General features: G+C 66.0%; 412 protein-coding genes, 7 tRNA genes and 2 pseudogenes (2 of these 421 only partly in view). 218 read left to right on the plus strand and 203 right to left on the minus strand.

The window, feature by feature from the left end; all coding sequences use genetic code 11:
• Positions 1–541 carry the 5' portion of a phosphoenolpyruvate synthase gene (gene ppsA, locus HBF32_RS02185; RefSeq protein ID WP_166697994.1) on the minus strand. 1832 nt of this gene lie to the left of the window's left edge, so only the first 541 of its 2373 coding nucleotides appear in the window; it begins with the start codon at positions 539–541; the stop codon falls past the left edge of the window.
• A 189-nt stretch (positions 542–730) separates the two neighbouring features.
• Between ppsA and ppsR the strand changes: the two genes are divergently transcribed.
• Both ppsR and HBF32_RS02195 read left to right on the plus strand, forming a co-directional pair.
• Positions 731–1546, plus strand: a complete 816-nt coding sequence (gene ppsR, locus HBF32_RS02190; RefSeq protein WP_166697995.1) for a posphoenolpyruvate synthetase regulatory kinase/phosphorylase PpsR — start codon at positions 731–733, stop codon at positions 1544–1546.
• 30 nt (positions 1547–1576) lie between these two features.
• Positions 1577–2071 carry a DUF1249 domain-containing protein gene (locus HBF32_RS02195; protein ID WP_166697996.1) on the plus strand — a complete coding sequence of 165 codons (495 nt, stop codon included), beginning with the start codon at positions 1577–1579 and terminating at the stop codon, positions 2069–2071.
• A gap of 189 nt (positions 2072–2260) precedes the next feature.
• Here the strand turns inward: HBF32_RS02195 and HBF32_RS02200 are convergent.
• From HBF32_RS02200 to HBF32_RS02210, 3 genes are all read right to left on the minus strand, one after another.
• Positions 2261–2337, minus strand: a tRNA-Asp gene (locus HBF32_RS02200).
• A gap of 70 nt (positions 2338–2407) precedes the next feature.
• Positions 2408–2483: transfer RNA gene (locus HBF32_RS02205), tRNA-Glu, on the minus strand.
• A gap of 11 nt (positions 2484–2494) precedes the next feature.
• A tRNA-Ala gene (locus HBF32_RS02210) sits at positions 2495–2570 on the minus strand.
• 205 nt (positions 2571–2775) lie between these two features.
• On the opposite strand from HBF32_RS02210, the gene HBF32_RS02215 reads away from it, so the two are divergent.
• The 5 genes from HBF32_RS02215 to HBF32_RS02235 all read left to right on the plus strand — a co-directional run bounded on the left by HBF32_RS02215 (position 2776) and on the right by HBF32_RS02235 (position 8022).
• Complete coding sequence (locus HBF32_RS02215) at positions 2776–4536, plus strand: cation:proton antiporter (protein ID WP_166697997.1); 1761 nt, start codon at positions 2776–2778, stop codon at positions 4534–4536.
• A 164-nt stretch (positions 4537–4700) separates the two neighbouring features.
• On the plus strand, positions 4701–5462 hold the full coding sequence (locus HBF32_RS02220) for an FKBP-type peptidyl-prolyl cis-trans isomerase (protein ID WP_166697998.1): 762 nt from the start codon (positions 4701–4703) through the stop codon (positions 5460–5462).
• A 325-nt stretch (positions 5463–5787) separates the two neighbouring features.
• Positions 5788–7137 carry a UDP-glucose dehydrogenase family protein gene (locus tag HBF32_RS02225; RefSeq protein WP_166697999.1) on the plus strand — a complete coding sequence of 450 codons (1350 nt, stop codon included), beginning with the start codon at positions 5788–5790 and terminating at the stop codon, positions 7135–7137.
• Positions 7130–7342, plus strand: coding sequence for a SlyX family protein (locus tag HBF32_RS02230; protein ID WP_166698000.1), 213 nt, complete (start codon positions 7130–7132; stop codon positions 7340–7342). The genes HBF32_RS02225 and HBF32_RS02230 overlap by 8 nt, the downstream gene beginning before the upstream one ends.
• A gap of 23 nt (positions 7343–7365) precedes the next feature.
• The gene (locus HBF32_RS02235) at positions 7366–8022 is read left to right on the plus strand and encodes a DUF2058 family protein (protein ID WP_166698001.1); all 657 of its coding nucleotides are present in this window, start codon (positions 7366–7368) and stop codon (positions 8020–8022) included.
• Between the two features lie 52 nt (positions 8023–8074).
• Here the strand turns inward: HBF32_RS02235 and HBF32_RS02240 are convergent, their stop codons facing one another.
• Positions 8075–10132 carry a 3-hydroxyacyl-CoA dehydrogenase NAD-binding domain-containing protein gene (locus tag HBF32_RS02240; RefSeq protein ID WP_166698002.1) on the minus strand — a complete coding sequence of 686 codons (2058 nt, stop codon included), beginning with the start codon at positions 10130–10132 and terminating at the stop codon, positions 8075–8077.
• Between the two features lie 162 nt (positions 10133–10294).
• Here HBF32_RS02240 and HBF32_RS02245 point away from each other — a divergent pair, with 162 nt between their 5' ends.
• The 11 genes from HBF32_RS02245 to recO all read left to right on the plus strand — a co-directional run bounded on the left by HBF32_RS02245 (position 10295) and on the right by recO (position 22029).
• The gene (locus tag HBF32_RS02245) at positions 10295–10771 is read left to right on the plus strand and encodes a hypothetical protein (RefSeq protein WP_166698003.1); all 477 of its coding nucleotides are present in this window, start codon (positions 10295–10297) and stop codon (positions 10769–10771) included.
• Positions 10772–10774: 3 nt separating this feature from the next.
• Positions 10775–13306 carry a putative bifunctional diguanylate cyclase/phosphodiesterase gene (locus HBF32_RS02250; protein ID WP_166698004.1) on the plus strand — a complete coding sequence of 844 codons (2532 nt, stop codon included), beginning with the start codon at positions 10775–10777 and terminating at the stop codon, positions 13304–13306.
• A 218-nt stretch (positions 13307–13524) separates the two neighbouring features.
• Positions 13525–14121, plus strand: a complete 597-nt coding sequence (gene rpoE / locus HBF32_RS02255; protein WP_166698005.1) for an RNA polymerase sigma factor RpoE — start codon at positions 13525–13527, stop codon at positions 14119–14121.
• On the plus strand, positions 14118–14762 hold the full coding sequence (locus HBF32_RS02260) for a sigma-E factor negative regulatory protein (protein WP_166698006.1): 645 nt from the start codon (positions 14118–14120) through the stop codon (positions 14760–14762). The genes rpoE and HBF32_RS02260 overlap by 4 nt, the downstream gene beginning before the upstream one ends.
• 114 nt (positions 14763–14876) lie before the next feature.
• Positions 14877–16295, plus strand: coding sequence for a DegQ family serine endoprotease (locus tag HBF32_RS02265; RefSeq protein ID WP_166698007.1), 1419 nt, complete (start codon positions 14877–14879; stop codon positions 16293–16295).
• A gap of 128 nt (positions 16296–16423) precedes the next feature.
• Positions 16424–18214 (plus strand): translation elongation factor 4, encoded by a 1791-nt coding sequence (gene lepA / locus HBF32_RS02270; protein WP_166698008.1) that lies wholly within the window; start codon positions 16424–16426, stop codon positions 18212–18214.
• Positions 18215–18292: 78 nt separating this feature from the next.
• A complete protein-coding gene (lepB, locus tag HBF32_RS02275) occupies positions 18293–19195 on the plus strand; it encodes a signal peptidase I (RefSeq protein WP_166698009.1) in 903 nt (300 codons plus the stop codon).
• A gap of 150 nt (positions 19196–19345) precedes the next feature.
• Positions 19346–19723 (plus strand): DUF4845 domain-containing protein, encoded by a 378-nt coding sequence (locus HBF32_RS02280; RefSeq protein WP_166698010.1) that lies wholly within the window; start codon positions 19346–19348, stop codon positions 19721–19723.
• A gap of 9 nt (positions 19724–19732) precedes the next feature.
• The gene (gene rnc / locus HBF32_RS02285; protein WP_166698011.1) at positions 19733–20389 is read left to right on the plus strand and encodes a ribonuclease III; all 657 of its coding nucleotides are present in this window, start codon (positions 19733–19735) and stop codon (positions 20387–20389) included.
• A complete protein-coding gene (gene era / locus HBF32_RS02290) occupies positions 20386–21321 on the plus strand; it encodes a GTPase Era (RefSeq protein ID WP_166698012.1) in 936 nt (311 codons plus the stop codon). Before rnc ends, era begins: the two co-directional genes overlap by 4 nt.
• Positions 21322–21336: 15 nt before the next feature.
• On the plus strand, positions 21337–22029 hold the full coding sequence (gene recO / locus HBF32_RS02295; protein ID WP_166698013.1) for a DNA repair protein RecO: 693 nt from the start codon (positions 21337–21339) through the stop codon (positions 22027–22029).
• Between the two features lie 95 nt (positions 22030–22124).
• Here the strand turns inward: recO and HBF32_RS02300 are convergent, their stop codons facing one another.
• The gene (locus HBF32_RS02300) at positions 22125–22826 is read right to left on the minus strand and encodes a response regulator (RefSeq protein ID WP_166698014.1); all 702 of its coding nucleotides are present in this window, start codon (positions 22824–22826) and stop codon (positions 22125–22127) included.
• 46 nt (positions 22827–22872) lie between these two features.
• Here HBF32_RS02300 and HBF32_RS02305 point away from each other — a divergent pair, with 46 nt between their 5' ends.
• From HBF32_RS02305 to HBF32_RS02360, 12 genes are all read left to right on the plus strand, one after another.
• On the plus strand, positions 22873–24900 hold the full coding sequence (locus HBF32_RS02305; protein WP_166698015.1) for a translocation/assembly module TamB domain-containing protein: 2028 nt from the start codon (positions 22873–22875) through the stop codon (positions 24898–24900).
• A gap of 89 nt (positions 24901–24989) precedes the next feature.
• Positions 24990–25592: a YdbL family probable chaperone protein gene (locus HBF32_RS02310; RefSeq protein WP_166698016.1), complete on the plus strand. Its 603-nt coding sequence runs from the start codon at positions 24990–24992 to the stop codon at positions 25590–25592.
• Positions 25593–25657: 65 nt separating this feature from the next.
• Positions 25658–26959 carry a 23S rRNA (uracil(1939)-C(5))-methyltransferase RlmD gene (rlmD, locus tag HBF32_RS02315; protein WP_166698017.1) on the plus strand — a complete coding sequence of 434 codons (1302 nt, stop codon included), beginning with the start codon at positions 25658–25660 and terminating at the stop codon, positions 26957–26959.
• A 10-nt stretch (positions 26960–26969) separates the two neighbouring features.
• Positions 26970–27494, plus strand: a complete 525-nt coding sequence (locus HBF32_RS02320; RefSeq protein WP_166698018.1) for a CYTH domain-containing protein — start codon at positions 26970–26972, stop codon at positions 27492–27494.
• The gene (gene nagZ, locus HBF32_RS02325; RefSeq protein ID WP_166698019.1) at positions 27488–28489 is read left to right on the plus strand and encodes a beta-N-acetylhexosaminidase; all 1002 of its coding nucleotides are present in this window, start codon (positions 27488–27490) and stop codon (positions 28487–28489) included. The genes HBF32_RS02320 and nagZ overlap by 7 nt, the downstream gene beginning before the upstream one ends.
• A 7-nt stretch (positions 28490–28496) precedes the next feature.
• Positions 28497–29039, plus strand: a complete 543-nt coding sequence (locus tag HBF32_RS02330; RefSeq protein WP_166698020.1) for a hypoxanthine-guanine phosphoribosyltransferase — start codon at positions 28497–28499, stop codon at positions 29037–29039.
• Between the two features lie 5 nt (positions 29040–29044).
• On the plus strand, positions 29045–29791 hold the full coding sequence (locus HBF32_RS02335; protein WP_166698021.1) for an S-methyl-5'-thioinosine phosphorylase: 747 nt from the start codon (positions 29045–29047) through the stop codon (positions 29789–29791).
• A 137-nt stretch (positions 29792–29928) separates the two neighbouring features.
• A complete protein-coding gene (locus tag HBF32_RS02340) occupies positions 29929–30135 on the plus strand; it encodes a cold-shock protein (RefSeq protein WP_090053863.1) in 207 nt (68 codons plus the stop codon).
• Between the two features lie 151 nt (positions 30136–30286).
• Positions 30287–30703 carry a PilV family protein gene (locus HBF32_RS02345; protein WP_166698022.1) on the plus strand — a complete coding sequence of 139 codons (417 nt, stop codon included), beginning with the start codon at positions 30287–30289 and terminating at the stop codon, positions 30701–30703.
• A complete protein-coding gene (locus HBF32_RS02350) occupies positions 30700–31227 on the plus strand; it encodes a pilus assembly FimT family protein (protein ID WP_166698023.1) in 528 nt (175 codons plus the stop codon). The genes HBF32_RS02345 and HBF32_RS02350 overlap by 4 nt, the downstream gene beginning before the upstream one ends.
• A gap of 224 nt (positions 31228–31451) precedes the next feature.
• A complete protein-coding gene (locus tag HBF32_RS02355; protein WP_166698024.1) occupies positions 31452–32474 on the plus strand; it encodes a glycosylasparaginase in 1023 nt (340 codons plus the stop codon).
• A gap of 1 nt (position 32475) precedes the next feature.
• Positions 32476–33195: a copper homeostasis protein CutC gene (locus tag HBF32_RS02360; RefSeq protein WP_166698025.1), complete on the plus strand. Its 720-nt coding sequence runs from the start codon at positions 32476–32478 to the stop codon at positions 33193–33195.
• Between the two features lie 103 nt (positions 33196–33298).
• Here the strand turns inward: HBF32_RS02360 and pdeM are convergent, their stop codons facing one another.
• From pdeM to HBF32_RS02415, 10 genes are all read right to left on the minus strand, one after another.
• Complete coding sequence (gene pdeM, locus HBF32_RS02365) at positions 33299–33943, minus strand: ligase-associated DNA damage response endonuclease PdeM (protein WP_166698026.1); 645 nt, start codon at positions 33941–33943, stop codon at positions 33299–33301.
• Positions 33940–36381: a ligase-associated DNA damage response DEXH box helicase gene (locus HBF32_RS02370; protein WP_166698027.1), complete on the minus strand. Its 2442-nt coding sequence runs from the start codon at positions 36379–36381 to the stop codon at positions 33940–33942. Before HBF32_RS02370 ends, pdeM begins: the two co-directional genes overlap by 4 nt.
• A complete protein-coding gene (locus HBF32_RS02375) occupies positions 36338–37933 on the minus strand; it encodes an ATP-dependent DNA ligase (RefSeq protein ID WP_166698028.1) in 1596 nt (531 codons plus the stop codon). The genes HBF32_RS02370 and HBF32_RS02375 overlap by 44 nt, the downstream gene beginning before the upstream one ends.
• The gene (locus HBF32_RS02380) at positions 37933–38955 is read right to left on the minus strand and encodes a ligase-associated DNA damage response exonuclease (RefSeq protein WP_166698029.1); all 1023 of its coding nucleotides are present in this window, start codon (positions 38953–38955) and stop codon (positions 37933–37935) included. Before HBF32_RS02380 ends, HBF32_RS02375 begins: the two co-directional genes overlap by 1 nt.
• Before the next feature lie 140 nt (positions 38956–39095).
• Complete coding sequence (locus tag HBF32_RS02385) at positions 39096–40859, minus strand: ABC transporter transmembrane domain-containing protein (RefSeq protein WP_166698030.1); 1764 nt, start codon at positions 40857–40859, stop codon at positions 39096–39098.
• Positions 40860–40977: 118 nt separating this feature from the next.
• Complete coding sequence (locus HBF32_RS02390) at positions 40978–41574, minus strand: IMPACT family protein (RefSeq protein ID WP_166698031.1); 597 nt, start codon at positions 41572–41574, stop codon at positions 40978–40980.
• Positions 41571–42269: a hypothetical protein gene (locus HBF32_RS19105; protein ID WP_193570316.1), complete on the minus strand. Its 699-nt coding sequence runs from the start codon at positions 42267–42269 to the stop codon at positions 41571–41573. The genes HBF32_RS02390 and HBF32_RS19105 overlap by 4 nt, the downstream gene beginning before the upstream one ends.
• Before the next feature lies 1 nt (position 42270).
• Positions 42271–42825 (minus strand): RNA polymerase sigma factor, encoded by a 555-nt coding sequence (locus tag HBF32_RS02405; protein WP_166698033.1) that lies wholly within the window; start codon positions 42823–42825, stop codon positions 42271–42273.
• A gap of 11 nt (positions 42826–42836) precedes the next feature.
• The gene (locus HBF32_RS02410) at positions 42837–44582 is read right to left on the minus strand and encodes a vWA domain-containing protein (RefSeq protein ID WP_240147778.1); all 1746 of its coding nucleotides are present in this window, start codon (positions 44580–44582) and stop codon (positions 42837–42839) included.
• Between the two features lie 56 nt (positions 44583–44638).
• Entirely contained in the window at positions 44639–46150 is a 1512-nt protein-coding gene (locus tag HBF32_RS02415) for a GGDEF domain-containing protein (RefSeq protein WP_166698034.1), read from the minus strand.
• 241 nt (positions 46151–46391) lie between these two features.
• Here HBF32_RS02415 and HBF32_RS02420 point away from each other — a divergent pair, with 241 nt between their 5' ends.
• On the plus strand, positions 46392–46769 hold the full coding sequence (locus HBF32_RS02420) for a DUF427 domain-containing protein (RefSeq protein WP_166698035.1): 378 nt from the start codon (positions 46392–46394) through the stop codon (positions 46767–46769).
• 23 nt (positions 46770–46792) lie between these two features.
• The gene (gene egtB / locus HBF32_RS19575; RefSeq protein ID WP_166698036.1) at positions 46793–48961 is read left to right on the plus strand and encodes an ergothioneine biosynthesis protein EgtB; all 2169 of its coding nucleotides are present in this window, start codon (positions 46793–46795) and stop codon (positions 48959–48961) included.
• A 139-nt stretch (positions 48962–49100) separates the two neighbouring features.
• Here egtB and pgaD read toward each other — a convergent pair whose 3' ends face one another.
• From pgaD to pgaA, 4 genes are read right to left on the minus strand one after another with little or no spacing between them, the layout of a single operon-like run.
• Positions 49101–49544 (minus strand): poly-beta-1,6-N-acetyl-D-glucosamine biosynthesis protein PgaD, encoded by a 444-nt coding sequence (gene pgaD, locus HBF32_RS02430; RefSeq protein ID WP_166698037.1) that lies wholly within the window; start codon positions 49542–49544, stop codon positions 49101–49103.
• Positions 49541–50791: a poly-beta-1,6-N-acetyl-D-glucosamine synthase gene (gene pgaC / locus HBF32_RS02435; RefSeq protein ID WP_166698038.1), complete on the minus strand. Its 1251-nt coding sequence runs from the start codon at positions 50789–50791 to the stop codon at positions 49541–49543. Before pgaC ends, pgaD begins: the two co-directional genes overlap by 4 nt.
• The gene (gene pgaB, locus HBF32_RS02440) at positions 50788–52662 is read right to left on the minus strand and encodes a poly-beta-1,6-N-acetyl-D-glucosamine N-deacetylase PgaB (protein ID WP_166698039.1); all 1875 of its coding nucleotides are present in this window, start codon (positions 52660–52662) and stop codon (positions 50788–50790) included. Before pgaB ends, pgaC begins: the two co-directional genes overlap by 4 nt.
• 5 nt (positions 52663–52667) lie before the next feature.
• On the minus strand, positions 52668–54737 hold the full coding sequence (gene pgaA, locus HBF32_RS02445; RefSeq protein WP_166698040.1) for a poly-beta-1,6 N-acetyl-D-glucosamine export porin PgaA: 2070 nt from the start codon (positions 54735–54737) through the stop codon (positions 52668–52670).
• Between the two features lie 408 nt (positions 54738–55145).
• Here pgaA and mgtA point away from each other — a divergent pair, with 408 nt between their 5' ends.
• Together mgtA and HBF32_RS19685 are read left to right on the plus strand one after the other, a co-directional pair.
• Positions 55146–57683 (plus strand): magnesium-translocating P-type ATPase, encoded by a 2538-nt coding sequence (gene mgtA, locus HBF32_RS02450; RefSeq protein ID WP_166698041.1) that lies wholly within the window; start codon positions 55146–55148, stop codon positions 57681–57683.
• A 221-nt stretch (positions 57684–57904) separates the two neighbouring features.
• The gene (locus HBF32_RS19685) at positions 57905–59848 is read left to right on the plus strand and encodes a hypothetical protein (RefSeq protein ID WP_166698042.1); all 1944 of its coding nucleotides are present in this window, start codon (positions 57905–57907) and stop codon (positions 59846–59848) included.
• Positions 59849–59915: 67 nt separating this feature from the next.
• On the opposite strand, the gene HBF32_RS02460 is transcribed toward HBF32_RS19685, so the two are convergent.
• Positions 59916–59991: transfer RNA gene (locus tag HBF32_RS02460), tRNA-Ala, on the minus strand.
• A 92-nt stretch (positions 59992–60083) separates the two neighbouring features.
• Positions 60084–61202, minus strand: coding sequence for a ribonuclease D (locus HBF32_RS02465; RefSeq protein WP_166698043.1), 1119 nt, complete (start codon positions 61200–61202; stop codon positions 60084–60086).
• A gap of 107 nt (positions 61203–61309) precedes the next feature.
• Between HBF32_RS02465 and HBF32_RS02470 the strand changes: the two genes are divergently transcribed.
• The gene (locus HBF32_RS02470) at positions 61310–63265 is read left to right on the plus strand and encodes a formylglycine-generating enzyme family protein (RefSeq protein WP_166698044.1); all 1956 of its coding nucleotides are present in this window, start codon (positions 61310–61312) and stop codon (positions 63263–63265) included.
• A 231-nt stretch (positions 63266–63496) separates the two neighbouring features.
• On the opposite strand, the gene HBF32_RS02475 is transcribed toward HBF32_RS02470, so the two are convergent.
• The 23 genes from HBF32_RS02475 to HBF32_RS02585 all read right to left on the minus strand — a co-directional run bounded on the left by HBF32_RS02475 (position 63497) and on the right by HBF32_RS02585 (position 76299).
• Entirely contained in the window at positions 63497–64531 is a 1035-nt protein-coding gene (locus HBF32_RS02475) for a site-specific integrase (protein ID WP_166698045.1), read from the minus strand.
• A 1-nt stretch (position 64532) separates the two neighbouring features.
• A complete protein-coding gene (locus HBF32_RS02480; RefSeq protein WP_166698046.1) occupies positions 64533–64763 on the minus strand; it encodes a DUF4224 domain-containing protein in 231 nt (76 codons plus the stop codon).
• A gap of 47 nt (positions 64764–64810) precedes the next feature.
• Positions 64811–66610 carry a DEAD/DEAH box helicase gene (locus tag HBF32_RS02485; protein WP_166698047.1) on the minus strand — a complete coding sequence of 600 codons (1800 nt, stop codon included), beginning with the start codon at positions 66608–66610 and terminating at the stop codon, positions 64811–64813.
• A 616-nt stretch (positions 66611–67226) separates the two neighbouring features.
• Positions 67227–67535 carry a hypothetical protein gene (locus HBF32_RS02490; RefSeq protein WP_166698048.1) on the minus strand — a complete coding sequence of 103 codons (309 nt, stop codon included), beginning with the start codon at positions 67533–67535 and terminating at the stop codon, positions 67227–67229.
• Between the two features lies 1 nt (position 67536).
• Positions 67537–67794: a hypothetical protein gene (locus HBF32_RS02495; protein ID WP_166698049.1), complete on the minus strand. Its 258-nt coding sequence runs from the start codon at positions 67792–67794 to the stop codon at positions 67537–67539.
• Positions 67791–68468, minus strand: coding sequence for an HNH endonuclease (locus tag HBF32_RS02500; RefSeq protein ID WP_166698050.1), 678 nt, complete (start codon positions 68466–68468; stop codon positions 67791–67793). The genes HBF32_RS02495 and HBF32_RS02500 overlap by 4 nt, the downstream gene beginning before the upstream one ends.
• The gene (locus tag HBF32_RS02505) at positions 68465–69535 is read right to left on the minus strand and encodes an oxidoreductase (RefSeq protein ID WP_166698051.1); all 1071 of its coding nucleotides are present in this window, start codon (positions 69533–69535) and stop codon (positions 68465–68467) included. The genes HBF32_RS02500 and HBF32_RS02505 overlap by 4 nt, the downstream gene beginning before the upstream one ends.
• A gap of 560 nt (positions 69536–70095) precedes the next feature.
• Positions 70096–70608 carry a DUF669 domain-containing protein gene (locus tag HBF32_RS02510; RefSeq protein WP_166698052.1) on the minus strand — a complete coding sequence of 171 codons (513 nt, stop codon included), beginning with the start codon at positions 70606–70608 and terminating at the stop codon, positions 70096–70098.
• 41 nt (positions 70609–70649) lie between these two features.
• On the minus strand, positions 70650–71426 hold the full coding sequence (locus tag HBF32_RS02515) for an ATP-binding protein (protein WP_166698053.1): 777 nt from the start codon (positions 71424–71426) through the stop codon (positions 70650–70652).
• Between the two features lie 2 nt (positions 71427–71428).
• Positions 71429–71980 (minus strand): hypothetical protein, encoded by a 552-nt coding sequence (locus tag HBF32_RS02520; RefSeq protein ID WP_166698054.1) that lies wholly within the window; start codon positions 71978–71980, stop codon positions 71429–71431.
• Positions 71980–72198 (minus strand): hypothetical protein, encoded by a 219-nt coding sequence (locus HBF32_RS02525; protein ID WP_166698055.1) that lies wholly within the window; start codon positions 72196–72198, stop codon positions 71980–71982. Before HBF32_RS02525 ends, HBF32_RS02520 begins: the two co-directional genes overlap by 1 nt.
• Before the next feature lie 2 nt (positions 72199–72200).
• Entirely contained in the window at positions 72201–72539 is a 339-nt protein-coding gene (locus HBF32_RS02530) for a hypothetical protein (RefSeq protein ID WP_166698056.1), read from the minus strand.
• Positions 72539–72949 carry a DUF7173 family protein gene (locus HBF32_RS02535; protein ID WP_166698057.1) on the minus strand — a complete coding sequence of 137 codons (411 nt, stop codon included), beginning with the start codon at positions 72947–72949 and terminating at the stop codon, positions 72539–72541. Before HBF32_RS02535 ends, HBF32_RS02530 begins: the two co-directional genes overlap by 1 nt.
• On the minus strand, positions 72946–73161 hold the full coding sequence (locus tag HBF32_RS02540; protein WP_166698058.1) for a hypothetical protein: 216 nt from the start codon (positions 73159–73161) through the stop codon (positions 72946–72948). Before HBF32_RS02540 ends, HBF32_RS02535 begins: the two co-directional genes overlap by 4 nt.
• On the minus strand, positions 73158–73511 hold the full coding sequence (locus tag HBF32_RS02545) for a hypothetical protein (RefSeq protein WP_166698059.1): 354 nt from the start codon (positions 73509–73511) through the stop codon (positions 73158–73160). The genes HBF32_RS02540 and HBF32_RS02545 overlap by 4 nt, the downstream gene beginning before the upstream one ends.
• Positions 73512–73623: 112 nt before the next feature.
• Positions 73624–73932 (minus strand): hypothetical protein, encoded by a 309-nt coding sequence (locus HBF32_RS02550; RefSeq protein WP_166698060.1) that lies wholly within the window; start codon positions 73930–73932, stop codon positions 73624–73626.
• Positions 73929–74204 carry a hypothetical protein gene (locus tag HBF32_RS02555; RefSeq protein ID WP_166698061.1) on the minus strand — a complete coding sequence of 92 codons (276 nt, stop codon included), beginning with the start codon at positions 74202–74204 and terminating at the stop codon, positions 73929–73931. Before HBF32_RS02555 ends, HBF32_RS02550 begins: the two co-directional genes overlap by 4 nt.
• A gap of 37 nt (positions 74205–74241) precedes the next feature.
• Positions 74242–74511, minus strand: a complete 270-nt coding sequence (locus HBF32_RS02560; protein ID WP_166698062.1) for a hypothetical protein — start codon at positions 74509–74511, stop codon at positions 74242–74244.
• Positions 74504–74740, minus strand: coding sequence for a hypothetical protein (locus HBF32_RS02565; protein WP_166698063.1), 237 nt, complete (start codon positions 74738–74740; stop codon positions 74504–74506). The genes HBF32_RS02560 and HBF32_RS02565 overlap by 8 nt, the downstream gene beginning before the upstream one ends.
• Positions 74737–74982, minus strand: coding sequence for a hypothetical protein (locus HBF32_RS02570; protein ID WP_166698064.1), 246 nt, complete (start codon positions 74980–74982; stop codon positions 74737–74739). Before HBF32_RS02570 ends, HBF32_RS02565 begins: the two co-directional genes overlap by 4 nt.
• Complete coding sequence (locus HBF32_RS02575; protein WP_166698065.1) at positions 74979–75323, minus strand: hypothetical protein; 345 nt, start codon at positions 75321–75323, stop codon at positions 74979–74981. Before HBF32_RS02575 ends, HBF32_RS02570 begins: the two co-directional genes overlap by 4 nt.
• A 207-nt stretch (positions 75324–75530) precedes the next feature.
• Complete coding sequence (locus HBF32_RS02580; RefSeq protein WP_166698066.1) at positions 75531–75932, minus strand: hypothetical protein; 402 nt, start codon at positions 75930–75932, stop codon at positions 75531–75533.
• A gap of 31 nt (positions 75933–75963) precedes the next feature.
• Positions 75964–76299, minus strand: coding sequence for a hypothetical protein (locus HBF32_RS02585; protein ID WP_166698067.1), 336 nt, complete (start codon positions 76297–76299; stop codon positions 75964–75966).
• 118 nt (positions 76300–76417) lie between these two features.
• On the opposite strand from HBF32_RS02585, the gene HBF32_RS02590 reads away from it, so the two are divergent.
• The 31 genes from HBF32_RS02590 to HBF32_RS19690 all read left to right on the plus strand — a co-directional run bounded on the left by HBF32_RS02590 (position 76418) and on the right by HBF32_RS19690 (position 94239).
• Entirely contained in the window at positions 76418–76678 is a 261-nt protein-coding gene (locus HBF32_RS02590) for a hypothetical protein (RefSeq protein WP_166698068.1), read from the plus strand.
• Positions 76679–76773: 95 nt separating this feature from the next.
• Positions 76774–77265, plus strand: coding sequence for a phage regulatory CII family protein (locus HBF32_RS02595; RefSeq protein WP_166698069.1), 492 nt, complete (start codon positions 76774–76776; stop codon positions 77263–77265).
• Positions 77262–77534, plus strand: a complete 273-nt coding sequence (locus HBF32_RS02600) for a hypothetical protein (protein WP_166698070.1) — start codon at positions 77262–77264, stop codon at positions 77532–77534. Before HBF32_RS02595 ends, HBF32_RS02600 begins: the two co-directional genes overlap by 4 nt.
• Position 77535: 1 nt before the next feature.
• Complete coding sequence (locus tag HBF32_RS02605) at positions 77536–77736, plus strand: hypothetical protein (protein WP_166698071.1); 201 nt, start codon at positions 77536–77538, stop codon at positions 77734–77736.
• Positions 77733–78383: an HNH endonuclease gene (locus HBF32_RS19580; protein WP_166698072.1), complete on the plus strand. Its 651-nt coding sequence runs from the start codon at positions 77733–77735 to the stop codon at positions 78381–78383. The genes HBF32_RS02605 and HBF32_RS19580 overlap by 4 nt, the downstream gene beginning before the upstream one ends.
• A gap of 44 nt (positions 78384–78427) precedes the next feature.
• Positions 78428–80605, plus strand: coding sequence for an AAA family ATPase (locus tag HBF32_RS02615; RefSeq protein ID WP_166698073.1), 2178 nt, complete (start codon positions 78428–78430; stop codon positions 80603–80605).
• 251 nt (positions 80606–80856) lie between these two features.
• A complete protein-coding gene (locus tag HBF32_RS02620) occupies positions 80857–81240 on the plus strand; it encodes a VRR-NUC domain-containing protein (RefSeq protein ID WP_166698074.1) in 384 nt (127 codons plus the stop codon).
• Positions 81237–81797 carry a hypothetical protein gene (locus HBF32_RS02625; RefSeq protein ID WP_166698075.1) on the plus strand — a complete coding sequence of 187 codons (561 nt, stop codon included), beginning with the start codon at positions 81237–81239 and terminating at the stop codon, positions 81795–81797. Before HBF32_RS02620 ends, HBF32_RS02625 begins: the two co-directional genes overlap by 4 nt.
• The gene (locus tag HBF32_RS02630; protein ID WP_166698076.1) at positions 81794–82015 is read left to right on the plus strand and encodes a hypothetical protein; all 222 of its coding nucleotides are present in this window, start codon (positions 81794–81796) and stop codon (positions 82013–82015) included. Before HBF32_RS02625 ends, HBF32_RS02630 begins: the two co-directional genes overlap by 4 nt.
• Positions 82012–82521, plus strand: a complete 510-nt coding sequence (locus HBF32_RS02635) for a hypothetical protein (protein ID WP_166698077.1) — start codon at positions 82012–82014, stop codon at positions 82519–82521. Before HBF32_RS02630 ends, HBF32_RS02635 begins: the two co-directional genes overlap by 4 nt.
• The gene (locus HBF32_RS02640) at positions 82518–82685 is read left to right on the plus strand and encodes a hypothetical protein (RefSeq protein ID WP_166698078.1); all 168 of its coding nucleotides are present in this window, start codon (positions 82518–82520) and stop codon (positions 82683–82685) included. The genes HBF32_RS02635 and HBF32_RS02640 overlap by 4 nt, the downstream gene beginning before the upstream one ends.
• A gap of 383 nt (positions 82686–83068) precedes the next feature.
• A tRNA-Gly gene (locus tag HBF32_RS02645) sits at positions 83069–83138 on the plus strand.
• A 319-nt stretch (positions 83139–83457) separates the two neighbouring features.
• Positions 83458–83694: a DUF7220 family protein gene (locus tag HBF32_RS02650; RefSeq protein ID WP_166698079.1), complete on the plus strand. Its 237-nt coding sequence runs from the start codon at positions 83458–83460 to the stop codon at positions 83692–83694.
• A 59-nt stretch (positions 83695–83753) separates the two neighbouring features.
• Positions 83754–84239 (plus strand): dATP/dGTP diphosphohydrolase domain-containing protein, encoded by a 486-nt coding sequence (locus HBF32_RS19135; RefSeq protein ID WP_205287682.1) that lies wholly within the window; start codon positions 83754–83756, stop codon positions 84237–84239.
• A complete protein-coding gene (locus tag HBF32_RS02660) occupies positions 84236–85378 on the plus strand; it encodes a hypothetical protein (RefSeq protein ID WP_205287683.1) in 1143 nt (380 codons plus the stop codon). The genes HBF32_RS19135 and HBF32_RS02660 overlap by 4 nt, the downstream gene beginning before the upstream one ends.
• Positions 85379–85463: 85 nt before the next feature.
• Positions 85464–85688: a hypothetical protein gene (locus HBF32_RS02665; protein WP_166698080.1), complete on the plus strand. Its 225-nt coding sequence runs from the start codon at positions 85464–85466 to the stop codon at positions 85686–85688.
• Complete coding sequence (locus tag HBF32_RS02670) at positions 85688–85876, plus strand: hypothetical protein (protein ID WP_166698081.1); 189 nt, start codon at positions 85688–85690, stop codon at positions 85874–85876. The genes HBF32_RS02665 and HBF32_RS02670 overlap by 1 nt, the downstream gene beginning before the upstream one ends.
• Positions 85873–86376, plus strand: coding sequence for a glycoside hydrolase family protein (locus HBF32_RS02675; RefSeq protein ID WP_166698082.1), 504 nt, complete (start codon positions 85873–85875; stop codon positions 86374–86376). Before HBF32_RS02670 ends, HBF32_RS02675 begins: the two co-directional genes overlap by 4 nt.
• Positions 86377–86488: 112 nt before the next feature.
• Positions 86489–86677 (plus strand): hypothetical protein, encoded by a 189-nt coding sequence (locus HBF32_RS02680; RefSeq protein ID WP_166698083.1) that lies wholly within the window; start codon positions 86489–86491, stop codon positions 86675–86677.
• Between the two features lie 44 nt (positions 86678–86721).
• A complete protein-coding gene (locus tag HBF32_RS02685; RefSeq protein WP_166698084.1) occupies positions 86722–87252 on the plus strand; it encodes a trypsin-like serine peptidase in 531 nt (176 codons plus the stop codon).
• An 88-nt stretch (positions 87253–87340) separates the two neighbouring features.
• Positions 87341–87832: a lysis system i-spanin subunit Rz gene (locus HBF32_RS02690; protein WP_166698085.1), complete on the plus strand. Its 492-nt coding sequence runs from the start codon at positions 87341–87343 to the stop codon at positions 87830–87832.
• Complete coding sequence (locus tag HBF32_RS02695; RefSeq protein ID WP_166698086.1) at positions 87829–88113, plus strand: hypothetical protein; 285 nt, start codon at positions 87829–87831, stop codon at positions 88111–88113. The genes HBF32_RS02690 and HBF32_RS02695 overlap by 4 nt, the downstream gene beginning before the upstream one ends.
• A complete protein-coding gene (locus HBF32_RS02700; RefSeq protein ID WP_166698087.1) occupies positions 88107–88262 on the plus strand; it encodes a hypothetical protein in 156 nt (51 codons plus the stop codon). Before HBF32_RS02695 ends, HBF32_RS02700 begins: the two co-directional genes overlap by 7 nt.
• Positions 88263–88382: 120 nt before the next feature.
• A complete protein-coding gene (locus HBF32_RS02705; RefSeq protein WP_166698088.1) occupies positions 88383–88604 on the plus strand; it encodes a hypothetical protein in 222 nt (73 codons plus the stop codon).
• Entirely contained in the window at positions 88601–88807 is a 207-nt protein-coding gene (locus tag HBF32_RS02710) for a hypothetical protein (protein WP_166698089.1), read from the plus strand. Before HBF32_RS02705 ends, HBF32_RS02710 begins: the two co-directional genes overlap by 4 nt.
• Before the next feature lies 1 nt (position 88808).
• Positions 88809–89144: a hypothetical protein gene (locus HBF32_RS02715; RefSeq protein WP_166698090.1), complete on the plus strand. Its 336-nt coding sequence runs from the start codon at positions 88809–88811 to the stop codon at positions 89142–89144.
• 1 nt (position 89145) lies between these two features.
• Positions 89146–90381, plus strand: a complete 1236-nt coding sequence (locus HBF32_RS02720) for a terminase large subunit domain-containing protein (RefSeq protein WP_205287684.1) — start codon at positions 89146–89148, stop codon at positions 90379–90381.
• A 1-nt stretch (position 90382) separates the two neighbouring features.
• Positions 90383–91789, plus strand: a complete 1407-nt coding sequence (locus HBF32_RS02725; RefSeq protein WP_166698092.1) for a DUF4055 domain-containing protein — start codon at positions 90383–90385, stop codon at positions 91787–91789.
• Complete coding sequence (locus HBF32_RS02730; RefSeq protein WP_166698093.1) at positions 91786–92220, plus strand: hypothetical protein; 435 nt, start codon at positions 91786–91788, stop codon at positions 92218–92220. Before HBF32_RS02725 ends, HBF32_RS02730 begins: the two co-directional genes overlap by 4 nt.
• Positions 92220–93320, plus strand: coding sequence for a phage minor head protein (locus tag HBF32_RS02735; protein ID WP_166698094.1), 1101 nt, complete (start codon positions 92220–92222; stop codon positions 93318–93320). The genes HBF32_RS02730 and HBF32_RS02735 overlap by 1 nt, the downstream gene beginning before the upstream one ends.
• A gap of 673 nt (positions 93321–93993) precedes the next feature.
• Complete coding sequence (locus HBF32_RS19690; RefSeq protein ID WP_166698095.1) at positions 93994–94239, plus strand: HNH endonuclease; 246 nt, start codon at positions 93994–93996, stop codon at positions 94237–94239.
• A gap of 24 nt (positions 94240–94263) precedes the next feature.
• Here HBF32_RS19690 and HBF32_RS02745 read toward each other — a convergent pair whose 3' ends face one another.
• Both HBF32_RS02745 and HBF32_RS02750 read right to left on the minus strand, forming a co-directional pair.
• Entirely contained in the window at positions 94264–94503 is a 240-nt protein-coding gene (locus HBF32_RS02745; protein WP_166698096.1) for a hypothetical protein, read from the minus strand.
• Positions 94504–94563: 60 nt separating this feature from the next.
• Positions 94564–94893 (minus strand): Arc family DNA-binding protein, encoded by a 330-nt coding sequence (locus HBF32_RS02750; protein ID WP_166698097.1) that lies wholly within the window; start codon positions 94891–94893, stop codon positions 94564–94566.
• Positions 94894–95153: 260 nt separating this feature from the next.
• Here HBF32_RS02750 and HBF32_RS02755 point away from each other — a divergent pair, with 260 nt between their 5' ends.
• From HBF32_RS02755 to HBF32_RS02910, 32 genes are all read left to right on the plus strand, one after another.
• Positions 95154–95459: a hypothetical protein gene (locus HBF32_RS02755; protein WP_166698098.1), complete on the plus strand. Its 306-nt coding sequence runs from the start codon at positions 95154–95156 to the stop codon at positions 95457–95459.
• Positions 95456–95779 (plus strand): hypothetical protein, encoded by a 324-nt coding sequence (locus tag HBF32_RS02760; RefSeq protein ID WP_166698099.1) that lies wholly within the window; start codon positions 95456–95458, stop codon positions 95777–95779. Before HBF32_RS02755 ends, HBF32_RS02760 begins: the two co-directional genes overlap by 4 nt.
• A 244-nt stretch (positions 95780–96023) precedes the next feature.
• The gene (locus HBF32_RS02765) at positions 96024–96308 is read left to right on the plus strand and encodes a hypothetical protein (RefSeq protein ID WP_166698100.1); all 285 of its coding nucleotides are present in this window, start codon (positions 96024–96026) and stop codon (positions 96306–96308) included.
• A 130-nt stretch (positions 96309–96438) separates the two neighbouring features.
• Positions 96439–96753 carry a hypothetical protein gene (locus HBF32_RS02770; protein ID WP_166698101.1) on the plus strand — a complete coding sequence of 105 codons (315 nt, stop codon included), beginning with the start codon at positions 96439–96441 and terminating at the stop codon, positions 96751–96753.
• Positions 96750–97934 carry a hypothetical protein gene (locus tag HBF32_RS19110; protein WP_193570317.1) on the plus strand — a complete coding sequence of 395 codons (1185 nt, stop codon included), beginning with the start codon at positions 96750–96752 and terminating at the stop codon, positions 97932–97934. The genes HBF32_RS02770 and HBF32_RS19110 overlap by 4 nt, the downstream gene beginning before the upstream one ends.
• Before the next feature lie 246 nt (positions 97935–98180).
• Positions 98181–98402 (plus strand): hypothetical protein, encoded by a 222-nt coding sequence (locus HBF32_RS02780; protein ID WP_166698102.1) that lies wholly within the window; start codon positions 98181–98183, stop codon positions 98400–98402.
• Positions 98399–98689, plus strand: coding sequence for a hypothetical protein (locus HBF32_RS02785; protein WP_166698103.1), 291 nt, complete (start codon positions 98399–98401; stop codon positions 98687–98689). The genes HBF32_RS02780 and HBF32_RS02785 overlap by 4 nt, the downstream gene beginning before the upstream one ends.
• Entirely contained in the window at positions 98686–99159 is a 474-nt protein-coding gene (locus HBF32_RS02790) for a hypothetical protein (RefSeq protein ID WP_166698104.1), read from the plus strand. The genes HBF32_RS02785 and HBF32_RS02790 overlap by 4 nt, the downstream gene beginning before the upstream one ends.
• Complete coding sequence (locus HBF32_RS02795; protein ID WP_166698105.1) at positions 99156–99617, plus strand: hypothetical protein; 462 nt, start codon at positions 99156–99158, stop codon at positions 99615–99617. Before HBF32_RS02790 ends, HBF32_RS02795 begins: the two co-directional genes overlap by 4 nt.
• 690 nt (positions 99618–100307) lie before the next feature.
• Positions 100308–101060 (plus strand): DUF6651 domain-containing protein, encoded by a 753-nt coding sequence (locus HBF32_RS02800; RefSeq protein WP_166698106.1) that lies wholly within the window; start codon positions 100308–100310, stop codon positions 101058–101060.
• Positions 101061–101072: 12 nt separating this feature from the next.
• Entirely contained in the window at positions 101073–102056 is a 984-nt protein-coding gene (locus tag HBF32_RS02805; RefSeq protein WP_166698107.1) for a major capsid protein, read from the plus strand.
• A 49-nt stretch (positions 102057–102105) separates the two neighbouring features.
• The gene (locus tag HBF32_RS02810; RefSeq protein WP_193570318.1) at positions 102106–102291 is read left to right on the plus strand and encodes a hypothetical protein; all 186 of its coding nucleotides are present in this window, start codon (positions 102106–102108) and stop codon (positions 102289–102291) included.
• A complete protein-coding gene (locus tag HBF32_RS02815) occupies positions 102292–102792 on the plus strand; it encodes a DnaT-like ssDNA-binding protein (RefSeq protein ID WP_166698108.1) in 501 nt (166 codons plus the stop codon). It abuts the gene before it with no gap.
• Entirely contained in the window at positions 102792–102998 is a 207-nt protein-coding gene (locus HBF32_RS02820) for a hypothetical protein (protein ID WP_166698109.1), read from the plus strand. The genes HBF32_RS02815 and HBF32_RS02820 overlap by 1 nt, the downstream gene beginning before the upstream one ends.
• Entirely contained in the window at positions 102995–103369 is a 375-nt protein-coding gene (locus tag HBF32_RS02825; protein ID WP_166698110.1) for a hypothetical protein, read from the plus strand. The genes HBF32_RS02820 and HBF32_RS02825 overlap by 4 nt, the downstream gene beginning before the upstream one ends.
• Positions 103362–103946, plus strand: coding sequence for a hypothetical protein (locus HBF32_RS02830; RefSeq protein WP_166698111.1), 585 nt, complete (start codon positions 103362–103364; stop codon positions 103944–103946). The genes HBF32_RS02825 and HBF32_RS02830 overlap by 8 nt, the downstream gene beginning before the upstream one ends.
• Positions 103943–104359, plus strand: a complete 417-nt coding sequence (locus tag HBF32_RS02835) for a phage tail terminator-like protein (protein ID WP_166698112.1) — start codon at positions 103943–103945, stop codon at positions 104357–104359. The genes HBF32_RS02830 and HBF32_RS02835 overlap by 4 nt, the downstream gene beginning before the upstream one ends.
• Before the next feature lie 82 nt (positions 104360–104441).
• On the plus strand, positions 104442–105089 hold the full coding sequence (locus HBF32_RS02840; protein ID WP_166698113.1) for a phage tail protein: 648 nt from the start codon (positions 104442–104444) through the stop codon (positions 105087–105089).
• The gene (locus HBF32_RS02845; RefSeq protein ID WP_166698114.1) at positions 105089–105403 is read left to right on the plus strand and encodes a phage tail assembly chaperone; all 315 of its coding nucleotides are present in this window, start codon (positions 105089–105091) and stop codon (positions 105401–105403) included. The genes HBF32_RS02840 and HBF32_RS02845 overlap by 1 nt, the downstream gene beginning before the upstream one ends.
• 56 nt (positions 105404–105459) lie before the next feature.
• Positions 105460–105714, plus strand: a complete 255-nt coding sequence (locus HBF32_RS02850; RefSeq protein ID WP_166698115.1) for a DUF1799 domain-containing protein — start codon at positions 105460–105462, stop codon at positions 105712–105714.
• Positions 105714–108500 carry a phage tail tape measure protein gene (locus tag HBF32_RS02855; RefSeq protein ID WP_166698116.1) on the plus strand — a complete coding sequence of 929 codons (2787 nt, stop codon included), beginning with the start codon at positions 105714–105716 and terminating at the stop codon, positions 108498–108500. The genes HBF32_RS02850 and HBF32_RS02855 overlap by 1 nt, the downstream gene beginning before the upstream one ends.
• Complete coding sequence (locus HBF32_RS02860) at positions 108497–108829, plus strand: phage tail protein (protein ID WP_166698117.1); 333 nt, start codon at positions 108497–108499, stop codon at positions 108827–108829. Before HBF32_RS02855 ends, HBF32_RS02860 begins: the two co-directional genes overlap by 4 nt.
• On the plus strand, positions 108826–109515 hold the full coding sequence (locus tag HBF32_RS02865) for a phage minor tail protein L (RefSeq protein ID WP_166698118.1): 690 nt from the start codon (positions 108826–108828) through the stop codon (positions 109513–109515). Before HBF32_RS02860 ends, HBF32_RS02865 begins: the two co-directional genes overlap by 4 nt.
• Positions 109512–110264 (plus strand): C40 family peptidase, encoded by a 753-nt coding sequence (locus HBF32_RS02870; RefSeq protein WP_166698119.1) that lies wholly within the window; start codon positions 109512–109514, stop codon positions 110262–110264. The genes HBF32_RS02865 and HBF32_RS02870 overlap by 4 nt, the downstream gene beginning before the upstream one ends.
• Positions 110261–110908, plus strand: a complete 648-nt coding sequence (locus tag HBF32_RS02875) for a tail assembly protein (RefSeq protein ID WP_166698120.1) — start codon at positions 110261–110263, stop codon at positions 110906–110908. The genes HBF32_RS02870 and HBF32_RS02875 overlap by 4 nt, the downstream gene beginning before the upstream one ends.
• A gap of 59 nt (positions 110909–110967) precedes the next feature.
• Positions 110968–114564 carry a TipJ family phage tail tip protein gene (locus tag HBF32_RS02880; protein ID WP_166698121.1) on the plus strand — a complete coding sequence of 1199 codons (3597 nt, stop codon included), beginning with the start codon at positions 110968–110970 and terminating at the stop codon, positions 114562–114564.
• Complete coding sequence (locus HBF32_RS02885) at positions 114564–114842, plus strand: hypothetical protein (protein ID WP_166698122.1); 279 nt, start codon at positions 114564–114566, stop codon at positions 114840–114842. Before HBF32_RS02880 ends, HBF32_RS02885 begins: the two co-directional genes overlap by 1 nt.
• 20 nt (positions 114843–114862) lie before the next feature.
• Positions 114863–115492: a hypothetical protein gene (locus tag HBF32_RS02890; RefSeq protein WP_166698123.1), complete on the plus strand. Its 630-nt coding sequence runs from the start codon at positions 114863–114865 to the stop codon at positions 115490–115492.
• Between the two features lie 7 nt (positions 115493–115499).
• A complete protein-coding gene (locus HBF32_RS02895) occupies positions 115500–116198 on the plus strand; it encodes a hypothetical protein (RefSeq protein ID WP_166698124.1) in 699 nt (232 codons plus the stop codon).
• Between the two features lie 71 nt (positions 116199–116269).
• Positions 116270–116917 (plus strand): alpha/beta hydrolase family protein, encoded by a 648-nt coding sequence (locus HBF32_RS02900; protein WP_338039726.1) that lies wholly within the window; start codon positions 116270–116272, stop codon positions 116915–116917.
• Positions 116918–116957: 40 nt separating this feature from the next.
• The gene (locus HBF32_RS02905) at positions 116958–117647 is read left to right on the plus strand and encodes an SOS response-associated peptidase (protein ID WP_166698126.1); all 690 of its coding nucleotides are present in this window, start codon (positions 116958–116960) and stop codon (positions 117645–117647) included.
• Between the two features lie 87 nt (positions 117648–117734).
• Positions 117735–118055, plus strand: a complete 321-nt coding sequence (locus tag HBF32_RS02910; protein WP_166698127.1) for a hypothetical protein — start codon at positions 117735–117737, stop codon at positions 118053–118055.
• 392 nt (positions 118056–118447) lie between these two features.
• Here HBF32_RS02910 and HBF32_RS02915 read toward each other — a convergent pair.
• From HBF32_RS02915 to HBF32_RS03010, 20 genes are all read right to left on the minus strand, one after another.
• A tRNA-Leu gene (locus HBF32_RS02915) sits at positions 118448–118534 on the minus strand.
• A gap of 23 nt (positions 118535–118557) precedes the next feature.
• Entirely contained in the window at positions 118558–119136 is a 579-nt protein-coding gene (locus HBF32_RS02920) for a cysteine dioxygenase family protein (protein ID WP_166698128.1), read from the minus strand.
• Between the two features lie 91 nt (positions 119137–119227).
• Positions 119228–120160 carry a hypothetical protein gene (locus HBF32_RS02925; RefSeq protein ID WP_166698129.1) on the minus strand — a complete coding sequence of 311 codons (933 nt, stop codon included), beginning with the start codon at positions 120158–120160 and terminating at the stop codon, positions 119228–119230.
• A gap of 179 nt (positions 120161–120339) precedes the next feature.
• A complete protein-coding gene (gene metX / locus HBF32_RS02930) occupies positions 120340–121449 on the minus strand; it encodes a homoserine O-acetyltransferase MetX (protein WP_166698130.1) in 1110 nt (369 codons plus the stop codon).
• 11 nt (positions 121450–121460) lie between these two features.
• Positions 121461–122162 carry a TPR domain-containing protein gene (locus HBF32_RS02935; protein WP_166698131.1) on the minus strand — a complete coding sequence of 234 codons (702 nt, stop codon included), beginning with the start codon at positions 122160–122162 and terminating at the stop codon, positions 121461–121463.
• Positions 122159–122599, minus strand: coding sequence for a cytochrome c-type biogenesis protein (locus HBF32_RS02940; protein ID WP_166698132.1), 441 nt, complete (start codon positions 122597–122599; stop codon positions 122159–122161). Before HBF32_RS02940 ends, HBF32_RS02935 begins: the two co-directional genes overlap by 4 nt.
• Positions 122596–123138 carry a DsbE family thiol:disulfide interchange protein gene (locus HBF32_RS02945; RefSeq protein ID WP_166698133.1) on the minus strand — a complete coding sequence of 181 codons (543 nt, stop codon included), beginning with the start codon at positions 123136–123138 and terminating at the stop codon, positions 122596–122598. Before HBF32_RS02945 ends, HBF32_RS02940 begins: the two co-directional genes overlap by 4 nt.
• Positions 123135–125111, minus strand: coding sequence for a heme lyase CcmF/NrfE family subunit (locus tag HBF32_RS02950; RefSeq protein WP_166698134.1), 1977 nt, complete (start codon positions 125109–125111; stop codon positions 123135–123137). Before HBF32_RS02950 ends, HBF32_RS02945 begins: the two co-directional genes overlap by 4 nt.
• The gene (ccmE, locus tag HBF32_RS02955) at positions 125108–125575 is read right to left on the minus strand and encodes a cytochrome c maturation protein CcmE (protein ID WP_166698135.1); all 468 of its coding nucleotides are present in this window, start codon (positions 125573–125575) and stop codon (positions 125108–125110) included. The genes HBF32_RS02950 and ccmE overlap by 4 nt, the downstream gene beginning before the upstream one ends.
• The gene (gene ccmD, locus HBF32_RS02960; RefSeq protein ID WP_166698136.1) at positions 125559–125759 is read right to left on the minus strand and encodes a heme exporter protein CcmD; all 201 of its coding nucleotides are present in this window, start codon (positions 125757–125759) and stop codon (positions 125559–125561) included. The genes ccmE and ccmD overlap by 17 nt, the downstream gene beginning before the upstream one ends.
• Positions 125756–126529, minus strand: coding sequence for a heme ABC transporter permease (locus tag HBF32_RS02965; protein ID WP_166698137.1), 774 nt, complete (start codon positions 126527–126529; stop codon positions 125756–125758). The genes ccmD and HBF32_RS02965 overlap by 4 nt, the downstream gene beginning before the upstream one ends.
• Before the next feature lie 66 nt (positions 126530–126595).
• The gene (ccmB, locus tag HBF32_RS02970) at positions 126596–127282 is read right to left on the minus strand and encodes a heme exporter protein CcmB (protein ID WP_166698138.1); all 687 of its coding nucleotides are present in this window, start codon (positions 127280–127282) and stop codon (positions 126596–126598) included.
• Positions 127279–127908 (minus strand): cytochrome c biogenesis heme-transporting ATPase CcmA, encoded by a 630-nt coding sequence (gene ccmA / locus HBF32_RS02975; protein ID WP_166698139.1) that lies wholly within the window; start codon positions 127906–127908, stop codon positions 127279–127281. Before ccmA ends, ccmB begins: the two co-directional genes overlap by 4 nt.
• Before the next feature lie 140 nt (positions 127909–128048).
• Positions 128049–129410 (minus strand): FAD-dependent oxidoreductase, encoded by a 1362-nt coding sequence (locus tag HBF32_RS02980; RefSeq protein ID WP_166698140.1) that lies wholly within the window; start codon positions 129408–129410, stop codon positions 128049–128051.
• An 85-nt stretch (positions 129411–129495) separates the two neighbouring features.
• Positions 129496–129996, minus strand: coding sequence for a polyhydroxyalkanoate synthesis repressor PhaR (gene phaR, locus HBF32_RS02985; protein ID WP_166698141.1), 501 nt, complete (start codon positions 129994–129996; stop codon positions 129496–129498).
• A gap of 107 nt (positions 129997–130103) precedes the next feature.
• Positions 130104–131672, minus strand: coding sequence for a DHA2 family efflux MFS transporter permease subunit (locus tag HBF32_RS02990; protein ID WP_166698142.1), 1569 nt, complete (start codon positions 131670–131672; stop codon positions 130104–130106).
• Positions 131669–132868 (minus strand): HlyD/EmrA/EmrK family protein, encoded by a 1200-nt coding sequence (locus tag HBF32_RS02995; RefSeq protein ID WP_166698143.1) that lies wholly within the window; start codon positions 132866–132868, stop codon positions 131669–131671. Before HBF32_RS02995 ends, HBF32_RS02990 begins: the two co-directional genes overlap by 4 nt.
• Positions 132865–134325 carry an efflux transporter outer membrane subunit gene (locus HBF32_RS03000; RefSeq protein WP_166698144.1) on the minus strand — a complete coding sequence of 487 codons (1461 nt, stop codon included), beginning with the start codon at positions 134323–134325 and terminating at the stop codon, positions 132865–132867. Before HBF32_RS03000 ends, HBF32_RS02995 begins: the two co-directional genes overlap by 4 nt.
• Positions 134322–134849 (minus strand): MarR family transcriptional regulator, encoded by a 528-nt coding sequence (locus HBF32_RS03005; RefSeq protein ID WP_166698145.1) that lies wholly within the window; start codon positions 134847–134849, stop codon positions 134322–134324. The genes HBF32_RS03000 and HBF32_RS03005 overlap by 4 nt, the downstream gene beginning before the upstream one ends.
• A gap of 72 nt (positions 134850–134921) precedes the next feature.
• Positions 134922–135686 carry a TatD family hydrolase gene (locus HBF32_RS03010; RefSeq protein ID WP_166698146.1) on the minus strand — a complete coding sequence of 255 codons (765 nt, stop codon included), beginning with the start codon at positions 135684–135686 and terminating at the stop codon, positions 134922–134924.
• Between the two features lie 115 nt (positions 135687–135801).
• Here HBF32_RS03010 and HBF32_RS03015 point away from each other — a divergent pair, with 115 nt between their 5' ends.
• Complete coding sequence (locus HBF32_RS03015) at positions 135802–136422, plus strand: glycine zipper 2TM domain-containing protein (protein ID WP_166698147.1); 621 nt, start codon at positions 135802–135804, stop codon at positions 136420–136422.
• 28 nt (positions 136423–136450) lie between these two features.
• Positions 136451–136918 (plus strand): outer membrane lipoprotein, encoded by a 468-nt coding sequence (locus HBF32_RS03020; protein WP_166698148.1) that lies wholly within the window; start codon positions 136451–136453, stop codon positions 136916–136918.
• Positions 136919–137129: 211 nt separating this feature from the next.
• Here the strand turns inward: HBF32_RS03020 and HBF32_RS03025 are convergent, their stop codons facing one another.
• Positions 137130–137564: a cell wall hydrolase gene (locus tag HBF32_RS03025; protein ID WP_166698149.1), complete on the minus strand. Its 435-nt coding sequence runs from the start codon at positions 137562–137564 to the stop codon at positions 137130–137132.
• A 432-nt stretch (positions 137565–137996) separates the two neighbouring features.
• Entirely contained in the window at positions 137997–138788 is a 792-nt protein-coding gene (gene ygfZ / locus HBF32_RS03030; protein ID WP_166698150.1) for a CAF17-like 4Fe-4S cluster assembly/insertion protein YgfZ, read from the minus strand.
• Positions 138789–138939: 151 nt separating this feature from the next.
• Between ygfZ and HBF32_RS03035 the strand changes: the two genes are divergently transcribed.
• The 9 genes from HBF32_RS03035 to lolD all read left to right on the plus strand — a co-directional run bounded on the left by HBF32_RS03035 (position 138940) and on the right by lolD (position 145461).
• Entirely contained in the window at positions 138940–139107 is a 168-nt protein-coding gene (locus HBF32_RS03035) for a DUF1674 domain-containing protein (RefSeq protein ID WP_166700408.1), read from the plus strand.
• 57 nt (positions 139108–139164) lie between these two features.
• Positions 139165–139557, plus strand: a complete 393-nt coding sequence (gene sdhC / locus HBF32_RS03040) for a succinate dehydrogenase, cytochrome b556 subunit (RefSeq protein ID WP_166698151.1) — start codon at positions 139165–139167, stop codon at positions 139555–139557.
• On the plus strand, positions 139554–139940 hold the full coding sequence (gene sdhD / locus HBF32_RS03045) for a succinate dehydrogenase, hydrophobic membrane anchor protein (protein ID WP_166698152.1): 387 nt from the start codon (positions 139554–139556) through the stop codon (positions 139938–139940). Before sdhC ends, sdhD begins: the two co-directional genes overlap by 4 nt.
• A gap of 3 nt (positions 139941–139943) precedes the next feature.
• Positions 139944–141728, plus strand: a complete 1785-nt coding sequence (sdhA, locus tag HBF32_RS03050; RefSeq protein WP_166698153.1) for a succinate dehydrogenase flavoprotein subunit — start codon at positions 139944–139946, stop codon at positions 141726–141728.
• Positions 141729–141749: 21 nt separating this feature from the next.
• Positions 141750–142535 carry a succinate dehydrogenase iron-sulfur subunit gene (locus HBF32_RS03055; protein WP_166698154.1) on the plus strand — a complete coding sequence of 262 codons (786 nt, stop codon included), beginning with the start codon at positions 141750–141752 and terminating at the stop codon, positions 142533–142535.
• A 158-nt stretch (positions 142536–142693) separates the two neighbouring features.
• Positions 142694–142942 (plus strand): FAD assembly factor SdhE, encoded by a 249-nt coding sequence (locus HBF32_RS03060; RefSeq protein WP_166698155.1) that lies wholly within the window; start codon positions 142694–142696, stop codon positions 142940–142942.
• On the plus strand, positions 142914–143327 hold the full coding sequence (locus HBF32_RS03065; protein ID WP_166698156.1) for a protein YgfX: 414 nt from the start codon (positions 142914–142916) through the stop codon (positions 143325–143327). The genes HBF32_RS03060 and HBF32_RS03065 overlap by 29 nt, the downstream gene beginning before the upstream one ends.
• Before the next feature lie 198 nt (positions 143328–143525).
• The gene (locus HBF32_RS03070) at positions 143526–144767 is read left to right on the plus strand and encodes a lipoprotein-releasing ABC transporter permease subunit (RefSeq protein WP_166698157.1); all 1242 of its coding nucleotides are present in this window, start codon (positions 143526–143528) and stop codon (positions 144765–144767) included.
• On the plus strand, positions 144760–145461 hold the full coding sequence (gene lolD, locus HBF32_RS03075) for a lipoprotein-releasing ABC transporter ATP-binding protein LolD (protein WP_166698158.1): 702 nt from the start codon (positions 144760–144762) through the stop codon (positions 145459–145461). Before HBF32_RS03070 ends, lolD begins: the two co-directional genes overlap by 8 nt.
• Positions 145462–145558: 97 nt before the next feature.
• Here the strand turns inward: lolD and HBF32_RS03080 are convergent, their stop codons facing one another.
• Together HBF32_RS03080 and HBF32_RS03085 are read right to left on the minus strand one after the other, a co-directional pair.
• Entirely contained in the window at positions 145559–146305 is a 747-nt protein-coding gene (locus HBF32_RS03080) for an anti-sigma factor family protein (protein WP_166698159.1), read from the minus strand.
• Positions 146302–146814: an RNA polymerase sigma factor gene (locus HBF32_RS03085; protein WP_205287685.1), complete on the minus strand. Its 513-nt coding sequence runs from the start codon at positions 146812–146814 to the stop codon at positions 146302–146304. Before HBF32_RS03085 ends, HBF32_RS03080 begins: the two co-directional genes overlap by 4 nt.
• 129 nt (positions 146815–146943) lie before the next feature.
• Between HBF32_RS03085 and HBF32_RS03090 the strand changes: the two genes are divergently transcribed.
• The 3 genes from HBF32_RS03090 to HBF32_RS03100 are packed head-to-tail and all read left to right on the plus strand — an operon-like array spanning position 146944 to position 149733.
• A complete protein-coding gene (locus tag HBF32_RS03090) occupies positions 146944–148032 on the plus strand; it encodes a catalase family peroxidase (protein ID WP_166698160.1) in 1089 nt (362 codons plus the stop codon).
• Positions 148029–148571: a cytochrome b gene (locus HBF32_RS03095; RefSeq protein ID WP_166698161.1), complete on the plus strand. Its 543-nt coding sequence runs from the start codon at positions 148029–148031 to the stop codon at positions 148569–148571. The genes HBF32_RS03090 and HBF32_RS03095 overlap by 4 nt, the downstream gene beginning before the upstream one ends.
• Before the next feature lie 34 nt (positions 148572–148605).
• Positions 148606–149733: an aminopeptidase gene (locus HBF32_RS03100; RefSeq protein ID WP_166698162.1), complete on the plus strand. Its 1128-nt coding sequence runs from the start codon at positions 148606–148608 to the stop codon at positions 149731–149733.
• Here HBF32_RS03100 and HBF32_RS03105 read toward each other — a convergent pair.
• Positions 149681–150493 (minus strand): c-type cytochrome, encoded by an 813-nt coding sequence (locus HBF32_RS03105; RefSeq protein WP_166698163.1) that lies wholly within the window; start codon positions 150491–150493, stop codon positions 149681–149683. The two genes, HBF32_RS03100 and HBF32_RS03105, sit on opposite strands and share 53 nt — an antisense overlap.
• 132 nt (positions 150494–150625) lie before the next feature.
• Here HBF32_RS03105 and pncB point away from each other — a divergent pair, with 132 nt between their 5' ends.
• A complete protein-coding gene (pncB, locus tag HBF32_RS03110; RefSeq protein WP_166698164.1) occupies positions 150626–151813 on the plus strand; it encodes a nicotinate phosphoribosyltransferase in 1188 nt (395 codons plus the stop codon).
• 366 nt (positions 151814–152179) lie between these two features.
• On the opposite strand, the gene HBF32_RS03115 is transcribed toward pncB, so the two are convergent.
• Positions 152180–152629 carry a glycine zipper 2TM domain-containing protein gene (locus HBF32_RS03115; RefSeq protein ID WP_166698165.1) on the minus strand — a complete coding sequence of 150 codons (450 nt, stop codon included), beginning with the start codon at positions 152627–152629 and terminating at the stop codon, positions 152180–152182.
• Between the two features lie 118 nt (positions 152630–152747).
• On the opposite strand from HBF32_RS03115, the gene HBF32_RS03120 reads away from it, so the two are divergent.
• On the plus strand, positions 152748–154163 hold the full coding sequence (locus HBF32_RS03120; RefSeq protein ID WP_166698166.1) for a cryptochrome/photolyase family protein: 1416 nt from the start codon (positions 152748–152750) through the stop codon (positions 154161–154163).
• 94 nt (positions 154164–154257) lie between these two features.
• Here the strand turns inward: HBF32_RS03120 and HBF32_RS03125 are convergent, their stop codons facing one another.
• Both HBF32_RS03125 and HBF32_RS03130 read right to left on the minus strand, forming a co-directional pair.
• Positions 154258–155427: a cation:proton antiporter gene (locus tag HBF32_RS03125; protein ID WP_166698167.1), complete on the minus strand. Its 1170-nt coding sequence runs from the start codon at positions 155425–155427 to the stop codon at positions 154258–154260.
• A gap of 48 nt (positions 155428–155475) precedes the next feature.
• On the minus strand, positions 155476–156936 hold the full coding sequence (locus tag HBF32_RS03130; protein WP_166698168.1) for an MFS transporter: 1461 nt from the start codon (positions 156934–156936) through the stop codon (positions 155476–155478).
• Positions 156937–157029: 93 nt separating this feature from the next.
• Between HBF32_RS03130 and ligA the strand changes: the two genes are divergently transcribed.
• Genes ligA through gloA2 form a run of 3 tightly spaced genes read left to right on the plus strand, consistent with a single transcriptional unit; the run spans position 157030 to position 160756 of the window.
• Positions 157030–159420, plus strand: a complete 2391-nt coding sequence (gene ligA / locus HBF32_RS03135) for an NAD-dependent DNA ligase LigA (RefSeq protein WP_166698169.1) — start codon at positions 157030–157032, stop codon at positions 159418–159420.
• The gene (gene epmA / locus HBF32_RS03140) at positions 159417–160367 is read left to right on the plus strand and encodes an EF-P lysine aminoacylase EpmA (RefSeq protein ID WP_166698170.1); all 951 of its coding nucleotides are present in this window, start codon (positions 159417–159419) and stop codon (positions 160365–160367) included. Before ligA ends, epmA begins: the two co-directional genes overlap by 4 nt.
• A 5-nt stretch (positions 160368–160372) precedes the next feature.
• Positions 160373–160756 (plus strand): SMU1112c/YaeR family gloxylase I-like metalloprotein, encoded by a 384-nt coding sequence (gene gloA2, locus HBF32_RS03145; protein WP_166700410.1) that lies wholly within the window; start codon positions 160373–160375, stop codon positions 160754–160756.
• Between the two features lie 95 nt (positions 160757–160851).
• On the opposite strand, the gene HBF32_RS03150 is transcribed toward gloA2, so the two are convergent.
• Positions 160852–161538 carry a DUF2461 domain-containing protein gene (locus HBF32_RS03150; protein ID WP_166698171.1) on the minus strand — a complete coding sequence of 229 codons (687 nt, stop codon included), beginning with the start codon at positions 161536–161538 and terminating at the stop codon, positions 160852–160854.
• A 10-nt stretch (positions 161539–161548) separates the two neighbouring features.
• Positions 161549–162973: an exodeoxyribonuclease I gene (gene sbcB, locus HBF32_RS03155; RefSeq protein WP_166698172.1), complete on the minus strand. Its 1425-nt coding sequence runs from the start codon at positions 162971–162973 to the stop codon at positions 161549–161551.
• A 193-nt stretch (positions 162974–163166) separates the two neighbouring features.
• Between sbcB and orn the strand changes: the two genes are divergently transcribed.
• The 4 genes from orn to HBF32_RS03170 all read left to right on the plus strand — a co-directional run bounded on the left by orn (position 163167) and on the right by HBF32_RS03170 (position 167175).
• Positions 163167–163730 (plus strand): oligoribonuclease, encoded by a 564-nt coding sequence (gene orn, locus HBF32_RS19115; protein WP_193570320.1) that lies wholly within the window; start codon positions 163167–163169, stop codon positions 163728–163730.
• Positions 163727–164632: a dihydropteroate synthase gene (gene folP, locus HBF32_RS03160; RefSeq protein ID WP_338039727.1), complete on the plus strand. Its 906-nt coding sequence runs from the start codon at positions 163727–163729 to the stop codon at positions 164630–164632. The genes orn and folP overlap by 4 nt, the downstream gene beginning before the upstream one ends.
• A gap of 178 nt (positions 164633–164810) precedes the next feature.
• Complete coding sequence (gene glmM / locus HBF32_RS03165) at positions 164811–166214, plus strand: phosphoglucosamine mutase (RefSeq protein WP_166698174.1); 1404 nt, start codon at positions 164811–164813, stop codon at positions 166212–166214.
• A 25-nt stretch (positions 166215–166239) separates the two neighbouring features.
• On the plus strand, positions 166240–167175 hold the full coding sequence (locus HBF32_RS03170) for an isopenicillin N synthase family dioxygenase (RefSeq protein WP_166698175.1): 936 nt from the start codon (positions 166240–166242) through the stop codon (positions 167173–167175).
• A 305-nt stretch (positions 167176–167480) separates the two neighbouring features.
• Here the strand turns inward: HBF32_RS03170 and HBF32_RS03175 are convergent, their stop codons facing one another.
• From HBF32_RS03175 to HBF32_RS03195, 5 genes are all read right to left on the minus strand, one after another.
• Entirely contained in the window at positions 167481–168377 is an 897-nt protein-coding gene (locus tag HBF32_RS03175) for a DMT family transporter (RefSeq protein ID WP_166700411.1), read from the minus strand.
• A 171-nt stretch (positions 168378–168548) separates the two neighbouring features.
• Entirely contained in the window at positions 168549–170699 is a 2151-nt protein-coding gene (locus HBF32_RS03180; RefSeq protein ID WP_166698176.1) for an AsmA family protein, read from the minus strand.
• 180 nt (positions 170700–170879) lie between these two features.
• Entirely contained in the window at positions 170880–171629 is a 750-nt protein-coding gene (locus tag HBF32_RS03185; protein ID WP_166698177.1) for a siderophore-interacting protein, read from the minus strand.
• On the minus strand, positions 171626–172228 hold the full coding sequence (locus HBF32_RS03190; protein WP_166698178.1) for a PadR family transcriptional regulator: 603 nt from the start codon (positions 172226–172228) through the stop codon (positions 171626–171628). The genes HBF32_RS03185 and HBF32_RS03190 overlap by 4 nt, the downstream gene beginning before the upstream one ends.
• 164 nt (positions 172229–172392) lie before the next feature.
• On the minus strand, positions 172393–173364 hold the full coding sequence (locus HBF32_RS03195; protein ID WP_166698179.1) for a thioredoxin family protein: 972 nt from the start codon (positions 173362–173364) through the stop codon (positions 172393–172395).
• 117 nt (positions 173365–173481) lie between these two features.
• On the opposite strand from HBF32_RS03195, the gene HBF32_RS03200 reads away from it, so the two are divergent.
• Positions 173482–174999: a fumarate hydratase gene (locus HBF32_RS03200; protein ID WP_166698180.1), complete on the plus strand. Its 1518-nt coding sequence runs from the start codon at positions 173482–173484 to the stop codon at positions 174997–174999.
• A gap of 54 nt (positions 175000–175053) precedes the next feature.
• Here the strand turns inward: HBF32_RS03200 and HBF32_RS03205 are convergent, their stop codons facing one another.
• From HBF32_RS03205 to HBF32_RS03215, 3 genes are all read right to left on the minus strand, one after another.
• Entirely contained in the window at positions 175054–176097 is a 1044-nt protein-coding gene (locus tag HBF32_RS03205; protein WP_166698181.1) for an acetate/propionate family kinase, read from the minus strand.
• Positions 176094–178460 (minus strand): phosphoketolase family protein, encoded by a 2367-nt coding sequence (locus HBF32_RS03210; protein WP_166698182.1) that lies wholly within the window; start codon positions 178458–178460, stop codon positions 176094–176096. The genes HBF32_RS03205 and HBF32_RS03210 overlap by 4 nt, the downstream gene beginning before the upstream one ends.
• 123 nt (positions 178461–178583) lie before the next feature.
• A complete protein-coding gene (locus tag HBF32_RS03215; protein ID WP_166698183.1) occupies positions 178584–179444 on the minus strand; it encodes a restriction endonuclease in 861 nt (286 codons plus the stop codon).
• A 147-nt stretch (positions 179445–179591) separates the two neighbouring features.
• On the opposite strand from HBF32_RS03215, the gene HBF32_RS03220 reads away from it, so the two are divergent.
• A complete protein-coding gene (locus tag HBF32_RS03220; RefSeq protein ID WP_166698184.1) occupies positions 179592–180125 on the plus strand; it encodes a hypothetical protein in 534 nt (177 codons plus the stop codon).
• A gap of 105 nt (positions 180126–180230) precedes the next feature.
• On the opposite strand, the gene HBF32_RS03225 is transcribed toward HBF32_RS03220, so the two are convergent.
• The gene (locus HBF32_RS03225; protein ID WP_166698185.1) at positions 180231–181271 is read right to left on the minus strand and encodes an HDOD domain-containing protein; all 1041 of its coding nucleotides are present in this window, start codon (positions 181269–181271) and stop codon (positions 180231–180233) included.
• A 142-nt stretch (positions 181272–181413) separates the two neighbouring features.
• Between HBF32_RS03225 and HBF32_RS03230 the strand changes: the two genes are divergently transcribed.
• Positions 181414–182283, plus strand: a complete 870-nt coding sequence (locus tag HBF32_RS03230; RefSeq protein ID WP_166698186.1) for a pseudouridine synthase — start codon at positions 181414–181416, stop codon at positions 182281–182283.
• Between the two features lie 139 nt (positions 182284–182422).
• Positions 182423–183820: a DHA2 family efflux MFS transporter permease subunit gene (locus HBF32_RS03235; protein WP_240147779.1), complete on the plus strand. Its 1398-nt coding sequence runs from the start codon at positions 182423–182425 to the stop codon at positions 183818–183820.
• A gap of 85 nt (positions 183821–183905) precedes the next feature.
• On the opposite strand, the gene aat is transcribed toward HBF32_RS03235, so the two are convergent.
• From aat to trxB, 3 genes are read right to left on the minus strand one after another with little or no spacing between them, the layout of a single operon-like run.
• On the minus strand, positions 183906–184619 hold the full coding sequence (gene aat / locus HBF32_RS03240; RefSeq protein WP_166698188.1) for a leucyl/phenylalanyl-tRNA--protein transferase: 714 nt from the start codon (positions 184617–184619) through the stop codon (positions 183906–183908).
• Positions 184616–185749 carry a GNAT family N-acetyltransferase gene (locus HBF32_RS03245; protein WP_166698189.1) on the minus strand — a complete coding sequence of 378 codons (1134 nt, stop codon included), beginning with the start codon at positions 185747–185749 and terminating at the stop codon, positions 184616–184618. Before HBF32_RS03245 ends, aat begins: the two co-directional genes overlap by 4 nt.
• Before the next feature lie 37 nt (positions 185750–185786).
• The gene (gene trxB / locus HBF32_RS03250) at positions 185787–186749 is read right to left on the minus strand and encodes a thioredoxin-disulfide reductase (RefSeq protein ID WP_166698190.1); all 963 of its coding nucleotides are present in this window, start codon (positions 186747–186749) and stop codon (positions 185787–185789) included.
• Positions 186750–186913: 164 nt separating this feature from the next.
• On the opposite strand from trxB, the gene HBF32_RS03255 reads away from it, so the two are divergent.
• From HBF32_RS03255 to lolA, 4 genes are read left to right on the plus strand one after another with little or no spacing between them, the layout of a single operon-like run.
• Positions 186914–187978, plus strand: coding sequence for an alanine dehydrogenase (locus tag HBF32_RS03255; protein ID WP_166698191.1), 1065 nt, complete (start codon positions 186914–186916; stop codon positions 187976–187978).
• 31 nt (positions 187979–188009) lie between these two features.
• A complete protein-coding gene (locus HBF32_RS03260) occupies positions 188010–190355 on the plus strand; it encodes a DNA translocase FtsK (protein ID WP_166698192.1) in 2346 nt (781 codons plus the stop codon).
• A 6-nt stretch (positions 190356–190361) separates the two neighbouring features.
• The gene (locus HBF32_RS03265; RefSeq protein ID WP_166698193.1) at positions 190362–190790 is read left to right on the plus strand and encodes a hypothetical protein; all 429 of its coding nucleotides are present in this window, start codon (positions 190362–190364) and stop codon (positions 190788–190790) included.
• Between the two features lie 31 nt (positions 190791–190821).
• Positions 190822–191469, plus strand: a complete 648-nt coding sequence (lolA, locus tag HBF32_RS03270) for an outer membrane lipoprotein periplasmic chaperone LolA (protein ID WP_166698194.1) — start codon at positions 190822–190824, stop codon at positions 191467–191469.
• 1 nt (position 191470) lies between these two features.
• Here the strand turns inward: lolA and HBF32_RS03275 are convergent, their stop codons facing one another.
• Positions 191471–194455, minus strand: a complete 2985-nt coding sequence (locus HBF32_RS03275; protein WP_166698195.1) for a sensor histidine kinase — start codon at positions 194453–194455, stop codon at positions 191471–191473.
• An 87-nt stretch (positions 194456–194542) separates the two neighbouring features.
• On the opposite strand from HBF32_RS03275, the gene HBF32_RS03280 reads away from it, so the two are divergent.
• The 9 genes from HBF32_RS03280 to HBF32_RS03320 all read left to right on the plus strand — a co-directional run bounded on the left by HBF32_RS03280 (position 194543) and on the right by HBF32_RS03320 (position 208593).
• Positions 194543–197263, plus strand: a complete 2721-nt coding sequence (locus tag HBF32_RS03280; protein WP_166698196.1) for a DUF2339 domain-containing protein — start codon at positions 194543–194545, stop codon at positions 197261–197263.
• Positions 197253–198596, plus strand: coding sequence for a DUF3999 family protein (locus tag HBF32_RS03285; protein WP_166698197.1), 1344 nt, complete (start codon positions 197253–197255; stop codon positions 198594–198596). The genes HBF32_RS03280 and HBF32_RS03285 overlap by 11 nt, the downstream gene beginning before the upstream one ends.
• Positions 198597–198670: 74 nt before the next feature.
• Positions 198671–200002, plus strand: coding sequence for a replication-associated recombination protein A (locus HBF32_RS03290; RefSeq protein ID WP_166698198.1), 1332 nt, complete (start codon positions 198671–198673; stop codon positions 200000–200002).
• A 101-nt stretch (positions 200003–200103) separates the two neighbouring features.
• Positions 200104–200700, plus strand: coding sequence for a hypothetical protein (locus tag HBF32_RS03295; RefSeq protein ID WP_166698199.1), 597 nt, complete (start codon positions 200104–200106; stop codon positions 200698–200700).
• Positions 200701–200847: 147 nt separating this feature from the next.
• Entirely contained in the window at positions 200848–202128 is a 1281-nt protein-coding gene (gene serS, locus HBF32_RS03300; protein WP_166698200.1) for a serine--tRNA ligase, read from the plus strand.
• An 89-nt stretch (positions 202129–202217) separates the two neighbouring features.
• Positions 202218–202307: transfer RNA gene (locus HBF32_RS03305), tRNA-Ser, on the plus strand.
• A gap of 247 nt (positions 202308–202554) precedes the next feature.
• Entirely contained in the window at positions 202555–205302 is a 2748-nt protein-coding gene (locus HBF32_RS03310) for a class I SAM-dependent DNA methyltransferase (RefSeq protein ID WP_166698201.1), read from the plus strand.
• Positions 205302–207416 carry a DEAD/DEAH box helicase gene (locus HBF32_RS03315; protein ID WP_166698202.1) on the plus strand — a complete coding sequence of 705 codons (2115 nt, stop codon included), beginning with the start codon at positions 205302–205304 and terminating at the stop codon, positions 207414–207416. The genes HBF32_RS03310 and HBF32_RS03315 overlap by 1 nt, the downstream gene beginning before the upstream one ends.
• The gene (locus HBF32_RS03320; protein WP_166698203.1) at positions 207409–208593 is read left to right on the plus strand and encodes a GIY-YIG nuclease family protein; all 1185 of its coding nucleotides are present in this window, start codon (positions 207409–207411) and stop codon (positions 208591–208593) included. The genes HBF32_RS03315 and HBF32_RS03320 overlap by 8 nt, the downstream gene beginning before the upstream one ends.
• Before the next feature lie 186 nt (positions 208594–208779).
• On the opposite strand, the gene HBF32_RS03325 is transcribed toward HBF32_RS03320, so the two are convergent.
• Entirely contained in the window at positions 208780–209379 is a 600-nt protein-coding gene (locus HBF32_RS03325) for a hypothetical protein (protein WP_166698204.1), read from the minus strand.
• A gap of 969 nt (positions 209380–210348) precedes the next feature.
• On the opposite strand from HBF32_RS03325, the gene HBF32_RS03330 reads away from it, so the two are divergent.
• The 6 genes from HBF32_RS03330 to HBF32_RS03355 all read left to right on the plus strand — a co-directional run bounded on the left by HBF32_RS03330 (position 210349) and on the right by HBF32_RS03355 (position 217597).
• Positions 210349–210660: a hypothetical protein gene (locus HBF32_RS03330; protein ID WP_166698205.1), complete on the plus strand. Its 312-nt coding sequence runs from the start codon at positions 210349–210351 to the stop codon at positions 210658–210660.
• A 185-nt stretch (positions 210661–210845) separates the two neighbouring features.
• The gene (locus tag HBF32_RS03335; RefSeq protein WP_166698206.1) at positions 210846–212423 is read left to right on the plus strand and encodes an alpha/beta hydrolase; all 1578 of its coding nucleotides are present in this window, start codon (positions 210846–210848) and stop codon (positions 212421–212423) included.
• A 9-nt stretch (positions 212424–212432) separates the two neighbouring features.
• Positions 212433–213542 carry a caspase family protein gene (locus tag HBF32_RS03340; protein ID WP_166698207.1) on the plus strand — a complete coding sequence of 370 codons (1110 nt, stop codon included), beginning with the start codon at positions 212433–212435 and terminating at the stop codon, positions 213540–213542.
• The gene (locus HBF32_RS03345) at positions 213526–215301 is read left to right on the plus strand and encodes a hypothetical protein (RefSeq protein WP_166698208.1); all 1776 of its coding nucleotides are present in this window, start codon (positions 213526–213528) and stop codon (positions 215299–215301) included. Before HBF32_RS03340 ends, HBF32_RS03345 begins: the two co-directional genes overlap by 17 nt.
• Positions 215302–215415: 114 nt before the next feature.
• Complete coding sequence (locus HBF32_RS03350) at positions 215416–216063, plus strand: DsbA family protein (protein WP_166698209.1); 648 nt, start codon at positions 215416–215418, stop codon at positions 216061–216063.
• A gap of 103 nt (positions 216064–216166) precedes the next feature.
• Complete coding sequence (locus HBF32_RS03355) at positions 216167–217597, plus strand: serine hydrolase domain-containing protein (RefSeq protein ID WP_166698210.1); 1431 nt, start codon at positions 216167–216169, stop codon at positions 217595–217597.
• Here the strand turns inward: HBF32_RS03355 and HBF32_RS03360 are convergent.
• The gene (locus tag HBF32_RS03360) at positions 217572–220055 is read right to left on the minus strand and encodes a glycosyl hydrolase family 95 catalytic domain-containing protein (RefSeq protein ID WP_166698211.1); all 2484 of its coding nucleotides are present in this window, start codon (positions 220053–220055) and stop codon (positions 217572–217574) included. The two genes, HBF32_RS03355 and HBF32_RS03360, sit on opposite strands and share 26 nt — an antisense overlap.
• Positions 220056–220342: 287 nt before the next feature.
• Here HBF32_RS03360 and HBF32_RS03365 point away from each other — a divergent pair, with 287 nt between their 5' ends.
• Positions 220343–223201: a TonB-dependent receptor gene (locus HBF32_RS03365; RefSeq protein ID WP_166698212.1), complete on the plus strand. Its 2859-nt coding sequence runs from the start codon at positions 220343–220345 to the stop codon at positions 223199–223201.
• 20 nt (positions 223202–223221) lie between these two features.
• Positions 223222–224424: a glycoside hydrolase family 27 protein gene (locus tag HBF32_RS03370; RefSeq protein ID WP_205287687.1), complete on the plus strand. Its 1203-nt coding sequence runs from the start codon at positions 223222–223224 to the stop codon at positions 224422–224424.
• 49 nt (positions 224425–224473) lie between these two features.
• Here the strand turns inward: HBF32_RS03370 and HBF32_RS03375 are convergent, their stop codons facing one another.
• On the minus strand, positions 224474–225310 hold the full coding sequence (locus HBF32_RS03375) for a lecithin retinol acyltransferase family protein (RefSeq protein WP_166698213.1): 837 nt from the start codon (positions 225308–225310) through the stop codon (positions 224474–224476).
• A gap of 289 nt (positions 225311–225599) precedes the next feature.
• Between HBF32_RS03375 and HBF32_RS03380 the strand changes: the two genes are divergently transcribed.
• The 5 genes from HBF32_RS03380 (at position 225600) to HBF32_RS03400 (ending at position 229873) form a co-directional block, all read left to right on the plus strand.
• The gene (locus HBF32_RS03380) at positions 225600–226706 is read left to right on the plus strand and encodes a hypothetical protein (protein WP_166698214.1); all 1107 of its coding nucleotides are present in this window, start codon (positions 225600–225602) and stop codon (positions 226704–226706) included.
• Complete coding sequence (locus HBF32_RS03385) at positions 226703–227362, plus strand: hypothetical protein (protein ID WP_166698215.1); 660 nt, start codon at positions 226703–226705, stop codon at positions 227360–227362. The genes HBF32_RS03380 and HBF32_RS03385 overlap by 4 nt, the downstream gene beginning before the upstream one ends.
• Before the next feature lie 102 nt (positions 227363–227464).
• Entirely contained in the window at positions 227465–227911 is a 447-nt protein-coding gene (locus tag HBF32_RS03390; RefSeq protein WP_166698216.1) for a hypothetical protein, read from the plus strand.
• 241 nt (positions 227912–228152) lie between these two features.
• Entirely contained in the window at positions 228153–229397 is a 1245-nt protein-coding gene (locus HBF32_RS03395) for a hypothetical protein (protein ID WP_166698217.1), read from the plus strand.
• Between the two features lie 104 nt (positions 229398–229501).
• Positions 229502–229873: a hypothetical protein gene (locus tag HBF32_RS03400; protein ID WP_166698218.1), complete on the plus strand. Its 372-nt coding sequence runs from the start codon at positions 229502–229504 to the stop codon at positions 229871–229873.
• Between the two features lie 48 nt (positions 229874–229921).
• On the opposite strand, the gene HBF32_RS03405 is transcribed toward HBF32_RS03400, so the two are convergent.
• On the minus strand, positions 229922–230137 hold the full coding sequence (locus HBF32_RS03405) for a GNAT family N-acetyltransferase (protein WP_166698219.1): 216 nt from the start codon (positions 230135–230137) through the stop codon (positions 229922–229924).
• 70 nt (positions 230138–230207) lie between these two features.
• Positions 230208–230927, minus strand: a complete 720-nt coding sequence (arsH, locus tag HBF32_RS03410) for an arsenical resistance protein ArsH (protein ID WP_166698220.1) — start codon at positions 230925–230927, stop codon at positions 230208–230210.
• A 40-nt stretch (positions 230928–230967) separates the two neighbouring features.
• Here arsH and HBF32_RS03415 point away from each other — a divergent pair, with 40 nt between their 5' ends.
• From HBF32_RS03415 to arsB, 3 genes are read left to right on the plus strand one after another with little or no spacing between them, the layout of a single operon-like run.
• Positions 230968–231294 carry an ArsR/SmtB family transcription factor gene (locus HBF32_RS03415; protein ID WP_166698221.1) on the plus strand — a complete coding sequence of 109 codons (327 nt, stop codon included), beginning with the start codon at positions 230968–230970 and terminating at the stop codon, positions 231292–231294.
• Between the two features lie 19 nt (positions 231295–231313).
• On the plus strand, positions 231314–231826 hold the full coding sequence (locus HBF32_RS03420; RefSeq protein ID WP_166698222.1) for an arsenate reductase/protein-tyrosine-phosphatase family protein: 513 nt from the start codon (positions 231314–231316) through the stop codon (positions 231824–231826).
• 19 nt (positions 231827–231845) lie between these two features.
• Positions 231846–232925, plus strand: coding sequence for an ACR3 family arsenite efflux transporter (arsB, locus tag HBF32_RS03425; RefSeq protein ID WP_338039794.1), 1080 nt, complete (start codon positions 231846–231848; stop codon positions 232923–232925).
• Here the strand turns inward: arsB and HBF32_RS03430 are convergent.
• Both HBF32_RS03430 and HBF32_RS03435 read right to left on the minus strand, forming a co-directional pair.
• Complete coding sequence (locus HBF32_RS03430; RefSeq protein ID WP_166698224.1) at positions 232834–233625, minus strand: CPBP family intramembrane glutamic endopeptidase; 792 nt, start codon at positions 233623–233625, stop codon at positions 232834–232836. The two genes, arsB and HBF32_RS03430, sit on opposite strands and share 92 nt — an antisense overlap.
• Complete coding sequence (locus tag HBF32_RS03435) at positions 233622–234377, minus strand: SDR family oxidoreductase (RefSeq protein WP_166698225.1); 756 nt, start codon at positions 234375–234377, stop codon at positions 233622–233624. The genes HBF32_RS03430 and HBF32_RS03435 overlap by 4 nt, the downstream gene beginning before the upstream one ends.
• Positions 234378–234441: 64 nt before the next feature.
• Between HBF32_RS03435 and HBF32_RS03440 the strand changes: the two genes are divergently transcribed.
• The 3 genes from HBF32_RS03440 to HBF32_RS03450 all read left to right on the plus strand — a co-directional run bounded on the left by HBF32_RS03440 (position 234442) and on the right by HBF32_RS03450 (position 237493).
• Positions 234442–235089 carry an MOSC domain-containing protein gene (locus HBF32_RS03440; protein WP_166698226.1) on the plus strand — a complete coding sequence of 216 codons (648 nt, stop codon included), beginning with the start codon at positions 234442–234444 and terminating at the stop codon, positions 235087–235089.
• A gap of 89 nt (positions 235090–235178) precedes the next feature.
• Positions 235179–236528, plus strand: coding sequence for a cation:proton antiporter (locus HBF32_RS03445; protein WP_166698227.1), 1350 nt, complete (start codon positions 235179–235181; stop codon positions 236526–236528).
• A gap of 134 nt (positions 236529–236662) precedes the next feature.
• Complete coding sequence (locus HBF32_RS03450; protein ID WP_166698228.1) at positions 236663–237493, plus strand: methyltransferase, TIGR04325 family; 831 nt, start codon at positions 236663–236665, stop codon at positions 237491–237493.
• Between the two features lie 106 nt (positions 237494–237599).
• Here the strand turns inward: HBF32_RS03450 and HBF32_RS03455 are convergent, their stop codons facing one another.
• The 17 genes from HBF32_RS03455 to HBF32_RS03535 all read right to left on the minus strand — a co-directional run bounded on the left by HBF32_RS03455 (position 237600) and on the right by HBF32_RS03535 (position 271619).
• Positions 237600–240728, minus strand: coding sequence for an efflux RND transporter permease subunit (locus HBF32_RS03455; protein WP_166698229.1), 3129 nt, complete (start codon positions 240726–240728; stop codon positions 237600–237602).
• Complete coding sequence (locus tag HBF32_RS03460; protein ID WP_166698230.1) at positions 240728–241849, minus strand: efflux RND transporter periplasmic adaptor subunit; 1122 nt, start codon at positions 241847–241849, stop codon at positions 240728–240730. Before HBF32_RS03460 ends, HBF32_RS03455 begins: the two co-directional genes overlap by 1 nt.
• A complete protein-coding gene (locus tag HBF32_RS03465; protein ID WP_166698231.1) occupies positions 241846–243243 on the minus strand; it encodes a TolC family protein in 1398 nt (465 codons plus the stop codon). The genes HBF32_RS03460 and HBF32_RS03465 overlap by 4 nt, the downstream gene beginning before the upstream one ends.
• Positions 243244–243309: 66 nt before the next feature.
• Complete coding sequence (locus tag HBF32_RS03470; RefSeq protein WP_166698232.1) at positions 243310–243669, minus strand: hypothetical protein; 360 nt, start codon at positions 243667–243669, stop codon at positions 243310–243312.
• A 121-nt stretch (positions 243670–243790) separates the two neighbouring features.
• A complete protein-coding gene (locus HBF32_RS03475; RefSeq protein ID WP_166698233.1) occupies positions 243791–244972 on the minus strand; it encodes a hypothetical protein in 1182 nt (393 codons plus the stop codon).
• Positions 244969–246135, minus strand: a complete 1167-nt coding sequence (locus tag HBF32_RS03480; RefSeq protein ID WP_166698234.1) for a glycosyltransferase family 4 protein — start codon at positions 246133–246135, stop codon at positions 244969–244971. The genes HBF32_RS03475 and HBF32_RS03480 overlap by 4 nt, the downstream gene beginning before the upstream one ends.
• The gene (locus tag HBF32_RS03485; protein WP_166698235.1) at positions 246132–246770 is read right to left on the minus strand and encodes a polysaccharide deacetylase family protein; all 639 of its coding nucleotides are present in this window, start codon (positions 246768–246770) and stop codon (positions 246132–246134) included. Before HBF32_RS03485 ends, HBF32_RS03480 begins: the two co-directional genes overlap by 4 nt.
• A complete protein-coding gene (locus tag HBF32_RS03490; RefSeq protein ID WP_166698236.1) occupies positions 246767–248020 on the minus strand; it encodes a glycosyltransferase in 1254 nt (417 codons plus the stop codon). The genes HBF32_RS03485 and HBF32_RS03490 overlap by 4 nt, the downstream gene beginning before the upstream one ends.
• Positions 248017–249135, minus strand: coding sequence for a glycosyltransferase (locus HBF32_RS03495; protein ID WP_166698237.1), 1119 nt, complete (start codon positions 249133–249135; stop codon positions 248017–248019). The genes HBF32_RS03490 and HBF32_RS03495 overlap by 4 nt, the downstream gene beginning before the upstream one ends.
• The gene (locus HBF32_RS03500) at positions 249132–250487 is read right to left on the minus strand and encodes a phenylacetate--CoA ligase family protein (protein WP_166698238.1); all 1356 of its coding nucleotides are present in this window, start codon (positions 250485–250487) and stop codon (positions 249132–249134) included. Before HBF32_RS03500 ends, HBF32_RS03495 begins: the two co-directional genes overlap by 4 nt.
• On the minus strand, positions 250484–251746 hold the full coding sequence (locus HBF32_RS03505) for an O-antigen ligase family protein (RefSeq protein WP_166698239.1): 1263 nt from the start codon (positions 251744–251746) through the stop codon (positions 250484–250486). Before HBF32_RS03505 ends, HBF32_RS03500 begins: the two co-directional genes overlap by 4 nt.
• Positions 251734–252843 carry a polysaccharide deacetylase family protein gene (locus HBF32_RS03510; protein ID WP_166698240.1) on the minus strand — a complete coding sequence of 370 codons (1110 nt, stop codon included), beginning with the start codon at positions 252841–252843 and terminating at the stop codon, positions 251734–251736. Before HBF32_RS03510 ends, HBF32_RS03505 begins: the two co-directional genes overlap by 13 nt.
• A complete protein-coding gene (locus HBF32_RS03515; protein ID WP_166698241.1) occupies positions 252837–253967 on the minus strand; it encodes a glycosyltransferase family 2 protein in 1131 nt (376 codons plus the stop codon). The genes HBF32_RS03510 and HBF32_RS03515 overlap by 7 nt, the downstream gene beginning before the upstream one ends.
• Positions 253968–253991: 24 nt before the next feature.
• Complete coding sequence (locus HBF32_RS03520) at positions 253992–260393, minus strand: non-ribosomal peptide synthetase (RefSeq protein WP_166698242.1); 6402 nt, start codon at positions 260391–260393, stop codon at positions 253992–253994.
• A complete protein-coding gene (locus tag HBF32_RS03525) occupies positions 260390–267100 on the minus strand; it encodes a polyketide synthase (RefSeq protein WP_240147781.1) in 6711 nt (2236 codons plus the stop codon). Before HBF32_RS03525 ends, HBF32_RS03520 begins: the two co-directional genes overlap by 4 nt.
• 320 nt (positions 267101–267420) lie before the next feature.
• Positions 267421–269337 (minus strand): hypothetical protein, encoded by a 1917-nt coding sequence (locus HBF32_RS03530; RefSeq protein WP_166698244.1) that lies wholly within the window; start codon positions 269335–269337, stop codon positions 267421–267423.
• 71 nt (positions 269338–269408) lie between these two features.
• Entirely contained in the window at positions 269409–271619 is a 2211-nt protein-coding gene (locus tag HBF32_RS03535) for a hypothetical protein (protein ID WP_166698245.1), read from the minus strand.
• 802 nt (positions 271620–272421) lie between these two features.
• Here HBF32_RS03535 and HBF32_RS03540 point away from each other — a divergent pair.
• A complete protein-coding gene (locus HBF32_RS03540) occupies positions 272422–274569 on the plus strand; it encodes an autotransporter outer membrane beta-barrel domain-containing protein (RefSeq protein WP_166698246.1) in 2148 nt (715 codons plus the stop codon).
• A 92-nt stretch (positions 274570–274661) separates the two neighbouring features.
• Here the strand turns inward: HBF32_RS03540 and HBF32_RS03545 are convergent, their stop codons facing one another.
• The 5 genes from HBF32_RS03545 to HBF32_RS03565 all read right to left on the minus strand — a co-directional run bounded on the left by HBF32_RS03545 (position 274662) and on the right by HBF32_RS03565 (position 283544).
• Positions 274662–276344, minus strand: coding sequence for an RCC1 domain-containing protein (locus HBF32_RS03545; protein WP_166698247.1), 1683 nt, complete (start codon positions 276342–276344; stop codon positions 274662–274664).
• 18 nt (positions 276345–276362) lie between these two features.
• Positions 276363–278186, minus strand: a complete 1824-nt coding sequence (locus tag HBF32_RS03550; RefSeq protein ID WP_166698248.1) for an RCC1 domain-containing protein — start codon at positions 278184–278186, stop codon at positions 276363–276365.
• Positions 278158–280155 carry a hypothetical protein gene (locus HBF32_RS03555; RefSeq protein WP_166698249.1) on the minus strand — a complete coding sequence of 666 codons (1998 nt, stop codon included), beginning with the start codon at positions 280153–280155 and terminating at the stop codon, positions 278158–278160. Before HBF32_RS03555 ends, HBF32_RS03550 begins: the two co-directional genes overlap by 29 nt.
• A 44-nt stretch (positions 280156–280199) precedes the next feature.
• Entirely contained in the window at positions 280200–282323 is a 2124-nt protein-coding gene (locus HBF32_RS03560) for an RCC1 domain-containing protein (RefSeq protein WP_166698250.1), read from the minus strand.
• A 501-nt stretch (positions 282324–282824) separates the two neighbouring features.
• A complete protein-coding gene (locus HBF32_RS03565; protein ID WP_166698251.1) occupies positions 282825–283544 on the minus strand; it encodes a hypothetical protein in 720 nt (239 codons plus the stop codon).
• Between the two features lie 111 nt (positions 283545–283655).
• On the opposite strand from HBF32_RS03565, the gene HBF32_RS03570 reads away from it, so the two are divergent.
• The gene (locus tag HBF32_RS03570; RefSeq protein ID WP_166698252.1) at positions 283656–284336 is read left to right on the plus strand and encodes a J domain-containing protein; all 681 of its coding nucleotides are present in this window, start codon (positions 283656–283658) and stop codon (positions 284334–284336) included.
• 64 nt (positions 284337–284400) lie between these two features.
• Here HBF32_RS03570 and HBF32_RS03575 read toward each other — a convergent pair whose 3' ends face one another.
• The 5 genes from HBF32_RS03575 to tviB all read right to left on the minus strand — a co-directional run bounded on the left by HBF32_RS03575 (position 284401) and on the right by tviB (position 290811).
• The gene (locus HBF32_RS03575) at positions 284401–285801 is read right to left on the minus strand and encodes a TIGR03013 family XrtA/PEP-CTERM system glycosyltransferase (protein ID WP_166698253.1); all 1401 of its coding nucleotides are present in this window, start codon (positions 285799–285801) and stop codon (positions 284401–284403) included.
• Positions 285802–286011: 210 nt separating this feature from the next.
• Positions 286012–286824, minus strand: a complete 813-nt coding sequence (locus HBF32_RS19455) for a 4'-phosphopantetheinyl transferase superfamily protein (RefSeq protein ID WP_166698254.1) — start codon at positions 286822–286824, stop codon at positions 286012–286014.
• Positions 286821–288485 carry a GMC oxidoreductase gene (locus HBF32_RS03585; RefSeq protein ID WP_166698255.1) on the minus strand — a complete coding sequence of 555 codons (1665 nt, stop codon included), beginning with the start codon at positions 288483–288485 and terminating at the stop codon, positions 286821–286823. Before HBF32_RS03585 ends, HBF32_RS19455 begins: the two co-directional genes overlap by 4 nt.
• 33 nt (positions 288486–288518) lie before the next feature.
• The gene (locus HBF32_RS03590) at positions 288519–289529 is read right to left on the minus strand and encodes an NAD-dependent epimerase (protein WP_166698256.1); all 1011 of its coding nucleotides are present in this window, start codon (positions 289527–289529) and stop codon (positions 288519–288521) included.
• 13 nt (positions 289530–289542) lie between these two features.
• Positions 289543–290811 carry a Vi polysaccharide biosynthesis UDP-N-acetylglucosamine C-6 dehydrogenase TviB gene (gene tviB, locus HBF32_RS03595; protein WP_240147891.1) on the minus strand — a complete coding sequence of 423 codons (1269 nt, stop codon included), beginning with the start codon at positions 290809–290811 and terminating at the stop codon, positions 289543–289545.
• Positions 290812–291161: 350 nt separating this feature from the next.
• On the opposite strand from tviB, the gene HBF32_RS03600 reads away from it, so the two are divergent.
• The 3 genes from HBF32_RS03600 (at position 291162) to HBF32_RS03610 (ending at position 295076) form a co-directional block, all read left to right on the plus strand.
• On the plus strand, positions 291162–291812 hold the full coding sequence (locus HBF32_RS03600; RefSeq protein WP_193570322.1) for a response regulator: 651 nt from the start codon (positions 291162–291164) through the stop codon (positions 291810–291812).
• Entirely contained in the window at positions 291809–294100 is a 2292-nt protein-coding gene (locus HBF32_RS03605) for an ATP-binding protein (RefSeq protein WP_166698258.1), read from the plus strand. Before HBF32_RS03600 ends, HBF32_RS03605 begins: the two co-directional genes overlap by 4 nt.
• A 112-nt stretch (positions 294101–294212) precedes the next feature.
• Positions 294213–295076, plus strand: coding sequence for an aldo/keto reductase (locus HBF32_RS03610; RefSeq protein ID WP_166698259.1), 864 nt, complete (start codon positions 294213–294215; stop codon positions 295074–295076).
• A 5-nt stretch (positions 295077–295081) separates the two neighbouring features.
• On the opposite strand, the gene HBF32_RS03615 is transcribed toward HBF32_RS03610, so the two are convergent.
• Together HBF32_RS03615 and HBF32_RS03620 are read right to left on the minus strand one after the other, a co-directional pair.
• Positions 295082–296386, minus strand: a complete 1305-nt coding sequence (locus HBF32_RS03615) for an NAD(P)/FAD-dependent oxidoreductase (protein ID WP_166698260.1) — start codon at positions 296384–296386, stop codon at positions 295082–295084.
• A gap of 71 nt (positions 296387–296457) precedes the next feature.
• Positions 296458–297912: a hypothetical protein gene (locus tag HBF32_RS03620; protein ID WP_205287688.1), complete on the minus strand. Its 1455-nt coding sequence runs from the start codon at positions 297910–297912 to the stop codon at positions 296458–296460.
• A 161-nt stretch (positions 297913–298073) separates the two neighbouring features.
• Here HBF32_RS03620 and HBF32_RS03625 point away from each other — a divergent pair, with 161 nt between their 5' ends.
• Positions 298074–298541, plus strand: a complete 468-nt coding sequence (locus HBF32_RS03625) for a DUF1203 domain-containing protein (protein ID WP_166698261.1) — start codon at positions 298074–298076, stop codon at positions 298539–298541.
• Between the two features lie 58 nt (positions 298542–298599).
• A complete protein-coding gene (locus tag HBF32_RS03630) occupies positions 298600–298737 on the plus strand; it encodes a hypothetical protein (RefSeq protein ID WP_166698262.1) in 138 nt (45 codons plus the stop codon).
• A 52-nt stretch (positions 298738–298789) separates the two neighbouring features.
• On the opposite strand, the gene HBF32_RS03635 is transcribed toward HBF32_RS03630, so the two are convergent.
• The 3 genes from HBF32_RS03635 to HBF32_RS03645 all read right to left on the minus strand — a co-directional run bounded on the left by HBF32_RS03635 (position 298790) and on the right by HBF32_RS03645 (position 303376).
• Entirely contained in the window at positions 298790–301672 is a 2883-nt protein-coding gene (locus HBF32_RS03635) for a TonB-dependent receptor (protein ID WP_166698263.1), read from the minus strand.
• Between the two features lie 248 nt (positions 301673–301920).
• A complete protein-coding gene (locus HBF32_RS03640) occupies positions 301921–302742 on the minus strand; it encodes an alpha/beta fold hydrolase (RefSeq protein WP_166700415.1) in 822 nt (273 codons plus the stop codon).
• 250 nt (positions 302743–302992) lie between these two features.
• Positions 302993–303376, minus strand: coding sequence for a TraR/DksA family transcriptional regulator (locus HBF32_RS03645; protein ID WP_166698264.1), 384 nt, complete (start codon positions 303374–303376; stop codon positions 302993–302995).
• 169 nt (positions 303377–303545) lie between these two features.
• On the opposite strand from HBF32_RS03645, the gene HBF32_RS03650 reads away from it, so the two are divergent.
• From HBF32_RS03650 to HBF32_RS03665, 4 genes are all read left to right on the plus strand, one after another.
• Positions 303546–304004, plus strand: a complete 459-nt coding sequence (locus HBF32_RS03650; RefSeq protein ID WP_166698265.1) for a nuclear transport factor 2 family protein — start codon at positions 303546–303548, stop codon at positions 304002–304004.
• Positions 304005–304126: 122 nt separating this feature from the next.
• Positions 304127–305461, plus strand: a complete 1335-nt coding sequence (locus HBF32_RS03655) for a lactate dehydrogenase (RefSeq protein ID WP_166698266.1) — start codon at positions 304127–304129, stop codon at positions 305459–305461.
• An 83-nt stretch (positions 305462–305544) separates the two neighbouring features.
• Positions 305545–306201, plus strand: a complete 657-nt coding sequence (locus HBF32_RS03660) for a hypothetical protein (protein ID WP_166698267.1) — start codon at positions 305545–305547, stop codon at positions 306199–306201.
• Between the two features lie 138 nt (positions 306202–306339).
• Positions 306340–306648 (plus strand): DUF3247 family protein, encoded by a 309-nt coding sequence (locus tag HBF32_RS03665; RefSeq protein WP_166698268.1) that lies wholly within the window; start codon positions 306340–306342, stop codon positions 306646–306648.
• Between the two features lie 5 nt (positions 306649–306653).
• On the opposite strand, the gene HBF32_RS03670 is transcribed toward HBF32_RS03665, so the two are convergent.
• The 3 genes from HBF32_RS03670 to HBF32_RS03680 form a co-directional block, all read right to left on the minus strand.
• Entirely contained in the window at positions 306654–309269 is a 2616-nt protein-coding gene (locus HBF32_RS03670) for a bifunctional diguanylate cyclase/phosphodiesterase (protein ID WP_166698269.1), read from the minus strand.
• Between the two features lie 95 nt (positions 309270–309364).
• Positions 309365–311095: an MOSC and FAD-binding oxidoreductase domain-containing protein gene (locus HBF32_RS03675; RefSeq protein WP_166698270.1), complete on the minus strand. Its 1731-nt coding sequence runs from the start codon at positions 311093–311095 to the stop codon at positions 309365–309367.
• Between the two features lie 52 nt (positions 311096–311147).
• On the minus strand, positions 311148–311774 hold the full coding sequence (locus HBF32_RS03680) for a phosphatase PAP2 family protein (RefSeq protein ID WP_166698271.1): 627 nt from the start codon (positions 311772–311774) through the stop codon (positions 311148–311150).
• Positions 311775–311812: 38 nt separating this feature from the next.
• On the opposite strand from HBF32_RS03680, the gene HBF32_RS03685 reads away from it, so the two are divergent.
• Positions 311813–312250, plus strand: a complete 438-nt coding sequence (locus tag HBF32_RS03685; RefSeq protein ID WP_166698272.1) for a low molecular weight protein-tyrosine-phosphatase — start codon at positions 311813–311815, stop codon at positions 312248–312250.
• Between the two features lie 25 nt (positions 312251–312275).
• Here the strand turns inward: HBF32_RS03685 and HBF32_RS03690 are convergent, their stop codons facing one another.
• From HBF32_RS03690 to HBF32_RS03710, 5 genes are all read right to left on the minus strand, one after another.
• The gene (locus HBF32_RS03690) at positions 312276–314414 is read right to left on the minus strand and encodes a YjbH domain-containing protein (protein ID WP_166698273.1); all 2139 of its coding nucleotides are present in this window, start codon (positions 314412–314414) and stop codon (positions 312276–312278) included.
• On the minus strand, positions 314414–315775 hold the full coding sequence (locus HBF32_RS03695; RefSeq protein ID WP_166698274.1) for a YjbF family lipoprotein: 1362 nt from the start codon (positions 315773–315775) through the stop codon (positions 314414–314416). The genes HBF32_RS03690 and HBF32_RS03695 overlap by 1 nt, the downstream gene beginning before the upstream one ends.
• A gap of 15 nt (positions 315776–315790) precedes the next feature.
• A complete protein-coding gene (locus HBF32_RS03700; protein ID WP_166698275.1) occupies positions 315791–317128 on the minus strand; it encodes a UDP-glucose dehydrogenase family protein in 1338 nt (445 codons plus the stop codon).
• A 45-nt stretch (positions 317129–317173) separates the two neighbouring features.
• A complete protein-coding gene (locus HBF32_RS03705; RefSeq protein WP_205287689.1) occupies positions 317174–318289 on the minus strand; it encodes a polysaccharide biosynthesis/export family protein in 1116 nt (371 codons plus the stop codon).
• A gap of 132 nt (positions 318290–318421) precedes the next feature.
• Positions 318422–318709: a hypothetical protein gene (locus HBF32_RS03710; RefSeq protein ID WP_166698276.1), complete on the minus strand. Its 288-nt coding sequence runs from the start codon at positions 318707–318709 to the stop codon at positions 318422–318424.
• Between the two features lie 420 nt (positions 318710–319129).
• Between HBF32_RS03710 and HBF32_RS03715 the strand changes: the two genes are divergently transcribed.
• Genes HBF32_RS03715 through HBF32_RS03725 form a run of 3 tightly spaced genes read left to right on the plus strand, consistent with a single transcriptional unit; the run spans position 319130 to position 322738 of the window.
• Complete coding sequence (locus tag HBF32_RS03715) at positions 319130–320539, plus strand: undecaprenyl-phosphate glucose phosphotransferase (protein ID WP_166698277.1); 1410 nt, start codon at positions 319130–319132, stop codon at positions 320537–320539.
• A gap of 41 nt (positions 320540–320580) precedes the next feature.
• Entirely contained in the window at positions 320581–321558 is a 978-nt protein-coding gene (galE, locus tag HBF32_RS03720) for a UDP-glucose 4-epimerase GalE (RefSeq protein ID WP_166698278.1), read from the plus strand.
• Between the two features lies 1 nt (position 321559).
• Positions 321560–322738 (plus strand): acyltransferase family protein, encoded by a 1179-nt coding sequence (locus HBF32_RS03725; RefSeq protein WP_166698279.1) that lies wholly within the window; start codon positions 321560–321562, stop codon positions 322736–322738.
• Positions 322739–322811: 73 nt separating this feature from the next.
• Here HBF32_RS03725 and HBF32_RS03730 read toward each other — a convergent pair whose 3' ends face one another.
• From HBF32_RS03730 to HBF32_RS03770, 9 genes are read right to left on the minus strand one after another with little or no spacing between them, the layout of a single operon-like run.
• Positions 322812–324263 (minus strand): right-handed parallel beta-helix repeat-containing protein, encoded by a 1452-nt coding sequence (locus HBF32_RS03730; protein ID WP_166698280.1) that lies wholly within the window; start codon positions 324261–324263, stop codon positions 322812–322814.
• Positions 324264–324282: 19 nt separating this feature from the next.
• Positions 324283–325104, minus strand: a complete 822-nt coding sequence (locus tag HBF32_RS03735; RefSeq protein ID WP_166698281.1) for a glycosyltransferase family 2 protein — start codon at positions 325102–325104, stop codon at positions 324283–324285.
• Entirely contained in the window at positions 325101–325586 is a 486-nt protein-coding gene (locus tag HBF32_RS03740; RefSeq protein ID WP_166698282.1) for a serine O-acetyltransferase, read from the minus strand. Before HBF32_RS03740 ends, HBF32_RS03735 begins: the two co-directional genes overlap by 4 nt.
• Positions 325579–326781, minus strand: coding sequence for an O-antigen ligase family protein (locus tag HBF32_RS03745; protein ID WP_166698283.1), 1203 nt, complete (start codon positions 326779–326781; stop codon positions 325579–325581). The genes HBF32_RS03740 and HBF32_RS03745 overlap by 8 nt, the downstream gene beginning before the upstream one ends.
• Positions 326778–327665 (minus strand): glycosyltransferase family 2 protein, encoded by an 888-nt coding sequence (locus HBF32_RS03750; protein WP_166698284.1) that lies wholly within the window; start codon positions 327663–327665, stop codon positions 326778–326780. Before HBF32_RS03750 ends, HBF32_RS03745 begins: the two co-directional genes overlap by 4 nt.
• Positions 327665–329089 carry a lipopolysaccharide biosynthesis protein gene (locus tag HBF32_RS03755; RefSeq protein ID WP_166698285.1) on the minus strand — a complete coding sequence of 475 codons (1425 nt, stop codon included), beginning with the start codon at positions 329087–329089 and terminating at the stop codon, positions 327665–327667. The genes HBF32_RS03750 and HBF32_RS03755 overlap by 1 nt, the downstream gene beginning before the upstream one ends.
• Before the next feature lie 12 nt (positions 329090–329101).
• Positions 329102–330334, minus strand: a complete 1233-nt coding sequence (locus HBF32_RS03760) for a glycosyltransferase (protein WP_166698286.1) — start codon at positions 330332–330334, stop codon at positions 329102–329104.
• 3 nt (positions 330335–330337) lie between these two features.
• The gene (gene wcaK, locus HBF32_RS03765) at positions 330338–331570 is read right to left on the minus strand and encodes a colanic acid biosynthesis pyruvyl transferase WcaK (RefSeq protein WP_166698287.1); all 1233 of its coding nucleotides are present in this window, start codon (positions 331568–331570) and stop codon (positions 330338–330340) included.
• Positions 331571–331589: 19 nt separating this feature from the next.
• Positions 331590–333779, minus strand: coding sequence for a polysaccharide biosynthesis tyrosine autokinase (locus tag HBF32_RS03770; RefSeq protein ID WP_166698288.1), 2190 nt, complete (start codon positions 333777–333779; stop codon positions 331590–331592).
• 536 nt (positions 333780–334315) lie between these two features.
• On the opposite strand from HBF32_RS03770, the gene HBF32_RS03775 reads away from it, so the two are divergent.
• The 3 genes from HBF32_RS03775 (at position 334316) to HBF32_RS03785 (ending at position 338155) form a co-directional block, all read left to right on the plus strand.
• Positions 334316–336694, plus strand: a complete 2379-nt coding sequence (locus HBF32_RS03775) for a DNA polymerase II (RefSeq protein WP_166698289.1) — start codon at positions 334316–334318, stop codon at positions 336692–336694.
• A gap of 96 nt (positions 336695–336790) precedes the next feature.
• Positions 336791–337273 carry a VOC family protein gene (locus tag HBF32_RS03780; RefSeq protein WP_166698290.1) on the plus strand — a complete coding sequence of 161 codons (483 nt, stop codon included), beginning with the start codon at positions 336791–336793 and terminating at the stop codon, positions 337271–337273.
• Between the two features lie 75 nt (positions 337274–337348).
• Entirely contained in the window at positions 337349–338155 is an 807-nt protein-coding gene (locus HBF32_RS03785; RefSeq protein ID WP_166698291.1) for an arginase family protein, read from the plus strand.
• A gap of 4 nt (positions 338156–338159) precedes the next feature.
• Here the strand turns inward: HBF32_RS03785 and HBF32_RS03790 are convergent, their stop codons facing one another.
• Positions 338160–340955 carry a 2-oxoglutarate dehydrogenase E1 component gene (locus tag HBF32_RS03790; RefSeq protein ID WP_166698292.1) on the minus strand — a complete coding sequence of 932 codons (2796 nt, stop codon included), beginning with the start codon at positions 340953–340955 and terminating at the stop codon, positions 338160–338162.
• Positions 340956–341048: 93 nt separating this feature from the next.
• Between HBF32_RS03790 and HBF32_RS19205 the strand changes: the two genes are divergently transcribed.
• Entirely contained in the window at positions 341049–341645 is a 597-nt protein-coding gene (locus tag HBF32_RS19205) for a TetR/AcrR family transcriptional regulator (RefSeq protein ID WP_166698293.1), read from the plus strand.
• Positions 341642–342166, plus strand: a complete 525-nt coding sequence (gene mug, locus HBF32_RS03800) for a G/U mismatch-specific DNA glycosylase (RefSeq protein WP_166698294.1) — start codon at positions 341642–341644, stop codon at positions 342164–342166. Before HBF32_RS19205 ends, mug begins: the two co-directional genes overlap by 4 nt.
• On the opposite strand, the pseudogene HBF32_RS19210 reads toward mug, so the two are convergent.
• Both HBF32_RS19210 and HBF32_RS03810 read right to left on the minus strand, forming a co-directional pair.
• Positions 342129–343339: pseudogene (locus HBF32_RS19210) on the minus strand (serine hydrolase domain-containing protein). The gene mug and the pseudogene HBF32_RS19210 overlap by 38 nt on opposite strands.
• A 90-nt stretch (positions 343340–343429) precedes the next feature.
• Positions 343430–344608: a diaminopropionate ammonia-lyase gene (locus tag HBF32_RS03810; protein ID WP_166698295.1), complete on the minus strand. Its 1179-nt coding sequence runs from the start codon at positions 344606–344608 to the stop codon at positions 343430–343432.
• Between the two features lie 95 nt (positions 344609–344703).
• Here HBF32_RS03810 and HBF32_RS03815 point away from each other — a divergent pair, with 95 nt between their 5' ends.
• Complete coding sequence (locus tag HBF32_RS03815; RefSeq protein WP_166698296.1) at positions 344704–345210, plus strand: Lrp/AsnC family transcriptional regulator; 507 nt, start codon at positions 344704–344706, stop codon at positions 345208–345210.
• Here the strand turns inward: HBF32_RS03815 and HBF32_RS03820 are convergent.
• The 4 genes from HBF32_RS03820 to HBF32_RS03835 all read right to left on the minus strand — a co-directional run bounded on the left by HBF32_RS03820 (position 345207) and on the right by HBF32_RS03835 (position 349077).
• The gene (locus HBF32_RS03820; protein WP_166698297.1) at positions 345207–345851 is read right to left on the minus strand and encodes a LysE family translocator; all 645 of its coding nucleotides are present in this window, start codon (positions 345849–345851) and stop codon (positions 345207–345209) included. The genes HBF32_RS03815 and HBF32_RS03820 overlap by 4 nt on opposite strands.
• Positions 345838–346212, minus strand: coding sequence for a cupin domain-containing protein (locus tag HBF32_RS03825; protein WP_193570323.1), 375 nt, complete (start codon positions 346210–346212; stop codon positions 345838–345840). Before HBF32_RS03825 ends, HBF32_RS03820 begins: the two co-directional genes overlap by 14 nt.
• Positions 346209–347264, minus strand: a complete 1056-nt coding sequence (locus HBF32_RS03830; protein ID WP_166698298.1) for a saccharopine dehydrogenase NADP-binding domain-containing protein — start codon at positions 347262–347264, stop codon at positions 346209–346211. The genes HBF32_RS03825 and HBF32_RS03830 overlap by 4 nt, the downstream gene beginning before the upstream one ends.
• Before the next feature lie 94 nt (positions 347265–347358).
• Positions 347359–349077, minus strand: coding sequence for a M1 family metallopeptidase (locus HBF32_RS03835; protein ID WP_205287691.1), 1719 nt, complete (start codon positions 349075–349077; stop codon positions 347359–347361).
• Between the two features lie 226 nt (positions 349078–349303).
• On the opposite strand from HBF32_RS03835, the gene HBF32_RS03840 reads away from it, so the two are divergent.
• Positions 349304–349600 carry a BufA1 family periplasmic bufferin-type metallophore gene (locus tag HBF32_RS03840; RefSeq protein WP_166698300.1) on the plus strand — a complete coding sequence of 99 codons (297 nt, stop codon included), beginning with the start codon at positions 349304–349306 and terminating at the stop codon, positions 349598–349600.
• Here HBF32_RS03840 and HBF32_RS03845 read toward each other — a convergent pair.
• Positions 349587–350843 (minus strand): hypothetical protein, encoded by a 1257-nt coding sequence (locus HBF32_RS03845; protein ID WP_166698301.1) that lies wholly within the window; start codon positions 350841–350843, stop codon positions 349587–349589. The genes HBF32_RS03840 and HBF32_RS03845 overlap by 14 nt on opposite strands.
• A 167-nt stretch (positions 350844–351010) precedes the next feature.
• Here HBF32_RS03845 and HBF32_RS03850 point away from each other — a divergent pair, with 167 nt between their 5' ends.
• Positions 351011–351364 (plus strand): twin-arginine translocation signal domain-containing protein, encoded by a 354-nt coding sequence (locus HBF32_RS03850; protein WP_166698302.1) that lies wholly within the window; start codon positions 351011–351013, stop codon positions 351362–351364.
• A gap of 2 nt (positions 351365–351366) precedes the next feature.
• The gene (locus tag HBF32_RS03855) at positions 351367–352200 is read left to right on the plus strand and encodes an alpha/beta fold hydrolase (protein WP_166700418.1); all 834 of its coding nucleotides are present in this window, start codon (positions 351367–351369) and stop codon (positions 352198–352200) included.
• Positions 352201–352282: 82 nt separating this feature from the next.
• On the opposite strand, the gene HBF32_RS03860 is transcribed toward HBF32_RS03855, so the two are convergent.
• The 3 genes from HBF32_RS03860 to HBF32_RS03870 are packed head-to-tail and all read right to left on the minus strand — an operon-like array spanning position 352283 to position 353623.
• Complete coding sequence (locus HBF32_RS03860) at positions 352283–352711, minus strand: universal stress protein (RefSeq protein WP_166698303.1); 429 nt, start codon at positions 352709–352711, stop codon at positions 352283–352285.
• Positions 352712–352721: 10 nt separating this feature from the next.
• Positions 352722–353159, minus strand: a complete 438-nt coding sequence (locus tag HBF32_RS03865; protein ID WP_166698304.1) for a universal stress protein — start codon at positions 353157–353159, stop codon at positions 352722–352724.
• Between the two features lie 26 nt (positions 353160–353185).
• Positions 353186–353623, minus strand: a complete 438-nt coding sequence (locus HBF32_RS03870) for a CBS domain-containing protein (protein WP_166698305.1) — start codon at positions 353621–353623, stop codon at positions 353186–353188.
• Positions 353624–353774: 151 nt separating this feature from the next.
• Here HBF32_RS03870 and HBF32_RS03875 point away from each other — a divergent pair, with 151 nt between their 5' ends.
• From HBF32_RS03875 to HBF32_RS19585, 3 genes are read left to right on the plus strand one after another with little or no spacing between them, the layout of a single operon-like run.
• Positions 353775–354713 (plus strand): universal stress protein, encoded by a 939-nt coding sequence (locus HBF32_RS03875; RefSeq protein WP_166698306.1) that lies wholly within the window; start codon positions 353775–353777, stop codon positions 354711–354713.
• An 11-nt stretch (positions 354714–354724) separates the two neighbouring features.
• Positions 354725–355297 carry a GNAT family N-acetyltransferase gene (locus HBF32_RS03880; protein ID WP_166698307.1) on the plus strand — a complete coding sequence of 191 codons (573 nt, stop codon included), beginning with the start codon at positions 354725–354727 and terminating at the stop codon, positions 355295–355297.
• Positions 355298–355313: 16 nt separating this feature from the next.
• Positions 355314–356696, plus strand: a complete 1383-nt coding sequence (locus HBF32_RS19585; protein WP_166698308.1) for an MBL fold metallo-hydrolase — start codon at positions 355314–355316, stop codon at positions 356694–356696.
• A gap of 15 nt (positions 356697–356711) precedes the next feature.
• On the opposite strand, the gene HBF32_RS03890 is transcribed toward HBF32_RS19585, so the two are convergent.
• Entirely contained in the window at positions 356712–357605 is an 894-nt protein-coding gene (locus HBF32_RS03890) for a universal stress protein (RefSeq protein ID WP_166698309.1), read from the minus strand.
• Positions 357606–357784: 179 nt separating this feature from the next.
• On the opposite strand from HBF32_RS03890, the gene HBF32_RS03895 reads away from it, so the two are divergent.
• The 3 genes from HBF32_RS03895 to HBF32_RS03905 all read left to right on the plus strand — a co-directional run bounded on the left by HBF32_RS03895 (position 357785) and on the right by HBF32_RS03905 (position 360290).
• The gene (locus tag HBF32_RS03895; protein WP_166698310.1) at positions 357785–358396 is read left to right on the plus strand and encodes a universal stress protein; all 612 of its coding nucleotides are present in this window, start codon (positions 357785–357787) and stop codon (positions 358394–358396) included.
• 66 nt (positions 358397–358462) lie between these two features.
• Positions 358463–359353 (plus strand): universal stress protein, encoded by an 891-nt coding sequence (locus HBF32_RS03900; protein ID WP_166698311.1) that lies wholly within the window; start codon positions 358463–358465, stop codon positions 359351–359353.
• A gap of 16 nt (positions 359354–359369) precedes the next feature.
• Positions 359370–360290 carry a universal stress protein gene (locus HBF32_RS03905; protein WP_166698312.1) on the plus strand — a complete coding sequence of 307 codons (921 nt, stop codon included), beginning with the start codon at positions 359370–359372 and terminating at the stop codon, positions 360288–360290.
• Here the strand turns inward: HBF32_RS03905 and HBF32_RS03910 are convergent.
• Positions 360238–360621: a universal stress protein gene (locus HBF32_RS03910; protein WP_205287692.1), complete on the minus strand. Its 384-nt coding sequence runs from the start codon at positions 360619–360621 to the stop codon at positions 360238–360240. The genes HBF32_RS03905 and HBF32_RS03910 overlap by 53 nt on opposite strands.
• A 185-nt stretch (positions 360622–360806) precedes the next feature.
• On the opposite strand from HBF32_RS03910, the gene HBF32_RS03915 reads away from it, so the two are divergent.
• Positions 360807–361523 carry a Crp/Fnr family transcriptional regulator gene (locus HBF32_RS03915; RefSeq protein ID WP_166698314.1) on the plus strand — a complete coding sequence of 239 codons (717 nt, stop codon included), beginning with the start codon at positions 360807–360809 and terminating at the stop codon, positions 361521–361523.
• Here the strand turns inward: HBF32_RS03915 and HBF32_RS03920 are convergent, their stop codons facing one another.
• Both HBF32_RS03920 and HBF32_RS03925 read right to left on the minus strand, forming a co-directional pair.
• A complete protein-coding gene (locus HBF32_RS03920; protein WP_166698315.1) occupies positions 361524–363518 on the minus strand; it encodes a PAS domain-containing hybrid sensor histidine kinase/response regulator in 1995 nt (664 codons plus the stop codon). It abuts the gene before it with no gap.
• Entirely contained in the window at positions 363515–364240 is a 726-nt protein-coding gene (locus tag HBF32_RS03925) for a response regulator (RefSeq protein WP_166698316.1), read from the minus strand. The genes HBF32_RS03920 and HBF32_RS03925 overlap by 4 nt, the downstream gene beginning before the upstream one ends.
• Positions 364241–364412: 172 nt before the next feature.
• Between HBF32_RS03925 and HBF32_RS03930 the strand changes: the two genes are divergently transcribed.
• Positions 364413–364745, plus strand: coding sequence for a hypothetical protein (locus tag HBF32_RS03930; protein WP_166698317.1), 333 nt, complete (start codon positions 364413–364415; stop codon positions 364743–364745).
• 25 nt (positions 364746–364770) lie between these two features.
• Here HBF32_RS03930 and HBF32_RS03935 read toward each other — a convergent pair whose 3' ends face one another.
• Genes HBF32_RS03935 through HBF32_RS03950 form a run of 4 tightly spaced genes read right to left on the minus strand, consistent with a single transcriptional unit; the run spans position 364771 to position 369544 of the window.
• Positions 364771–365733 (minus strand): bifunctional enoyl-CoA hydratase/phosphate acetyltransferase, encoded by a 963-nt coding sequence (locus HBF32_RS03935; protein WP_166698318.1) that lies wholly within the window; start codon positions 365731–365733, stop codon positions 364771–364773.
• A gap of 12 nt (positions 365734–365745) precedes the next feature.
• A complete protein-coding gene (locus HBF32_RS03940) occupies positions 365746–366165 on the minus strand; it encodes a universal stress protein (RefSeq protein ID WP_166698319.1) in 420 nt (139 codons plus the stop codon).
• Positions 366137–368728 (minus strand): HAD-IC family P-type ATPase, encoded by a 2592-nt coding sequence (locus tag HBF32_RS03945; protein ID WP_166698320.1) that lies wholly within the window; start codon positions 368726–368728, stop codon positions 366137–366139. Before HBF32_RS03945 ends, HBF32_RS03940 begins: the two co-directional genes overlap by 29 nt.
• Positions 368729–368746: 18 nt before the next feature.
• Positions 368747–369544 (minus strand): universal stress protein, encoded by a 798-nt coding sequence (locus HBF32_RS03950; protein WP_166698321.1) that lies wholly within the window; start codon positions 369542–369544, stop codon positions 368747–368749.
• Positions 369545–369672: 128 nt separating this feature from the next.
• On the opposite strand from HBF32_RS03950, the gene HBF32_RS03955 reads away from it, so the two are divergent.
• The 3 genes from HBF32_RS03955 to HBF32_RS03965 are packed head-to-tail and all read left to right on the plus strand — an operon-like array spanning position 369673 to position 372707.
• Complete coding sequence (locus tag HBF32_RS03955; RefSeq protein ID WP_338039729.1) at positions 369673–370386, plus strand: DUF2238 domain-containing protein; 714 nt, start codon at positions 369673–369675, stop codon at positions 370384–370386.
• Positions 370386–371675, plus strand: coding sequence for an MgtC/SapB family protein (locus HBF32_RS03960; RefSeq protein WP_166698322.1), 1290 nt, complete (start codon positions 370386–370388; stop codon positions 371673–371675). Before HBF32_RS03955 ends, HBF32_RS03960 begins: the two co-directional genes overlap by 1 nt.
• A 30-nt stretch (positions 371676–371705) precedes the next feature.
• Positions 371706–372707, plus strand: a complete 1002-nt coding sequence (locus HBF32_RS03965) for a zinc-dependent alcohol dehydrogenase family protein (RefSeq protein WP_166698323.1) — start codon at positions 371706–371708, stop codon at positions 372705–372707.
• Positions 372708–372718: 11 nt separating this feature from the next.
• Here HBF32_RS03965 and HBF32_RS03970 read toward each other — a convergent pair whose 3' ends face one another.
• Entirely contained in the window at positions 372719–373381 is a 663-nt protein-coding gene (locus HBF32_RS03970) for a BON domain-containing protein (protein WP_166698324.1), read from the minus strand.
• A gap of 171 nt (positions 373382–373552) precedes the next feature.
• Between HBF32_RS03970 and HBF32_RS03975 the strand changes: the two genes are divergently transcribed.
• Positions 373553–374311, plus strand: a complete 759-nt coding sequence (locus HBF32_RS03975; RefSeq protein WP_166698325.1) for an SDR family NAD(P)-dependent oxidoreductase — start codon at positions 373553–373555, stop codon at positions 374309–374311.
• A gap of 5 nt (positions 374312–374316) precedes the next feature.
• Here HBF32_RS03975 and glgX read toward each other — a convergent pair whose 3' ends face one another.
• Positions 374317–376428 carry a glycogen debranching protein GlgX gene (gene glgX, locus HBF32_RS03980; protein WP_166698326.1) on the minus strand — a complete coding sequence of 704 codons (2112 nt, stop codon included), beginning with the start codon at positions 376426–376428 and terminating at the stop codon, positions 374317–374319.
• A gap of 133 nt (positions 376429–376561) precedes the next feature.
• Here glgX and glgP point away from each other — a divergent pair, with 133 nt between their 5' ends.
• The 4 genes from glgP to HBF32_RS04000 all read left to right on the plus strand — a co-directional run bounded on the left by glgP (position 376562) and on the right by HBF32_RS04000 (position 382362).
• Positions 376562–379042, plus strand: coding sequence for an alpha-glucan family phosphorylase (glgP, locus tag HBF32_RS03985; RefSeq protein WP_166698327.1), 2481 nt, complete (start codon positions 376562–376564; stop codon positions 379040–379042).
• A gap of 118 nt (positions 379043–379160) precedes the next feature.
• Positions 379161–380459 (plus strand): phosphoribosyltransferase family protein, encoded by a 1299-nt coding sequence (locus tag HBF32_RS03990; protein ID WP_166698328.1) that lies wholly within the window; start codon positions 379161–379163, stop codon positions 380457–380459.
• Between the two features lie 111 nt (positions 380460–380570).
• A complete protein-coding gene (locus HBF32_RS03995) occupies positions 380571–381017 on the plus strand; it encodes an Hsp20/alpha crystallin family protein (protein ID WP_166698329.1) in 447 nt (148 codons plus the stop codon).
• 70 nt (positions 381018–381087) lie between these two features.
• Positions 381088–382362: an erythromycin esterase family protein gene (locus HBF32_RS04000; RefSeq protein WP_166698330.1), complete on the plus strand. Its 1275-nt coding sequence runs from the start codon at positions 381088–381090 to the stop codon at positions 382360–382362.
• 9 nt (positions 382363–382371) lie between these two features.
• On the opposite strand, the gene HBF32_RS04005 is transcribed toward HBF32_RS04000, so the two are convergent.
• The 3 genes from HBF32_RS04005 to chrA form a co-directional block, all read right to left on the minus strand.
• On the minus strand, positions 382372–382851 hold the full coding sequence (locus HBF32_RS04005) for a host attachment protein (protein WP_166698331.1): 480 nt from the start codon (positions 382849–382851) through the stop codon (positions 382372–382374).
• A gap of 21 nt (positions 382852–382872) precedes the next feature.
• A complete protein-coding gene (locus tag HBF32_RS04010; protein ID WP_166698332.1) occupies positions 382873–383766 on the minus strand; it encodes a universal stress protein in 894 nt (297 codons plus the stop codon).
• A gap of 71 nt (positions 383767–383837) precedes the next feature.
• Positions 383838–385076 carry a chromate efflux transporter gene (gene chrA, locus HBF32_RS04015; protein WP_166698333.1) on the minus strand — a complete coding sequence of 413 codons (1239 nt, stop codon included), beginning with the start codon at positions 385074–385076 and terminating at the stop codon, positions 383838–383840.
• Positions 385077–385395: 319 nt separating this feature from the next.
• Here chrA and HBF32_RS04020 point away from each other — a divergent pair, with 319 nt between their 5' ends.
• From HBF32_RS04020 to HBF32_RS04035, 4 genes are all read left to right on the plus strand, one after another.
• Positions 385396–385992 carry an OmpA family protein gene (locus HBF32_RS04020; RefSeq protein ID WP_166698334.1) on the plus strand — a complete coding sequence of 199 codons (597 nt, stop codon included), beginning with the start codon at positions 385396–385398 and terminating at the stop codon, positions 385990–385992.
• A 167-nt stretch (positions 385993–386159) separates the two neighbouring features.
• Positions 386160–386777, plus strand: a complete 618-nt coding sequence (locus tag HBF32_RS04025; protein ID WP_166698335.1) for a phosphatase PAP2 family protein — start codon at positions 386160–386162, stop codon at positions 386775–386777.
• Positions 386778–386893: 116 nt separating this feature from the next.
• A complete protein-coding gene (locus HBF32_RS04030; RefSeq protein WP_166698336.1) occupies positions 386894–387106 on the plus strand; it encodes a hypothetical protein in 213 nt (70 codons plus the stop codon).
• A gap of 111 nt (positions 387107–387217) precedes the next feature.
• Complete coding sequence (locus HBF32_RS04035) at positions 387218–395773, plus strand: glycoside hydrolase family 94 protein (RefSeq protein ID WP_338039730.1); 8556 nt, start codon at positions 387218–387220, stop codon at positions 395771–395773.
• A 333-nt stretch (positions 395774–396106) separates the two neighbouring features.
• On the opposite strand, the gene HBF32_RS04040 is transcribed toward HBF32_RS04035, so the two are convergent.
• From HBF32_RS04040 to HBF32_RS04050, 3 genes are all read right to left on the minus strand, one after another.
• Complete coding sequence (locus HBF32_RS04040; RefSeq protein ID WP_205287694.1) at positions 396107–397057, minus strand: MBL fold metallo-hydrolase; 951 nt, start codon at positions 397055–397057, stop codon at positions 396107–396109.
• Complete coding sequence (locus tag HBF32_RS04045; RefSeq protein ID WP_166698338.1) at positions 397054–397311, minus strand: AraC family transcriptional regulator; 258 nt, start codon at positions 397309–397311, stop codon at positions 397054–397056. The genes HBF32_RS04040 and HBF32_RS04045 overlap by 4 nt, the downstream gene beginning before the upstream one ends.
• Before the next feature lie 94 nt (positions 397312–397405).
• On the minus strand, positions 397406–398407 hold the full coding sequence (locus HBF32_RS04050; RefSeq protein ID WP_166698339.1) for a zinc-dependent alcohol dehydrogenase family protein: 1002 nt from the start codon (positions 398405–398407) through the stop codon (positions 397406–397408).
• 143 nt (positions 398408–398550) lie between these two features.
• Here HBF32_RS04050 and HBF32_RS04055 point away from each other — a divergent pair, with 143 nt between their 5' ends.
• On the plus strand, positions 398551–399402 hold the full coding sequence (locus HBF32_RS04055; RefSeq protein WP_166698340.1) for a LysR family transcriptional regulator: 852 nt from the start codon (positions 398551–398553) through the stop codon (positions 399400–399402).
• Between the two features lie 32 nt (positions 399403–399434).
• Here the strand turns inward: HBF32_RS04055 and HBF32_RS04060 are convergent, their stop codons facing one another.
• Complete coding sequence (locus tag HBF32_RS04060) at positions 399435–400784, minus strand: serine hydrolase domain-containing protein (protein WP_166698341.1); 1350 nt, start codon at positions 400782–400784, stop codon at positions 399435–399437.
• Positions 400785–400972: 188 nt separating this feature from the next.
• Between HBF32_RS04060 and HBF32_RS04065 the strand changes: the two genes are divergently transcribed.
• Complete coding sequence (locus tag HBF32_RS04065; RefSeq protein WP_166698342.1) at positions 400973–401143, plus strand: hypothetical protein; 171 nt, start codon at positions 400973–400975, stop codon at positions 401141–401143.
• A gap of 596 nt (positions 401144–401739) precedes the next feature.
• On the opposite strand, the gene HBF32_RS04075 is transcribed toward HBF32_RS04065, so the two are convergent.
• The 3 genes from HBF32_RS04075 to HBF32_RS04085 all read right to left on the minus strand — a co-directional run bounded on the left by HBF32_RS04075 (position 401740) and on the right by HBF32_RS04085 (position 404034).
• Positions 401740–402339, minus strand: a complete 600-nt coding sequence (locus tag HBF32_RS04075) for an NADPH-dependent F420 reductase (protein ID WP_166698343.1) — start codon at positions 402337–402339, stop codon at positions 401740–401742.
• Positions 402340–402433: 94 nt separating this feature from the next.
• On the minus strand, positions 402434–403201 hold the full coding sequence (locus HBF32_RS04080) for an SDR family NAD(P)-dependent oxidoreductase (protein ID WP_166698344.1): 768 nt from the start codon (positions 403199–403201) through the stop codon (positions 402434–402436).
• A gap of 98 nt (positions 403202–403299) precedes the next feature.
• Complete coding sequence (locus HBF32_RS04085) at positions 403300–404034, minus strand: SDR family NAD(P)-dependent oxidoreductase (RefSeq protein WP_166698345.1); 735 nt, start codon at positions 404032–404034, stop codon at positions 403300–403302.
• Positions 404035–404142: 108 nt separating this feature from the next.
• Here HBF32_RS04085 and HBF32_RS04090 point away from each other — a divergent pair, with 108 nt between their 5' ends.
• Positions 404143–405033, plus strand: coding sequence for a LysR family transcriptional regulator (locus HBF32_RS04090; RefSeq protein ID WP_166698346.1), 891 nt, complete (start codon positions 404143–404145; stop codon positions 405031–405033).
• 99 nt (positions 405034–405132) lie between these two features.
• Here HBF32_RS04090 and HBF32_RS04095 read toward each other — a convergent pair whose 3' ends face one another.
• The gene (locus tag HBF32_RS04095) at positions 405133–406029 is read right to left on the minus strand and encodes an AraC family transcriptional regulator (protein ID WP_166698347.1); all 897 of its coding nucleotides are present in this window, start codon (positions 406027–406029) and stop codon (positions 405133–405135) included.
• Positions 406030–406129: 100 nt separating this feature from the next.
• Between HBF32_RS04095 and HBF32_RS04100 the strand changes: the two genes are divergently transcribed.
• The gene (locus tag HBF32_RS04100; RefSeq protein WP_166698348.1) at positions 406130–406882 is read left to right on the plus strand and encodes an SDR family oxidoreductase; all 753 of its coding nucleotides are present in this window, start codon (positions 406130–406132) and stop codon (positions 406880–406882) included.
• Positions 406883–406957: 75 nt separating this feature from the next.
• Here HBF32_RS04100 and HBF32_RS04105 read toward each other — a convergent pair whose 3' ends face one another.
• From HBF32_RS04105 to HBF32_RS04125, 6 genes and pseudogenes are all read right to left on the minus strand, one after another.
• On the minus strand, positions 406958–413188 hold the full coding sequence (locus tag HBF32_RS04105) for an autotransporter-associated beta strand repeat-containing protein (protein ID WP_240147785.1): 6231 nt from the start codon (positions 413186–413188) through the stop codon (positions 406958–406960).
• Positions 413189–413362 (minus strand): annotated as a pseudogene (locus HBF32_RS19695) (ESPR domain-containing protein); the annotation flags it as partial.
• Between the two features lie 417 nt (positions 413363–413779).
• Positions 413780–414727, minus strand: a complete 948-nt coding sequence (locus HBF32_RS04110) for an aldo/keto reductase (RefSeq protein ID WP_166698350.1) — start codon at positions 414725–414727, stop codon at positions 413780–413782.
• Between the two features lie 98 nt (positions 414728–414825).
• On the minus strand, positions 414826–416328 hold the full coding sequence (locus HBF32_RS04115; protein ID WP_193570324.1) for an efflux transporter outer membrane subunit: 1503 nt from the start codon (positions 416326–416328) through the stop codon (positions 414826–414828).
• Between the two features lie 17 nt (positions 416329–416345).
• Positions 416346–417842, minus strand: coding sequence for a DHA2 family efflux MFS transporter permease subunit (locus HBF32_RS04120; protein ID WP_338039731.1), 1497 nt, complete (start codon positions 417840–417842; stop codon positions 416346–416348).
• Complete coding sequence (locus HBF32_RS04125) at positions 417839–418867, minus strand: HlyD family secretion protein (RefSeq protein ID WP_240147786.1); 1029 nt, start codon at positions 418865–418867, stop codon at positions 417839–417841. Before HBF32_RS04125 ends, HBF32_RS04120 begins: the two co-directional genes overlap by 4 nt.
• 243 nt (positions 418868–419110) lie before the next feature.
• Here HBF32_RS04125 and HBF32_RS04130 point away from each other — a divergent pair, with 243 nt between their 5' ends.
• The 5 genes from HBF32_RS04130 (at position 419111) to cydX (ending at position 423188) form a co-directional block, all read left to right on the plus strand.
• Positions 419111–419740 carry a TetR/AcrR family transcriptional regulator gene (locus tag HBF32_RS04130; protein ID WP_166698351.1) on the plus strand — a complete coding sequence of 210 codons (630 nt, stop codon included), beginning with the start codon at positions 419111–419113 and terminating at the stop codon, positions 419738–419740.
• Positions 419741–419974: 234 nt separating this feature from the next.
• Positions 419975–420325: a cytochrome oxidase putative small subunit CydP gene (gene cydP / locus HBF32_RS19590; protein ID WP_338039732.1), complete on the plus strand. Its 351-nt coding sequence runs from the start codon at positions 419975–419977 to the stop codon at positions 420323–420325.
• Positions 420322–421893, plus strand: coding sequence for a cytochrome ubiquinol oxidase subunit I (locus HBF32_RS04135; RefSeq protein WP_166698352.1), 1572 nt, complete (start codon positions 420322–420324; stop codon positions 421891–421893). Before cydP ends, HBF32_RS04135 begins: the two co-directional genes overlap by 4 nt.
• Positions 421894–421904: 11 nt before the next feature.
• The gene (cydB, locus tag HBF32_RS04140; protein ID WP_166698353.1) at positions 421905–423035 is read left to right on the plus strand and encodes a cytochrome d ubiquinol oxidase subunit II; all 1131 of its coding nucleotides are present in this window, start codon (positions 421905–421907) and stop codon (positions 423033–423035) included.
• Between the two features lie 15 nt (positions 423036–423050).
• Positions 423051–423188: a cytochrome bd-I oxidase subunit CydX gene (gene cydX / locus HBF32_RS04145; RefSeq protein ID WP_166698354.1), complete on the plus strand. Its 138-nt coding sequence runs from the start codon at positions 423051–423053 to the stop codon at positions 423186–423188.
• Here the strand turns inward: cydX and HBF32_RS04150 are convergent.
• From HBF32_RS04150 to HBF32_RS04180, 7 genes are all read right to left on the minus strand, one after another.
• Positions 423185–424060 (minus strand): alpha/beta fold hydrolase, encoded by an 876-nt coding sequence (locus tag HBF32_RS04150; protein ID WP_166698355.1) that lies wholly within the window; start codon positions 424058–424060, stop codon positions 423185–423187. The genes cydX and HBF32_RS04150 overlap by 4 nt on opposite strands.
• 73 nt (positions 424061–424133) lie before the next feature.
• Positions 424134–424634 carry an SRPBCC family protein gene (locus HBF32_RS04155; RefSeq protein ID WP_166698356.1) on the minus strand — a complete coding sequence of 167 codons (501 nt, stop codon included), beginning with the start codon at positions 424632–424634 and terminating at the stop codon, positions 424134–424136.
• Complete coding sequence (locus HBF32_RS04160; RefSeq protein WP_166698357.1) at positions 424612–424974, minus strand: ArsR/SmtB family transcription factor; 363 nt, start codon at positions 424972–424974, stop codon at positions 424612–424614. Before HBF32_RS04160 ends, HBF32_RS04155 begins: the two co-directional genes overlap by 23 nt.
• Before the next feature lie 84 nt (positions 424975–425058).
• Positions 425059–426636 carry a tryptophan halogenase family protein gene (locus HBF32_RS04165; RefSeq protein ID WP_166698358.1) on the minus strand — a complete coding sequence of 526 codons (1578 nt, stop codon included), beginning with the start codon at positions 426634–426636 and terminating at the stop codon, positions 425059–425061.
• Positions 426637–426808: 172 nt separating this feature from the next.
• Positions 426809–429247 carry a TonB-dependent receptor gene (locus tag HBF32_RS04170; RefSeq protein WP_166698359.1) on the minus strand — a complete coding sequence of 813 codons (2439 nt, stop codon included), beginning with the start codon at positions 429245–429247 and terminating at the stop codon, positions 426809–426811.
• Between the two features lie 148 nt (positions 429248–429395).
• Positions 429396–431873: a glycoside hydrolase family 3 protein gene (locus HBF32_RS04175; RefSeq protein WP_166700424.1), complete on the minus strand. Its 2478-nt coding sequence runs from the start codon at positions 431871–431873 to the stop codon at positions 429396–429398.
• Positions 431874–432072: 199 nt separating this feature from the next.
• On the minus strand, positions 432073–433086 hold the full coding sequence (locus tag HBF32_RS04180; protein ID WP_166698360.1) for a LacI family DNA-binding transcriptional regulator: 1014 nt from the start codon (positions 433084–433086) through the stop codon (positions 432073–432075).
• A 291-nt stretch (positions 433087–433377) separates the two neighbouring features.
• Between HBF32_RS04180 and HBF32_RS04185 the strand changes: the two genes are divergently transcribed.
• The 4 genes from HBF32_RS04185 (at position 433378) to HBF32_RS04200 (ending at position 438687) form a co-directional block, all read left to right on the plus strand.
• Positions 433378–434805 carry an MFS transporter gene (locus HBF32_RS04185; RefSeq protein ID WP_240147898.1) on the plus strand — a complete coding sequence of 476 codons (1428 nt, stop codon included), beginning with the start codon at positions 433378–433380 and terminating at the stop codon, positions 434803–434805.
• Positions 434806–434926: 121 nt separating this feature from the next.
• The gene (locus HBF32_RS04190) at positions 434927–437812 is read left to right on the plus strand and encodes a beta-galactosidase (RefSeq protein ID WP_166698362.1); all 2886 of its coding nucleotides are present in this window, start codon (positions 434927–434929) and stop codon (positions 437810–437812) included.
• Positions 437805–438503, plus strand: coding sequence for a hypothetical protein (locus HBF32_RS04195; protein ID WP_166698363.1), 699 nt, complete (start codon positions 437805–437807; stop codon positions 438501–438503). The genes HBF32_RS04190 and HBF32_RS04195 overlap by 8 nt, the downstream gene beginning before the upstream one ends.
• Positions 438496–438687: a zinc ribbon domain-containing protein gene (locus HBF32_RS04200; RefSeq protein ID WP_166698364.1), complete on the plus strand. Its 192-nt coding sequence runs from the start codon at positions 438496–438498 to the stop codon at positions 438685–438687. The genes HBF32_RS04195 and HBF32_RS04200 overlap by 8 nt, the downstream gene beginning before the upstream one ends.
• Here the strand turns inward: HBF32_RS04200 and HBF32_RS04205 are convergent.
• The 11 genes from HBF32_RS04205 to HBF32_RS04255 all read right to left on the minus strand — a co-directional run bounded on the left by HBF32_RS04205 (position 438668) and on the right by HBF32_RS04255 (position 451527).
• Entirely contained in the window at positions 438668–440071 is a 1404-nt protein-coding gene (locus HBF32_RS04205; protein WP_425482231.1) for an ArnT family glycosyltransferase, read from the minus strand. The genes HBF32_RS04200 and HBF32_RS04205 overlap by 20 nt on opposite strands.
• A 433-nt stretch (positions 440072–440504) precedes the next feature.
• Positions 440505–441461: an AraC family transcriptional regulator gene (locus tag HBF32_RS04210; protein WP_166698366.1), complete on the minus strand. Its 957-nt coding sequence runs from the start codon at positions 441459–441461 to the stop codon at positions 440505–440507.
• A 101-nt stretch (positions 441462–441562) separates the two neighbouring features.
• A complete protein-coding gene (locus tag HBF32_RS04215) occupies positions 441563–442000 on the minus strand; it encodes a hypothetical protein (protein WP_166698367.1) in 438 nt (145 codons plus the stop codon).
• A gap of 45 nt (positions 442001–442045) precedes the next feature.
• Positions 442046–443518 (minus strand): efflux transporter outer membrane subunit, encoded by a 1473-nt coding sequence (locus HBF32_RS04220; protein ID WP_166698368.1) that lies wholly within the window; start codon positions 443516–443518, stop codon positions 442046–442048.
• Positions 443518–446718 carry an efflux RND transporter permease subunit gene (locus HBF32_RS04225; protein ID WP_166698369.1) on the minus strand — a complete coding sequence of 1067 codons (3201 nt, stop codon included), beginning with the start codon at positions 446716–446718 and terminating at the stop codon, positions 443518–443520. Before HBF32_RS04225 ends, HBF32_RS04220 begins: the two co-directional genes overlap by 1 nt.
• Positions 446719–446740: 22 nt before the next feature.
• On the minus strand, positions 446741–447889 hold the full coding sequence (locus HBF32_RS04230) for an efflux RND transporter periplasmic adaptor subunit (protein ID WP_166698370.1): 1149 nt from the start codon (positions 447887–447889) through the stop codon (positions 446741–446743).
• Positions 447886–448893: a magnesium and cobalt transport protein CorA gene (locus HBF32_RS04235; RefSeq protein ID WP_166698371.1), complete on the minus strand. Its 1008-nt coding sequence runs from the start codon at positions 448891–448893 to the stop codon at positions 447886–447888. Before HBF32_RS04235 ends, HBF32_RS04230 begins: the two co-directional genes overlap by 4 nt.
• Positions 448894–448911: 18 nt before the next feature.
• Positions 448912–449322, minus strand: coding sequence for a c-type cytochrome (locus HBF32_RS04240; protein WP_166698372.1), 411 nt, complete (start codon positions 449320–449322; stop codon positions 448912–448914).
• Between the two features lie 11 nt (positions 449323–449333).
• A complete protein-coding gene (locus HBF32_RS04245) occupies positions 449334–449897 on the minus strand; it encodes a ferritin-like domain-containing protein (RefSeq protein WP_166698373.1) in 564 nt (187 codons plus the stop codon).
• A gap of 78 nt (positions 449898–449975) precedes the next feature.
• Positions 449976–450539, minus strand: coding sequence for a hypothetical protein (locus HBF32_RS04250; RefSeq protein ID WP_166698374.1), 564 nt, complete (start codon positions 450537–450539; stop codon positions 449976–449978).
• Positions 450540–450624: 85 nt separating this feature from the next.
• Positions 450625–451527 (minus strand): helix-turn-helix domain-containing protein, encoded by a 903-nt coding sequence (locus HBF32_RS04255; RefSeq protein WP_166698375.1) that lies wholly within the window; start codon positions 451525–451527, stop codon positions 450625–450627.
• A 158-nt stretch (positions 451528–451685) separates the two neighbouring features.
• Here HBF32_RS04255 and HBF32_RS04260 point away from each other — a divergent pair, with 158 nt between their 5' ends.
• Complete coding sequence (locus HBF32_RS04260; RefSeq protein ID WP_166698376.1) at positions 451686–452603, plus strand: NADP-dependent oxidoreductase; 918 nt, start codon at positions 451686–451688, stop codon at positions 452601–452603.
• Positions 452604–452642: 39 nt separating this feature from the next.
• Here HBF32_RS04260 and HBF32_RS04265 read toward each other — a convergent pair whose 3' ends face one another.
• A complete protein-coding gene (locus HBF32_RS04265) occupies positions 452643–453665 on the minus strand; it encodes a DUF1993 domain-containing protein (protein ID WP_166698377.1) in 1023 nt (340 codons plus the stop codon).
• 300 nt (positions 453666–453965) lie between these two features.
• Between HBF32_RS04265 and HBF32_RS04270 the strand changes: the two genes are divergently transcribed.
• The 3 genes from HBF32_RS04270 to HBF32_RS04280 form a co-directional block, all read left to right on the plus strand.
• The gene (locus HBF32_RS04270) at positions 453966–454352 is read left to right on the plus strand and encodes a response regulator (RefSeq protein ID WP_166698378.1); all 387 of its coding nucleotides are present in this window, start codon (positions 453966–453968) and stop codon (positions 454350–454352) included.
• 198 nt (positions 454353–454550) lie between these two features.
• Positions 454551–455198, plus strand: a complete 648-nt coding sequence (locus HBF32_RS04275; RefSeq protein WP_166698379.1) for an ATP-binding protein — start codon at positions 454551–454553, stop codon at positions 455196–455198.
• Between the two features lie 70 nt (positions 455199–455268).
• Positions 455269–455618, plus strand: partial view of a response regulator transcription factor gene (locus HBF32_RS04280; RefSeq protein ID WP_166698380.1) — the 5' portion only. The gene runs 280 nt beyond the window's last position; the window shows 350 of its 630 coding nt (coding positions 1–350); its start codon is at positions 455269–455271; the stop codon falls past the right edge of the window.

Below are 455618 nucleotides of genomic sequence, written 5' to 3' on the forward strand. Positions count from 1 at the left end.
CGTGCTTGAAGCCCTGGTGCACGCGGTAGGCGATGGCGCGGTCGTTGTACAGCGAGGCGAAGACTTCCTTCACCTTGTGCAGCACGTCGTCGATGCCGACCACGTTGAGGAAGGTTTCCTGCTGGCCGGCGAACGAGGCGTCGGGCAGGTCTTCCGCGGTGGCCGAGGAGCGCACGGCCACCGCGATGTCGGCGGCCCCGGCGTCCTTGCAGAGCCTGGCGTAGGCCTCGCGGATGGCTTGCTCGAGGTCGGCGGGCAGGGCGGTATCGACGATCCAGCCACGGATCTCCTTGCCGCCGCGGGTCAGTTCGTCCACGTCGTCCACGTCGAGGGTGGCAAGGCGCTCGGCGATGCGCTTCGCGAGGCCGCTCTTCTCGAGGTAGGTCTGAAAGGCGTCGGCCGTGGTGGCGAAGCCGCCCGGCACGGAGACACCCAGTTTCGCCAGGTTGCCGATCATCTCGCCAAGGGAGGCGTTCTTGCCGCCCACCTTGCCCAGGTCGGTCATGCGTAGCGCGTCGAGCCAGAGTACCAGGTCGCTCAAAGGGAAATCCTCACATCGGTTCGTCGGGTCGGCGGCGGGCCGCGCTGGAAAATCCACTTATTGTCGTGGGGCCGTCCGCGCGGAAACAAGGCGCGACGCACAAACGTTCAGGGATCATGCGGGGTAGATCGTCAGGACGGCGTCTTGAGATAAGGTTGGCCCATGGACCACCCGCAGGGAAAAAGCCCGATGCGCCGCACCGTGTTCTTCATCTCCGACTCCACCGGCATCACCGCCGAGACCATCGGCAACAGCATGCTGGCCCAGTTCGAGGGGGTCCAGTTCGATACGCACCGGCTGCCGTTTATCGACAATCCCTCCAAGGCGGAGGCGGCGGCGCTGCGGATCAAGACGAAGTACGCCCAGGACGGCCAACGTCCCATCGTGGTCAATACGATGACTTCCCGGAACCTCTGCGACATCGTCGCCGGCAGCGGGGCGCTGATGCTGGACGTGTTCGCCCCCTTCATCGAGCCGCTGGAGGCGGAGCTGGGGGCGAAGCAGTCGGGCGCGGTGAACCGGTCCCATGGCCTGGTGGACTTCGAGCGCTACGAGGCCCGTATCGAGGCGACGAACTACGCCCTGGCGCACGACGACGGCCTGGATGTCGACTACAACCAGGCCGATGTGGTGCTAGTGGGCGTGTCCCGCTCGGGCAAGACCCCCACCTGCCTCTATATGGCCTTGCATTACGGGGTCTGCGCCGCCAATTACCCCCTCACGGACGACGACCTCGACAAGCTCGAACTGCCGATGCGCCTCCGCCCTTATCGAAGCCGGCTGTTCGGGCTCACCATCGACCCCGTCCGCCTGGCGCAGATCCGCGAGCAGCGCCGTCCCGGCAGCCGCTACGCCACCTTGAAGCAATGCCGTTGGGAACTGGAGCAGGCCGACCGGCTGATGCGACGCGAGAACATACCGGTCCTCAACACCACGCACACGTCGATCGAGGAAATTTCGAGCAAGATCTTCGAGTACCTCGGCATCGAGCGCCACATGTATTAGACAGGAACCTTACGGAGCAACGCCGCCCCCATGACCGCCGTCATCGAACGCCCCACCGCCCTCATTCCCGGACGCTTCGAGTTCCTGATGGGCCTGTACGCGGAGAACTACCACCGCCTGGCGCGGCTGTTCGCGCCGCAACGGCTGGCACCGGGGCGCTACGTTTCCGACGTGGACGACGGGCTGAAGGTGCTGCTCGACGTGCAGGAAAAGCACCCGTACACGCTCGAACTCGAGCTGACCTACGACTTCCTCGACGAGACCACGGGCCAGCCGTCGCCGTCCGCGCAGCTGCGCATGTACACCGATGCGCACGTGGCCGAGGCCATGCATTGCCATCCCGGGCGCAAGCTGTGGCAGGTGCTGGGGCCGTTCCCGGCCGCGCACACCGTGCTCCAGCACCGCCTGCGCATGAACGGCTTCCTCAGCCGCTGGCTGGAATACCTGGCGGAGCAGGGGCATTCGATCGGCACGCTGTCGCGGGTGGAAGAGTCGCCGCGTCCGCAGGAACCGTCCAGAATGTAGGAGCCGCTATAGCGGCGAGGAAACCTTGCGACGGCGCCGCGGTGCGTTCTCGCCGCTATAGCGGCTCCTACAGCAAGGGACCTGCCTTTCCTCTTCATCGCTCCGTGGGCTTCTCGCCGCTATAGCGGCTCCCACAGTTCTTGGAGACAAAAAAAATCCGCCGGAAGGCGGATTCTTCTTTGGAAGTAATGGCGGAGCGGACGGGACTCGAACCCGCGACCTCCGGCGTGACAGGCCAGCATTCTAACCGACTGAACTACCGCTCCACACTTACGTTCCAACTTCCAACAACAACCAACTTCCTTCGTCCTTTACACTCTCCGGCGGACCGGAAAGTGGCGTCCCCACGGGGATTCGAACCCCGGTCGCCACCGTGAAAGGGTGATGTCCTAGGCCTCTAGACGATGGGGACGTACTAGAAGTTGGTGGAGCCAGCCGGGATCGAACCGGCGACCTCCTGCATGCCATGCAGGCGCTCTCCCAGCTGAGCTATGGCCCCCTGCTGGAAGCCGCAAAGATTACGTCCGGGACGGGATTCCGTCAAGCATTCATTACACTTTTTTTGAATTTATTTTCGACGCTTCGAGAATGACGAGGCCTGGCGCGCACTTGCGCCGGTGCCGCGATTTCCGTTCTTTCGTCGCTGCACGCCATCCATGACGGGACACGGGTTAACCTGTTCCCGGACATCCACAGGGAACGGCATGCACGGCATCGTTTTCATCCAGGACCTGGCCACGGTGATGCTCGTGGCCGGACTCACCACGGTGCTCTTCCAGCGCCTCAGGCAACCCGTCGTGCTCGGTTACATCATCGCCGGCGTGCTGGTCGGGCCGCACACGCACCCGGTGGTCTTCATCCACGACGAGGAAACGATCCGCACGCTCTCGGAGCTGGGCATGATCCTGCTCCTGTTCGCCCTGGGCCTGGAATTCAGCCTGAAGAAACTGCGCGCGGTCGGCGGCGCGGCCCTTGTGGCCGCCTTCGCCGAGATCGTGCTGATGATATGGATCGGCTACGAGATCGGCCGCTTCTTCGGCTGGTCGGCGATGGATTCGCTGTTCCTCGGCGCCATGCTTTCGATCTCGTCGACCACCATCATCATGAAGGCGCTCGAGGACCTCGGCCTCAAGCGCGAACGCTTCGCGCAGCTGATGTTCGGCATCCTCATCGTGGAGGACCTCCTGGCGATCGTGCTGATGGCGTTGCTGACCGGTATCGCGGGCACCGGCGGCGTGGAGGCGGGACAAGCGCTCGCGGCGGTCGGCAGGCTGGGCCTGTTCATGGCGGTGTCGCTGGTGGTCGGGCTGCTGCTCGTGCCGCGCGTGGTCGACTACATCGCCCGGGTCAGCCGCAACGACGTCCTCCTGGTGGCCGTGCTCGGCATCTGCTTCGGCTTCTGCCTCCTGGTGACCGAAATGGGTTACAGCGTGGCCCTCGGTGCTTTCATGATCGGCGCGATCGTGGCCGAGTCGGAAAGCGTGGCGCGGATCGAGCGCATCGTGACGCCCGTGCGCGACATGTTCAGCGCGATATTCTTTGTCGCCATCGGCATGCTCATCGATCCAAAGCTGCTGCTCGAGTACGCGTGGCCGATCACGGTAGTCACCGTCGCGGTGGTGCTCGGCAAGGTGGTCACCTGCAGTTTCGGCAGCTTCGTCGCCGGCAACGACGGGCGCACGTCGCTGCGCGTGGGCATGGGTCTCGCACAGATCGGCGAATTCTCGTTCGTCATCGCCTCGCTCGGCCTCACGCTCAAGGTCACCAGCGGGTTCCTCTATCCCGTGGCCGTGGCGGTCTCTGCGATCACCACCTTCCTCACGCCGTACCTGATCCGTTCCTCCGATCCGCTGGCCCGGTTCCTTGGCCGGGCGCTACCGAACCGCGTCACAGGCGTCTTTGGCGCCTATACGGAGTGGATGGGGAGCCTGGGCCTGCAAGGGCAGGGCGCCGTCGTGATGAAGATGATCCGCCGGCTGGTCTGGCACGTGATCATCAACACGGCCCTGGTGGTGGCGGTCTTCATCATCGCGGCCTTCGCCTATCGCCGCGGCTTCCTCCACCTCGACCTGCTGAGCGACGATCCCACGGTGCGCCGCAGCCTGGCCTGGTCCCTGGCCGCGCTGTTCTCCCTGCCCATGATCGTCGCCGCGTACCGCAAGGCCGGGGCCCTGGGGATGCTCCTCGCGGAACTGTCGATCCCGGACCGGTTCGGGGCGCGTACGTACCGTATCCGCGCCGTCCTCGGCCGGATCATTCCCCTGGTGGCCATGGCGGTCATGGGCCTGCTCGTGGCGGCGCTGGCTTCCACGATCCTCCCGCCCCGGGAGGTGGCCCTGGTGCTGGTCCTGGTCGGCGTGGGGCTCACCTGGCTGCTCTGGCGGGTGCTGGTTCAGGTACATGCCCGGCTGCAGGCGGCCATCCGCGATACCCTCGAAAAGCCGGGCCAGGACCACCCGGAGTGACGGGGGCCGCATGCCATGAAATATTCCTGAACTTTTCGCGTGAAAGCCTGTCTCTCGCCCCGTCATTGCAAGCTGGGCGCGAACCACCGCACAATGGCGTTTCTGCCTCCACAAGGAGGTGTACCGGCGGCCTCGCCGAATCTTTCCAAGAGAGGGAGTATCGAATGAAGCACTTTTTGCGTCCCACGATGACGGCCGTCGCCCTGGCGGTTGCGCTGGGTACGGCCGCGGGCGCATCCGCCCAGGCCGCCAAGCCGGCGGCACCCGTCGACAAGCAGAAGGCCAGCTATGTCGTCGGTTGGGATCTGGCCAGCTCGCTTCCGCCGCTCGTCGCGAAGGAAGTGGATGCCGCCACGGTCGCCAAGGCTCTTCAGGCCGCCCTCTCGGGCCAGAAGCCGACCATGTCGGAAGCCGAGGCCAAGTCGGTCCGCGAGGCCTTCGTCGCCCAGCTGAAGGTCAAGGCCGAAGCCGAGTACAACAAGGTCGCGACCGAGAACAAGAAGGAGGGCGATGCCTTCCTCGCCAAGAACAAGAGCGCCCCGGGCGTGAAGGTCACCTCGTCGGGCCTGCAGTACCAGGTCGTCCAGGCCGGTACCGGCCAGCGTCCGGGCCCGAACGACACGGTCACGATCAACTACACCGGCACCTTCGTGAACGGCGAGAAGTTCGACTCCTCGGCCGACCACCAGCCGGCCGGCCCGGCGAAGATTCCTCTCGCCGCCGTGATCCCGGGCTTCCGCGAAGGCCTGCAGCTGATGCAGACGGGCGGCAAGTACAAGCTGTTCATCCCCTCCAGCATCGCTTACGGCGCCAAGCCGGAGAATGGCTTCCCGCCGAACGCGACGATCATCTTCGACGTCGAACTGCTCAAGACCGAAGCGACCCCGGCCGGCAAGGCCCCGGCGGCTCCGGCCGGCGGCAAGTAAGCCCTCGCGCCATCTGCGACACCGAAGGGCGCGGAGCGATCCGCGCCTTTTTTGTTCCGGCCCTGTAGCAACTGTCTTTGTGGGAGCCGCTTCAGCGGCGATGGGTGCTCGCGGCACGCTGCCCCGCTGCCGCGGGATCGCCGGCGTAACCGGCTCCCACAAGGTTCCCTTAGGGCCCGCTTCTGTAGGAGCCGCTATAGCGGCGAGGGGGAGGGCACCTTGCCGCTTCATCGCTTCGTGGGTTTCTCGCCGCTATAGCGGCTCCTACGGGGGCGGACTACAATTGTTCGTTACGACGATTGAAGTCGAAAGCTCCGGGAGCGGCATGAAAGTCACGATCTTCGGCACCGGCTACGTGGGCCTCGTCACGGGTGCCTGCCTCGCCGAGATGGGCAATCACATCGTCTGCGTCGACGTGGACGCGCGGAAGGTCGAGCGGCTCGAGGCCGGCGACATCCCCATCTTCGAGCCCGGCCTGGAACCGATGGTGGTGCGCAACCATGCGGAAGGCCGACTGGCCTTCACCACCGATGCCGGACCGGCCATCGACCATGGCGATATCGTCTTCATCGCCGTGGGCACGCCGCCCGACGAGGACGGCAGCGCCGACCTGCAATACGTGCTGGCCGTGGCGAAGACCATCGGCGACCACATCGACCGTTACACCGTGGTGGTGAACAAGTCGACCGTCCCGGTCGGCACGGCCGACCGCGTCCGCGCCGCCGTGGCCGCGCGGCTGGAAGCGCGAGGCGTGGACGTGCCGTTCGACGTCGTGTCGAACCCCGAATTCCTGAAGGAAGGCGACGCGGTGGAAGACTGCCTGCGTCCGGACCGCATCATCGTCGGCGCGTCGAGCCAGAAGGCCATCGGCGTCCTGCGCAAGCTCTATGCGCCGTTCAACCGTAACCACGACCGCATGGTGGTGATGGACGAGCGTTCCGCCGAGCTGACCAAGTACGCCGCGAACGCGATGCTCGCGACGAAGATCAGCTTCATGAATGAGATCGCGAACATCGCCGAGCATGTCGGCGCCGACGTGGAACTCGTGCGCCAGGGCATCGGTGCCGATCCGCGCATCGGTTACCACTTCATCTATCCGGGTGCCGGCTACGGTGGCTCCTGTTTCCCGAAGGACGTACAGGCGCTGGCGCGCACGGCCCATACGGTCGGCTACGATGCGCGTCTGCTCGATGCGGTGGAAGCGGTGAACGACGCGCAGAAGTCGCGACTGTTCGCACTGCTCTCGAAGCACTTCGGCGGCAAGCTCGAGGGGCGGACCATCGCGGTATGGGGTCTCGCGTTCAAGCCGAACACCGATGACATGCGCGAAGCCTCGAGTCGGCGTCTCATGGAACAGTTGTGGGACGCCGGTGCCAAGGTGCGCGCCTTCGATCCCGAAGCGGCGGACGAAACGCGGCGCATTTACGGCGAGCGCGACGACCTCGCACTGGTCGATCGTCCCTACGACGCCCTGGATGGCGCGGACGCGCTGGTCATCGTCACCGAATGGAAGGCCTTCCGCAGCCCGGACTTCGCGCGGGTGAAGTCGCTGCTGGGCACGCCGGTCATCTTCGACGGGCGCAATCTCTACGATCCGGTCGCGGTCGAAGAGGCGGGTATCGCCTATTACGGCATCGGTCGTGGCCGCAGTGTCAGCGGAAACGGGCATGGCTGAGATCGACGAACGCCTGACGGAACTCGAGGTACGCCTCGCCTTCGTCGACGATACGGTCAACGGTCTCTCGTCGGCGGATGCGGAAATCGCGCGCCGGCTGGACCTGCTGGAACGGGCCGTGCGCGACCTGCGCGCGGATCTGGTGAACATGCGTGCGGGCCTCGGCAGCGATCCTGCGACCGAGCCCCCGCCGCCGCACTACTGAGCATCGAACGAGCCTTACCGAACATGGCAGAGTCCCTGCGCGACCAATTGTTGAAGAGTGGCCTCGTGAAGGAAATTCGCGAGGAGAAAAGGACGTCCGCGCCGCAGCGGCAAGGCGGCGGTTCCGCCAGCGGCCAGCCTTATGCGGGCAACCGGAAGCAGGGCGGCAGGCCGAACCCGGGCGGGAAACCGCAAGGTGGCGGTAAGCCCAACCAGGGCGGTCGGCCGTCGCAGGGCGGCCGGCCCGGCACCGGGCGCCCGTCGCCGAAGGGTGGCGAGATCGATCTCGCGAAGGCCTATGCCATCCGTGCCCAGAAGGAAGCCACGGAGCGGAAGCAGGCCGAAGCGGAGGCTGCCGAGCAGGCACGCCTGCGCAAGGAAAAAAAGCGCAAGGTGGAAGAACTGCTGAAGGGCAAGGCGCTGAACATCGCCGACGCCGACCAGGTGCGGCACTTCCCGTATGGCGAGAAGATCCGCCGCGTCTACGTGGATGCGAAGCAGCTCGCCGCATTGAACGCGGGCGAACTGGGCATCGTGCAGCAGGGTGGCCGTTATCTCGTCGTCGAGAAGGCGGTGATCGTGGAGCTGCGCGGCATCGCCCCGGAATTCATCGCGCTACTGGTCGATCCGGAGGCGAAAAGCGAAGCGGACGACGGCGTGCCCGACGACCTGATGTGGTGAGTTTTCATGGTGGGAGCCGCTGAAGCGGCTCCCACACAAAGCCCGCAAAAGATCAGGCCGCCGGCGCCGAAAGCTCGGGATTCTCCCAGCCTTCCTTCCGTGCGAAACGGACCCCGTGCTTCTGTTCCAGCTTCGCCAGACGCTCGCGCACCACGGCGAGGCCTTCGCTGCGCACGTACTGGATCGGGCCGCCGCGGAACGGGGCGAAGCCCGTGCCGAAGATGACGCCGGCATCGAGCAGGTCGGCATCGTCCACCACGTTCTCGGCGAGGCAGGCGATGGCCTCGTTGATCATGGGCAGGATCATCCGGTCCTGGATATCCGTCGGCGGCACGTAATCGGGATCCACTTCCGGCTTCTCCGGCTTGCTGTCCTTCCAGACGTACATGCCTTCGCCATCTTTCTTGCCGCGCTTGTTCGCCGCGATCTTCTCCTCCAGGCCCAGCGGTACCTCGAGGCCGAGAAACGGCGCGAGTTCGCGGCCTACCGAGGCGCAGACGTCGAGCCCGACCGTGTCGGCCAGCTCGATCGGCCCCATCGGCATCCCGAACTTCTTCGCCTCGCGATCGAGTACCGGGCCGGGCACGCCTTCGTTGTACAGGCGCATCGCTTCCATGAGGTAAGGCATGAGGATGCGGTTGACGAGGAAACCGGGCGTGCCCTTGACCGGCACCGGCAACTTGCCGATGGCCTTGCAGAAGGCGAAGGCGCGCTTCTCGATCGCCGGATCCAGTGCGTCGTGACGCACCACTTCCACCAGCGGCATCTGCGCGACGGGATTGAAGAAGTGCAGGCCGAGGAAGCGCTGCGGCGCCCTCAGGCCCTGGCGCAGTTCGTCCAGAGGAATGGACGACGTGTTGCTCGCCAGGATCTCGTCGGCCTGGAACGTCGGTTCGATCGCGGCGTAGAGCGCGTGCTTCGCCTCGGGGTTCTCGAAGATCGCCTCGATGGCGAGGTCGGCATCGGCGACGCCGCTGCCTTCGACGTCCGCGCGGAGGCGACCCATGGCCGCCTCGACCCTCGCGGGGGATTTCAGTTTCTTCTCAAAAAGAGCGCGTGCGCGGGCGATCGCCGGTTCGACGAAGCGCGCCTCGCGGTCCTGCAGCGTGACCTGGAACCCCTTCAGCGCGGACCATGCGGCGATGTCGCCGCCCATGGTGCCCGCGCCGACGACGTGCACATGCGAAATGCCATGGTCGACGCCGCCGCCAAGTCCCTTGAGACGCTCCTGCAGGAAGAAGACGCGGATGAGGTTGCGCGCCGTCGGGGTGGTGGCGAGCTTCGCCACCGATTTCGCTTCCAGCTTCAGGCGCTGCTGGATGCTGCCGCCACCGCGTGCCCAGGTATCGATGAGCGCGAAAGGTGCCGGGTAGTGCTCCTTGCGCACCTTCGCCGCCGTCTGTTTGCGCACCATGGGCGCAAGGACGGCGCGCGCGAGAAGGGTGTTGGTGGCCCAGCCTTTCGCCCGTTGCGCGAACGGGCGTGTCGCCGGACGGCGCGCGAGTTCGCGCGCCTCCGCAAGCAGCTCGTCGGGGCGGGCGAGGCGGTCGACCAGGCCCACCGCCTTTGCCCGGCGGGCGTTGAACGGCTTGCCGGTGAGCATCGCGGGAAGCGCGTCGGGCGCACCGATGAGGCGCGGCAGCCGGGCGCTGCCGCCCCAGCCGGGATGGATGCCGAGCATCACCTCGGGCAGGCCTATCTTCGTCGCCTCGTCGTCCGCGGCGATGCGCAGGCGGCAGGCCAGGGCGAGTTCGGTGCCGCCGCCCATGCAGGGGCCATGGATGGCGGCCACGGTCGGGCAGGGCAGGCGGGCGAGGTTCTCGAACACCCGCTGCCCGTTCTCGATGTTCTCGAGCACCGTGCCGGTCTGCGCGTATTCCACGAACTCGCGGATATCGGCGCCCACCGCGAAACCCATGGGCTTGGCCGAATGGATGACGACCCCGCGCGGCGCCTCGATGGCGAGCCGTTCGACGAGGGTGTCCAGTTCGTCGAGCACCTCGCGCGACAGCGCGTTGGCGCTGGCGCCCTCACGGTCCAGGGTAAGGACGACGATGCCGTCGTCGCCCTCGCTGGTCTTCCAGTGCTTGAATCGAAGTCCTTCGAACATGGCGGATCGTGCGTTGGCGAATGAGCGCATCACCATACCTTCCCCCCGGTCCGAATGCGAGATACCCATCCGTACGGTCGGTCCGGCCGGCTCGACGCACGGCTGGCGCGGGGACCGCCATTGGTTGGATACTCCCCGTTCGCCAGGCCGTCCGACCCCCACATGGATTCCAACGTAGGAAACGACATCTTCGACCGCATCCTGTCGGCCGCCGGCCCACTGGTGGCGTTGAAGGCGACCGACACGGCCCTGCTGGTGGAACAGTTCCGCCTGGTGGCCCGGCGAACCGGACAGGCCGTTTATCTGTGGCGCCACGCCGAGGGCCTGATAAGCCTGCGCGATGCGCAGATGCGCGTACCGGGCTGCCTGCGCCTTGGCGACGCCCTTCGTTACGTCCTGCAGAGCCTGCACTTCGGCGTCTACCTCCTGGACATGCCGGCCGGCCCGCCCAGCGCGACCGACGGTGCACTTTTACGGCAACTTTCGCGCGCACAGACCGGCCATGTCCGCCGGGTGGTGCTCCTCGGCGCGAGCCCGAGCCTGCTGGCGACCTTCGAGAACGACGTGGTGCAGGTGGATGCGGACTGGCAGGCGCGCTCGGCCGCGCCGCGGCTTCGCGACGGCCGCTGGATCGTCTGACCGATGGCCGCCACGATCGAACCGAACGGTGTACTCATCTTCACGTCCCGGCGCGAGGTGCGCCGGGCCGTCTTCGATGCCCTGGACCTGGACGGCGATTTCGTCCTCCTCAGCGCGCGCGACGCCGGGCAGCTTGAGGCCCTTCTCGCCGACGCCCCACCGCTGCACGTCGTGGTGGTCTGCGCGGACGGCAGTGCCGACACCGCGCAGGGCCTGCGTATCCTGCGAGCGTCGCCGGCCTATGCCGCGCTCCCCATCGTCTACGTCGTGGACGACACGCCGGGCGTGGCGCCGGAAGGCGCCCTCGACTGGCTGCGCACCGGGGCGATCGCCGCGGAACTCGCGCAGCGCGTGCGCGCCGCGCTGCAGGTGCCCGCGGCGCCGGCCGGGCCGGCCGCGACACGCAGCGACTGGCGATTCGCCTTCGACGCCGGCGCGGCCTGGGTGGTCGCCTCCACCCCGGACGGATGCATCCTGGACAGCGGGGCCGCCATGGAACGCCTGTGGGCCGGCAGCGGGCCGGTGCAGGGTCGCCTGCTCTCCGAAGTCTTCGTGCTCGCGAACGGTTCGGGCTGGCCCGTGCCCGACGGCGATGCCATGCCCTGCCTCCTCCGGCGCCCCGACGGCGGCCAGATCGGCGGCGAAGTGGACGTGCGCCACATCGTCGATCATGGTGCGCACCGCATCGCGGTGGCTTTCCGCGATCTGCGCACGGTGGACGTCGCCGAGCGCGCCCTGTCCCTGCTCGCCGTGCTCGACGCCTGTCCCAGCGACGACGATGGCATGAGCGAGGCCGCGGCCCTGTTGGCCGACGCGCTCGAACTCGACGTGGTGGCCGTGTGGTCGGCCTTGCCGGAAAGCGAAGCGGGCCCCGAGGTGCTGGCCCGGATATGGAACGGGCCGACCCCGGTCGAATGGCCCGAGGCCGGCGACCTGCCGCTGCTGAAGGTATGCCTGGGCGGCGAACCGCTGGTGCGGCTGGGCGACGACGGTGACGCGCCGCTTGCCGATCCGCTCGTCGAGGCGCTCGGCCTGCGTACCTATGTGCTGCTTCCGCTGCTGGACGAGCGGCGTAGCGTCATCGGTGCCGTGCTGGCCGGCCGATGCCGCCCGTCGAACGACGCACGCGTGCTGGCGCCGGCCCTGCGCGCGGCCACGGCGCGGTTCGCTTCGGCGCTCGAACTGCGCCGTGCCCGCGAACAGGGCCGCGCCCGCGGCCTCGTCGACACGCTCACGGGATTGCCCAACCGTCTGCTCTTCAACGACCGCCTCGACACCACGATCCGCGAAGCGGAGCGCACGGGCGAATGCTTCGCCACGCTGTTGGTCGACCTCGACCGCTTCAAGGGCATCAACGAGACGCTCGGGCACGCGGTCGGCGACCAGGTGCTGACCTCGGTGGCGAAGCGTCTGCGCGCCAGCGTGCGTGCGTCCGATACCGTCGCGCGTTACGCGGGCGACGAGTTCACGTTGATCCTGCGCCACATCATCAAGCGCGACGACGTCCTGCGTATCGCCGAGAAGGTGGTGCAGGCCATGGAGCTTCCCCTGTCGCTGGACGACGGTTCGGAATTGCAGGCCACCATTTCCGTCGGCATCTCGTTCTTCCCCGACGACGCCGTCGACGGCGAACTGCTGCTGCGCCATGCCGACGAAGCCATGTATGGCGCGAAAAGCCTGGGCCGCAACAACTACCAGATCTACGCGGCCAACGTGGACGCCGCGCAACAGCAGCAGGCGGAACTGAAGGTGCGCCTCCGCCATGCGGTGCGCAACGAGGAACTTCGCGTGTTCTACCAGCCCCAGGTGGAGGCGGAGAGCGAGGACATCGTCGGCATGGAGGCGCTGGTGCGCTGGGAGCATCCCGAACTGGGGATGATCAGCCCGGGGTTCTTCATTCCGCTTGCCGAGGCGAGCGGCCTCATCGTACCCATCGGCGAATGGGTGTTGCGCACCGCCTGCGCCCAGGCCAGGGCCTGGGAGGATCGCTACGGCCTGGGCCTGCGGCTCGGCGTGAACCTCTCCGCCGTACAGCTGATGCAGCCCAACCTGGCGGCCGTCGTCGCCAACGCGCTGCGCGACACCCGACTGGAGCCCGGTCAGCTCGAACTCGAGGTCACCGAAAGCATCAGCGTGAAGACCGTGCCGCACCTGGTGGAGACGCTGGACGCGCTGCACGCGATGGGCTGCCGCATCGCCATCGACGACTTCGGCACGGGCGCGGCGTCGCTGGACTACCTGCGCCGGCTGCCGGCCGACCGCATCAAGATCGACCAGAGCTTCGTGCGCAACATCGGCGTGGACCCGGACGACGAAGCCATCGTGCGCGCCACCATCGACATGGCCCACCGCCTCAAGCGCGGCGTGGTGGCCGAGGGCGTGGAGATCGAGCAGCACCTTCATTTCCTCCGCGCGAACGGCTGCGACGAACTGCAGGGCTACCTGTTCTGCCGTCCGCTGCCCACCGCCACGTTCGAGAAGTTGCTGGGCGAACGCGAACGCCTGGTGAGCGAAGGGCAGGCCATTCCCGCCTGATCGCCCGTTGTAGGAGCCGCCATAGCGGCGAGGAAGCCTCGCGACAAACCGGCTCTCGCCGCCATGGCGGCTCCTACAGGACGGGCGCTTGAGGTTCAGAGGCCTAGCCGCATATTTTCATGGGACAGATTCGGTAAGGCACGAGTGAACTTGCGCCGCGCCGGCTTGTCTCAGCTGCGCCCGCGACTGGCCCCGATAGAGTTGAGGAGACAGCCCGGATGGGCGAAAACGAATTGGATCAAGCACTTGTCGAGCGCGTGCAGCAAGGGGATCGCCGCGCGTTCGACCTGCTTGTCCGCAAGTACCAGCACAAGGTGGTGGCGCTGATCTCGCGCTATGTGCACGACTGGACCGAATGCGAGGACATCGCCCAGGAAGCCTTCGTGCGCGCCTGGCGTGCCCTGGGCTCGTTCCGCGGCGAAAGCGCCTTCTACACCTGGCTGTACAAGATCGCCGTCAACACGGCCAAGAACCACCTGGTGGCCATGGGCCGTCGTCCCCCCACCGGCGATATCGACATCGAGGACGCCGTTTACGTGCCGGGCGCCACCCGGATGCACGAGAGCGCCACCCCCGAGCGCGAAATGATGCGGGAACAGGTGGAACAAACGGTGTTTTCCACTGTCCAAGCCCTGCCCGAGGAGCTTCGGGTCGCGATTACCCTGCGCGAGGTGGAAGGCAAGAGCTACGAGGAGATTGCCGCCATCATGGACTGTCCCATCGGTACCGTCCGTTCGCGTATTTTCAGGGCTCGCGAAGCCATCGACCTGAAACTGCGGCCGCTGTTGTCCGACCGCGAGGACCACACCCCATGAGCGAAGCCAATCGGGAAATTCTCTCCGCCGGCATGGACGGCGAGCTGTCGCGGGAAGAGATCCGCTTCTTGCTGCGCCGTCTCGAAGCCGATCCGGTCCTCGCCGATACGTGGGCGCGTTTCCACGTGGCGCGCGATGGCCTGCGCCGCGAAGGCGCACCGTCGGTCTCCATCGATTTCGCCAGCCGGGTCATGGCCGCCATCGAAGCCGAGCCCGCCTCGGCCGGGTCGTCGCGTCGTCGCTGGCTGCACTGGTCGGCCGGTGGTGCCATCGCCGCGAGCGTCGCGGTCGCTGCCCTGATGCTCTCGCAGCCCGCCGGCAACCGTTCCCCGGCTCCCGACATCGCCCAGCACGCCGAAGTGGCGAGCGACGCGCAGGTCGCCAGCGCCCCGGCCATGCAGGCTGCCGCGCCGGTCGCCCCGCAGTGGCTCAGCGGCAACATGGCATCCCGCTTCACCCAGAAGGCCGCGTTCGACAGTTCGAGCGATGCCGGTGCCGCGGCGTACCTGCCGCGTTCCACGCCATACCAGATTCACCGCGCCCGGGCCGCGTCGGCGCCGGAAGGCAACGGCTACCTGCTGCTGATCCGCTCCGACGGCAGCCGCTATGTGCAGCCGGTCGCCGCGCCGCAGGCTCGCTGAGCCGCGGTCCGTGTCCGCGCGCCGCTCATCCCGGCGCGCCTTTCCCTGGTTTCGCAACAGTACCTGCGGCCTCACCCGCACGGGCGGCCGTGGTTAGATAAAAGGAGGAAATCGATGGCTCTCTGGCAAGCTCGCGCGCTCCTCGGCGGTGCGCTCTTACTGGCAGGCACGGGCGCGCACGCGCAGACCCTGCCGGACTTCACCGGTGTCGTGGAGAAGAACGCTCCCGCCGTGGTCCACGTCGAGGCGAAGAGTGGCGGCATCGCGCAAAAGGCGCGCGGTCGGCAGAACGCCATGCCGGACGACCAGGAAGAATTGCTGCGCCGCTTCTTCGGCATGCCGGGCATGCCCATGCCGCCGCGCGAGCAGACTTCGCTCGGTTCGGGCTTCATCATTTCGGCCGACGGCTACGTTCTCACGAACGACCATGTCGTCGACGACGCCGACGAGGTCAAGGTCCGCCTGCAGGACCGCCGCACCTTCACCGCGAAGGTGGTCGGCAAGGACCCGCAGTACGACATCGCCCTGCTCAAGATCGACGGCAAGTCGCTTCCGACCGTCACCATCGGCGACTCGCGCACCGTGAAGCGCGGCCAGTGGGCGCTCGCCATCGGCTCGCCCTTCGGCCTCGATGCCACGGTCACCCACGGCATCATCAGCGCCGTGGGCCGCAATCTGGGCAGCGGCGACCAGCCGTACACCTCCTTCATCCAGACCGACGTGCCGATCAATCGCGGCAATTCCGGCGGCCCGCTGTTCAACCTGCAAGGTCAGGTGATCGGCATCAATTCGCAGATCTACTCCACCTCGGGCGGTTACCAGGGTCTGTCGTTCTCGATCCCCATCGATGTGGCGATGAACGTCGTGCAGCAGATCAAGGACAAGGGCTACGTCTCCCGCGGCATGCTCGGCGTCACCGTGCAGCCGGTGGACCAGTTCGTGAAGAACCTCGACCTGCCCGACGCCAACGGCGCACTGGTGGCACAGGTCACGCCGGGAAGCGGCGCGGACAAGGCCGGCCTGAAGCAGGGCGACGTCATCCTCTCCTTCAACGGCACGCCGATCACGTCGTCGCCGGACCTGCCGCCGCTGGTCGGGCTGACCAAGCCCGGTTCGACCGCCAAGGTGGAGATCCTTCGCGACCACAAGAAGCAGACGGTGGACGTCAAGGTGGGCGAGATGCCGCGCGACAAGGATGCCCTGGCATCGTCGGGCGACGACGAAGACAGCACCGGCGGTTCCGCCGCCGCCCTCGGCATGGCCGTGCAGGACATCGACGCTTCCGCCCGGTCGGAGCTTGGGCTGAAGGCCGGGGAAGGCGTGGTCGTCAGCCGGATCACGGGCCCGGCGGCCGCCAGTGCCGGCCTGCGCTCGGGCGACGTGGTCCTGATGGTCAACCAGAAGCGCATCGGCAGCGCCGCGGCCTTCCGCGCCGCGGCCAAGGGCATCAAGGCGGGCGATACGGCGATGCTCCTGGTCCGTCGCGACGATTCCACGCGTTTCGTCGGGATCACGGTGCCGGCCGACCGCTGAGGCAAGGGGCCCTCCGCCGCTCGGCGGCGGTCGGCCTTCCATGCGATAATGCGGGATTCGCGCCGGCCGACAGGGCCGGCGCGCGTCGTTCGCGCCGCGAGCGATGGTGAACGTGACCACGGCGCTCCATGGAACTCATCCGCAACTTCTCCATCATTGCCCACATCGACCACGGCAAGTCGACCCTGGCCGACCGCATCATCCAGCTGTGCGGAGGATTGTCCGAGCGCGAAATGGAAGCGCAGGTGCTGGACAACAACCCGATCGAGCGCGAGCGCGGCATCACCATCAAGGCGCAGTCCGTATCGCTGCCGTACAAGGCGCGCGACGGCAAGACCTACCAGCTCAATTTCATCGATACCCCGGGCCACGTCGACTTCTCCTACGAGGTCAGCCGTTCGCTGTCCGCCTGCGAAGGCGCACTGCTGGTCGTGGATGCCGCGCAGGGTGTCGAGGCGCAGTCCGTCGCCAACTGCTACACGGCGATCGAGCAGGGCCTGGAGGTCATCCCCGTCCTCAACAAGATCGACCTGCCCACGGCCGACATCGAAAAAGCCAAGGCCGAAATCGAGGCCGTGATCGGCCTGGACGCCAGCGACGCGATTCCGGTCAGCGCCAAGACCGGCCAGAACGTGATCGAGGTGCTGGAGGCGATCATCCATCGCATCCCGCCGCCGAAGCCGCGCGACACGGACAAGCTGCAGGCGCTGATCATCGACTCGTGGTTCGACAACTACCTCGGCGTGGTGTCGCTCGTGCGCGTCATGCAGGGCGAGATCCGTCCCGGCGACAAGATCCTCGTGATGTCCACGGGGCGCACGCACCTGGTCGACGACGTCGGCGTGTTCACCCCGAAGCGGAAGAAGCTCGAGCGCCTCGCCGCGGGCGAGGTAGGCTGGATCAACGCATCCATCAAGGACGTGCATGGCGCGCCGGTGGGCGACACGCTCACCCACGCAGGCAAGCCGGCGGAAGAACCTCTGCCGGGCTTCCAGACGATGCAGCCGCGCGTGTTCGCGGGCTTGTTCCCGGTGTCCGCCGACGATTATCCGGCGCTGCGCGAGGCGCTGGATAAGCTGCGCCTCAACGACGCCGCCATGTTCTTCGAGCCGGAAAGCTCCGAAGCCATGGGCTTCGGTTTCCGTTGCGGCTTCCTCGGCATGCTGCACATGGAAATCGTGCAGGAGCGCCTGGAGCGCGAGTACGACCTCGACCTCATCACCACGGCGCCGACGGTGGTCTACGAGGTGGCGAAGACCGACGGCACCGTGCTCGACATGGACAACCCGGCCAAGCTGCCCCCGCCGCAGCAGATCGCCGAGATCCGCGAGCCGATCATCGTCGCCAACATCCTCACGCCCGGCGAATATGTCGGCAACGTCATCAAGCTGTGCGAGGAGAAGCGCGGCGTGCAGCGTTCCATCCAGTACCTGGCCACCCAGGTGCAGGTGACCTACGAGCTGCCGCTGGCGGAAGTGGTGCTCGACTTCTTCGACCGCCTGAAATCGGTCTCGCGCGGCTATGCCTCGATGGACTACCACCTCGATCGCTTCGAGGCCGGTCCCTTCGTGCGCGTCGACGTGCTGATCAACGGCGACCGCGTGGATGCCCTGAGCCTGATCGTGCATCGTTCGCATGCCGAGCGCCGCGGGCGGGAACTCGTCGAGCGCATGAAGGACCTGATCCCGCGCCAGCAGTTCGACGTGGCCATCCAGGCGGCGATCGGCGCCGCCATCATCGCGCGCTCCACGGTGAAGGCCCTGCGCAAGAACGTGCTGGCGAAATGCTACGGCGGCGACGTCTCGCGCAAGAAGAAGCTGCTGGAGAAGCAGAAGGAAGGCAAGAAGCGCATGAAGCAGGTGGGCAGCGTCGAGATTCCCCAGGAGGCCTTCCTGGCCGTCCTGAAAGTGGACAAGTGACGTTTTGCCTATGGAACCCCGGCGCCGGATGCGCCGGAATGGGCTTTGCGGCCCCTCGATACGACTAACGGAGTTGGCATGGCGGCATTCGATTTTTCGGCGATCCTCCTCGGCCTCACGGTCCTGTTCGGACTGGTGTGGTTGTTCGATCGCCTGTTCCTGGCGAAGGCGCGGCGTGCCCGTGCGGAAGCGTCCGGCACGGAGCAGCCCGAACCCTGGCCGGTCGACTGGGCGCGATCCCTGTTTCCGGTGATCCTGGTCGTGCTGATCCTGCGTTCTTTCGTGGCCGAACCCTTCCGGATCCCCTCCGGCTCGATGATGCCGACCCTGGACGTCGGCGACTTCATCCTGGTCAACAAGTTCGCCTATGGCCTGCGCATGCCGGCCTTCAACAACAAGCTGGTCGAGAACGGCGAGCCGCGGCGTGGCGACGTGGTCGTCTTCCGCTTCCCCGGCGCCCTTTGCAAGGACGAGAAGGGCGAGATCGTGCGCAGCGGCGACCTGACGTGCCAGAACCCGCATGCGCCCGTCACCGGCGAGAACTGGATCAAGCGCGTGATCGGCCTGCCGGGCGACCGCATCGAAACCCGCGGCAGCGAGCTGTACATCAACGGCGAGCGGGTCGGCGCGGACGAGATCGGTCCCTTCAAGGGCAGCATGAACCGCCCCGAAGACCGTCTGCTGATGACCTTCGGCTCGAAGCTCTACACCGAGCACCTTGGCAGCATCAACCACACCATCGCGCTCACCCCGGCCTTCAACATGCCGCAGGACATCCCCAACGCGGTGGTGCCCTCGGAAGTCCCCAAGGGCTGCTACATCGTCATGGGCGACAACCGCATGAACAGCACGGACAGCCGCTGGTGGGGCTGCATGCCGGAGCAGAACCTCGTCGGCAAGGCCTTCTTCGTCTGGCTGGCCTGGCGCGGCCCCGGCAACGGCTGGCTCGATTTCTCGAAGATGGGCAAGGTCATTCATTAAGGACACCCTTCCGAACGGTGGCCTCCGTCACGCCGCAAGGCGTTGCGGATGCCTCCGGACAAGGTAATCTCCGCTGCGGGGCGCGCATTCGCGCCCCGTACGCATTCAACGTCTTGAACAGGGGAGCCGCCGGCGCGGCGGAATACGACCATGAAATCCAGGCAATCGGGCATTACCCTTATCGGCTTCGTCATCGTGCTGCTGGTGCTCGGCTTCTTTGCCTTCATGGGCATGAAGCTCGTGCCGTCCTACATCGAGTACTTCGGTGTGAAGAAGGCGATGACCCAGGTCGCCACCAACGGGGCCAATACCCAGGACCTCGACGGCATCCGTCGCGACCTCCTGTTCAAGATGGGCTTCCAGTACGTCGACGACGCGACCATCCAGCCCAAGGACATCACGCTGGATCGCGCGAACAACGGCGCCGTCCTGCATGTCGAATACGACAAGCAGGTCCACTTCATCTACAACATCGACTTCCTCCTGCACTTCGAAAATTCCGTGCAGCTGAGGGGCTCGACCACGTAACGAGCGATCGTGCAGTTCCCCCATTCCTTCCGTAATCCCGACCTCGCGACCCTGGCGCTGACCCATCGCAGCGCCGGGAAGCCGAACAACGAGCGCCTGGAGTTCCTCGGCGACGCCCTGTTGGGCGCCACGGTGGCGGAACTGCTGTTCGAGGCCCATCCCAACGCCAGCGAGGGCGAGCTCTCGCGGCTGCGGGCCCAGCTGGTCAACGGCCAGGCCCTGGCCGTGATCGCGCGCGAACTGGAACTGGGCGACGTGCTGAAGCTGGGCCCCGGCGAGCTGAAGAGTGGCGGCTTCCGCCGCGATTCCATCCTCGCCGACGCCTTCGAGGCGCTCGTGGCCGCCGTCTACCTGGACGACGGGTACGACGCGTGCCGCCAGGTCGTGCGCAGGTTGTTCACGCCGCGCGTGGCAGAAATCAAACGCTCCAGCAAGGATGCGAAAACCCGCCTCCAGGAATGGTTGCAGGGCAGGGGCATGGCGCTGCCCGTGTACGAACTCACAGGCAGCTACGGCGAGGACCACGCGAAGGTTTTCGACGTCAGCTGCTCCATCGACGAGCCCGAGCCAATCCGCGTCGAGGGACGCGGCGGCAGCCGGCGGGCCGCCGAGCAGGACGCCGCCGAAGCGATCCTTCGCCGCCTGCTGGACGAAAAGAAGACATGAACGACATCGATACCCCTGAACACGAAGACGTCCTCGTCGACGACGATTTCCGCTGCGGCTACGTGGCGCTGGTCGGTCGTCCCAACGTGGGCAAGTCCACCCTGCTGAACGCCCTCATCGGCGTGCGCCTCAGCATCGTCAGCCACCGCCCGCAGACCACGCGCCACCGCATCCTGGGCATTTCCAGCAAGCCGCAAGGCCAGATCCTCTACGTCGACACGCCGGGACTCCACCGTGGCGGCAAGCGGGCGATGAACCGCAGCCTCAACCGTGCCGCCCGCGCGGCGATCACCGAGGTCGACCTCGCCGTGCAGGTCATCGAGGCCGGGCGCTGGACCGACGAGGACATGACGATGTACGCCGCGCTGGCGGAGCAGAAGGACATGCCGAAGCTGCTGGCGATCAACAAGGTCGACCTGCAGAAGGACAAGACGGCCATGCTTCCTTTCGTCGCCGACCTGATGCAAAAGCATCCCTTCGACGACGTGTACTACGTGAGCGCGCTGAAGTCGAAAGGCCTCTCCGGCCTCGAAAAGGGCATCCTGAAACGCCTGCCGGAACAGCCGGCGATCTACGGCGAGGACGAGATCACCGACCGCAGCGAGCGTTTCCTCGCGGCGGAGATGGTCCGCGAGCAGCTGATGCTGCGTCTCGACCAGGAACTGCCGTACGCCACCACGGTGGAGATCGAGCGCTTCGAGGACCGCCCCGACGGCGTGGCCGAGATCCACGCCGTGATCTGGGTGGAGCGCGACGGCCAGAAGGCCATCGTCATCGGCAACGCCGGTGCGCAACTCAAGGCCATCGGCACGTCGGCACGCCGGCAGATGGAGAACCTGTTCGAACGCAAGGTTTTCCTGAAGCTATGGGTGAAGGTCCGCGAAGGTTGGGCCGACGACGAGAACCTGCTCAAGCGTTTCGGCTACGAATAAGCCCATCGGGCGTCCATGCGCATCGAGCAGCAGCCCGCCTTTGTCCTCCACGCCCGCCCGTACCGGGAAACCTCGTTGCTGGTCGAGTGCCTGACGCGCGACCACGGCCGCATCGGCGTGGTCGCGCGCGGGGTGCGCAAGGAGCGGGCGCGACTGCAGCGCGCGCAGCTGGAACCGTTCCAGCGCGTGGACCTGGACCTGCTGATGCGCGGCGAACTGGCGACGCTGCGCACGGCCGAACCCGCTGGCGCGGTGTTGCGCCTGACCGGCGACGCCGGACTTGCCGGGCTCTACCTCAATGAACTGGTGGTCCGCCTCACCGGACGTCAGGACCCGAACCCGGGGCTGTTCGCGTGCTACGAGCGCACGCTGCGGCGCATGTCGGGCGGCGAGCCGCTGGCCTGGACCCTGCGGCGTTTCGAGCGCGACATGCTCGATGCATTGGGATACGCGTTGCAACTGGACGTGGGCGCGCTCGACGGCGAGCCCCTGGATCCCGGCGCCACTTATTTCTACGACCCGGAATCCGGCGTCGTGCCTGGCCGCCCAGGCGACCCTCGTGCGATCCGCGGGGGCGATCTGCTGGCCCTGGCGGAAGACCGCCCGCCCGACACCGCCGGGCTTGCCTCGCTGCGCCGCATGATGCGCCAGGTCATCGCGTTTCATCTCGGCGGTGGGGAGTTGCGCGCGTGGCGGGTGCTGCGCTGATCTGCCTCGACGCGCCGGCCCTTGTAGGAGCCGCTATAGCGGCGAGAGCAAGCTGGCGACGCGGTCGCGAGGTTTCCTCGCCGCTATAGCGGCTCCTACAACGCGGCTAAGGTCGCTTCCAGCTCGGCGCGGAAGCGCGCCAGGGCTTCCGGCACGACCGTGCGCGTTTCGCGCACGTGGCCTTGCAGCACCTTGGCTTGCGCCTCCAGGCGTAGCGCGCCGCAAAAGCCGCAGGCCGAACGCAGCCGGTGCAGGCGCTCCACGAGTTCCGCCGGATCGTTCGCCAGGGCGGCGAGGACGCCCGCGAGTTCGACGAGTTCCACCCGGAGGAGCTGGCGCAGCGCCTGCATCGTGTTCGGATCGCCGGCGGCCATGAGTCCGGCATCGTCGTCGAGGATCCGCAGCCCGGAGTCGATGCCCAGCGTGGCCGCCAGCGCGTCCATCAGCGAGGCGACGCGGCAGGGTTTTTCGACCACCCCGGCGAAGCCGGCTTTCAGTAATTCCGTACGCAGGCTCGCCGGAACCTCGGCGCTGGTCGCCAGGGCCGTCGCCGCATGCGAGGCGGCTCCCGTATCCCCGCGCAACGCCGAGAGCACCTCGATCGCGCCCGCGCGAGGCATCCGGCAATCCAGCAGCAGGGCGTCGAAGCGCGTGGTCCGCGCCGCTTCCAGCGCCTCCACGCCGTCCTGGGCCAGCGTGACGGCGTAGCCGTGCCCGGCCAGCGCACCGGCGAGGAATTGCCGCGTGGAGGGGTCGTCGTCGGCGACGAGCAGCCGCCGTTTGATGTCCTGCGACATAGTAACGTTCCGTGTCGTTCATCTGGATTTGGCAGAATGGCCGAGCATGCTTCCCGTATCAACCCGCACGCTCGCCCTGATCCTCACCGCCCTGACGGCCATCGCCTGGGCGGGAGCCGCGTGCGCCGGGCTATCGGTGGAAGCCGACACGCTCGCGATCCCCGGGATGGAGATGAGCGGCATGCAGGCGGACATCGATCCGGCCGGCGATGGAAAGGGCCTGGATGTGAAGCTCTCCGCCGACCGCGCGGACATGCCGGCGCTGGGCTGGCGCAAGCTCGGCCTTCGCCTGGAAGGTACGCTCGACCGTGACGAACTCGGGCGTTGGGTCTTCGACGGCACGATACGGCTGCGCGGCGCGCCCGGCGGCGCGCTCGGCAATGCCACCATCCATATGGTCGCCGACGCCGCGGCGAACACGGTCGAGGTGTCGCTGAGCCAGGAGAAGGCGCTTGCCCGGGTGGCCTTGCCGATGGACCAGCCCAGCCATGCGCAGATCACCCTCACGGGGCTGCCTTCCGGCTGGTTGCAGGGGCTGCTGTCGACCGTCTGGTCGGGCCGTGCCACCACCGGCCGCGTCGATGCCGACCTGGCCCTGGACGTGCTCCACAGCGGCGTGCAAGCGGCCGGCCAGTTCTCGTTGAACGGCGTGGGCTTCGACAGCCCTGGCGGAAAGCTGGCGGGGCAGGGTGTCTCGGGTACCGGCCGTCTGGGCATCGACAGCCAGGCCGACGGCGCGTCCATCGACCTGGATGCCACCTTGCGTGGCGGCGACCTGCTGCTCGGCACGCTTTACGCCGACCTTCCCGATCACGCCGTGCAGCTCTCGCTGGGCGCGCGCACCAAGAAGGGCGAGCTGGCCATCCGGCGTCTCCGCATGACCGACCCCGACGCCCTGCAACTCGAAGGAGAGCTGGGCATATCGGCGAACGGCGATCTTTCCCAGCTGAGGCTCGACCGCTTCAACGCGCGCTTTCCCGCCGCCTACGCCCGCTATGGGAAGGGCCTGCTGCGCGACCTCGGCGTCGACGCGCTGGACGCCCGTGGCGACGTGGCGGGTCATATCGCGCTGGAGGCCGGCAAGCTCAAGGCGTTCTCCCTGCAGACCGGTGGCCTCGATCTCGCCCTGCCTGGCGGACGACTGGGGGTCGACGGCCTCCATGGCGCCATCGACTGGAGCGCCACCGACAACCGGCCGGCGACGCGGCTGGGCTGGCGCGCCCTGCGGGTCTATCGCATTCCCAACGGCGCGGCCGAGGGTTCGTGGCGCAGCACGGGCGGTGTGCTGAAACTGGAGAAGCCATTCGCCATCCCGGTGCTCGACGGCCAGCTTCGCGTGCTGGGCCTGAGCCTGCACCCCGCGGCCGCGAGCGGAGAGCGCCTGCAGACGTCGCTGGCGCTGACCGAGGTCGATATGGGCGCCTTCTGTCGCGCGCTCGGCTGGCCCGAGTTCCAGGGCAAGCTGGGTGGCGCCGTACCGTCGTTGCGTTACGTCGACGACCGGGTGGAGCTTGCCGGCGGCCTTTCGCTCAATGTCTTCGACGGCTTCGTCGACATCACCGGGATGACCCTGGCCCAGCCTTTCGGAGCGGCCCCCGTCCTCACCGGCGACATCGCCTTGCGCCAGCTCGATCTCGCGCTCCTCACCTCGGTGTTCGACTTCGGCAATATCACCGGCCGCCTCCATGGCAGCATCGACGGCCTGCGCCTGGTGGCCTGGACGCCGACGGCGTTCAAGGCCAGCCTCATCGCCGACCAGGGCGGCCGGATCAGCCAGAAGGCGGTCAACAACCTCACCTCGGTGGGCGGAGGCGGGATCGCCGGCGGCCTGCAGGGCACCGTGCTGAAGCTGTTCAAGACCTTCGGCTACAAGCGGATCGGACTGTCCTGCACGCTCAAGGGCGATATCTGCAGCATGGGCGGACTCGGTCCGGCGAAGGACGGCTACGCTATCGTGGAGGGCAGCGGCCTGCCGCACCTCAACGTGATCGGACACCAGCGCGAGGTCGACTGGCCGACGCTGGTACGTCGCCTGAAGGCCGCTACGGAAGGCGACGGTCCGGTCGTTCGCTGAGGCCCCGGGAGGGACGTCCAAGGCGGCGCGCTGGCGCGCGAAGGCCAACGGAGCGATGATGCCCATGGCTCGAATCGGAGGAAGATATGATGCGTAAACTGTTGACATGCACGTTGTTTCTTGTTGCCGCCCTGGCGGGCTGCGTCACGATCAACGTCTACTTCCCCGAAGCGGCGGCGCAAAAAGCCGCCGACCAGTTCATCGGCAACGTGCTCGAGGACAGCGGTGCCGTCCGGCCCGCCGCGGACAAGGACAGCAAGCCGGCCGCGCCCGTTGGCAGGCAGCCTTCGGCGTCGCTGCTCGATCTCGTGATTCCGGCCGCGCATGCCGCCGAGTCTCCGGATATTCGCATCAGCACGCCCGAGACGGACGCCATCCGCGCGCGGATGAAGGCGCGTTTCGGCGGACAGCTGAAGGCGCTCTTCGATAGCGGCGCGGTCGGATTCACCAACGACGGCCTCGTCGCGGTGCGCGACGCCTCGTCCCTGCCGTTGGACCAGCGGTCCCAGGCCGACGCGCTGGTACGGCAGGAAAACGGCGATCGCGACGCGCTCTATCGTGCGGTCGCCAAGGCCAACGGCCATCCGGAGTGGGAATCCCAGATTCGCAAGACCTTCGCCGAGGGTTGGATCCAGCGCGCGCCGTCGGGCTGGTATTATCGCGATGCGTCCGGTGCCTGGAAGCGCAAGTAAGGCACCTCTCCCCACTCGCCAGCCAGCCCGGAGCCTCGGCGTCCGGGCTTTACGTTTTTGAGCGCATGACTGAATTCGAAGCCACCATCACCGACCTCAGCCACGACGGCCGGGGCGTCGCCCGCATCGATAACAAGGCCACCTTCGTCTCCGGCGCGTTGCCGGGCGAGCGCGTGCTGCTGAAGTACCGCAAGCGCCATCGCAACTACGACGATGCCGAGGTGGTCCGGGTGCTCGAACCCTCGGCCGATCGCGTGGAGCCGCTGTGCCGTCATTTCGGCCAGTGCAGCGGCTGCTCGCTCCAGCACCTCGCGCCGGCCGCGCAGATCGCGGCCAAGCAGCGTGTGCTGGCGGAGAACTTCGAGCGCATCGGCAAGGTGACGCCGGAAACCTGGCTGCCGCCCCTGGTCGACCAGCCCTGGGGCTATCGTCGCAAGGGACGCTTTTCGGTCCGTTACGTCGCCAAGAAGGAGCGCGTGCTGGTCGGCTTTCGCGAGGAATCCAACCCGCGCTTCGTGGCCGACATCGATGTGTGCGAGGTCATCCATCCGGCGCTCGGTCCGAAGGTGGGACTTCTCGCCACCCTGATCGGCGGTCTGGACGCCGCGCGCGACATCCCGCAGGTGGAGTTCGCCGCCGGCGACGACACCGTAGCCCTCGTCTTCCGCCATCTGGCCCCGTTGTCCGGGAGCGACCGCGAGGCACTGACGGCCTTCGGCAAGGAGCACGGTCTGGCCATCTACCTGCAGCCCGGCAACCACAGCAGCGTGCATCCGCTCTGGCCGGAAGCGCCGCGCCTGTCCTTCGCGATACCCGCGGAAAACGTGGAACTCGACTTCCTGCCGCTCGACTTCGTGCAGGTGAACGCGGGCATGAACCAGCGGATGCTGGCACGGACGCTGGAGCTGCTGGACCTCAAGCCCACCGATCGCGTGCTCGACCTCTTCTGCGGCCTCGGCAATTTCACCCTTCCCATCGCCCGCCACGCGGCGGACGTGGTCGGCGTGGAGGGCGAGCACGGACTGGTGGAGCGCGCGGCGGCCAACGCCGCCCGGAACGGCGTGGCCCATGCCTCGTTCCGCGTGGCCAACCTTTTCGACGACCAGCGCGACGAACCCTGGGCGAAGCAGTCGTGGGACAAGATCCTGCTCGACCCGCCGCGCGCCGGCGCGGACAAGGTGTTGGAATACCTGCCGCGCAAGGGTACCGACCGGATCGTCTACGTGTCGTGCCATCCGGGATCGCTGGCGCGCGACGCGGGTATCCTGGTCGAGAAGCACGGTTTCCGGCTGGTGTCGGCCGGCGTGATGGACATGTTTCCGCACACCGCGCACGTCGAATCGATCGCGCTGTTCGAACGCGGCTGACGGAGACCGCATGGGCGTCGAAATCGAACGCAAGTTCCTCCTCGCCGATGACGGCTGGCGCGGTCTCGCGGAACGCAGCGAGCGGATCGCGCAGGGCTACCTCGTGGCGGGTGCCGCGATCGAGGCGGGTCATGCGAAGTGTTCCGTCCGGGTCCGGCTTTCCGCCGGCAGGGGCTGGCTCAACATCAAGTCGGCGACCCTCGGCGTGCAGCGCCACGAGTTCGAATACCCCATTCCGCTCGACGACGCGGAGCATCTGCTCCGCGAGCTGTCGGACGGCGTCCTGGAGAAGATTCGTCACCATGTCATGCTCGACGGCGCCCACTTCGAGATCGACGAATTCCTCGGCGACAACGCCGGGCTGGTCGTGGCCGAGGTCGAACTGCCGTCGGTGGACGCGCCTTATCCGCGTCCGGCCTGGCTGGGTATCGAGGTGACGGAACTGTCGCGCTACTACAATGTGAACCTCGTCGACCGCCCTTATGCGCGCTGGTCGGCCCGGGAAAAGGAAGGGAAGGGAGACGCGTCATGCTGATCGTCGGACTGGGAGGCACGGAGCTGGCCGCGCACGAGCGCGAATGGCTCACCGCGCCGGGCGTCTCCGGCACCATCCTCTTTTCGCGCAATATCGCGTCGCGTGAGCAGGCCACGGCGCTCATCGCATCGGTGCGCGACGTGGCCGGCGAGGATTTCCTCGTCTGCGTCGACCAGGAAGGCGGCCGCGTGCAGCGCTTCCGCGAGGGATTCACCCGGTTGCCGCCGGTGGCCGCCATCGGCAGGCTGTACGACACCGATCCCGTGGAAGCGGTGAACCGCGCCGAGGAACACGCGTGGATCATGGCGAGCGAAATGCGCGCCATCGGCGTGGATTTCAGCTTCGCGCCCGTCGCGGACATCGACCGCGGCAGCCGCGCCATCGGCAACCGCGCCTTCCACGCCGATCCGGTCGTGGCGGCCGAGCTGGTCCAGGCTTACGTGCGCGGCATGCACCTCGGCGGCATGGCCGCCGTGCTGAAGCACTTCCCCGGACATGGCTCGGTCCTCGAGGACACGCACGAATCTGTCGCGATCGACCGGCGCGGCAGGGACGAGATCTTCCGCGACGACCTGCTGCCCTTCGTGGCCGGCATGGAGGCGCATGCCGAAGCCGTCATGGCGGCGCACGTGACCTATCCTGCCGTGGACGACCGGCCCGCCGGCTACTCGCGCGTCTGGATCGAGGAGATCCTGCGCGGGGAACTCGGCTTCCGCGGTTGCGTTTTCGGCGACGACATCAGCATGGCCGCGGCCGGCAGCGTCGGCGGCATCGCGGCGCGCGCCGCCGCCCACCTCGAGGCGGGCTGCGACCTCGTGCTCGCCTGTTTTCCCGAAGTCGTTCCCGAAGCGATCGCAGCGGTCGAGGGCCGCCGTCCGTCGCCGGCCGAGCGCATCGCCCCTCTCAAGGGCGCGATCGGCTCGACCTGGGAAGGCCTCGTCGACAACCCCCAGCGCGAGCGTTTCATTGCACGCGTGACCGCCCTGGAGCCTTGAGCCACTTATGACAGCCTCGCTCGAAGAAGCACTGAACAACGCGGATCTCCTGTTCAGCCGCGAACAGCTCGACATCGAAATCTCCCGCATGGGTCGCGAAATCGATCGCACCCTCGCCGGCGAGCGCCCCGTCTTCCTCACCGTGATGCATGGCGCGCTGGTCTTCGCCGGCCAGCTCGCGTTGTCGATCCGCACCGACCTCGAGTTCGACTACGTCCACGCCACGCGCTATCGCGGCCGGACCACCGGCAGCGACCTGCACTGGCTGCGCCGTCCGGAAGTGCCGCTGCAGGGCCGCACCGTGCTGCTGGTGGACGACATCCTCGACGAAGGCCACACCCTCAAGGCCGTGCGCGACGCCTGCTTCGGGATGGGCGCGAAGCGCGTGCTGCTGGCGGTGCTCTGCACCAAGCTGCATGGCCGCCGCGCGCACGGCATCGAGGCCGACTTCAATGGTGTCGACCTGCCGGACCGCTACGTGTTCGGCTTCGGCATGGACTACAACGAACAGGCCCGCAACCTGCCCGGCATCTACGCGCTGAAGGACTGAACCGGATGAGCATCGACCTCGCCGTCATCGGCGGCAGCGGCCTGTATGCCTTCGAAGGGCTGGAGGACAGCGAGCGGCATACCATCGGGACGCCGTTCGGCGCCGCCTCGGGCGACATCGTCACCGGCCGTTTCCGCGGCCGGCGGCTGGCCTTCCTGGCTCGCCATGGCGAGAGTCACACGGTGCCTCCGCATCGGGTGAACTACCGGGCCAACCTCTGGGCCTTGCACTCCCTCGGCGCGCGCCGGGTCGTGGCGGTCAATGCCGTCGGCGGGATCCGGGACGACATGGGGCCGCGCACCCTCGTTGTGCCGGACCAGATCGTCGACTACACGCACGGGCGTTACACGAGTTTCAACGACGTGGAGGGTGCGGAGGTCCGCCACATCGACTTCAGCGAGCCGTACACGGAGAGCCTGCGCCAGGCGATCCTTGCGGCGGCCCGGGCGGAAGGCCTGGCCATCGTCGACGGCGGTGTCCACGGGGTGACCCAGGGTCCCCGTCTGGAGACCCGTGCCGAAATTGCGCGTATGAAACGGGACGGCTGCGACCTGGTCGGCATGACGGGCATGCCCGAGGCGGTGCTCGCCCGCGAGCTGGATCTGGAGTTCGCCTGCCTTGCCCTGGTGGCGAATTTCGCGGCGGGAGCGGGGAATGAAGCCGAAATCAGCATCGAGGAAATCTTCGCCCACCTGGCCGCGGCCACCGCGAACGTGCCGCCGATCCTTGGCCGGATGCTGGCCGCGGGGTGACATCGGAAAGAGTCGCAGTTGCGCTTTGCCCGGAAACATGATGATACTTCCGCTGCGCCGCGGGGGCAGGCCAAGGGGATCCATGGGGAACGCCTCGCCATCCGGGTGCTTCCAGTCCATGTCCAGAGGTTTCCGCAATGCGTTTCGGTACGGTCAAGTGGTTCAACGACGCCAAGGGTTTCGGTTTCATCGCGCCCGAGGACGGTGGGGAGGACGTGTTCGTCCACTTTTCTGCGATCAATTCCAAGGGGTTCCGTAGTCTCCAGGAAGGCCAGCGTGTGAAGTTCGAAGTGACCCAGGGCCCGAAGGGCGCCCAGGCGTCGGGCGTCGAAGTCGCCGCCTGACCGCTTCCGCTTCGCTGGTTCGAAAAACCCCGCGCATTGGCGCGGGGTTTTTTTTTGCGGGCGCCGACCACCATACCTTCTGTCGCGGACGTACGGCGCTCAACGATGCGTTCCTATGGCATCGATCCGCTGCGCGCACGACGCTGCATCCATGCGACACGACGCCGGTTCCTCCCTCATCGAATCCCTGGCTGCCCTGGCGGTCTTCGCCATCGGTTCCGCATGCCATGGCGCGTGGACCCTGCAATCGATGGCCACCCATGCGCGGGCATCGCGCCTCATCGCCGCCACCACGATCGCGGTAAGCCTGGAAGCCCGCATGCGCGCCAATCCCGCGGGCGTTCTCGCCGGCGACTATGGGGAAGGTAACGCGAGCCGTGGTCGCTGCGCGGAAGGATGCGATGCACGCCGTCAGGCCTCCCATGACCTCGCCTCGTTTCGCGCGCTCCTGACTCGGCGCATCGGGCCGGCGGCATCGGGACACGTGGCATGCGCGGAGAACGGGGAATGCGCCATCGCCATCGCCTGGATGGAGCATGAAATCCTGCGCTGGGTGTTTCGGCCATGAGCGCGAAAGGCGCCACGCTTATCGAGCTGGTCGTGGGGCTCGCCGTGGCATCGATGATCGCGACGATCGCGCTTGCCTTCCTTTCCCTGGCCGGTATCGCCGCGTCGAGACAGCTGGTTGCGGCACGCGAGGAAGACGCGGCATGGCTCGCGCTGGCCGCCATCGCGCGCGACCTTCGTCTATCGGCAACGTGGTCGGGATGCATCGGGAAACCCACATGCACGGTAAAGAGCGCGCATGGTGCCGCGTCGGTACTGTGGCTCGGCCACGCGATATGGTTCGCGGAAGATGGCCTGAAGCGTTGCCCGAGGGCGAATAAGACGATCGGCCAGTGCGAGGGTTACCTCCGCGGAATCGCCCAGGTGGAGTTCTTCGGCTACGTGCCGACGCCCGGCGGCGGTGTCCGGCGAGAGTCGCTCACGGAGAGGAACGGCATGGCCGCAAGGGCGATCGACGTCGTCCTTTGGACGAGCGATGGCCGCCGGTATGCAAGGACCACGGCGAGGTCCGCGCATGCACCGTGAACGTGGTGCCATTCTCGTCCTGGTGCTGGCCGTGCTTGCGATGCTCGCGGTCCTCGGCGCCTCGCTGTCCCGTTCGGCCATGTCGCGCCTGTTGGCCGCCCGCGATTTCCTGCGGGCCGAGTCGGAGGCTTGCGCGAAGCGTGACCGCGAAGGTGGCAGGCACGGCGGCGAGCGTGCGACCATCGGGGACGGCGCGGCAGGCGCGTCGTCGAATGAGGGGACTCATGGACCGCAGACGTTTTCTCCAGGGGGCGACCGTCGCTTCGGGTGTGGCATTGACGGCCAAGGGCATCGCCACGGCGGCACCCCGCGCTAGCGCCCCGGGCGGCGTGATCCCGCGCGTGTGTTCCACCTGGGACTTCGGCGTGGCGGCGAACCAGGCGGCGTGGAAGGTGCTTTCCTCCGGCGGCCGCGCGCTCGACGCCGTGGAGCAGGGCGCCCGTGTCCCCGAAGCCGATCTGCGCAACCATAGCGTCGGCCGTGCGGGTTATCCCGACCGGGACGGCAAGGTCACGCTGGACGCCAGCATCATGGATGAGCACGGCAACTGCGGCGCCGTCGCGGCGATCGAGCACATCGCGCATCCGATCTCCGTCGCGCGGCGGGTCATGGAGCGGACCCCGCATGTACTCCTGGTCGGCGACGGCGCCTTGCAGTTCGCGATGGAGCAGGGATTCCCGCGCGAGGAACTGCTGACCCCCGAGTCGGAGAAGGCCTGGCACGAGTGGTTGAAGACGGCGAAGTACAAGCCGGTGGCCAACAGCGAGGTCAAGAGCTACAACGCCGGTCCGGGCGGCACGCCGGGCGATGCCAGCAACCACGACACCATCGGCATGCTGGCGATCGACGCAAAGGGCAACCTGTCCGGCGCATGCACCACCAGCGGCATGGCGTGGAAGCTGCACGGCCGTGTGGGCGACAGCCCGCTGATCGGCGCCGGCCTCTACGTCGACAACGATGTCGGTGGCGCGACGTCGACGGGCGTGGGCGAGGAGGTGATCCGCAACGTGGGCAGCTTCCTGGTCGTGGAGCTCATGCGCCAGGGCCGCTCGCCGGAAGATGCCTGCCGCGAGGCGGTGGAGCGCATCCTGCGCCGCAAACCGAACGCAAAGGATCTCCAGGTAGGCTTCCTCGCGATGGACAAGAAGGGCAACGTCGGTGCCTGGGCGATCCAGAAGGGTTTCTCGTACGCGATCTGCGACGCACACAAGCAGGACACGCTGATCCCTGGCAAGAGCACCTACTGACATGGCCTTGCTGGAAGTCGCGGCCAACTCGGCGGTATCGGCGTTCGCGGCGCAAGAGGGTGGTGCGGGGCGCGTCGAACTCTGTGCGAGCCTGGAGGAGGGCGGCATCACGCCCTCCCACGGCACCATCGCGCTGGCGCGGGAAGGCCTTTCGATTCCCCTCTACGTGCTCATTCGTCCCCGGGCAGGCGACTTCCTCTACGAGAACGCCGAGATCGAGGCGATGCTCGACGATATCGCGCACTGCCGCGAGCTGGGTTGCGACGGCGTCGTTGTCGGCGCGCTGACCGCCGAAGGCGAGGTGGACCGGGAGGCCTGCGCGATGTTCCTGCGCGCGGCGGAAGGCATGGGCGCGACCTTCCATCGCGCGTTCGATCTCGTGCCGGATCGGCACGAGGCGCTCGAGACCCTGATCGAACTCGGCTTCGAGCGGGTGCTCACTTCCGGCGGCATGCCCAGCGCGGTGGCCGGCGCGGCGTCCATTGCGCGGCTGGTATCCCAGGCCGGCGGCCGCATCGTCGTGATGCCCGGCGCCGGCATCGAGCCCGGCAACATCGTGGCCTTGCGCGAGGCGACCCGGGCGCGCGAATTTCACGCGTCCGCGAAACGCCGCCTGCCATCGGCCATGCGGCGCTTGCCCGGCGATGCCCTCGGTATGGGCGCGGGCGAGACACGTACGGACCTGGAAACGGTCCGGGCGCTGGCCTCGGCCCTGGCCTGAGGGAACCGTGGGAGCCGCTTCGGCGGCGATCCTACGGCAGCGGGCACGCTTACTGCGAGCACCCATCGCCGCTGAAGCGGCTCCCACAAGAACCACGCACGAATCAGCATAGCGGCAGCAGTCCCGCCGGGGTAACGGCCACGATGCGTCGCCCCGCTCTCGGCATCACGTCATGCAACCCCGTGAGCGTGCCGAAGGCCGGGAGCATGCCCACGTCGCGGTCGAAGACGAAGGCGGGCAGGCGATGCCGGCGCCAGCCGTCGCGCAGCGAGACGCCGGGATGCACGTGTCCTGCGAGCGTGTATCCCTCCGCATGCGCCTCCGGATGGTGCGAGAACACGAACGGTGGGACGGATACGTGACCGGGGTGGACGTCCATACCCAGTGAGGCGACGTCGAAGTGGCGGTCATGGTTGCCGGCGATCAGCGCCATCGCGATGGCGGCATGTCCCTGGCGCCAGGTGCGCACGCGTTCCACCCAGCCGCTGCGTTCCGTGGCGGCGCCATGCACGAGGTCGCCGAGGACGACCACGCGCTCCGGCGCGAATTCGGCCACGAGCATGTCGAGGCGTGCCAGGTCGTCTTCGGTGTCGCCGCTGGGAACCGCGATACCGGCGCGGCGGAAGACGGCGCCCTTGCCGAAGTGGACGTCGGAAACGAGCAGCGTCCGGCGTGCCGCCCAATGGATGGCGCGCTGCGCGTGAAGGGTCAGCCGTTCGCCGGCCACCTCGATGTGGTGGATCATCATGCGTCGGCTCCCGCTTCGAGCGTCGCGAGCATGCGCTCGACGCGGGTTTTCCAGTCGTCCCCGGCGATGCCTCCGCGCAGCCGTTCGACCCACAACGGAAACGCGAGGGGGCTGAGCCGCCGGGTCTCGCGCCAGAGCAGGCGCGAACGCGACACGCGCAGCAGGCAGGCGCGGAGGCGCGAATAGTCGAGCTGCCGGTCGAGCACTTCGCGCTCCGCCTGCCAGAGCAGCGGATGGGAAGGATCGTGCCGGCGCAGCACGTCGAAAAGGAGACCGCTGGACGCCTGCAGCTGACGAAGCGTCTTTCCGTGCGCCGGATAACCGTTGAAGACGAGACCGGCCACGCGCGCGATCTCCCGGAACTGCCGTCGCGCGAGTTCCGAAAGGTTGACGCTGGCGCGGATGTCGGCGCGCAGCCCCCATGGGTGCAGCAGCCGGCGCATCGTCGCCGCGTCGAGCGGCGGCATGCGCGCGGCCGTGAGGGTCAAGCCGTAATCGTTCACGGCATAGCCGTAATCGCCGGGCCGGAGGCGTGCCAACCGATAGGCGAGCACGGCAGCCAGTCCTTCGTGAGCCAGCCGTCCCGCGAACGGAAAGACGAACAGGTAATCGCCTTCGCGGGTGCGCGTGCGTTCGCAGAGCGTTTCGTCGATGCCCGGAATGGACGACTGCCTTCGTTGCACGTCGAGCAGGGGCGCCAGGGCACGCATTTCGGCCGAGTCCTTGCCCCGTCCCGCGAGCGTGTCGCGCAGCTCGTCGGAAAGCTCGCCCGAGAGGGGAAGCCGTCCTCCCATCCAGCGCGGCACGCCGCCGCGCCGGTTCGGTGCGGCCCGGACGTAGGCGGTCATGTCGCGCACGCGGACCAGTTCCAGGTGCCGCCCGGCGAAGAGGAAACGGTCGCCGGGGCGCAACCGGGACAGGAACTGTTCCTCGACGGAGCCGAGCTTCGGCCCCTTCATGTAGCGCACCTGCAGGCTTCCGTCGGACGTGATGGTGCCGATGGAGAGACGGTGCATGCGCGCGATGCGTCCGCTGTCGACCTGGTAGCGCCCATCGGCTTCGACGAGCTTGCGGTACTCGGGATAGTTGGCAAGCGCGGAGCCGCCGGTCCGCAGATAGGCGAGCACCGCGTCGAAGCGCTCGCGCGGCAGGTTCGCATAGGCGAGCGACGACGTGACCTCGGCATACGCCTCGTCGGCGGTGAAACCGCCACCCAGCGCCATGGTCAACAGGTGTTGCGCGAGGACGTCCAGGCAGCCCCGCATGGGCCTGCGCGGTTCGAGGTGGCCTTCGGCCAACGCCTGCCGCGCCGCGGCGATCTCCGCCAATTCCAGCAGGTGGGTAGGCACACACAGGATGCGCGACGCCACGCCCGGCCGGTGCCCGCTGCGCCCGGCACGTTGCAGCAGGCGCGCCACGCTCTTGGGGCTGCCGATCTGGATCACGCGTTCCACGCTGGCGAAATCCACGCCGAGGTCCAGGCTGGAGGTGGCGACCACGCAGCGCAGCGCTCCCACGCGAAGGCCTTCCTCCGCGGCGAAGCGCAGCTTCGGATCGATGGAGCCATGGTGCAGCGCGAGGGTCTCCGGCGATTCGGGCCAGACCGACGACAAGGCCTCGTGCCAGAGTTCCGCCTGCGAACGGGTATTGGCGAAGACGAGGCTGCTGCGTGCGCCGAGCACCGCCTCGAGTACGCGGGGCAACTGGGAAAGGCCGAGGTGGCCTGCCCAGGGAAAGCGTTCGCCGTTCCCGGGGACGGCGGTTTCGATCACGGTCTTCTTTCTTGTCCGCGCCCCGATCAGCACGCCGTCGTTCGCCAGCGCGCGCAGGGCTTCGTCGAGGTTGCCCAGCGTGGCGGACAGTCCCCATGTGCGCAGGTCTGGCAGCCAGTGGCGCAGGCGGGCGAGCCCTAGCTGCAGCAGGGTGCCTCGCTTGTTGCCGACGAGTTCGTGCCACTCGTCGACGACGATGCCGCGCAGTGCCGCGAAGCGCTCCCTTGCGTCCGGATAGCTGAGCAGCAAGGCGAGGCTCTCCGGCGTGGTCACGAGCAGTTCGCATGCACCGCGACGCAACCGGGCGCGCTCGGCGCTGCCGCTGTCGCCGGTACGGCGCAACACGCGCCAGGGCAGGTCCATCGCTTCCACGGCGGTGGCGAGGTGTTGGGCCGTGTCCGTCGCCAGCGAACGCAGCGGGGTGATCCATAGCAGCTGCAGGCCGGTGCGGGGACGCAGCACGGCATCGATGAGCGGGCCGCCCGCGGCGGCCAGTGTCTTGCCCGTGCCGGTCGGCGCATGGATGAGACCGTTGCGACCCTCGTGCCATGCGCGCCATGCCGCGCGCTGGAACGGCGCGGCATGGCGCTCCTGCGCGGCGAACCACGCCAGCAGGCGGGCTTCAGCCCGACGCCAGGCGGCGGAGGTCGTCGAGCTTGTCGGCATCGCGTATGGCGAGGTCGGTGCGCCAGCGCAGGATGCGCGGGAAGCGCACCGCCACGCCGGCCTTGTGACGGCCGGAGGCCTGGATCGCCTCGAAGGCGAGTTCGAAGACGTGCGTGGGTTCGACCGAACGGACGGGACCGAAGCGATCGACGGTGTGCGCGCGGATCCAGCGGTCGAGGCGATCGATCTCGCTGTCGTCGAGGCCGGAATACGCTTTCGCGACGGGCACCAGCGCGTCGCCTTCCCACACGCCGAAGGTGTAATCGGTGAACAGGCCGGAGCGACGGCCATGGCCCGGCTGCGCATAGAGCAGCACCGCGTCGATGGTGTACGGATCGACTTTCCACTTCCACCAGTCGCCGCGTTTGCGGCCGACACGATAGGGGGAGTCGAGGCGCTTCAGCATGAGGCCTTCGGTACGCCGTTCGCGCGATTCGCCGCGCACGGAGGCCAGCGCGTGCCAGTCGGCCGCATCGACGGCAGGCGAGAGCATGAGCGTGGGACCGTGGCCCTCCACCAGGGCCGCGAGCATCGCGCGGCGCTCGGTCAACGGGCGTTCGCGCAAGTCCTGGCCGTCGAGTTCGAGCAGGTCGTAGCTCATCAGCCGCACGGGCGTGTCGGCCAGCAGTTTCGGAGCGGGCTTGAGCTTGCCGATACGCTTCTGCAACGCGGCGAACGGAAGCGGATGATCCTCGTCCAGCGTCCAGGCGAGGATTTCGCCATCGAGCACGCAGCCGTCCGGCAGGTCGCTCGCGGCCAGTTCGATCTCGGGGAAACGACCGTCCAGACGCTCCTCGCCACGCGACCAGAGCAGGGTGCCGTCTCCCCGGCGCATCAGCTGCGCGCGGATGCCGTCCCACTTCCATTCGGCCAGCCAGTCGCCGACGCCGCCCAGCGCGGCGACTTCCTGCTCCAGCGGCGACGCGAGGAAGAACGGATAGGGACGCTCGCCGGCATGCTCGTCCGCGCGCTCGGGGCCGGCCAGGGCCAGGAAGGCGTCGGCGGCGGGTTTCCAGGTTCCACTGAGCCGATGCGCGATGAGGTCGGTGGCAAGAGCCGACCATTGCGCGAGGGCCTGCACGACGAGCCGGTGCGATACGCCGACGCGCAGGGAGCCGGTGAGCAGCTTGTTGACGAGGAAGACCTGTTCGCGCGGCAATGGGCGCCACCATTCGCGCAGGAGTTCAATGCGTTCCGTGGGTTCCAGACGGCCGAGCGACGGCAGGCGCGCTTCCATCCAGACATGCAACGGAACGTCTTCGCCGCCCTCGTCGACGGCGGGCAGCATCAACGCGATGGTTTCGGCCAGGTCGCCCACGTGCTGGTAGCTGTCGTCGATCAGCCAGTCCGCGTAACCGGTTTCAGCGGCGAGCGCCTGGCGCAGTTCCGTCGACGTGGCGGTGCGCTTCAGCTTGCCGCCGCCGAGCACGTAGACGGCCCATGCGGCGTCCGCCGCGGGCGCGCTCGCGAAATACGCGGCCATCGCATCGCGCTTGGCGGAAGTGGACGAGGTGCGGTCCAGCGCCTCGAACAGGGCGGCGAAGCGGCGCATCAGTCGCCTTCCTCGCTGCTGCGCGACTCGGGCATGATGCCGCCGAGCGAGCGAAGCGGGAACGCCTCGTGCCCAGTCTCGCGGAGGTGCCTGATCAAGGCTTCGCCATCGCCATGCGTGACATACACGCGCTTTGCCCCGCAGTCGTCGACGCTGCGCAGCAGGCCCGGCCAGTCGGCATGGTCGGAGATCGCGAAGCCGCGATCGTAGCCACGCCGGCGCCGCGCGCCGCGCACCTGCATCCAGCCGGAAGCGAAGCCGGTGGATGCCTTGCCGAAGCGGCGCATCCAGGGCGAGCCGGCGGCGGAGGGCGGTGCCATGATCAATTCGCCGGCGAAATCCTTTCCGCGTGCCGCATCGCTCACGGCCACCGTCGGCAGCATGCGGACACCGGCGTCGCGATAGACCTCGACGAGGCGCAGCATGGCGCCATGCAGATGCACCGTGCGATCGGTACGCGCTGCCAGTTCGGCGAGCACGCGCTGCGCCTTGCCCAGGGCGTAGCAGAACAACACGGCGGGTACCTCCCGTTCGCGGCATTCCTCCAGCCAGGCCAGGATCTCGTCCACCACCTTGCGCATGGGCGGCCAGCAATAGATGGGCAGGCCGAAGGTGGATTCGGTGACGAACACGTCGCAAGGCACGGGCTCGAACGGTGCGCAGGTGGGATCGGGATCGCGTTTGTAATCGCCGGATACCACGACCACCTTGCCGCGGCCCTCGATGCGAACCTGCGCCGCGCCGAGGATGTGCCCCGAAGGGTGGAAGGAAACGGTGGTATCGCCGAGGGCGAAGCGCTCGCTCCAGCCGTGCTCGTGGATGACCGCCTCCGCACCAAGGCGTTCGCGCATGAGCGCGCCGCCGGCGGCGGCTACGTGGTAGAGCGTGCTGCCGGACCGCGCATGGTCGCCGTGCGCGTGCGTGACGACGGCGCGCGCCACCGGCTGCATGGGATCGATGAAGAAATCGCCCGCGGGGCAGTAGAGGCCCTCGGGGCGGGGTAGCAGCAGGTCGTTGTCCACCCCAGGAAGGTAGGTGGCATGTCGTCAAGACCATGAAAAGAGCCGGAGGGCTCTTGTGGGAGCCGCTATGGCGGCGAGGGGACGTTACCTTGCCGCTTCATCGCTTCGTTGGCTTCTCGCCGCTATAGCGGCTCCCACAGTCAGGCTACGAACTGGAGCCGCGCGAGTTCGGCGTAGAGGCCACCTTCGGCCAGCAGGCTGTCGTGGGTGCCCTGGGCCACGATGCGGCCGCCGTCCATCACCACGATGCGGTCGGCGCGCTGCACGGTGGCGAGGCGATGCGCGATCACCAGCGTGGTGCGGCCTTTCTCCAGGCGTTCCAGCGCGTGCTGGATGGCGGCCTCGGATTGCGCGTCCAGCGCCGACGTGGCCTCGTCCAGCAGGAGCAGCGGGGCGTCGCGCAGGATGGCGCGCGCGATCGCCACGCGTTGCTTCTGCCCGCCGGAAAGACGCACGCCGCGTTCGCCCAGCGCGGCCTCGTAGCCGTCGGGCAGCGCCGAGATGAAACCGTCGGCTTCGGCGAGGCGGGCGGCCTCGCGCACTTCCTCGTCGCTGGCGTCGGCGCGGCCGAAGCGGATGTTGTCCGCTGCCGTGCCGCCGAAGATCACCGTTTCCTGCGGCACCAGTGCGATGGCGCCGCGCAACTCCGGCAGCGCGAGCGAACGCAGGTCCACGCCGTCGAAGCGGATGGTGCCCGCGCGTGGATCGTGGAAGCGGAGCAGCAGGCTGAATACCGTGCTCTTGCCCGCGCCCGACGGGCCGACGAGCGCGACGGTTTCGCCGGGGAAGACCTCGAGGTTGAAGTCGGAGAGCGCGGCGACGTCGGGGCGCGAGGGATAGTGGAATTCCACGTGGTCGAAACGCAGCGCGCCGACGACCGGCCGCGGCAATGGTTCCGGCGCGTCCGGCGTGCGGATGACTGCGCGTTCGGCGAACAGTTCGCCAATGCGCTCCATGGCGCCCGCCGCGCGGAGCACGTCGCCCCATACTTCCGAGAGGCCCGCCACGGAACCCGCGGCGAAGATGGCATAGAGCACGAACTGGCTGAGCACGCCGGGCGCAAGGTCGCCCGAGATCACGTCGCGCGCGCCCGCCCACAGGACGAGCGTGATCGCGCCGAAGATCAGCACGATCACGGCGGCGGTGAGCATGGCGCGCATGCCGATGCGGCGCCGCGCGGTGGCCAGCGCGAGCGCGATGGCGCTGGCGTAGCGGCGGCTCTCGATGGGCTCGCGGGCATAGGCCTTCACCGCCTGGGCCGCGTTGAGGGTTTCGTTCGCGACCGCGGCGGCGTCGGCGATGCGGTCCTGGCTGTTGCGCGACAGCTTCTGCACGCGGCGGCCGAAGACGAGGATCGGGAGCATCACGGCCGGAATCACCAGCGCGGTGAGGCCGGCGAGGCGCGGACTGGTCCACGCCATCGCCGCGGCGGCACCGATCAGCATCACCGCGCTGCGCAGCGCGACGGAAATGCCCGAGCCGACCAGTGTCTGCACCACTTCCGTATCGGTGCCCAGTCGCGAGGTGAGTTCGCCCACGCGGGTGCCTTCGTAAAAACCTACGTCGAGCTGGATCACGTGTTCGTAAAGCGTGCTGCGCAGGGAGGCGAGGGAGCGCTCGCCGAGCAGGGCGATGCAGTAGTAACGGGCGGCCGTGGCGATGGCCAGGACCAAGGCCACGCCGAACAGGGCGAGGAAGGTGCCGTTGATGGTGGCGAGGTTCGAGGCCAGGAAACCGTGGTCGATGATGTGGCGCACGGCCACGGGCAGCACCAGCGACGCGCTCGACGAAATGCCCAGGAAGACCAGCCAGCCCACGGCGAGGCCCTTGTGCGGCTTCAGGAACGGCCAGAGGTTGCGCAGCGCGCCGATCTTGCGTGACTTCTCCCTGCGTTCGTCGCTCATGCTCACTTCGATGTTTCCCAGGCAATTCGCCAACGGATGGGGCCACCCGGTGCGGTATTCAACACGGGGACTCCCCTGCGAAGCCCGGCGACCTCCTTCGGCTTCGCCCGGATGCTGCTCAGTCGAGGCGGCGCGGGGTCGTGCGTCCGCGGGTCAGGTCGACGAGCCGCGCCGCGATCGCGTCCAGCCTGTCCCGCGGTGCGGAGACGACCAGTTCCGCCCCTTCGGCCGTGAAGACCTCGCGCTCGACGACGGCCTCCATGTCGCGCAGGCGGGCCGTGAGGAGCGCCAGTTCACCGAACTCGCAGCGCAGGGCCAGCCGTCCGGTCGCGACGATGGGCGTCCTCGGGGCCAGGCGGAGGCATTCGGCGGCGCTGCCACCGTAGGCGCGGGCGAGACCGCCCACCCCGAGCTTGATACCGCCATACCAGCGCGTGACCAGCACCGCTACGCGGTCGCAGCCCTGGCCGTCGATCGCCGCGAGGATCGGCCGCCCCGCGGTACCGCCGGGCTCGCCATCGTCGTTGAAGCGATAGGCGTCGCCGATGCGGTATGCCCAGCAGTTGTGCGTCGCCGCCGGATCGCCGGCGGTTTCGAGCCACGCGAGCGCGGCGGCCGGCGTGTCGACGGGCGAGGCCTGGGCGACGAAGCGGCTCTTCTTGATCTCTTCCTCGTGCCGCCACGGTGCGGCCAGCGTGTCCAGCGGCGTGCTCAAGGTTCCAGGTCGCGCAGGTCTTGGGGAATGTCGTAATGCGGATAGCGAAGGCGCAACTCGCGCAGGCGGCGCCGTGCTTCCTCGCGCTGGCCGTGGTCGAGCAGGCGGCGGATCTCCCCCACGCGGTCGTCGGGTGCGAGGTCATGGCGGTGCGGCGCCAGCGAGGGCATGGCTTCGGAAAAAACCTCCGTCGCGGGCGCGGGCGCTGGCACGGGAGGAGGCGGCGCCGCCGCCGCGGCCGGCGGCGCGGGAGGCGTGGCGACCATGGGTGCGGGCATCGGCGCGGGTGCGGAGCGCATCACTTGCGGAGCGATCCGGTCGCTGGTCACTTTCCTGACCGCCGCGCGGGCAGCCGGCTTCGCCGGCGGCAGGCCTTCCGCGCGTTGCATGTCGCCAGGGACGCCGGGCGCGAGCAGGGGTATGTCCTTCGCGGAGGGTGCGGATGCCGGCTCGCCGGGATGCGCATCCCGCAGCTGCCACGCCACGCCGACGGCCAGCACCAGCACCGCGGCGGAAGCCAGCGCGACAGGCCAGCGCGATCGGCGACGCGCCGGCACGGCCTGCGTCGCCCGGGCGAGCACCGCCGCATCCAGCGCCGGGCCGGGCTCGTCCTTGGGCAGGCGCGCATACAGCGCGGCGAGTTCGCGCTCGTCGGGCAGGTCGTCGTCGCTGGGCGGTGGCGTGTTCGGGTTCATGTCAGTCGGCAACGAGTTCTCGGATCCGGACCATGGCGTAGCGGAGGCGCGATTTCGCCGTCTCCTTCCCGACGCCGGTCACGGTGGCGATGTCCTCCAGGGAAAGTTCGTTCTCCATGCGTAGCACGAACGCGGTGCGCTGTTCGTCGGAAAGCGATTCGATCGCCCGCTGCATGCGCCGGCGCAGTTCGAAATCCGACAGCGCATGCTCGGGCTGCTCCCGCTCGGGCGCCGCCTGCGCAGCGAACACGGCCTCGGTTTCCGCCGCGCCGGCCTGCGGCCGCTGCCGGCGGAAGGTGTCCACGGCGAGGTTGTGCGCAATCTGCAGCAGCCAGGTGCCGAACTTCGCGTCGGGCCGGTAGCGCTGCCGGGCGGCGATCACGCGGCTCCAGGTCTCCTGGAACAGTTCGTCCGCGATCGCCCGGTCCTTCACCGTCTTCAGCAGGAACCGGTAGAGAGGGCCCTTGTGCCGCGCATAAAGCTCGCCGAAGGCGGCCGCATCCCCGCCCGCCCAGGCGAGCATCAAACCGCCGTCGTCGGCCAGGGGTGCGTCCATGGCGGGGGAGGTTACGGCATCGCGGCCTTTGGCGTCTGCATGGCATCGGCGATATCCGCCAGCCTGGCCATGCCCGCACGGTATCCGCCTTCGTCTGCGCCGAGCGCGCCGCGCGCGAGCGTCGCCACCTTGTCGTAACCGAACCCGTCCGCGTATTTGCCGCCGCGCAGGTTCTCGGCGAACGCGGCGACGGCGGCCGCGAAGCGGAGGCGCTCGCTGGCGCCTGGCGCCACGTCCGCGGGGATCGGCTGTTCGATCAGCTGGCTCTTGCCGTCGCCGGGTGCCTTGTAGCGAAGCCGCAGGAAGGCAAGCTCACCCGATCCGCGGCTTTCCGTCGCCGCGCCGTAGCGCAGGGGGGCGATGCGCGCGCCTTTCGCTCCTTTCAAGGTGATCTCGTACAGCGCGGTGACGTTCGCGCCCGCGCCGATGTCGCCCGCGTCCACGGCGTCGTTGTTGAAATCCTCGCGTGCGAGTACGCGCTTCTCGTAGCCGACGAGGCGGTACTCCGCGACCACGGCGGGATTGAATTCGACCTGGACCTTCACGTCCTTCGCGATCGTCAGGAGGGTCGCGGACATCTCGTCCACCAGCACGCGACGCCCCTCGGCGAGGCTGTCGATGTAATGGTGGCTGCCGTTGCCGGCATCGGCGAGTTCCACGGCCATGTCGTCGTTGTAGTTGCCCTCGCCGAAGCCGAGGGTCGTCAGCGCGATACCGCTCTTGCGCTTCTCGGCAATGCGGTCGGAAAGCGCCTTGACGCCCACGGTGCCGACGTTGAAGTCCCCGTCGGTGGCGAGGATCACGCGGTTCACCCCGCCCTTGATGAATCCCTTCGCGGCCTGCGCATAGGCGAGGTCGATGCCCGCCGCGCCGTTGGTGGAACCGCCGGCGCCGAGTGCGTCGATGGCGGCGACGATCCTGGCGTGCTGGTCGCCGGGGGTGGAGGGCAGCGCCACGCAGGTGGCTCCCGCGTAGGTCACCAGCGAGATCCGGTCCCGCGCACGCAGTTTCGGGACGATCTGCCTCAGCGAGGCCTTCAGCAGCGGCAGCTTGTCCGGCGCGTCCATCGAACCGGAGACATCCACGAGGAAGACGAGGTTCGCTGCCGGGATTTCCGCGGCGGGGACTTCGTAGCCCTGCACGCCCACGAGCAACAACCGGCGATCCGCGTTCCACGGTGCCGGCGCCAGTTCCGTGGTCACGCTGAAGGGCCGGGCCTTCGTCGTCGGCGGTGCATAGCCGTAGTCGAAGTAGTTGATGAATTCCTCGGTGCGCACGGCGTCCGCCGGCGGCAACCGGCCTTCGTCGAGCATGCGGCGCACGTTCGTGTACGAACCGGTGTCGACGTCCAGGCCGAAGGTGGAGACGGGATCGGTCGCGGCGAGGTGCACCGGATTCGCGTCGCGATGCGCGTAATTCTCGCGCTCGGGCATGTCCCGCGGCAACGGAGCAAAACGGCCCGCGGGAGCGGCGGCCAGCTTGGCCTCGGCCATGGCCTGGGGCGCGACCCCGGGCGACAGGAGCGGCGCCGGACTGGGGGACGCCACGGGCATCGGCGGCGGTGCCGGGACGGACGATGTGGCCCGGCCGGCCAGGCGGCGATAGAGGGCGCCGCCGCCGGGCATGCAGTCCGCGGTGGTTTCCGGAAGGGACCGTGCCTGCGGCGACCGGGCGGCGGGGCCGTCGGAAGCGAGCACGCCGGCACCGGCGACCAGGCCGGCGAAGAGCAGGGGCAGGGTGACACGGAGCGTGTTCATCGTGCATGACCTCGTTGGGGGACATGACGTGAAACGCAGGAACGGGTGAAACGGGGTTAACCGAGGTAGCGCGATCCGTCGAGGCGCACGGCGTTGTTGCGGGCGTCGTCCTGGCTGCCGACGCGGTTGCGGCCCGACTGCTTGGCACGATACAGCGCACGGTCGGCCGCGTTGAGGAGGTCGAGCGGCCCGCTTTCGGTCGTGGCATGCGCCGCGGCGACGCCAATGCTGATGGTCACGATGCCGAAGGGACTCAACGGATGGGCGATGGCCAACGCTTCGACCTGCTTCCGCAGGGCGTCCGCGAGCGCGACGGCCGCGGGCAACGGGGTGCCCGGCGCCACCACGGCAAATTCCTCGCCGCCGAACCGGGCGATGAAGTCGCCGGCGCGCAGGCCGTGACCGACGAGCGCGGCGGCAAGCGAGCGCAGGCAGTCGTCGCCGGCGAGGTGGCCGTAACGGTCGTTGAATTCCTTGAAATGGTCGACGTCGATCATCAGCAGCGCGATGGGCTCCTGCTGTCCCGGCCGGTGCCACTCGCGCAGCAGGCGTTCGTCGAGCGCCCGGCGGTTGGCCAGTCCGGTGAGGCTGTCGACGAACACCAGGCCCTGCAGCTCGTCGCGGCTGCGGGCGAGCCGGAACTCCTCTTCCACCAGGTCCACCTGGGCCAGGGTGCCGCGGAGGCCGATGCCGACGACGGCCGCGATGGCGCCGCCAATGCCCAGGACGGGATAGCCGGGGATCACCATCAGCCCGAAGCCGAGCACGCTCATCGCGAGGAAGGTGGGGCTTGCGCTCTGCACGAAGCGCACGAGGTAGACCGGCGGATGCCAGTGGCGTCGCGGCAGGTGCGTCACGGCGGCGACGAACAGCACGAGGAAGGGCAGGTCGAGCAGTGTGTCCCAGGGCGAGGTGCCGAATTCGGGATGCCCTCCGAGGGCCACGTAGTGGTTGTAGAAGTAGCCGGACAGGGCATAGGTGACAAAGAACGCCGTGACGCCGCGGAAGAAGAAGTGGTCGTCCGCGCGATCGGTCGCGACGTAGCGGAGCAGGGCGGCAATGGCCAGGCAGGCGTTCTCGAAGTCGAGCATGTACGCGACGTCCACCGCCGCCTGGGTGCCGATGGCGCCCTCGACCGAGACGATGGAGAAGGTGCGTATGTAGAAAAGCACGCCCAGCAGCGTGGCCAGCACCAGGTCGATGGCCATCGCCCACTTCTTGCGTGCCGCCACCGGTGCGGACGAGACGGCCACGAGCACCGGCAGCACGTACAGGATGTAGAAGAACATGCTGTCGCCGGGCGCGGGATTGGAGTTCTCCAGGACGTAGTTTTGCCGCGCCGAAAGCGACATGCCCACCGTCCAGAGGGCAAGGCTGGCGAGTAGCAGCCACCAGCGCCGGTCGCCCGGCATGCCCGACCGTCGCCACGCGACCACGACGCTGACCATGGCCAGGGCCGCGACGGAGAAAAAGAAGGTATAGGAGAGGGTCATGCCGAATACGGGCAATACCGTCAGCCCGACCGCATGGATGGCGACGATGGCCGCCGCGACGACAAGCGCTTTCATGGCGAGCCTCCCGCCATCTGCAACACGATAGTCATATCGGCCGGATGGAGCGGATATTGAGGGTCCCTGGCGCCCATGGCGCCATGGTGGAGCGGGACGGCATGGCCTGTCAAAAGTGCGTGGGCGGTCCAAGACCGTTACCTTTGCGGCCTGGTAATGTCACCTGTTCCCGTTTGTCGGCTTGGATTCGCCGCCTTCGGGTCGCAGGATGTCCGAACTAGCCGTCACGAAGGAGCCCGCCATGTCCTCACGTCCCGTCAGGATCCCCGGCCCCGATCACCCGATCTCGGTGAAGCCCTCCGGGGGCCGGGTGGTCGTCCGCTTCGGCGACCGCGTCGTCGCCGATACCCGTAACGCACTGGTCCTGCGCGAAGCCAGCTATCCGCCCGTGTTCTACATCCCCCGCGAGGATGCGGACATGGCCGCCCTGCGCCGGACCGAGCACCACACGTATTGTCCGTACAAGGGCGAGGCCTCGTATTTCAGCCTGCCCGGCAACGAGGAACGATCGGTCAACGCCATCTGGTCCTACGAGGCGCCGCACGACGCGGTCACCCCGATCCGCGACCACCTCGCCTTCTATCCGGACCGCGTGCAAATCGAGCACACGCCGGACTGACCGTTCCAGCCCAGGGAGTTTCCATGCAAGCCCTTATCGATACCTCCACGGCGCCCGGCGCCCCCGCCCGGGCCCGCGAAGGCCTGCTTTCGCTCGCCGACCGCTACGACGCCGTGCGGGCCCGTACCGAGGCGCTGGTGGAAGGACTGGGTCCGGAAGACATGGTCGTCCAGTCGATGCCCGACGCCAGCCCGGCGAAGTGGCACCTGGCCCATACCACCTGGTTCTTCGAGACCTTCCTGCTCGGGCCGAACCTGCCGGGTTACCAGGTCTTCGACGCCGATTTCGGCTATCTGTTCAACTCGTACTACGAGGCCGTCGGGCCGCGCCATCCGCGACCCCTGCGCGGCCTGCTCACGCGACCGGCCAGCCAGCGCGTGCTGGCCTATCGTCGCCACGTGGACCGGCACATGCGCGCGTTCCTGGCCGGCGAGCTGTCGCCGGAGCTGGAAGCGCTGGTCCGCCTCGGGTTCGCGCACGAGGAGCAGCACCAGGAACTGCTGGTGATGGACATGCAGCACCTGTTCGCGCAGTCGCCGCTGAAGCCGGCATTCGACCCCGCCTGGAGCGCACCGGCCGCCGGAACCGCGGGGCGCTTCCGGCCGGTGGGCGGTGGCCCGGTGCGCATCGGCATGACCGGCGAGGTTTTCGCCTTCGATAACGAGGGACCCGCGCACACCGTATGGCTCGAGCCGTTCGAGATCGCCGACCGGCTCGTCACCAATGGCCAGTGGCTGGCCTTCATGGCGCTCGGCGGTTACCGCCGGGCGGACCTGTGGCTTTCCGACGGCTGGGCGCAGTGCCAGGCCGACGGCTGGGAGGCACCGCTGTACTGGCAGCACGACGGCGAGGCCTGGTCGCACATGACGCCCGGCGGCTGGCGTCCGGTGGACCCCGACGCCCCGGTCACCCACGTCAGCTACTACGAGGCCGACGCGTTCGCGCGCTGGGCCGGGGCGCGGCTGCCCACCGAGGCCGAATGGGAACATGCCGTGCGCTCGCGCGGCGACCTCGAGCAGGTGGACGACGTGGCCTGGCAATGGACGTCCAGCGCGTATGCGCCGTATCCGGGATTCCGCGCGGCGGACGATGCCGTGGGCGAATACAACGGCAAGTTCATGAGTGGCCAGATGGTGTTGCGCGGCGGCGCCAGCGTCACCCCGCCCGGACATGCGCGCGTGTCGTACCGCAACTTCTACCGGCACGCGCAGCGCTGGATGTTCAGCGGCGTGCGTCTCGCGCGCGACCCGGGCTCGTCGCCCGATCGCGAGCGCCTGACGTTCCTGCGCGACACGCTCGCCGGCCTGACGGCGACACCGAAGGCGTTCTCGCCGAAGTATTTCTACGACGGCGCCGGGTCGGCGCTGTTCGAGGCCATCTGCGTCACCCCGGAGTATTACCCGACGCGAACGGAAACCGCCTTGCTCCGCGAGATCGCCCCCGCACTGGCGGAGGCCATTCCCAAGGGTGCCGTGCTGCTCGAACTGGGCAGCGGCGCGAGCGACAAGACGCGGATGCTGCTCGATGCCGCGCCCTGGATCTCGGCCTATGTGCCTGTCGACATCAGCGCCGACGCGCTGGAAGGGGCGGTAGCGCGCCTTCGCGAAGCGTATCCCGTGCTGGCCGTTCATCCGGTGGTGGCCGACTTCACCCATGCGATCGACGTGCCGAAGGCCCTGGCGGGACGGCCCGTGGTGGCGTTCTTTCCCGGCTCCACGATCGGCAACTTCACGCCGGACGAAGCCGTGGCGCTGCTGCGCTCGGTGCGCGGGCGGCTGGGGCCGGATGCCCGATTCATCGTCGGCGCGGACCAGGTGAAGGATCTCGAGGTGCTGCTGGCTGCCTATGACGACGCCGAAGGCGTGACGGCGGCCTTCAATCGCAACGTGCTCGTACGGATCAACCGCGAACTCGGCGGCGACTTCGCGCCCGAGGCGTTCGAGCACCGGGCTGTGTGGAATCCGGCGTTCGAACGCATCGAGATGCACCTCGTCAGCCGCGAGGCACAGCGCGTGACGGTGGCAGGGCAGGCCTTCGCATTCGAGGCGGGCGAGTCGATCCATACGGAGAACTCGCACAAGTTCACCCCGGCTTCGTTCGGCCGCTTGGCGGAAGCCGGCGGATGGCGGATCGAGAAGGAGTGGATCTCCCCCGATCCGGCCTTCGGTGTTTTCGTCTTGCGAGCCATCTGAGTCCGTCCCCTCAGCGATGGCCACGTGCTTTTTGTAGGAGCCGCTACAGCGGCGAGGAAGCCTTGCGATTACGCGGCAAGATTGCTCTCGCCGCTATAGCGGCTCCTACAAGATGGCGAGCGAGCCAACCGGCCGCAGGTCAGCGTGCCTCGTGCACCGTCATGAAGCCGTCTTGGCTCACGCCGACCACGGTCCTCCGATGCCCTTGCATCTTCAACGCGTCGCCGGTGCTCGCGCCGATGGCGGCCGCCGTCTCCGCGACGCCCACCGGTTTGTTGCCGCGACGCTTCTGCTTACCCGCGAAGCGGGCATGGTTGTAGCCTGACCAGCTGCTGAAGACGGCCGCGCAAAGGACGGCAACGAGCAGGATGACATTGATGTCGCCGCCGTCGCCGATGGGATTGAGTACGTGCAGTTGCAACCACGCGTTGCGCAGCCCGAACGCCCAAGCGCCGAGCGTGAGCAGCGGCAGCCACAGGAAGGCCCAGAACAGCCAGGCGAACACCGTGACCGTGGCGAAGGCAGCCCTCTGCGCCGTCGACTGGCGCTCGGGGCGCTGGATGATGATGGTTTCGGCTTTCATCGAAGTCCCCGGTCCGGGCTGACCCAGATGGCACGCGTGCCGCGGCGTTTCATGATCGCCTTGGGCAGCGCGACCACGGAGGTCGCGGTGTTGAGCAGCCAGTACACCAGTGGGTACCAGATCATCCAGTAGTAGTTGCGGCCGATGCGCGTCTCGTAACGGCGGTCGACCAGCAGGCTGATGAGGAACTGCAACAGGCAGATGGCGCCGAGCACCACGCCGTGCCATTGCGGCAGCAGCGTGTCGACGTAGAGCGAGGGCGGCAGCGGCATGAAGCAACCGAGCACCCAGAGCAGGATGATGACGGACATGGTGTACGACCAGAGCAGGCTCATCACGTATTCGAAGGCCACGGGCCACATGCGCCGCTGGCGCCACTTGAACAATCGCGTCGTGTAACGGAGCAGCACCTCGGACCCGCCCTGGGCCCAGCGCAGGCGCTGCTTCCACAGGCCGCGCACCGTTTCGGGCATGAGGATCCAGCACAACGCGTTGGGTTCGTAGCGGATTTCCCAGTGGCGCATCTGCAGCCGCCAGCTCACGTCGATGTCCTCGGTGACCATGTCGGTATTCCAGTAACCGACATCGTGCAGCGCGCTCTTGCGAAAGCAGGCGATGACGCCGGAGACCGTGAAGATGCGCCCGTACACGCGCTGGGCGCGCTTGATCAGGCCGATGATGGAGGAGAACTCGCCCACCTGGAGCTTGCCCAGGAGCGTGGAGCGGTTGCGGATGCGCGGGTTGCCCGTGACCGCGGCGACGCGCGGGCTCTCGAGCATGTGCATCATCATCCAGTGCGTCGCGTAATCGTCGAGCAGGGCGTCGCCGTCCCCGCACACGAGGAAGTCTGCACGCGAGGCGAGCGCCGCGGCGCGCAGGCCCATGGCCTTGCCCTGGTTGCTCGACATGTGGATGACGCGAAGGGCCGGGTACTGGTCCATCAGCTGGTCGAGCTGCGCGCCGGTATCGTCCGTCGATCCGTCGTTGATCGCGATGATCTCGAAGTTCGGGTATTGCTGCGAGGCGAGGTGGGCGATCGTCTCGCGCACCTGCGCGCCCTCGTTGTGGCAGGGCACGACGAGGGTCACCATCGGATAGTCGGGCAACGGCCTCGGGCGCACGCGCGAGGGCTCCCTTCGCTCCCAGCGCAGGAAATAGATGATGCCGCCGCTCATCCAGATGAGCGACATCACCAGGGGATAATAGAAGGCGAACTCGAGGAGGGCGTGGAGGATGCCGCCGTTCATCGCGCCGGCTCCGGATAGGGATAGTCGGATGCCGAAATCGCGGGGCGTATGGCGTCCAGGGCGGGTCGGTCGTTGAGGAAGTCGTCCGGGTAGTAGCCGATGTGGCGCGCGCCGAGGGCCTGCACGGCGCGCATGCGCGCGGCGATCTCGCCGGCGGGGATCGGCGTGTGCGTGCGCCAGTCCTGCGCGGCGAACTCGAACATCGTGCGCTCCATCGCCCCCGGCGTGGTCTTCACCGCGGCGACCAGCCTGCGGTACCAGCCGAGGCGATCCGGCGCCTTGTCGAGCTGCGGCATCGCCATGACCGCGGTCAGGCCATAGGCGCGGTTGAACGCCGGCAGGCTCTGCGCGAACCACGCCTCGGCGCCCGGCTCCAGGATCGGCCGCGCATAGATGTTGCGCGCCGTGAGCAACTGCGGCCGCCAGGGCCGCATGCGTGCGACCAGTTCCTGGGTGAAGTCGATGAGCGCCTGCGTGTTTTGCGCCGGCGTGTTCTTCGCCCAGGGACCCAGGTTGTCGGTGTCGCGCAGGTAGGCGTCGTCGGAGAACAGGACACCGGCCGTGTCGGTGTACATGGCGAGGTCCTCGTAGACGTCGCCGATCGTCGCGCGCACTTTCGGATCGTACGGTGCGAGGCGGTAGTGGTCGCCCCCCGGCTTCGGCTCGCCGGCGAGCGTCGGCAGCTTTTCGCCGCCGGGGAAGCGGAAGGCCAGCACAGGCATCCAGGCATATACGCGCACCCCCGCGCGGGTGCGCAACTGCCACGACACGCGCGAGAAGAGGTCGGCGCGAACGGGCAGGTGGCGGTTGGGGAAATACACCGCATCCGCGACGCCGTCGCCGTCGGGATCGGCATAGGCCTGCAGCCAGACATCGGTCGGGTGCATCCGCTTGATCCGGTCCAGCAGCTTCGACAGGTTGCGGTCCTGCTGCGCCGGATCCGGGTCGTAGACGTAATCCAGGTCGATCTGCACGGTGCGCGTGGCGTCCACCTGCAACTGATGGCGCATCAACCAGCCAAGCCGGTTGGCGGTGATGTTGTCGCTCACCAGCAGGCGCGGGATGGTGCGGCCCGGCACGAGGTTGGGTTCGTTGTCGCTGAGGCTGAAGGTGACCCTCATGCCCACCTCGGCGGCCACGTCCCGGCCCACGCGGGTGTACTCGCCGTACGGCCACGCGAGGGCACGCGGACGCACGCCGGTGTGGCTCGCGATCTCGGCGGCACTGTGCTCGAGGTCGGCACGAAGGCGGGTGCGGTATTCGTTGGGAGTCTCGTAATGCTTCGCGGCTTCGTCGTAACTCAGCGATGCCGCCGTAGGCAGGAGGTTGCCCTGCGGGTTGGCATCGTGACCCTGGTGCATGCCCCAGGTATGCGAAGCGATCTCCACCAGCCCGGACTTGTGCATCTCCTCCACCTGGTCCCAGGTGAGGAAGCAGGAGCGATCGCAGTCGCTGCCGTTGTACGGCATGCGCTTGCCGTCGGGCATGTCCATCCACGAACCGACGAGCGCCTGCACGGCGGGATAGCCATAGGCGCGGAGCAGGGGATAGACGCGCGTGTAGAAACTTTCCAGGCCATCGTCGAAGGTGAGCAGCACGGCGTCCTTCGGCAGCGGCGTGCCGCCATGGCTCGCCTGTACCACCTGTTCGAGGCTGACGACGTGGTAGCCGTTCGCCTTGAGCCATTCGAAGTGGGCCACGAGGTGGTCGGTGCTGAGGGCGTCGGGATCGCGATCGCCGTTCAGGCGGACGTCGTCGCGCACATCGTGGTAGGCGAGCACGGTCAGGGCGGGCCGCGCGGGGGCGGCCTGCTGCGCGAACGCGGGAAGCGCGAGCCCCAGCAGGGCAAGCAGGATCGACAGCGGACGCATGACTCTCATTCTCCCCAGTGCAGGGTCAGGTCGAGGACGACGCGATGCTCGCGGCGCCCGTCGTAGGGTTGGTTGTGCCAGCCGATGCCCCAGCCGACGTGGAACCCGGGGCCGGTCTGGACGATCTGGCCGTAGCGCAGCGACGCCATCCAGCCGGTGGCGTAGCCGCGTTCGGCGTACTGGCCGACGGCGGCGTCGATGCGCTGGGTGACGCTGCGTTCGTAGAACTGGCCGAGCACGTTTTCGAGCCGGCCGGTGAGCGCGTAGCTCCAGTCGCGGCGAGGGTTGAAGTAAGGGCGGTCAGTGCGGGTATTCATCGAGCCGCCGAGTTCCACGCCGCCGTCCAGCGCCAGGTTCGGCGACGTATGCATGCGCCGGACGATCGATGCCAGCCATCCGGTACGCCGGTTGCCGTCGCTGAAGTCGTCGCGCGACAGGCCAAGCCGCGCCTGGGTCAGCTCGCTCACGCGCCAGGTGACGGTGGTGTCGAGCGTCTTCGCGGAAATGCCATAGAACTGCGCGCGCAGCGGCGTGTCGTCGCCTGCCGTGCTGTAGTCGGCGGACCAGGCCCAGCGATCGCTCAGCGACCAGTCGAAGCCCGCCTCGATGGCCGTCTTGCCGACATAGCGATCCGTGGACGGCAGGGCCTGCACATAGGCCTCGAGGCCACGGGTGTAAGCGCGGATGCCCACGCCCGCGCGGCTGCGTCGCACGTTGCCTTCGGGAAGATCGGCGGTCGAATAGCGTCCGAGGGCGATGACGCGCCAGTGATTGTCGATCAGGGGGCTGGCGATCGTGGCCTGGGTGCTGCCGTCGCGGTCGCCGAAGTCCGGACTGGAGCCCTTGCCGCGCTCGGCCTCGACGTCGAACTGCCAGCCGCGCTCGCGATCCCACGATGCCTGCGCGCGGTCGACGCGCGGACTGCGCTCGGCCAGCGAGCGGGCCGCGGCAAGGTAGGCATCCACCGGCGCGTAATCGTCGAGCACGCGGCTGGCGTTCGCCTTGCCGACATAGGCACCGGCTTCGCGGGGATCCAGCGTCAGGGCGATGTCGAAGTCGTCCAGGGCACGGCGGGGCCAGCCGCGGGCCAGTTCGGTCATGCCGAGTTCGCTGCGCAGTTGCGCATTCGCCGGCGCTTCGCGATGGAGCGGTTCCAGCCGCGCATAGGCATCGGCATGCATGTCGACATAGTCGCGCACGGCGGCAGCGTTGAGGTCGGCGTCGAGCTTGCGCGGGTTCTGGATGGGAAGGGCGCTGCCAGGCACCCGGATCCACGGCGTCTCCTTCGAGGCCAGCTCGTCGATGGTCCGGAAGGCCTTTTGCGTCTGCCCCGACTCGAGGTAGGCGTACATCAGGCCGATGCGCGGCTCGCTCTCGCTGGGATCGTAGGGACCGGGGTCCTTCGCGATGCTGTCCTCGTAGAGCGCCGCGGCTTCGGCCGGACGACGCTTCGCCAAGAGGGCATCGGCGGCGGCGCGCTCGACATAGGGAGGCAAGGACACGCCTTGCGCATGCAGTGCGTCGTAGCGGGCGACCGCTTCGTCCGGACGGCCGGCGCGGGAAAGGGCCACCAGCAGGTCGAAGCCGGCGCGCCGGCGCAGGTCGGAGGGGAGCTGCGGATCGTCGGCGACGCGGCGTGCGTCCTCCACGGACTTGTCGGCTTCCACGTAAGGGTGGAAAGGGTCGGCAGGCTCACCGTCCGCCCAGCGGATTTCCTCGGCCACGCGGTCCGCGCCCAGGCGGTTGCGTTCGGCCATGGACAGCCCCGGTTGCAGGCTGGCTGCCAGTTCCCCGGCGCGCGTGCTGGCCCCCAGCTCCGTCAACAAAGCGACGTTGAGCGCCTGCGCCTCGCGGTCGCCCGGCCAGCGTTCGAGCACGGCCTGACAATGGGCAAGGGCGTCGACGCGGTGTCCCGCATCGCGCTCCTGGCGCGCCGTGGCCATCAGCGCGTCGCGTTCCGCGGCGTGGTCCGCCGCCAGCGCGAGCGGCCCGTGGACCGCCAGCAGCAAGGCCAGGCACAGCCGCGCCCGTGACACCCGTGCGGCGCGCGGGCATGTCGTCGAATTCAGTTTCATCCTGCCAACCAGCTTCCTTTCGGCCCCCGTGAACTGACGTTCCGGCGACGGCGGTGAAGAAAAGGTATCGCGACGTCCCTACGTCGGCGACCCAGCCCGATATTGTCGCCGCAAACAGCGTGCCAGCGACACCCGATCGGGACGCCGGTTTACATGGCTATCGGGCATAGGCCGAAAGATATAGGCCGGGACATGCCGAAAACGCTCACTGACCGAACGTGGTGACGCGGCATGGCCCGCCGGCCATGCGCCACCTGCCGGGGATGACGCGGGAATGACGGGTCCCCGAGGCGGGTGCCTTCTTGATGTGGGTCAACCGGCAGCGGCGTGCCCCGCCTTACGGTAGCCCCTTGATCGACGGGCACCGTATGTCCGTAGAGGACGTACGCCTGACGAGCGGGAGCGGCGATGAGTCATGTCGAGCGTTATTGGGCGCGACCTGCCGCAGAGGTGCTTGCCGCGCTGGATTCGCGCGTCGACGGCTTGACGGCTTCGTCGGCGACCCAGCGCCTGAAGCAATTCGGGCACAACGCACTGACCGGGCCAGCGGCACGGCCCTGGCTCAGCCTGCTGCTCAGCCGTTTTTCCAGCCCGCTCGTCATCATCCTGGTGGTGGCGGCCCTGGTGTCGTTGCTTGTCCGCGAGTGGGTGGAGGCCTGGATCGTCCTCGGTATCGTGCTCCTGACCGCGGTGCTCAGCTTCATCCAGGAGTACCGCGCGTCGGTCGCCATCGAGGCCTTGCGGCGGCGCGTCACCGTGACGGCCAACGTGATCCGCGACGGAGCCTTGCAGGCGATCCGGGCCGAGCAGGTCGTTCCCGGGGACATCATCGAACTCTCGGCGGGTGCGCTGGTGCCCGTCGACGCGCTGGTGCTCGACGCGCGCAGTTGCTACGTCAACCAGGCCATGCTGACGGGCGAGACCCTTCCCGTCGAAAAGCGGCCGGGTACATGCGCCGTCGAATCGGGCCTGGCCGCTCGGGACAACTGCGTGTTCATGGGCACCTCGGTGCGCAGCGGCTGGGCCCGCGTCGTCGCCGTCGACACCGGCCGGGCGACGGTCTTCGGCGCGATCGCCAGGCGACTCGTGCTGCGGCCGCCGGAAACCGAATTCGAGCGGGGACTGCGCCGGTTCGGCGGTCTGTTGATCCGCCTGATGCTGATCGTGGTGGTGGCGGTGCTGGCGATCCACATCGTCATGCACCGGCCGACGATCGACACGCTTCTCTTCGCTGCCGCGCTGGCGGTGGGACTTTCGCCGGAGCTGTTGCCGGCCATCCTTACCATCACGCTCTCGTACGGAGCGCGGGCGATGGCGCGCGAAGGGGTGATCGTGAAGCGTCTGAACGCCATCGAGAACCTCGGAAGCATGGACGTGCTCTGCACGGACAAGACGGGAACGCTCACCCGCGGGGTGATCGAACTCGATGCGGCCGTCGATGCCGACGGCCAGCCCGCGGCGGAGGTACTGCGGCTGGCGGTGCTCAACGCACGCCTGCAGACCGGCATACGCAATGCGCTGGACGACGCGGTGGTGGCGCGCGGCGAGCGCGACGGGCTTCCACGGGATGCCGGCAGCAAGATCGACGAGATACCGTATGACTTCCAGCGGCGGCGCCTCACGGTGATAGTGAACACCCCCTCGCCGGTGCAGGCGATGCTGGTCACGAAGGGCGCGGTGGAGAACGTCTTCGACGCGTGCGCTTCCGCCAGGATAGATCGCCGGGAGGTGGCCCTCGACGAAGGCGTCCGGACGGCGCTGATGAAACGATTCGTCGATTGGAGCGCCCAGGGCTATCGTGTCCTTGCCGTGGCATCGAAGTCCGTGCCCGTCAGGGAGCGATACGATCCGGGGGACGAGGCGGGGATGACCCTCATCGGGTTCCTGCTCTTCTTCGATCCGCCCGAGCCACAGGTTTGCGGAACGTTGACGGCGCTGGGCATCCTGGGCGTCGAAGTGAAAATCGTCACCGGCGACAACCGGTTCGTGGCCCGGCATGTGGCCGAGGCCATCGGCATGCCGGTGAAGGGGATCCTCACCGGCGGCGACTTGCGGGAACTCGGCGACGAGGCCCTCTGGCATCGGGCCATGTCGACGACACTCTTCGCCGAGATCGAACCGAACCAGAAGGAACGGATCATCACCGCCCTCCAGAAAACCGGGCACGTGGTGGGTTACCTCGGCGACGGCATCAACGATGCACCCGCCCTGCACGCGGCCGATGTCGGTATCTCGGTCGATTCGGCCGTGGACGTGGCCAAGGACGCCGCCGATTTCGTGCTGCTGGAGCACGACCTGGACGTCATTCGCCGCGGCATCGACGAAGGGCGGCACACGTTCGCCAATACCATCAAGTACATCTTCATCACCACCAGCGCCAACTTCGGCAACATGGTCAGCATGGCGCTGGCTTCGCTGTACCTGCCTTTCCTGCCGTTGCTGGCCAAGCAGATCCTCCTCAACAACCTGCTGTCCGACATCCCCGCGATGGGTATCGCCGGCGACAACGTCGATCGCGAGTGGAAACTCACGCCGCATCGCTGGGACATCCGGCTCATCCGCCGCTCGATGCTCACCTTCGGGCTGATCAGCACCGCTTTCGACCTGGTCACCTTCGTCGTCCTTCTGACCATGGCCGGTGGCGATCCGGTGATCTTTCGTACCGGATGGTTCCTGGAGTCGTTGCTCACGGAGTTGTGGATCCTCCTGGTGATACGCACCTATCGCCCGTTCTATCGAAGCCGCCCGGGAGGGTTCCTGCGGTGGAGCACGGCCGCGATGATGCCGCTGGCGATCGCCTTGCCGTTCCTGCCGGGAGCCGGCCTGTTCGGCTTCGTGCCGCTCCCGGCGCCGGTCCTTGCGGCGATCCTGGGAATCACCGCGCTGTACGTGGTCGTGTCGGAGGCGAGCAAGCGCATGTTCTATCGACCGAGGCTCCGCAGCTGACACGTCGGGTCGTCCGATGCGCCGGAGTGTCGCGCGCCGGTCGCGGTATCATTCATCGCGAGTCGTATTCGGCATCTGCGCGCCAAGCGGTTGTCGTGGGATCGATTGATCGTTTCCCGTCGAACGAGGACGTCGCGTCGGGCGCTGTACCATCGGGGCGCAGGGACGCGGGAACGAGAGGATTTCCTGCGACACAGTGGCATGACAACGAGGATGTGGCCATGATTCCGAAGTCTGCACCAGGGCAACTGGACACGTCATTTGGAGCAGGAAACGAATGGGGGTGGGCAGGGTGGGTGCTGATTCCCGATCCCGACCCTACCGGCATCGAAAGATTTCTTCATGTAACGAATATCGCTGTCGACGCTGGTCGGCAGATCGTGGGCAGCGCGACCAGGTTGGGAGCCACGGATCCCTACGATTGCGTTTTCCGGCTGCACGCCGATGGAAGTCGGGATACCGCATTCGCAAGCGATGGGTATTGCGAAGTTCCCGATTTTGAAGTCGAAGGGGAGCAGATCCTGATGCGCCCCGCGGTCATTTCCGCGGTTGCCGACGGGAGCATTCTTACATTCGGCAACGTCGGGCCATATGCCTACGCGTGTCGGATCGAATCCGATGGCGAGTTGGACGAATCCTTTGGTGACCATGGCGGTGCCGTCTTCGACCTCGCTGCATTGACCGGCGTAAGGGGGCGGGCCACCAAGCCTTTGGACAAGAAGCCGAAAAGGGCCAGCAGGTCGATGCCTGCTTGCCGATTGGCCGATGGAAGCACATTGTTCGCAGCCCATTGGAACGACGCTTTGCACTTCCTGAAGATCCGGCGTGACGGAAGTCTCGACCCTTCTTTTGGTGTGAACGGTGTCTTTCGCGTTTCGGGCGAGTATCGATCTTTCGAAGTCGACAGCAGAGGGCGGCTGGTGGTTGTCGGCCAGGTGGGTGGGGAAGGTCTCATCCTGCGATTCGACGCGCAGGGCCGGCCGGATACCGCCTTTGGTACGGACGGCCAGGTCCGGATCGGAAATCCCGGCGGGTCGTGCAACTGCCTGGGGGTGAAAGCCCTGTTTGACGACAGGCTCGTCCTTCTCTTCTACTTGTCGGGAGGACTCGTCGACAGCGCGACGCCGGCCCTTCTTCGTCTGACGAGCTGGGGCGCGCGCGATCCCGAATTCAACGGAGGGGAACTATCGACTGTCCGGCTCGCGGGATACTCCTACATCCCGGATTCGCTCGCCATCGACGACGGTCGCCGCATCGTCGTCGCTGGCTGGGGGTATGAGCGAATGGAAGACAGCGCGGTGCCGATCCTGATAACCGCCCTCGTCACGAGGTTCATGCCGAACGGGGCCATCGACGACACGTTTGCTACCGATGGCACCGCTATTCACGACGGCCTCGGCGGGGCAGCCCACGTAGGCATCCAGGACGGCATCCGTCCCGTCATCGTCACCGGAACGGCCTTTGGGCAGAACCAGGGCGCCGTCGCTCGCCTGGTCGGTTCGACACCTTCCGAGGCCGGCACGCTTTCGGCGAGGCATCGCTTCGCATCTCGCGGAGCAGGCACGATGGCATATGCGCCCGAGGCCATGCGAGTGAAGGCGCTGGAGACGGAGAACGTGCGGCTGAAGAAGCTTCTTGCCGAGCAGATGCTTGAGAACGAGGTCGTCAAGGATCATTTGAAAGAATACGAAGCGCGCGGCCGCATGCCCTGGATCGTCAACGGCGACTTCGAAACAGGGCGTCTCGAGCCCTGGATTCGTCTATATCCCGACGACCCGGACAGCGTGAAGGTGGTTGAAGAGGACGGCGGTTGGGTTCTCCAACTGGAGCCGATAGGAAGATCGGTGTGGCAGAACTTTCCCGAATCCACACTCTACGATACGGATGTCGTCGTAAGGTTCCGCGCGAGAATACTGGGTGTAGGGTTTTCACAACTGAAGGTCTTGGTTGCCACGAGCGCGGATCTTGGTTTTTATGGACAGGAGGTGGTCGTGACCGAGTCATCCTGGGCCGACTTCGAGGTCCGTGTCTTTATGGTTGGCAGACTGGGGCATGCGCTGTATTTCGCCAACGTGTCCCCCGGCGAAGGAGGGGTGAGGCAGACGGTTCGTATCGACGACGTCGAGGTTGAGGTCGTGGCGCGCACAAGGCGAGAAGTCGGATAGCCGTGGGGTGGAGCCAGACAAGAAAAGGCCGGGGATGCACACCCCGGCCTTTTTGCACATAGATGAATGGTGGAGCGGAGGAGGATCGAACTCCCGACCTTCGCATTGCGAACGCGACGCTCTCCCAGCTGAGCTACCGCCCCACGAAGCGGCAACTATATCAGCCGGAACCGAAGCTGCCAACGGGGGCGGCGCGACGAGGTTGCGCTACCCCGGGGCATGGGGGCGCCGGGCTTCACCCGGGCAGCAACCCGGACAGCCGCTCGAAGAGTATGCCGCGCCGCCAGCCTTCCAGCGCTTCGGGCCATGTCCCGGTCATCACGTATTCCTCCATGGAGCGGCGAGCGCAGAGCAGGCCGGGAGGGATGTCGAGCTGCGCGGCGAGCGTGTCCACCGCACTGCGCATCTCGTTGATGGCGCGCTTCGCATCGCCCATCGGATGGCCGACGATCGGCGTGGTGCTTTCGACGTCGTCGGCGTCGACCGGGCGATGCAGCAGCTCGAACAGTTCCTGGCGCTGCGGCGAACGCAGCGCGCGCGTGCCGCGGGTGCGTTCGTCCAGCTTCGCCGGCGTGTCGGGGATATTGCCCGTGAGATCGATGGCCTGGGCGTCCTCGAGAAGCCAGGAGCGTGGCTTGTCCAGTTCGCGCGCGCTGGCCTCGCGCCAGCGCAATACGCGGCGGAGCAGGGCCTGCTTCTCCAGCGGCCATTCGCTGGCGGGCTTGAAGCCGCGCTGGGGTTGCGGGTCGCCCTCGCGATGGCTGGCCCGGCGCTTCATGCGGGCGCAGTCTTCGGCGTGCCAGGCGGTGCGGCCGCGCTCGGCCAGGCGTTCCGCCAGGATGGCGTGCACGGGGTGCAGGTGCACCACGTCCAACGTGGCGTACAGCTTCTGCGACTCGGTGAGCGGGCGTTGCAGCCAGTCGCTGCGCGTTTCACCCTTGTCGAGTTCCGCGCCGACCAGTTCCGCGACAAGTGCGCGATAGCTGATGCCCAGGCCCATACCGGCGAAAGCGGCGGCGATCTGGGTATCGAACAGGGTGTGCGGACCGTCTGGAAGATAAGGCGCCAGCGCTTCGAGATCCTCGCCTGCGCTGTGCATCACCGTGACGACGGGCTGCGCGGCGAAGACGGGTTCCAGCGCATCGCGGAGCGGCAAGGCGAGGGGGTCGATGAGCGCGTAGCGCTCGTTGTGCGCGAGCTGGAGCAGGGCGAGTTGCGGATAGAATGTGTTCCGCCGCATGAATTCGGTGTCCAGGCCGACGATGGCCTGCGGCCCGACGGGGGCCAACCATGCGTCCAGCGCCTCGCGGCGTTCGATCCAGGGGGCGTCGGGGGCGACGTCGCTCGATGTCATGCGGGATCCTTGTGGTACGGGGCCGCGTCGACGTTCGTGTTGCCCTGCCGCGCGCGATTCCCTAAGGTGGCAGCGCACGATAGCAGGCCCGCACGGAACCGCCCACCATGCCGAACACCGAGACCGTCCGCCGACAGCGCGCCATTGGCGGCACGCTCGGTGTCGCCGTGCTTGCGTTCGCCCTGTTCTACCACTTCTTCCCGCAGGCCCTGCACGTCCGCCCCACGCAGAACACGCCCCGGTCGCCATTGCGCGGCCAGCCGGCGGTGATGGGCTTCGACCAGCGTCCCCAGGCGGCGCCGCAGGCGGTGGTGTCGGAGATCGATTCGGGGCCGCCCCTCATGCTGGCACCCGCCGCCGTCATCGCCGCGCGGCATCGCGAGAAGACCACCGACATCGCGCTTCCCGCGCAGAAGACGCCCGATTCGCCCGAACTGGTCGCCTTGCTCGATCGCGGCGACAAGGCCCTCGCGGCCGACCGCCTGGTCGGCGGAGCCGACAGCGCCGCCGCTTTGTTCGGAAGAGCGCTCAAGGAGAGCGCGGACAGCCGCAGGGCCCTGGCTGGCATGGAGGAGGTGCGCGGCCGCCTGGCGGCGGGCATCGAGCAGGACATCGCCCTCGGCGACGCCGAGGCGGCCAGAGAGTCCCTGGCCGCCCTCAAGGCGCTTCCCTCGTCGGCCGCGGTCGCCGCGCCGTTGCAGCAGAGGCTGGCCGTCCTCGACAAGGTACGGCCTTTGCTCGGCAAGGCCGCGGCGCAGATGCAGGCCGGCAAGGCCAGCCAGCCGAAGGGCGACAGCGCCCTGGACACCTATCGCTCCGTGCTCCAGCTGGACCCGGAAAACGCGGTGGCGGAGCAGGGCCTCACGAACGTGCAACGGACCGTGCTGGACAAGGCGCTGGCAGCCGTCGCGCAGAACGATTTCGCCGCGGCCGACGCCGCGCTGGCCGAGGCCGCGGCCATCGCGCCGGAATCGCAGGCGCTGCAGGACACCCGCGGCCGTATCGAAGGCATGCGGCGGCAGAACGCCACCACGATGCTCGCGCAGGCGCGCACGGCGCTCGACGCCGGCAACCTCGACCTCGCGCAGCAGCTGGCGACGAAGGCGCAACAGATCAGCCCGGACCTCGCCGGCATCGACGACTTCAACGAGCGGATGACCAACGCCCGGCTTTATGCGAGCTACAAGCCGGGACAGGTGTTCGCGGACCGCTTCGTCGACACCACCGGACAGGCGCCCGCGATGGTGGTCGTGCCCACCGGCCGGTTCGTCATGGGCTCGCCGGAAGGCGAGAACGGCCACGACGCCAACGAGGCCCCGGCGCACGAGGTGCAGGTGGGGAAGGGATTCGCGATGGCGCGCAGCTCCGTCACCATCGGGCAGTTCCGCGATTTCGTGCGAGCTTCCGGTTATGTGCCGCAATCGCAGTCGCTGGGCGGCGGCAGCGTCTACGACGAGCAGAGCGGTGGCCTTCGCGACGAGCCGTCCGTGACATGGCAGGACGATTACGTGGGCAAACCCGGCCAGGATCGCCTGCCGGTCATCAACGTGTCCTGGAACGATGCCAAGGCATACGCCGACTGGCTGTCGAAGCGCACCGGCAAGACTTACCGGCTGCCTAGCGAAGCGGAGTTCGAGTACGCGTTGCGTGCGGGAAGCAGCACCCGTTACTGGTGGGGCGACGGCAATCCGCCCGCGCGCGCGGAGAACCTCACGGGCGGCAACGATCGCTCGGGATCCGGCCGTCGCTGGAGCAACGCCTTCGCGGGTTACAAGGATGGATACTGGGGACCGGCCCCGGTCATGAGCTTCTCGCCGAACCCGTTCGGTCTTTACGACATGGGCGGCAACGTGTCGGAATGGGTCGCCGATTGCTGGCACGACAATTACGTGCGCGCGCCGCGTACGGCGGAAGCCTGGGTGAATCCCGGTTGCGCCCGCCGCGTGATTCGTGGCGGTTCCTGGGGTAGTGCGCCGAACATGGTGCGCTCGGCGTATCGGCAAGGGGCGTCGGCCGATCTGCGCAATGCGCGTGTCGGGTTCCGCGTCGTCCGCGAACTCTGACGCTCGGACATACGCACTGACAAAAAAACCCCCGCGAGATCGCGGAGGTTTTCTATATGGTGCCGAAAGTGGGACTCGAACCCACACTGTATCTCTACAAACGGATTTTGAGTCCGGACGGAATGTACATTGTGTACAGATACTTAGGGTCGATTTCCTTTCCTCAAAGTCACCGCAGTCACGTCCTTGTGTTCTCGGTAAAACTGACTTCTCACCCGAATTGCGGAACGCCTATTTGGTCGGCGTGACCTTGTCGCCGCGGCGCCGGCGAACGTAGTGCTCGGTCATGGTAACGGTGGTGTGGCCCAGCTGCGCCTGCGCCTGGCGGATGTCGCCGGAGGACTCGGCCTTGTCCGTGCCCGCCTTCGCGCGCAGGTCGCGCATCTGGAAGCCCTTGGCGATAGGCCCGGCATCCTTCCGAGCATTGCGGAAGTGGTCATACAGCTGGTTGTAGGTCAGTGGCTGTCCGTCCAAGCCCACGATCAGGCGTGTGGCATGAACCGGGTACGTGGCCTTCCGCGCGCGGATGCGAGTGAGTAGGGCTGCAAGCTGGCCGACAACCTCGATCCGGTTTTTCGCGCTCGTCTTCCCCTGCTTCACTTGGATGAAGCCATCCCGCACCATCGTTTCGTCCATCCGAAGAACGTCACCAACGCGCTGGCCCGTGAGGTATGCCAGGTCGAGCGCGTCCTTTAGGGGCTGCGACGCCTTGGCAAGAACCGCGTCCAGCACCTCGTCCTCGATATAGATATCCCGCCCGGTTTCTTTGTTGCCCTTGACGCCCGAGCACGGGTTGGCGAGGGCCGTGAAGCCCATCTCGCGCGCCCAGTTCCAGATATGAGAGAGCAGAGCCTTTTCGCGGTTGGCGCGTACCTTGGCGGTCTTGCTGCGCCACACGAGAAACGACTTGACGTGCTGAGGGGTGATCTTCTCTAGCGGGCCAGGCGGATCATTGAAATACTCCTTGAGCATCGCAAGTTCTTTGACGTTGTCCTTTTGAGTACGCGGCGACTTCGTCGGCACCACCTCCGCGAGGTATCGATCGGCAACATAGGAGAACGTGATCACCGAGGCGGTCACACGGTCGGCTGCCGCGCGATCGCGTTCCATCTCGCCCCACTTCTTGGCGGCGAGAGCGTAGTCAGTGCCAAGCGGCTTCTCCTTGCGCGGCGAGCCACCCAAATCGTAGAAATAGTAGGTCTTCGCCCCACGCTTGCGCAGCCTCAGGCGCGGAATGGCTCCGGGTCGGCCAGACTTACGCCCCATGTCAAGCCGCCTTGTTCGGCCGCCACTCGGGCTCCGCCTTCGCCGCCTTCGCCTGCGCCGCCGTGCCAGTCACCGCCGCCCACGCCACCACGGGCCACCCATCGGCACGGATGGTATGCCGGATACCGTTCTTGAGCAGGTTGGCGATGACCGTGCGCCGGGTGCCGGCGCCGGTAAGCTCCTTTACCTGGTCGAGCGTCAGAAATTGGGGTTCGTCGTTCGCTGCGTTCATGCTCATACCCTCAAAACGGAACCTGCTCCGCCCAGTCATCACAGCCCTCAGGCTGCACGCTTTCGGGGACTCGTTGCCTCCACCGCCTGCACCAGCCATCCAGGAACTCCACGCACTCCGGGCATGGGGTCAATACGGGCAGGGCTTCCAGTGCCGCCACCGCCCGGCACGCTGCCGATATCAGCGCTTGTCTCTCGTTGCGGTTCGGGTGTTGCAAGCTCATGGGCAAGGATCTCTGGGAACTTGTCGGTCTCGTCGACGGTAATGGACGTGGGCGAAGGCAACTTCCACGCCAGCGGCAGGGCTTCCTCGACGGTGCGCGGGCACTGATCGATCGTGCGGGCCTGCCACCAGCGGAGCGCCTTGGCGCGCGCCATGCCGGCGTGCTCGATGCAGATCCACTCGCTGAAGCGCCGCATGCCGCACTGGTAGGTGACCCTGAGCGACGGCGTCTTCCCCGGCTTCTCATGCCGGGCGTAGGCCACGGAGTGGACCGTGTGCGTCGTAATGGCCCGCTCGCGCTCGGTGGAGAGGACGGGGGCATCTACCGGGCGGTCGGAGTGGGCGGGGTCGGCCGAACCGAAGGTATGGCCGCATTCGCACTGACGCGCGCCTAGCGGGAGTAGGGCCTGACACTTCGGGCACTCCTTGGCCGTTCCACGCTCGACGTGCGCGGCCTTCTTCGGGCGCGCGGCGCGGACACGGATGGCGTCTACGGGGCCATGTTCCAGCATGTTGCCAGCGTAGTCCAAGACAAGGCAGTCCAGCTTGCCTCCCGCGACGATGGCGGCGAAACGCCCTTCCCTGAACTCAAGGTCGTACCCATTTGCGTAGACGACACGGAATCCACGGCCCACTTGCTGGTAGTACATGCCCGGCGACTTCGTCGGTCGCAGCATCACGACCACGTCGATCATCGGATTGTCGTAGCCCTCGGAGGCCACGTTGACGTTCACTAGCCAGCGGTACTTGCCCGAGCGATGCCCGTCGAAGGCATCCTTACGCCCGGCGCTGCCCTGGTGAACCACCGCGTGAGTCTCGCCGCGGGCCTTAAGGGCTGCGCATACAGCCAGTGCGTGCTTGACGTTGACGCAGAAGATGATGCCGCTCTTGCGGTCAGTGGTGCGGGCCAGCACATCCGTGATCGTGGCCTCGACCAGTGGGATCATGGCGTCCGCTAGCTCGCCCTCGACATACTCTCCACCGCGAATGTGGACGCTCGACAGATCGGGCGCTTCGCCAGCCTTACTCACGAGCCGCGAGAGGTATCCGTCCTCGATCAAGTCGCCGACGCGAGCCTCGTAAGCGATATCGTTTGCGACGTAGTTCGGGCCACAGATGGGGATGGCCTGTCCCTGCAATCGATAGGGGGTCGCCGTGAGGATGATGACCCGAAGGTTCGGGTTGAACTTTTTGCACTCGCGAATGAAGGTCAGGTACATGCCGTCACCGCTCAGGGGGATGCCATGGCCCTCGTCCACAATGAGCAAGTCGAATCGGCCCAGTTCGTGCGCGCGCTTCGCCACGCTCTGGATCTGCATGTAAAGAATTTTGTCGAAGCGGTCGCGCCGACGCAGGCCCGCCGCGTAGATGCCCATCGGTGCCTCCGGCCACATGGCGCGCAGCTTCTCGCTGTTCTGCACGACAAGCTCTTGGCGCGGCGCCAGAATGCCCACGCGGCCACCCCATTGCTGCACGGCCTCCTGCGCGATGGCGGCCATGAGGGGCGACTTGCCGGCGCCCGTGGGGAGGACCAGGGCGGGGTTGCCCTCGCGGTGGCGGAGGAAGTCCCAGCAGGCTTCTAGGGCTTGGGATTGGTAGGGACGCAATACTAGCCCGGCAGCCATGCTTTGCCTCCTCGTATGCGGGATACAACCGACTGGTGAATACCGAAGCGCTCGGCAATTTCGCGCTGCGTTCCCGTTGACGAGCGAATAATTTCCACCTTCTCGGCATCAAGGCGCGTGTCGGTGCGATTCCTCTGTTGTGCTGACTTGGTTGCCCACCGACAGTTTCCCGGCTCATAGTTCCCGTTTACATCGATCCGATCGATCGTCATGCCAGCGGGACGCTCACCCATATCGGCGAGGAACCCCACGAACTCTGTCCACCTTTCACACACGGTGATCCCGCGCCCGCCGTACTGCGGATAGCTTGCGTGGGATCTCTGTGTGCATCGTTGCATCATGGACCTCCATGATTGCCACGTCGGAGTCTGGTAATCGGCACGGTTGTGTCCGTGCACTGTGTTGCGCCTAGTCGCTCTCTTCGATGCTTGTTCACTCTGAAGGCATCCGCATGATGCAGTTGTGCCGTGACGCAAAGCCTGCCCGATAACGGTAGCTTCTTTGCCGCAGTCGCAAATGCAGAGCCATGCTGCTTTCCCCCTTCGACTGCCGGACCTGGTTACAACGACCAGTCTGCCTATGCGAACACCGGTCATGTCTTTCACTGGCGATCCACTCACGCCGCCTTCCTCCCAGGAGCCACCCGGTGCCGTTGATACGCGCCACCCTCGATCCGACGCAGGCGCACACACTCACGCAGGTCATCCTCGATCTGCCTCCATAGTGCGAATCGCCCCAGCTCCTGCGTGTACACGCCGACCATCTCGTCGGGAATGGCGCCCGCCGGAAACTCGACGGTCACGAGGCCGTCGGGGTCAAGGCACACCGCGCGCGGAGTCTTGAACTCCATGATGGCCTCGGCAGCACGATCGGCGCAGTAGGAGAGGGTGTTCTTGCCGATGCGGCCGACGACTTGTTCGGTCATGTCAGGCGACTCGGCGAATTTCGCTAGTGAGGACGCGCGGCTCCTCGCGACCCGGAAGCTCGACGGCCGCCGTGGTGCGGCCGATATCGTCGTGCAGCTTCAGTGCGTCGATTTCGCACTTCACTGCATTGATGTACGTGCCGGCGACTATGGACGTTGCCTTAGCGCGTTCAACCACCTCGGGCGTCGCTTCGGGGTCGCCAAGCGCCTCGAGCATCGCCACGAGGTGGTTTCGCACATCGCTCATCTTGTTCTTCATGCCTTGCTCCGGCGGTTGATCTTGCGGTTGAGGGCGCCCTTAAGCTGAATAAGCTGTGCGACGTCCTTCGGGTAGTTGTTGTGGTAGCTGTTGCGGCGCATAAGCTCCTGGCGGCTCACAAGCTCAAGCGCGTCGAGCGTGATGTGCTCCGCCTCGGTGGTTCGACGCCCTGGCAGAAAGGCCACAGCGTGGCCGGGAGGCACCGGGCCATTGGCGGCCTCCCAAACGATTCGGTGGACGCCAATCCAGCGGCGCGCAGGCACGGGGTGATCGTCGGTCACCTTGCGCTCTAGGTAGCCATCCTTGCTGATCCGCTCAGATCCCACGGGCACGTAGTTGTGCTGCGCGGCTCCGGCCATCGTGCCCTTCTTGAACTGGGTACGACGGCAGTTCTCGTGCGTGCCAGTTGAGCCCTTGAGGCCCTTGTTCCACGAGTCGTGCCCGGCCTTGAACTGTGTGGCCCGCATGGCGGGGTTCTGCTTGCCTCGCTGCACGCGCCCGCTTCGGTCGCTGGCGTAGAACGCCTCGGATTTCGATAGGCCAAGCTTTGCCGCGCGCTGGTAGACGGGTCCAACCGGCCGGCCGAGCGCTTTTGCAATGGCACTTGTCTGCTCGTGCGGGTAGCGAGCACGCATCAGGTCGTCCTCGGCGTCGGTCCAGCGGCGGCCGCTCACGCTGCCTCCTCAACCGGCACAAACCGGCCATCAAATTCGTCACGGATTTCGTTTGCCAAGCTGTCCCGCAGGATGGCCGGTGTCATAGCGGCCAGTTCCTCCGACCCGAACGAGCCCGGACCCCTCGGCCCATTGCGGAACACCACGCCATCCGCGCTCGTGTACTCGACCCAATTACCCCCCTCGCTGGCGTCCGTCGCCTCTCCCCAGCGCTTGAGCAGAGCCGGGATGTAGCGATGCTCCGGGCAGCCCGTGCGCTGCGCGTCAAGCGGAATATCCGCCTTCCACTTCGCGCACGACCAGCGGCCGTCGCCATCGGGTTCGGGCGTGGCGTGGGCGCAGGTGCGGCAGGAGACGGCGGGTAGGCGGTTCGTATGGCATACCGGCGATGCTGGACAGAACTTGCACTTGTAGAAAGAGGGGTCCGCGCTGATACCATGCGGTGGCTCCTTACCGTAGATCACTCGCTCAGCCTTAGCCTCCAGAGACTTCGCGAAGGTCGCGTCGTAGCGCACGCGCTCGCTATACAGATCGTCGGTGTCCTTGTTCACGGCCAGGTACAGGGCGCGGGTGAGCTGCGACCAGTGCATGTAAATCTGCATCTGCGCGTAGTGCTCGGGCTTGGCCTTCTGTACGCCATCCTTTTGAAGAGTCACGAAGCTCTTAGCGTTATGAGTCTTGAACTCAGCCACGTGGTAGGTCTTCGGTGCCTCGGGAACTCCGAGGATGGCCGCGTCCATGCTTCCTCCCGCATGACCTCCCACGGCCTTGAAGTTGAACTGCGCGCCCGTGGCCGGATCGATGTCGTACACCTCGCAGCCGATGGCCCGAAGTTCGGATACGAAGACCGCTTCCTCTCGCTGGCCTCGGTCGAATAGTCGCTGCATGCGGCCTTCGAACCGCTCGCCGCCAGTCGCCCAGCGGAAGCCGTACCAGAGTTGCCGTTCGCACTCTCGGCCGATGACGGACCCGCCAAGATAGGCGCGCGGCTGGGACTGCTTTCCGGCCCAGAAGCTATAGATGGCTTCAACCGTTTGGCTTGTTGGTTTCTCGGGAAGAAGGGCCATGTTCGCGTTCTCGCTTCAATGGGTGGACCGGGCCGGAGGTGATCCCGGCACTGGCTTCACAGAGCCAAGGGAGACTTGTCGCACCAATACGTCTCTCTTTCTGCCTATACCCATATCAATCAGTGCATGGGTGCTTAGACGTTCCTGGCTGCGCTCACTACTGCGCATTCCGGTCCATAACAAGTGAGCCGGCTCCCGCTACGAGTGTTGAGGGGGCAAAACCCGGTCTATGCGTTAACCGGCTCACTTGTGCCCCGTGCTACTCGACGGGGCGGCGAGGCTGTCTTTTCAGGCTGTCACTCGATCGGTTCCTTTACGCGGAACTTGCATCGAGATTCCCCGCGACCGGTCTTTCCCGGTTGTCACTGGCTTCTCAGTGAGTAGCGGCAAGGCCAGGACCGTGCCACGTTACTCCGGTGGATACCGCTTCCGACTTCGCTCTCGCATTACCTACGCGGCCTTCCGCGCTTAGAGTCAGGTTGCAGTGATCGACCGGCGAGATACCCCCACTTCAAGCCAGTGCCGGTGTTATGTGCGCCACCGCCGGCTGGGCTGATTCGTTAGGCCGCCTTGTTTGCCCACGGCGGCGTGGGGCTGGCCGGCTGGTTGTTGGCGGCGGGAGCGGAAGAGGGCGCCGAGTTCGTGGCGACACCGTCCGAGAGCCTTTTCCACGCTTTGATCTCGTTGCTGTCGCGGTCGGTGACGTAGCCGTTCTTCTGCTCGGTCCCGGCGGGGATGTACTCGACGCGAATCACGTGGGGTTTGAAGTGAAGCTCCTGCGAATCCACGGGATTCGCAACGCCGGTCACCTCGCGGATGCTGGCGAACTGCCGATTGGCGATTTCCTGGGCCGTCGAGTTGGTGCTCTTGAGGTTCAGGCGCGCCCAGAGCTTGCGGCCCTTGTACTGCCCCTCAGTGATCTCGTACGCCAGTTCCAGATATTCGCCGTCGCCTCGCTTCGTCGGCTTCATGTCGCTATCCACGATCACGGCCGGATATTCGCCCGTCGGGATGGCGTTGAAAGCGGTTTGCGATTCGGCGTTCGGGTCGTACTTGCTATTCAGGTTTGCCATGTTCGTTTCCTTGGTTCGATTGTGGTGCGCGGTGGCTAGGATTACGCCGCCTGCTCGACGGCCATGCCGTTCGGCACGTACATGGCGAACGGGTTGTCGCCCTTGGCATAGGGAATGTCGCGCTCGATGCCAAAGCGGTTCTTGCTGATATGGCTCGGGGTCGGGTAGCAGGTGATGATCCGCGAGCCATCGGAGTGGGCGCGCTTCTTGTCCGCGTCACCCGTGGTGAAGGTCTTGAGCTTGATGAACGCGACGAGATCGACGTTGTCGCTGTAGTGCGACACGGACTTCTTGTGCATGCGGATCGTGTAGCGGGTGTACGGGTCGGCGTCCGGAAGCTCCAGGGTTTCGCTGTCGGCGTGCGCGATGAACACGACGTTCATGCCCTTGGCTGCGGACAGCGATCCCGCCCAGTCGCGCAGCTGACGGTGACGGTCGGACACAGCCGAGTGCCCGGCGCCGTAGCCGCCCATCGCTTGGTTGATGCTCCTGGCCTTGGGATCGGACGCGACCACCTCGGCCTCGATCATGGTGTTCAGCTGCGTCACCGAGTCGATGACCAGGGTGCGGAACGGGTGGCCCTCGGTTGCCAGCGACGTAATGGCGTCGAAGACATCCTGCGAGGACTGAGCCACCGGGAACAGGGCGACGTCATTGCGGCCAGTGAGGCTCGCCGTGCCATCTTCCGTGCGGATGATGACCGGAGCCGGGAAGCTGGCCGCGAGCGAGGTCTTTCCCATGCCACCCTCTCCGACGAGGGTCGCGATGATCGGGCGCTGGCCGGTGGGCGCGGTAAGTGTCGAGAGAGAAATTGCCATGTTCAGTTCTCCGGGTTCTTTGCGTATTCGCCCGTACCACGCGGGCGGCGATTGATGGCTTGTTCGATGTCGTCTGCCCATCGGCAGTTTTTGGGTTCGTAGTTGCCGTTCGTGTCTATTCGGTCGATGCTGTGGTCCGTTGTTGGGCGAGGTCCCATATCCGCCATGAACGCCGAGAAATCGTCCCACCGATCGCAAACCTCGATGCCTCTGCCACCATATGCGGGGTAGTCCTTGCACTTTGGATTGCTGCAACGCTGACGCATGGACTTCCAGATGGCGTACTCGGGTAGCTGGTTCGCCAAGCCGTGCTTCGTCATCTGCCGTCCGCGTGCAACACCGGCTTCCTTGGCCCGAGACGCGCGGACTTCATTGTTCAGGCAGCCGCAGGACGACGACTTGCCGCTGACGACGACCGAGGCTGCGATCTCCTTCATGCTCCCGCACTCACACTCGAACAACCACACGCGCTTTCCGTGCTTGTCGCTTCCTTCGCTTTTGATCGCGGTAAGGCGTCCGAAGCGTTGTCCTGCGATGTCGAGGCGAGCGACCATTACGTCGATTCCTTGGCGAGTTCGTTCAGTAGGGCGTCTGCGTGCTGGACGGCGAGTTGTGCGATGCGTTCGGGGTTGTCGTGCGTCTGGAGCGTGAGCAGCCCCTCCATGGCGGCCATGGCGATGCGTTCGCGCTTAGTCAGGTCTGGCGAGTTGACCGTGTGTTCGATCATCGCCATGGGGAAGGCGGAGCGGCTGCCTAGTTCTTTGGGGTCCATGGTTAGCCCCCGGTGGCGGAGGCGATGGCCTCTCTGCCCAAGAGAACCGCACTTGCGATTGCCGATGACTCGCCATCGCTCAGCATTTCGCGTAGGTACTGGTCGGTAGCGCTTCCAAATGTCGAATCCAGTTCCATAAATGCGAGCAGTGCATTTAGAAGCTTAGGTCCGGATGCAATGAGCAAAGCATTCGCAGCAAGCTCTCCGATCGCTCCGCGGATTTTTCCCGCGACGACGTACCGCGTCTCCAGGCCACCATGAGCCTTCCTATCTACAACAACGGCGAATTCACCATCATGAATCACGGCCTTCCACGGCCCCGGCGTATGTTTCACTTCCATCACGCCGCCTCCCGCAGTTCGTCCGCCAGCTGTTCCACCCGAACCGACGGCTTCGCCGGCTTGGACGTGATTGCCTGGGCAAGCACCGCGTAGGTGTCCGGCTCATTGCTCTGCAAGTAGCGCAGTCCGGCCATCACCAGCGACGGCTTATAGTCGATGGCCTGCTCGAACAGGTCGGGCGGAATCTCGCGCTTGATGGCCTCGAGTGCCGGGGCGTCCAGTGTCCGGTTGAACCCGTAAGTGACCGACACCTTGTATTGCGCGCCCTTCATGGTCACGCTGCCTTCGTCCTTCACGGGGAGGAGTGCGATGAGTTCTTTCTCGGCCTCCACGCGAGCGGCTGATGCCATGGCTTCCGTGCGCTTGGCGAGTTCCAGGCGCTTTGCGGCGGTATCGACGGGATTGCTCACAGCGAGCCCTCCGCGTAGCCCTTGGCCTTGAGGCACGCCGGGACGGCGACGGTCTGGATGTACTGACGCCGCTTGGCCGGCGTATCGAAGTTGCGCGGCACGACGGCGCCGTAGGTGCACTGCTCGACGTCGCGGTCGCGCTGGGTCTTCTGGGCGGCGCAGCCGAAGACGATGAGGGTGGCGGCGATGAGGAAGTAGATGCTGGCTCTCATGCGAAGATCCCGTCATCGGCATCGACGAGAACTGTCTCGACCGACAGTTCAGCGCCGGACATAACGTTGCTGAAGAATTCGTCGCGTGCCCGCTCGGCTTGATACTCGTCGTCATACACCTGATCGACAGCCAGCCCGAGTACGGTACCGGTGAGGCGGTGCTTGGTGACCTTTGGCGGCGCCACCGGGCGCTCGATGGACATCGAGTAGCTGCGCAGAACAATGCGAGCGACAACGGCGCCATCCTTGATGATCGACACTCCGTTGAGGGTGTCGCCGGTCTTGTCGAGTTCGATGTTGTGGCCTTCGATCTTGACGTCGGCGGCGGTTTTACAGGTTTCGAATTTCATGTTCATGTTCTCCAGTTCGCGATTTACGCCGCAGCCCGAGCGGGCGCAGGCGGGATGTAAAGCGGATCGTTGGCGGCATGGCCGGCCGCGATGCGGACGATGGTCGGGGTGCTCATGCGGCATCCTTTTCGGTGAGTCGGCGCAGGGCATCCATCGCGCTGCTCTGGTTGTCGACGCCAAGGAAGTCCCAAATCTGAGCAAGTGCGGCTGTTGCCGTCTGCGCGGCAACGCTGTCACTTGTATATCCCTGCGCCCAATGCGGCCTAAGCTTCTCAAGCGCACTCAACTTCACTGCCGTGCGAACGTGCTCTGCACGCTCGGTGCGAAGCTCTGTTTCCAGAGCTTCAAGGCGGCTCTGCGCCTGAAGCGCGCTAGCGATGTCTGCCAGAACCGCAAGGGTTGTCGCCCTATCGATATTCACGCAGCCTCCCGGTTGATGCGGTCGAGTTCGGCGTTGCGCTCGCCACGAGCAAGCGTCAGTTCCAGCACGCGGGCTTCAAGTTCGTCGATGTGCTTCTCGGCCAGTTCATCGAGCGCCTGGATCACGTCGGCCTTGTTGGCCTGCGTGTAGTTGCCCTCGTCGTCGAGTCGGACCTCGAATGGCAGGCGGAGCAGGCGCGTGAGCGGGTCATCGTTCGCAGCGGGCGGAGCGAAGGGCTTGAGCGCCTGGGCGAAGGCGGGGTGCATGGTCATGCGAGACCTCCGAGCAAGAAGATCAGGAGGGAGGGTTTCACTTGGCACCCCCGACGTGGGCGAACAGTTCGCCAACGCATATATCGAAAAGATATTCAGCCTCGGCCTCGTTGGTGACGGCGAGCACTTCCGCATTGGTCGGATGATCGGCGGGGAAGTCGAAGCAATAAGAGCCGACGCAGCCTACGCGGACCCATCCGTTTGCAAGGCGAGCCGTGAAGTATTCGGGACCATCGACCAGAATCGTGAAGGTGCCACGGCGGGCGGCGGTGCACAGCACATCCACGCTCTGCGTCTCGTTACCCATGGGATGCCTCCAGGCGGGCGAGGGCGTCTTCTTCGCTGATGCGGTTAGTTGCGTTTTCAAGGCGCATGGCCGCGCCGTGGTGACACGGCATCGTCGCGAGATGGCTGCTAAGGCTGTACGGGATGAAATCGTAATAGGCGACAGCCTTGCACTCCCTGCACTCAACCCATTGCCGCTTGTAGCCAGAAATGACGGCGGGAATTTTCACCCTCTGCGTCTCGGTGCTCATGCATCACCCCCGACGCGGGCGAGGGCGGCGGAAAGATCGGAATACTGGTAGTCGTATTCCTTCTCTGCCGATTCAAATGCGATGCGGTCAAGCATGGCCTGTGCCTTGGCGATCAACTCGGCCACGGCGTCGCGCGCATCGTCAATCGTCGATGCGCTCGTCCACCCGCCGCGTTGCCGCGTTTGGAATGAAAGCGCAGCCAGCACGGCCAGCACATCCACCTTCTGCGTCTCGGTGCTCATCGCACACCTCCAACGCACACCACGTCGTCGCGGCCCTGGCGATCGACGACCACCGCTCGCAGCCCCTGCGCTTCGCAGGCGTGCTTCATGTCACGAAGGCGCTGATGGGTTTCGCTGAGGCTCATCACCTGCGTTACGAAGACAACGAAGCCGATGATCGCGAGGATGGTCAGGCACCACGCGCCGAACGACGAGTCCTCGGCGTGCGGCACTTCGTTGGCCGCCGGTGCACACGTGAACCCGCGCGCATTGGCGGCATCACGGAAGTCGCTGCGGCGCGTGCGCTCGAGATCGCGGTACTGCTCGATGCCGTGGCGCTGACGCATGGTCTGGCTTGACATGTTGATCTCCCATCGCCGGCCCCTCGGGCGGCGTGGGATGAACAATACGATCTGAATTAATCGCCGTCAATACGTTTCGTAGCGGAAATTCAAAAAGAATCGTGCGAACCGTATTCGATTCAGCTTGTGTTTATCTTCGTGCATGACGGCAGACAAGAAAAAGCCCGCTCGCGGCGGGCTCATCGGCTTTCACATTTGTGGACGCCGTCACATTTGCTTGACCAGCACCCCGGCGTCGCTCTCCGCGGCCCACACATGAACGAGGCGTCCGCCATAGAACATGAACTGATAGGGTCGCGCGCCGACGTAGCCGCCGAAGCTGTTCTTAGCGTTCACGGTGCCCTTGAGCACCCATCCCGCATCGATTCCGCCGCCAAGGAGCGGCGGGGCCTTGACCCAGCCCGAGTACACCGGCTGCCAGGTGTAGACAGCGGAGTATGGGTCCTTCAGGTGCGTAGCCAGGTAATCCTTGGCTTGGGCCTCGGCGTCAGCTTGGGCCACAGGCGGCCCATAGCTAAGGCCTGACAGTTCCTGCTGTGTCGGCATTCTGGCGCACGCCGTCATTCCGATGGCGGCCACCGCGAGCCCTCCCACTAGGATCCAGCGCATATACCCCCCCCCTTGTTCGCCTCGGCCTAATTCAGGATTTGCCCTTCATCGACCGGACCATCGCCAAGACGAGCTGTTGCTGCTCGTCGCTCAAGTTCGTCATCTCTCGGGCCGTGAGTGCCGGGACCTTATCCTCGATCACCTCGACCTCCCCCTGTGTGATGGTGTCCAGATCAGTCTGGAGCACGTCCAGCAATGCTTTCAGCTCTTCCATATTCCACCGCGAACCCCGTATGCCGTTAAACCATGAAGTGACGGTGGAGTAAGCACGATCGATGCCACGCTTTGCCAGCTCGGCGACCACGTCTTCGTTCGTGTATCCCAGCGCGTCTCGACGCGCTGTGAGATTGTCAGAGATCTTGCTCATAAGTTGAGACGCCTTGGGGCGCCTGCTCTGCGGGGGATGAGCAAGGGTAGTGGGCGGGGGTTGTAAACCAGAAATTCGAAGTGTATTGTCGCGACAATTCGAATCGTATGGATCAGCCATGACCCCGCGCCTCTACTGGCAAGAGTACGTCACCCGGAATGGCGGTCGCCGAACGACAGCCGATCGCCTCGGCCTGCCGTACTCCACCGTTGCCTCCATCTGCAACGGCTACCGCGGCATCGGTCGCGCCCTCGCGGAGCGCATGGTAGCCGCCGATCCGTCGCTCGACGCTTCCATTCTCATCTGGGTCCGCCCCGTCAAGCCGGACACGCAAGCGCGCAGCCAATGCGGCAGCGCGACGTGTGATCGGGCGGCCTAGGGCCAGGGTCATCAATTTTTCAACTGGCGTTGTGGTTTCCATGGCGCCACTTTATTCGCCGCAGTGCGGCAAAACATGTTTAACGGGGAGCCGGTATGAACATTCTCGATACGATCCGCCGCACTGTCATGGCCTACCCAGGCAGCTACGCCGGCATGGCGGCGTCCATGGGTAAGAGCACGAACATTCTGCGCAACAAGGTCTCGCGGACCAACGGCGACCATCACCTCTACGTCAGCGAACTCATGGAGATCGTGCAGCACGCGGTTGACGCGAACGTGCCTGACGCTATCGCGCCGTTGCGCGCCCTTGCCGCTGAATTCGGATTCCAGTTGGTAAGGGAGGGCGAGGGCACCGGTGCAAGCGACCTGTCGCTCGCCGAGAAGCTGATCCAGACAACTCAGCACAGCGCAGGGCTGGGCATGGCGGTCATCAACTCCGTGGCCGACGGCGAGATCACGCCGGAGGAAATGGAACGCATCACTGAGGCGCGCCGCCTCGCGACGCGCACGGCGGTCGAACTGGAAGAAATGGCGCGCGGCTTCGTCGCGCAACCCAACGTCACGACCCTTCGGAGGGCGTCATGAACGCCCAAATGAAAGAGCCGCCGCGCGCTGCCAACCTCAGCCGCACGCTGATGGGCTTCGAGTTATCGAAGCGACACCGCGACCTGCTCAAGCAGTTCGACAGGATGTACGACTACATGAAGCTGGCGAACAAAACGCCGCCGTGCGTGCGCCTCAAGCGCCAGGACTTCAACGACATCAACGCCGCCGTGCGTGCGCAATCACAGGGCCAGCGCAACCTTGGACAGCTGACCTATCGCGATCTCCCCATCCTGTCGGCGGGTGAGTGATATGGACGACCTTGATCGGGCGGAAGCCATCGAAGCACTGGAGCGCCAGGCCGCGCTTGCGCGCCATGCCAGCCGGCCGCGCATCGTGCCGGATTGCGAGAACTGCGGCGAAGTGCCGGCACACGTGACGGCAGCGGGGACCATCTGGCGGTTTTGCGCCGACTGCGCGGCAGAGCATCTGGCGGCGAGGAGGGCGGCGTGACCCAAAGGAGCGCGGCCACTGCGGAAATCCCGTTCAACATGCGGGATGCCGCGGGGTGCCGAGACGGTGCGGCCTTTATTGCCGAAAACATGACCTCGTGTCTGGCGAGTGGTCAATGGTCCATTGCTGACATCGAGGCCATGCTATGGGAGGTCGTGAATCGCTCCGATGAACTTCATGGCCTCGTACAGTCAGGTGCCGAATACATGCCGCGCGTACGTGCCGTAACCGGGGCCCAGATAGCCGCCGCCTCCGAGAAGGAAGATGAGGACTATCGCCGCGGCTACGTGGATGGCTACACCGAGTCCATGAATGATATGCGCGCGGTCATGAGCAAGGGAGGCTACTCTCGACCGCGAGAGGCATGGAACATTCTTCATCGGTTCTGTGAGCTGATGCTCTATCCGTGGCGAGCGTATCGCAATACACCCTACGCCGAGCCGCCGCAGTTCGTCATGCCTCAGTCGTGGGACGCGATGCGTCGCAGGGTTTTCGCACGAGACGACCACACCTGCGTCCTCTGTGGGAGCGGCGAGGATCTTCAGTGCGACCACGTCCACGAGGTTCGCAACGGTGGTCTACCAGATATGGACAACCTGCGCACCCTGTGCGCGACATGCCACCGTGCGCGTAAGGGTGAAGCGTGACATCCGAAGCCATATGCGAACAGTTTGACGAGATTCCGGCCGTCATGCGCGACGCCAAGCGATGGCTCGTTTGGCGCTCCGTACCCAATACTGACCCTGGCAAGAAGCCTCGCAAGGTCCCGTTCTACGTCAACGGTGCGGCGCGCCATGGCATGACGGACACGCCTGAGGACGTCGCCAACCTTGCATCATTCGATGCTGCTTGCGCGGCCCTGGCGACGGGACGATATACGGGTCTTGGCTTTGCTCTTGGTCCTGACGGCACAGGGAATTACTGGCAGGGGGTGGATCTGGACGACCTTCTTGGTCGCCCCGAACTCAATATCCTGGCTGATGACGGACTGCCTGGGTACACCGAGTGCAGCCCTAGCGGAAACGGTATCCACGCTATTGGTTACGGCCGACCGTTCCCGGCCCTTGGCAGCAATCAGTCCGGCATAGAGGCATACAGCGCCGGCCGCTTCTTCACAGTGACGGCGAGCGGCGCCGGGATCAATGAACCCGCATGCCTGGCGGACTTCGTGGAGCGCGTACTCAGGCCCAGGCATTCAGTCATGCCGGCGCCCGTCAGTGCTCAGATTTCGGAATTTGTCGACCAGCGAACCATCGCGGAGCTGCGCAGTGCGTTGGCGTCCATGCGCGCCGATGATCGTCAGTTATGGGTCGACAACGGCCAGCGCCTGAAGAAGATGGGTGAACCGGGTAGGGCGCTGTGGCTTGAGTGGTCGCAGATGTCCGAAAAGTTTGATCCCGTAGATGCCGCCCGAGTTTGGGATAGCTTCACTGGAGACCGCACCGGCTATCAAGCCATCTTCAAGGAGGCCGCCGAGAAGCACCACTGGCTAAACCCAATGAGCGGCGCTGCGGCGACGCCGTCGCAAGCGCCCGCGCCCGTCCAAGACGTCCTCGCCGCGCTCGATGCGGCCAGCGTGCCGTTCTCACTGGAGGAACTGGCAGCGTCCGCGACGCCCCATCCCCATGCCTTCATGTCCGCCGACGGGCGCCGCGGACTTTTCCCCGAGGGCGAGGTGTCGATCCTGGCCGCGCCGGGGCGTGAGGGGAAGACCTCCGGTGTCGTGGCCATCTGCAAGCACTACGCGCTGGGCCTGCCACTGGCCGACATGAGTCCCGCGGAGGTTCGCTCCGTGCTCATCTTCAGCGCGGAGGACGACCGCCAGCAGTATTCGCGCAAGGTGGAGGCCCAGCGCCTCTATCTCGAGCCCGCGGACGCCGAGCGACTGCGCATGAACATTCTGGTGCCGGAGCTGCATAGCGGGGCGCTGGCGGCCTTCCGCGAGATCGTGAAGTCCGACGGAAAGCGTCTGGCCCGGGGCGACGTCGTGGAACCTCTTATCGCGCACATCAACGCCCTCAAGGCGCGCGAGTGCCCGCTCGGCCTGGTGATCTTCGAGACCGCCTCGACGATCTCGGAGGCCGAGGAAGACAACCCGGGCCTGCGCTTCCTCATCGTGACCCTCAAGCACATCGCCAAGGCGACGGGCGTGGCGGTGGTCCTGACCCACCACACGAACCAGGAGTCGGGCGACGCTCTGGCGAACCTGGAGCTGCACGAGAAGGCCATTCGCGGAGGCACCGCGCTGGTCAACAACGCGCGCCAGACGCATCTGGTGGTCAACCTCGGCAGCTCGGCCAACCCGTTCCCCGATGGCGACTCGCGCACGCTACTGCGTCACCTGGTGGCCCCGGGCGAGACCGAGCGCGTGACGGCCATGGTCTGCCTCTCATCTTCGAAGTCTGCGGATCCGGCGCCGCTCTTCATGCGCTGGTCCGACACCGAGCACCATGGCCCGCGATTGCTCGCCATTCAGCCGCCTAGAGAGGTCGTCGGCAAGTCCTGGCTGAGCGTGCGCAAGATGCTCTCCGGAGCGCGTGAGGCGGCCAAGGCGGACAAGAAGGCGGAGCAGGGCCAGGCCAACGTTCGTCTGGTCGTGGATGCAGCCTGCGCGCTCGCCAGCGCGGGGGAGCAGCCTACAGCGGCCAAGATCAGTGCCAAGTGCGGTCGCAGCCCGACGTGGGCAAAGCCTTACCTAGCGATGGCCGTGGAGCTTGGTGACCTTGTGCGCTCGACGGAGGAGGTGCCTCGCACGCGCGGATTCACCGACGTGTATCGCCCGCCGTCCGACGCTCTGAAGCCCTGGGAGAAGGTCGACTCCACGAATGACTCCACGGTATCGAACAGCGCTCCGTGGAGTGCCAAGTAAATGAAGAGCAATCATCAACTTAACTCCACGGTTGACTCCACGATGACTACACGGAAACCGATTGGGCCTGTACTCCTGGGTAAAGCGCGCCGTCAGGTGCGGCGCATACCCGGTACTGGCCCCGCTCACAACGTGAATGAAAACTGTCTGACTACTCCACGGTGTACCTCCCCCTATAGGGGGCGTGGAGTGGAGTCGTGGAGTCAGGTTCGAGCCAAGGAGTCAGCCCACCCTGCTGTGAGGGTCAGCGCATGAACAGCGAGCACATCGAGGCCGTGTTGCTCATGCGGGCCGTGACGGGTGCCGAGCGCGAGTGGCCTGAGCTGCGCTTCTTCGCGGCCTGGCCGAACGGTGGTCACCGGTCCAAGCGCACGGCCGGGCTCATGAAGGCCGAGGGTGTCAGGCGTGGTCCGCCGGACTACTGGTTCCCCGTCCAGCGCGGCGGGTTCGTCGGACTGGTCATCGAACTCAAGACACAGACCGGCCGGCCGAGCCCCGAGCAGCGCGAGTGGATCGCCCACCTGCGTGAGCAGGGCTGGCGCGCGGAAGTGTGCAAAGGCTGGGAGCAGGCGTGGGCCGTGCTCCGTGACTACCTGGCGGCCGATGGCTGCGAAGACGCGAGGGAGGCGGCATGACGCACAGTGAATTGGTTGAGATCGCGGGTCGCTGGCTGCGCGGAACGGCGGGATGCAAGGTCGTCATGACCGAGTTGGTCGCCCTGTGCGGGAACGGCGAGATCCCTGACGCGATCGGTTGGCGCGGGAATGATTCGATCTTGGTCGAGTGCAAGACCAGCCGGGCCGACTTCTTCGCTGACCGTGCCAAGACGTTCCGCCGTGAGCCCGAGCGCGGCATGGGGGCGCTGCGCTATTTCCTCGCGCCCGAGGGTGTGCTGAAGGTTGACGACCTTCCGCCTCGCTGGGGGCTCTTGGAGTCTCGTCCGCGTGGGGTCCGGTTGCTCGCGGGCCCGAACCCGAAGACGTGGAGCGGAGCATGGGGTGAATTCCATCACACCGAGCGCGCGCACCAGTCCGAGATGGCGATGCTCCTGTCGGGCATGAACCGCTTGCGCCTGAGTCTCGGTGATGCGGAATTCCGTCGCTTGATCCACCTGCCATTCGCCGAGCGACAAGCCGAGATCGACGCTCGTGTCGCCGCCAACGATTCCACCTCGCTCCGGAGCGCAGCATGACCACCTTCATCGCCCTCGCATGGGCCATCGTTGGCATTGGCGGGTTCATCTACTGGTGGACCCGAACCGAAGACCTGACCACCGACGTTGTGCCAGTGGCCATGCTGTTCGGCAGCATTCTTGGTCCGCTTGCCTGGGGCGTTGGCTGGTTCATCCACACCGAGTCTCGTCAACACAAGATCCTCATCAAGCGCCGCTCGCCCAAGGACCCGAAATGACCACCTTCACCAACGACAAGCCCACCTTCCGCGAGCGCGTCTTCGCCCTGGCCGGCCACTCGACGTACAGGGAGCCGACCGGAGGCGGCACGACGCACCTGCGCGCGATTCCGGCCGACCACATGATCGCCGCGGCCCTGAGCTTCGGACGCAGGAGTGTACGGAACTCGTCCGGCGTCTTCGTGCCTGATGCCAACGACGTCGGACCAGACATCGCCATCGACATGGCGACGGGCATCGCCGGCCACTATGGACGTGTCTGTGCCGCCCTGGGACGCGCCCTGAGCGCCGACCGCTCGGCGCTGGTACGTCGCAATCGCCAGCACATCGGGCACGTCGCCATGGCCGCCTACAGCGTCGTGCTGGGCCGCGCGTGCCCGCCGTGCCCGGATGGGGTCACGGATGAGGACTGGGGAGATCTGGTGGCCGCCGGCGCGCTTGTGCTGGAGCGGCTGGCCGAGGACGCTCTCTCGCTTGCGGCGCGGCGTGCGCGGAGGGTGGCGTGATGGTCTTCGTGGCGGTGTTTAGTGCCGCAGTAGGCTACTGGATCGCCATGTGCCAGCACGCAAAGCGCACTGACCGTGCCATCGCCAAGCTTGACACGTTGCGCGAGACCATTGCGCGCGAGCGCTTGTTGCGGCGTCTTGGCGAGCCTGAGCCGCTGAAGTGAAAAGCGGCGCCGTAGACGACGCCGCTGCCTTTCACCTCATGGGATCCACCCCCAGTCATGCATGATGCTGACCAGCCTAGCTATGAGAAGCAGGGTCTACAGGTGGTTTGACCAACGGGCCTTTGTCTAGTTCGACATTTTCATCCTCAGGGTTTGGGAGTCGGCGCAAGTAACACGCCGGGGTCGTCGCCGACCCGTTCAAAGTATGCCACCGCTTGACAACGTTTCGACCTGCGCGAAACTTCCATCATGGAATTGCTGTGACTTTATCGATCCGAGCTTCTAGACCGGGTCGATGATTAGGGCGCAAGCCCGGCGGTAGCCCGAAAGGGCCGAAGCGTGGTGGACTGGCGTTCGAAAGAAAGCAGCATCTACCGTTTTGAGCGAGGCGCGATGGCGCCGGCAGGCCCTCCAAGCCAGGCACGAAGGGTTCGAATCCCTTGCTTCGCTCCAGTTTGCGGTGAATTCCCAGTGCTGACTGGGCAGCGAGATCGGCCGATGCGAGCTCGGCGGCGTAGCGACGGGACCGGCGACGAGGTTCGATACCTTGACCCGGCGCAAGCGGGAGATCAGCACCCGCCACCGCAGTTGTTTCACGAGCCCGGCCTAGCGCCGGGCTTTCTTTTTGGGGCGAGGGTGCTGGCCCGGCCGTAGGTTGCCGGACGCCTGCAAACGTTGCAGCGTCACCCTCGCCCCAAATCCCTTGAGCCGGCCGACGCCACTGGCGCCGCAGCCCCGTTGATTCGGGCGCCGGACCTATTGAGGCACCACCATGGCCCAGACCCGAATCGGCTCGCTAGCCGAAGCGGCGGCGAATATTGCTGTTGGCTTCGCGATCAACTGGACGGCGAACATGGTCGTCCTGCCCGCGTTCGGGTTCCATGTGACTGGCGCGCAGGCGTTCCACATCGGCCTGGTCTTCACGGCCATCAGCCTCGTGCGCAGCTACGTGCTTCGGCGCTGGTTCAACGGCCTGCGCTTCGGGCATAGCGCGGAGGTGGCGAAGTGAACGCGCCGGAGAGTAGGGCATGGGCGTTGTACTGTGCGGAAACGTCCGGTAGCGCCGACGTGCGAGACTTCTGGTCCGAGCTTCCGGCGCACGTGCAGAAGCACTACCTATCGCGGGTGTCCACCTCCCTCCCCACCGATGCCGCCGAGCGCAAGGCCGCTCCCATGGCCGAGGGCCTGCTCTGGTACTTCCCGAACGCCCTGGCCGAAGTGGCCCGCGTGAGCAAGGCCGGCAACGACCAGCACAACCCAGGTCAGCCGATGCACCATGCGCGCGGCAAGTCCACGGATCATGCCGACTGCATCATGCGCCACCTCGTGGATGCCGGGACCATCGATACCGACGGACAGAGGCACAGTGCGAAGGTGGTCTGGCGTGCTCTGGCACTTCTCCAGGAAGAGCTTGAGCGAGATCTTGGACTGCCGTTGCCGAGGAATGCGCGGGCGGCTGAGTCAGTGGCTCCCGTTCTCGCTGACGCCTTCACGATCTTGACCGATGGCACCGTGGTCATGAACGCCAAGATTGGCACCGAGCACGCACCGTGATCTGCCCCAAGTGCCAAGCCGACGCCGCCATCCGCAACGGCGCGGGGCGCATCAAGTGTCGCGCATGCGGCGCAAGCAGTAACGCGCCGATCACACGCACGGAGGCCGAAGTCTCCGAGGCGATGCAGGCGCGCCGTGGCTGGGCTCCCGATCACGGCATCACGACGCCGCTTCCACTGGGGCAGAAGCTCCGTGGCACCTCAACCCTGGTCGACAAGCGCACGGGTGAGACGGTCCTTCAGTGGATCAAGTCATCGGAAGACGCCGAAGAGCAGGCCGAAGCCATGCAGGCGGCTATTGCCGCCATGGGCGAGAAGATCCCGCGCGAGAAGCCGCGGCGCGCTCCCGCGGTCTGCAATACGGACCTGCTGAACTGCTATGTCCTGACCGATTACCATCTTGGCATGCTGGCCTGGGGCGAGGAGACCGGGGCAGACTGGGATCTCGGCATCGCCGAGGACATGCTGGTCGATTGGTTCGCCGCGGCCATGGCGCAGTCGCCGGCGGCTGAGGTTGGCGTCTTCGCCCAGCTCGGCGATTTCCTGCACTGGGATGGCATGGACGCGGTAACTCCCACGAGCAAGCACCTGCTCGACGCCGACACCCGATTTCAGAAGCTGGTGCGCGTCGCCATCCGCGCGATTCGCCGGGTGATCGGCTTGCTTCTCGAGAAGCACCAGCGCGTGCACGTCCTGATGGCCGAGGGCAACCACGACATGGCGTCCTCCATCTGGCTGCGCGAGTGGCTGCGCGCCATTTACGAGAACGAGCCGCGGGTGCACGTGGACGTGAGCCCCGATCCCTACTACTGCGTCGAGCACGGCAAGACCGCGCTGTTCTTTCATCACGGGCACAAGAAGCGGCCGGCGCAGATCGACACGGTGTTCGCTGCCAAGTTCCGCGAAGTGTTCGGCCGCACCGAGCACGCCTACGCGCACATGGGGCACCTGCACCACATCGACGTGAAGGAAACGAACCTCATGCTCGTCGAGCAGCATCGCACCTTGGCCGCGCCTGATGCGCATGCCTCGCGCGGTGGTTGGTTGTCTGGCCGCGATGCCCAGGTCATCACCTACTCGCGCCGCTTTGGCGAGGTGGGTCGTGTGCGGGTGTCGGCGAAGATGCTGGAGGCTGCGTGATGCGCGTAGCAGTAGCTGTTGCATTCGCGCTGTGTGGGCACATGACATTGGCTTTCTGGCTGCTTCTTTGGAAGGCACTGGACCCATGACCGACACCGACGACACCTACGTTCCCGAGCCGGTCGCACTGGCAGACGGCGACGTCCTGATCGCCGATCCCATCGAGTTCTACGAACTCACCAACTCCGTCGCTGCCATGGTGCGCGATGGCGTCCTCTTCGTCCTCTGTCGCGACACCCTCAAGTGGGTGAATGTCGAGGCGATTCACAATAAATCGCGAGCCAAGCTCGCCACGGTAGCGAGCAACTGATGCGCAACGTAGTAGAGGGAGCCAGTGTCGGCTATGCGGTCACGTACTTGAGCGGCATTCTCGCCGGGTTCCCGTGGGACAAGCTGGCCTCTGGCCTGACTGCTGTGTGGTTCGCGATTCTGATCGTGGACAAGGCGTACCAGAAGGCCAAAGCATGGTTGGCTACACGTAAGCAGGCGCCGGCGTGAAAGCCCGCCTCGTCTCGGCCGCTGTTGCGCTCATCGCCGGCGGCCTGATCGCCAAGTACGAGCCGTCGGCCACGCCCACCAAGCCATATTGGGATCCGTGGGGCAAAGTCTGGACGGTATGCGACGGGCATACCGGCGACGTGGACCCGAAGCGCACCTACACGGCCGACGAATGTAAGGCGTTCCGCGACGCTGACATCGCCGTCGCGAACGAGGCGGTCAACCGCTGCCTGCCTATGCCGAAGCTGCCGCAGATCGAGGGGGCGCTCACCGACGCGGCCTACAACTTGGGCCCGCAGGTCGTGTGCGGATCCACCCTTCAGCGCAAAGCACTCGCAAACGACTGGCCGGCCGCGTGCGCAGAGCTGGACAAGTGGCGCATGGCCGATGGGCGCGTTCTGCCCGGTCTGGTTCGCCGGCGCAGTGATGACCGCGGCGTCTGTGAGGGTAGGGCGGTCGTTGACTACTACGAGCAGTGGCTGAAGGAGAAAGGGGCGTGATCATCAAGACCGGCGGCATTTCGAACACTGAGAGTGAGCAAACCGGACGGATCGTGAACCGGGAGAAGGGCTCCACCGACTGCATCACGCGCGACGTCGTGGACGGCTTCTGATGAACCTCGAACGCTACGCCTCCCGCAAGTTCCTGATCGCCTGTGCCGCCTTCCTAGCGGGCGTCGCGTTCTTCGCGCTCGGCATGCTGACGGCCGACCAGTGGCTCACCCACTGCGAGTGGGTGCTCGGCCTCTACATGGCGGGCAATGTCGGTGACACCGCCGTTACGCCGAGGGCGACGACGTGAGGCTGCTACTCGCCCTGGTGCTCATGCTGACCGCGGCGTGCACCATGGACCCCGTCACCCGTGCGCACGACGCGACTGTTCACCTCCTCATCAATGGCGATAGCAGCTGTAGCGGGACCATTGTCGGCCCGAACGCCGTCCTGACTGCCACGCACTGTCTCGACTGGCCCTACACGCTGAGCATCTACGGCCAGCCGGTGCGCGTGCTGGGGGCGGTCCTCGATGGGAACGATCACACGATCCTGATCGTCGATCGGCGGTTCGCGACTTGGGTACGTATCGATCGGGCGCCTGAGCCCGGTGCTCGCGTCTTCATGTTCGGGAACCCGGGAAGCCTGACCGACCAGTACCGGAATGGGTACGTCAGCGGCTTGGCCGCGGTCGATGGCGTGCTGGTCACGACGTACAACATGAGCATTTTCTACGGCGATTCCGGCTCCGGGATATTCAACGACAGCGGTGCGCTGATCGGCGTTGTGTCGACGGTGTACTCCATGACCCGGGGCGTGCAACTGACGTTCGCATGCAGTCTCCCGCTCGCCTTTACCACCGAACAACTGCGCGAGGTGATGTGATGCACGTCTTCCAGGTGGTCTTCTGCCTCGTGGCCCTGGCGGTCATCGCCGTCTGCGTGTACTCGGGCAAAGGCCCGGACTCTCCGGCATGAAGTGGGTCAAGTGGGGCCTCGTTGTGGCAGTGGCAGCCGGGCTATTCGGACTCGGCCATCACATGGCGGCGGCGGACGGAGCCGAGCGCATCGCCACGCTCAAGGCCACCTACGCCGAGCAGGCGAAGACGGCCGCTGATGCCGCCCTTGAGCGAGAGCGCAAGCAGGCCGCCGACTTCGCCGCAACCGCTCAACAGTACGAGAAGGACAAAGCCGATGCGAAAGCCACTTCCGACCGCGTTGTCGCTGATCTGCGTAGCGGCGCTCTCCGCCTGCGCGACAGGTGGGCAACCCAAGTGCTTGCCGGTCAAGCCGCAGTTGCCGCCGGTTCCGGCCAGCCTGATGCAGGCGCCGACGACAGAGCGGCAAGTGCGGGACGAATTGTTCGTGCCGCGGCCCAGTGCGACGCGCAAGTCCGTGGGCTCCAAGACATTTTGAAGGCCGAGCGCGCCGACGAATCACTTTCCCCAAGCAAGGAACGACCATGAAAGAGCAGTACATGACGCTCATCACGCCGTGTAACGTGGCTATCACGATGGCCGAGCAGGGCAACAACGTGGACGCGCTACTGGAGGCGATCAGCCTGAAGCTGGCTGTTCTCGCCGCCGCCGAGGCGGCGCCTCGTGGCGCTGGCGGACGAACGCTTGGCGATGTGGTGGAGAACATGGTGCGATCCTCAGTTATGCAAGCCAAGGGCGCCTCTAGCGAACGTGGCGCGGATGGAGCGAGCAGCTTCGGTCCCCACTTCGGAGGCGTCACCCCGTGCTGAGCAGCCTGAAGAACCTCCTGGCCCGCCAGCGCGCCGCCGTCACCGGCCTGACCTTCGACCAGGCGCCCGAGTTGTTCAAGGACATCGAGTCCACCAAGGCGTGCATGCGCATGGCGGGCCAGAAGATCCCGCCGGCAGTGGCGCGATGATCGAAGCCGCTGCGGCAAAAGCATAGATATTCGAGAACGAACCCAGACCGCGCGCACACCAAGTCCGTGAGGTTCTGATGCGTCCCTACGGGAAACCATCCCACTCAAAGGCAAACAACAATGAAGAAGCTTCTCTTGGAAGTATCCAGCCTTGGCACTTCGACGTCCGGCGAATCGCTGCCGTATGAAGTGGAAATCCACGGACAGACTGTTTCCGGTCGACTCAGCGGAAAGTGCGAAACTCCGTATCGCCGTTTTGTCGCCTATATCGACGACGGCATGGACTATCGCCTGAAGACGAGCGATGCGCGCCTCAGCCTGACCACGGTCGAGCACGCGTGATCGAACGACTCCGCGCCGCCTGGGCCGCCCTTCGCGGCGGCCTTGTTCTTTCCGGCCACGGCTGGGTGGTCGTGTACGTCACGCCGCTCAATACATCGGCCACACGCTGGGACGGACTGACCATCGAGGACGCCGCCAAGCTGCTCTATCAGGGTGGCGATGCACTCGTCGACCGTATCTACGGGCACACAACGATTCACTGAGATGACGGACGAAAAGAAGAAGCCCCGGACGGGGCCGAGGACCTGGGCCAAGGGCAAGTCGGGTAACCCGGGCGGCCGTTCGCCGCGCGTGGGGCCGAATGGGGAGAGCATCGCGGAGCTTTGCCGCGGCATGACGCTCGAACTCGTTAATCGCGCGCGCGATATCGCACTGAGCCCGGCCACCGAGCCGAAGGACGCGCTTACGGCCATCTTCGGCCTGTGCGACCGCGGCTGGGGCAAGCCCAAAGAATCTGTCGACATCGACGCGAACGTCAAGGGGTCCGGCGTGCCGGTGATTAAGATCGTGCGCGTGTCGGCGGACGATGCCGCAGATTGAGTTGACGCCTCCCCAATTCGAGTTCGTCACGGCCGAGGACCAGTTCCCCGCCATGGTCGCCGGATTCGGTAGCGGGAAGACGCACGCGGCCATCATCCGGACGCTAACGAAGAAGCTCCAGTACCCGGGCCAGAACGTGGCGTACTACCTGCCGACGTATGACCTCGTGAGGCGAATCGGGTTCCCGCGCTTCATGGAAGCGCTGGAGAGCATGGACATCAAGTTCAAGCCGAACAAGAACGACGCCATTCTCGCCATCCCAGGCGCGGGCGAGATCATCTTTCGCACCATGGACACCCCGGAGCGCATCATCGGCTACGAGGTGGCTGATTCCATCGCGGACGAGCTGGACACGCTCCCCGAGGAGCAGGCGCGCGCGGTGTGGACGAAGATCATCTCGCGCAACCGCCAGAAGAAGCCGGACGGCTCACTGAACACCGTGGGCGTGGCGACGACGCCAGAGGGCTTTCGCTTCGTCTACGACCGCTGGAAGCGTAACCCGGACAACGCGCCGGGCTACCGGATCATCAAGGCGTCGACCATGTCGAACGCCAAGAACCTGCCGCCGGGCTACATCGAGAGCCTGCGCGCCACGTACCCGTCGAACCTCCTGGCGGCCTATCTGGACGGCGAGTTCGTCAACCTCGTGGCCGGGTCGGTATACCCCGAGTTCGACAGGTCGCTCAACGCCAGCTCGGAGACGATCAAGCCAGGCGAGCCCCTGCACGTGGGCATGGACTTCAACGTGGGCAAGATGTCCGCGGCGGTTCACGTCCTGCGCGGCGACGATCCGCACGCGGTGAAGGAGTACACGGGCGTGCTGGATACGCCGGCTATGTGCGCGCTCCTGAAGCGCGAGCATCCCGGCCATTCGATCATGGTCTATCCCGACGCCAGCGGACAGGCGCGCAAGAGCAACAACGCCAGCGAGTCCGATCATGCCATCCTGCGCGCGGCCGGCTTCAGTGTACGGGTGAATGCGACCAACCCGCGCGTCAAGGATCGCGTTCTGTCCGTCAACGCCATGGTCCACAAGGAAGGCAAGCGCCGGTATCGCGTGAACCCCGAGACGTGCCCCGAACTCGTCGAGTCACTGGAAAAGCAGGCTTACGACAAGCACGGCGAGCCCGATAAGGCCGGCGGGCTGGATCACATCATCGACGCGGCCGGGTACTTCCTCGTGTACCGCTACCCCATTCAACACCGCGTTGCCGTCGTGCAACCCCTGAGGCTCTGAAATGCCAACTGCCGTACACGAGTGCTCCCAGGCCATCCTTGAGGCGCGCGAAGACTGGTGCATCACCGAAGCCCTGCTCGCTGGAACGCGCGCCATGCGCAAGGCTGGCAAGCGCTTCATGCCCCGCTGGCCGAACGAGGAGGACGCGGCCTATGAAGCTCGCCTTGCGACGGCGACCCTGTTCCCGGCCTATCGGCGTACCGTGGGCGTGATGGCCGGCAAACCGTTTTCCAAGCCCCTCACGCTGGGTGACGCGAGCAAGGCCGTGCTGGACCAGTGGAAGCCCTGGATCGACGACATCGATCGCGCGGGCGTGAGCCTCAACGTCTTCGCGGCCGAGATGATGGCCGAGGCCATCGGGCACGGCCTGTGCGGTATCTACGTGGATGTGCCGAAGGCCGCTGCCGTACCGCGCACCGAGGCAGGCGTAACCACACGCGCGGCCGAGACCGCAGCCGGGCTCCGTCCGTACTTCGTGCGTGTGCGCCACGACCAGATTCTCGGCTGGAAGCTGGACGAAGAGGGCCGGCTCGCCATGCTCCGTTGGCAGGAGTGCGTCGAGGTCGAGGACGGCGACTACGGGACGAAGGTCGTCGACCGCGTTCGTGTGCTTCGTCCGGGCTCATGGGAGCTTCATGAGCGCGGGGGTGATGCCGGCGGCTACCAGATCGTCGATCAAGGCACCACGAACCTCTCGGCTATCCCGTTCGTGCCCGTGTACGGCCAGCGCGTGGCGACCATGATCGGCCGGCCGCCCCTGATGGACCTGGCGTACCTGTGCGTGAAGCATTGGCAGTCCCAGAGCGACCAGGACACGATCCTGCACGTGGCGCGGGTGCCGATACTGGCCGTCATCGGCGTGGACGACGAGAAATGGCAGTTGACCGTGGGCGCCTCCACGGCGGTCAAGCTCCCGCTTCAGGGCGACATGAAGTTCATCGAGCACACCGGCGCGGCCATCAAGGCCGGCGCCGACTCGCTGACGGCACTGGAAGAGCAGATGATCCAGACTGGCGCCGAACTGCTTGTGCAGAAGCCGGGCCAGCGCACGGCGACCGAGGATGCCAATGACGCCGAGGGCAACAAGTGCGACCTCCAGCGCATCACCGAGAGCTTCGAGGACGCACTCGATCAAGCGCTCGTATTCGCCGGGCAGTACATGGGCATCGAGGCCCCGCGTGTCACGCTCTTCAAGGACTTCGCGGCCGCCACGCAGAGCGACGCCAGCGCGCAGCTGATTCTCTCGCTCCAGCAGGGCGGGCTCATCACGCGCCAGACGGCCATTCGCGAGCAACAGCGCCGCGGCGTCCTCTCTGCGGATATCGACCCCGAGGTCGAGGCCGAGGAGGCGCAGAACGAGGTATCGTCGGCCATGCCAGAGCCCAGCAGCCTGGGCATCGCAGCATGAGCACCATAGCCTACCGCGATGGCATCATGGCGGCTGACACACGAGCCTATGGCGGACGAGGCGAGCCAACGCCGGGCCGAAAGGTGAAGGTGCATAGGCTCGACGACGGCTCGGTGGTCGGGCTAAGCACGGCCACCATCGGTCTGTCTGAACGCTTTGTGGCGTGGCTCCGCGATGGCGCCGACCCGTCCAAGATGACGGACAAGATCGACATCCGCGTCATCATGGTCAAGCCGGACGGCAAACTGTACGTTGCCGATGACAGCCCATACTTCGCCGGACCGATTGACACCGAGTTCTACGCCATCGGATCCGGCACGTGCTATGCCATGGGTGCGATGTCCATGGGCGCCACGGCGGAAGAAGCTGTACGCGTTGCCTGCGAGCATGACCCCCATACGGCGGCGCCCATCATGGTCGAACGCCTGTAATGGCCGCCGCCAACGCGGTACTCCAAGACCGGGCCATCGACCACGCCCACGACCTACTGCGCTACAGCGCGGGCGTCGTGCGGCGCATGATAGCCGTGCTGAACCGGACCGATGCAAGCCTCGTGGCGCAGCTGTCGCAGGCTTTGCTTCAGATGGAGCGCGAGACCTTCACGGTGGAGCGCCTGGAGGCCTTGCTCGGGTCGGTGAGAAGGCTCAATGCCGACGCCTACGCGGCCGTGATGCAGGCGCTGGAGCCCGACATGCGCGGCTTGGCCAGGGTCGAGGCTACGGCCGAGCTGGCAAGCTACAAAGCGGCCGTGCCAAGCGTTGCGCAGGTACGCTTTCCCATCGCCGGCGTGTCCGCCGAGCAGGTCTACGCGACCGCCTTGTCGCGGCCGTTTCAGGGACGCTTGCTGAAAGACTGGGCGTCGAATCTCGAGAGCGGCCGCCTGACGATCATCCGCAATACCGTGCGCACGGGCTACGTCGAGGGGCGGACGACCGCGGACATCATCAAGACCATCCGCGGAACGAAGGCCGCTGGGTACGCCGACGGCATCCTCGCTCGCCCGCGGCGCGAGTTGGCTACGGTCGTTCAAACGGCGTTGAGCCATACTGCGCAGACGGCACGGCAGGCGATGGTTGATGCCAACGCCGATCTGGTGAAGGCCGTGCAGTGGGTAGCGACGTTGGACACGCACACGACGAAGGAGATATGTCTTCCTCGTGACGGATTGAAATACACGGCAGACGATAAACACAAACCTATCGGACATCGATTCCCGTGGCTCGGCGGCCCTGGTCGCGCGCACTTCTGCTGCCGAAGCATAAGCGTCCCTGTTCTTAGGTCATGGCGCGAGCTAGGCATAGACGTAGACGATATGGCACCTGCAACCAGGGCTAGCATGGACGGCCAAGTGCCAGCCGGAACAACGTACAAGGATTGGTTTGAGTCGCAATCCGCTGCTCGTCAAGATGAAATCCTTGGTCCTGTGCGAGCGAAGTTCTATCGCGAGGGGCGCGTAACCGTTGACAAATTCTACGACGACAAGGGACGATTCTTGACATTGTCTCAGCTTGAGGCAAAGTTGAAGGCCTGAAACAAGGCGGGCCGAGTCACTGCTCTAACAGTGATCGGCCCTGACCACGACCTAATTGGAGTAGGTGATGGCTGACGACATTTTATGCACGTGCCAGGCGTGCGGTAAAGCATTCTCTGGAAAGGCGGGAAAATCGAATAAGTTCTGCCAGGTGACCTGCTACCGCAGCGCTCAGCGCGCCGGCGAATACAGGAGGGGTCATGGCCCTGACTTCCCGCGAGCGCCGTGTTATTGCTGTGGAGCTGTCACGGCTAGGTACCCATCCAGGCGGCGGAACGGCGAGCAGTCTGACAGAGTGTTCTGCTCTCGCGCGTGTTACGACAAGAGCAGGGCGGATAACCGTGGCTTCTGTAGGCATTGCGGAAAGAAGGTCCCCGTAAAGTCGGCGAAATTCTGTTGCATGACCTGCAAGGTGGCGGCCAAGAGGCCAGCGCCGTGCACGTGTAAAAATTGTGGCGTTAAATTCACGGCCATAACATGGCGCGGCGATCAGATGATCGCCTTTTCAAGCGCGAAGGTATGCTCGCCTGCGTGTGGCAATGAGTGGATACGGCGGAACCCGGAACGAAAGCGGAAGATCAGCGAGGCGTTTCGCTTAGATCGTCATCCAGCGTGGCAGGGCGGAAGTCACCGGCAGGGATTCCGCGGCCACGAGTGGGAGACGATAAGTGAGATGGCGAGAAACCGCGCGGGGCGATGCTGCGAGCATTGCCATATGAGCGAGGCTGAGCATCAAGAGAAATTCAAGATGCGGCTTAATGTGAATCACAAGGAGCCGTTTCATCAGCACGCAAACAAGTCGCTCGCGAATCGCCTCAGTAATTTAGAGGCACTGTGCAAGTCGTGCCACACACGAGCCGACTGGAAATGGCGCAAAGAGCACCCGATGCAGGCTGTCCTCAATTTCCGGGCCGCCTGAGCCGAATAGCGCAACGCATTCGACTCACCCATCCGTCGGCGATTCATCGCCACGAACCTCGATGCCGTGCTTGTGCAGCAGCGCATCGACCTGAGCATTGACCCAGTCGTAATCGTCCGACCCGGCGCACTCGATCGCAAAGTCCGCTTCGCTCGCGAAGGCATTCCAGAACTCGTCATCGTCCGGGTATTCGGCGCGGAGCCGGGGCAGGGCGCCATCTAGCGCCTCAAGGCGCGCGGTAAGCTGTTCGCGGGTAAATGCCATGGCGTGCTCCTGACTGTCGGGGCCAGTGTCCGCGCGCCAACGTCGAGAGGACGTGGGTGGCTAGCGGCGCTTCTTGGCGGCCTTTTTCTCATCCTTGAGCACCTGCTCGGACGCCTTTGACCGCAGCAGCGCGGTCATAGCCTCCATGCGCCGGGCCAGCGTGCCCATTTCCTCCAGCGCGCCCCTCACCCCCTCGTCATCCCCTAGTAGCGCCGCCACGTCCTCGGGACGCGGCGCGCCTGCGCGCGCGTCGTCCTCGTCCAAGGTCCGCTGAAGGCGGGCGACGATTTCAGCGCTCACCGAGCGCTGTTCCTTGGCCGCCAAGGCTTCCAGCCGGTCCTTGAGGTCTTCGGGTAGGCGAATCTTGAACTGGGGGTCGGTTCTCTTCATGGGGCGGAATCATGGACCACATGGGTCTTGACAGCAATGGACCACATGGGTACCTTGTCGCTACGGGACCACATGGGTCCACTGAGGGAATCCAACGTGCGAGCAATCGATGTCCAGTTGAAGGTTCGCCTTCCGGCCCCGCTTAAGGCATGGCTGGAGGGTAGGGCGGCCGAGAACAACCGCAGCCAGACCGCCGAGGTCGTGCAGATCTTGAAGCAGGAGCGCGAGCGCGCTTCGGCCAAAAAGCCGAGGGCTGCGTGATGACCGCCGCCACTCCTACTACTGAGGCCAAGACGATGAATGGTGAGGTGGATGTGGTGACGGTGATGGAGACTTGCGAGGCGTATGTGGATGATGCCGCGCAATTTCCTGAGCAGTTCAAGCCTGGCGTGGTGGCTCGTCACCAGCGGCAATACAAGCAGGCCCGTGATGCAGTCTCTGAAGCAGTCGTCAACCTCAAGGGGGCGAAAGACGCTCTCTCGCAAAATGCCACGTTTCCCTCGGATATCGCACTCGCGCGCAAGTGCATTGACCGCGCCCTCTCCCGCCTTACAGGTGCCGCATGAGTACGGGTAGGCGGTTTACGGCGGAGGAATTGGATCTGGCGGCTATCAACGCGGCAATTGCACGCCATCCATTCAATCCTCACGAGAAGTCGGCAGATGCCACGCGAAGGACTGTCCTTTCCTTGATGTTCAAGGATGGCTATCGAGAGTGCGAGAAGCAAACCGAGTCGCGGGTTGCGGAGTTGGTAGAAGACGCCGATGCAGTTCTTGACTCGGCCAAGGTGATCGAAGTCAATTTCCAGCCTTCTGACTACTACAGCGTACCGAAGAAGTATCTGGACGCGCTCCACGAAGCCCTCTCCAAGTTCAGAGGTGAGTGATGAGCAACTACAACAACGAATCGCTTATCGACCTACTACAGAACCAAGTCCACTCCCTCCAAGCCTAAGCCACCGCAGACGCCGATCTAATCAAGCGCCTCACCGCATCGCTAGCCGAGGCTCAGGCAGAGCGGGATAGGTTGAGGGAGGCGCTCGCTGGCGTGCTTAGGATAACAATGCCGTTGAGTGCTGAAGAGCGAGCCGTCATTGACGGCGCCAGAAAAACCATTTACGGAGGTGGAGCGTGAACATTTTGGAGGTTCTGGAAGCTCTGAGTAAAGTTCAATCGTTTGACCTATGGTCAAGAAATGCGGTCAACGATGCTCGCCTTTACCTCACTAGGATTCACAACGACAACATCATTCAGGACGCCCGCATTGCCAAGCTGACCGCTGAGGTGGATAGGTTGAGGGAGGCGTTAGAGGTGATCGCCAAGCTTGGTGCGACAGATGGTTTGAACGCAAAGCTCATCGCCCGCCGCGCACTGGAAGGAGACACCACCACAACGCCTGAGCGGAGGGAGGGGTGATGAGCATCTACGTCGCGTACAACGACTTCGGCGACCTCATCGCTGAGCATCACAGCTATTGGGGTCTCATTTCGATACTTGAGGAAATGGGTTACGACCCTGAGCAAGTCTATATAGGGAGGATTACGCCATGACCGAGCGCTACACACCCGAACGTCTTAAGGACTTGGCGGAGCAGTATGACTGCGGGGCCGAGGATTACCACTACAGCGGTCAAATCTCCGATGCCTTGCACCAAGCCGCCTCCGACGCCGCCCGCATTGCTGAGCATGAGGCGGACGCGGAGAGGCTGGATTGGCTTGCGCGTCATCCGACCATGAGCATTCATGGCTCGGACGAGCGTGGAAGTTGGTCCGTTATAGACGGCTCCAATGGCCTCACCTTCGCGTCCCGTAACGAACCAACCTATAGGGCCGCCATCGACGCCGCCAGGAGCCGCACATGAGCATGAAAGAGACGATGACGTTGGAACAGGTTCGGGATGTTCTCAGGCTGCACGCCGAAGGTGATCGGGGGCAATGGGAGACGATGGACCGTGACGACCTCGCAGAATACGCCGACGCCATCGACGCCCACCTCGCCTCCCAGCCTGCCGAGCAGCCGAGGGGCGAGAACGTAGAACTCGGTTACGTTCCTGGCGAGCTCGATCGGACCGCGCCCGAGGTGATCTACCTCCAGGTGGATACGGCGGGCGATAACGACGAGCGCGACGAGCCATGGACAGGCGACATGGACGAGAACGTCTCCTGGTTCGCAGAGTCCATCGGTGGCCTCGAAATCCAGTACGTTCGCGGTGACTTGATCGACCAGCCGAAGCCCGAGCGACCGAGCGGCGACGAGGAAGGCGACGGCAATAGTCAGAAAATATGTCGTGGCTGTGGTAATAGCTGGCCCGAATATCTTCTTCGCGATGAACTTTGCCTTAAGTGTCGCAAGGCCAAGATCGAGCAGGCGGTAGGGGATGGGGTGGAGGGCTGGATCGTTGAGTCGGAGAAAGCCGGATTCGTTTCCATTCATCGGTATGATTTTGAGGCTGACAAGGTTATTGCCGACGTAACGAAGGAATACGGCGATGCTTACGGTGCCACGACAAAGCGCCCCGTGGTAGCCCCGAGCCCGGCTGTCGCCACGCCTGCCGAGGTGACGGACGCGCAGATTCGCGAATGGTGTGAGCGCCATTACCTCTTTAACTTGGGTAGCAACCTGACCGACGCCCGCGCAGCATTCGAGGATGCACAATCCCTAGCCTCGCCCAGCGCCGGGGCGGTGGTGCCGGAGGGTATTATCAGTGAGGTTCGTGCTGAGCGCTCAAGGCAAGACGCGAAATGGGGCGAGCAGAACCATCCCCATTACACGCCTTACGGTTCGCGCTGCATTGGACAGTTGATAGACCCAGCAGGCTTGGTGAAGGCAGTTGTGGACGGCAAGGCGAGGGATGGCGAGTTGTCCTACTCGGACATCTTGATCGAGGAAGTTGCCGAAGCTGTCGATGAGGCCAGGGCTGGCAATGTTTCGTCGCTTCGCACGGAGCTTGTGCAAGTTGCAGCGGTGGCGGTCGCGTGGGTCGAGTCGATAGACCGACGGGCCATGCTCGCCGCCGCGCCGGAGGTGCCTGGTCATGAATGAATGGGAAGCTGGCCTTGGCGGCGTAGGTAATTGCCCGAAGCCTTGCTCGCAAGAGCGTCGCTACAAGGTAGGGTATCGGCTCTACGAATACCGGGTTTTTACGCACTGTAAGTGCGGGAGGTGCGCTGAATGCGGCTATCAACTGCATAGCGCAGTGCACATGCACGCTCATGGCGGCAAGCCCGGAGACGCTCCTTTCGGACACCGCTTCGTTCCAGCGGACACCCGCACGGCGGGGGATGGGGAATGAGCGAGATAACCATTGGGCGGCTGTGTGCCTGCATGGGGCCACAAGGTGGCGATCCGTACTGCCCATGCCGGATGCAAACGGAAGGGCTGAACGGCCACTACAACTGCAACGGCGACAAAGAGGCCATGGCTAGGCGTGAGGCCGAGACTCAGGAACGCCTCCGCATTGCCCTGCGCAAGTTCGCTGACAAGAAAACTCGCACCGGAGACGCGAAATGAGTATTACAACCCCAACAACTAGCCGTGTGAGTGATGAGATGCTGGATGCTGCCCTTAAATCATGGATGGGTGAATCCATTGTCGTTCCGTTTGCGGGCGAGTCTAGGATGCGCGCGGCCCTTGAAGCCGCCCTCGCAAGCCAGGGTGACGTGGTGGCGGTGAGTGAGCTTCGTGCGTTAGTTGGTACATGGCAGCGCAAGGCGGACAGCCTTGGCTTTCCCTATGGCGAGGACTACTTGGGTTGCGGACGCGACCTCTCCGCCATCCTGAACCGAGGTGGGAAATGAGCGAGGAATTCGTCCTTGTCCCAAGGGATCTTTCGAGCGTAGCTATTTCGCTGCTCGCTGACTTTCCCATGGATGACATCGGAGATAATCGAATGATCGCGGCGGGTGAGTGCTGGGAAGAGCTTCTTGCCATCGCATCCAAAGACCCGCCGGTCCTTCAATTCAAGCGGCACATTTTCAAGCCGGGCCGAAACACCACTGTTAGGCGTGGCAGCAAATGGGACGGAGTAGGCCACGCCCTAATCGACCTCGGTGACGTCAAGCCCTCCATGTTGGCGACACTTTCCACCACGACTTATCGGTTTAACCAGGTCAGCGATCATATGTTGCGCGATGAGCACGACCCGTCTTGCCGGACAGTGAACGGCCTGCTCACCGAGATGCAGCGTGTATATCCCGGCTTCTCGGATAGCGAGGACGTGACTCTAGTGAATTTCTACCTACCCAGTTACGCAGGACCCACCCCATGACCGTCCGCGATGAGCTTGAGAAAGTGATGGCCCTGTCTTCGGTCGCTACGGCAGGACCATGGTCGGCGACCAATCGAGGCTGCTACCAAGTGGGCGGCGAGGACGAAGGAAGCGTCACGGCTGACGATGGATGGCGTGACATCGATGATGTGTCACGCATCACTCCGCTAGCCACCCAGGCCACTATTCGCGGTGATACGACGTACCGTGACGCAATATTTATCGCCTCGGTGGCGAACTTCCTCCGCGACCACGGCCCCGAGCTGCTGGCGATGGTGAAAGATGCGGAGCGCATGGATTGGCTACAGGAGAATCCGCACATGCTCTATACGTCGAACGATGACGGCCCGATTGATCACTTCGTTGCAGTCAATGAACGGAAGGTTCCGCGAGGGGGAAATGTGGCGCCTACTGTTAGAGACGCCATCGACCAAGCGAGGGCGGAGAGCAGGGAGTGATGGACAAAATATCAGTTGGCCCTATGGGTATTGGCCCGCGCCCTAACGGCAATGTCAGCTATGTCGCGCATCCGCCAGGAACCTACGTCAAGTGGCAGCTTGATACCTCTGGCTGGGCGATTGGGTATTCCATTGCCTACATCGAAGGAGCCAAGGACCGCGAACTTCTTCCGGACCCTTGGTCGTCCTGAATCCGCCCTACCGCGGCCGTGATCGCTACCACGGCCATGTTACCCACACCCCTTGACATCGTTTCTGCGTCCGGCACCATTGCCACAATGGTCTCCCTGCGCGTAATCGACGGCACCAAGCCGCCCGACTCTCCTGCCGAGCAGGTGCGCGCCCGAGTCCGAAAGACCAAGACCCCGCACCTGGCCCAGTGCCATCGTTGCGGGGGTCACGAGACGATCACCGCCTCCATCGGCAAGACCCGCAACAAGCTGTGCGTGGCGTGCTTTCTGGGCGGGCAGAGGGTGGTTGTTGAGTAAGCGCTATGGCGGTGCTTCCAAAGCGTAAGCCGGTGCCTAGTAGCCAATACGAGAGATAAAAGCCAAGAAGGTCTCTCGCACCGCCACTCAATTCACCTAGAGCCGCCTCATGGGCGGCTTTTTTATTGCCCAAACCGGCGGATGCCGAGGGCGCCACGACCCGGATGGGTCATTCGCTGGCCGGATGGCCGAGGAACCAACCATGAAACTGAAGCTGGACGATGCCGGCCACGTGGTCGTGCAGGACGGCAAGCCCGTCTATGTCTCCGACGACGGCAAAGAGATCGCTTTCGACGCTCCCGCCACCGTGGCGACCATCACCCGCCTGAACGGCGAGGCGAAGAGCCACCGCGAGGGCAAGGAAGCGGCCGAGAAGGCGCTCAAGGCGTTCGAGGGTATCGCCGATCCGTCGGCGGCGCTTAAGGCGCTGGACACCGTCTCTAAGCTCGATCAGAAGAAGCTGGTGGATGCCGGCGAGATCGACACGGTGCGCAACGAGATCAGCAAGGGCTACGAGGCCAAGCTGACCGAGTCGCAGACCCGCTTGCAAGAACTCGAAGGCCAGCTCTACGCCGAGAAGATCGGCGGCAGTTTCTCCCGCTCCAAGGTCATCACCGACAAGTTCGCGATCCCCGCCGATCTCGTGCAGGCCCGCTTCGGCAGTGCCTTCAAGATCGAGGACGGCAAGGTCGTGGCCTACGACACCCACGGCAACAAGATCTACAGCCGCGCCCGTCCGGGCGAACTCGCCGACTTCGACGAAGCCATCGAAACCCTCGTGGACGCCTACCCCTACAAGGATCAGATCCTCAAGGGTTCGGGCGCGAGCGGATCGGGTGCTGGCAACGGCGGTGGCGGTGGAGGCGGCTCTCAGCGAGCCAAGGGCGACCTTGGCGGAACCAAGTCCGAGCGCGTGGCCGCCATTGCGGCGCGCTTCCCCGATCTACACAAGTAAAGGAAACATTCGATGTCCCTGTCTCAGATGCAGGTATTCAACGAATACGTCATGCCTGCGACCATTGAGACCCTGGCCCAGATGGTCCAGAAGTTCAATGGTGCCAGCAATGGCGCGATTCGCCTGACCACCGAAGGCTTCACCGGCGACTTCCTTCAGGAGTCGTTCTTCGCCGCCATTCACTCGGCCCAGCGTCGCGTCGATCGTTACGCCAACCAGGCATCGGTGACCCCGACCGACCTGACCCAGCTCAAGCATAGCTCTGTGAAGGTTGCCGGCGGCTTCGGCCCGATCCGCTACGAGCCGTCGCAGATGACCTGGCTGGAGAAGCCGACCGCCGAAGGCATCGAGGTCGCCTCGCGCAACTTCGCCGAAGCGCTCCTGGCCGACCAGCTCAATACGGCCATTGCCGCGCTCGTGGCCGCGATCAGCAACCAGCCGACCGCAACCAACGACGTCTCGGCCACGGCCGGTGTCGACTACGCCGCGATCAACGCCGCGCATGCACTGTTCGGCGATGCGTCTGGCAACCTCGTCGCGCAGGTCATGACCGGTCAGGTCTTCCATAAGCTGATCGGCCAGAACATCGCGAACGCGGGCCACCTCTTCGACTCCCGCTCGGTGAACGTGGTCGATATCCTTGGCCGCCCGGTCATCGTGACCGATGCGCCGGCGCTGTACTCGGCGGCCGTCGTCTCTCCCGAGGCTCCGGCGAAGCAGAAGGTGCTCTCGCTTGCGGACTCGGCGGCCATCGTTTCCGATGCCGGCGACGTGATCTCGAACGTCCAGACCGTGAACGGCCAGACGCGCATCGAGACGACCATGCAGGTGGACTACACCTTCGGCCTGGGCCTGAAGGGCTACACGTGGGATGAAGCGAACGGCGGCAAGTCGCCGACGGACGCCGAACTCGCCACGGGCACGAACTGGGACAAGGTCGCGTCGAACATCAAGGCGACGGCCGGCGTGATCACCATCGGTGACGCCTCCAAGTAAGCCAACGGGGCCGGAGCAATCCGGCCCCTTTTCTTTCCAAGGGACCATCATGGAAAAGCAGAAGGTTCACTACGAGCCGCACCCGGTGTCTCCTGAGCGCAAGGCCGAGCTTCGCGCTCAGGGCTACCGCATCGTAGATGTGGCGTTTGCGCCGGCAGATTACGTGCGCGCCGACGCAGAGCCCGAGCAGGCCGCGCGACGCGGCCGCCGCAGCAACAGCGAGAGCGCCGCCTAAGTGGCCCTCATCGTCGAGGACGGCACCGGCAAGCCGGACGCCGAAGCCTACATCAGCGTAGCCGACGCAGACGCGTACTTCGCTGCGCGCGGCGACGACGCCTGGGCGGCCCTCGACACCACGGGCAAGGAACAAGCACTCCGCAAGGGCTCGGACTACATGGCGGCCGTCTATGGCCCGCAGTGGAAGGGCGAGCGCGTGAGCGCGACACAGGCACTCGACTGGCCGCGTAAGTGCGTGCGCGTCGGGTGCTTCGATCTCCCCAGTACCGCCATTCCCCAGGCGGTTGCCCGAGCGAACGCCGAGATGGCTGTGCGCTCGATCGGTGGCGACCTGCAAGCCGACCAGTCTTCACAGGTCAAGCAGGAGACCGTGGGCCCGATCACGGTCGTCTATTCCGATGGTGCGCGGCAGGGCGTGAAGTATGCAGCCGTAGACGGGCTGTTGGGCGCCCTGCTGCGCGGGGGTGGGGCGGGGTCTGTGCAGGTGGTGAGGGCGTGATGAGCGATGCCTTTGCGAAGTGGAAGAACGAGAACGGCACCTACAACGGCGCCGCCATGTTCGCCGAACTCACCGGGATACCCCAGGAAGAAATCGTGTGGTCTGCGAACCGCATGAAAGAATTGAAGGCGCAGGGCGTGCCGCGTGACCAGTGGTCGCGCATCGTCGGAGAGGAAGCCAAGCTCAAGCCCTGGGCTTCGCCATGACCACCTTTAACTACCCCTCGACCGCTGCCACCGCAACTCGCCTGCTCAAGCGCTTCGGCGCACCTGCCGAGCTGATCCGCGCGGATGGCCCGCCGGTCTACAACCCCGAGACCGGGACAACCGAGCCGGCCGAGACCACCGTCCAGACCACGGCCGCTGTCTTCGACTTCGATCAGAAGTACATCGACGGCACGCTCGTACTCCAGGGTGACAAGCAAGCCTTCTGCGCGCCCGGTCAGCGGGTGGAGCAGGGCAACAAGCTGAACTACAAGGACGACACGGGCTCCATGCGCGTCGCGCAGGTGGTGGCCGTCAAGCCCATCGCGCCCGCCGGCACCCCGGTGCTCTACGTGGCGCAGATCCGTGGGTAGCGCGCAGAGCTTCGCGCTGTCGCTGCACGCCTTCGCGAAGAAGGCGCCGGAGAACGCGCGGCAGGTGGTGCGCAGCGTAAGCATCAGTCTGTTGAAGTCGACGGTGTTGCGGACGCCTGTGGGTAATCCTGACGTCTGGGCCGTCAACAGGTCCGCGGCCTACTACAACGCAGAAGTAGCGGCACACAATACAGCCCTCCGGGATGATCCCGAGAACTTGACCAAAAATGGCCGCCTGAAGCCAGGCCGAAAGCTCAACGATGGCATGGATATCATCGCTCCCGAGGGCTACGTGGGCGGACGCCTGCGCGCCAATTGGACCGTATCTATCGGCGAGCCGACTTTCGTGTCGATCATCGACACGGACAAGAGCGGGTCGAAAACGATCGCTAATGGAGAGGCAACCATTGCCTCTTCCGACGGCGAAACCGACATTTTCATCGTGAACACGCTTCCCTACGCCATTCCCATCGAGTACGGGCATAGCGCGAAACAGGCGCCGGAGGGCATGGTTCGGGTGACCGTCGCCGAGTTTCAGGCATACGTGGAGAAGGCCGTCTCGGAGCTTCCCCAGTGAGTAACAAGCTCGTCCGCCGCGCCATCGAGACGCGCCTGGCACAGTGGGCCGCCGCTCGCACACCAGCGCTGCGCATCGCGTACGAGAACGTGGCGTTTACGCCCGTCAACGGCGAGACCTACCTCCGAGGCTTCCTGCTCCCGGCCGCGACCGGAAGCAATGACCTGGCCGGGCAGCATCGCGTCTACCGCGGCGTCTACCAGATCAACGTGGTAGCGCCCATCGGGCTCGGGCCTGGTGCCGTCGAGGGCATAGCCGACGAACTGGCCACGCTCTTCCCGCTCAACCTGCGCATGACTGTCGCGGGCTTCACTGCTCAGGTGATTGCCCCGGCGACCGCCGCGCAGGGCGGCCAGGATGAATCGACCTTCGTTCTTCCCGTGTCGTTCCAGTACCGGGCCGACACCGTCTAACCCGCGCCTCTCGCGCACCACTCGGCCCCGCGTGGGGCCTTTTTTATGCCCGCTCGCCGGGATCGAACCATAGGACACATCAATGTCTGTACAGCTCCCTGACGGGTCCGTCCTGTCGATCGAGTCGGCCGTCGGCACGGCCAAGGCCATCACGGCCATCACGAACGCCAACCCCGCCGTCGCCACCGCAGCCGGTCACGGCTTCTCCGACGGCGACTTTGTCAAGATCACCTCGGGCTGGAACCGCCTGAACGGCCGCGTGGTGCGCGTCAAGAACTCCGACACGGACAGCTTCGAACTTGAAGGCGTCGATACCAGCTCGACGCAGCGCTTCCCGGCCGGTAGTGGCGTGGGCACGGCGCAGGAAGTCACCGGCTGGACTCAGGTCACCCAGGTGCTCGAATTCAGCACGAGCGGCGGTGAGCAGCAGTTCGCGACCTACTCCTTCCTCGAGGAAGACGTCGAGCACCAGATTCCGACGACCAAGTCGCCGCAGAGCCTGAGCTTCAGCATCGGCGATGATGCCACCCTCCCGTGGTATCCCGTCTTCTCGGCGGCCAACGACGACCGCGTACCGCGCGCGCTGCGCCTCACGCTCCCGAGCGGCGCCCTCGTGCTCTACAACGGCTACACCACGATCAACAAGACGCCGACCGTGACCAAGGGCCAGGTGATGGCGCTGGCCTCCAGTGTCGCCCTTGTCGGCGAAGTCACCCGGTACGCCGCGTAATGGCGAAGATCAAGCTCGATCCGAATCCGACGTTTCAGGCCCCCGTAACGGTGCCAGTCCATGGCGCCGAACCCGTGCAGGTGTCCTTCACCTTCAGGCACCGGACGCGCTCGGCATGGGAGTCCTGGCTCAAGGATGAGCTGCCCAATCTCGGCGACACCGAAGTCATTCAGGCGCTCGCCTGCGGCTGGGAACTCGACGACGAGTTCAATGCCGAGAACATCGGCCGCCTCCTGGAAAACTACGGCGGCGTCGGCATGGCTGTCTTCGAAGCCTACGAGCGCGAGCTGTCGGGTGCCCGCGTAAAAAACTGAAAGCGGCGGCCCGGGCGATCTACGAGAGCGGGCCCACTGACGCGGAACTTGCGTCGATGGGCCTTGCTCGATCCGACCTGGAAGAAACCGCCGTTCTCGTCTGGCCGGACAACATGCCGGCCGTCGACACGCTTATCGCAATGGGCACGCAGTGGCGCACGGGCGTCGCTGGCCCCACCGGGCTCGACTACGGCGTCATGCCCCAGGTCTTCCGCCTGCTTGCGATCCCCCGAAGTGACTGGCCCGAGACGTTCGATTGCGTCCGGGTGCTGGAGGCCGAGGCCCTGGCGACCATGAGAGAGAGCACCTAGTGGACCTGGCATCGCTCGGGATTAAAGTCACGCAGGATGGCGTGAAGCAGGCGGAGGACGGCCTAGAGAAGATGGCTGCGGCTGGTGACAAGGCCGCCGCCTCGCAAGATCGGCTGTCCGAGGCCAATGCCCGCGCCGGCAAGTCCTCCAATTCGGCGTCCATTCGCGCGCAGCGTGAGGAACTGTCGAAGCTCATCGGCACCATCGACCCGGTGGTCGCCAAACTCGGCCAGTTGGACGAGCAGGAGCGCAAGCTCAGCCAGTTCCGCGCCAAGGGGCTCATCGGCGATGACGACTTCAAAGTCTACGCCGACAAGATCGAGGCCAGCCGCCTAGCACTGTCGCGCTATGCCGACACCAGCGGCAAGACCGCACTCTCCCAGAAGGCGCTAGCCGCTGCCAATCGCGGCATTCCCGCCCAGTTCACCGACATCGCGACGTCCATCGCGGGCGGCCAGCGGCCGCTTTCGGTCCTGCTTCAGCAGGGCGGCCAGCTCAAGGACATGTTCGGCGGCATCGGCCCGGCCGCGCGCGCGCTCGGTGGCTATGTCCTCGGGCTCATCAACCCTTTCACCTTGCTCGCCGGCGCGTCTATCGCGCTGGCTGTCGCCTGGAAGCAGGGGAGCGATGAAGCTGTCGCGTTCAATCAGGCGCTCGCGCGCACGGGGAACTACGCGGGCGTCACGGCAAGCCAATTGCAGGATCAGGCTCGCTCTATCAGTGCGAGCGCGGGGACGCAGCACGAGGCGGCGGCGGCGCTCGCCGAGGTAGCGGGTTCCGGCAAGTTCACGGCCGATCAGATCGCCCTTGTGGGCAAGGCCGCCGTGGACATGGCGCGCCTTACCGGGCAGTCGACGGCCGAGACCATCCGCCAGTTCTCGGACCTGAAGAACGAGCCCGTCAAGGCCGTGCTCGCGCTCAACGACGCCGAGCACTTCCTCACCACCGCCCTCTACGAGCAGATCAAGGCGCTTCAGGACAGTGGCCGCGAGGACGAGGCGGCGACCGTCGCCATGAAGGCTCGCGCGGACGCCGTGGCCGAGCGCGCTAAGTCGGTCGAGCAGAGCGCGGGGCTCATGGAGCGTGCGTGGACTAGTGTGGCCTCGGCGGCCAAGAAAGCATGGGATGCCATGCTCGACGTCGGCCGGCCCGACACCTCGGCCGAGCAGATCGCAAAGATTCAGGAGCGCATGCAGGCCGTTCGCGATCGCAGCGGCCCCATGTTCGCCGACCTCACGGATCGGCAGCAGGCAAGCATCCTTGCTACCTACCAGAAGTCGCTGGACCAACTTCAGGAGAAAGAGCGTCAGGCGGATCAGGAGGCGAGCAAGAAGTCGATTGCCGCTCAAGCAGTACAGGCTGTCGCCGACTCGGATCGCGAGGTGGAGATTTACGCGACCAGGGAGCAGAAGCGGGTTCGGGAGATTGCTGCGGCCCACGGTCGAGCAAACGAACAGGTGGAGCGGGCCCTTGCCGCGGGGGACAAGGCCAGTGCCGAAAGAATCCGCTCCAATGAGGCGAAGATCGTTGCGGGTATCAACGAGAAATACAAGGCGCCGAAGACGCCTAAGTCCCCAGAGATTTCTGCGCTAGCCACCTTCAAGCAGCAGGTCGATGCTCTCCAGGTCAAAAATGTCGTCGGTGATAGCACTGCTCTAACGGAGTACCAGCAGGGTATCGCTCGTCTCGCTAACGAGATGAGCGTCTACATGTCAAAGGGCGGAGACGCGACAAAGGCGGCCGCCGAGTTCAATCGCGGACAGCAGGCCCTCCAGAAGACGCTGGACCTCAACCATGCCAAGGAAGCAGCGGCGAACGAACAGTACGCGCTTGCACTGGATCGCCGCAACGAAGCGCTGCGGGATTCCATCACCGCTGAGGTTCAGCGTATCGGGATGGGGTCTCAGGAGTACGAACGCTCCCAGAAGATCAGTCAGCAGTACCGACAGGAGGCCAACGCGCTCGCCGACCTCGCCTTGAAGCGACAGATGGCCGTAAATGGCCTTTCCGGCGGCATCTCCCAAGAGCAATACGAATTCGACGCCGGGAAGATTCGCGCAAGCACTGCCGAGGCCGTCAAAATCATCAAGGACGGCTACGCACAGATGGATAGCTCACGCAAAGACTGGAGGAACGGGGTTTCCTCGGGCTATGCGGACATCCTTTCCGACGCTGGCAACGTGGCCGGCCAGACGCGCAGCCTCTTCGTCAACTCGTTCGACAGCATCGCCGATTCCCTGACCAACTTCGTCACCAAGGGGAAACTCGACTTCAAGGGCCTCGTGTCGTCGATCCTGACAGACCTCGCACGAATGGAGATTCGCATTCTCGCGTCCAAGGCTCTCCAGGCCATCTTCGGGAGTTTCGACGGAACGGGTGGCGCTACTTCTGTGGCGGCAAACGCCAAAGGCGGCGTCTACGACTCCCCGAGCCTCGCCAAGTACAGCAACCAGGTGGTCAGCGAGCCGACGTTCTTCAAGTTCGCCAAGGGCGGAGCCCTCGGCTTGATGGGCGAGGTCCCGGGCAAGAGTGAAGCCATCATGCCCCTCTCACGCGGCGCCAATGGTGAGCTTGGCGTCACGGTACACGGCGGGTCGGCCGGTGGCGTAGTCATCAATATCGACGTGACAGTCAACAGTGACGGCACGAGTCAGGTCGAGACAAGCGGCGACAACCGAGCCTTCGGCAAGCAGTTCGGCGATGCCATGGCGAACGCGGCGCGCCAAGTGGTCGCCCAGGAAATCCGCCCCGGCGGACAAATCTACACGGCGCTATCCCGAAAATGACCGACACCTTCACCTGGCCCACCCAGGCGCGCAACACCGGAACCGAGACCGGGTCTGTCCGCGAGTCCCGCTTCGGTGGCGGCTACCGGCAGGTCGTCGCCAACGGCATCAATCCGCTCGCGCGGTCGTGGCCGATTCGGTGGTCTGGGCCCAAGGACACCGCGCTCGCCATTCGGGACTTCCTGCGCGCCCACATCGGCGTCCCGTTCTACTGGACGGCCCCTGGCGACACGCAGCAGCTCTACACGTGCGTGACGTGGAGCCCGAATGACGAGGGCGGGAACGTCTACACGATCACCGCGACCTTCGAGCAGTTCAACTCGCCATGACCTTCACTGCCGATATCCAAACCCTTGCCCCCGGCGCGGAAGTCATCCTGTTCGAACTGGATGCCCGAGCGATCACCGGTGGCGGCGCGGGCGACATTCTGCGCTTCCACGGATACACCTCGTCGGGCTCGATCTTCTGGCAGGGCAACCAGTATGACCCGTGGCCCATTCAAGCAGACGGGTTCAAGGTGGACCCCGCTCAGCCCAGTGTGCCCACCCTGTCGGTAGGCAACGTCAATGGGCGGATCACGGCCCTGTGCGTTGCCTATCAGGATCTTGTGGGCGCGCGCCTTACACGCCGGCGAACCCTGAAACAGTATCTGGACGGACAGCCGGGCGCAAACCCGGATCAGGAGTCTGCGCCCGATATCTGGCTCATCGAGCGCCGCTCGTCCGAGGACAATACGCAGGTCACGTTCGAACTGGCGAGTCCCATGGACTTGGGCGACCGGCAGGTGCCCAGCCGCCAGATCATCGCCAACGTGTGCAGCTGGCTCATCAAGGGCGGCTATCGCGGGCCGTACTGCGGCTATAACGGGCCGCCGGTCGCCAAGCAGGACGACAGCCCCACGAGCGACCCGTCACAGGACGTCTGCGGCGGGCGGCTTTCATCGTGCCGGATCCGCTTCGGTCAGAACAACCAGCTCCCCTACGGCGGCTACCCCGCCTCGAAGCTCATCCGATGAATCCCGAGACCCAAGCCGACATCCAGGTGCACGCGGTGTCCGAGTACCCGCGCGAGTGCTGCGGGCTCGTGGTGGTCGTGAGGGGCAGGGAGCGATACGTCCCATGCCGCAACGTGGCCGCAACGCCCGCCGAGCACTTCGCACTGGATCCTCGCGATTACGCCGCGGCATCGGACGCAGGTCAGATCACAGCCATCGTTCACTCGCACCCCGACGCGCCGGCCCGACCCTCTGAGGCCGACCTCGTCCAGTGTGAAGCCTCCGAGCTTCCCTGGGTCATCGTGAGCGTGATGCCTGGCGAGAATGGCCCGGAGGTCGCGGAGACGCGATTCGTCGAGCCCTCCGGCTACCAGGCGCCACTAGTGGGGCGCACGTGGTCCCACGGCCTGCTGGACTGCTGGGGCCTGTGCCGCGACTGGTACGCGCGCGAGTGGGGGCTGATCCTGCCCGACCCGCCGCGCGCCGATGGCTGGTGGAACGACGGAGCGACCTCCCTGTACAACGATGCCGCGCTGAGGGATGCTAACTTCGTGCCGGTGTCTGCGTCCGAGATAGCCAAGGGCGACCTCGTTCTCATGCAGATCCGATCCGGCAACCGCGTGCCAAACCATGCCGGGATCTATCTTGGCGACGGGCAGATGCTTCACCACCTGCACGGCCGCCTCAGTTCGCGCGACAACTACGGCGGCTACTACGCCGAGATGACTCGATCCATCTGGCGCCATCGCGCCGCACCCGAGACGACGTGACAGCCACGACCATTCTCCTCGATGGCCCCGCCCGCAAGCGGTTCGGCCGTGAGTTCTCGCTGCATCTGGACACCAAGAGCCCGCGCGAGGCCGTGCGCGCCATGTGTACAGTCGTGCCCGGCTTCCGTGCCTACCTAGAAGGCGCGCATCAGCGCGGCATCGAGTTCGCGGTGTTCCGCGGTCGTGGCGCCAGGGCCGAGAATATCGGGCTTGGGCAGTTCGACGATCCCGCGGGGAGTGTCATTCGCATCGTCCCAGTCATCAAGGGATCGAAGCGCGCCGGCGTGCTCCAGACGATCATCGGGATTATCTTGATCGTGGTGTCCTTTTGGACCGGCGGTTCCACGCTTGCTACCGGCATCTCGCTCGTGGCAGGCGGCGTCGTCCAGATGCTCAGCCCGCAGCCCAAGCTCGGCAAAGCCGCCGACTCGTCGGACAACCAGTCCAGCTACGTCTTCAATGGTCCGATCAACACCTCGGCCCAGGGCGGGTGCGTGCCGACTGCTTACGGACGTGTGCGCGTCGGCAGCGCCATCATTTCCGCCGGCATGGAGGCGCAGGACTACAGCGCCGCGCAGAGCAATATCGGTCACGGCACGGTGGGCGGCAACTTCAAACAGACCCCCTTCGACGACGACTTCTGATCGCCGCGAACACGATTCAACAGGGCCCGCCATGTGCGGGCTTTTTCTTTGGGAAAGGCATGGGAAACGAACTTCGGATCATCGGCGCCAAAGGCGGCGGTGGTGGACACACGCCCGTCGAAGCGCCGAATACCCTCCGGTCGATCTCGTCGTTCCACATCGTTGACCTCATCTCCGAGGGCGAGATCGCGGGACTCGTGAACGGCATGCAATCCGTTTATCTCGACGGTACCGCGCTCGCCAATGCCGACGGTACGCTGAACTTCTATGGCGTCTCGGTCCAGGTTCGTCCGGGAACCCAGGACCAGGACTACATCCCCGGCTATGGCGGGGTGGAGAGCGATACGGCCGTCGCCACAGAACTGAAGTCCGGCACGCCTTGGATCCACGAACTGACGGACACCGACCTTTCGGCGGTTCGCATCACGCTCCAAGTGGACGCGCTCCAGAAAAGCAACACGTCCAACGGCGACATCAACGGCTACACGATCCAGTACGCCATCGACGTCTCGACCGACGGCGGGGCATACAACACGGTCCTCAACACCGCTTTCAGCGGCAAGTGCACCGGACCGTATCAGCGCAGCCACCGCATCGACCTCCCGGCGGCCACCGAGGGCTGGAACGTCCGGGTTCGGCGCATCACGCCCAACGCCAACAGCGCCACGGTGTCCGACACGACGCGCATCGTCTCCATCACGGAGATCATCGACGTCAAGCTGCGATACCCGAATAGCGCGCTCGTGGCTATCAGCGGCGACGCCTCGCAGTTCAACAACATCCCCTCGCGCGCCTACGAGATCTTCGGCCGGAAGATCAAGATCCCGAGCAACTACAACCCGCAGACTCGTTCGTACACCGGCGTCTGGGATGGGTCGTTTCAGACGGAGTGGACGAACAACCCGGCGTGGGTGCTGTACGACATGGTGACGCAGGACCGTTTCGGCCTGGGAGACCTGATCGACGCCTCGATGGTCGACAAGTGGGAGCTGTACCGGATTGCGCAGTATTGCGATCAGATGGTGCCGGACGGCAAGGGCGGGCAGGAGCCGCGTTTCACCTGCAATACCTACCTCCAGAGCCAGGCCGACGCTTACAAGCTCCTTGGCGACCTCGCCTCGATCTTCCGCGGCGTCTCGTACTGGATGGGCGGGTCCATCGTGTCCGTGGCGGACATGCCGCAGGACCCGATCTTCACGTACACCGATACCAACGTCATCGATGGCAAGTTCACCTATCAGAGCAGCCCTCGCAAGACGCGGTACACGACGGCGCTGGTGACGTGGAACGACCCGGATAACGCCTACGGTCAGGCGGTCGAATACGTCGAGGACCGTGACGGTCTGGCGCGCTATGGCCTCCAGCAGATTGAGATGGTGGCCTTTGGCTGCACCAGCCAGGGTCAGGCGCATCGGGCGGGCCAGTGGGCGCTGGTATCCAGCCAGCTCGAGACCGACTCGGTAAGCTTCGCCGTTGGTCTCGACGGACTGCTTGGCGCTATCCCAGGCCGCATCATCCGGGTGCAGGACAGTGCGCGCGCCGGGGCAAGGCAGGGCGGGCGCATCGGCTCGGCCACGTCGAGCAGCGTGACTGTCGATGTCCTGCCCGATGAGGTGCAGGTGGGTGACAGCCTGACCGTGCACACGCCTGCCGGCGTGGCCGAGACCCACACGATCAACGCCATCGACACCGTGGCTCGGCGTCTCAGCATCTCGGGGTCGTTCACCGCGACGCCCGTGGCACAGTCCGTGTGGGCGGTGGAGAGCACCACCCTCGTTACCCAGCATTTCCGCGTACTAAGCGTATCCGAGGACTCCACGGACGACGAGATCCGATTCACGATCTCGGCGATCCAGCACAACCCAAGCAAGTTCGCCCACATCGACGACGGCGCGGCCATCCAGATTCCGCCGATCAGCAAGTTGCCCACCGGGCCGCAGGTGCCGCCGACGAACGTGCGGGTTGGCTCCCACGTAGTCATCGAGCAGGGCATCGCGAACAATGTGATGACCATCGAGTGGGACAAGGCCGAGGGAGCCGCCAACTACAAGGTGGAGTGGCAGAAAGACGAGGGCCAGTGGATCCAGGCTGGCACGACCCCGCTTACATCCACGGACGTCCACGGCATCTACACCGGTATTTACACCGCGCGCGTGACGGCCTTCAACAACGGCAATACGCCGTCGCTGGCGACGCTTAGTGATCCTACCCCCTTGCTGGGAAAGACGGGCTCCCCGCCACTCCTGGCAAGCCTGACGACCGAAAGTCTGATCTTCGGCATCGGCATCCACTGGACGTTCCCCGACGGCGTCAGTGACACGCAGCGCACCGAGATATGGGCGAGCACGACCACAGTGCGGCCTGACGCGGACGACACCATCGCATACCACATGGGCGACTTCGCCTACCCGGGCGACAGCACGGAGCTACACGGCCTCGTGGCCGGCACGTCCCTGTTCTTCTGGGGACGGATGGTGGACAAGGCCGGGAACATCGGACCTTGGTATCCGGAGACGGGCGCGGTCAACGGCCAGAGCAGCAGTGATGCCGGCCCGATCCTCGAGTACCTGACCGGGCAGATCACGAAGAGCCAGCTCGGACAGGAGCTTCAGGAGGCGATCGACTCGATCGACGGCCTCCAGTCCTTCATCGAGCCGCCGGCAGCGTGGGCGAACGATGTGGCCTATTCGACCGGCGCGTTCGTCAGCCACAACGGCCAGCTCTGGCTGGCTCTCGAGGACGTGGCAGCCGGCGGTGCCGAGCCCGGCACCGATCCCGAGGTATGGCGCGATGTCGGCGCGGTCACCCAGACGGCAGCGGGCCTTGCCCTGCAAATGTCGCAGGTGAACCTCACCGTCGAAGAACTGGACGGGCAGGTGCAGGCCACGGCTGAGAAGACGGATTCTGTCTATGCGCAGCTGAATCCGAAGAAGATCGGCGTGGACACCGAGGGCACGATTGGCGGTGAGAACGATTTGCCGGTCACGGCTGGGTACTTCTCGCAGACGCTCGCCCAGGTCAACGACAACCAGGCGCTCGGTAAGCGCCTCACAACCGTCCAGGCGCAGTTCGGCTCGCAGCTGGCGGGCGTCACGACGCAGATCGACACCCTAGCGGACGACCAGCAGGCGCTGGCGTCTCAGGTCACGACCGTGCAGGCCACGGCCGGCGAAGCACAGGCCTCCGCGCAGCTGGCCTTCCAGACCGCGGCGAACGTCGACGGCAAAGTCTCGTCGGCGATCATCGGCAAGGTCGGTGTGACCACCGACGGCAAGTATTACTCAGCGGGCTTCGCCGTCGGCATCGACAACAGCGGCGGCACCGTGCAGTCGCAGTTCCTGGTCACCGCCGACACCTTCGCAATCCTTCCAACGACTGCCGGCGGCACGGCCGTGGCGCCATTCGTCATCCAGGGCGGACAGACCTTCATCAGCCAGGCCCTGATCGGAACGGGCTGGATCACGAACGCCATGATCGGGAACACGATTCAGTCGACGGCGGTGGACGTGAACGGAAATCCGCTATGGTCGCTGAACAAGACCACGGGGCTCGTGATGCGCGGCTCAAGCGCCGCTGGCCGAACGGAGATCGACGGCAATGGCGGACGAACCTACGACTCAAGCGGCACGCTGCGCGTGCGTTGGGGTATCTGGTAATGCCCGCCGGTCTCCAAACCTTCGATGCGGCGGGGAACATCATCGTCGACCTGACGACGCGCATAACCCGCGTCGGTGGTACTGCGAATATCCCCGCCGGTAGCACGGGCTCCGTCGTCGTACCCAACGCCTCCCAAGGCACCCTTTGGTACGCCTTCTGCCACCAGTCGGGCGAGCGGTACTACCCGGTGATCAACGTTAGCGGGGCTACCATCTCGTGGAGCCCTTCGACACAGGGAACACCGTCCGACAAGACAATCATCTTCGGGGTCTATTGATGCCCGCTGGCCTTCAGATCATGAACGCCGATGGCGTCACAGTGCAGATCGATGATACGTACGCGAATCTCGCTGTCGTCGAGATGGGGACGATAGCCACAAACACGGCCACCTCGGCGGGTGGCAACTCGGGCGTCACCTTCTCCCGATCCGGACTTAAAAACCCGCTGATCGCCGTCGCCGGAAGCACGTCACAGGTAGCGGTCGCGTGGCTCCAGAACGCAGGGAGCGGTACGTGGGGATTCAACATCGCCGCAGCTGGCGGTGTTGGGACGCAGTGTAAATACCTAATTTTCGACAATCCACCTGCATCGAACCCTAACTATGGGTTCCAGGTGTTCGATTCCTCTGGAAACAAAACGTTTGATGGCAGCTTGAGATACCTGCGCGTCGTGGACATGCAAGTCAATATTTCCGATGGCGCTGTTCTCAATTACGATGCAAGCAAGCAGTACGCCGTTTGTCACCTGATATTCGGGTTTCGAGTTTGGAATCAGACAGGGTTTAATCAAGTTGTTGCATCGCGAGCGAGTGGTGGCTCGGTGACATTGAACTACATAACCATCAACTCCGTACCCGGGAGCCCACCGCAGCTGAATGCGGCTCTATCTTCGATCCTAGTGGTCGACATAACGAACTACGGACTCTGAGGCACCTATGGCACTGAACATCCAGCGGCTCAACTTCGACCCTGTGACGGGCGACAACCCGAGCGAAGGGTTCATGAAGCTCGACCTCAATATCGGGGAGATCGTTGAGGCGATCGATGGCGATGGCACGCCCGAGAACACCGGGATAGAGCAACGCTTATCGGATGCTGAGTCCAAGATCTCCAATCTTCAGCCCATATCCATCTCTGGCCTATATGCTGGCCGACCCCTCGCTCCATCCGTTCCGCCATGGACAATTTACTACGCTACCGATGTGCTTGAGGCCTATCTCAGTAATGGCACCGTCTGGACGGTTCTCCCCACTTCCGGAGGTGAGCTTGGATATGCAGAGAAGGTGTCTGCGTCTTCGACATCTTCGACGTCACCGGTAGATATAGCGGGTCTCACTGTCACATGCCGGGTAGGAGAGAAGCCAGTTATTGTCGAGTACGGCGGTGCCGTACGGCACCAGAGTACTACTGGAATATTCGTAATCCAGATGGTTTATGGGGACAGCGTGACCCAGGGAAGCAGAATCGTCGGTAGCGGCGGATACGTGTACCTAGAAAGGAAAACACGTATCTCGGGACTCACTCCAGGCTCAACTCAAACATTCAAATTACGAATGAATGCGGCATCCGCAGGTACTGTAGATATTTATGCCGACGCGAACGACCGTCCCTTCATACGAGTGGCGAACACCTGATGTGGACTAGCGTTGGGCGAGGACGTGTCCACGCAGGTGAAGATGACGTGCTTATGGGGGCGAGCCGTTCCATGGCTCCCAAGCCTGGGGTGATCTACGTCCATGGAGCTGAAGGCGACATAGGAGGTGGCCTGACGTGGATGAAAATCCCTTCGCGTGCTCGCCTGATCAATGCGATCGCCGACGCTGGATACACGATGGTGTCGGCAGATCTGGGTGGAGTCGAGACTTGGGGGAACGACACCGCCGTTGGTCGGATCACGGAGGCGAAGACCTTTCTTCAGTCTCAGCCCAGCGTCCTCGCCGGTCCAGTGATACTCGTCGGTCAATCGATGGGCGCCATGAACAGCCTTGTGTGGGCAGCGCGGTTTCCTGCCTCCGTGAAGTGCATCGTCTGCGCGATTCCGGTGGTCAACCTGAGCGACCTGCGGGAGCGCCTATTCAAGGCCAGCATCGACGGCGCCTACGGAGGGACGTACAGCGACGCCGCGTTCGGATCTCAGCACAGCCCCTACGTGATGGCGGCCTCAAACCCGTGGTCAGGCATCCCGATCCAGATCTGGTACGGCGATAGCGACATGGTGTCGCCGCCGGCTTTCGTCGCGTCGCTCGGACGACAAACTCCTTCAGCTGAGCTTCGCCTTGTACGGGGAGGGCATGCCGAATCGACGGTCGAGGCGATCCCGCCGGACCAGGTCCTCGCCTTCATGGCCAGGTAGCCGCTACGTCGCCGTCACGGCGCGGCGGTATGCTGCGGCCATGTGCGGCCGCTACGCCACCTTCGGACCCGTCAGCCTGAGCCGTGAGGCTCGCGAGGTGCTGGACCAGCTCGAGCTGGACATCAGCAGCGAGATCAACCAGCGCGAGCCGCAGTACAACGTGGCGCCGACCCAGAAGGCGCCGGTGGTCCTGTATGGCGACGGCGGCTACCACGTCCGTGCCTACCGCTGGGGGCTGGTGCCGCATTGGTCGAAGGATCTGAAGTTCGGGGCGAAGACCATCAACGCCCGCGCTGACACGGTGGCCACGAAGCCTTCGTTTCGCGAGGCGTTCAAGAAGCGCCGCTGCCTGGTGCCGGCGAGCGGCTACTTCGAATGGAAGGGCGAGTCGCCCAACAAGCAACCATACTTCATCCACGACCCCGCGGGCGACCTGCTCATGTTCGCCGGGCTATGGGAGGGCTGGAGGGAATCGCCAGATTCCGAATGGGTGCACACCTACACCGTGATCACCGGCGAGCCTGGAAAGGTCTCCGGCGACATCCACGACCGGCAGCCGGTCATCCTGCCGCCGGATCTATGGTCGGTGTGGTGCGAGGCGCCGCCGGCGGATGCCCGGGGCGTGCTTGCCAAGGGTCCCGAGGCGGATCTCGTCTACCACCCCGTGACCAAAGCCGTCGGTTCCCCGAAGAACAAGGGTCCCGAGCTGGTCGAACCCATCGATCTGTAGGCCGGCTGGCGGGTTACTGGGGAAACCTCCCGCTCCACCCTCACGCCGTCCACATTTCTGAGACTCGCCGGCGGTATCGTCCGCGGCATGAGCACCGTCACCTGGCTTCCCCGACCCGTCCTCATGGGTGCCCCTGTGCCGCAGCAGTACGGTGCGGCGGAGAACGGCGTGCCCTTCGTCATGGTTCGAGAGCTTGCCAACTGCGACCTATGGCGGGTGAGCCTCTACCCGGACGGGAATCCCGAGCGCGCGATCGAGAGCAGGGCGGCCTCCGAGCGGCAGGCGAAGCGTTTCATTGAACGCTGGGCAGCTGCCCGCACGCTGGAGCCGCGGGCGCCGGAGAAGGCGAAGAAAGCCGACCCGGCATGGGCACCCCGCAAGCCGAAAGGCTCGGACGACCGATCCTAGGGCGCCGCGCCAGAGTCCTGAGCGACGTCGGCGTACCCCTTGGCCTTCAGGCATCCCGCCACCGATTCATCGATATATCGCCGACGGTCGGCCTGGCGCGTGATGTTGTGCGGGACGACGACCCCGTACGCGCACTGGGAGACGTCACGGTCACGCTGCGTCGTGTCGGTGGCACAGCCAGAAAGAGCCGCGACCGCGCAAGCGGCAACAATCCATGATGGGCGCATTTGATTTTCCCCTGTTGCGTCGGGCAGCCCCTGTGCTAGCCCGGCAGGGGGATCATAGCGCAGGGTGGGGCAGGCGAAGCAACGCCGTTGGCGTCAGTGGACAGAATTGCGGAACAGTTCGGTAATTGCGGAAAAATCCGTTAACCGAAAAGTTCGCTAAGTCCTTGGTGCCGAAAGTGGGACTCGAACCCACACTGTATCTCTACAAACGGATTTTGAGTCCGCCGCGTCTACCGGTTCCGCCATTTCGGCATGGGAAGGCGATTATGCGGGATTCAATGCACCCGGTCGAGGCCCAACTGGCGTTCGGTGCGGTGGTACCAGTCGTCGCCTTCGGGATTGAACACGGCGCACTGCGTCATGCGGCCCGAATAAATGTGCAGGCTGACCGCCACGGCGTCTTCGCTGGGGTTGCGGATGGTGTGGTACTCGTGGGGCGGAATCAGGCTGCCGGCGGAGCCGGGGCCGGCCTGGATCGAGCCCACCGGGCGGAAGTGGTAGCGCTCGGCTTCCTGGTCGAGCAGTTCGTACTGGACGATCTCCAGCGCGCCGTTCCAGACGCCCTCGACGCACCACATGCCGCAATGGTCGTGAATCAGGGTGCCCTGGCCCGGCCCCCAGGTCATGGCGACCACGCTGTAGCCGTGCTCGTCGCTGCGGTAGAGCTCGCGGCGAGCGTAATGGTCGCCCGCGGTCTCGAACACGCACCGGGGTAGCTCGACTTCCTGCGAACGGATCAGCCGGCACAGCGCATTGCGCAGGTTGTCGGTGATGGCCGGGGTGCTCGGCTGGGTGACCGAGGCGTCGATGGCTTCGATGAGCCTGCGGCTGCCCGGGAAGTCGACCGTGATCATGGGTGGAACCTCTGCATGCGTGGGCGTAGGGGACGCCGGTCGCCCCCAATCATAGCAAACCGGCGGTCCCCGCCTTGAACGAGGCGTGCATTCAGGCCCGGCGTCTCCTCAGTCGCGGCGACGTGCGGCTACTGAGGGCATCGTTGAAGGGGCCGAAGGAGGCAATGTAGGCGGTCCGGTCGTTCCGGTGCGTCTCGGCGAGCCGCCGGTGGTCGGCGAGGACGCCGTCCATCCGCTGGATGGCGGCTTCCGCCACGGCCGCCGCCGACGGGTCCCCGAGGGACAGCGCCATCCGGTGCAGGGCGCAGCCGTAGAGGCGCAGCGCCACGGCTTCGAGGTAGAGGGCGTCCGACGCGGCGCGCGCCTTCCGGTAGACCTGCGCCGCCTGGCGTGCGGCCGGTGGCTCGCCGAGGCATTGAAGGACGTTCAGGATGTCCTGCGCCACATCCTGCTCGGTGCTGGACGCCGCGGCCAGCGCGGGGTCCACCCAGGTGCCCAGGTCCACGGCGTGTGCGCGCGCCGAGACGGTCCGCCACCCGGGAGCGAGGGCGTACCAGATCGACATGCGGCAGCCGACGATGAGGGATTCCAGGTCCCGGGCGACCTGTTCGTCGCCCGGCTCCGCGGATTGCCATGCGGTGAATCGCTTGCGCTGGGCGTAGAGGTGCGAGTGCAGCGCGGACGTCACGCCTTCGTCGCCCGGTTCGTCGAGCACGTAGGCGGCGTTCACGGCCATGCCGATGGCGTCCCGCGCGAGCGCCCTGGCGCTCGCGTCGCGTCCTTGTTCCAGTGCGAGCATGATCGTCGCGTGCATGTCGGCCAGGGCATCCAGCGCGCACGATCCGTAGAGGCGGGCGGCGTTGCCCGGCACCGCCTGCAGGTTTTCCAGGCCGTGTGCGATGGCCTCCCGGCTAGCCTGCATGTCGGGAAGATGGCGGCGCAAGCTCTGGAGCTGCGTCGCCCACACTTCATGCTGGGCCGTCCGGAGCTGATCGGCGTGTGCTTTTCCTTCTGCGTGATTCATCGAACATACCTTCCTGCTTGGCTTATGCGTACTGCACGCAGGCATGCTCTGAGACGTGGATGGCGACGGCAACACTTTATTGCCGGAACGGCGTGCTGACCGCGTCTCGCGGTCATGGGACGCGAACGCAGCCACGGGTTCGGCCTGTTGGGTGGCTAAGACGATTCGGAGCGAAGGTGCTATCGAATCTTGCCGAGAAACCCACCGATGGCCCGGCTGTAGTTCTCGATGTCGACAAGGAAGGCATCGTGCCCCTGTGGCGAATCGAGCGCCACGAAGTCCACGCGGGCACCCGCGGCTCCCAGGCCCTTCGCGATGGTTTCCTGCTGCTCCAACGGAAACAGGATGTCGGTGCTGACGCCGATCACCAGCGCCTCGTCGACATGGATGCGTGCCAGGCCGCGCATCACGTCGCCATCGCCGTATTCCGCCACGTCGAACCAGTCGCTTGCACGCGAGAGGTAGAGGTAGCTGTTCGGGTCGAACTGGCGGTTGAAGCGGCGTGCGTGGCCTTCGAGGTACGACTCGACCTGGAACTCGAAGCCAAAGGGCGAGCTTCCGTCGCGCTCGTCGGAATCGAGGCGGATGCGTGCGAAGCGGCCGTTCCATTCCATCGCCGAGCGGTAGGTGATCACGCCGAGCTTGCGCGCGATGCTCATCCCGTGTTCCGGCCATTCGTCGCCGTCGTACTGGCCACCGTGCCAGTGCGGATCGAGGCGGATGGCCTCGCGCTGAAGGGAGCGGATGGCGATGGCGAACGGCTGCGCCTGCGGCGCGGTATCGACGCTGATGTGCGTGCGCACACTGCCGGGGTGCAGCAGCATGTACGCCAGCGCGCTCATGCCACCCATGGAGCAGCCGACGAGGCAGGCGAGCCGCATGATACCGAGACCGTCGGTCACGGCCTCGTAGGCGGCGTTAGCGACGTCTTCGAGCGACAGCTCCGGGAAGGTCAGGCGATACGGCGTGCCCGTGGCCGGGTCGATGGAGGCGGCACAGGTGGAACCCTTGTCGCTGCCCAGCGAATTCACGCAGACGACGAAGAAACGGTCGGTATCGAACGCCCGGCCCGGGCCAATCATGGCTTCCCACCAGCCCGGCGTCGGATCCTCGGCGTTCGCCGCGGCGTGCGCGCTCGGCGAGAGTCCGGTGAGGATCAGGATGGCGTTGTCGCGCGCGGGCGCGAGCGTGCCCCAGGTTTCGTAGGCCACGCGCGCGCCATGCAGTTCGCCGCCGCGCTTCATGCGGAACGGCGAGGAAAGCGGGTGGTAGCGGCGCGCGTCGCCCATGCGGGAGTCCTTCAGGGTTTGCCGTCGATGGTGCCACGTGCGCTGTCGGGTTGTCCCGCTCCGGCGCGCTTCTCGGCAAGGGCGATCTGCTCGGCGACCGCATGCGCCACGTTGGAGTCCGGGTCGAGCAGTGGCTGCAACTTGCGCCAGGTGGCGGCGGCGTCGGTGTAGCGTTCCTGCTGGAACTGCGCGATGCCCAGCAGCCACAGCGTACGCTGGCTGTCGGGTTCGATCGCGAGGGCGCCCTGGAGCAGATCGTAGCCGCGTCCGACGATGCGATGATCGGGTCGCACCAGCGAATCGGATTCGGCCCAGCCGACCATGGCGGCGACGTTCCTGGGATCGGCCTTCAACGCATGGTCGTACGCGCTGAGCGCATCGGCGGGTTGCTTGAGCATGGCGTAGGTCTTGCCGAGCAGCACCCAGGCCTCGGCGTCGTCCGGGTGCTCCTTCACGCGCGCCAGCAATTGGTCGATGGCTTCGCCGACGGTCATCTCCTTCGGCGGTTCCACACCGCCAAGCGTCGACGGCGTGCCGACCAGCAGGTAGATGCCGGCACTGCCGAGCGGCACGACCACGGCGATGGCGACGATCAGCGCGAAGATGGCGCGCGAACGGCCGTGACGGCGCCCCTGGCGGACGAGCGGGACGAGCAGCAGGGCGAGCGCGAGGGCGAGCATCGCCCCCGCGACGAGATAGAAAGCGAGAGTCACCAGTCGTCCTCGGTATCGTTCGCCGGCGCGGATGCCGGGGCCTGGCGGGCGCGGCGGCGCACCTGGATCGCGACGACGATGCCGCCGGCGACCAGCAGCACCGCCGGACCGAACCACAGCAGCCAGGTCGACGGTTCGACCGGCGGCTTGTACAGCACGAACTGCGAATAACGAGCCACGAGGAAGGCCTTGATCTCCTCGTCGCTCTTGCCCGCCTGGATCATCTCGAACACTTGCCGGCGCAGGTCGTGTGCGATGGGCGCGTTGGAGTCGGCCAGGGTTTCGTTCTGGCACATGGGGCAGCGCAGTTCGGCGCTCAGCTTCTGGAAGCGCACTTCCTCCGCACGGTTGCGGAACGGCAGCGGCTGGATCGCCTGGGCGACGGCCAGCGCCGGCAACAGGCACAGGGCCAGCCAGAGCAGGGCGCGGGATCTCATGGCGCTTCCTTCGCCAGCGCGGCCACGGCGGGCCGGATTTCCGTGTCGAGCACCTCGGGCGTGATGGGGCCGATGCGCTTGTAGCGGATCACGCCCTTCGCATCCACGAGGAAAGTCTCCGGCGCGGCGTAGACGCCGAAGTCGATGCCGGTGCGTCCGTCGCGGTCCGCGACGATCACATCGAAGGGATTGCCGTGGTCGGCCAGCCACGCGGTGGCCGCCTGCGGATCGTCCTTGTAGTTGAAGCCGACGAGCGGCAGTCCCAGCTGCTTCATCTCCGTCATCAGGATCGGATGCTCGTGCACGCACTCGATGCACCAGCTGGCGAACACGTTGAGGAAATACGGCTTGCCGAGCAGCGAGGCCTTGTCGACCGTGCGCGAAGGCTCGCCGAGCACGGGCAGGGCGAAGGCCGGTGCCGGCTTGTCGATCAGCGGCGAGACGATCTCGTGCTGGTCGTGCCGCGTGTTCCACCAGATACCGAAGCCGAACAGGCCCACCAGGACGAGGAAAGCGAAGAGGGGCAACAGGCGGCTCATGCGGGCGATTCCTCCGCGGCGATGGGGCGCTTCGCGGCCGCTTCGGCGGCCACCTTCTTCGCGCGGAACCGGCGCTCGCACGCGGCGAGGAATCCGCCCGCCATCATGAACAGGCCGCCCAGCCAGATCCAGCGCACGAAGGGCTTGTGGTAGAGGCGCACGGCCCAGGCGCCGCCGACGTCGTTGGCGTCCATGGGTTCGCCCAACGCCACGTAGATGTCGCGGAAGAGGCCGGCGTCGATGGCCGATTCGGTCTGCACCTGGCCGCGCGAATACGTCCGCTTCTGCGGGTGCATCGTGCCGACGGTTTCGCCGTTGCGCAGGATGGTGACGATGCCTTCGTCGGCGCGCCAGTTCGGGCCCTCCGTTTCCTCCACGCCATCGAAACGGAAGTCGTAACCGCCGATGGATTCCACCTGGCCCGGCGCGAGGCGCACGTCGCGCTCCACGCTCAGCGATTCGGAGAGCATCACGCCGATGAGGAAGATCGCGACGCCGGCATGGGCGATCAGCATGCCGCCCATTTCCGCCGGGAAGCGGCGCCCGCGCGGCATCTCGCGCCAGCGCTTGACCACATAGGCCAGCGTGCCGACGCCGACCCACACGGCGCCGGCCACGCCGGCGATGGCGCGCAGGTGGCCCTGGGCGAAGAAGGCGGCGGCGATGGCGCAGACGATCGCCGCGACACCGGCACGCAAGGCCATCGAGGTGAGCTGGCGCCCTTCCGCGCGACCCCAGCGCAGGTACGGTCCGAACGGCAGCAACAGGACCGCGGGCGCCATCAACAGCACGAAGAGGAAACCGAAGTAGGGCGGGCCGACCGAGACGCGGCCGAGGTTCAGCGCATCGCCGATCAGCGGGAACAGCGTGCCGAGGAGCACCATGGCCGCCGCCGTCGTGAACAACAGGTTCGCGATCATGATGCCCGTCTCGCGCGACATCGGCGCGAACGGCTTGCCGGTGGCCACCTTCGGTGCGCGGATCGCGTAGAGCAGCAGCGAGCCGCCGATCACGATCACGAGAAAGCCGAGGATGTACAGGCCGCGACGCGGATCGGAGGCGAAGGCATGCACGGAGGTGAGCACGCCGGAACGCACGAGGAACGTGCCGAGCAGGGAAAGCGAGAAGGCGAACAGCGAAAGCAGCACGGTCCACGCCGGCAGCGAGCCGCGCTTCTCGGTAACAGCCTGCGCGTGGATCAACGCGACACCGACCAGCCACGGCATGAACGAGGCGTTCTCCACCGGATCCCAGAACCACCAGCCGCCCCAGCCCAGTTCCGCGTACGCCCACCAGCTGCCGGCGACGATGCCGAGCGTGAGGAACGCCCATGCCACATTGGTCCACGGACGCGCCCAGCGCACCCAGGCCTGTTCCATGCCGCCGCCGAGCAGGGCGGCGATGGAAAACGCGAATGCCACCGAGAAGCCCACATAGCCCATGTAGAGTACGGGCGGGTGGAAGGTCATGCCCGGGTCTTGCAGCACCGGGTTGAGGTCGCCGCCGTCGGCCGGCATCGGCAGCTCGCGCAGGAACGGGTTCGAGGTGAACAGGATGAAGGCGAGGAAACCCACGCCAATGAGACCCAGCACGCCGAGCACGCGGGCGACGAAGACGTCCGGCAGATGGCGGCTGAAGGCGGCCAGCGCCAGCGACCAGACGTTGAGGATGAACACCCACAACAGCATCGAGCCCTCGTGCGCGCCCCATACGGCTGTGACACGGTAATACCAGGGCAGTGCGAGGTTCGAATTGTCGGCCACGTAGGCCACGGAGAAATCGTAGCTGAGGAAGGCGTAGACGAGGATCGCCATGGCGGCGAACACGAACACGCCCTGGCCCGCGGCGGTGGGGCGGGCCATCGCGACCAGCGCGGCGTTGCCGCGCCAGGCGCCGACGATCGGCAGGACGCCCTGCGCGAGCGCGAGGATCAGCGCGAGGACGAGGGCGAACTGGCCAAGCTCGGGGATCATTTCGCCGGATCCTTCATGGCCTTGTCGTCGATCTTGCGGTTCTCGTGCGCCTTCGCCATGGCGTCCTTGAGTTCCTTCGGCATGTAGTTCTCGTCGTGCTTCGCCAGCACTTCGCTCGCGATGAAGCGGCCGCTGTCCATGCGTCCCGTCGCGATCACGGACTGGTTGTCGCGGAACAGGTCGGGAAGGATGCCCGTGTATTCCACCGGCATCGCTCCCGCGTCGTCCACGACGATGAAGCTCACCTTCAGGGTGTCGGCGGCGCGCTGGATCGAGCCGGCCTTCACCATGCCGCCGAGGCGGAAGGTGGCGTACTGGGCGGCCTGGCCTTCCTGCACCTGGCTGGGGGTGAAGAGGTAATTCATGTTCCGCTGCAGGGCGAACACAATGAGGCCGACCGCGACGATGGCGGCGGCGACGACCGAGATCACGATGGCGAGGCGGCGTTTACGCGTTGGATTCATTGCTTGGAGGGGTTCCCGGCCGGCGGCGGTTTTCCTGGCGCGCGATGCGTGCGCGGAGGTCGCGCAGGTTGCGGCGGCGCCGGGCCAACGGCGCCAGCGTGTCGATCAGGAGGACGATGAAGAAGACGGCCACGGCGGACCACACGTAGAAGCCGTAGGCACCCATGGCGAGGGACTGGCTCATGCGCTGTCGCTCCCGCTCCCTTCGCGGCCGGCGAGCAGCTCGCGCACCCAGCCCTTGCCGCCTTCGGAGGCGATCAGGTCGGCGCGCACGCGGGCGAACAGGCTGGCGATGTAATAGAGCTTCGTGGCGGCCATCATGGTCAGGAGCGGCCAGAGCATGCTGGCCTCGATGTGCGATGGGCCAAGGAGGCGCACCGTGGACCCCTGGTGGAGCGTGTTCCACCAGTTCACGGAGAAATGCACGATCGGCACGTTCACCGCGCCGACCAGGACAAGGAAGGATGCCGCACGCGCGCCCTGCCGGCGATCCTCGAACGAGTGATAAAGACCGATCACGCCGAGGTAGATGAAGAGCAGCACCAGCTCGGAGGTGAGCCGCGCGTCCCAGGTCCACCAGGTGCCCCACATCGGCTTGCCCCACAGCGAGCCGGTGACCAGCGTGATGAAGGTGAACGCGGCGCCGACCGGTGCGGATTCCATCGCCACCACTTCGGCGATCTTGATCCGCCAGACCAGGCCGACGAAGGCGGCCACGGTCATGGCGCCGTAGATGAACAGGCTCATCCACGCGCTGGGCACGTGGAGGAAGATGATGCGATAGGCATCGCCCTGCTGGTAATCGGCGGGCGCGACGAACAGGCCGCCGTAAAGCGCCACGGCGCCCAGCACGAGCGCAAGGCCCAGTGCCCAGGGCCGGACGGCACCGGCGAAACGGTAGAACACCGGCGGCGAGCCGAGGCGGTGAAGCCAGAGCGGAACCCAGTTAGCCATCGATCCTCGTCGCAGGTTCGTTCAAACACCGTGTGTGCCCCTCTCGGGCCGCACGGTTGTGTGCATTCATGTGTCCATGGCGATGCGCAGCGCGGCGGCGCAGGCCAGCGGCGCGAGAACCAGCGCCATGACGAGGCCGGCACCCAGCCAGGCGATCGGCGCGATCCACGGCAGCCCTTCCTGCGCGGCGGCCACGGCTCCGGCGGCGAAAATCACGACCGGCACGCACAACGGCAGCAACATGAGCGCGAGAAGCATACCAGAGCGCCTGGACCCCGCCGTCAGCGCGACCAGCACCGCGCCGAGCAGGCTCAGCAGGGGCGTCGCAAGAACCAGCGCGATCACCAGTACTGGCGTCGCGGCCGTAGGGAGCTTGAGCATGCCGGCCAGCAGGGGCGCCACCACGATCAGCGGCAGCGACGAGGTGATCCAGTGGGCGAGGATCTTCATACCCACCAGCAGGGCCAGCGGCTGCGGCGCGAGCATCAGCTGTTCCATCGAGCCGTCCTCGATGTCGGCGCGGAACAGGTGGTCCAGCGAGAGCAGCACGGCCAGCAGCACCGTCACGAACACCACGCCGCCGGCGATACGGGCGAGCAGGGTGGGTTCGGGGCCGAGCGCAAAAGGAAACAGCGTGGCGACGATGAGCGCGTAGAGCACCGGCATGGCGATGTCGCCGCGGCGTCGCCAGGCCAGGGTCAGGTCGCGCCGCAGCAGGGCGGCGCAGGCGGCGGACATGCTGCCGGGGGTCATGCGTGCAACCGGATGCGCCGGGGCTCGCCGCCCGCGAAGCTTACCGCGCCGTGGCTGGTGACCAGCGCCGCGCCGCCGCGTGCGGCGTGGCCATCGAGCAGGCGGTTCACCAAGGCGATGCCTTCGCGGTCGAGGTTGGCGTAGGGCTCGTCCAGCAGCCATACGCGCGCCGGCACCAGCAGCAGACGGGCCAGTGCGGCGCGTTTCTTCTGGCCGGCGGAGAGGCGGCGCACGGGTTCGTCCTCGAAGCCGGCCAGGCCCACTTCCGCCAGCGCCGAAACCTCATCGGTTCCGGCGCGCTGTCCGTAGAGTCCCGTGCTCACCCGCAGGTTCTCGCGGGCGGAAAGGTCCAGCTTCAGGCCCAGGTGGTGGCCGAGGAAGACCACCGCGCCGGCCATGGTGTCGAGCGAGAACGCGGCACCGTCCAGCCGCACCTCGCCCTCGCCGGGGCGCAGCATGCCGGTGAGCACGCGCATCAGCGTGGTCTTCCCGCTGCCGTTGTCGCCTTCGACCAGCGCGATCTCTCCCGGATGCAGGGCGAAATCCAGGGGGCCGAACACCGGTTCGTCCTGGCGCAGGAAGCTGAGGGCATGGGCTTCGAGCAGGGGTGGGGCGGGAGAAATCATTCCGCGATTGTTGCGGCCCGGGCCGCCGTTGTCCATGTCGCGGTCACGCCCCTGTAGGAGCCGCTATAGCGGCGAGGAGCAAACGGAGCGACGACGCGACACGGCAACTTCCCCTCGCCGCTATAGCGGCTCCTACAGGATCAGAGCGGCAAGGGCGGCAGAGTGGCTTCCAGCGTGCGCACCGCGGCATCCAGATCCACCGAGCCCACCGAATCATGTCCCTTCAGCAACTGCTCCAGAAGCACATCCTGCGCGCGGCCGCGCTCCAGCGCGTACGCATACGGCAGGTGGGTGAAGGTGACCATGCGGTAGCGTGGCAGGTAATGCATCGGCGAGCGCTCCGCCAGCAGGGCGCCGAGTTCGCGCTTGCGCAGGTAGTGCGGGTCGGCGACCGAATCGCGCATCTCCACGTAGTTTTCCAGCGCCATCTGCGCGATGGCGTCGGCATTCGGCTTGCGCTTCGCCTCGAACGCGGCGAACACCGCGGCGGCATCGTCCGGCTGCGCCGCGAACAGTTCGGCCAGTTCGGCGGCGTCTTCGAAGCCGCAGTTCATGCCCTGTCCGTGGAAGGGCACCATCGCATGCGCGGCGTCGCCGATCAGCAGCGCACGGCCACCGATGTGCCAGCGGTCCAGGTAGAGGGTACCCAGCGTTCCCACGGGATGAGCGGCCCAGTCGGCGGCGAAATCCGGCATGAGGGCGAGGGCATCGGGGAAATCGGTGCGGAAGAACGCTTCGGCGGCACCGGTACCCGCGATGGTGCGGAAGCTCGGGTGCGGGCCGTCGTTCGGCAGGAACAGCGTGACGGTGAAGCTGCCTTCGCGGTTCGGCAGTGCGATGCACATGTAATGGCCGCGCGGCCAGATATGCAGGGCATTGCGCTCGATGGCGAACGGCGCGGACGAATCCTTGCCCGGCGGGATCTCGAGTTCCTTGTATCCGTGCCCGAGCTCCTCCACGCGTTCGCCCAGCGGCGAATGCAGGTGCATGGCTGCACGCAGGGCCGAGCCCGCGCCGTCGGCGCCGATCGCCACCGGCGCGTCGACCGTGCGTTCGCTGCCGTCGGCGTCGCGCAACCGCAGCGTGCCGGCTTCGAGGTCCGCACCGACGAGCCCCTGGTCGAAATGGACCGTCGCGCCGGCGGCCTCGGCGGCATCCAGCATGAGGGTATTGAGGCCGCCGCGGGACACCGACCAGATCACTTCGGAATCGTCCACGCCGTAGCGCTGGAGGCCGCTGTGGCCCGCCGGATCGTGGACCATGCGTCCGCGCATCATGACGGCCTGTTCGAGTACCCGGTCGGCCAGCCCGGTGGCGCGCAAGGCGTGCAGGCCGCGCTCGGCCAGCGCCAGGTTGATCGAGCGTCCCCCGGCGAAGCCCGCTTTCCGCGGGTCGGAGCGCTTTTCGTAAACGGTGACGCGGAAACCGCGCTGGGTCAGCAGGGTGGCGACCAGGGCGCCGACCAATCCGGCGCCGACCACGGCGATGTCGTTACGGGGCATGGCCACCTTCGTCCGGACGCGATTATTGCGGGGCAGCGCATCGTGCGCCGCAGCGCCGCCACAGGCAAGCGTGTCGAAACCGGGCTCAGCCGGCCTTCTTTCCGGTGCGCGATGCGGGTCGCACGGGCTCGGCCGGCTTGGCGGTGGCGGCATCGAGGAAACCGCGCTGCATCGACTTCCAGACGTCGAGGTTGCGCTCGGTCATCTCGTTGAGCATGGACCAGGGCGTCTGCCCCATCAGGCTGTTCAGCTGGTTGCGGAACTGTTGCTGCTGGTCCAGGAACACCTGCAGGCTCCGTTCCAGGTAGGGCCCCATGAAGCCCTGCAGCGAGTCTCCGTAGAAACGGATGATGTGCGAGAGCAGCTGCGGCGAAAGCATCGGCTGGCCGTGTTCCTCGTGCTCCGCGATGATCTGGAGCAGGACCGATCGAGTCAGGTCTTCACCGGACTTCGCGTCGCGAACCTCGAAAGTTTCCCCGTCGAGCACCAGCTGGCGAACCTCTTCCAGCGTGATGTAACTCGAGATTTCCGTGTCATAAAGACGACGGTTCGGATACTTCTTAATGATGCGTAGGGTTTGTGCCATGCGGCGAAAACTACCACGACGTATTGCGCCGCACCAGTTGTCCTAAGTCACGGTAATCGTTTTCGGAATTCACAACTGGTATTTGGATCGATTTAGGTAACGTCCGCTTAATGTGCGGCCGCACCCCCCGCGTTGCCGAACGGCGGCCTGGCGAACCAGAGGATGGGAATGAGCGACAGGAAGAGGATCGCGCAGCCCCAGAAAACGTCGTTCACCGCCAGCGTTGCCGCCTCGCGCGTCACGAGCTGGTCCATGACCCCCAGCGCCGGCTTGCCCTGGATACCCAGCGCGGTCAGCTTCTGGGTGAATGCCGTCGTGGCCGGCGACGCGTGGGTCACGTACTCCGTGAGCGAGGCATGGTGCGAGTCGGTACGGTGCTGCCACAGGGTGACGGTGATGGCGGTCGACACGCTCGAGGCCAGCGTGCGGCAGAAGTTCGCCAGGCCCGAAGCCCCCGCGATCTGGTCCGGATTGAGGCCGGAAAGGAAGATCTGGTTGAGCGGGATGAAGAAGCAGGCGATGGCGATGCCCATGATGAAACGCGGCAGCACGAGCGCGGGGAACGACGCGGCACTGTTGAAGCCCGCGAACCAGAACGAGGTGAAGGCGAACACGATGAACGCGAAGGTCACCACGGCGCGCAGTTCCAGCCGTTGGATGTTCTTGCCGATGAAGGGCGAGACGATGAAGGCGAGAATGCCCACCGGCGCGGTGGCGAGGCCGGCCCATGTCGCCGTGTAACCCAGCGTGGTCTGCAACCACAGCGGGAACACCACGTTGATGCCGAAGAAGGCGAGCATGCCCAGCGACAGCGCCGTGACGCCGATGGCGAAATTGCGCCGCGCGAAGAGCGAGAGGTCCACCACCGGATGCTTCGCGGTGAGTTCCCAGATCACGAGGAACACCAGCGCGACAAGGGCGATGAGCCCCAGCGTGAGGATCATCGGGGAAGCGAACCAGTCGTGGTCGTTGCCGTTGTCGAGCATGAATTGCAGGCTGCCCACGCCGACCACCAGCAGCCCGAGGCCCACTGTGTCGATCGGCGCCTTCACGATCTTCGTCTCGCGGCGATGCAGGATGCTCCAGGTGACGATGCCGGCGGCCGCACCTACCGGTACGTTGATGTAGAAAATCCACGGCCAGGAGAAATTGTCGGTGAGGTAGCCGCCGAGGATTGGGCCGAAGATGGGCGCGACCACGACCGTCATCGCCCACATCGCCAGGGCGATGCCTTGCTTCGTCTTCGGATAGCTCGCCAGCAGCAGCGACAGCGACAAGGCCACCATCGGCCCCGAGCCGGCGCCTTGCAGGAGACGGAAGATCACCAGCATCGGCATGTTCGAGGCGAGGCCGCAGAGCATCGAGAAGGCCACGAACAGGCCCACCGAGGCGCAGAAGGTCCGCACCTCGCCGAAGCGCTTGGCCAGCCAGCCGGTGAGCGGCTGCATGATCGCGCTGGCCAGCGCGTACGAGCTGATCGCCCAGGTGCCCTCGCTCGCGCTCACGCCAAGGCTGCCGGCAATGTGCGGCACCGCGACGTTGACGATGGTCATGTCGAGGATCTCCATGAAGGTGGAGAACGCGACGGCGATCGTCAGCAGGACCAGGGGGCCGCCGTGCAGCGGCTTCGGTCCGCCGTTGGCGGGGGCGTCGGGGAGGGCGGTGTCGTCGCTCAAGGCGCGTTGGCTCCGAGGTTGGCGCGTACGATGTCGTCTGCGGCCGCGTCGGCCTTGGCGGCCACGTCCTCATACACGCGGGTCTGCGCGACCGGCACGGTGGACGGTTGCGGCGCGAGCACGTCGCCCTTGTCGTCCGTGATGTCCACGGTGACCTTGGTCGACAGGCCGATGCGCAGCGGATGCTTGTCCAGGTCCTTCGGATCGAGTGCGATGCGCACGGGCACGCGCTGCACCACCTTGATCCAGTTGCCTGTGGCGTTCTGCGCCGGGAGCAGCGAGAACGCGCTGCCGGTGCCGGCACCCAGGCCGATCACCTTGCCGTGGTATTCGACGTCGCCGCCGTAGATGTCGGATTCGACCTTGGCGGGCTGGCCGATGCGCACGTGGCGCAGCTGGCCTTCCTTGAAGTTGGCATCCACCCAGAGGTCGCGGAGCGGTACCACGGTCATCAACTGCTGGCCGGGCTGCACGCTGTTGCCCACCTGCACGCCGCGCTGGGCGACGTAGCCGTCGATCGGCGCGACGATGGCGTTGCGCTGCGCGGCGATCCAGGCCTGGCGGAAGTTGGCGCGCGCCTGCGCCACGGCGGGATTGCCTTCGACATCGCTGCCGTCGACGAGCGCGCGGGCCGCGTCGGCCTGGCGCTGCGCCGCGTCCAGCGCGGACTGCGCGCTGGTGACGGCGTCGCGTGCGTGCTGCACTTCCTCGGGCGCGACGGCCTTCTCGGCGAGCAGCGGAAGGCGGCGCTTCAAGTCGTCCTGTGCACGCTTCAGGTCCTGCCGGCGGGCGACGAGCGCCGCGTCCGCGCCGGCCGCCGACTGCGTCTGCTGGCGCACCTGGCGCACCGCCTGGGCGAGCGCGCTGCCGGCCTTGCGCAGCGCCACGTCGGCGTCGGTCGGATCGAGGCGCACCAGCACCTGTCCGGCATTCACGCGCTGCGTGTCGTCGGCATACACGCCCACGACGATACCCGGCACCTGCGCCGAGATGCCCACCTGGTTGCCGCCGACATACGCGTCGTCGGTCGTCTCCCGCTTGGAGAACACGAACAGCCAGAGCAGGAACCAGACAAGGGCGGCGAGGACGAAGACGACCAGCGCGATGAGGAGCGCGCGGCCACGCTTGCGCTTGTCCTTCGGGGCGTTGCCGCCGTCGTCCTGGTCGCGCTGCGTATCGTTGGGAGAGGCGCTCATGGGCTCATGGCTCCGTCGGTGCTCGATGGGGAGGAAGATTCGATGGACTCGGCGCGGTAACCGCCGCCGAGCGCCTTGATGAGGGCCACGTCGGTGGACAGCGCCTGCGCGTGCAACTGGGCGTCCATGTCCTGCTGCTGGATCAGCGCGGCTTCCGTCGCCAGCGATTCGCGGTCGTCGCGCACGCCGCGTGCGGCGCGGGCGCGGGCACTCGCCAGCAGGGCGTTGGCCGCGTCGACCTGGGCGGCCTGCTGGGTACGGCGGCTGGCGAGCTGCTGCGCGCCCAGCGCCTGCGTGGCCACGTCGCGCGCCGCGGCGGCCACGGTGGCGTTGTATTGCGCCACGGCGGCGTCGAGCTGGGCGCGGCTCACCCCGTGGTTCGCTTCCAGCGCACCGCCTTCGAAGATCGGGAGGTGGATCGCCGGGGCGAGCGAGAACACGCGGCTGTCGGCGGAGAACACCTTGTCCATGTCGATGCTCGAGAGGCCGGCCATGGCGCTCAGGCTCACATCCGGGAAGAACTGCGCGCGCGCGGCGTCCGTCCGGCGCAGCGCGGCTTCCACCTGCCAGCGGCTGGCGGCGATGTCGGGGCGACGCGCCATGAGATCGGTGCCGGCGTCGGAGGGCAGCCCCGGCGTCACGTCCGGCAGGGCGCGCGGCGCGAGCGCGGGGAGTTCCGCCGGCGAGACGCCGACCAGGGTCGCGATCGATGCGCGACGGATAGCCGCCGAGCCTTGCAGCGCCACGCGCTGCTGACGGGCGCCGGCCAGTTCGGCGCGTGCCTGTTGCGCCGTGTCCGGCACGTCCACGCCCTGCTTCACGCGCAGCTCGGCGATGCGCAGCGCGCGTTCGCGCGCGGCGACGAGTGTGTCCGCGAGCGCGATGCGCGCCTCGTCGGCGAGCCAGCCGAAATACGTATCGGCCACCATGGCCTGGATGCCGAGCGACGCTGCCGAACGTTCGGCTTCCGCCGCACGCGCGCTGTCGATGGCGGATTCGATCGTGTAGCGCTTCTTGCCCCACCAGTCGAAGTCGTAGCGGACCTGGATGCCGAGGTCGGCCTGGTTGTACCAGGTAAAACCGAGGAACTGCGACGGGATGAGGCCGTGCTCGCTCATGCGCTGGCGGGTGACCTGGGCGCTGCCGTCCACGCGCAGGCCGGCCTGTGCCGCCGCGACGAGGATGTTCTGTTCGGCGGAGGAAACGCGGGCACGGGCCTGTGCCAGGTCGGGTGCGCCGCGCAGCGCCATGTCCATCAGCGAGTCGAGTTGCGGATCGCCGTACACGCGCCACCAGTCGGCGGCCGGCCAGCCCGCGCGCCGGGTCGTCGAGACCCCGGCGAGCGGCGCGTCGTCGCGCAGGGCCGGCCGGTCGATCTTCGCCGGTACGTGGCAGGCGGCCAACAGCGCGGCGACCGCGCAGGCGAGCAGGGCGGGACGGAGCGGTATAGGTGTCATGGGGAAACGTCCGGGTCGACCAGCGGGTCGATGTGCAGGGCGAGTTTCTTCAGCAGTCGCTCGAAGGTCTTCCGTTCGTTCGCATTGAAGCAGGCGAACGATTCGATCAGCGGCGGGAACAGGGGAGGAAGCATCTTGGTGACGAAGCGCCGTCCGGCGGGCGTGATGCGCAGCACCACCTGGCGCCGGTCATGCGTGGCGTGCGCGCGGGAGATCAGGTCGCGCTTGGCGAGCGCGTTGGCGATCCGCGTCATGTTCGTCGGCTTCTGCTCCGCGAGGGAGCACAGTTCGCCGGGGCTCGCGGTACCGTCCTCGCTGCTGTAAAGCATCATCAGCGTGCGGAAGTCGCTGTCGTTCAGGCCATAGGGCTTCAGCTTGCTCTCGAAACTGCGCAGCAGCGCGCCCGCCGTCATCATCAGCATCCGGACGAGGAGCACCTCGGACACCGGCATCTCGGGTGTGCGTTGGGCTACGCGGCCGACGCCTTCGTACATGGCCTCGACGTGCGGCTTGAGTTTCGACATTTCGCTGGCTAATAGTTCGCTGGTGAACTATCAGGCTAGCAAGGATCTCCCCGCAACCGCTAGTGCCGATGTTCACAGCTTGAAGAGGGCGATGGCGTTGGCGGTCGTCCGCATGGCGACGTGTTCCTCGGATTCGCCGCGCAGCCGCGCCACGGCGCTCAGCACGTCGCGCATGTAGGCCGGCTCGTTGCGTTCTCCGCGATGGCGGGAGCAGGGCTGGTCGGGTGCATCGGTCTCCAGCAGCAGCCATTCCAGCGGCATGTCCGTCACGACACGGTGAATCCGGTGCGCGCGTTCGTAGGTCACTGGTCCGCCGATGCCGATGTGGAAGCCGAGGTCGAACAGCTGCCGGGCCTGCTCCTCGCTGCCGGAGAAGCTATGAACCACGCCGCGCAGGCCGCCGATGCGGCGCAGGGTGTGAATTACTTCCTCGAACGCGCGCCGCGCATGCACGATCACGGGCAGGTCGTGTTCCCTGGCGATGCGCAGCTGGCGCACGAACAGGTCGCGCTGGCGTTGCGGGTCCAGTCCTTCCACGTGGAAATCGAGTCCGATCTCGCCCACGGCCACCGCCCCGCGGTGCTCCAGCCACCCGGGCAGTTCGTCCAGGTGCTCGTCGCGATGATGGTCCAGGAAGAGGGGGTGCAGGCCGAAGGCGGCCGAGACTCCCGCGCGCGACGTGGCCAAAAGCTCGACCTTCTCCCAGTTCCCGCGGTCGATCGCCGGTACGATCCAGCGCCGCACGCCGGCCTCGGCGGAGCGCCCGAACATATCGCCGCGATCGCCGTCGAACGAGCGGTCGTCAAGGTGTGCGTGGGTGTCGACGAGATCGAGCATGTAAGTGTGATGCCTGGATGAAGGTCGGCAAGAGTCTAAGGTGTCGTTCAGTTTAACGACTGTCAAATGGGATCGAGGCGGCCGGGGGCCGCCGATCCACAGTGGAGATTTGGGTATGAGCAGGTTGAAGATTTCCGTCCTGAACGCCGGTTTGGGCGCGGCTTTGGTATTTGGCCTTTCCGCCTGCAACCGCGATGCGAACGCCGACGTGGCCAATACGCCCGCTTCGGCAGCCGCTCCCGCCGCGGAGCCGGTGGCGCCGCCGCCGACCGCGTCGGAGCCCGCCGGTCCGAAATATGCACGCGTGGTGAGCGTGGACCCCGTCCGTGAGGCGGCCACGGCGCCACGGCGCGAATGCCACGACGAGGTCGTGACCCACCGGGCCCCGGTGAAGGACCAGCACCAGATCGCCGGTACGGCCATCGGTGCCGTGGCGGGCGGTCTGCTGGGCAACCAGATCGGCGGCGGCAAGGGCCGCACGCTGGCGACGGTGGCCGGTGCGGTGGGCGGCGGCTACGCCGGCCACGAGATCCAGCAGCGGCGCCAGGAGACCAACACGGTGACGAGCACGGTGCGCAAGTGCAGCACCGTGCCCGGCAGCGGGGGCGACAAGATCGTGGCCTACGACGTTCGCTACGAATACAACGGCGTGACGCGCTCGGTCCGCATGGACCATGACCCGGGCGATCGCGTGGAAGTGCAGGAAGGCGTCTCGGTGGTGTCGGACGCCCGTTGATCGACTGAACCCCTAGGGAGGACTGTCCATGCACAGCATGGTTCGCAAACTCGGTCTCGTCGCCGCCGCCCTCGCCACGCTGTCGCTGACGGCGTGCTACGAGCAGCCGCGGCGGGTGTACCGCGACGATAATGTCGCTTATTCCAGCGCGCCGCGAGGATGCGCCCAGTGCGGCGTGGTGGACGACGTCGAGCAGGTGTACGTGGAGAAGGGTTCTTCCCCGTTGGGCGCCGTGATCGGTGCCGTCGCCGGCGGCCTCCTCGGCAACACCATCGGCAAGGGCGATGGCCGTTCCGCGGCGACCGTGGGCGGCGCCGTGGTGGGTGGCGTCGTCGGCAACCAGGTCGGCAAGCGCAACGGTGCCAACGACGTGGCGTTCCGCGTACGCGTTCGCCTGGACGACGGCCGCTGGGCCACGGTGACGCAGCGGGAGGATCCGCAATTGCGTCGCGGCGATTACGTCGAGGTGCGTGGGGATCGGGTGTATCGGCGTTAAGGTGTATCGGCGTTAAGACGTAAAGACGTCTAAACGCCGAGGTGCGCGAGAAGGCGCCGGGCTCCTGCGAAGGCGGGAGCCCGGGGACTCGAAAGCCCGCGCAAGCGGGCTTTTTTATGCACAAAAAAAGACCCTCGTCCGAGGGCCCCTTTTTCCCGGAGATCCCAAGCTGCCCGCCTGGATCCCTTCTCCCCGCAAGTTGTAGCGCGCGTCAGTTGACGGCGTAGAACGCGTGTTCCCCGATCTTGCGAACGACCCTGCTGGCGGACCAGCTCGGTGCGACCGCGACGGTGGCGAAATGATCGGCCTGCGGAACATAGACGAGGCGTTCGCTCTTCGGCAGGCTCCAGTTGTTCAGGGAGTCGCCGGCGATCTTCCATGCCTTCGTCCACGCGACGAGATCGTTGACCTCGAAATCCTTCGGCGTGGTGGTGATGGCGAACTGGCGCGGCGCCTTGACGACGTCGCACACGTTGTTGCCGCCCATGCCGCGATCGCGGCGCCTGAGGGCGACTTCCGCCACCGCGTACTGGCCGATGGTGGGTTCGCTGCGTGCCTCGAGATATACCGTCGTCGCCAGGCACGTCTGGTCGGCGAGGTGGCTCGGGAGGACGGACGCCATCCAGAGCAAAGCGGAGAGTTTCATGTGTTTCTGCCTCCAACGAGCTTTTCCGTCACTTGCGGCTGGAAAGCCATGGGAGACGTATGAGCGGTAGACGGGCGGGCAGGCCGTTACTACCTGGACCAACCGATGGCATCCGATGAATCGATGAACACGGATGACTCGGGCGTCACACACTGTGACTGCACTGGGCGGCTGTCCGGAGCCGTCCGGTATAGGGTGTTGGCTCGCGCAGATTCGAGGTGCGCGTCGCTCTTCTCCGGTGGGGACCGGGTCGCGCCAGAACCGTCATCTTCGACGGATCGTCGCGGGTGTAACCGTGTCGAAACACCACGGCCACGTAAATGGGATCGGCGGAGACTAGTGGCGCCCTCCGATTTGCGCAAGTGCGCAGGCTGCTCGGTTCAGCTTCGACTCACACACTCGCGTGAACAACTTTTTGCGACGAAGCGCACGTTATGCAGCGAATGTCGAAAGGAGATGAAGGCGTGCATTGCCGATGTCAAGAGTTTCCTCCTGCGACATCGTGTCGTCGAGTACGACAAGAGTCGTAGGCTTTTCGCCGATGCGATCCTGCATCAACACGATGCCCGCCTCTTTTCCGTTAATGCTTAGTGCCTGGCCTTCCATGAGTGCGATATCGCCTTCGATGCGTGCCGCATGCAGATGACGTTTGTGACCGCCGAGGAAGTGCAGGCGCGCGGCGATTTCCTGTCCGGGGAAGCAACCCTTGTCGAATGCGACGGCACCCAGTCGCTCCATCGACAACGCCGGCGGAAGCAGTGTGCCTAGTGCGGTATCGGGGAGCCATGCCTGTCCTTTCGCGATGTGTCGCGCGATCCATGCATCGCTTCCCGCCTGCGCACCGATGCGCAACGACGCATCGCCTTCGCCGAACACGAGCGTGCCGTCCGCTTCCTCGCGCACGCATCCCTCGTCGAATGCTTCGCCGTCGCTCGCATGCAACGTGTCCGAGACCTGGATGTTCACCTTGGAGCGGAAGACGAAGCGCGCCAGATCCTGTGCGAAGGCATGGGCGTCGCCGCCGCGCGGCACGAGGAGGAAGCGGTCGTCGGCGACGCGTGCCACCTGGAGCAGGGCGCGCACCCGGCCCTTGGGGTCGAGCCAGCCGCTCCACTGCCAGTGGCCGGGGGCCAGGGCGAGCACGTCGCTGCTGAGCTGGGCGTTGGCGAAGGCGGCGGCGTCGGGGCCGGCGAGGGCGATCGTACGAGTGGTAGTGCTCGGCATGCGGGAGGCGGGAGAAGGCGGGGAGGTGTAAGATATACGGTCCGGTCGGGCCAGTCCCAAGGCCTGGCGCGAGTTCCGGGGCAAGTTCCGGCGCATTCGTCAAGGTTGTGCTGCCGTGGCACAGGTATTACGCTTTCAGGGCTTTATAACCATGTCCGACAATCCCTCCGAACCCAAAGGCACGAACGATTCCGCTCCGGCGAAGCCGCTCGTTACGCCGGTCGTCCCCACGAACGGCGAAGCAGGGGTCGAGAAAGCGCCATTGGACCCAACGCGCTACGGCGACTGGGAAAAGAACGGACGCTGCATCGACTTCTGAGAACCGGAAGGCGAGAGAGACGGTCGGGCACCAGCGATTCCAATCAGGATAGCCGCCATGGCACAAACGGGACGACCGCTCTCACCGCATCTCCAGGTCTACAAGTGGCAAGTGCAGATGGTGACCTCCATCCTGCATCGCGTCACCGGCATCATCCTCGCCGCCGGTAGCCTGCTCCTCGTCTGGGGTCTCGCGGCCCTCGCATCCGGCCCGGACGCCTTCGCGACCTTCAAGGACTGCGCCGGCAGCGTCATCGGCACGCTCGTGCTGATCGGCTGGACGCTGGCCTTCTTCTACCATCTCGCGAACGGCATCCGTCACCTGGTGCAGGACACGGGCGCCGGTTACTCCATTCCCGCGTTCGTCCGCAACAGCTGGCTCTCGATCGTCGTCTCGATCGTCCTCAGCGTCGCCGTCTGGGCGTACGTGCTCGCCGGAGGTCACGCATGAGCAAGGATCTGCGCAACCCGCTCGCCCGCGCACGCGGCCTGGGCTCGGCGAAGGAAGGCTCCGGCCACTGGATGGTCCAGCGCGTCACCGGTCTCGCCCTGGTGTTCCTCACCCTCTGGTTCGTGATCACCGCGCTCGGCCTGATGCACTCCGACTACGCCACCGCCCGCGAGACGCTCGGCAAGCCCTGGAACGCGGTGCTGCTCGCCGCGCTGCTGATCACCTCGTTCCGTCATGCGGTGCTCGGCCTGCAGGTCGTGATCGAAGACTACGTCCACACCCGCTGGCTCGAAGTGGCCTCGCTGGTGCTCATCAAGTTCATCGCCGTACTCGCCATGCTTATTGGCGTACTGGCCGTGCTGCGCGTCGCGCTCGGAAGCTGATCGATGGAAGCCTACAAGGTTCAACAACACAAGTACGACGTGATCGTGGTCGGCGCCGGCGGCGCGGGCCTTCGCGCCACCTTCGGCCTGGCCGAGAAGGGCCTCAAGGCCGCCTGCATCACCAAGGTGTTCCCGACCCGCTCGCACACCGTGGCGGCGCAGGGCGGTATTTCCGCCGCGCTCGGCAACATGGGCGAGGACGATTGGCGCTTCCACTTCTACGACACGATCAAGGGTTCCGACTGGCTCGGTGACCAGGACGCCATCGAGTACATGTGCCGCGAAGCCATTCCGGCCATCATCGAGCTGGAACATTACGGCGTGCCGTTCTCGCGTACCGAGGAAGGCAAGATCTACCAGCGTCCGTTCGGCGGCATGACCACGCACTACGGCCAGGGCACCGCCCAGCGCACCTGCGCGGCGGCCGACCGTACCGGCCACGCCATCCTGCACACGCTCTACCAGCAGGCGCTGGCGCACGACGCCACGTTCTTCATCGAATACTTCGCCATCGACCTCGTCTTCGAGGAAGGCAAGTGCGTCGGCGTGCTCGCGCTCGACATGAACGAGGGCACGCTGCACCTGTTCCGCGGCCATGCCGTGGTGATGGCGACGGGCGGTTACGGCCGCGCGTACTTCAGCGCCACCTCGGCGCATACCTGCACGGGCGACGGCGGCGGCATGGTGCTGCGCGCCGGCCTGCCGCTGCAAGACATGGAGTTCGTGCAGTTCCACCCGACGGGCATCTATGGCGCGGGCTGCCTCATCACCGAGGGCGTGCGTGGCGAGGGCGGCTATCTCACGAACTCCGAGGGCGAGCGCTTCATGGAGCGCTATGCCCCGAACGCGAAGGATCTTGCCTCGCGTGACGTGGTCAGCCGCGCGATGACGATCGAAATCCGCGAAGGCCGCGGCGTGGGCCCGAACAAGGACCATATCCACCTGAACCTGATGCACCTCGGTCCCGAGGTCATCCACGAGCGTCTCCCGGGCATCGCCGAATCCGCGCGCATCTTCGCCGGCGTCGACGTCACCAAGGAGCCGATTCCCGTGCTGCCGACCGTCCACTACAACATGGGCGGCATCCCCACCAACTATCACGGCGAAGTCGTCACCAAGCTCGGCGACGACCCCGACGCCGTGGTGCCTGGCCTGTTCGCGATCGGCGAGGCGGCCTGCGTGTCGGTGCACGGCGCCAACCGCCTCGGCTCCAACTCGCTGCTCGACCTGGTGGTGTTCGGCCGCGCGGTGGCCAACCGCTGCGCCGAGATCGTCAAGCCGGGCACGCCGCACAGCGACCTGCCGGCGAACGCGCTGGACAAGATCCTGGGCCGTTTCGACGCGCTCCGTCACGCCGACGGCGGCACGCCGACGGCGCAGATCCGTGCCGAGATGCAGAAGACCATGCAGTCCGACGCCGCGGTGTTCCGCACGGGCGACACGCTGAAGGAAGGCTCGCAGAAGATCTCCGAGGTCTTCACGAAGTTCCAGGACGTGAAGGTCGCCGACCGCTCGCTGGTCTGGAACTCCGACCTCATCGAGACGCTGGAGCTGTCGAACCTGCTGGCGCAGGCCGTGGCCACCATGCATTCGGCCGAGCAGCGCCCGGAGAGCCGCGGCGCCCACGCCCGCGAGGATTTCCCGGAGCGCGACGACCACGACTGGCAGAAGCACACGCTGGTGTGGATCGACGAGGCCGGCAAGTCCCGCTTCGACTTCCGTCCGGTGCACATGTACACCCTGACGGACGACGTCGAAGTCGTACCGCCGAAGAAGCGCGTTTACTGATACCGGACCGGAGAGGCCATCGTGGCAGAGTTCACGCTACCCAAGAATTCCAAGATCCAGGCCGGCAAGCATTTCCCGGCGAAGGGCGCAAAGAACGTGCGCACCTTCAAGGTCTACCGCTGGACGCCGGACGACGGCCAGAACCCGCGCACCGACACGTACGAGGTGGACCTCGACACGTGCGGTCCGATGGTTCTCGACGCCCTGCTGAAGATCAAGAACGAGATCGACTCCACGCTCTCGCTGCGCCGTTCGTGCCGTGAAGGCATCTGCGGTTCCTGCGCCATGAATATCGCCGGCACGAACACGCTGGCGTGCACCAAGGCCATCGAGGACTGCGGCAGCGGCACGGTCAACATCTACCCGCTGCCGCACATGCCGGTGGTGAAGGACCTGGTCCCGGACCTCACGCATTTCTATGCGCAGTTTGCGTCGATCAAGCCGTGGATGCGCACGCAGAGCCCGGCACCGGCCGACAAGGAGCGCCTGCAGTCGCCGGAAGACCGCAAGAAGCTCGACGGCCTCTACGAGTGCATCCTCTGTGCCTGCTGCTCCACCTCGTGCCCGAGCTACTGGTGGAACGGCGACCGCTATCTCGGTCCGGCCATCCTGCTCCAGGCGTATCGCTGGATCGTGGACAGCCGGGACGAAGACACCGGTGCGCGCCTGGACGACCTCGAGGATCCGTTCAAGCTCTATCGCTGCCACACGATCATGAACTGCGCGCGCACCTGCCCGAAGGGCCTGAACCCGGCGAAGGCGATCGCGGAGATCAAGAAGCTGATCGTCGAGCGCCGCTCGGCCTGACGTTGCCTTGATGGGGCACAAGCCGCTGTCTTGACGGAAACGCCGTTGTAGGAGCCGCTATAGCGGCGAGAGCAATCTCGCCACGGTTTCTCGAGATTCCCTCGCCGCTATAGCGGCTCCTACACGAAGCCCCGCACGAAGTCGGAGCGATTCGCACAATGGACGAAGCCCGCCTCAAGCGCCTCCGCTGGCGCACCCGCCGCGGCACCCGCGAGTTGGACCGCCTCTTCGGTGGCTGGCTCGACGAGCGCTTCGCCGACGCCGACGAAGCCACACGGCTGGCATTCGACGAACTGCTCGACGTGCAGGATCCCGATCTCTGGGACTGGGTGATGGGCCATGCCCGCGCCCCGCGCGACGACTGGCAGGCGATCATCGATGACATCCGCTCGAGGCACCGGCTTTGACTATCGGCCGTCCGTCACGCTGACCGCCTTCGCGGCGGCGATCCTGTGCCTCGCAACTGTCGCTCCTTTCCTCACGTCGCTGCCCTGGTATGTTCGCTGGCCCGTGGCGGCGATCGTGGCCATGGGCGGCACGCGGCGCCTGCAGCGATTCCGACAATCACCTGTCGGGGGCTTGAGGTTATCTCCCGCCGGCCTCTGGACGGTCACCGTACGGGGGCGCGAGGTCCCGGCCGAACTGGCGGCGTCGCGATTTTTCGGCAACGCGGTCTTCCTGCGGCTGCGCTGGCGAGGCGGAGCGGGGCATGTGGCCCTGCTGCCGGATAACGTGCCGCCCGACACCCTGCGCCGGCTCCGCGCCCGCCTTCGCTCCACAACCCGGCTGTAGGAGCCGCTACAGCGGCGAGGAAACCTCGCGGAGGCGTGGCGAGATCGCCCTCGCCGCCATGGCGGCTCCTGCAGGACGCCTGTCCACGCCCTGAGCGCAGACCCTTCGTCGGCTTGCCCCCGCAGCCCGCATCGGGCACTCTGCGGCGCGGTGCGTGTCTCATATGGCGCCCCCTCATCACAGGCTGTTGTCGACGGTATGTTCAGACCTCTAGAGCTCTTCATCGGACTGCGCTACACGCGGGCGAAGCGTCGCAATCAGTTCATTTCCTTCATTTCGACCGTCTCGATCGTCTGCATCGCGATCAGCGTCACCGCGCTCATCACGGTGATGTCGGTGATGAACGGCTTCGACAGCGAGTTGCGCAACCGCATCCTCGGCGCCGTCTCGCACGTCACCGTGTCCGGTATCGACGAAACCGTGCAGAACTGGCAGACCGCGGTGAAGACGGCCGAATCCACGAAGCACGTGCGCGGTGCCGCGCCCTACGTGGAAATCCAGGCCTTCTTGCAGGCCCGCCGGCCCAGCGGCGCGCTCATTCGCGGCATCGTGCCGTCCATGGAGCCGAACGTCTCCGATATCGACCGGCACATGGTCGAAGGCAAGATGTCCGATCTGACCGATCGCAGCTGGAAGATCGTGCTCGGTCGCGAGCTTGCACTCACCCTGGGCGTGCAGGTAGGCGACAAGGTCACCGTGGTCGTGCCGCAGTTCACGGCCACGCCCATGGGCGCGGTGCCGAAGCTGCGCAGCTTCACCGTCAGCGGCATCTTCGAGCTGGGCATGCAGGAATACGACGCGAACCTCGCGCTCATTTCCATGCAGGACGCCGAGCGCCTCAACGGCTTCAACGGCCCGACCGGCATCCGCCTGAAGCTCGACGACATGCGCGAGGCCTTCCCCGTGGCGCAGGAGCTGGTGAACAAGCTCGGCCAGGCCTACCGTGTCGAGACCTGGATGGACACGCACGCCAACTTCTTCCGCGCCATCGACATGGAGAAGAAGGTGATGTTCATCATCCTGTCGCTGATCATCCTCGTCGCGGTGATCAACCTTATCTCCATGCTGATGATGCTGGTGACCGACAAGCAGGCCGACATCGCCATCCTGCGCACGCTGGGCTCGACGCCACGCAGCATCATGGGCATGTTCATGGTGCAGGGCGTGCTCGTGGGCATCGTGGGCATCGGTTTCGGCGTGCTGCTCGGCGCGCTGCTTTCGCTCAACCTGCCGGCCATCGTGAAATGGATCGAACACGTCACGGGGCAGACCTTCCTCTCGCCCGACGTCTATTACATCAGCGAGCTGCCCAGCCAGCTGCTCTGGTCCGACGTCGGCTGGGTGGTGCTGGTGACTTTCGCTTTCTCCCTGCTGGCCACGCTCTACCCGGCGTGGCGCGCCTCGCGCACGCAGCCCGCCCAGGCGCTCCGCTATGAATAAGCCCAACGACGACATCGTCCTGCGCGCCACCGGCGTCGCCAAGGTGTACGAGGAGGGCGACCTGCGCACGGGCGTCCTCTCGAACGTGAACTTCGCGCTGCGCCGTGGCGAGACCATGGCCATCGTGGGTGCCTCCGGTTCAGGCAAGTCCACCCTGCTGCACATCATCGGCGGTCTCGACACGCTCACCGCGGGCAAGGTCGAGGTCAACGGCCGCGTGCTTTCCGAGCTTTCCGATGCCGAACGCGGCCGTGAGCGCAACCGCTCGCTGGGCTTCATCTACCAGTTCCACCATCTGCTGCCGGAATTCACCTCGCTCGAAAACGTGTGCATGCCGCTGCTGATCCGCGGCGTGCCGATCGCGCAGGCCGAGAAGGAAGCCACGGCGCTGTTGGAGCGTGTCGGCCTGGGCGCGCGCCTGCGCCATCGTCCGGCCGAGATGTCGGGTGGCGAACGCCAGCGTTGCGCCGTCGCGCGCGCCCTGGTGACCCGTCCCGCCTGCGTCCTCGGCGACGAGCCCACGGGTAACCTCGACGAGGCCAACGCGGCACACGTTTACGAGCTGATGCTCGAGCTCAATCGCGAGATCGGCACGAGCTTCGTGCTGGTGACGCACGACTCGCGTCTTGCCGGCCGGATGGACCGCACGCTGGAGCTGCATAACGGCGAACTGCACGAACGCCGACCGTTGTAGGAGCCGCTATAGCGGCGAGAGGCCTACGAGGGATTTGAAGCGGCAAGGCAAGTTTCCCTCGCCGCTATAGCGGCTCCTACAGAGGTGCGGATCCTCGTCAGATCGCCCGGCCGGTCACGCGATCGGCCGCCTGGCGGCCAGCCATGTCGGCCGTGGTGACCACGGCGTAGTTGTGGCCGCCTTCGGACCAGTAGTTCGCCAGCAGGCCGTCGTCCTCGCGCGCACCGCGCGGCAGGAAGTGCCGTGCCGGTCCCGGCGGGCGTACGTAGAAGCTCACCGTATGGCCGTTGCCGTCGTCGTAGAGCACCATCGCCGCCGGCCCCTGGTCCGTGGCGAACAGGCGGCCGCCCATGGGGCGGAAACCGGCGTCGGCCAGGTCCGGCAGCCGCACGTCCGGACCCACGCGGCCGGCGAGCCATGCGCGCAGGTCGTTTTCATTGCCGGTCGTGATGTCCATGCCCACGCCGTGATCCAGCGCGAGTAGCCGGTACGCCTGCATGGCGTCGGCCATCGGCGCCTCCCCCGTGCCCAGGCCGCGGGCCGCCCAGCCACCGATGCCGCCCACGGCAAGGCAGAGCACCACGCCGGCCGCCGTGGCCCAGCGGCGCACGCGGCGATGCCGGGCACGCTCGCGCACCCGCGCCGGGTCCAGCGCGGGTGCCGGCGCGAGGTCGCCGGCCAGCAGTGCGCGCAGCTGCTGCGCATCCTGGCGCCAGCCCTGCACTTCGTCCGCCTGCTCGGGATGCCGTGCGAGGTAGCGCTCCACCTCGCCACGGCGGGAGTCGTCCAGATGACCATCCACGTAGGCATGGATATCGTGTTCGCTGGGGGGCGTGAGGTTCATTTCAGCAGTCGCAGGGAAGGGGATTGGGGGTCGCCTTCGCCGAGCTGGCGCAAAGCGCGGCGCGCGCGGGAGAGGCGGGACATCACGGTCCCGATGGGAACCTCCAGGATGTCGGCCACCTCCTGGTAACTGAGGCCTTCCACGGAGACCCAGATCAGCAGGCTGCGCTGTTCCACGGGCAGCGAGGCGAACGCCGCGAGCGTGGAGTACGCCACGGCCACCCGCTCCGCCGAGGGCCAGGTAGGCTCCTCGCGGCCGAGGGAACCGAGCAGCATGGCGTAGCGGTTGGCGCGGCGCTTTCCGTCGAGGAACTGGCGGTACAGGATGGCGAACAACCACGCACGCAGGCTTTCTTCCTCCCGCCGCGTCTGCCATCGTGCCAGCGCCCGTTCCATCGTGGACTGGACCAGGTCGTCCGCCGCATGCACGTCGCGGGCGAGCCAAAGCGCGAAGCGCCGCAGGCGCGGCAGCATCGTTCGCAGGGCGTCGTCGATGTGCGGGTCGGACATGCCGGGCCTCCGCCGGGCGTTTCGTGGGATGTATGACGTCTGGTGGCGTGGATTATTCCCTCCGGAGGGAATAAAAGTCCCTGACGTACGTCCCACCCTGGAACGACCACCTCGACAGGATGCAGATACATGACGCAAGAACCTGCAAGCAGGGCCCACCCTCCGGCGCACACGGCCTGGCGCTGGGCATTGATCGGCCTCGCCGTGGCGGGAACGGCAGCCGCCTTCGGCTATGTGGGTGGCTGGCTGGCGCCACATCGACTGACGCCCGCACGCCTCATCGACGCCTTGCAGGCGAACGGCGGGGAGCACCCCGGCTATCGCCGCAACCATGCCAAGGGCGTCTGCGTCGCCGGACGCTTCGAATCGAGCGGCGCGCTGGCCGGTTACTCCACCGCCGGGCTGTTCGCCGCGGGAACGACGACGCCGGTGGTCGGCCGCCTGGCGATCCCGGGCGGGAACCCGTATGCGCCGGACAGCAGCGTCCCCATCCGGAGCTTCGCGCTTCGCTTCGACCTCGCCGACGGCGAGCAGTGGCGCACCGGCATGAACGCCATGCCGCTCTTTCCGGTCGCCACGCCGCAGGCTTTCTATGCGTTGCAGGTGGCGACGCATCCCGACCCGGCGACCGGCAAACCCGACCCCGCGAAGGCCGGGGCGTTCTTCAAGTCCCATCCGGAGACCGCGGCGTTCCTGGCCTGGATAAAGACGGCTAAGCCGTCCGCCAGCTACGCCACCGAGACGTATGACAGCATCAACGCCTTCTACCTCCGCGACGCCGCCGGACAGCGCCGCGCGGTGCGCTGGAGGGTGGTGCCGGAGCAGCCACCCGAGGGCGACGGTGGACCGGCCGCGGGGGACACGGATTACCTCGCCGCCGACCTCGCGAAACGGCTCGCCGCCGGACCTCTCCGCTGGCACCTGCGGATGGTGTTCGCCGCTGCCGGCGACCCGGTGGACGACGCTACCCGTGCATGGCCCGACGACCGGCAGGTGGTGGATGCCGGCACACTCGTGATCGACCGCACGCAGCCGCAGGCCGATGGCCCGTGCCGCGACGTCAACTACGATCCGACGATCCTTCCGCGTGGCATCGAAGTCTCCGGCGATCCGCTGCTTGCGGCGCGTTCGGCGGCCTACGCGGACTCGTACCTGCGCCGCACCAGCGAGGAAGCGCATATTCCTGGCACGGCCCGTCCCAAGGAGGACAAGCGATGAGCCGCTCCGACACGTTCCATCCGTTCGCCCGCGTGCTGCACTGGCTGATGGCGCTGATGATCATCGCCATGCTGTTCGTCGGCGCGGGCATGGTCAGCACCGTCGAGACGAAGCACGACTGGTTGCTGGCGATCCACAAGCCGCTCGGTATCACGATCTTCGTGCTCGCGCTGATCCGACTCGGTTTCCGCCTGACCCATCCCGCGCCCCCGCTGCCGGCGGACATGCCGCTTTGGCAGAAGCTGGCCGGGCATGCCTCGCATGGATTGCTCTACGCGCTGATGATCTCGATGCCCTTGATCGGGTGGGGGATGCTGTCGGCCGGGAACTATCCGGTGACGCTGGGCGGAGGGTTGCTGCTGCCGCCGATCCTGCCCACGAACCCGGTGCTGTTCGCATGGCTGCGTGAAGCGCACCGGTACCTCGCGTGGCTGTTCTTCCTCACCTTCCTGCTGCACATGGGCGCCGCGCTGATGCACGGATTGATCCGCAGGGACGGCGTGCTGCAGTCGATGACGGGGACGCGCATGCCCGAGTGAGGTGGCGACTCGCGCCTTACGGCACAATGAAGGCATGCGAATAACCCTCGCCGCCCTCGTCATGCTCCTCGTCACGGGTTGCCGCTCCATCGGCTACTACGCCCACGTGACCCATGGGCAGATGGCGCTGCTCCACGAGCGGCGCCCGATAAGCAAGGTGCTGGCGGATCCGAAGACGCCTGACACCACCCGCAAGCGGCTGGCGCTCGCCACCGAGGCCCGCCGCTTCGCGTCGACCCGCCTCGACCTGCCGGACAACCGCAGCTACACCTACTTCGTGCAGCTCGATCGCCCGTGGGTCGCATGGAATGTCTTCGCCACGCCCGAGCTGTCGGTCGCCCCGGTGACGCATTGCTTCCCCATCGCGGGCTGCGTCGCGTACCGCGGCTACTTCCGCAAGGATCTCGCCGATCGCGAAGCGGTGCGCGAGTCCGCCCTCGGCCACGATGTGGCGATCGGGGAAGTCCCGGCGTACTCCACGCTCGGATGGTTCGCCGATCCCATCCTGAGCAGCATGCTGCGCTGGGACGACGACGAACTCGCCGGCACGATCTTCCACGAGCTGGCCCACCAGAAGGTCTACGTGAAGAACGATTCCTCGTTCAACGAATCGTTCGCGACCTTCGTCGAGCGCGAAGGCCTGCGCGAGTGGCGCTTATCGCGCCACCAGCCGCCGCCGGACGGGAAGGGCGATGCGCTCCAGCGCGCCTTCACGCAGCAGGTCCTCGCCCTGCGCGACCGCCTGAAGGCGATCTACGCGCAGGCCTGGACGGACGATGCCAAGCGCGTGGCCAAGGCGGAGGCCTTCGAGGACTTCCGCGGGCGCTATCTCGCCTGGAGGGGCGACGAGGCCGGCGGCGACCACCGCTACGATCGCTGGATGTCCCGCCCGCTCAACAATGCCACGCTCTTGCCGTTCGGGCTGTACGACACCTGGGTACCGTCGTTCGCCACCTTGTTCGACGAATCCGGCCGGTCCTGGCCGGCGTTCTTCGCCAGGGTGAAGACGCTGTCGCGGTTGGCTCCCGCCGAACGGACCCTGGCACTCGAACGACTCGCGTCGGCCGCCTCGCGCGCTCCCGCGGGAGGCGGCCGTCGTCGAAGGGACGTCACGGCGACACCTTCGGCCTCCGGCCCGCCATGTGCTTCAGGTACGCCGTGAGGTCGTCCAGGTCCGTATCCGACAGCACCTTCCGGTCGAAGCCCGGCATCTTCGACTGCGGCCAGTGGCGCAGGTCCTGCGGGTTCCGCACCAGCGTGCGGAACAGGTCGGGGCGAAGGTATTCCGTGGGGCTGTGTGGCATGTTGAGGTCCGGGCCGAGCTTCGCGTCGCCCTGGCCGTTGAGGGTGTGGCAGCTGAGGCAGTTGCGCTGGAACACCGCGAAACCGCGACGCGCGGGCGCATCCGCCGGCAGCGACGCCGCCGGCTTCATCGCCGGGAAGCGGTCGGCAGGCGACCCGAGCACGCGGATGGCCGCGACCTGGTAGGGCCATTGCTCCGGCCCGACAGGACCGGCCTCGGGATGCAGCCAGACAAGGTAGAACGGCCCCGCGCCGGGCTTGTCCTTGCCCAGCGGCGGCCAGGCAGCGTCCGGCGGCTCGATCGCCAGCCAGGCCTCGGCGCCATGCCCATCCAGCACCAGCGAAGCGGGCACCTCGGCCGCGAAGCCATCCAGTGCTTCGAATTGCAGGTGGGCATCGGTGGACACGCCTCCCAGCAGGGCCTTGAGCGGCACCGCGCGGTACCGCCTCTCGCGGTGGTAGGACACGTCGGCTGGCACCACGATGTCCCTGGCATCGGGCCGGGCCAGCAACTGCTCCGTCGTCAGCTTTCGCGCGCCGGTCCCGGTATCGAGGGTGAGGGTGGCCGCCGAAGCCAGGCCGGCGCAGAGGAGGAGCAGGCATCCGAATAGGAGACGCACGGGGAATTCCTTGTGGAGGTACCCTCGGATTATCGCCGCATCGACCCCATGTGGCCCGTTCGACCCGATCACGGCTCTCTCCATGTCCGATTCCAGCGTTCCCGAGTTCTTCCACCGCCACGGCGCCGGCGCATGATCATCCAGTCGCTGCTCGATACCGACCTCTACAAATTCACGATGATGCAGGTCGTGCTGCACCAGTACCCGGCCGCGCAGGTCGAGTACCGCTTTCGTTGCCGCACGCCGGACGTGGACCTCGTGCCGCTGATCGGCGGTATCCGCGAGGAACTGGAGAAACTCTGCACGCTGCGCTTCACCGAGGAAGAGCTTGCCTATCTCGCTGGCCTGCGTTTCATCGACAGCGACTTCGTCGATTTCCTCGGCCTGTTCCAGCTCAACGCCAAGTACGTGACCATCGAGCCATCGGCGAAGGCGAACGGCGAGATCGAGATCGTCATCGCCGGCCCGTGGCTGCACACGATCATGTTCGAAGTGCCGCTCCTGGCCATCGTCAACGAGCTCTACTTCCGCGCGACCTGCCCGGATGTCGGCCTGGACGAAGGGAGGGCGCGCCTGCGCGCGAAGATCGCGATGCTGCGCGACACCCCGGGCTACGAAAACGCGCGCATCGCCGATTACGGCACGCGCCGCCGCTTTTCGCGGGATTGGCACGAGGAGATGCTGGGCATCCTGCGCCGGGAGCTGGGCGCGCAGCTGGCGGGCACGAGCAATGTCTGGTTCGCGATGCGCCAGGACCTGCGGCCCATCGGCAGCATGGCGCACGAGTACCTCCAGGCGTTCCAGTCGCTGGGGCCGCGCCTGCGCGATTCGCAGACGGCCGCGCTGGAAGCCTGGGCACGCGAATACCGTGGCGATCTCGGCATCGCGCTGTCGGACGTGTACGGCCTCGAGGCCTTCCTGCGCGATTTCGACATGTATTTCTGCAAGCTGTTCGACGGGGCGCGGCACGATTCGGGCGACCCCATCGCCTGGGGCGACCGCGTCATCGCGCACTACGAAGCGAACCGCGTGGACCCGCGGACGAAGACCCTGGTCTTCAGCGACAGCCTGGACATCCCACGGGTCATGACCCTGTACCGGCACTTTGCCGGGCGCTGCCTGCTTTCGTTCGGCGTCGGTACCAACCTCACGAACGACGTGGGCCCGCAGCCGCTCAACATCGTCATCAAGATGACCCGTTGCAACGGGCAGCCGGTGGCGAAGCTCTCGGATTCGCCGGGGAAGAGCATGGGCGTGGAAGACCCCGATTACATCGCGTACCTGCGACGGGTATTCGACCTGCCTCCGAGCGCTCTGTAGGAGCAACTGTCTTTGTGGGAGCCGCTTCGGCGGCGATGGGGCTCGCGGTACGCGTGCCCGCTGCCGCGGGATCGCCGGCACAGCCGGCTCCCACAAGGTTCCTTCCGGGCCTGCTCTTCTGTAGGAGCCGCTATAGCGGCGAGGGGAACTTACCTCGCCGCTTCATCGCTCCGTGGGCTTTTATAGCGGCGGGGGGGGAACTTACTTCGCCGCTTCATCGCTCCGTGGGCTTCTCTAGCGGCGGGGGGAACTTACCTCGCCGCTTCATCGCTCCGTGGGCTTCCATAGCGGCGGGGGGACTTACCTCGCCGCTTCATCGCTCCGTGGGCTTCTCGCCGCTATAGCGGCTCCCACAGTTCCTTTTTTTTACTGCACGCGCGACACGTTGCCCTGGTCGTCGACCACGACGATGTCGCCTTCGCGGATCGCCGAGGCGTCCTTGACCTGGACGTTCGTGTAGCCGCCGGTGCCCATCTTCAGGCGCAGCGTGTAGCTCTCGCCGCCGCCGCCCTTGCCGATGGCGTTGCCGGCGAAACCGCCGCCCACCGCGCCGCCGACAGTGGCGAGGGTGCGGCCCTTGCCCTTGCCGACCTGGTTGCCAAGGACGCCGCCGGCAATGGCACCGATGACGGCGCCCGCCGTGCCGTGGTCGCGGCCCGCGGTGACGTTATGCTCGATGCTCTGTACCACGCCGCACTGGTCGCAGCGCACGTAGATGCCGTCGCTGCGGGTCAGGACGGCGGCGGAGGCCGGGGCGGCGACCGCCGTCGCGAGCAGGGCGGCGAGCGGAAGGCTGAGGACGGTCTTGATGTTCATGGGAAACTCCTTGAGGGACGAACTTGGAAGTGATCGTCTGCCGCAACAGTCTAAGCCTGTTCACTGAACGCAGATGGAGCATGATTCTCACTTCACGCGTTCGATGGATACTAGAGCGATGAGCACTGCCCTTGTATGGTTCCGCCGCGATCTTCGCCTTGCCGACCACCCCGCACTCCATGCCGCGGTTGCCTCTCATGACCGGATCGTGGCGCTTTACGTGCACGCGCCCGGGGAGGAAGGCGAGTGGGCGCCGGGAGCGGCGAGCCGCTGGTGGCTCCACCATTCGCTGGAAGCGCTGGATGCGTCGCTCCGCCGGCACGGCGGGCACCTGGAGGTGCTGCGCGGCGACAGCCTGGAGGCGTTGCGTGCGACGGCTGCCGCCTGCAAGGCCGATGCCCTGTACTTGAACCGGTTGTACGAGCCTCGCCTGCTGAAGCGGGATGCCCGGGTCGGACGCGCGCTCGAGGCCGACGGCCTCGCCGTGCGCTCGTTCAACGCGTCCCTGTGGAGCGAGCCGGGCGATCTCCTGAACCAGCAAGGCGAGCCCTACCGGGTCTTCACCCCGTTCTGGCGCAACCTCCGTACGCGGATCGACGAAAGGGCACCGTTGCCCGAGCCGGCGACGATCTCGTTCGACCGCGTGGACGGTCGACTCGCCGGCCGCGTCGACATCGCGGACCTCGCCCTGCTTCCCGACCACGACTGGGCGCGGGGCTTCGCGGACTGGACACCGGGGGAGCGTGGCGCACGGGACTTGCTGGACCTCTTCGCCGACGATGCCCTGGGCCACTACGCCGAGGGTCGCGACTTCCCGGCGCGCCATGGCACCTCGCGCCTCTCCCCGCACCTCCGCTGGGGTGAAATCTCGCCCGTGCAGATCCACGCCGCGCTGCGCGGGCACCGCGGCCTCGAGCCGTTCCTTCGCCAGCTGGGCTGGCGGGAATTCGCCCAGCACCTGCTTTACCATTTTCCGAAAACGCCCAGGGAAAACTTCAATCCCTCCTTCGATGCCTTTCGCTGGGCCGCGCGCGACCCGCATGCGCTTCGCCGCTGGCGGGAAGGGCAGACCGGCATCCCGATCGTCGACGCCGGCATGCGCGAACTCTGGGCCACGGGGTGGATGCACAACCGCGTGCGCATGCTGGTCGCGAGCCTGCTCACGAAGAACCTGCGCCAGCACTGGGTACTCGGCGAACGCTGGTTCTGGGACACCCTGGTGGACGCGGACCTCGCCAACAATGCGCTGGGCTGGCAGTGGGTGGCGGGGAGCGGCGCGGATGCCGCGCCGTACTTCCGCATCTTCAATCCGGTCACGCAGTCGGAGAAGTTCGATGCCGAAGGTGCCTACATCCGCCGCTGGGTGCCCGAGCTGGCACGGGCGAAGGGGCGGCTGGTGCACGCGCCATGGGAAGACCCGGCATTCCTCGAAGGCTCCGGCTATCCGCCCCCGATCGTCGACCTCAAGACCTCCCGCGAAACCGCGCTCGACGCGTACCGGAACCTGCGCGGTGCGGGAGGAAACACCCTGTAGGAGCCGCCATGGCGGCGAGAAGCCCACGGAGCAGTGAAGCGGTGACGTGGATCTCCCTCGCCGCCATGGCGGCTCCTACAGATAACGCACGGTTCTATCGCTTTTCGCGCAGCAGTAGTGCGAGAACCGGCGGCGTGACCATCGCCGTGAGCAGCGACATCGCCACGATCACTGCATAAATGCGCTCGTCGAACACCCCGGCGGCAAGACCCAGGGCGGCGATCACCACGCCCACCTCGCCGCGCGGGACCATGCCGAAGCCGACGATGGTGGCGCCACGCCGGCCTAGCTTGATGGCGCCGAGGAAACCGCCGGCCAGTTTGGAAACGATGGCGATGACGGTAACCACGGCCAGCATGCCCAGCGCGCTCGCGCTGCCCAGTTCCGCCAGGTTTACCTTGGCACCGGTGACGACGAAGAAGAACGGCGTGAGGAAGGCGAGCAGGGGCGCGGTCTGTTCTTCGAGCTGGTGCCGCTGGCTCGTTTCGGAGGCGATCATGCCGGCGAGGAAGGCACCGATGATCGCGGCCAGGTGGAATTTCATCGAGAGGTAGGCGAGGCCCAGGCACAGCGCCAGCACGATCGCCAGCGACGACATCGGGTTGCTGGGCTTGTCCAGCCAGCTCGAGCCGCGACGCATCACCCGCGTGCCGCCCCATCCGATGACGGCGACGAAGCCGACGGCGCCGAGCAGCGTCATGAGGAGGCTGCCGACGTTCACGGCACCGCCGCCCTGCAGGGAGGACACGATACCGAGCAGGAGCATGGCGAGGATATCGTCGATCACCGCCGCGCCGAGGATGATGCGCGCCTCGCGCCGCTGCAACACGCCCAGTTCCTGGAGCACCCGGGCGGTGATGCCCGCCGAGGTCGCGACGAACGCGGCGGCCACGAACATGGACTTGATCCAGTCGAAACCCGAGCCGTGCGCCCAGACCGCGCCGAGGCCGAACGGCACCAGCACGCCGAGGACGCCGACGAGGAAAGCGCTGGCGCCCACCTTTTTCAGGTCGTCCAGCCGGGTTTCCAGGCCCACGGAGAAGAGCAGCAGGATCACGCCGATCTCGGCCAGCACGTCCAGCGGCGTGCCGACGGCGATATCCGGCACGCCCACCCAGCCCAGTGCCGAGGGACCGATGGCGCAGCCCGCGGCGATCTCGCCGACGACCGAGGGCAGGCGCAGCCGTTGCGCGATTTCGCCACCGATCTGCGCGGCGACGAAGATGATGAAGAGGGTCAGCAGAATGCCGCCGGATTCGTGCATGGGATCGATCCCGATCGTGCCGCGAAGGAAGGCGCGGTGTCCTTGGAGTTATACCGTGGCGGGGCGCGTCTCGCGCAACCTGCCGAAAATCCAGCTGCCGGCGAGGGTGACCATGCCCAGCACGATCACGGACCAGCGGAAGGCCCACACATAGCCTTCGGCGCTGCGCGAACCGAGGAAGCCGGCCATCAGCAGCGAGGCCAGGGCGATGCCGAAGCTCATCGACAGGTACTGGGCGGTGGAGGCCATCGACGAGGCCATGGAAGCATGCTTCACGTCGAGTTCCACGTAGGCCAGGGTGTTCATCGACGTATATTGCAGCGACATCACCGCGCCATAGACGTAGACGAAGCCGGCGATCAGCCAGGGCGGCGTTTGCGGGGAAAGCAGCGAGAACGAGCAGAGCACGACCGAGACGGCGATGGTGTTGCCGAGCAGCAGCCTGCGGTAGCCGAAGTGCGTGAGCAGGCGGTCGATGAAGGGCTTCACCGAGATCGAGCCGATGGCCTGCGGCACCATCATCATGCCCGCCGCCAGCGGCGACCAGCCGCAACCGATCTGCAGGAACAGCACCAGCAGCAGGTACATGCCCGACACGCCGAGGCGGGTGAACAGGTTGCCGGCCAGCGACACCCATACACTGCGTACCTTGAGCAGCGAGAGGTCGGTCACGGGATGGTCCGTGCGGCGGCTGTGCCGCACGTAGAGCACGGCGAGCACCAGCGCGCCCAGCGCATAGCCGGTGACGGCCGCCGCATGCCCCTTGCCGCCGATGGTCTCCGCGGCCATCAGGCAGAGCGCCGAGGCGCCGGCGAAGAGCATGAAGCCGAAGGTGTCGAAGCGGTGCGCGCGGTCGAGCCGGTAATCCGGCATCTCCCGGCGATTCAGCAGCAGCCCGAGGATGCCCACGGGCACGTTGATGAGGAAAATCAGCCGCCAGCTGGTGAATTCCACCAACGCGCCGCCGACCAGCGGGCCGAATACCGAGCCGAGCAGACCGAAGGTGGCGACCGTGGTCATCGACTTGACGAACTCCTGGCGATCGATGCTGCGCACGAGCACGTAGCGCCCCACCGGCATGAGGGCGGCGCCGCCGAGACCCTGGACGATCCGCGCCATCACCAGCTGCGGCAGCGTCTGGGCCACGCCGCACAGGAGCGAGCCCAGCGAGAACACGAGGATGGCGCCGCCGAAGACCCGGCGCGTGCCGAAGCGGTCGCAGAGCCAGGGACTCATGGGAATGAAGACGGCCAGGGTCAGCACGTAGCAGGTGAGGGCCGTGCGCATGCTGAGCGGCGTGACCCGCAGCGCGCCCGCGATGGCGGGCACGGCCGTGTTGACGATCGTCGAATCCAGCGCCTGCATGAAGAAAGCCGCCGCGACGAGCCAGATCAGACCGCGATAGCGCACCCTGCTGGAGGGCTGCGCCGGTGCGAGGGCGGGGCGATCGGCCGGGATGGCGGAGACGTCGGTGGTATCGGGACGGGTGCTGACGTCTTCGAGGGGCATGGCCTGGAGATTATAATGGATGTTGCTTTTGCCGCGGCTTCGGCCGAGAGTTCGGGGTCGCGTCGGTCGAACGCACCATCACGGACCCTGCACATGCCCAAAGCCACCGCCCCCGTCGAAGCCGTCGAGCGCGCACAGGCCCTGCGTCGCCAGATCGAGGACGCGAACTACCGCTACCACGTGCTCGACGACCCGGACATCGCGGACGCCGAGTATGACCGGCTCATGCGGGAACTGGAGGCATTGGAGGCGGAGTATACGGAGCTCGCCGGCGACGACTCGCCCACGCGCCGCGTGGGAGCCCGCGCAAGCGGCGGTTTTGCCGAGGTCGTCCATGCCGTGCCCATGCTTTCGCTGGGCAACGCTTTCGAGCAGGAAGGCGACACCGATCGTGAGAAATATCGGGAAGTGGCGGATTTCGAGCGCCGCATCGAGCAAACCCTCGGCCGCCGGCAACCGGTGTTCTCGGTGGAACCGAAGCTCGACGGCCTGGCCATCAGCCTGCGCTATGAGGACGGCGTATTCGTGCAGGGCGCCACGCGCGGCGACGGCGCGGTGGGCGAGGACGTCACGGCCAACCTGCGCACGGTGCGGGCGATCCCGTTGCGCCTGCGCGGCGAGGGCTGGCCCCGCGTCCTCGAAGTGCGCGGGGAGGTCATCATGCCGCGCGCCGCCTTCGAGGCCTTCAACGAGCGTGCGCGCGCCGCGGGCGAGAGGACGCTCGCCAACCCGCGCAACGGCGCGGCGGGGTCGCTGCGCCAGCTGGATCCGGCGGTGACCGCGAAGCGGCCGCTGGGGTTCTTCGCCTACGCGGTGGGCCGGGTCGAGGACGGCGAATTGCCGGAGACGCATTCCGCCACGCTGGGGAAACTGCGCGAATGGGGTTTCCCGGTGTCGCCCGAGGTGTCCACCGCGAAAGGGTTCGAAGGCCTGATCGCGTACTTCCGTCGCATCGGCGAGAAACGCGACAGCTTGCCTTACGACATCGACGGTGTCGTCTACAAGCTCGACGATTACGAAGGCCAGGAGGAAATGGGCTTCGTCTCGCGCGCACCGCGCTGGGCCATCGCGCACAAGTACCCCGCGCAGGAACAGATGACCACGGTCGAGGACATCGAGATCCAGATCGGCCGCACCGGTGCCGCGACGCCGGTGGCGCGGCTCGCCGCGGTGCAGGTCGGCGGCGTCACCGTCACCAATGCCACGCTGCACAACGCCGACCAGATCGCACGCCTCGACGTGCGCGTGGGCGACACCGTGATCGTGCGCCGTGCCGGCGACGTCATTCCCGAAGTGGCCCGCGTGGTGATGGAACGACGCCCGGCGGGTACCGTTCCGTGGAAGATGCCGGACACCTGTCCGGTATGCGGCTCGGAACTGCTGCGCGAGGAAGGCGCGGCGGCCTATCGTTGCTCCGGCGGCCTCATCTGCGGTGCGCAGCGCAAGGAGGCCCTGATCCACTTCGCCTCCCGCCGCGCGATGGATATCGACGGCCTGGGCGAGCGCTTCGTCGACGCCCTGGTCGAGTTCGACATGGTGCACACGCCGGCCGACCTCTACGCGCTCACCGTCGACAGTTTCGTGCGCATGAAGACGCTGGCCGACGAGCGCGACGGCTCCACGCCGGAAACGGTGAGGCAGGGCAAGGTCGCCACGAAGTGGGCCGAGAACCTCGTGGCCTCCATCGAGGCCAGCAAGAAGAGCACGCTGCCGCGCTTCCTCTTCGCGCTGGGCATCATGCACATCGGCGAGAGCACGGCGAAGACGCTGGCGACGTGGCTGGGATCGCTCGCCGTCGTGCGGCGCACGCCGGCGCCGGTGCTGCGCGTGCTGCCGGACATCGGCGACGAGGTGGCGACGTCGATCGCCGCGTTCTTCGGGCAGGAAGGCAACGAGAAGGTCGTCGACGCGTTGCTCGAGGCGGGCATCACGTTCGCCGACGAGGGCGCGCCGTCGCCGAAGCTGCGCGACCGCCTCGGCCTCGACGTGTTGCTCGAGGCGGCGAAGGTACCCAAGCTCGGGCCGAAGAACGTGGCCCTGCTTGCGAAGACCTATACGAGCGTGCAGGACCTGGTGGCCGCGGGCGAACACAACTGGATCATCGCCGGCGTGCCTGCCGCTGCCGCCGCGAACCTGTGGGCGTTCGTCAGCGATCCGACGAACTACCGCAAGCTGACCAACGACTTCCTGGACATGGCCTGGCTGCTCGGCCAGCTGCCCGCCAGGGCCGCGACGACATTGCCGCTGGAAGGGCACACCTATGTCATCACCGGTACGATGGAGACGCTGAAGCGCGACGACGCCACCGAGCGGCTCGAGTCGCTGGGTGCGAAGGTCGCAGGGTCGGTTTCCAGGAAAACCACCGGCGTGTTCGCCGGCGAAGCCGCCGGGTCCAAGCTGGACAAGGCGAAGGAACTCGGCGTGCCGGTCTACACGGAAGCCGATCTCCTGGCGTTGCTGACCGGGCACGGAGCCGCGCCATGAGGCATATCGGGCAACTGCGCCTGCGCGCCGCCACCTATGCACGGATACGCAGCTTCTTCGCGGCCCGCGAGGTGCTGGAGGTGGAGACGCCGATCCTTTCCGCGGCGGGCAATACCGACCCCAACATCCAGAGCTTCGCCACGCGCTTCGGCGGCCACGTGGATGCGGGCGCGCGCGAACGGTGGATGCGCACCTCGCCCGAGTTCCCCATGAAGCGCCTGCTCGCGGCAGGTGTGGGCGACTGTTACGAACTGGGCCGCGTGTTCCGCGACGGCGAGGCCGGCGGCCGGCACAATCCCGAATTCACCATGCTCGAGTGGTATCGCGTGGGCTGGGACGAGGCGAAGCTCGCCCGCGAGGTGATCGACCTGCTCGAGACGCTGCTGCTGGAGGCGGGCCGCACGTTCGACGTCGTGGAAACGACCTATCGCGGCCTGTTCCACGACACGCTGGGCGTCGATCCGCTCACCGATCCGCTCGACCGCCTCAAGGCGCCCCTGGCCGACATCGGCATCGATCCGGAGGGCCTGGAGCGCGACGACTGGCTCGACCTGCTGATGACCCACCGGATCCAGCCGGGCTTCCCGCGCGACCGCGTCACCGTGGTGTTCGATTACCCGGCAAGCCAGTGCGCGCTCGCGCGCATACGCGAGGACGACCCGCCGGTGGCGAAGCGTTTCGAGGCCTATGTCGGTCCCTACGAACTCGCCAACGGCTACCACGAACTCAACGACGCGGCCGAGCAGCGCCGCCGCTTCGAGCGCGACAACGCGAAGCGTCGCGAACGCGGCGTGGCGGAGATGCCGATCGACGAAAACCTGCTGGCGGTGCTGGGCGACATGCCGGATTGCGCGGGCGTCGCGCTCGGCGTCGAACGCCTGCTGATGGTGCTGTCGCGTACCGATGCGATCGCCGACGTCCTGGCGTTCCCGTTTTCGGAGGCGTGAGCGCGATGCTGGAAGCCATCCACCATGTGGCGCTGATCTGCTCGGACTATGCGCGCTCGAAGGCGTTCTACACGGAGGTGCTGGGTCTGAAGGTGGTCCACGAGGCGTACCGCGAGTCGCGCGATTCGTGGAAGCTGGATCTCGAGGTGAGCCCGGGCGTGCAGCTCGAACTGTTCTCGTTTCCGGCGCCGCCGAAGCGGCCGTCGCGTCCGGAAGCGCAGGGACTTCGGCACCTCGCGTTTTCGGTAAGCGACATCGACGCCACGGTGGCGACGCTGGCGGCGCGCGGCGTGACCTGCGAGCCCATCCGCACCGACGAATACACCGGCCGCCGCTTCACCTTCTTCGCCGACCCCGACGACCTGCCGATCGAACTTTACGAACGGTGAGGGGGCCGTCTCGCCGCTATAGCGGCTCCTACAGGAACCGCTACGCTGTAGGAGCCGCCATAGCGGCGAGCAAGCCCCCGACACCGCCCGATAGCTCAGAACTCCAGCTCCTGCGCCGCACACAGGTAATCCACCATCGGCGCAAGACGCTTGAAGTTGTCCACCACGAACGGCAGCAGCTCCGACGAACACGCCATCGCCTCGTCGAAATCCTGCCCGGCGGCGAAGTTCTTCCGCTTCAGGTCCTCGATCAGTTCGTGTTTCGCATCGAACCCGCGCGGCGGACGCGACAGGCTCTCGCCCCAGAAAGTGAAGCGCTCCACGAACGCCTTCGAATGCGTCGCCCGCTTCCAGGCGCCCGGGTTGTCGGCCAGGAACTCGCGCAGCTTCTTCAACACCGGCGGATCCGGATGCCACATGCCGCCGCCGACGAAACATTCGCCGGGCTGGATGTGCAGGTAGAAGCCCGGCGCCTGGATCTCGTGGCGCCGTTCGTGGAAGAAGCGCGAGCCCTGCCAGCCCTTGTACGGCTGCTTGTCGTTCGCGAAGCGCGTGTCGCGGTGGATGCGGTACAGCGATCCGCCCACCTTGCGCGGATCGGCGCGGAAATGCGGACTGATCTTCTGCAACGGCGCTGCAAGGTCGCCGATGAGCGCGAGGAACGGCTCGCGCACGTGGCGCTCGTAGTCGTCCTTGTGCGCCTGGAACCATTCGCGGTTGTTGTTGCGAACCAGCGACTTGAAGAAGCGGAAGGTGGCGGGCGTGAAATAGGTCTGGGGCATGGTCGGATGGTCAGTGCAGTTCGCGGCCCCACGCCTCCAGCGCGTCGAGCAGGGCGAGGGGGGCGCCGGGCAAGGCGCGCAGGGCGGCGAGTTCGGTGGCGTAATCGTCGAGGGTGAGCGTGGTCAGCGGGCCGTGGCGGGTGAGGCGATCGACGCGGAACGCCTCCCACCGCGCCTGTTCTTCCAGGCTGAGGGTCTGTGGCCAGTTCCGGGCACGGTAGCGGAACAGCAGTTCCGGATAGCGCGGATCGCGGAACGGAAACGCGCGCGTGCCCAGCTGCTCGGGCGGCGTGGCGCGCACGTCGGCCAGGAGGCGGCGATCGGCATCCGGCAGGAAGCCCCCGTAGAGCGCAAGCTCGGGATCCTCGGCCGGCGGCAGGTCGCCCGCCAGCGCATACACACTGCGCAGCTTCTCGGCGAGGCCGCTGGCGTTGCGCAGCGCACCCAGGTGCCGTTCCACCGCGTCCATGTCCAGCCCCAGCCGCCCGAGGTCCGCGTTCTTCAGGACGGAGAGGGGAGCCAGCGCGGGCGCATGGTTCGCGCGGACGGTACGCAGGGCGATCCGCTCCACGCCTTCGGGCAGGTCGGCGCGCGAGGTGAAGACGCGGTCGGCCACGTCTCCCTCGTCGAGCGCGAGGAGGTCGGCCGGGTCCGCGGCCAGGTCGTATACGATCACCTCGCCCTGCCGCGAAGGATGCGCGGCGAGTGGAACGACGACGGCAAGGCAATGCCGGCTGGCCGGGTAGCGTGACGAGACATGCACGACGGGTGTCATCGCCGCCACGTCCAGCAGCTCGAACACGCGTTGCTTGCGGCGCAGGGCGAAATACCAGTCCCACAACTTCGGCTGCTTCGCGCGGATGAGCCGGGCCAGGCCGATCAATGCCTCCACGTCGGACAGCGCGTCGTGGGCGCGGTCCTGTTTCAGGCCGTTCGCCGTGGCCAGGTGTTCCAGCTTGAAGCTGGGTGTGCCGTCCTCGCGGGTAGGCCAGACGATGCCCTCCGGCCGCAGCGCCTGGCACATGCGCACCAGGTCGATGAGGTCCCAGCGTGAATTGCCGTTCTCCCACTCGCGCCCATACGGGTCATAGAAATTGCGGTACAGCAGGTGGCGCGTGAATTCGTCGTCGAAGCGGAGCGAGTTGTAACCGACCGTGCAGGTCCCGGGCAGCGCGATCTGCTCGTGGATCGCGGCGGCGAAATCGGCCTCTTTCAGCCCCTCGCGCTCGGCCAGCTGGGGAGGGATGCCGGTGACCAGGCAGGCGGCCGGCTGGGGCGGCATGTCCCTCGGCGGCTTGCAGTAGATCATGAGCGGCTCGCCGACCACCTCGAGGTTGGCATCGGTGCGGATGCCGGCGAACTGGCTGGGGCGGTCTCGCCGCGGATCGGCGCCGAAGGTTTCGTAGTCGTGCCAGAAGAAGGTCGGTTCGGCCATCGGGGCATCTTCTCACGGGATCTCGACATTTGGAGCACCTGCGCTTTGTGGGAGCCGCTTCAGCGGGCGATGGGTGCTCGCAGAAAGCTTGCCCGCTGCCGCGGGATCGCCGGCGGAGCCGGCTCCCACAAACGACGGTTGCTCCTACAGGTACGTCTGGCGGGTTAGACTTCCGTTACAGAAGGGAGCGCCCATGACCGCAGCGAACGAAGACAACCTCATCTGGATCGACCTGGAAATGACCGGTCTGGATACCGACAACGATTCCATCCTCGAAATCGCGACCATTGTGACGGACAAGGAACTGAACGTACTCGCCGAGGGACCGGTCTTCGCCATCTCGCATGCCGACGTCCGGCTGCAGCAGATGGACGCATGGAATCGCAACCAGCACATGCGCTCGGGCCTTTGGGGCCGTGCCGTGGAGTCGGACACTTCGCCCGAGCAGGCCGAGGAGGCCACCATCGCCTTCCTCCGCGAGTGGGTGCCCGCGGGCAAGTCGCCGATGTGCGGCAACTCCATCTGCCAGGACCGTCGCTTCATGCACCGCGAGATGCCGCGGCTGGAACGCTATTTCCACTACCGCAACCTCGACGTCTCGACGCTGAAGGAGCTCTCGCGGCGCTGGTCGCCCGAGGTCGCGCGCGGTTTCGCGAAGGATTCGGCGCATACCGCGCTGTCCGATATCCGCGATTCCATCGACGAGCTGCGCTACTACCGTCGCTTCATGGGAGCGCTGGGCGGCACGCAGCCGTGAACGTCGATCCCTTCGCCACCGTCCTCGACTGCAATGGCCGCGCGCTCTCCCTCGATCGGCCGCGCGTGGTCGGCATCGTCAATGCCACGCCCGATTCCTTCTCCGATGGCGGCAGGCATGCCTCGCCCGAGGCGGCTTATGCCCATGCGATGAGGTTGGCGGAAGAGGGGGCGGACATGCTCGACGTGGGCGGCGAGTCCACGCGCCCAGGGGCGGCAGAGGTCTCCGCCGAGGAAGAAATCCGCCGCATCGTGCCGCTGATCGAGCGGCTGGCCGCCGCAACGACCCTGCCGATCTCGGTCGACACCTCCAAGCCCGAGGTCATGCGCGCCGCTGTCGGCGCGGGCGCGGGCATGATCAACGACGTCTATGCACTACGCCGCGAGGGCGCACTCGACGCCGCCGCCGAACTGCGGGTGCCGGTGTGCCTCGTGCACATGCAGGGCGAGCCGCGGACGATGCAGGAAGCGCCGGACTACGGCGACGTGGTCGGCGATGTCCACCGCTTCCTCACCGACCGCCTGTTCGCCTGCGAGCTGGCCGGCATCGACCGGCGCAGGGTGCTGGTCGATCCGGGCTTCGGCTTCGGCAAGACCCTCGAACACAACCTGGCCTTGCTGCGCGCCACGGCGCGCTTCGCGGAACTGGGCGCGGGCGCGTACGTGGGCGTGTCGCGCAAGGCGATGATCGCGGCGATCACCGGCCGCCAGGACCATGCCGCCCGCGTCCACGGTTCCGTGGCCGCGGCCCTCATCGCCGTGCAGCGCGGCGCGCTGATGGTCCGCGTGCACGACGTGGCCCCCACGGTGGACGCCCTTGCGGTATGGGCCGCCGTGAAGGCTGGCGACACCACCCCCCGCCACGACAAGCCGGCCATGCCGCGCTGGCCCGACGACGATTGACCGCACCGTTGTAGGAGCCGCTATAGCGGCGAGACGCCAACGAAGCGACGAAGCAGTGAGGCAGGATCCCTCGCCGCTATAGCGGCTCCTACAGCCAATAGGCTAGCGCATCGGGCATATCCGGCCCATTCACCGCGCCGGAGTATCATCTGCCCACTCCGGAAGGAACGATAAGACCATGAGCGAACGCAAGTATTTCGGCACCGATGGCATCCGTGGCCATGTCGGGACCTACCCGATCAGTGCCGATTTCATCCTCCGCCTTGGCCGCGCCGCCGGTGCCGTCCTGGCGCGGCGGCGTGCGGCCGACCTGCGCGGCCCGGGCGCCGGCCCGGATCGCCGCGACCACGGCCGCAAGGTCACCGTGGTGATCGGCAAGGACACCCGGGTTTCCGGCTACATGTTCGAATCCGCGCTGGAAGCCGGTCTGGTGGCCTCCGGGGCGAACGTGCGCCTGCTCGGCCCGATGCCCACGCCGGGCGTGGCCTACCTCACGCGCTCGCTGCGCGCGGACGCCGGCATCGTCATCAGCGCCTCGCACAATCCCCACCAGGACAACGGCATCAAGTTCTTTTCCAGCCTGGGCGAGAAGCTCGACGACGACCTCGAAGCCGAGATCGAGGCCGAGCTGGACGCCGACTTCGCCACCGTGGCGTCCGAGTCGCTTGGCAAGGCCAGCCGCGTGGACGACGCCGTGACCCGCTATGCCGAGTTCTGCAAATCCACCGTGGCGGACGATTTCTCGATCGCGGGCATGCGCCTCGTGCTGGACTGCGCTCATGGCGCCACCTACCAGGTCGCGCCGAAAGTCTTCCGCGACCTTGGGGCCGAGGTATCGACCATCGGCACCGAGCCGGACGGCCTCAACATCAACCGCGGCGTCGGTTCGACGGACCCGGAGGCGCTCGCGCGTGCCGTCGTCGAGCGCGGCGCGGACCTCGGCATCGCCTTCGACGGCGACGGCGACCGCGTGCGCCTCGTCGACCGCGACGGCACGGTCACCGACGGCGACGACATGCTTTACGTGATCGCGCGGCACTGGAAGAAACGGGCGTCGCTGCCCGGCCCGGTGGTCGGCACGCTGATGAGCAACTACGGCCTCCAGCGCGCGCTGAAGCAGCTGGACATCCCGTTCGTGCGTGCCAATGTCGGCGACCGCTATGTGCTGCAGCAGCTGAAGGAATATGGCGGCGTGCTCGGCGGCGAGACCTCCGGCCACGTGCTCTGCCTGGACCGCTTCACCACGGGCGACGGCATCGTGGCCGCGCTGGCCCTGCTCGAGGTGCTCGCCGATTCCGGCGAGAGCTTCGCCGAGGCCCGTGCCGGGCTGGTCAAGCTGCCGCAGACGATGGTGAACGTGCGCGTCGAAGGCGCCAAGGCGGCGTTGGGCACGGACGCCGTGCGCCAGGCGCTGGCCGACGTGGAAGCCACGCTCGAGGGGCGCGGCCGCGTGGTGCTGCGCGCGTCGGGCACGGAGCCGCTGGTGCGCGTCACCATCGAGGCCGCCGACGCCGTCGAGGTGGAGCGGCTGGCGGGGCGGCTGGCGGACGCCGTAAAATCGGCGGCCCAGGCCGCGGCCTGAGAACGCCCCCTCGCCCGAGATCGCAATGAAGAAGGTTCCAACCCTCGATATCCGCCGTTATGAGACCGATCGCGACGCCTTCGTGGCCGAGCTGGGCGCCGCGTACCGTGAATTCGGTTTCTGCGGCATCAGCGGCCACGGCATCCCGAAGGAGGCCATCGACGGCGCCTACGACGCGTTCCAGCGCTTCTTCGCACTGCCGGACGAGGTGAAGCGCAAGTACCACATTCCCGGTGGCGGCGGCGCGCGCGGCTATACGCCGTTCAAGGTGGAGACGGCGAAGGACAGCAAGTTCGCCGACCTGAAGGAGTTCTGGCACATCGGCCGCGAGATCCCGCGCGACTCGAAGTTCGCCGACGTGATGCCGCCGAACGTGTGGCCCACGGAAGTGCCCGGCTTCAAGGAGCACGGCTACGGCATCTACGAGGCGCTGGACCAGCTCGGTGCCCGCGTCCTGCGCGCGCTGGCCCTGCACATCGGCCTGCCGGAACATTTCTTCGACGACAAGATCGATTCCGGCAATTCCATCCTGCGTCCGATCCACTACCCGCCGATCGAACAGGCCGACGTGCCGAACGTGCGCGCCGGCGCGCACGAGGACATCAACTTCATCACGCTGCTCGTGGGTGCCAGCGCCGCGGGCCTCGAAGTCCTCACGCGCGAGGGCGAATGGCTGCCCATCACCACCGAGGGCGACGCCATCGTGGTGAACATCGGCGACATGCTGCAGCGCCTGACCAACCACGTGTATCCGTCCACCACGCATCGCGTCACGAATCCGCAGGACGCGAACGCACGCAAGCCGCGCTACTCGGTGCCGTTCTTCCTGCACCCGAATCCGGATGTGGTACTCGACGTGCTGCCGTCCTGCGTCACCCCGGACAACCCGAAGCGTTATCCCGAGCCGATCACCGCGCACGAGTACCTTCAGGAACGTCTGCGCGAAATCAAGCTGATCTGACAACACGTTTGCAGGTTTTTCACCGGGAGGGTCGGACCATCGACCCTCCCGGTTCCGTTTCCGGAGTCACCCGTGATATCTCCACGCCCGCCTTCGCGAGCCAAGCGTTCGTCGCCCCGAAACAAGCCCGCCGGCCGCTCGGCAGCCCAACGCGCCCGCCGTGCCCGCACCATGCGCGCCCGCGGCAGGGCCTGAACCCTTCTTGTGGGAGCCGCTATAGCGGCGAGAAGCCAACGAAGCGATGAAGCGGCTAGGCCAGTTTCTCTCGCCGCTATAGCGGCTCCTACAGGTCGGGGTCACCAAGCTCACGGTGCGACGAGGTCGGCAGGCTCTGCTTTTTCCCCACGATGCAGCCACGGATGCGCGAACACGGCGATCAGGATGATCGCCACGCCCGCATAGAACGCCCAGCCCAGTTCGCGCTGCTCGCCCAGCAGCGGGATGGCCAGCACGATCGCATACACGGGCTCCAGGTTCGTCACCATCTGCGTCGCGAAGGCCGAGAGGTGGCGCAAGGCCGCGAGGGCGAGGGCGAACGGCAGCAGCGTACAGCCATAGGCGAGCACCAGGAGCAGCGTGCCGTCGCGCGGGCCAGGCAGGACGAACGCGGGCGAGGCGAAGAGCGGGGCGAGCGCGGTGAGGAACAGCGTGCCGGTGCCCAGCTCCACGCAGGTGACCGTGAGCGCATTCGAGCGATGGATGAGCCGCTTGTTGAACGCGCTGAAGAAGGCGACGAACAGCGCCGAAAGCACGCCCACGGCAAGGCCGATCCGCATGTCGCCGGGCAGTCCGCCCGCCACCAGCGCCACGCCGGGCACGACGGCCGCGCCGATCATCAACTCGCGCGGATCGAACCGGCGCCCCGCGACCCACGGCTCCACCACGGCCAGGAAAACGGGGCACAGGGCGATGCACGTCGCGGCGACCGATGCGTTGGCGAGCTTGATCGCGCCATAGAAGGTGAGCCAGTGCAGTGCCACGATCACGCCGATGCCCGCGTAGGAGAGCAGCAGCCGGGGTGGCATCGCACGCAGTCCGCGCCAGACGCGGGGCACGCAAAGAAGGGTGGCGGACACCAGGAGCATGCGCCACCACACCAGCGGCAAGGCGGGCAGGGCGATCAGCTTCCCGAGGATGGCGGTGAATCCCCAGAGCAGGACGCAGAAGTGGATCTGTAGGTGGGCTTTGCGGGAAGGCGACATGCCGCGCAGCTTGCCCGAAGCCACGCGGCTTTTGTAGCGCGCGCCGCCTTCATACCTTTGCTCCCGGCTTCGGCGCGCGACCGCTGTAGGAGCCGCTATAGCGGCGAGGGCATTCTTGCCACGCCCTCGCAAGTTTTCCTCGCCGCTGTAGCGGCTCCTACAGAGGGGGCGTCAGTTCTTCCGGGTTTTCCCGGCCGGCGGGGCCTTTGGCGGGTTTTTCCGCAGGTCGTCCAGCAAGGGCTTGCACTGGGTCGCGTCGGCCTTGCCGCTTTCCGGCACGGCCAGCGGGGCGAGGGCCGCGAGGGGTGCGGCGAACACCGCCAGGGCCACCGCGCCGCCGCCGCGCAGGATCAGCGGGCCCGCATGCACGCCTACCGAGGGGTTCTTCATGGTCCCGTGCACGTAGAGCGGCGAGCGCAGCGAGAACAGGCGGAAGCCCTTGGTGTGCGGCACGATGTCGAGGTTGAGCTTCTCGTTGCGGAAATCGATATCGCCGCTGACATTGATCAGCGCCTTCTCCGTATCGAAGGCGAAGAGTCGCGACTCCATGACGCCGTTGGTGGTCACCAGGTCGGCGGCCATGCAGTTGATCTTCACCACCTCGTCGCCGAACAGCTTGTTCACCGCGTAGCTGCCCACGTTGAGGCCGGCCAGTTCCAGCAGCGAGCTGCTGATCGCGCCATCGTTGATGAGGAGCTTCACCTCGCCGTTGGAACTTCCCAGGAGCGCGGCGGGCGAATTGCCGGTGGCGGTGAGCGAGGCATCGCCATTGAGTTCGCCGAAGCTGGTCTGCATGGGCTCGAAGGTGGGGAACAGCTCCTTCAGCTTCATGTGGCGCGCGCCCATGTTGAAGCCGCCCTTCATCGGCGAGACCGAACCGTCCAGGCGGATATTGCTGCCGACCGTACCCCCCGCCACGCCGAACTTCAGCGGGTCGAGCGTCAGCACGCCGTCCTTCATGATCAGATGGGTGGACAGGTTGTCGATCGGCAGGCGTTCGCCGTGGACGATCTTGACGCCGGTAAAGTGTACGTCGGCGTCCATGGCCTTCCAGCGGTCGGTCTTGAACGGCTCGACGGGCAGCACCTTGTCCGCCGGCTGGCGGGTCGCGTCGCCGCGCTCCGCCTTCTCCGCGTTCGACCCGCCGCCCACGAGCGGGGCCAGGTCGCTGAAGAGCAACTGGTTGGATTTGAGGGTGCCGGTGAGGCTGGGCCGCTCGCCGTGGGTGTCGAAGACCAGGCTGCCGCCGAGATCGCTGCCGCCCACGCGGCCGGTGAAGTTCTCGTAGGTGTAGACGCTCGCGCCCTTCTTCAGGTTCGCCTTGAGATGCCCTTCGGTCGCGAAGGGCGGCGTGTCCGGCAGGGTGATGCCGGTGAGGTCGTAGAGGTGCGACATGCTCGTGCCGGAGAACCACAGGCGCACGTCCAGCGCGCCCATGTCGAGCGGGTCCGTAAGCGTGCCGACGAAAGCGATATGCGTGTCGCCGAAGCGTGCGTCGGCCTGCACGGGGAAGGGGCGATCGGCATCGCGCAGGGCCAGCACGCCCCCCGTGCGGGCCTTGGCCGAGACGGTGGATTTCTTGTACGTGCCCTTGGCATCCCAGGCGAAGTAATAAACCTGCTTCTGCCTGGTCTCGTCGCGCCGGTCCTTCTCGCCGGCGTCGCTCCTGGCCAGCGTCTTCGCGCTGGCGCCGGTGGTCTTCTTCGCCTGCGCGCGTGCGTCCTTTTCCTGCTGCGCCATGATCTCGTCGAAGGGGATGCCCTTGCCGAGCGGCGTCACGTCGATGCCCATGACGATCTGGTTCGTGGCGTCGGCGAAATCGATGTGCCCCTTGTCGAACGCGATGGCATTGAGTTCGAGCTGCCATTCGGAGGGGCCGGTGCTTTCCGGCAGCTTGAACGTCCAGGTGTCGTCGCCGTTCTTCTGTCGCTGCAAGGCGATATGCGGCCGGCCGAGGCGGATCTCCGGCACCACGATCCGGTGCGCGATGAGCGGGAAGGGCGACAGCCGGAACGCGATGGTGTCGAGCGTGGCGAAATGCTTGTCCTTCGCCCAGTCCGGGTTGGCGACGGTGATATCGCGCGCGGTGAAGTGCGGCCACGGCATGAGGCCGGCGAGACCGCTTTCGCCGGGCTCGCGGGACCACTGCGCGGACAGGTCGCCATGGATGGCGAAAGGCCTTCCGATGGCTTCCGAGACCTTTTCGTTGATGGTGGGCTTCAGCCGGTTCCAGTCGAAGAAGGCGATGAACAGCACCACCGCGACGATCAGCAGGAGCAGAATGCCGAGGACCCAAGCCAGTATTTTCCTGCCGCGCCGCATCGTGCCGCCTCCCGATCCAGATACGTGCCTAGGGGTAACCCGGTAGGTGCCAAAGTTATGTGTTTGTCCAACGGGCGGCATTAAGGAACGTGCAACTTGCGTGTAGGAGCCGCTATAGCGGCGAGGAAACCTTGCGACACGATTGCACGACTGCTCTCGCCGCTGTCGCGGCTCCTGCAATCAAGCCTGCCAGTAGCCGGTGGCCTTGACCCAATCCTTGTCCACGCCGCGCTGTTCGACCAGCAGCGAACGCAGCGTGCGCGCGCGTTTCGACTCCACCGCCACCCACCAGAACGTGTCGCCTGCGGGAATCGGCATCGACGCCACCGTTTCGTCGAGGCTCGGCGACGCACCCGGCACGAACCAGCGGACGTCGCGTTTCAACACCTGGCGCTCGGCGTCGGATGCGATCTCCACCAGCACCGTGGCCTTCGTCTCCGCCGGCATCTCTTCCAGCCAGCGTCCGATGGCGGGCAGGGCGGTGGCGTCGCCCACGAGCACGTAATGGTCGTAATCGCCGGGCACGATCATCGACCCTCGCGGTCCGCCGACCCCCAGCATGTCGCCGACCTTCGCGTTCTCGGCCCAGGTCGAGGCCGGACCTTCCCCGTGCACGACGAAATCGATGTCCAGTTCGCCGAGTGCGGCGTCGTAACGGCGCGGCGTGTAATCGCGCGAAGGCGAAGGTTCCACGCCCTCGGGATATACGGGGCCTTCCGGACCGAAGACGGGAAGGTTCAACGCGCCGCCTTCCACGGGGAAGAACAGCTTCACGTGGTCGTCGGGTGCGGCGGAAACGAAACCCTCGAGGTCCGCGCCGGTCAGGGTCACGCGCAGCATGTGCGGCGCGATCCGCCGCACATGGGAAACCGTCAGCCTGCGCATCTTCAGCGTGTGGCGCACGCGCACGATCGCATGGCGCTCGCTCATCCCTGGCGCTCCCCGACCGCGCGGGCCGTGGCTTCGATCAGCGTCGCGACGCGCCGGACTTCGGCATCGTCCCAACCCTTGTGATGGTTCATGAGCTGGTGCTTCAGCGCGTGCATGGCTTCGCGGATGGGATTGGGCACGCTCATGCGGCGCATGTGCCGGGACATCACCTGCAGGCGCTCGGTGAGCGCCTCGAGGCTGTGGCGGTTTTCGTCGAGGAAGGCCCGGCCGGCGTCGGTGATGGCGTAGAGCTTCTTGCCGCCGGTCTCGGCCTCAACACGGGCGTAGCCCAGTTCCTCCAGCATGGTGAGGGTGGGGTAGATGGCCCCCGGGCTGGGGCTGTACTGGCCGTCGAACATTTCCTCGATGGTGCGGATCAGTTCGTAGCCGTGGCGCGGCTGTTCTTCGATCAAGGCCAGGAGCAGCAGGCGCAGGTCGCCGCTGCCGAACATCCGGCCGCCGAAACGACCGCCGCCGCGGCCACCCCGCATGCCTTCGCGGTCGTCGAAGCCGAACGGACCGCCGCCGAAGCGGCCGCCGCGGCCCATGGCCTGCATGTGTTCGTGGAAGCGGTGACGGGCGTGGTGGAAGAAGTGCATGGGTGCTCTCCGATATATCGTACGTAGTGGTCGTACGATATATCTTAAGAAACACTCTTACAAGCCCGGGCTCGTTCGTTGTAGGAGCCGCTATAGCGGCGAGGGGAATCTTGCGAACTGTCGCGAGGTGTCCTCGCCGCTATAGCGGCTCCTACAGGTGCGGGTTATCCGAAGGTGAAGGTGAAGGCGTGGAAGTTGGCCTTCGGCACGCGGATGGTCAGCACGTGGTCCTTGTAATCCTGTCCGCTGTACAGCGTGTAGAGCATCGACTTCTGTACCGTCACGGGCGCCTGCGGCTTGCCGTCGAGCAGCACCTCCACCGTCACCGGGTCGTTGGCGCTGGCCACCATGTGCACCTTCTTCGCCTTGAAATGCAGGCGGATCTCGCCGGTGGGGCCCACCAGGCTCGCATTCTGGCGGCCGATCTCCCAGCGGCCCACGAGGGCGAAGCGGTTGAGGTCGAGACGGGACGGGGCGGCGAAATCGCGGGTACCCGAGCGGTCGCCTCCCGGGCTGGCGTTGTTCTGGCTGCGGTCGCTGCCGAAGTACATCTCGGGCGAACCCAACTGGTTGAAGTCCGGGGCGTCCTTGTCCGCCATCGCGCCGGCGTCCGTCAGCCGCGGCAGGCCCAGCAGGGTGCGGATCGCGTTCTCCATCTCCATGTAGTTGCCCTCGCCGAAATGGTGGGCGATGACGTTGCCGCGCTGGTCCACCAGGTATTCCGCCGGCCAGTACCGGTTGCTCCAGGCGTCCCACGTGGCCAGGTCGTTGTCCTGGGCCACCGGGTAATGGATGCCGTAGCGGGCGATGGCGTCGCGGACGTTGCCTTCCTGCTTCTCGAACGGGAATTCCGGCGAATGCACGCCGACCACCACCAGGCCCTTGTCCTTGTACTGGTCGTACCAGCGGGTGACGTGGGGCAGGGTGCGCAGGCAGTTGATGCAGGAATAGGCCCAGAAATCGATCAGGACGACCTTGCCGCGCAGCTCGCGCATGGTGAGCGGCTTGGAGTTCTGCCAGGCGGCGATGCCGGCGAACTCCGGCGCGGTCTGGGCGGCGGCGGCCGGGCGCGCCAGGCCCAGCGCCGAAACGGCGAGGACGCAGGCGAGGAGGACGTTGCGGAACGGGTGGCGCATGGAAACTCCGTGTTCTCGGGGGTGCCGGAAGAAGACCGGTCCTTGCTACGACACCTTACACGGGCCCGGTGCGCTAAAATTGGCGTTTGCCAGCCTCACGAGCCAGCCGTAAGCGCCATGACCTCGATCAAGCAGGACGACCTCATCACCAGCGTCGCCGACGCCCTCCAGTACATCTCGTACTACCACCCGGTGGACTACATCCGGAACCTCTCCGCCGCCTATGAGCGCGAGGAATCGCCGGCGGCGAAGGATGCGATCGCGCAGATCCTCATCAACTCGCGCATGTGCGCCGAGGGCCATCGGCCGATCTGCCAGGACACCGGCATCGTCACCGTCTTCCTCAAGGTCGGCATGAACGTGCGCTGGGACGATGCCACGATGGGCGTCGAGGACATGGTGAACGAGGGTGTGCGCCGCGCCTACAACCACCCCGACAACAAGCTGCGCGCCTCGGTGCTCGCCGATCCGGCGGGCAAGCGCATGAACACGCGCGACAACACGCCGGCCGTCGTCAACGTCTCCATCGTGCCGGGCGACAAGGTCGACGTCATCGTGGCCGCCAAGGGTGGCGGCTCGGAAGCGAAGTCGAAGTTCGCCATGCTCAACCCGTCCGACTCCATCGTGGACTGGGTGCTGAAGACCGTGCCGACCATGGGTGCCGGCTGGTGCCCGCCGGGCATGCTCGGCATCGGTATCGGCGGCACCGCCGAGAAGGCCATGCTGCTGGCGAAGGAAGCGCTGATGGAGCCGATCGACGTCGTCGACCTCATCGCGCGGGGGCCGTCCAACCGCGCGGAAGAGCTGCGCCTGGAACTGTACGAGAAGGTCAACGCGCTCGGCATCGGCGCGCAGGGTCTCGGCGGGCTCACCACCGTGCTCGACATCAAGGTCAAGGACTACCCGACGCACGCGGCCAACCTGCCGGTGGCGATGATCCCGAACTGCGCCGCCACGCGCCACGCGCATTTCGTGCTCGACGGTTCGGGTCCGGTCGCGCTCGATCCGCCGTCGCTGGAAGACTGGCCGAAGCTCACCTACGACGCCTCCAAGGGCCGCCGCGTGAACCTCGACACGATCACGCGCGAGGAAGTGCAGGGCTGGAAGCCGGGCGAGACCATCCTGCTCAACGGCAAGCTGCTCACCGGGCGTGACGCCGCGCACAAGCGCATGATCGACATGTTGAACCGCGGCGAGACGCTGCCGGTGGATTTCACCAACCGCTTCATCTACTACGTCGGCCCGGTGGACCCGGTGCGCGACGAGGTCGTCGGTCCCGCCGGCCCGACCACCGCCACGCGCATGGACAAGTTCACCCGGCAGATGCTGGAGTCCACCGGCCTGCTGGGCATGGTCGGCAAGTCCGAGCGCGGTCCCGCAGCGATCGAGGCCATCCGCGACAACAAGGCGGTATACCTCATGGCCGTGGGCGGCTCGGCGTACCTCGTGTCGAAGGCGATCAAGGCCTCGCGCGTGCTCGCGTTCGAAGACCTCGGCATGGAAGCGATCTACGAGTTCGAAGTGAAGGACATGCCGGTGACCGTGGCGGTCGACAGTGCCGGCACGTCGGTGCACGAGACGGGGCCGAAGGAGTGGCGCTCGAAGATCGGCAAGATTCCGGTGGTTGTCGTCTAAAGGCGCTCGCCGCTGTAGCGGCTCCTACAAGCTGCGAAATCCTTGTAGGAGCCGCTACAGCGGCGAGCCCTGCGAAGCGAGGCGCCAGGTATGCCTGGCAATCTGCGCGTCCTCTTCGGTGCGAATGACGCGCACATCGAACGCTCCCATCCAGCGCAGCCCGTCGGCGATCGCCTCGCGCATCGCCGCATCGTTCTCGCCGATGCCGCCGGTGAATACCAGCAGGTCGATGCCGCCGAGCGATGCGGCCATCGCCGCCACCTGCTTCCGCGCCGCGTGCGCGAACACGTCCAGCGCCAGGCGGGACGTCTCGTCCCCTCTTTCGTGCAGCGTGCGCATGTCGCTGGTCCCGCCCGACAGCCCCTTCAATCCGGACTCCCGGTCCACAAGCTTCTCCAGCCGTTCCGCGTCGTAACCGCGCTCGCGCATCAGGTACAGCAGGACGCCCGGGTCGAGATCCCCGGGACGCGTGCCCATGACGATGCCTCCGGTCGGCGTGAGCCCCATCGTCGTATCCACCGACTTGCCACGCCGCACCGCGCACAGGCTGGCGCCGTTGCCGAGGTGGGCGACGACGACGCGCTCCGGTATCGCATCGCCCAGCCGGCGCACGATGGACTCGTACGACAACCCATGGAAGCCGTAGCGCTCGATGCCGCCCTCGCGCAGGTCGGCCGGCAGGGGCAGGGTCTTCGCCACGACGGGAAGGGTCGCGTGGAAGGCCGTGTCGAAACACGCCACCTGCGGCACACCGGGAAACGCTTCCCGCGCACGCTTCACCATCGCTACCGCGACGGGCACGTGCAGCGGCGCGAAGGCTTTCGCTTCTTCGAGATGCGCCATCAGCCCCTCGTCGATCCGCGCATGCGCGCGGATGTTCGGGCCGCCATGGACGATGCGGTGACCGACGGCGTCGGGCATCGGCAGCGACCGGCCGCGCAGCGCGTCCCGGACCGTCGCGACAGGATCCGCCCCGGCACCCGCGGCCTCCGTCTGCGCGGTCAGCAATGCGTCGCACGCGTCGCCCTCGACGCGGTACAGCCCATACTTCAGCGACGACGAACCGGCGTTGAGCGCCAGGACGTGGCCCGTCGTCATGCGCGTTCCTCGGCCTTCCACTGCCAGTCGCGTACCTCGGGCAGGTCTTGTCCGTGCTCGCTCACGTACAGCTTATGCCGCTCGATGTCGGCCCAGTAACGTTGCGCGGCCTTCTCGCGCTCGCCCGCGAAGCGCGGAATACGGTTGATCGCGTCCAGCGCCAGCTGGAAACGGTCCATGTTGTTCAGCACCATCATGTCCAGCGCCGTCGTGGTGGTGCCTTCCTCCTTGTAGCCGCGCACGTGGATGTTGTCGTGGTTGCGGCGGCGGTAAGTCAGCTTGTGGACGATGCCGGGATACCCGTGGAAGGCGAAGATCACCGGACGGTCCTTGGTGAACAGGTCGTCGAAGCGGTCGTCGTCCATGCCGTGCGGATGCTCTTCCGGCGGCTCCAGCGTCATCAGGTCCACCACGTTGACGACGCGGATGCGGATGTCGGGCAGGTACTCGCGCAGGAGCATCACCGCCGCCAGCGTCTCCACCGTGGGCGCGTCGCCGGCGCAGGCCATCACCACGTCGGGATCGTCGCTCCCGCGGCCCGCCCATTCCCAGATGCCCGCGCCCGCCGTGCAGTGGCGCTCCGCGCTTTCCATATCCAGCCACTGCCAGTCCGGCTGCTTGCCGGCCACGATCACGTTCACGTAATGCCGGCTGCGCAGGCAGTGGTCGGCGACCGAGAGCAGGCAATTCGCATCCGGGGGCAGATAGATGCGCACGATCTCCGACTTCTTGTTGGCCACGTGGTCGATGAAGCCCGGATCCTGATGGGAGAAGCCGTTGTGATCCTGGTGCCACACATGGGAGCTCAGCAGGTAGTTGAGCGAGGCGATGGGTGGCCGCCAGGACATCTTCCTTGTCACTTTCAACCACTTGGCGTGCTGATTGAACATGGAGTCGATGATGTGGATGAAGGCTTCGTAGCAGGAAAAGAAGCCGTGACGGCCGGTGAGCAGGTAACCCTCCAGCCAGCCCTGGCACTGGTGCTCGCTCAGCACCTCCATCACACGGCCGGCCGGCGACAGGTTCTCGTCGACGGCTTCCATCCCGGCCAGCCAGGTCTTGCCGCTGGCCTCGTAGACGGCGTCGAGCCGGTTGGATGCCGTCTCGTCGGGGCCGAACAGGCGGAAGGTCTGCATGTTCTTCCGCATCACCTCGCGCAGGAAGCGTCCGAGCACGCGCGTCGCCTCGGCCTTGTGGTCGCCCGGGGTCTTCACTTCCTCCGCGAAATCGCGGTAATGCGGCATGTGCAGCGACTTCAGCAGCAGACCGCCGTTGGCGTGCGGGTTCATGCCCATGCGCCGCCGGCCCTTCGGCGCCAGCGATGCGAATTCCTCGCGGAAGCGGCCGTTCTCGTCGAACAGTTCCTCCGGGTCGTAGCTCTTCATCCAGCGCTCGAGGATCGCGAGGTGCTCGTCGTTCTCGAACTTCCCGATGGGCACCTGGTGCGAACGCCACGTGCCTTCCACCGGCTTGCCGTCGACTTCCTTCGGACCCGTCCATCCCTTGGGGCTGCGCAGCACGATCATCGGCCAGCGCGGACGCTTCGCGTTTTCCGCGCTGCCGGTGCGGGCCGCCTGCTGGATGCGCGCGATCTCGTCCAGGCAACGGTCGAGCGCCGCCGCGAAGGCCTGGTGCATCGGCTCGAATGCGTGGCCCTCGACGAAATGCGGCTCGTAACCGTAGCCGCGCATGAGGTCGCGCAGCTCTTCCGGCTCGATGCGGGCGAGCACGGTGGGGTTCGCGATCTTGTAGCCGTTGAGGTGAAGGATCGGCAGCACGGCGCCGTCGCGTTCCGGATTGAGGAACTTGTTCGAATGCCAGCTGGTGGCAAGCGCGCCGGTCTCCGCCTCGCCATCGCCGACGATGCAGGCGACGACAAGCTCGGGATTGTCGAAGGCCGCCCCGAACGCGTGCGAGAGCGAATAGCCGAGTTCGCCCCCTTCGTGGATGGAGCCTGGCGTTTCCGGCGCCACGTGGCTGGGAATGCCGTAAGGCCAGGAGAATTGCCGGAACAGCTCGCGCATGCCCGCGGCGCTGCGGTCGATATGCGGATAGACCTCGGTGTACGAGCCTTCGAGGTAGGTATGCGCGACGAGACCGGGTCCGCCATGGCCCGGACCGATCACGTAGATCATGTCGAGGTCGCGCTCGACGATCGCGCGATTCAGGTGGGTGTAGATGAAGTTCAGGCCCGTCGTCGTGCCCCAGTGGCCGAGCAGGCGGTGCTTGATGTCTTCCCTGCGCAGCGGCCTCTCGAGGAGGGGATTGTCGCGCAGGTAGATCTGCCCGACGGTGAGGTAGTTGGCCGCGCGCCAGTAGGCGTGCATGCGGCGCAGGAGATCGGGCGCGAGCGTCTCGGTCATGGGGGGCATCCAGGCGACGGGGTCGCCACCCAGCCTATGGCCCCGCGCATACGCCCGGCGTGAAAGAACCACGCGCCGTTTGTGGGAAGCGCGCTGGCGCGCCTCCCACGACGAGGGCGGCTCCTAGTCCGCCGAGCCTACCTCGCGCGTATTGCGCTCCATGACCTTCATGGCGTCCTCGGCCTGGCGCCGCGACTCGGGCGACGATCCGGTGTCCTTCGATTCGCGCAGGCGAGCCCGCTCCTGGAGTTCTCGCGAGATCGAGGGTTCCGGTGCGGGCGCGGGCGGCAGCGCGGCGGCGGGCGGGGGAGGTGGCGTGGCAACCGGCGCGGCGGCGGCCGGTGGCGTGGCCGGAGCTGTCCCTGCGGCCTTATCGGTGGCGGCGGGCGGCGGCACGGGTTCGACACGCCGCGACATGGCATGCCAGACGAACAGCCCGAGGAGCAGGGCGATGGCCGCGGCGAGGAGGACCGGCAGCAACCGGGAGCCCGTCTCACGGTCCGATGCGCGGCGTGGCCTCCCGCGCCCGCGGGCCGCGACGGTAGGCAGCGCCATGCCGGGGATCGAGGTGTCCAGGTGATCCAGCAGCTTCAGCATCGCCCGCAGCACGTCGCCGTCGATCAGCTGCAGGCGTGGCTGGCGACGCGGCACGGCGCGGGCGTCGGCGCTGTACCGGCCACGAGTGACCAGCACGCCGCGTGTTGCCGCCTCGTTGAGCATGGTGCCGAGGAGCTCGTTCACCTCGTGCAGCTGCACCTCGGCCGCATCCCAATGCTTGCACTGGACGATGACGGTCTCGTTGCCGCGATACAGGCGGAGGTCGAAGGCGCCTTCGAGCTGCTTCAGCGACGCGGGGGGTGAGCGGTATTCCACCTTCCAGCCCTGGTCGCGGTAATGCTCGGCGAGGAGATGCTCGAAATCGTGCCAGCTCAGCCGTGCGAGTGCGTCCGTGCCGACGGACGAGGGCGTTCGCGCGGAGAACATCGATCTGTCGTACCTGCCAGGGCAAAGACCCGATGATAACCCCGGGAATGTGGATCCGGGCACGCTTTTCACATTCGTGACGATTGCCCCCGGCCTGGCCCTCCCGGTACATTGGAAAGTCGTGTTCGGGGAATCCGGGGAATAGAAGTGATCAAGCAGGTACTGACCGTGGCCGCCGTCCTGGCGTTGTCCGGCTGCGGTGGCAAGACGATGATCGAGAGCGACATGAGCCGCATGGTGGAAGCCAGCCCGGCGTCGCCCTGGCTCACGGTGGAAGGCAAGACGGGTTCGGTGGTCACGGTCACCGGGCTGGACGAGAAGGCCAAGGTGCAGGTGTCGCCCGACATCGCCTCCGTGGTGCAGGCGCGCGTGCGCACCTCCCTGCAGCCGCGCTACTTCACCGACCTGATCATCAACTGCCGCGACCTCGAGGTACAGGTGTCGGCCAAGGCGGACGACGATGCCGTGCCGCCGGCGGCGAACCTGGATCTCGCGGTGACGTGCCGCATCGTGGCGCGGGGTCCGGTGGTGTCGAAGACATACCGCTTCCGCGAGTCGGCACCGTTCAATCCGGCCGCCCCGCGCTTCGACGTGCTGGTACCGAAACTGATCGAGGCGTCGTCGAAAAAGCTGGCCGAGACCATCTGGGCGGACGTTCCGACGCCCGTCGCAAAGCGCTGACGCCGATCGCGGTAGGAGTCGCTATAGCGGCGAGGAAACCTGGCGGCACGCCCGCAAGATTGCCCTCGCCGCCATAGCGGCTCCTGCAACGGTTCGGGAGGTGCCTCAGGCCTCGGTCGGGATGGCCGCGGTGCGCAGGTCGTCGCGGCAGGCCAGCAGCTTTTCCTGGCTGAAGCCCTGCATCGGCGTTGCCTGCAATACCGCCTCCGCGTCGGCTGCGCCGCGTTCCACCAGCACGTCCAGCATCGCCGCCCGGCTCGACGCCAACAGCGCGCGGCCGAGCGGCGTGCGCGCTCCCGCATCGGCAGGGTCGGCCCGCTCGGCCAGCGCCTGCACCACGCGCGAAGGGAAATTCCAATGCCGCGCCGCGTGCAGCGACAGGCGCTCGATCTGCTGCCCGAGCGCCGCGACGAACGGGCGGCTGAACGCGAGTGCGTCCGCCTCCGGCATGCGTGCCACCTCGCGCAGGATCGCCTGCGCGCCGGTCTGGCTGGCAAGCCCCGCGAGGAAGGCCTCGAACGGATCGCAGGCACCGCGGCCGAGGAAGACGCAGGCGCGGGCGCAGCGTTCCGCGTGCTCCCAGAGCCGCTCGCCGGCCTGCCGGCCGGCTTCGGTGTCGTCCGTGCGCAGGATCGGTCGCATCACCATCTGCATCACGACGCGGCGAAGGCCGTCGTTACCGAGCAGGGTAATGGCCTGCGGCAGTCCGGCCACGGGCCGGGCCGTGCGGAAGTAGGCGCTGTTCGCGACCCGGATCACCTCGCCCACCAGCACGGTGTCCCGTGCGATCTGCTCGGCCAGCGCGCGGCTGCTGGTGTCGTCGTTACGCAACGAACGCATGAGTTGCGGGACCACCGCGGGAAGACGGGGCAGGGAACCGACGTCGAACCGTTCGCCACCGAAGGCATCGCGCACGCGTCGCAACGTGGCCTGCTCGACGGGCGTCATGCCCTGCTCGTGCGAGGGGCCGATGCCGAAGAGGAGGCGGTAGAAGCGGTCTTCGATCTCGTCCGCGGGCAAGGCGCCGGGCAGGGTTGCCTCGCCGATCGCGACGACCGGCACGGCCACAGGCGGACGAACCCGCTCCTGCGCGACGGCGGCCTTCGCTCGGGCGCCGAACCACTTCCTGAAGAACCGGCCGATCACGGGTAAGCTCCGGGCGTTGGAGGGTGGGGACGTTGGAGCCAGTATATGTCGACCGGGCATTTGTCGGAGCGGCCTTGGCGGTTCCGCGCCCGCCCTGTTGCATGGGGAGGACGGTGGGATCTTGCGCAGGCACAATGGCGGCATGGATCGACACTCGCCCACCAGCCGCGTCGTGCTGCCGTCCGGCAGCTGGGCGTCGGTGCTCGACTTCCTGTGCGAGCGGTTCCCGGCCATCGGCCGGGAGGTGTGGCTCGAACGCATGGAACGAGGCGCGGTCGCCGTCGACGGTATCGAGGCACACCGCCTGGCGCCCTACCGCCCCGGCGCCGTGGTCACGTACCGGCGCGAGGTTCCGGACGAACCCCGCATACCCTTCGAGGAAACCATCGTCCACATCGACGACGACCTCGTGGTTGCCGACAAGCCGCACTTCCTGCCGGTGATGCCGGCCGGGAGGCATGTGGAGGAAACCTTGTCGGTGCGCCTCGTGCGCCGCCTCGGCAACCCCGACCTCGTGGCGCTGCACCGGCTGGACCGGGCGACGGCGGGGCTGGTGGTGTTCTCGGCGCGGCCGTCCAGCCGCGATGCCTATACGCGCCTGTTCCGCGAGCGCGCCATCGCAAAGACGTACGAGGCCGTGGCCGCCCCGATGCCGGGGCGGGTTTTTCCGTTCGTCCACGAAAGCCGCCTCGAGCGTGGCGAGCCGTTCTTCCGCATGCGCGAGGTGCCTGGCACGCCGAATTCCCGCACACGCATCGAGGTGATCGAACGGGGCGAGCGGTACTGGCGTTACCGTCTCGAGCCGGTGACCGGACGCAAACACCAGCTGCGCGTGCACATGGCGGCGCTGGGTGCGCCGATCCTGGGCGACACGGTGTATTCGGAACTCCGCGAGGAGGCCCCCGGTTTCGCGGAGCCCCTGTGCCTGCTGGCCCGCCAACTTCGCTTCATCGATCCGCTGACAGGCAACGAGCGGGTATTCCGCAGCGACCGGGCATGCTCCCCGTTGTAGGAGCCGCTATAGCGGCGAGGGCAATCTTGCGAACGTGCCGCCAGGTTTTCTCGCCGCTGTAGCGGCTCCTACATTCGCGATGCTCGACCTTTTCGGGAGGCGGGCGCAAACTATGCGCCTCCCCGTTGCCCATCCCCGGATGAACTCCGCCCCAGGCTTCCGCACCGTCGCCCTGATCATCGCGAGCGCGATGTTCATGGAGCAGCTGGACGGCACCATCCTGGCCACGGCGTTGCCGGCCATGTCGGAATCCTTCGACGTGTCGCCGCTGCACATGAGCGTGGCGCTCACCTCGTACATGCTCAGCCTCGCCGTGTTCATCCCGGCGAGCGGTGCCATCGCCGACCGCTACGGTTCGCGCAACGTGTTCCGCGCCGCCATCGCGTTGTTCACCGTCGGCTCGGTGCTATGCGGCGTTTCCGGCAACCTGCCGCTGCTGGTGATGTCGCGCCTCTTGCAGGGCATCGGCGGCGCGATGATGGTGCCGGTCGGGCGCCTCGTCCTGCTGCGTTCGGTGCCGAAGTCCGAACTCGTTTCCGCCATGTCCTGGCTGCTGGTGCCCGCGCTGATCGGCCCGGTGGTGGGGCCGCCGCTCGGCGGCTTCATCGTCACCTGGGCGTCGTGGCGCTGGATCTTCTACATCAACGTGCCGATCGGCCTCGTGGGCATGTGGCTGGCCTCGCGCTACATCCCCGATATCCGCCTGCCGGACAAGGTCCGCTTCGACCGCCTGGGCTTCGTGCTTTCGGGCATCTCGCTGTCGTGCCTGGTGTTCGGCCTCGAGATGGCCAGTCACGGCGGGACGTCACTGCTCGGGTCCACGGGACTCGTCGTCGGTGGCCTGGTCGCAGGTGCGCTTTATGTGTGGCACGCACGCCGCGTGGAGAATCCCATCCTCGACCTGTCGCTGATGCGCTTCACCACGTTCCGCCTTTCGGTGGTGGCCGGTTCGCTCACCCGCATCACGGCCGGCGGCATGCCGTTCCTCCTGCCGCTGATGATGCAGCTCGGGTTCGGCCTGTCCGCGGCGCACAGCGGCGTGGTCACCTTCGTTTCCGCGCTGGGCGCGATGCTGATGAAAGCCACGTCCACGCCCGTGCTGCGCAAGTTCGGGTTCCGCAGCACGCTGGTCTGGAACGGCGTGCTGTCGATGCTCTGCGTGGCACTGTGCGCGGCGTTCCGTCCCGACTGGCCCTTGTGGACGATCTACACGATCCTGCTGCTGAGCGGCTTCTTCCAGTCGCTGCAGTTCAGTGCGTACAACACGGTGGCGTACGCGGAAGTGCCCAGCGAGCGCTTCTCGAGCGCGACGAGCTTCTATTCCACGTTCCAGCAGCTGATGCTTTCGCTCGGCATCTGCGTCGCCGCGGCGGCGTTGCAGGTGTCGGTGACGTGGCAGGGACACGAGCGCGCCCAGTTGCCGGATTTCAGCGTGGCCTTCCTGGTCATCACCTTCATTTCGTTGATCGCCGCACCGGTCAGCGCGTTGTTGCCGAGGAATGCGGGGGCGGAGATGAGCGGACACCGCTCGCGCTAGCCCTTTCCCGTTGTAGGAGCCGCTATAGCGGCGAGAGCAAGCTTGCGACAGTGCCGCGAGGTTTTCCTCGCCGCCATAGCGGCTCCTACAGGGGGAGCGCCAGGGGGTAGCGGATCCAGGAGCCGACGATGCCCGGCATTGCCGCCAGTTGTCTTGCTTTCGCCACGAACTCGCGGCGCGGGATCTCGACGGCGCCCATGCTCAGCAGGTGCTCGTTGGTCACCTGGGCGTCGAGGTACGGGAATCCCCACTCGTGCAGCAGCCCACAGAGCGCGGCGAGGGCCGCCTTGGAGCCGCCGGAGCGGGCGCTGAACATCGATTCGCCGCAGAACAGCCGGCCCACGGCCACGCCATAGATGCCGCCCACCAGCGAACCGCGATCCCACACCTCCACGCTGTGCGCATGTCCGCGCCGGTGCAGCTCCTCGTACGCCACGATCATGTCCTCGCCGATCCAGGTGCCGGGCTGGCCGTTGCGCGGCGCGGCGCAGGCGCGCATCACGCGGCTGAACGAGGTGTCGGCGGTCACGCGCCAGCCTGACGTGCGTAGCTGCTTGCGCAGGCTGCGGCTGACGTGCACGCCGTCGGTGCGGAAGACGCAGCGCGGATCGGGCGACCACCAGAGGATCGGCTCGTCCGCGTTGAACCACGGAAAGACGCCCTGGCTGTATGCCGCAAGCAGGCGTTCGGGCGACAGGTCGCCGCCCCAGGCCAGCAGCCCGTTCGGCTCGGTCAGCGCCGATTCCGGGTCCGGAAACAGTCCCAGGCGCGTGCGATGGAGTTGCGGCAACTGGATCATCGGTCGGCGTAGGGCGAGTGGGCCATGAGTTCCTTGCGGTAGGCCTCGCGATGCGCGGCCTCTTCCCGCAGCGCATCGGCCACGGCGCGCCGGAAACCCTCATGGGCGATGTAATGGCGCGAATGCGTCAGCGTGGGCAGGAACCCGCGCGCGAGCTTGTGCTCGCCCTGTGCGCCGGGCTCGAAGCGCGCGAGCCCCTCGCGGATGGCGTAGTCGATGCCGCGGTAGTAGCACAGTTCGAAATGCAGGCCGGAGACATCCACGCTGGCACCCCAGTAGCGCCCGTATAGCGTATCGCCGCCGCGCAGGAACAGCGCCATCGCCACGATGTCGTGGGAGTCGCGTGCCAACGCCACCTGTACGTCCGGCCCGAGGGTGCGCCCGAGGTACTGGAAGAAGCGCGCGGTCAGCGCCGCGTGGTTGCCCTTCATGTCGAAGGTGAGTTCGTAGAGCGCGTGGATCTGCCGCCATTCGGCGTCCGAGAACGTGTCCCCGCCGCGCATCTCCAGCGTGAGCCCGGCCGCATGCGCACGCGCGCGCTCCTGCCGGATGTTCTTGCGCTTCTTCGCGGCGAGTGCCGCGAGGAACGCGTCGAAGTCCGCATAGCCGCGGTTGTGCCAGTGGAACTGGTAGTCGGAGCGGGCCAGCCAGCGATCGTCGAACGCGTGCAGGTCGGCCTCCGGAAGGAAGTTGGCGTGGATGGACGAAAGGCCCAGGCGGTCGGCCTCGTCGACGAGCGCGGCGGTCAGGCGGTTGCGCATCACTTCGGCGTGCGGCCCGTCGCGTACCAGCAGGCGCGGGCCGGGCACGGGCGAGTAGGGCGAGGCGACGAGCAGCTTGGGGTAGTAATCGCCGCCGGCGCGCTCCCAGGCGGCCGCCCAGCTCCAGTCGAAGACGAACTCGCCGTGCGAATTGCCCTTGAGGTAGGTGGGAGCGGCGCCAAGGAGGCGGCCTTCCTCAAAGAAGGCGAGGTGGTACGGACGCCAGCCGTAATCCTCGCGCAGGCAGCCCTTGGCTTCCAGGCCATGCAGGAAGGCGTGCGAGACGAAGGGATTGCCGTCCGGGACGAGCGCGTCCCAGTCGGCGGCCGGAATGCCGCCGAGGCTGTCGAGGAAGCGTATCCCGTTCATGCGGCGGGAGCCCCGCGCGTGGCGCGGGGCGTTGTCGTCAGGCGAGCAGGTGCTGCTGGTCCAGCCAGCGCTCGGCGTCCAGCGCGGCCATGCAGCCGAAGCCCGCCGAGGTGATGGCCTGGCGGTACACGTGGTCGGCGACGTCGCCCGCCGCGAACACGCCCGGCACCGACGTGGCCGTGGCCATGCCGTTCAGGCCGGAATGGATCTGGATGTAGCCGTCCTTCATCTCGAGCTGGCCCTCGAAGATGCCGGTGTTGGGCGTATGGCCGATGGCCACGAAGAAACCCTGGACCTCGAGGTCGCGCTTGGCCCCGGTGTTCACGTCCTTGACGCGCACGCCGTTGACGCCGGAATCGTCGCCCAGCACCTCGTCGATCTGGTGGTTCCAGAGCAGCTCGACCTTGCCGGCCGCGGCCTTCTCGAACAGCTTGTCCTGCATGATCTTCTCGGCGCGCAGCTTGTCGCGGCGGTGCACGAGGTAGACCTTGCGGGCGATGTTGGACAGGTACAGCGCCTCTTCCACGGCCGTGTTGCCGCCCCCGACCACCACCACGTCCTGGTCGCGGAAGAAGAAGCCGTCGCAGGTGGCGCAGGCGGAGACGCCGCGGCCCTTGAACTTCTCTTCCGAGGCGATGCCAAGGTACTTGGCGGTGGCACCGGTCGTGACGATCAGGGCCTCCGCCGTGTACTCGCCGCCGTCGCCCTTCAGGCGGAACGGGCGGCTGGACAGGTCCACGCTATGGATGTGGTCGAAGATCATCTCCGTCTCGAAGCGCTCGGCGTGCTCGGCCATGCGCCGCATCAGGTCGGGGCCCTGGACACCCTTCTCGTCGCCCGGCCAGTTGTCCACCTCGGTGGTGGTCATCAGCTGCCCGCCCTGCTGGAGGCCGGTGATCATGGTCGGCTTCAGGTTGGCGCGCGCGGCGTATACCGCCGCCGTGTAGCCGGCGGGGCCGGAGCCGAGGATCAGCAGACGGCTGTGCTTGGGGGTGCTCATGTATAATCCTTGGGTTTACTGCGGCGTGATTCAGTCGTACGGACGTTGTCGACCCGGAAGAATGGGGAAGACGGTGGTGCGATTCAAGACATTCGCCGAAACGACGGCGGCCGCCCCGTCCCCACGGAGCGGCTTTATTCTGTACTTTCAGGATCATCCATAAGATGCGCATCGGTATTCCGTCCGAAACCAAGACCCTCGAAGGCCGCGTGGCCCTCATCCCCGCCGCCGCCGCCGACCTTGTCCGCCGTGGCCACGAGGTGTTCATCCAGTCCGGTGCCGGCACCAAGAGCGGCTATGCGGACTCCGATTACGCGGCCTTGGGCGTCACCGTGGTGCCCGATGCCGCCGCCGTCTACGAGAAGGGCGAGCTGATCGTCAAGGTCAAGGAGCCGATCGAGGGCGATCTCAAGCTGCTGAAGAAGCACCACCTCCTGTTCTGCTACCTGCACCTGGCCGCCGAGCCGGCGCTCACCAGGAGCCTCCTGGACATCGGCCTGACCGGCGTGGCCTTCGAGTCCGTCGACGAGAACGGTGCGCTGCCGCTCCTCCTCCCGATGTCGGTCATCGCCGGTCGCATCGCCACCCAGATCGGCACCACGCTCCTGCACCAGCCGAATGGCGGCAAGGGCAAGCTGCTGGGCGGCATGGCGTCGACCCCGCGCGGCAAGGTCGTGGTGCTGGGCGCCGGCGCGGCCGGCGGCAACGCCGCGGCGCTGGCCGCTTCGGCGGGCGCCAACGTGGTGGTGTTCGACAAGCGTCCGGACCGCATGGCCGAGATGATGGCCCTGGGCCCGAACGTCACGGCCCTGTACGCCTACGAGTCGTCGGTGGCCGAGGAAGTGCGCAACGCCGACATCGTCGTCGGCGCCGTGCTGATCCCCAGCGCCAAGGCTCCGCGCGTGGTCACCGAGGAGATGGTCAAGACGATGGAGAAGGGCTCGGTGCTCGTCGACATCTCGATCGACCAGGGCGGCTGCTTCGAGACCTCGCGTCCGACCACCTGGAAGGAGCCGACCTACGACGTGCACGGCGTGACGCATTTCTGCGTGACCAACATGCCGGGCGCCGTGCCGCAGACCTCCTCGACCGCCATCTCCGCCGCGATCCTGCCGTACGTGCAGCGCCTGGCGGCCGGCAACGAGTGGCGCGACTACGCGCCGCTGGCCGCGGGCATCAACATCGAGAACGGCAAGATCGTGCACCCGGCCCTCCAGGGCGTGGCATGATGCCGGAAACCGGGACCGAGGTCGTTCGTTAGTGGCGCGAAGCGCGAAAGTCGTAAAAAGGCAGGCCAAGGCGCAGGTCAAGGCCCAGCGGGAGGGCTTGAGCGAGGAGCTCAAGCGCCGCCTGCGCGAAGCCGGGGCGCTGCTCCTGTTGCCGCTTGCCCTTTACCTCCTCGTCTGCCTGCTCAGCTACAACGACCAGGACCCGAGCTGGGGCCACATGGGCGTCGCCGACCATGCCACCAACTTCGGTGGCGCGGTCGGCGCGAACATCGCCAACCTGCTCAGGTACATCTTCGGCCTGGTGTCGTACGGCTTCCCGCTGCTGCTCCTCGCGCTGGGGATCCAGGTGATCCGCCAGCGCGGCGAGCGCAACGTGCAGCCCTGGGAGCCGTCGCTGCGGCTCATCGGTTTCGTTTTCTTCTTCATCACCGCCCCGGCGCTCGCTTACCTGAACGTCGATTCGGCGGTGCTGCCCGAAGGCCCCGGCGGCATCGTCGGCAAGTGGGTCGGTCACGGCCTGCACAACGCCTTCGGCGACAAGGGCGCGCCCCTGCTGTTGCTCGCGGTGTGCCTCATCGCCATCACGCTCGCCACCGGCCTTTCGTGGTTCCGCCTCATGGACGCGACGGGCGAGCTGGTCATGCGCGTTGCCGGCTGGGCAGGCGGCAAGCTGCGCCGCGCGCCCGACGTCATGGCGGCGCGGTCCGCCCGCGCCGAACGCGAAGTGGTCAAGAAGGCCGAGGCGGTGAAGCAGGCCAGGCGCGAGCCCGTGCGCATCGAGACCCCCACGCCGATGGTGGTCAAGAGCGAGCGCGCCACGCGCGAGAACCAGATCCCGCTGTTCACCGGCGCCGCGATGGACGGCGAGATCCCGCCGTTGTCGCTGCTCGACGAAGCGCCGCCGCAGGGCCCGGGTTACTCCGAGGAAACCCTGGAGGTGCTCTCGCGCCAGGTGGAGCTGAAACTCAAGGATTTCCGTGTCGAGGCGCGCGTGGTCGGCGTCTATCCCGGCCCGGTCATCACCCGCTTCGAACTCGAGCCCGCGGCCGGCGTGCGCGGCAGCCAGGTGTCCAGCCTGGACAAGGACATCGCGCGCGGCCTCTCCGTGGTCAGCGTGCGCGTGGTGGACGTCATTCCGGGCAAGAACGTCATCGGCCTGGAAATCCCGAACACCAAGAAGCAGATCGTCTACCTCTCCGAGATCCTGCGCTCGGAGCGCTACGACCAGGTGAAGTCGCCGCTGGCGCTCGCGCTGGGCAAGGACATCGGCGGCAAGGCCGTGGTCACCGACCTCGCGAAGATGCCCCACCTGCTGGTGGCCGGCACCACCGGCTCGGGTAAATCCGTGGCGGTGAACGCCATGGTGCTGAGCCTGCTGTACAAGTCCAGCCCCAAAGACGTCCGGATGATCATGATCGATCCGAAGATGCTGGAGCTCTCGGTCTACGAGGGCATTCCGCACCTTCTGGCGCCGGTCGTCACGGACATGAAGGAAGCCGCCAACGCGCTGCGCTGGTGCGTGGCCGAGATGGAGCGCCGCTACAAGCTCATGGCGGCGGTGGGCGTGCGCAACCTCGGCGGTTTCAACAAGAAGGTGAAGGACGCCGAGAACAGCGGGCAGCCGTTGCTCGATCCGCTGTTCCGCGCCAATCCCGACATGCCGGGCATGGTGGCCGAGCCGCTGGAACCGCTGCCGCACATCGTCATCATCATCGACGAATTCGCCGACATGATGATGATCGTCGGCAAGAAGGTGGAAGAGCTGATCGCGCGCCTCGCGCAGAAGGCGCGCGCCGCGGGCGTGCACCTGATCCTTGCCACGCAGCGCCCGTCGGTGGACGTCATCACCGGCCTCATCAAGGCCAACATCCCCACGCGCATCGCCTTCCAGGTGTCCTCGAAGATCGATTCGCGCACCATCCTCGACCAGTCGGGCGCGGAAGCGCTCCTCGGCCACGGCGACATGCTCTACCTGCCGCCCGGCACGGCCACGCCGGAGCGCGTGCACGGCGCCTTCGTGGACGACCACGAGGTGCACAACGTCGTGGAATGGCTGCGCGCGCAGGGCTCGCCGAACTACATCGAAGGCGTGCTGGAGGAAGTGCAGTCCACCGCCGACGGCAAGATCATCAACGACTCCGGCCTGCCGCAGGATGCCGACGGTGACGGCGACAGCGACAACGCGCTCTACGACCGCGCCGTGCGCGTGGTCACCGAGACGCGCCGCGCGTCCATCTCCGGCGTGCAGCGCCACCTCCGCATCGGCTACAACCGCGCCGCCCGCCTCGTCGAGCAGATGGAGCAGGACGGCATCGTCAGCGCGCCGCAGCACAACGGCAACCGCGAAGTCCTCGCGCCGCCGCCCCCGAAGGACTGATTCCGCATGAACGCCATGAAGCCGGGCGCGCTCCGCCAGCGTCCCTGGGGCCTGCTCGTCACCGGCGACCTCGCGCCCAACGCCGAGGTGCTGGACGAGGTCGAAAGCATCTTCGAACTCAACCCCTCCATCCCGGGACTGGAACTGCGCGCCGACGACGGCCGCGCCTGTTTTGTCACCCGCGACTACCCCAGCGGCCATACGGCCGGGGTGGACGACGCGCTGGAAGTGATCTTCGCCGAGCAGCCCGAGATCGCCGAGATCGCGGTGTTGGGGCAGGAGGTGCGCCCGGTGCACACCGCCACGCGCGACGCCCCGTACTGGCACCGCGACGGCAAGGCCATCGCGGACATCAGCGAGAAGATGGAGGCCGGCGAGATCACGCCGTCCGAGGCCATCGACATGCTTAAGTCGCTGTTCGAAACCGATCGCTGACAATCGCGCCGACTCCCACGGAATCCCTCCCATGAAACGCTTCCTGCTTGCCGCGACGCTGTCCCTGCTCAGCCTGCCGGCCTTCGCCGCCGGTCCGGCGCGCGAGCGTCTCGACGCCTTCGCCAAGGGCATCCACTCGCTCTCGGGACGCTTCAGCCAGACGATGTCGAACGCCAACGGCGATCCGGGCAAGACCAGCTCCGGCACCATGGCCTTGCAGGCGCCGCGCCAGTTCCGTTGGGAAACCACGGCGCCGTACAAGCAGACCATCGTGGCCGACGGCAGCCGCGTGTGGCTTTACGACCCGGACCTCGAACAGGTCACCGTGCGCAAGCAGAGCAGCGAGGAAGCGCAGAGCCCGCTCACGGTGCTCACGGATCTTTCGCAGCTGGACAAGGGCTTCAAGGTGACGGAGCAGGGCGAGCGCGACGGCCTGCAATGGCTGCGCCTCCAGTCCACGGGCAAGGATCCGCAGTTCGAGTACGCCGACCTCGGCTTCGACGACAGCGGGCTCGCGCGCATGGTGTTCCGCGATCAGCTGGGCAACACCACGGAGATCCGCTTCGCGGGCTGGGTACGCAACGCCGCGCTTCCCCCGGAGACGTTCAACTTCGTGCCGCCGGCGGGGGCGGACGTGATCGGCGACGCGCCGGTGTTGCAGACGCAACCGGTGAAGTGAGTCAGGGCTTATCGGCGTACGCAACGCGCCCCGGAACCATCACTCGTACCACGACGCCGTGCCGGGGCGTCGACAGCACCTCCAGCCGTCCCCCGATACGCATCGCGCGTTCGCGCATGCCCACCAGCCCGAAGTGGTTGTCGCTGGATACGGTGTCGGCCCTGAAGCCCTCGCCATCGTCGCGCACCCATACGTTCAACGACCGGCGGGCGTACTCCACGGCGATGCGGATCGAGCGCGCGTGGCTGTGTTGCGTGGCGTTGACCACCGCCTCGCGCACGATGCTGTAAAGCTCGTCGACAACCTCCGGGTCGACATCGCGGCGACGGTGCCCGGATTGCACGGAGAGCTCGACCGGCCAGTCCATGTCCTCCACCAGCGCCGCGAGGCGCCGCTCGAGCGAACCGTCCTCCGAGGCATGGCCGCGCAGACCTTTCACGCGGTCGCGTCCTTCCACCAGCAACGCTTCCGCGCGATCGATCGCGCGCTCGAGCGTGGCGCGCGAGCGGTCGTCCTTCGCCAGCCCGTCGGCGAACGCCTGGAAGCGCAGGATCAATCCCTGCACGCCTTGCAGCAGCGTGTCGTGCAGCTCGCGCGCGATGCGTTCGCGCTCGCGGTGGCGCTCGTCCAGCCGCCAGCGCAGACGCTGCGTGAGCAGGCGCACGCGCCAGCGGTGGGCAATCCACGCGAGCAGGGCGGCGCAGAGCGCGACGAACACCTGGAAGCCCGTCCGTTCGAACAGGCGCGGCGGGACGGTCACGGGGAACGACGCCGAACGGCTCCATCGCAGGCCGTCATAGGACGCCTCCGCATGGAAGGTATAGTGCCCGGGTGCGAGGTCGTTATACATCGCCTCGCGTCGCGAACCCGCATCCTGGAACGTGGCGTCCATGTTCTCCAGGCGGTAGCGGAAGGCGAGGCCGCGTGGATGGCCCGGTGCCAGCGCCGTGTACGCCACCTTGAGGTCGCGACTGTCGCGCAGCTCCACGGGAGCGCCCGGTTTGAACGCCACGCCGCCCGATGTCACCGAGCGGATGACCACCGGTGGCGGCGAGGGCGGCGGCGGCTGGCGCAGGGGATCGAGCCAGGCCAGGCCCTGGGATCCCGCGAACCAGAGCCGGCCGTCGCTCGCCTCCAGTACCGTCGGCAAGGGCCGCACGAGCTGCGCGGGGCCTGGCACGCCATCTTCCATGGTGAGCAGGCGCGTGACCGCCGGCACGTCGGGCCGCGCGAGCGCCTGCTTCCAGCCCTGCGCCGTGAAGCGGATCACGCCGTCCATCCCGTAGGCCCAGACGCAGCCATCCTCGGTCTGCACGATGCCGGTGATGGCGTTGAAGCGATCCATCGGTTGCGCGGCCAGCTTGCGAAAACGTTCGCCGTCGAAGAACGAGAGTCCGTGCTCGGCACCGACCACGAGATGCCCGTCGATCGTCGCGATGGCGGAGACCGGTCCGTCGCCCAATCCGTCGGCGGTCCCGAAGCGGCGCAAGGCGTTGCCGTCGAGCATTGCCATGGTGCCGTCCAGGTACCCGAACCATGTCCGGCCGGCCGGGTCGGCGTGGATCACCGCGGGCGCCAAAGCAGGGAACGCGGCGACGGTAGAGGCGGGCAACCAGCCTTCCGCGGCCCGCACATACACGCCGCGGTTTCGCAACGAAAGCCACAACCGCCCGGCCCCGTCGCGCGCGATGGCCTGGACGATGGTGCCGCGCTCCGCGGCGTCCCCGGGCAGAGGCACGGGCACGGGCTTGCCGTCCCGCAGGTGCCAGAGCTTTCCGTTGCCGCCGAGCCATGCCGAGCCGTCGCGGTCGCGGTAGGCCGTATCCACCGCGCCTTCGAAGCCGGGGATCGGCACGGGATCCGGCGTGAGCCGCCAGAGCCGGTCGGGATAAGCCGTGTGGGAAGCGGTCCCGCTCCAGGTCTGGCCCTTGCCGTCCTCGAACAGGGCGAAGTACACCTCGAGCTTCGGAAAGCGCACGCGGGAAAGCCAACTGTCCCGGAACACGTCGAGGCCGGCCTTCGTGCTCACCCACACATGGCCGTCGCGATCTTCCATGAGGTTCATGGTGACCTGCGAGGTCATGGCGAGGCGCTCGGTGTACTTCTGCATCCGCGGCTCTTCGACGTCGCCCGTGGTCGTCGCGTCCACGTACTTGCCCGCCATGCGGCAGAGGTTCACTTCGCAGGCCACGCTCCACAGGTTGCCGTCGCGGTCGAACGTGGTGGTGGTGCTGTTGGCGTGACGTGGCGGCGCATGGGGGAAGGGCTTTCCCCAGATGCCGGGCAGGGGGTGGATTCCGGCATTGGTCCGCAGCCACACGCTCCCGTCCGGATGGTTGAGCAGGTGCCCCGGATAGGTGTCCGGGACGCCGGCATCCTCGAAGCGTCGGGCACCCTTGGGCAGGAGGTAGAGCCTTGCGCTTGTCAGCACCCAGAGGTTTCCGCGCGCATCCTCGAGGAGTTGCTGCGCCGGGTCGGATATGCCCCAGGCGGCCGACACCTCGGTCCACCGTTTACCGTCGAAGCGATACAGGCCGGTGTCGGCGGCGGCCCAGAGATGACCCTCGCCGTCGCTGCCGAATTCATCCATGGCCACGTTGTCGGGCAACCCGTCGGCCGTGCCGTACAAGGTGACTTCCCCGTGGCGCAGGCGCGCGACGCCGCCGTAGGTACGGCTCACCCAGAGATCGCCGCCGGGTGCGGCGTAGATGGTCCAGGTAGATTCGCTGCCCGAGCCGGAGGGCGGGAGGAGGGGTACCTTCTCGAAGGCGAAGCCGTCGTAGCGATACAGGCCCGTGCGCGTGCTGACCCAGAACCAGCCATCCTCGGTCTGGGCCATGGACGCCGCGCCGACCGGGGCACCGTCTTCCCCGCGCAGCGCGGTGTGGTGGAGTTGGGCGAGGGTGCGTTCCGGATCCGTCGCACTCGCTGTCGTCCAGCAGGCCAGGGCGATCGCGAACGACATGAGGCGACGGACGAAAGACATGGCGACATGATCGCCTGTTCCTCCTACGACGTCACGGTTCATGCCAGACTGAACCCAGACATCGGACGTGTTTAGGGGGGCAAGGGCATGTATCTGGTCTGGGCAATCGTCGGCGCGGTGATTGGCGCCTTCGTGGGCGAAGGCGTCGCCGGCGCGGTGGCGGGCTTCGCCATCGGCTTCCTGTGGGGCCGCACATCGCAGCTGCGCAAGGACCTCGACGACGCACGCCGTCTCATCGAGCACCTGCGCCCCGGCACCGAGACAGCCGCCCCACCGGTGCCGTCGGCGCACCAGGTACCGACGCCGACGGCGCCTGCGGCGCAGGGCATGCCACTGCCGCCCCCGACTTCCCCGTCGCCCTCCGTTCCCCCGTCGCTCCTGCGAAGGCAGGAGCCCAGCGCCTCTGTCGCCCCCGGAGCCGTCCCGCCCGGCGTGCCACCGCCGACCCCCACCGGCCCCACCCTGGCCGACCGCCTCGGCACCGCCATCAAACATTGGTTCACCGAAGGCAACGTGCCGGTGAAAGTCGGCATGCTGGTCCTCTTCGCCGGTATCGCCGCCTTCCTCAAGTACGCCTCCGACACCGGTCTCCTCCGCGTACCCATGTCGGTGCGCCTCAGCCTGGTCGCCCTGGCGGCCATCGCCGGCGCGGCGTTCGGCTGGTTCCAGCGCGACAGGCGCCGCGCCTTCGCACTCTCGTTGCAAGGCGGTGCGATCGGCGTGCTGGTGATGACCGTATTCGCGGCGTACCGTCTCTATGGCCTGCTGCCGGCGGGCTGGACGTTCGCCTTGCTGATCGTCTTCGTGGCTGCCCTGGGTGTGCTCGCGGTGCTGCAGGACGCCCTGGCGCTCGCCGTGCTCGGCCTCGTGGCCGGTTTCGCCGCACCCATCATCGCGTCGACGGACGCGGGCAACCACGTCGCGCTGTTCTCGTATTACGCGGTACTCAACCTCGGCATCCTGGGCATCGCCTGGAAGCGCGCATGGCGCGTGCTCAACGTGCTCGGCTTCGTCGCCACCTTCGGCGTGGGCACGGCGTGGGGCGTGCTCCGTTACAACCCCGCGCTGTTCGCCAGCACCGAGCCGTTCCTCGTCCTGCATTTCCTGCTGTACCTCGCGGTGCCCTGGCTGCATGTGCTGCGCTCGCCGAAGCGCAACCGCGCCATCCTCGACGGCTGCCTGATGTTCGGCAATCCGATCGCCAGCCTGCTGCTGCAAGGCGCCTTGCTCGACTGGCATCCCATGCCGCTCGCCGTGTCGGCCCTCGTGGCCGCGGCCATCTATGTGGCCATCGCGTTCGCGATCCGGCGCCGCGACGACATGGCGCTGCTCCGCGAAACCTGGGCTGTGCTCGCCGTGGCCTTCGCCACCATCGCGGTGCCGCTGGCGCTCAGTGCCAGCGTGACGGCAAGCGTGTTCGCACTGGAAGGCGCGGGACTCGTCTGGCTGGGTTTCCGCCAGGGACGCCGCCTGCCGCGCTGGGCGGGTGTGTTCCTGCAAGTGGTGGCGGGCGTGGCCTGGACGATCGCGTCGCTGTTCCACCGGCACGCTGCCGACACGCCCCTGCTCAACGCCTCCTTCATCGGAAGCCTGCTGCTCGTGGTCGGCGCGGGGGTGGGCGCCTGGCAGTTCGATCGTCACGGCATGTCGCGCGGCGCATCGAGCCTGGCGCGCATTGGCCTGCTTGTGTGGGCGGTGCTCTGGTGGCTCATCGGCTTCGTCAACGAGATCGACGCCTTTGTGATCGATCCCGCGCCCGAGGCGGCGTGCTGGCTCGCGCTGCTGTCGGTGACAGGGCTGCTGCTCGCGCTTGCCTGTCCCTTCGCGCGCAAGCTCGACCTGGGCGTGGTGCTCGCCTTCGCGCTGCCGCTTTTCTTGTTCGCGAGCCTGGTCGTGGTGCTGTCCGCCGCGAACGCCGGCATCCAGTGGCTGAGCGGCTGGCCGTTGGCGGGCGTGGTGGCGATGGCCATCGCCGGCTGGTTCGCGTTGCGCGGCGTGGCGGCGCATCGCGTGGCCGCCGTCGCGGCGGCCACCGTCTGGTGGGTGCGCTGGCTTGCCGTGATCACCGTTGCTGTGGCGATTGCACTGGACCGGGCGCCGCAGCTCGGCGAGGGCTGGCAGCTGTTCGCGCGCGCCGTGCCGACATTGCTGCTCGCGGCGCTGACTCTCTGGGGCGCGCGCTGGCTGGCGCTGCCGCTGACGGCGCATCGACGCGACATCCGCCATGCCGTGGGTGCCTGCGTGGCGCTCGCCATGCTCGTGGCGGGTGCCGTGGCACTCGGTACCGCGGGTGCGCCGTCGCCATTGCCTTTCGTGCCCGTACTCAATCCGGTCGATCTGCTGCTCGTCGCGGTGCTTCTTTTCGTGGCGCGCGCGCTGTCCGACGAAGCGATGCCGCGCGAGGTGCGCGTGGCGCGCCCTGCGGTGCTGGCCGCGCTGTTCTTCGTGCTGGCCACCAGCATGACGCTGCGCGGCGTCCACCATCTCGGCGGCGTGCCCTGGGATGGCGCGATGGCCGGCTCGAGCCTCGCGGAACTCTCGCTCACCGTGGTGTGGAGCGCGATCGGCGTCGTGGCCTGGGTGCTCGGGTCGAAGCGCGGGCAGCGCATGCTCTGGCTCGCCGGCGCGATAACGATGGCCCTCGTGCTGTTGAAGCTGTTGCTGGTGGATCGCGCACACCTGGGCAATCTTTTCGGTATCGCTTCGTTCATCGCCTATGGCCTGCTCTGCACGGTCATCGGTTACCTCGCACCCGCGCCGCCGAGACAGATCGCGGCCGAATCGTCGGAGTCGTCGCATGCGTCGTGACTGGCGTCGCTGTCTGCTGATCATTGGGCTGGTCGCAGGATCCGCCCGTGCGGAAACGCCGCCGCCGTTCGCGGTGGCGTATCCCCTGACACTCCCATCCGCTGCCAAGGCGTATGTCGTGGAACTGCCGCAGGACGCCTATGCGTGGGCCAGGCGCGACGCCGGGCTGGGCGACGTGGTGGTCGTCGACGCGAAGGATCGCCAGGTGGCGGCTGGGCTCTATGCGCCCGCACCTCCCACTGCGCATCCGGTAACGCTCGATGCACCGTTGCTGCCCGTGCCGCAGAGTGCCAGCGGCGTGGCCGGTGCGCGCATCCAGCGCAGCACCAACGGCGACATCGTCATCGAACCCGGTGCCGCCGCGCCCGCCGGCGCGCCGACCGACTGGCTGTTCGACGCGCGCCAGCCGGTGGCGCCCGAGCGGCTGGAATTCGCGCCGTCGACCCGCGACGTGGACCTTCGCGTCGACGTGGACGCGAGCACCAACCTCCAGGACTGGACGCCGCTGGTCAGGGGCGCCACGGTCGTCACGCTCGGACAGGGCGACGGCGGGGTGGACGCGCGCGTCGTGAAGCTCAGCGGCAACGCGGCGCGCTACTACCGCGTGCACGTCGAGCGCGGCGAGGCCCCCTGGGCCGACGGCGAAGGATCGAAGGTCACGCTTTCCGGCACCGTGGAGGACGCCGCGGCGAAAGACGAAGCGGCTCGTCGCTGGCTGGATGTCGCGTCCACGGGGACGGTACAGAGCGGGCAGGGCGTCGACTACGACTATCGCCTGCCGGCCGCGCTGCCGGTCACGGCATTGCGCGTCAGACTGGGCAAGGGCGATACCGTCGCCCGCTTCGACGCCATCGCCGTCGAGGGCAGCATGAGTGGCGAGCAGCTCGGCACGCTGGTGGTGACGCCGCCACGGGACAGCGCCGACGCGCATCCCCTCGACGTCGCGGCCGGCCGGCGCGAGATGCTCCGCCTGCACTCGGCGACACCGCTGCGCGAACCGCCGCACCTCCTGGTCGGCTGGCAGCCGGACCGCATCGTCTTCCTTCCGGAAGGCGACGCGCCGTACCGCCTGCTGGTCGGCAGCCATTCCGCGCGGCGTCCGGCATGGCCCATCGCCGACGCCATCGCCGCCCTGCGGAAGGACGCCGGCCCCACATGGCGCCCCGCGCAGGCAACTCCCGGAAAGGTGCAGGAACTCGCCGGCCGCAAGGCCCTCGATCCCGCCGAAGCCCCTTTCGACTGGACCCGGCCATTGCTCTGGGTCGTGCTCCTTCTTGGCGCCGCCGTCGTCGCCGCCATGGCCGCGAGCCTCCTCCGCAAACCAAAGGCCTGAGAAGCCTTGCCCTGTTGAGGTGCCATGCACGGTGGAAAGGCGATAATGGGAGCCTGTCGACTGTCCCGAGCCCCATGTCCTTCCAGTCTCCCGGCCTGTTCGCCGAACCCGAAGCCCTGAAGCCACTGGCCGAGCGCATGCGGCCGCGCGCGCTCGACGAGATCGTGGGGCAGCAGCGCGTGGTGGGCGAGGGCAAGCCGTTGCGCCGCGCGCTGGAAGCCGGCCGGGTGCATTCGATGATCCTGTGGGGGCCGCCGGGATGCGGCAAGACCACGCTGGCCCTCCTCGTGGCGCGCTACGCCGATGCCGATTTCAGGGCCATTTCCGCCGTGATGAGCGGGCTGCCCGACGTGCGCAAGGCGCTCGCCGAGGCCGAGGGCAATTTCGCGCAAGGCCGCCGCACCGTTCTCTTCGTGGACGAGGTGCACCGCTTCAACAAGGCGCAGCAGGATGCGTTCCTGCCTTATATCGAACGCGGCGTGATCATCTTCGTGGGTGCCACCACGGAAAACCCGTCGTTCGAACTCAACTCCGCACTGCTTTCGCGCTGCCGCGTGCATGTGCTCGATGCGGTCGGCCCCGACGACATCGTGGCCGCGCTGCACCGCGCGCTGGCCGACAAGGAACGCGGCCTTGGCGAGTTGGGCCTCGTCGTGGACGAAGCCTCGCTGAAGCTGATCGCGAGCGCCGCCGACGGCGATGTCCGCCGCGCGCTCACGCTGCTGGAAATCGCGGCCGAACTCGCCGAGGGCGGACGCATCGACGATGCCACCCTGGAACAGGTGCTGGCCGACCGCACGCGCCGCTTCGACAAGAGCGGCGAGCAGTTCTACGACCAGATCTCGGCACTGCACAAGTCCGTGCGTTCGTCCGATCCCGATGCCGCCGTGTACTGGCTCACCCGCATGCTCGACGGCGGCTGCGATCCGCTCTACCTCGCCCGGCGCATGACGCGCATGGCCGTGGAAGACGTGGGCCTGGCCGAGCCGCGCGCGTGGCGCATGGCCCTGGATGCCTGGGACACCTACGAACGCCTGGGCAGCCCCGAGGGCGAACTGGGCCTCGCCCAGCTGGCGATCTGGCTGGCCATTTCGCCGAAGAGCAACGCCGCCTACATGGCCTATAACAAGGCCCGCGCCACGGTGAAGCAGATGGGCAGCCTGGACGTGCCCATGCACCTGCGCAATGCGCCCACCAAACTCATGAAGGGCCTCGGTTACGGCACCGGCTACCAGTACGACCACGACGTGGAAGGCGGTGTCGCGCTGGACCAGCAATGCCTGCCCGACGAACTCGCCGGCACGACGTTCTACGAGCCGGTGGATCGCGGCCTTGAAATGAAGCTGCGCGAGAAACTCGTCGCACTGCGCGCCGCCCGTGCCGCCGCACGTGGCGAAAAGAACTGACGCGGGCCGATACCCGGCACGGCACCCCCTGCCAAAAGTCCGATACCCGCGCCCTCAGGGCAGTCGTACGCTCGGACCACCACTCGGGGAGGAGAGGAACGATGCGTATCGTCATTGCTACATTGATCGGCGGATTGATCATGTTCTTCTGGGGTGCGTTCGCGCACATGGTGCTGCCGCTGGGCGAACTGTCCATGCGCGCCCCCACCAACGAGGACGCCGTCCTGACGGCGCTGCGCGACGGCCTGCCACCGGAGCATGGCATCTACCTCCTCCCGCACTTCGACATGGCCACCATGCATGGCAACGACCAGGCCATGAAGGCGTACTCCGAAAAGGCCAAGGCCAACCCGTATGCCTTCATCGTCTATTCGCCCAACGGAAAAGATCCGCTCGCCATGGGCGGCAACCTCTTCCACCAGTGGCTCTCGGATACGCTCGCGGCCCTGATGGTCGTCCTCGTGATGATGCGCATGGCCGGGGTCGGCCTCCTCCGCGGCCTCTGGATCGGACTGGCCTTCGGCGTCTTCAGCTGGCTGTCGCTCAGCGTGCCGTACTGGAACTGGTACCGCTTCCCGGGCGCCTTCACCGCCGGCTACCTCGTGGAGCAGGGCTTCGGCTGGCTGCTGGCGGGTGCGGCGATGGGTTGGTGGCTGGGCCGCAAGTCCAACCCCTCCGCCGTCAAACCGATGCCCTGAAACAAGGTCACCTGGGTACCGGCACAGCGCCGGTACCCACAGACCACCCCCGCTCAAGCCCCAGTCGTCCCTGCGAAGGCAGGGACCCAGCGACTTCCGCCCCGTTTTGCGATAATCCCGCATTCAACACCCACGGAAGCGAAGAACATGCTGGATCCCGCCCTCCTGCGCGGCCGCCTCGCCGAAACGGCAGAGCGCCTCCGCGCCGCCCGGAACTTCGACCTCGACGTAGCCACGATCGAACGCCTCGAATCCGAGCGCAAGGCGCTTTCCACCGAGACGCAGGAGCTCCAGAACCTGCGCAACACCCGCTCCAAGGCCATCGGCCAGGCCAAGGCCAAGGGCGAGGATGTCGCCCCTCTGATGGCCGAAGTCGCCGGCATCGGCGACAAGCTCAAGGCCAACGAACACGCCCTGGCCGAGGTGCAGGCCAAGCTGGCCGACATCGCCCTCGGCATCCCGAACCTCCCGGACGAATCCGTGCCCATCGGCAAGGACGAGACCGAGAACGTCGAACTGCTCCGCTGGGGCCACCCGCGCCCGTTCGACTTCCCGGTAAAAGACCACGTGGACCTCGGCGCCCGCCACGGCTGGCTCGACGCCGAAGCTGGCTCCAAGCTCTCCGGCGCTCGCTTCACCGTCCTCCGCGGCCAGCTCGCGCACCTGCACCGCGCGCTCGCGCAGTTCATGCTCGACCTGCACACGACCCAGCACGGCTACCTCGAGCACAACGTGCCGCTGATCGTGAACGCCGACGCGATGGAAGGCACCAGCCAGCTACCCAAGTTCGAGGAAGACCTCTTCGGCACCCAGGTGGGCGACACCAAGCGCTACCTCATTCCCACGTCCGAAGTGGCCCTGACCAACCTCGTGCGCGAGAGCATCGTCGAAGCCGACGACCTGCCCATGCGCATGACCGCCCATTCCATGTGCTTCCGCGCCGAAGCCGGCAGCTACGGCCGCGACACCCGCGGCATGATTCGGCAGCACCAGTTCGAGAAGGTGGAAATGGTGCAGATCGCCACCGCCGAAACCAGCTTCGCGCAATTGGAGGAGATGGTCGGTCACGCCGAGGCCGTGCTCCAGGCCCTGAAGCTGCCGTACCGCAAGGTGCAGCTGTGCACGGGCGACATGGGCTTCGCGGCCGCCAAAACCTACGACCTCGAAGTGTGGCTGCCCAGCCAGAACACCTACCGCGAGATCAGCAGCTGCTCCAACTGCACGGACTTCCAGGCGCGGCGGATGCAAGCGCGCTGGCGTAACCCGGCGACGGGCAAGCCGGAGCTGGTGCATACGCTCAATGGCTCGGGGTTGGCCGTGGGGCGGACCCTGGTCGCGGTGATGGAGAATTTCCAGCAGGCGGATGGGTCGATCGAGGTGCCTGAGGTGCTGCGGCCGTATATGGCGGGGATCGAGGCTATCGCCTGAGGTACAATCGGGCGCGCTGGGGCAGGGGCCTCGGCGCGTTCGAAGCGGGAAGCCGGGTGGGTGCAATGCCTTACCGGTGTGACAAATACGGAGAGATGGCCGAGTGGTTTAAGGCAGCAGTCTTGAAAACTGCCGTAGGTGTAAGCCTACCGTGGGTTCGAATCCCACTCTCTCCGCCAAGCCAAAAATCTCCCCGATCCTTCAGGCACTTACACGTGCCCCGATAGAAAGCGCTTGGTCAACCCGGTTGGTCAACTCCAACCATGCGTCTCCCCCATCACTAATTTCGCAACCTGGCGTGCACCATATCTGGGTCGACGGCGTGCACGTAGAACCGCGCTTGGCGGCTGCGGCCCGCGACAGGGATAATGACCGACGCAGCCGTGCATCGACATGCGGCGCCATCTCCAAGGGAACCGTCACGAAATGAATGCAGTAGAGATCGAAGAGGCCCTCTCAGCCCTGGCGGCCGATGACTTCGATGGTCCCGAGTTCCCCTACGCGTTTCTGGCGGCCTTTGGCGCGAAGGATACGACGCTCAAGCGACTTCGGAAGGGCGAAACCAATGCCTCGGATATTCCCGGGGGGCTCCTGTGGCGAAATAACATCCACCTCGTGGTCTGTGACCTTGGAACGGTGGCGGATAGTATTCAGGCGCTGCGGGCCAGCCTTACCACCACGCACGGTAAAGCCAAATTTATCCTCGCAACCGACGGCGAGTGGTTCGAAGCCGAGGACTTAGTCAGCGGCGAGCACCTCTCGTGTGCGTTCAAGAAGTTTGCCGACCACTTCGGGTTCTTCCTGCCGCTGGCCGGCATCTCGACGGTTAAGGAACTGAAGGACAACCCGGTCGACATTCGGGCAACGGGTCGCCTCAACAAGCTTTATCTGGAGTTATTATCCAATAATCCTGAGTGGGCCAGTGCGGCAAGGCGCCGTGACATGGATCACTTCATGGCCCGCCTCATTTTTTGTTTCTTCGCCGAAGACACTGACATCTTTGACGGGTCCGGAGTATTCACCCGCACCGTCGAGCAAATGACCGAATCGGACGGTAGTAATGTCCACCAGGTTCTTCAGTCGATCTTTGCGGTTATGAATCAAGCGCGTTCTGACCGGGACCGCACGCGCCCACCTGTCTGGGCTAGTCAATTTCCTTACGTAAATGGCGGCCTATTTTCAGGTAGCGTGGAGGTGCCACGATTTACGCGTGCGGCACGTTCGTTCTTGATCCGAGCTGGCGAACTTGACTGGCGGGAGATTAATCCGGATATCTTTGGATCGATGATTCAAGCCGTTGCTGATGCTGAAGAGCGCGGCTCTTTGGGCATGCACTACACAAGCGTCCCAAACATCCTTATGGTGTTGAATCCGCTGTTCTTGGATGATATCAAGAGTCAACTGGCGTTAGCGGGCGACAACAAGGTTAAATTACTCAATCTTCGTAAGAGAATCTCGCGCATTCGAGTGTTCGATCCTGCTTGCGGAAGCGGCAATTTTCTTGTGATCGCTTACAAGGAGATGCGGGCGGTCGAAGCCCAGATCAATTCAATTCGGTCCGAATCAGAAAGGCGCTCTGAAATTCCTTTGACTAATTTTCGTGGGATCGAGATTCGAGATTTCCCCGCTGAAATCGCGAGACTTGCCCTCATTATTGCGAAATTTCAGTGCGATGTTCTTCATCGTGGGCAAATGGAGGCATTGGCCGACGCGCTGCCGCTTGACTCCGAAAACTGGATTTTTCGCGGGAATGCGCTTGAAGAGGATTGGGTAGCCTTGTGCCCGCCCGCTGCCGGCACCGGCCCGGACACAAGCAAGGAGTGCCTCGAAACGACCTTGGAAGTAGAGTTCGCGAATTCTGGTGGCGAAAACTATGTATGCGGGAATCCGCCCTACAAGGGTAGCCAAGATCAGAATGCTGAACAAAAAAGGGACTTAGAACGAGCATTCGCCGGTCGCATAAAATCGACGAAATCGGCCGACTACGTGGCGGGATGGTTCATTCGCGCCAGAGACTACATCTTGAGAACGGGCGCAAAGGCTGCTTTTGTCACGACCAACAGTATAAACCAAGGTCGGCAGGTCTCCCTGTATTGGCCGACGTTCCTCGGAAACGAGCTCGAGATTCTTTTCGCTCGCCCGTCGTTCAAGTGGTCAAACTTGGCGAGCAAAAAGGCAGCGGTAACCGTCTCAATTATTGGTTTCGGCCCCAGAACCTCAGGCCCGAAGTTTGTCTTTTCCGGCGAAATGGCGCGCGAATCGTTAGCGATTGGGCCCTACCTGGTTCCCGATCAGATTGCTGTAGTTTCTCCATCGTCACGTCCGATATCTGCTCTTTCTGACATGAGCAATGGATCGATGCCAAACGATGGAGGAGGGCTACTTCTATCGCCCTCAGAGGCGGCTGAGCTCGTCGAACGAGACCAAAGGTCTTCCCGGTTTGTGAAGAGGTTCTTGGGGTCGCACGATACGATACATGGCCAGTTCCGTTACTGCCTTTGGATCCCGCCATCGGACGTGGATTTTGCGATGAGGATTCCAATGATCCGTCAGCGCGTAGAGTCGGTCAGACGTATACGTTCGGAGAGCAGCCGAGATACGACTAACAAGTTGGCGGAAATTCCGTATCAGTTCGGAGAAATCAGGCACAAAGGCGAGCGCTCCATGATCGTTCCTCGTCATAGTTCTGAGGATAGGCCCTACCTTCCCTTCGATCTGGTCACGGATGACGTTGTCGTGGGCGATAGTGCTATATTTCTCTCGAACTTCAACCTCCACGAAGTAGGCATATTTGCTTCTAGACTTCATTTGGTTTGGATCGCTGCCGTGTGCGGGAAAATAAAAACCGACTATCGCTACTCGAACACGCTCGGGTGGAACACGTTTCCTGTGCCTATTCTGACGGAACAAAATAGGATCGATCTGGCGCACGCGGCTGAGGGGATCATGTTGGCGCGAGAGGCAAACTTCCCCGCCACAATCGCTCACATGTATGACCCTGATGATATGCCCGACGACCTTAGGCGAGCTCATGAGCGAAATGACGAAGTTCTTGAGCGTATCTACATTGGTCGTCGATTTCGAAACGACACTGAGCGCCTCGAAAAATTATTCGATCTCTACACAAAAATGATCGCTGCCCCGGTCAGGCCCAAGAAGCGGAGTAAAGAGTGATGACCAGGGAAGAGAATCCAACCAATCAACGCACGATGCCAGCCGTCTCTATCATGACGGCCCGAACGGGTGCATCGGCCAAGATCAATGAGTTGGGCATGCGCCCAATGCAGGAGCTTGCCTACGCCCAGAGGGGCGAGCAGTTTCTCTTGATCAAATCACCACCAGCTTCGGGTAAATCCAGGGCGTTGATGTTCATCGCTCTGGACAAGATTCATAACCAGGGTCTGAAGCAGGCCATCATCGTGGTTCCCGAGCGCTCCATCGGAGGAAGCTTCGCTGATGAGCGTCTGACCGAACACGGATTCGGAGCGGATTGGGTGGTCCGACCGCAGTGGAACCTGTGTAACGCTCCTGGGGAAGATAACGGGAGGGTCGCAAAGTCCAAGATCAAAGCCGTGGGTGAGTTCCTGGCAAGTGTGGATCAGGTGCTGGTGTGCACACATGCTACGTTCCGCTTTGCTGTCGAAGAATTTGGAGTAGAGGCCTTCGATGGCCGGCTGATCGCTGTTGACGAATTTCACCACGTTAGCAGCAATCCAGAAAACAAACTCGGCAGCCAGTTGGGCCAGCTGATCGCGCGAGGGAAATGCCACATCGTAGCGATGACCGGGTCCTATTTCCGAGGCGACGCCGTGGCGGTTCTGGCTCCGGAGGATGAGGCAAGGTTCGTCACGGTCTCCTACACCTACTACGACCAGCTCAATGGATATCAATGGCTGAAGTCTTTGGATATAGGCTACTTCTTCTACACCGGCCCCTATATCGACGCGATCACACGCGTCCTCGATCCAGCATTCAAGACGATCGTCCATATCCCGAACGTCAACGCACGGGAGAGCCTGGGCGACAAACAGCGTGAGGTAGAGGACATCATGTCTAGCTTGGGCGAATGGAAGGGGGTGGACCACGCCACGGGCTTCCACCTCGTCCAGTTACCGGCAGCTGAAGGCGGGCGGGTTTTGCGGGTCGCCGATTTGGTCGACGATCGTGACCCGGCCCAGCGGTCTAAGGTCCTCGCCGCACTGAAGGATCCAGCCCATAAGAACGACCGTGACCATGTGGATATCATCGTCGCCCTAGGGATGGCGAAAGAAGGTTTCGACTGGATCTGGTGCGAGCATGCGTTAACGATCGGCTACCGAAGCAGCTTGACCGAGATCGTGCAAATCATTGGTCGGGCGACCCGTGACGCGCCAGGTAAGGAGCGCTCACGTTTCAGCAACCTCATCGCAGAACCGGCTGCCGATGACGCTGTGGTCGCCGACGCTGTCAACGACACGTTGAAGGCCATCGCAGCCAGCCTCCTTATGGAACAGGTGCTGGCACCGCGTTTTGAGTTCACGCCGAAAGATGCTGGCCCTAAGGAGGGCTTCGATTATGGCGATGGCGGTTATGTTGAAGGCCGGTCCAATGTAGGCGTGAACGCGAAGACCGGCGCCGTTCACGTGGAAATCAATGGACTGGCCACGCCGAAGTCGGAGGAGGCGGCCCGTATTTGCCGCGAGGATCTGACTGAGCTGATCACGTCCTTCATTCAGGACAAGCCATCGGTTGAGCGAGGGCTGTTTGATCAGGAAGGGACCCTTGCTGAAGAACTCACCCAGGTGAGGCTCGGCAAGATCGTGCGGGACAGGTTTCCTAAGCTAGATGAGAACGACCAGGAAGCGATCCGCCAGCACGCCATCGCCGTCCTGAATCTCACTCAGCAAGCCAAGCAGCAACTGGCTGACGCGGACGCGCGCGGGGAGCAGGGCAGCACGTCGTTGATCGATGGGGTGCGGAAGTTCGTCAACGTGCGGGACCTGGACATCGACCTGATCGATCGTATCAATCCATTTGGTGCGGCCTACGAGATCTTGGCAAAGGCTATGGACGAGAAGACTCTCCGTCAGGTCCAGGCGAGCATCGCCGCCAAACGATTAGCGATCCCGGTTGACGAGGCGCGGGAACTGGCGAAGCGGGCGCTGATCTTCAAGAAGGAGCGCGGTCGTAATCCGGACATCAATGCTCAAGATCCTTGGGAAAAACGGATGGCCGAGGGCGTGGCTGCGCTCATGCGTTACACGCAGCAGCAGAAGGCCGCGCAGGCACGTAGGGACGCGAATGTCTGAAATGAATGACGAGGACCTGCTCGCTCAGCTAGGCCTTGAGGTCTTTGCTGAGAAGGCTGGTGGTCGGACCGCAGTCGAAGAGCGCGTGATCGCCGGATTCGAAGATATCCTGCATTTCGTCGAAACCCAAGGCCGCATCCCGGTTCACGGAGAAGGTCGCGATATCTTCGAGCGGCTCTATGCCGTTCGCCTTGATCGCTTGAGAGCCATGGAGTCGGTCCACGCCCTCCTGGCGCCACTTGACCGCTTCGGACTCTTGGCTACGTCGGCCGATGGCCCGACGGAGGCCTCTGAAGTTTCGTTGGACGATGAAGATCTGCTGGCTGCACTGGGCGAGGCAGGTGAGGACGACATTACCCAACTGCGGCACGTGCGCTCCTATGACGACCGCATGGCCGCGGAAGAAATGGCGAACCGGACGCGCTGCGATGACTTTGACAGGTTCAAGCCGCTCTTCGAGCGCGCTGAGTGGGAGTTGAAATCGGGTGATCGGAAAACGCTTCGGTTCGGACGAGATGGCAGCGTGGTCGTAGGGGATTTTTTCATCCTTGCAGGCCAGATTGCCTACGTCGCGGAGGTGGGCGAGGTGGTCCGCACGCCTAATGGCGAGGCAAACCCGCGGCTCCGGGTGATTTTCTCGAATGGCACCGAAAGCAACCTGCTCCAGCGCTCACTTCAACGGGCTCTGTATAAGGACGACACCGGCCGGCGAATCATCTCAGTGGAAGCCGGCCCACTGTTCGGGGACGTCATGGAACCCGATGACATCGAGCATGGGACGATCTACGTGCTCCGAAGTGATTCCACTGTGCCGTTCGTGGCCGAGCATCGAGAGCTGATCCACAAGATAGGGATCACCGGAGGCCGCATCGAGGCACGCGTGGCGAATGCTGAAAACGATCCGACCTACCTCATGGCAAAGGTCGAGGTCGTTGCCACCTACCGGTTGTCGAACCTCAATCGGACGAAGCTCGAAAAGTTGTTCCATCGTCTCTTCTCGGTCGTCCAATTGGAGGTCGAAATACCGGACCGATTCGGCAAGGCTGTTCGTCCCAGGGAATGGTTCGTGGTGCCGCTCTCCGCTATCGACGAAGCCGTTACCGGCATCAGGGATGGCTCGATCGCCGACATGGTCTACGACCCGAGGGAAGCCCGACTGCGGCCGGCAAGGGGTTAAACATGCGATCGAACGCCGAGATCGATACAGACTTCCGCCGCGTCGATTTCGGCCTAAGGTGAAGGTAAGGGGGCCTTCGCCCTCTCCGTCTATTCGCTCGACCTCGACCACGGCCTTGACCACGACGACCACGACCTCGACCGACGTCCCCCCAATTTTTCTCTAACGAGCCTGAAGACTGAGCCGCTAGAGCTTCGGCCAGAGGTCAGCGATATAGGCAAGCTCGGCGTCAACCATTGCAACAGTGGAATCGATGTCGTTGCCCGGCCGGAATAGTTTGCCTGCGCGTACATCGAGCAAGGCAACCGCATCGTCTTTCCGACATTTCGGCCGGAGGACCTTTTCCATCAGCGCAGTGACAAGGTCGATTCGCACCTTTCCAACCGGCTCGGCCTTGAGGTAGAGTTTGACGAGTGTCCGCTGCCCTTCGATGACCAAACCGAGTTCCGGGTTGACGTTCACATCGATGCCTGCATGGGTGTAGAGCGTCTTTACTGGCGCGAACCACTCAATGGTTTTCTTGCCCCACCACTTGTGGTACCCGGTCACCGCACCCGGATAGTTTGCCTTTTTCTTCTTGTCGGTGAGATGGGCCGCAATGTCCCTGAGCGCATCACGGCCGAGGCCCTTCTGGTGCACGTCGACAATGCCTTCCCGGAGTGCCTTGTAAAAGTCGGTCTGGGGCTGGTACGGCGGACGATTCTTGATGGCAGCGACCTTCTTAGCCTTGCCGGTTCCCGCGCGGGAAACCACGTCGACAAGGTCGGTCAAGGAGATGGATGGCATCACACGCGCCTTGGCAAGGAAAATGTCTTGCGTACGCTACCGAACTTTGCGGCAGACCGGGTCGCATTTTCCCTTGTTTTGCCGAAAGTGCGTCATGGCAGCCGCCATATAGGACATGGATTCTTGGAAACCGTTTTCTTCCGAGGTTATTCACCTATTCGGGGTTCTATCGGTATCACGCGGACATATTGGGGTGGGTCAAAAAGGACGAAATCTCTATCGGCTGATGGCCTGGAAAACGGAGATGGGTCACTGAACTCGCGGCGCATCGACCGGGTCCAAATCTAACAAACTGATGCAAAAATGTAGTTGTCATCGGCGCTATTTTGAAGTTCACCAGACCTTGCTCGCTAACATAGGCCAGCGCGCAGACGGCTTGTTCGATGGCTAGGCAGCCACCCTTGTGCAGTGTTGACGAGGTCCATGGCAACATCGGAATGAGAATTTTCCCGATCTCACAACCCCCTACAGACAACCACCCAACGTAATGATAGGTTGTCCACGTTGCCTGCTTCGCGAGTTCTAAACCACCGCAGGCAACAGTCGCCCCAAGGCGACGATAAGCGCAGGCCAAGGGTGCTGTCACACCACAAGGCCTGCTAACCACAACCAACTGTCAAGGAGTCGATCAGTGGCTACCCACGATCATACGGCACCCGCCCGCCCGCCGAATCCCCCCGGCGGCAAACCCCACCGCATGCCGGGTCGTCTGCGCCGTAGCAGACACGGTTGAAGAACCGCGGCGGCGGCCGCTTTCCGAGTTTTTTCTCAGCCGATCCCCACCCGGCGGGTAGCCCTGTGGGCCGGTGAAAGCCCGGCCGTCGCCGTCATCCACTTCTCAATCAAGCCGCCCGGCGCCCGGACAGGGCAGCCGGTCAACCGCGAGTCCGTTTGATCACCCCGTGGCACGCCGTTCTTAGGCGTGCCACACCTGGACCCGGGAAGCGGCACATGCCACAGGAACAGGCCATGTCTGTCGAGAACGAAAACGCGAATACCGTCCGTCCGAACATTCACCCCGATGCCGAAGTCACGGCGCACGAACTGCTGAACCGCGCCATCGAATGGCAGCAATACATCCGCGGCATTTCCGAGTTCATCGCCGATCTGATGTACGAAGACGAGACCGTCAAGGGTCGCCATGTCGCGATCGCCCTGGAAGCGATCGGTTCGCTCGCGAAGATGAGCGTGGAATGCACGATGGAGGCGCATTCGCAGATGTGTCGGGAACAGTTGCGGCTGGCGACGTCTGCCGCGGCGGTGGAGCAAGTCACCAGCTGAGCGCTTGCTCGCGCAAATGCGCAAATGCGCAAATTCGGCAGAGCCATTCGGAGTGTCAGGAATGAGTCGGCCGAAAGGTAGATTGATGTCCCCTGTCTGTTAGCGTACCTGTAGCTAGCCTTCGCGCTTACCGAATTCCTTCGAAGCGCGGCAGGGTGCCAGGGGACATCGTGACAGGGGGAGATATGCCTGAGCTTCATGAGCAGGAGAAGGATCATTACCTCGTTTCCGCCAACGGGCGGCTAGGGAATCCGCCGCAAAGCGCCGTATCCGAAGTCGTGCGGATTCTGGACTTGGCGATAGGGCAGGCCCCGGAAAAGGGATTGGTCATCCATTTCCACGGTGGCCTTGTAGCTCGTGAATACGCACTCAACGACATAGCGGCGCGACTCGCCCCCAGGTACGCGAGGGCAGGCGCCTATCCACTCTTCTTCGTCTGGGAGTCTGGGCTGAAGGAGGCGATCCTCAACAACAGGCAAGACCTTCTGAAGGACCCGGCCTTTCGGGAACTGGTCAAGAAAGTATCCGAATGGGTGCTCAAGAAGGTTTCCTTCAGCGGAGGCATCTCATTCAAAGGGACAGGCGGCCGCTCCATCGACGATGAGGACACGTTTCGCGCGGAATACGATCAGTGGTTCGACGGCCAGCGAGATGCGCCACCCGTGGAAGACGCCGATATCGCCGGCGCTCCCGGGGCCACGGCGCGCGCCGCCGCGGGTGAGCCGAACATCGATCTTCTAGCCAGCGACATCGAACAGCAGCTGGACAACGACCCGGCCTTCAAACAGGCCATGGCGGAAGCGTTCAACGCGGCCAATCCCCCGCAGGTCGACGTCTCGACGAAAGGCGCCGGGACCACGAAGCGCGCGGCAGTGCTGCATCTCAGCCAGGATGCGCTGGATGAGATGTTCCCGCCAGATGTGCCTGCCGCCGAGGGGCAGGTAAAGACGAGAGGCTTCTTCACCTGGGCGAAGGTGGCGTACTTCGTCGCCAAGATCGTGATCGCGGTCGTGAAGCGTTTTCGCGCCGGTCGGGATCACGGCGTGTACTGCACGATCGTGGAAGAGGTCATGCGCAGCGCCTTTGGCGGCCTGCTCGGTGCCGCCGTGTGGAACGCCATGAAGAAAGATACGAAGGACAGCTTCGATCAAGGCCCCGACACATGCGGGTACCTGGTGGTCCAGAAGCTCAAGGCGATGGAAGACGAAGGAAAACGCTTCAAGAAAATCACGCTGATAGGCCATAGCACAGGTGCTATTTACATCTGCAATTTCCTCGACGCGGCGAAAGCGGCAGGCCTGGAGACACCCGTCCGGGTCGTATTCCTTGCCCCGGCCATCACCTGCGAGCGGTTCGCTGCGGCGATCCATGTGCATGAGGCGACCTATTTGCAGGATTTCCGCATGTTCGCCATGCACGACACCCGGGAGACCGCCGACCAGATGTTCAGGCCGCTGTACACGCACAGCCTCCTTTACTTCGTCTCCGGCCTGCTCGAAGGCAGCGTGTCGCCAAGCGGTCGGTGGACAGGCACGCTGGACATGCCCCTGGTCGGCATGGAGCGATTCTTCACGGGAAAGACGTTCGACAACGACGCATCGGTGAAGCGGGTTCGGTCGTTCCTCAACGCCAAACCGCAACGAATGGTCTGGTCGAAGGCCGCGGGCGCGGGGCCGGGCTTGAACAGCGACTCGGGGCGCCATGGCGACTTCGACAACGACGCGCCCACCTTGACGTCGCTGGAAGACATCATCAAGGGATGACAGGCCGATATGTCAGCACAGGACTTCGCGATTCTGGTGGGCATTTCGAGATACAGGGACTGCGATCAGTTCCCCGAACTCAATGGCCCTTTGAACGACGTCGAACGCATCAAGACGTGGCTTGTCGGTGATGAGGGCGTGCCCGATGAGCAAGTATTCCCGCTGACGACGTCCGCGACATTGCTGGAAAGACCGCCAGAGGGTTGGCCGCCCGATACCGTCTGGTCTCCCAACAGGGAGCTGTTCTCGCGGAGCTTCAACAAGGTGGCCTTTGACGATGAAGGCAACCCCCGCCGTCGTGAAGGAAGGCTGTATCTGTATTTCTCGGGACACGGCTTCTCGCTCAGCGACGACAACGCCCCCAGCGCGGCTTTGTTCAGTGCCGACAATTATGGGCTGGTCCATTCCAATATCGCTGGGACCGTCTACGCCGAGGCCGTCAAGCGCGGGAAGCTTTTCAAGGAAGTCGTCCTCATCATGGATTGCTGCCGGGATGTCCTGGGCAACTACGTCTACAACCTGCCCGATTTCAACGGGGTGGAGAACAGCAGCTCGGAGGCGGTGAAGGTCTACGCCTTGTATGCGGCTCCCCGGCGTGGCAAATCCCAGGAGCGGGAGCTTCCCGATTCGGAAGGAAAGGTCGTGGGATTGATGACAGACGCCTTCCTCCGGGCCTTGAAGGAAGCGCCCAGCGATGTCGCGGGGATGATTGCCGGGCGCGTGCTTACCCAGGTCATCGCCTTCAACTGGTCAAGCTGGTATCCGTTGCCGCCGATACCGCCGGTGCCTCGCGGGATCTCACCGGACCAGGGCGACGTCTATTTCAAGTCGAGGCAGCCACTGGTATCCGTGGAATTCCGAAGTGCTTTACCGATCCCTCCCGACAACACGATGCGCCTCCGTTCGGATGTGTGCCATGCCGTTGCCACGGTAAAGGGCGCGTCGATCCTCTGGCGCGACGTGAATTACAGTTGGGTGCAGGAGATTCCCCTGATTCAGCAGGCGCCCGACGGTGCCCAGACGTTTACGTTGCAGCTTCCACGCGGACCGCACGAACTGACCGTCGGCCCGACCGCTCACAGCTTCGACCCGGGGGATTCCCATGCCGTCGCCCTCTGAATCGTCGCGGGTCGGCGTATCGATCGTGTCGCGGGGATGCGCTTCGGAACTCTATGTCGTCAATCGGGCCTATGCCCTGGTGGCGCAAGGCGTCGGTGCCCTCCGTCTACAGCTGGAACCCGGTCGGTACAAGGTGCGCCAGCGGATCGGCTATTGCGAACAGGTTCATGAGCTGGAGGTGGTGGAAGCGTCGAGGGACGTCCTTATGGTGCTTCCCGATCTGGATTTTCCTTCGCCGATTCCATTGGCGGGTACGTCGTTCGTTTCGCCTGGAATGGCGCGGCGGCCATTCTCCCTCGGTACGGGTAATTTCCGGTTCGTCCTTTGGGTGCCGGTCGATGAGGGCATGACGCCGGCCGCCCGAACCGCACGCCTGCGTAGCGACACGGAGCGGCTGCGTCTCGAACGTTTCGACGGCGAGTTCTCGATGCGGTTCGACGACGCCATCCTCGTCGAGGAAAGACAGGGCATGCGGGTGTTCGGTGCCGATGTCGAGCCGGGCCATTATCTCGTCGTGCAGGACCACCCCGAACAGCGACAGGTGTGTCTGCCGATCCTGATCCTGCAAGACCGGACGACCATGGTCTTCAGCCTGGCGCTGGAGGCCGAGGGGCTGCCGGTACCTGTTCGACTGGAGCATGCCGCGGTGGCGATGCTCCGGAACGACGAGCTGGACCATCCCTACGAGTCTTCGCTGCTGCGCCTGGAAGCCGCCAGGAAGGCGTCCGGCGCGGGGCGCCATGTATATGGCTGGTCCCAGGTTAGTGACCATCCGGCCAGCGACGAGCGGCCGTCCGAGAACATCCTGCTGGACCTGTTGGATGCGCAGCTTGGGCTGCGCCGCACCCTTTCGCGAGCCTCGCAAGATGATGCCGCGGCAGAGAGAACCTTCGTGGAAGACCTCGTCCACCCGTTGGAGCAACTCGCTTCAAAGATCGGGGATGCGAACGCGGATGTGGCGGCGTTGCGTTCGTTCCTGGGCGTCATGCCCGCTGGGACCATCGAGGCGCTCGCGGGGCCACCGTTGCTCAGACGGAACTGGGATCACTTGCTCTCGGCGCCCGAAGGGAATGTGCTGGCCGCCGACTTGATGGCCTTCTCTTTCCAGGTGGAGCCGAGCCCGGCGTGGTTCCTCTGGAGCGAGGCGCCGGGTGCAAGGGCGGCGTCCTTCGCTGCGCGTCATGCCGGTGCCATCGCGGAGTACAGCGACTATCTCTTGCTGCCGACACCGAGCTTGGGCAGCCGCGTCGCATCGGAGGCGGAAGGGGAGGCGGACACGGGGCTGAAAGTCTTTTGGCCACTGCCCGTGAGGCATGACACATTGGAGTGGGCAAGCCGGCATTTTTCGATCTTCGAGAAGGCTCTTTCCCCAGCGCCGGCGGTCGCCTTGACCGTCGGCGATGTCGAGACCATGCTCGCGGCGCTGATACAGAACGAGTCCTTCGCGGATTGGCTGGACCGCGCGCAGTCGGATTTCAACGAGAAAGGCCCGTCGCTCGTGGATGCCTCGCTGCAACGGCTTGTCACCGGACTGCGGGTGCTTTCCGATCCGACGCTGATAAACCTGCTTGGGGCTGACGCCGTGATAAAGCAGGCACTGGCGGCACTTCGTCTCCCGCAAAGCCGCGTTGTCCAACTGGCGAAGGATCTGCTGAAAGAGATGGCGGCCGTACTCCCCGAATCCGAACAGGCGGCTGTCCGGCAGGTTCTCCATGGCTTCGACGCGGCGGCGGAGAACTGGCTCGAAGCGGGCCGTTAACGATGGTTATCGCGGGATCCCGGCCCCATGCAAGAGCCGCGCAAGACGCCTTGCGCCGATGGTCGGAGGCCCCATATACGATACGGCCAGATATTTTGACTAAAGGAACCCGCCGTGTCGAAAAAGATCAAGATCGACTTCGTATCCGACATTGCCTGCCCGTGGTGCGTTATTGGCCTTGGCGGCCTCGAAGAGGCCCTGGGTCGATTGCACGACGTGATCGAGCCGGAACTCACGTTCCACCCCTTCGAGCTGAATCCACGCATGCCGGCGGGTGGACAGAACAGCCTGGAGCATATCCACCAGAAGTACGGCATCTCGTTCGACGAGGCGCGTGTCAATCGTGAGCGTATCCGGGCACGCGCCGCCGATGTCGGCTTTACGATGAATACGTCCGACGACAGCCGCATCTACAACACATTCGACGCGCACCGCTTGCTCGCGTGGGCAAAGGGCGAAGGCAAGCAACTTGAATTGAAGCGACAGCTGTTCACGGTGAACTTTACCGATCAGCGCGATCCAGGGAACCACGATAACCTGGTGGCTGCGGCGGAGAAGGTCGGACTGGATCCGCTGCAGGCTCGCGCGGTGCTTGATTCCGATCGCTACGCGGATGAAGTTCGCGCGGACGAGCACCTGTGGCAGAGCCGCGGCATCAACGGCGTACCAGCAGTGGTGATCAACGACCGCTACCTGATTTCCGGTGGTCAGCCCGTAGACGAATTCGAGCGTCAGCTGCGAAAGATCGCCGAAGAAGTCTGAGTCCGCTCTCCGCGAACGCCATCCCTGCCGTTAGTCCCGTTCCTCGCCTGTCCGGGTGACGCTAATATATCGGCTGCTTTCAAATAACGGGCGGAAGCAGCCGATGAAATTCGCGCATTCTCTGCTGATCACGAGCGCCATCACTTTCTTCGTGGTGGCCCCCGTTTCGAGTCGCGATGCGGAGAGGGCCGTCGTGGAACGGTCTCTTGTGCCCGCCATCAAGCTTGCAGGCGTGCCGGCTCACGCCGAGACATTGGCAGAGGAGATGAAGCGCCTTGCGGTGCCCGGCGTCGCCATCACGGTCATCGACAAGGGGGACATCGCCTGGTCGGGAACGTACGGCGTCACCACCAAGGGCGGCGAACAGATAACGCCCTCTACGCGATTCCAAGCCGGGTCGATCAGCAAGTCGGTGGCAGCGCTCGCGATGCTTCGTCTGGCGGCGGAAGGGAAGGTCTCGCTGGACCGCCCTGTGAACGACTACCTCACCAGCTGGAAGCTTCCCGACGGCGACAAAGGCAAGGCCAGCGAGGTGACATTGCGCCGGTTGCTGTCGCATACCGCCGGACTCAGCGTGAGCTTCTTTCCGGGATATGCAGCCGGCACACCGCTTCCGACCCCGATCGACATTCTCGACGGCAAGCCGCCTGCGAACACGGCTCCCATCCGCATTACCTCCGCACCTGGCAGCGAGTGGCGATATTCGGGAGGCGGCTACTTCGTGGCGCAACAGGTTGCCGTCGACGTGACAAAAGAGCCCTTCGCCACGTGGGCGAAGCGGAGCATTCTCGATCCGGCGAACATGACCGACAGCAGCTTCGCTCCCGCGCCGCATGGACGATATGCCCGTGGCCATCGCTCCGCCGATGAACCCGTCCCAGGAGGCGTTTATCTCTATCCGGAGAGCGCCGCAGCAGGTCTATGGTCGACCCCTACCGATCTTGCGCACGCACTGCTCGCACTGGCCGACTCGATCGCCGGCAAACCCAAGGCCCTGCTTCCGCCGTCGGTCGCAAAAGTAGTGCTCGACCCCGTCGTTCCCGGCGAGACTGTCGGATTCGATACGGGCGGCAGTGGCGCGAACCAGTGGATCGCCAAAGGCGGCGACACGGACGGATTCGCTTCCTACATGGTGCTGTATCCCTCCCGCGGCCAGGGCGTCGTTGTCATGACGAACAGCGCGGCGGGAGCCACCCTCGCGCGAGACCTGGTGCGAAGCGTCGCCCAAGCCTATGAGTGGCCTGATTTCGGTCCGCGCGAGCGTCGGTCGGTTGCCTTCAGTCCGGCACAACTCACCCGTTTGCCCGGCACCTACCGGTATCAGGGGAACCATACGTTTACGGTCGCTCGTGACGGTGACACGCTGACCATTGCCGACCCCGAAAGTCCGGCGGAGCGACTCTATGTCGATCCGTCCGGAAAGCTGTTTACACTCTCGCAGGATCTCGACTACGACTTCAAGGCGGACGGAAGCGGTGAAATCCGCGCCGGTCGCAGGGTCATACCGTTCAGGAAGAACGGTCAAGGGGGTTGAAGCGACGCCAAATCGTCGAGCCGGGCAGGGTTAGCTTTACCGACCCTCCTGGCCGAAGCGCGATGTCCTTCTCCCACCCATCAAACCTCAACCTCGTCCGTTCCCCGCCCACGCTCCGCACCGTCACCGTCGTAACCTTCCCAAGCTTCCAGGCCAGATCGACCCGGAAGCCACCCCGCGCGCCCAAGCCGGTCACGGTCCCCGAAGCCGCCCAGGCCTCGGGCAGCGCAGGCAGCAACACGATCAACCCGGGTCGCGACGAGATCAGCATCTCCAGCATGGCTGTCGGCGTGCCAAAGTTCGCGTCGATCTGGAAGGCATCGTGATCGGCATCGAGTTGGTACATGTCGAAAAGATTCTGCGCGGTGCCATTGCTCCGTTGCTTCGATGGCGACAGGTTGGTGAGGATGAGTCGATAGGCCTTCTCGGCATGCCCCAGTCGCGCCCAACACATCGCGCGCCAGGCGCAGGCCCAGCCGTATCCACCCGTGCCCCGCGCCTCCAGTAATCGGGTCACGCCGTCGATCAGGGTAGAGGGGCTGCCATCGGTCCGAATCCGGTCGCCGGGAAAGAAGCCGACCAGCGGCGACAGGTGCCTGTGCTCCGCTTCGCCGAGGTTGTCCGGTGTCATCCACTCCTCGAGCCAGCCGGTCTTGTCGCTGACCTCGGGCAAGTAAAGCCGCGCCTGAAGCTTCGCTATCGTCGCGGCGTAGTCGGCATCCTTAGCGAGCAGCGCACTGGCCTGACGGTAATTCTCGAACAGGTCCCAAACCCACTCCTGCGCGTACGTGATGCCCTTGGCATCGGTCGGCCCTTGCTCGGGTGACCAGTCCGCGTCGTCGACCAGCACCTCGCGCATGCGGCCCGTGGCCGGATCCTTCACGCTCACGGTCAACAACCGCGACTCCCAGAACTCGCAGGCACCTTTCATCAGGGGATAGATGCGCGCGAGGTAGGAACGGTCCGGGTTGTACTGGTAGTGCTGCCACAGGTTGTTGCACAGCCACGCATTCCCCGCGGGATGCCAGCGCCAGCCACCACCGCCGTAGATATTGGTGGAGATGCCGAGGGTCCAGCCGGCGATCTTTCCCGAGCTGTTGCGATAGCCGTTGCGCGGATCGTTGAAGTATTTCCGGGTCGCGTCGGTCCACGCATCGACCTGGCTGAGGCAGTAGTTCGTGAACGGGTCGAAGCAGGAGGGCAGGCCGGCGCGGTCGGGCAGCCAGTAGTTCATCTGGATATTGATGTCGCTGTGGTAATCGGCCATCCAGGGCGACACGTTGCTGTCGAGCCAGAGGCCCTGGAGGCCCGTCGGCAGGCTGTCGCGGGAACCGGCGATGGTCAGGTAGCGCCCGTACTGGAGATAGGTCGCCTCGAGTTCCGGGTCCGTCGGCGATCCTGCCGTCGCCCGGGCCTGGAGGCGCGTCCAGGTATCCATCGCTCGCTGCGTCGCCGTCGACGTGCCCAGATCGACGCGCATCGTGTCGAACAGCGCGCGATAGTCGGCGACGTGAGTATGCAACAGCACGTCGGGAGAGTGCAGGGCGGCGGCACCGGTCTTCCGGGTCGCCAGCTCCAGTGGATCGAGCGAAGGATCCATGTAGCCCATGGCCAGGTCCGGTACGTAGTTGGTGCCGCCGCCGACGATGATCGTCAGTGCGGCACAGTTCGCAAAATGCAGACCTCGCTCGTCCGCCTCGATGCGGCCGGCCGTCGCCGATGCTGTGACGTTCGTCGCATATCTCAGGCCGTTGTCCAGCACTCCTTCGAAGTGGGTGCGAGCGGTGGGTATCGGCGCTTGCTGGACTTCCGCGCGCGGGGTGTCTCCGTGCATGCCGTGCAAGGCGAGGGTGCCGCTATAGGCGCCACCACCGGCCTGGGACAGATGGATGACGACCACATCGTCCGGGTGGCTGGCGAAGATGCCCCACGAATACGCCACGCCGTCCTTCCGGTACGAGACGCGCAGGTAGCCCTGGTCCAGGTCGAGCTCGCGCCGGTAACCGGTGACGTGGGCCGGCTCGTGGCCTTCGATCGACACATAGAGCCGGGCCAGCATCACCAGGCTTCCGAAGTGCTCCGTGGAATAGTCGAACTGCCCGTCGTCGCCGAGCACGACGTCGCGCTTTCCCAGCCACATCGAGGCGTCGGTGATGTAGAGGCAGGTGGACGCCGGGTCGCCGCCGACCAGCGCGCCAACGCGACCGTTGCCGATCGGCAGGCCCTCGCGAAGCAGGTTCGATTCCGCTGCCGGCGTGTCGTATCGGAGGACGTGTCTCGAGGGTACGACGGGCAAGGGGCCGCCCGGGCGTCGCACGACATAAGCCGCTGGATTCCCGCCTTCGCGGGAATGACGGTAGGGCAGGGCGAGCCACGGGAACATGGCGGCCATGGTCCCGGCCGCTCGGAGGAAACCGCGCCGATCCATCGGGTCGTCATGCGTTTCATCCAGGTCCATCGGTGTTCCGAAGCCCCTGTGGATAGATTTGTTGGACAAAACGAATCTAGACCGTGCCGTTCCGTGTTGTCATGCTGCGCCGCAGCTTGTGGCGGTAGCGAAACCTCGGTAACGATGAATAAGTCGTACAAAAGTGCGATGGCTGCGGATAGGGGAACCAGGAAGCTTCCTGGCGCCGTTTGGGGGAACGGTGTCGACGAGCGTCGGACAGCAGCCGTGTGGGCTCATCGGGGTTTTCCACAATGTCGGGGAGGGTAGCCGTGCAGCTAAAGAAATTGGTTGTGGCAATGGGTGTCGCCTGGATGATGGGTTATGGCGCACCGGGTTTCGCGCAGACAGCGACAGCCACATCACCAGACCCGGCTCCAGCCGGTACGTCACCCGCACCGCCTGCGAAGGCGGCCAAACCGGCCAAACCTGGCAGCACCGGCACCGATGGCAAGAAGGTAACCGAATTGGGCGCCGTGGCCGTGACCGGCCAGCTGGCGGCTCTACAGCGCGCCCAGGCGATCAAGCAGGATTCGGTCAATGTGGTCGACTCCATCTCCGCCGAAGAGGCCGGCAAGTTCCCCGATCCCAATGTGGCCGACGCGCTCCAGCGCGTCCCGGGCGTGTCGGTGAACCGCAGTGGCGGCGAGTCCAGCCAGATCGCCGTGCGTGGCTTCGGCCCCGAATTCGTCGCCGTCACCATCAACGGACGGCCGATGGCGACGGCCTCGGGCTCGCGCGCCTTCAACTTCGACGTACTCCCCTCGGAAATCATCAGCGTCGCCCAGGTCAACAAGACCTCGTCGGCGGATATCCCCGAAGTGGACATCGGCGGCGTGGTGGACATCCAGACGGCGCGGCCGCTGGACTTCAGTGGCTATCACGGGGCGTGGAGCGCCGCGGGCGTCAACAGCAACCTGACCGGCGACTGGAAGGGCAAGACGACGCCCAAGGCGTCGGGTCTGTTCGGCTGGACGAACGCGGACCATACGTTCGGCTTCATGGCCTCGGCCTGGTATTACAAGCGGAAGGACACCCAGCTCAATACGCAGGCCAACTCGTGGTACGCCGGCCAGGACATTTCAAAGCTGTCCGGCCTGAGCAACCCCAATTACACCAACGTGGCGGTGCCGGAAACACTGGCCAGCAACGTGCTGGACGAGACGCGCGTCCGCAAAGGCGTCAGCGGTGCCATCGACTGGAAGCCGATCGACCGGCTGACGGTCCAGTTCGACACCTTGTACTCGGCCTATAAGGTCGATCCGTTCGAGCACGAGTTCGGCGAGTACGGAAATACGGGCGACATCCAGTCGCTGACGACCGATCCCAACAACACGGTGCTCAGCTTCATACGCAAGGGCGAAGGCCCGAACGTCATGGCGAACGACTATGTGACCTCGTATACGCCAAGCTACGAAAAGAGCTACCAGAACGGTCTCAACCTCGGTTTCGACATCGACCAGTCGACCAAACTGAGCCTCGACGTGTCCACGTCCAAGGCCTGGAACAAGGAAAGCCCCAACGGGTACTTCCTCGTGGTCGGCGCGAAGAACTTCGGCACCAATCCCACCTGGACCAACGGCGGCAGCAGCCAGCCGCCGAGCTATTCGAACATCCTCTCGCCCACCAACACGGACATCCTCACGGCGCATTGCTGTAATGCGGGTTCCGGCAACAACGTCACCAACAAGATCGACAACTACACGCTGAAGCTGGACAAGTCCTTCACCGATGGCGCGCTCGCACGGCTCGAAGCCGGCTTCCAGTACAGCAAGGAATGGGTGAAGTCGGTGAGTTGGGGTACGCCGAACAGCATCCTCTGCAACGCCTATTGCGGTTACTCGGTCGACGTTCCGGCGGATGCGATCGGTGCGTACATCTACAAGGCGCCGCCGAAGATCCACGGCGTTTCCTCGCCCGGCTTGCCCGCGGAATGGATCCAGTACGACCCGCGGGCCTACCTGAGCTGGCTGGCCTCGCCGGCGGCTTACAACCAGCTCTCGCCCGAGAAGCGTGACGCCCTGCTTGCCGGCCTGGCCGCCAACGGCGGTACCTTCGACGCGGTGCCCAATCCCGGCAGCTACAACAACGTGGGCGAGAAGGAGAAGGCGTTCTTCGCCAAGGCCGTCTTCGAAGGCACGATGTGGAACATGCCCTGGGTCGTCGACGTGGGCGCGCGGTACCTCCACGTGGCCTCGACGTCCACGGCGGTCAACCAGCCCCCCATCGCGTATCGCATCGACCCGAACGACACCAGCAACGGTCAGGTCACCTATGGGCCGCTGGCCCCGCAATCGGCCGATGGCGGCTACCACAAGTGGCTGCCGTCGCTGAACTTCAAATGGAACCTGCTGGACAACCTGATCTACCGCTTCTCGTGGTCGAAGACGCTGACCCCGCCGGCGTTGAACAACCTGTACTACAACAAGAGCTTTGGCACGCGCCCGAACTCGCTGACCATCTCGCAGGGCAATCCGCAGCTCCAGCCCTATGCCTCGCGGAATTACGACATGGGCCTGGAGTGGTATATCGACGACGCCAGCTACATCGCGCTGGAAGGGTTCTACAAGAAGGTCAGCAACTTCAGCACGCTGGTGAGCACGCCGGTACCGTTCCTGACCAACGAGAACACGGGCCAGCCATTCATCTGGTCGCTCACCCAGCCGATCAACCTGAACTCCTCGAACATCTACGGCGAGGAACTGACCTTCAATTACCAGTTCACGCACCTCCTGCCCGATCCGTTCAATGGCCTGGGCATGGCTCTCAACTACACCCATGTGAAGAGCAGCACGAACCTCAGCCCGGGCGTCATCGCGGCATCGGGCAAGTTCGCGGTGCCGGGTATCGGCGACTCGGCCAATGCGAGCCTGTACTACGAGAAGGGCCCCGTGCAGGTCCGCGTTGCATACAACTGGCGCGGTAAGTACCTGGAGAGTCTTTCCTACGGTGCGGGCGCCACGCCGGCCACGCGCAGCGCCTATGGCCAGGTGGACCTGAGCGCCAGCTACGCGTTGGACAAGCACGTGTCGGTCTTCGTGTCCGGCACCAACCTGACCCACGAGCACCTTTACGACTATTCGGTGTACCGCAATCGCTTCCTGTATGCCGAAGCGGACGGCACCGTGTATACCGTGGGCCTGCGGGGCACCTTCTGATGACGACACGAGGACTGACGATGAGCGATACCCTGGCTAACCTCCTTCGAGGTACGGCTCTGTGCGGGCTCCTCGGCGTGGCGGGGATTGCCGCCACGCCGGCTAAGGCGGACGAGGCCGCATACGCCCTCCCGCAGATGGGCTTCAACAACTGGAACTCCACCCACTGCCGCGCCGAGTTCGACGAGGCGATGATCCGCGGCATCGCGGACAAGTTCATCAGCCTCGGTCTGAAGGACGCCGGCTACCGCTATGTGAACATCGACGATTGCTGGGCGAACTGGCAGCGCGACAAGCACGGCCGTCTTCAGCCCAATCCGAAGCGCTTCCCGAGCGGCATCGCGGCCTTGGCCGACTATATCCACGAACGGGGACTGAAGTTCGGCCTGTATTCCAGCGCGGGTACTTCCACCTGCGAGCCGTTGCAGGAGAATCGCGGTTTCCCGGGCGGCCTCGGTCACGAGAAAGAGGATGCGAAGACCTTCGCCTCGTGGCATGTGGATTACCTCAAATACGACAACTGCAACAACCAGAAGATCGACGCGCACAAGCGTTACACGGCCATGGCCGAAGCCCTGCGTGGCAGCGGCCGGCAGATCTTCTTCAGCATGTGCGAATGGGGCGAGAACAAGCCCTGGCTCTGGGCGGGCAAGGCGCCGGTCGAAGCCGGTTCCTGGCGCACCACGGGCGACATCAGCGACAACTACGCCTCGATGCTGAAGATCTTCAAGGAGAACGTGGTCCTCGACCGGTACGCGCACCTCGGCCACTGGAACGATCCGGACATGCTGGAAGTCGGCAACGGGGGCATGACGGATGTCGAATACCGCAGCCACTTCAGCCTGTGGTCGATCATGGCGGCGCCGTTGCTTATCGGCACCGACCTGCGCACGATCAAGCCCGATGCACTGAAGATCCTTCTCAACAAGGACGTGATCGCCATCGACCAGGACCCGCTCGGCGTCCAGGGCAAGCAGGTGAGGGATGCGGACGGCATCCATGTCATCGTCAAGCCGCTGAAGGACGGCGGTCGCGCGGTGGCGGTGTTCAATGAAGGCGATGCGGCGAAGGCCGTGACCGTGGCCGCTACCGAGGTCGGCCTGAAGGCCGGTGGCAGTTACACCATGCGCGACCTGTGGACGCACAAGGATGCGAAGGGCGATGGGTCGATCAAGGTCACGTTGGAGCCGCATGCGACGGCGATGTACCGGATCAGCGGGTGACGCGTTGAATCGACCGGGCGAAAGCCCGGTCGATTCCTCCAGCCAGTTCTCAGTCGCGAATCCACTTGTAGAGCTTGTACGCGCCGTAACCTACGGCGGCAGCGGCGGCCACTGGCGCCGCCGTGGCGATGACCACGCCGCTCGCCATGCCGCCTCCCACCGTGGCGCCGATGGTGGCGAGGCCGGAACTGATACCGGCGGCACTCAAGCCGGCGGTGCCCAATGCGCTGACCGCACCGATGCTGCCCGCTGTCCCGGCCACGGCACCCGCGTAGCTCGCGGCGCGCCCGACGGTCCGCGATTCGCGTTCGTCTTTGTCGAGCGCGGGGTTGTCGGCCAATACCGTGTTGTTGAGCAACGATGCCCCGGCCAGCCCGGGAACGGCTCCCAGGAGGCCAAGGCCGGCGACGGCACCACCGCCGACCACGGCGCCCGTGGAAGCCAGCCCGCTCATGATGCCGGCACCGGAAAGACCGGCCACCGAGCCGCTCGCGGCCACCACGCCCCGCGCAGCGAGTCCGGCCGCCGACGCGAACGTGGTTCCGGCCCCGCCAGTCACCTTGTCGATCTGGTCGCTGTGGTGACGATCGTTGATCGCCCACTCGCAGAAATGCTCGCAGTTGTTGGCCCAGACGGAATAATGGTTTTCGCCAATGCGCGAGCGCGCCCGGGCGATCACCTGCGTGCCGTCGTATTTCGGTGTCGCATGCTTCTTGACGTAAAAGTCCCGGCCGCTGCAGAAATCTTCAATAGCGACCTCTTCGATGGCACCGGCCCTCGGGCCATCGCACCATCCGGCGTAATGCACGACGCGGTTCTTGCCGATGTAGATGCCGTGGTGCGTATATGCCGATCGCGGCGACACCAGGTGCGAGCCTAATGCCATCAGTTCGCCTGATTCGGCCTCCGCGTTCGTTGCCAGATGATCGGTGGCATCCCAGATCCATGACGATTTGCAGACCGGGCAGGTAAGGGCAAGCTTTCCCTTGTCGGTCGGTACGCGCAGCGATTGAGAGCAATTTACACAGTCGATAAAAGTCGTTTCCATACATCCCCCTGTCGGTATGCCTCCGGGGGCCATCCCCGAAGGCCGTGTCCGTCATATATGATGCGGGAAATTCACCTTATCGTCACCTTTGTGAATATAGAGAGCGATCGTCACGTAGGGAGCGGACATGGAACGACTTGGCGAACGGCGCATAGCGCGATTGTGCTGGAACACCAGGCGGTGGGCGTCGCCCTCCGGCCGTCCGGGCAAGACCCGGTCCGCCAATGCTTTCGAGGGTACCCATGGTTACGGTCATGAGGAGTGGCTGTTCGACTTCGAAAATCTCCACGAGGGATGGCAATACGGCTTTATCCAGGGCGTGAAGCATGCGCACCGTGGCAGGACTTTCGACCTGTCGCTCTACGCCATTCACGACACAACGCGCATTCGCTATTGGGTAGGCACGATCGCGGGCGTGGAAGTGCTCGACGTAGATGCGGCCCTTGCCGCCAGTCGACGCATGAGCCGAATAGGCATGCTCGATCGGCTGCGAAAGTCTCTCGAGGTCTTCAAGCTCAAGGGCGAAACGCTTCACGCCAACGACGGCCACCTCGTGGTCAATGTGCGCTTCCGTCCCGACCGGATGTCGATCCTTCCCGAACCGGTGGCCTTCTCCCGGTTGCGACTGCCTACGAGCCGATACATCCTCCAGGCGCCGCCGGAAGGACTGGAGGTGCTGTTCCAGCCGGGTTCCGGCCAGGATCGTGTGTTCAAGAGAGGCATAAACACCGAAGTCGGCACGCGGACGACGTTCGGCAGGACCATCGAGGTGGATCCCGTCCATGCCAAATGGCAAGCCCGACTCGAGAAATCGGTTCCGAAGGCTCTCCCGGGCGCCACGGTCGATGCGGAAATGAGCATCGATGGCCATGCGGTCGATCTGGTCATCGATCATGGGGGAATCAGGGCCTTCGTTGAAATCAAGACCGACGCCTCTCCGCGCCGGGTCATTCGCGCGGCGCTCTCCCAGCTCATGGAATACGCATATTGGCCCGAGGAGATGCGTTGCGACGTGCTGCTCATCGCGGGCGGCGTGCCGGCCGGGCCCGAGGAAGAGTGCTATCTGGCGATGATCCGGCGCGACTTCGGGATTTCCGTCTACTATGTGCACATTGTCGACGGGCGGATTCCGGGTATTGCGGACCTCTGGCCGCGCCTCGTTGCGGGCTCTGTGCCGAAACGCAAGGCTGCGGCGAGCGGAGTCGCGTTGACCCGTAGGAGGGGCGGTCCATGAATCTCGAGGAACGGATGAGCCGCTTGGAGCGGCGCTGCAACCGATTGATGATCGCCTGCACTTTGTTGGTCGCGCTATTGCTCGCTCTCGGCTTCCTGCATATCGATGCCGAGCGAACGACTGACGGCATTCTTCATGTCCACGGTCTGGTCGTCGAAGACGCACAGGGAAGGGGAAGGATACTCCTCGGCGCACCGTTTCCCGACGTCCCCAACCGCATGCGCCACGATGCAGGAACGATGGCGATGCTGTTCCTTGATGAACAAGGACATGATCGGCTGACGATCGGGCAAGCACTTCCGCCACAGATTCAGGGCAGAGTGCCGGAAAACTTTCACAGGATCGGTGAAGCTGTAGGCGTCTTCTTGCACAACACGGTGGGAGACGAGCGTGGTGGCATGTCGTGGCTGAGCAACGGTCGGGGAGCCATTTCCTTCGACTACCCGGACCGGGATGCCATAGGGATGTATGTCGACGATAAAAGCAGGTCGGCGACTTTCGTCCTTGAATATGCGGACGAAGCCATCGGCGATGTGAGCTTTTTCGAGATGACCGCCAAGGGTCAAGGAGGACGCTTCAGTCTGTTTGACCCGAAGGGGCAAACCAAGACGCAATGGACAGTCGACAGAGGTATCGTCCTGCCTGGACGACCTTAGGGAATGCTCGGGATTGAGGTAGAGCTGGATCTTGGTCAGGGAGCTAACAGCGTTTTCCAGCGCGGGCCCAGGCCCGACCAACCTATGGTGCAGGAGAAACGGATGCCGATTTACCGCTCCCCACTCGGGTTCATGATCGCGACGTTGGTCATCGGCGCAGGCGCTTGTACTTCTGGCGTTTCAACTGCCAGAGAGCGTGAAACCACCGTCTGCGAGTTGCACGACGCGCTGGCTTCACCACCGTCAGGTCGCGTGCATGTCAAGGCCTTGCTCTTCGCAGGGCCGCGACATGGCACCATTCTCACCGACGCTCGGTGTCGCGGAAAGAGCGTTGGCGTCCGGTTCGTCGATCCGATTCCGTCGGGGTCCACACTCGAACGGTTCGAGAAGGCTTTGTCGGGCGATGTCATGGATCTCTCCCTTCGGGCGTTCGAAGTCCAGGTTTCCGGTGTGGTAAAGCCGGCCGGGCCTGGCATGCCCGAATCCCTGTTGGTTATTGATCGTGTCGACAGCTTCAGCAAGCAGGAATCCGCGGACATTTCCCGTTGAGGCAGGTATAGCGTCGTTCCATCCATTGGATTGATACGATTCCAATTGCCTGAGATCGATCTCGGCGGGGACCCCGGGAAAAGCATCGTGATTCTCGACAAGCGCCGGTAGCGATCGTCCAGACGCCGAGGGCCACCTATGTGAGTACGTCTGACGGTCTGGTTCGGACCGATGCTGACGAGAATGGCCAGATCCAACCGGAATGTGCAGCGGAACAACCAGGATCCCTTAGGGGGGGGGCATGAGCAATAACCGCGTACGAGTCAACGTGTGTCGTGGCCTGCGATTTCTTGGTGCGGCCCTCATGGCTTTGTGGCTTATCGGCTGCTCCACTAACGGACCGCAGATATCGGACAGAGTAAAGGTGTGGACTCCCATATTCTCGGACAATCGGGTCTACAGGCTTGAGGAAAAAAGCTCGGGTGGAACCCAGGCACTGACGTCGCTCGACACGCCCCCTGTCAAGGACCTCGTCGAGCCGAACTCGCCTCTGACCATCATCATGCGGTCAGTCGAAATTCCAGAGTACGAAAAGGCAGGGCCTATCAGTAAAAATGCGGACTACGCTGTCATCGTGGACATAGGAACGGCAGCCGATGGAACATCCCAATCCGTTGTCGTCTGGTATCAGCGTGGCGTGAGTGCCGGTCAATCACTGAACTTCTCGAACTTGATCGTCTACTACGAGCCTCGCTGGGATCAGCGTGTTGCTCCGTACTTCCGGGTTCGCGTCATGGACGTTACCAAGGAAAAAAACGACGAGACGCGCCGCGATCTTGACCGGATACAGAAGCTAAGTATGAATGTCGCAGGTTTGGCGTCGAATCCCATAGTGGTGCCTTCGGTCGCCGTAGCATTCAATGTCGCGGATCTTATTCTTTCCCATGAAGAGAACCGTTTGGTGCTGGACTATTCGGTCCAGCTCTATTCGGCGGCCGCCGCAGCGGCCGCGGGGTCCGGAGGCCTTGGTCAACTCCAAAAGGGATCGTACATAGTAGTTGGCCGACCAAACGGGGCCGACCGGACCTATTGGAACTCGAAGTTTGCGTTTTCTCCTGATAGCCGCATACTCACCGCTGACGGAACAAATCAACATGTTCCTGTCGCTTTGATCACCGTAGGCGCATTCGAGAGTATCGTCCCGAAGCTGGTCGTAGATCGCTCCGTAGCCTTGACCAAATTGCTGTCTGACGATCCCCAATCAACGGCCATAGAGCAGATCGATCATGCTTCAACACTCCTCGGAGCAAGTGTCGAAGCGTATGTGATGGGAGAAAAGCTTCGTCGCTACAACGACGCCAAGTGGGTGGACGACATGATTCCGAGGATTACGGCGAAGTCTTTTCAGGATCTCATAGGGGCGGAAGATCAATTCTTTCTTTTGAGAGCGCTGTCGGATTGCCTGAGGCCCAAGGCACCCTTCGCAAACATAGAGGAGGCGCGCCTTTACCGCATAGCCCATCCCGATCAGGAGTGTGCTCGATGAAGGTTTCTTGCATCGTGCGTCGCGCCGCGTGCTTGGTACTCATTGCCATGGTGTTTTCTGGTTGCGCCACAAAGCAATTCAGTGCAAACGTAGGACCATCGAGGATGGATAGCTATTCGATCTATCTAACTACGTTGAAATTGGATCATGGCGTAAACGACACTAGTACCCTATTCGATCGATTGCGTGATCATCTAAGCGATGAGTTGACGAAACAGGGCTTCGCAGGCGCGTCATCATCCCTGGATCAGTACTACTGGGTGGACGTCGATGTCGGCGAGAATCCCCTGCGATTTTGGCACTTTGGTATTCAATTAGCTCCGACGCCGCAGGATGGTGGGGGGATCGCTGTAATCTTAAGAGAGGCCAGCGATATGCGTGGACCCAAATATGCCCCTCAACCCGACGAACTGGGCGCAAACCTGCGCTCGAAGCTGAAAGCGGCATTTCAAGCGGCAGTAAGCCCCGGCATGTGAGAGGAAAACGGCAACCGAAGAGGACGTCGCTTTATTGGTTATCGGCAACTAAACCTCGAGTTCCTTGACCATCACCAGAGCGCTGGCCGGGCACAAGCCGGCAAACTGCCGGGTGCTCCGGATATCGGCAGGCACCTCCTCTCGATCGACACGCCGATAGCCGCGTTCGACGAAATAATCCGTGGCTGTCGTCGTCAGCAGGAACAGCTTCGCGAAACCCGGGCGGCGGCATGCCGTTGAACAGCCACCACCAGCATGTGCCATCGCGGTCTTCCGGTCGTGCCCTTTCCACGCGCTTCATCGGAGATGGTTCCTCGTACGGTAAGGTGGAAATTCAGTCCGTTTCCACAACGCCCGCCGCGCGTGCCAGCGCGCGGGCGGCATCGCCCTTGCGCTCACTGTAACGGCTGACCAGATAATCGCTGCGCCCGCGCACCATCAGCGTGAACTTCATCAGCTCTTCCATCACGTCCACGACGCGGTCGTAGAACGCGGAGGGCTTCATGCGCCCCTGGTCGTCGAATTCCTGCCAGGCCTTGGCGACGGACGACTGGTTGGGGATGGTCACCATGCGCATCCACCGGCCGAGCACGCGCAATGCATTGACCACATTGAACGACTGGGATCCCCCGCTGACCTGCATGACGGCGAGTGTCCGCCCCTGGGTCGGACGCACGCTGCCGTCTTCGAGGGGAAGCCAGTCGATCTGGTTCTTGAAGACCCCGGTGAGGGTGCCGTGGCGCTCGGGGCTCACCCACACCTGGCCTTCCGACCAGGTGGACCAGTCGCGCAGCCGCTGCACCTCGGGGTGACTGGACGGCACGCTGTCGAGCAACGGTAGCTGGTGCGGGTCGAAGACGCGGGTTTCCGCGCCCATGTGACGGAGTACCCGTTCGGCTTCGAGCGCGAGCTTCCGGGAGAAGGATTGCGGACGCAGGGAGCCGTAGAGGATGAGGATGCGGGGCGGGTGGCCGGCGTCTTCGACGGAGCGGAGCCGGGGGGCTTCCGGACCGGGCAGCAGGTCGGCGTGGAGGTGGGGCAGGTCGGTAGGCATGGGCTTGTTCGAGGCTCGGTGTTTCGACTATTCTAGTTTTATGGAAACGAATGATGCAATCGCCGCCCTCACGGCGCTGGGCCACGCCAAGCGTCTTGCCATCTTCCGGCTGTTGGTGGTCGCCGGTCCCGCCGGGCGCATGGCCGGCGACATCGGCGACGCGCTGGGCATGCCCGGCGCCACGCTGTCGTTTCACCTGAAGGAGCTGGTGCATGCCCGCCTGATCACGGGGGAAGCCCAGGGCCGCTTTGTCTGCTACCGGGCGGCTTTCGATGCCATGAACGGCCTGATCGCCTACCTGACCCACAACTGTTGCGCGGACAGTCCCGGTGCCGAATGCGCACCGTCGACCGACGCCTGCTGCTGACCCCGCCAAGGATCTTGCCGTGACCCATCGCGTTCTGTTCGTCTGCACGGGCAATTCCGCCCGCAGTGTCCTGGCCGAAGCCACATTGCGGGCCTGGGGTGGAGGGCGTTTCGAGGCGTTCAGCGCCGGCAGCCAGCCCACGGGACGGGTCAACCCGTATGCCCTCGCCACGCTCGGCGCCGATGGCATATCCACGGCGGGTCTGCGCAGCAAGTCATGGGACGAATTCTCGGGAGAAGGCGCCCCGCCGATCGACCTGGTCGTGACCGTGTGCGACAGCGCGGCCGCCGAACCCTGCCCGGTGTTCTTCGGCGACTTCGTGCGCACCCACTGGGGCCTGCCCGATCCGGCGGCGGTGGAGGGCGACGATGCCGCGAAGCGTGCGGCCTTCGCGCAGGCGCACGCCACGATCAAGGCGCGCCTCATGGCCTTCCTCACGTTGTCGCCGGAGACCTGGGCGGATCGCGAGGCGTTGAAGACCGCGCTGGATCGCATCGGCTTCATCCAGTCCGAGGATGCCGCCCGTGTCTGACTCCGTCGCCCGTCCGTCCATCGGATTCTTCGAGCGATACCTGACGCTGTGGGTGGCCGCGTGCATCGTGATCGGCACGGCGCTGGGCCATTGGTTACCCGGGCCGTTCACCGCACTGGGTGCGATGGAAGTCGCCAGGGTCAACCTGCCGGTCGCCGTGCTGATCTGGCTGATGATCGTGCCGATGCTGTTGCGTATCGACCTGGGCGCGATGCGTCAGGTGAGTCGGCATTGGAAAGGCATCGGCGTCACGCTGTTCATCAACTGGGCCGTGAAACCCTTTTCGATGGCGCTGCTCGCGTGGCTGTTCCTGCGCCATGTCTTCGCCGGTTACCTGCCGGCGGAGCAGGTGGGAAGCTATGTGGCCGGACTGATCCTGCTGGCGGCGGCACCATGCACCGCGATGGTCTTCGTGTGGAGCAACCTCTGCGGCGGCGAGCCGAATTTCACGCTGAGCCAGGTCGCCATCAACGACGGCATCATGGTGGTGGCCTTCGCACCCTTGGTAGCGCTGTTGCTCGGCGTGTCGGCCATCACCGTCCCCTGGACGACGCTGGTCCTGTCGGTGGGCCTTTACATCGTGCTGCCCGTGATCGGAGCCGCGCTGCTGCGGCGGGCGATCCTGGCGCGCGGCGGCGAGACGGCCTTGGCGGAGTGGCTGCGTCGGCTGGGCCCCGTATCGCTGGCTGCGTTACTCGTCACCCTCACACTGCTGTTCGGGTTCCAGGGCAGGCAGATCCTGGCGCAACCGCTCGTTATCGCCATGCTCGCGGTGCCCATCCTGGTGCAGGTGTATTTCACCTCGGGGCTGGCCTACCTGCTGAACCGCTGGCTGGGCGTCGAACACTGCGTGGCGGGGCCATCGGCGTTGATCGGTGCCAGCAACTTCTTCGAGCTTGCCGTGGCGGCCGCGGTCAGCCTGTTCGGCCTGAACTCGGGCGCGGCATTGGCGACCGTCGTGGGCGTGCTGGTGGAGGTGCCGGTGATGCTTTCGGTGGTCCGTATCGTCAATCGCTCGAAGGCCTGGTACGAAGGCGCCACACCCGCCAGGCGACGCATGCCACGAGCGCATTCAGAACCATCATCCCGACCCAGATAAGCGGTTGCGAATCGGCCGGGATGTCCGAACGAAAGACCGGTTGCCAGAGCGACCCGGCGCTCGTCCGCAACCACGCATCCTGTCCCAGGTTGTTGGCAATGTGGAACGCCGCGACGAAAGGCAGGCTGCGGGTCGCGAGCATGAGGCAACCGTACATGACGCTTGCGGAGCCGACGACAAGCAGGGCTGCCAGCCACGGCACGCCACCGGCCATGTGCATGCCGACGAAGATCGCGGTGGGTACGAGGACCGCCATGACGGCACCGATGCTGCGCAGAAGGAAATACATGCCATAGGTTCGGTAGCCCACTTCCTCGGCGATGCCCATGCCGATGCTGGCGAGCGTTCCCAGCACGAAGGCCGTCCCGCTGAATCCGGGATTGGACGTCCAATGGAATGGCGAGGCGAGGTAGATCGGTATCGACCAGGCAAGGGCGAGGAGCAGGCCGCCCGCGAGACCGGTCGGGACCTGCCACCACGCACGGCGGGTTAGGCCGTAGCGCGCCCAGGTCGAGCCGCCTCTGCGCAGGTAGACCCAGGTCAAGGCGACCACGAGGCACATCACCAGCGCGCATTTCGCGAACCACGCCACCATGGGGCCCGCCGTGACCGGCACCAGGAGGGTGGTCGCCAGCGAACCGCCGAATGCCGAAAGCGCGACGAGCAGGAAATATCCCGCGATATGGAAGAAGGATTTCATCGGCCGCCGGCAACGTCGAGGATCGCACCCGTCGTGTACGACGCTTCGTCGGAGAGCAGCCAGACGATGGCCGCGGCCACTTCGGAGGCCTGGCCCGGACGTTGCAGCGGAATGACGCCGGCCCGCTGCCAGGCCCTGTCGGGCTGTCCGCCGCTGGCATGTATCTCGGTATCGATGATGCCGGGCCGTACGCAGTTCACCCGTACGCCTCTGCCCGCCAGCTCCTGCGCCAGTCCGAGCGTCAGCGTGTCGACGGCGCCCTTGGAGCCCGCGTAATCGACGTACTCGTTGGCCGAACCGATCCGCGAGGCGATGGAGGAAACATTGACGATGGCACCACCCGGGCCGCCTCGATCCGTGGAAAGGCGTCGTGCGGCTTCCCGCGCGCTGAGGTAGGCACCCAGAATATTCGTATCGAAGACACGACGCATCCGCGACACGTCCATGTCCGCGAGCAGGGAGGCCGGGGCGACGATACCCGCGTTGTTGACCAGCGCCGTGACCGGACCGAATGCTTCGGCGAGTCGATCGAACATGCCGATGACATCGCCTTCGATCGCGACGTCGCCCTGTATCGCCAGGGCCTGTCCGCCGGCCCGTTGGATGGTCGCGACGGCTTCCCCGGCGGCGCCGGCATCGCGCTGGTAGTTGATGCCGACCTTCCAGCCGCGAGAGGCCGCCAGTTCGGCGGTCGCCCGGCCGATGCCGCGGCTTCCGCCGGTGATGAGAACCACATGTCCTTGTTCGCTCACGTCGGACGCTCCTGGAATACAATGGCTTGACGTTGGTCATGAATCCTAACAAAGCCCTCCCACGATGAGCGATGCATTCCCCATCGGAAAGGTCCTGATCGGAGCCATCGCCCTGCTGGGCGACTCCGGCAAGACCAGCGCCATCCACAAGGTGCCGACGAACCGGCGCATGCGCGCGACGCGTATCGGATTCGCCGACGATAGCCAGGCGGACCTGAAGCACCATGGCGGCGAAGAAAAGGCCATCCACCATTACCCCTTCGATCACTACGCGGGCTGGCGTGAAGAAGTCGGTGCCGCACCCGTGCTGGAGCGGCCCGGCGCGTTCGGCGAGAACCTGTCGACGAGCGGATTGACCGAGCGGGATGTCTCCGTCGGCGATGTTTTCCGGATCGGCACCGCCACGCTCCAGGTGAGCCAGGGGCGTCAGCCGTGCTGGAAACTCAACGCCCACTTCCAGGTCGAGGACATGGCCTCACGCGTTCAGACGTCGGGCCGGACGGGCTGGTACTACCGCGTGCTCGAGGAAGGGGACGTATTGCCCGGCGCGACGCTCGAACGCATCGACAGGGCGACGCCGGAATGGACGATCGAGCGCCTCTGGCGCACGCTTTACGTCGACCGGCACGACCGCGACTCGCTGGAGGCGCTCGCCAACCTGTCCACGCTGTCGGAAGGCTGGCGGCAATTGGCGGCCCGACGGGCGCGCTGACGCTCTCGCCTCTCCGCCCAATAGATCGCCGCGGCTCCGGAGCGTGGGTTTTCGCACGGCATTGACCATGCGCGGCCGATCATTACCCCATGATCCCGCTCTGGTGGCTAGTGCTGACTGGCACCCTCTTGTTGGCCACGTCCTTCCTTTCGGGGTGGATCCATCGAGGGCCCGTCACGACGTTCGCGATTTACCTCGTCGTCGGCATTCTCATCGGCCCGGGCGTTCTCGCCCTGACGAAACTCCCCTCCACGGTGGAACACATTCACTGGTTGCACCTGGCGACCGAGGCTGCGCTGGTCGTGTCGCTGTTCGTGACCGGGCTCAAGCTTCGTCTGTCGTTTCGCGATCCGGGATGGCGCATGGCGGCGCGCCTCGCCTTGCCGGCCATGGTGCTCACGGTCGCCGGCGTGGCTGCCGTCGTCTACCTGGGGCTGGGCTGGCCGTTTGCCGCCGCGCTGGCGCTTGCCGCCGTCGTCAGTCCGACCGATCCGGTGCTGGCGTCGCTGGTTTCCGTCGACGATGCGCGCGACGACGATGCCCTTCGCGTGGCGCTGTCGGGAGAAGCGGGTCTCAACGACGGTACGGCGCTGCCGTTTCTCTTCCTCGCCCTGGGGCTGATGAAGTCGACCGGGGGGACGGCGAACATGCTGACGCATTGGGCGACGGTCGATGTCGCGTGGGGATTGGCGGGAGGCCTCCTCATCGGTTTCGCCGGCGGGTGGGGCCTGGGGTACGTCGGCACCCACCTGCGTCATGCCGCTCGCGATATCGCGCCAAGCGATTTCCTCGCCCTCGGCATCATGATCGTCGTGTACGCGCTGAGTCAGCTGGTCGAGGCGTCCGGCTTCCTCGCGGCGTTCGCGGCCGGCGTAGGTCTGCGCCGCGTGGAGCTCCTGGTCAGTGTCCGGAACACGGAAAAGGCGGAGGAGGGGGAGGCCCTCGACGAGCCCGCCGAAACGAAGATCAAGCCCAACGAGCGGGCGCAGGCGAACATCGAACATCCCAGGGAAAGCGTGGGGTGGGTGGTATCCGATGCACTCTCGTTCGGCGAGACCGTCGAGCGGCTGATTGCCTCGGCGCTGGTGCTCGCGGTGGGCATAGCGGTCGTTCCGGCCTTCAGTTCGGAAGGCATCTGGCTTGCGGCCGTCCTCATGTTCCTCATCCGCCCTCTGGCGGTCTGGCTGGCGACGATAGGCAGCGGCGTGCCATGGCAGAGACGGCTCCTTATCGGCTGGTTCGGCATTCGCGGGCTGGGAAGCCTGAATTACATGGCGTTCGCGATCGGGCATGGATTCACCGGAGCGCCGGGAAGGGAGTTCGAGGGCGCCGTGTTGACCGTGGTCGCGGTGAGCGTGGTCATGCATGGCATCAGCGTGACGCCGCTGATGCAATGGCGGGCCCGGGCCATCGAAGCCGCGAAGCGCGGGCGGGCCTGAGAACCGCGGGCGGCCTGTCGAGCGCGTCACTGTTGCACCGCGGTGTCGGCCAGAGGGTATAGACGCCGGTGTTATGGGCAGGGGGCATGACAGGGCGCAAGCTGGCCGCGCATCACTCGTTCACGGAGACCATCATGAGCGCGCAAGTCGGCTCCCGGCCGTACCAGGAGGCGACGGCACGATTGCCGTTGGTTCGCAGCCTTCTCGAGGCCCGTTACAGGAAGGCGTTCTTCGCCCACCATGCCCTGACCCACCACCTCTACCGGGGGGTCTACCGTACGTTCGACGAGGCGCAGGCGAGCATCCCGCCCGCGAATGCCACCGGCTACGACAACACCGAGTCGGCCGGACTGTACCGCGACCGCACGCATCGCATCTTCATCAACGATTATCCGATGATCTACTGGCTCGGCCGGTGGTTCGGCGAAGGCGCGCGGAGCGTGTTCGATCTGGGCGGACACATCGGCATCGCCTATTACGCGTACCAGAAACTCCTGAACTATCCCCAGGGCCTGCGCTGGACAGTGATGGACGTACCGGCGGTGAACGAGGCCGGGGAGCGCTGGGCAAAGGAACACGATCCGTTGGGCCGCCTGCACTTCGCCGACGATATCGCCGGCGCGGCGGGCGCGGACGTGCTGTTCGCCGCAGGCTCGCTGCAGTACCTGCGCTACTCGCTGGCCGATGCCCTGGCCGCCATGGAACCGAAGCCCCGTTTCCTGCTCCTCAATTCCGTGCCGGTACACATGAGGGAGTCGTATTTCACCGTGCAGAACATCGGCACGGCATGCTGCCCGTACAGGGTGACCGCCGAGCGCGAATTCCTCGGCGGCCTGGCGTCGCTCGGCTACGAGCTGCGGGACCGTTGGGAGAACCAGCAGCGCTCCTGCATCGTTCCCTTCCACCCGGAGCTCTCGCTCGACCGGTACTTCGGTTTCGCGTTCCAGCGCGACGCCACCCTGTAGGAGCCGCTATAGCGGCGAGGGGGGCTCGCGGCAGCCATTCAGCTGGTCGCAAGCTTTTCTCGCCGCTATAGCGGCTCCTACAGGGCGTACCTTATTCCCCCGTCTTTCAACGGTGTTGCGGAGACCTTTCCGTCGCGGCCGCGTCGACCCGGCGTTGCTCCATCCAGTCGTACAGCACAGGCAGCAGCACCAGCGTCAGCAAGGTCGAAGTGATCAGGCCGCCGACCACCACCGTGGCCAGCGGGCGTTGGGTCTCGGCTCCCACGCCGGTGGACAACAGCATCGGCACCAGGCCGAGGATCGCGACGCTGGCGGTCATGAGCACGGGGCGAAGCCGCAGTGCCGTACCGCGGACGACCGATTCCCTGACGCTCGACCCGGCCTGCTGCTGCTCGTTGAGGAAGCTCACGAGGACGATACCGTTCAACATGGCGACACCGAATACCGCGATGAAGCCGATGGCCGAGGGTACCGACAGGTATTGCCCGGTGAGGAAAAGGCCGACGATGCCGCCGATGGTGGCGAACGGTACGTTCGCCAGGATCAGGCCCGCGTAGCGTACCGAACGGAAGGCGGTGTAAAGCAGGATGAAGATGAAGAAGATCGTGGCCGGTACGATCACCGACAGGCGCTTGAGCGCGCGCTGCTGGTTCTCGAAGGCGCCGCCCCATTCGGTGTAATACCCCGTGGGCATCTTCACGCTCGTGGCGATCGCCTCGTTTGCTTCCTTCACGAACCCGTCGATGTCACGGCCGCGGACGTCCATCTGGATCACGGCGTAACGCTGGAGCCGCTCGCGGCGGATGAAGGCATAGCCCTCCGCGGTCGTCACTTTCGCTACCTGGCTCAGCTGGACGAGGGCGCCCGAAGGCGTGTTGATGGGGATGCGTCGCACGTCCTGGAGGGATGCCTTGCTGGCGTCGTCGAGGCGGACGGTCATGTCGAAGCGCTTCACGCCGTCGAGGACCGTACTCACCGGTTCGCCACCGATGCCGTTGCGGACCACCGTCAGCACGTCCTCGGCATTGAGCCCGTAGCGAGCGAGCGCATCGCGGTCCACCTCGATGCGGATCTGCGGCTTGCCGGTGTTCGCCTCGAGCGCCAGGTCGGCGACGCCCGGCACATGGGCGAGCGTGTCCTTTATCTTCGTGCTGAGCCGGTCGAGTTCCGCGAGATCGTTGCCGTAGAGCTTGAGCGCCAGGGTGGCTCTTACGCCGGAAATCAGCTCCTCGATACGCATCTGGATGGGTTGCGTATAGCTCACCATGGCCGTCGGCAGGAGGGTGCCGAGTTCCTCCTGCATATTTTCCTGGATGCTTTCGAAGGTTTCGCCGTCGCGCCACTGTGCCTTCGGTTTCAAGGGCGTGTATACCTCCATGTAGTTGACGTCCGCGGTTTCGCCCTTTTCGGCGCGACCGATCATGGCAAGGGTGGTATCGACTTCCGGGAACTTCGCCTTGATGCGCTCGGCGACGCGCCGGGACACATCGATGGATTCGTCCAGGGAGGCGGATGGGATCGAGGTGATACGCCACATGATGGCGCCTTCGCGCAGGTTGGGCATGAACTCCTTGCCCAGGAACGGAAACAGGGCGAGCGCACCGACCAGGGCCGCCGTGGCGATGCCGATCACCGCCCGGCGATGGCCGAGCGACCATGCGAGTACGGGGGCATAGCCCCGCTTCAGGCAGGCGACCAGCCGGGTGTCCTTTTCTTCCCTCGGCTTCAGGACGATCGCCGCCAGTACCGGAATGAGGGTGAGGGAGAGCAGCAGCGACCCTGCCATGGCGAAACCGATGTTGAACGCCATGGGTTTGAACATCTTGCCTTCGAGCCCTTGCAGGCCGAACAACGGCAGGAACACGACGATGATGATGAGGATCGCGAAGGCGACGGGCTTGGCCACCTCGCGCGCCGCCTGTAGAACGGCGGATGTCCTGTCGACCGTTTCGCCATGTTCGAGTCGCTCGGCCATGATCCGGAACGCGTTTTCGACCATGACGACGGCGCCGTCGACCATCATGCCGATGCCGATCGCAAGGCCGGCGAGGGACATCAGGTTGGCCGAAAGCCCGGCCTTCTCCATGCAGATGAAGGCGATGAGCATGGCCAGCGGCAGGGTGACGATGACGATCAGGGCGCTGCGCAACTCGCCCAGGAAGAGGAACAGCACGACGGCGACGAGGATCGATCCCTCGATGAGCGCGCGCACGGCGGTGCCCACCGCGGCGTTGACGAGATCCGTGCGTTCGTACACCGGCTTGACGACCGTGTCCCTGGGCAGGGCCTGCTTCACCGTATCCAGCCGGGCCTTCACGGCATCGACCACGCTCTTGGCATTTTCACCGATGCGGGCCAGCGCCATGCCCATCACGACCTCCTTGCCGTCGCGGGTGACCGCGCCGGTGCGGGACGCGCCGGCTTCCGTGACGGTCGCCACGTCGCGCACGTAAACCGGGGTGCCGTCTTCCGTTTTCAGCACGATGTTGCCGATATCCCTGCCGTTCTTGACCAGACCCAGGCCACGCACGAGGTACTGCTCGCGCCCCACGTCGATGACATTGCCTCCCACCTGGGCGTTATTGGCCTCCAGTGCCTGGATCACGTCCTTGAACCCGAGCTTGTGCGCGATGAGGCGCATGGGGTCGATGCGCACCTGGTATTGCTTTTCCTGCCCTCCCCATGAGGTGACGTCGTCGACACCCGGTGCCGTGCGCAGGATCAGCCGGACAGTCCAGTCCTGCAGGGTACGCAGGTCCATGTCGGAGGGCGCGTTCTTCAGCGTGTCGTCGGCGCGTTCGACGGTGTACCAGAACACCTGGCCGAGGCCGGACGTGTTCGGGCCCATCTCGGGTTTGCCGTAGCCTGCCGGCAAACGGTCGCCGACCTGCTGCAATCGCTCGTTGACCAGCTGGCGGGCGAAGTAGACGTCCATGCCGTCGTCGAAGTAGACGGACACATAAGAAAGGCCGAACAGGCTGACCGAGCGGATCTCCTGCACCTTCGGCAGACCGGCGAGGGCCGATTCCACGGGCGTGGTCAACAGCTGCTCGACATCCTCGGAGGCCAGGCCGGATGCTTCGGTATAGACGTTTACCTGGACCGGCGTCACGTCGGGGAACGCATCGATCGGCAAGGTGCGCGCCGCCTGGTACCCGAGCGCCGCCACGACGACGAACGCGATGACGACGAGAACCTTGTACTTGAGGGACATGGCGACGAGGCGCTCCAGCATCAGTCTTCTCCCAGCTGCGAGCGGAGGATCCGTGCCTTGAGGGCGAACGCTCCCTTGCTGACGTAAGGCGTGCCGGCTTTCAGGCCGTTCTTCACCTCGGTCCATCCGTCATGGGTCTCGCCTACCTCGATCGCGACGGGCTCGAACTGTCCCGTCTTCTTGCCGCTTACGAACACGGTGGGCTGGTTGAGCAACAGGACGATGGCTTCCGCCGGAACGGCAAGTTGCCGGGTGTGCGAGGCCACGGCGATGCGCGCTTCCACCAGTTCGCCGGGGTGCAGCAGATCCTTTTCGTTGGGGACCTGGATGCGTACGTCGACCGTGCGCGTCTTTTCGTCCGTCTGGTGCGAGCGCTGGATGACGCTGCCCTTGGTTTCGCTGCCGTGGGCCAGGATCGTGACGGCGGCACCGGGTTCCGCCTGTTCCGCCACGCCGGGGGGAAGATGCGCCTCGACCCACACGGACGATTCGGCCACGATGGTGAACAGCGGGCGCCCCGGTTCGATGCGTTCGCCCACGACGAAGCTGTCGGTGGTGATCCGGCCCGCTTTCGGAGCGAGGAGTTCGAAGCTGCCGTCGGCGGCGGCGGAACCGCGCTTCACGAGGCTGGCGATCTGCCCGTCGGACATGCCATAGGCCTTGAGCTTGGCCCGGGCCTGATCGCGCTGGACCAGTGCCTCGTTGTAACGCCGTGCGGAAACGGCCTGGGGGCCCAGGGAGGCCACACGAGCCCAGTCCTGGCTTGCGACGATCAGCTGGCCCTGGGTTTCGGCGACGTCGACGCTCGACAGCACGACAAGCGGTTGCCCGGCTTTCACGACGTCGCCCAGGCGGACTTTGCGGGCGACCACCTGGGATGCGACGCGCGGCGACACGAGCGCCGTGGAGTAGGCATCCACCGTGACCTCGCCCGGTGCGCGAACCTGGTCGGTGACGGTGCGCTCGGTCGCGGTACTCATCGCGATGCCGGCCTCTTCGATGGCGGCGGCATCGAGGACCAGTGGATGGGTCGAGGCGGGTGCCGCCGGCGTTTCGACCTGCGCGGCAGCGACCGCCTGCGTCGTGAGGGCCAACGCGACGGCGATCGACGCGAGGGTGGATCGGAAGAAGAACGGCGTCATGGGGAAATGTCCTGGGTGCTGCCGTCGATCCATTCGGTCAGGCGGCCCGCGGCGGCGAGGTAGTCGAACCACGCCTGCCACGTCTGGTTTTCGAGGGCGATGCCGGAGAGGGCGGCGTCGAGGCTTTGTTTCAGCTGGACGAGGTAATCCGACGTGCCGATTTCCCCGGCTTGCCAGAGCTTGTCGAGGAGCTTCGCCCTCTCGTCGAAAGCACCGGCGCGTCCCTGCCGGTAGCCGTCACTGGCCATGCGCATGGCCTCATAGGTCGCGCGGGCCTGCTTCAGCCGCGCATCCGAACGAAGCGCGATGGCGCGCCGGGATGCGAAGGCCGCGTCCGCGTCCGCACGTGCCGCGCTCACGTCGTAGCTTCCGGCGTTGAGCACGGGCAGCGGGATGGAGACGCTGATGCCGACCACGCGGTCCGTTCGCGGTCCGCTGCGGACCTGTCCGCCGGTGAGGCTCAGCGTCGGATCGGGTCGCCGGCCGCGGTCGGCGACCGTCACCGCGGCTTCCGCGCGTTCCTGCTCGGCCTGTGCCTGGACCAGTTCGGGCCGCTCGCCGGTCGAAACGGGCGGCGGCAGTCCTTGCGCCGGTGGAAGCTCGCGTGGCAACGCGGAAAGCACGGCGTCCGCACCGGGGCCCAGCGAGGCGAGCGCGGCGAGGGCGCTTGCTTCCTGCGCCTCGAGTCCGGCTTGCTGGATCCGGGCCTCACCCAGCGCCAGTCCCGCCAGGTCTCGTTCGGGGCTGCTGATGTCGCCGACGTTCAGCCGCTGCGCGGCGAGCTCGTCGAAGCGGCGCATGAGTTCCACCCGTCGGCGACCGAGCGCGCCCTGTTCCCGCGACAGGACGACGGACGACCACGCCTTGAGCCAGTCGAGCGCGACGTCGCGCCGTTCGAGGGCGTAGCGCGCCTCGCGGGAACGCAGCTCGGCGTCGCCTTCGGCCATGCGGGCTTTGCGCTTGCCTGAGACATCCAGGGTGAGACTTGCCCCGGCGGTACGGCGATCGACGTCGGCATTCTCGCCTTCGAGTTGCAGTGAAGGGTTATATACGGGTTGCGCCGCGGCCCTCGCACGCTCGCGCGCCGCACGGACCGCTGCATCGGCGGCCTGAACCTGTGGGCTATCGCTCCACAGCGCGTGAAGCGCGGCCCGCACGGAGCGCAACGACGGCTCATCACTCCCCCGAAGCGCCCCGTCATTCCTGCCAAGCACCCCGTCATTCCCGCGAAGGCTGGAATCCAGCGTCTCCCCGCGAGCTACGGAAAGCGTCGCTGGGTCCCTGCCTGCGCAGGGACGACGGTGGGTGGGTTCCGTCGCGCTTGCGCCGGCCACGGCGAAAGCGGCGAGCAACGCGCACAGTGCGCCACGCGGCGCCGCACGTCGAAAGATCATGGGTGTATCTCCTGAGTCGCGAACGATCCGCACCGACCCTCGGGGGCGGTGCGCCGGGTCGGGTACTCAGGCGATGGGCGGGCGGAGCGGCGAGCGCTCGATGGACGGCGACAGGAGAGGCGGCAGGGGCGCCGCCAGGTGCGAGAGCGTCGCCATCACGGGAACGCTGGCGTCATGCGAGGGAAGGGCCACGGCATGGGCGCAGGTACAGTGACAACCGCCGCCTTCGCCCAGCACGCAGGTGTCGTCGTCTTCGAGGGCCAGGGCATGTGTATCGGCGACGTCGCCGCCGAACGCGACACGCGGCCCGTCGAGCACGCAGAAGGTGGACATCGCCACCTTGAACAACAACACCGCCAACGCAAGCACCCACACGCCGCGATGGCGGCGAAGACGGGCGAGCAGGTGTGGCGTGCGACGAGACATGCGCGGCATCCTAGCGGAGGCCGGCAATGTTAGACAATTCCACGAGGCATTGTAGGAGCCGCTATAGCGGCGAGGGCAACCTTGCGCCGTTTCCCTGGCCTCGTCGCCGCCATGGCGGCTCCTACACGAGCGTCGCGGGTTCCGCGACGTGAGATTTTCCTGGCCGGGCCAGCTCGAAATCGCGGTAGCGGCCCGGGTCGCCGGTCATTCCGGCCTCCGCCGCCTTCGCGATGTTGTACATCTCGCGCGCCGTCACATAATGCAGCACGTAGTTGCGCCCGTCATTGTAGGCGGACTCCAGGTAATCGTGCATGTCGTCGATGGGCTTGCCGAGCAACGTGTCCATGTCGCGCTCCTGCGTGCCGTGTGTGTGCACCTTGACGAACACCCACTCCGGGCGCCCCTCCACGTGGATGCCCGTGCGTACCCACTGGTCGACGCGATGGCGCGACGGCGGGCAGCCCTTGCGGATGTCCGAGTTCTCGATGCGCGGCACGATGCCGAAGCGACGGTCCGTCCAGTTCAGGCCCAGCGGCCCCTGGATGATCAGCAGGTCGCCCACCGGCTTTCCGCCCACGCGCATCGGCACGCCGGTATCGTGCGACTTGCAGCGCTGCGGATCGTCCGTGGCGTAGTAAATGGCGTTCGACAGGCGCGTCTGCGTGTCGCTGGGCGCGGAAGGCAGCGTGAAATCGGCGTAGCAGCCGAGCTCGCGCAGCAGGATCAGTTCGTTGTTTATCCCGCACCAACGCCCGTCGGCGCGCGAATTGTCCAGGCACCAGTTGCCGTGGATGAAGGCGAAGCGCAGCTGGCCGGTGACGGGATCGCGCGGCAGCGCACCGTGTTTTTCGTGCAGCAGGCGGTTGAAGCGGTCCATCGTCGCGACGAAATTCTCCGCCGTGTCGTTGTCGTGGTGCAGGTGGATTTCGATCTCGCCGTAACCCTCCGCGCAGAGGGCCGCGATCTTGTCGAGGTGCTCCTCCACGTATTCCTCTTCCGGATAGAAGAAGCTGTGTTGCGGCATGCGGCCGTCGGCGTCGCGGTGCCGCGACGCCATGGCGCGGTACTCGTCGCACCACCGGTCCACCCGGCGACGCTGGGTGGCCATGTCCACCCGGCCCCAGTTGGGTTCGAAATGGTCCACGAAGCAGAACAGTACATGCACCGGTCCGACCGCCTTCGGTGGCGCACGGCGGGTGAGGTAACCCCACAGCCAGTACTGCATGTTGCGCGCGCGGATGGCGACGACAACCAGTGCCGCGGCGGCGAGGAGGGCAACGGCGAGCAGGGCGATGACGATCACGCGGGAGCTCCGTCCGGCACGAGGGTGAGGAGCTGCTCGGCGTTGTTGCGCCACTGCCGCTCGCTGGCGATGTAGTCTCGCGCGGCGTCGCCCACGCGCCTGCGTTCGTCGGCACGCTGGGCCAGTTCGAGCACGCGCTCGACGCAGGCCGCGGCGTCGCCGCGTGGGAACAGCCAGCCCGTGCGGCCGTCGGCGATTACCTCCGCCACGGGCGCGTAGTCCGGCGCCACCACCGCCACGCCCATGCCCATGAACTCGAACAGCTTCATGGGCGAGCCATAGTGGTTGGAATTCGGCAGCACGGCGTAGTCCATGCAGGCGATCCAGCTGGCCACTTCGTCGTGTGGCACGCGGCCGGGCAGCAGCACCCGGTCGGCGAGGCCGCGTGTGGCGATCAGTTCGCGTACCGCCGGCAGCGTCTTGCCGTCGCCGACGAAGACCAGGGCAAGATCGGGCACGCTCTCGAGCCGGTGGGCGATGGCCTCGACGAACCCGTCCACGCCGTGCCATTCGGCGAACACGCCGATGTGTCCGCAGACCGTACGCCCGGCAAGGCCGCGCTCGGCGCGCAGCCGCTCGCGATCGAAGCGGGCCGGGTCGAAGCGCGGGAGGTCCACGGCGTTGGGCGACACCACGGAAGGCGCGATGTCCCCATACGCCTGCACGGCGATGTCGCGGAAATAGGTGGAGATGAAAACCAGCCCGGTGGCTCGCCGGAAGCACCAGCGTTCGATGCGCCGGGCCAGCCCGCGCATGGTGAGCGGCCGCACCCGGGTCACCAGCGCCGAATCGTTGATCTCGAGCACCAGCGGAATGCCGCGCCGGCGGGCGAGCCATACCGTGGCGAAGAGGAACAGCGAATACCGCTCGTAGATCAGCTGCGGCGGTGCCGTGCGCCAGGCCCGGCCCATGCGCGCCAGCGTCACCAGGTTGTAGAGCAGTTCGAGCATCTCGAAGACGACGCCGGGCAGTTTCGTCACGACGCCTGCCAGTCCGCCCTTGCCGCTGGACGTCGCCGCCGCGGTCTCGTGCTCCGGATCCGCGCCGGGAAAGGACATCACGTCCACGCGATGGCCCAGCTCGCGCAGCGCGCCGACGATGCCGCGGATGTGCACGCCCTCGACATGGCGGCCGCGCGTGCGGTGATGATAGAGGATCCTCATGCGCTGCTTCCCGGCAAGGCCGCGAAGCGCATGCCCTGTGCCAGCCATTCCGGCAACAGCACGTCCAGTGCTTCGGCGGCCTTGTCGCTGTCGTCGTGCATCAGCACGATGTCGCCCGCGGCGGGCGGATCGCTGCGCAGGCGGTCGATCAGGGCTTCGACGGGGCGGTCCTGGTAATCCAGGCTGTCGTACGACCAGTACACGAAGCTGCGCCGCCGCCGGGCGAAATGGGCGAGCAGCTGCGCGCCCACGTAGCCATGCGGGGGGCGCATGCGATGGTGTGGCCGGTCGTCGAACAGGCGCAGCAAGGCGTCCGTGCGGTACACCTCGTCCAGCTGCTTGGTGAGGTTCATGTTGCGGAACGACCAGTGGCTGTACGAGTGGTTACCGATCATGTGCCCGTCGTCGACGATCCGCTTGACGATGTCCGGATGCTGTTCGATCTTCTCGCCCACGAGGAAGAAGCTGGCTTTCACGCCGTGCTTTGCCAGCGTGTCCAGGAGCCGGGGGGTGTAGCCCGGTTCGGGGCCGTCGTCGAAACTCAGGTAGCGCAGGTCGGCGTCGCGCGTCCGGGTGAGGACGAGGCGTTCCGGCAGCAGGCCCAGCAGGTCGTGCTTTTTCAGTTTCCAGTTCATGTGTTCGGCGGGGCGCTGCGCTGTGGGAGCCGGCTGTGCCGGCGATGGGTACTTGCGGCAAGCTCGCCCGCTGCCGCGGGATCGCCGGCGTAGCCGGCCCCCACAGGCGTCGTTGCAGCTTGGGCGAGGACGCGTTCGACGCGATCGATGTTCTCGTCCCAGCGGAAAGTCGCGGCGTGCTCCGCGATGGCCGCGGGATCGAAGTGGCGTTCGAAGGCCTCCACCAGCGCGACACCCAGCTCGTGCGGCTGGTGCGGTGGCACGAGGATGCCCGCCAGGTCGGGAACGACCTCGGGAATGCCACCGACCGTGGTGGCGACAATGGGCGTGCCGCAGGCCATGGCTTCCAATACCACGTTGGGAACGCCTTCGTTATGGCTCGGAAGGCATAGAACGTTTGCCGCGCGGAACCAGTCGGAAAGCTCGGCGTGGTCCACCGCCCCGGCGAAGCGCACCGCCGTCGAGCAGCATAGCGACGAAGCACGGTCCTCGAGGTTCGCACGGCTCGCGCCGTCGCCCACGTAGACCAGCCGCGCGTCGTGGTGCCGCCGGACCAGGGCAGGGAAGGCTTCGATAAGGTCGTGGCAGCCTTTCGTGGCCTTCAGGTTGCCCACGTAGATCACGATCGGTGCCTCCGGTGGCAGGCCGAGACGCCGCCGCGCCGCGGTCCTGTCGCCGCGATGGAACAGCCGTGTGTCGACGCCGTTGTAGATCGCATCCACGGTGTCCGCCCGGGCGCCGAGTTCGACGGCCTTACGCGCCAGTGCCTGGCTGACGGCGATCACGCCGGCGGCGCCGCGCAACGCCGAGCGGATCTGCGGACGGCGCAGTCGATGCCCGGCCTGCACGTTGAGGTCGCTGCCATGCACCTTCACCACATAAGGGATGCCCAGCAACCGCGCGACCCACGCGGCGCCGGCGGCGTCCGGATACGCCCAGCTCGCCAGCATCACGTCGTAGCGCGCGCGGCGCAGCTCGCGACCGTACTGCCACATCATGCACGCGAAGAAGCAGAGCGCGTTGAGGAAACGGCCGAAGCCCGGCGGATGGTAGAAGGTGAAATAGTCGCGCCTGACGCCCGGTACCTGCGCATCGCCCCTGGCGCCGGCCATGCGCTCGCGGAAGTCCACGGCGGTGAGCACGTCCACTTCGTGGCGCTCGCCCAGGCGCTGGAACTGCTGGCGGTTGAAGGTGCCGCGGCGGGGATCCCAGGGCGTGGGGAAAAGGTTCGTGACGACGAGGATTTTCACGGCACGGTCTCCAGATCGCCGAAGTACAGCTGGCCATAGCGCGCGGCCATGGCTTGCAGGGAGCCGTTCGTTTCCACCCAGGCACGCGCGGCCAGCCCGAGGCGCGAAGCCCGGTGGGAAGCGTGCAGCAGTTCCAGGATCGCATTGGCGAGTGCGGGCGGATCGCACGGCGGCACGAGGCGGCCGGTGGCGTCGTCGCGCACGATCTCCGCGTTGCCGCCCACGTCGGTGGCGACGATCGGCAGGCCCGCGGCGCAGGCCTCCAGCAAGGCCATGGAATAACCTTCGGTCACCGACGACAGCGCGAACAGGTCGAAGCCCTGGAGCAGTTCGCGCACGTCGTCGCGGTCGCCGAGGAAGTACACGCAGCCGGCCACGCCTTCATCGAAGGCACAGGCACGCAGGGTCTCACGCAATTCACCGTCGCCCACCAGCACCAGCGCGGTATCCGGGCGGGCATGGCGCACGATGCGGAAGGCGCGGATGAGACCGGCCTGGTCCTTCGCCCAGTTCAGGCGACCGACGCTGCCGATGATGCGCGTGCCCGTCGGAACGCGGATCAGGCGGGTCAGGCGTTCGTGCATGGCGTCGGAGGCCACGTCGAAGCCGTCAAGCACGATGCCGTTCGGAACCACGCAGGTTTTCCCGGCGGGAGCGATGCCGCGTTGCACGGCGTCGAAGCGCGCCGCCTCGCACACGGCCACCACGGCGTCCGTGGCGCCGAGCGCGCGGCGGAACAGCCACTCGCGGCGCCCCGGCTTGCGTTGCGCGCCCATGCCGTGGCGCGTGTTGACCACCTGGCGGATGCCCATGCCGGCGCTGGCCAGCACGGCCTGGTAGTGCGCCACTGCGTTATGCGTATGCAGCACCTCGGTGTAGTGGCTGGCCAGCAGTTGCCGCGCACGGCCGAGCGCGCGCAGGTCGAAGCCCCTGCGTTTGTCGCAGGCCGAGACGGGAATGCCCAGCGCATCCAGTTCCCACGCGAGGGCGCCGCGCTCGAACAGGCACACGACCTGCACCTTGTGGCCCTGGCGGTGCTGCTCCTTGACCAGGTCGATCACCATGCGCTCCAGGCCGCCCCGGTTCAGGTTCTCGACGAAGTGGGTGATGTTCACGAGACCAGCTCCGAAACGGTGACGCGCAACTTGCCGCTGCGGGTGAGCGGAATGTCGTCGACGAAATGGCAGTGCAGTTCGGCGCTGTCGCCAAGTACCTTGGCGACTTCGCGGCGGATGTAGTCGAGCGAGGCGTCCTCGAAGTCCCTGCCGCGCACGATCGACAGGTCGAGCCGGTCCAGGCTCCGCTGCACGAGCTGGAAGCGGGTCAGCCCCGGCACATCCTTCAGCATGTGGGGGAAGAACTCGCCGGGAAGGATGTGCCCCGCCGGCGTGCGGATGGCGTCGAGCTTGCGTCCGTCGACGGAGGCGAGCATCGGCAGACCCCGGCCGCACGGGCAGCGCGAGGCCGCAGGCGTCGACATGTCGCCGTTCACGTAGCGGATGAACGGCATGCCGTAGTTGAACAGGTCCGTGATGGCCACCTCGCCGCTGCCCGAACGCGTCGGCTTTCCGTCAGCGGCCAGCGTTTCCACGACGAGGTGATCGGCGTTCACGTGCAGGCCGTCGCGATGCTCGCACTCGGAGGCGACCAGCATGAATTCGCGGCAGCCATAGGTGTTGTAGGCGGGGGCCCCGAACGCCCGCTCGATGATTTCGCGCTGGTACGGATGCAGCGCCTCGGCCGCGCCGATGATCGACACCGGCCGCGCCACCTGCCGGCCCTGCGACAGCAGCCATTCGGCGAGGCGGAACAGGGGGCCCACGTAGCTGACGATCACCTCGGGCCGGTACGCGTCGATGGCATCCGCGTAACCGGCCATGGTGGCTTCGCTCATGTGGAAGCTGTCCAGCAGCTTGCGCGCGAACACGGCGTTGTAGACGCGATCCTTCATCCGGTGCGCCCTGGTAGGCTCGCCGACCGCGCCGCCCCACAGGAACAGCGTGCGCCGGCCCATGCGCGAGCCGGCCCAGCCGTAGCCGCGCCACATGACCGCCACGCGGCGATCGTTGCTTTCGCGCGTGTAGCCGAAGCGCAGCGGTTCGCCGGTGGACCCGCCGGTGGCCTTGTAGGCGAGCGAACCCTTCAGGGAAATGGCCTTCAGGTCTTCCGCGTGCTCGCGAATGTCGGCCTTGGTGAGCAGAGGCAACCTCGCGTAATCGTCCATGCAGCGGATGTCTTGCGGCGCGATGCCCTCGGCGTCCCACCGGCGCCGGTAGTAAGGCACTTCGCGGTAGCACCAGTCGAGCAGGCGCTTCAGGCGCTCGAACTGCAAGGCCTGGATCTCCTTCGGCGCCAGCCACTGGTCGCGCTCGTAGCGGCGCATGTGCCGTGGCGTGTCGCGACGGCGCAGGCCACCCTCGTAGGCGGGCCAGAGGACGTGACGCAGCAGGGCTTCGTAGGTTTTCATGTCGTTCGCAACAGCACGGCAACGAGGACGAACAGGGCGAACACGCCGCCGGCGCCCATCGGCACCCAGCGCCAGCCGCCGTCCGACAGACGGTAGACCGGCAGGTCGGGCCAACGCCGGCGCGCGCCCACGTAGTAACCGGCGACCATGGCGGCGATCAGGTAAAGCACCACCATGTAGCTGCGGCTCAGGAAGAACGCGGCGGCGAACATGCCGCAAAGGGAAAGCAGCAGCGACAGCGCCATCTGGCGCTCGGTGGTCCAGGCGGCTTCGACCGTGGGATCGGCATCCTTCGGGCGCTGGTGGCGCACGATCCGCAGCATCATGATGAAGCCGTAGCAGACGAAGGCCAGCCACAGCACGAAGCCCACGAACCCGGTTTCGGCCAGTATGAGCACGAAGGAGTTGTGCGCGGTCAGCTCGTTGTATTCGGTGAAGTTGCCGGGACCCACGCCGAACAGCGGGTTCTCGCGGAACATCTCGAGACCGGAGTACCAGGCATCGACGCGGCCGGCGGCCGATTCCTCGCCCGCGTCCAGTTCGTCCATGCGCGATGACAACAGCTTCATCGCCGCGAGCCCGAAGACGCCCAGCACGCCCGCCACGATCATGCCCTTGCGGTACCAGACATAGCAGCCGGCCACGACCAGGATCGCCAGCATGGCGCCGCGCGAATTGGTCAGGTAGGTGCCGTAAAGCAGGAGCAGGGCGGCGGCCAGCCATACCGGGCGCAGCGCGCCCGCCCCTTTGCGCCCGAGGAAGACGGCCATCGGGAAGGTGGCGGCGAAGAGCAGGCCGAGGTCGTTGGGATCGTTGAAGATGCCGACATACTGGATGCGGTTGCCTTCGCCGATGGGAATGCCCGTCCAGCCCACGCCCAATTGCGCCTGCTCCACGCCGTGCAGCGCGAGTACGGCGGCGCAGACGACGAAGACGCTCATGGCTACCTTCACCCGCTTCTGCGTGCCGCACGAGGCACCGAAGACGAAGAAGGCCACGACCACGGGCCCGAAACGGGCCAGTTCGTCGATCGCGCCGCCCGTCCAGCCGTTGGTCACCTGCGAGAACATGAGGACGAGCAGGAACGCCGGCAGGATCACGAACTGCGGCGCCTCGAAGGTTTTTTCCTTCGACACCGTCCACGCGGCGAAGGCCAGGAGCAGGACGACCGGCAGGATCGGCACGGCGTCCAGCCCCGGCACGTAGTCCTGTGGCCGGATGATGGTCAGCACCACATAGAGGAGGATCAGGGGGAACATGCGCGCTCCCTGGGTCCGTTTGCCTCGTGGGCGACGGTGGGATAGCTCATCAGCTGCGGCAACGCCAGCATCGCGGCGAACCAGCCCGGGCCCATGTTGCTTTCCACCGGAAGGCGGTGGAGCGCGTAGCGGTTCTCGCTGGGTTCGGCGTTGGTCCCGCAGATGTAGCTGCAAGCCAGCTGGAAGCCGGCATTGCGCGTGGCGGCGATCACGGCGTCGTTGTAGGCGCGGTCGCCACCCACGGGGTAGGACATGAGCACGGCCGGGTTCTTCAGTTCGCGGTCCAGCGTGGCCTTCGAGGCCCGGATCTCGCGCTCCATCTCGTCCTGCGGAAGCCGCGCGAGCATGCGGTGGTGCACGCCATGCGAGCCGAATTCCAGCCCGGCGGCCTCCATCTCGCGCGCCTGGTCCCAGGTCATCGGGCGGCAGTCGACGGGGCGGGCCTTGGCCGACGGCATGTCCCACTCGGCTTCGAGGCGCTCGATCATCGCCGTCTGTTCCAGCGCGTCCAGCCACTTCATGCGCAGCAACACGTTGCCCGCGATCCGACGGCGCAGCGCGCGCTCGGCGGGAAGGGCGATGTCGATCGAGAGCTCGGGCAAGACCATCCGCGACGCCTTCGTGAGCAGGATCATGTGCAGCAGCCAGTCGTAGGCGTACGGGCGTCCCGTGTCGATGTGGCCGGTGGAAACGAAGAAGGTGGCGGGCACGCCCACCTCGTCGAGGATGGGCGCCGCGATGCGGTAGTTATCGTCGTAGCCGTCGTCGAAGGTCACCGCCACCGAATCGGGCGGCAGGGCCTCGCCCGCGTCGAGCGCGGCCACGACGTCGGTGAGCCGTATGGGGCGGAAGTATTTCTTCAGCCGGACCATCTGTTCGCGGAACTCGCCCGGCGGCGTGCTGATCAGCTCCAGGTCGAACTCGTAGGTGTCCGGATCGGGCAGCGGCATGACGCGGTGGTAGGCCAGGATGCGCAGGTCGCGCTGCCACCAGGCGCGCACGCGCTGCAGCGAATGCAGCAGGCCGCTGGAATAGCAGAGTTCACCGAGCCGGCCGCGGATGCCCGGCGCGCCGCGCGCGATCGTTGAAGTCACCATAGATGGAGCCTGCGGTTGCGTGCGAAGGCGAGGAGCGCCTGCGCGGCGAAGAGGTTGAGGTAGAAGAACGCCACCGCGATGCGCAACGGCAGCAGGCGGCCCAGCGGCGGCTGCAGGCGGGCCAGCCCCACCATCAGCAGACCCGCGACCAGCCCGCCGAAGGCCACCGCGTACATCGGGTGCCGCGTCACCAGCAGCCCGCTGCTGACCGTCAGCGCCACGATCAGCCACGGCGCGAGCAGTCGCAGCAGCTTGTGGCTGACGAAGCGGAACCACAGCGGATTGCACCAGGGCAGGAGGAGCCACGGCGCCAGCTGGATCAGCTGGTAGTTGCCGGCCAGGGTGCGGATCTTGCGACGGCGTTCGTCGGCCGGCCCCTGCGACGGCTGGTCCCAGGCCATGGCCTTGGGCTCGAACACCACGCGCTTGCCCTGGGCGGCCACGCGCATCGGCACCAGTACGTCGTCGAGCACCGTGCCCGGCGGCAGCGGCTTGAACAGGGCACGGCGCATGGCGTAGATCGCGCCGGTGACGCCGATGGTGGAACCCGACATGCTTTCCGCATGGCGGATGCCCTTCTCGTAGCGCCAGTAGAAGTCCACGCCCTGAGCGAAGCCGCTGCGCACGTTCTCCATGTGCAGTTCGCCGGTCACCGCGCCCACCTCGGGGTCGCCGAGGTTGGCGACCAGTTCCTTCAGGGCCATGGGCGACAACCGCTGGCGCACGTCGGTGAACAGCAGCACCTCGCCGCGCGTCAGGGCGACGGCGTCGTTGAGGCAGGCGGCCTTGCCGCGCCGGTTCGGATGGTCGAGCACGGTCAGCCGCGGATCGGTCGAACGGCGCGCCATCGCCACGGTGGCGTCGTGGCAGCCGTCGCACACGAGCACGATGTCGACCAGCGCCGCCGGATAGTCCAGCTGGCGCAGGTTCGCGAGCTTGGCGCGGATGAGACGTTCGCCGTCGTGCACGGCGAGCACGATGCTCACCGTGGGCAGGACATCGTGCCGTGCCACGGGACGCGGACGTACACGTGCCTGCAGCCACACCAGCAACGGGTAGCCGACGAACACGTGGACCAGCAGCGCAGCCGAGGTCCAGCAGACGAACCAGGCGATGTGTGTCATGGCGTTCCCCCCGGGCGCCCTGGATCAGCCACGGCCCAGCAGGCGACTCAGCAGGCCGCGTTTACCCGCGGCCGGTGCCGGTGCCGGCGGAGCAATGGCCAGTTCGGCGGCGAGCGTGCCCAACGTGCCGTTCGCGATATCCAGCAGGTTGAGCTGCACGCCGGTCAGCTTCTGCACGCGGACCGCCATGTCCACGGCGAGCAGCGAATGCCCGCCCACGTCGAAGAAGTTGTCGCTGGTGCGCACGCGCGACATGCCCAGCAGTTCCATCCACACCGACGCGAGCAGACGCTCGCTTTCGCTGCGTGGCTCGGTGCTTTCGGCCGAGGGCCCCTGCCGCTGTTCGGCAGGGAGCGGCAGGGCGGCCAGGTCCGGCTCGCCCGTGGGCAGCAGGGGCAAGGCGTCGAGGACGACGAGGTGCGCAGGCATCGACCAGGCCGGCAGGGCGCCGCACAGCGCCGCGCGCAGGCCGTCGGGATCGGCGATCGCGCCGGGTGCGGCCACGGCGTAGGCGTCGATCTGCGTAAGGCCGGCCTGGTTCGTGCGCGGCACGGCGAGCGCACGCACGATCCCTGGCTGATCGAGCAGCAGCGATTCGATCGCGGCCGGCTCCACGTCGAGCCCGTGCCGGCGCACGCGACGATCGGAGCGGTCGAGCGCCTGCAACTGGCCTTCGGCGAGCCAGCGTCCGCGATAGCCCGTGCGCTGCACGCGTTCGTCGCCCGGCTGGCGTTCGATCCCCGCCCGCTGGCCGAAAGGCAGCGCGAGCGTGGCGCCCGCGACGGCCACATGGCCGGTCGCACCGATCGGGCAAGGTTCGCCGTCCTCGTCGAGGATCCACACCTGGGCATGGGTCACCGGCTTGCCTTCGTGCAAGGCGTCGGCCACGTGTTCGACACGGCCGCAGGTCGCTACCGGTGCCGTCGTCGCGTCGCCGAACAGCGTCCACAGCGACGCCGTGCCGGCAGCGATCCGTGCGGCGAGTTCGGGACCGGGCGTGCCGCCGGTGACGACGGCGCGCAGGTGGCGATCGCCCTGCCAGCCGCTTTCCAGCATCGCATGCCAGGTTTCCGGCGTGGCGATGTAAGTATCGATGTCGGATCCGACATCGATGTGGGAGCCGGCTATGCCGGCGACAGGTGCTTGCGGCAGCACCCGCGTCGCGCCATGGGCCAAAGCCAGCAGGGCCTCGATGACCGACATGGGATCGGAGGGCAGGGCATCGCCCGAGATCCGCTCGCCCGCGCGAACCTCCAGCACATCGGCAAGTCCTTCCACGATACCCGCCAACGCGCGGTGCGAAAGCGATGCGCCGCGCGCCTTCCCGTCGCTTCCCGGCACATGGAAGGCGATCGCGGCGGCATCCGGTTCGGCCGCATCGAACGCGGCGGCGTCGATATCGGCGGCATCCAGTTCCGCATGGTCCGCGTCCAGCCACAACGCGCAGGCGCGCGGCCAGTCGAGCGTCGTTTCCAGTGCCGCGTCGCCGATCAGCACGGTCATCCGCGCATCGGCGAGGATGTCGCGCAGGCGCGCGGTGGGGTCGGCGCGGTCGAGCAGCAGGGCCGTACCGCCGCACATCGCGATGGCGAGCAGGCCCGCGATGCGGTCCGGGTCCGGATCGACGCAGAGGCCGACGGTGCTGCCGCGGACGGCACCGCGGTCGCGCAGCAGCACGGCCATGCGCGTCGCGCGGCGCAGGAGCGCCGCGTAGGTGATGTTGCGCGGGCCGTGGACAACGGCCACCGCGTCCGGCGACATGGCCGCGGTGGCGGCCACCATCCCGTGCAGGTCCGCCGGCAGGCGGAAGCTGGCCGTCGTATCGTTCCAGCCGTGCATGCGTTCCAGCTCGGCCGCCGTCGCGGCGGTGAGGGCGCCCACGGCGATAGCGGGATCGGTCGCGACGCGGCGCATCATGTCGAGGTAACGCTCGCGCATGAGCCGCGCCGTATCCGCCTGGAGAAGGTCGGCGTTGTAGGTGACGCCGCCGACCATGCCCTTGTGGCCTTCGAGGAACCACAGGCCCAGATCTTCGGTGGCGCCGCTCTGGAACAGCAGGATCTGCTCGTGTGCCAGGCCACCCCAGTCCACCACACGCTGGCGCGCATCCTGGAACGAGAACAGTGCCTGGTAGAGCGTGGCGCCCGAGCCGTGCCCCACGCGCAGTTCGCGCTGGAGGTATTCCAGCGGCACGTCGGGATGACCGAACGCCTCGATGGCCGTGCGCTTCACGTGGCGGACGAACTCGAGGAAGGAGAGGGCCGGGTCCACGCTCACGTGCAGCGGCAGCAGGTTGTTGAAGTAACCCATGACCGATTCGACCTCGGTCTGGTTGCGGCCGCGCACCGGCGTGCCCACGACCAGGTCGCGCTGGCCGGCCGAGCTGGAGAGCATGGCGAAGTACAGCGCAAGGAGGGTCATGTTGAGCGTGGCGTCCGCCTGGCGAGCCACTTCGTGCATCGCGTCGGTGTCCTCGCGCGACACGCGGATCCACTCGGTGCGGCCGAGACCGGACATGCCGGGGCGGCGCGGATGGTCGGTCGGCAGCGCGCTCACGTCGCCCATCTGGGAGAGGCGCTCGCTCCAGAACGCCAGCTGGCTGCGGAAAGCGGTGGATTCCAGCCAGTGCGCATGCCATTCGGCGAAGTCGCCATAGGTCACCGGCAGCGGTGCCAGCGGCGAAGGCAGCCCGGCGGCGAAGGCGCGGTAGAGCGCGGAGAGCTCGTTATAGAGGATGTCGAACGACCAGCCGTCCCAGATGATGTGGTGCGGCATGAAGAACAGCGCGTGCTCGTCATCGGCCAGACGGAACATGCGTGCGCTGAACAGTGGCGCCGTGCCCAGGTCGAACGGCGTATCGGTCAGTTCCTGCAGGCGCTGCATGAGGCGCGCCTCGCGCTCGTCGTGCGGCAGGTGGCTGAGGTCCTCGGCGGGGAACAGCGGGTAGTCGAGTCGCGGCTCCACGACCTGCGCGATGTCCTGGCCCAGGTCGCGGAACGACGTGCGCATGATCGGCTGGCGCTGGATCAGCGCCTGGAAGGCCATGTCGAAGGCGTGCTCGTCGAGCTTGCCGCGGAGGCGGTGGGCCGACGGTGCGTTGTAGGTGACGCGGCCGGGATGCATGCGCTCCAGTGCCCACAGGCGGCGCTGCATGAGCGACAGCGGTGCATGGTCCTGCTGCGCTTCGGCGCGGTGCACGATGGGATCGGTGGCGGGCGCGGCGCCGCTGGCCACCTGCGCGCCGATGGCCGCGGCGAGCTGTTCGATCGTCGGGGCATCGAACAGGGTGCGGAAGGACAGCGTCACGCCGAACTCGCGGTTGAGCCGCGCGGTGAGCTGCGCCGCCAGCAGCGAATGCCCGCCGAGGGCGAAGAAGTCGTCGCGGATGTCGAGGTCGGGCAGGCACAGCACCGCTTCCATCGCGGCCGCCACGCGGCGTTCGTCCTCGGTGCGCGGGGCGATGCGCTCGCCCGGCGCGGAGATGGAGTGCGCCACGGGCGGCGGCAACGCCTTGCGATCGATCTTCCCGTTCGGAAGCAGCGGAATGGCATCGAGTACGAGGATGTGCTGCGGCACCATGTAGTCGGGCAGGCGCGCGCGAAGACGCTCGAGCAGCACAGCTTCCAGCTCGTCGTTCCCGTGCGCCACCTCGGCGGCGACAACGTAAGCCACCAGGCGGACGTCGCCGGGACGATCCTCGCGCGCCATGACCACGGCGCGGGCGACTTCCGGCGCGTCGGTCAGCACGCACTCGATCTCGCCCGGCTCGATGCGGTAACCGCGCACCTTCACCTGGAAGTCGAGACGGCCGAGGTGTTCCAGCAGCCCGTTGCTGAGCCAGCGACCGCGGTCGCCGGTGCGATACATGCGCGAGTCCGGCGTTTCCGACCAGGGATCGGGCACGAATTTCTCGGCGGTGAGTTCGGGACGATCGAGGTAGCCGAGCGTGACGCCGGCGCCGCCGATGTGGATCTCGCCGGGCACGCCCAGCGGGCAGTGGTTGCCGCGCTCGTCGAGGATGTGCACCGTGGTGTTCGCAATGGGGCGGCCGATGTAGATGCCCTCGCGTGGATCCAACACACGCCAGTAGGTGGAATACACCGTGGTCTCGGTGGGGCCATAGCCGTTCCAGACCTCGCCGCAACGGTCGAGCAGGGCCTCGGCGAGGTCGACCGGCAGCGGCTCGCCGCCGGACACCGCGCGGAACGCGGGACGGCCATGCCAGCCCGCGTCCACGAGCAGGCGCCAGCCAGCCGGCGTGGCCTGCATCATCGTGCCGTCGCTGTCCTCGATCAGGCGGCGCAGCTGGCCGCCGTCGCGCACGTCGTCGCGGCCGGCCACCACGATTTCCGCGCCGCTGGTCAGTGGCAGCATGAGTTCCATGAAGGCGATGTCGAACGAGAGCGTGGTGACCGCGACGAGGCGGTCGTCCGGCGCGATACCGGGCACACGCTGCATGCTGGTGAGGAAGTTCGCGGCCGAACGGTGCGGCACACGCACGCCCTTCGGCCGGCCGGTGGAACCGGACGTGAAGATGACATACGCGACGGAGTCGGGCGTCGCGGCGCGGCGATTGCGCTCCGGCCGTTCGAACGACGCCCGGGCGACCTCGTCGCCGTTGAGGGGGAGTACGCGCATGGGATCGAACGCAAAGGCCAACGGCGCATCGTCGTCGACGACCAGCGCGGCCAGCGCGGCGTCTTCGGCCATGAAGGCCAGGCGGTCGGCCGGGAAGGCGGGGTCCAGCGGTACATAACCCGCACCGGACTTGAGCACGCCGAGCACGGCGGCGACCATGTCGATGCCGCGCGCGAGCGAGAGGCCCACCAGCGCGCCGTGCCCGATCCCCCGATCGCGCAGCGCGTTGGCGATGCGGTTCGCACGAGACTCGAGCGCGGCGTAGGTGAGCGAACGATCGGCGTGGCGCACGGCGGCGCGCTCCGGCGCGCGGTCCACCTGCTGCTCGAAGAATTCGTGGGCGAGACGCAGTTCGGGGAACGGTGTCGGTGCCGGCTGCAACGCGGCCAGCTCGCGGTACACCGCGTCGGAGACGACCGGGAGCGCGACCGCGGCCTCGCTCGGGTTCAGCACCGCCTGGCGCAACAGCGTGGCATAGGCGTCGAGCCAGCCCTGGATGGTCGCGCCTTCGAACAGGTCGGCGTTGTACTGGCATTCCAGGCGCAGGCCGCCGTCGACCTGCACGGCGTTGACGAAGAGCTCGAAGTTCTCGTACTCGCGCGGTACCGCTTCCACGTCGAAGCGTAGGCCGGGGAAGGTCACCGTGCTCTCGTCCAGTTGCGCGTCGAGGTTGAACAGCACGGCCACCAGCGGAAGGCGCGACGGATCGCGCGCCAGCGAGAGGCGGGCGAGCAGGCTGCCCAGCGTGTAGCGTTGATGCTCGAAGGCGTCGAGCAGGTCGCTGCGTACCGTGCCGAGCATGTCGGCGAAGCTCGCCGCGTCGTCGACGCGCGCGCGCAACGGCAGCACGTTCACGGCGTGGCCGACGAGGGTGTCGAGTCCTTCGGCCGCCTGGCCCGCGGTGGGAATGCCGATCACCACATCGTCCTGCCCCGCCAGGCGGCGGAGCAGGACGGCGAAGGCGGTGAGCAGGGTCGCGTAGAAGCTCGCGCCATGGGCGGCGCCCAGGCGTTTGATCGCGGCGACTTCCACCGGGTCCAGCGTGCGGTCTTCGCGCCGTGAGGCGAACGTCCGACGGCGGGGGCGGGAACGGTCCACTGGGAGGTCGAGTACGGGGACCGCGCCGGCAAACCGGTCGATCCAGTACTTTTCGTCTTCCTGGGCCGTCTCGCTGCCGGCGTGCGCAGCCTCGTCCAACGCGAAGTTCGAGAACGCGCCCGCGGCGGCCGGGCCATCGCCCTTGCCGGTGCGCTGCGCGTAAAGGGCGGCGAGATCGCGCACGATTACGCCGAACGACCAGCCGTCGCACACGATGTGGTGGGCAGCGATGGTCAGGAGGTGGCGGTCGGCCGCGAGGCGGAACAGTTCCGCACGGACCAGCGGTCCGTTCTCGAGGTCGAACGGAGTGGTGACGATGCGCGAGAGCGCGGCCTGGATGCGCGCGTCGCTTTCGAATGGCGCGAGCAGCGAGAGGTCGTGGAAGGCGATCGGCAGCGTCGTGTGTTCGGCGACGAAGAGCCCCTCGCCGTCGCCGCTGAAGGTGGCGCGCAGCGCTTCGTGGCGATCCACGATGCCTTGCAGGGCCCATTCGAGGGCCGGCACGTCGAGCAAGCCCTTGAGGTTCAGCGATACCGCTTCGTTGTACGCCAGCGAGGCTTCCGGCTCCAGCCGGGATGCCAGCCACACCTCGCGTTGCGCCGCCGTCGTCGGCACGAGGCGCGCGAGCGGCGCACCGGCGAACGGATCGTAGTCGACCGCTGTGGCGGCGGCCAGCTCGTTGGGCGTCATGCGGTAACCCTCAGGTACTTGCCCGGCGCATCCGGGTTGGGAACGAACCACGCGGGACGACCTTCGGGATCCTTGCCGAGGCGCGCGCCCGGTACGGGCGGATGCTCGGCATCGAAGGCGGCCGTCTCGCGGCGGCGCGGCAGGAATTCCGCTTCCTGCATTTCGAGAATGGACTCGCGGAACGCAGTGGCGATGGCGGCGAAGTCCGCCTCGCTGTGCGCCGTGGTGAAGAAGCACGGGAAGTTGTCGAGGATGTGGATGCCGCGGCTGCGCATCATCGCGAACAGCAGATCCTGTAGCGGGTGGTCCTCGGTGAACACCGTCTTCCACACGGAGGAGAAGTGCACGATCCGCACCGGCGCCCCCACGCTCGCGCAGAACGCGTTCAGTTCGTCGGCCATGGCCGTGACCTTGGCGTTGAGCGACGCCTGCAGGTCCGGACCCCGGTCCTTCAGGTGGTTGAGCACGGCATGCGCCGCGGCCAGGGCCAGCGGATGGCGCACGAAGGTTCCGGCGAAGTAGGTGACTCCCACGGTCGGCGTGGAGTCGTCGCCGAAGCGCCAGTGACCGCCGTCCAGTGCGTCCATGAAGCGCCGCTTGCCGGCGATCACGCCGATCGGGAAGCCACCGCCCACGACCTTGCCATAGGAAGCCATGTCCGCGTCGATGCCGAGCATCGCCTGGGCGCCGCGCGGGTGCGAACGGAAGCCGGTGACCACTTCGTCGAAGATGAGGAGCGAACCCGATTCCTCGGTGATCGCGCGCAGTTCCTGCAGGAACTCGACGGGCTGGAAGTCCGGCCGGCGGCTCTGCACCGGCTCCACCAGCACCGCCGCGATGGACGATGCGCGCTCGCAGATGATGGCGAGCGATTCGGGGGTGCCGTAATCGAGCACCAGGACGTTCTCGGAGGTATTGCGCAGGATGCCCGGCGCGGCCGGCACCGATTTCAGCTTCTTCGTGCCGCGCACGATCACTTCGTCGAAGATGCCGTGGTACGAGCCGGTGAAGATCACCAGGGTGTCGCGGCCGGTGACGGTGCGCGCCACGCGCACGCAGCCCATCACGGCTTCCGAGCCGGTATTGCACAGTGCCGCGCGGTCGAAGCCGGTGATGTCGCAGACCTGCTTCGCGACGATGCCGGCCAGCGGATGCTGCGGGCCGATCTCGTAGCCCGCCTCCAGCTGCGCGCGTACGGTGTCGAGCACGAAGTCCGGCTGCCAGCCGAACAGGTTCATGCCGAAGCCGTTCAGCGCGTCGACGTACATGTTGCCGTCGAGATCCCATACCTTCGAGCCCTTGGAGCGCTCGATCACGATCTGGTAGACGATTTCCTTCAGCAGCGGACGGAAGCCGTTCACCACGCGCGGATCGGCGAGGTGCGGCCGGTGTTCTTCCGTATACGCCTTGGACGCCTTGCTGCGTTCGATGTAGCGGCGCATGAAGGCATCGAGCCGCGCACGCTGGCGCGTCGTCAGGTCGGTGTTCGTGTGATGGATGCGCGCGATGGCACCGAAGGCCTTCTTGACGTCGTAGGTGGTGTGGGCCAGCGCGGCTTCTTCGTCGTTCGTGGGGCCATCCGCGGGCGCACTTCCTGTAGGAGCCGCTATAGCGGCGAGGGAACCTTGCCCCGATGCCGGGTTTTCGCGAGCACCCCTCGCCGCTATAGCGGCTCCTACAGGAGTGGCCTCGCTTGCCGGAGCCAAAGGCGCGGGAGCGGCGGCTCCCGCAAGCAACGCCAACTGTTCCCGCATGATCTGCATCTGTTGGGCGATCACGTCCTGGACCAGTCCGCCGCCGGTGGCCAACGCCACCGGTGCCGCCGCCATGACCGGCGCGGCCACGGCCGCGGGCACGGGCGCCGCCGACTGAGCCTCAGCCGGCAACAGGCGATCGATATGCGCCGCGAGCCGTTCGAACGACGAACAGCCGTCCATGAGTTCGCGGAAAGTGATCTTCAACGCGTAGGTCTTCTGCAACTGCAACGCCACCTGGGTGAGCGAGAGCGAGTCGAGCCCCAGTTCGACGAAGTTGGCCGCCGGATCGACGCCTTCGAGTTCGCTGCCCGACACGTCCTCGAACAGGGCGATGAGTTCGCCGGCGAGGCGCTGGGGACGGTTGTTGGCGGCGGGTGCGGAAGGCATCGGCATGGGGAGCTCCGGTACGGCGGGCGATACGGCGGCGGGTGGCGCGAGCGGCGCCGCGACGGCGATGGAGGAAAGCGAGGCAGGCAGCCGGGCGTCGATCCAGTGCCGCTTGCGCTCGAAGGGATAGGTGGGCAGGCGCACGCGGCGGCGCTGGTCGCGATGATCGAAGGCCTGGGTGGCGATGGCCGCGCCGGCGGCCCATAGCGTGCCGGCGGCGGCGAGCCAGGCGACGCGCTCGTCGGTGGGGCCGTCGCCCAGCGAGGCGACGATGGTCCGGCCGCGGCTCTGCGCGTGCTGCCGCGCGAGCAGGGCGAGGCTGGGCCGCGGACCCACTTCCAGGAAGGCATGCGTGCCGTCTTCCAGAGCGTGCAGCAGCGCCGGGGAGAAGCGCACGGTATGCCGCAGGTGCTTCGTCCAGTAATCGGGCGAGAGGGCTTCCGCGTCGGTCAGCATCGTGCCGGTAAGGGTGGAGACGATGGGCGTGCGCGGCGCAGCGAGCGTCACCGTCGCCACCTCGGCGCGGAAATCGCCGAGGACCGGGTCCATCATCGCGGAGTGGAACGCATGCGAGGTATGCAGCAGGCGGCACGCGACGCCTTCGGCTTCCAGGGCGACGCGGAACGCCTCGACGGCATCCGTCGGACCGGAAACCACGCTCGCGTTCGGCGCATTCTCGGCGGCAAGAGAAAGAGCGTCCGGGAGCCGGGCCCGCAGCTCGGCGGCCCCCAGACGAACGGAAAGCATCGAACCCGCGGGCAGTGCCTGCATCATGCGGCCACGGCGGGCCACCAGGCGCGCGGCATCGGCCAGCGGCATGACGCCCGCGAGCGCCGCCGCGACGAATTCGCCCACGCTGTGGCCGATCATCGCCACCGGTTCCACACCCAGGCTCATCCACAGACGGGCCAGGGCGTATTCGAGCGCGAACGTGGCTGGCTGGGTCAGCGCGGTGGCCTTCAAGGCCTCCGCGTCGTCGGCGAACATCCGCTCGCGCAGGTCGAAGCCGAGTTCGTCGCGCAGCGCGAGGGCCACGTCGTCCAGCGCGGCGCGGAACACTGGCTCGGTGGCGTGCAGTTCGCGTCCCATGCCCGCGTACTGCGAGCCCTGGCCCGGAAACAGGAAGACCATGCGCGGCGCCGGATCGGCGCACGCGCGACACATCGCGGCCGCCGCGATATCGCGCAGTTTGGTCACCGCATCGCTGGTGGACACCGCCACCAGGTGCGTGCGTTGGGCGAACGCCTTGCGACCGCACGCCAGCGTCCACGCGGTATCGGCTAGATTGCCGTCGGGATGCGCGGCGAGGTGGTCGGCGAGTCGCGCCGCGGCGTTGCCGAGCGCGGCAGGCGTGCGCGCGGAGAGCAGCAGCAATTGCGGGCCGCTCGCCGCGTCGGAAGGCGCGCGCTCCGGCGCCTCCTCGAGGATCACGTGGGCATTGGTGCCGCCGACGCCGAACGAACTGACACCCGCGCGCAGCGGGCCGCCCGAGGTCTGCCATGGGCGCAGCGTGTCGTTGACGACGAAGGGCGAGTCGGCGAGGCCGAGACGCGGATTCGCGGTATTGAAATGCAGCGACGGCGGGAGACGGCGCTCGCAAAGCGCAAAGGCGGTCTTGATGACGCCGGCCGCACCGGCGGCCATCACGAGGTGGCCCACGTTGCTCTTCAGCGAGCCGAGGGCGCAGAAGCCCTTGTCCGCGGTCGTTTCGCGGAAGGCACGGGTGAGGCCTTCCAGTTCGATCGGGTCGCCGAGCGGCGTGGCGGTGCCGTGCGCTTCGACATAGGAGATGTCGCGCGGCGACACGCCGGCATCCTCGAGCGCCATGGCGATGACGGCGGCCTGGCCGGCGGCGTTGGGTGCGGTGAAGCTGGCCTTCACCGCGCCGTCGTTGTTCACCGCGGCGCCACGGATCACGGCATAAACCGGATCGCCGTCGCGCAGCGCGTCGGAGAGACGCTTCAGCAGCACCACCGCGGCGCCGTCGCTGAAGACCGTCCCCTGCGCCTCCGCGTCGAAGGTGCGCGTATGGCCGTCCGGCGAGAGCATCGAGCCTTCCTGGGCGATGTAGCCGCTGTTCGGCGGGCAGGCAATGGACGAGCCGCCGGCAAGCGCCATGCCGCAGCGGCCCGCGCGCAGCGCGTCGAACGCCTGCGCGATGGCGACCAGCGAAGTGGAACATGCCGTGTTGAGGCTGATCGCCGGACCGGTGAGGTTGAGTTTGTGCGCGACGCGGGTGGCGAGGTAATCCTTCTCGTTGCCGAGCATCACCTGGAACGCGCCAAGCTTCTCGATGAGGTCGGGCCGTCCGCTGATGTGTTTCTGGTAATACGTGGCGTTGTGCATGCCGCCGAAGACACCGACCGGTACCGACTGGCCGTCCGGCACGTAGCCCGCGCGCTCCATGCATTCCCAGCACAGCTCGAGGAACAGGCGCTGCTGCGGGTCGGTGAGTTCCGCCTCGCGCGGCGACATGCCGAAGAAGCCGGCGTCGAACTGGTCGACGTCGTCGACCACGCCGCGCGCGGCGACGTAGCCGGGATCGTCTCGCTCGGCCTGGCTCACCGCCGGGTCGAGTTCGTCAGGGGCGAAGTAGCGGATCGATTCGCGGCCCGCGCACAGGTTGTCCCAGAAGGTTTCGGCGTCGGGCGCGCCCGGGAAGCGGCCGGCCATGGCCACGATGGCCACCGCTTCACCCGCCGCCTGCGCGCCGCCCGCCAGGCGTCCTGCCAGCGCATGACGGGCGGCGCGCCCCTCGATCGTGGCCGCCACCGCAGCCGGGGTCGGCTCGGCGAAGAACCCGACCAGGGTAGGGGTCGGCGACAGTTCCTCGTGCACGCGGGTCATGGCCCGCGCCGCGAGCAGGGAGCTGCCGCCGAGGTCGAAGAAATTGTCGTCGCGGCCGACGGTGCCGACACCGAGCACGTCCGCGAAGATCGCGCAGAGCTTCGCCTCGATGTCGCCGCGCGGCGCGGCGAAGGTGGCCGCCAGTTCCGGGCGTCCGCCGTCGGGGGCGGGCAGCGCGCGGCGGTCGAGCTTGCCGTTGTCGTTTACCGGCAGCGCGTCCATGCGTACCCATGCGACGGGGATCATGTAGTCGGGCAGCGTGCGGGCCAGCGCGTCGCGCAGGTCGCGCGCGTTCACCGCGTCGGTCCCGGCGACGTAGTAGGCGACGAGGCGTTTGTCCCCGGGGGTGTCCTCGCGTGCGATCACGGCGGCGGCGGCGACGCCGGGCAGGGCGCGCAGGGCGATGTCGATCTCGCCCGTCTCCACGCGGTAGCCACGGATCTTCACCTGGCCGTCGACACGGCCGACGAAGGCGAGGTTGCCGTCGGGAAGCCAGTGCACGAGGTCACCGGTGCGATAGCGGGTACCGCCGGCGACGAAGCGCTCGGCGGTCAGCTCCGGACGGTTGAGGTAGCCGCGCGCCACGCCCGTCCCGCCGATGAAGAGTTCGCCGGTGACGCCGGGGAGTACTTCGTTGCCTTCCGTATCGAGCACGTGCAGCGAGGTCTCGCCGATCGGGCGGCCGATGGGAATGGCGCCCAGGTCGTCCGGCAACTCGCGCGGAATGACATACGTGGTCGCGAACGTGGTGCACTCGGTGGGGCCGTAACCGTTGATGAGGGTGGTCGCCGGCAGCGCGGCGTACGCCTTGCGCACATGCGGGACCGACAGCGCCTCGCCACCGGTCATGACCACGCGCAGGCCGGCAAGGTGGGCCGCATCGTCGTCGACGATGGCGTTGAACAGCGCGGCGGTGAGCCAGGCGATCTCCGCCCCATGTCTCTCCACCGTGCGGGCGATGCCGGCGCCGGTGGGCACCCGCTCGCCGTACACCACGCAGGTGCCGCCATTCAGCAGCGGGGCGAAGATCTCGAAGGTGGAGGCATCGAAACCCAGCGGGGCGGCGTGCAGCACCTTCGGCGCGGTGAAGTCGATGTAGTCGGAACGAAGCACGAGCCGCAGGATCGATGCGTGGCGGATCTCGACCCCCTTGGGCGTGCCCGTGGAGCCGGAGGTGTACATGGCATAAGCCAGGTCGTTCCCCGTTCCCGGGACGGACGGGCAGGAGCGCGCCTGAGCGTGCCCGGCCAGCGCTACCGCCTCGTCGTCCGGTTCTCCGCCACCGATCCATTCCGACACCTCGTCCTCGAGCTCGGCCACGGTGAACACCGGGATGTCGTCGCTCCCGGCGACATCGTGCGCCTCGTCGGCGACGGTGGCCGCGACATCCGCATCGCGCAATGCGAACGCCACACGCTCGGCGGGCCAGCGCGTGTCGATGGGGAGATACGCCGCTCCCGCCTTCAATACGCCGAAGATGGCGATCACGGCCTCGACGGAGCGATCCATCAGCAGCGCCACGTAGCTCCCCGGTTCCACGCCCGCCGCCAGGAGCCCGCGCGCGATGCGGTCGCTGCGGGCGTCCAGGTCGGCATAGCTGAGGCATGCCGCATCCGAGACGACGGCGATCCGTTCCGCATGCGTCCTGGCCACGGCGGCGAAGCGGCCGTGGACCGTGGCGGTGTCATGGCCGGCAGGGGAAAGTGCGTCGCTCATGGTGTGGCCTCGTAACCGTTGCGGGCGTGGGACGGCATAGGCCGAACGGTCGATGCGGGAACGGGAAGACCGGACCGGGCGCCCTGCACGCACCGACGGCCAGCTTTCGCGCCCCTGAAGCCCCTCGAACATCCCGCCGTGCCTTCGGCTTTCATCCGATCCCCCGTCACGCGTGCGGGCCGGATGGCCCTTCGCGTCTGTGGGATCTTTATAGCCCTGGCCTCAGGGGCGGCATATACAACTGGCGTGCTAGCCGGGTGGGTATAAACAAAAAAGGCGCCGCACACAGGCATGCGGCGCCGTCACGCGAAAAGTGGAACTCAGCGCTTGAACTTGAAGGAATCGAAGCGAACGACGTCGACCGTGCGGATTTCCAGGTGCCTGATCCGCCGCCGGCCCTGATCATTGAAGATGACCTCGCTCTGTTTCTCGGCGGGACCTCCGATGGAGAAGATGGGGCTTATGACATTGAGGTTCGCGTCCTTGAACGAGACCGTCACTGTACGGTGCACGGAAGTCACCGCGAAACGGACCACGTCCCAGCTCTGGGCGAAGTTCACGAAGAACGTATTGCTGTGGGTTATCCCCGTAGGATTGCCGACGTAGAATGTGTTTCCCCTGAAGTCCACGGTTTCCGGTTGGAAAGGATATTTTTCGACCCCGAGCTCCTCTGCGGTGGGGTGGAACCGGTCGGGGTCGAAGTACATGTTCATCACCTGCGTTCCCGTTTCGGGGAAAACGATGGTGCGTCCCGGATTGACGTGGCGGAGCCTGTCGTTGTCGAAGTTGTATTCGAGGTCCCAGTCGCCAGGCACCGTACCTACGATGACGAGGCCCCTGGCCGGCGCGGAAATGGCAGGCTGGGCATTCGGCTGCACGGTATACACGATACTGCCCGTCCCCCCCGCCGCGGGAACGATCTTGCTTGTGGGCACCCGGATGCTGAGCACGCCGGCGCCGGCGAAGTCGGAACCGAAGCGAACCTGCGTGTCGGTATATGTCGTGCCAGCCCTCGTGAAGGTCGAGGTGACGGTGATCCGGTCCGAATCGGCGAGGAACGCGTAGCGGGGGATCTGAACAAGGAGACCGCTTGGGTGCAGCTGAGCGACATCGACCTGGAAGTTCGGAAACTCGGGCGTGTTCACCGGGGCAAGGGTCGCGTCGCCTCCCTTGACTAGCGCGGTCGTCACGCCGGATCGAAGCAGGGGTTGACGGGCGACTTCATACCTGAGGCGCATCTGGCCCGTCGAGATGTCCTTCACAAGCGCATTGGGTATATCCACCCTCACCGACTCGGTGTCGTTGCCCTGGACAGTAAGGCTGTAGGGGGGGAGGGTGATCCCATCATCATTGATGCGCTCGGCTATGAGCGTGATGCTATCGGTCCTGACCATGCCCGAAAAGGCGATCAGTACGTAGACATCCCTGTCGCGAAGGAGATCGAGATCGATGACGCCGTCCAGGTGTTCCGGGAGGATCGGTCTCGGCAAAAGTGGCCTTCCCGCGTCGACGACCCTGGCCGCGGCGTAGTAGGAATGGTTGTTGACGTTGTCGGTGATGTAGTAGTCGACACGCGCGACGCCGCCGTCCGTTTCGCTGATGACCTCCCAGGGCACGGTCACCTCGACCGGTCTTCCTCTCTGGCCCTCCGTCGTGATCTCGAATGGGCCGAGACTTCTGCTTCCCCAGCGCACGAACAGTTTGTCGCCGATGCTCATGTTTTCCCATGGCGGAACGTTCATTCGCAGCGGCTGACCCTGTGGAATATCGTTCTCCAGTTCGGGGATGCGTCCGAGGTTGGTGTTGACATAGGACGGGTCGCCGAACACCGGAATGCCTCCGGGGGGCTGGAAATCGATGAGGTAATTGGAGAGGCGCACCGACTCGATGGCTTCCAGCGGTCTGACGACGGCATACCAGATATCGACACGTCCAATCTGGTTGTCGGGAACATACCGAAGGAGTTGATCGGCGGGGGCAAGGATTTCGATTTCGCCGGTCGGTCCGTCGGGCAGCGGCACCTGTGCTATCGGTACCCCGTCGTCCCCAAAAAAAAGAACAAGTGTGTCTCCTCTCTGCGTTTCGGCGAAGGGGCCGGCATAGAAGACGGCATGATAGGGCTCTTGTGCGATGGTCCGGCGGTTGATGCCATGGTCGAACGAATCGAAGGCGTACCGTGGAGCGGGATATACATCCTTGGTCCTATGGGGGCGTAGGGGTTCCAAATCCTTTTGCATGGCGATGCTCCTTGAGCAGGCCACTCGCGTTATCGCGAGTGGCCTCTTTTCCGTAGGGTTTTCTTCGCCGATCAGGTAGCCGTGCGAGCATCGACATCAAGGAAGAGGCTGTTAACCGCATCGGACACACCCGTTCCAGACCCGTTGGTGATGGTGAAACTCACCCTGATGGAACCACGGCCGATGTTTCCGTCCGCATTGAGACGGCGAATCAGCGGGTCATAGGGAATAATGATATCGGCGAAGCGCTTTTCCTCGGTAGCCGGTGGCCGTTCTTCGCCATCGGGGAATGGCGGAAGCTCGTTGCCGAGGAGAGCGTCTTCAGGGATAGCGGTTGCCTTGCTGCCGCCGACGTCGATGTCGGTGACGGTGTACTCGGGCAAGGCTTCCGAAAATGCCGGCGCCCTCGTTCCGGTACGGTTGTCGTAACCGTGGACGGTCACGACGATTCTGTCTCCCTGGGCCATGTTCGCATAGTGATGTATACGAACGATGACGCCGCTGAATCTTGTGCCGTCGGATGCATTACCGCGAGCGCGGCGCAGATTCATCGATGGCTGGATGGGGCCGCCAGCAGACATGACCCTCTGCCGGCTGTCACGGAACATCCAATGATCGAATCCGATCGGATTGCCGCCTCCCGGCAGGCCGCTACTGGCCGTCACTTCGACGGGCCATATAGGCGATACCTCGGTGTTGTTCGCTCCGCCGGGATGTGCCCGGAAATTGTCATAGCGGACATAATTGGTGCCGTCGATCAGCGCTCCGGCGTTGATGGGGTAGATCAGGTCGTCACCGGCGACGGCCGACATCGACGCTCCGATCTGGACGGGATTGCTGCCGTCCATGCCTACCTTGTACAGGGTAACGCGATCGTTGGTTTCGAATGCCTCGCTGCCGTCCTCGGCAAGATGCGGAATCGTTCCGGTCAGCGGCCCTGTCGAATCTTCGGGAGGAATCACATCGTCGGCGGGGCTGTTGGGTCCGCGGACGATGCCTTTCAGCAGATCCGTGCCCCAGCCCGATGCCCGCAAGTCGCACCTGATCTGCCGGGCAAATCGGTTCGGAATGGTAAAACCGTCGCGAATCAACACATAATCGATAGTGAAGACAAACTGCCCGTTAGTACCCGCTCCGAGCTCTTCGATGACGGTGGTGGAAATGATGCCGACTGCCACGTCGTCGCCCGGGTTTCCGACAATAACCGGCAGGGTGATCAGATAGTTTCCATCGATCGTCACCTGGACCTGGTCGCCCGGGAGTGGTGTGTCGTAGTAGGGCACGATGAATTCCGGCGGCGTTCGCGCGTCGGTCAGGTCGATCAGGGTCGGCAGCGGGTCGTCGTCGTGCAACGGCACCACGATAGGCTGGAAACCGGTGGGAGAACGGCCAATGAGCAGATTGACCTCATGCGGGAGGCCCGTATTCTGGTTTCCGGCCACGTCCTGGGCCTTGAGAGCCACGCTGACGCGGCCATCGATATCGTTGTTTTCGAAGAATTCCAAGGGTACCAGCACGTCCAGGAAGTGTGCGGGCTCGGGAATCCTGCCCGTTGCGAACTCGTACGAATCGCCTGTGCCTATGACAGTGAAGACGAGCCAGGTTTCATCGTCCGGCTCATGTCCGAAGTAGGCGATGATCCTCGCCTTGAATCCGCCGTCCGCTTCGATCTGCGCTTTCGTTACGCCGCTTTCGAGGTATTCGTCGGGCAGGTAGACATCGGAGAACTCCGGGACGTTGCCTGGTACCCTTTTGTCGAACCGGATTCGATAGACATTGGATACGTATGGATTGCTGATGTCGCTACCCTGGCCGACGTAGAGTTCGTATTGCACATCTTGCCCGTCTGCGATGCCAAGTTGCGCAAGATCGAGTCCCATCTCGTAGTTGGCGCCGGGGAAATCGGCGAAGTCGACGACCTCACTAAAGGCGATAATGTCTACCGGAAACTCCGGATCGTCACCTCGGTTGATGAGGAAAGCATAAGCCTGGTCGTCGGGCCCCGCATTGGGCATTTTCGGACAGCTGACCATGACGACGCTATCGAGCAACGCGATAGGTATGACTTTCTTGGCATCGTCGGGTTGATCGGGATTGCCGACGATATCGAGCGCGACATCGATGGCAGGGTCGATAGGGACGCGGTCGAACGGGGAATTGCCCGACGTCATCTCGTTGATGAAATCCGCGATGGCTTCCTCCTCGCGAAGGCGGACCAGTTTGCGCTTCCGCATATCCGCTGCGGTTTCGAACGTGTGCGACGGCGATAGCTTCGCATTCATGACTTGCTCCTTGTCGTGAGAACCGATCCCTGGTGGACGCCTAAGAAGGACTCGCGACACCGTCATCCCGTGCCGCGGTGGTAGGCACACGCAACGCTATCGGGTTCGAGAGCGGACGAATATAGGTCTGAAGTTGTAGGTGGGAGCAGCGGTCGCGGGAGCGACGCGTATTCGGCCAGTTTCACCCCGATTTCATGTCGCCGTGCCTAGCTAGCAACGATATCCCCGGTTTTCGTCGGCGCTCGCGTCATCGTGGCGCAGGAAGGGTAACTTCGTGCGATACATGCAATTTAGGACTACATCCCATTCTTCGCCGCACTGCGGCGTGGAAGAATGCGCGGATCCCCATTCCCATCCAGGCGTTTGTACGTCGAATGCGTCGTCATGTCCTAGAGACGTGACCGTCAGGCGCATTCTTCGGCCACGCCTATCGCCCGAGGATCTCGAAGTGAAAACCCTGAAATGCGCCGCGTCGCCGCGCAAGAATATGTATGCCTTGGCACTATTGTCCGTGGCGGTACCGGCCCAGGTGGCTTTCGCAGGCGCGATCAGCGGTCCAGGTCAATCGGCGGAGGTCGGTCCCGGTTCACCGGTGGAATCGTGGACAGTGAGCAATCGCGCTGTGCTGAACGTGATCGACGGCGGAGTAACCGGCCAGATTTCGATTGGCTCGGGCGGTTCCCTCCGCATGACGGGTGGAACTGTCGTTGCGAGCACGAATCCATCCATTCTTGGACTCGCCGCGATCCGCATAATCGGCGGTAATGGGCGCGGCTCGAGCGCGTTGATCGAGCGCTCCAACGTGACCGATACCACGGGAAGGGCTATCTCCCTGCTGTACTCCAATGGCAGCGTTCCGCAAAGTTCCGCCACGGTGAATGCCTCGGAACTGACGGGCGCCACGGATGGTGCCTTCGCGGCCAGTGGCGGTCTGTTGCGCATCGACCAGGGTTCGACAGTTACCGGCAATGACGGTAGCGGTGCGATCCTGACAACGGGACGTATCGAGGTCGCCGGGGGCTCACGCGTCCACGGTAGCGCCAACGGCATTCGCGTTGTCGACACGACGCGGGCACCCGGTGAAGATCAGGGACGCGCCGTGGTCGTCGACGGTGCCGTGGTATCTGGTGGAAGCGGGCCCGGCATCCTGGTCGACTCGCAGGGCGGTAAGAACACCGTGGCGACGATCTTCCTGACCAACGGTGCCTCCGTCACGGGTGGCAATGGCGTGGCCGTTCAGGTTGTCGCGAATACGGAGACCAACCTGGCGATCAGTGCGAGCGATATCGTTGGCGACATGGTATCCGCGGGCGGACGCCTCGATATTTCAATGCACGATGGCAGCACCGTGACAGGAGGCATGAACAACGTCGGTGCGTTGGCGCTCGACGGTAATTCCGCATGGCGTGTCGGCGGAAACTCCGATGTCGGGTCCCTCGCCATGAAGGATTCGGCGTTGATGTTCGAGCCACGAGGCAACGGGACACATTCAACCGTCACCGTGCGCGGCGATTTTTCCGGATCGGGCGCGACCGTCGGCTTCAACACGACGATGAACGCCGGCGGCGCACTGGCAAACCAGGCGACCGATCGCCTGCTGATCGAAGGCAGCGTGACGACGACCGGTCCCACGGCGATCCAGGTGACGCCCGGTGGAGCCGGGGCGAACACGGATACCAACGGCAATGGCAAGGTCGACGCCGACGAAGGCATCTCGCTCATCCAGGTGGCCGGCGATTCGCGCAGGGACGCATTTACGTTGCGTGGCGGCTATGTCGCGGCGGGGCCTTTCCAGTACACGTTGCATGCCTTTGGCCCCGGCGAAACGGATGCCGGGCAGAACCTGCTTGCTTCCGGGAAGCTCAACTGGGATTACCGTCTCGGCAACAAGATCGTCTGCGACGGCGACTGCCCGCTCGACCCGGAAACCGGTGAGCCCGATCCGGGCAACCCGGGCGACCCTGGCGAACCCGAGATTCCCGAGCGCGTCGCCGTGGTGCCTCAGTTGCCGTCCTACGTGTCCGCTCCCGCCGCGCTGCTGACTTACGGAGACATGATGACCGACGGCCTGCGCCAGCGCCTGGGCGACATTCGCCAGGGCGAGTCGCATGACCCGGTGGGCGGCGAGATGTTCGCCCGTTACCTCGGCGGCCAGCTGCGTTACTCGTCGAACCGTTCGTTCAAGAATTATGGCTATGGGTTCGACCAGCAGGTGAACGCCCTCCAGCTCGGCGGCAGCCTTATCGCGCTGGACGGCGATGACGGCACGCTGCGCGCGGGTTGGGCGGTCGACCACGGCACGACGCGTGTCAGTCCGAAGGCGGCCGACGGCAACAGTTCGGCGAAGTATCGCGCGAACGGCGTTTCCGGTTGGCTCACCTGGCAGCATGGCGGCGGCTTCTGGATCGACGGTGTGGTCGGCGCAATCCGGTATCGCGGCGATGTCGGCACCGATCTGCGCGGTGCCGACGTGGCCCGCATCCGGGCCCATGGCTGGATGACATCCGTGGAAGCGGGCATGCCCTTTGCCCTGGGCAACGCCTGGACGGTCGAGCCGCGCTTCCAGTTGAAGCACCAGTCGCTCAATTTCCGCGACTTCGTCGACGGCGATAACCTCTCCGTGGAACTGGGTACGGCGAAGCAGACGAGCGCGACGATCGGCGGGCGTCTTTCCCGGATGGCGAACCCCGTATTCATGCCGTACGTTGGCGTGGATCTCACCCATACGAGCAACGGCGATCCGCGCGTGGATGTTTCCAGCGAGGAATGGAATATCGCCGACCGATTCGGATCGGGCCGTGTCGGCAATGCCTACCGCGTCTCGCTGGGCGCGGTGAGCCAGCTCGGCCGGAACGTGCAGGTCTACGGCGAGGGTACCTACCGCCACTTCGTCGGCGGCTACGGCATGCAGGGCCTGGCCGGGAATATCGGGGTTCGCGTCACGTTCTGACCTGCCGAGGTATCCGGCACCCCAGGCGCGGGGAGCTGCGCCTGCCGCGCCCGCGCGACTGGTTCTGAGGGAGCGGTCGCGCGGGCGTCGGTTCAGGTGTCGATGAAAGCCATGCCCGTGCCGCCACCCCACGTGGCCATTTGTCCGCTGGCCGTCCATACGGTGAAGCCGGAGGTATTGGCCACCGCGTTGAGCGGGACCGCCACGGTGTTGGCGCGGGCATCGACGATGGGGCCTTGCAGTCTTTCCTCGATGTCGGCCGGTACGGCGCCACCATTGGCGGTCGCTTCGCCCCAGGCCACCGGACATCCACCGGCATCCCCCTGGCGGACGATGGCCAGGTAGGCGCGGTTGCTCGTCTTCACGGCTTCGAAGTAACTGGCGAGCATGACCTGTTTGGCGGGATCGGATATGACCGTGTTGGCCGCGCCCCAGGAACTGACGCTGCGTATGAGGTCGTCCGGATAAGTGGTGATGAGGCAGAAGCCGGAATCCACGGCGTAGATATAAGCCTTCCAGTCCGGCCCGGCATAGCTCCAGCCAATCGGTCCCGCGGCCGCCGCGACCGGCTCGGAGGACGAGGACACGTCGTCGACGAACTCTTGCACGACCTCATCCGCGGGTGTCGCGTCGGCCGACTGGATGCCGGTGACAGGCTCCGTCGAGTTGCCGATATTGGCGACCGTCGTGGTACCGCCATGGGCGGTGTTCCCCCAGGCCCCCACCTGTCCCCGGGTATTGATCATGCAGAACGCCCAACTGCCTGCCCGGCAGGCCGCGATGTTTCCCGTGACGGCCATCTGCTTGACCGCCTCCGTGGTCATGCTGCCGCCCTGAGCGGCCAGACCCCAGGCGAAGGCCTTCCTGCGACCCGCCGTGATGCAGCAAAAGGCCGTGTTCGCGGCGACCACCGTTTCCGCGCCGCCATCGGAGGTGATGTTGTTCAGCACATCGGCCGGAATGTCGCCGCCGTTGGCGGCATTGCCCCATGCTACCGGCGCGCCATCGCTATCCCTGATCGCGCAGAACGCGTGGTAGTTCGCGAAGAGCTTGCGTACGCGCTCTCCCGCCAGAGCCGAGGTCGCACTCGTGGACATCGTGCCGCCAAATGCCGCGTTACCCCACGTATGTACCTTGCCGCTTTCCGTCAGCACCGCGAAGGCGGCGGCGGTGGCGCGGATGGATACCGGGGGGTCGTCGGCCAGCTTCAGGTGGACGGCATCCGGTATCAGGCCGCCATTCGCGTCGGCACCGGTGGCACCGATCCGCTGGCCGGCCCTCGCACCGGACGGCAGGGGTGCTTCGTAGATGAAGGCGAAGCAGGTCCCGTTGGCATACACCGACCGGATTCCCCGCAGGGGATAGCGGTTGTTCGCCGGAATGAAGCCAGGACCCCAGAGAATCAGGCGATTCGAGTTTCCGACCGGAACCAGGACGGCGAAGGTGTTCGACGTCGAAAAGATGCGCTGCGCCGGATTGCGGCGGAGGTAGTTTGGTATGGGTGCGGGGACGTTCGCCCCATGGGTCGCACTGCCGCCGGCGGCGAAGTGGTCCTTGCCTTTACTGAACGCGTAGGCCCGGCCCGTCGATCCCCACTGCCGGTCCACCGGCCCGTGGTCGTCGTCATAGACGGCGAAGCGTCCGAACTGTTTGATGTAGGAGTTCGTGCTTTCTTCCGCCGGCACGTCCTGATACTTGTCGACGAATGTCCACGGTGCCGTCGTGCCCGGGGTCTCTTCTTCGCCTTCGTTGATGCCGATACTGGACTCGTCCATGTCGATTCTTCCCCTCGCTCAGATGTAGTAATAGCGGCGTCGCCGGTGACGCGCGGACCAATCCCCGGGCGAGAACGGGTTGATCTCGCCCGGAACGATGATTTCGTTCTCCACGCTGCCGCCCCACAGCACATAGGAACCATCGTCATGACGGGCCGCGAACGAGGGGCGAACGCTCGGCGCCGCGGGATTCAGGGGCGGTGGGCGTTTGATGGAATACAGAGCGGCGATGCCCCCGCTGAGCTTTTGCGCGATGGTCGGCGGGATGCGTGGAATCTGTCCCGCGTCGAGCTGTTGCAAGGTCGCGCCCCATACGGTGACAGCGCCCTCCGTGTCGCCGCGATTCGCGACGACCCCATAGGCCCCGTTGGTGCAGGACACCGCGGTGATCCGGCTGTCCAGCAGCACATCCCGCACGGGCGGGCTCAGGTCGCCACCGCCATGGGCGAGACCCCAGGCCAGCACCTGCTTCGTGGCTCCGTTCGCATCCTGCGAGGTGAGGAAGAAGCTCGCATCGTTGGCATGCACGGTGACGATCCCGTCGACGATGTCGGCGGTCGGTCCCACACGATCCATGGACGACGCCAGGTGCGTGGCCGCCGCCTCCACCGCGTCGTCGTCGTCGGTATCGACGACGTTCTTGCGCATCTTTTCCAGGAATATCGCGCGGATGGCCGGTATCGCGCCGGACTCGGCCATCAATACCCCCATGTCGGTGTCCGAGGCCGTGTCGGGCAGCGTCCCTCCGTGGCTGGTCGCCCCCCAGGCCTCGGCATCGCCGCGGGCGTTGACCATGCAGAACGCCCAACTGGATGCCTTGCACATCACGATGTTTCCATAGGCGGCAAACACCTTCGCTCGCTCAGACATATCGCCGCCTTGTGCCGCGAGGCCCCAGCTGACGGCCTTGCCACGACGCCGGGTGATGGCGCAGAAAGCCGCGCGGGCGCCGACGATCGATTTGACGCCGTCGTCGTCGACGATGCTTGCAAAGCGGTCCGATGGAATCGTGCCGCCATGGGCCGGATTCCCCCATGGAGCGATGAGTCTGTAATCGTCGTCGATCGCGCAGAACGCGGACATGGTGGCGACGATCCGGGTGACTATCATGCCGTCCAGCATTGCCTTCGCGGCCGCGCTGATTTCACCGCCGTTGGCGCGATTCCCCCAGGCATGAACCTTTCCGCTCCTTGTCAGCACGGCGAAGGCATCGAAGGTGGAGTAGATGGATTGGGGCGGATCGTTGTAGAGCGGCAGGTGTAGCGACGCCGGCACCTCACCCCCAAAGGCCGGATTCCCTATGGCCCCCAGCCACTCGCCGTTCGCCGAACGTTGCCCGTAGATGAAGGCGAACGCACCGCCATTGGCATAGACCGAGCGAACATTTCTCAGTTTCGCCACGTCGTGGTCCGGCGCGATATTCGCCCCCCAGGGAACGAGTCGGTTACCGTCCTCGTCCGGGACGAGGAGGGCGAAGTCGCGCTCGGTGGAGAAGACCTGGGTAGCCGGATCGGCGTCGACGAGGTAAGGGCGCACGGCCGCTGGAACGGTGGCGCCGTAGCCGTCGTTGAGTCCGATGACCAGAATGTTCCGGGACTCGGGATCCCGGATCGCGAAGGCTCCGCCGGTGGATACCAGGATCCGGTCGGACGGCTCGATCGAATAGAACGAGAAGTCGCCGTACTGTTTCATGAAGCTGTTGGCGTTCTCTTCGTCGCTGATGTTCTGGAAGCGACTTCCGGCTCCGGTGCCGCGTAATCGGGTATCCATACTATGCTCGACTCGTCCGCAAAGTTTATGTCCGTGTAAACCATCACTTGTACGAATACCGGCGCAATCCACTCCTTTCTTTCATGGGTGGCAACGACGACGTCGATCCGGGAGAAAGGCCCTGGTCTTCGGGAACGAAGACCTGGTTGTTGACATTGCCACCCCACAGTACATACGTGCCGTCCCTGTGCCGCGCGGCGAACGACGGGTCGACGCGGACCGTCGTCGGGTTGACTGGAGGCTGTCGCTTGATCGAATAGACCTCGATGATGCCGCGCCTCAGCTTCTCCGCGATTTCGGGGGGAACTTTCGGAATCTCGCCGGCGTCCAGCTGCGCGAGCGTCGCGCCCCAGACGGTGACGACACCTTCGGTGGTTCCCTGGTTCGCGAGCACGGCATAGGCACCGTTCGTGCAGTAGGTCGCCGTGATCTGGCTTGCCATCAAGGTCTGCCGCGTCGCGTCGGGCATGGTGCCGCCCCCGTTGGCCTGACCCCAGACCAGAAGCCGTTCGGTCAGGCCGAATTCGTCCTGGGCGAGGAAGAAGAAGCTGGTGTCGTTCGCGTAGACGCCGACATAAGCGTTGGCCAGGCGCAAGCTAGAGGTGACACGGTCCATCGATTGCGCGAAGCGCGCAGCGGCGGCATCGATAGCCGACTCGTCGTTCACGTCGACGCCATCGTCACGCATTTTTCCACGAAAGTACGAATGGATTCCGGGTTTGACGCCGGAGCCTTGCATCAGTGCACCGAAGTCGGCCGGGTGTTGATCGTCGCTGGCGACGAATCCTTCAGCATCCCTCGGAATCGTGCCTCCCGAGCCGGCCACTCCCCACGCTTCCGCCTGACCCTGGGCATTGATCATGCAGAAGGCCCATGTCGCGGCCCTGCACAGGACGATGTTGCCGCGTGCGGCGAAATCCAGCGCATTCGCGCTCATGTTCCCGCCTTGGGTGGCATTGCCCCAGCTGACTGCCTTGGCGCGCCCTTTGGTGATGGCGCAGAACGCGTGACGCGAAGCGATGACCGACTTGGCGCCGCCCTGGTCAAGGATCGCTTCGAGACGGTCGGCCGGAATGACACCGCCGTTGGTCGTGTTTCCCCAGGGTACGAACGTGCCATCGTCGTCGATGGCGCAGAATGCCGACATGTTGCTGATGATGCGGCGCGTCACCATGCCATCGAGCCGACTCTGTGCATCCGGCCGGATGGAGCCGCCGGAGTTGATGTTGCCCCAGGCATAAACGCGCCCTTTCTCGGTAAGGACAGCGAAGGCATCGTAGGTGGCGTAGATCGCGCGCGGTGGGTCCTCGACGAGTTTAAGGTGGATGGCGTCCGGAACGACGCTGCCGAACGCGGTGCCGCCAATCGCACCGATCCATTTGTTTTCCGCGTTCATCGTGCGGTAGATATAGGCAAAGGCACCCCCGTTGGCGTATACGGCGCGCAGGTTGCGCAGCCTGGTTATGTCGTAGTTGGCCGGGATGTTCCTGCCCCATACCAGCAATTGGTTGGTGGGACCCAGGGGGACCAGTGCGCCGAAATCGCGTTCCGTGGCATATAGCACGGTGGCCGGATTGTTCTGCAGGTACGTCTTGATGCTTTCCGGGACGAGGGCACCGAAATCGTTCTGGCCTTGCACGAACACATCCGAGCTCGGCGGATCGATCAGGGAAAAGGCGCCGCCGGTGGAGACGAAGATGCGGTCCGCCGGCTCGGGTACATAGAAGGAGAAATTGCCGTGCTGCTTCATGAAGCTGTTGGTGTTTTCCTCGTCGCTGATGTTCTGGAAGCCTGAGTCGACAAGCTTCCCCGGCGAAGAAACAGGTGCGCCGATTTCCCCGGCCATGGCCACGGGCGTTACCGTGAACACGATCGTCTTTCCGGCGTATTCCGCGAGGACACGGCATTCGAGCGTCGTAGCGACGACCTCACCGTCTACCGTCCATTGGTAGGTGCTTTGGCCCTCCGGATTCTCTTCTTCGTTCTCGTATTTGTAAGCACCTCTCAGCGTCCCTCCAACAATGGCTTCGCCGACGATCATCACGTCGCGGACGGTCGGAACGGCAAGAAGGGTATCTGGCGTATTCATGGCGGTGCCTCCATGGCAAAGGGGGGAGCCGGCGAGGCATGGCTGACCTGGCCGTCCAGCGAGGAAAGATCGAGTGCGGGTTCGCCCCAGGAGACCAGCATGCCGCCGGCCGTGAGAACGATCACATGGCGATCGGGCGCGTAGACGGCCACGGCGTCATGCCCGGCGTACCGACCGCTGTTGCGCCCCCACGACATGGCGCTTCCATCCGCGAGGATGGCGGCGAAAGTACCGTAGCCGCAGGTGACGACATCGATGGTGGTGTCGACAGGCGCCGTGCCGCCTTCGCCGGGTTCGCCCCAGCACGTCGGTGTGCCGTCGGCGGACAACGCCACGAAAGCCGTCGTGGATCCCAGGACATGCATGGCCTGGGTGACCGGCCCGGGAAGCTGTCCGCCGAAGCGGGGAAGACCCCAGGCGTGGACGGTGCCGTCACGCCGCAATGCCGCGAAGGCCTGGCTTGTCGCGGCAAGCCGGACGACGTCTTCCAACATCGGCGCGATCGGCTCCGGGATGCGTCCCCCCGAATCCGTGTCCCCCCACGCAGCGACGGTTCCCCGTGCAGTGATGGCGGCGAAAGCGTGATCGTTCGCCACCAGGGCGATGGCGCCGGCGGCGGCGTTGACGCGCATGCCATAGGGCCACGGCGCGCCCCAGGCGAACACCTTTCCGTCGCGCGTGCGTGCGGCGAAGGCGGCATCGCTTCCAACGACTTCGACGATATCTTCGAGTTCCGGTGCGATGGCTGGGGGAATTTGCGCGCCGCGATCGGAGGCACCCCATGCCACGACGCGGCCATCGGCGCGCAGCGCGACGAAGGCGCCGCCGCTGGCGACTATGCCGACGATATCGCGCAGCTGTGCCGCGACGGTCGAAGGAATGAGGCCGCCAGCCAGTGGATCGCCCCAGCCCGTGACGCTGCCGTGGGCAAGCAGGGCGGCATAGGCGGAACGCGTGGTAGCGACGTGGACGACGCCTTGCGCGTTCGCAGGCGGAAGGACGTCGGGGCTACCGTAGCCATACAGCGTTCCATCGTCCCTGACGATGCAGCCACCGTCCCATTGTGGATCGGTGTTATAGGTGCCTGCGACGTTACCGGGACGCAGTATCCAGGAGCCTATGACGGCACCACCCCTGCGCAGGCTCGCCGACAGCGGGACGTGGGGATGCGTATCGACGAACGACCGCGCGACCTCGGGTGACGAGTGCGCATACGACCAGACGACCTCGTCGGCCTGTTGTGCCGGGTGCGCGCTAAGGCGCAGTGGCTGACGGTAGTAAAAGGGTGCCGATCGCGACCTTCCGCCTCGAATGATCATTTCCGGAACTTTCATGCGGACGACGAGATCCACCGGCGCCGACATGGTGGAGCGATTACCGGCGCGATCGACGATGGCATAGGTGAAAACATGCCTGCCGTCGCCGGCGAGTTCCACCGCCGCGGCCTCGAATCGGATGCAGACCGACTGGCCGACGCCGTCCAGCGCCACCTCGGCCGCAAGAAGGTTTGGCGCACCGTCGAGGTAGCCGGACAGGGCATCGCCCGCCGCCTGGCGGAAGTATGGCGCCACCGTCGCGGGCAGATATGCGTTGCCCTGGTCGTCGAGCACGAGCTGCTCGGGCGTTACGCCGTTCTTGACGACGTCGTCGGCAAAGACGGGCGGCGGCAGGGTCGCGCCGCCGGGTGGCTGCTTGTCGATCCGGAACCTGTAGACGTTGGAGACGTAGGGGTTGCTTATCGCACTGCCTTGCGCGACATAGAGTTCGAAGGCCAGATCCTCGCCGGCGGCGACATTCAGCGGTGCAAGATCCAGGTAGAGCTCGATGTCACCGGGAAAGGTGCCGACGTCGACGATATCGCTCGCGGTGAGGCGGTCAGGATCGTCGGGATCGCCACCCGGACGCATGACGAACGCCTGCGCCTTATCGTCAGTGCTCCAGTTTTGCCACTTGGGACAGGTGACCAGGATCACGCTGTCGGCCATCGCCACGGGAATGACTTTTCCCGGTTCGTCGGGCCGCGCAGGGTCGACGATCAGGTCGATTGCCGAGGGTATGTCGGGATCGACGTCGATCGGAAAGAATGGCGTGTGCCCAAATACATCAAACGACCAGGCCATTGCCTGCTCCCGATGTGCACAAGGGCGCAAGAGATCGTCTTACCGCTTCGTGAAACGCCTGGCGTTCAGGGGTATCCATACCTTTTTTGCCTCCCTTCAAGAAGACGGCACCTCGGGCCGCGTGCGGGTGCGCATCCTGCGCTTCCCTTCGGCACGTCCCTCTGCTTTTGCGCTCCTGCTTCATCCGTGGCGTCCTGGCTTTCCCGCCGCGGCTCGGGTGTCGTGGATCAAGGCTATGCTTGTGCGCGAAAAAGAAAAATACCCTTGTTGGCATGCGATGAAGCGTCCGTTTGCGGACACGCGGGATGCATGTACCTGCGCATTTTTCGCCCCTTACGATGCAAGCCGCGCCTTGACGCGATATTCGACAGTAGCATTTCTGAGACACTGTCCGGATCCGGACAGTGCTCTTGGAAATCAACGTGAATGGCCGCCAAACGATCAGTCGGTCGCGTGGCGTTTCGGTGCCGTGCACATGGATCCCTGGCTGAAGCCAAACGCTCAGCGGATAGCGATAAGCCACAGCGCGGCGCCCTGGACCGGTGCCGCCGTCCAGTGCACGCGATAGGTTCCGGCCTTGTCGACCTGGCGCCAGGCGACCGCGCCTTGCACGCCGCTTTCGTCGGGCAGCTCGGTGAACGCGTCGATCAGTTGGAAGCCATCGCCCGGAGTGACGGTCATGCGCTTGACGCCGCCGTCGCCCCACCAGAAGGCGAGCAGGGTGGCGGGACCGTCCACGTGGATCTCGTCGCTGGAAACGACGAGTGCCGGCGCGGCGTACGACTGTGCGATGGCCTGCACGCGGGTGGCGTTGCGCACCTCGACGAAGGGCAGGGAGAGCTCGCCTTTCGGTTCGCCGGGTTTGACGATCGACACGCTGTGCCCGGGCCCCCCTTTACCGTCGAGCGCCACATAGGCCTTCACGTCGAAGCGTTCGCCGTAGTTCGCGTACGTCATCGCACGGCCGAGCGAGCGCCAGCGATTGAGGTAGGTGTCGGTTGGCGTCGAGCCGTTGCTCGTGTAGCCCGCGTTGAACACGACGAATACGCTGCCCGTGGATTGCGTGTCGACGGCGCGGGTCACGGCGGGACTCACCCCAAGGCCTTCGCCCTGGCCCAGGAAGACATGCGCGCCCAGCGCCGGCGGCGGCCCGGCAAGGGTCACCGCGGGGAGGATCGATAACAGTGCCGCGGCCAGCGCGGCGAACGGGCGACGAAGCATGGCGATTCTCCAAAAGTGATACTTGTAAGCGCGGCTGGCGTGAGCGACGCTTGGGGATGCGGGCCACGCACCTTGCGGTAACTCACGCGCGTCGCCGCAGGGGAGCTTCTCGTGGCCGACGAAACCGACTTCATGGACCTGTACGGCAAGCTGCGCCTGGAGCCGGGCTGCTCGCTCGAGGACTTCAAGCGCGCGTATCGCCGCAACGTGGCGATGTGGCATCCCGACCGCCGTCGCGGCTCGCGCGCGGACCAGCTTGCCGCGGCGCGGCTGCAACGGCTCACGGCGCAATACGGCGCGGCGATGGATTTCCATCGCCGGCACGGACGGTTGCCCGGCGCACCGTTGCCGGTGCGCAGGACGGAAGGGGCGCTGACGGAGCCCGGCATCGCCGAGGCTCTGGAACCCGCGATCCCCGCACCCAAGCCCGCAGCGGCATCGCCGATACGCGCGGGATATACCGGCCATGCCAGGCGTTGGTGGCTCGTGGCGATGGCGGCGGGTGCGGCCATCCTCGCCTGGTCGTCATGGCCGGCCGACCCGGCACCGGAAGCCGAGGCCCGTCCGGTCTCCGCACCGTCCATGGAGCGGGAGACGCCGCCCGCGCCCGTGCTTGCCCTCGGCATGACGCCGGAGGATGTGGTGGCCGTCGAAGGGGAGCCGACACGGCGCGGCGAGGAACGCTGGGAGTATGGCCCGTCGTGGATTCGCTTTGAACAGGGCGAGGTGGTCGACTGGTACAGCTCGCCGCTGCGCGTGCTCCACGTCGGCGCGACGCGGCCGGGGCGCTGACCGACCCACCCATGCGACGTCGCTCCCGCGAAGGCGGGCGCCCCGTGTCTTCCGGCGGACGCCCTCACCGTGCCCCGCGGCCGAACAGGACCACCTCCACCGTCTCGATCAGGATCACCATGTCGAGGAAGAGGTTGTGGTTCTTCACATAGAACAGGTCGTATTTCAGCTTTTCCGCCGCGTCCTCCTCGGAGGCGCCGTACGGATAACTTAGCTGCGCCCAGCCGGCCAGGCCGGGCTTGATGCTGTGGCGAAGGCTGTAGAAGCGGATCTTGGTTTGCAGGTCGGATACGAACTGCGGACGCTCCGGCCGGGGTCCCACGATGCTCATGTCGCCGCGGATCACGTTCCATAGCTGTGGCAGCTCGTCGAAACGAAGCTTGCGGCAGATGCGTCCCACACGGGTCACCCGATCGTCGTTGCTGGAGGCCCAGCGCGCGACACCGTCCATTTCCGCATCGGTGCGCATGCTGCGGAACTTGTAGAGCCAGAACGTCCGGCCGTGCTCGCCCACGCGCTCCTGGCGATACAGGATGGGCTGGCCGCGGCCGGATTCGAGGCGGATCGCCAGCGCCACGCCGAGCATGATCGGCCAGCAGAGCAGGGCGATCAGCGACGAGGCGGCGAGGTCGAAGCCGCGCTTGAGGAAGACGGCCAGCGGCGCGGCGTTGAAGCCGCCGGAGAAGACCAGCCACGACGGGTCGAGCATGGTCAGTTGCACGCGTCCCGCCTCGCGCTCCACGAAGGTCGTGAGGTCGGTGATCTGTACGCCGAGCTGGCGACAGGCCAGCAGGTCGTCCATCGGCAGGCTGCCGCGGCGGTCGTCCACGCCGACGACGATTTCGTCCAGTTTCTCGCGCCGCGCGAGTTCGGCGAGCGAACCGGCCGGGATCACCAGCAGGTTCTCCGGGATGGCCACCGTTTCGTTGGGGCCGTGCACGTAGCCGAGCAGGCAGAAGCCGCGCCTGTCGGAACGGCGGCGCATGCGGTTGTGGATTTGCGCGGCACGCTCGCCGGCACCCAGCACGAGCACGCGGCGCTTCAGCGATTCCATTTCCACCAGGCGCATGAACAGCGCACGGAAGCCGGCGGTGGCGATGAACGCGATGACAAGCGCCATGCCCAGCACGCCGCGGCCGACATACGCCTGGGGAACCACGTAGTAGCCCACGACCAGGGCGAGGCCGCCGAGAGCGAAGGCGATGGCGTGGCGCGCGAGCTGGCCGCGCCAGCTCATGCGCAGCGTGGCGCGGTATTCGCCGAGTGCCGCCATGCTGAGGAAGATCACGATGGCGAACATCGTTGCCCTCGCCATCACGGAATGCGACGAGGCGGCGAGGTCTTCGGGCGAAGGAGCGAAACGGATCCAGGTGGCCGCGTTGAGCGAGGCGGCGAGAAGCAACAGTTCGCAGCTACCCAGCAGGGTGAGCCAGCGCACGATCGGCTGTCTGAACAGGCGGATCATCGGTCGTTCCCCTCGATGCACGCTTCCTGCCGCGTGCGGATATACCAAGGCTAGGTACCGTGGCGCGGTGTGTCGATTGCACTTCCGGTCGGCACACGGCTAGTCCGAATGGCTGTCTGTATCGATGGCGATACATAGGGGAACCGGCCATGCCGGCCAGCGTGCCGCGAGTACCCATCGCCGCTGAAGCGGCTCCCACAAAAACAGTGGCTACCGTGGTTGGGACAACAGGTGCAGGCGGATATCGCAGACGGCCGATGGCGCGGCCAGCGCGGCGATCCAGTGCTCCCCGCTGCGCAGGTTGCGCGTATGGCAAGGCGGATAGTGCAGGGCCGACGCGGGGGGCATCAGGGGATGGGTGGACGGAGCGGGCACCGTCGCCGGGTCGGTCAGCAGTCCCACGCCGAAAGCCTTCAGCAGCGCTTCCTTGCGGGTCCACAGCTCGAGCAGCGCGCGTGCCTTCCGCGCCGCGTCCAGCCTGGCCAGTTCGGCGCATTCCTCGCGGGTGCAGAACATCGGCATCAGGGCTTCCAGGTCGATGCGCGGCGGCCATTGCTCGATGTCCACGCCGACCGTGGCGGCGGGGCAGACCGTGAGCGCGACCAGATCGCCGCTGTGGCTGAGGCTGGTCGACAAGGCCGTGCCGGCGAGACGCGGCTGGCCGTCCGCCGTGGTCGCCAGCGGGACTTCGCGCGGATCGATGTCGAGGCACCTGCCCAGCGCCACGCGCCATGCGGCGTGGGCCAGTGTGTAGGTGTCGCGGTCGCGGCGGAAGCGGAAACGCGCCGCACGGGTAAGTTCGCGGCGATCGAGCAGGTGTGTTGCCTCGGCCATATGGGCGGTCATCGTGCGCGCTTCGAAGACGAGAACGCTGGCCTGGTCGGCGCGCGGCGCTTCGAAACCGGCGTTGCACAGGACGCCGGCAATCCCTGTAGGAGCCGCCATGGCGGCGAGGGCACGCTTGCCACTGTGGCGCAAGGTCTCCTCGCCGCCATGGCGGCTCCTGCAGGGGGCGGGCGTCACGCGATGCCTCCGCTTGCGCTCAGCAACACGCGAAGCTGATCGGCGAGGCGCAGGCTGAGCGCCACGATGGTGAAGGTGGGGAAAGCCCAGCCACCCGTGGGGAACACCGAGCTGCCGGCGATGTGCAGGTTGGACATGCCGTGCACCTTGCCGTCGGGGTCTACCACACCGGTCGACGGGTCCGTCGACATGCGCGTCGTCCCCAGGTGGTGAGCGGTGCCGTGCACTTCCGGCGCGGCGTCGCCGATGGCCCACGCCGCGGGCTCGAAGCGTCCGTTGCACGCCGCGGCCAGCCGTTCGCCCGCGATCATCGTCGTGGTCCGCCATGTGTGCCGGTCCAGGTCGTTGAGTCGCCAGTCGATCCGCACACGGCGGAGCCCGAGCGCATCCGTCCGGTCGCCGAGCGTCACGCGGCTGTCGCGCTGCGGCGCCTGTTCGAAGAAGCCCACCAGTTCCGCGCGGTCGCTGCGCACCGTCGGCCGGTCGGCGATCTTCTGCGCCAGCGCTTTCATGATGTCGCCCATGTGCAGTCCGAGCCGCATAGCGCTCACGACGAGGTTCTGCTGGGTCGCGACGGCCGCGTCTCCCGGGCCGTTCTGCAGGGCGGCACACAGACGCGCCTCGAGCAGCGTGGCTTCGTCGTGCCGGGGCGGCCGCAGCGCGGCGCGTACGTCGCGCAAGGCGCGAATGCCGCGCGGCACACGTCCTTCCACCGCGAACGGATGCACGCGGGCGTTGAGGGTGCGATGGGCACGCTGCGCGTCGAAAGACAGGCCGATCTCCGGCGAGAGCGGCGCGCGCGTCTTGCCGACGGTGCGTTCGTAAGGCCGGGTGAGCCGGTCGGGATCGTCCGAACGGACGCTGCCGATCGTGCCGCTGGGATGGTCCATGAAATACCGGCCGACCAGATCGTGGTCGTTGCCGAGACCTGCCGGCGCCACGCTGTCGGAAAGGAGGAGGAGGCGGGCGTTCTCGATGCCGCCGGCCGCCAATACGTAATGACGCGCGGAGACCCGGCCGCGGCGGCCGTCCAGGCCCCCGATGCGGGCGCCGGTCACCGTCCTTGCCTCGGCCGTCGATTCGAGTTCCATGACGTTGGCATGGAGGAGCACGGTGATGTTCGGCGCCTGGTCCAGTGCCTCGCGGTATGCCTCGCCGAACATGATCGGGCTGCGCGCGAAAACGAAGTTTTCCAGCGCCTCGGGATCGAGGTCGAGCGGCCGGCGTGGCGGCGGACCGTCGAAGGCGCCGGGGCCGAAACCGTGTGCCGGATCGATGCGGCAGAACTCGCTTGCCCGTCGATACCAGGGCGCCAGGTCCGCGTAACGCAAGGGCCAGCCACTGTCCGGTACCCAATCCCGTGCCGACAGGTCGCCGTCGGAGAGAGGTATGCAGCCACCGCCCCATAAGGTGCAGCTGCCGCCGAACACGCGCATGCGCGACGTTCCCGCGTCGAGCGGAAGGTCGCCGGTCGAGTCGCCGTCGTAGAGCGACTGGCTTCGATCCTCGCCGGAGAGGCCGCCGCCTTCGATCAGGCACACCGTGATGGACGAGCCGATGAAGGTGCGGGCCATCGCGATACCGGCCGGACCCGCGCCGACGATGCACAGGTCGGCCTGGATGTCGCCGGGGGCGGCCGGGTCGAGGTAGTCGAAGATCACGACACGTCTCCGCGCGCGAATGCGCTGTTCTTCTTATGCACGGTAGTATCCCCTGTACCAGTCCACGAAGCGGCCGACGCCTTCCTGCACGTCCACCTTCGGCGCATGGCCGGTAGCCTGGACGAGGGCCGAGACGTTGGCTTCGGTATCCGGGACGTCGCCCGGTTGCAGCGGCAGCATGTCCAGCCGCGCCGTCTTGCCGAGGCATCTCTCGAGCACTTCGATGTAACGGAGCAGTTCCACCGGCTTCTCGTTGCCGATGTTGAAGATCCGGTAAGGCGCCACGCCACTGGTGCCCGGATCGGGTCGTTCGCCCGACCAGTGCGGTTCCGGCGCGGGCACGTTTTCCAACGTGCCGAGCACACCGTCGACGATGTCGTCCACGTAGGTAAAACTGCGTTTGTGCCGGCCATGGTTGAAAACGCGAACCGGTTCGCCCGCGAGAATCGCCTTCGTGAACAGGAACAGGGCCATGTCGGGACGGCCCCAGGGCCCGTAGACGGTGAAGAACCGCAGGCCGGTGCAGGGCAGGCGGTACAGGTGGGCATAGGCATGCGCCATCTGTTCGTTGGCCTTCTTGGTGGCGGCGTAGAGGGTGAGCGGGTGTTCCGTCGGCTGGTGCTCCGAGAACGGCATGCGCGTGTTCGCGCCATAGACGGAGCTGGTGGAAGCGAACACGAGGTGCTCGACCCCTGTGTGGCGACAGCCTTCCAGCACATGCAGGAACCCGGTGACGTTGCTCGAGACATAGACGTGCGGGTTCTGGGCGGCATAGCGCACGCCCGCCTGCGCGGCGAGGTGTATCACGCGCCGTGGCCGGTGGGTGGCGAATACCTGTTCCATCGCCTCGCGGTCGGCCAGGTCCGCATGCACGTGCGTGTAACCGGGCTTGCCCTGGATGCGGGCCAGTCGCGCCTTCTTGAGTTCGACGTCGTAATAGTCGGAAAGATTGTCGAGGCCGACGACCTCCTCGCCACGCTCCAGCAGGCGGGTCGCCACGTGGTAGCCGATGAAGCCCGCGGTGCCGGTGACCAGGATCTTCATACGGCGTCCCGGGTTAGAGCCGGCCGTCGACAGCGTCGCGAGGCAGGACGTATTTCACGTCGTACACCACCGACAGGGGCTTGCCGAAAGCGCGGATGCCCTCCGCGCCCATTGCGACGAATTCGCGGTGACCCACGGCCACCACGACGGCGTCATAGGCTCCGTGTGCCGGCTCGGCGACCGGATCGATGTCGTATTCGTGCCGCGCATCCGCGGCGCGTACCCAGGGATCGTGCACGTCCACCGCGACGCCGTAACCGCCCAGGGCGCCCACGATGTCCACCACGCGGGTATTGCGCAGGTCCGGGCAGTTCTCCTTGAAGGCGAGGCCCAGCACCAGCACGCGCGCATGCACGGGGTTGATGCCCTTGCGCACCATGAGCTTCACGAGCTCGCCGGCAATGTACGGGCCCATGCCGTCGTTGGTGCGGCGCCCGGCCAGGATCACGTCCGGATGGTGGCCGACCTGCTGGGCCTTGTGCGTCAGGTAGTACGGATCGACGCTGATGCAGTGGCCGCCGACCAGCCCGGGCCGGAAGGGAAGGAAGTTCCACTTCGTACCGGCGGCCTCGAGCACTTCCAGGGTATCGATGCCCAGCTTGTTGAAAAGGATGGCGAGGTCGTTGACCAGGGCGATATTGAGGTCGCGCTGGGTGTTCTCGATGACCTTGGCGGCTTCGGCCACCTTCAGGCAACTGGCGCGATGGGTGCCGGCACCGATCACGGAGCGGTACAGCGCGTCCACGAAGTCCGCGGCCTCGGGCGTCGAGCCCGAGGTCACCTTGAGAATACTGCTCACCCGGTGGGTCTTGTCGCCCGGGTTGATGCGCTCCGGACTGTAACCGGCGAAGAAGTCGCGGTTGAAAACCAGCCCCGAGCCGCGCTCGAGGATGGGTACGCAGATTTCTTCGGTGCAGCCGGGGTAGACCGTGGACTCGTAGACGACGACGTCGCCGGGCTTGAGAACCTTCGCCAGGGTTTCGCTGGCGCGGACCAGGGGGGTCAGGTCGGGCCGGCGCGCCTCGTCGATCGGCGTGGGAACCGTGACGATATAGACGTCGCATCCGGCCAGGTCCTCGAGACGGGAGGAATAGCCGAGGCGAGAGGCCTCGGCCAGCTCGGCGGCGTCCACCTCGAGGGTGGCGTCGTGACCGGCGCGCAGTTCCTCGATGCGGCCCGGGCGGATATCGAAGCCGACGGTGGCATAACGCTTGCCGAACTCCACGGCCAGGGGAAGTCCCACGTAACCGAGTCCGACGATGCCCACGCGCACCGTCTCCAACGGGCGATCCACGAAGCCGGCCGGTGTCCCCCAGGGCCTGGCGTTCGCGATGGGTTCAGCCACGCCGGCCGTGCCGGCGGCTGTTCTGCGGCTCTCTGTGTCCATGCCCGCGTTCACCCCTATGCATCGAAAAACCCCGCCTTGCGGGGACGACGAAAGCGTAGCAACGGGAGTCGAAATTGCCTGTATGGCTTACGGAGGTGGACGAATGGCCGATACCGCGTAGTCGGAGCGCCTTGAGACCTCGAATGAGAACGTTTACAAGGGGTGCGCGCCGATATATGGTTCATCCGGCATCGTCCACGAACGTGGGCTATTTGATAGACAATAGCTGGGTACCTGGTCCATTCATGTCCGCGCGATCCTACATCGGCTCTGTGCGCGTGGCCTTGCTGGACGATCATGCGCTCGTCCTCAAGGGGTTGATCGCGCATCTCGAGAAATCCCCGTCGATCACGATCGTCGGGAGCCATGCGAGCAGCCGTCCGTTCCGCGCCATGCTCGCCACCATGCCCGTCGACGTCGCCATCGTCGACTATTCCCTCGCGCTGGACGACATCGACGGCATCGCGCTCATCAAGCTGCTGCGCGCGTCCTATCCGAAAATGAAGATCCTGGTGATCTCCGCGCACGAGCAAGGCCTGGTCATCCACAGCCTCCGTCTGGCGGGTGCCGACGGGTTCGTGGCGAAGAGCCAGGAACCGGACGACGTGATCCGGGCGATCGACGCGGTGATGACGGGCCGGGAATACCTTCCACCGCGCGACGACGACAAGGGCGAGACGCCCGCGCTCGTGGCCTTGTCGCCGCGCGAATGGGAGGTGATCCGCCAGCTGCTCGAAGGACTGACGGTCGGTCAGATCGCGTCCCGCTCCGGTCGCAGCCTGAAAACGATCAGCACGCAGAAGTCGGCCGCTTTCCGAAAACTACGGATTTCCTCAGACAACGAGCTTTACCTGCTCCGCGACTACATCCTCGCGTTGGACGGTGGCCCGGCGTGAGGCGCCTGCTGGTCGTCGTCTTCGCGCTGTTCGCCCTGGCCGTCACCGCCGCGGAACCGCCGCGGCCCGATGCGGAGGCGCGCAAGCGCTGGATCGCCGCGCACCCCACGCTGCGTATCGCGGTGGATCCGCAGCAGGGTTCGGAGATCAGCGGCAGCTGGGCCAATCCCCTGGTGAGCCAGTACCTCGAGCTGGTCTCGCGGCATACGGGATTGCGCTTCGTCACCGTGCGCACCAAGTCGTGGGAGGAGTCGGTCCGCGCGTTCAAGGAGAAACGCGTCGATATGCTGCCCTCGCTCAGCGACCGCTTGCTCGCCGCCGACGTCGGCGACGAGGCGCTGGTATCGAAGGCGTTCTACGTGGGCCGCACGGTCATCATCAGCCGCATGGTCGGTCCGGCGGAACTGGACATGCACGCGCTCGAAGGACGCACGGTGGCCTTCAAGGGCGGCGGGGTCTACGAGTCCTGGCTGCGCCGCGAACATCCGTCGATCGCGCGGCTTCCGTTGGTCGACATGCACCAGGTACTGGCCGCCGTGGAGAGCGGCATCGCCGATGCCGGCATCGGCGTCGACGTGGCCTACCACCCGATGGTGCGCCGCGATTACGCACTGAGCCTGCGCATCGCCGGCAACGTGACCGAGATGCCAGTCAGCGTGCGCGTGGCCGTGCGCAAGGATGCCCCGGAGTTGCTCGCGATCCTCGACGACAGCCGGGGCGCCATCAGCCCCGACGACAACCGGGCGATCATCGAGCGCTGGCTCGAGACCGCCTACCTGCGCGCGCCGACCCTGTCGCAGGTGGCCTCGGCCTACCGCATCGAGATTGCCCTGGGCGCGGCCCTGATCGTGGTGCTGATCTTCGCCATCTGGCAGCTACGGCGGGCACAGCTGGCCTCGCGCCGCGGCGAGCGGCAGAAGACCATGCTGCTCGCGGTGATGAGCCACGAGGTACGCAACGCGGTGAACGCCGTGACGTCGTCGGTGGAACTGCTTTCGCGCACGCCGATGGCCGGCGCGCAACGCGATCTCATGGCCATCGCGCAGTCGAGCAGCCGCAGCCTTCAGAATCTCCTTAAGAGCGCGCTCGATTACAGCCGCTCCGAGAGCGAAGGCTTCACGCCCGACCTCACGGCGTGCGACGTCGTCTCCGTGGCACGCGAGGTCATCGACGGACAGCGTGCGGCCATCGAGCACAAGCGGCTGGCCGTGCGCCTCGACCTGCCGATGGGGCCGTTGCCCTGGCTGCTGCTCGACCAGACCCGCGTGCGCCAGCTCATGGAGAACCTGCTGTCGAACGCCGTGAAGTTCACGGAAAGCGGCCACGTGGGCATCGCGCTCTGGCAGACCGCGAACGAAGCCACGGACGAGGTTCGCCACCTCGTGCTCGAGGTCTTCGATACCGGCATTGGCATCCCGCCGGAACGGCAACGGGAGCTGTTCCGGCCCTTTTCCCAGGCGCATGGCGTTCACTCGAAACGGCTCGGGGGTACGGGGCTTGGCCTCGGGATCTGCGCGGAGATGGTGCGCCACCTCGGCGGCCGGCTGGAGCTCAGCAGCGACGAGGGCACGGGTACGGCGGTGCGCATCGAGCTGCCGACCAGCCGCGTCCCCGTGGCGCCGCCGGAGGAGCGCGCTCCGGCGCCGGACGGGGATGCCACGCCGGAGCCGAAGGGAATCGTCCTTCTCGTGGAGGACCATCCGGCCAACCGGCAGATCATCGCGGCGCAGCTGAAGTTCCTCGGCTACGACACGCACGCCGTGGATCATGGACAGGCCGCGATCGACGCCTTCGTCCCCGGGCGCTTCGCCGGCGTGCTGCTGGACTGCGAATTGCCGGACATGCAGGGTTATGACATCGCCGCCGAGCTGCGCGCGCGGGAGGCGGCGGCCGGCGGCCTGCATACGCGCTTCATCGCCATCTCGGCCAACGACGGCGAGGCGCATGTGCGCCGCTGCGAGGAAAGCGGCATCGACACGGTGCTGGGCAAACCGCTCTCGCTGGACGGCCTCCGGGACGCCTTCGCCGGTGCGCGCGGCACCTCGATCGCCGAGCGTACGTTTCGTGAAGAGGCCTTGCGGGATATCGCCGCCATCCGGACGGCCCTGCAGGATGCCGCGCCCGAACGGGCCCTGCACGTCACGCACCGCCTGAAGGGCGCCGCGCTCGTCCTCGGCGAGCGGGCGCTGGCCGGGGAGGTGGAGCGGGTGGAAGAGCTCCTGCTGGCACGCCCGGTGTCGCGCGGCGACATCGACGCCTTGCTGAACGGGATCGGCGAGCGCTTGTAGCGCCAAGACAGCGGTCGCGGTTTTTTTCGAATCTTCCGCCGGGCCCTTTAGACGGTCGGCGCCGTCCCAATGTCGACATGATCCCCTTCATCCCACCCAGTGGAGCCTACCCATGAGCACCATCGATGCATCGGCAAGCGGCACGTTCAAGATCGGCGGCGACCTCGAGGTCAACCGCCTCGGTTTCGGCGCCATGCGCATTACCGGCAAGGGCATATGGGGCGACCCGGCCGACCCGAAGGCGGCGCGCGAAACGCTGAAGAGGCTGCCCGGGCTCGGCGTGAACCTTATCGATACCGCCGACAGTTACGGGCCGTACGTGAGCGAGGACCTGATCCGCGAGGTTCTGCATCCGTACAAGGGCATGGTGATCGCGACGAAGGGCGGGCTTACCCGTCACGGTCCGGACATCTGGGCGCCGCTGGGTCGTCCCGAATACCTGCGCCAATGCGTGCTCATGAGCATGCGCCGCCTCGGCGTGGACTGCATCGACCTCTGGCAGCTTCATCGCATCGATGCCAAGGTCCCGCGCGACGAGCAGTTCGGCGTCATCCGCGACATGCAGCAAGAGGGCCTCATCCGCCACGTGGGCCTTTCCGAGGTGAACGTGGAAGAGATCCAGGCGGCCGCGACGTTCTTCAAGATCGTGACGGTGCAGAACCTCTACAACCTGGGCAACCGTCAGAGCGAGGCCGTGCTGGATTACTGCACCAAGGAGGGCATCGGCTTCATCCCGTGGTTCCCACTGGCCGCCGGCGAACTGGCGAAGGAAGGTTCCGTCCTTTCCGCCATCTCCAAGAAGCTCGGCGCGACCGACAGCCAGGTAGCCCTGGCATGGCTGCTGAAGCGTTCGCCGGTCATGCTGCCGATTCCGGGAACAGGCAGCCCGGATCACCTCGAAGAGAACATCAAGGGGGCTTCGCTGAAGCTTTCCGAGGAAGACTTCGAGGCGTTGGAGCACGCCGTGAAGAACTAAGGCGGTCAATGCAACTTCACCGGCGGCAGGGTCGTATCCCGCAACCAGTCCGCCAGCCATAGCGCGTTGGCCTTCGCCCACCCATGCAGCGCGACGCGATGCATGTGCTGCAGCGATACGTAGACGGCTTTCGCCAGCAGCCCGCGCATCGGTATGGGCGTTCCGCCTTTCGCGACCACGGAAGGCAGTTCGCCCGTCGCCTTGTATTCGCCCAGCGACACCAGCGTTCCCTTGGAGTGGTAGACAAAGGACTCCACCTGTTCGCCGCGAACGGCGCGGGGGATGGCTCTCGCAAGGTAGTTCGCCTGCTGGTGAGCCGCCTGCGCGGTGGGCGGGACGGCGCCGCCGTGGGGAAGCACGGCAAATGCGCAGTCGCCGACGGCGTAGACGTTCGATACGCCCTTGGCGCGCAAGCGTTCGTCCACCACGATGCGCCGGTCCTTCGACAGCTCGAACGGCCCGAGGCCGGCGACGATCTCGTGTCCCGTCACGCCGGCGGCCCAGACGCGGATATCGCAGGGAACGACGTTTCCGTCGGAGAGATGGAACGCTTCGGGTGTCACGGCATCCACGCCGACGCCGAGCCGAACGTTCACACCCATGCCTTCCAGGATCCGTTGTGCCGAAGCTGATGTGCGCGGGTCCACGGCCGGGAGCACGCGCGATGCCATGTCCATCAGCGTGATGTCCAGCTTGGAAGCACCTTTGAGGCCGCCGTAGCGGTGCATGTCGTTGAACGCGTGGTGAAGCTCGGCAGCCAGTTCGACACCGGTCGCGCCCGCGCCGACGATGCCGATGCGGATGCGTTTTCCGGGATCGCCCGCGCTGCGCAGGGCGAGCGCGAGGATCTTCCGGCGCAAGGCCACCGCCTGGGCCGGGCTGTCGAGCATGTCGCAGTCATCGAGCACGCCCGGCGTGCCGAAGTCGTTCACGCGGCTGCCGAATGCCAGCACCAGCGTGTCGTAGGACAGCGACCTTGGCGGCAGGATCGGTTCGTCCGTGACCGGCATGCGTACTTCGTCCAGCGCGATGCGGCATGCCTCGACATCGACATGGTTCAGCGCACCTGGCTCGTAGCGGTACCCGTGCGCCTGCCCGTGAGCGAGGTACGACACGGCTTCCTCGCCATCACCCAGCAGGCCGGCGGCCAGCTCGTGCAGCCGCGGCTTCCAGAAATGACTGGCGTCCCGGTCGACCAGCACCACGTCGAGGTCGCGCCGTTTGCCCAGCTTCGTCGCCAGTTCGATGCCGGCCGCACCGCCGCCGACGATGACGACGGTATGTGGGCCGGGATCCTTCTTAAGATCCATCGGGTAGTCTCCGCTTCGCCTTTAGGGCAAGGATACCGGCCCGTTCGTCGGTTGCTTGCGAAGACTTGCCTTCAGGGCAACGACGCGATCCAGCGTTCCAGGGCCCCGGTGTCGACGAGGTCGCCGTCGTACGGATACTTCGGAACCAGCGCTACGTTGTTTCCACGGGTACGGCCGCGGTACACCTTCATGGCGGCGTTGAGACGACCGACGCCGCTGGGCAGGACGGTGCGGCGGATGTCCATGTACAGCGTGTCCGCCGAGGTTTCCGCGCCGACATGGATCGCGCCGAGTTCCAGCCACAGGTCCGCTGCATCGAGGCAGGCGGAACCGCAACCGCTGTCGGTCACCATGAAGATCCGCGCCTTGGGGGCGGGCAGCGCGGGATGGGAGGTCTTCGCTTCGACATCCGGTGGTGCGCGCCAGTAAGGCTTTCCGTCCTTCACGGACTTCTCCATGCCGGCAACGATGACGTCGGCCCATTGCAGCATCCGCCGCGACGAGCGAGGCGTCTTGCGCAACTCGTCGGCGAACTCCCGGATGGAGGCGATGTTGGCGGCCGAGGCACGCCAATCCACGATGTCTTCCTTGTCGGTCGCGGCCACGGCGGCCTCGCCCCAAATCGCCTCCGCGATCTGGCGGCTCCAGTCCGAGGAGCCGCCGTCGTTGCCGCGCAGGTCGAGGACGATGCGCGGCGCGGCGACGATGGTCTCGCGTTCGGCGCGCAGGCGGGCGATCAGCGGTTCCAGCGCCTTTGCCGCCGGGCCGCCAGGGGCACCGTCGAAATCGCTCAGCGCGATCCAGACGGTGCCGTCGGCCCACGTGCGGATACCGATCGGCTCGTGCGCGCGCTGATAGGTAGCCTTGAGGCGTGGAACGAGCGACGCGTTGTCGATGGGACGCCAGTCCAGCGTCACCGGGATGGACCGACCGGCGGCATCGAAGACGCAACGGGACGGGCGCGCGATCCACGGGTTCCCATGATCGAGGAACAGCTCGCCGCCGTGCGATACGCGCTGCGAATGCAACGCCCATCGTCCGACGAGGCTGCCGACATGGTCGGCGGCCAGGCGGTCGGCGGCCTTGCCATCGCAGGAAACGAGCCTCGCGCCGAGGGGCACCGGTGCATCGTCGGCGCGCGACACCACGCGTTGCACGTCCTTGCTGTCGAATGCGGTGAGGAAGCCGGGCCATCGCGCCGGGAGCCTGGGCTGGTCCTTGTCCGGCACGTAAAACCTGAGGTGGCCGTCGTCGAAGCTTGCCGCATAGGCCCGCATGGCGAAGAGGTACCCGGCGAAATCGCGGGTTCGCTTCGCGCGATCGAGTGCCGTCGCCAGTCCACGGTCGTTCGCCTTGGCGAACCCGGGATTCAGGGGATCCACTGGTCCGGGATGATTGGCGGCCAGGTCGTCGTGCATCGCCTGCGCGTCCTTGCGCAGGGCGGCCCCCCAGTCGGTGGCGACGGGCGCGGCGGCGATGGCGGCGAGCGGTAGCAGGCAGAACAGTCCGGCAAACGGGCGAATCATGGCGTCTCCTGTGCGCAAGGGACGATCTTTCGGCAGCCGGGCGCGCGGATCAAGGTGCGAAGGTCACTATGCCGTCCGGCAGGGGCGAGCAAGATCCGGATGGCCGGGTTTCCCATGAAGGCGGACGATGGATCCATCCCACCGCATCGAGGAGCCACGCCATGTCCTTCCGCATCACCGGTCTCGACCCCAAGCCCTTCATTCCCCTCTATGGCCTCGACGAGGCGGCGTTGCAGGCCCGCGGTGTCGTTCGCACGCGAGCGTCGGACGATACCGGTTATCCGGAACGCATCGAACTGCGCAACGCGCGCCGGGGAGAGTCCTTGCTGCTGCTCAACTTCGAACACCAGCCGGCGGATACGCCGTTCCGTTCCAGTCACGCCATTTTCGTGAGGGAGGGCGCCACCGAGCCTTACGACGCCTGCGACGAGATCCCGGAGCCGCTGCGGGTCCGCACCATCTCGCTGCGCGGCTTCGACGCCAGGCATTACATCGCCGATGCGCGAGTGGTGCATGGCGAACACCTGGCCGAGGCGATCGAGCAGTTGTTCGCCATGAGCAAGGTGAGCTACCTGCACGCGCACTACGCCGGCTACGGCTGTTATGCGGCGCGGGTGGACCGCGCTTGATCCCCCGGGGTGCCGGTGGCGTATAACAGGGGCATCTGCAGCCAGAGAGGGCAACCTCATGCCCGCCACCAGCGATTCCCCCGTCTGCCCGATCTGCCAGGGCACCGGCATCCTCGTCCACGTGGACGAGGAAGTGTGCTGCCAGGTGGAGGTGCCGTGCTGGGCCTGCGCGGTACCCGAATCGCGGGAAGACTGATCCGTCTCTCACATAGAGACGCTGGATTCCTGCTTTCGCAGGAAGGACGTTGTCAGAGCTTGTAGTTCACGCCGAACATCACCGTGCGGCCGTACTTGTCGTACTCCAGCGGCCGCGCCACCTTGACGCCGTTCGGCAAAGCCGCGATCTGCTGCGTCTTCATGGGCGAGTTCGTCAGGTTGTTCACCTGCAGCAGGATGGACAGGCCGTTCCACGTCCCGTGCTCGAAGGCGTACCCCAGCTGGAAGTCGGTCTGCTTGTCGGCAAGCACCTGCGTGTAACCGAGCTGGTCGAACAGGGCCACGGCCTCGCCGGTGAACGACGAGCGGTAACGTTCCGCGATACGCACCGACCAGCCGTATTTCTCGTAGTACAGCGCCAGGTTGGCCACCTTGCGCGACAGGCCGGGGAGGGTCGACGGGCTCCCGGGAATGCTGGACACCGCGCTCACGGGCAAGGAGCTGTTGGTGAGCGAGAAGTTCGCCTGCATGCCGAAGCCGTCGAGGGCGCGGGTGAGCAGGCCCAGTTCGAGCGCGCCCGAGAGCTCCAGCCCCTGCATCTTGCCGCCCGTGCCGTTTTCGGGCCGCGTGAACGAACCGATGTTGCTCGTCGGCGTGAGCGTCGGATTGTCGTTGGTGTACTTCGAGAAGTCGTAATCGAGGGTGGTCTGGTTATAGATGTAGTTCAGCAGGTTCTTGTTGAACACCGCCGCCGCCATATAACTCGCCGTGCCAAAATACTTCTCCCAGGAAAGATCCGCGCCCACCGCGATATACGGCTTGAGCCTGGGATTGCCGCCGCTGCCCGACCAGAGGACCTGGCCGGCCGCCGGACCGTCTTCGACCTGTGCGACGCTGGCCGACGTGGCCACCTTCTCGTCGTCGATGCGACCGCGCGCCATCGTCTTGGCGAGACCGAAGCGCAGGTACTGCTTGTCGGCGATCTCGGCCACGAGGTTCAGGCTGGGCAGCACCTTGGTGTATTTCGTGCCGTCCGAGATACGACCGACGAACGCATCGCCGTTGGTCTGGAAGGCCTCGGACGACTGGTCGCTGCGCACGGCCTGCACGCCCACGTTGCCGCGCAACGGCACGTCGCCCAGCGTCGTGTCGATGTTGAACTTCAGGTAGGCGACCGGCACCTTCTCCCGCACCGTGTAATTGCGGCTCCAGTCGGCCTGTCCATTCCGCTGCGTGAGATAGAACTGTCCGCCAAGCGCGCGCAGCACGTCGTAATTGAGGATCGCGGGGATACCGCCGTAACCGAGGTCGGTCGTGCCGCGCAGGTAGGACGGATCGATCGGCGCCGCGAAGCCGGGATCGTAGGTATCCGATTCGGAACCGTTGCCGTTGAGCCACGCGAAGAACACGTCGGCTTCCTTGGTCTTGCGGCGATCCGAGTAGTTGAAGCCGAGGGTGGCGTTGGAGAATATCCAGCCGACCGGATGGCTAACCTCGAAGCGGAAGGCCTTGATCGTGTCCTTCTGCTTGTCGAACTCCTCGCGGCCGTTATAGCCGTAGTTGTTCGGATCGGTGAAGAAGATCGCCGACGGGTCGGCGAAGTCCACGCCCGGCCTGAAATCGGGAAAGCCTTCGTGCACGGGCGTGGCGAAGTCGGTGGACGATGTCGCCCGGCCGGGCAGGCCGGCGAACAGGTAAGCGTCGTGCAAGCGCTTCTTCGCGCTGGAATAGGACGCGTCGGCCGTGATCGCCCAGCCGTTGCCGAAGTCGTACTGGTTGTTCCAGCCCGCGGAGAACAGCCGGTCCTTTTCCTTCGTGTAGTCGTTCTGCAGGACCGAATGCAGGCCGTCGATGTGGCCGGTGGTGACGATCGGATAGGGGAGGGCCGGCACGACACCCACGTTCGAATACGACACGTTGTCGTATGAACTGCTCGACCATTGCGCGCCGTTGAGGTACGTCTTCTGGTCGAAGGTGGAGTAATAGAGGTCCAGGGTGGAGTGGTAGTGGTCGTCGGGCGCCCATTCGAGCACGGTCATGAGGCCGTTGCGGAGCTGGTTTTCGGACTTGGCGCGCAGTTGCATGCCCTGCTGCGACAGCACGTTGTCCGGCATGCCCGGCGTATGCGGCGCACGCCAGTTCGTCTCGGCGCCCTGCGAGCCGTTGTCGAGGTTCCACCACCAGGCCTGGTACTGCTGTTCCTGCACCGGCGAATCGAGCTGCGCGACACCAACGGCGAGACCCAGCGTATGGTCGAGGAACTGGTCGATATACGAGAAGCTGGCGCGGTGCCCCGCGTCGCCCACGCCCGTGCCGTGGTTGAGGCTGCCGTTCGAGTTCGTCTCACCGCGCAGGTTGGCGGCGATGGCGCGCTTGGGAAGGTCCAGCGGCCGGATGGTATGCAGGTCCACCGTGCCGGAAAGGCCCTGGCCGATGAGGCTGGCATCCGGCGTCTTGTAGACGGCGGCGCCGCTGATGAGTTCGGAGGGATACTGGTCGAAATCGACGCCACGGTTCTCGCCGATGGTCGCCTGCTCGCGCCCGTTCAGGGTCGTGCCGGCGAAATCCGGCGACAGGCCACGGATGGATATCTGGTTCGCCCGGCCGTCCACGCGCTGCGTCGCGAGGCCGGACAGGCGCGCAAGGCTTTCCGCGATGCTGCTATCCGGCAGCTTGCCGATGTCTTCGGCGGAGATCGCCTCGATGATGTTGTCCGAGTTCTGCTTGGCCTTGATCGCGTTCTGGATACTGCCCTGGATGCCGGTGACGATCACGGCATCGAGGTTGCTCACGGCATCCGGATTCGCGGGGCGCTTGGACTTCGTGGTGGCGGTATCCGCCGGCTTCGCGGGAGGCGGTGTCGCCAGATCCTGCGGTGTCCGGTCCTGGGCGGAAGCACCGGTAGCGAAAGAAAGCGCGGCAGCGCACGCGATGGCAAGCGGCCGCAAGCCCACCGGCAGATGGCGACGAATCATTCAGTATTGTCCCCGCAAGTTTTTGCGGCGCCCCTCAGCGCCTTGCGGGGCGCAGGATGAGGGAGCGGCACACAACTGTCATCCTGCGTCGCAGCAGAATGCGGGGTTGCGGTTCAGGCCCGCGTTGACATCGCCTTCACCGAAGGTTGCAGGAGCCGCTGCAGCGGCGAGAAGGCCACGGGGCAATGAAGCGGCGAGGCAAGCCTCCTCGCCGCTATAGCGGCTCCTACAGAGCTGCGTTCAAGGCATCACGCCTTGATGAAGGCCAGCAGATCCTTGTTGAGCTCGTCGGCGTGCGTCGTCAGCATGCCGTGCGGGTAACCCTTGTAGACTTTCAGCTCACCCTTCTTCAGCAGCTTCACCGACAGCGGTGCCGAATCCGCGAACGGAACGATCTGGTCGTCGTCGCCATGCATCACCAGCGTGGGCACGTCGATCTGCTTCAGGTCTTCGGTGAAGTCGGTTTCGGAGAAGGCCTTGATGCAGTCGTAGTGCGCCTTGATGCCGCCGATCATGCCCTGGCGCCACCAGTTGCCCACGGTGCCTTCGTTTGCCGGGTTGCCCGGACGGTTGTAGCCGTAGAACGGGATCGGCACCTCGCGGTAGAACTGTGCGCGGTTGGCGGCCAGCTGCTTCCGGAAGCCGTCGAACACGGAGATGTCGAGGCCGCCCGGATTCGCGGCACTCTTCACCATGATCGGCGGCACGGCGCTCACCAGGACGGCCTTGGCGACGCGGCCCTTGCCATGCTTCGCCACGTAACGGGCCACTTCGCCGCCGCCGGTGGAGTGGCCGATGTGGATGGCGTTCTTCAGATCGAGGTGCTCGACCAGCGCCGCGACGTCCGCGGCGTACGTGTCCATCTCGTTGCCGGTGTCGGTCTGAGTGGAACGGCCATGCCCGCGGCGGTCGTGGGCGATGACGCGGAAGCCCTCGGCGAGGAAGAACATCATCTGCGCATCCCAGTCGTCCGAGCTCAGCGGCCATCCGTGATGAAAGACCAGCGGCTGGCCCTTACCCCAGTCCTTGTAGAAGATCTGGGTGCCGTCTTTGGTGGTGATGAATGGCATTGCGATGTCCTTCTTTGCAGTGGTTTTAGAAACGGGGGCGGCGCCGGCCGCGGCGTTGACGGCGAGGGAACCCACGCCGGCGAGCGTGCCGGCGGCGAGCACGCCGGCGTTGACGATGAAAGCGCGGCGCGACGGGTCGAGCGTCTGTTCGGGTGAGTTGCTCACGATTTAGCCTCGAAAGGGGGTTGCCTTGTCATTCTTCGGACTCCCCAGACGGGCGGATAGGACGCTCGTGCCCCCGTTTGGATGGTCAGCGCCGCCGCGAGAAGCGCTCCTGGTCCACGGCCTCCTCGACGGTGTAGCAGCTCTCCGGCACGGCCTCGAGGCGCTCGCGCGGGATGACCTCGCCGTTGCCGTCGCTGATGCCGTAGGTGCCTTCCTCGATCTTTTCCAGCGCGCGATCGACCGCTCCGATGCGAGCCTCGTTGTGGCTCAGGACCGCCTCGTCGTTGGCTAGATTGGCGAGACGGGTGCCGTCGTCGCTCGCGTCCTGCGGCTCCCCGCCGGCAGTCGTTTGCAGCAGTTGTTCGTCCTCCCCGGCGGCGTCGCCCACCTCTATGAGCTGGCGGCGCAGCTCAAGCAGACGCTGTTTCTGTTCGGCGAGGAAGGTGGCGTCGAGCTGTGTGACGGCCATTTTTGTAGCTCCGGTGGCAAGAAAGGGAACACCGACGTATAGCAGGCGAAGGGGAGGCGGGCTTGTCGATTTCTCTCGCGCTCGGACAGCTGTGCCTAAAGTCCCATGGCATCGGTCGCCGGCGCCCCGCTAGGATGGCCGGACGTCATCACGCGCCTGGGGAGACCGCATGAACGCTCGACTTATCGCCACCGCGGCCACGGTGTTCCTTGGCGGTCTCGCGGCCACGCCCTCCTTCGCCGTGACGAAGGACGAGGCCGCCGTGCTGGCACCGGTGCAGGCGATGTTCGACGGCATGGCGAAGTACGACCAGGAGGCCATGCGCGCCACGGTCCAGCCGGAAGGCAGCGTGGCCCTGCTGCGCAAGGGCAAGGTGGTGCGGATGACGCTGGGTGAGTTCGTCGACCACATCAAGCCGGGCAAGGACAAGATCCAGGAGCGCATCCACGATCCAATGGTGCGCATCGACGGCGACCTCGCCATGGTCTGGACACCGTATGAGTTCCTCATCAACGGCGAAGTGAAGCACTGCGGCACGGATCTGGTGCACCTGGTGCGCATGGACGGCCGCTGGTTCATCGCCGGCATCGCGGACAACAGCCGCGACGAATGTCCCGCCGGGCACTGACAGGTATCGGTGCCACAAAGCTCCGCAGCTTGTAGGAGAACATAGGACCTCCCACATAGTGCGGGTTCAAGTTCTGGCTTGCCTTGCCGTCACGCTTCCACAGGACCTGACGGACTTGAGGCATGATCGGAAGCGTAACGACAGTCGCCGGCGGTCCAGCCCCGGCAGCCGCGGGCGCGCCTGCTAAGGCGGAAGCCGTCACCTTATCCGCGCAGGCGGCTCCGCCGTCTGTGGTCGTCACGCTCAGCGGTCTCGACCAGGTGGCATCGCCGGCCACGTACGACCTGCTGCCCAGCATCGCCCCGGCGACCTCGCCGGTGGACGATGGTGTCCAGACCACGGCCCGGCTCACGATCAAGACCGCGAGTGGAAAGTCCGTGGTGCTCGGCACCCAGGGCGAGATTCAGGGCGGGGACGCGCTGGACGAAGCGGAACGCAGCGCGGTGGAAAAACTCGCCGGCGCACTCCATGAGGCCCTCGACGGGCTGGCGGCCGTTCCGCCGACGATGGATCTGGACGGCCTCCTTGCATTCGATCCCAAGGTGCTCGCTTCCGTCGACTTCAGCGCACAGGCATCCAACGGCAACGAGCCACCCACGACCCTCGCGTTCCATGCGGACGCAGTGTCCCGCAGTGTCCGGATGAACGGCACCGGCGGCACGATCGACATCGCCATCGACACGAGTTCGCCGGCGATCCTCGGCAGCGCCGCGCAGCGGGCCGCCGCGTTGGACCATCTCATGCGCCAGTTCGACCAGGCCGCTTCGCGCGGGCACGGCGACCGCGCGCTCGTGGCGATGTTCAAGGACGCCTTCGGTCAGCTGGCCGCGATCCGCGACACACCGCCGGGCACGGTGCCGATGCGGAGCGCTTTGTCGCCAAGCGAGCAGGCCGTGTTGACGGGCATGCCCGACTTCCACGCGTCGCTGGTCCAGGCGGCCGGCTCGCCGAATCCGCTGCGGCCCGGCGAGAAGGATGGGTTCTCCTACGAGGTATCGCAGGAGACGCAGGTGAGGGGCACCGATCCGCTCAACCGCGGCGTTGCGCAGCACCTGCGCGCGCAGTTGAAGGCCAGCTTCCACTCCTCGCCGACGGCCGGCGCATCGCTGATGCTCACCCTGGACCCGAAGTCGCAGAACTATCTCTATACGCGCATCGACGACATGGCCGACAGCCAGGCCGATATCTCCTACCGGAAGGGCAGGCTGGTGCAGGCGTCCATTGTGACGTCGGCCAGCCAGTCTACGGAGCAGTCCCGCTACGTCATGGGCAAGCTGGTGGAACAGACCGTGGTGCCTTATGAAGAGTCGGCCACGCACGACGTGCTTGGACTGCTCAAATCCATCGAGGACGACGGAAGCGCACCCACGCGTCGACGCCAGGCGGAGCGCGAGCAGGTGCTCGAACGGGTGCATGCCGACGTCGGGCTTGAAAGCGATCCATCGCGCCTGGCGTGAATGCCCGGCTGGCGGGCCGGCCTGAAACGTTTTATTTTCCCCGTTAGCTGCCCGTTGTCGGGCGAAGCCCTGGACCCGGTGCCATGACCGTCGGCCACCCCGAAGACTCCGCCCCCATGGGGGACGCCCTCTTTCGCCGGGAAGCGGCGCATGCATTGAGCGCTCCGTTGGGTGGGCTGATGCTGCAGGCGGAACTGGCCGATCGCTACCTGGAGAAGGACAGGATCGCATCGGCGCGCGATGCCCTGGCCACGCTGTCACGCGGCTTCGAGACCTTCGGGACGCAGTTCCGCGCGGTGTTTGCCGCCATGGCGGATATCGCCGAGGAGGGTGGCGAGCCCGGCGACCCGCGCGAGTGTCTGGCAGAGGCACTTGCCCGGCTTCGCGAGGCGTCGGCAAAGGTTGGCTACCGCGGCGTCTCGCCTCGTGTCGCGATGTCGTCTAAGGCCTTGCGCGCATTGATGCGGCATCTGGCGATGCTGGCTTCGGCCTCTGGCGCGGCCGAAGCGGAACTCGCCGCTACCACCTCGGGACACGAATGCGTGCTGTCGTTGACCGGGCCTGGGGCGGCCACGGTGACGCATGCCCGACCGTTCGATTCGCCCGCCGCCTTGCACTTCCTCGTGGTCCGCGAAATCGCCGCACGTCACGGCGGCCGGGTCGCCGCGGGCAACGCGCCCGGCGCCATCGCGCTGGTCGTGCTGCCCGTCGTTGACGCGGCGGTGGAACAAGCGCGCTAGTTCCTGCCGTCCGGCGTCTCTCGTCTTCGGCACGAGCGTTAAGGCGGCGTCACCGTACCCGCGAAGCCGCTCATTCGGTGCTCACCGAGCCTGCGCCACCCTGTTGCGACGATCCGGATCGCAGCGAGGAGACGAGTCATGGGACGCATTGCGGAAACCGTTTTTACCGATCCTTCCGACATCGCGCGCCTGGAGCGCTGGGTCGAGGAACTGGCCGTCAACGCCAGGGTTCGCGTGCACATCGCGGAAGGTCCGCCCGTCGAAGGCGTCGTGATGGTCACCCCCACCGTGCAGGTGTTCAAGACCCCTTCCGATGGCGAAGGCATCAATGGCGTCGTGAACCTCGAAGACCCCAGGCGACCCGGCTGGAGCGTCAGCGTATGGCTGGGCGATATCCTCGATGTGGAGCACATGGACTCCGTGGTGATGGGTACCTCGAAGGCCTGACCGGCTCAAAGCGAACGACCCATGCTGCCGACGCTTGCGTGAGCGGAGCGCGGGTGGGTGGCGAGATAGGCCAGCAGGCCGGCCAGCGGCATGGGCTCCACGATGTGGTAACCCTGGATCTGGTCGCAGCCGTTCTCGCGCAGCCATGCATACTGGCGCTCGCGCTCGACCCCCTCGGCCACCACCGTCATCCCCAGCGTATGCGCCAGGGCGATGATCGAGCGGCAGATCGATGCCGCGCGCTCGTCCGTATCGACGTCGACGACGAACGACCTGTCGATCTTGAGCGAATCGATCGGCAGGTCGCGCAGGTAGGCCATGCTGGAGAAGCCGGTGCCGAAATCGTCGAGCGCCACCTGTGTCCCCTGGGAACGGAGGGCCCGGAGCGCCGGCACCGCGCGCTCCTGTTCCATCAGGCTGCTTTCGGTGAGTTCCACCTGAAGCGCCTCCGGCGAGAGGTGGTGGGCCTCCGTGGTCGCCCTTACCTGGGCCGCCACGTCCGTGCGCTGGAACTGCACCGCGGACACGTTGATGGCGACCGGCAGGTTTCCGTATCCCGCCGCGGCGAGCGCGAGGCAGGCCTGCGCCGCGGCGTCCAGCGTCCAGCGTCCCAACGGGACGATGAGGCCGGTTTCCTCGCATAGCGGAATGAAGATACCGGGCGGAATGGATGTGCCGTCGGGCTGCGGCCAGCGGACCAGGGCCTCCAGCTTGCGCACCGTGCCTGTCGCGGCATCGACGATCGGCTGGAAATACATGACCAGCTCGTCCGAATCGATGGCCTGGCGAATGCGCGAGGCCATGGTGAGGCGCTCGACCGAACGCTCCGCCATGCTCGGCGCGAACACCTGGATGGGATGGTCGTCGTCGACGCGCAAGTGCGCCGCCAGAGCGGCGGCGGCGATCACCTGGCTCGCGAGGCGTCCGTCGGCGGGATGCGAGGCCGACCCGAGCTGCGGGTCCAGCGTGTGGAGCGTGTCGTTCACGACGACGGGTTCGGTGACCGCGCCGAGCAGACTGGCCACGATGTCGTCGCGGTGTGTCGCGTCGTTGATCGCGACGATGAAGCGCTCACCGGGACGATGGGCCACCATGCCGTGCGCGCCGCCGATAGCCGCGAACCGCGCGGCCACCTGGCGCAATACGTTGCGCCCCACCCCGAGGCCGAAGGTATCGCTGACCCGGTCCATGCCCCTCAGGTGGACATAGACGACTTCGTACCAGGCGCCGTCGCCGAGTCCGTGGTCGAGGTATTCCACCAGCGACTCGGTATTGGGCAGGCCGGTGACCACGTCATGGGTCGCGCGGTAAGTGAGGGCGCGCTCGGAACGCAGGCGCTCGGTGACGTCCTCGGCGAGCACGAGTCTTCCCTCGTGCCCCCCGAAGTCGAGGGTCGCCGCATGGATGCGCACGTCGAGGGTCGTACCGTCCTTGCGACGGTGGACCCATACCTTGCCGGGGGCGATCTCGTCCGGCGGCACGGGCGATGCGAAGAGGCCTCGCAGGATTTCGGCATCCTGTATCGAGCGGATGTCCGTGATCCGCATGGCCAGGAATTCCTCGCGCGAATAGCCGTAGTTGCGGACGGCAGCCTCGTTCACTTCGAGGAAGCGGAGCGTGGCGGTGTCGAATATCCAGTAGGGCAGGGGATTCTTGTCGAAGGCGAGGCGGAAGCGCGCTTCCGCTTCGGTCAGCTTGGCCTGTATCTGCATCCGTTCGACGATCTCCCGGACCTGCGTGCGCTCCACGGCGAGCAGGTGGCGGTAGAGGTAGACGAAACCGATGCAATAGACGAGGTAGAGGACAATGCTGAATAAGGCGAAACGGTACCAGGGACCGAGGACGCTGGCAGTGGCCACGCCTACGCCGACCCATAGGGCGTGGTCGTCAGGACCGCTCGAGGCCACCATGCGATCGACGCCGTCGATGCGGCTTACGCGGCGGTCGCTGCCGGGATCGAAGGGTTCGAACAGGCTACCGACCGAATCCCCGACGATGCCGGGCGCATTGCCCGTACGCGCGATGATCTTGCCGTAGCGATCGGTGATCGCCGCCGCGCCCTTGGCGCCGACATGCAGGTGTTCCACGATGTCCTGCAGCTGGCTTTGCCTGAGGCGGGCTAGGACCCAGCGCCCCCCTGCGGCGGGAACGGCGAGCGGAAGCACCCACTGCCCGCGCCGGGACTCGAGAGGCCCCAGGCGGAGCTTGCCCCTGGTCGCCCGGTCTTGGGTCCAGGCGGGCAGGGAGGGATCGCCTTCGCCGGCGGTGATGGCCTTGCCATTCGCGTCAACGAACAGGAGGTCGGCGATCTCTGCCTGGCGGCTGGCGACGCCAGCCATGTTTTCGGAGATGAGTGCGGGGGCGTTGAGCGGAACCGTGGCCATCAACTGGCTGCCGTCGGCGGCGATGCCTTCCATCGCCCTCTGCAGGTTCCGCAGCTGCGCACTGAGCAACCGCTGCCCGCCGTCGGCGATGGCCATATTCTGTGCACGCGCCGCGTCGATACGCCGGGTGTAATCGGTCCTGAGCACCAGGGTCAGCGCGATGCCGAGGATCAGCGCCAGTACACCACCGACCATGCGGACCAGCCGCGCGGAACGATAATGTGCTGCTTCGGCCATGGACGCTCGCTGGCGGCGGTGACGGTTTCACCCCGGTCGAAACTAACAACCTCGCCTGCCGACGGCAAGTCGTCGCGCGTCACGCATCCGTGACACTAAAGATCGAGCGAAACCGCCCCTCGCGGCGCCGAGCAGCAGATCAGGACGTCGCCGTCCGGCGGTGGCGTGAGCGGGTCGGGCGCGTAGGCGACGGCGCCGTCGACGAGTCCGCACTGGCAGGTATGGCACACGCCCGTCCGGCACGACCAGCGAACGGCGACGTCGCATGCCTCGGCGAGCTCGAGCAGGGACCCGAAGCGTGGATCCCAGCGCACGCTCAGCCCGCTACGACTGAAGGTCACCATCGGTCCGGTGCCCTCCGCGGCCGGCGGATGCGGCGCACGGCCTGTCCCGCTCGTGGTGCCGGGCGTGATGGCCGCTTCCGGGCCGAAGGTTTCGCTATGGATGCGCTCGCCGGGGACGCCAAGTTCGTGAAGGTCGTCGAGCATCTGCCGCATGAAAGGCTGCGGACCGCAGAGGTAATAGTGTCCATCCGACGGCAAGGCCATGCCCTCGAGTTGCGCGCGGTCGATCCGCCCGGCGATATCGTAGTCGCGGCCTTTCCTGTCGTCTTCCGCGGGCCGGCTGTAGAAGACCGTCGCCCGTGCGTCGGGCAGCTTCGCGACCGTCTCGCGCACTTCTTCCGCGAAGACATCCTCGCTGCCGCGACGGGCGCAATGGATCCACCAGACCGCGCGCGGCGCGGGCTCCGCGGTCAGCGCGCGCAGCATGGAAAGGAGCGGCGTGATGCCGATGCCCGCGCTGGCGAGGATCACCGGCGAGCCGTCCGTGACCAGCGCGAACTGCCCGCGCGGCGCGCTGGCCTCCATGCGCTGGCCCGCGGTGACGTGGTCGTGCAGGAAACGACTGCCTTCTCCTTCGGCTCGTTTGACGCTGATGCGGTAACTGCGCCCTGGCACGTAACCGGAAATGGAATAGCTGCGCAGGATCGGCGGGAGGTCCGCTCCCCGGTCGACCCGCAGCGCGAGGAACTGCCCGGGGACGGGGGGCGGCAGGGACGTTCCGTCGGCGCTGACGAGTACGAACGAGCTGACCGCGTCGCTTTCGCGGCGGACGCTCTCCACGACGAGGTCGCGGTAGCCGTTCCATGCCGGCGCCACCTGGGTCGATGCCTTCGGACGCGCCTCGTCCTCGAGCATCTGCGCGAACGACTGCTTCCATCCGGGGCTCAGCGCAGGGATGCGCAGCGCGCGCTCCAGCGCGTCGCGCGAATGGCCGGGAAGGTAGAGGAGGGCGTCCACGTCGGCCACGGTCAGGTCTTCCGGGCCCTGCGAGACCTTTTCGATCGTGTCGCCGGCCCCGATCTCGCCTTCTTCGATCACCCGGAAATAGAAGCCGGGGCGATGGTGCGCCACCAGCAGCGACGCCATCTGCGGATGGTTCATGCGGATGCCCACGCGGTAGCAGGTGACGCGGGGCTGGGTGACCTCGAAAAGCGCGCCGCCGATACGGTAACGGTCGCCGATGCGCACCTCGTTGTCCGGCAGTCCCTCGATGGTGAGGTTTTCGCCGAACTGGCCGTAGTCCAGTGGGGGGCGTTCGAGGAAGGCTTCCCAGTAACGATACGACTCGATCTGATAGACCATCACCGCACGGTTGGGGCCGCCATGCCCGGCCTTGTCGGCCTGGCCGTCGCCGTCGATATTGAGCGTGCGGACCATGACCCGTCCCGGGACGGGAGCCTTGAAGATGCCGGTGCGCACGATGCGGCCTTCCCATTCCACGTCGCGCGGCAGGCCCACGTTGACCGAAAGCACGCTTGCCATGGGACTTCTCCGTCGTTGCCGCAGCATAGACTCGTTCTATGCGGGCGGGCGGTCAACCGGGCGGTCCGGGGCGGGTGAAGACGCCGGGGTGGCCGCTCAGCCACACGGCCATGTCCTGCAACAGGTGCTGCGACGGAAACACCCGCCCGTAACAGAGCAGCAGGATCGCCAGCGCACCGCCACCGAGCGCAATCCTGCGCCAGCGGGCGGCTTCGCCCGGCACCGCGGATGGCGACGAAAGCACGCGCAGGAACCAGGAGACGACGAGCGCGCCGAGCGCGCCGCCCAGCCATACTTCCGATAGGCTGTGGAATCCGAGCGCCAGCCGGGATACGCCCACCGCGAGGCCGACCGTCGATGCCAGCGCGATCGCCGCGCGGCGCCAAGCGATCGGCCCTTCGCGCGTGAGCAACGCCGCCAGCGTGGGCCAGACGAGGATGGCGAGCGCGGTGTGCCCGCTGAAGCCGGTGTAGTCGAGCCACGGCGGCCGGATGCCCCACGCCATGAACAGCAGCTTGGAGAGCATCACGCATCCGCCGCATACGGCGATGGCCAGCAGCCAGCCCCACGCATCGCGCTTGCAAGGCGGCGGCAACATCAGGCAGATCGCCATCCAGCCCATCATCGGCAGCAGTACCGCACTGTCGCCAAGTGCGGTGATGGCCATCCATATCGTCACGTGCGGCTCTCCTGTCGGTCGTCTATTATGGTCACACCATGTTCCAGCGCATATTGATCGCCTGTATCGGCAACATCTGTCGTAGTCCCACCGCGGAATACCTGCTCCGGCACCGCCTCGGTCCGGACCACGCCGCAACGGTCTCGAGCGCAGGTCTCGGCGCCATGACCGGGCACCCCATGGATGCCACCGCGCTGGAGGTATTGCTCGAACATGGCGTCGACGGCGAGGGGCACGTTGCCCGCCAGCTGGATGCGAAACTGCTGCGCCAGTCCGACCTGATCCTCGCCATGGAGCGAAGCCACGTCGATGCGATCCGGCGCATGGCGCCGGAAGCGAGCGGCAAGGTCTTCCTCCTCGACAAATGGTTGGGCGGACGCGATATCCCGGATCCGTACCGGCAGCGCCGGCCGGCTTACGAGCAGGCCTATGCGCTCATAGATCAGGGTGTGAACAGCTGGTTGCGCTACCTCTAGATCGCCTCCGCGGCGGTGTCCTTCGTCAGTCCCGGATCTTCTCCAGGTTCTTGTCGAACAGATCGCTGTCCAGGTCGTTGGTGAGCGTATACAGGGTGTAGCGCTTGTTGAGGCGCGCGCCGCCGTCGCGTATCAGGGGTTGCCAGAGCAGGGTGGCGCGGCTGCGCGAGGAATGCGGCAGCAGCATATCGAAGGGGATGGATACATAAATGCCCTTGTCGAAGCTGCCTTCGCCATAACCCGCGCTGCCGGATTTATTGGTCACCGTCGCATAGGCACCCATGCGCGCGCCGTTGTGGAACTCGCGCGACACGTCGATCGTGGTTCCCCAGTCGCCGGCCAGGTAGCGACCCACGCTCACCGCCACGGTGACGTCGTGGAAGCCGGTGTCGAGGTAGCCGGTGGCCTGGCCGGTGATCACATGGTATTTGCGTAGCGAGAAATCCTGGTCGAAGCCGCGCTGCTTTACCCAGTTGATGTCGGCGCCCACGGCCCAGCGTTCGCCGAAGGGGCGATAAAGCACTTCGCCGCCTGCGCCGGCATACATGCTTTCGAGCATGCCCGCATAGGCCAGTCCGTAAAGATCCTGGCCCAGACGACGGGTGCCCGTGAGCTGGAAGTTGGGCATCGTGACGTCCGAACCGGTGAGGTACTGGCGCAGGTTCGTGCGCACGCGGGACAGGTTGCTCGGCGCGTCGTATTTGAACTTGTCGTAGTTGTTGGCGACATTGACCGTGAGCACGCCGTCCAGCCACAGGTTGCGGCTGACGTTGAACCTGCCCGAAGCCGCACCGTACACCTGATAAAGGACGAAGGCGTCCGGACCCCCGAGGTTCTGCTGGTACCCCAGCGAGACGCCTCCCGTGAAACGCTTCAGCGGCGCACGGTAGAGCACCTCCTCGTCGCGCGGGGTCACCGGATCCTGTTCGACACTGCGACGGAAGTCGGCCAGGTCGAGGCGGTTGTCCAGCAGCTCGATGAAGCGCGGCCGGTGTACGCTGGTCTCGACCATGGGCATGCCATTGCGCTCGCTGGCTATCGTGAGCCAGCCGATGCTCTCGTCCACGCGGTTGTCGATAATGCGGGTGGCGCGGCCGACACCTTCCGCCGGATAGAAGAAGCGTTGCTGCTCGCCGTGCACGACGAGTTCGGAACCGCGCCGGCCGATGCGAGATACGTCGATGCCCGCATTGTCGTGGAGCTCTTTCGCAACCGCAGGCCAGTCGACCTGCTCCGGCGTCTTCCGTTCCGGCGGCGGTGTGCCGGCTTGCCTGGTTTCGACGGCGACCGGCTCCGGCTTCGGATCGAACGACTTCGGGGGATCGACATGTGTCGCGAGGTTGCTGTGCAGGTTGAGACCGGCGGTCACGACCTTGCCGCGCTCGTAGCCCACCGTCAGGTCCACATTGCGGTTGATCCGGAACACCGCGCCGAGGTTTACCGGCCACCGCTCCGGCTGGTTGTTTTTCTGCGGCTGGTGCTTGTAGTCGTTGCCGTCCAGTTCGGCCTTGAGCAGCAGCCAGTCCCATGGCGACCGGTATTCGACCCCGCCGAAGAAGCCGGGGCGGCCGCGAAGGAATTTGTTCGTGCTGAACTTTCCCGTGCCGGTGCCGCCAGTCGGGCGCGTCTCGAAGCGGTCGCTGATGACGTTCAGCGGGTTCGCGATGTCGCCGCGTGCGCCCATGTAGCCCCAGGCCAGGCCGAGGCTGAAGTCGAAGGGGCCCGCGCGCTTGCTGGTCACGACGTACTCGCTGGAAAAAAGCCCTGTACCGCCGATGTCGCGCGCGCCCACCGCCACGGCGGGAAGCCAGCGGCTTTCCTCCCAAAGGCGCACCTTGGCGTCGATCGATTTGTCTTTGTAGGTCTGGCTTCCGCTGAGCGAACGCGGTCCGTAAAGCCGGTTACTGACATTGGTGTAGCGAAACGAGCCCTCCAGCCAGGGCAGGGGCTGCATCGACACGTTGTAGTTCGTATAGGGCGTGGTGCGGCTCAGCACGAAGCTGAATTCGCCTTCGCGCGCCATGCGTGCGGTCGGCGTCTGCAGGAGGCCCACACCGCCGAAGTCGCTCTGCGTGTACGTCTCTTGCGCATGGGCGAGACCGGCGCTGCCGGCGAGCAGGGCGAGGGCGGCGCGGCAATAACCATGCAAGGCGGTCCGTCGCATCACCGCCACCCGCTGTCGCCCGGCACCTGGGTGGCGAGGAAGGCCGCGACGTCGCGGTTGAAATTGGCGTCGGCCGCACCGGCGATGGCGTGCCGGTCGAACGGCACATAGATCCAGGCGCCGGGTGCGAGGGGGCGCGGCTTGTCGCGGTTCCACAAGGCGATACCTTGTTCGGCCACGGTGCCGTCGGGCTGCACGACGTAAATCAGGTTGGGATCGGCGGCATCCGATCCAGGGCAGGCAGAAAGATAGAGCCTTGCATCCTGCATCGGCACATGCGGCAGACGGCAGGGCTTCTCGACGGCACCCACCACGCGGACGTCCGCGGGGCGGGGTGGATAGACCAGCGTGTCGCCGTCCTCCATGGGCCGGTTCTCGGTGGGCGTGACCTCGAGCCGAACTGGATCCAGCGGAACGCCTGCATGTCTTCCGGTGACAGGCAGGCCTGAAAGCCAGGCCTGGAAATCCCTGGCTGCGCCGGACACGGCCATGTCGCCGCTGCCGAGGGCCTGGTTGCGAATGGCACCGAGTTCATAGTCCAGACCGGCACGCAGGCGCAGTTGCTCGCGTTTCAGCGAAGGCTGCAGCCATGCGGCACCGAGCAGGTAGGCATCCGGCGTGATCTGGGCGGCGCCGGCGTCCGACAGACGCGCGCCGGTCTGGGGTGCGCCGGGGGCAGGCTTGCCGGTGTCTTCCGCGGATGCGCTCCCGCGATAGGGCTGCAACTGGATCAGTTCGAGAGGAAGCCCTGGCGCAACGTATTGCCGGCTTTTCCAGATGAACCCGTCGGCTGGATCGACCCAGTATCGGTTGGTCATGCTCACGCCGGCGGAAGGCACGGAAACGTGCTCGTCGATGCGCCGGAGGCGATGCACGGTGCCGAGGATGTCGACGTCCTCGAGCGCCTTGGGTTCGAGCCGCGCCTGGGCCAGCACGCCGTAGCGATAGTCCGGCGACCAGTCCAGCCGACGCGTGTAATCGACCGGCGCAACGAGGTGCTGCAAGCCGTCATGGAACGGATTGGCGCCGGGAATCGCCGAATCGTCGAGGTTCTGCGGCAGGCCGATCGTCTTCACCACCAGCCCGTCGCGCGTGAACAGCACGTCGTGCCCGGAGCCGTACCAGCCGAGTTCGCCGTTCGCCACGCGAGCCAGGATCAGGATGGCTTCGCCATCCGGACCGTTGGCCTGCATCTGGAAGTAAGGCGTGGCTGCCACCGATTCCGCCGTGGGATGCACGGATGGCCGTCGCATCGCCAGGCGAATGGATTCCAGGCTGCCACGCGACACCGAGGAGCAGGCGGTCAAGGCGACCAGTACCAGCCCCAGGATGCCGTGGAGGAAAGTCGCGCGGCGGACCATGCGTTGCCGGCGCCCTCAGCGCTGCAGGGACCGGCCGCGTCCTATGCCGTAGTAAGCGATGCCGGCGTCTTCCACGGCGCGGGGGTCGTAGAGGTTGCGCCCATCGAAGATGGCAGGGTGGCCCAGTTCCGCCTTGATCCGGGCGAAGTCGGGGCTGCGGAAGGTCTTCCACTCCGTCACGAGGGCAAGCACGTCGGCGCCTTTCAAAGCGTCGTACGCATCGTCGCAGAGCACGAGGTCCTCGCGCTCTCCATAGATACGCTGCGTTTCCCCGCGTGCCTCGGGGTCGTAGGCGCGCACGCTGGCACCCGCCGTCCACAGTGCTTCCATGAGCTTGCGGCTGGGCGCCTCGCGCATGTCGTCGGTATTGGGCTTGAACGCAAGACCCCATACGGCGACGGTCTTTCCCTTGAGATGCCCATCGAAGTAGCGGGAGATCTGCTCGTAGATACGCGTCTTCTGGTCGGCGTTGACGGCCTCCACCATGGCGAGCAGTCGCGCGTCGTAGTCGTGGCCGCGGGCGATCCTCTCGAGCGCCTGCACGTCCTTCGGGAAGCAGGAGCCGCCATAGCCCACGCCGGGATAGATGAAGTGGTACCCGATACGCGGATCCGCACCGATGCCCTGGCGCACCAGTTCCACATCGGCCCCGACACGCTCGGCGATATTGGCGATTTCGTTCATGAAACTGATCTTCGTCGCCAGCATCGCATTCGCGGCGTACTTGGTCAGTTCCGCGGAACGCTCGTCCATCACCACCATGCGGTCGTGGTTGCGGTTGAACGGTGCGTAGAGCTTGCGCAGACGCGCCACGGCCCGGTCGCTGGACGCGCCCACCACGATGCGGTCCGGACGCAGGCAGTCCTCCACCGCGTCGCCTTCCTTCAGGAATTCAGGATTCGATACGACGTCGAAGTCGGCCGCGGCGCCGCGCTCGACCAGCACGTCGTTCACGGCGCGGCGTACGCGGTCCGCCGTGCCTACCGGCACGGTGGATTTGTTGACGATCACGGCATAGCCGTCGAGGTGCTCGCCGATGGTACGCGCCACACCCAGCACGTACTTCATGTCGGCGCTGCCGTCCTCGTCGGGCGGCGTACCCACGGCGATGAAGATGAGTTCGCCGTGTGCGATCGCGGGTGCCGGGTCGGTCGTGAAGTCCAGCCGGCCGGAGGCGTGGTTGCGCTTGACGATGGGTTCGAGGCCGGGCTCGAAGATGGGAACGATGCCCTGCCTGAGGCCGTCGACCTTGGCCTGGTCCACGTCCACGCAGACCACGTGGTTGCCCATCTCCGCGAGGCAGGCACCGGTGACCAGACCCACGTAGCCGGTGCCGAAAATGGTGACCTTCATTTGTGTCGCCTGTACAGTTTCGAAGAGTGGTTGGCGCGACGGCGCTCAGAGCTGGCTATCGCGATCCAGGTTGTATTGCGCGTTGGCCGCGTTGCTGATCAGGCCCGACAAGGGCAGCAGCTGGCTGATGAAACGATTCCAGCGGGTGATGCCGGCAGGCCCGACGAAGACGACATCGCCCGGCTTGACGGAAAACTGCCCGGCCACCGCGAATGCGGAGGGCGACGTGCCGTCGAGCTGGTAGATGGTGGCCGGCGCCTTCTCGAAATCCTCCACGCCGCGGATCACGTAGACCGACTTGCCGCGCGCGCTGGTCTGGTTGAGGCCTCCCGCGCGCCCGAGCGCCTGGGTCAGCGTGAGATCGCCGGTCTTGAAGGCGATGGCCTGGGGCCTGAGCACCTCGCCGATGACATAGGCTTCGTGGCGGTCGTTATAAGGCAGGTAGATGCTGTCGCCGCCCTTCAGGTAAATCTCCTGGCCGCCTTCCCGCGAACGCGAGAGCGCGTCGAGGTCGAGATGGTACTCATGGTTGTCGCGGCGCAGGACGACGTCGGAGAGATCCGCCAGCTGAGCGTTCACGCCGGCGCTGCCGATGGCCTGGCTCAGCGTCAGCGGTGTGATCGTGATGTCCTGCGGGTTCGTCTTCACGAAGGCGCCGCTCAGGGTCACCTTCTGGCTGGCGAAGTTCACCACACTGATATCTACCTGCGGCTTCTCGACATACTTCGTGAGTCGCTCGGTGATCGCCGTGCGCAGTTCCTCCACCGTGAGGCCAGAGGCCTGGAGCAGGCCGACATACGGATAGAAAAGGGTCCCGTCGGGGCGCACGAGGCGTCCGTTGGCCGCGGTCTGCTGCTGGGAGCCCGCCGGCGACGTGAGCTCGGGATGCTCCCATACGGTGATATACAGCGAGTCGCCCGGACCGATGCGGTAGGAGTCGGGCTTATACGCCGTGAGGGCGGGATCGATCATCGGAGCGCTCGCGCTGGCACGGTCCATCGCGATCAGCTTGGGCGTGATCGGGACCAGTTGGTAACGGCTGCCAGTCGCGCTTTCCTTGTCGTTCAACTCGCCGGTTTTCATGTGCTGGCCGGGTGCCAGGATGCATGCTTGCAGTAAAAGGCAGCACCCGGCCAGACCGAGAATCGGCAGGAACTTCATCGGGGGATAAATCCTTTGCGTGGCGCCGAGGGGAGGAGGCCATCGATGTACTTAAACCGATTGAACATTAACCGCGCTGGAACATAATCGATCAAAAGGACATCTAGACGTCCATACTCCCGATATCGCGTATCAGTGCGTCCCGCCGGTGCCACCGGTTCCGCCCGTGCCACCGGTGCCACCGGTACCGCCCGTGCCGCCGGTTCCGTCGTTGCCGGTACCGTTGGCATCGTTGGCCGTGGCTCCCGACGCGGCGGCCATCGCGGCCGTACCCGCGCCCATGCGGGCGGGCGATATCGCTCCCTTGGCGGCCTGGCGGGCCTGGTTCGGCGTAGCGACCTGGGGCTTGCGTGGCGTGTTCCGCGCGCCATCGTCGGCATTGGCCGGCCGCTGGCTCTGCGCCCACAACGGTGCAGCCACGGCAAGAAGAATGCAGGCAACAAATAGACGTCTCACATTGTTTCTCCGGGAGAGGGGGTGTTTGGCATCACGTTCATGAATGCGTTTTTCGTTCGCGCGATGCGTCACGCATTCACCGTCAACTATGTTCCCCGGTCAAGACAAACAGCTGAACGCACGCTGCGTGCGATTGTTTTTGTGACACCACTCCCAAATTTCCGGTCGGCGGATTGCGCGATGTTTTCCGTGCGGTGCAGCATGGGTCGTCGCGCTGGATAAGTACGACATTTCTCAGATCGGGTCCCTTGTGCTGGGGACGCGAATGCAAGCGTGTCGGACCGGATACTGCCTCGCGGCAGTGCATCCGGCCCTACAGTGGGGGCACGTACCTGGGTCGTCCGGCCGCGCCGGCGCCTCTCGCTCCGGCAGAAGGTACATGTCATGCAGTTGTCCAAATTCAACGCGTTACTCGATCTGGAGATCCGCGCGAGCGACCCGATCTGCGCGATCGTCGCCGGTTACCTGGCCTATTTCATTCGTTTCGACACGCTGCGGATGAGCAGCTTCTATGCCGTGGCACTTGTCATCCTGATGCTTGCCACGCTGGCGGCGTCGATGTTCTTCAAGGTGTACGAGAAGCCACTCGGGGAGCGCTCGTTCGAGCAATATTGCTGTATTGCAGCATCGTGGACGGTGGGCTTCGCGGCGTTGATCGCACTGGGCTACCTGCTTAAGGTCGGCGAGCTTTATTCGCGCGCGTGGGTCACGCTCACCTATTTCCTCGGCCTCGCGCTCATGGCGACCGTGCGGCAGGCGGCAGTGGCCATGTTGTGGTACCTGCGTCGCCGCGGTGTGGGCATGCGCCGCTGCCTGCTGATCGGCGCGACGGAGTCCGGCTTGCACATGGTGAAGCAGGCGAGGGCGAATCCAGGCCTGGGCATGGCGATCACCGCTTACGTTTCGACCAGCTACGACCACGGTATTCCCGACGGCGTACCGTCCGCCGGTTCGCTGCGGTGTATCGACGAGATTCTCGACCGCGGTACATGGGACGAAGTGCTCGTCGCGCTTCCGGTCAGCGCGCATCGCGCCATCGGTTACGCGCTGGACCGCATGGACGAGCGCGTGATGACGGTGAAGTTCGTGCCGGACATGCTCGGCCGGCAGCTCATCAACCAGCGCATGGAGGATTGCGGCGGCATACCCATGGTCACCCTTCGCGGCAGCCCGTTGCTGGGACACGCCTGGATACTGAAGACGATCGAAGATCGCGCGATTGCCGCCGGGATCCTCCTCATGATCAGCCCGCTGATGCTCGCGCTCGCGATCGGCGTGAAGCTTTCCAGCCCCGGTCCCGTGCTTTACCGGCAGCGCCGCGTAGGCCTCGACGGCAAGGAATTCGAGATGCTCAAGTTCCGCTCCATGCCTGTGGACATGGAGAAGAACAAGGCCGTGCAATGGGGCAACGCCCAGGCGAAGACGACCACACGCTTCGGTCGCTTCATCCGCCAGACCAGCCTCGACGAACTGCCGCAGTTCATCAACGTGCTGCGCGGCGACATGTCGATCGTCGGACCGCGGCCTGAGAGGCCTATGTTCGTCGAGAAGTTCAAGGGCGAGATCGCGGGCTACATGCACAAGCACCTGGTGAAGGCGGGCATCACCGGATGGGCGCAGATCAACGGATGGCGCGGCGATACCGATCTCGTGAAGCGCATCGAATACGACCTCTACTACATCAACCATTGGTCGCTCGCTTTCGATCTCCGCATCATCTTCCTCACGATCTTCAAGGGCTTCGTGCACAGCGAAGCGCCGCAGGCGGCACTCGCGAAGGAGCCCCGCCCATGAAAGAAACGAGCTGAAACGATCATTGACTGACGGGGTATCGATTGAAGTTTCTCATCTGTGGCGGTGCGGGCTACGTGGGCTCGCACATGGTGCGATACCTGGTCGAGAACCAGCATGAGGTAGTCGTTTACGACGACCTCTCCACCGGACATCGCGAAGCGGTAGGCGATGACGTTCCATTCGTCCATGGCGATGTGGGCGACGCAGTGACGCTGTGGCGGCTGTTTGCGACGCACAAGTTCGACGCGGTGATGCACTTCTGCGCGCGATCGCTGGTGGGGGAGTCCGTCGTGGATCCCTACCAGTACTACCGCAACAACGTGGCCAATACCCTGATGCTGCTGGCGGCCATGCGCGAAGCCGGCATCCAGCGGCTCGTGTTCTCGTCCACGGCGGCCGTGTTCGGCAATCCGCGCAGCGACACCATCGACGAGAGCCACCCCACCGATCCGATCAACCCGTACGGCCAGAGCAAGCTGATGATCGAGCGCGTGCTCGCGGATGCCTACCGGGCCTACGGACTGCGCTCGGTGGCCCTGCGGTATTTCAACGCCGCGGGTGCGGATCCTTCCGGGTCGATCGGGGAATCCCACCATCCGGAAACCCACCTCATCCCGAACCTCCTCCGGGCGGTGCTCGGCAATGGCCCGGGTCTCAAGGTATTCGGCGACGATTACGAGACACGCGACGGAACCTGCGTACGCGATTACGTTCACGTGAACGACCTGGCATCGGCACACCTGCTGGCCGTGGAGTTCCTCGAAGAAAACGAGGGCGCCTTCACCTTCAACCTGGGTAACGGCGAAGGCTTCAGCGTGCGTGAGGTCATCGCCGCGGCGCAGCGGGTTACCGGGCGTCCGGTGCCCCATGTGATCGCCGGGCGTCGGCCGGGCGATCCGCCCACGCTCGTGGCCTCCAGCCTGCAGGCACGCCAGAGACTCGGCTGGCAGCCCCGGATCGGCGTGCTCGACGACATCCTTGGCAGCGCCTGGCGCTGGCACCTGCAACCGCGCTACTGACGTGCAGGCCGCACCGAAAGTACAACTGGACTTCGTGGACGCCCTGCGCGGCATCGCGATCGTCGGGGTGCTGGTGAGCCACGCGCAGCGGAACGTGGAGATCTACCAGGCGATGGGGCGGGAAGCGCTGCTGTCGCCGTGGCTGAGCCGGTATGCCGCGCAGGGGGCTCGGGGGGTGCAGTTGTTCTTCGTGGTGAGCGCGTTGACGCTGTTCCTTTCCGCCGCCAAGCGCTCGAGCGAAACCGCCCCGTGGCTCAACTTCTACCTGCGCCGGTTCTTCCGCATCGCCCCGATGTTTTACCTGGCCTTCGCGGTGTACTGCCTCGCACCCGCGCTGTTCAAGGGCCACGAGTTTCCGCCACCCGGCACGGTACTGGCTACCTTGAGTTTCACCAACGGCTGGAATCCCGCCTGGCTGCTCGGTGCGAACGACGTCGTGCCGGGCGGCTGGTCGATCGGGGTGGAGATGTCGTTCTATATCGTTTTCCCCTTCGTCTTCCTCGCGTTGCGCGACTTCCCGCGCGCACTGGTCGCGCTTGCGTTGCTGCTCGCGGTGGATATCGCGGCCTGGGGCCCGTTGCTGCGACATTCGCCGATCCCGGACGTAGTGCTGTGGCAGCGCTTCGTCTTCGTCTGGCTGCCCAACCAGCTGCCCGTGTTCCTGTTCGGCATCTGCGTCTATATCGTCCTGTTCGGACAGGCCGGACGTCTCACGTCGTTCTTCCGCGATGGCGACCGCTTCCGCAATGGTTGCTGGTTCGCGCTTGCGGTGGCCGTCCTGCTGGTCGTTCCCCAATGGATCGACGATCTCCGCGCCGTGTTCCTTTACGGTGCCGCGTTCGCGCTCATGGCCCTGTGTCTTTATCGGCAGCCGTATCGCTGGCTGGTGAACGCACCGCTGCGATACATCGGCAAGATCAGTTTCAGCGGATACCTGACCCATTTCGCGATGCTGCAGGTGGCGCGGAAGGTGCTGGCGAAGCTGCATGCGGACACGCACCTGACACCGGATCTATATTTCCTGGCGACGGTGGCGGTGGCACTCGCGGGTACCGTGGTGGTGTCGAGCCTGACTTATCGGTTCGTGGAGGTTCCGGGGCAGGGGCTGGGCAAGCGGCTGATTCGCACTCTCGAAGCACGACGGGCCTCGGCTGCGGCCGTCCACACCGGTTCCCTGTAGGAGCCGCTATAGCGGCGAGAACAATCCTGCCGCGAGATTTCCTCGCCGCTATAGTGGCTCCTGCAGGGTTGAGTCAGGCCAGCCTGGCTATGCGTTCCATCGCATCGGCCGCGGGCTTGCCGTTGACGAAACAGGCCTTCACCAGTGCGTTCACCTGGGCCAGCGAAGGCCGGTGTGTCCGGAAGCTCTCCAGCATCGCCTTGTTCTCGGCGAAATGGTTCTCCCCCAGCCGCGTCTGCGTCGCCAGCTTCATGTCGATACCGGGAGGGGACGGGGCGACCACGATGTTATCGTGAATCGCAGTGCTGCTCGGCACGCCTTTCCAGCTCGTGGCCTTGAAGACGGTAACCTCGGCACCGGCGTCGGGCTTTGCGGGAATGATGATGATGTTGTTGTAGACCTGGCTGCCGTCCACCGGGCCCGAGATGCGCAGCGACGCGCTGCCGGTCTTGCGCAGGGCGTCGTTGATGCTGACGTTGTAACGCACGATGGTGCCGCTGTTGCCGATGCCTTTCGGATCCCTGCCGTCGTTGCAGACCAGCGCCATGCCGCCCACGTTGTCGTGGCTGTAGTTGTACTGGATGATCGTACCGCGGCAATGGAAGTCCGCGTCGTAAGCCTGCCCGTCGGCGTGTGCCTTGTGGTCGCTGACCTCGTTGTACTGGATCGTCGTGTTGTCGCAATCGAATGGCCATATGCCGGCCGCGGCCTCGCCGCGTGGCAGGTCGCCGCACCGGCTTACCGTATTGCGCTCGACGAGCGCGCCGTCGCAACCCTTGACCAGGATGCAGTCGCCGGGAACGCCGCTCAGGCGGTTGCCGCGAACGATCACGCCGGTCGCCAGGCCGCCGGCACGGTTTCCCGCCCGGAGAAAGAGGATGCCGTCGCGCTGGCAGCGCTCGATCGTGTTGTCCAGGATGAGGAGGCCCTCGTGGCGCGTGGGCCGCCCCTTTCCCTTCGCTTCGACAAGGATGGCGCTACCGCCACCGTCCCTCTTGATCGGCGAGCCGTTGACGTCGTGGATATGCAGCCCCCGCAGCTCGATGCCGTGGACCACGCCGACATCGTCATGGAGGAGGTGCACTGCCGTTCGTCGCGGCGCCGCGGCAGCGCCACGATTGGAGATCGACAGGTTGCGCAGCGTCCAGTACTCGACATTGCGCAGCAGCACCGTGGAAGCGGCGCTTCCGTCCGCATGCAGATGGGGAGGGGCCCCGTCGCCATAGGCGTCGACGACGATCGGCGCGCCGGCATGTCCGGAACCCTTGGGCGCGAACACGCCCGGGTAGTCGGCGCCGCGCCGGAAGAAGATGCGGTCGCCGGGGCCGAAACGGGCCTGGTTGAGCCTGCCGAGGCTGCGCCAGGCCTGCGTGGCGCTGCCGGCATCGCGCCCGTCGTCGCCGGAAGCGCCGTCCACGTAGTAGCTTCTGCCGGGAGTGCCGCCGGCCGCCAAGGCGTGCAAGGGCCGGATGGCCACCAGTGCCAGCGTGTACGCGCTTCGCTGGAGGAAGGTGCGGCGTTCCATGGCGTGCGTACCCGTCCGCTCAGCGCCGTTCGCTGAGCGAGTAGCGATACACGCCACCGTGCTTGCGCAGCATGTAGGCGAAGCCGGCGAGATGCTTGATGGTCAGTTTCGAGAACTTCCGGGTACGCCGCTTGTAGTCGTGGATCACCGAGATCCGCCGGCTGTAATAGTTGCGCAAGCCCATCTTTCGCGTGCGTACGCAGAACTCGGCATCCTCGGGACCGAAGAAGATGCGGTCGTCGTATCCCATCAGCAGGGCCGCCACGTCCTTGGTGAAGGTCTGGTTGGCACCCAGCACGTAATCGACTTCCAGCGGCTCGTTGCCCTCGTCGAAGCGCGTATCCAGCATCAGGTGGCGCTCCAGTTCCCGCCGCACGAACCCCAGCCGGCGGCTCAGCGGCACGCGTGCCGCGATCGGCTGGTAGAAGCGCGGGAAACGTCGCGTGGAGTCCTGGCGGCTACGATCGACGTTGAGCAGCTCGAAGCCCACGACGCCGGCATCGGGGTGCGACTGGAAGAAGTCGTCCACGATGCTGCCGGGGTCTTCCGTCAGGAAGATGGTGTCGTTGTCCAGGGTCATGCAGTACTTGCCGCGAGCCAGGAACAGGCCGCGGTTGCGTGCCGGACCCACGCCGAAATTACGCTCCAGCGGGAAGTAGCGGACCTGCGGGAGGGTGGCGACGAACTCCGCGCTGCCGTCGGTGGAACCGTTGTCGACGACGATCACCTCGTCGCGGTCGAAGTCCAGTTTGTCGATCAGCGAATGCAGGCAGCGCTGCAGGTTGGCGAGTTCGTTCCAGGTGATGATGACGATGGACAATCTCACGGGGGCCTCGCTCATGACGCTGCTCCAACAGGGGGCTGGGTTAGGGATGTGGAAGGCGTGATGACGGCATTGGCCTTCACCACGTAATGGTCCGGAATGACCACGGGACCGAAGATGCAGGCGCCGGTGCCGATGACGACGTTGTCGCCGATGACCGGCGTGCCATCGCCTGGCCAGCGGTTTCCGATGCAGACACGCGCGTAGAGCGTGCAGTTCGCGCCGATCGTCGTCTTGCCGTTCACGATGACGCCGAAGGCGTGGTAGATCACCAGCCCTGGACCGATGGTCGCCGTCGTGGGCAGGTAGCATTTGAAGACGAACTCGGCCACCTTCTCGAGCACCCGCAGCGGTGCATGAAGACGGCTGCCGCGTGCCGTCGCGATCGCCCGGTAACAGAGGATCGCCCAGAACGACTGATCGAGCATCCACCACAGCATGCCGCGGTAGCCGGGCAGGGATTTGTAGCGGCGCACGTCCGCACGGAAGTCGTCAAGCATGACTGTCCACCCGTTGGAGCGGCCCCGGCCGCGGTGGCTTCTTTCCCGACTCCATCCGCAGGCGGACGCGTCGCATGTCGTTGCGTGCGTAGAACATGCCCACGAAGAACCAGAAATAGGCCTCGTAGCCGCTGAACTCGATGAAGGCCAGCATCAGGTAGCAGAGCAGGAAGGCCTTGATGTTGCGTTGCTGGCCTTCCGCCGGGCGGAACAGGATGTGGACCACCATCGCCAGGAACAGCAGCAGCGACTGCACCCCGCCTTCGAGGAGGAACTGGAGGTAGATATCGTGGACGTTGTTCTCCACGAAGGTCAGGCCGGAGATCTGCTCCATCAACGGAACGCCGTTGCCCACGCCGTAACCGAACAGGTTCTGCTCCAGCGCCAGGGTGGCGCTGTTCCACAAGGCGAGACGGCCCACGTTCTTGTGCTCGAGCTGCGTCTCCGCCTGGAGGTTGAAGCGGTCCAATACGGGAATGTCCACGACCGACGACACCACCAGCCCACCGACGAGCACGACAATGGCGACGCCGACGAAGGTGTACAGGTAATACGAGCGGGTCTTGCGCGCACGATAAGCCGCGATGCCGATGGAAACCGCCGCGCCGACCAGCCCGGCGCGGGAGAGCATGGTGGCGCTGGTCAGGAAGGCGATACCCGCCGCGACAGGGTAGGCGCGGGTGCCAAGCAGGAGGATGGACAGCAGGGCGAGAAGGCTGGCTTCGATGTTGCGTCCGCCGGTCGACATGTACAGCACGCCGGAAGCACCCTCGCTGCGCGCATAGACGGCACCCAGCTGGCCGGCGTACACGATGTCGCGGAGGAGGATGAACACGATGCAGCAGCCGAGGACCCAGGTGAAGATCCTGCGCAGGTCGAGGTCCGGCAGCTTGCGGCCGAAGACCACGCCGAGGAAATACGACGCCGCGACGAATACGATCAGGGTGGACCGCATGCCGCCGCCGTACACCGCTCCCGCACCCAATGAGGTCATCGCCATCGTGGCGATGAATGCCGTGGCCGGATTGAGTTTCAGGTAACGCAGCGCGGGAAGGTAGAGCACCGGCATGAGCAGCAGAAGAATGTGGTAAACGTTCACGTGCGACTTGCTGGCCGCGCTGTGGGTCAGTGGGACCTGCACGAACAGCATCGCCATGAGGATGACGGCCGCGGCGCGTGTCTTGTTGATCTTCATCCGATCGCCACGCCGAAGAACTTGTGCAGCAGCAGCTTGATGGTCGATTTGTAGCCTCCCAGGGACACATTGCGCACGATCTCGCCCAGCGGCGGCCGCTCCCGGTTCATCACGTACTGGATGTTGCGGTGGTTGCGCCGCTGGTCGGCATTCATCAGGCGCTCGTGCTTGGCGATGAAGCGTTCGCTACCCTCGGCGCGCCTGCTCGAGTTGCGGATGCGGGCGCGCGAGCGGTCGTCGTCCACGAAGGAGAGCAGGGAGCGTGCGCGGACGGCGGGTCCGAAGCGGTCCGCCAGCCGGATCCACATGTCGTAGTCCTGCCACGACGGCATGGCCTCGTCGAACCCGCCCAGCTCGCGCATGCGCGAAAGCTCGGTGAGCACCTGGTTGCCGGCCAGGTTGGCGTACAGGAGTCCCTGGAGGTCCAGCGTATCCGTCTTCGCCAGTTCGGCGCCGTCGTGGTGCCGGTCGCGTAGCGCCGTCACCTGCGACACCGTCTGGAAATAGCGGAACCGGCTGCAAGCGAACGAGGGCGAGTGGTCCCGGTAGAGATTCACCAGGCACTCGATCCGTTGCGGGTGGAAGAAATCGTCGTCGTCCAGCCCTGTGACATAGGTGCCCGATGCATGCTCGATGCAACGGTTGCGCGCGCGGCAGGCGCCCTGTGGCGTCTCGTTGCGCAGGACGACGAACTTGCCGGGGTGGCAGCGGGCGTACCAGGCGAGCACTTCCGGCGTGTCGTCCGTCGAAGCCTCGTCGCAGACCAGGATCTCGATCCTCGGCCAGGTCTGTTCCAGCACCGAATCCACGGCGCGCCGCAGCAACGCCGAGCGGTTCCGCGTCGGCACGTATACGCTGACCAGGGGTGCGGCGGTGTCGTTCATCAGGCACCTATGGGTTGAGCGAACCGGTTGAGCCACATGTCGCGGGTGCGCCAGGTGACCCACATCAGCGGCGGCGTCACGAGCACGAAGCGAACCACGCTGGCCTTCCAGTCCTCGCCGGGATAGAGCGCGACGGCGAGCATGAGGAAGCCATAGGGTACGAAGCTTTCCACGGTCCACGAGCCGAAGAATTCGCGGGGCGTGATGTGGATGATCTTCGAAGAGAAGAAGAAGTAGGAGAGGACCGTTGCCAGCACCTGACTGACCGCCAGCGCGATCGCCATCACTTCCAGCGAGCGGGAGTACGCGCCGATCACCGTCACGAGCAGGGTGATGCCGCAGATCCGGAGGTTCCAGCCGAATTCGATGTCCGAGCGGCCAAGGCTCTGGCTGAGCGCGCCGATCAGGGAGCCCAACGGCCGCAGCATGCCGAACAGCAGCATCAGCGGTATCAGTTGCGACACCCCGGCGTAGCGCTGGCCGTACAGGAGCGTCACCGCGGCGGGCGCGAATACCGCCAGCATGATGAACACGGCCGCGGCGGCTACCGAGACCGCGCGCAGGCCCGTGAGGTAGAGGCCGCGCAAGGCCGCCGGATCGTCCTGCCGCGTCGCCAGCCGGGGCAGGGCGAGGCGTTGGACGACGGGCATGATGAGCTTGGTCGGTTGCAGCACCAGCTCCTTGGCGAGCGAATACACGCCCAGTGCCGCGAGGCCGAGGAACTTGCCCAGGATGATCTGATCGGCCTGGCTGCGCAGCTGGTTGATGACCTGCGAACCCAGCTGGAAGGCGCCGTAGCGCAGCGCCTGCCGCACGATGGCGCGGTCGAATCCACCCCCCGGATGCCAGTCGCCTTCGGCGACGGCGACAAAACACACCAGGCGCACGAAGCTGTTCACGATCATGGCGTAGACAGCCGCCTCGATCGACGCGCCGAAGGCGAGGACCAGCACCAGGAGTGTGGCCAGCCCGGACAGGCGGCCACTCACTTCGATGCGGGCCAGCCGAGGAAGCTGGAACGCCTTGATGAGGCTGGCCTGGTACTGCGCCGCGATCCCGAGCAACGCGAAGTTCACGGTCGAGAGCCGGAGCAGCTCGCCGAGTTCGCTCGAGCCATAGAACGAGGCGAGGGGCCAGGAGACGGCGAAGAGGACGATCGCTGAACAGAGTCCCAGGCCTGTGCTGATCATGAACAGCGAGGTGCGTTCGCGGCGCGTGATGTCCTGCCGGTGCACGAGGTAACTGCTGAGGCCCATGTCCTGCAGGAGGATGGCGATCGCATTGACCACGTTCACGATGGCGAGGGCGCCAAGCAGGTGCGCGTCCACGTGGCGGGCGAGCACCGCGATCTGCACCAGCTGGCTGGCGGCGCTGACCACCGTGGAGCCGGCGGTCCAGAGGGCATCGCGTCTGGCATTCGTCATGGCGCGAATCTCCTAGGCCAACCGGGCGGCGAGCTGGTCGTGCAACCGGCTCTGGTTGAAGTGGGTTTCCACGGTATGACGCGCATAGCGCGCGATCGCGGGAAGATCGTGGTCGCCCCGCTGGATGCCGGCGAGCGTGTCGGCCAGCGCGTCCACGTCGCGTTCGGGGACCAGCCAGCCCGAGCGCCCGTGTTCGATCAGTTCGGGAATGCCGCTGTGCACCGTCGAAAGGCAAGGCACGCCGCTGGCCATGGCTTCCATCAGGGATACCGGAATGCCTTCCTGGTCCCCGTCGACCGCCGTGACGCTCGGCAACGCGAAGACGTCGGCGCGTGCGAGCGCCGCCTGCACATAGGCCTTGTCGCGGCGTCCGCGGATGAAGATGCGCTCGCCCAGCGCCTTCGCCGTCACGAAACGCACGAGTTCGTCCTGTAGCGGGCCGTCCCCGATCACCTCGAGCTCCACCGGAATGCGGCGCCAGGAAAGTTGTGCCACGGCATCGCACAGGTACGCCACGCCCTTCTTCTCCACCAGCCGGGCCACGCAGAGGACCCGCAGGGGTCGGGTCTGCTCGGGCACCCGGTGCTCCGGCGGCGCGAAGCGGAAGCTGTCGATGTCCACGCCCATGCGATGCACGTGGATCTTTTCCGGCGCACAGCCAAGCGTCATCAGCTTGCGGCTCCAGAGCGAACTGATCGGCAGCATGTGCTCGCCGCTGGCGAACAACCGGCGGTAATCCTGGACATGCCGCTCGAGCACACTGTGCCGGGACAGGTCGTAACCATGGAACACCGTATACAGCGGCCCATCGAGGAGGCCCAGCGTGCGCAGGTGCGCCGCAAGCACGCCGGTAGGTCCGAAGTGGGCGATGATCGCGCGCGCCTTGAGCGGCTCGCGCAGGCGCCGGGCCGCGCCCGCGAGCACGAGGCTTTTCGCGGCGTGGCCGTAGCGGCGAACCGACAGCGCCCGGCGCACGCGCGCCCGGGGCAGGCCGGGCAGCACGTCGCGCAGGCGGCGCAGCGCCACCTGCCAGCCGGCCGCCGCGCTCGCGGCGTGCGGAAAGATGAAGGTGGCGCGGTCCATCAGGCCGCGCAGGGCCACGACGTCGCCGGGCGGTGGCGTCGCACCGCGGCTGACGGCGAGGATGCGCACGTCGAAGCCGCGATCGAGCAGACCCACGATCTGGTCGATGACGAAGGTCTCCGAATACCTGGGGAACTCGGGAAGGACGAAGAGGACCGACATGGCTCAGGGTCCTATGGCGAGCGTGGCGAGCAGGGACTCGCGCGCGAAGGTCTTCTCGCGCGCCACGGCGGCCGCGACCCGTGCGCGCAACCCGCTATCGGCGAGCAGGGCCAGTACCTTGTCGCGCAGCGTGCCGTCGAGCAGCGAGTGCACGGGCATCGCGAGGTCGTCCACGCCGAGCCGCTTCATGATGCCTTCGGACTTGTGCTCGTAGTTGAGCGCCACCGAGGGCGTACCGAAGTTCATCGAGATGATCGCGCTGTGCAGGCGCGTGCCGATAGTGAGGACGCACGCGCCGAGCCGCCGCCCCAGCTGCACGTCGTTGAGTTCGTCCATCTCCACCTCGAAGGACTCGGGTCGGCGCAGGCGCGAACGTACCTTGAGGGCGATCATGCGGTCGTCCTTGGGATAGCCGTCGATGGCCGTGCAGGTGGAGAAGGCGCGGACGTGGAAGCCCGCGTCGATCACGGCGTCCAGCAGTTCGGCGAAGGCGCCCTCGTACTGTGCCTGGGTCACGCCCAGGCGCTTGTCGAAGGGAGCCAGTTCGCGGAAGGTGACGGCGACCGTGGGCCGGGCGGTATCCACCTCCACGGGCACGCCGGGATGCACGAGCCATGCGGTATCCGATGTCCAGCGCAGCCTGTCCTGCGGAATGGCCGCGTCCCGCATGTGCCGCGCACTGACTTCCTCGCGCAATGCCAGCGCGTCCACCCGCGCCATCACGTCCTGCGACACCTTGCGGAAGAACGCGTGCTGGAACGGGCCTACGCTGTGGCCGATCATGTAGACGGGGCGCCCGGCGAGCAGCGCGCAACTGGCCTGGTCGTATTGAGTGGCACCGTAAAGGTCCACGAAGAACGATCCGCCCACCTGGATCACCACGTCGTATGCCGCCAGCGAGGCGATGTACTCGCGGTGCAGCCGGGGCAGGGGAACCCAGGCGGCCCACCATCGTCTTCGGAGGTGGCCGTGCAGCAACCGCGGCACCAGCCTGCGCAGGAGCGTGGAGCGCAGCGCGCCCAGGCGCTTCCTGCCGGCGTCCACGTAGTAGCGATTCAGCGTGTCGGGAAGCAGCGAGCGGCCCAGCAGGTATTCCGAACTCACGGGAAACCGGCTGGTGACGTCGATGCGGCTGCCGGGAATCGCGTCTTCCAGGCATTCGAGAAGGCCGCGCAGGATGGCGCAGTCGCCGCGGTTTCCGCACGTGTGGTTTCCGACGATCAGGATGCGCGTCATGGTCTTCGCTTTTGGCGGATCAGGCCGGATCGGCCTTGTACTTGTAGTAGGCGTAGGTGGAATAACCGGACGTGCGGTGTTCGACGGCGTTGAAGATGGCGCCCTTCAGTTCCACGCCGTTGTGTTCGAAGCGTTGTTTGGCCAGGGCCAGCTCGCGCGCCTTGTTCAGGCCGAAACGGGCGACCAGCAGGCTGGTACCGGCGTGGTGGCCGATCACCGCGGCGTCCGTGACGGCGAGGATGGGGGGCGTATCGATGACGATCAGGTCGTACGAAGGCACCACGGATTCGATGAAGCGGGTGAAGTTCTCGTGCATCAGCAGTTCGGACGGATTGGGCGGCACGCGCCCGCGGCTCACGAACGACACGTTGGGCAAGGGACCCGGCTGCACGACGTCGGCCAGTTCCGCGCCGCCGACGAGCAGGTCGGAGAGTCCCACCCTGGGCTTGATCCCGAGCACCTGGTGAAGCGTGCCGCGGCGCATGTCGCCGTCCACGAGCAGCACGCGCTGGCCTGCCTGCGCGATCACCGCCGCGAGGTTGGCCGAGACGAAGGTCTTGCCGGCGAAAGGACTGGAGCCCGTGATCATCAGGACGTTGTTCTTCGCCTCGAGCCGGGCGAAGTGCAGGCTGGTGCGCAGGCTGCGAATCGCCTCGATGGCAAGGTCCGACGGCGAGCCGATGGCGAGCAACGGGCCGCGGGGCGGTTTGCCGTGGCGGTTCTTGGGCGCACGCACGCCTGGGCCGGAGCCGAGCGGGACGGATGCGTAGACGGGGAGGCCGAGATCCTCGATGGCCGCGGGATCCTCGATGCCGCGATTGAGGATCTGCCGGAGGAACACGAAGGCCAGCGCGAGGAAGGCGCCGAGGAACGTCGCGACGACGACGACCAGGGCCTTGCGTGGCTGCACCGGTTGGGTCTTGTCCACCGCGGCCGTGTCCACGATGCGGACGTTGCCGACCGTCCCCGCACGGGCGATGTCGAGTTGTTGCGCCTGGTTGAGCAGGCTGGTGTAAGTCGTGCTGCTGACCTGGACGTCGCGATTGAGCTTGAGAAGTTGCTGCTGGGTATCCGGCAGGTCGCCGACCTCCTTCTGCATCTTGTCCTTCTGTGCCTGCAACTGGCCCATCTGTTGCTGCAGGGCCTTGTATGCGGGATGGTCGTGCGTGAACCGGCGGTCGATGTCCGCTTCCTGGAGGTGCAGCTGCTGGATGTTGTTCTCGACCGCCACGATCTGGTCGAGCAGACCCTTGGTCTGCATGCTGAGGTCGATGGAGTGCGACCTGGTCTGGAATTCGTTCAACGCCGCCTGCGCCCGGTCGAGCTCCTGGCGCACCTTCGGCAGCTGGTCCTTCACGAACTGCAGCTGGCTGGCCGCTTCCGCCGAATTGCGCTCGACGTTCTGGCGCACGTAGGCCGATGTGATATGCGCGAGGACCTGCTGTGCCAGATCGGGATCGGCGTTGTCATAGGTGAGCCCGATGATGCCCGAGTCGTTGCCTTGCTCGATCGCCACCACGTCGCCCTGGAGCTTGCCGACGGTAGTGAGCGTGGGCTGTACCACCACGTCGAAACGCGTGCCCGGATTGGCGACGAGCCGCTTCAGCTGCATCGTGACGCCGCCTCCGTGGACCAGCTGGCCCGCGGCGCCTTCGAGGATACGTTTGCCGCTGTCGTCGTACAGGGCGTACCTGCCGCCGTCTTCGGCGCGCAGTTCGAGTTTCTTTCCCGTCAGTGCATCGGGCACGTCGAGCCTGAAGATGTCCACGACCTCGCCGCCCCAGCCGTAGCGGCTGAGCCCGAAGCGGGGAGGGGCGGGCTGGCCGGGCCGGTGGCCCCGCGAAAGGTAGTCGCCCAGCAGCGGGAAACGCTGCGGTTGCACCTGGATGTCAAGGCGCAGGTCCTTCACCGCCGTGCCGACGACAAGGCGCGAGGTGATCAGCGCGATCTCGGTGGTGGCCTGGGATGCGGTGGTGCCCAGCGATTGGGTAAGGTCGCTCAGCCCGGGCAGGCTGGGTGTCTTCTGCTCCACCTGCACGATGGCCGTGGCCTGGTAGATGGGCGTTGCCAGCATCGTGTAAAGCACGCCCGCCACGAAGAACGTGCCGGTGATGGCCACGATGAGCCACTTGTGGTCGAGCAACGTACCGAACAACGCATTGAGATCGATAGTGTCGTCGTCATGAACCAGATCAATCTTAGTCGTCATGCGGTTGCGTCTTTCCCAAATCTGAATGGACGTCCAGACGTTTATACCGTTACGAGTATGAATGGGGACAGTAAGCCTGGATCGACGTGGTGCCTTGTTTGATGGGATTCCGGCGCAGCCGAACGCCGCGGCCGCCCTTCGGGACGAAACGCTTCATCGCACCTGCCTGGTGCGTTTCCGGGGTCATGAGGCGGACGCTTTCCGGCAGGGATCGACTTCTTCCCGTGCCAACGCCGTTCGTGGTGGAAACACGATGTCCTTCGCCGAATCGATCCCTTCATACATGGGGAGTGGCGGACCGATTCACCGCTTGAGCATAGATGGCATCCGAAATGCCTCAAAGTCACGAATGCCGGTTTTGCGACACGCGTCAAGTAAACGTCGCCATTGTGTCGTCGTTAAGACAGAAACGTCAGGACGCTGTTACCGCCAAAGATGAATGGCGTGTACGTTTTTCTAATGCTTCGTTCAGACTTTCGGCGCAAGGTATCATTGCGGCCGGTTCTCGCACGGGCTCGCGCCCCCTTCTCCGTCGCATGAGTCATCCCAGCCGACCGGGTTTCATCCTCACCCGCCGCTGGCGGGACACGGGCCACGGGACCGATCTCGAATTCTGGCTGGCGACTCCCGACGGGCCGAAGCAGGTGGTGATCTCGGCGCAGCAGCCTGTGGCATTCGCCGGCGAGTCGCGGCGGGCGGAGATCGAGGCCGTGGCCCGAAGGGGCATGACCGTGGAGTTGCGTTCCCTGCCGTTGAAGACCTTCGCGCAGGAACCGGCGATCGGCGTCTACACACGCAGCCACAAACAGATGGTGTCGCTCGAAAGGCGCCTGCGGGAGCGTGGCATCGCGCTGTACGAGGCCGACGTGCGGCCGGCCGAGCGCTTCATGATGGAACGCTTCATCACCGCGGCGGTGAATGTGGAAGGCGGTACCGCCGAGGGCGAGCGCATCCTCGATCCGAAGCTCACACCCGAAGCGCATTACCGGCCCGCGCTGCGTGCCGTGTCCCTGGACATCGAGACCAGCGCGCACGGCGACCTGTATTCCGTGGCGCTGGAAGGTTGCGGCCAGCGGCAGGTCTACATGCTTGGCGAGGCGGCCGCGGGGGCGGAGGTGCCGAAGGACTTCGACCTCGAATACCTGGACGAACCCGCGCAGATCGTGCATCGCCTGAACGCGTGGTTCGAGGCGCACGACCCCGACGCCATCATCGGGTGGAACCTCATACAGTTCGACCTGAACCTGCTGCAGAAACACGCGGACACGCATCGGGTCCCCCTGTTGCCCGGTCGCGGCGGAACGCCGATCGAGTGGCGCGCGCACGGCACGCGCGAGGGCTTCCTCTTCGCCCCGACGGCGGGACGCCTGGTGATCGACGGCATCGAGGCGCTGCGCGCCGCGCAGTGGTCGTCGCCATCCTTCAGCCTGGAGCACATCGCGCAGACGATGCTCGGCGAGGGCAAGTCGATCGACGATCCCTATCACCGCATGGCCGAGATCGAGCGCCGCTTCCGCGAGGACAAGGTGGCGCTGGCCCGCTACAACCTGAAGGACTGCGAGCTCGTGACGCGGATCTTCGCCAAGGCGAAACTGTTCGAATTCCTGCTGGAGCGGGCCCATGTGACGGGCCTGGCGGCGGATCACTTCGGCGGCTCCATCGCCGCCTTCAGCCACCACTACCTCCCGCGCATGCATCGGGCCGGCTATGTCGCGCCCAATGTCGGCGACGTGCCCGATGCGGCGTTTCCCGGCGGCTTCGTGATGAATTCGCGGCCGGGCATCTACGATTCCGTGCTGGTGCTCGATTACAAGAGCCTGTATCCGTCCATCATCCGCAGTTACCTGGTCGACCCGGTGGGGCTGGTCGAGGGGCTGCTCGATACCTCGCCGTCGGTGGCCGTCCCAGGCTTCGACGGCAGTTACTTCTCCCGCACGAAACACTGCCTGCCGGCCATCGTCACCCAGCTGTGGGAACGCCGCGACCAGGCCAAGCGGCTTGGCAACCAGCCGCTCTCGCAGGCCCTGAAACTTCTGATGAATTCGTTCGTCGGCGTGCTCGGGGCACGCGACTGCCGCTTCTTCGATCCCCGGCTCGTCTCGGCCGTGACGTTGCGTGGCCACGAGATCATGCGTCGCACGCGGGAGCTGGTGGAAGCCGAGGGATACGAGGCGATCTACGGCGATACCGATTCGATCTTCATCTGGTTGAAGCGGCGGCACAGCGAGGCGGAGGCGGAAGCGATCGCAGGGACGCTGGTCGACAAGGTGAACCGCTGGTGGCGCGAGTACCTCGCCGCCACGATGGGCCTCGAGAGCGCGCTCGAGATCGAGTTCGACACGCACTACCGGCGCTTCTTCATGCCGACCGTCCGCGGCAGCGAGGAGGGCAGCAAGAAGCGCTATGCCGGGCTCGTGACGGGTGAAGACGGCTCCGAAGAGGTGATATACCGCGGGCTCGAAACCGTGCGCACGGACTGGACGCCGCTTGCGCAGACGTTCCAGCAGGCACTCTACCTCCTCGTCTTCAAGGAGCAGCCGTACGCCGATTACGTCAAGGACTATGCCCGTCGCCTGATGGCCGGGGAACTGGACGACTTGCTCGTCTACCGCAAGCGCCTCCGCGGCAAGCTCGGCGACTACCAACGCAACACGCCCCCGCAAGTGCGGGCCGCGCGCGTCGCGGACGAATACAATGCCCGACGAAATCGCCCGCTGCGCTACCAGAACGGCGGGTGGATCAGTTACGTGATGACCGTGAACGGCCCCGAGCCGCTCGAGAAGCTGTCCTCGCGGATCGACTACGAGCACTATCTGTCGAGCCAGCTGCAGCCCATCGCCGATGCGATCCTCGCACCGTTGAACGACAGCTTCTCCAGCCTGACCAGCGCACAGAGCAGCCTCTTCCAGGCATGAACCCGGCCAGCTCGCGAAGGGAACGCGAGGGAGAGAAGGGTGGCATCGGATAGCGGATTCTGATTTCATGGCGCGACCATCACGGGAGTCGTCGCCATGACCGTTCCAGCCAAGATCACCCCTTGCCTCTGGTTCGACTTCAACGCCGAGGAGGCGGTGAACCATTACCTGTCGATCTTCAGGAACGGGCGCATCCTGGAGGTATCGCACTATGGCGACGCGGTGCCCTCGCAGAAGGGCAAGGTACTCACGCTGCGTTTCGAGATCGAAGGCCAGCATCTGCTGGCACTCAACGCCGGCCCGAACTTTCCGTTCACCGAAGCGATTTCATTGATGGTCGACTGCGAAACCCAGGCCGAAGTCGACGATCTGTGGGCGAAGCTGAGCTCCGGCGGCAGCGAAGGTCAGTGTGGGTGGCTGAAGGACAAGTTCGGCCTGTCCTGGCAGATCGTGCCACGCCAGATGATCCCGATGTTCACCAGCTCCGATAGCGCCGCGGCCGCGCGCGCGATGCAGGCGATGATGACGATGAAGAAGATCGACATCGCGAAGATCAAGGCGGCGTTCGACGGCGAATGACCCAGGCCGGAGGGCGCGGGGTGCCGAAGGGCGTGGGCTGGCATCGGGCCGGCCGGCCGTTGTAGTGTGCGGCCGATGTCTTCGACCCGCAAAGCCTTCGACCTCAGCCTGGGCTACCCACAGTGGCAGGGGTCGGGGCGCCACGAAAACCTGCCGCGCGGCGCGCAGGCGGCCGCCGCGGTGATCGAACGCTATGCGCCCTTCGTCGGCGTGCCGTTGTCGAACGACGACCCGGGCGTCGAACACGGCGTCAGGCATTGGAAAGCGATTTTCGCCCAGTTCCGAAGCGCCGCCGAGATCCTCGCGCGATCGGGTGCGAGGCGCGTGCTGGCCGCGGGCGGCGATTGTGCCGTGGACGTGGCCATCGTCGGTTACCTCAACAGCGTGCACCCCGGCCTGCGTGTGATCTGGGTCGATGCCCATCTCGATGCGAACACGCCGGAAACCACGCCCAGCGGCAACTTTCATGGCATGCCGGTGAGCGCGATCCTCGGACGTGCGCCGGCGCCGATACGGGCGCTTCTCGGCGAGCCTGTCGATCCGGCGCGTTTCCATTATCTGGGTGCCCGTGTCGGCGACGACGGCGACCGCGCGCTCCAGCGCGAATTGAACCTGACCTCGCTGGATCCCGGCACGGCCGTCGACGGTCCCGTGCACATCCACTTCGACCTGGACGTGCTCGACCCGAGGGATTTTCCGCACGTGGCTTACCCCGACGGCGCATTCAGGCTCGACGATGCCGTCGCCTGGGTAAGCCGCGTCGCCCGCGCCGCCGAGGTGGTCGGCTTCACGGTGACCGAGTTCGCGCCCGTCGACGACGACGGCGCGCGAGCCGGAAGCGAGGCCATCGCACGTCTGTGCGACGCGGTCACGCTCGCATGAAGGGTCAGGCAAAGGCTTCGGCGAGGAAACGCGCGGTCTCTTCCTGGTGACGGCCGGAGGCACCGACCGACGGCGAGGCCGCCGCCGGACGGCCCACATACACGGGTGGCCGGATTCCACGAAGGATCGGCTCCACGAAGCTCCAGGCACCCATGTTCATGGGTTCCTCCTGGCACCACACCAGTTCGGCACCCGGGAAACGCGCCAGTTCGCGCGCGAAGCCCTCCCTGGGGAAGGGGTAGAGTTGCTCCACGCGGATCAGGTAGACGTCGTTGCTCGAACGCTTCTCGCGTTCCTCGAGAAGGTCGAAGTAGACCTTGCCCGAGCAGGCCACGACACGGCGGATCTTCGCGTTGGGCAGCAGTTCCAGCGTCCTGCCGCCGGCGTCGGCATCGTCCCGCAATAAGGGTTGGAATGAACTGCCCGGCCCGAGTTCGCTCAGCGCCGACTTGCTCCTGCGATGGCGGAGCAGGCTCTTGGGTGTCATGAGGATGAGTGGCTTGCGCACGTCGCGCCGCATCTGCCGCCGGAGGATGTGGAAGTAGTTCGCAGGCGTGGTGCAGTTGGCAACCTGCCAGTTGTCCTCCGCCGCGCTTTGCAGAAAGCGCTCTAGCCGCGCGGACGAATGTTCGGGACCTTGTCCGTCGTAACCGTGCGGAAGCAGGCAGACCAGGCCCGACATGCGCAGCCACTTGCGTTCCGCGGAAGAGAGGAACTGGTCGAAGACCACCTGGGCACCGTTGGCGAAGTCGCCGAACTGCGCTTCCCAGAGGACGAGCGTATGCGGTTCGGCGAGCGTGTAGCCGTATTCGAAGGCGAGCGCGGCTTCCTCCGAGAGCGGGCTGTTGACGATGTCGAACGACGCATCGCCTGTGGCGGCGGATGCGATCGGCGCATGGCGCTCGCCCGTCGCCTGATCGATCAGTACGCCATGGCGTTGCGAGAACGTGCCCCTCTCGGTGTCCTGACCGCTGAGGCGGACAGGCGTTCCCTCGTGCAGGAGCGTGCCCAGTGCGAACGCTTCCGCCGTCGACCAGTCGATGCCTGTGCCTTCCGCGATGGATTTGCCGCGCGCTTCGACGAAGCGCCTGACGGTGGGATGGAGCGTGAAACCGTCGGGGACGCGTGTCAGCGCCTTGCCGACGCGGTCAAGCGTTTCGGGTGCCACCGAGGTATCGCCCGGGTCATCGGTTGTATCGGGGCGAAGCCCCTCCCATCGCCCCTCGAGCCAGGGCGTACCCGTCGGACGGAACGACTCGCTGGCCGCGAATTCCGTATCGAGATACGCGACCCAGGCCGCCTTCATCTCCTCGAGCGTCGCGACGGTCACTGTGCCCTCGGCCATCAACCGTTCGGCATACGAATCCAGGGTCGACTTGTGCGAGCGGATGGCCTTGTACATCGCCGGTTGCGTGAACGCCGGCTCGTCGCCTTCGTTATGCCCGTAATAGCGGAAGCACACCATGTCGATGACGACAGGTGTGCCGAAGCGTTGGCGGTATTCCAGCGCCAGCCGCGACACCGCGACGACCGCTTCGGGATCGTCGCCGTTGACGTGGAAGATCGGCGCATCGATCGCCTTGGCTACGTCGGAGGGGTAGGGCGTGGAACGCGAATAGCCCGGGTCGGTGGTGAATCCGATCTGGTTGTTGATGATGAAATGCACCGAGCCGCCGGTCCGGTAGCCTTTCAGCCCCGAGAGCGCGAAGGTTTCGGACACCACGCCCTGGCCGGCGAACGCGGCATCGCCATGAACGAGGAGCGGAAGGACGCTCGATCGCGCGTCGCGATCGCCCTTGCGGTCCTGCTTGGCGCGGACCTTGCCGAGGACGACTGGATCCACGATCTCCAGATGCGACGGGTTGGCGGCCAGCGACAGATGCACGGTCTTTCCAGCGTAGTCGCGATCCGTCGATGCGCCCATGTGGTATTTCACGTCGCCCGAATTCGCGACGCCGTCGGGGAACGGCGATCCGCCCCTGAACTCATGGAACACCGCGCGGTGAGGTTTGCGCAGGACGTGCGTCATGACGCTGAGGCGGCCACGGTGGGCCATGCCGAGTTGCACCTCGGTCACGCCATGCCGTGCGGCGGCTTCGATGATCGCTTCCAGCGCGGGAATGGTGGCTTCCGCGCCGTCCAGGCCGAAACGCGTCGTACCGACGAATTTCTTGTCCAGGTACCGCTCGTAGCCTTTCACCTCGACCAGCTTCGCCAGGAGCGCCATCCGCTCGTCGTCCGCGAGCCGGCCGGCGGCGCGGCCTTCGATGCGCTCGCGCAGCCATGCTCGTTGCTCGCTATCGGCAATGTGCATGTATTCGTAACCGATGGCGCCGCAGTAGCGCTCGCGCAGCGCGCCTTCCAGCGTACGCAGCGTGACTGCCTCGTAGCCGAGTACGCCGTCGACGAAGATAGGCCGGTCCAGGTCGGCATCGGTGAAGCCGTGGGCGCGGTGATCCAGCTCCGCCGGAGAGCGGCCGCCGTCGAGGCCAAGAGGATCGAGCCGGGCACCGAAGTGCCCCCGGGTGCGGAATGCGTTCACGAGCGCCAATGCACCCGCGGTATCGCGGATGGCCGCGACGCCGGATGCCGCCGCACCCGATGCCGGCGCGAGCCCCGGCCCGACCGGCGCAGGACGGGCCGCGATCTCCTCCAGCGCCTGCCGCCATTCCTCGGGCAGCGATGAGGGGTCTTCCTTGTAACGGTCGGCGAGCCCTTCGATATACGGGGCGCTCCCGGCATTCAGGAACGAGGTTTCGGTGAAGAAGTCGAGGAGGGAGTCGCGAGTCGGGGCGTTCACGGGGGGAATCCTGGGTAAGACAGATCTGTCTATGTCGCTATAGTTGAGGTAGACAGGTCTGTATGTCAAGATGGCCAAAAGGAGGAGCACTCCATGCCCGCGACCACGAATACACCGATTCCCGCCCGCCAGCGCATCCTGGATACCGCAAATCGCCTCTTTTACGGGGAAGGCCTGCGCGCCACCGGCATCGACCGGATCATCGCGGAATCCGGCGTGGCGAAAATGTCGTTCTACCGCCATTTCCCGGCCAAGCGGGACCTCATCGTGGCGTTCCTGGAACGCCGGCGCCGGGAATGGATCGACTGGTTCCGTGCGGAGGTGGATGCCCGCCTGGCGAAGAAGGGCGCGGGCCTCGAAGTCATCGCGGATGCCATGGATTCCTGGTTCGCCCAGTCCGACTTTCGTGGCTGCACGTTCGCCAACACCGTGGCGGAGGGCGCGCATGGCGAGGAATCGATCGCGCGTGTCGTCGCGGATCACGAGACGGATATCGCCACTTACGTGGAGGAGGTCGCCGGCCGCCTGGGTCTGTCGCGCCCGGGGGAGGTTGCCGAGGCGGTCGCGGTCGTCATGGAAGGGCTGGTGGTCCGCGCGCAGATCACGGGGCGGTACGGCGATCCGGCCATCGGCCGCATGCTCCTGCGCGGTATCGCCCGCGAACACGCGCGTACGAGGCCGAAGTCATGACGCTGCCGGACATCCTTGCCCCCGGCCTGTCGGCGGTCTTCTGCGGCATCAATCCCGGCCAGCGCGCGGCATGTATCGGCCAGCACTTCGCCGGTCGCGGGAACCGCTTCTGGCCGGCGCTGCACCTCGCCGGCTTCACGCCGGTACAGCTTTCGCCCGCCGAAGACGTTCGCTTGCTCGAATACGGCTACGGCCTCACGACGGCCGCGCCGCGCGCTTCGCGAACGGCCGCCGAGGTCAATGTCTCGGAGTTGCGTGCCGGCCTCCGCGATCTCGAAGCGAAGATCCGCCAGCTCAAGCCACGCGTCGTCGCCTTCCTCGGCAAGCCGGCTTGGATCGTCCACACCGGCAAGGCGTATTTCTCCTGGGGCCGGCAGACGGGAACCTTCGGTGGAAGCGAGGCCTGGGTGCTCCCGAACCCCAGCGGCCTCAACCGGCACTTCTCGCTCGTCGACCTCGCCCGCGCCTACCGGGAGCTGCGGGTCAGTTTGTCGCCGGCGGCAGACGGCCTTCCGACTTAGCGACGTCGATTACCCGGTCGATGAAGTCGTCGTAGTCTTCGCCTTGCTTTTCCTGGTCGCTGTTCGCGTCGATCTGGCGGACGGCGACGAGGTTCGCCGTGGGCAGGATGACGACGTACTGGCCGCCGTCGCCATTGCCGTCGTAGGCGGCGATGGGGCCGTAGGTAACCTTGAACAGGCGGTACGGGCCGATGCCGCGGCTGATGAGCTGTTCGCCGAGGATATTGCGGGCGTTCTGGCCGAGTACCTTCTCCAGCCCCGCGTGCATGGCGGGCACGCTATCGAAATGCGTGCCGGACAGGCCGTGCTCCAGAAATGTCACCGTTTCTTCCGGCACGCCGCGCTGGCGAAGTACTCCGGCTGCCGCTGGATCGGCGTCGAAGTGCGTCCACATGGGCGTCTGCCACCAGAGCAATCCCATGCGTTCTGCGTTCGCCTGACCCAGCATCGTGTCGATATAGCTCGCGGGAATGAGTTGCCGTCCATGCCAGCTGCCGCGATCCAGCACGAGTTGCCCCAGCTTGCCGAGGTCCGTGGCGGTCAGGGGCAGTCCGGACATCGCATAGGGATGGCCCGCCTTGTCCTTTTCCCATGGGCCCGGATGGATATCCATGGCCTTGAAGAGCCCATCGCGGAAGAACGCGTCCATCGGCTTGCCCGAGGCTTTCCCGATAACGCCGGCCAGCAGGTTGACGGTCTTGTTGTTGTAGCTGGGGTTCGTGCCGGTGGGTTGCTGAGTTCGGCGGTGAGCGCAAGCTGGATCGCATCCGCTGCCGGCGCGATCTCCGCATCGGTCCGCGGCACGTTCTGCAGGCCGGACCGGTGGTTCATCAGCATCCGGATGGTGATGTCCTTCTTCCGGCCCTGCCGCCACTCGGGATAGAAATCGGCCACCGGCTGGTCGAGCGAGGTGATCTTGCCCTCGGCCATCAACTGGCCGATGCCCAGCGCGACCACGGATTTGGTTACCGACATCAGTTCGATCGGGCCCGGCGCATGCCCGTTCGCGTAGTAATGCCCGAGTTCGTGGCCGTCCTGCCATACGACCATCGAGCTGCTGTGCGATTCCCTGGCACCGTCGATCAGGTGTTGCAGGGCCTGCCCGGCGTGCGCCGGGAGCGCCGGGAGCGCACAAAGCAGGCAAAGCGAGACAATGGCGGGCAAGATGCGCATATGGTCGTTCCTTGGACACGTTGCCGGACGTTAAGTGAGCCCGCGATGCCGTTGCAGCCCGGCGCCAGGCAAGCATCTGTTCGTCGATCGTCATGAAAAGGCTACCTGTGCGAGAAGTTTTTCGTAGCGAAGCGGATCGGTCGCGCCTTCGGTATTGATCACCAGCACACGGGAATCGGTGTCCAAGCCGATGACATCCCGGTAGCGTGCGCGGCCCGCAACCTGGAGTAGGCCGGCGAGCCCGACACCGCCGCTTTCCCCGGCGACGATCGCGGGATCGTCCCCGCAGGGATCGGCGAAGCAACGCATGGCGTCGATCGCTTCCTGCTCGTCCACGGTCATGAACACGTCGGCGAGGCGCGCCAGGATGCGCCACGCCACCATCGACGGCTCGTAGCACTCGAGCATCGCCATCACCGTCGGTTCGGTGGCGGCGATCTTCAGTGGCTTGCCAGCCGCGGCGCTCCGGAACACGCAGGCGGCGCGGTCGGGTTCGACGACGGTCGTCATGGGCGCCCAGCTGCCGTAGGCATCGGCGAGGCATGCGGCGACTGCCGCGGCCATGCCGCCGACCCCGGCCTGGAGGAAGACGTGCGTCGGCGGCTCGGGCAGTGCGTCGACGATCTCACGCACAATCGCGGTATAGCCTTGCATGACCAGCAGCGGGACATGCTCGTACCCGATCCATGACGTATCCGACACCAGCCGCCATCCGCATTCCGCGCACAAGCGCGATGCCTGTGCCACCGCATCGTCGTAGGTACCCGGAACGCGGATGATCGTGGCGCCCGCGTTCCTGATGGCGTCCACGCGCGGGCCACTGACGCCCTCATGGACAACGATCGCGGACTGCGCCCCCATCCTGGCCGCGCCCATCGCCACGGACCGGCCATGGTTGCCGTCGGTGGCGCATGCGAAGGTCATCGTTCTCGCCACGGCTTCCACCGCGGGCGTCTGGAGTTCGTCGAACGTCACGGTGCGCGTCAGTCGCAAGCTCGCTTCCTCGAGGATCATCCGGGCCACGGCATAACCGCCACCGAGTGCCTTGAAGCTCCCCATGCCGAGACGGAAGCCTTCGTCTTTCACGTGGATGGCGGCGACGTCTAGATGGGCGGCCAGAGCGCGCAGCGAGTGCAGCGGCGTGGGATCTCCGCCGCCACTCAACCTCAGGAAAGTGTCCAGGTCGGGGTTCGGCTTGCACTGCAGGGCCAGCCTGTCGGCCTTTTCCAGCGGTTGCCGGTAGTCGGGCAGGGTATTGAGTTCGAACATGGTGTCAGGATCCTCCATGAACGAATAATAGCTGCGTAACAATCCATCGATTGCTGTATAAATGCGCTTCAAACGAACAATTTGTGCGTGAAACCATGGCTCGTCCCCGCCGCTCCGCCACGATCGATCCGCCCGACGCCTTCGATCTCGCCATCCTCCGCATCCTCCAGCAGGACAACCTGACGCCACAGCGAGTGATCGGCGATCGTGTGAACCTCTCCGCGCCCGCCGTGCAACGCCGCATCCGGCGCATGGAGAAGGAGGGCGTCATCCAGGAAAACGTGGCGGTCGTCGACCCCGAGCGAATCGGCAGCGCGCTCACGATCGTGGTGCTCGTGCAGGTGGAGAACGAGACCTCCGACCTCATCGACAAGGCAAAGAAGAGCTTCACGGACGATCCCAATGTGCAGCAGTGCTACTACGTCACCGGAGCCACCGACTTCGTGCTGGTCGTGACGGTGGCGGACATGGCCGAATACGAGCGCCTTACCCGCCGGCTGTTCTTCGCCAACGGCAACGTGAAGCGGTTCGAGACGCTCATCGCCATGGATCGCGTGAAGACGTCGCTCCGGGTACCCATCGAGGCCCCGGAACGGCGCTAACGTCGCTGCTGTATCGCGAGAAGGGAACCGAAGCCGACGAGCACGGCGCCGCACGCCCGGTCCATCCATGTCTGGGTGGCCGGCCTTCCCTCGAGGAGGTTCCTGAAGCGCGCGCCAACCAATGCAAGCACCATCGACCAGCACAGGCCCGTCGCGATGAAGCTGAGGCCAAGGACCAGCAGGGCGAACGGCACGTTCGCCGCATGCAGGGAAACGAAGGGTGGGAGGAACGCCAGGTAGAACAAGGCGACCTTGGGATTGAGCGCGTTGGTGAAAAGCCCCTGCATGAACGCCGGCATGAATCCGCGGCCTTCGGTCACGGTGGCCGTCTCCGCAACGGGCCGTTTCAGGAGCATGCGAATACCAAGCCAGCACAGGTAAGCCGCGCCGATGTACTTGAGTGCGGCAAATGCCGCCGCCGACGTGGCGAGGATGGTCGAAACGCCCAGCACGGCCGCCACGGTATGGACGAGACAGCCTGCGTTGATGCCCAGCGCGGCCGCGATGCCGACAACCCGGCCCTCGCGGCTGCTGCGCGCCAGTATGTAGAACGTATCCAGCCCCGGTGTCAGGTTCAGGACGGCGCATCCCATGAGGAATGCGCCGAAATGATCGATGCCCGGCATGTCAGATATGGGCATCGAGCGGTGCGGTATACACCTCGTCGATCACGTCGCCGGTGTTGCGTGTCGCCGCCGGCTCGAAAATGATCACTTCGGCTTCTTCGTCCGCTGCGGTGCGGTGCTCCACGCCGCAGGGAACCACCACCATTTCCCCAGGATGGAGTTCCACGACGCGGTCCCTGAACTCGACACGGAACACGCCGCGCCAAACCAGGAACATTTCTTCCTCGACCGCATGCGTGTGCCAGGGGAAGACACCTTGCACCTTGACGACCTTGACTTCCTGGCCGTTCAAGCCTGCGATCGTCTTGGGCCGCCAGTGTTCCTGGAACGAGCCGAACTTCTGCTCGAGATTGATCTTTTCCACCGCCTGACTCATGAAGCCTCCCGACTGCGTTCGGTTTCCGGAATATCGTGAATGGTCAGCCCCTGCGCCGCCAGTGCGTCGAGGAACCCATGCGCTTCGAACGCCATGGCGGGAGCCAGCGCGCCCGCTACCGGCAAGTCGTCGCGCAGGCGATCCACCGCCGTGCCAAGCATGGTCGCGGTGAAGCCGTAGATATCCTTCCCGTGGGCGATGATCCGTCGCACATCGTCGCCGTGGCGCGCTTCGACCAGTACCGAAAACTCGGTCATCTTCCTTGCCTCCGCGCCCGTCCCCGCTGCCATGGCAGGGTCGATCGACCTGAACGCCTGGATGGTCGACAACGCCATGTGGATCGCAACGTCGCAGGCGTCGGTATGCTGCGGAATCGTCGCCATGTCGACGCCAGGATAGTTTTCGACGACGGCAAGCGGCCCGAGGTCGGGGCCGAAGTCGAAGACGCCGATCTTCGGCGATTCGAGCGCGGTGGTGAACTGGCCCGATTCGTAGCGCAGTCTCGGCTCGCCCTGCGTCCGGGATGCCGTCATCATCGAGCCGCGCGTGGGAATCCAGCCATCGACGCGATAGGCCGCGGCAATCGTCGTCACCTTGCCCATGCCGCTAGTCAGGCGGCTGGCAAGGAGATCGCCGAGGCCTCCGAAAGTGGCCAATCCCGGCACCAGGACCACGCCGGCACGTTCGGCGGCGCGGCCCAGGTTGTCGAACAGACGCCTTGCGGCCAGTTGCTCCACGGCATTGGTGTCGAGGTAATGCGCGCCGCGATCGATGGCGGCCAGCGCGAGGGCGAATGACGTGTCCGCATGCGGGCCGGCACAGTTGATCACCACGTCGGCCCCGTGGAACATCGCGTGCAGTGCCACCGTATCGCCGACTTCCGCGGTGGCGATGGTCGCCGCACCGTTTAGACCTTCCGCCACGCGCTGCAATGCGTTGCGATTCCGTCCAGCCAACAGGGGCGTGTAGCCTCGTTCGACGAGTTCCGCCGCGACCAGCTGTCCGGTGTGTCCACTTGCGCCGTAAAGCGCTACTCGTAACTTCTTAGCCATTCGTCATCTCTTCATCCTGTGTCCCGCCCCAGGACAAGCCTAGGGCGGGACGAGGGAACGAACGGCTCGAATTACAGGGGTTACCCGCAATTTTTTATCGGTTCTTGCCCCGGTGCTGCCTGGCGTATTCACCATAGGCTTCCATGCCCACGTCGCGCCGGAGCAGCTTCGAGTCCGGGTCCACCACGTACAAGGTGTTCTCGGCCGGTAGCGTGACGTCGCCCTTGCCGTCGGCCATGGGCAGGGTCACCACGCGGTCGCCGACCTTCACGTCCACCGGGAGCGGGAAGGGGCCGTTGCCCGGCACGCGCCAGCTCAGGTGCAGCAGCGTGCCATCCTGCTTTACCTGCAGTTCGGGCAGTGCCGCCTGATACAGGTACACGTTGAAGAACCAGCCCATGTCCTTGCCGGTGACCTTGTCGACGATGTCGATGAACTCCTTCGTGGTGCCGTAACGCGGGGCGAAATTGCCCGGCAGCGGGTTCTCGGTGCCGTAGACCATCAGGCGAACCGAGCGGTAGAAGGCGTCGTCGCCTATGAGGTTACGCAGGGTGTGCAGCATCAGCGCACCCTTGTTGTAGATGTCCTGGCCGGGGCCACCGCGATCGTCGTTGTAGACGTCCTCCTCGCGACGCGGCGTGCCCGAGACGATGGCATGGCGATTGGCGAGGATGCTGCGCAGGCGCATGAGGCTCGCGAAATAGGCCTGCTTGCCACCGATGGATTCGGCGTAGAGCGGCTGCATGTAGGTCGCGAAGGCCTCGTGGATCCACATGTCGTCCCAGTTGACGTTGGTCACCTGGTTGCCGAACCACTCGTGCGAGAGTTCGTGCTGCAGCAGGTCGTCATAGCCATAAGGCGTCTTCGCGTAGTTGTTGCCATACGCGTTCACCGTCTGGTGTTCCATGCCCTTGTACGGGGTTTCCACGACGCCCATCTTTTCCGAGCGGAACGGGTAGGGGCCGATGGTTCCCTCGAGGAAATCGAGCATGTGCGGGAACTCGGCGAAAAGCGTGCGTGCCTTGGCCTCGTCGTCCACGTACCAGTAGTGCATCGGATAGGAGTCGCCGAAGCGGCTCTTATAGGTGGCCGTCAGTTCGCGGTATGGCCCGATGTTCAGCGAGATGCCGTAGGTGCTCACTTCATGCGCACGCCAGTGATAGGTGCGCATGCCGTCCTTTTCTTCCATGCCGATGGCCACGCCGTTGCCCACGGCCACCAGCGGTGCCGGCACGGTGACGTGCTCGTCCACCAGCTTTGGCCGGCCCGTGGGATGGTCGATGCACGGCCAGAAGATGTCGCAGCCTTCGCCTTCCACCGCCGAAGCGATCCAGGGCTGACCGCTGGGGGTGGTCGACCAGACCATGCCGCCGTCCCACGGCGGCTTGACCGCCGTATGCGGCCGGCCGTGGTAGATCACGCGCACCGCCGTCGTCGCGCCGGTGTCCAGCGGATGCGGAAGGTCGATGTCCAGATGGCCGTCCGTATTGCGATAGGCCGAGGCGGCCACACGCTGGCCATCCACTTCCACCGCGTCGATCGGCAGGTTCCTGTCGAGGTCGAGCACCACGCGCTTGAGTGGCGATTTCAGCCGGAAGGTGAGGGTGGCATCGCCTTCGAGGCGACGGGCTTCCGGGTCCACCTTGAAGTGCAGGTCGGCGTGTTCGAACGACACCGCCTGTTGCTCGGGCGTCAGCGGCGCGCCGGAGTTGGTGGTGAAGTCCGTCAGCGGCGGCGGCGCGGGCGGGGCGGACGGCGCGCATGCCACGGCGCTCAGCGCGAGGCAGATGGCCAGCGGAAGGGGATATCGCATGGTGGGGATGGTCCTGGCGGGCGGCGCAAACCTCCGACCATAGGAAGCCGGGCGACTGGAACGCATGTGCCGATAGTCAGGTCCCGAAAGAGGGAAAAACGGTCGAATCCACAGGACCATGACGGCCTGGGGCGAGGGCATCCGATCGCTTCGTGTAACCGGAGCACCTCCCGCGGCGAACACTCCAGCGCCGGGCTGTCTACCGGCGCCAACTCGCAGGGGATCCATGAACAACCGTCACATCACCGCCCTCGCCATGACGCTTGCCTTCGCGGCAGGCATGGCCCATGCCGAAGACCAGGCAAAGAAGCCCGAGGTCAAGGCCTCCGTCGAAAAGTGCTGGGGCGTGGCGAAAGCCGGCCAGAACGATTGCTCGGCCGGCCCGGGCACCATCTGTGCGGGCACGGCGAAGGCCGACTACCAGAAGAATGCCTGGGTCAACGTGCCTGGCGGTACCTGCACGTCGATCAAGACGCCGAGGGGGCACGGAACCCTGACGCAGCTCGACCCTAAACGGTCGTAACGCGATATTTGGAAAGGTCGAGAGCCAGGTAGTCGGTCAGCAGGTTGGCAACGTCCGTCCAGCCCAGGGCTCTCACCTTGCCGATGAGGCTGGGGTTATTCTGGACGATCCCGGCCTTTTCCATCCAATCGGTGCTTTGGGAAACCAGGGTATCGATCAGGTAAGACTCCAGGTCGAACTCGTCGAACTCGTCCTTTTCGATCTGGCTCTCGTCCATTTCGAATTCTTCCGAGTCGTGGGCACCGATCCAGGCGGCATCGACGAGGTTGCCCGACACGATGTCCTGCGCGCCCTTGTCACGGCCTTTTTCGCGCTGGTCCTGCTTCCATCGGGTCCACTGCGGCAGGGTGGTAAACGAACGATAGTTGGCCTGGCGTTCTTTTTCGTTCTTGCGCGCAAGTTGGTCGTCCGGTTGCTCGGGCCCTTCTTCCGTCGCCTGCGGTGCCGCGTTGGCGAGGACACCGAAGTTTGCCCAGACCTGGTCTCGTTTGACGTATTCGGTGGACTTGCGTTTGGCCTTCTTGGACTGATTCGAATCGCTTTCGAGATTGATCTTGACGTTCTGGACGACGACGGGTTCCTCGCGATCGTCCACCCATGCTTGACCGTCGAGCCGCTGCGGGATCATGCGCATATCGAGTGAGGTGGGAATGGCATTCTGCGCGCTAGTGAGACCGTCGTTGCGCCCATAGTTGGCCGACACTTCGAGGTCCACGACGACACCCCTCGTCAGCAACGCTTCCACGTGCGCATCGAAAGGAATCATCTGGGCGTTGGCGTCCGTCGAGATCGGCACCATGTTCCTGGCGTCCGCCGGACCGCCGAACTTGTGATTCAGCAGGTGTCCGTCCTTGAAGGCGATGGCTTCCTGCTCGGCTTTGAGCTTCTGCCACAAGGGCGTGTTTACCGTCTCCCTCTTCCCCGTGTGGATCCCGTTCGGGAGAGCCAGCGGTCTGGCAAGCATCCGCTTGGGGACGGTGAAGGCACCGACTTTCGCGCTGGTGAAGCTCGGGGCTACAGGAACGCTCGTCAGTACCGACTTCGCATAGTTCTGCACGCGTTGGATGGGAGCGTCGGTCATGGCGCGAAGCTGCCGCCGCTGCGCCGACATGCGCGGGCTGCCGTCGATGAAGTTCCCGAGCGAGGCAGCCCGGCCGGTTCCCCCTCGTTCTGCCGTCGAATCGATATGCGCGGCTGGCTGTCCAAACCGGAGAGGGTCTTGCTCGCTTGACGATCGCTTCATGTTCGCCTCATGACGAAGACAAGGGGCCGAATGGGGCCCGGGTGCGCCTCTGTCGACATCTTCCACGAAAATCGGGAGGTTTGACAAATGGCTGCCATGGGGCGTTTGGATCGTGACAGTGAATTGCGCTGCCGCCATACTCGTTGGGTCAATGGCAGGGGCAACTCATGAATCGTCGCGATCTCCTCAAGGGCTTCACGGTGGCTACCGGTGCACTGACCCTCGCAGGTCGCGGCATGGCGTATGCCGACAAGGCGAATGCTTTCGATCACGAGGCCTTCCAGGAAGCATGGCGCACCGTGCTGCTTTACTCCGACTTGGCGACGCCTGGCAAACGGCGTCCTGGCCGTACTCGTGGGGCCCGTGGCCGCATTCGCATCGACCATCGTGGCGTTCACGCGAGCAACACGGCCGAGGCGGAGCTGGGCTTCCTGGCGGACGGCTTTTCCATGGCTCCGGGAGAGCTGGTGACCACGCGGACCCGTATCGACGACCGGCGCCCGCCGGCAGGGAATGCGTGACGATGCAGTCCGGTGCCTTCCGCGACGATGACCTGACACATCTGCAAGCTCACGGTATTCCCGCGCTTCCCGTACCGGCCGCGAGCGGCTACGCCGTGAACGAAAACGCCCGCATCTGGTACGCCAGCTTCGGCGCCGGCCCGCCGGTCGTCTTGCTGCACGGCGGGCTTGGGAATGCGGGCAACTGGGGGTATCAGGTTCCCGCCCTGGTCGAGGCGGGATATACGGCGATCGTGATCGACAGTCGCGGCCAGGGCCGCTCCACCCGCGATGCACGACCTTATACGTACGAGCTGATGGCGTCGGACACGCGAGCCGTCATGGATGCGCTTGGCGTCGCCAGGGCCGCCTTCGTCGGCTGGAGCGACGGGGCCGATATCGCGCTGGTCCTGTCGCGCGAAACGCCGGAGCGTTCCGCCGGCGTGTTCTTCTTCGCGTGCAATGTCGACGGCACGGGGACAAAGCCGTTCCAGCCGTCCGCCGTGATCGATCGCATCTACGCCCGGCATGTCGAGGACTATGCGTCCCTCTCGCCCGTCGCCGGCGGGTTCGAGGCCATGCGTGACGACCTCGGCGTGATGCAGGCCGGACAGCCTGACTTCGGCCCCGGGCAATTGGCGGACATCTCGGTTCCACTTTGGAGCGTCCTGGGCGAGCACGACGAATTCATCGAGCGCGAGCATGCCGAATACATCGCACGCAGCGTCCCCGGTGCACGCTTTGTCCTTCTCTCCGGTGTGAGCCATTTCGCCCCGCTGCAGCGGCCCGGATATTTCAATGGCGCGATGCTGGAATTCCTGGGGCATTGCACCGCGAAGCGGAAAATCCGGACATGAGAGATGTCGCCGGATAGAATGATGGCGCAGCGTCGGAAACTCGAGGGACTGAAGCAGCCCTCGGGCGCGGTGCCTGATGTCCTTAGGGACAGACCAGCACCGGCACCTCTCCGTTCATGAGGACGTTGCGGGCGACGTCGTGCAGGAAGGCGCGCGGATGGTCCTTTCCCCGGCCCGGCACCACCACCATGTCGCACCCGTGCGCGTTGGCCCTTGCCACGACGACGGTATCGGGGCGACGGTCGAACGTGTACTCCGTGGACACGTCGACGCCAGCGGCTTTCCCCGCCTGTTTCGCGGCGTCGAGCAAGGCCCGCGCATGGGAGGTGACCCGCGTGAAACAGACATTTCCCTCGAGGTAGTCGGCCAGCAGGTTGACCGAGGGAAGCGGGGAGATGACGTTCAATGCGTACACGTGGCTTCCCAGCGCCGCCGCCGCGTCCATGCACACGTGCACGGCCCTGTCCGATGCGGCGGAGCCGTCGACGAGAATGAGGATGCGTTCGAACACAGGATGTCTCCTAAGGGCAGACCAGGACGGGAACGTCGCTCGCGAGGAGCACCTGTTCCGTCTGGCTTCCGAGGACGAGCCGCTTCAGGCCATGCTTGCCGTGGGTCGCCATCACGATGAGATCGCAGCCATGGCGATCGGCGAATTCCACGATCGCGCGGCTGGGCGAGGTGTGTTCTGTTTCCGCGGCGCTACAGCGCACGCCCATGCCGATCGCCAGGGCCTCGACTTCGCCAAGGTGCGTCGCGTGGATCCGCTGCGCCTCGACGGCCCTGTCGATCTCCGCCACCGCCGCTTCGCCGCCGCGATGGGCATGCGAGGGCGCGGACCGGGTCACATGCAGTACGGAGAGCGTGGCGCCGCACCGCCTGGCTAGCTCGACGGCCACGCGGGCCGCGCGCAGCGACAGGGGCGTACAGTCGGTGGGCAGCAGGATGTGCTTGAACATGGTCACCTCGATGTTTGCTGTCTTGCTTAGGTATAGGGGCGATCGGTAAGCGCATCCGGCGCCAGCGCCTTCGCGAGCTGCCCGAGCAATTCGGTCACCGCGGCGGTCACGTCGGTAGCCGAAACCATGCCGGCCAGTTGGCCGCGGTCGCCGACCAGTGGAAGGTGCGCGATGCCTCCGCCCGCCATGGCCCGGACGACATCCGTGAGCGAGGCGTCCTCGCTACAGACGATGGCGGGCGTGGACATGATCGCGGCGGCGGTCATGTGGACGAAATCCACGCCGGGTGCCAACGCCCGCAACACGAGGTCCCGCTCCGAAATCACGCCGATCGGTTTCATGTTCGCGTCCACGACGACCAGGCACATCACCTGGTGCTTCTGCATCACGCGGGCGAGTTCGGCGACGGGCGTGACACCGCTCACCACGGGGACATGCTGCCGGCCTATCTCGATCGCTTTCATGGCTTCGCCTCGTCTTTTGACCTTCAGCATCGGCTGTCGTCGCGGCGGCATCTTGACCGGGATCAATGCGGCACGAGGTTGATCTGCGTCAATGGCGCCAACCGCCGTTGGCCCTACAACAAGGCTCCAGCACGAATGGAAGGTGACGGCGATGGGCGAGAGCATGTATCCGCAGGATCCGGCCGATGCGTTGAACTGGCGCCAGCCCGACGAGAGCGAGAAGAAGAGCGATGTGGACCCGATGGCTTCGCTTCGCGACATCGCCGTCGTCCTCGCGCAGCTGACCGGCGACATGTCGGCGATCACGCTGGCGGGCAGTCTCGCGCGCCGGGCCGGTGCCAACCTCCACCTGCTGCAGATGCTCGCGATGCCGGTGGAGGCCACCGACGCGTGGGCGCTGATTCCCGATCCCTCGCTCGTCCAGCGGTATGCGGACATCCGGACCCAGGCCACGCGCCAGGCGCGCGAGATGGAACACCGCTTGTCGGCCATGCGCGTACGGGGCGAGGTGAGAACGCTGGAAGCGCTCTGCTCGGCGCCGCCCGCGATGGCGGCCGCGGCGGCACGCCGCACGGATCTTTGCGTGCTGGGTCGTCCGGGCGACTCGCCCTCCGAAGTCTCCATGGCCCATGCGTACTTCGCCGGATTGCTCCTGGAATCCGGCCGTCCGGTACTGGTCGTTCCCGAAGGAACCGCGGCGCGCCTGCCGCCACGGCATGCCGTGGTGGCCTGGGCGGACAGTGCCGAGGCGGCGCGTGCCGTGCACGACGCCCTGCCGTTCCTGGAAGCGTCGGAAGCCGTCGACGTGGTCATTGTCGATGCGCCGAAGGCGGCACTGGAGACGGCCGGGCGATCGGTCGAAGGACTCCTGGCACACCTTCGCGAACATGGCGTTCGTGCCGAACTGACCACCTGCTCGTCGGGCCACGGGCCCGTCAGCCGCGCCTTGCTGGACCAGGCACACCGCAAACAGGCCCAGCTCATCGTCGCCGGCGGATACGGCCATGGACGCGTGCGCGAATGGGCCGTGGGCGGCACCACCCGCGAGCTCTTCCTCGAATCGCCGGTTCCCGTCCTTTTTTCCCACTAGGAGACGCCGCCATGCCGAGATCGTCCACGACGTCCACGCCACCCGCGGACAAACACGATTTTCCCGCCATCGAAGGGGATCACTGGATCGAGGCGCTCGACGATGGCACGCCTGTGCTGATCCGCCCCCTGCGGCCCGAGGATCGCCGCCGGGAGGAGGCATTCATCCGGCGCTTGTCCGCCGCTTCCCGACGCAACCGGTTCCTTGGCGAGATCCGCGAGGCGTCGCCTGGCCTGCTCGACCAGCTCATGAAGGTGGATTACAAGCACGCCATGGCCTTCGTGGCGCTTGCCCACGACAACGGCGAATTGCGCGAAGTGGGTATAAGCCGCTATGCGGGCGACAAGGACGGCACGCGTTGCGAATGCGCGGTGACGGTCGCCGACGACTGGCGGCATCGCGGCCTCGCCGTTCTTCTCATGCGCCACCTCATCGAAATGGCGCGACACGAGGGCTTCAAGTCCATGTACTCGAGGGACCTGGCCGAGAACAAGGACATGCGCGAACTCGCGAGCTTCCTGGGATTCAGGCGCACCCGCGATCCCGACGACGCATGCCTGGTGATCCACAGCCTGCAGCTCTGAAGCCCGCGGAGGCCTCGTGATCGTCTACACCTGCCACGGTGCCGCGCGCGGCGTCACCGGCTCCTGTCACCTCGTGCAATGCGGCGACAGCCGGATCCTCGTCGACTGCGGCTTGTTCCAGGGCGGACGCGAGGCCAGCGAGGCGAACGCGCGCGGGTTCGCCTTCGACCCGCGGTCCATCGATGCCGTCCTGCTCACGCATGCGCACCTCGATCATTGCGGGCGCTTGCCCAGGCTGGTTCGCGACGGTTTCGCCGGCCCCGTGCTGGCCACCGCCGCGACGCGCGACCTGGCGCGCATCGTGCTCATGGACGCCGCGTCGCTCCAGGAACAGGAGGCACGGCGCGCGGTCGCGAGGGGCGACGTCCAGGCCGAGCCGTTCTCCACCATCGCCGACGCGTTCCAGGCGATGGAGGCCTTCGATCGCGTCGTCGGCTATGCGCAGGCGATCGACATCGCACCGGGGATTCGTGCGACGTTCCTCGATGCGGGACATATCCTGGGCTCCGCCAGCATCCTCCTGGAGCTGGACGACGGTGCGAATCGCCGGCGGATGATCTTCTCCGGCGATCTCGGCCATCACGGCAGCGGCATGATGCGCGAACTCGCGCCGGCCCCCGAGGCCGACTTCGTGGTGATGGAGACCACCTATGGAGACCGCCCGCACCGCGATTTCGCGGACACGGAAAAGGAGTTCCTCGATGCCGTGGCGACCACGTTGCGCCGCCACGGCAACGTGGTCATCCCCACGTTCGCCCTGGAGCGCGCCCAGGAAATCCTCTACTGCCTGCATCGCGGCATACGTGCGGGGGCGATACCGGCAGGCACGCCGGTGTTCCTCGATTCGCCGATGGCGATTTCGGCCACGGAAGTCTTCCGGCGCCATCCCGAGGGACTCAGCGACGGATTCCGCGCGCTGCTGCGCCGCGAGGATCCCTTCGACACGCCGCGCGTGCGCTTTACCCGCAGCGTGGACGAATCGATGGCGATCAACACGATCGAAGGCGGCGCGATCATCCTCGCCGGGTCCGGCATGTGCACGGGAGGCCGCGTGATTCACCATCTCCTGCACAACCTGGAGCGCGATCGCGCGGGCGTCGTTTTCGTGGGCTACGCGGCGGAGGGGACCCTGGCGAGGAAGATCATCGACGGCCAGAAGCGGGTACGCGTCGGTCGTCACGATGTCGCCGTGCGTGCGCATGTCTGGACGATCAACGGGTTTTCGGCGCATGCGGGGCAGCCCGAACTCCTCGCATGGCTGGGCGGCTCACCGCGGCGGCAGGTCCTGCTCGTGCATGGCGAGGAGCATGGCGGCATGCAGGTCATGGCGCAGTTCCTGCGTTCGCGCGGCGTGACGGTCGCGTGCCCCGCCCAGGATTCGCCGTGCCGGCTTGCATAGCCGGCGGCCGGTGCATCAGTGGTAGAGGAGGGTGGCGATGTCGCCGTGCGTCAGGACATGGCGCGTGGCGCCGCCGAAGAGCTTCTCCCGCAATGGCGTATGCCCATACGCTCCCATCACGAGCAGGTCGGCCTTGAACTGGTGGGCTTTCTTCAGGATGGTGGCACCCGCTTCCGCCGGCGACGCGTGCACGCGCCGCCGGGTCGCCTCGATGCCCTGACGCGCGAGGAAAGCCATGGGCTCGAAGCCAGGAGCATCCGCGTTCCCGTCCCGGGGCGCACAGCCGTCGAGGAGCAGGACATCCTGGGCCGCCGCGACGAGGGGCAGCGCCGCGCGGATCGCACGAATGGCGGGACGGCTGCCGTCCCACGCGAGGACGACACGGTCGAACACGCCACTCGGCGCGCAGATGGCCGGGAGCACGAGGCATGGCAAGCCCGTTCCCATCAACAGGATTCCCAGTCCGTCGAGCGGGTCGGCATGCGGGTCGGTCGGCCGTTGGACGACGATCAGGTCGTGCCATGCGCTCAACATCGCGAGGGTGTGGGCGGTGTCGTTACCCATGACCGCCCACTGCGGGCCGCGGGCACCCGCGGAAATAGCCAGACGAACGAACGCGTCGCCGGCGCCGCCGATATGCAGGTCTTCCCGGCGTTGGGCGGAAGGCGCCACTTCCAGCAGCGCGGCGACGGTGGCGTCGGCACGGAACGCGCGGCCGCCGAGAAACGCCGGCGAGGTCGCACACCCGGTCACGGAGCCGCCTTCGCGCCCAGCCAGGCGGCTGGCGACGTAGGCCGCGCCGTCGCGCGGTCCGGCGACGATGGCCAGCACGTCGCCCACGGCCGGCAGGCAGGTGGGTGCCTGCGGGGAAGCCGTGCTGGGCGAGGGCGAAGGCGTGGTCGTGTTCATGGTCGTTCCTGTCACGGGTCGATGGACCGGTTGTACCGGATCCGCACGGGGGCGATTTGATGCCGGTCAAGTGCATGCCGTTCCCGCGGCGGCCCTTCCGTACTTGATGACGATCAACATGCGTCGCGGGTTTCGGCGCAATGGTTCGGACAGTCGTTCATCCGCACACCGGAGAAGCCATGGACACCAAGCCGTCGCTCCCCTATCGATCGCTCCTGCGCCCGGGCCTGACCGAGGGCGAGGTGCCCGATGAACTCGTTCCGTCGAACCAGGCCGCGCGGCTGCTGTGCCTGACCTGCGCGAAGACCGTGCCGCGAAGCGACATGTCCGGTCGATGCGCGCCGCCGTTCACGCGGATCCTCATAGCGACCGACGGTTCGACCCTCGGGAACGACGCGGCCGCGCTGGGTGTGTCGCTGGCCCAGCTCGCGGTCGTTCCGGTGGTGTTCCTGCACGCCGCCATGCCATGGCGGGGTGGGCGGTGGCTGGCCCGTCTTTTCGCGAACGCCGAGGTGTCCGTCGATCCGGGGTGTGCCGCGCTGGCCGAATGCAATCTCGACCGCGCTCGCTCGCTCGCCATGAATGCCGGCGTCCGCTTCGAGACACGGCTGGCTTTCGATCCGCATCCGGACCGCGCCATCCTGCAATGCGTGGCGGATACCGGTTGCGACCTGATCGTGATGGGTTCCCGCACCGGCCATCTTTCGCGCCGCGTCAGCGCGCGCGCGACGGTGCCGGTGCTGACCTGTCAGAACGGCTGGGGCGGGGAGGCCGCCCACGCGCTTGCTTGATCTGCATCAACGCGACCGCTTGCGGAAGGCCTACAAGGAAGACTCCTTCACCAAGGGAAAGCCCCCATGTCCGCCCCCGCCAGCCAAACGACGGCCCGCCACCTGGCGAACTCCCCCTGGCGCGAGATCGCCGTCGCATTGACCCAGACCCGAAGCGATGCCGTCGCGCTCGAATTCGCCGGCGCGGTGGCGCGGCAGTTCGACGCCAGGCTGGAGGTGCTGCACCTCCTGATGATGCCCGCACCGATGATCGATCCGTGGGCGATGATTCCCGACCCGAGCTTTCCGCAGATCTACGAAGACCTCCGGGACGCGGCGCGCGCAAGCGCCGCGACCACGCGGAAGTCCATCGCCGCGATGGGCGTGCCGGGCGACGTGCGCGTCCTGGAAGCGCTGTGCGTCGAACCGAGCAGCCTGGCGGCCAGTGCCGCGCGCTACTGCGACCTGGTCGTCCTGGCGCGTCCCGAGGAGGGGCAGGCGGAAGTGGCGGTAGCCCACAGCTATTTCGCGACGCTCCTGCACGAGTCGGGTCGTCCCGTGCTGGTCGTGCCGCCGAACAACCTGCTGCCGTACCCGCCCAATCGCGCACTCGTGGCATGGTCGGACACGGCCGAATCCGCGCGTGCCTTGCAGGCCGCGCTGCCGTTGCTGGAGAAGTGCGAGCGTGTCGACGTCCTGCTCGTCGATCCGGTGGCCAACCTGCTGGAAGCACGCGACGACCGCGGGACCGGCGTCCTGCGGCACCTCCGCCGGCATGGCGTGGCGGCGCACCTCGATACCTGCAAGTCGCGGGGGCGCTCCGTGGGCGAAGCGATCATGGAACACGCGCGGCACGTTTCCGCGGGCCTGATCGTCGCCGGGGGCTACGGCCATGGGAAGGTCCGCGAATGGGTCATCGGCGGGACCACCCGCGACCTGTTCTTCCAGGCCCAGGTGCCCGTGCTGTTCGCCCACTGATGTCGGGACGCCCGCGATGCAGACTTCGACGAAGGTTCCTACCGCATCGGCGAACGACGGGACATCGCGTCCCGCCGGGGCACCGGTCGACGCCTTCACTGGCGTCCTCTCGCTGCTCGGCCAGGATCCGCACGACGCCGTCGTGCTCGAAGCCGCGGCGCACCTTGTCCCGGGGACCACACGGTGGCGCGCGCTCCTGCCTGTTCCGCTTCCCGAGCACGTGCCGTGTCCATGGGGAGAGTCGCCCCTCAGCGCCCTCGCCACGGACCACCTGGCACGCCGGACGGACGCTGAGGCGCATCTGGAATCGTTGCGCCGGTCGATGGCGCGCCTGCACACGCACGTCGAATGCGAAAGGGCCGAGTGTCCGGAACGGCAACTCGCCGCCTCGGTCCTGCGACATGCGCGGGGCGCAGGGCTGGTCGTGGCTGGCGTTCCCACCGACGGCGGGCCCGCGCAGCCGATGGCGGCCAGTTGGTTCGTGCCGCTGCTGATCCGCGGCGGGCGGCCGGTCGTCGTCGTGCCACGAGGTGCCAGCCTCGCCCGGCGGCCGCGACAGGTCCTGGTGGCCTGGAGCGACACGGCGGAGGCCGCACGGGCCCTGCACGAGGCATTGCGGTGGTTGCCGAAGGACTGCCGGCTGCGCGTGGTCACGGCGACGGATGCCAGGGAGGCACGCGTCGTCAGCGAGAGCATGCTGGGGGCGTCCTCGCTCATCGCCCACCTGGAGCGCCACGAGCGGACGGCCAGCTTCGAGGTGCTCGATCGTCGCGGCGTACCCGTCGAGGACGCCTTGCTCGGCGAGGCGCGCGACATGTCGGCGGACCTTGTCGTCATGGGGGCCTATGGTCACAGCCGGGCAGCAGAGTATGTCTTCGGGGGCGTCACCCGTGCGCTGTTGCACCGATCGCGGGTACCGCTGCTCCTGGCGCATTGACCAGGACCAGGTCGCAATGGTGCGCGGTGGCCGCTTCGCGCACGATCATCCGCGCATCGCGTCCGAAAGCGTAACGGCACACACACGGCACACCCGCGAGGTTCGCCATCCGGCGCATGCGGCGGAAGAGGCGTTCGCCGGCATCGATGGCTGACTGCGAACCCGGCCCGTCCGGGAAGGGGGGCGCCTCGTCCGGCAGCGTGACGACGAACAGCACCGTTACACGGGCGCCGATACAGGCCGCCGTGCGGACACCCAGCGCGGCGGCGCGGTGGGCGCTGGCGCGCCGGTCGATCGCGACGAGCAGATGAGGAAACAAGGCCGCACCCATGAAGTGGAAGCAGGCCTATCGGACCGCGTACGGGGCAGCGCCGCATTGACGCCGGTCAACGCACCCGGCGTAGATGCCGCGCTGTTACAGATCGTTACGAACCGTTTCCGTCCCGAACACCTCCCGTCACCCGAGGCGCCTACCTTCATACCACCGCGAACGATCGCGTCCAGGGAGACGTCACCATGCGAACAAGCATCGACCCGCAGTCCACCCCTTCGCTTCCCTGGACGGCATGGCCGACGACTCCATCGGCGGCAGGGTCGCTGGACATCGATCTGCTGCAAAGCCACCTGCCAGCCATCCGGCGGAAGCATCGGGCCGGCCAGCACCTGTTCCGTGCCGGCCAGCCGTTCCGCGCACTGCACCTGATCCAGGTCGGTTCGTACAAGACCTGCGGGCTGGCCGACGACGGGCGTGAAAGGGTCACGGCGTTCAAGATGCGCGGCGAACTGGTCGGCGTGGATTCGATCGGCCTCGGTTCGTACGCCTGCGATGCCGTGGCGCTCGAAGACAGCGAGAGTTGGGAACTGCCGTATCCGGCCGTCATGAAGGCGGCGGTCCATGTCCCCGGGCTGCAGGAACAGATCCACGCGGCGCTCGCCGCGGAGATCCGCTGCGATCGCGGCTGGATGCTCCTGTTGTCCACGCTGGCGGCCGAGCCGCGGGTGGCGGCCTTCCTGATCGACATCGCCGCCAGGCAGGCGCGGATGGGCTATAGCGCGAAGCACTTCATCCTGCGCATGAGCCGGCTGGACATCGCCAGCTTCCTGGCCATCAAGCACGAAACGGTGAGCCGCGCCTTGTCGCACCTCGCGGAGCGGCACTTCATCAGCGTGCAGCGCCGGGAAGTGCATGTGCTGGATGCGCAGGGCCTGCGCGGCGTGGCTGCCGCCGCCTGATCAGGTCCGCGCGAGCACCCGATGCCAGGCGGCGATGAGTTCGTCGCGGCGATAGGGTTTGCGCAGCAACGGGAAGATGGGATCGTCGGCGGGCTCATCGCCCCTCGATCCGTATTCGTAGCCGGAGGTGAGGAGCACCTTCAGCGTCGGACGCAGCTCCTGCAGCTGGCGGGCCAGTTCGATGCCGGAGTCGCCCGAGCCGAGCACCACGTCGGTGAACAGCATCTCGATCTCGGGGTGGCTGTCGAACGCCTCGCGCGCGGCGGCGGCGTCGGCCGCTTCCACGGGCACGTAGCCCGCGGTTCGCAGGAAGGACGCGGCGATGCGACGGACTTCGGCTTCGTCTTCCACCACCAGGACGCTCGCGCCGCCCACGGCGACATGCGCAGGCGCGGGTGCCGTCATCGCAGGTTCCTGGGCCACAGGCAGCACCATCTCGATCCGCGTGCCCACGCCGGCTTCGCTTTCCAGGATCAGCCGGCCTCCCGACTGCTTCACGAAACCGTAGACCATGCTGAGACCCAGTCCGCTGCCTTTGCCCGGATCCTTGGTGGTGAAGAACGGCTCGAAAGCGTGAGCGCTCACCTCCGGCAGCATTCCCACGCCGGAGTCGACCACCGAGAACGCGACATAGGATCCGGGTTGGACTTCCTCGTCGACCTGGATCTCGAGCGCGCGCGCCGAGATGATCAACTTGCCCCCGTCGGGCATGGCGTCGCGCGCGTTCAATGCAAGGTTGATGAGCGCGGCCTCGAGTTCGCCCGGGTCGGCGAACACCGCCGGCAACGCGTCCCCACAGCTCGCCATCACCTGGATCTGTTCGCCGAGCGTGCGGGCGAGCATGTCGCTGAGATCGGCCAGGAGCAGTTCGGGCCGCACCGCGCGAGGAGTAAGGCGCTGCCGTCGCGAGAAACCCAACAGCTTGCGCGTGAGGGCCGATCCACGCTCGACCGCCCGCGAGGCACTGGCGACCATTTCGACGGTGGCGGCGTCCTTGGGTCCGGCCATTTCCAACAGCTGGAGGTTCCCGGAAATGATCGTCAGCAGGTTGTTGAAATCGTGCGCGATACCTCCGGTGAGCTGGCCGAGGGCGTCCAGGCGTTGCGCATGGGCCAGTTGCTCGTCCGCGCGCCCCCGCTGGATGGCTCCCGACAGCACGTTGGCCACGGCGCCGACGAAGTGGTGCCTGTCGCGGTCGCTGCCATTGCCCGGAGGCAACCAGGCGACCACGTAACCGGCCGGCGTGCGCCGGTCCGGAAGCGTGGTCACCACGGCATGCGTCGAGGGCGACGCATCGAGCACGGGGAATGCCACGACCTCGCCCGCGTTCATCCTCTCGCGGCTGCGCGGATCCAGCATCGGCAACCAGGTGGCTTGCGACAGCCTGTCCCTGAAGGCCGGGTCGAGTCCCCAGGAGGCGGTGATGCGGGGCTTGTCGCGATGCGGGTCCGTCAGCAGGATGGCCACCGCGGGCGCGCTGAGGGCCGACGCGATCAATGCCGGGACCTCGGCGAGCGCGGTCTCGTGACTGGGAGCGACGAGGATCCGGCGGCTGATGTCCGCGAGGGCGGCGTCGTAGCGGCTGCGCGCGAGCGCTTGCCGGGCACGCTGTGTTTCGGAGATGTCGCGGATCGACGCGGCGAACAGCGAACCCGGTTTCGCGGCGATGGGACTGAGGCCGATCTCGACGGGGAAGGGCGATCCGTCCGCACGCACGCCGGTCAGTTCGTATCCGGCACCCATGGGCCGGACGCGAGGGCTGTCCATGTAGTTCGTGCGATGCGCGACATGCAGGGCGCGCAGCTGATCGGGGAGAAGCACCTCGATCATCTGGCCCGCGAGCATGCCCGGGGCGTAACCGAAGAGCGACTCCGCCCGCGGATTGGCCAGGACGATGATGCCGGTCCGATCCACTACCACCATCGCGTCCGGCGCGGTTTCGAACAGCGCCTTGAACAGCGTCGCATCGGCGAAGCGGTCCGGCCCTGGCGTCATGGCCGTCTGACCGTCGGCGTGAACAGGTAACCCGTTCCGCGTACGGACTTGATCAGCCTCGGCCGCGAAGGGTCGGGTTCGATCTTGCGGCGCAAGCGCCCCACCTGCACGTCGATGGCGCGATCGAAAGGCCCGGCTTCCCGGCCGTGCACATGGTTCATCAGCTGGTCGCGGGTCATCACCTGGTTGGGGTGTTCGACCAGTGTACGGAGCAGGACGAACTCGCCGCCGGTCAGCTCCACGGGGTTTTGCTCGCTGTCCACGAGGGTGTGGGACTGCACGTCCAGGACGTAGCGGTCGAAGGCGAGCCGGTTCGGCGCCTGCGACACCGGGTTGCCGGTTGCGCGGCTGCGGCGGAGGACACTGCGCACGCGGGCGAGCAGTTCGCGCAGGTCGAAGGGCTTGGTCACGTAGTCGTCGGCGCCCAGTTCGAGGCCCACGATGCGATCCACGGCCTCGCCGCGACCGGTGACGATCACCACGGGCCCGCGCCATTGCTCGCGCAGGTAGCGGGTGATGGCAAATCCGTCCTCGTCCGGGAGACCGAGGTCGAGCAGGACCAGGTCGACAGGCTGTGCGGCCAGCGCGCGGCGCATCTCATGACCGTCGCAAGCGGTAGTCACCCGGAAACCCTGCGAGGAGAAATACCGGGAAAGAAGGAGCGTGACGTCGGCTTCGTCGTCGACGATCAAAAGCCTGTCGCCTGCTTCCCCAGCCGCCATGAGGATGTTCCTCGCCGTGTTGCGCCGCTCGTGTGCGGACGCTATGCCCATTAAAGATGAGGATCCGTCTCCCGGCAAGCGCTCCGCCAGACGAAAGTGCGAAACATTCTCAGTCCGCCATCGGTCTCCGGGCGGATGCACACTGTCGCCACCTGCCCGAACGCCCGAGACCGTGTCGCTGGTAAGCCCACTCGATGACAAGCCGCCGTCCTGGGCATTCGCCCAGCCGGCATGCGTCCGGACGTACTACCGTCTGGAACTGGCTGGTCCGGCCGGCGAGACCGCGACGGCGCTCCTGACAGCCTACGTTTCCGAACGCGTGGTCGATTTCGAAGGGCTGGTGTGGTGCCGCGGCAGGGTCCTTTTCGACCTGAGTGGATCGTTCCCCGTCGGCGCGGCGCCAGCACAGCACGGCCTGGAATCGGCGGTCCTCCAGCGCCTGCACGCATTCATGGCGAGGCCGACGGCGTTCGGAAAGCCTGCCGCCGTCCTGTCCTTGCCGTAGCGCCGCCGGGAGGCGCGCAACCGCCTCACGCCGTACCGGGTTCGGTGTCCGTCGCGACCAGGATGGCCATGGCGGCGGACGCCACCCGCGCCGGCGCCGTATCGGCCCGGCTGGTGAGGGCGATCGGAAGAGACGCCCCGAGCACGATGCCGGCCGCGATGCCGTCGGCCAGCAATACCATCGCCTTCGCCAACATGTTTCCGGATTCCAGGTCGGGGGCGATCAGGATATTGGCTCGCCCCGCCACCTGCGCATCGATGTGCTTCAGGCGTGCCGCCACATGGCTCATGGCGTTGTCGAGGGCGAGCGGTCCGTCCACGTCGGCGTCGACGATCTGGCCGCGCTCGGCCATTTTCGAGAGCGCCGCGGCGTGGATCGTCGCCGGCATGGACGCGTGCAAGGTTTCGACGGCGGCCAGTACCGCCACCCGCCGATGTTCGATACCGATGGCCTTCGCGAGTCCAATGGCGTTCTGGCATATCTCGCGTTTTTCCTCGAGCCCTGGGCTCACGTGGATGGCGGCATCGCTGACGATCAGCGGATGCGCATAGGCGGGCGTATCGATCGCGAAGGCGTGGGTCATCCGCCCCGGCCCTCGCAGGCCCTGGTCCCGATCGAGCAGGACATGCAGGAGATCCGCCGTATGCATGTCTCCCTTCATCAGTGCGGCGATGTCTCCATGGCGCCCGGCGAGCGCCGCGGCCCTCGCCGCGCTTCGCGGATCGGGTGCATCGCGGACAGTCACGCCTTCGAGCCCGCGGCCGAGGCGGTCGGCAAGTTCCCTGATATGCCGCTCGGGTCCGAACAACCACGGCTCGATCAAGCCCTGCGAGGCGGCATCCAGCGCGCCTTCGAGCGAGACGGCGCTACAGGGATAGATCACGCCCATGGGCAGCTTCGGGCGATCGCGGCAACGCGACAACAGGAAGCGAAAGCGCGGGTGGCGCGGGCCGTCGTCGGCGGTGGTTCCGGTGCTTTGCGGTGACATGGCGAGTCCCGGTCAGCGCACGACGACGACAGGCACTTTCGAGCGCTCGAGCACCTTGCGGACCACCGATCCCAGGAGGACCGATCCGACCGCGCCGCGACCGTGCGAACCCATGGCGATCATGTCGAACCGGCCGCGCCCGGCGACGGAGGCGATCTCATCCGCGGCGTCGCCGATCCGGAAGACCTCCCCGTGGGGGACATCCGCCTCGCGCAGGACGGTTCGCGCACGGCGCATGGCGGCGCTGCCGTTGCGAGCGTGGTACGCCGCCATCGAGGCTTCGTCCAGGTAACTGGCGATATGCCCGTTGAGCGGCGCGTCCACGTGGATCAGCGTCAGCTGCGCACCTTCGGCGGGAACCTGGTGGCGCAGCACGAACCGCAGCGCACGCAGCGACGTGGCGCTACCGTCGATAGCTATCAGGATCTTCATGGATCGGTCTCCGTGGAGTAACCGGCGAGGGCCGGTATCTGAAATGGTCGGCATGGACCGTGGACCGCCACCGGCGTTGGATCGCCATCGCGGCCACTGGCCAGCGCAGCCACGCGATGGTCAGGAGCACGCAGGCCGGCGGAACGAAGGCGGTGCTCCAGCCGGGTTCCGCGAAGCCCATGAGGTCGTGCACGCCCGGCAGGAAGGCGACCGCCATGACGACCGCGGCCGCGAAAAGCAGCAAGGCATACGTCCATGGCGTGCCCACGATCCGATCGACCACGCTGCGTTGTCCGGCGACGACGAACGCCACGACGCACGCGAACAGGCTGAGGAACACCGTCAGTGCCGCTTCCGCGGCGGGCACGGCCGCCAGCACGAGCGCGACATAAGCCAGCGCAAGGACCGCGCCGGCGCCCGCGCCGTCGACCAGGCCTCGCGCCAGGATCGCCGCCCCGAAGGGCGAATCGTCGATCGAGCGGGGCGGCCTGCGCATGACATTCTCCGCCGCGGGCGTCGCTTCGAAGACGATGGAGCAGGCCGGATCGATGATCATCTCCAGCAGGACGATCTGCGCCGGCAGCAGCAGCGGCGATCGCTGCATGAGGAGCGGCACGAGCGCGAGGATCACGATGGGCACATGCGCCGCGGAGATGAACCGGACCGCCCCGTGCACGTTGTCGTAGATCCTGCGCCCCAGCCGGATCGACATGACCAGCGAGGCGAAGCTGTCGTTGAGGAGGATGAGGTCGGCCGACTCGCGCGCCACGTCGCTGCCCCGTGCGCCCATCGCCACGCCAACGTCCGCCGCGCGCAGGGCAGGGGCGTCGTTCACTCCGTCGCCGGTCATGCCCACGACGTGTCCCTGCCTCTGGAGGGAGCGGACGAGCCTCAGTTTCTGCGCGGGCAGGACGCGCGCGCAGGCGTCGACATCGCGCAGGCGGGCGTCCAGGGCGGCGTCGCCCAGACCGGCGATCTCGGCCCCGGTGAGCAGGTTCTCGCCGCGCAGGCCGGCCTGCCGCGCGATGGCGGCCGCGGTGGCCGGGTGGTCGCCGGTCAGCATCAGCACCCGTATACCGGCCGCGCGGCATTCCGCCATCGCGGCCGGCACGTCGGTGCGCAAGGGATCCGCGAGCGCGATCATGCCGACCAGCGTATGCGGCTCGACGGAGGGATCCGCCGGCGGCGCGCCGGATGTCGGAGCGGAGCGGGCCACGGCCAGCACGCGATATCCCTCGCCGGCGAGGTCCATTGCCTTGGCGGCGAGCCCGGCGGCCACGTCCCTGTCAAGCCGACACAGGGGCAGCACGTCCTCGATGGCCCCCTTGGTGGCAAGGTGCCACGCTGCCTGGCCGGCGACCGCGACGACGCGGGAGACGAACATGCGGCCGTCGCCAAGCGGGAACTCGCGCAGGGCGGGCGCGGCCGCCGCACCCGCGCCCGCCAGGCGAGGGACCGCTTCCGCGAGTGCGCGCACGGCGGCGTCGGTGGGGTCCATCGACGAGGGCGCCGTCGCTTCCCAGGCCGCGTGCAACACGTCCAGGGCGCTGTCTTCGAGCACGCCGCCCGCATCGTGGACGCGTCCGGTCGCATCCATCAACCTGGCCAGCGCCATCCTGTTCTGCGTCAGCGTTCCCGTTTTGTCCACGGCGAGCACGGAAACGGCGCCCATCGTCTCGACCGCGGCGAGCCGCCGGGTGAGTACGTCTCGCCGGGCGATGCGGCGGGCGCCCAGGGCATAGAACACCGTCAGCACGACCGGCACTTCTTCCGGGAGGATGGCCATGGCGAGCGCGATGCCCGCGAGCGCCGCATCCAACGGGTCCAGTCCGCTCCACCCCCAGCCAAGGCATGCCACCGCCGCGGCGAACGCCATGGCGATCAGCGCGAGTACGCGGATGGCGCGCGCCGCCTTGCGCTGCAGTGGCGACGGCGTCTCTTCCGACGATGCCAACGACACGCCGATCATGCCCAGGGCGGTCGCGCTTCCCGTCGCCGTCGTTTCCATGTGGCCATGTCCGGCGACGACGAGCGTTCCCGCCTTGATGTCGCAGCGTGCGGAGGGCGTGTGTCTGACGGCGGCCGCCTCTCCCGTTAGCAGCGACTCGTCGAGCATGACGACGTCGTCCAGGAGGACCCCGTCGGCGGGTACGCGGTCGCCCTCCCGCAGCACGAGCACATCCCCGCGGACGATGTCCGTCGCCGGCAGCGAACGTTCGACGCCTTCGCGCACGACATGGGCCGCCGGCGCGGCCAGTTCGCGCAAGGCACGCAAGGCGCCCTGGGTACGAAACTCCTGCACGACCGTGATCAGCATGACGATGGCCACCGAGCCGAGGAGGAGGGCGGCCTCGCCGGCGTCGCCGATGGCGGCATAGATGGCGGTCGCGATCAGCAGCATCACGAACATCGGTTCCGTCACGATGTTCCAGAGCAGGCGCATCCATCCGAGCGCACGCCGGTCGGGAAGCGCGTTCGGACCGTCCTGGCGAAGCCTGCGGGACGCTTCCGCGTCGCTCAGGCCTTCGAGCCGCTCGGGCTGGTCGGGGCGTCGTACCGTCACGGGACGCTCCTTCGTTCGTCAGGCCGAGAGGAATATCGGCACGCGGCCATGCGCGAGCATGTGACGCGTGGTGCCCCCGAGCGCCATCTCGCGCAGGCGGGACCGTCCCCACGCGCCCATGACCACGGCATCGGCGCGGGTGGTTTCCGCGCATCCGGCGATGGCCTCCGCCGGCGCGGCCTTGCCCGCCATTTCGATCCAGTCGCCGACCAGCGCATGGCGCTGGAGCCAGGCGCGGAGGAGGAGGTCGGCGTCGTCCCGGCGCGGGCGGCCCTCCCGGTCGCCGGCGAGGATCGTGATGTTCCGCGCACGCGAAAGGAACGGCAGCGCCGCGCGGATGGCCCGGGCCGACACCGCCGAGCCATTCCATGCGACCAGGATGCGCCGCATGGCGGACGGCGCGGCCTCGTCGGGAACGAGGATCATCGGCGACACCCGCGACATCAGCACGCGGGCCAGGAGGCCGGTACCCGCCGGAATGCCCGATCCCGGCACGTGAAGCCGCCCTATCAGCACGTCGCAAAGACTGGCCCGCCGGACCAGCACGCGCCTGTGCACGCCGCGCCGCACCTCCCAGGTGCCGTCGATGCCGCGACTGCGGCATGCGCTGGCCCACCAGCCGTGGCGTTCGTGCGCGACGTTCTCCTCGTCCTCCAGCACGAGCAACGGCTCGGGTAGGGCGATGACGCTCGCATCGAGCGCGATGACCTGCATGCCGGTGAGGTGCGCGCCGAAGCGTCTGGCGAGGTCGAACGCGAAGCGCAGGTGGGCGGTGTCGCGTTCGTCCGAACGGACGTCGACCAGGAACTCGAGCATCGCCACGTCTCCGCTGCGGGGGCGACTTCCATTCTCGATAGCTCCGGGTCGGGCATCTTGATCCCCGTCAATGCGCGCCTCCCCCGGCGGCGGTCTGATGCATCCAGATCGCGAAAGGAAATACCGTCGTGCCCTCAAGCCTGTCGCTTCCCCGGAACGACGTCCCATCCGCCGCTGCGCGGCCCGGCCGGGCGACAAGGCGAGCCTCACGGGGGCTGCCGGCCTTCCTCCTTGTCGCGACGCTGGCGGTCATCGTCTGGTCGGGTTGGTCGCCAACCGACCGCGGCGACTGGTTGCTCGAAAACGCGCTGGTGGCGGTAGCGATTCCGCTGTTCGTCTTCGGGTATCGCCGCCTGCGTTTTTCCTCGCTGAGCTATGTGGCGCTGTTCGCATTCCTCTGCCTGCATGAGGTCGGCGCCCACTACACGTATTCGCTCGTGCCGTATCCCCAGTGGCTATCGTCGATGCTGGACGGCCCGGCCGGCGGATCGCGGAACCACTACGACCGGATGCTCCATTTCGCATACGGGTTCCTCGTCATGCCGGCCGTTCTCGAACTATTCGCCCGCCGCGCCGCGCCCCGCGGGTTATGGCGGTGGATCTTTCCGGTGAGCTTCGTGATGTCCCATTCGATGCTTTACGAACTCGTCGAGTGGGGCGCCGCGCTCCTGTTCGGTGGCGACCTCGGCCAGGCCTACCTCGGCACGCAGGGTGACGTGTGGGACGCGCAGAAAGACATGCTGATGGCGACCCTCGGGAGCATCGCGGCCACATGCCTCCTCGCCACGGCGCACCGGCGCGGTTTGCCGGCCGGTCCGGCGAACGAGTCATCGGAACGCTGATGCCATCGGATATCGGCATCCTTTCCATCGCACCGCATGTCACCGCGCTGGGGGTGGGGCTGGGGGTGGGACTCCTGATCGGGCTGGAGCGCGAGCGCGCGAAGGGACGCCATCCCAGCGCCGCGCCGGCAGGCGTCAGGACCTTCAGCATGCTCGGTCTCGCGGGGGTGGTCGCCGCGCTCATCGGCACGACGGCCATCGGTGTGGCGGGCTTCTTCCTGGCCTTGGTGGTCACGGCCGGTTACCTGCGGAACCGCGGGGACGGAAGCGCCCCCGGCGGCAACGGCACCCCGCCGGGACTCACGACCGAAGTGGCGATGCTGACGACCTTCCTTCTCGGCGTGCTGGCGGCTTCGTCGACGGTCCTCGCCGCGGGCCTCGGCGTCGTGGTCGCCACCATCCTCGCGAGCCGGGCGCGCCTGCATCGCTTCGCACGCCAATGGCTGTCGGAGCGCGAGCTGCACGACCTGCTGATCCTCGCGGTGTCCGCCTTCGTCGTGCTCCCGCTGCTGCCCGACGTCACGGTGGACCCGTGGGACAGCATCAATCCCCGCCGACTGTGGTGGCTCGTGGTCGCGGTCATGAGCATCGCATCCGCCGGCTACCTCGTGCTGCGGACGTTCGGTGCGCGATTCGGACTGGCGATCGCCGGTCTGGCCGGAGGATTCGCGTCGAGCACGGCGACGGTACTCGCGATGGGAGAGCGGGCGAGGGAAGATCCGTCGCTGACGACGATCGCGGCGGGCGCGGCGATCCTCGCCAACGTGGGAAGCCTGGCGCAAATGGCCGTCGTCGTGGGATCGCTTGCGCCGGACCTGCTCTCGCGCCTGGCGTATCCCTTGCTCGCGGCCGGCCTGACGGCGGCCTGCTGGGCCGCCGTCGCGGCATGGCGGGCGGACGCGACGGCCGTGCCGACCCGGCTCGCCGGCTCCCGGCCTTTCAGGCCGGGAAGTGTGCTCCAGTTCGTCTTCGTCCTTGCCGGCGTGCTCCTGCTCACGGCGATCGTCCGCGCGTGGCTGGGAAGCGGCAGTCTCCCGTGGCTGATGGTTCCCTCGGGGATCGCCGATATCCACGCCGCGGCCGCCGCGGCCGCGCAAGGGGTGGCGAGCGGTCAGATCGACCCGACGCTCGCCGCCGCGTGCGTGCTCATCGCCTATGCTTCCAGCGCCGCCTTCAAATGCGTGCTCGCCTATGCCAAAGGCGGGAAAACGTATGCACTGCGCGTCGCACCCGGCACCCTCGCCGTGCTGGCCGCCTTCGCCGCGACCTTGTGGTGGACAATGAAGTGAGATGACGAGTCATGCCGTCGGGAGGATCGAATGCACGCCATGGTCCTTGAGCGCGTCGGACAACCGCTGGCGCTCCGCGAATTCGCCACGCCTGTCCCCGGTCCGGGCGAGGTGCTGTTGCGCGTGGAGGCCTGCGGGGTCTGCCGTACGGATCTGCACGTCGTCGACGGCGAGCTGCCCGGCGTCCGCCCGCCGGTCACGCCGGGCCACGAGGTGGTGGGGATCGTCGAGGCGCTCGGATCGGCCGATACGGGACTTCAGGTGGGCCAGAGGGCCGGGGTCTGCTGGCTCGGAAGCACCTGCGGAAAGTGCCGTTACTGTCTGATGGATATGGAAAATCTTTGCGATGCGCCGGAGTTTACGGGCTACACCCGTCCCGGCGGGTTCGCCACCCACATCCTGGCGCGTGCCGCATTCTGTGTCCCGCTGGCCTTGCGCGACGACCCGGTCGCGACCGCGCCGCTGATGTGCGCGGGCCTCATCGGCTGGCGCGCGTTGAAGAAAGCCGGCGAGGGGCGCGCGTTGGGTTTCTACGGTTTCGGTGCCGCCGCGCACCTGCTGACGCAGGTGGCGGTCGGCCAGGGACGGAAGGTGTATGCGTTCACCCGCGCCGGCGACGACGAACACCAGGCGTTTGCGCTGGCCCAGGGCGCCTGCTGGGCGGGCGACGCGGATGCGCTGCCGCCCGAACCGCTGGACGCCGCCATCCTCTTTGCCCCGGCGGGCGACCTCGTACCGCTCGCGCTGCGAGCCGTGCGCAAGGGAGGCCGTGTCGTCTGCGGGGGCATCCACATGTCCGACATCCCCTCGTTCCCATACCGGCTCCTGTGGGAGGAGCGGGAACTGCTGTCGGTGGCCAACCTCACGCGAAGCGACGCCAGGAGCTACTTCGCGGCGCCCGAACGTTCCAGAATCCACGCCAACAGCACCACGTATCCTCTTGAAAAGGCTAACGAGGCGCTGTCGGATCTTCGTGATGGCCGGCTTTGCGGCGCGGCGGTTCTGAGCCCTGACGCGCTCGCTCGAAGCTGACCGAAACGGCGCTAGTCGGCGCGCCATTCGATGTGCAGGTTGTCGTGCACTGCGCGCACCCCCGGTACCGCCCAGGCGGCACGCTCGATCGCGCGGCGCTCCTCGTAATCGCCCACGTCTCCCTCCAGGGTGACGTCGCCCGGCGGCACGACGTCGATGCGGATGCGCGCGGTTTCCCCATCGACGTGGCGACGGAGCGCTTCCTTGATCTTGTCGCGCACGTTCTCGGATTTGAGCGTCTGCCTGATCTCCACGTTGTTGATCACGCCATGGATGCCCGACAGCCGCCGTACCGCCGCCTCCGCGGCAAAGCGCTGGAAGTGCCAGTCGACGGTGCCGGTCAGGGTGACCCATCCGCGCGATACCTTCACCCGGATGGCGTCCGTGGGAACGGAACTGCTCCACGCGAGGATCCTGGCGGCGCGCGTGGCGATCTCGTCGTCGTTGACCTTCGCACTCTCGGCGAGCCGCACCTCGATCTCCTGTGCAAGGGCTTTCACGCCCTTGATGCGCCAGACGGCCTTTTCCGCATCCACTTTCTGCGAATAGCTGGGAACGTGCCCGCTGAGAGTGACGACGCCACCCGCGACCGATACGCCGATGCCGCGCGAATCGATCCCCGGCTCGAAGTCGAGTTCCTCGATGATGTTCTGGCGCAGCTGCATGTCGTTCATGGCGGTTCTCCGCTGAAAGGAACTTTTTTTCTAGCAGAGCGCGACATGCCGATATTGATCCAGGTCACGCCGAGCCGGCGCGCGCTGCCCATGCCGTTGTCATTGATACAGATCAAGGGAGCGGGCACCGGACGCGATCATGCTGGCGCCCTCGGACACGGGAGGTGGGTCATGCATCGCTTGAAGGGAAAGGTCGCGGTGGTCACGGGCGGTTCGATGGGCATCGGTGCGGCATGCGCGCGGCGCATGGCCGCGGAAGGGGCCGATGTCGTCGTGGCGGACATATGTCGTCCGGATGCCATCCATGCGCTTCCCGACGGCGGCCGGATCGATTTCGTCCATACCGATGTCGGACGGGAAGCCGAGGTCGCCGGCGCCATCCAGCACGCGCGATCGATGTATGGACGACTCGACATCCTGGTCAACAACGCGGGCATCGCAGGCACCGACAAACCCACTCACGAACTCACGGAGGACGAGTGGGACCGCGTGCAGCGCATCAACGTGAAGGGCGTGTTCTTCGGGGTGAAGCACGCGATCGCCCCGATGCGGGAGGCCGGCGGCGGCAGCATCATCAATCTCTCGTCCATCTATGGTCTGGTGGGCGCGGCCGACGTGCCGCCGTACCATGCGTCGAAGGGGGCCGTGCGCCTGATGACGAAGACGGATGCCTTGCTCTACGCGAAGGACAGGATCCGGGTCAACTCGATCCACCCGGGCTTCATTCGCACACCCATGGTGGAAGGCTACGTGGCGGGCATGGATGTCGAGGAGGCCGAGGGATTCCAGGCCATCGCCGCCCTGCATCCCCTGGGGCGGCTCGGAACGCCCGACGAAATCGCCTGGTGCGCCGTGTTCCTCGCCTCGGACGAGGCCTCGTTCATCACGGGGGCCGAGTTCGTCGTCGACGGGGGCTATACCGCCCGCTAGTGCCGTCAGGACTCGCACTCGAAGGCGAGCCATCCGCCCGGCACGACATCGACCGGGCTACCGCATGGCACGACCCTGCCACGCGTCGCCCCGGTGTCGTCGTCGCTGTCGAGCACGATGCGCCAGGCGCGTATCCCGCGCGGCGCCGGCAGACTGAATGGCAGCGTCGCGTGGCCGGGATTGAGCGCCAGGAACAGGCGATCGCGGGGTTTCCCGGGCATCGACGGCCCCGAGACGAGAATGGCCAGTCCTCGCTGCACGCCGTCTTCCCAGGCCGCGTCGTCCATTTCGCGTCCGTCGGGCTCGAACCAGCGTAAGTCCCTGTCGTCCGCAACATCGCTGGGCGACGTGCCCATGTAGAAGGCGTCGAGGCGGAGGCAGCGCAGCCTGCGGCGCAGGCTCAGCGCGTCGGCGATCCAGGCACGCAGATCGCGCGCGGGATCGCCCAAGGCGCTCCAGTCGAGCCAGCTCATGGCATTGTCCTGGCAGAACGCGTTGTTGTTGCCCAGCTGCGTACGCGAAAGTTCGTCGCCCGCGAGGAACATGGGGACCCCGCGCGACAAGGCGAGCGTGCCGAGCATGGCCCGACATCGCCGGCGCCTCGCCGCGAGCACGCCGGCATCGCGGGTCGGCCCTTCGACGCCGCCGTTGGCACTCAGGTTGTCCCTGCTTCCATCCTCGCCTCCGTAGGGATTCGCCTCGTTGTGCTTGACGGCATACGCGGTGAGGTCCGCAAGGGTGAAGCCGTCGTGGCAGGTGACGAAATTGACCCCCATGCCCGGCGTCCGTCCAGCATGACCGAAGATGTCGCTCGATCCGGCGAAGCGGGTCGCCAGCGCCCCGCGCGTGCGGGCATCGCCGCGCCAGAACCGGCGGATATCGTCACGGTAACGGCCGTTCCATTCGCGGATGGGCGTGGGGAACGCCCCGAGTGCGCTGCCGCGGGTCGAGGCGTCCCACGGTTCGGCGATCAGCTTGATGTCGCGCAGTTCCGGATCGGCCGCTATGGTTCGCCATAGCGCGGCGTTCGCGTCGAACCGGCCTGTTTCCCAGCGTCCCAGCAGTGGGGCGAGGTCGAAGCGGAAGCCGTCCACGCCGATCTCGCAGGCCCAGTATCGCAGCGCGGCATGAAAGAGCGCGATCACGGCCGGCTCTCCCGGATCGACGGTGTTGCCGCAGCCGGAATCGTCGACGTATGCCTCGGCGTCATCCTTCCTGAGCTGGTAATAGGTGGCGTTATCCAGGCCGCGCAAGCTCAGCGTCGGGCCGTTCGCGCCGCCTTCCGCCGTGTGGTTGAGGACGATGTCGAGGATCACTTCCAGCCCGGCCGCATGCAGCCGGTCGATGGTGTCCACGATCTCTTCGACATGTCCCGAGGCGAGATAGGGGGTGTGCACGGCCAGCGGGGCGATGGGGTTGTAACCCCAGTAGTCGGTCAGTCCGTGTCTTGCCACGTCTTCTTCATCGAGGAAGCTGGCGATCGGCATCCATTCGAGCGCGGTCATGCCGAGCTCGCGCCAGTACGCGATGAGGTTCGGATCCGCCAGGGCCGCTATCGTGCCGCGGATGTCCGCCGGTATGCCGGGATGGCGCATGGTCTGGCCCTTCACGTGCATCTCGTAGATCACCGTCTCCGTCCACGGAGTGCGTGGCCGGGCAGGGCGGGCCCGTGCCGCGGGCAGGGGCGCGGTCAGCACGCACTTCGGCACGAAGGGCGCGCTGTCGCGCGCATCGGCGATGCCCGTTCCGGCGGATGGACCCCGCACATAGCCGTAGACGGCGTCTGTCCATTGGAAGCTTCCGTGCAAGGCTCTGGCGTAAGGGTCGATGAGCAGCTTGTTCGGGTTGAAGCGATGACCATTTGCCGGATCGTAAGGCCCGTGCACGCGCAAGCCGTAGACGAGGCCGGGCGCGGCGCCTTCGAGGTAGCCGTGCCAGACGTCGCCGTCGCGCGCCGACAAAGGCAATCGCGCGAGCTCGTGCTGGCCCGTGGAATCGAACAGGCACCACTCCACGCGCCGGGCATGGCGCGTGAAGACGGAAAGGTTCACGCCACGGCCGTCCCAGTGCGCGCCCAGGGGCTTCGGTGTCCCGGCGGTAAGAACGAAAGGTGCCACGCGCATGCCGTCGCAGGGTCGTGGCGGACATGGAAACATCGGCATCCCCGGCACCGTTTGATCTCGGTCAACACCCGCGTCGACGGATGAAACGACCATGACCGGCGCCGCCACCGCCGCCGAGTGAAGCCGCATGTACCGGACACCGCCACGCGCACCGCCCGCCGGACTCGAGGCTCTTACCGAACTGGCGCTCGATCTTCGCTGGACATGGAACCACGCCGTGGACGGCTTATGGCGAGAGGTCGACGCCGAATTGTGGGATGCGACGCATAACCCGTGGGTGGTCCTGCAGAACGTGCCGCAGGCCCGGCTCGAACAATTGAGCGGCGACACGGCCTTCCGCGAACGCCTGGCCGCGGCGGCGGGCGATCGTCAGGAATACCTCGACGCACCCGGCCTGTACGCCTCGCTCTGGCCCGGCGACATGCCGGCCGGGGTTGCGTTCTTCAGCATGGAGTTCGGCTTGAGCGAGGCACTGCCGCTGTACGCGGGCGGGCTTGGCGTGCTGGCCGGCGATTACCTGAAGACCGCCAGCGACCTCGGTGTCCCTATGACCGGCATCGGCCTGCTCTATCAGGAAGGCTATTTCCGGCAGACGATCGATGCGACGGGAAACCAGCGCGAAGCCTTTCCATACAACGATCCGGCAAGCCTGCCCATCCAGCCATCCGTGGACACGGAGGGCGTGTGGCGGGAAGTGGAGGTGCCGTTGCCGGGTCGAACGCTCCGCTTGCGCGTGTGGCAGGCACAGGTGGGACGAGCGACCCTTTACCTGCTCGACGGCAACCATGTGCTCAACGGCCCCGTCGACCGGGGCGTCACGGCAAAGCTCTACGGCGGCGGCACCGAACTGCGCCTGTTGCAGGAACTGGTGCTTGGGGTGGGCGGCTGGCGCCTTCTGGCCATGCTCGGCAAGCAGGATGCCGTGGCGCACCTCAACGAAGGCCATGCGGCGCTGGCCGTGCTGGAGCGCGCCAGGCAATGCATGCACGAGCGCTCGGTCTCGTTCCGCGATGCATGGTGGGCGACCCGGCCCGGGAACATCTTCACGACGCACACGCCCGTCGCCGCGGGATTCGATGCGTTCGCTCCCGCGCTGGTGGAGAAGTACGCCCAGGGTCTCCTCGCCGACTGCAAGCTGTCCCTCCACGATCTCCTCGCGCTGGGGCGCGCCGACCCGTCCAACGACAACGAGCCGTTCAACATGACCTATCTCGCCCTGCGCGGCTGCGCGCAGGCGTGCGCGGTAAGCCGGCTGCATGGCGAGGTCAGCCGCACGCTCTTCGCCGGTCTCTATCCGCGCTGGCCGGTCGCCGAAGTGCCCGTGCGCCACGTCACCAATGGCGTCCACGTGCCTTCATGGGATTCGGCGCCGGCGGACACGCTCTGGACCGTCACCTGCGGCAAGAGCCGCTGGCGCGGAAACCTGGCCTGCCTCGAAGCGGCCCTCGTCGCATGCGACGACACGATGCTGTGGAACCTCGCGGCGCGACAACGGGCCGAACTGGTTCGTTACGTCCGCGAACGTCTGGAACGGCAGCTTGGTCTGCGTGGCGAAGGCGAGAGGGATAGGACGGCGGCGCAGGGCGTGCTCGACCCCAACGTGCTGACGCTCGGCATGGCCCGGCGCTTCGCCGAGTACAAGCGTATGAACCTCCTGCTCCACGACCCCCAGCGCCTCGCCCGCCTGCTCACGAACCCCGCGCATCCCATGCAACTGATCGTCGCCGGCAAGGCCCATCCGGACGATACGGAGGGCAAGCGCCAGGTGCAGGCCTGGGTGGCATTCGCCCGGCGACCGGAGGTGGCAGGGCGCGTCGTCTTCCTCGAGGACTACGATCTTGCACTCGCGCAACGTCTGGTGCAGGGCGTGGACGTATGGCTCAACACCCCCCGAAGACCGTGGGAGGCCTGCGGTACGAGCGGCATGAAGACACTCGTCAACGGTGGACTGAACGTCTCCACGCTGGACGGCTGGTGGGCGGAAGCGTATGACGACGCCTGCGGTTGGGCGATCGCCGGTCCGGGCGGCGACGCGGAGGACGCCGAGAGCCTTTATGGCCTGCTCGAGAACGAGATCGTCCCATGTTTCTACGAGCGCGACGCGCACGGGGTGCCGGCGGGTTGGGTGAGGCGGATGCGGGCAAGCATGTCGCGGCTCGCGCCGAGGTTCAGCAGCAATCGGATGCTGCTCGACTACCTGGAGGATTTCTATCTTCCCGCGACGCGCGGCCTGCGCCGGCGGGCACAGCGCCACGAACTGGCATCGTGGGCCGGGCAGGTGTCCGCGCATTGGCATGAGGCGAGGCTGGGCGACGTGGAGGTGGTCCTCGACGGCCATGCCTGGCGATTCCGTGCGCAGGCCTACCTCGGCGGCGTGCAGCTGGGATGGGTGAGGGCGGAACTGTACGCCGACGAACGCGACGGCATGCCGCGGCAATGCGTGCCGATGCAGGGCGGCGCACCGATCAGCGGTGCCATTCACGGTTACGAGTTCGAAGCGACGCTCCCCGCGATCCGCCCCGCAAGCGACTACACGGTACGCCTGCGCCCTTGGCACGACGACGCGTTTCTGCCCGCCGAACTGCCGCTCGTGATCTGGCAGCGCTGATGCCCCGGGGCCACCCTGAGGGCCCATCGCCCGGCATGTTGACCGGCGTCAACACGCACGCGCCGGGGTGGAGGTCTCATGCGGTCATACCGTTCGCCACCCCTCTCTCGGAGGACGCATGCTTCCTGCCACGCACGTGACCTTCCGCGACAGGACGGATGCGGGAGAGCAACTCGCCGCCGCTCTTGCAGGTCTGCGCGGGACCCATCCGCTCGTGCTCGGGATTCCCCGGGGCGGGGTAGTCATCGCTCGCGCCGTCGCGGATCGTCTGGACGGCGACCTCGATGTCGTGCTCGTACGCAAGATTGGCGCCCCGGGGAACGAGGAATTCGCCATCGGCGCGATCGACGAAAGCGGTCACGCGGAAATCAGTGGGGATGCGACCCAGCTGAGGGTAAGCGAAGCCTACGTGCGCCGCGAGGCATCCCGGCAGTTCGCGCGCATCGCGGAGAGACGCCGGCTCTACAGCCCGCATCGGAGCCCGCACGACCCCAAGGGACGCGTCGTCGTCGTGGTGGACGATGGCCTGGCGACGGGAGCCACGATGCGCGCCGCGTTGACGGCCATCCGGCGGCATGGTCCCGCGCGGTTGCTGGCGGCCGTCCCCGTCGCGTCGGCGGATCGCCTTCCATCGATCAGGGAACTGGCCGACGAGGTGGTCTGCCTTTCGGTGCCGAGGCACTTCCGGTCGGTGGGAGAACACTACCTATCCTTCCCCGCGGTGGAAGACGCGGAAGTGATCCGGTTGCTGAGGAACCCGGTTCGCCCCGCGACCGCGCCCTTCGCCAGCGCCATGCGTTTCGCAGTCGACGGCATCGTGCTGGAAGGCGACCTGCGCGTTCCATCGGATGCGAAGGGTTGTGTCGTCTTCGTCCACGGCAGCGGCAGCAGCCGACGCAGCACGCGGAACAAGCACGTAGCGCGCTCGCTCGAGGATCTCGGTTTCGCCACCTTGCTGTTCGACTTGTTGAGTCCCGACGAGGACGCGGCGTTCTCCGAGCGGTTCAACATCGCCAAGCTGGCCCGGCGACTCGACGCGGTGCTGGACAGCCTGGCCGACGAGCCGCGTGTAAAGAACATGCCCATCGGTCTCTTCGGCGCGAGTACCGGCGCGGCCGCGGCGATCGCCGTCGCCGCGCATCGGGACGACATCCGCGCGCTGGTTTCCCGTGGCGGGCGACCCGACCTCGCGGGAGCGGTGGCGCTGGCGAAGGTGGCGGCCCCGACGTTGTTCATCGTCGGCGGTGCCGACACACAGGTCGTACCGCTCAACCGCCAGGCACTCGCGGCGTTGCCGGGCGTCGCCGAACTGCTTCTCGTGCCCAACGCGACGCACCTGTTCGAGGAGCCCGGCGCACTGGATCAGGTCGCTGCCATGGCAGGCGACTGGTTCGCCCGCTGGCTGGCCCCCGGTTGACCGCGGTCAATAGGTGCCGCCGCGCTATCGCCTAGATTTCGAGGAGGCAGCCCCTGGGCGACCCATGCCGACGGGGATGCCGTCCCCAGAACCCTAGAGGAGTTACCGACCATGACGAGCATGATTCGCTGGAATCCACTCAAAACGCTGTCGGGCATCGACCGCTTTCCCGACTTCGACGACCTGTTCCGCAGCACCTTTCCCCGCACCTCGTGGGGTCACGCGGATATCGCGCCCGACATGCGCATCGACGTGACCGAAAGCGACGGATCGTACAAGGTCAAGGCGGATATCCCCGGCGTGGACAAGAAGGACATCGAGATATCGATCAACGACAACCAGGTGGCGATCACCGCCGAAGTGCGACGCGAGACGCGCCAGAAGGAAGGCGAGCGTGAGATCGTGACGGAGCGTTCCTACGGTCAGGCATACCGCGCGTTCACCCTGCCGGCCGCCGTGTCGTCGGAGAAGGCCGAGGCGCACTACGAGAACGGTGTCCTGACCCTCTCGCTGCCCAAGAAGGAAAACGGAAACGCACGGAAGCTGAAGGTGAGTTGAGACGCTTCGTGCGCCTCTCCGCTGTCCGTGGGGAGGCGCACCGTCCCCCCGCGGCGCATGCAGGCATCCGATGAACGAACACGCGCAGGTCGCAAGCATCCGTTCCGGCGCCACGGTGTTGGAGGGTACCGACGCCGATTACGACGATCTCGTCGAACGCGCCGGCCGATGCCGGATCGTGATGCTCGGGGAAGCGACCCATGGAACGGACGAGTTCTATCGCATGCGCGCCGCCATAAGCCGGCGGCTGATCGCCGAGCGGCAGTTCGACGCCGTAGCCGTCGAGGGCGACTGGCCCGACTGCTATCGGGTCAACCGCTATGTCCGGAGCGGTGGCGCCGACGGCAACGCGGCCGGGAGCCTCGGGGACTTCGAGCGGTTTCCCCGCTGGATGTGGAGGAACACGGCTGTGGTGGCCTTCGTCGACTGGCTGGCCACACACAACGCGTCGCGGCCGAAGGCGGAGCGTGCCGGGTTCTACGGGCTGGACATGTACAGCCTCTACCGCTCCGCCGACGCGGTGATCGACTATCTCGGTACCGTCGACAGCGAGCAGGCGGAGATTGCGCGGCGGCAGTATGCCGCGCTCGATCACGTACGCGACCCGCAACGCTACGGATACGAAGCCGTGCGCGGGCTGCGGCCGGATTGCGGCGAGGCCGTGAGGCAGCGCCTGGCGGAACTGGTACGGCGCGAAGGCGAATACAAGGCTGCCGGTGCCCCGGATTCCGAGGATGCCTACTTCTTCGCCGAGCGGAACGCCCATGTCGTGGCAAACGCCGAGTCGTATTACCGTGCGATGTTCGGTCCGCGCGCGCTCAGCTGGAACATGCGCGATGCGCACATGGCGCAGACCCTGATGGCCTTGCAGAAGCATCTTCGCTCGCAGGGGCGCGCGGGGCGGGTCCTCGTCTGGGCGCACAACTCGCATGTCGGGGATGCCCGCTCGACCGAGATGTCGCTGGGCGGCGAGTACAACCTGGGCCAGCTGATGAGGCTGATGCCGACGGCCGGACCGGTATGCCTCGTGGGTTTCACGACCTACACGGGAACGGTCAGGGCCGCGTGGGAGTGGGGCGGGGAAGCGGAAAGCAGGCGCGTGAACGAGGCCGTCGAAGGGAGCTACGAGCACCTTTTCTACCGAAGCGGGCTCGAGGCCTTCTACCTGCCGTTCGAACGCGACGCTGCCGCGCAACTGGACGGGCCGCTGCTGGAGCGGGCGATCGGCGTGCTTTACCTCCCCGACACCGAAATGCAGAGCCACTACCTGTACTCGCGCATGCCGCGCCAGTTCGATGCAGTCTTCCACCTCGACGAGACACACGCCGTGGAGCCGCTGGACTGAGCGGTGCCATCATGCGGCCGGTCGCTTCGGCTCCATGGCGAAGTCCCGCGGGAACGCCGCGCGGACATGTTGTGCCAGCGTCTCGGCCTGCAAGCCCACGACATCCTTGCCGAGCGTGCCGGCGACGCCGGCCGCCTTCAGGTCGCCAAGCTCGTCGCAAAGCACGCCGAGGAATCGGGGCGGTGCCACGAGGAAGAGCCGCGCATAACGGCGATGCGCGCGCGCGTCCTGCAACTCGCCGGCGATATGGCGGGCGAACGAGCGCGCACTGCGATCCTTCCGGCTTTCGCGCGGCTCGATCACGTGCCTCGCGGAGCCGACGCTCTCCTGCGTACGCGGCACCGTGCGCCCGCTGTTGCGGGCCGTGACCGGGCCCCTGAGTTCGGGATTGGCGTAACCGGCCACTTCCGCCCATGCGCTTTTCCTGTCGGACGCTACGAACAGGCGTGCCCGTGCGGCATCGCAGACCAGTATCCAGTTAGGGGACATGGGAACACCACCGGTATGTGGTCAGTGGGAGAAGAATGTCGGCAGGGTGGTTTCGAAGAAGAGCTCGCGCGTCGTTCCTCCCACCGTCCACTCGCGCCAGCGGGGATGCCCATAGCCGCCGGCCACGAGCAATCCGGCCTTCGCGTTCCGGCAGTAATCGAGGAGCACGCGGCTGGTCGCGCGTCCCTCGCCGCGAATCCGGTGCACGTTCACCTGCGCGCCATGCGCGCGGAGCAGGTCGGCGGCGGCCTCGCCGGCATGGGCGGTGCTTTCGAGGGGCGTGGCGGGCGGATCGATGGCGATGACGTCGACGGTGGCGGCGTTGAGCAGCAACGGCAAGGCGTCATGCATCGCGCGGACGGCCTCCGGCGAATCCGTCCATGCGACTACCGCGTGCTGGATTGGAAGGGTCACCTTGCTCCCTTCGGGAACGACCAGGACGGGCCGTCCCGAGTTGAGCAGGAGACCCGCGAAGAGCGCATGGGTGTATGCGGCATCCGTGACCGAGCCGGACGGCCTCCCGATCACGGCGAGATCGGTCCGGCGCGCGGCCATGGCGGCGAGGCCGGCGGGCTCTTCGAAGACGGCTTCCAGGGTGGCGATGTCGCCCGGAACGGTATAGGACGCCAGGCGATGGCGGAGGTCGTCCGCCTGCTGTCGCGCCTCGCTGCGGATCCGCTCGTGGCGCTCGGCGATGATCGGGTCCATGGAGAGGGCCCAGGCATTCGCCGCGTCGACCGGCATGGGCAGCAACTGGGTGATGCTCACCTTGGCGTGCGCGGCGGCGGCGAGCGTCGCCGCGGCCGCGAGGGCGGCGCTGTCACAACTCAACTGGGCGGCGAGGCAGCCGATGTTTCGCCAGCCGATGGATGCCTCGTGTACGTTCTTCGTCGCGGTTCGCGATGCGGTGGCCATGGCGCATTCCTCCCAGGGGCTAGGAAACCCTTGTAACGGGTGCGCCCGAGGGTGGCGTTGACGTAGATCAATCAGACGACGGCGGTCCAGCCGGCGAGCGTGGACGCGATCGACGCGGTCACGCACCAGAACACCGCCGCGAGGGGCGACCAGCGCGCGCCGGCAAGCATGGCGAATCCCACCAGGGCGATCGCGACATCGAGGGGCGAACGCACGGCGCTTATCCAGACAGGGTTGTACAGGGCCGCGGCAAGCAGCCCGACCACGGCGGCATTGACGCCGGCCAGCATGCGGGTCGCGGCCTCGCGGCGGGCGAGCGAACGCCACAGGGGCAGGGCACCGGCCACCAGCAGCAGGCCTGGGAGGAAGATTCCAAGAAGGCCCACGCCGGCTCCGGCGAGCCCACCGCGACCGCCGTGGACCTGGTCTCCCAGGTAGGCTGCCACACTGAACATCGGCCCCGGGACGGCCTGCGCCGCACCATAACCGGCCAGGAAGGCATCGTTGCTTACCCATCCGCGACCGACGACGTCATGCTGCAGCAGCGGCAGCACGACGTGGCCACCGCCGAAGACCAGTGAGCCGCTGCGATAGAAGCCCGCGCCAACCTGGACCAGGTCAGGCCATCGCGGCGACGCGAACAGCGCCAGCAGCAACAGGACGGCGAAGCCGAAAAGCATGACGCTCGCCGCGCCCCTGCCATAGGTCAGCGGAAAGCTTTCGTCGGCCACGTGCTCGACATTCCGGCACAACCCGAGTCCGAGCACGGCGCCGCCAGCCACCACGCCGAGCTGCACGGGGGCGCTGTTGCCCACGACGACGAGCCCGGCGGCCGCGGCCGCGAGGAGGGCGCGGTTCCTGTCCGGTGCGAGCCGTCCGGCCATGGCGTGCACGCCTTGCGCGACCACGGCGACCGCCACGAGTTTGAGTCCATGGATGGCGGCCGTCCCGAGCGGTCCATGAAGGCGGTCGCTCAACGAGGCGAAAGCGAGCAGAAGCAGCGCCGAGGGCAGGGTAAAGCACAGGAAGGCCGCCAGCCCGCCCAGCCATCCGGCCCGGATCAGGCCGATGGAAAAGCCGACCTGGCTGCTCGCCGGGCCCGGCAGGAACTGGCACAGCGCCACGAGGTGGCCGTAATGCCGTTCGTCCAGCCAGCGTCGTCGCTCGACGAACTCGCGATGAAAGTAACCGAGGTGGGCGATCGGGCCACCGAACGACGACATGCCCAGTTTCAGGAAGGCAGCGGCGACTTCCCGGACCGTCCCTCGTCCAGCTTCGCCGGTTGCGGCTTGTTGCGTTGGTAGGGTCATGCGCGGTCGACCGATGCCGGAAGCCGGATCCGTGGAGGAGACAGGGCGCCATGTTAGGCGATGCGTCCACCGGATGCAGACACCGACGCCGCGACGCCCCGGCTTGATTCAGATCAAGGCGGCGGGCCACGACCCGACGGATGATCGCCCCCGTCCAGGTCCGGCCGACGCGATCGTGGCGGACGTAGGCAGCCGGCTTCCGTTCGCCGGGTTGCATCCATCAGGCAGGTTGGGAACGCCCCGGTCACGTGGCTCGATGCGCCGAGTTTCACGCATCCGACGAAGCCTCGTTCATCCAACAATCAAAGGAGAACTAGCCATGCGTTGTCATCGCCGTGTTTTCGTGATTTCGTCGTGCCTGCTGATGGGGGCTCTTGCGGGTTGCCACGGATACGTCAAGAAGGCCGATTTCGACTCGACAGTCGCCGAACTGCGTGCCAACGACCAGAAGCAGCAGCAGGAGATCGACGGTCTCACCGAGCAGATGCGCCAGCGCTTCGCCGACTACGACGCGAAGATCGCCGCGATGAAGGGCCGCATCCGCGTGGATGCCGCGGCCCACTTCGCATTCAACGATTCCACCCTCCGCGAGGAAGACAAGCCCTTGCTGGACGATTTCGCGAAGGTGGTATCGGGTAACTTCCCGGAGGCAATCGTCACCGTCGAGGGATTTGCCGATCCGGCAGGCGGCAACGCATTCAATCGTCGCCTGGGCCAGGCACGAGCGGAGGCGGTGCGCGATTACCTCGTGTCCACCGGCGGCCTGACGGCGGACAAGGTGCGCGCCGTGAGTTATGGGGAGGCGCGGAACCGCCAGGTGCTTCCCGACAAATGGGGCGACGGCGCCGAACCGAATCGCCGCGTGACGCTGGTGATCGATTACGCCGGATCGATGGCAGAAGCGGCTGGCGGGTGAGCCGCCTGGAATCGACGCCGCCATGGCGAGGGCCGTGTGGGAGACATCGCCTCGCCGTGGTGGCGGCATCTTTGCTCATCGAGACAGGCGCGTCGACGTAGCTTCGGAAAGGAAGCCGGGAACGGAGTCTTGCGTTCTGGTGCACCTTAGCCCGGAGGTATACGGCGATGCGCATCTTCCTTCTGATCTTGCTGGTCGCTCTCGCGCCCGTGGGTAACTCGATCGCGAGCGGAGGCCCCCTCGGCATCGATCATCGGCTGCACTACGACAACAGCGGCATCTGGAAACGCAGCAACCAGAAGACGCTCATCTACGGCAGCATCGTCGTGGTAGGGGCGGGCGCGATCGCGCTGGGCGACGGCGACGAACTGGGCGATACGTTCTGGCGTTCGGTCGATGCCATGGTGGTCAGTGGCGTCGGGGCGCAGGGACTCAAGTACGCCTTCGGCCGCGAGCGGCCGTCGCAGACGAACGATCCCAACCGGTTCTTCAAGCACGGGCAGAGCTTTCCCAGCGGCGAGGTCGCGGCAATCTCCGCGGCGGTCACGCCTTTCATCGTCAGGTATGGAAGCGAGCACCCCACCGTTTACGCGCTGGCATTGTTGCCGGCCTACGACGCGGTGGCACGGGTGAAGGTCCGGGGTCACTGGCAGAGCGACGTCCTTGCCGGCGCCGTCATCGGCACCGGTATCGGGATATGGGCGTCGCAGCGCGACTCGCCCTTGATCGTGGGCTGGCTGCCGGGGGGCTTCAGTGTGGGCTATGTGCATCGCTTCGAGCCTTGAGTCGCCTCGCGGGTGGTTTCCATGCAGGGTAACTCTCAGCTAACAACGAAAGGAGGAATATGCACGGACGGGCCCAGCGATGCGAGCGAGTTACCCATATGAACGGGAGTAGCGTAATGCGCCCTGGAAGAACCGCAAGGGTTCGGCCCGCCACGAACTATGCCGCGGCCTGCACCGAGGACGGCTACGAGATCTGCCGGGACGGCGTTCTCGTGAAGTGCTACCGACTGGCAGCCATTTGTTACCTGCTCACTGGCGTTCAGCGCCATGCCATTGCCGTTGAGTTTGCTGAGTACGACATTCGCAACGAGGCCTTCATGCTGGCCTGAACCGAGACCGTTGCTGCAAACGCTCCCGGCCGAAACCCTCGCGCTCGCGTAACGCTTCCGGTGCAAGAATTGCGCACCGGGCGTTCGCAACCCCACGCAGGACCCATGCATGTGTACCGTCACACTCCGTTCGTCGAGAACGTGATCCTGCTCGGCAAACGTCGCTGCCGGGCTCCGGCACGCATCGAGCGTGAGCCTGTGATTCGAGCGGAACTGTTCAACGCGGATCAGCTGGAAGCGCATGGCCCGGTTCTTGCGAGCCGCCACCGGATCGCGTCGATGCGAATGCCGGAGTGGCTTCTCCCCAGGCTCGCGGATAACGAACAGACCATCCTGGATGCCTGTCGTGGACTGATGGCCACGAGTAACCGAGGCGAAGCGACCACGCCTGCGGGCGTGTGGTTGCTGGACAACCTTTACCTCGTCGAAGAGCAGATCCGTACGGCGAAAAGGGATTTCCCCAAGGGATACAGTCGAGAACTGGTGCAGCTCGACGACGGCGCGTCGAAAGGCCTGCCGCGCGTGTACGACATCGCACTGGAGGTCATAGCCCATGGTGATGGCCGTATCGACGAGGCCGGGCTTGCGCGGTTTCTCACCTCCTACCAGTCGGTCGCGTCGCTGAGCCTCGGTGAGCTATGGGCTGTGCCCATCATGCTGCGCCTCGCCCTGATCGAAAACCTGCGCCGTATCGCCGTACGCGTCACCGTGGACCGTGCGGGCCGGAGACGTGCCACCCGATGGGCGAATGCGATGGCCCGGATGGCGGCCGAAGATGCGAAGAACGTGGTTCTCGTCGTCGCCGACATGGCGCGGTCGTCGCCGGCCATGAGTGCCCCGTTCGTCGCGGAGCTCGCCCGCCGCCTGCAGGGACAAGGGCCCGCACTCGCCATGCCGCTGAGCTGGGTCGAGCAGCGGCTCGCGGAATCGGGCCAGAGCATCGAGTATCTGGTCCAGATGGAGTCCCAGCAGCAGGCCGCGCAGCAGGTGTCGGTGAGCAACAGCATTGGCAGCCTGCGCGCGCTCGCGACGATCAACTGGCAGACGCTCGTCGAGCGCACGAGCCTCGTCGAGGCGACCTTGCGCGAGGATCCGGCTTCTATCTACGGGCGGATGGATTTTGCCAGCCGGGACGACTATCGCCATCGGGTCGAGCGTCTTGCGCGAAAGGCGAGCCTCGACGAACTGCATGTGGCCCGTGCCGTGCTCGAGGCGAGCCTGGCCGGGCAGGGGCTGTCCCGGCATGTCGGCTATCACCTTTATGGCGAAGGCCTGCCCGCACTGGAGCAACGGGTGGGGATCGCCACCCGCAGGAAGGGTCGCGGCGGAGCCTCCGTGGCCAGGTTCGCGTTCCGCTTGTCGATGACGCTCCTCGCCACCCTGACGCTTGCCTTGACGGTGGCCCTCCTGGATATCGGCTCGGTGAGCATGGGACCGGTGATGGTCGTCGTGCTGGCCCTTGCCGCGGCGGCACTGTCGAGTCAATTCGCGCTCGGGCTGCTGAACCTCGCCGCGACCTTGCTGACGCGTCCCGATCAGCTTCCGCGGATGGACTACAGCGACGGTATCCCGATCGAGGCGAGCACACTGGTCGTCGTACCGACGCTTCTTGGCGAACCGGGCGATGTCGACGAACTGGTAGATGCGCTGGAGATCAAGTTTCTGGCGAACCGCGACGCCTCCCTACGCTTCGCACTCCTTACCGATTTCACCGACGCCGCGTCCCCAACACTACCAGGCGACACGGCGATCCTCCAGCATGCGCGCGTGCGTGTGGACGCCCTCAACGCGAGCTATGCCGCCGGCGGGCCGGACTTCTTCTTTCTGTTCCACAGGCCGCGGGCGTGGAGTGAAACCGAGCAATGCTGGATCGGTGCCGATCGCAAGCGGGGCAAGCTGGCGGCCTTGAACGCCTTGTTGCGGGGAAAGGGACCGGAAAGGTTCCAGCTGATCGTGGGACGCCTCGACCACCTGCCGCGTATCCGTTACGTGATCACGCTCGACACCGATACCCACCTGCCACGCGACACGGCGCATCAGCTCGTCGGCGCCATGGATCATCCGCTGAATCGGCCCGTGTTCGATGCCACGCATACCGTCGTCATGTCGGGATACGGGATCATGCAGCCGCGCATCGGCATTGCGTTGCCACCTCACGCGCGCTCGCTCCATGCGCGGCTCTACGGCACGGATGCCGGTGTCGACCCATATACGCGAGCCACGTCGGATGTGTATCAGGATCTCTTCCATGAGGGCTCCTTCATTGGCAAGGGTATTTACGACGTCGATGCCTTCGAGCACGCGATGGCCGGTCGCTTCCGGCCCGAGCGCGTGCTCAGCCACGACCTCATCGAAGGCTGCACCGCCCGTTCCGCACTGCTCAGCGACGTGCTGGTCTTTGAATCCATACCCGACCGCTACATCGACGAAAGCCAACGCCGCTACCGCTGGATGCGCGGCGACTGGCAGCTCGTCCCGTGGCTGTTGCCGATGGTGCCGACCGCCGGAAGCTGGCGGCGCAATGATCTCAGCGGTCTGTCGCGATGGAAGCTATTCGACAACCTGCGCCGCAGTATCGTTCCCGCGGCGACGCTGCTCCTGCTGATCGTGGGATGGCTCGCGATCGCGCCGATCATGACCTGGACGCTCGCGGTACTCTCCATGGCGCTGCTGCCTGTCCTTTTACAGGCAGCCATGGACGTCTTCCGCAAACCGCGCGATGTCGGCTGGCACCAGCAGGCGCATGCCGCCCTTTCCGCACTGAGTGCCCATGCGGCGCGCTTCGCGCTTGCGATCGCATCGTTGCCGCACGATGCACAGTCGGGCCTGGATGCGATGATTCGCTCGGTCTGGCGTGTCGCCATCAGCCGTCGCCATCTGCTCGAGTGGCGCTCGTCGGGTGCCGTGGCAAAGCTGGGACGTCATCGACGGAACGTGCCATGGGCCGCCCTGTGGGCGGGTCCTGCGGCGGCCCTGGTCCTGGCCGCGCTCCTTGCTTTCGCGCGCCCACTCGCCCTGGCCGTGGCGTTGCCCTGGTTAGTGCTGTGGGCCGCCTCGCCGGTGATCGCGTGGTGGGTCAGCCGCGCTCCGGCGAGTCGGAGCTATGTACCCGCAGACGCCGATCTTGCCTTCCTGCGTCAGTTGGCGCGGCGGACCTGGGCGTTCTTCGAGGTCCACGGTGGCCCCGACGACCACGGGTTACCTCCCGATAACCTGCAGATGCTGCCCAGGCCACATGTGGCACGCCGGACATCACCCACCAATATCGGTCTGGGACTGCTGGCCGGCTTGGCCGCCTACGACTTCGGCTACCTGGGCACCGGTCGTCTCGTCGAGCGCATCGCCGCGACGCTTGCGACCCTTGGCCAGCTCGAACGGTACCGAGGCCATTTCCTCAACTGGTACGACATCGAAACGCTCCAGCCCCTTCGCCCTCGCTACGTCTCCAGCGTCGACAGCGGCAACCTCGCGGGACACCTGATCACCTTGCAGCGAGGGTTGTCGGCGCTTGCGGACGATCCTGTATTCCGTCGCGAATCGATCATCGGCCTCCGCGATACGCTCGACGTGCTGGCGGCATCGCTGGCAGCCCCGGTGCCGGCCGAACTGCGCGCCTGGGCCATGGCGTTGGGCAAGGCCATGGATGCACCGCCAGCTTCCTTGAGCGAGGTACTGGAGTTCGCACAGGACCAGCGTGCCCGCGCGAAAGAGCTGCACGCCAGCCTGACGCACGAACCATCCGGCGACACCACCTTCTGGCTGCGACGCCTGGCAACGCAGTGTGATGATCTGGTGGCGGAAGCGACCCGCTGGAACGGCAACGCGAGGGGCACGACGACGGTCCCCTCACTGATCGAGCTCGCCGCCGAAACTGGCACAGCGCGCGGAGAAAATGCCCGGTCGCGGATCGGCGTACTGCAGAACGCCGCGGCGATGGCCGGAAACTTCGCGGTGATGGATCAGGCATTCATGTACGACGAGCACAGGCGCCTTTTTTCGATCGGGTACGATGTCGAGCGGCACGCACTCGACGTGTCCTTCTACGATCTGCTTGCCTCCGAAGCGCGCCTGACCACGTTCGTGGCGATCGCGCAGGGACAGGTCTCCCAGGAAAGCTGGTTCTCGCTCGGCCGTCTGCTGACGAGAGTGAATGGTCTGCCCGTGCTGCTCTCGTGGACGGGTTCCATGTTCGAATACCTGATGCCGATGCTGGTGATGCCGAGCTACGAGGGGAGCCTCCTCGACGAAACGATGCGCAACGTGGTCGCGAGGCAGATCGACTACGGCAGGCAACGTGGCGTTCCCTGGGGCATCTCCGAATCCGGATACAACGCCGTTGATGCAAGCATGACCTACCAGTACCGGGCGTTCGGCGTGCCCGGCCTGGGCCTGAAGCGCGGCTTGGGGGACGACCTGGTCGTCGCGCCGTATGCGAGTGCGCTGGCGTTGACGGTCTCGCCGGCCGCAGCCACCTCGAACCTCAGGCGCCTCGGCGAGGCGGGGATGGCCGGCCGTTACGGCTTGTATGAAGCGCTCGATTACACGCCGTCGCGCCTTCGGCACGGCCAGGACGCGGCGATCGTGCAGTCGTACATGTCGCATCACCAGGGCATGTCCCTGTTGGCGATCGGGCACGCCTTGCTTGACCAGCCCATGCGACGCCGGTTCGAGTCGGACCCGAGCGTGAAGGCCACGAGTCTCCTGTTGCAGGAGCGGCTCCCTTCTTCGTCCGGCGAATACTTCAGGAACACGGGTGTCGGCGACAGCATGCAGCAGGCGACGGCACCCGAATCGCGGCTCCGTCTCTTCACCGACCCGAACCGTGCGCGACCGGCCGTGCAGTTGCTTTCCAATGGCCGGTACCACGTCATGGTGAGCAGTGCCGGCAGTGGTTACAGCCGCCGCGACGCCATGGCGGTGACGCGCTGGCGTGAGGACGTCACGCGCGACCACCACGGCATGTTCTGCTACCTGCGCGACCCGTCGAACGACGAGGTCTGGAGCACGGCCTACCAGCCCACGACGCGGGACACGGAGCGCTTCGAGGCCATCTTTGCCGAGTCGCGCGCCGAATTCCGCGTGCGCCAGCGTGGTTTCGAAACCCATACGGAAATCGTCGTGTCGCCGGAGGACGACATCGAGCTTCGCCGTACGCGTGTCACGAACCGCCACAAGACACGTCGCACCGTCGAATTGACCAGCTACGCCGAACTGGTGCTCGCCGACGCCGCTAGCGATATGGCGCATCCAGCCTTCAACAAGCTCTTCGTCACCACCGAGATCGTCGCTTCGATGCAGGCGTTGCTGTGCACGCGTCGCGCCCGCTCGGCCGAGGAAACGCCGCCGTGGGTGTGTCATCTCGTCGCTGTGCACGATGCCGATATCGACGAGATCTCTTACGAGACCGATCGCGCGCGCTTCATAGGCCGTGGCCGCAGCGCGGCCAACCCGATCGCACTCGCGCCCGGGACCCGCAGGCTTTCCGGCACCGCGGGTCCGGTACTCGATCCTGTGGCCGCCATTCGCGTGCGTATCATGCTCGAGCCCGAACAGACGGCGACACTCGATTTCGTCACCGGTATAGGTGACGAACGTAGCCATTGCATGCGATTGATCGAGAAATACCGCGACCGCCACCTCTGCGATCGTGTGTTCGATCTCGCGTGGACGCACAGCCAGGTGACGCTGCGCCAGGCCAACGCCACGCTCGTCGATGCCCAGTTGTTCGAGCACATGGCCACGTCCATCATCTACGCGAACGGGACGATGCGCTCGGCGCCATCATTGATCGCCGCGAACACGCGCGGGCAATCGGGACTCTGGGGACAGGCCGTCTCGGGTGACCTGCCGATCGTTCTGCTCCGCATCGGCGACATCGCGCGCCTCGATATCGCCCGCGACCTCATCCGCGCTGCCGCGTACTGGCGATTGCGCGGGCTGGCCGTGGATCTGGTGATCTGGAACGAGGACAGCACAGGCTACCGGCAGGCACTCCACGACGCGCTGGTCGGGCTGCTTGCATCGGGTACCGAAGCGAGCCTTCTGGACCGCCCGGGCGGCGTGTACATCCGGGCGGCTCAGCCATTGTCGTACGAAGACCGCCTGGTCATGGAGGCAAGCGCACGCATCGTTGTCGTGGATACCCTGGGTTCCCTGCAGGACCAGGTGGAGCGTCATCGCATGGCGCCGAGGCCGGCGATCGCCGAGCCTGCGGGGTGGGTGCCCCGCGTCCCCGACGCAGACATCTCCGCCGGGCAGGCCGTCGGTGCGTTCTCGGCCGATGGCACCGAGTACGTCATCACGCTGGGGCAGGGTGCCGCGACCCCGGTCCCCTGGTGTAACGTGCTGGCCAATCCCGGTTTCGGCAGCGTCGTCTCGGAAAGCGGCAGCGCGTATACATGGTCCGGCAATGCCCATGGTTGCCGCCTCACGCCTTGGCAAAACGATCCGGTGGAGGATGCCTGCGGTGAGGCTATCTACCTGCGAAACGAAGCGACGGGCCACGCGTGGTCGCCCTCGCCATGGCCCATGCGCGGGGAGGGCGCATACATCACGCGCCACGGATTCGGCTATACGGTGTTCGAACATGCCGAACGCAACGTGGAGACCCGACTGGAAGTCTTCGTCGCGCGCGACGCTCCCATCAAGTTTCAGGTGCTTGGCATCACCAATCTCGGTATGGACGACATCCTGCTCACCGCGACGGCGTACGTCGAGTGGGTGTTGGGCGACATTCGCGAGAAGAATGCCATGCACGTCGTGACCGACATCGATCCGATGACAGGTGCCTTGTTCGCGCGCAATGCATACAACGGCGATTTTCCCGGTCATATCGCTTTCTTCGACGTCAACGTCGACATCGGCGACGGCGATCGCGAGATCGGTGGCGATCGCAGCGAGTTCCTCGGCCGGAATGGGCGCGCGTCCTCCCCGCTTGCCGTGCGACGGCAGGGATGGAGCAACCGGGTCGGGGCGGGACTGGATCCGTGTGGCGCCTTGCGCGTAAACATTCACCTCGCGCCTGGGGAGTCGCGCGAAATCGTGTTCCAGCTTGGCATGGGGGCCAGCGAGTCCGAGGCGCGCGACCTGGTGCAACGTTATCGCCAGGACGGCGCCGCGGCGCGCGAGCTCGCCGAGGTGCGCACGCAATGGCGCAAACTCCTCGGCGCGGTGCAGGTGCGCAGCCCGGAGCCGGTCGTCGACACCTTCGCGAACGGCTGGCTCCTCTACCAGACCATCGCGAGCAGGATCTGGGCTCGAAGCGGTTATTACCAATCCGGTGGAGCGATCGGCTTTCGCGACCAGTTGCAGGATTCGATGGCTGCCCTGCATGCTGCTCCCGCCATCGCCAGGGCGCAGCTTCTGACCTGTGCGGCGCGCCAGTTCATCGAAGGCGATGTCCAGCATTGGTGGCATCCTCCATCCGGGAGGGGAGTGCGCACCACCTGTTCGGACGACTTGCTCTGGCTTCCGCTCGCTACCAGCCGTTACGTGCGGGCAAGCGGAGACACCGCCGTGCTCGAGGAGGCCGTCGAATACATCGAATCGCGCGCGCTGCGGTCCGGCGAAGAATCCTTCTACGATCTTCCGCGCCTTTCCGGCACCCGCGAGACCCTGTATGAGCACTGCGTCCGCGCCCTCATGCACTCGATGCCGCGTGGAGCGCATGGGCTACCGCTGATCGGTGGCGGCGATTGGAACGATGGCATGAACCGTGTCGGTGAGGGCGGAAAGGGGGAAAGCGTATGGCTGGCATTCTTCCTCATGCACGTCCTTCGGGAATTCGCGCCCGTGGCGGCAGAGCACGGTGACGGGGCATTCGCCGCGCGCTGCGACGAGGAGGCTAACCGCCTCGCCGAAAACGTCGACGCACATGCATGGGACGGCGACTGGTACCTGCGCGCGTGGTTCGACGACGGCACGCCGCTCGGAGCGGCCGGTAACGACGAGTGCCGCATCGATTCGGTGGCACAGAGCTGGGCGGTTCTTTCGGGCGGAGCAGACGCCAGTCGCGCGCGCCACGCCATGCGTTCGGTCGACGCCCATCTCGTCCGGCGTGATGCAGGCCTGATCCAGCTGCTCGACCCACCCTTCGACCGCACGGCAATGGACCCAGGCTACATCAAGGGCTACCTACCCGGTGTGCGCGAGAACGGCGGGCAATACACGCACGCCGCTGTGTGGGTGACCATGGCGTTTGCCCGCCTGGGCCTGACGGAACACGCGTGGGACCTGGCAAGGATGATCCTCCCGTCAGCCCACACGACGGACTCGGCGTCGGTGGCCACGTATAAGGTCGAACCCTATGTGCTGGCTGCCGATGTCTATGCGGTGTATCCGCACGTCGGGCGCGGAGGATGGACGTGGTACACCGGATCGGCGGGCTGGATGTATCGCTTGTTGCTTGAATCGCTGTTCGGTATCTCCCTCGTCGCGGGCAGGCTACGGATTGTTCCTTGCGTGCCGAAGGCATGGGCGGGCTACTCGGTCAGGTATCGATATCGAACATCCATATACGCGATCGAACTGCGGCGCGCCGATCCCGGCGAACCCGCGTCGTTGACGTTGGATGGCGAGCCGGTCGAAGGGAACAGCATCCCGTTGAGCGACGACGATCTCGATCATCGCGTGGCATGTGTCTACGGCGTGGTAACGGCCCATGAGTGACGATCCGTCCAACGATCGGCAGACTCCGACCCCTCATGAGATTCGCGAAGCCATGCTCCGCGACTACGACAGGGCCGCGGCGACGAATGCAAAAGCCTGTGTAACACGAGTGTGCGACGCGTCTGGCAGAGTCCATGCACTGACCGAAAGGCAGTGGCGGCACCGCAAGGCGGCGGAATGGGCACCAGGTGTGCTTGCGCCTCCGCTGTGAGGCCGTCATGTCGGTACTTACAGGGATATAAGCGGCTGCCGGGCGGCATTCTACAAATGTGAGTTTGCCCAAAAGAAAGGCGCCTTGTGCCCAAGGCGCCGGGAAAGACGCCGCTCCTGCGGTTACTTCAGTCCTTCGTATACGATGCGCGTGAAGAAGTCGGGCGTGATGACGAACTGGCCATAGACAGCGTCGTACTTCGCCGTCGGTTTTGCGGCAATGACCTCGTCGAGGGTCTTACCTTGTTTCTTCAGGGCAGCGACGTTATCGCGAATGGCGGCAAGCATGTTGCGGAAATCCTGGAATTGCTTCTTTGTCCCGACCGGACCATGGCCGGGCACGAGCACGACGTCGTCATCGAGTTTGGCGAGGATCGCGTCGTCCGCACTGATCATGCCGTCGATGCCGCCGCCGTGTTCATTGTCGATAAACGGATATACGCCGTTCCAGAACAGATCGCCCAGGGCGGCGACATTGGCCTCCTTGAAGACGACATAGAGGTCGGTATCGGTGTGGGATGGGGTAAGGAGGCGAACCTCTACCGTTTGGCCGCCGAAACGAAAGGTCTTGTCGGTCTTGACGATTTCCGTCGGCATCCCGTCCTTGGCCATCTTCGGAAAGGTGTAATCCCACATCGTCACATGAGTGGCGACCGAGAGGCGCTTCGCGGTACCGGCTGTAGCAATGATCTTCGCACCCTCTTCCTTGACCCACGGATTCCCGTCCGTGTGATCCCAGTGGTAGTGGGTGTTGATCAGGTATTTGGGTGGAGCACTGCTGATTTCCGACAGGGCGACGTCGATGCGCGGACGCGATACTGCAATACCGGCGTCGACCAACAACTTTCCTTCATGGCTATCGAGGACGGTGATGTTGCCGCCCGAGCCCGAGAGCATGGTCAGCTGGCCTTTGAGCGGCATAGCTGTCATGGGGGTCGTCTTGGCGGCCTCGTTAATCGTAATGACCGGGCTGACTTGTTTGACCGCCTGGGCATGACCTTCCGTTCCGGCCATTATGGCGGCGACAGTTATAACGAAGGCAGGAACTAGGGCATGACGTGTTCTCTTCTTCATGGAGGGTCCTCCGAACAGGACGACGATACGTCGGAGCCATTAAGCGCTCCAGAACCCGCGAAATCTTGATTAAACTGCTGCGCAGCGTCCGGCGGAATTTTCGGCGAGTCGTAGCGCAACGTGTTCGCGCCGACCGTCATCGACTTCCACCCCCGCAGGGTCAGGTTGATCGTGGGCTCGTCGACTCCCGAGAGAGCATGTTCGGGGATGCGCCCCCGGGCCATCGACACCCGCGGAATGCCGGTTTCGGCCACGAAATCGGGCTACTCGATCTCACGATGAATGCTGGCGGGCAGATCGCGCGCATCGATGCGGAGCTGGTTTAAGAGAGGCGACCCCGATGGCCGGTTAGTCGCCGATGCTGACCACGAGCTTGCCCAGTGCCTGTCCTTGCTCGATAAGTGCATGAGCATGGCCAACCGTTTCCAGTGTGAAAGAACGAGGGTCAAGCAATGGCTTCAGCTTGCCCGTTTCAGCCAACCGGGTGGCCTCACGCAGGATTTCGCCATGATGGGCCCGGCCTTCGCCCGTCAGCAGCGGCAACAGCGTGAAAATGCCGGAATAGCTGGCTGCGCGAAACGACAATGGCGCCAGCGCGTGCGTCCCCCAACCCAACGAACTGACCACGTGCCCGAAGCGCGCCACGGCCTTGAACGAGGCATCCAGGCTCGCCCCACCGACGGAGTCGAAAACCACGTCGAAACCACGGCCAGCTGCATGAGTGGCAACGTAATCCTCGACCTGCATCTGTGTATAGTCGATCGGTGTCGCGCCGAGTTGCTGGACGATATCGGCACGTGCCGGTGCTTCGGTGGCATAGACCTTCGCATCGAAAGCACGCGCAATCTGGATCGCCATGCTGCCAACCCCGCCGGCGCCTCCCTGTACCAGCATGTTCTGACCCGCACGGATGTGGGCGCGATCGATCAGCCCCTCCCATGCGGTGATGAACACCAGTGGCAGCGAAGCAGCCTCGCGCATGGTGAAATGCGCCGGCTTATGTGCCAGTAGATCGGCGTCCACGGCCGCGTATTCGGCCAGCGAACCCTGCACGCCACCGACGCCACCGGTCATACCATAGACCTCGTCGCCGACCCGGAATGTGTCGACGCCGGGGCCCACGGCGGCAACGGTACCGGCAAGGTCGATGCCGAGAATGGCCGGCAGGGGATGACGCGCATGCTCGGCGGCACCGGCGCGGATCTTTACATCCAGCGGATTGACGCCGCTGGCCATGATGCGTACCAGCACCTGCCCGGCCTGCGGTACGGGCCGGGCGATCGAAGCCAGGCGGAATGGTGCGCCGTAGTTTTCCAGGACGGCGGCTTGCATGGACGGGGAAGTGATCATGGCGGTCTCGACTGGGCTGAGGGCGTGGACCAAGGTTATGCCCATCAATTTTGTTTGAACATTCATATTTATGCATTTACGCCATGCATAATTGCATGATAAAGACCAGGCATGGATCAGTGCCCCGACGAGAGGACCCAGCGATGGAATGGAGCGACCTGCGTGTGTTCCTGGCGATCGCGCGCGAAGGCACGCTGGGCGCAGCCGCCCGTAAACTCGGACAGACCCAGCCGACGATGGGGCGACGACTGCAGGCGCTGGAACAAGCCGTGGGGCACACCTTGTTCCAGCGGACGAAAGCCGGTTTCGTGCTCAACGAAGAAGGCATCGTCGTGCTCGGCCACGCCGAACGCATGGAGGAGGAGGTACTTGCCTTCCAGCGGCAACTCACGGGCCAGGAACAGCAGCTCGACGGTCTGCTGCGCCTCACCGCATCCGACTGGTTCGCCGAATGCGTGCTGACGCCGGTGCTGGCCGATTTCGCGAAACAGTACCCGCGCGTGGTAATCGAACTGCTGACCGATTCGCGCTTCTACAGTCTTTCGCGCCGCGAAGCCGACCTGGCGTTCCGGATCACGGCCTTCGACGAACCGGACGTCGTTTCGCGCAAGCTGTTGCGCATGCCATACGGCGTCTACGCGGCGAAGGATCATCCGGTGCCGCAGGCGGGCGACGGCGCGGGCAGGGGGCTTATCACGATGGACACGGCCTTCGGCGGCATGCCCGACGTCGCCTGGCTGCAGCGGATGCTACCGAACGCGCATGTGGCGTTTCGCACCAATGCCCGCGCCATCCAGGCGCAGATGTGTGCTCGCGGCATCGGTATCGCGGTGCTGCCAAGGCCGCTGGGCGATGCCACCGACGGTTTGCAGATCATCGACTTGGGCGAAACCCCGCCGGCAAGGGAAACCTGGGTCGGTTACCACCGGGACATGCGCAGGCTGACCCGGCTGCGGGCGCTGCTGGATCTGGTCGTTGGGCGACTGGCGGATTGAGTCCATCAGTGACGCGGGGGTGGCCTGCGCAACTATGGCACCCTTGTCTCGAGCCGCGACGACGCCTGGCCGTCAGCATGGAACTTCAATGCGGTGACCGCGCCCCGTTCGTTTAGCACCGGCTCGATGAAGTCCGTCCCGTCGTTGATATAGATCAGCACGTGACCTGCAGATGGGACTAGCCGCTTTTCCGGGCCACCATCGCGGCGTATCCATGGGACACCGTTACGGACGGCGATCAAGTGGCGGCTGTCGCCGTCGATGACGTAGGCGCCTTCAAGAGCGTTAATGGTCTCCCGGCTCCAGGTAGCCGGCTCGAACGTTCGGTAGGGGACGTCGAGTGCCAGCGCAGCGATACGACGCGCAAGCGACCTGGCGCTGACCTTCGGCGCATCCGAATTTTCAAGCACGGCGACGGCGACATCTTGGCCTGGTGCATAGACGTAGTAGGCCGAGTAGCCATCTATGCCTCCGGAATGCTCCACGATGGCGACACCGTGGAGATCACCTGGGGCGGTTCCCAGGCCGTAAGGCAGTTGCTGCGAGCCCAAACGAGCACTGGTCGCCATCGACCGGAAGATGGCCGGCCATGGTTCGGGGCCGCTTGCGAGCCGGTGGAGCAGCATGGCGACACTTCCTGCATCGCCATCCAGTGCGCCGGCGGCCCCCGGGCCGGTAATACTGTACAGCTGAGGCTTGACCGCGACGTCAGCGGCGGTCGTTGAATACCCGGATGCCATGCCGGGCACGATGGTCGCATCGTCGTGATAGCCGATCGCGTCGATACCGAGCGGATCGAGTACAAGTTCTCGCTCCGCGTCCGACCAGCCGAGGCCGGTGATCTTTTCGAGGATTGCGCCCAGCACCATGTAGCCGGAATTGCTGTAGCGCCAATCCGTGCCAGGTGGAAAATCGGATCCTGCCTTGCCGATCAAGGCGAGCCGATGGGTGGTATCCAGGGGTTCGGCGAGTGGGGCCTCCCACGCATCGCTGATGCCGGAGGTATGGTTCAGAAGTTCGCGTACGGTGATACCGGCGGCGCTCGGAAACCCAGGGAGCCATTTGGCCACAGGATCGTCAAGCTTCAGGCGGCCTTCCGCCTGGAGCTTCATGATGGCCGCCGCAGTCACCGTCTTGGTCAGCGAGCCGACACGAAACCGGCTCGCGGCGGAAAGCGCCACGTTGAGCTCGATGCTCGAGAGGCCGCGCGAGGTAGAGTAGATGAGCTGGCCACCCTTCACTACGGCCACGCAGGCACCCGGGCCATCCGCCGGTACCGACTCGACGATGACATCGGCCTTTGGTTTCCAATCAGGCACGCCCGACGCGGATACGACCGCAGTCCATGCCGTTGCTATGGTCAGCAAGAATCCCTTTTTCATGATCGCTCCCCTGGATGCCAGGAGAAGATACACAAGGAAGAGCTTTCCCGTCGAACCGCCCGAGGCGCGCCCGCCGGCACTGTCGACCCCCGTCAGTCTGGCACAAGCACCCAGAACCTCGGCGTCGCGGATGAGCGGGAGAGGGCATATGCAGCAAGGAAAACGAGCACAACAAGCAGCGCATATGGGTGGGACGCGACGATGATGGGACCGCCACTTTGTCCATGATGGACGCGGCCGGAAAAGAACGCATCCAAGTGAAAGTGCCTGCGGATGGCACGCCTGTGATCAATTTTCTCGACAAGAACGGCAAGGTGCAGAAGACCATTGCGGGTGCGGGTGCGGGTGCGCACATGTGATCCGTGGGTCAGTGCGCGGCGCCAAGAAGAAGTTCGTCGCGTAACCCAACGGTCTGAGGCCCGACCAGGACAGGAGAAACGGATGGTCTGTCGGGAGTCGTCTTCCTCGTACACGTACGTGTACGTACGCATAATGTATATTATGTAAAATAACGTGCGTGCCCATATCGCATGTTCGCTGTCGTCACCCAGCTAACCGTGACACCTACCCACTTAACCCCCTTCGACGTTCTCCCGGCCCGGCTCCTTCTCCAGCCTACATATGCTGCCGAGCGGATCGTTTTTGAAATGGGCGACTCCAGCCGGCACGAAGCTGTAGACCCGCCCCTCGGGACCGACGATGTCAGAGAAGCTTCGGGTCTAGTCACCATCACACGGGTAAACGTCGATGACGATGGCGCCTGCATCGACGCATGCGAAACGGATCAGCTCGGAAAGTGTGGATCGGTCGTACATGAAAATCTCCTTTGCGATCGTTTCGGATTGCGTCTTCGGCAAGTCCGTTAGCCCCGCGTCGCCGTGGTGCGTTCCGGCCACGTCGCGCGGGCCAGATCGCACTCGATCCGGTTGCGTGCTTCGCGTCGATGCCGGTGTGATCATCCGTCGAAATTGACGAGATCCTTGAAGATCAGTCGACCCCAGCGATTTCCACGCGCCTGGACCAGAAGCCCACCTTCGGAAAGCTCGCCAAGCTGGATCGGAGAGAAGCCGAGCTTTTCCGCAAGCGTAGCAACCTCAGTCGCGGCGTCGTCATCGTCGCTCGCCAGAAACACGACTCGCCTTCCGCCATGGACGGCCGGATCCTTGGCGAGGACGCCAGCCCCCAGATGGTTGAAGCCCTTCACCAGCCGTGCACCCGTGAACGCCTGCGCCACAACCGTGGAGGAGGGTTTTCCTCCCAGTTCCTCGGGCGGCACGCGGGTGTTGGTGACATCGATGATGGTCTTTCCCTGCCAGGTCGACAGCGCCTTTGCGACATCCTGGTGCGACTTGAAACGTACGGCCAAAAAGATGATGTCCGCCTCGACCGCTTCCGCCAGTGTCATTGGAAAGATAGTGGGCCCGATTGCGGCCGCGACGGAGGCAAAGCTTTCCGGGTCGCGCGTGGTGGCCACGGATATGTCGATGTGCTTGCGGGCAAACGCCCTGGCCAGAGCCTGACCGATAGGGCCGAAACCGATAATGGAATAGTTCATGCGTGTGCTTCTCTGAGCTTGGGTGATATCCAGGTCTGGCAGCATGGTCCGAGGCTGGTCGCTCTGGAGGGGCAGCCTCGGGACCGCGTCGGGATCAGGCCTGCGCCATGCCCCCGTCGACGGCGAGATCGATACCTGTGATGTAAGAACTTTCATCGGAAGCGAGGAACACAACGGCTGCGGCGGTTTCCTGGGGTAGGCCCCTGCGCCCCATGGGAATCTGCGCGGCGAACTGGGCGGCGGCTTCCTTGGCCTGTTCAGCGGTAAGACCCGTCGTCGTCGCCAGGGCCGGGGTATCGATCGGCCCGGGGCTCATCGAATTCACGCGGATCCCTCGGTCTTTCAACTCCATGGTCCAGGCGCGCGCGAAGTTGCGCACAGCCGCCTTGCTTGCGGCGTAGGCGCTGAACCCTGGCAGTCCCAACACGTTCGAGACCGAAGAGGTCAGGATGATCGAACCGCCGTCCTTGAAGAGCGGGAGGGCCTTCTGCACCGTAAAGAACACGCCCTTCACGTTCACATCGAAGGTCTGGTCGAAGTGGGCCTCAGTGGCTACCTCGAGCGGTGCGATGGTCCCCGCGCCCGCGTTCGCAAAGAGAATGTCGATGTGGCCATGTTTCTCTTTCACGACGGCATAGAGCCGGTCCAGGTCGTCCAGGCGCGACACGTCGCCGACGACCGTCGTCACATTGCTCTCGATGACGGCCGCAGCCTCCTTCAGCTCTTTCTCTCGCCGCCCCGTGATCACGACGTGCGCACCTTCTTCCACGAGGCGCTTGGCTGTGGCCAGGCCGATCCCGCTGCTCCCGCCGGTAACGACCGCAATTTTTCCCGCCAGTTTTTGTTCACGATGGTTGTTCATGTGTTTTTCCTCTTTGCTTTTCATGGTTCACCACGCCCTGCGGGCTCCGCATTGCGGGCTCCGCATATCGAAGGGAGTAACCCGCCGGGCGTAGCACGTCAGAGTTGTGCCAGGCCGCCGTCGACGGCGAGCTCGCTGGCGGTCATGAAGCTGCTGTCCGGCGAGGCAAGAAAGGCCGCTGCCGCCGCGATCTCCCACGGATCGGCCATGCGCTGGAGCGGCGTCATCGCGCCATAGGCCTTCTGGCCTTCCTCACCCAGCGCCTGCTTGGCGAGCTCGGTCGCCGTCGCCCCCGGCGACAGCACGTTGACCCGGATACCGGTGCCCTTCAGGTCTTCCGCCCAGGTCTTCGCGAGGTTGCGCACCGCCGCTTTGCTCGCGCTGTAGGCAGTGAATGCCGGGGCGCCGGTGGTGCCCGCACTTGATCCCGTCAGGATGATCGAACCGCCCTCGCCCATCAGCGGCAGCGCTTTCTGCACCGTGAAGATCGTGCCCTTCACGTTGGTGTCGAAGGTTTCGTCGATGTGCCCGGCGGTGATCTTGCCGAGCGCAAGCGGGCTGCCCGCCCCGGCATTGGCGAAGACGATGTCGAGGGTGCCGCGCTCGGCCTTCACCGCCGCGTAGAGTCGGTCGAGGTCGGCTTCGTTCGAGACCGAACCCTTCACCGCGCGGGCATGTGGCCCGAGGTCGGCAACGGCGGCGTCGAGCACGTCCTGCCGCCGGCCAAAAATGAAGACAAAAGCGCCCTCTTCGATGAAGCGCTTTGCTGCGGCGCGGCCGATACCCGTGGCGCCGCCGGTGATCACGGCGGTCTTTCCACTCAGTCTGTTCATGTCATGCATCCTTCGTTCTGTGTTTCAGGTTCAAACGAAGATGGGCTGCTTGACGCATCGATGCAATTGACGAAACATAGCTTAATTCGATCTAATTATTGGATACATGTGCTCGACAACGTCACCATCAACCAGCTGCGTGCGTTCGTTGCGGTATGCGATCAGGGAAGCTTTTCGGGTGCGGCGCGGAAGCTTGGCCGCGCGCAGTCGGCCATCAGCCACGCGGTCAAGGCGCTGGAAAGCGCCTTCGATGTCGAGTTGTTCGATCGCGACACCCGCAAGGCGCAGCTGACCGCGGCGGGGCGTAGCCTCCTGCCGGACGCGCGAGCGGTGATCTCACGCACGGAAGAAATGAAGACCCGCGCCGGCTCGATCGCCCGAGCCGGCGCGCCCCAGGTTTCAGTGGCGGTCGATGTCTACTTCCCGCGCGCCCACCTGATCGAGAGTCTGCGGACGCTGCAAGCAGAATTCCCTACTGCGGCGATCAATCTGCGCATCACGACCATGCAGGGGGGCGAGAGACTGGTGCTCGAGAAGATGTGTGCGCTGGCTGTCACGATCCAGAATGTGCCGGAGGTGAGCCCAGATGCCGTGGAACGCCACTGGTTGTGCGAGGCAGAGATGGTGACGCTGTGTGCGCCGTCCCATCCGCTCGCTTCGACACCGAAATCCATACCGGTGGACGAGTTCGGTCGGCATGTTCAGATCGTCGTCACGGACAATCAGCCGGAAGCAGAAAAGACCCAACAGGGCGTGGCTGGCAAGCGCCTGTGGCTGGTCAATGATCTCGGCGCCAAGCGTGATCTCCTCAAGGCGGGGCTCGGCTGGGGGCACATGCCGCGACACCTCGTTGGCGAAGACCTAGTGGGCGGCGAGCTCGTCGAACTCGAACGCCGCGCATGGCACCTCGGTCCGCTCGTGTTCGTGATATCGCAACGACGGGGGTATGACCTATCCCCATGCGAGTCGCGACTGGTCGAGCTTCTAGGCAAACCTTAGCGAATCCCTAAGGAACCCAGACGACTGCGCGCGAGCCACGGCGGTCTCGCGCTCGGCCACGAGCAACGACGCACGCAAAGCTTCCTCCCGTCAGGCTAATCACCCTCGCTCCCGAGCATAGCGTGCGGGTGGCATGCCAACGCTGCGACTGAACGCGACGCTGAACGTACTCGCTGAGCTGTAGCCAACGCGCTCGGCGACGTCCGCGATGGCGACGCCCGGGTTGCGAAGCAGCTTTTTGGCCAGCGCCATCCGCCAGGTCAGCAGGTACTCCATCGGCGTTACTCCCACGGCGCGGTTGAAGCGTTCGAAGAACGCCGAGCGCGACAGCGCGGCTTCCTTCGCCAGGTGCGCTACCGTCCAGGGGCGCGTCGGCATCTCATGCATGCACCTTATCGCGACGGCGAGGCGCGCATCGGCCAGGCCACGCAACAATCCGGGCGACTCGGCGGTGTCCGCGGAGGATCGCAGCGCTTCGATCAACAGCACCTCGAGCAAGCGCGTGAGGATAAGTTCGCGGGCGGGCCGCTGTCCGCGCGATTCTTCGTTCACCAGTTGCACCAGCGTGGCGAGCCGCTGCTCGCCGCGCACGTGGACCAGTTGCGGCAACAGTGAAACCAGTATGGCGGCATCCGGCGAGCCAAAGACGCAATAGCCGACCATCATGCGCACCTGCGGCGGCCCGTCCAGCGCGCCGAGGCGGAATTCACCACCGGGCAGGACGATGGGTGACGCATCCGGGCCGTCATCCGGTGGATCAATGCTCGAGGTTGCGAAGTTATGCGCGGCGGGGATCAGCACGAAATCGCCGGCCAGCAGCACCAACGGCTCCTGCCCTTCCACGACGAGCCGGCAGGATCCTTCAAGGACCACGCAGTAGAACGGCCGCCCAAGCTCGGTGCGGCGAACCCGCCACCGGCCAGCGCCGTTGACCACCTTGGAAAAAGCGGCTTCGGGCTGAAGCAGCGTGACGACCTCGGAGAGCGGATCGGCCATGATTGGACTATCGCTAACAAGATATGGACCTTCTATGGTAGATGATCCTGAAGCCGGCGCCTATCGTGGACACGTCCCCCCACTCCACGCAGGAGCTTCCATGAAAACCGTCTTGATCACCGGTTGTTCGTCCGGCTTTGGCCTCGAGACCGCCAAGGACTTCCTCGGCCGCGGCTGGCAAGTCATCGCCACCATGCGCACGCCGCGCGAAGACGTGCTGCCGAGCTCCGGGCGCTTGCGCGTACTGCCGCTCGACGTGACCGACCCGCGGAGCATTCGCGCGCTCATCGATGCGGCGGGTCCCATCGACGCTCTCGTGAACAATGCCGGCATCGGCTTGCTCAATGCCCTGGAGGGCACCTCGATGGACGCCGCTCGCGACGTGTTCGAAACCAACACCCTGGGCACCATCGCGATGACCCAGGCGGTGTTGCCGCAATTCCGCGAGCGCAGGAGCGGCGTGATCGTCAATGTCACCTCCTCGGTTACGCTGAAGCCGCTCCACCTCCTGTCCGTCTACACCGCCAGCAAGGCGGCCGTGAACGCGTTCACCGAATCGCTGGCGCTCGAGTTGGAACCGTTCAACGTTCGGGTTCGGCTGGTGCTGCCGGGGCGAGCACCGGAAACCCGTTTCGGCGAGAACGCACGGTCCCGCGCGCAAGGTGGCTTCCCCGAGGCATACAGCGGGCTGGTGCAGAAGGTTTTCGAAAGCTGGTCGCAATCGGCCGCTCCGGTGACGCACACCTCCGACGTGACCGAGGCGGTCTGGCGGGCAGTCAACGATCCATCAAGCCCCGTACGCCTGCCGGCGGGCGCCGATGCCGTGGCCTTGGCCGCGGCGGACCTTGACTAAGGGTGCCGGGGTTCAGGCGCCGCCCTCCCCCCTTCGCCCTTGCAGGCACTCCTTCCACAGCGCCTCGCCTCCTCCCTAGAACGCCCAGGCAAGGGCGACGCGCGCGGCCTGGTCTTTCACATCGCCGGCGAACTGGCCGCTGTAGGTGGCGTCGATCGCGACGCCGGGCGCCACGGCGAAGCTGATGCCGCCGTTGACGGCCGCCGCGTTCCTGGCCACCGGTACGCCGCCGATGTTGAATGACGGACCGCCCGCGGCGAAACGCATCGTCTCCACCGGAGTGACATCTCCCCATGCATGCTGCCAGCCAAGGCTGAAGGTCGCGCGTATGTCGCCGCGGTCACCAAGCTGTAGGCTGCCGCGCGCGCCCAAGGTACCGACCGTCACGGAACTGCTCTGTCCTTTGACCTCGAACGCGGCGATGCTGTCGCGCTCCTTGATCGCATCGGTCGTCAGTCGGTCATAGGCGATGTTGACGAACGGCGCGAGCGTGGAGCGCCCCATACCGATCTCATAGCTGCCATCGACATAAGCCTGCGCCGTGTTGGCGTCATATCGTGCGCTGGTGGTGCTTCGGAAGTCGGCGAAGGCGATCGAGCGACGGGTCCTCACTTTTTGCCACCCATAGATCGCCGCGGCCTGCAGGTGGAAGGCATCGGATCGCATGTCGGCGTAGAGGCCGGCGTAGTTGTCCACGTGATGTGCCGAAACGGCGGGAGTGGTGCTGCGTGCGGTGCCTTGGCCCCTGCCGAGCAGTCCACCCACGCGCGCATCGCTGCCCACGCTGGTGTCCGTGCCCACCACGATGCCGCTGCCGTTCGCCGAGAGTTCCGACGCGTTGCCGTCGCTGTCGTAGCGTCCCCAATGACCCCAGGCGGACGTCCACACCGACCCGCCGTCACGGTCGGCCGCCTCATGGGTGCCGGCCCGGCTGGACGTTCCAGCGAGATGGGCGTTGATGGCCTCGCGCACGTAACGGTCGCTATCGAGCAGGGCCGTGCGCGTGCTGGCATGGATGTCTGCCTGCAACTGCTGGAACGCGGCTGCCGCGGTGGTGCGATCGAGCACGACCACCAGGTCGAACAATGGATTGCCGGGACCCAGTGCCTCCGTGGCCTCGGCCACGGCCCTTCCATTGGCCGTCTCGGCCACCGAGGGGAAGGTGTTGGCATTCCGCGCCAGGAGCACGCTCACGCTGGTGGCGTCATAGCTCAGGGTCGGCGTGACGAACGCGAAGTTGGAGGCGACACTGCCGAATTCGCCGCTGACGCCGCCGGTCGCGGTGAGGATGCGGTAGCCGGTGCCAGGCTGCCAGCCTGCCGAAGGGAGGAACAGCAACGCGCTGCCCGCGAGTGTGGCGCTGCCGTTCACCATCAGTTGGCTTCCCGCACCGTTGGCCGCCAGAGTGACGGCGAACGTCCCGTCGACGCCTTGGGTGTAGTTGTCGTTGACGTTGAGCACGCCTACCGCGCCGGTGCCGCCCGGATGCAGTACACCGTCGTTGATCAGGCTGCCGTCGATGGTGCCCTGTCCCGTCAACGTGCCGCCCGAGCCCACCGCGACATCGCCTCCCAGCGTGGCCGCGCTTGTCGACGTGTCGCCGACTTGCAGGGTGCCCTGTTCCACCGATGTGGCGCCGGTGAAGGCATTGAGATCGTTCAAGGTCAAGGCGCCCTGCCCGGTCTTGATCAGCTGGCCCGCGCCGGTGACGTTGCCTTGGAAGATACCGTCGGTCGCCTGGTCGAATACCAGTACACCGTTGTCGGCAATTGCCCCGCGCAGGCTCGTGCTGTTCCCTGCCAACGTGCCGGCGTTGACGATGGTGCCGCCGCCATAGGTATTGGCGCCCGTGAGGACTAACGTGCCGGCACCGAGCTTGGTCACGCCACCGCTGCCGCTCAATGCCTGCGACAACGTGAAGGTATTCCCGGCATCGGCGATGTCCAGACCGCCACCGGTCGCGCCCAGCGTGATGGCGCGAGTCGTGCCGCTGAAGGCGGTACCCGTGACCTGCAAGGTGCCACCCTCGATATCGATGCCGGCCGTGGGAGCGCCCAGGCTCGCATCGGACGACACGGACAGCGTACCCTGCGAAATCTGCGTCGACTGGGTGTACGTGTTCGCACCGTTGAGCACCAGTGTGCCCAGCCCCGTCTTGTCGATGCCGGCGCCGGAAAGCGTGCTGTCGATGGTGGCAACCCAGCCGGCACTGGCAGCGCTGCCGTCGCCCACGCGGATCTCGCTCAATGGATGCTGCGTGCTGCCGTCCAGTGTCAGTGTGTCGCCGTCGAGCAGGTAACCGTCGCTGGCGAACTGGATGCCCAGCGTGGTCACAGGCAGTGCGCCGCCGGCATCGTCCACCGTCACCGTACCTGGCGCGCCGGCGAAGATCGCGAACGCGTTGGCGGGCACGCGCACGCCGGTGGCGGAGCCGTCGGCGTTGGCCCAGTTGGCGTTGGCCTGCGCCCATGTACCGCTGCCGCCACCCAGTTGCGTGGAGGAAGCCAGGCCATTGGCGTTCCAGAAGTTCAGTGCCATGCCGGCGCTGGCGACCAGGTTCACCTGCTTGCTTCCGGTCAGGTACTGGATGGTGTAGCCGCTGCTTGGCGGGATGATGCCGCCGTTGGCTTGGGTCAGGCTGCCTGTGTAATTGAACAGGTTGTACAGCCCCGGACCGAAACCGCCCGCGTCATAGGGAACCAGGGTGGCACCATCGAGCGTCAGGTCGCCGTTGACCTGCACGTTGTGGCCTTGCCCCGGTGTCGTGCTGTCGGGTCCCGGCGTGCCGAACCAGAAATCGAACTGGCTTCCCTGCTCGGCAAGCAGGTTACCGTTGACGTTGAAGGAACCCGTGGGATTGCCCGGCGCGAGATGACCGCCTGCCTGCACGTCGACATTGCCATTGACCGAGCCGAAGCCGCCGAGTACGCCAGTACTTGCCACGATGATGTCGCTTTGCACGCTGGCGGTTGCATGTGTCGCGTCGCCCACGAGCAACGTGCCGCCCAGGACCTGCGTCGGTCCACTGTATGTGTCGATGCCGTTGAGTGTGAGCGTGCCGCTGCCGGTCTTGTCCACCCCGCCGCCGCCCACAATCGTCCCGCCGTATGTGCCCGCACCCACGGCCAGGGTGGCCCCGCCAAGCTGCACCTGACCATCGCCGTCGAGTGTGCCGAAGGTCTGGCTGCCCGCGGCGGAGACGTCCAGTACACCGTTGCCATTCACGGTCACCCCACTGCCCGCGGCGAGGCTTCCTCCCGCGCCGAGGATCAGCGTGCCGTCGTTCACCGTGGTGCCGCCGCTGTACGTGTTGGTGCCGGTGAGTACCAGCGTGCCATCGCCCAGCTTGGTCAATGCACCGGTACCGGCGAGCGGCTGGGTCACGGTGAATGTGTTGGCCGCGTCCGCGATATCGAATCCGCCCCCGGCCGGGCCGAACACGATGGCGCGCGGCGTGCCGTTATATGCCGTACCGGAAACCTGCAGGATGCCGCCTTCGAAGTCGATGGCGTTGCCCGGATCGCCGAGGTTCGCATCCGACGATAGCGAAAGCGTGCCCTCCGCCAGCTGCGTTCCCCCGGTATAGGTGTTGGTGCCGTTGAGGACCAGGGTGCCCGCGCCGGTCTTCTGGATGCCATTGCCGGTGAGCACGTTGTCGATGGTGGCGGTCCATCCTGTGCTCGCCGCGCTGCCGTCACCCACGCGCAGCTCGCTATAGGCACCGGCGGATGGCGCGACCAGGCCCAGTGCGTCACCGTCGAGGCGATAACCATCGTTGGCGAACTGGATGCCCTGCGTGGTCACCGGCTGCGCGCCACCGGCATCGTCCACGGTGACCACGCCTGCCGCGCCGCCGAAGATCACGAAGGCATCGGCGGGCGAGCGCAAGGCGGTGAGGCTGCCGGTGGCATCCGTCCAGTTGGCGTTGGCCTGCGACCACACGCCGCTGCCGCCCCCCATCTGCGTGGGCCCGGCCAACCCGTTGGCGTTCCAGATGTTGAGATCGATGCCCAGCGCGTTGACCAGGTTGATCTTCTTTGTGCCCACGAGATTCTGGATGGCGTAACCGGTGGGCGCGGTGATGCCACCACCGGCCTGGGTCAGACTGCCCGTGTAATTGAACAGGTTGTACAGGCCGGGGCCGAAACCGCCGGCATCGACCGGGTTGACCATCGCGCCGTTCAAGGTGAGATCGCCGTTCACCTGGGTGCTGTGACCCACGCCGGGCGTATTGAAGTCGGGGCCCGGCGCACCGAACTGCGCATCGAGCTGGCTGCCTTGCTCCATGATGAGGTTGCCGTTGACGGTGAACACACCGGCCGGCGCACCGGGAGCGAGATGGCCGCCGGCGAGCACATCGACGTTGCCGTCGACATGTCCGAAGCCGCCCAACGATCCCGTGGACGCCACTGTGATATCGCTCTGCACGCCCGCGCTGCTGTGGGCGGCGTCGCTGCCGATCAGCATGCCGCCGGACACGACTTGCGTCGGTCCGCTGTAGCTGTTGTTGCCGTCGAGCGATAGCGTGCCCGTGCCCGTCTTCACCAGGCCGCCGCTGCCGGCGATGTTTCCGGCGTAGCTGCCTCCGGCGAGCGTCAAGGTGCTGCCGCCACCCAGCTGCACCTGGCCGCCCGTGCCTTCGAGCTGGGCGATGGTCTGGTCCCCGGCGGCGGAAAGATCGAACGTCCCGCCGTTCACCGTGACCGGCGTGCCCGAGGCCAACGAACCGCCTGCGCCTACGGCCAGCGTGCCGCTCTGGATCGTGGTGCCGCCGCTGTACAGATTGGCACCCGTCAGCGTCTGCGTCCCGGTACCGTCCATCACCAGCGCACCGCTACCGGACAACACGCCGCCGAATGTGCCGCTGCCCGAGCCATTCAACATCAGCGTGTTGGCGCCAAGGTTCACGCTGCCCGCCGCACCGCTGAGCAGTCCAAGCGTTTGATTGCCGGCCGCGGAAAGATCCAGGGCACCGCCCGAGGCGAGTGCGACACCGCTCGATGCGGCGATGCTGCTGCCGGCACCGAGCGCGAGCACGCCGGCATCGATCGCCGTGACGCCGGTATAACTGTTCGGGCCGGTCAAGGTCAGCGTCCCGGCGCCGAGCTTGGTCAGTCCGCCCGTACCCGACAGCGTGCCCGACAAGACGAAGCTGCCGCTGCCGGTCGTGATCAGCCCGCCGGTGCCCAGCGTGAAGTCGTTGGCCAGGGTGATCCCCGCGGCACTGGCACCGATCGCACCGCCGTTCGCACTGACGGCGCCGCTGCCGAACACGCCGCCATTGTTGAAATTGACGAGGCCGCCGTTGAGCGTGGCATCGCCGCTTACCAACGGGCCTTGCAGGTTCCATGTGCCGCTATTGACCAGCAAATGCTGGAAGTTGATATACGTCCCGCTGGAGAGCGTCGTCACGACACCGCCTGTGCCGCTGCCCGTACCCGACGAGGGCAGTACGTTCTGCAGCACGAGCGTATTGCTGCCTCCTGCACCGCCGTCGACCACTCCGGTCGGAGCGAAGCCCAGGGTTACGCCCACAAGGCCCAGGACGTCCAGGCTCAGTCCTATACCGCCCGCGAGGTTCACCGACGAACCGGACACCGCGGTGAAGGTATTGGTGCTGTCGATGCCCATCGACACGCCACCATTGATCGTGCCGGCGTTGGCGAAGGTGTTGCCTGCCCCCGGCGTGCCCGAGGCCTCGAAACCGATACGTCCGTTGATCGTGCCGGTATTGACGAAGTTCACCTGCCCGCCGCCATACGCCGCGACCACCGGAATGTCCGACGGCACCAGCGTGACACCGAGGAGAGCAGCCCCGCCGATCGCGCCGTCGTTCCTTATGTTGGTCGTGCCGCCGGTCCCGTTCTGCGCGGCGAGCGCCATGCCGGTGAGGCCGTTGATACTCACCCCGAGCAAACCGGACGTGCCATTCATCACGCCAGTGGATGCGTTGACGATGTTGACCGTGCTGGCAGCGCTGTTTCCAACCACCGTGCCGGAGGACAGCAGGCTGAGCAGTCCCAGCAAGCTGGGATCGATGGTGCCCGAGTTGTTGAGCGTGGTGTTGTTGCCGGTGAGCCTCATCGCCGTGCCCCCGAGGCCCAGCAGCACGCCAGTGCTTGCTCCCGGCAGCACGTTTACCGTGAGGTTGTTCGCCGCGGTCGAATAGCTGGGGGCAAGGGGATTGGCGGCTCCGCTGCAGGTCACGGTGGCTCCCGCTGCCGGATTGGCCGGCGTGCAGGCGGCGTAGACGCGGCCACTCACCCATGGCGAAGCCAGCAACAGCGCGACGACCAACGGTTTCAACCCAGGTCGCGCTGCATCGCCCCTACGACTCGATCCCGGACTCCCCCCTTCCCCATGCTGCCGGGTCAACTCCGACGCAACCTGCAAGACACGAAGGGTACGATTCCATACAAGCCGGTAGATGCGATTCACGGTCGTTCTCCTCAGGCGGGATACGGGACGCGGGACGGGCACGGATGTGCCGGCGCGGCCATGTCACCGAAGTCGCTCTAAGGCAAGCGCCACCCCCGACCGTCCGGCCGGTGCATTTCGCAGGCACACACGTCCCCGGGGGCTGCGTCGACGCTTCGCACGAAACGAAGCGCAGCGGCCCTCGAATACGAGCATGAAAGGCGGCGTCGCGATGCGCTCAGCGACGCCCGCACCTCCCCCTTGTTCCTACGGTGTCTTCCTCTGGAAAATGGCGAACAGGTCTCCTTTGTTCGATTCACGCCCCCTGGCGAGACGTGTCTTCGCATGATGATCGCTCGTCGTGCGGAGCAGATCGAACGGGAAATACAGCGGTTTTTCGATCTGCCGGAGAATTGATAACACCATCGCTTATGAGCGATTGCGCTAATTCGGCGAATCGCGCGCTTCGCCCGTCGGATCTCATGCCCCTTGAGCTCGCGGGATGAAGCCAGGCAAGCCCGTATCGACCACCTTGTTCAAGCGCACCCTCGTGCTGATGTCGTGGCGCATTCGTGCCAGCGATTCTTCCGACAACGCCGACACGTCGAAATTCTCCCTGATGTGGTCCAGGCTCGTCGATGTCGTCAGGATCGCGGCACCACGCTGCACGGCCCACGCCAGCGCCACTTGTGCCGGTGTGCGGTGCTCGCGCTGCGCGATGTCCACGATCACGGGATCGTTCAGTACGCGTGGTTCCATGCCATGCCCCAGCGGGGCGAAGGCCAGCAACACGATGCCGTGCTGCTGGCAGAACTCGAGCAGCTCCCACTCCGGCAGATAGGGATGGCATTCCACCTGGACCACGGCGGGTTTGATGCGCGCCGCCGTATAGATCGCCTTGACCGCGTCGAGGCGCACGTCCGAAAGACCGATGAAGCGACACTTGCCCGCATCGACGAGGCGCTCCATCGCCCGCCAGGTATCCAGCAGGCTGACACCGTCGTCATAAAGGGGTTGGCCATCCTCCCCTTTCGGATATTGCTCGTCGCCGGGCTGGAAGGCGAAAGGCGTGTGGATCAGGTAGCTGTCCACCTGGTCGAGTCGCAGGCGACGCAGACTTGCATCGAGCGCGGGACCCACGCGTTCCGGACGATGATTGTTGTTCCAGAGCTTGGTGGTGACGAAAAGCTCTCCGCGCGTCAGTGTCCCTTCGGCGAAAGCTTCCTGGAGCGCTTCGCCGACGACATCTTCGTTACGGTAGGCCTCCGCGGCATCGATATGCCGAAACCCCACGCGTAGCGCTGCCTTGATGGCGCGCTTGGCCATGACGGGATCCGGAATGAGGGTTCCGAATCCGAGTGCGGGCAGCTCCCCTTTGCCGCCCGGCAGCGGGAGCGCGGTGTTCTGCAGGGGTGTAGGGAATGACATGACGATGCTCCTGATTCAGTGCGACGCGCGACACATTCCAGACCAGGCATGAAGCCTAGCGAGCGTGCCGCAGACCCGGGGTGAAGACGATGGATACGCTACGGGCTACGGACCGGTGGCTGTTCGGAACCGTCGCGCTCATGGCGGCCCGTTGCGGAACGTGCGAATGCACCGCTGCTGTTTCCGCCCAGCGCCATGGAGAGCTCTACGGTGTCGAGATAGCGCGCCGTCGTTGCGCGGATGTGATCGATCAGGGCGCGCTGGTAGGTCCGCTCGGCATCCAGTACCTGCAAAACGCTGGTCTCGCCGGCACGATAGCCTTGCCGATTCAGGCGGAGGCTGGTGCTGGCGGCGTCCAGGGCATGTTGCTGCGCTGCGTACTCCTCGCCGTCATGGCCGATGGCCTGCAGCACGTCCGCAACCTGCCCCAGCGACACGATCACCGTCTGCCGATAGTTGGCCATGGACACGTCATAGCCATCGATCGAAGCACGCCGGTTTGCCTGCAGCGTTCCGCCATGGAAGACCGGTGCCGTCAATCCGCCCAGAAGCCCCCAAAGCATTCCACCTCCCGGGCCGATCTGGCTTGCCGATGCCGAGAGTTGCAGGTGAGGATACATATCCGCCGTGGCGACACCGATGGCGGCACTGGCCGCGTGAAGCTGCGCTTCCGCCTCCAGGATGTCCGGGCGTTCGCGAGCGAGTTCCGACGGCAGGCTTAGAGGCAGGTCCGCCGGCAACGAAAAGTCGTCGAGTGCGAAATCCGGCGGTACCCAGTCGGCGGGCCCTCTGCCTGCCAGCACCGAAAGCGCATGACGCGCGATGTCCCGCTGCTGCGCGAGCGGAGGAAGCAGCGTCTCGTCCTGGGCGAGTTGGCTCGTCGCCAGTGCCACGTCGACCTGCGTTGCGCTCCCATAGCGGTGTGCGGTCTGCACCAGCTCGAGGTTCTTGCGATCGTCGGTCAGCAGGGTTTGAACCGCCTGGATCTGCGCCCCGGCAGAAGCAAGCCGTAGTGCCTGCTCGGCCACATTGCCCGTCACCGTGAGATAGGCCGCATCGAAGCGGTGCCGTTGAAGCTCGGCCAGCGCGGCCTGCTCTTCCACCTTGCGCCGGGTGCCGCCGAACAGGTCGAAATCGAAGCTCACCTGCAGGCCCACCGCATAGACGTTGGACGTCGCCAGCGCGCCGGCACCGCCGGCACGTTGCCTGCCGCCCCTCGCCCCTACGTCCACCTGCGGTGCCAGGCCGCCCCGGGTTGCCGCCACCGCTTCGTCCGCCTGCCGGATCGTGGCGTCGGCGGCCGCCAGATCGAGGTTGCCGGCTATCGCCTGCCGCATGACCTCATCGAGCTTCGCCGAGCCAAGGACCTGCCACCAGTCGCCGTCCACCTTCCTGTCGAAGTCGATGTGCGGAACCCCGTTGGCATCGGCGTCGCGTGAAAGCCGCCGCTCGGCGCCGATGTCGTAATGCTGCGACGCAAGCGCGGCCGGTCGCGTGAAATCCGGGCCGACCATGCAGCCAGACAGAAGAGCCAGCGCAGGTACCGCGACCAGCGCCCATCGGCCCATCGGTAGGTAAGGAAGAAATCTTGCCGTTGTCATCGTCGGCTCCGCCACCCTCAGTGGCTTGTGCGTGGCTTGCGTAGGAGGAACACCAGCGGACTGGCGGCGAGCATGGCGACCAGCAGGAGTTTGAACTGGCCGATCACGGCGACTATCGCCGCCTGACCGGTAACCAACTCGTTGAACAGAGCGAGCTGGCGTCCGGCGAGATGACCGGTTGCCTGGGCGACGGGACCGTACGGTCGAAGATGCTTGGCAAGCGCCAGATGCATGCTCTGCGTGTTGGCGTAAAAGAATATCTGTACGACCGAAATGCCCAACGTGCTGCCGAACAGGCGTGCCAGGTTGAAGATGACGGTCGCTTCCGAGCGGAGCGCCGGATTCAAGGTCGAGAAGGCCGCACGGCTCAGCGCAGGCAGCAACATGCCCAGGCCGGCCCCTTGCACAGCGCCTGCCGCCATGACCGGCACGGAATCCATCGCGGGCGAATAGCCGAGCATCAGCCAGGTGCCAAGCGCCGAGAGCGCGGCGCCGCCAAGCACGGCGATCCGGTTGTCCAGCCACGCCGGCACTCGCCAGGTCAGGATCAGCGCGCAAACCAATGCGGCGCCGCGTGGCAAGGTCAGATAACCGGCCGTGTCCGCCGGATAGCCCAGAAGCTCCTCGAGCATGGGCGAGGTCAATGCGAGCGTCGGCAGCAGGACGAACCCGTAGATGAAGTACATCGCGGTGGCCACGCTGAAATTACGATCCCGCAACACCGTCGTGTTGAGGTAGTGATCCCGCCGCGTGAACGCGTGCACGATGTAGAGGTAGAAGCCCAGGGCCGCGGCGATCGCCTCCACCCGGATCTCGGTGGAAGCGAACCATTCGAGGCGCTCGCCGCGATCCATCAGCATCTGCAGGCCGGCGATGCCCACGGAAAAGGCCGCGAAGCCGAAGAAGTCGAAGGGCACGACCCGCGCGCCGCTTTTCTCCCGAAGACACAGCGCCACGACAAGGAAGATGCCGACGGCCATCGGAAGGCTGAGATAGAAGATCGAGTGCCAGCCGTGATACTCGCTCAACCAGCCACCGACGGCAGGACCACTGACGATGCCCAACATGGCCGTCACGCTCCATGTCGGTCCGATATGACCGTGCCTGAGCGGTGGCAATTCGTCGAGCAGGATGGCCATGGACAAGGGGGCAAGCGTGCCGCTGGCCGCTCCCTGCATGATTCGCGCGCCCACGAACGAAAGCGGCGTGGTGGCGAGCGTGCACAGTTCCAAAGCCAGCGCGAATAGCGCCAACGAAAGGAGAAAGATCCGCTTTCTCCCGAACCTGCCCGCAAGCCAGTGCGTCATCGGCATCACGAGCGCTCCCGCCGCGATATAGGAGGAAAATACCCAGCCGATTTCGTCGTCGGTCATCGACAGACCGCCCTGCACGTGAAGTACGGCGGCATTCGGCACGGAGATATTGAACGCCTGCATGTATGTGGCAAGCACGCCGGCCGCGACGAGTGCGCGGTGGCGCCATACGAGGTCGGGTGTACGCGTGTCGGTATTCACCGTGCGGTTCCCGCCAGGGTTTCCGCCGATGCGGTATCCACCCGCGCATACACGCTGATGCCTGAGTACAGCGGCCACCTGGCGTCCACCGTGTCCAGTTCCAGGCGCACCGGCAGGCGCTGCACCACTTTCACCCAGTTGCCGGTGGCGTTCTCGGGCGGAAGCACCGCGAACTCCGAGCCGGTGCCGGGGCTCATGCTCACCACGTGCGCCTTGAACGGGTGCCCTGGATAGGCGTCGACCTCGATCGTCGAGACCTGGCCGGGACGCATCCGCGTCAGGTCGGTTTCGCGGAAATTCGCCTCGATCCAGACGTCGCGGCTCGACATCATCGCGAACACCGAGGCACCGCCGTTTACGAAATCCCCGACTTGCAGGTCGTCGACCCTTGTCACGATGCCATCGTCGGGAGCCAGGACATCGGTATAAGAAAGATCGAGCTTCGCGCGGTCCAACTGCGCGCGGGCCTCGCGCACGGTGGGGTGCAGATCGACGGCGATGTCCGGATTGCCCGAGAGTCCGGCCACCGTGTTGGCCACCTGCTGCTGCATCGAGGCGATGCGCTGCCTTGCCACTTTCAGGCCGGTTTCCGCCTGCTCGTACGCGGCGCGCGAGGCGAAGTCGGAGGCGAGCAACGCCTTCTTGCGGTCGAATTCCCGGGCGGCGAAGTCTGCCGAATCCTTGGCCGACTGGAGATCGGCCAGTTGCTGGCGATAGGTTGCCTTGAGGCCCTCGACCTGCAGGCGCGCGCTGCTCAGCCTCGCCCCGGCCTGCTCGACCGCGATCCGGTACGGTGCCGGATCGATGCGAAACAACAACTGCCCCTTGCGTACGCTTTCGTTGTCCTTGACGGCCACCTGCACGACCTGGCCGGATACTCGCGCATTGATGGAATCCTTTGCCGCACGGACAAAGGCGTCGTCGGTGGCGACGTAGCGCCGCCCCGCCACATACATGGCCCCGCCGCCGATGAGGAGCAGCAAAGGCAACCCCACCATGAGCGGCTTGCGCCAGCGTGCGCTCATGCGACGAAGCGTGCTTACGTCGATCTCATCGAACTGTTTGACATTCATGGCATCGGGAAGAACCAGCAGGAAGGAGTGAAAGGGCGCTGTCCGGATATCGCGGGCAAAGCCTCCCCTTGGCGGCGCCAAGGGGCATCGCCAACGGTTTGCCTGGACAGGGTGTCCGGCACGGGTTTCCGCACCGCTTGAATTTTGTACCGATGTGGATAATATTCTTACCCTCATCACGGGTCAAGTTTTTTTATGCGCGAAGGTACAAAAAAAGATCCGCCGACGAAGCGCGGTCGGGGGCGGCCCCGCGCTTACGAGCCCGATGTCGCCCTGCGCCAGGCCGCGAACGCGTTCTGGAAGGCCGGCTACGCCGGCACGTCGCTTGACGATATCTCCGCCGCCACGGGGATGAATCGCCCTAGCCTGCGAGCGGCTTTTGGCGACAAGCACGAGATCTACGTAAAGGCACTGGGCGATTACTGGTCTCGAAAGTTCGCGGCGATACACGAGGCATTCGCCGGCGACAACGCACTCGGCGAAACGCTCATGCGCGTCTACGACGCGGCGCTATCGATCTATTTCTCGGGCGATGAGCAGGTGCTGGGATGTTTTGTGGTGGCCACTGCCGTCACCGAAGCGGCCGGGGACCCCGAGATCCAGGGCATCGTCGCCGAGGGCTTTCGCAAGCTGGATGCCGACTTCGAAGCGCGTTTCAAGAAGGCGCTCCAAAAGGGCGAACTGGGGCCGGGGGCCGATCCCAAGGCACTTGCGCTACTGGCCACCGCGACCATGCAGACGCTGGCGATTCGCGCTCGCTCGGGCACGTCCCGCGCCGAACTGAGGAAGCTCGCCCACAAGGCCACTGTCGCCCTGAGCGCCTGAAGGCCCCCGCGCACCCGCGATAACCGGGCGGCTCGCCCTCGGTCACCGCCCGCATCGAGTGTGGGAAATCGGCAAGTCGCCATCGCCATCGCGATCATGAGTTGACCTGGGTCAATTCATCCCCGAAGGGAACGTCGTACAAATGTTCCTCGGTCATCGGGCGCATCCACGGTTAGGACTTTTTCTTATCGGTGTCCAACGCCTTGGTGTGCAAGGGTCCGAGCAGCCTGGCGCATGGCGGGAGATCCACCGGTAGAGCGGGTCGCCGTCGTTCCGACCGATGCTCAGTCGCCATGGGTTGCATGCGTTCGGGTGGACCGGAAGAAGGGAGGTGTCTTGGTGAGAACGTACAGCGATCCCGCAGGGGGCGGCGGCGAAGCGCGGCCTGGCCTTCCTGGTCATGGCCGCTCTCCTCTCCGGCGTCTTTCGCGAAACCTCATCGTGCTGGTCGTTTTCAAGCTCGCCGTGCTCATGACCATCTGGTACGTGGCGATCCGTCCCCTCCCCCGTGCGGATGTCTCGCCGGCGGGCGTCGGACGCCTTCTCGCCCCCGCCTCAGCCTCCAGCCAGGGAACCTCTCCATGATCGTCGATCCCGACGTCGTTAGCTTGTCCCGCCTGCAATTCGCACTGACCGCGCTTTATCACTTCCTTTTCGTGCCGCTCACCCTCGGCCTTGCCTTCATCCTCGCCATCATGGAGAGCGTGTATGTCATGACGCGCCGGGAGGTGTGGAAACGCATGACCCAGTTCTGGGGCGTGCTGTTCGGCATCAACTTCGCCATGGGTGTCGCCACCGGCGTCACCATGGAGTTCCAGTTCGGGACCAATTGGGCGTACTACTCGCATTACGTGGGCGACATTTTCGGTGCGCCCCTCGCCATCGAAGGCATGATGGCGTTCTTCCTCGAAGGCACGTTGGTAGGCCTCTTCTTCTTCGGATGGGATCGCATCTCGCCAGTCAAGCACATGCTGGTGACCTGGTTTCTCGCCTTGGCCACGAGCTTGTCCGCGCTATGGATACTGATCGCGAACGCCTGGATGCAGAATCCCGTCGGCGCGGCCTTCAATCCGCAGACGATGCGCATGGAGGTCACCCGGTTCAGCGAGGTGATCTTCAATCCGGTGGCGCAGGCCAAGTTCGTCCATACCGTCAGCGCGGGCTACACGATGGGCGCGATGTTCGTCCTGTCCATCAGCGCGTGGTACCTGTTGCGTGGACGCAACGTGGAATTCGCCAAGCGCTCCATCACGGTGGCCGCGAGCTTTGGCCTGGCCGCCTCCCTCTCGGTCGTGGTGCTGGGCGATGAATCCGGTTATTCCGTCTCCGAGAACCAGAAGATGAAGATGGCCGCGATAGAGGCCATGTGGGAGACGGAACCGGCACCCGCGGCATTTACCTTGTTCGGTCTGCCTGACGTGCAGTCGCACACGACCCACGCCAGGATCGCGGTGCCATGGGTGATGGGGCTGATAGGTACCCGCTCGATCCACGAGACCATCCCGGGCATTCGCAACCTCGTGGACGACGCGAAACTGCGCATCGGCAACGGCCTGAAGGCCTACGATGCGATGCTCGTGCTACGCGAGGACAAGGACAATGCGCAGGCCAAGGCCATGCTCGCCGCGCACGACAAGGATATGGGCTACGCGCTGCTGCTGAAGCGCTTCGTCGCGGATCCGCGCCAAGCCACGGCGGTGGATATCCAGAAAGCCGCCGACAGCACGATTCCCAACGTGCCGGTGTTGTTCTGGTCGTTCCGGATCATGGTCGCGTGCGGGCTCTACTTCATCGTGCTGTTCGCCTATGCGTTCTGGCGATCGAGCAAGCGCCGCCTCGATGGAACCGGCTTCCTCAAGACCGCCCTGTGGAGCCTGCCGCTGCCGTGGGTCGCCGCGGAGCTTGGATGGATCGTGGCCGAGTATGGCCGCCAGCCCTGGGCGATCGAGGGTGTCCTGCCGACGGCCCTGGGCGCCTCCTCGCTGACCGCCGGGCAGGTATGGCTTTCCCTGGGAGGTTTCGTGCTGTTCTACACGGCGCTGGCGATCGTCGACGGGTACCTGATGGTGAAATTCGCGCGCAAGGGACCCGACGGCCTGGGCATGTGGCCCCCGCAGCCCGACGCCCTTCCCACCACGGCGCAAACGGTCTGAAGGAGATCGGCATGTTCGACTACGACACCCTGCGCGTCATCTGGTGGCTCCTGATCGGTGTGCTGCTGATCGGCTTCGCCGTCATGGACGGATTCGACTTCGGCGTGGCCGCCCTGCTGCGGGTACTGGGGCGGGATGCGCATGAGCGTATCGTGCTTCTGGAGACGATCGAACCGACATGGGAGGGCAACCAGGTCTGGTTCATCCTGGGTGGCGGTGCGGTATTCGCCGCGTGGCCACTCTTGTATGCGGCATCGTTCTCCGGCTTGTACGTGGCCATGTTCGTGCTGTTGACCGCCTTCATCATCCGGCCGGTCGGCTTCAACTTCCGCGAAAAGTTCGAAGACTCGCGCTGGCAGCTGGCCTGGGACATCGGTCTGATGGCCTCCGGCGTGATCGTGATGCTGGTATGCGGCGTGGCCTTCGGCAACCTTTTCCTCGGCCTGCCGTTCCATTACGACGGTGATCTGCGGATGTCCTGGGACGGGACATTCTTCCAGCTCTTCCGGCCCTTTGCGCTCCTTTGCGGCGCCGTGAGCCTCTGCATGCTGCTTGCCCACGGGGCGTGCTGGGCAGCCATGCGTGCCGACCATGTCATTGCCGAACGCGCCGCGAAGGTGGCGCGCATCGCCTCGCTGGCCTACCTGGTGCTGTTCGCTGCGGCCGGCGTCTGGCTGGCTCTTGGCGTGCCTGGCTTTGCCATCGCCGGCACCGTCGTCACCGACGGCATCTCCAACCCCCTGGGCAAGCAAGTCGTGGTCGGTGGATCGTGGTTCGCGAACTACAGGGCGAATCCCGCCTTCTGGGTTGCTCCTGCGCTCGCCGTGGCCGGCGCGGTGGGTACGCAGATCCTCGTGTCCCGACGCGGCCTGGGCGGCTTCCTGTGCAGCTCGCTGGCCATCGCCGGAACGATCCTTTCCGCGGGCCTTGCGCTGTTTCCATTCCTCATGCCGTCCGCGACGTCACCGGTATCGAGCCTGACGGTATGGGACGCGTCCTCGAGCCAGGGCACGCTCCTGTTGATGCTCGGTGTCACGGCCGTCTTCATGCCGGTGATCATTCTCTACACCGGCTGGGTCTATCGCGTCATGCGCGGGCGCGTCACGCTAGAGCATGTGCGCAAATCCCACACCACTTACTGAAGGAGCGGCGACATCATGTGGTATTTCGCCTGGATTCTCGGCCTGGGGCTGGCCTGCACTTTCGCCGTGCTCAATGCGATGTGGTATGAGGTGCACTCCGACGACGAGGCAAGCCGGAGACGCGACCCCATTCCCAAGCATGAGGGCACCTAAGGAGGCGGCGATCCAAGGAAGCGTCCGACGACCTCCGGCAGCATCGCATCCACGGGAAGCGAGTAATGGGTGGTGCCGGGCAGGATGGCGAGCTCGTTCGCGGGACGTTGGGAACCATCCATGCCGGCATCGCGACGACCGCCTCCCAGCGCCTTCCAGAACTCGACCATGTGTTCGGGCCGGATGGCATCGGCGTCGGCAAAGACAAGTAGCGTGCGCGCTTGAAGCTTTGCGACGTCGGCGCTCCAGTCGAAGGGGCGCTTGGTCAGGTCGCCGACCTTCCTGAAGAGACGGGTCCAGTCGACCTCCGGGTAGCGCGCTCCCAAGGGCGATGCCTTGACGCTCGGGCCGAGCGTGGCCGCGTTGGCCTCCAACTGCCTGAAAGCCTCTACGCCTTCGGGATAGAAGCCGTCCTGCCTCATTGCCGCGGACACGACCACCAGCCGGTCGACCGCGTCCGGATGACGGATGGCGGCCTGCAGCGCGACGCCGGCGCCCAGCGAATAGCCCATGAGGTCCGCCTTCCCGAGTTTCAGCTGGCCGATCAGGGCGGCCACGTCGTCGCCCATCGTTTCGCTGCGGAGCGGCCTGTCGGTGTCCGGCGTGCGTCCATGGGCCTGGAGATGGACGGCGACCACCCGTCGCCCCTTGGCCAGTTTGGCCAGGTTGCTTCCGAAGCTGTCCGGGTCGATGCCGCCGTGGAGAAGAACGAGTGGTTTGCCGGCACCGTGTACGCTGTAAAACAGATGCTGTCCGTCGACATCGGCGAAAGCCCCGCGCGAAGCGACGGGACTCTCCGTGGCTCGAATGGGAAGGGCCGCCGCCAGCACCGCGGATGAAAGGGAAGCCTTCACGAAATCGCGTCTGAGCATGGTCGTCCTCGTCTCGTTGCGCCGGATCGGCCGGCACGAAGGTGGTCGCGATGCGCGGCTCGCCGCGGCGCGGTCAGGCCCCGCCTGCGAGCAACTCGTCCAGTTGGTCGAACTGCTCGGGCAGGCCTTCCGCCGAACCGGCGAGGGCTTCGTCCAGCGCGGCCGTCGTGGGGTAGAGTTCGTGCAACGTGACCCGTGTCTTGCCGGACATTTCCTCGAACGTCACCGTCGTCACGGCACCTTGTTCGCTCTCTTCGTTTGTCCACACGATGCGCTTGTTAGGCACGACTTCCCTGTAGGTGCCGAAGAACGCCATGGGTTGATCGAAGGACGGGTGGCGGAACACGAGGCGGTACGAACCACCGGTGCGAACATCCATGTCGCACGAGAGCAACGCGAGGCCCACCGACTTCGGAACCCACCAGCGCTGGAACAGCTCGGGCTTGCTCCACGCCTCGAAGACGGTGTGCACGGGGGCATCGAACGTCCGCATCACGACGAGTTCGCGATCGGACTTGCGCTCCACGGCCGTACGGTTCGTCGCCGCGGTGCTACCTTCTTTTACGTTGGTCATCGGCCTTCTCCTTGCGTTTCAGTTGATCGACAAGTTCGTCCAGCGCGTCGAAGCGCGCGCTCCAGAGCTGGCGATGCTGCTCGATCCAGGCGGCCTCCTCTTCCAGCCGCCGCGGTCCGAGCTTGCAGGTGCGCACGCGTCCTACCTTCTCCGTGACCACGAGCCCCGCCTCTTCCAGGACGCTCACGTGCTTCTTCATGCCCGTGAGGGTCATGTGAAACCTTTCGGCGAGGTCGGTGATCGAGGCGTCCGAACCCCCGAGTTGCTCCAGCACGCCGCGCCGGGTGACGTCGGAGAGCGCGGCGAACGTCGCATCGAGTCGGGCTTGATAGTGAACCATGTGGTTCACTGTAAGACACATGACGGCGGCTTGCAAGGCCGGGCCGGCGAGGCAGCCAGCCCGGCCCCGGCGAACACGGCAAGGTCAAGGTGCGATGCTGGCCTGGCGGCGCTGCACGTGCTCGCGGCACATGTGCTCGACGAACGCACGATGGTCGGGAAGGTCGTCGAGTGCGCGGGCCGCGGCCTGCCGGATCATCGCGAACTCCCTGCGTGCGGCGTCGACCTGCGGGTAGGCGCTGCGCATGGATTCCAGATCGGTCTGGAACTCCATGCCGTAAAGCACGTATTGCCAGCTGCAGGTCATGAACATTTCCAGGTCGGCGATGAAGTCCAGCCGGTGCGGAGGGCGCCGCTTCCATTTCTCGAGCTTCTCCCGCAGGGTGGGCGGGATGCCGGCGACGTCGGCGTTGTCGACCCAGAACGGCGAGTCGCGCCGCTGGCTCAGGCAATAGTGCATCTTGATGAAATCGATGATGCGGTCGTACCGCGCCACCATCATCTCGTTGAAGTGGTTCGCGGCCCCCTGCATGTCGTCGGTGTCGGCCGGCAACAGATGCGTGAGGAGGTAGGTCGCCAGCTCCACGAGCGCGATGCCGGTGGATTCCAGCGGCTCGACGAAGCCGCCCGCCAGTCCCACCGCCACGCAATTCTTTTTCCAGTGCTCGGGGCGGTATCCCGTCTCGAACTTGATGTGCATCGCCTTCAGGCCTTCGGCGGCGCGCCCCACGTAGCGCCGGAAGACATCTTCGGCGCGGTCGTCGGCGGTGTGGCGCGACGAATAGACGTAACCGACGCCGCGACGCTTCTGCAAACCGATATCCCAGATCCAGCCGGCCTCCTGGGCGGTGGAGATGGTGTACGACGGAATGGGTGCGTCGGGGGTGTCGTACGGCACCTGCATGGCCACCGCGCGATCGGCGAAAAGCACGTCCGCGCGACTGCGGAAAGGCGACTGCATCGCATTGCCGATCAGCATGCCGCGAAGGCCGGTGCAATCCACGTACAGGTCGGCGGTGATATCGCCCTCCTCCCTTGTCACCAGGCGCGCGATGGCTCCCTGCTCGTCGCGGTCCACGCGCTCCACGGTGGCCACATGCCGAACCACACCGAGCGACTCCTGGCCATGTTCGGCGAGCACGCGGGCGAAACAGGCCGCGTCGAAGTGGAAGGCGTGATTCATCGGCCCCTGGTAGTCCGCGTCCCCAGGGCGCTTGGGTGCGCGCGAGCGCTCCACAAGCGTGCTCTGCATGGACACGGCCTCGGCGAACGGCATGCCCGCCGGGGCGGCGCCGAGCAGCCAGTACGGCAGCAGTTCAGGGCCGCCCGGACGCTGGCTGGGTGCGTTGAAAGGATGAAAGAAGTGATCCGCGCCGGGGGTGCCCGGGGGACGTACCCAATGGCGGTAGTGGATGCCTTGCTTATAGGTCGCGGTGGCGCCGACCAGAAAGCGGCGCTCGTCGAGACCGATCGCCGACAGCGTGCCCCGGATCGAGGGAAACGTCGCCTCGCCCACGCCGAGCAGACCGATATCCGGCGACTCCACCAGATGTACCTGCACGCTGCGCGGGTCGGCCGCGTTGACCGCCTTGGCGAGGTAGCACGCCGCCAGCCAACCGGCGGTGCCGCCGCCCACGATCAACACTTTCCTCAGACGCGCCATCCTGTGTCCCCACCGGTGTTGCATGACGAAGAGAAAGAAACGCCGGGCCGCTTATGCGGGCCCGGCAAAAAAGCCATTCGCGGGAGAGAGAAGGCGACGCTCCTTCGAGCGCCGCCTGCGGAACGGCAAGCGTCAGGTGTCGCCCGCGTCCTACGGGACGCGATGCATCACCTCAGAACCAGACACCGACCTGCACGCCGTACGTACGCGGCGCGAGGTACTGCGACACGTACTGCAGCGATCCGTCGGACATCAGGAAGCGGCCGGCGCTGGTGCGGATCTTTTCGTCGGACACGTTCTGCACGTACGCATTGACCCACCACTTGTCGCCCGGCTCGCTGTAACGCAGCGACAGGTCGCCGCGCGTGTACGCCTTCTGCCGGTCGCCCGAACCCAGGTTGAAGTAGCTCAGCCACTGCGAACTCTGGTACTGCGCGCTGATGCGCGGCGTGAGGCGGCCGCCGTTGGCGAGGTGGAACGTGTGCTCGTAGATGCCGGTGAGCGACACGTTCGGCGCGTGCGGGAGATCGTTGCCGGTGACGTTCATGCAGTTGGCGAGGTTGGACTCGGGCGGGCATGCCGGCAGTCCCTGGTAGTCGTTTGAGCCGGCATAGACCAGCTTTCCGAGTTCCTTCTTCGGTATGGCCGAGAAGATCAGGTTGAAGCGATCGTTCGTCTGCTGGTAGGCCAGTTCCGTTTCGAAGCCGAGCACCTTGGTGCTGCCGCCCACGTTGGAAAAGCCCAGGCCGTGGTTGCCGTCCGGGTAGACGATCGGCGCGGAGAGCTGGAAGTTCTTGAAGTCCTCGTAATAGACGGCCGAGTTCCAGGTCATGTGGCCGTCGAGGAAGGTGAACTTGCTGCCGATTTCATAGTTGGTCAGCGTCTCGGGCTTGTACAGCGTGCCCGCGTCCTGGGTGCCGCCGGATTTATAGCCGGTGGATACGCTGGCGTAGAGCAGGCCGTTCTCGCTCACGTCGGTGTCCAGGCGCAGCAGCCAGGTTGGCTTGCTCTTGCTGTACTTGGCGGTATTCCGCTGCGAGATGGCGAAGCCGTTCGACGGATCCGGGTACACGTCCGGAGAGATCGGCACCTGCGGCACGGCCGGGTCGTATGCCCAGCCCCAGTTGATGCCGCCCTTGTTCTCCTTGGTGTCGTGCGACCAGCGCGCACCGCCGGTGAGTCGCCAATGGTCGCTCAGGTGCCAGGTGGCCTGGCCGAACAAGGCGTACGACTTCACCGTTTCCTTCGGCTGGATGAACGAGCCCTGCCAGCTCACGGTGCCGTAGCGCGTACCGTTCATGATGGGGATGTCGAAGCGGATGTCGTTGTCTTCGTAGCCGTAGTAGGCGCCGAGGATCCAGTCCAGGGTCTGCGGGCCGGTCGACTTCAGGTTTATTTCCTGGCTCCAGCTCTTGTAGTTGGAATCGTTGGTGCGGTCGTCCTGGTAGACGCCATTGGTGGTGAAGCTGGTGGGCACGCTGACGCCGACGTCCTGGTCGAAGTCGCTCTTGCCGGAGTATTTGTTGTAGCCGGCGATATAGCTGAGCTGCACACCGTCGTTGATGTTCCAGTCCATGCGGCTGCGCACCGTCTTCGACGTACGGTCCAGGTAGGGCGCCGTATCGATCAACGCGGACCAGAAATCCTGGCCCTGGCGGGGCGTCTGCATCAGGCTGAGGCTGGGCGTGCCGCGATCGGCGAAATACTCGTACGACAGGTTCCATTTGAACGCGTCGCTGGGTTGCCACAACGCGCTGACGCGCGCGGCGGACTGGTCCTGGGCGTTGTACTTGTCGCCGCCCTGCACGTACTGGCCGGGATCGATCGGCTTGAAGTTGGCCAGCGTGCCTCCGGAAGCGGGCGACGCAAGGTACGCCTGCTGCTGCGCCGCCAGGCTCGGCAGCTGGCCCGACGGCCTCTGGTAGTCGACGTAGCCGTCGTGCTGCTGGTGGACCGCGGCGACGCGCATGGCGAAGGTGTCGCTGATGGGCAGGTTGAACGCGGCCCTCGCGCCGGTCTGGTTGTAGTTGCCCGCTTCGACCTGCGCGTTGCCGTAGAAGCCCGCACCGATATCCGGCTTGGCCGTCTGGAAGCTGATCGCACCGGCCGTGGAATTACGGCCCCAGAGGGTACCCTGCGGGCCGCGGAGCGTCTCCACGCCTTCCATGTCCAGCAACAGGCCCGACGCGGCCTCGGCGCGAGGCGCGTAGACGCCGTCGACGAAGGTGGCGACCTCGGGATCGGCGTATTCGGTCTTGGCGCTGTCGTTGCCGATGCCGCGCAAGGTGAGGGTTACCACGCCGTGATCGCCCTGCGACGTGCCCTGCAGGCCGGGCACCAGCTTGGTCAGGTCCTGAACCGTCATGACGCGCTCCCTGTCGAGCGTGTCGACAGTGATCGCCGTTACCGCCACCGGCGTCTTCTGCAGCGGCGTCTCGCGCTTGGTCGCGGTCACCGAGACGGCATCGAGGTTCTGCACTTTCCTCTCGGCAGGTCCCGGATTACCGGATGGCGGGTTCTGCACCGTTGCTTCCTGGTCGGCCGCAAGCAGCGTGCCCGGAGCAAACGCGAGTGACATGGCGACATACAACAACTTGTGACGCAGATTCATCTTGCTCTCCCCATCAATCGTTCGGATCAGTCTTGTCCGCCGCATGCGCCGGCCATGACAAAGGTTTTTCCCAAACTCCCCAGCGATGCCCCATCGACGACGACGTCGCTGTCGTCGCCGAACGCCAAGGCATCGTTCCCCTAGCCCCTCATTGCCCGGCACCGTGTGCCGGGCACGCCAGCGTCCGGTCCGCCACCGTGCCGAGCGACACGTCGGCGATCGCAATCCGTGTTCCGGGACGACCGGACCATTCGAACGGGCGATCGATCTTGCCCATGCTCGCGCCGGCGTCGCGGAAACATTTCAGCGGGACGCCAAGCCGCATCCATTCCCCTCGAGGCAGCGTGGACAGCTGACTCCCGATGGATACCTGCCCGCTGCAACCGGTACCGCAGCCGACCCCGATCGTCGCGCTGTCCCCGGAAGGCACCGCGTCGATCCTCGTCGTGACGACGAGCAAAACGTCTCCGTTCGTCTCGCGCTCCACGTCGAGCGGCTCGGGTGCCACCAGTTCGATACGCGCGGCATCGGCGCCGGTACCCGACCAGACCAGCCCGCGCGCGTCCTCCTGTGCCTTGTAGTCGAGCGCGCCGATCTGCAGGCTGCCGTCTTTCGTCGCTGCCGGCACGGCGGCGACATTCGTGGCCACGCCGTTCGCGCCGGTCAGGCGCAACGCGAAACCCTGGGCCGGCTTGCCTTTGTTGAAATAGACGCCGGCCTGCCCCGTGCTCAATACGATTCCCGGGTCTTCGGGCAAGCTTCCGCCAGGCTTCTTATCGGCGTAGGTAAGGCCGAAGCCGTAAGGAAACTGCGGATGCCGGCCTTGCACGGCGCTGCCCGGCCACGCGTAGGGCAGCTTGCCGTGGAAGTCGTGCGCGACACGGCCGTCGCGGGAACGCAGCAGCACATCGGCGATGCCCTCCCCTTCGCTGCCGGGAAGCCATGCCACCACGAAGGCATCGGCGGCATTGATCTCGCGATTCAGCCACAGCGGCCGCCCGGTCAGGAACACGGCCGTCACCGGTATGCCCTGCCCGCGCAGCTTGCGCAGCAGATCGAGGTCGCGGTCGTTGCCCGGCCGGTATGCCAGGTTCGGCAAGTCGCCCTGGAACTCGGCGTAAGGGTCCTCGCCGAACACCACGATGGCGGCATCGGGTTTCCGTTGATAGTCGCCGTCCACCGACAGCTCGGCGCTTCCGCCCGCCGCCTCCACCTGTGCGCGGAGGCCGGCCCAGATGGACGTGGCTCCCGGGAAATTCGCGTTGGTCAGACCCGTACCTTGCCAGGTCAGTGTCCAGCCGCCGTTCTGTTTGGAAATGTTGTCTGCGCCGTCGCCGGCGACCAGGATGTGCTTGCGCGGATCGATCGGTAGCGTGTCCCTGTCGTTCTTCAGCAGCACCAGCGACTCGCGGACCGCCCGACGGGCCACCGCGCGATGCGCTGGACTCCCGACCACCTCCGCGGACTTGACCGCCAACGGGTTGGCCGAGGGCAATCCCGCCTCGAACAGGCCTGCGCGCATCTTCACCCGCAGGATGCGCGTCACGGCATCGTCCACCCGGCTCATCGGGATGACGCCGGCTTTCACCTCGGCCAGGGTGTTCTTGTACAGCCCCTTCCAGGAATCGGGCGCTTCCAGCATGTCCAGCCCGGCGTTGTATGCGGCGGCGCAGTCCTCGTTCGTGCAGCCGGGTACCTGTCCGTGCGCGTTCCAGTCGCCCAATACGATCCCGTCGAAGCCCATGCGCTCCTTGAGCACATCGGTGATCAGGGACTTGTTGCCGGCCATCTTCACCCCGTTCCAACTGGAGAACGAGACCATGACCACCTGCACGCCAGCCTTGATCGCCGGCGGGTAGCCTGCTGCGTGCACGTCACGCAAGGTCGCCTCGCTGACCCGGGCGTCGCCCTGGTCCTTGCCATCGTGGGTGCCGCCGTCGCCGACGAAGTGCTTGGCCGTGGCGATGACGTGTCCGGCATCCAGAAACTGGGGCGTACCGGCTTTGCCTTCCAAGCCGCCGATCACGGCGGCGGCGTATTGCGCCACCAGCGCCGGATTCTGCGAGTAACCTTCGTACGAACGGCCCCAGCGCACGTCCTGCGGCACCGTGAGCGTCGGCGCGAACGTCCAGCCGATGCCGCTCGCGCGAAGTTCCTGCGCGGTGACCTCGCCGATCTCATGCACCAACGACGGATCGCGCATGGCGCCCAACCCGGCGTTCTGCGGAAAGAGCGTGCTTCCGACCAGGTTGTTGTGACCATGCACGGCATCGATGCCGAACAACACCGGGATGGCCAATCCTCCTTGCGACGTGTCCATCGAGGCGCGGTAGAACGCATCGGACAGGGCTTGCCATTGCGACGCGACGGGGAACGGTTGTCCCGGCGGTTTGGAGTTGCCACCCGCCAGGACCGACCCCAGCCGGTATTCGCGCACATCGTCCGGCGTGACCGATTTGATGTCGGCCTGGATCATCTGGCCGACTTTGTCCGCCACCGACATCTTCATCAACAACGCCCGGATGCGGGATTCGATCGCGGGATCGGGCGGCAGCGGCGAATGACCTTGCGGCCATTGACCGGGATGCACGACGGTCGCCTCGCCAGCCATGCCCGGAACGGCCATGAGCAGCGCTCCGGCAAAGGAAAGCGCGGCGGGAACGCTCCGCAGGAACCGGCTCGATGAGTGCGGCAATGGCACGACAAAGCTCCTTGCTGGCGCACCGGCGGCACGCTCCGGGTCGCATGGTGGCAGGAATGACAGCGCTGTCAATCTTGCTTTGCAGCATCGCCGCCGCGCTTGTCGCGCGGTAGGCGGCGTCACTTCAGGGTGCGATGGCGGTGGAGCCGCGGATCTGCAGCGAGAACGGAACCTGTACCAGCCGCCCGGTTCCGTGGCCGCGCAAGACGCTCAACAGTTGTTCGGCCGCGATCTTCCCCATCTCCCGACTGGGTTGCTCGACGGTCGTGAGCGCCGGCCAGAGCTGACGCGAGAGCGGCGTGTCGTCGAAGCCGCAGACCGAGAGGTCATGCGGCACTTTCAAGCCGTACTCCCCCGCCGCCCACATCACGCCGGTGGCCATGTCGTCATTGGCGGCAAACACCGCCGTCGGCCGCTCGGGCAATGAAAACAGTTGCCGTGCCGCCTCCACACCGGAGCCGAATGTAAATGCGCCCTGCACCACCAGCGACGGATCCTCCGGCAGGCCCGCGGCGGCCATCGCGTCGCGATAGCCCGCCAGTCGCCAACGGCTGGCACCGTGATCGGCGATGCCGAGCACATGGGCGATCCGCCTGTGGCCCAGCCCAAGGAGGTGCTCCACGATCGCGCGCGCGGCGCGCTGCTCGTCCATCGTCACGCCCACCGTCTTGCCGCGCCGGAGCGGCGACACACTGGCGTAGGGCACGTCGCGCTCGCGCAGGCGTTTCAGCAGCGGCGCATAGTCGGTAATCGGCGGCGTCAGCACGACACCGTCGGGATGATGGTCGGAAATGAGCGCGTCGAAGCGGCGGATGAAATCGGCATCGCGCATGCGCAGCGGGCGCACCATCATGCTGTAGCGATGTGCGTCGCAGGCCTCGAGCACGCCATCCTGGATCTCGGCCAGGTAGGTCGACGCCGGGTTGTCGTTGTTATCGTACAGCATGGCGATCAGGAACGAGCGTTTGCCCGCCAGGCTGCGTGCCGACGGATTCGGGCGATAGTCCATCGCCTCCATGGCGGCACGCACGCGCTGACGCGTGGCGTCGGTCACGTTGGCCTCGTCATTGAGCACGCGCGACACCGTCTTGGGCGATACGCCGGCTGTGCGCGCCACGTCTTCGAGGCGTACCCGCATGGATTCTCCGCTGTCATCACGCTGTCGGGCGACTATGCCGCCAGTCCCCTCTCCTTTACAAGGACGATGGGGGGCCTCCATGCTGCGACCGCAGCATGCGGGATGGGCCGGGCCATGACATAACTGTTGCTGGAGGAGGTCACCCATGATCCGGATCAACCACAGTGCGGGCCGGCTCCGCGCATGCTGAGCCCGTCGCCGACCGAGGTCGCCTCGCGGCACGCCATCCATGCGCGCGACCAGGCGCGGAAGACCGAAAAATCGTCACTGTCGTTCTGGCAGATATGGAACATGTGCTTCGGCTTCGTCGGCCTGCAATTCGGCCTCGCGTTGCAGAACGCGAACGTCAGCCGGATCTTCCAGACCCTCGGCGCGAGCGTTAACGACATCCCCGCCCTTTGGATCGCCGCACCGCTCACGGGGCTGATCGTCCAACCGATCGTCGGCCACTATTCCGACCGCACCTGGAATCGCCTCGGCCGGCGCCGGCCCTACTTCCTGGCCGGAGCGGTGTTTGCCTCTGTCGCCCTCCTGTGGATGCCGAACGCGCCTGCGCTGTGGATGGCGGCGGGTCTGCTCTGGATCCTGGATGCGTCGATCAACGTCTCGATGGAACCGTTCCGCGCGCTGGTCGGCGATCAACTGCCCACGCGCCAGCGCCCCATCGGCTACGCGATGCAGAGTTTCTTCATTGGCGCCGGTGCCGTGGTCGCCTCCATCCTGCCCTGGGTCCTGGCCCGGTTCGGGGTCGCGAACGTGGCTGCGGACGGAGGCATCCCCGATACGGTGAAGTACGCGTTCTACGGTGGCGGCGCGGTACTGCTGGGCGCGGTGCTCTGGACCATCCTGGTCACGCGCGAATACACGCCCGCCCAACTGCGGTCGTTTACCGATCACGTGCCCGAAGGGCCCTCGGTGGACGTATCGCGTGCCGGACGGCCGGGCCTGCTGCTGCTCTCGGCCGGCATCGCGATACTGTTCGCGATCGGGTATTTCGGACTGGAAAAGGAGGTCTACCTGCTGGCCGCGGGGCTGATCGCGTTCGGTCTCCTGCTTACCTGGCTCGGGCGCACCCGCAGCCGCGGCATGCTGCGCGAGGTGATGGGAGACCTCTACGGCATGCCCGGCTCGATGCGCCGGCTGGCCGGGGTCCAGTTGTTCTCGTGGTTCTCGCTGTTTGCGATGTGGATCTACACCACCGCGGGCGTGACCCAGACGATTTACGCCACCACCGATACCGCCTCCTCCGCCTATAACGAGGGAGCCAACTGGGTCGGCGTGCTGTTCGCCGCGTACAACGGATTCGGAGCGCTGGCCGCGGCGGTCATCCCCCTCATGGTGCGGCGATGGGGCCTGCGGATCAGTCACGTGACGAATCTGTGCCTTGGCGGAGCGGGACTGCTCTCTTTCCTCTTTATCCGCGATCCGCACTGGCTGCTCGCGTCGATGGCCGGTGTCGGCTTCGCCTGGGCCTCGATCCTCTCGCTGCCTTACGCGTTGCTCTCCGACAGCGTGCCGACCGCGAAGATGGGCGTCTACATGGGCATCTTCAACTTCTTCATCGTGATTCCGCAGGTGCTCGCCGCCAGCGTCCTGGGCCTGCTGCTGCGACTTTGCTTTCGCAACCAGCCTATCTGGGCGCTCGGCCTGGGCGGAGCCGGCCTGCTCGTCGCCGCCTTGTGCACGCTGTACATCCCCGAGCCCGAACGCCGGACATAAGCGAGCGCGCGGCGCGCGTTCCCGGCTCGGAGACGAATTACCCAAAGTTGCATAAATACCCAATCTCACCCATCCTTTCCGCGACGCCGCAGGGCGCGCTGTCGTCGATCGGAGGGTGGGTATGATCTCGTTTCGCTGGGCCGGCGTCGCGCTGGCGCTATGGGGCGCATCGAGCGCCATGGCGGCGCCCGCGCATACCGTCACGTATGACCGTTACTCGCTCATCGTCGACGGGAAGCCCATGTACCTCTGGTCGGGCTCGTTCCATTACTGGCGGCTGCCGTCCCCCGACCTCTGGCTCGACGTATTGCAGAAGATGAAGGCCGCCGGCTTCAACGCCGTGGAGATCTACTTCGACTGGGGCTACCACTCGCCTCGACGGGGCGTCTACGACTTCTCCGGCATCCGCGACGTGGATCGCCTGCTCGACATGGCGCGCGACGTCGGCATCTATGTCATCGCGCGCCCGGGCCCATACATCAATGCGGAAACCGATGCGGGCGGCTTTCCCGGATGGCTGGTGACCACGGCGGGCAAGCCGCGCTCCACCTCGCCCGAATACACCGCGGCATACCGTGAATGGATGACGCAGATCGACCGGATCATCGCGCGTCATCAGGTCACCGACGGCCGCGGCACCGTTCTGCTCTACCAGGTCGAGAACGAACTCTACGACGAGTCGGCCGACACCCGCCGCTACATGCAGGATCTCGAGGACAAGGCACGCGCGGACGGCATCACCGTGCCGCTCACGGGCAACCATAACGGCAATTTCGTCCAGGGGCTGGGCGCGACCGATATCCCGGGCCACGATTCCTATCCGCTCGATTTCGACTGCACGCGTCCGGAACGCTGGAACGCCATCTACGACTTCAGCGCCGAGCGTCGGGAACTCACGCGCACGCCGCTGTTCTTTCCGGAATACCAGGGTGGCGCGTTCGACGTCTGGGGCGGCCCGGGTTACGCGGCCTGCCGCGCGCTCACCGGGCCGGCCTTCGAGCGCGTGTTCTACGAGTCGGTCATGGCGGCCGGATCGACGATGCAGAACTTCTACATGACCTACGGAGGCATCAACTGGGGCTGGTTGTCGTCGCCGGGCGTGTATACGTCGTACGACTACGGTGCCGCTATCACGGCCAGCCGCCAGCTCACGCCCAAGTACGACCAGCAGAAGCTCATCGGCTACATGACGCGTGCGGTGGCACCGCTGGCCCGGACGGATGCAATCGGTACCTCGGTGCCGGACAACCGGCGCCTTCAGGTCACCGCGCGGATCAATCCGGACGACGGCACGCGCTTCTACTTCCTGCGTCATGCGGAGGCCCAGGATACGAGCGACGATGCCACGCACCTCAAGATCGTGTTGAACGATAGGGGCGAAACCACGATTCCGGAGCAACCCGGTACCACGATCCATATCGCCGGACGCGATGCCAAGGTCTTGCTGGCCGATTATCGCTTTGGAAAGCAAAGCCTCGCCTATTCCACGTCGGAGCTGCTGACCCAGCTGCGGCTGGGTACACGCGACCTGGCTGTTTTTTATGGCCGTCACGGCGAAGACGGCGAGACCGTCCTGCGTTATCCGTCCGAACCGAAGACACGGGTCCTCCAAGGCAAGGTGACGACACACTGGGATGCTGCCACGCATTCGCTGCGGCTCAATTACCGCCACGACGGCCTGGCACGAGTGGCCATCGATCAGGGCGATACCTCATTGCTCCTGTTGGTCGGCGACAACGAGGCCGCCATCCGGTTCTGGCAGCTGGACACGGTGGATGGCCCGGTGCTGGTTCGCGGTCCCTACCTTGTACGCGGTGCCGTTCGCTCGGGCGACACCATCGCGCTCACCGGCGATACCGACCAGGCGGGCGAGGTGGAGTTGTTCGGCCTTCCCGACACGCGGCACGTCTCCTGGAACGGTGTGCCGGTCGACACCGTTACGACGGCGTCTGCCAGCCTGCTTGCCCATGTCGATGGACCGGCGCCCGTATCGCTTCCCCGCCTCGAGAACTGGCGAGTGAGCGATGGTGCGCCGGAGATCGCACCCACATTCGACGACAGCGGCTGGCTCACCACCGACCGCACCAGCTCGCCTAATCCGTACTGGAACCATCGGCTGCCGATCCTCGACAGCGATGCCTACGGCTTCCACCACGGCAATGTGTGGTATCGCGGACATTTCCGGGCGACCGGCAAGGAGATCGGCATCCGCCTGTCCGCCAACATGGGGGTGCATCTGGGTAACCACGGCATCTTCACCGCGTGGCTCAACGGCCATTTCCTCGGCAACAACCCCAGCGGCGCGCAACAGTTCGCCATCGACCCGGCCTGGTTGAAGAAAGGCGGCGACAACGTCACCGCGGTGCTGGTGGACAACCACGGCCATCTCCAGGAGGAGCACAACGGTGCTTTCCGCGAGCCGCGCGGCCTCCTGTCGGCCACCTTTGCCAACGCCGCCACCGACATCCAGTGGAAGATCCAGGGAAACCTCGGAGGGGAAAACCTGCCCGACCCCATGCGGGGCCCGTTCAACGCGGGTGGCCTGTACGGAGAACGCATGGGCTGGCAGATGCCCGGCTTCGCCGATGCGAAGTGGGAAACCACCACCTTGCCGCATGCCACCGACAAGCCTGGCGTCGACTGGTACCGCACCACCTTCCGTCTCGACCTGCCTGCCGGACAGGACGTACCGATCGCCTTGCGCATCCACGATCTGGCGTCCCATCACTACCGCGCCATCGTCTTCATCAACGGCTGGCAGATCGGTCGGTATATCAGCGACGTCGGACCGCAGACCGATTTCGAGCTGCCTTCCGGGCTGCTGAACCCGCACGGAAACAACACCATCGCCATCGCCGCCTGGAGCACCGCGCACGACGGCGGCCTGGGCGAGGTATCGCTGGTGCTGCAGGGCAATTACCGGACCTCGCTTGTTCCCAACCCGCCACCTTTTGCAAGCGATAGACTGCCCGCCACAGACCTGCCCGACCAAGGCCGACATGACTGACGCCCTCGAAAGCCGGCACTACCGCCTCTCCGCCTACTGCATACTTTTCTTTGTGGCCGTGCAGACATTCCAGGAGCTGGGTTCTCGCTTCTGGATCCCCGAGGCTCAGGGACCGGAGCAGGAGCTCCTGGTTTACCTGCTGACGATCGACCGCGTGCGCGCCCTGCTCGTCCTGCTGTCGATCATCCTGCTGGTCGTGCCTTACACGGTCATTGCCGTGCGTTACGCGGGCCGGCTACCCGTGGTGGCGATCATCGGGTTTACCGGCATGCTTGGTTTCGTCGGGTTCGAGATATTGCACAGAAGCGTCGATTACTTCGTCGTTGGACGCCAATGGGCGACGGCGCTGGAAGCATCCGGGGGCGCCGGCTCCAATCCAGCGATCCTCGCCCAGTATGTATTGTGGAGCGGCTTCGCGCGTGGTCTCTACTTCCCGCTGATGCTCTCGTATATGGGATGTTCCATCGCTTTCTTCTACGCGACGATGCGCGATAAAGGTATGTGGGCACGGTTGGCCTCGTTTGCATTTGCGCTGAATGCGCTACGACTGCTCGCGAGGATGACCAGCACCTACGGCGGCGCGACCTGGCTCGATCCCATCAACAACACGGCGTACTTCCCATTCGTATTTGTGATAAACAGCCTGCTCGCCACGTGGCTATTCCACCTTGCAGGTCGCACCCGTGAATGAGTTTACCGACATCGCATGTCCCTACTGCGGCGAGATCATCGAGGTGGTCGTGGATGTCTCCGCAGGGAGCCAGACTTATATTGAGGATTGCCAGGTGTGCTGCCGCCCGATCACGATCCGGCTAACCGTGGATGAAGGCGACGAATCCTTCACGGTTTCCGCCTTTACGGAGAACGACGGCTAGGCTGGACCTGTTCGAGGTCGGCTGCCGGTACCAGGCCGGCCCAACCGTCGGTCAGTACGAGCGCGGCATTCACTAGCGGATGGAGCCGACCGTGGCTGGCATGGACAAGTGCGTAGCCTTGCGGATTGGATTCGATCCAGGCTGCCTTTTCGCCGATCACGGGCAAGGGCTTCTGCAATCTCGCCAGGTAATTGACAAGACCGGGCTCGCCGCTCGTCACGGCGACCGCGACGCCGTCGCGCTGGAGTGCCGCGACGACCGTCGCCAGTCGCTGCGGGTCCATGCGGGCCTTCAAATGGGTCCCGAGAAGCAGCACGATCGATACCAGCGAGAGTAGCGCCGCGCACGAGGCGCGCATGAGGCGCTCGCGCTCGGGAGCCGCCTTCCACATCGTGAGCGAGGCACCGGCCAGGAGCAGCGTGGCAGAGGTGATGGCCGCGATATACCACGAGGCGTTCCCCTGCAGGCCGATGACGGCGGAGGCGGCGAGCCACGCCCAGGCCACGGCGGCCAGCAACAGAAGCAGGCGCACACGGCCGAGCGCGAAGATCGCGGGTACTCTTTCGTGCATGGCCGACAACAGGAGCGCGACGCCCGGAAGCAGCGGAATGAGGTAGTGGACCTGTTTCCCGCTGACCAGCGAAAAGCCTGCGAGCGCCGGTAGCGATGCGGCCACGCCGAGCCGGGCCACCTTGTTCTTCGACACGCCGTGAAAAGCGGCTGCCGCCTGGCGCCATCTCAGCAAGAGCGACCACGGCAGGAGAAATGGCAGCAGCAAGGGAATGTACCAATACCAACCGCGCCTGTGATCGAAGCTTTCGGCCACTCGGCCTACCGATTGATGTATCAAGGTGTCTGCGATCGATGTGCCGTGGAAACGCGAAGCGCTCACCGCCGCCCAGACCGCCAGGGGCAGCGCCGCGATCACGAGTCCCACCAACAGGCCCTTGGTCATCCGTCCCGCGTGACCAAGGGGACGGCCATGCCACCAGCGCATGAGCAGGATGGGGCCGGCCATATGCAGAAGATACACCGGGCCTTTCGCCAGGAGGCCGAATGCGACGACGACGAGGAAGAACGCGTACCTTGGCCAGCGCCGGTCATGCAGCCATTGCACGAGGCCGAGGAGCCCCAGTGCCACGAAGCAAAGCAATGGAACGTCGAACATGACCACGGGGGAAAACGCGCCGAAGACGACGAACGGAAGCATCAGCCAGCCTGCGGATGCGGGATCGCGATGCCCCAGCACCCCGGCGATTCGCGACGTCGCGGCCACGGCGCCCGCGGCGAAAGCCACGCATACCAGGCGCGCGGCCAGCGTCGATACTCCAAAAAGCGACCATGCGGCATTGACGAGCCAGAACAGCAACGGCGACTTGTCCATATACGGCAAGTCGTTCAACGTCAGACCGATGGCGTTGCCGGTCCGGCGCATTTCCCACGCGATGGAAAGGTACCGGGTCTCGTCGATCGGGATGGGGGGAAGCATCGCGGCGGGGATCGTCCAAAGCAGCGCGACCGCCCACGGACGATGCTTCAACCCGTCGAGGAACAGATGAAGATTCTTCATGCGCGAAAGCGTATTCGTCGCTCGCGTGAAGGATTGGTCACGCCCCATCCGGTTCGACCTGATGTCGTGCGAAGAATCCAGAGATACGGCGTCACAGGGCCGTGCGGCAGGTTGCGGGCCGCTCAGGAGACGTGCCCGAAACGGGCACTCTTCCCGGAAGCGACATGAGAAAATTCCGAGCAACTCGCACACGGCCATCGTGGCGGCGATCGACTCACTCCACGGCTCAATCGAATGCCGCGGAGGATCAAGCCAGGGCTTCGATGTCGCGGGCCAGACGACGCCAGTTTCCCGGTGTCATTCCCATCTTGCCGGTGAACGCACGCCGGAACGCGGCCACGGATCGATAGCCGACCGTTTCCGCCACGGACTCGGTCGTCGTCGCCGGTTTCTTCAGTTCATTCGCGGCCAGGCTCATGCGGATATCGGCGAGCAGGTCGATGGCGGAGCGCCCGAGCATGTCCTGGAAGTGCCGCATGAAGGTGGCCCGCGACATGCTGCACAGCTCGGCCAGGTCGGGCAGGCTCCACGGCCGTGCCGGCTCGGCGAACATCGCCGCTACCGCGGGAGCGAGTCGTGGATGGCCTGCGAGGGCCAGCAGGCCTGTGGGAGCCTCGTCGGATTCGCTCGCCGCGCGAAGGGAGAGCGTGAACAATGCCGCGGTGAGCGCGTTGAGGATCGCATGCCCACCGAGTTTGTCGCCCGTGGACTCCAGGCGCATCAGTTCGAGGAGGCTGGCCAGGTGACTGGCGGCCGATCCGGCCCCCTCCTGCCCCATGGCGCGCACCACGAGCGCCGTGGGCAAATAATCGCGGATCAGCTGATTGTGTGGCGGCTCGATGAAGAAGCGCCCGCACAGCATGTCCAGGGGTTCGCCCGGACCGCCGTTTTCCTTGAGCGTCCATCCCCCGGGGCCCCGTCTTTCATGGACTTCCGCCGGCGCATGGCCGCTGCCGTCGTGCAGCACATAAGCGGAACCGTGGGGCAAAAGCACGATATCTCCCGCCAGCAACTCCCTGGACACGCCGGCTTCCAGGTCCTCGATGACAGCCCTGCCCCTCAGCACGGCGTGGTAGGGAATCTCATGCGGTGCGGCGCGCGTGCGGTCGACACGCCACGGCGCACCGTAGACGCACCGGACCTCCAGCTGCCCGGTGACTGTGATCATATGGAGGAGTTGGCTTAGCCAGTCGGCTTCGGGCATGGCAGCGAGACCCGCATCGGCGCGGTGATCGATATGCTGCGCCTGCGGGCCCGCCGTTGATAAGAACCAAGAACGCGTTTCCCGGATGTACCGTGCCGCTTTTACGCCTCGGCCGCGTTGATCGCCGAACGCACGCTCAACTCGTACCAGTGCTCCTTCCCACGCTCGTCGTGGAACTTGCGCAAGACCGGAGCCAGTTCGTTGTCCACGCACCATGTATCGAATACCCGCCAGGCGGCGTGGTACGGATGCGTCGGATTGCGGATGTCGTAGTCGGACGTCCAGCGGAAGGTCTGCAGGATCAGCGCCACGGTGTTGTTGTGACCCGCTCCCAACCGCACGGGTATCACCTCCGCGCCGGCGAGAATGCGCATCGTGAACTCCGTGCGGACCGTGTCGAAGAACTCCTGCACCTGGCGCAGATCGCGTTCGCCGCACGGCCCATGGAGATGGGCGTCCCGCTCCAGCGCCTTCATGCAGTCGGCTTTCGCGCAGGTCTCCGTGATGTGCAGCATGGCGCCCAACGTAGTGGCTGGCATGGTCATGACCTCGGCTCGGCAAGGGGGTGGAGAGACATCGGTGGCTCAGGGTCTGGCAAGGGCGACGGGCGATGGGGTATCGCCCCACCCTCCTCCCAGCGCCCGGATCAGGTTCACCGTCGCGCTGGCCTGCTCTCCCCGCAACCGGATGTCGCCGAGACGCGTGCCAAGCACGACGCGCTCCGAGTCCAGGACGTTGAGATAGGCAACGGAGCCGTCCTCATATTGCACTTTCGACAGATCGAAGGCGCGCGAGGCCGCGCTCACGGCATCGCCCTGCACCGTGGTCTGCGTTGCCAGGATGCGCAGGGCGGACAGGCTGTCCTCCACCTCGCGGAAGGCCAGTAACACACGGCCGCGATAGTCGGCCACGCTCTCCTCGTAGCGAGCCTTCGCGCCTTCCAGGTTGCCTTTGCGTACGCCACCGTCGAAGAGCGGGAGGTTGACCGCCGTACCCACCAGCGGCCCCAGCAGGAATGTCCGGCTGGACCACTTGAACACGTTCGAAAGGCTTTCGGCTTCGTAACCGCCGGTACCCGTCAGGTTGATCGAAGGGAAGTACGCGGCCCTTGCGACACCGATGCGCGCATTCGCGGCTGCCATGGCACGCTCCGCCGCGGATACGTCCGGGCGCCGTTCCAGCAGGGCGGAAGGAAGTCCGGCGGGAATGCGCAGGACCACCGGCTTCAGCGGCGAGGCGGCGAGGCTGAAGCCCGCGGGCGCCTTGCCCAGCAGGACCGCAAGCGCGTGCTCCGCATCGGCGCGCGCCCGCTGGACGGTCATGGCGTCCGAACGTGCCGAAGCGAGCTCGGCCTCGCTCTGCGCGACTTCGAGATCCGTCACTTCGCCGGCTTCGCTCCTGTGCCTGACGAAGTCGGCGGTCTCGCTTCTCAGTTGGATCGCCCGGCCATAGACCTCGAGTTCCGCATCCAGCTCGCGCAAGCGGAAGTAGTCGAGCGCCACCTCGGCCTGCAGGACGAGCTGCACCGAACGGAACAATGCTTCGGTCTGCTGCGTGTCCGCGTGCGCGGCATGGACGCTCGAGGCCACGCGGCCGAAGAGGTCGGCTTCGTAAGAGGCGTTTGCCTGCGCACGCCATACGGTCTGCGCCTCCGGGCGCATGCCGTTACGGGGTACGCCGAGGGATTCGGGCGCATTCTGCTGCCGCGTCGGGCCGACGCCGGCGGAAATGCCGGGGAAGCGATCCGCGTTCGTACGGCGCTCTACCGCGCGGGCCTCCTTGACCCGGGCTGCGGCGGCGGCGAGATCGAGGTTGCCGGCCAAGGCCTCGGCTTCCAGGCGATCGAGCACCGCGTCGCCGAATACTTTCCACCATTCGCCGCGTGCCGCCGCTTCGGATGGCAACGCCGGTTGCCAGTGTCCGGTCGCATCGTCCTTGAGTGCTTCCTTGTAGGCTGCCGGCGCGTTCACCTCCGGCACCGTGTACTTCGGGGCCAACGAGCAGCCGCCCAGGCCCGTCGCGATCATGACGGCGATGAGAGTCGATGACGGACGCATCAGGCGGTCCTCCCCGGCATGGCGTCTTCGATGCCGATGACGCGCCCGTTTCTTCCGTGCTTGTCCTCCAGCTGGTGCCCGCCGGCCAGGCGACGAAGGAGCACGTAGAACACCGGCGTCAGCAACAGGCCGAACAAGGTCACGCCCAGCATGCCGAAGAACACGGCGACACCCATGGCATGGCGTGTCTCCGAGCCTGCGCCATGGGAAAACACCAGCGGGACCACGCCCATGATGAAGGCGATGGACGTCATCAGGATCGGACGCAGACGCAGGCGACTCGCTTCGATCGCGGCGTCCACGATGGACCGGCCCTGGATCTCGAGTTCGCGCGCGAATTCCACGATGAGGATCGCGTTCTTGGAAGCCAGGCCTACCAGGACCATGAGTCCCACCTGGGTAAAGATGTTGTTGTCACCGTTATCCAGCCACACGCCGAGCAAGGCGCAGAGGAGGCTCATCGGCGCGATCAGGATCACGGCCAGCGGCAGGGTCAGGCTCTCGTAGAGGGCCGCGAGCGCCAGATAGACGAGCAACAGGCTCAGCGGGAAGATCACGAACGACGCGTTGCCGGCGATGATCTGCTGGTAGGTGAGGTCCGTCCATTCGAGGCGGAAGCCGCGTGGCAATGTCTCGGCGGCCACCCGCTCCACCGCTGCCTGGGCTTCGCCGGAAGAATAGCCGGGAGCCGGTCCCCCGTTGACGTCGGCGGCCAGGTAGCCGTTGTACCGCACGACCGATTCCGGACCGAACGTCCGGGATACCTTCACCAGCGAGCCCAGCGGGATCATCTCCCCGGCCGCGTTACGCGTCTTCAGCAGTCCGATGTCCGTCGGATGCGCGCGGAATGGCGCATCCGCCTGCACGCGGACCTGGAATACACGGCCGAAGCGGTTGAAGTCGTTGACGTACTGCGAGCCCAGGAACACCTGCATGGTGTTGAACACGTCGGTAACCGACACGCCGAGCTGTTTCGCGTTATCGCGGTCCAGGTCCACGTTGAGCTGCGGCACGTCGATCTGGTAGTTGCTGAACGCCGGGCCCAGTTCGGGGGTCCTGGCCGCCTTCGCCAGGAACGCCCTGGTGACGTCGTTGAGCGCGGTGTATCCCTTGGCGCCGCGATCCTCGATCTGGAACTTGAAGCCGCCGAGGGTACCGAGGCCGAGCACGGGAGGCGGCGGGAACACGGCGATGTAAGCCCCCTTGATGGCGGCGTACTTCTGGTTCAGCGCCGCCACGATGGCGGTGGCCGACTCGGCCTCGCCGTGGCGCTCCGCGAACGGCTTGAGCTTCAGGAACATCACCACGGCGCTGGACGAGTTCACGAAGCCGTTCACTGAGAGCCCGGGGTGCTGCACGGCATGTTCCACGCCCGGCTGGGCCAGCCCGATCTTGCCCATCTCGCGGGTGATGGCGACCGTGCGATCGAGCGACGCGCCATTGGGCAATTGTGCCACCGCGACGATGTATTCCTTGTCCTGCAACGGGATGAAGCCTCCCGGGACGGTGTGCCCCATGAACGCCGCGAAGCCCAGGAGGACGAGATAGACCGCCACCATGAGGCCCTTGTGCCGGATGACGCGGGTGACTCCCGACCCGTAATGGTCGGAGCCGCGCCGGAACATCCGGTTGAAGGAACCGAAGAAGCGGCCAAGCACACGATCCATGACCCGGGTGAGGGCGTCCTTCTTCTCCTCCCGCCCTTTCAGCAGCAGCGCCGCGAGCGCCGGGGAAAGCGTGAGCGAGTTGAACGCGGAGATCACCGTGGAGATGGCGATGGTCATCGCGAACTGCTTATAGAACTGCCCCGTGAGGCCCGACATGAAGGCCAGCGGGACGAAGACGGCGACCAGGGTCAACGCGATGGCCACGATGGGACCGCTGACCTCCTGCATCGCCTGGTATGTCGCGTCGCGCGCGGGAAGGCCGGACTCGATGTTCCGCTCGACGTTCTCCACGACCACGATGGCGTCGTCGACCACGATGCCGATGGCCAGCACCATGCCGAACAGCGACAGCGTGTTGATCGAATAGCCGAGCAGCAACAGCAGCGAGAACGTGCCCACGATGGATACCGGCACCGCCAGCAGCGGAATCAGCGAGGCTCGCCAGGTCTGCAGGAACAGGATCACGACGAGGACGACGAGTGCGACCGCTTCGATGAGGGTATGGATCACCGCCTCGATGCTGGAACGGACGAAGGTCGTCGGGTCGTAGATGATGCTGTACTCGACGCCGGGCGGCATGTCCGCCTTCAGGTCTTTCATGGCCTCGCGAACGTCGTGCGATACGTGCAGGGAGTTCGCGCCGGGCAGCTGGAAGATCCACAGCGCGGCGGCCTCCTTGTTGTCCAGCAGGGCGCCCGATCCGAATTCGGCGGGACCGAGTTCCACGCGGGCCACGTCGCGCAGGTGGATGAGCGCACCATGCTCGCTCTTCAGGACGATGTCGCGGAATTCATCCTCGGTCTGCAGCCGCCCCTTGGCATTGATACTGAGCTGCAGGGGCACCTTTCCCGACATCGGCGACCCGCCGATGAGACCGGCCGCCACCTGGACGTTTTGCTCGCGTATGGCGCTCACGACGTCCGAGGCCGTGAGGTTGCGCTCGGCGAGCTTCTGCGGATCCAGCCAGACGCGCATGGCGTAATCGCCGGCTCCCTTGATGACGACCTGGCCGACGCCGGTGATTCGTTCCAGTCGTTCCTTGACGTTGATGAGGGCGTAATTGCGCAGGTACGTCTGGTCGTAACGGTTATCCGGCGATATCAGGTGCACGGCGAGCGTCAGGGTCGGCGACGACTTGATCGTCGTGACGCCCAGCAGCTGCACGTCGGGCGGGAGGCGCGGCAAGGCCTGCGCCACACGATTCTGCACCAGCTGCTGGTTCTTGTCCGGGTCGGTTCCGAGGCGGAAGGTGACCGTCAGTGCGATGTTGCCGTCGGCGCTCGCCTGGGACTGCATGTAGAGCATGCCTTCGACGCCGTTGATCTGTTCCTCGAGGGGCGCGGCGACGGTATCGGCGAGCACCTTGGGGTTGGCACCCGGATAGGAGGCATAGACGACCACCGAGGGCGGAACGACCTCGGGGTACTCGGAAATGGGCAGCTGGAATATCGCGATGACGCCCGCCAGCAGGATCAGGGTCGAGAGGACGCCCGCGAAGATGGGTCGGTCGATGAAAAAGCGGGAGATGTTCATGGCGTCTCGTTATGAGGGTGATTTACCGGGTAGCGACGGGGTCGTTCTCGCCCGCCATCGGCACCACCTTCACCTGGACCTGCTCGCCGGGATGCACGCGCTGAATGCCATCGACGATGATCCGTTCGCCCGGTTTCAGGCCGGAGCTGATCACGCGAAGCCCGTCGACGAGGCTGCCGAGGAAGACTTCCCTGTATTGCGCGGTCTTGTTTCCGTCGACCACGAGCACGTACTTCTTCGCCTGGTCGGTCGAGATCGCCCGGTCGTCCACGAGCACCGCGGGATGCGGCGGTGCCGCGCCCACCGAGACGCGCGCGAAGAGCCCCGGCACGAGGGCGCCGTCCGTGTTCTCGAACGAGGCGCGGACCCTGATCGTGCCCGTGGTGTTTTCCAGCTGGTTGTCGACCGAAGCGATCTTTCCCAGCCGGGTGACGCCGGTCTCGTTGGCCAGGCCGAGGCGCACCTCCACCTCGCGCTGGCCCGCGGTGTCCAGGAACTGGAGATAAGTCCGTTCGTCGACGTCGAAGTCGGCGTAGATCGGCGAGATCGAGACCAGCGTCGTCAGCGAGGGCGAACTGTAGCCGGCCGCCACGATGTTCCCCACCGTGCGTTCCGCGCGGGACACCTTGCCGTCCACGGGAGCGTCGATCGTCGTGTAACCGAGGTCGACCTTCGCCTGTTCCAGTGCCGCCTCGGCGGCCTTCACATCGGCCGTAGCGGACAGGGACGCATTGAAGCGATCGTCGAAATCGCGCCGGGAAATCGCGTTGCCGGCGAGCAGTTTCTGCGCGCGCACATAGTCGGCGCTCGCGAACGTAGCCCGCGCGCGCGCGGCGGCGAGCTGCGCCGCGGCGCGGTCCGCGGCCGCCTGGTACGGACGGGGGTCGATGAGGAAGAGAGGATCGCCCTTCTTCACCCGCTGCCCGTCCCGGAAGTAGACCTTGGTGATCTTCCCGGGAACCTGGGCCCGGATGTCGACGCGGTCCACGGCCTGCAAGCGCCCCGAGTAGACCTGCCGCTCGGCTACCTGCCTGTTGACGACCTCGGCGACGTCCACGGAGGGGACCTGCGCGGCGGCGGGTGCGCCCGCGTGGCTGCACGCGCCGAGAAGAAGAACGAAGGCTGCGCCGCTCGCGGCCATCGGTATGCGATGACGATGGGCATGGATCATGGGATGTTTCCTAAGGGTCGGGTGTTGCGCCGTTGCAACGGCTGAAGCCAGCCGAGGCGCCGAAAACGCCAGTAGAGGAGTGCACAGATCGACCACATCAGGCCCAGCGCGGCGAAGTAGCCCCAACGGGTGTGCGTCTCGGGCATGTTGATGAAGTTCATCCCGTAGATGCCCGCGATCGCGGTCGGGACGCCGAGGATCCCGGCCCACGCCGCGAGCTGCCGGGTTATCGCCGACTGTCGCTGCTGTTCGAGCAGGCTGCTGGCTTCCAGGGAGGTACGGATGACGTCGATGAGGCCCGTCGTCATCGCCTCGATGCGCAACAGCTTGTCGAGCACGTCGCGAAAGTACGGCCTCGCGTCGCTCGACACGCAGGGGATGCTGAGCGTCGCCAGCTTGTTGCAGACCTCGATCATGCGCGTGATCGTGTGCTGGAAATGGATGGCCTCGCGCCTGAGATGGAAGATGCGCGCGATCTCGTCCCTGCCGAGCGACGCATCCAGCAGGCGCTTTTCGATGAGAAGCACTTCGTCGGTGATCATCTGCACGACCGGGAAATACCTGTCCACGATCAGGTCGAGCACGCCGTGGACCACGTATTCCGGTCCATCGACGTCGCGCCGGGCGATGCTGTGCACGCTCTGCCTCAGGCTGTGGCCGAAGAACGTCTCCGTTCTGCAGATCGTGATCGCGCGCCCGGAGATCAGGAAGATGCCGACGTCCGTGTACTGGATGGCCTCCGGGCCGAGTTCGGCCACCTTCGCGAGGATGAAGACGTGATCCGCGTACAGGTCGACCTTGGCGACCTGCGCGTTCCCCATCGAATCCTCGAGGGCCAGATCGTGGAGCCCGAAGACCTGGCGAAGCGCTTCGATCTCCTCTCCGCGGGCGTCGATCACGTCGATCCACGCGAACGCGTCGTCCTTGAATCGGATCGTCGTGCCGTCCCAGGGCATCCAGGAAAGAGCGTCGTTGCCATCGAAAACCGCGGTCACGATACTCATGTCATCCACCACCGGCGTTCATGGAGGGCTTGCGTGCGTGGTCCCGCGGTCGTCCGGGCCGGAAACCGATTCGAGGAAGGCGATGATCAGGCGTCTCTGCTCCGCATCGTCCATCTCCAGGTACATCTTGCTGCCCGGTGCCATCTTCTGCGTACCGCTCAGCCATTGGTCGAGTCTGGCCGGCGTCCAGGCGCCGCCGAGCATCTTCAGCGCGGACGAGTAGTCGTACCCCGGAACGCTCGCGACCTTCCTTCCGACCACGTTCCTGTGCCGCGGGCCGATCCTGTCCTCGTCGACCGAATGGCAGGCACTGCACTGGTTCTGGTAAAGCACCTTCCCGGCGGCCGCATCGTCGGCCGCCGCAACCCGGTGGCTGATCGTCGTCGACATCAGCACGCCGCACAGCAGGAAACAGGCCTTGGGGTTCATCCTTCGACCCATCATGCGAACACGTAGGGAGCCGAGGGAATCGGCGTTCCGGCGGCGTTGTTCAGCGTCGTCCAGTGGATCGCCTCGTCCGCCGAGATCGCCGCGAACAGCTTGGCCAGCTTGGGATCCTTGAGGGACGTCACCTGGCCGATGTAAGCACTGGCGGCGCCGCGCTCGAGCGTCGTCGCCAGGGCGACCACGTCGCTTTCCGACTTCAACGAGGCAAGCTTGAGTTCGGCCACGTACTGGGCATCGGTCCTCGGCTCGACGGCCTTTCCACCGGCTTGCATGACCAGTTTCGCCAAGGAATCCCGGTGCGCTTCATGGTGACCCATGAAGATCAGCGCGAGCTTGAGGGTGCCTGGCGAGAGCAGTCCGCTCTTGCCGGCAAGCCGGTAGGCAGCGATGCCCTCGTGCTCAAGCGCGAGGGCCGTCTGGATGACGCCGACGTCGCTCGAAGGCGAAGCCGTGGCGGCGAGCGCACGATGGGACAGAAGCGTGCCCGCGCCGACGCTGAGCGTCGCGACGCCCGCGCGCGCAAGGAAAGTCCGCCTGCTGGCGATCGAATCGTTCATTTGTCTTACTCCTGGTGGTCGAGGTGAAGTGGAACCCACCAGGACACGAGGCGACAGCCTCAATCGAGTAAGACTGCATCAGGGAATGAAGAGCACCGCTCCGAGCCTCACAAGCCGGTGCTGCATGCGTCGTTCGACACCGAGGTTCGCCGCGAACACATCGACTCTGTTGCCGTCGCGAAGCCTCCATGTCGCGACCTTCGACGAGGCGTAGAAACTCGCCGACCATCTCCGTTCGACGACGAGGGCCAGGAGATCGGCGACCTCCGCCGATTCGTCGGCGCCGAAGACGAATCCGGGCGCCTGACGCAACGAACGCCAGTCTCCCCTGCCCCGTCGATACGACGCGGTCGGATCCGATTCGCAGCCTCCGTCCCACTGCCATCCGTCGAATCGCAGCAGTCCGCCACGGAAAGGACCGGCGTCATCCAGCAAGACGGTGAAGAGTTCGCGCAAGCCGACGAAGGTGGGTCGCGGCGCGAATTGGAAGAAGCACGTTCCCGGCGTACCGGGCACCGGCCCCTCGGCGAGTCCGCGTGTGGCGAGCCACGCCGACGATTCGGCGGCCGTGAGGAAACGGGGCGACGTGCTCGCTGGAACGGTCTTCCTGTCCGCTTGGCTGTGGGATGCCGGGGATGACATGCTGATTCCTTACGCGGCGCGAAGACCTGCCCATTGGCACATGCGCGGCCTTCGTCGGAAAACACCCTAAAGGGTCGAGAGATTCCTAGGTGCCGAACGATTCGCGACGCCAAGCGCCGGGCGGGCACCCCATGAACCGAATGAATAGCCGGCTAAATTGACTCGAATCGGAGAAACCCACGCGGGACGCGATTTCCGTCAGGGGCAGCGAACGATTGCCCATGAGTTCGAGGGCACGCTCGAGGCGACGCGCCGTGAGCCAGTCGCGAGGCGAGACGCCGAAAGAGCGCTTGAATGCGCGAACGAACTCGGCATAGACCAAACCACGGGTATCCGCGAGTTCGCGGATCGATACGCCTTTTTCCATATGGTCGCGCATGACCGACGCCGCATCGCGCCACTGTTCGGCCGCCATGGCATGCGATGCGACAGGAAGGTTCGCCTCCTCCACCGCACCAAGCTGAACCAGCCTCGCGCACGTCGCCAGGAGAACGTGCCGCACGTAGCGTTCGCGATCGCGGGTCAGGCGGTCGACGAGCGATTCCTTCAAGCATTCCATGATCGAATGGAGTATCGGATCGTCCATCCGCCTGCCGCTTCGGAATGTGTGTCTTTCGAGGGATAAAGCGCCGACATCGAAGAGGACCTGGCGCGGGATGTAGAGCGCGAGGGCGCGTAACGGCGAGGACCAGGAAAGCGAGAATGGCTCCCTGAGGTCGAGCAGGCAGCTCTCGTTCTGCCCGGTGCGGTCTACCTGCCATACGTCGTTCCCCTCCTCGCACCGGAGGTTTTCCAACCGGTCCGTGAAGTGAATGAGAAGGAAGGCATCGTCGGGGCGCATGGAGACACTTTCGCCTCCCCGACGCGGGGACACCTCCAACTCCGCCAAAGTGATCGCGAGACCTGGCGAGGCGCATACTACGGTGGCCGACAGATCCTTCAGGCCAAAAGATCGCGCCATCCGCTGGCTTGGCAGTTCCTTCGGCATCGGACACCCTCGTTGAGCTCATGGAGACGGTGGTCAGTGTCGGCTCCGTTCCCCTCCTCGCGAAGACCCGTTCGGGAGGCGATGGGCGCACTCAAACGAGGGTTGTCCGGTGTCGATCGCCTTTCTACCGTGATCCTTCTCATCGAGGAGACAGCAACATGAAAGCGATAGTGGTTACCGACAAAGCAGCCGGCAAGCCTGGGATGACGTTGACGACACGACCTGACCCACAAGCGGCGATCAACGATGTCATCGTGCAGGTCGTCGCGTCGGGGTTCGTCCCCACCGAACTCGAATGGCCTTCGACCTGGACCGATCGTCTCGACCAGAACCGGGCACCGTCGATTCTCGGACACGAACTGGCCGGCGTGGTCACCTCCTTGGGCTATGGCTCCACCGGTCTGTCGATCGGACAGCGGGTATTCGGCCTCTCCGACTGGTATCGCGACGGTTCGCTCGCGGAATACATCGCCATCGAGGCGCGCAACCTCGCACCGTTGCCGGGCGATGTCGACTTCACGGTGGGGGCTAGTCTTCCCATCTCCGGTCTCACCGCATGGCAGGGCCTGTTCCAGCACGGGCACCTCCAGTCGGGCCAACGCGTGCTCGCCCACGGCGCCGCCGGTGCCGTCGGCACCATGGTCACGCAACTTGCGCGCGAAGCCGGCGCGTACGTCGTCGCTACCGGCCGCGCCGCCGATCGCCAGAAAGCGCTCGATTATGGCGCGCACGAGTTCCTGGACCTCGAGAACGACACCCTCGAGGATGCCGGTGCCGTCGACCTGGTCTTCGACGTCATCGGGGGAGATATCCAGAAGCGTTCCGCGCGCATGATCCGGGCCGGCGGGACCCTGGTGACCGTCGTCGGCCCGCCCGAGGCCCGCCCCGCCGACGGCCGCGCGATCGATTTCGTCGTCGAATCCGATCGTGCCCAGCTGACCGAGATCGTCCAGCGCGTCCGGGACGGACGGCTGCGGACGAACATCGGCCACATCGCAAGCCTCGACGATGCCGTCGCCGCGTTCAATCCGACCACGCGGATCAGCGGCAAGACGGTCGTACGCATTCGCCCGTAAGACACGAAGGGCCCTGGCAAGCCAGGGCCCTTCCGCCGATCAGTCGAAACGACCGAAGCCGCATTCGATCAAGCGGAAATTCACTCGCCGCTCGGCCTCTTCGTCCTTGCCGAAGAGAATGAAGCGATCGCCTTCGTCGATCTGCAACGCCGCCGCTCCCGAGCGGAGGTAGAACCGCGCCGACCACCTCCGCTCCAGGATCATGGTCATGAGTTCCTTGGCCGCCCCGGCATCTTCCGGCCCGAACAGAAACCCAGGAACCTCGAGCAGCGGCCTGTCCTCGTCATAGCGGTCGCGATAGGACTGCGTGGGATCGCCTTCGTATTCGTCGTCCCAGATCCAGTCGACGACCCGGAGCAGCCCTCCGTCGAAACCCCCCAGGTCCTCCATCAGGCCATCGACAAGATCTCGCGGGTTCAGGACAACCCCCTTCGTGGTGAACGGAAACCGGTACGCGCCCGCCGTCCCGTGCCGCTCCAGCCATGTCGCCGTCTCCCCCGCCGTAAGGAAGCGCATGGTCGTCCACGGGCTGGGCTCCAGCGACATGTCGCCGCACTGGAACTTTCCGAAGTAGTCCTCCTTGCCGATGGGGAAACCCCGGTGGCGAAGGATGGCGTGCACCATGGCGATGTGGAAATAGAAATTGGGCATCAACACCGTGCGCAGGAAATCGACGCCCGGCATGGAATAGTCGGCACGACGGTACGACTGGTCGATGGCGCGGTCCTCGCTCCCGTTGAAATGCGCGGGCCGGAAGCTCCTCAGGTAGGCACGCGTCTTCATGATCCGGTGGCGGAAATCCGCGGGCGTCTTCTTGCTGTCCGGAAAGGATGGCGCCTCCCGCCCGGTCAGTCGCGCCGGCCCCCCTTTCGCATTGTCGCAGGCGATCTGGATCTGCCGGCCCAGGGTGAACATGTCGGGCGCAAGCCGTGCGCCCAGGATGTCTTCGGCGTCGGCCTTGCCGGCCGCATGCGCCTCCTCGATGCGGTCGATATAGGAAAGCAGCACGCCCAGGCCTCGCCAGAGTACAGGGATCGTGGATTCGAACATGGTCAGTGACATGGTGGTTCCCTTTGGTAATTGCCTGGATTTCCGCATAGCGCCACCCACCTCGAAAGACTCGAACGAGTCGCACCCCGACCCCCCCCTTTGTTGCCTAAAAGACACCAATCCGGGGCGCTTTGCCGGTGGTGAGTCGCTCGCGTACCGAGACTGGGGGGTGCATCCCGCCTCTTCCGGGGGATGTCCCGTTGTCGCTTTCATCCGTTTTTGACTACTTCGATCCACTCCTTTGGGAGTTGTACGCTCGTGCCGCCGGGCCGAACAATGCACAGCCTCACGACGAGCGTTCGGTGAACTAACGTGCGACGCAAAGTAAGGATTCTCATCGCCGATCGGAATCGGATGATGCGCGAGGGTCTACGCGCCATCATCGAGCAGACCGACGATATGGACGTCGTCGGGGAGATGGGCGATGACCGCACCGCCCTTTCTCTGGTCGAGCGATTACGTCCCGACGTCGCTCTCGTGGATCTCGAACTGAAGGAACCGGCCAGCCTTGATTTCATCGATCTGCTCAGCCATGCCTCGCCACGCCCCTGCGTCATCGCCATGGCCACCTACCCCGACGATTCGGTCGCCCATCGCGCGCTGTGCCGCGGTGCTTCGTCAACCTTCCTGAAGACATCCAGCCGCGACGACATCATCGAGGCGATCCGACAGGCCTGCCCTTCGCGGAACCCAGGATGAGATTCACTCTTTCGGGCGTTTGAGCGCCGGGGATCCCACGCCAACCTTCCGGGAACCGCAGTTTCCGAGGCCTCGATTATCCCTTTTCGCAATATCTCCCCGCTCCCGGCAATACTGTCCGGCTGGAGCGGCATAGCACTGGTATCCGTAGCCCTCGTCGTCATCTGGTACGCGTTTCGCTGGCGTCTCAACCAGACCGTGACGCGTACGCGCATACGGGAGGAAGAGCGCGATCGTATCGCACGTGACCTCCACGATACCCTCCTGCAAAGTATCCAGGGTCTCTTGCTGACCTTGCAGGCCATCAGCCGCCAGCCGATGGAAGAGGAGACGCGACAGGCGCTGGTGCGCGCCGTCGCGGTCGCCAGGCGCGCCGTCGCGGACAGCCGCGACAAGGTGGGCACGCTACGTGCCGGCGACGCCCCCCCCGTCTGTCCGATGATCCTCCTCCTCGAAGAACTCGAGGCGGAATCGTCGACCACGGGAAAGGACACCGAAGTCGTCCTGGAGGGGCATGTGCGTGAACTGGCGTGGGAGGTGACCGAGGAGATCGTCGCCATTCTTCGCGAAGCACTGACCAATGCCAGGAAACATGCGCAGGCCAGCCGCATCGCCTTGCGGGTGTCGTTCGAGAAGCGCCATCTTGTCGCCATCGTGCAGGACGACGGCGTCGGCATCGGGAGCCATGTCCTGGACCGCGGCGTACGTGAAGGCCACTTCGGTCTTGTCGGCATGCGGGAGCGTGCACGGCGGATCGGCGCCAGGTTCCAGATCGCCTCGGCTCCCGGCGAGGGAACCACCGTCACCCTGAAAGTCCGGGCCAAATGCGCCTACCTGCGCACCTAGGTGCCCGGCCTCCTATACTATGCGCGTGAGGCAAGAAGCATCGCTTCACGCCCCCGGAAGGACTGAAGCTATGAATCAGAGCAGAATCATCCGGATCATGATCGCCGACGACCATCCCATGATGCGCGAGGGGTTGCGTTCGACGCTCGAGGACGAACGCGACATGAAAGTGGTCGCGGAGGTGGCGAACGGTGCCGAGGCCATCGAGCACTTCGGCCTCTCCGATCCCGACGTGGTGCTGATGGACCTGCAGATGCCGCGCGTCGACGGCACGCAGGCGATCGCCGCCATTCGCGAGCAGGATCCCCAGATTCCCATCGTGGTCCTGACGACGTACCCCGGCGATGCCCGGGTGACCCGGGCGATGGCCGTCGGGGCGACGTCCTATCTGTTGAAGACGGCCTCGAGCGAGGAGATCAT

This window comes from Luteibacter yeojuensis (assembly GCF_011742875.1).
Classification (GTDB): Bacteria; Pseudomonadota; Gammaproteobacteria; order Xanthomonadales; family Rhodanobacteraceae; genus Luteibacter; species Luteibacter yeojuensis.

What these genes read in the sequence shown, in the direction of transcription:
- ppsR (WP_166697995.1), top strand. Translation starts at nt 731, where the DNA reads ATGCGCCGCACCGTGTTCTTCATCTCCGACTCCACCGGCATCACCGCC.
- HBF32_RS02195 (WP_166697996.1), top strand. Translation starts at nt 1,577, where the DNA reads ATGACCGCCGTCATCGAACGCCCCACCGCCCTCATTCCCGGACGCTTC.
- HBF32_RS02215 (WP_166697997.1), top strand. Translation starts at nt 2,776, where the DNA reads ATGCACGGCATCGTTTTCATCCAGGACCTGGCCACGGTGATGCTCGTG.
- HBF32_RS02220 (WP_166697998.1), top strand. Translation starts at nt 4,701, where the DNA reads ATGAAGCACTTTTTGCGTCCCACGATGACGGCCGTCGCCCTGGCGGTT.
- HBF32_RS02225 (WP_166697999.1), top strand. Translation starts at nt 5,788, where the DNA reads ATGAAAGTCACGATCTTCGGCACCGGCTACGTGGGCCTCGTCACGGGT.
- HBF32_RS02230 (WP_166698000.1), top strand. Translation starts at nt 7,130, where the DNA reads ATGGCTGAGATCGACGAACGCCTGACGGAACTCGAGGTACGCCTCGCC.
- HBF32_RS02235 (WP_166698001.1), top strand. Translation starts at nt 7,366, where the DNA reads ATGGCAGAGTCCCTGCGCGACCAATTGTTGAAGAGTGGCCTCGTGAAG.
- HBF32_RS02240 (WP_166698002.1), bottom strand. Translation starts at nt 10,132, where the DNA reads ATGTTCGAAGGACTTCGATTCAAGCACTGGAAGACCAGCGAGGGCGAC.
- HBF32_RS02245 (WP_166698003.1), top strand. Translation starts at nt 10,295, where the DNA reads ATGGATTCCAACGTAGGAAACGACATCTTCGACCGCATCCTGTCGGCC.
- HBF32_RS02250 (WP_166698004.1), top strand. Translation starts at nt 10,775, where the DNA reads ATGGCCGCCACGATCGAACCGAACGGTGTACTCATCTTCACGTCCCGG.
- rpoE (WP_166698005.1), top strand. Translation starts at nt 13,525, where the DNA reads ATGGGCGAAAACGAATTGGATCAAGCACTTGTCGAGCGCGTGCAGCAA.
- HBF32_RS02260 (WP_166698006.1), top strand. Translation starts at nt 14,118, where the DNA reads ATGAGCGAAGCCAATCGGGAAATTCTCTCCGCCGGCATGGACGGCGAG.
- HBF32_RS02265 (WP_166698007.1), top strand. Translation starts at nt 14,877, where the DNA reads ATGGCTCTCTGGCAAGCTCGCGCGCTCCTCGGCGGTGCGCTCTTACTG.
- lepA (WP_166698008.1), top strand. Translation starts at nt 16,424, where the DNA reads ATGGAACTCATCCGCAACTTCTCCATCATTGCCCACATCGACCACGGC.
- lepB (WP_166698009.1), top strand. Translation starts at nt 18,293, where the DNA reads ATGGCGGCATTCGATTTTTCGGCGATCCTCCTCGGCCTCACGGTCCTG.
- HBF32_RS02280 (WP_166698010.1), top strand. Translation starts at nt 19,346, where the DNA reads ATGAAATCCAGGCAATCGGGCATTACCCTTATCGGCTTCGTCATCGTG.
- era (WP_166698012.1), top strand. Translation starts at nt 20,386, where the DNA reads ATGAACGACATCGATACCCCTGAACACGAAGACGTCCTCGTCGACGAC.
- recO (WP_166698013.1), top strand. Translation starts at nt 21,337, where the DNA reads ATGCGCATCGAGCAGCAGCCCGCCTTTGTCCTCCACGCCCGCCCGTAC.
- HBF32_RS02300 (WP_166698014.1), bottom strand. Translation starts at nt 22,826, where the DNA reads ATGTCGCAGGACATCAAACGGCGGCTGCTCGTCGCCGACGACGACCCC.
- HBF32_RS02305 (WP_166698015.1), top strand. Translation starts at nt 22,873, where the DNA reads ATGCTTCCCGTATCAACCCGCACGCTCGCCCTGATCCTCACCGCCCTG.
- HBF32_RS02310 (WP_166698016.1), top strand. Translation starts at nt 24,990, where the DNA reads ATGCGTAAACTGTTGACATGCACGTTGTTTCTTGTTGCCGCCCTGGCG.
- rlmD (WP_166698017.1), top strand. Translation starts at nt 25,658, where the DNA reads ATGACTGAATTCGAAGCCACCATCACCGACCTCAGCCACGACGGCCGG.
- HBF32_RS02320 (WP_166698018.1), top strand. Translation starts at nt 26,970, where the DNA reads ATGGGCGTCGAAATCGAACGCAAGTTCCTCCTCGCCGATGACGGCTGG.
- nagZ (WP_166698019.1), top strand. Translation starts at nt 27,488, where the DNA reads ATGCTGATCGTCGGACTGGGAGGCACGGAGCTGGCCGCGCACGAGCGC.
- HBF32_RS02330 (WP_166698020.1), top strand. Translation starts at nt 28,497, where the DNA reads ATGACAGCCTCGCTCGAAGAAGCACTGAACAACGCGGATCTCCTGTTC.
- HBF32_RS02335 (WP_166698021.1), top strand. Translation starts at nt 29,045, where the DNA reads ATGAGCATCGACCTCGCCGTCATCGGCGGCAGCGGCCTGTATGCCTTC.
- HBF32_RS02340 (WP_090053863.1), top strand. Translation starts at nt 29,929, where the DNA reads ATGCGTTTCGGTACGGTCAAGTGGTTCAACGACGCCAAGGGTTTCGGT.
- HBF32_RS02345 (WP_166698022.1), top strand. Translation starts at nt 30,287, where the DNA reads ATGCGACACGACGCCGGTTCCTCCCTCATCGAATCCCTGGCTGCCCTG.
- HBF32_RS02350 (WP_166698023.1), top strand. Translation starts at nt 30,700, where the DNA reads ATGAGCGCGAAAGGCGCCACGCTTATCGAGCTGGTCGTGGGGCTCGCC.
- HBF32_RS02355 (WP_166698024.1), top strand. Translation starts at nt 31,452, where the DNA reads ATGGACCGCAGACGTTTTCTCCAGGGGGCGACCGTCGCTTCGGGTGTG.
- HBF32_RS02360 (WP_166698025.1), top strand. Translation starts at nt 32,476, where the DNA reads ATGGCCTTGCTGGAAGTCGCGGCCAACTCGGCGGTATCGGCGTTCGCG.
- pdeM (WP_166698026.1), bottom strand. Translation starts at nt 33,943, where the DNA reads ATGATGATCCACCACATCGAGGTGGCCGGCGAACGGCTGACCCTTCAC.
- HBF32_RS02370 (WP_166698027.1), bottom strand. Translation starts at nt 36,381, where the DNA reads ATGCCGACAAGCTCGACGACCTCCGCCGCCTGGCGTCGGGCTGAAGCC.
- HBF32_RS02375 (WP_166698028.1), bottom strand. Translation starts at nt 37,933, where the DNA reads ATGCGCCGCTTCGCCGCCCTGTTCGAGGCGCTGGACCGCACCTCGTCC.
- HBF32_RS02385 (WP_166698030.1), bottom strand. Translation starts at nt 40,859, where the DNA reads ATGAGCGACGAACGCAGGGAGAAGTCACGCAAGATCGGCGCGCTGCGC.
- HBF32_RS19105 (WP_193570316.1), bottom strand. Translation starts at nt 42,269, where the DNA reads ATGAACCCGAACACGCCACCGCCCAGCGACGACGACCTGCCCGACGAG.
- HBF32_RS02405 (WP_166698033.1), bottom strand. Translation starts at nt 42,825, where the DNA reads ATGGACGCACCCCTGGCCGACGACGGCGGTTTGATGCTCGCCTGGGCG.
- HBF32_RS02410 (WP_240147778.1), bottom strand. Translation starts at nt 44,582, where the DNA reads ATGAACACGCTCCGTGTCACCCTGCCCCTGCTCTTCGCCGGCCTGGTC.
- HBF32_RS02415 (WP_166698034.1), bottom strand. Translation starts at nt 46,150, where the DNA reads ATGAAAGCGCTTGTCGTCGCGGCGGCCATCGTCGCCATCCATGCGGTC.
- HBF32_RS02420 (WP_166698035.1), top strand. Translation starts at nt 46,392, where the DNA reads ATGTCCTCACGTCCCGTCAGGATCCCCGGCCCCGATCACCCGATCTCG.
- egtB (WP_166698036.1), top strand. Translation starts at nt 46,793, where the DNA reads ATGCAAGCCCTTATCGATACCTCCACGGCGCCCGGCGCCCCCGCCCGG.
- pgaD (WP_166698037.1), bottom strand. Translation starts at nt 49,544, where the DNA reads ATGAAAGCCGAAACCATCATCATCCAGCGCCCCGAGCGCCAGTCGACG.
- pgaC (WP_166698038.1), bottom strand. Translation starts at nt 50,791, where the DNA reads ATGAACGGCGGCATCCTCCACGCCCTCCTCGAGTTCGCCTTCTATTAT.
- pgaB (WP_166698039.1), bottom strand. Translation starts at nt 52,662, where the DNA reads ATGCGTCCGCTGTCGATCCTGCTTGCCCTGCTGGGGCTCGCGCTTCCC.
- pgaA (WP_166698040.1), bottom strand. Translation starts at nt 54,737, where the DNA reads ATGAAACTGAATTCGACGACATGCCCGCGCGCCGCACGGGTGTCACGG.
- mgtA (WP_166698041.1), top strand. Translation starts at nt 55,146, where the DNA reads ATGAGTCATGTCGAGCGTTATTGGGCGCGACCTGCCGCAGAGGTGCTT.
- HBF32_RS19685 (WP_166698042.1), top strand. Translation starts at nt 57,905, where the DNA reads ATGATTCCGAAGTCTGCACCAGGGCAACTGGACACGTCATTTGGAGCA.
- HBF32_RS02465 (WP_166698043.1), bottom strand. Translation starts at nt 61,202, where the DNA reads ATGACATCGAGCGACGTCGCCCCCGACGCCCCCTGGATCGAACGCCGC.
- HBF32_RS02470 (WP_166698044.1), top strand. Translation starts at nt 61,310, where the DNA reads ATGCCGAACACCGAGACCGTCCGCCGACAGCGCGCCATTGGCGGCACG.
- HBF32_RS02475 (WP_166698045.1), bottom strand. Translation starts at nt 64,531, where the DNA reads ATGGGGCGTAAGTCTGGCCGACCCGGAGCCATTCCGCGCCTGAGGCTG.
- HBF32_RS02480 (WP_166698046.1), bottom strand. Translation starts at nt 64,763, where the DNA reads ATGAACGCAGCGAACGACGAACCCCAATTTCTGACGCTCGACCAGGTA.
- HBF32_RS02485 (WP_166698047.1), bottom strand. Translation starts at nt 66,610, where the DNA reads ATGGCTGCCGGGCTAGTATTGCGTCCCTACCAATCCCAAGCCCTAGAA.
- HBF32_RS02490 (WP_166698048.1), bottom strand. Translation starts at nt 67,535, where the DNA reads ATGACCGAACAAGTCGTCGGCCGCATCGGCAAGAACACCCTCTCCTAC.
- HBF32_RS02495 (WP_166698049.1), bottom strand. Translation starts at nt 67,794, where the DNA reads ATGAAGAACAAGATGAGCGATGTGCGAAACCACCTCGTGGCGATGCTC.
- HBF32_RS02505 (WP_166698051.1), bottom strand. Translation starts at nt 69,535, where the DNA reads ATGGCCCTTCTTCCCGAGAAACCAACAAGCCAAACGGTTGAAGCCATC.
- HBF32_RS02510 (WP_166698052.1), bottom strand. Translation starts at nt 70,608, where the DNA reads ATGGCAAACCTGAATAGCAAGTACGACCCGAACGCCGAATCGCAAACC.
- HBF32_RS02515 (WP_166698053.1), bottom strand. Translation starts at nt 71,426, where the DNA reads ATGGCAATTTCTCTCTCGACACTTACCGCGCCCACCGGCCAGCGCCCG.
- HBF32_RS02520 (WP_166698054.1), bottom strand. Translation starts at nt 71,980, where the DNA reads ATGGTCGCTCGCCTCGACATCGCAGGACAACGCTTCGGACGCCTTACC.
- HBF32_RS02525 (WP_166698055.1), bottom strand. Translation starts at nt 72,198, where the DNA reads ATGGACCCCAAAGAACTAGGCAGCCGCTCCGCCTTCCCCATGGCGATG.
- HBF32_RS02530 (WP_166698056.1), bottom strand. Translation starts at nt 72,539, where the DNA reads ATGGAAGTGAAACATACGCCGGGGCCGTGGAAGGCCGTGATTCATGAT.
- HBF32_RS02540 (WP_166698058.1), bottom strand. Translation starts at nt 73,161, where the DNA reads ATGAGAGCCAGCATCTACTTCCTCATCGCCGCCACCCTCATCGTCTTC.
- HBF32_RS02545 (WP_166698059.1), bottom strand. Translation starts at nt 73,511, where the DNA reads ATGAAATTCGAAACCTGTAAAACCGCCGCCGACGTCAAGATCGAAGGC.
- HBF32_RS02555 (WP_166698061.1), bottom strand. Translation starts at nt 74,204, where the DNA reads ATGACCATGCACCCCGCCTTCGCCCAGGCGCTCAAGCCCTTCGCTCCG.
- HBF32_RS02560 (WP_166698062.1), bottom strand. Translation starts at nt 74,511, where the DNA reads ATGGGTAACGAGACGCAGAGCGTGGATGTGCTGTGCACCGCCGCCCGC.
- HBF32_RS02565 (WP_166698063.1), bottom strand. Translation starts at nt 74,740, where the DNA reads ATGAGCACCGAGACGCAGAGGGTGAAAATTCCCGCCGTCATTTCTGGC.
- HBF32_RS02570 (WP_166698064.1), bottom strand. Translation starts at nt 74,982, where the DNA reads ATGAGCACCGAGACGCAGAAGGTGGATGTGCTGGCCGTGCTGGCTGCG.
- HBF32_RS02575 (WP_166698065.1), bottom strand. Translation starts at nt 75,323, where the DNA reads ATGTCAAGCCAGACCATGCGTCAGCGCCACGGCATCGAGCAGTACCGC.
- HBF32_RS02580 (WP_166698066.1), bottom strand. Translation starts at nt 75,932, where the DNA reads ATGCGCTGGATCCTAGTGGGAGGGCTCGCGGTGGCCGCCATCGGAATG.
- HBF32_RS02585 (WP_166698067.1), bottom strand. Translation starts at nt 76,299, where the DNA reads ATGAGCAAGATCTCTGACAATCTCACAGCGCGTCGAGACGCGCTGGGA.
- HBF32_RS02590 (WP_166698068.1), top strand. Translation starts at nt 76,418, where the DNA reads ATGACCCCGCGCCTCTACTGGCAAGAGTACGTCACCCGGAATGGCGGT.
- HBF32_RS02595 (WP_166698069.1), top strand. Translation starts at nt 76,774, where the DNA reads ATGAACATTCTCGATACGATCCGCCGCACTGTCATGGCCTACCCAGGC.
- HBF32_RS02600 (WP_166698070.1), top strand. Translation starts at nt 77,262, where the DNA reads ATGAACGCCCAAATGAAAGAGCCGCCGCGCGCTGCCAACCTCAGCCGC.
- HBF32_RS02605 (WP_166698071.1), top strand. Translation starts at nt 77,536, where the DNA reads ATGGACGACCTTGATCGGGCGGAAGCCATCGAAGCACTGGAGCGCCAG.
- HBF32_RS02615 (WP_166698073.1), top strand. Translation starts at nt 78,428, where the DNA reads ATGCGCGACGCCAAGCGATGGCTCGTTTGGCGCTCCGTACCCAATACT.
- HBF32_RS02620 (WP_166698074.1), top strand. Translation starts at nt 80,857, where the DNA reads ATGAACAGCGAGCACATCGAGGCCGTGTTGCTCATGCGGGCCGTGACG.
- HBF32_RS02625 (WP_166698075.1), top strand. Translation starts at nt 81,237, where the DNA reads ATGACGCACAGTGAATTGGTTGAGATCGCGGGTCGCTGGCTGCGCGGA.
- HBF32_RS02630 (WP_166698076.1), top strand. Translation starts at nt 81,794, where the DNA reads ATGACCACCTTCATCGCCCTCGCATGGGCCATCGTTGGCATTGGCGGG.
- HBF32_RS02635 (WP_166698077.1), top strand. Translation starts at nt 82,012, where the DNA reads ATGACCACCTTCACCAACGACAAGCCCACCTTCCGCGAGCGCGTCTTC.
- HBF32_RS02650 (WP_166698079.1), top strand. Translation starts at nt 83,458, where the DNA reads ATGGCCCAGACCCGAATCGGCTCGCTAGCCGAAGCGGCGGCGAATATT.
- HBF32_RS02665 (WP_166698080.1), top strand. Translation starts at nt 85,464, where the DNA reads ATGACCGACACCGACGACACCTACGTTCCCGAGCCGGTCGCACTGGCA.
- HBF32_RS02670 (WP_166698081.1), top strand. Translation starts at nt 85,688, where the DNA reads ATGCGCAACGTAGTAGAGGGAGCCAGTGTCGGCTATGCGGTCACGTAC.
- HBF32_RS02680 (WP_166698083.1), top strand. Translation starts at nt 86,489, where the DNA reads ATGAACCTCGAACGCTACGCCTCCCGCAAGTTCCTGATCGCCTGTGCC.
- HBF32_RS02685 (WP_166698084.1), top strand. Translation starts at nt 86,722, where the DNA reads ATGGACCCCGTCACCCGTGCGCACGACGCGACTGTTCACCTCCTCATC.
- HBF32_RS02690 (WP_166698085.1), top strand. Translation starts at nt 87,341, where the DNA reads ATGAAGTGGGTCAAGTGGGGCCTCGTTGTGGCAGTGGCAGCCGGGCTA.
- HBF32_RS02695 (WP_166698086.1), top strand. Translation starts at nt 87,829, where the DNA reads ATGAAAGAGCAGTACATGACGCTCATCACGCCGTGTAACGTGGCTATC.
- HBF32_RS02705 (WP_166698088.1), top strand. Translation starts at nt 88,383, where the DNA reads ATGAAGAAGCTTCTCTTGGAAGTATCCAGCCTTGGCACTTCGACGTCC.
- HBF32_RS02715 (WP_166698090.1), top strand. Translation starts at nt 88,809, where the DNA reads ATGACGGACGAAAAGAAGAAGCCCCGGACGGGGCCGAGGACCTGGGCC.
- HBF32_RS02725 (WP_166698092.1), top strand. Translation starts at nt 90,383, where the DNA reads ATGCCAACTGCCGTACACGAGTGCTCCCAGGCCATCCTTGAGGCGCGC.
- HBF32_RS02730 (WP_166698093.1), top strand. Translation starts at nt 91,786, where the DNA reads ATGAGCACCATAGCCTACCGCGATGGCATCATGGCGGCTGACACACGA.
- HBF32_RS02735 (WP_166698094.1), top strand. Translation starts at nt 92,220, where the DNA reads ATGGCCGCCGCCAACGCGGTACTCCAAGACCGGGCCATCGACCACGCC.
- HBF32_RS19690 (WP_166698095.1), top strand. Translation starts at nt 93,994, where the DNA reads ATGGCGAGAAACCGCGCGGGGCGATGCTGCGAGCATTGCCATATGAGC.
- HBF32_RS02745 (WP_166698096.1), bottom strand. Translation starts at nt 94,503, where the DNA reads ATGGCATTTACCCGCGAACAGCTTACCGCGCGCCTTGAGGCGCTAGAT.
- HBF32_RS02750 (WP_166698097.1), bottom strand. Translation starts at nt 94,893, where the DNA reads ATGAAGAGAACCGACCCCCAGTTCAAGATTCGCCTACCCGAAGACCTC.
- HBF32_RS02755 (WP_166698098.1), top strand. Translation starts at nt 95,154, where the DNA reads ATGACCGCCGCCACTCCTACTACTGAGGCCAAGACGATGAATGGTGAG.
- HBF32_RS02760 (WP_166698099.1), top strand. Translation starts at nt 95,456, where the DNA reads ATGAGTACGGGTAGGCGGTTTACGGCGGAGGAATTGGATCTGGCGGCT.
- HBF32_RS02770 (WP_166698101.1), top strand. Translation starts at nt 96,439, where the DNA reads ATGACCGAGCGCTACACACCCGAACGTCTTAAGGACTTGGCGGAGCAG.
- HBF32_RS19110 (WP_193570317.1), top strand. Translation starts at nt 96,750, where the DNA reads ATGAGCATGAAAGAGACGATGACGTTGGAACAGGTTCGGGATGTTCTC.
- HBF32_RS02780 (WP_166698102.1), top strand. Translation starts at nt 98,181, where the DNA reads ATGAGCGAGATAACCATTGGGCGGCTGTGTGCCTGCATGGGGCCACAA.
- HBF32_RS02785 (WP_166698103.1), top strand. Translation starts at nt 98,399, where the DNA reads ATGAGTATTACAACCCCAACAACTAGCCGTGTGAGTGATGAGATGCTG.
- HBF32_RS02790 (WP_166698104.1), top strand. Translation starts at nt 98,686, where the DNA reads ATGAGCGAGGAATTCGTCCTTGTCCCAAGGGATCTTTCGAGCGTAGCT.
- HBF32_RS02795 (WP_166698105.1), top strand. Translation starts at nt 99,156, where the DNA reads ATGACCGTCCGCGATGAGCTTGAGAAAGTGATGGCCCTGTCTTCGGTC.
- HBF32_RS02800 (WP_166698106.1), top strand. Translation starts at nt 100,308, where the DNA reads ATGAAACTGAAGCTGGACGATGCCGGCCACGTGGTCGTGCAGGACGGC.
- HBF32_RS02805 (WP_166698107.1), top strand. Translation starts at nt 101,073, where the DNA reads ATGTCCCTGTCTCAGATGCAGGTATTCAACGAATACGTCATGCCTGCG.
- HBF32_RS02810 (WP_193570318.1), top strand. Translation starts at nt 102,106, where the DNA reads ATGGAAAAGCAGAAGGTTCACTACGAGCCGCACCCGGTGTCTCCTGAG.
- HBF32_RS02820 (WP_166698109.1), top strand. Translation starts at nt 102,792, where the DNA reads ATGAGCGATGCCTTTGCGAAGTGGAAGAACGAGAACGGCACCTACAAC.
- HBF32_RS02825 (WP_166698110.1), top strand. Translation starts at nt 102,995, where the DNA reads ATGACCACCTTTAACTACCCCTCGACCGCTGCCACCGCAACTCGCCTG.
- HBF32_RS02840 (WP_166698113.1), top strand. Translation starts at nt 104,442, where the DNA reads ATGTCTGTACAGCTCCCTGACGGGTCCGTCCTGTCGATCGAGTCGGCC.
- HBF32_RS02845 (WP_166698114.1), top strand. Translation starts at nt 105,089, where the DNA reads ATGGCGAAGATCAAGCTCGATCCGAATCCGACGTTTCAGGCCCCCGTA.
- HBF32_RS02850 (WP_166698115.1), top strand. Translation starts at nt 105,460, where the DNA reads ATGGGCCTTGCTCGATCCGACCTGGAAGAAACCGCCGTTCTCGTCTGG.
- HBF32_RS02860 (WP_166698117.1), top strand. Translation starts at nt 108,497, where the DNA reads ATGACCGACACCTTCACCTGGCCCACCCAGGCGCGCAACACCGGAACC.
- HBF32_RS02865 (WP_166698118.1), top strand. Translation starts at nt 108,826, where the DNA reads ATGACCTTCACTGCCGATATCCAAACCCTTGCCCCCGGCGCGGAAGTC.
- HBF32_RS02870 (WP_166698119.1), top strand. Translation starts at nt 109,512, where the DNA reads ATGAATCCCGAGACCCAAGCCGACATCCAGGTGCACGCGGTGTCCGAG.
- HBF32_RS02880 (WP_166698121.1), top strand. Translation starts at nt 110,968, where the DNA reads ATGGGAAACGAACTTCGGATCATCGGCGCCAAAGGCGGCGGTGGTGGA.
- HBF32_RS02885 (WP_166698122.1), top strand. Translation starts at nt 114,564, where the DNA reads ATGCCCGCCGGTCTCCAAACCTTCGATGCGGCGGGGAACATCATCGTC.
- HBF32_RS02890 (WP_166698123.1), top strand. Translation starts at nt 114,863, where the DNA reads ATGAACGCCGATGGCGTCACAGTGCAGATCGATGATACGTACGCGAAT.
- HBF32_RS02895 (WP_166698124.1), top strand. Translation starts at nt 115,500, where the DNA reads ATGGCACTGAACATCCAGCGGCTCAACTTCGACCCTGTGACGGGCGAC.
- HBF32_RS02900 (WP_338039726.1), top strand. Translation starts at nt 116,270, where the DNA reads ATGGCTCCCAAGCCTGGGGTGATCTACGTCCATGGAGCTGAAGGCGAC.
- HBF32_RS02905 (WP_166698126.1), top strand. Translation starts at nt 116,958, where the DNA reads ATGTGCGGCCGCTACGCCACCTTCGGACCCGTCAGCCTGAGCCGTGAG.
- HBF32_RS02910 (WP_166698127.1), top strand. Translation starts at nt 117,735, where the DNA reads ATGAGCACCGTCACCTGGCTTCCCCGACCCGTCCTCATGGGTGCCCCT.
- HBF32_RS02920 (WP_166698128.1), bottom strand. Translation starts at nt 119,136, where the DNA reads ATGATCACGGTCGACTTCCCGGGCAGCCGCAGGCTCATCGAAGCCATC.
- HBF32_RS02925 (WP_166698129.1), bottom strand. Translation starts at nt 120,160, where the DNA reads ATGAATCACGCAGAAGGAAAAGCACACGCCGATCAGCTCCGGACGGCC.
- metX (WP_166698130.1), bottom strand. Translation starts at nt 121,449, where the DNA reads ATGGGCGACGCGCGCCGCTACCACCCGCTTTCCTCGCCGTTCCGCATG.
- HBF32_RS02940 (WP_166698132.1), bottom strand. Translation starts at nt 122,599, where the DNA reads ATGAGATCCCGCGCCCTGCTCTGGCTGGCCCTGTGCCTGTTGCCGGCG.
- HBF32_RS02945 (WP_166698133.1), bottom strand. Translation starts at nt 123,138, where the DNA reads ATGAGCCGCCTGTTGCCCCTCTTCGCTTTCCTCGTCCTGGTGGGCCTG.
- HBF32_RS02950 (WP_166698134.1), bottom strand. Translation starts at nt 125,111, where the DNA reads ATGATCCCCGAGCTTGGCCAGTTCGCCCTCGTCCTCGCGCTGATCCTC.
- ccmE (WP_166698135.1), bottom strand. Translation starts at nt 125,575, where the DNA reads ATGAATCCAACGCGTAAACGCCGCCTCGCCATCGTGATCTCGGTCGTC.
- ccmD (WP_166698136.1), bottom strand. Translation starts at nt 125,759, where the DNA reads ATGAGCCAGTCCCTCGCCATGGGTGCCTACGGCTTCTACGTGTGGTCC.
- HBF32_RS02965 (WP_166698137.1), bottom strand. Translation starts at nt 126,529, where the DNA reads ATGGCTAACTGGGTTCCGCTCTGGCTTCACCGCCTCGGCTCGCCGCCG.
- ccmB (WP_166698138.1), bottom strand. Translation starts at nt 127,282, where the DNA reads ATGACCCCCGGCAGCATGTCCGCCGCCTGCGCCGCCCTGCTGCGGCGC.
- ccmA (WP_166698139.1), bottom strand. Translation starts at nt 127,908, where the DNA reads ATGATTTCTCCCGCCCCACCCCTGCTCGAAGCCCATGCCCTCAGCTTC.
- HBF32_RS02980 (WP_166698140.1), bottom strand. Translation starts at nt 129,410, where the DNA reads ATGCCCCGTAACGACATCGCCGTGGTCGGCGCCGGATTGGTCGGCGCC.
- phaR (WP_166698141.1), bottom strand. Translation starts at nt 129,996, where the DNA reads ATGGCACAAACCCTACGCATCATTAAGAAGTATCCGAACCGTCGTCTT.
- HBF32_RS02995 (WP_166698143.1), bottom strand. Translation starts at nt 132,868, where the DNA reads ATGAGCGCCTCTCCCAACGATACGCAGCGCGACCAGGACGACGGCGGC.
- HBF32_RS03000 (WP_166698144.1), bottom strand. Translation starts at nt 134,325, where the DNA reads ATGACACCTATACCGCTCCGTCCCGCCCTGCTCGCCTGCGCGGTCGCC.
- HBF32_RS03005 (WP_166698145.1), bottom strand. Translation starts at nt 134,849, where the DNA reads ATGTCGAAACTCAAGCCGCACGTCGAGGCCATGTACGAAGGCGTCGGC.
- HBF32_RS03010 (WP_166698146.1), bottom strand. Translation starts at nt 135,686, where the DNA reads ATGCTCGATCTCGTCGACACCCACGCACACCTTGACGACCGCTCGTTC.
- HBF32_RS03015 (WP_166698147.1), top strand. Translation starts at nt 135,802, where the DNA reads ATGAGCAGGTTGAAGATTTCCGTCCTGAACGCCGGTTTGGGCGCGGCT.
- HBF32_RS03020 (WP_166698148.1), top strand. Translation starts at nt 136,451, where the DNA reads ATGCACAGCATGGTTCGCAAACTCGGTCTCGTCGCCGCCGCCCTCGCC.
- HBF32_RS03025 (WP_166698149.1), bottom strand. Translation starts at nt 137,564, where the DNA reads ATGAAACTCTCCGCTTTGCTCTGGATGGCGTCCGTCCTCCCGAGCCAC.
- ygfZ (WP_166698150.1), bottom strand. Translation starts at nt 138,788, where the DNA reads ATGCCGAGCACTACCACTCGTACGATCGCCCTCGCCGGCCCCGACGCC.
- HBF32_RS03035 (WP_166700408.1), top strand. Translation starts at nt 138,940, where the DNA reads ATGTCCGACAATCCCTCCGAACCCAAAGGCACGAACGATTCCGCTCCG.
- sdhC (WP_166698151.1), top strand. Translation starts at nt 139,165, where the DNA reads ATGGCACAAACGGGACGACCGCTCTCACCGCATCTCCAGGTCTACAAG.
- sdhD (WP_166698152.1), top strand. Translation starts at nt 139,554, where the DNA reads ATGAGCAAGGATCTGCGCAACCCGCTCGCCCGCGCACGCGGCCTGGGC.
- sdhA (WP_166698153.1), top strand. Translation starts at nt 139,944, where the DNA reads ATGGAAGCCTACAAGGTTCAACAACACAAGTACGACGTGATCGTGGTC.
- HBF32_RS03060 (WP_166698155.1), top strand. Translation starts at nt 142,694, where the DNA reads ATGGACGAAGCCCGCCTCAAGCGCCTCCGCTGGCGCACCCGCCGCGGC.
- HBF32_RS03065 (WP_166698156.1), top strand. Translation starts at nt 142,914, where the DNA reads ATGACATCCGCTCGAGGCACCGGCTTTGACTATCGGCCGTCCGTCACG.
- HBF32_RS03070 (WP_166698157.1), top strand. Translation starts at nt 143,526, where the DNA reads ATGTTCAGACCTCTAGAGCTCTTCATCGGACTGCGCTACACGCGGGCG.
- lolD (WP_166698158.1), top strand. Translation starts at nt 144,760, where the DNA reads ATGAATAAGCCCAACGACGACATCGTCCTGCGCGCCACCGGCGTCGCC.
- HBF32_RS03080 (WP_166698159.1), bottom strand. Translation starts at nt 146,305, where the DNA reads ATGAACCTCACGCCCCCCAGCGAACACGATATCCATGCCTACGTGGAT.
- HBF32_RS03085 (WP_205287685.1), bottom strand. Translation starts at nt 146,814, where the DNA reads ATGTCCGACCCGCACATCGACGACGCCCTGCGAACGATGCTGCCGCGC.
- HBF32_RS03090 (WP_166698160.1), top strand. Translation starts at nt 146,944, where the DNA reads ATGACGCAAGAACCTGCAAGCAGGGCCCACCCTCCGGCGCACACGGCC.
- HBF32_RS03095 (WP_166698161.1), top strand. Translation starts at nt 148,029, where the DNA reads ATGAGCCGCTCCGACACGTTCCATCCGTTCGCCCGCGTGCTGCACTGG.
- HBF32_RS03100 (WP_166698162.1), top strand. Translation starts at nt 148,606, where the DNA reads ATGCGAATAACCCTCGCCGCCCTCGTCATGCTCCTCGTCACGGGTTGC.
- pncB (WP_166698164.1), top strand. Translation starts at nt 150,626, where the DNA reads ATGATCATCCAGTCGCTGCTCGATACCGACCTCTACAAATTCACGATG.
- HBF32_RS03115 (WP_166698165.1), bottom strand. Translation starts at nt 152,629, where the DNA reads ATGAACATCAAGACCGTCCTCAGCCTTCCGCTCGCCGCCCTGCTCGCG.
- HBF32_RS03120 (WP_166698166.1), top strand. Translation starts at nt 152,748, where the DNA reads ATGAGCACTGCCCTTGTATGGTTCCGCCGCGATCTTCGCCTTGCCGAC.
- HBF32_RS03125 (WP_166698167.1), bottom strand. Translation starts at nt 155,427, where the DNA reads ATGCACGAATCCGGCGGCATTCTGCTGACCCTCTTCATCATCTTCGTC.
- HBF32_RS03130 (WP_166698168.1), bottom strand. Translation starts at nt 156,936, where the DNA reads ATGCCCCTCGAAGACGTCAGCACCCGTCCCGATACCACCGACGTCTCC.
- ligA (WP_166698169.1), top strand. Translation starts at nt 157,030, where the DNA reads ATGCCCAAAGCCACCGCCCCCGTCGAAGCCGTCGAGCGCGCACAGGCC.
- epmA (WP_166698170.1), top strand. Translation starts at nt 159,417, where the DNA reads ATGAGGCATATCGGGCAACTGCGCCTGCGCGCCGCCACCTATGCACGG.
- gloA2 (WP_166700410.1), top strand. Translation starts at nt 160,373, where the DNA reads ATGCTGGAAGCCATCCACCATGTGGCGCTGATCTGCTCGGACTATGCG.
- HBF32_RS03150 (WP_166698171.1), bottom strand. Translation starts at nt 161,538, where the DNA reads ATGCCCCAGACCTATTTCACGCCCGCCACCTTCCGCTTCTTCAAGTCG.
- sbcB (WP_166698172.1), bottom strand. Translation starts at nt 162,973, where the DNA reads ATGGCCGAACCGACCTTCTTCTGGCACGACTACGAAACCTTCGGCGCC.
- orn (WP_193570320.1), top strand. Translation starts at nt 163,167, where the DNA reads ATGACCGCAGCGAACGAAGACAACCTCATCTGGATCGACCTGGAAATG.
- glmM (WP_166698174.1), top strand. Translation starts at nt 164,811, where the DNA reads ATGAGCGAACGCAAGTATTTCGGCACCGATGGCATCCGTGGCCATGTC.
- HBF32_RS03170 (WP_166698175.1), top strand. Translation starts at nt 166,240, where the DNA reads ATGAAGAAGGTTCCAACCCTCGATATCCGCCGTTATGAGACCGATCGC.
- HBF32_RS03175 (WP_166700411.1), bottom strand. Translation starts at nt 168,377, where the DNA reads ATGTCGCCTTCCCGCAAAGCCCACCTACAGATCCACTTCTGCGTCCTG.
- HBF32_RS03180 (WP_166698176.1), bottom strand. Translation starts at nt 170,699, where the DNA reads ATGCGGCGCGGCAGGAAAATACTGGCTTGGGTCCTCGGCATTCTGCTC.
- HBF32_RS03185 (WP_166698177.1), bottom strand. Translation starts at nt 171,629, where the DNA reads ATGAGCGAGCGCCATGCGATCGTGCGCGTGCGCCACACGCTGAAGATG.
- HBF32_RS03190 (WP_166698178.1), bottom strand. Translation starts at nt 172,228, where the DNA reads ATGCACTTCTTCCACCACGCCCGTCACCGCTTCCACGAACACATGCAG.
- HBF32_RS03195 (WP_166698179.1), bottom strand. Translation starts at nt 173,364, where the DNA reads ATGCGCCACCCGTTCCGCAACGTCCTCCTCGCCTGCGTCCTCGCCGTT.
- HBF32_RS03200 (WP_166698180.1), top strand. Translation starts at nt 173,482, where the DNA reads ATGACCTCGATCAAGCAGGACGACCTCATCACCAGCGTCGCCGACGCC.
- HBF32_RS03205 (WP_166698181.1), bottom strand. Translation starts at nt 176,097, where the DNA reads ATGACGACGGGCCACGTCCTGGCGCTCAACGCCGGTTCGTCGTCGCTG.
- HBF32_RS03210 (WP_166698182.1), bottom strand. Translation starts at nt 178,460, where the DNA reads ATGACCGAGACGCTCGCGCCCGATCTCCTGCGCCGCATGCACGCCTAC.
- HBF32_RS03215 (WP_166698183.1), bottom strand. Translation starts at nt 179,444, where the DNA reads ATGTTCTCCGCGCGAACGCCCTCGTCCGTCGGCACGGACGCACTCGCA.
- HBF32_RS03230 (WP_166698186.1), top strand. Translation starts at nt 181,414, where the DNA reads ATGGATCGACACTCGCCCACCAGCCGCGTCGTGCTGCCGTCCGGCAGC.
- HBF32_RS03235 (WP_240147779.1), top strand. Translation starts at nt 182,423, where the DNA reads ATGAACTCCGCCCCAGGCTTCCGCACCGTCGCCCTGATCATCGCGAGC.
- aat (WP_166698188.1), bottom strand. Translation starts at nt 184,619, where the DNA reads ATGATCCAGTTGCCGCAACTCCATCGCACGCGCCTGGGACTGTTTCCG.
- HBF32_RS03245 (WP_166698189.1), bottom strand. Translation starts at nt 185,749, where the DNA reads ATGAACGGGATACGCTTCCTCGACAGCCTCGGCGGCATTCCGGCCGCC.
- trxB (WP_166698190.1), bottom strand. Translation starts at nt 186,749, where the DNA reads ATGAGCACCCCCAAGCACAGCCGTCTGCTGATCCTCGGCTCCGGCCCC.
- HBF32_RS03255 (WP_166698191.1), top strand. Translation starts at nt 186,914, where the DNA reads ATGCGCATCGGTATTCCGTCCGAAACCAAGACCCTCGAAGGCCGCGTG.
- HBF32_RS03265 (WP_166698193.1), top strand. Translation starts at nt 190,362, where the DNA reads ATGAACGCCATGAAGCCGGGCGCGCTCCGCCAGCGTCCCTGGGGCCTG.
- lolA (WP_166698194.1), top strand. Translation starts at nt 190,822, where the DNA reads ATGAAACGCTTCCTGCTTGCCGCGACGCTGTCCCTGCTCAGCCTGCCG.
- HBF32_RS03275 (WP_166698195.1), bottom strand. Translation starts at nt 194,455, where the DNA reads ATGTCTTTCGTCCGTCGCCTCATGTCGTTCGCGATCGCCCTGGCCTGC.
- HBF32_RS03280 (WP_166698196.1), top strand. Translation starts at nt 194,543, where the DNA reads ATGTATCTGGTCTGGGCAATCGTCGGCGCGGTGATTGGCGCCTTCGTG.
- HBF32_RS03285 (WP_166698197.1), top strand. Translation starts at nt 197,253, where the DNA reads ATGCGTCGTGACTGGCGTCGCTGTCTGCTGATCATTGGGCTGGTCGCA.
- HBF32_RS03290 (WP_166698198.1), top strand. Translation starts at nt 198,671, where the DNA reads ATGTCCTTCCAGTCTCCCGGCCTGTTCGCCGAACCCGAAGCCCTGAAG.
- HBF32_RS03295 (WP_166698199.1), top strand. Translation starts at nt 200,104, where the DNA reads ATGCGTATCGTCATTGCTACATTGATCGGCGGATTGATCATGTTCTTC.
- serS (WP_166698200.1), top strand. Translation starts at nt 200,848, where the DNA reads ATGCTGGATCCCGCCCTCCTGCGCGGCCGCCTCGCCGAAACGGCAGAG.
- HBF32_RS03310 (WP_166698201.1), top strand. Translation starts at nt 202,555, where the DNA reads ATGAATGCAGTAGAGATCGAAGAGGCCCTCTCAGCCCTGGCGGCCGAT.
- HBF32_RS03315 (WP_166698202.1), top strand. Translation starts at nt 205,302, where the DNA reads ATGACCAGGGAAGAGAATCCAACCAATCAACGCACGATGCCAGCCGTC.
- HBF32_RS03320 (WP_166698203.1), top strand. Translation starts at nt 207,409, where the DNA reads ATGTCTGAAATGAATGACGAGGACCTGCTCGCTCAGCTAGGCCTTGAG.
- HBF32_RS03325 (WP_166698204.1), bottom strand. Translation starts at nt 209,379, where the DNA reads ATGCCATCCATCTCCTTGACCGACCTTGTCGACGTGGTTTCCCGCGCG.
- HBF32_RS03330 (WP_166698205.1), top strand. Translation starts at nt 210,349, where the DNA reads ATGTCTGTCGAGAACGAAAACGCGAATACCGTCCGTCCGAACATTCAC.
- HBF32_RS03335 (WP_166698206.1), top strand. Translation starts at nt 210,846, where the DNA reads ATGCCTGAGCTTCATGAGCAGGAGAAGGATCATTACCTCGTTTCCGCC.
- HBF32_RS03340 (WP_166698207.1), top strand. Translation starts at nt 212,433, where the DNA reads ATGTCAGCACAGGACTTCGCGATTCTGGTGGGCATTTCGAGATACAGG.
- HBF32_RS03345 (WP_166698208.1), top strand. Translation starts at nt 213,526, where the DNA reads ATGCCGTCGCCCTCTGAATCGTCGCGGGTCGGCGTATCGATCGTGTCG.
- HBF32_RS03355 (WP_166698210.1), top strand. Translation starts at nt 216,167, where the DNA reads ATGAAATTCGCGCATTCTCTGCTGATCACGAGCGCCATCACTTTCTTC.
- HBF32_RS03360 (WP_166698211.1), bottom strand. Translation starts at nt 220,055, where the DNA reads ATGGACCTGGATGAAACGCATGACGACCCGATGGATCGGCGCGGTTTC.
- HBF32_RS03365 (WP_166698212.1), top strand. Translation starts at nt 220,343, where the DNA reads ATGGGTGTCGCCTGGATGATGGGTTATGGCGCACCGGGTTTCGCGCAG.
- HBF32_RS03370 (WP_205287687.1), top strand. Translation starts at nt 223,222, where the DNA reads ATGAGCGATACCCTGGCTAACCTCCTTCGAGGTACGGCTCTGTGCGGG.
- HBF32_RS03375 (WP_166698213.1), bottom strand. Translation starts at nt 225,310, where the DNA reads ATGGCATTAGGCTCGCACCTGGTGTCGCCGCGATCGGCATATACGCAC.
- HBF32_RS03380 (WP_166698214.1), top strand. Translation starts at nt 225,600, where the DNA reads ATGGAACGACTTGGCGAACGGCGCATAGCGCGATTGTGCTGGAACACC.
- HBF32_RS03385 (WP_166698215.1), top strand. Translation starts at nt 226,703, where the DNA reads ATGAATCTCGAGGAACGGATGAGCCGCTTGGAGCGGCGCTGCAACCGA.
- HBF32_RS03390 (WP_166698216.1), top strand. Translation starts at nt 227,465, where the DNA reads ATGCCGATTTACCGCTCCCCACTCGGGTTCATGATCGCGACGTTGGTC.
- HBF32_RS03395 (WP_166698217.1), top strand. Translation starts at nt 228,153, where the DNA reads ATGAGCAATAACCGCGTACGAGTCAACGTGTGTCGTGGCCTGCGATTT.
- HBF32_RS03400 (WP_166698218.1), top strand. Translation starts at nt 229,502, where the DNA reads ATGGATAGCTATTCGATCTATCTAACTACGTTGAAATTGGATCATGGC.
- HBF32_RS03405 (WP_166698219.1), bottom strand. Translation starts at nt 230,137, where the DNA reads ATGGCACATGCTGGTGGTGGCTGTTCAACGGCATGCCGCCGCCCGGGT.
- arsH (WP_166698220.1), bottom strand. Translation starts at nt 230,927, where the DNA reads ATGCCTACCGACCTGCCCCACCTCCACGCCGACCTGCTGCCCGGTCCG.
- HBF32_RS03415 (WP_166698221.1), top strand. Translation starts at nt 230,968, where the DNA reads ATGGAAACGAATGATGCAATCGCCGCCCTCACGGCGCTGGGCCACGCC.
- HBF32_RS03430 (WP_166698224.1), bottom strand. Translation starts at nt 233,625, where the DNA reads ATGAAATCCTTCTTCCATATCGCGGGATATTTCCTGCTCGTCGCGCTT.
- HBF32_RS03440 (WP_166698226.1), top strand. Translation starts at nt 234,442, where the DNA reads ATGAGCGATGCATTCCCCATCGGAAAGGTCCTGATCGGAGCCATCGCC.
- HBF32_RS03445 (WP_166698227.1), top strand. Translation starts at nt 235,179, where the DNA reads ATGATCCCGCTCTGGTGGCTAGTGCTGACTGGCACCCTCTTGTTGGCC.
- HBF32_RS03450 (WP_166698228.1), top strand. Translation starts at nt 236,663, where the DNA reads ATGAGCGCGCAAGTCGGCTCCCGGCCGTACCAGGAGGCGACGGCACGA.
- HBF32_RS03455 (WP_166698229.1), bottom strand. Translation starts at nt 240,728, where the DNA reads ATGCTGGAGCGCCTCGTCGCCATGTCCCTCAAGTACAAGGTTCTCGTC.
- HBF32_RS03460 (WP_166698230.1), bottom strand. Translation starts at nt 241,849, where the DNA reads ATGACGCCGTTCTTCTTCCGATCCACCCTCGCGTCGATCGCCGTCGCG.
- HBF32_RS03465 (WP_166698231.1), bottom strand. Translation starts at nt 243,243, where the DNA reads ATGATCTTTCGACGTGCGGCGCCGCGTGGCGCACTGTGCGCGTTGCTC.
- HBF32_RS03470 (WP_166698232.1), bottom strand. Translation starts at nt 243,669, where the DNA reads ATGTCTCGTCGCACGCCACACCTGCTCGCCCGTCTTCGCCGCCATCGC.
- HBF32_RS03480 (WP_166698234.1), bottom strand. Translation starts at nt 246,135, where the DNA reads ATGAGGATCCTCTATCATCACCGCACGCGCGGCCGCCATGTCGAGGGC.
- HBF32_RS03485 (WP_166698235.1), bottom strand. Translation starts at nt 246,770, where the DNA reads ATGAACTGGAAACTGAAAAAGCACGACCTGCTGGGCCTGCTGCCGGAA.
- HBF32_RS03500 (WP_166698238.1), bottom strand. Translation starts at nt 250,487, where the DNA reads ATGAAAACCTACGAAGCCCTGCTGCGTCACGTCCTCTGGCCCGCCTAC.
- HBF32_RS03505 (WP_166698239.1), bottom strand. Translation starts at nt 251,746, where the DNA reads ATGTTCCCCCTGATCCTCCTCTATGTGGTGCTGACCATCATCCGGCCA.
- HBF32_RS03510 (WP_166698240.1), bottom strand. Translation starts at nt 252,843, where the DNA reads ATGGTGACTTCAACGATCGCGCGCGGCGCGCCGGGCATCCGCGGCCGG.
- HBF32_RS03515 (WP_166698241.1), bottom strand. Translation starts at nt 253,967, where the DNA reads ATGACACACATCGCCTGGTTCGTCTGCTGGACCTCGGCTGCGCTGCTG.
- HBF32_RS03520 (WP_166698242.1), bottom strand. Translation starts at nt 260,393, where the DNA reads ATGACGCCCAACGAGCTGGCCGCCGCCACAGCGGTCGACTACGATCCG.
- HBF32_RS03525 (WP_240147781.1), bottom strand. Translation starts at nt 267,100, where the DNA reads ATGAGCGACGCACTTTCCCCTGCCGGCCATGACACCGCCACGGTCCAC.
- HBF32_RS03530 (WP_166698244.1), bottom strand. Translation starts at nt 269,337, where the DNA reads ATGCAAAAGGATTTGGAACCCCTACGCCCCCATAGGACCAAGGATGTA.
- HBF32_RS03535 (WP_166698245.1), bottom strand. Translation starts at nt 271,619, where the DNA reads ATGAATGCGAAGCTATCGCCGTCGCACACGTTCGAAACCGCAGCGGAT.
- HBF32_RS03545 (WP_166698247.1), bottom strand. Translation starts at nt 276,344, where the DNA reads ATGGACGAGTCCAGTATCGGCATCAACGAAGGCGAAGAAGAGACCCCG.
- HBF32_RS03555 (WP_166698249.1), bottom strand. Translation starts at nt 280,155, where the DNA reads ATGATCGTCGGCGAAGCCATTGTTGGAGGGACGCTGAGAGGTGCTTAC.
- HBF32_RS03560 (WP_166698250.1), bottom strand. Translation starts at nt 282,323, where the DNA reads ATGGCCTGGTCGTTTGATGTATTTGGGCACACGCCATTCTTTCCGATC.
- HBF32_RS03565 (WP_166698251.1), bottom strand. Translation starts at nt 283,544, where the DNA reads ATGCTTCGTCGCCCGTTCGCCGCGCTGGCCGCGGCACTGTTATCGATC.
- HBF32_RS03575 (WP_166698253.1), bottom strand. Translation starts at nt 285,801, where the DNA reads ATGATCCGCCTGTTCAGACAGCCGATCGTGCGCTGGCTCACCCTGCTG.
- HBF32_RS03590 (WP_166698256.1), bottom strand. Translation starts at nt 289,529, where the DNA reads ATGAAGATCCTGGTCACCGGCACCGCGGGCTTCATCGGCTACCACGTG.
- HBF32_RS03600 (WP_193570322.1), top strand. Translation starts at nt 291,162, where the DNA reads ATGTCCGCGCGATCCTACATCGGCTCTGTGCGCGTGGCCTTGCTGGAC.
- HBF32_RS03610 (WP_166698259.1), top strand. Translation starts at nt 294,213, where the DNA reads ATGAGCACCATCGATGCATCGGCAAGCGGCACGTTCAAGATCGGCGGC.
- HBF32_RS03615 (WP_166698260.1), bottom strand. Translation starts at nt 296,386, where the DNA reads ATGGATCTTAAGAAGGATCCCGGCCCACATACCGTCGTCATCGTCGGC.
- HBF32_RS03620 (WP_205287688.1), bottom strand. Translation starts at nt 297,912, where the DNA reads ATGATTCGCCCGTTTGCCGGACTGTTCTGCCTGCTACCGCTCGCCGCC.
- HBF32_RS03625 (WP_166698261.1), top strand. Translation starts at nt 298,074, where the DNA reads ATGTCCTTCCGCATCACCGGTCTCGACCCCAAGCCCTTCATTCCCCTC.
- HBF32_RS03630 (WP_166698262.1), top strand. Translation starts at nt 298,600, where the DNA reads ATGCCCGCCACCAGCGATTCCCCCGTCTGCCCGATCTGCCAGGGCACC.
- HBF32_RS03635 (WP_166698263.1), bottom strand. Translation starts at nt 301,672, where the DNA reads ATGATTCGTCGCCATCTGCCGGTGGGCTTGCGGCCGCTTGCCATCGCG.
- HBF32_RS03640 (WP_166700415.1), bottom strand. Translation starts at nt 302,742, where the DNA reads ATGCCATTCATCACCACCAAAGACGGCACCCAGATCTTCTACAAGGAC.
- HBF32_RS03645 (WP_166698264.1), bottom strand. Translation starts at nt 303,376, where the DNA reads ATGGCCGTCACACAGCTCGACGCCACCTTCCTCGCCGAACAGAAACAG.
- HBF32_RS03650 (WP_166698265.1), top strand. Translation starts at nt 303,546, where the DNA reads ATGAACGCTCGACTTATCGCCACCGCGGCCACGGTGTTCCTTGGCGGT.
- HBF32_RS03655 (WP_166698266.1), top strand. Translation starts at nt 304,127, where the DNA reads ATGATCGGAAGCGTAACGACAGTCGCCGGCGGTCCAGCCCCGGCAGCC.
- HBF32_RS03660 (WP_166698267.1), top strand. Translation starts at nt 305,545, where the DNA reads ATGACCGTCGGCCACCCCGAAGACTCCGCCCCCATGGGGGACGCCCTC.
- HBF32_RS03665 (WP_166698268.1), top strand. Translation starts at nt 306,340, where the DNA reads ATGGGACGCATTGCGGAAACCGTTTTTACCGATCCTTCCGACATCGCG.
- HBF32_RS03670 (WP_166698269.1), bottom strand. Translation starts at nt 309,269, where the DNA reads ATGGCCGAAGCAGCACATTATCGTTCCGCGCGGCTGGTCCGCATGGTC.
- HBF32_RS03675 (WP_166698270.1), bottom strand. Translation starts at nt 311,095, where the DNA reads ATGGCAAGCGTGCTTTCGGTCAACGTGGGCCTGCCGCGCGACGTGGAA.
- HBF32_RS03685 (WP_166698272.1), top strand. Translation starts at nt 311,813, where the DNA reads ATGTTCCAGCGCATATTGATCGCCTGTATCGGCAACATCTGTCGTAGT.
- HBF32_RS03690 (WP_166698273.1), bottom strand. Translation starts at nt 314,414, where the DNA reads ATGCGACGGACCGCCTTGCATGGTTATTGCCGCGCCGCCCTCGCCCTG.
- HBF32_RS03695 (WP_166698274.1), bottom strand. Translation starts at nt 315,775, where the DNA reads ATGGTCCGCCGCGCGACTTTCCTCCACGGCATCCTGGGGCTGGTACTG.
- HBF32_RS03700 (WP_166698275.1), bottom strand. Translation starts at nt 317,128, where the DNA reads ATGAAGGTCACCATTTTCGGCACCGGCTACGTGGGTCTGGTCACCGGT.
- HBF32_RS03705 (WP_205287689.1), bottom strand. Translation starts at nt 318,289, where the DNA reads ATGAAGTTCCTGCCGATTCTCGGTCTGGCCGGGTGCTGCCTTTTACTG.
- HBF32_RS03715 (WP_166698277.1), top strand. Translation starts at nt 319,130, where the DNA reads ATGCAGTTGTCCAAATTCAACGCGTTACTCGATCTGGAGATCCGCGCG.
- HBF32_RS03730 (WP_166698280.1), bottom strand. Translation starts at nt 324,263, where the DNA reads ATGGAACGCCGCACCTTCCTCCAGCGAAGCGCGTACACGCTGGCACTG.
- HBF32_RS03735 (WP_166698281.1), bottom strand. Translation starts at nt 325,104, where the DNA reads ATGAGCGAGGCCCCCGTGAGATTGTCCATCGTCATCATCACCTGGAAC.
- HBF32_RS03740 (WP_166698282.1), bottom strand. Translation starts at nt 325,586, where the DNA reads ATGCTTGACGACTTCCGTGCGGACGTGCGCCGCTACAAATCCCTGCCC.
- HBF32_RS03745 (WP_166698283.1), bottom strand. Translation starts at nt 326,781, where the DNA reads ATGAAGATCAACAAGACACGCGCCGCGGCCGTCATCCTCATGGCGATG.
- HBF32_RS03750 (WP_166698284.1), bottom strand. Translation starts at nt 327,665, where the DNA reads ATGAACGACACCGCCGCACCCCTGGTCAGCGTATACGTGCCGACGCGG.
- HBF32_RS03755 (WP_166698285.1), bottom strand. Translation starts at nt 329,089, where the DNA reads ATGACGAATGCCAGACGCGATGCCCTCTGGACCGCCGGCTCCACGGTG.
- HBF32_RS03760 (WP_166698286.1), bottom strand. Translation starts at nt 330,334, where the DNA reads ATGTCGGTCCTCTTCGTCCTTCCCGAGTTCCCCAGGTATTCGGAGACC.
- wcaK (WP_166698287.1), bottom strand. Translation starts at nt 331,570, where the DNA reads ATGACGCGCATCCTGATCGTCGGAAACCACACGTGCGGAAACCGCGGC.
- HBF32_RS03770 (WP_166698288.1), bottom strand. Translation starts at nt 333,779, where the DNA reads ATGACGACTAAGATTGATCTGGTTCATGACGACGACACTATCGATCTC.
- HBF32_RS03775 (WP_166698289.1), top strand. Translation starts at nt 334,316, where the DNA reads ATGAGTCATCCCAGCCGACCGGGTTTCATCCTCACCCGCCGCTGGCGG.
- HBF32_RS03780 (WP_166698290.1), top strand. Translation starts at nt 336,791, where the DNA reads ATGACCGTTCCAGCCAAGATCACCCCTTGCCTCTGGTTCGACTTCAAC.
- HBF32_RS03785 (WP_166698291.1), top strand. Translation starts at nt 337,349, where the DNA reads ATGTCTTCGACCCGCAAAGCCTTCGACCTCAGCCTGGGCTACCCACAG.
- HBF32_RS19205 (WP_166698293.1), top strand. Translation starts at nt 341,049, where the DNA reads ATGCCCGCGACCACGAATACACCGATTCCCGCCCGCCAGCGCATCCTG.
- mug (WP_166698294.1), top strand. Translation starts at nt 341,642, where the DNA reads ATGACGCTGCCGGACATCCTTGCCCCCGGCCTGTCGGCGGTCTTCTGC.
- HBF32_RS03810 (WP_166698295.1), bottom strand. Translation starts at nt 344,608, where the DNA reads ATGTTCGAACTCAATACCCTGCCCGACTACCGGCAACCGCTGGAAAAG.
- HBF32_RS03815 (WP_166698296.1), top strand. Translation starts at nt 344,704, where the DNA reads ATGGCTCGTCCCCGCCGCTCCGCCACGATCGATCCGCCCGACGCCTTC.
- HBF32_RS03820 (WP_166698297.1), bottom strand. Translation starts at nt 345,851, where the DNA reads ATGCCCATATCTGACATGCCGGGCATCGATCATTTCGGCGCATTCCTC.
- HBF32_RS03825 (WP_193570323.1), bottom strand. Translation starts at nt 346,212, where the DNA reads ATGAGTCAGGCGGTGGAAAAGATCAATCTCGAGCAGAAGTTCGGCTCG.
- HBF32_RS03830 (WP_166698298.1), bottom strand. Translation starts at nt 347,264, where the DNA reads ATGGCTAAGAAGTTACGAGTAGCGCTTTACGGCGCAAGTGGACACACC.
- HBF32_RS03835 (WP_205287691.1), bottom strand. Translation starts at nt 349,077, where the DNA reads ATGCGATATCCCCTTCCGCTGGCCATCTGCCTCGCGCTGAGCGCCGTG.
- HBF32_RS03840 (WP_166698300.1), top strand. Translation starts at nt 349,304, where the DNA reads ATGAACAACCGTCACATCACCGCCCTCGCCATGACGCTTGCCTTCGCG.
- HBF32_RS03845 (WP_166698301.1), bottom strand. Translation starts at nt 350,843, where the DNA reads ATGAAGCGATCGTCAAGCGAGCAAGACCCTCTCCGGTTTGGACAGCCA.
- HBF32_RS03850 (WP_166698302.1), top strand. Translation starts at nt 351,011, where the DNA reads ATGAATCGTCGCGATCTCCTCAAGGGCTTCACGGTGGCTACCGGTGCA.
- HBF32_RS03855 (WP_166700418.1), top strand. Translation starts at nt 351,367, where the DNA reads ATGCAGTCCGGTGCCTTCCGCGACGATGACCTGACACATCTGCAAGCT.
- HBF32_RS03865 (WP_166698304.1), bottom strand. Translation starts at nt 353,159, where the DNA reads ATGTTCAAGCACATCCTGCTGCCCACCGACTGTACGCCCCTGTCGCTG.
- HBF32_RS03870 (WP_166698305.1), bottom strand. Translation starts at nt 353,623, where the DNA reads ATGAAAGCGATCGAGATAGGCCGGCAGCATGTCCCCGTGGTGAGCGGT.
- HBF32_RS03875 (WP_166698306.1), top strand. Translation starts at nt 353,775, where the DNA reads ATGGGCGAGAGCATGTATCCGCAGGATCCGGCCGATGCGTTGAACTGG.
- HBF32_RS03880 (WP_166698307.1), top strand. Translation starts at nt 354,725, where the DNA reads ATGCCGAGATCGTCCACGACGTCCACGCCACCCGCGGACAAACACGAT.
- HBF32_RS03890 (WP_166698309.1), bottom strand. Translation starts at nt 357,605, where the DNA reads ATGAACACGACCACGCCTTCGCCCTCGCCCAGCACGGCTTCCCCGCAG.
- HBF32_RS03895 (WP_166698310.1), top strand. Translation starts at nt 357,785, where the DNA reads ATGGACACCAAGCCGTCGCTCCCCTATCGATCGCTCCTGCGCCCGGGC.
- HBF32_RS03900 (WP_166698311.1), top strand. Translation starts at nt 358,463, where the DNA reads ATGTCCGCCCCCGCCAGCCAAACGACGGCCCGCCACCTGGCGAACTCC.
- HBF32_RS03905 (WP_166698312.1), top strand. Translation starts at nt 359,370, where the DNA reads ATGCAGACTTCGACGAAGGTTCCTACCGCATCGGCGAACGACGGGACA.
- HBF32_RS03910 (WP_205287692.1), bottom strand. Translation starts at nt 360,621, where the DNA reads ATGGGTGCGGCCTTGTTTCCTCATCTGCTCGTCGCGATCGACCGGCGC.
- HBF32_RS03915 (WP_166698314.1), top strand. Translation starts at nt 360,807, where the DNA reads ATGCGAACAAGCATCGACCCGCAGTCCACCCCTTCGCTTCCCTGGACG.
- HBF32_RS03920 (WP_166698315.1), bottom strand. Translation starts at nt 363,518, where the DNA reads ATGACGCCAGGGCCGGACCGCTTCGCCGATGCGACGCTGTTCAAGGCG.
- HBF32_RS03925 (WP_166698316.1), bottom strand. Translation starts at nt 364,240, where the DNA reads ATGGCGGCTGGGGAAGCAGGCGACAGGCTTTTGATCGTCGACGACGAA.
- HBF32_RS03935 (WP_166698318.1), bottom strand. Translation starts at nt 365,733, where the DNA reads ATGTCACCGCAAAGCACCGGAACCACCGCCGACGACGGCCCGCGCCAC.
- HBF32_RS03940 (WP_166698319.1), bottom strand. Translation starts at nt 366,165, where the DNA reads ATGAAGATCCTGATAGCTATCGACGGTAGCGCCACGTCGCTGCGTGCG.
- HBF32_RS03950 (WP_166698321.1), bottom strand. Translation starts at nt 369,544, where the DNA reads ATGCTCGAGTTCCTGGTCGACGTCCGTTCGGACGAACGCGACACCGCC.
- HBF32_RS03960 (WP_166698322.1), top strand. Translation starts at nt 370,386, where the DNA reads ATGCCATCGGATATCGGCATCCTTTCCATCGCACCGCATGTCACCGCG.
- HBF32_RS03965 (WP_166698323.1), top strand. Translation starts at nt 371,706, where the DNA reads ATGCACGCCATGGTCCTTGAGCGCGTCGGACAACCGCTGGCGCTCCGC.
- HBF32_RS03970 (WP_166698324.1), bottom strand. Translation starts at nt 373,381, where the DNA reads ATGAACGACATGCAGCTGCGCCAGAACATCATCGAGGAACTCGACTTC.
- HBF32_RS03975 (WP_166698325.1), top strand. Translation starts at nt 373,553, where the DNA reads ATGCATCGCTTGAAGGGAAAGGTCGCGGTGGTCACGGGCGGTTCGATG.
- glgP (WP_166698327.1), top strand. Translation starts at nt 376,562, where the DNA reads ATGTACCGGACACCGCCACGCGCACCGCCCGCCGGACTCGAGGCTCTT.
- HBF32_RS03990 (WP_166698328.1), top strand. Translation starts at nt 379,161, where the DNA reads ATGCTTCCTGCCACGCACGTGACCTTCCGCGACAGGACGGATGCGGGA.
- HBF32_RS03995 (WP_166698329.1), top strand. Translation starts at nt 380,571, where the DNA reads ATGACGAGCATGATTCGCTGGAATCCACTCAAAACGCTGTCGGGCATC.
- HBF32_RS04000 (WP_166698330.1), top strand. Translation starts at nt 381,088, where the DNA reads ATGAACGAACACGCGCAGGTCGCAAGCATCCGTTCCGGCGCCACGGTG.
- HBF32_RS04005 (WP_166698331.1), bottom strand. Translation starts at nt 382,851, where the DNA reads ATGTCCCCTAACTGGATACTGGTCTGCGATGCCGCACGGGCACGCCTG.
- HBF32_RS04010 (WP_166698332.1), bottom strand. Translation starts at nt 383,766, where the DNA reads ATGGCCACCGCATCGCGAACCGCGACGAAGAACGTACACGAGGCATCC.
- chrA (WP_166698333.1), bottom strand. Translation starts at nt 385,076, where the DNA reads ATGACCCTACCAACGCAACAAGCCGCAACCGGCGAAGCTGGACGAGGG.
- HBF32_RS04020 (WP_166698334.1), top strand. Translation starts at nt 385,396, where the DNA reads ATGCGTTGTCATCGCCGTGTTTTCGTGATTTCGTCGTGCCTGCTGATG.
- HBF32_RS04025 (WP_166698335.1), top strand. Translation starts at nt 386,160, where the DNA reads ATGCGCATCTTCCTTCTGATCTTGCTGGTCGCTCTCGCGCCCGTGGGT.
- HBF32_RS04030 (WP_166698336.1), top strand. Translation starts at nt 386,894, where the DNA reads ATGCGCCCTGGAAGAACCGCAAGGGTTCGGCCCGCCACGAACTATGCC.
- HBF32_RS04040 (WP_205287694.1), bottom strand. Translation starts at nt 397,057, where the DNA reads ATGAAGAAGAGAACACGTCATGCCCTAGTTCCTGCCTTCGTTATAACT.
- HBF32_RS04050 (WP_166698339.1), bottom strand. Translation starts at nt 398,407, where the DNA reads ATGATCACTTCCCCGTCCATGCAAGCCGCCGTCCTGGAAAACTACGGC.
- HBF32_RS04055 (WP_166698340.1), top strand. Translation starts at nt 398,551, where the DNA reads ATGGAATGGAGCGACCTGCGTGTGTTCCTGGCGATCGCGCGCGAAGGC.
- HBF32_RS04060 (WP_166698341.1), bottom strand. Translation starts at nt 400,784, where the DNA reads ATGAAAAAGGGATTCTTGCTGACCATAGCAACGGCATGGACTGCGGTC.
- HBF32_RS04075 (WP_166698343.1), bottom strand. Translation starts at nt 402,339, where the DNA reads ATGAACTATTCCATTATCGGTTTCGGCCCTATCGGTCAGGCTCTGGCC.
- HBF32_RS04080 (WP_166698344.1), bottom strand. Translation starts at nt 403,201, where the DNA reads ATGAACAACCATCGTGAACAAAAACTGGCGGGAAAAATTGCGGTCGTT.
- HBF32_RS04085 (WP_166698345.1), bottom strand. Translation starts at nt 404,034, where the DNA reads ATGAACAGACTGAGTGGAAAGACCGCCGTGATCACCGGCGGCGCCACG.
- HBF32_RS04095 (WP_166698347.1), bottom strand. Translation starts at nt 406,029, where the DNA reads ATGGCCGATCCGCTCTCCGAGGTCGTCACGCTGCTTCAGCCCGAAGCC.
- HBF32_RS04100 (WP_166698348.1), top strand. Translation starts at nt 406,130, where the DNA reads ATGAAAACCGTCTTGATCACCGGTTGTTCGTCCGGCTTTGGCCTCGAG.
- HBF32_RS04110 (WP_166698350.1), bottom strand. Translation starts at nt 414,727, where the DNA reads ATGTCATTCCCTACACCCCTGCAGAACACCGCGCTCCCGCTGCCGGGC.
- HBF32_RS04115 (WP_193570324.1), bottom strand. Translation starts at nt 416,328, where the DNA reads ATGACAACGGCAAGATTTCTTCCTTACCTACCGATGGGCCGATGGGCG.
- HBF32_RS04125 (WP_240147786.1), bottom strand. Translation starts at nt 418,867, where the DNA reads ATGAGCGCACGCTGGCGCAAGCCGCTCATGGTGGGGTTGCCTTTGCTG.
- HBF32_RS04130 (WP_166698351.1), top strand. Translation starts at nt 419,111, where the DNA reads ATGCGCGAAGGTACAAAAAAAGATCCGCCGACGAAGCGCGGTCGGGGG.
- cydP (WP_338039732.1), top strand. Translation starts at nt 419,975, where the DNA reads ATGGCGGGAGATCCACCGGTAGAGCGGGTCGCCGTCGTTCCGACCGAT.
- HBF32_RS04135 (WP_166698352.1), top strand. Translation starts at nt 420,322, where the DNA reads ATGATCGTCGATCCCGACGTCGTTAGCTTGTCCCGCCTGCAATTCGCA.
- cydB (WP_166698353.1), top strand. Translation starts at nt 421,905, where the DNA reads ATGTTCGACTACGACACCCTGCGCGTCATCTGGTGGCTCCTGATCGGT.
- cydX (WP_166698354.1), top strand. Translation starts at nt 423,051, where the DNA reads ATGTGGTATTTCGCCTGGATTCTCGGCCTGGGGCTGGCCTGCACTTTC.
- HBF32_RS04150 (WP_166698355.1), bottom strand. Translation starts at nt 424,060, where the DNA reads ATGCTCAGACGCGATTTCGTGAAGGCTTCCCTTTCATCCGCGGTGCTG.
- HBF32_RS04155 (WP_166698356.1), bottom strand. Translation starts at nt 424,634, where the DNA reads ATGACCAACGTAAAAGAAGGTAGCACCGCGGCGACGAACCGTACGGCC.
- HBF32_RS04160 (WP_166698357.1), bottom strand. Translation starts at nt 424,974, where the DNA reads ATGGTTCACTATCAAGCCCGACTCGATGCGACGTTCGCCGCGCTCTCC.
- HBF32_RS04165 (WP_166698358.1), bottom strand. Translation starts at nt 426,636, where the DNA reads ATGGCGCGTCTGAGGAAAGTGTTGATCGTGGGCGGCGGCACCGCCGGT.
- HBF32_RS04170 (WP_166698359.1), bottom strand. Translation starts at nt 429,247, where the DNA reads ATGAATCTGCGTCACAAGTTGTTGTATGTCGCCATGTCACTCGCGTTT.
- HBF32_RS04175 (WP_166700424.1), bottom strand. Translation starts at nt 431,873, where the DNA reads ATGGCCGTTCCGGGCATGGCTGGCGAGGCGACCGTCGTGCATCCCGGT.
- HBF32_RS04180 (WP_166698360.1), bottom strand. Translation starts at nt 433,086, where the DNA reads ATGCGGGTACGCCTCGAAGACGTGGCGCGCACAGCCGGCGTATCGCCC.
- HBF32_RS04185 (WP_240147898.1), top strand. Translation starts at nt 433,378, where the DNA reads ATGTGCTTCGGCTTCGTCGGCCTGCAATTCGGCCTCGCGTTGCAGAAC.
- HBF32_RS04190 (WP_166698362.1), top strand. Translation starts at nt 434,927, where the DNA reads ATGATCTCGTTTCGCTGGGCCGGCGTCGCGCTGGCGCTATGGGGCGCA.
- HBF32_RS04195 (WP_166698363.1), top strand. Translation starts at nt 437,805, where the DNA reads ATGACTGACGCCCTCGAAAGCCGGCACTACCGCCTCTCCGCCTACTGC.
- HBF32_RS04205 (WP_425482231.1), bottom strand. Translation starts at nt 440,071, where the DNA reads ATGGACAAGTCGCCGTTGCTGTTCTGGCTCGTCAATGCCGCATGGTCG.
- HBF32_RS04210 (WP_166698366.1), bottom strand. Translation starts at nt 441,461, where the DNA reads ATGCCCGAAGCCGACTGGCTAAGCCAACTCCTCCATATGATCACAGTC.
- HBF32_RS04215 (WP_166698367.1), bottom strand. Translation starts at nt 442,000, where the DNA reads ATGCCAGCCACTACGTTGGGCGCCATGCTGCACATCACGGAGACCTGC.
- HBF32_RS04220 (WP_166698368.1), bottom strand. Translation starts at nt 443,518, where the DNA reads ATGCGTCCGTCATCGACTCTCATCGCCGTCATGATCGCGACGGGCCTG.
- HBF32_RS04225 (WP_166698369.1), bottom strand. Translation starts at nt 446,718, where the DNA reads ATGAACATCTCCCGCTTTTTCATCGACCGACCCATCTTCGCGGGCGTC.
- HBF32_RS04230 (WP_166698370.1), bottom strand. Translation starts at nt 447,889, where the DNA reads ATGATCCATGCCCATCGTCATCGCATACCGATGGCCGCGAGCGGCGCA.
- HBF32_RS04235 (WP_166698371.1), bottom strand. Translation starts at nt 448,893, where the DNA reads ATGAGTATCGTGACCGCGGTTTTCGATGGCAACGACGCTCTTTCCTGG.
- HBF32_RS04240 (WP_166698372.1), bottom strand. Translation starts at nt 449,322, where the DNA reads ATGAACCCCAAGGCCTGTTTCCTGCTGTGCGGCGTGCTGATGTCGACG.
- HBF32_RS04245 (WP_166698373.1), bottom strand. Translation starts at nt 449,897, where the DNA reads ATGAACGATTCGATCGCCAGCAGGCGGACTTTCCTTGCGCGCGCGGGC.
- HBF32_RS04250 (WP_166698374.1), bottom strand. Translation starts at nt 450,539, where the DNA reads ATGTCATCCCCGGCATCCCACAGCCAAGCGGACAGGAAGACCGTTCCA.
- HBF32_RS04255 (WP_166698375.1), bottom strand. Translation starts at nt 451,527, where the DNA reads ATGCCGAAGGAACTGCCAAGCCAGCGGATGGCGCGATCTTTTGGCCTG.
- HBF32_RS04260 (WP_166698376.1), top strand. Translation starts at nt 451,686, where the DNA reads ATGAAAGCGATAGTGGTTACCGACAAAGCAGCCGGCAAGCCTGGGATG.
- HBF32_RS04265 (WP_166698377.1), bottom strand. Translation starts at nt 453,665, where the DNA reads ATGTCACTGACCATGTTCGAATCCACGATCCCTGTACTCTGGCGAGGC.